Raw genomic sequence first — 461,373 nt, forward strand, 5'->3', positions numbered from 1 at the left:
CATGATCTCCATGGTCTCGTCGAGATCGTCGAACGGATCGGGGAAGCTGAGATCCTCCACCAGGACGACACCGCACAGGCAGATGTCGCCGTCGATCACGGCAAGGGCGATCGGCTCGAGGCTCTGGCCTGCACACGCCCCTGTGTTGCACAGGCCGGTGTCGATCTCGAAGGTCGCACCGTGCCGGCCACAGCGCAGCAGCGTGTGCTCCGCGTTGAAGAACTGGCCGCTGCCGATGTTCAGCCATTTGCCCTCGTGCGGGCAGGTGTTGACGTAGCCGACGAAGCCGCCGGCCGCCGTGTGGATGATCACGATCGGGAACGGCCGCGCCTCGCCATTGTCGCCGATCCGCGACAGGCTGAATGCCTTGGCTTCGCCCCGCGCAATGCTCGTGGTCGGACAGATCACGAAGACTTCCGGCTCGCGTTCCGTCATGCGCTGACCTCCCTGAACGGCGCGACGGGAGCCCTGGATCGTGATGACGTCTCCTGTCGCAAACCTGACGGCGGTGGCCCGGATCGTCGGACCACGGCGCGTCATCGTCGAAACTGTCCCGATCCTTGCATGAAGCGTGCCGCATGCCGCGATGTTCGACTGATGATGTCGGTGAGGAGACGATGATGGCCGCGATGAAGTTCTACATGACGCCGGGCTCGTGCTCGACCGGCATCCACATCATCCTCGAAGAGCTGGAGGAGGTGTTCGAGGCCTACATCGTGAACCTTCCTGCCGGCGACAATTTCAAGCCCGACTACGTCGCGATCAATCCGAAATCCACGATTCCCGCCCTGGTCCGCAGCGACGGCAGCGTACTCACCGAGGTGCCCGCGATCGCCTATTGGCTCGGCCGCTCGCGGCCGCGCGCCGGGCTGTGGCCAAGCGATGTGGAGACCGAGACGCGGCTGCTCGAGGCGATGACCTACATCGCCGGCACCGTGCACGGCCACGGCTTCGCCCGCATCTTCGCCACGCCGACCTTCAGCCGCAACGAGGCCGACCAGGAGTCCGTGCGCGCGCTCGGGCGCAACATCGTCGTGAAGGGCTTTGCGATCCTGAGCCGGATGCTCGGCGAGCGGCCCTATCTCGGCGGCGACTTCTCCGTGGCCGATCCGATCCTGTTCTATGTGGAATTCTGGGCCGACAAGACCGGCATCGCACTGCCCGCCACCCTGCTCGCACACTACCGGCGGATGCTGGCGCGACCGGTGGTTCAGCGGGTGCTGCGGGAAGAGGGCTACAATCCGGCGGCGCTGGGGAAGATGAGCGAGTAGGCTTGTCCCCATCGTCCTGTTTGCGTTGAAGCGGATTCTCTCCTCTCGTCATTCCGGGGCGCGCAAGGCGCGAACCCGGAATCCATCTCTCCCGTATCACGACTGACTGTGGTTATGGATACCGGGCTCGCGCTGCACGCGCCCCGGAATGACGTGTAGAGAGATCCGGCGGCGATCACTGACGCATGCATCTGCCGAGACAGCTACGGCCGGCGTTTCCAGCCCCTACTCCGCCGCCTCCAACTGCTCGTGCTCGCCGAGGTCGATGCCGCGGAAGATCGCGCAGCGGCGGAACACGTCGATGGTCGGACGCACGCTCTTGTGATGGCAGTATTTGGCGACCAGCTTGGCCAGTCCCTTGATGTCGCGGCCCGAGGCGCCGGGGAAGGTCTCCACCAGCAGCGCGACCAGGCCGGCGTCGACGGTCAGCCCGAACTGCTCGCACATCACCCGCCAGATCCGCCCGCGCGCATCGGCGTCGGGCGCCTGAAACTTGATCAGCGCGATGCAGCGCGACACGATCGCTTCATCGATGTCGTCGGTGCGATTGGTGGTGAGGAACAACAGCCCGTTGAAATACTCCAGCACCCGCAGGAACACGCCGACGACGGCGTTCATCGTCATGTCGTCTTCGCGCCGCTTGATGTAGACGTCGGCCTCGTCGATCAGCATGACCGCGCCCCAGCGCTGCGCGCGCGTCAGCGCATCCTTCAGCGCACCTTCCATCGCCGCGACATTCAGGCCGAGCTGGCCAGAGTGCACGCGATACAGCGGCCGGCCAATGATCTCGGCATAGACCTCCGCGGTCAGCGTCTTGCCCACGCCGGGCGGGCCGGCGCACAGCACCGTGGTGCCGCCGGATTTGCCGGCGACGATGTCGTCCATCAACAGGTCCATCTCCGCCGTGAGGATGTCGATCAGATCGGTCTGCTCCTCCGGCAGCACAAGCTTCTGCTTCAGTTCGGGCTGGTAGGCGTAAGGCGTCATGTCGTCGGCGTGCACCCACAGATAATGGTGCAGGTCGAGATGGAACATCAGCATGTAGGGATGGACGGGGATCTTGCAGAAGACGCCCTTCGGGATCGCCGCCTTGGATTCCTCCACCTCCTGCTCGGCGTCATAGAGGTTGCTCTTGGCCGCCTTGCGCAGATATTGCCCGAGAATGTCGCCGGTCACCTCGAGCGTCAGCGCACGCTCGGTCAGGATGCCCTCGTCATTGACGAGGCGCGCGCTGCCGCCGCCCGACGACAGCACGATGACGTCCTTGCGCGACCAGTCCATGTCGCGATGCGAGGAGTTGGGATCATCGGCGAAGAAGCCGATGCCGCGGCCGGAGAACTGCGCGCCGTAGCGGCCGCGCCAGGCGAAATAGCGCTCCGCCGTCTCGTCATAGGCCGCGATCAGCTCGGGCGTCTCCTTCAGAAAGCCCTTGGCGGCGAAGATCTCGGCCACCGTCCTGCCGACGATGTCCCCGACTGAGACGCGCAGGGTCGATGTCGTGATCGCGCCCTTGGCGTTGGCCTTCAGCTCGATGAAGACACGCCCGGCCTCGTCGTTCGACGGCGCCGTGTAGTCGAGCCGCGTGACGACATAGGGCAGCGGCCGGCTGGCGACGTTGGCGGTGAACATCCAGCCGCGGATGGCCCCCGAGATCAGATAGCGCGCGATCGCCGGCAGCACCTGCTCGAGCTCGTGCTCCGAGAAGCGGCTGCCGGAATCGCTGAAAGCACGCTGCAACGTCGCGATATGCGCGGCGCGGGCGTGCCATTCGGGGCCGGCCTCCTGATAGAGCTTGCGCAGGAAGTCGAGCTCGGCGCTCGCAAGCTGGGCGAGGTTGACCTCGACCTTGTCGCCGAAGCGCAGTTGCTCCGTGAGCGACGCCAGCTTCGGGAAGGCGGCCGCCATCGCCTCGATGGCCGGGCGTTCGATCTGCAACTTCATCGCTTGCCACTCACATCCATCCTGATCACGACGACACGCCTGTCGGCTGCCGCCGCACCGCCTCCGCCTTGGCCAGCAGCAGGCGGTTCGCCGCCAGCGAGAACTCCTGCCAAGCCGCGGCGATGTCGCGCAGGATCGTCTGCACGTAGTCCTTCGACGGCTTGTGCTCGAACGGGAAGTTCGACAGCGCGCAGGAGGTGCGATTGAAGGCGACGGCGTCGTCGAGCAGCGACTGCATGACGTCGCGGAACGGCTTCTGGATCTCCGGCATCAGGGCCGAGCGCCCGCGCTCGACCGCGACCTCGCGCAGGTCGAGGGTCAGCGCATCCAGCACCTGCAAGGCCGCGGCGAACACCTGCTCGATGGCGCCGAGGACGGCGAGCTGCGTCAGCTGCTCGCGCTGCTGCGTGGCGAGACTGCGGGCGAGCCGCTGCCGATAGTCGTCGAACGCCGCATCGCGCTGCGCGGCGACCCAGGCGGCGAACCAGGCGAGGCTCGCAGCATTGCCGGACAGACCATCGCCCGCCGCAGGAGCGCGCCCGCTCGGGGGCGCGGCTCCCATGCGCACGATCGCACGCTCGATGCGCTTGGCGGCATTGAGCGCACCCTCGAGATAGCCGGCGGCGTGGCTTGCCGTCTCCGCGCCTCCGAGATGCAGCCGTCCCTCCCACAGGGCCCGCCGCAGCATCGGATTGGCGATCTCGCTGTGCTCGCCGCGCGGGGTGGTGCGGTCGAGCGCGCTGCAGGTGAAGCGCTCGCTCGCCCAGTCCTGATAGTGCTGCTCGCCGCCTTCCAGCGCCGATCCGAACAGTTGCACCATCTGGCTGTCCATCAGCATGGGCAGACCGACATTGAAGGCTTCGCGCAGATCGGGCGGGAAGGCGAGAAAGCCGCCGAGCGCAGCGCGATCGCCGCCTTCGTCGCAGGCATCGAAGATCTCTCCGACGACGGCCTGCTCGTGACTGACGAAGGCGTTGCCGGACTGGCCCTTGTCGCGCCAATGCGCCTGGTCGTAAGCGACCACGACCTTGGCCTGCGCCGCCATCCAGGTCTCGGCGCTGCGCATCGCCTCGAAGGTCGCATCGTCGAGCGCCGGGAAGAAGCCGACGTGGTCGATCAGGAGCCGCGGCGGCAGCGCCAGCACGGCGCGCCTGGCCTCGATCGCAACCGACTCCGCCTCGGTGGCGAAGATCAGCCGCACATGCGTGCCGCAATCGACGATGCGCATCAGCTCGTGGCCGAGATGGATGCAGGATTGCGGCAGGTCGCGCGACAGCGCCGTGATCAGTTGCGTCATGCCGCCGGACAGCCGACGCGCGCCCTGATGAATCGGCGGCCCGCTGATCTGCTCGGCCGGCTTGTCCGCCTCTTTCAGATGAAGGACCGTGCCATCATCGTGCTGGGCAAAGTCGGACAGGCCAAGCTCCGTGATCAGGCCGACCAACAGCGGCTGGGTGTCAGGCCAGAACCAGGTCGGGCCGAGATCCAGCGCCAGCCCCGCTCTGCTCCTGGCTGACAGCACCCGGCCGCCGAGGCGATGTCGGGCTTCGAACACAGCGAACGAGCCGCCGCGCTGTTGCAGGCTGCGTGCGAGTGCCATTCCGCACAATCCACCTCCGACAATGGCCGTTTCGAGCATGGCAGGACCTCGGCTGATGCGTTGCGATCGCGTCTCGCCGGGGTCTTGCAAGAAGCTTGCAAGTTTTTTCCGGCGCGGGGTGTACGTTTCCAGACATGGCTTGATTTTCGCAGACGATTGGCCCACCTCATTGCAATGAGCGACGAGAGCGAGATCCTGGCCGCCAACGCGGCCTTCTACGCAGCCTTCAAGGCCGGCGACTTCGGCGCACTCGCGGCGCTCTGGGCCGATGGCGACGGCATCTCCTGCATTCATCCGGGATGGCCGGCGATCGTCGGTCGCGCCGCCGTGATCGGCAGCTGGCGCGACATCCTCGGCAACGCAAGCCGGCCGAACATCGTCTGCGCCGATCCGCACGCCATCGTCGACGGCGACCACGGCCACGTGCTGTGCATCGAGCTGGTGGACGGCGCGGCACTGGCGGCCGCCAATCACTTCACGCGAATTGGCCGCGCTTGGCGGATGATCCATCACCAGTCCAGCCCGATCGCGCAGCTTGCGACACCGCACGATGATCCGGACGGCTACAGCCTGCACTGACCTCCGCACGTCTGGCACGAAACTTGATCTGCTCTCCCTGACCGGCAGCAATGTCGGGGATTGTTGATTTTCGTCGCGTCGGATTCGGGCCAAATCTCCGGCTCCGCGCCAAGCCATCTGCACGCTGCGACCAGCATCGTGCAGAGGTCGACGGGGAGATGCGGATGGCACGCCTACTGACCGCCTATCTGACGCGCAGCGATGTGCCGATGCGCGCAGCGCTGCAGCAGGCCATCGACCGCCTCCCCTTCGCGCTGACGCTCGATGAGGGCTACGCGCCGCTTCGGAGCTCCGGGTATCTGCCCTGCACGCTCGACGGCGAGGATGCGGGATTTGATCTGCGTTTCGCCGACATCTCCGAGACGCGCGCGGATGCGCGCGACGCCATGATGACCTTCAAATGGGCGGGAGATCCGCGCGAGGAGGCCGCCGCACTCGCCGTCTGCGCCGCGCTCGCAAGGGATTTCGGTGCCGTCGTCGAGCGCGACGGCGCGCCGCTTTCATCCGACGACATGCTCGCGCAGGCGAAAGGAGCACTGGTATGAATATGACGGCTCCGTTGCAGCCGACGGCGATCCACGCCGTACCCGCCGAGCTCTGCGATTGCGGCTTCCGGGTGCTGATGATCCGGCAATTCAACGTCGGTGCGGTGCCGCCGGCCTTCGCGATCATCGATCAGCGGATCATGCGGATGCCACAGCGGCTCGGCCGCCACGGCGTGTCGTTTGCCGCAACGTTCCTGCCGGAGGTGATGTCGTGGCTGATCGATCATCTCGGCCGGCCCTCGCTGCACGATGACAGCGGCCGCTCCTATCGCAACCCGCGCTGGCCGGTCGTGTGCTGGCATGACCGGGAACGCTATTGGCCAAGCGGCGCCGTGACGGTCGAGTGGTTCGCCGAGGTCGCATTCCAGGATCACGCCTCGTGGCTGGCGTTCCGCAGCCATTGGCACGACAGCCTGATGGGTCGAAATGGCGATGTGGACGGATCCACCGGGGACGCGGAGCCATGCGATCCGCGCGATGCGGAAAAGGAATTTTCCGTCGAGGCGTTGCAACGAGCATGATGTGTCAAACTTTGCGCGGCGCCATGCGCAGCTCTTGCCGGGACTGTTCTGCTGCGTGATCTTTCCTCTTGCCACAGCAACTGCGGAGGGTGTCGTGCGTTACGTCTCGTGGATTGAAGGTTGGCTTGATCACTTGCTGCCCGAGCGCGTGTCGGCCGAGAAGAGAAGCCGCAGAAGCGCGGTCGCGCCGCGCCGATCGGCTGAGCTCTCGAGCGAGGACCTGTTCTATATCGCCATGCTGGGCCCGCACGTCTGACCGGCGCTGCCGCCGCGCGCGATCGGAGACGATGGGCTGGACAAACGGCCGCCATGCCGCCACAGAGGGACGACATTCCATGCGTCCCGGCCCGGGCTGCGCACCGTGAACAACCTTCCATGCCGCAGGTCTGCAACACGCGCATGCACGGGACCGGGGACCGCGCCGGACCTCACTTGCGGAACCTCGAATGACGTCGCCGACGCCCCCTCGCCCGCCCGCTTCATCCGATCAACCTCGCCTGACGAGCCCCACCGAGCTGCGGCGGCGCTGGCGCGCCGGCGACGAGGTGGCGCTGCTCGATGTCCGCGAGGAAGGCCCTTACTCGCTGTCGCATCCGTTCTTCGCGGTGTCGCTGCCGTTGTCGCAGATCGAGCTGCGCATCCTCGACCTGATCCCGCGGCTGACTGCGCCCGTCGTCGTCTACGATGATGGCGAGGGCTATGCCGTCCGCGCCGCGCCGCGGATCCGCGCCTTGGGCTACACCGACGTCTCGGTCCTCGAAGGCGGGTTGTCAGGCTATGCCCGTGCGGGCGAGGTATTCCGCGACGTCAACGTGCCGAGCAAGGCGTTCGGCGAGCTGGTCGAGGCCATCAGGCATACGCCGTCGCTGTCGGCCGACGAGGCCAAGGCGCTGATCGAGCGCGAGACCAATCTCGTGGTGCTCGATGCCCGCCGTTTCGAGGAATATCGCACCATGAGCATTCCGCGCGGCGTCAGCGTCCCCGGCGGCGAGCTCGCGTTCCGGGCGCGCGAGATCGCTCCGTCCCCCGACACCACGATCATCGTCAATTGCGCCGGCCGCACGCGCTCGATCATCGGCACGCAGTCGCTGATCAATGCGGGACTTCGCAACAGGATCTACGCGCTGCGCAACGGCACCATCGGCTGGACGCTGGCCGGCCATCAGGTCGAGCGCGGCCGGACGGCCCGCTTCCTGGAGCGGCCGCAAGCGAGCCACGCGGCGGCGCTGGCCGATGCCAAGGTCTGGGCGGAGCGCGTCGGCGTCGCGGTGCTCGATGCAGCGACCTTCGCGCGCTATCGGTCAGAGGCCGCGATGCGCACGCTCCATTGCCTCGATGTCCGCACGCCGGAGGAATATGCCGCGGGCCATCCTGCCGGCTTCGCGTCGGCGCCGGGCGGCCAACTCGTGCAGGCGACCGACGAATGGGTCGGCGTGCGCGGCGCGCGGCTGGTGCTGTTCGACGATGACGGCGTGCGGGCACGCATGACCGCATCGTGGCTGAGGCAGATGGGCTGGGACGCGTCGATCGTTGGAGCGGACGTGGTGGCGCCGACGGAAACCCAGATTCCGATAGGCCGCCGACCGCCGCTGCCGGATGTTGCGGCCGCAGCAATCAGCCCCGCAGCGCTTGCGGTTGACGCCGCAGGGTGGACGGTCGTCGACCTCGCGCGCAGCCCGAGCTACAAGGCCGGGCACATCCCGGGAGCACATTTCGTGCTGGCATCGCGCTTTTCATCGGATCTTGCGAAGCTGCCGGGCGACGGGCCGCTGGTGCTGACCAGCAGCGACGGCGCCGAGGCCGCGTTTGCGCTGGCAGATGCGCGCGCCGCGACGGGCCGCGAGCTTCGCGTGCTCACCGGCGGCACGCAGGCCTGGACCGCGGCCGAGCACGCACTCGAGAGCGACCGGCATTCATGGATCTCGACCGCGGACGACGTCTACAAGCGTCCCTATGAGGGCACCGACAACGCCGCCGAGGCGATGCAGGCCTATATCGACTGGGAGCTTCAGCTGGTCGCCCAGCTCGCGAACGACTCCGTGTCGAACTTCCATGTGGTGTAGTTGAGATCCGGGAGGTGGGCACGCGCCGTCTGCGGCGTCGCTTTGCCCACCCGGCGTCGCGACACGCGCCACCGCACGGAGCTTCTACGACACGAACATTTCGAGCTGACCGAGACTGCCAGGTTGCAGCGGCGGCGCGTCGGCATATTGCGGCAGCGCGCAGCGCCGGATCGCAGCGAACAACAGCGGCGGCTGGATCGGCTTGGTGACGTAGTCGTTCATGCCGGCGGCGAGGTAGGCCTCGCGCTGGCCGACCAGCGCATTCGCGGTCAGCGCAATGATCGGAACGTGGCTCTGCGGTCCCGGCAATTGCCGGATCGCCCGGGTCGCGGAGATGCCGTCCATCTCGGGCATCTGCACGTCCATGAGGATGATATCGTAGGGTTTCTCCAGGACCGCCGCCACGGCCTCGGCGCCGTTGACGACCCTGGTCGGCTTGAACCCCTGCTTGACCAGCAGGCTGTGGATCAGCGTCGCGATGATCGGGCTGTCCTCGGCGACCAGAATCTCGAGCGGGCGATCGATGGCCGAGACCACCGGCTCGGCCGGAAGCACCAAAGCGTCGCCCTGCCGGCACTTGGCCTCGAACCAGAACCGGCTGCCGCGGCCCAGCTCGCTGTCGACGCCGATGCTGCCGCCCATGATCGTGCAGAGCTGCTTGCAGATCGCGAGCCCGAGACCGCTGCCGCCATATTTGCGCGAGATCGACGTATCGGCCTGGACGAACGGATCGAAGATCTGGGCCTGGATCTCCGGCGACATGCCGATGCCGCTGTCGATGACCTCGATCGTGAGATCGATCGCGCCGTCGGCCCGCAGGCGATGCGAGGCACGCACTTGGATCGAGCCCTGCTCGGTAAACTTGATCGCGTTGCCGACGAGGTTGAGCAACACTTGGCGGATGCGCGTCGGATCGCCCTCGAGATATTGCGGCAGCCCCGGCGCGAGCGTCACCGCGAGATCGAGGCCCCTCTTCCTGGCCTTCTCCCCCATGAACGAGACCGCGCTCTGGATCAAGTTCGGAACGTCGAAGTCGATGCATTCCGACTGCAGACGTCCGGCCTCGAGCTTGGAGAAGTCGAGGATGTCGTTGATCACCTCGAGCAGCAGGTCCGCGGATTCCTTGGCGAGCGCAGTGTAGCGCTTCTGCTCCCCGGTCAGCGAGGTGCCGCGCAACAGATCGACCATGCCGACCATCCCGCTGAGCGGCGTCCTGATCTCGTGGCTCATGATCGCGAGGAAGTCGGACTTGGCGCGATTGGCCGCCTCCGCCGCGTCACGCGCGGCGCGCAGCTCGGCCCCCGTCGCCTCCAGCTCCTGCTTCTGCCTCTCGAGGTCGGAGCGGATCGCCTCGACGTAAGCGAGCTTTTGCTCGAGCTCGGCCTGCACCGTCTTGAAGGCGGTGATGTCGGTGACGAGACAGACCGTGCCGCCATCGGAGATCCGATGGTCGACGCTCTGGATCCAGCGTCCGTTGAGCTCGCGGCGCTCGATCATGCGGCTGCCGCCGAGATGCCAGGCGCGCTTGCGCTCGAGCCATTCCTCGAACCGGTCGCCCTTCGACCGGATCAGGCCGTGGTCATACGCCTGCCGCATCAGGTCGCTGAACGAGACGCCCGGCCTCATCAGGACGGTCCATGACGGAAACATCTCGCGGAACGTCGTGTTCGACATCACGAACCGGTCGTCCTTGTCGAACAGCACGAAGCCGTTGGTGAGCGATTCGATCGCATCCATCAGCAGCAGCCGCGCCTGCTCCGCTGCGATCTCGGCAAGCTTCCGTTCGGTGATGTCCTGGACGATGCCGAAGCGCGACTGCGTCGCTTCCGCCGATGCATCGTTGGCATCGGCTTCGATCCTCAGCCAGCGAACCTGGCCGTCTGGGCGAATGATACGGAGCTCCTGGATGAACGCACAGCCAGTGGCGCGGGAGCGATCGCGGGCGCGCACATAGGTGCCGACATCCTCCGGATGAACGATCTCGAGAATCTTGACAAAGGACACGCGGGATGCCGGCGCGAGCCCGAAGATGTCGAACAGCTCCTCGGACCAGACCGCGAACTCCCCGGTCTCGTCCGACATCCAATGGCCAAGGCGGCCGATCCGCTGCGCGTCGTTGAGCAGCCGCGTCGTCTGCGCGAGCTGCGCGTTCTGCCGCGCCAGCACATGCGCCAGCGACAGAGCGTGCCGGTTCTTCCGGATCAGCATCGATGTCAGGACGATCATGACCATGACGGCCGCGACCGCGAGCATCAGCAGCGACGTGATACGATCCTGCTGCAGGCCGGTCAGCAATTCGACGAGCGCAGTCGAGAGCGCCGCGGCCAGAACCGAGGCGATGATCGCCGGGTATGACAACTTTCCGCGCTCGGCGATGCGCGGCGATCGCTGCGCGGCGGCCCGCCCCTCCGGAGATGAAGGCGACGACACCGGGTCCGGATCCGCCGGCTTCATGCGCGCTCGGCCCATCGTGCCAGCTCGCCCGAGGTGGCGGCGATGATGTCGGCGAGGACCGGCAGGCAGGCCTGGATCTCGCCGGCCGTCATCAGTTCCAGCTCGATCGTTCGCGCGATCTCCGCAAGCCGCGCCGCGCCGAGGCTGGACGCGGATCCTTTCAGGACATGGGCCGCCTTGCGGGCCTGCGGCAGATCGCCGGCAGCAAGCGCCGTCTTGATGGCGGAGAGCGCCTGGTCGGCCGCGGACGGAAGCTGAACCAGCATCGCGCCCAGCTCGCTCGGGTCGAGCGCGGCTTGCAGCAGCTCCAGTTGATCGTGGTCGATCAGGGGAACGTCGGCGGCGGTCACGTCATCGGCCTCCGCAGGACGAACTCGTCACCGGCTGCGTCGTGGCGCGATCACGCAATCCATCGTTCGGTCGGTGGCTCGCGCGACGATCGATGCAGACGATCGTGGTGTCGTCGGGCAGCGGGCTGCCCTCGGTCATTCCGGCAGCAGCGCAGAGCCGGTCGATCACCTCCTGCGGCGTCAGCGCGAGCGCGCACGTATCGAGCGTCGCCAGCAGCCCGTCGTCGCCGATCCGCTTCCCCTCCGCATCCGGAAACTCCGAGAGACCGTCGCTGAACAACAGCAGCAGCGAGCCCAGCGGAAACTTGCGGCGCGAGGTGCGATAGCGCACGCCGCGCTCGACGCCCAGCGGAAATCCACTGCTGTCGCACAGGCGCGCGCGGCCTTTCATCCCCTGCACGAGCAGCGCCGGGGGCGCGCCTGCGGAGGCGAATTTCAGCACCCCGGCGCGATGGTCGACGACGACGTACATGAAAGTCGCGAATTGTCCGATGCGCAGCAGGCGGACCAGGCGTTCGTTGAGCATTGACAGCAAGGCACCGGGATCGTGGTGCAGCGCCTTGTATTCGTGGATCAACGCGTGAAGGCGGAACGTGTTCAGGGCCGCATTGATGCCGTGGCCGGTGAAGTCGGCGAGAAAAATTCCGAACGCGCCATTGCTGATCGGGAGCATGCCCCACAGATCGCCGCCGAGCTCCGAGGACGACCTGTTGTAGCTGGCGATCCGCAGATCCGCCGTACGCGCAGCCCATTGCAGGGTGATGGGATCCGGCAGCAGCTCGACCTGCATGCGACGGGCGGCTTCGACCTCCCGCGAGATGCGCTCGCGATAGTCACGCAGGGCGCGCAGCGAGTTCCAGCGTTCGAGATGCACCACGACGCGGGCAATCAGCTCGGACGGATTGATCGGCTTGGACAGAAAATCCGAGGCGCCTGCGGCGAACAGCTCGCCCATCTTCTTGCGGTCGACCGTCGCGGTCTGCACCAGGATCGGCGCATCGGCGAAATCGGGCTGGGCGCGAATCTGCCGACAGACGTCCAGGCCGCTCATATCCGGCATCTGCATGTCCAGCAGCAGCAGGTCGGGCCGGAAGCGCCGGACCTGCTCCATCGCCGACAGCCCGCCCTCGGCAAATTCGATGTTGGTGAACTTCTGCGCGCGCAGCACGCCGGCGACCAAACGCCGGCACAGGGGATCGTCGTCGGCGATCAGGATCCGGGCATCCGCAAGACCTTCCGGCACGGCTCTCTCGTCGACCGCGGTCTCGACCGTCGCCATGACCGGGCTCATCGGCGAAACTCCAGCCGCACCGTCGTGCCGCCGTTCAGCACCGTGACGCGATCGGAAAACACCTGCAATATCTCAAGGCCGCGCCCCGATGCGCCGTCCTCGGCCGCGGGACGGACATTGCTGCAATCATAGCCGTCGCCGCTGTCGCTGACCGTGATCTCGACGTCCGACGCGGTCCACGCGGCATCGAGGCGGATCATCGCGCCGCCGATGTCGGGCGACTCCAGCCGGGCTTCGATGATCGCCTGAGCCGCGATCAGGCCGTCGAGGCCGCCGCGTAGCGCGCCGTCGATGCGCAGATTGCCGTGGAGCACGGCATTCATCAGCGCTTCCTGCGCGGCGCTGTGAATCCTGATTTTCAGGTCCTCGGTCAGCGGCAGCCGGCTCCGCAGCGCCTCGACGAAGGTCCTCACGATCGAATGGCGATAGGCCGAACGCGTCGTGACGACCAGGCTCAGGCCGTCTCCAGCGGGCTGCTCGCGCTCCGCACCATTGCTGGGGCTCTCGAACAGCACGGCTTCGATGCACTGCCGGACGGGCTGCGCAAGCGCCGCCGCCAGCGTCTCCTCGGAGACGCCGTTCCAGGACGACACGAGCACATCCGCCTCGACCTGCTCATCGACCGACACGCACATCCAGGATCACTCCTCCACCTTGAAGAGCGTGTTGAACTTGGTCACCGTGAACATTCGCTTCACCTGCCCGATCGGCCCGCGCAGGATCAGCTCGCGATGGGTCTTCTTGGCTTCGTCACGCGCCAGCAGCAGCATGCCCAGGCCCGCGGAGTCGATGAAATCGAGCTTGGAAAGATCGATCACCACGGCTTTCCCCGGCGCGGCGAAGATCTCCGTCACCATCTGCTTGAACGGGATGTGGTCGGTGAAGGTGAACTCGCCGCTCATCGCAATCTGCCCGCCCGTGCGGTCAATCTGAATCTGCATGCATGTCTCCTAGAACAGCTCGACCGTGCCGGTCGTCGATGGAGCGGCGACGGCATCGACGTGATCCGGCGGCTGCCTGCCCTCGAGAATCTGCGCAACGAACCGCGACCTCATATCGCCGAGCGTGAAGCGATCGAGCATCGCCTTGACCCACTCGTTGTCGCCTGGCGTCTCCGCGACCGGCGCATCGAGCGTTTCCGCCGTCGTGGTCTTCAATTCGTCGAGCGCCTCGTCGACCACGCGCAACGTATCCACCACGTGCTCGAGCCGTTGACGTGTTCGATCCTGGAACTGGATGCCCGTCACCATGCCGGCGACGTCGGCCGAGATCACCTCGGCCTCCTTCATCGCGTCGGCGACGACCTCCGTCAGGTTGCCGCTGCGCTGGATCAGGGCTTCCATCAGAACCTGAAGCCGATCCTTGGCCATGAGGTTCTGCGACAGATCGATGGTGGCGACACGTTGCAACGTCGCATGACCATCGGCGATGCCTTCGGTGACCGCCTTGAGCTCGGTCGCCATGTCGACCGACAGGCGCTGTGTCGCCCCGGATAGCTCCCGCACCTCGCCGGCGACGACCCTGAAGGCGGCTCCGGCCGTGCCGGCCCGTTCCGCCTCGATCCGCGCATTCAGTGCCAGCATGTTGGTGACACGATTGATCTTGTTGAGCTCCTCCATGCAGCTGTCGACACGATCGACGTTGGCGCTGAGCTCGCTCAGCGCATAGACCATCGACATCGCGTCCTTCGACAACATGAGGATCTTCTCGACGACGTCGCTCAAGGTCTCCTCGAGCAGCACCGCGATGCGGTCGATCGCCACGGCCTCTCCGTCCACCTCGATGCCGATTGCAAGCCGGCTCAGGCTTTCGACGCGCTCCGTCTGCTGTCCGGCGCAGATCGCCAGATTCTGAAACCGGCTGCTGAGGTTGTCGGCTTCCGTCTCGACGACGGCGGACGTCTGCTGGATCTCGTGGACCAGCGTTCTGATGACGCGCTGCTGCATGTCGGCGAACGCAATCCACCGCCGCATCAGCTCGTCCTGGCGTTGCGGCACCTCGGGCGCCGGTCCGTCGGACGGCTCGGGACTTGGCAGCTTCACCGCAGCCGCATTGCTGTTTTTCCAACCGAACATGAGCTACACCCTGACCCCGCGCGCAGCGAGCGCTTCACACCGCTTGAGCACGTGATCGGCGATCTTGCCGAGCGGCAGCTCGATCTCGACGGCACCGCAGTCGCGGGCCGCCTTCGGCATGCCGTAGACCACGCAGCTCGCCTCATCCTGGCCGATCGTCGGCGCCCCCGCCGATCGCATCTCCAGCAGTCCGACCGCACCATCGCGGCCCATGCCGGTCAGGATGACGCCGATCGCATTCGCGCCGGCCGCATGCGCAACCGAACGGAACAGGACGTCCACCGACGGCCGGTGGCCCGAGACGGCCGGCTCGTCATGAACGCGGCACACGTAGTTCGCGCCATTGCGCGCGAGCTCGAGATGAAAGCCGCCCGGCGCGATATAGGCGTGGCCGGGCAGCACGCGCTCGCCGCTCTCGGCCTGCTTGACGGTCACCGCGCAAAGCTGATTCAGCCGACTGGCGAAGGATGCGGTGAAGCTCGCCGGCATATGCTGCGTGATCACGGCTGCGGGCGCGTCGGACGGCAGGGCGGTCAACAGCTGCTGCAGCGCTTCGACGCCGCCCGTGGAGGCGCCGATCGCGATGATCTTCTCGGACGAATTGTAGGACACGCCAGGTCGGTGCGCGGGCCGGACCGGCTCCCCCGCCCGCGGGCGGATCTTCGCCGCAGCCGCAGCCTTGACCTTGCCGACGATCTCGCTGCGCAGAGCCGGCAGCCCCTCGACGAGCCCCACCACCGGCTTTGCGACGCAATCGAATGCGCCCATCTCCAGCGCGCGGACGGCGGTGTCCGCTCCCTTCTGGGTCAGCGACGAGATCATCAGCACGGGCATCGGCCGCAGCGACATGATCTTGTCGAGAAACGCCAGACCGTCCATGCGCGGCATCTCGATGTCGAGCGTGAGGACGTCCGGATTGAGAGTCTTGATCATGTCGCGCGCCACGATCGGATTGGGCGCGGCACCAATGACCTCGATGTCCGGATCACTGGACATGATCTCGGTCAGAACCTGGCGCACGAACGCAGAGTCGTCGACGATCAGAACGCGGATGACACTCATGCTGCTGCCTCAAAATAGCTCGACCGATCCGTCGACGGGTTTGGCTTGGATTTTGGAGTTGTATGACGTCTCTTCGCGCGCCACGGCGTACCTGTCGCTTCGCGGCAACTCGAGCAGCATGACCCTGCCGCTGAAGGGAAAATAGTGGATGCGGCGCGGCTGCGAGCCGCGCAGATGATGGGCCGCGATCGGGAGATTTTCCGCCGTCAGATATGCCTCGACGAAATCGGCATTGCGGTGACCGATATTCGACAGGCCCTTGAGCACGTTGGCTCCGCCGAACACCTTGACCTCGAGCCGGCGGCGCGTGCCTCCGCGCGTGAGCACGTCGTTGATCAGCCGCTCCATCGCAACGTTGCCATAGCGCATGCCCGCCGATGCGTGGCCCCATTCGTCGTCGAAGGCCTCCGGCAGCATGAAATGGTTCATGCCGCCGACCTTCGCGACCGGATCGTGGATGCAGGCGGCCACGCAAGAGCCGAGAATCGTGACCAGCATCTCCTGCCGTTCGCCGCTGACGTAGTGCTCACCGGGCAGCACCTTGACGACCATCGCGTCGAACCGCTTGTCTAGGTACCGGCGCGCGCGGGCCGGAAGCTCATGGCTGACGTGAGGGGGGTGCGAATGGTGCCGCTTCGTCCTGGCCGTCATCTGCACCTCCGGTAGATGGTGCGCCCGACCAGTTCGAGACGGTCGGTGATGCCGAGCAGGTTCTCGGAATGACCGACGATGAGCCAACCATCCGGCTTGAGCATGTCGGCATAGCGATCGAACAGCCTGCGCTGGGTCGGCTTGTCGAAGTAGATCACCACGTTGCGGCAGAAGATCACGTCGAACGGTCCCGACATCGGCCAGGATTCGAGCAGATTGAGATGAGCGAAGGTAATGAGATCGCAGGTCTCATCATTCATGGCGACCTGCCCCTCCTGCATCGTGGTGAAACGCTTGCGAAGGGGGGCAGGAATGCTTTCGGCACGCTCCGAATCGTAGATGCCGCGTGCGGCATGCGCTATGACGTTAGTGTCGAGGTCGGTCGCGAGAATCTTGACGTTCCAGCCGGCCAATGATTGCGGACCGCTCAGCAGTGTCATCGCAATGCTGTATGGCTCCTCCCCGCTCGAACAGCCCGCCGACCAGATGCGCATGCGCCGGGTATCGCGGTTCGAATCGAGCAGTCCGGGAACGATCTCCTTCGTCAGGTAGTCGAAGTGGTGGGGCTCGCGAAAAAAGCTCGTATGGTTCGTCGTGACCGCATTGATGAAGTTGCGCAGCTCGTCGTCGCCATCGCGCCCCTCCAGCAGTCGGCAATATTGTGAGAAATTTGTCAGCCCAAGCGCGCGCAGGCGACGGCCAAGCCGGCCATGAATGAACGCGCGCTTGCGCTCGCTCAGCACGATACCGGCGGTGCTCATCACAAGCTTCGAGAGCTTGCGAAAGTCCGTGTCGTGTAGCGCGAACTCTTCTTCCACCATCACCTCCCAGACCCTGCGGGGCGCCACAGAGGCGCCCCGCGAGCGTCAGAACTCCTTCCAATCCGCATCTCCCGCACCGACGACGCGGCGACGTGTCGGCTCGGTCTCGGAGTATCTGGCTGCCGGAGCGGAGTGCCGGGGGGATGCCGGCGCGGGCTTGGCAGCCGCGTTGCGCATCGTCGCGAGCTTTTCCTTGGAGGCGCCGAGCGAGCGATCGACCACAGGGTTTCCGGTCCGCGCCGGATGCGGCCGGCTCTGCTCGAATTCCGGCAGCACCATGAACCGGCCGACCATCTCGGCCATGGCCGCGGTCTGCTCTTCCATCGATTTGGCGGCGGCCGCCGCTTCCTCGACGAGCGCAGCGTTCTGCTGCGTCACCTTGTCCATCTGCGTGACGGCGTTGTTGACCTGCTCGATGCCGCCGCGCTGCTCCTGCGAGGCCGCCGAAATCTCGGCCATGATATCGGTTACGCGCTTCACCGACTGCACGATCTCTTCCATCGTCTTGCCGGCCGTGTCGACCAGGCGCGAGCCCGACTCCACCTTCGACACGGAGTCGGAGATCAGCCCCTTGATCTCCTTGGCGGCGTTGGCGCTGCGCTGCGCGAGGTTGCGCACCTCGGCCGCGACGACGGCGAAGCCGCGACCCTGATCACCGGCGCGCGCAGCTTCGACCGCGGCGTTCAGCGCCAGGATGTTGGTCTGGAACGCGATCTCATCGATCACGCCGATGATGTCGGCGATCTTGCGGCTGGCCTGCGTGATGCCATCCATCGTCTGCACGACCTCCGCCACGACCGAGCCGCCCTTGATCGCGACGTCGGAAGCGGACGAAGCAAGCTTGTTGGCCTGCTGCGCGTTCTCGGCGTTCTGCCGCACGGTCGAGGTCAGCTCCTCCATGCTCGCCGCGGTCTCCTCGAGACTGGCGGCCTGCTCCTCGGTGCGTTGCGACAGGTCGGTATTGCCGGTCGCGATCTCCCGGGCGGCGCTCGACAGCGTGTGCGAGCTGTCCGCGACGTCGCTGATGATCGAGGACATGGTGTCGAGAAGGCCGTTGACGCCTCCGCACAGCTCCTGAATCTCGCCCGCCTTGTTGTCCATCGGGATACGCGGACGCAGATCGTTCTGCTTGGCCGCGGCCACCGCGTCCTGGATCTGCACGGCGGCAGCCCGCAGCGCCTCCGCGGCCCTGACCTGTGCCGCCATCGTGTCGAGCAGGCCGTTGACGCCGGAACAGAGCTCGCCGAGATCACCCGACTTTCCGGCCATCGAGATCCGCGGCTCCAGATCATTCGCCTTTGCCGAGGCAACGACGCTCTGGATCTGGCCGACCGTCGCCTCGAGCGCTTGTGCAGCCTTCACCTGCTCGGACACGTCGGTGGCGTATTTCACGACCTTGAACGGCTTGCCGTCGGGGCCCATGATCGGATTGTAGCTGGCCTGGATCCAGACCTCCTTGCCGGCCTTGCCGATGCGCTTGTATTGGCCGGCGTCGTATTCGCCGCGGCCGAGCTTGTCCCAGAACATGCGATACTCGTTGGAGCTTCGATAGGCGCCCTCGACGAACATCGAATGATGCTGGCCCTTGATCTCGCCCAGCGTATAGCCAAGCGTGTTCAGGAAGTTCTCGTTGGCATTGAGCACCTTGCCGTCCATCGTGAACTCGATGACCGCCTGGGCCTTGCTGATCGCCGCGATCTGACCGCTGAAATCGGCGTTCCGGATCACGTCCTCGGTAATGTCGGTCGCATACTTCACGACCTTGAACGGCCTGCCGTCCGGTCCCGTGATCGGGTTGTAGCTGGCCTGGATCCAGATCTCCTTGCCGCCCTTGCCGATGCGCTTGTATTGGCCGGCGTCGTATTCGCCGCGGCCGAGCTTGTCCCAGAACATGCGATACTCGTTGGAGCTTCGATAGGCGCCCTCGACGAACATCGAATGATGCTGGCCCTTGATCTCGCCCAGCGTATAGCCGAGCGTGTTCAGGAAGTTCTCGTTGGCATTGAGCACCTTGCCGTCCATCGTGAACTCGATGACCGCCTGGGCCTTGTTGATGGCCGCGATCTGCCCGCTGAAATCGGCATTGCGCATCACCTGCTCGGTGATGTCGGTGGCGCATTTCACCACCCGATACGGCTTCCCCTTGGAGTCCATCATCGGATTGTAGCTGGCCTGGATCCAGACCTCGCGACCGCCCTTGCCGATCCGCTTGTACTGGCCCGCATCGAATTCACCGCGGCCAAGCTTGTCCCAGAACAGCCGATACTCGTGACTGGCCCGATAGGCCGGATCGACGAACATCGAGTGATGCTGCCCCTTGATCTCGGCCAGCGTATAGCCCAGCGCATTCAGGAAATTGTCGTTTGCATCGAGAATCGTGCCGTCGAGCGCAAAGGTGATCACCGCCTGGGAGCGCTTGATGGCCGCAAGCTGTGCAGCGATGTCCGCCATCTGACCGTCCCGTGCCGGCGTCCGGTCCGAGGCAGGCGCCGACTTGGCCGCTGGCCGCGGCCGGCTGCTCCGCGAGCGGGCCTTCTTGGTTGCCGCCTTGTCCTCGCCGGGGGCGCCGTCAGCGGTGAAGTCCTGCATGATGTTGTCCTCGAAAGTGTCGCTCATGACGATCTCGCAAATCTGCTTGGGGGTTTAGGCGGCCACGGCCGCATCGGCCTGGGGGACCGTACGATTGGCTGAATCTGCCGATATTCCGAACAGGCCGGACAGCGACACCAGCGTCACCATCCGGTTTTCGATCGCGACCAGGCCTTCGAGGAACTGGTCTTCGACCGGCATGCCCATGTCCGGCACCTCGCGGATCTCCTTCGGATCGACTGAGATGATGTCGGATACGGTGTCGACCAGCAGGCCCACGGTGCGTGTTCCCGCAGCGACGATGATCACGACATGCATGTTGGTCGGGATGGTTACGCCGACGCCAAATCGGGCGCGCAGATCGAAGATCGGCACGATGATGCCGCGCAGGTTGATCACGCCTCGCACGTGCGCCGGCGAATTCGGAATCATCGTCGTCTCGGTCCAGCCCTTGATCTCGCGGACCACCATGATGTCGATGCCGTACTCCTCCTCGCCCAGCGTGAAGGTGATGAACTGCTGCACGTTCTCGCTGACGGCCGCTTCCTGGCCGAATTGCGCCGCCGGCTTGTTGTCAGGCTGCATGGATCATGTCCTTTGCGGGTTCATTTCTCGAATCCTCCGACGCGGGCAGCCGGCCGGCCGTCCCGCGGATGTCGATCTCGTGCAGGCGCGCGACGTCGAGGATCAGCGCGACGCGGCCGTTGCCCAGGATCGTCGCGCCGCTGATGCCGTCGACCGGCTCGTAGTTCGCTTCGAGGCTCTTCACCACGACCTGCTGCTGGCCGAGGAGCTCGTCGACGACGATCCCGACACGGCCGGCGTTCTCGCTCTGCACGATGATAACGATGCCGCGGCAGGGATCGCCGATCGCATCGCTGATCGAGAACACGCGGTGCAGGTAGACCAGGGGAAGATATTCGCCGCGCAGCGCCAGGACATGCCCGCGCCCGACGACAGGATGAATTTCGGACACCTGCGGACGCAGGTTCTCGACGATGGCGACGAGCGGGATGATGAACGTCTCACCGCCCACCGACACCACCATGCCATCCACGACCGCGAGCGTGAGCGGCAACGACAGCGAGAATGAGGAGCCCTGCCCGAAACGCGAGCGCACCGAAATCCGTCCACCCAGCGCCTGCACGTTGCGCTTGACGACGTCCATTCCGACCCCGCGGCCCGAAATGTTCGAGATCACGTCGGCGGTGGAGAACGCCGGCAGGAAGATCAGATCGTCGACCTCGTCATCACTGAGATTGGCGCCGGCGGGCACCAGGCCGCGGGCTCGCGCCTTGGCAAGGATCTTTTCGCGATTGATGCCGCGGCCGTCGTCCGACACCTCGATGACGATGCGGCCGCTGCGCTGCGCGGCCGAGAGATGGATCGTACCCTGGCGCGGCTTGCCAGCAGCGGCTCGCTCGGCCGGCGGTTCGATGCCGTGGTCGAGCGCGTTCCGGATCATGTGCGTCAGGGGATCGTTGAGCTGCTCGATGACGGTCTTGTCGATTTCGGTCATCTCACCGGAGGTGACGATGCGCACCTCCTTGCCCAAGGTGGCGGCAAGCTCGCGCACGATCCGCGGCATCCGCGCAAACACCGATTTCACCGGCTGGGCGCGGATCGCCATCACGCTTTCCTGCAACTCGCGGGCGCTCTGGGCCAGCGCCTCGATGCCCTGAATGAGCTGCGGATATTTGTCGGCCGGCAACGAGAGGCCCTGCTCGGTCAGCATCGCCTGGCTGATCACCAGTTCGCCGACCAGATTGACCAGCCGGTCCACCTTATCGACGTCGACGCGAATCGATTGTGCGACGCTGACTGCGGCGACGGCCGTCGCGACTGCGCCGCCGGCATCGCTGGGGGCCGCCTCCACCGGACCAGCGGCCACCTCGACCAGCTCGATGTCGAGATCGCAATCGTCCTCGACGAACTCGAACACGTCCTGGACGGCTCCGCGCGGCACCGCCGTGTCCAAGGTGAATGTCCAATTGAGGTAGGCTGCCTCGGGATCGAGCGCGGCGAGCGCCGGCAGGCTGGAGCTGTCCACCTCGGTGCTGAGCACGCCGAGCTTGCGCAGCTGCCGGATCAGCAGCAGCGGCTCATTCGCCTTCTTCAGCATCTCCGTGTGCGGCCGGAACCTGATGCGATATCTCTGCTCGCCGAGCGACTTCGTCTCCACCGCGGCGGAGCCGGCCGGCACCTCGAACGCCTGCCCGGCGCCCTGCAGCGCATCCAGCATGGCCGCGCTGGTATCGGCGGCAAAATTTGGCGGCAGCTGCTGCTCGAGCCGCGCTGCGTTCACGATGTCCGCAAGCGCGTCGCTGGCGCGCAGCAGAAGCTGCTTGATCTCCTGGCTCGCGGCGATCTTGTGGTCGCGCAAGGCGTCCAGCAGACTCTCGAAGGTGTGAGAGAAGGCCACCAGATCGGTGCAGCCGAAGGCCCCCGCTCCGCCCTTGATGGAGTGCACGGATCGGAAGATCGCATGCAGCGTCTCGTCATCCTCCTGCCCGGAAGACAACAGCTCCAGATTGGACTGCAGGGCGTCCAACAGCTCCGCGCATTCCTCGAAATAGGTCTTGCGGAACTGCGCGACCGGATAGGATTCCTGCTCGGAGCTTACGGGCATACGCGGTTGACCGTCGCGATCAGCTGCTCGGGATTGAACGGCTTGACCAGCCATCCGGTCGCACCAGCCGCCTTGCCGTCGGCCTTCTTGGCGCCATCGCTCTCGGTCGTCAGGATCAGGATCGGCACCGCGCGGTGCTGACTGCCGGCCCGGACGTTCTTGATCAGCGAAATGCCGTCCATATTCGGCATGTTCAGATCGGTGATGATCAGATCGAACTTGCCGCCGGTCAGCACGTTCAGCGCGGCCTTGCCATCCTCGGCCTCTGCAACGTCGAAGCCGGCCTTCTTCAACGTGAAGGACACCATGTCGCGCATGGTCTTCGAGTCGTCGACTGCGAGAATTCGCTTGGTCATGTCACTCCATCCACTTATCGAGTTCGTGCCGAAGTCCGAGGTCGCTGATCGCCGTCCTGAACAGTTCGGAGGCCTGCGTGATCCTGAAGGGCTTGTTGGCAGCCTGCGCGCTGCGGGCAGCGGCAAGCAGAATCTGAGCACAGGGCGTCGACATCCGTTCGACCCCGCTGGCGTCGAGCACGATGCTGCTGTCGGCTGCGATCCGGATCATCTCCTCACGCAGCTGCGCCGCCTGCGTCAGATCCAGCATCTGAGGAAGCGCATGCGACGCCCGCTGCTTGTCGCCAGCGTCGTCAGGCTCTGTCGTCGGCATCGTGTCCGTCATCTTTTAAGCATCCGTGGTCCGCCGAACTCCGGCCGCGGCGCCCATACGCCGCTGGCAACACATGACTTGGATTCACCCGACCGACGGGGCCGCATTGTTCGCCGGAACTCGCTCAAATTGCGTGGAACTCGATTGTTGGATCGTTAAATATGAGAGCCGTAATATTACGGCGACTCTACCTAGAGCTGTTCGCGACCGGCGCTTGCCGCGTCCATGCGATCGCGAAGTCTTCTTGTCTGTTTGAAAGGCGGCTCGGCCCGCTTCGCCGGGCTGAGCGACAGCAACGCACACGAGCCACGGCGATCGCCGGTGGTCCTGTGGGCGCCGCTTCAAGATTGATCCCGCGCGCGGCGGTAAGGTGATCGTCGTGCACATGCATTTCAGCTCGGCCAGTTGCCGCAGCTGATATCAATGCGTCAGTTAAAGGAATTCACGCGAACTGCTGCACTGGCGGGCCGGAAGACTACGGTCCGGCGCAATTGCCCGGCCGCTCCATTTCCGAACGGCCCTCATGCGCGCGCTTCAACGACCAGCAAAGATGACGAGCACATGACCCGCGGCGATACGCCGCGCGTCGCAGTCCTGGCTTCCATCTCCTCCCCGTAGCTGCAAACCGTCGACAGCCCTGGGAAGGAGATCGCGGTCGCTAGCGCCGCTGATTGTAGACGTCGATGCAGACGGCGCCGAGCAGCACCAGGCCCTTGATGACCTGCTGATAGTCGATGCCGATACCGAGGATCGACATGCCGTTGTTCATCACGCCCATGATCATGGCGCCGATCACCGCGCCGCCGACCCGGCCGACGCCGCCATAGGCCGAGGCGCCGCCGATGAAGCAGGCCGCGATGACGTCGAGCTCGAAGCCGAGACCCGCCTTCGGGGTTGCGGTGTTGAGACGGGCGGCGAAGATGAGGCCGGCGAGCGCGGCCAGCACGCCCATGTTGACGAAGGTCAGGAACACCAGCCGCTCGGTCTTGATGCCCGACAGCTTGGCCGCCTTGGCGTTGCCGCCGACCGCGTAGATCTGCCGGCCGACCACCGTGCGGCGGGTCATGAAGCCGTACAGCGCGATCAAGGCGACCATGATCACCAGCACGTTGGGCAGGCCGCGATGCGAAGCAATCAGGTAGGTGAAGTACATCAGCACGCCGGCGAGCACGACGTTCTTGGCGGCGAACACGCCGAACGGCTCGACGTCGATGCCGTGCTCGACCTCACGCGCGCGGCCCTTGACGCTGGCATAGACCAGGATGAGCGTCAGCACCGCGCCGATGGCGAGCGAGGTGAGATTGACGCTGCCGGCGCTGGGAAGCAGCTCCGGAATGAAGCCCGACGACAGCTTCTGGAACGTCGAGGGGAACGGGCCGACCGACTGGCCCTGCAGCAGCGCCAGCGCCAGGCCCTTGAACACCAGCATGCCGGCGAGCGTGACGATGAACGAGGGAATGCCGAAATAGGCCACCCAATAGCCCTGCGCCGCGCCGATGGCGGCGCCGACGATCAGGCAGGCGATGATGGCGAGCGGAAAGTCGATATGATAGCGCACCATCAGCACGGCCGCGACCGCGCCGACGAAGCCGGCGACCGAGCCGACCGAGAGGTCGATATGCCCGGTGACGATCACCAGCAGCATGCCCAGCGCCATGATGACGATGTAGCTGTTCTGCAGCACCAGATTGGTGAGGTTGAGCGGCTGCAGCAGGGTGCCGTCGGTCATGATCTGGAAGAACAGCATGATGACGAACAGCGACATCAGCATGCCGTAGCTGCGCAGATTGTTCTTCAGGAAGCCGGTGTGGGGCTTCTCTTCCGGGAGTGAAACCGTCTTGTCGGTCATGGCTGGTGTCCTCCCGGCCGCTTAGGCGGCCGTCTCCTGGTTCTTAAGGGCTTCGTTGCGCATGATGGCGCGCATGATCTTTTCCTGCGTCGCGTCCGGGCCCGCGAACTCGCCGACGAAGGCGCCGTCGTTCATGACGCAGATCCGGTCGCAGATTCCGAGCAGCTCGGGCATTTCCGACGAGATCACCACCACACCCCGGCCGGCGTCCGCAAGCTCCTGGATGATACAGTAGATCTCATATTTGGCGCCGACGTCGATGCCCCGGGTCGGCTCGTCGAGGATCAACACCTTGGGATCGGTCATCAGCCATTTCGACAGCACCACCTTCTGCTGGTTGCCGCCGGAGAGCTGGCCCGCCTCCTGGTAGACATCCGAGCAGCGGATGCGCATGCGGCCGCGGTAGCCGGAGGCCGCCTTGAGCTCGGCGATGTCGTCGATCACGCCCTTCGGCGCGACCTGGCTGAGGCTGGCGAGCGTGATGTTCTTGCGGACGTCGTCGGCCAGGATCAGGCCGAGCTGCTTGCGGTCCTCGGTGACATAGGCGAGGCCGGCATCGATCGCGGCCGGCACGCTGGTGAGATTGACGTCGCGGCCCTCGAGCCGGGCGCGGCCGGAGATGTTCACGCCCCAGGAGCGGCCGAACAGGCTCATCGCGAACTCGGTGCGGCCGGCACCCATCAGCCCGGCGATGCCGACGATCTCGCCGCGGCGCACCTGGAAGTCGACGTTCTTGATGACGCGGCGGTCCGAGTGCTGCGGATGGAATACCGTCCAGTTCTCGACCGTGAACACCGGCTCGCCGATCTTCGGCTGGCGCTCCGGGAAGCGGTGCGCCATGTCGCGGTTGACCATGCTCTTGATGATGCGGTCCTCGAGCACCGGCTCGGCGCGGCAGTCGATGCCGTCGACGCTGCGGCCGTCGCGCAGCACGGTGATACGGTCGGCGACGCGGGCGACCTCGTTCAGCTTATGGGTGATCAGGATCGAGGAGATGCCCTGCTCGCGGAAGGCGACGAGGCGGTCGAGCAACGCGGCGCTGTCGGCCTCGTTGAGGCTGGCGGTGGGCTCGTCCAGGATCAGCAGCTTGACGCGCTTGGACAGCGCCTTGGCGATCTCGACGAGCTGCTGCTTGCCGACGCCGAGATCGGTGATCAGGGTGTCCGGAGATTCCTTCAGGCCCACCTGGGCCAGCAATTGCTGGGTGCGGCGGTAGACCTCGTCGCGGTCGATCACGCCGAAGCGCGACGGGGCGTGCGACAGGAAGATGTTCTCGGCGATCGACATCAGCGGGATCAGCGCGAGCTCCTGGTGGATGATGATGATGCCGAGCGCCTCGGAATCATTGATGTCGCGGAACTTGCGCTCCTCGCCCTCGAAGATGATCTGGCCCTCGTAGCGGCCGTGCGGATAGACCCCGCTCAGCACCTTCATCAGGGTCGACTTGCCGGCGCCGTTCTCGCCGACCAGCGCGTGGATCTCGCCGGGCTCGACGGTGAAGCTGACGTCACGCAGGGCCTGGACATTGCCGAAGCTCTTGCTGACGTTTCGCATTTCCAGGATTGCGGTCATCGTGTCATGTCTCTGTTCTGACGCCACTCAGTTCTAGCGCCACTCGCCCCCGCCGCGCGAGCTCCAATAGGATATCCCTCTCCCCGGAGACCGGGGAGAGGGCTGCTTGTCTGTTAGACCAGGATCACTCGAACTGCGACTTCTTGTAGTAGCCGCTCTCGACCAGGACCTTCTCCCAGTTGCTCTTGTCGACCACGACCGGCTTGAGCAGGTAGGACGGAACGACCTTGACGCCGTTGTTGTAGGTCTTGGTGTCGTTGACCGGGACTTCCTTGCCGGCCAGCGAGGCGTCGACCATGTCGGCGGTCACCTTGGCGAGATCGCGGGTGTCCTTGAAGATGGTCGAGTACTGGTCGCCGCGCAACATCGCCTTGATCGACGGCACCTCGGCGTCCTGGCCGGAGATCACTGGCATCGGCTGGTCGGCGCTGCCATAGCCCACGCCCTTCAGCGAGGAGATGATGCCGATCGAGAGGCCGTCATAGGGCGACAGCACCGCGTCGACGCGCTTCTTGCCGTAGAAAGCGCTCAGCAAATTGTCCATGCGGGCCTGGGCGGTGGCGCCGTCCCAGCGCAGGGTCGCGACCTTGTCCATGCCTTTCTGGCCGGACCCGATCACCAGCTTGCCGGAGTCGAGATAGGGCTGCAGCACCGACATCGCGCCGTTGTAGAAGAAGTAGGCGTTGTTGTCGTCCGGCGAGCCGCCGAACAGCTCGATGTTGAACGGGCCCTTGCCGTCCTTCAAACCAAGCTTGTCGACGATCGACTGCGCCTGCAGCACGCCGACCTGGAAGTTGTCGAAGGTCGCGTAATAGTCGAGGTTCGGCGTGTCGCGGATCAGGCGGTCATAGGCGATCACGGTGATGCCCTTGGCCTTGGCCTGCTTCAGCACGTCCGACAGCGTGGTGCCGTCGATCGCCGCGATGACCAGCACCTTGGCGCCCTTGGTCACCATGTTCTCGATCTGCGAGAGCTGGTTCGGGATGTCGTCCTCGGCATATTGCAGGTCGGTGGCGTAGCCGCGATCCTTCAGCACCTTGACGATGTTGTTGCCGTCGTCGATCCAGCGCGCCGAGGACTTGGTCGGCATCGCGATGCCGACGGTGCCCTTGCTCTGCGCCATGGCGGCGCTGGACAGCGCCAGGGCGCCGAGGCCGGCCAAAGCGGCGGCCATGATGGTCTTGAAATTCAGCATGCTTCACTCCCTCTTGGATTTTCGAATTTCAACGAGACTACGCGATTGCGTATCGTGATACCAGTTAGCTGTTAGGCTGAACGACGCTTGACTGATTGTTCCTCCTCTCAGATCGACAGCACGACGTCGGGCTCTGCGCGACCGCGGACACCGACGTCGAGAAGAAAAGTCTGGCCGTGGCCGGGATCGGCCGCCTTGGCCGCCGCGTCCATGTCCTGCCAGGCCGAGGTGACCAGCAGATGCGACAGGTCCTTGCCGATAAAGGCCGGACAGCTGGCCTGGCTTGCCGGCACGGCGATGCTGCGCAAATGCTCGCCCTGCGGGCTGTAGACGTCGACACAACCGCCGCCCCAGCGCGCGTTCCAGATCCGCCCCTCGGCATCGACCACCGCGCCGTCGAGACCGCCGGTGCCGGTATGGCGCAGCAGCACCTCCGGCTCGCCGCGCGGCAGGCCGGTCTGCGGGTCGAGCGCGACCCGGTAGAGCACGTTCTCGTCGGTGTCGGCGAAATAGCCGGTCGCGCCGTCGGCCGAAAAGCAGATCGCGTTGGGAATGGTGACGTTCGGGAACAGGCTGACGATCTCGCCGCGGTGCAGCGCGTAGATCGCGCCCAACCCGCGCTCGGCCTTGCGGCCCATGGTGCCGATCCAGAACGTACCGGAGGGATGCACGCGCGAGTCGTTCGACCGCGTCGCCGGATTGTCGGCCTCGAGCGGGAGATACAGGGACAGCGCGCCGTCGGCGATGCTACGGATATAGAGCCCGTCCTCGGCCACGATCAACTGCCGCTTCGCATCGATGCGGCCGAGCGCGCTCGCCATCTTACCCAGCACATGACGGCGCACCTCGCCGCTGCCGATGTTGGCCTCGAACAGCAGGCCTTCGCGGATATCGAACCACCAGGCGGTGTCGGTCGCGCGATCGTAGGTCGGTCCCTCGCCGAGATGGCAGTGCTCGGCGCAAAGGATGGTGGTCGGCACCTGCTCCATCATCATGCGGACGCTCCCGTGGTCGAGAAGCGATAGATGGTTTCGTGCTTGTAGACCTCGTCAGGCGCGAGCCGCGCGCTCAGAAAATCCGGACGGTTCGGCGTATCTGGCCAGACCTGCGGCTCCAGGCAGAGCGCGTCGGACTGGCGGAACACCCTCCCCTTGCCGCTGACGGTCGCGTCGATGTAGTTGCCGGAATAGACCTGCAGGCCGGGCTGATCGGTGTGCAGTTCCATGACGCGGCCCGAGCGCGGCGACTCCAGCCGGGCCGCGAAGCGCACGCCGTCGCCCGCGCGCAGGCAGAAATTGTGGTCATAGCCACGGCCGCATTTGATCTGCGCCTCGTCGGCGCGGATGCGCGCGCCGATCGCCTGGGCGTCGCGGAAATCGAACGGCGTGCCGGAAACGTCATGCGGCGGGCCGGGCAGCGGGATCGCAGTCTCGTCGATCGCGAGATAGTGGTCGGCCGCGAGCGTGAGACGATGGTCGAGGATACCGGTGCCGGCCGCGAGGCCGTCGAGATTGAAGAAGCTGTGGTTGGTCAGATTGACGATCGTGGTGCGGGTCGTCCGCGCCGCGAAGGTCACCGACAGTTCCGTCGGCCCGGTGAGCTGATAGGTGACGCGGACGTCGAGCCGTCCCGGATAGTTCGCCTCGCCGTCGGGGCTGACATAGAGCAGCGTCACGGAGGGCTGCTCGTCGTCCTCGGCGGCGACAATCTGCCAGAGCTTGCGGTCGAAGCCATCGGGGCCGCCATGCAGCGCGTGCGCGCCGTCATTGGCCTCCAGCCGCACGTCATCGCCGTCGAGCGTGAAGCGCGCGCCGGCGATGCGGTTGGCGTAGCGCCCGACCGTGGCGCCGAAGAACTTGCGGAGCTTGACGTAGCTCAGCAGGTCGTCATGGCCGAGCACGACATCATCGACGGCGCCATGCGCATCCGGCACCAGCAGCGCCTGCAGCGCGGCGCCGAAGGTGATGATCCGCGCCTCGAAGCCGCCGGCGCCACGCAAGGTGACGCGCTCGACCTCGCGGCCATCCGGCAGGCTGCCAAACACATCCCTGGTGATCCGTGGCTCTGCCATGGCTTAGTCCTCGAACGGCTCGACGATGTTGCGGCGGCCTAGCAGGAAGGAATCGGCCACCAGTCGCAGCGGCGCCAGATCGACGTCGCTGGCGCCAGTCTTGGTCAGCTCGACGAAGCGGCGATAGAGCCCGGGATATTCCCGCTCCTTCTCGTCGATCATCAACTGATCATCCGCTGTCATGCGCGCGCCGCCGAGCGACAGCTTCAGCTGCCCGGCATCGGTCTCGATGCGGATGTCCCAGCTCTGCGGCCCGGTCTGACGGAAGTCGAACTCGGCCGCGATCGGCAGGTCGCTGGCCGTGGACATCGAGAGATTGGCTGCGATTGGCGCCTGGCAGTTCGACGGGAACGACAGCTCGGCCTCGGTGACGAACACCGACTCCGGCAGGATGCGCGTCAGGATCGACAGCGCGTTGATGCCGGGGTCGAACACGCCGAGCCCGCCCGGCTCCCAGATCCAGGCCTGCCCGGGATGCCAGACGCGGACGTCTTCCTTCCAGTCGATGCGGACGCTGCGGATCTCGCGCTGCGACAGCCACTCGCGCGCAGGCTCGACGGCCGGCGCATAGCGCGAGTGCCAGGTCGCGAACAGCGTGCGCTGCTTCTTGGCGGCCAGCGCGATCAGCGGATTGAGCTCGCTCACGGCGGCGCCCGGCGGCTTCTCCAGCATGACATGCTTGCCGGCCTCGAGCGCGACCAGCGCCTGGGCGCGCCGCACCTGCGGCGGCGTGCACAGCGACACCGCGTCGATCTCCGGTCCGTCGCGCAGCAGCTCCTCGATCGAGCCGAAATGCGGCAGGCCCGGCAGCGAGGCGTTGCGGCTCGCCACCGCCGTCAGGGTCACGCCGTCGGTGGCGGCGATCGCAGGCACGTGCTGGTCTTTGGCGATCTTGCCGAAGCCGACGATGGCGACACGAAGCTCGCTCATGGCTCAGCGTCCCCAGCGCAGCACGAGCGGATCGAGCCGGCGCGCGATCTCGATCAGGCCCTTTTGCGTGGCCGGATGGATCGGCGGCTGCGGCGCGCGAAGCGTGTCGTGCTTGATCACGCCGCCTTCCTTCATCAGGATCTTGCAGGTCGCAAGGCCGCACTGGCGGTTCTCGTAGTTGATCAGCGGCAGCCAGCGCTCATAGGCCGCGGCCGCGGCGTCGCGATCGCCTGCGAAATACGGATCGATGATCTTGCGGATGCCGTCGGGATAACCGCCGCCGGTCATCGCGCCGGTGGCGCCGGCGTCGAGATCGGCCATCAAGGTGATCGCCTCCTCGCCGTCCCACGGGCCCTGGATGTCCGCGCCGCCCACTTCGATCAGCGCGCGCAGCTTGTCGGCGGCGCGCGGCACCTCGATCTTAAAATAGGCGAGGTTCTCGATCTCCTTGGCCATGCGCGCGAGCAGCGGCACGGACAGCGGCGTCCCCGCGACCGGCGCGTCCTGCACCATGATCGGAATCGAGATCGCATCCGACACGCCGCGATAGAACTCGTAGATCGAGCTGTCCGGCACGCGGAAGGTGGCGCCGTGATAGGGCGGCATCACCATGACCATGGCGGCGCCCTTGTCCTGCGCGCGGCGCGAGCGCTCGGCGCAGACGAAGGTCGAGAAATGCGTGGTCGTGACGATGATCGGCACGCGCCCGGCGACATGCTCCAGCACCGTGGTCATGACGAGATCGCGCTCGTCGTCGGTCAGCACGAACTGCTCGGAGAAGTTGGCGAGGATGCAGATGCCGTGCGAGCCGGCGTCGATCATGAAGTCGATCGCGCGCTTCTGGCCCTCGAGATCGAGGCGGCCGTCGGCATCGAACACGGTCGGCGCGACCGGGAAGACGCCCTTATAGAGCTTTTTGGCGGAAGCGGTCATGAGCCCCTCTTAGTGATTGTCGCGCGGCACCGGCGAGCCGGTGCGGCCGACCAGGAAGTCGAAATCCACGCCGCGATCGGCCTGCAGCACGTGATCGATGTAGAGCTTCTGATAGCCGCGGTCGGCATGCGGCTTCGGCGGCGTCCAGGCGGCGCGGCGCGCGGCGAGCTCCTCGTCGCTGACATGCAGATGCAGGCGGCGGCCGGGAACGTCGAGCGTGATCATGTCGCCGTTCTTGACCAGCGCCAGCGGTCCGCCGACGGTGGCCTCCGGCGCGACATGCAGCACCACGGTGCCGTAGGCGGTGCCGGACATGCGCGCATCGGAGATGCGGATCATGTCGCGCACGCCCTGGCGCAGCACCTTGGCCGGCAGCGGCATGTTGCCGACCTCGGCCATGCCGGGATAGCCCTTCGGGCCGCAGTTCTTCAGCACCATGATGCAGGAGGCGTCGATGTCGAGAGTGTCGTCGTCGACCGCGTCATGCATCTCCTCAACGCTCTCGAACACCACCGCGCGCCCGGTGTGGTTCATCAGCTCCGGCGAGGCCGCCGACGGCTTGATGACGGCGCCGTTGGGCGCGAGGTTGCCGTTGAGGATGGCGATGCCGGCTTCGGTCTTGAACGGCGTCTCGAACGGCGTGATCACCTCGGCATTGTAGTTCGGCGCCTCGGCGACGTTGTCCCACAGCGTCTTGCCGTTGACCGTCCGCGCATCCTTGTGCAGCAGACCACGCTCCCCGAGCGCGCGCAGCACCGCCGGCAGGCCGCCCGCGTAGTAGAAGTCCTCCATCAGGAAGCGGCCCGACGGCATCAGGTCGACGAGGCAATGCACGTCGCGGCAGAGCCGGTCGAAATCATCGAGCGTCAGCTCGACGCCGACGCGGCCGGCGATCGCGAGCAGATGCACCACGGCGTTGGTCGAGCCGCCGATCGCCGCCAGCGTGCGGATCGCGTTCTCGAACGCCTGACGGGTCAGGATGTCCGACGGCTTGAGATCCTCATGGACCATCTCGACGATGCGCCGGCCGGCCATGCGGGCGAGCAGATTGCGGCGCGCGTCGGCGGCGGGGATCGCGGCATTCTCCGGCAGGCCGATGCCGAGTGCCTCCACCATGGAAGCCATCGTCGAAGCCGTGCCCATGGTCATGCAGCTGCCGGCCGAGCGGTTCATGCCGGCCTCGGCCTCATGAAACTCCTTCAGCGTGATCTCGCCGGCGCGCAGCTGCTCGCTCATCGAGATGATGTTGGTGCCGGAGCCGATGATCTGGCCGCGATAGACGCCGCGCAATTGCGGCCCGCCGGAGACGCCGATCGCCGGCAGGTCGGCCGAGGCCGCGCCCATCAAAAGCGCCGGCGTGGTCTTGTCGCAGCCCATCAGCAGCACGACGCCGTCGAGTGGATGCGCGCGGATCGCCTCCTCGACGTCCATCGAGGCGAGGTTGCGGAACAGCATCGCGGTCGGGCGCATCGTCACCTCGCCGAGCGAGGAGACCGGGAATTCCAAGGGATAGCCGCCGGCATCCAGCACGCCCTGGCGGACGTGCTCGGCGATGACGCGGAAATGCGCGTTGCAGGGCGTCAGCTCCGACCAGGTGTTGCAGATGCCGATGACAGGCCGGCCCTCGAAGCGGTCCTGCGGCGTGCCGCTGTTCTTCAGGAATGAGCGATAATAGAAGCCCATCTTGTCCTGGCGGCCGAACCACGCCTGGCTGCGCAGCTGCTTGTCTGATTTGTCGTTGCTCATTCCTGGTCCGTTCGTGCAGCCGATTGCGCATGACGCCGCCGGCCGTTGTAGATGACTTCGATCATGGCTTCCGAGGCGCCCTCGGGGTCTCCATTGGCGATCGCGTCGATGATGCGCTGGTGCCAGACCAGCACGGTGTCGCGATCGGCGGTCTCCACCGGAGCGCTCAAGACGAAGGAGGCACGCAGTGCCGCCTCGATGACCGCGCCGATCGAGCGCATGAAGGGATTGCCGGACGCATTGGCGATCGCGATGTGCAGGGCGAGGTCGGCGTCGGCGAAGGCGACCGAGGTCGACGGCTCGCGCTCCATCTTCGCCATCGCGGTGCGCATGGCCGCGACGTCGTCGTCGGTCCGGCGTTCGGCCGCGAGCGCTGCCGCGCGCGGCTCGATCGCCAGCCGGATCTCGGCGAGGTCGGCAAGGAAGCGCTTGTCGATCCCGGCGTCGAGATGCCACGCCAGCACGTCGGGATCGAACATGTTCCAGGCGGAGCGCTCGCGCACGACGGTGCCGACGCGGGCCTTGGTCGAGAGCAGGCCCTTGGCAACCAGGGTCTTGACGCTCTCGCGCAGCACCGGCCTGGAGACGCCGAACGTCGCCGTCAGTTCGGCATCGCCCGGCAGCCGCGCCCCTTCGCCGAGTTTGCCAGAGATGATGTCGATGCCGATGCTACGTGCGACCTCGGCGTGGTTGGAATGCGCCCGGCGCGTCGGGATCGAGACGATGTGCGACGACGTCATGTCGGCGCTCCCGCGGGCTTGACCTCTGCTGCAGGCTTGACGCCCGCCAGCTTGGCCCCTGCGGGCTTGACGGATGAGCGGCGCGCGAGCGCCATCAGACCTTGCTGCAGCGCAATGAAGACGAACAACAGAACCCCCGTGGCGATCTTGGTCCACCAGCTCGACAGCGTGCCGTCGAAATTGATGTAGGTCTGGATCATGCCCTGGATCAGGACGCCAAGGAAGGTGCCGATGACGGAGCCCTGCCCGCCGGTCAACAAAGTTCCGCCGATTACGACGGCCGCGATGGTGTCTAGCTCGACGCCGACCGCCGAGAGCGAATAGCCGGCCGCGGTATAAAAGGAGAAGACGATGCCGGCGAGACCCGCGAGCACGCTGGACAGCATATAGATACGGATCGTCATCGGCCCGACCGGGATGCCCATCAGCGCGGTCGCGGCGCGGCTGCCGCCGAGCGCATAGACGTTGGCCCCGAACCGCGTCAGGTGCAGCAGCAGCGCGCAGAGCACCAGGATCACCAGCATCGCGATCGCGATGGCGGTGAGCCGCCCGCCACCCGGCAAGCGGATCGCAAAATCCGAAACGGCGCTGTAGATCGGCGCGGTGATCGGAATCGATTCGGTCGACAAAAGGAAGCTGATGCCGCGCGCCAAAAACATGCCGGCCAGCGTCACGATGAAGGGCGGCAGCTCGAACACGTGGATGACGGTGCCCATCGCGGCGCCGAACAGCGCGCACAGCACCAGCACCAGCGCGAACGCGGCCAGCGGCGGAATGCCCCAGCGCTCGATCGCGAGCGCGGTGAACACTGTGGTGAAGCCGATCACCGAGCCGACGGAGAGATCGATGCCGCCGGAGATGATGACGAAGGTCATGCCGGCCGCGACGATGCCGAGGAAGGCATTGTCGGTGAGCAGATTGGCGACGACGCGGGTCGAGGCGATGTTCGGGAATTGCAGCGCGCACAGCGCGAAGCCGGCGACCAGCACGAAGGCGGTGATCGCAACCGAGGTCGAGGCCTTCATGGCTTGGTCCTCCGCCAGCGCGCGGTGAAGCGCGAGAGATCGCCGAGCCGCGGCGACTGCGCCAGCAGCACGGCCAGCACGACGACGGCCTTGACCAGCAGATTGAGCTCCGGCGGATAGCCCGACAGCAGGATGCCGGTGTTCATGGCCTGGATGATCAGCGCGCCGGCCACTGCCAGCACCAGGCTGAAGCGGCCGCCGAACAGCGAGGTGCCGCCGATTACGACCGCGAGGATGGCGTCGAGCTCGAGCCAGAGTCCCGCGTTGTTGGCATCGGCGCCCATGATGTCGGCCGCAGCGATCACGCCGGCCAGCGACGCGCACAGGCCGCACCAGACATAGACCGAGAGGATCATCGCGCGGGTGCCAACGCCGGAGAGCTCGCTGGCGCGCGCATTGCCGCCGGTCGCCTCGATCAGGAGCCCGAGCGCGCTGCCGCGCACGACCGCCGCCGTGACCAGCAGCATGCCCAGGGCGATCACCACGGGTGTCGGCAGGCCGAGCACGGCGCCATTGCCCATCCACACCAGGTCCGGCGAGGTGAAGGTGACGATGCGGCCTTCGGTGATCAGCTGCGCGATGCCGCGGCCCGCGACCATCAGGATGAGTGTCGCGACGATCGGCTGGATGCGGAGCACGGCGACGAGGATGCCGTTCCACAGCCCGCAGGCGAGGCCGACGGCGAGCGCCGAGGCGAGCACGACCGGCAGCGAATGCGTATCGGCGAGGCTCGCTGCTGTCGCGCCCGCGATCGCCATGACGGCGCCGACCGAGAGGTCGATGCCGCCGGTCGCGATCACCAGCACCATGCCGAGCGACAGCAGCGCCACCGGCGTGCCGCGGTTGAGCACGTCGATCACGCTGCCGAACAGACGGCCGTCCTGCAGATGCAGATTGAAGAACTGCGGTGACACCAGACGATCGATCATCAGAATGATGATCAGCGCCAGCGCCTGAGCCATGCCGCGGCGGGGAATGCGGAGCGTCATGATGCGGCCTCGTGCGCCGGCGCGGTGTCGGCGGCGATCGCCGCGAGAATGCTGGAGACTTCGATCGCGTCGCCCTTCAGCTCCTCGACATGTTCGCGATCGCGCAGCACCACGACTCGGTTCGAATAGGTGACGATCTCGTCGAGCTCCGAGGAGATGACGAGCAGCGCCAAGCCCTGGTCGCACAGCTCGCGGACCAGACGGATGATCTCGGCATGGGCACCGACGTCGATGCCGCGCGTCGGCTCGTCGAGCACCAGCAGCTTCGGCGACGTCGCCAGCCAACGGGCAAGCAGCGCCTTCTGCTGATTGCCGCCGGAGAGCAGCCCGATCGGCCGCTCCGGATCCGGCGGGCGGATGTCGAGCATGCGGATGTAGCGCATCGCGATCTCGTCCTGCTCGCGCCGCGACAGCGGGCGATGCAGCCCGCGCCGCGCCTGCAGCGCCAGCACGATGTTCTCGCGCACCGTCAGGTCGGCGACGATGCCCTCGGTCTTGCGCTCCTCCGGGCAGTAACCGAAGCCGAAGCCTGCGCCATCGCGCGGCGAATTCAGCTTGATGACCTTGCCGTCGATCATGGCCTCGCCGCTGTCGGCGCGCTCGGCGCCGAACACCAGCCGCGCCGTCTCGGTCCGGCCCGAGCCGAGCAGGCCCGCAAGTCCCACGACTTCGCCGCGGCGCAGCTCCAGATCAAACGGCGCGACATAGCCCTGCTTGCCAAAGCCCTTGAAGCTGACGCAGACCTCGCGCGCCGTGTCGGGCTGGCTCGCCGCACGCTCATGCGTCGTTTCGGCGAGCTCGCGGCCCAGCATCATGCGGATGAGGTCGAGCCGCGGCAGGTCGGCGATGTCACGCGAGCCGATCAGGCGGCCGTTGCGCAGCACGGTGACGCGGTCGCAGATCTCATAGACCTGATCGAGGAAATGGCTGACGAAGACGATGCCGATGCCGCGCTCCGCAAGCTTGCGCATCACGCTGAAGAGGATTTCCACTTCGTGGCGGTCGAGGCTCGCGGTCGGCTCGTCGAGAATGAGCACGCGCGCCGACAGATCGACCGCGCGCGCGATCGCCGTGATGTGCTGGACCGCAACCGAGTAGCTCGCAAGCGGCGCGCCGACGTCAATGTCCAGGCCGTAATCGAGCAGCAGCGCACGCGCGCGCCGCTTCATCTCGCCCTCGCGCACGACGCCGAAGCGCGTCGGCTGGCGGCCGAGAAACAGATTCTGCGCCACCGACAGGTTCGGCAGCAGGTTCACTTCCTGATAGACGGTGGCGATCCCGGCATCGACGGCGTCCTTGGCCGAGCGCGGCGCGATCTCGCGATCGGCGAGCCGCACCGTGCCGGCGTCGCGCGCGAACACGCCGGTGACGACCTTGATCAGGGTCGACTTGCCGGCGCCATTTTCGCCCAGCAGCGCGTGGATCTCGCCCTCACCCAAGGTGAAGTCGACGCCATCGAGCGCTTTCAGCGTACCGAAGCTCTTCGACAAGCCGCGAATGTCCAGAAGCGAGGGACGCGTCGCCGGCGGAGCTGAGGGATCAGACATGAGGAACTACACGGACTACTTGGCCAACATCCGGAAAGCTGACGCCTGCACAACGTGCAGACGCCAGCGATCTATCTCCGTCGTCCCGGCGAAAGCCGGGACCCATACCGCGGATGGGTTGATTGAGGCACTTGGCCAATACCGTGCGCCTCATCAGCTGCGGTGGTTATGGGTCCTGGCTTTCGCCAGGACGACGGTCAAAGAAGCCAGGCTCAGTAGCCCAGGCCCTTCTTGCTGTCGTAGACCTTCATCGGCTCGTCGGCCGAGGTGTAGAGCTTCGACTCGGTCTGGATCCACTTCGGCGGCACCGTGCCCTTCTCCTTGAAGGCGACGATGGCGTCGAAGGCGGGGCCGGCCATGTTCGGCGTCAGCTCGACGGTCGCATTGGCCTCGCCGGCGGCGATCGCCTTGAAGATGTCCGGCACCGCGTCGATCGAGACGGTCAGGATGTCCTTGCCCGGCTTCAGGCCGGCTTCCTTCATCGCCTGGATCGCGCCGACCATCATGTCGTCGTTGTGGGCGTAGACGGCGCAGATCGACTTGCCGCCGTTCTCGGCCTTGATGAAGCTCTCCATCACCTCCTTGCCCTTGGCGCGGGTGAACTCGCCGGTCTGGCTGCGCACGACCTTCAGGTTGGCATTCTTGGCGACGACGGAGTCGAAGCCCTTCTTGCGGTTGGTCGCGACGCTGGCGCCGACGGTGCCCTGCAGCTCGACGACGTTGCAGTCCTTGCCGCCGACGGTCTTGGCGAGCCACTCGCCGGCGACCGCGCCTTCATGCACGCTGTCGGAGGTCACGGCGGTCAGATAGAGGTCCTTGCCCGCGGGATCGATGTCGCGGTCGAGCAGCACGACCGGGATCTTGGCTTCCTTGGCTTCCTTCAGCACGGCGTCCCAGCCGGAGGCCACGACCGGCGCGAGGAAGATCGCGTCGACGCCCTGCGCGATGAAGGAGCGGATCGCCTTGATCTGGTTTTCCTGCTTCTGCTGCGCGTCGGCGATCTTCAAATTGATCTTGCGCTTGGCGGCTTCCGACTTCGAGACCGAGGTCTCGGCGGCGCGCCAGCCGGACTCCGATCCGATCTGCGAAAAGCCGACGGTCAGCTCAGCAGCGCTGGCGGAGGTCGCGAGCAGCAAGGCGGCCGTTGCCGAGGCCGCAAAGAGGGCTTTCAGGGTCATCAGACGTTCTCTCCCACAAAGTATCTGTTCTCGGTACGGCGCCGCTCACAGCGGTGTCTTCGCACCGTTATCGTCAGCTCGGTGGCTGACGGGGTCCGTTATTCCACGGAACCTCCGACCTGACTAGTCATATTATTTGACTGTAATACTTTTTGAGGGAGCTGTGTATAGGGGCGCACCGGCTCATGCGAGTGCGCTGCAGCAAATAGGCTGCAGCCCTCACGTCGATTTGGAGTTGGCGAAGATTTCAGCGCAGCGTCGTCGCCTCGCGGGCGCGCTGCTCGATGGCGGCCCACGCGCCCGCCTTGATGTCGGACGCAGGCGCCACCCAGGAGCCGCCGATCGCGACAACCTTCTTATGCGCGAGCCATTGCGCGGCGTTGCCGGCATTGATGCCGCCGGTCGGACAGAAGCGCACGTTCGGGAACGGCCCGGCCAGCGCATCGAGCGCGGCGAGCCCACCGGCCGGGACGGCGGGAAAGAACTTCACCAGCTCGTACCCGCGCGTCACGCAGGCGATCAGATCCGAGGGGGTCTGAATGCCCGGCGCGAACGGCAGCTCGCCGGCATTGGCCGCGTCCAGCAGCTCGATTGAGAGGCCCGGACTGATCGCAAACGCCGCGCCGAGCTTTGCGGCGCGCTCGTAGTCCGCCGGTGTCAGCACCGTGCCGATGCCGACACTCGCCTCCGGCACCTCGCTGATGATCGCACGCGCCGCGTCGAAGCCCGCCTGCGTGCGCAAGGTGATCTCGATGACACGCAGGCCGCCGCTGACGAGCGCCCGCGCCAGCGGCACGGCCTGCGCTGCGTCGTCGATCGTGATCACCGGGATCACCGGTGCCAGCGCAAACACCGCATCGAGCTTCGCGCGTTTGTCCGAACTGCTCATGACGCCTCGCTCGATGTCAGAATGTCCCGCGGCATCGCATTCGCCGGAATTACCGCGCCTGGCGCCATGATCACGGCGCCGGCCAACCGGTGGCCGGCCAACGCCGCCTTGCGCGGCGGTGCGCCCTTGATCCGTGCGGCCAGATAACCCGCATTGAAGGAATCTCCGGCCGCCGTGGTGTCGACCGGCTGCAGCACGGCGGGCGGCGCGATATCGACCAGCACGCCATCGGCGTGGATCAGGCAGCCGCGCGGGCCGCGCTTGATGACGATTTCGGCCACGCCGGCATCCCTGAAGCGGCGCAGGCAGACCGAAGCATCGGCATCGCCGAACAGCATCTGCTCGTCCTCGAGGGTCGGCAGCGCGATGTCGACCAATGGCAGGATGGCGCGAAAAGCGCGCTGCGCCACTTCGCGGCTGGCCCAGCCGCGCGGCCGGTAGTTGCCGTCGAACACCACGCGAGCCCCGCGCTTGCGCGCCACCGTGAGCAGTTCTCGCAGCTTGGCCTTGCCGGTCTCGCCATACAGCGACAAGCTGATGCCTGAGAGATAGATCACCTCGAAGCGGGAGAGACGGTCGAGCATGGCGGGATCGGCGCGATCGAACAGCTCGCGGGCCGGTGCGCGGTCGCGCCAATACAGGAAACTGCGCTCCCCCCGGGCATCGCGCTCGATCATGTAGAGGCCGGGCACGCGGCCCTCAACGCGGAGCACCTCCGCGGTCTCGATGCCCTCCGCCTGCCATGCCGCCAGCATCATCGCGCTCAAGGGATCGTCGCCGAGCGCGGTCACGTAGGAGGCGGGCACGCCGAGCCGGGACAGATAGAGCGCCGTGTTGAGCGTGTCACCGCCGAAGCCGCGCCTGAACAGGCTGCCGTCCTCCTGCGCGAACTCCACCATGCACTCTCCGATGCAGGCGACTCTCATCGGCGTAATCCCGCGATCAAAACGTCAAATGAACCTTCATCGACCGGCTACGATCGCTGGCGAGCTCGAAGGCGGAAATTGCCTCCTGGAACGGCAGCGTGGCTGAGATCAGCGGCTTCACGTCGAGCAGGCCCTCGCCCATCAGCCGCACCGCCAGATCGAATTCACGGTCGAACCGGAACGTGCCGCGCAATTGCAGCTCCTTCGTGACCAGCGTGTTCAGCGGCAACGTCATTTCGCCGCCGAGCCCGAGCTGGACGATGACGCCGCCCGGCCTCATCACGTCGAGCGCCGCGCGCAGCGCGGCCTGGTTGCCGGACGCCTCGAACAACACGTCGAACGTGCCCTTGCCGGCGCGCCACGGATCGAGCGCGGCCGGCTCCGCGGCGACGTTGAACGCATGGCTGGCGCCGAGCTTGCGGGCCACCGCGAGCGGGGCCTCGGCGACATCGGTCGCGACGATCTCGGCCGCCCCGCCGTAACGCGCGACCAGGATCGCCAGCGCGCCGATCGGTCCGCAGCCGGTGACCAGAACGCGCTTGCCGAGCAGGGAGCCGGCCTGATGCGCGGCATGCAGGCACACCGACAGCGGCTCGGCCATCGCCGCTTCGCCGAGCGACAGCGACGGTGCGATCGGCACCGCCTGCGAGGCATCGACGGTGATGAATTCGCGAAAGCCGCCCTGCACGTGCGGATCGCACATCGCGCTGCCCATGAAGCGCATGTCCAGGCACTGGTTGCGCAGGCCCTCGCGGCAATAGGCGCAGTGGCCGCAGGGCAGGCTCGGATTGACGGCAACGCGGGTGCCTTCGGACAGTCCGGTCACGCCGGCGCCGACCGCGGCGACCACGCCGGCGATCTCATGGCCGAGCGCCATCGGCTGCTTGATCCGCACCGTGCCGAAACCGCCATGGTGGTAATAATGCAGGTCCGAGCCGCAGATGCCGCCAGCCTCGATCTTCACCCGGACCTGCCCCACATCCGGCGCCGGATCGGGGAAGCTGTCGATGCGCAGATCCTTGGGCGCATGTATCACGACGGCACGCATCGGCCGGGTCTCCCTGTGTTTCTCTTATCTGCCGATCCTAGACCACGAGGAGCCGGGGTCGGCAAGCGCTTCGTTGCGAGGACTGCCCGCCTCAATTGCCCGGCCGGCGCGCCAGCCTGAACAGCCGCGACAACATTGGACCAGAAAGTTAAGGTTGTTTGCCAACCACGGGGTCTCGTCTCAATGCGCCACTTTAGTTTGTTTCTTCTCGTTCTGCTGTCGATATCCGGCACGGCGTTCGCGGACGAGATGGCGTTCAAGCGGCAGCTTCAACAGCACCTCTTGGAAAACAGCTGGGTCATTCCGAGACGGTTGCAGACCAAGGCCGTTGATGTCGGCGTTGTGTTCTCGATCGGCCGGGACGGGAAGCTCTTGGATGCAATCGTCGATCAAAGCTCCGGCTCGCCCACCGACGATGCAGACCTTCTCGCCAGCGTCAGGCGCATCCGCGCGTTTCCGCGGGTTCCTGACGAGCTGAACGCCCCCTATGAAATCAAGACCACGTTCAATCTGGGGATGCAGCGGCGGATCGGCCACGTCGACCTGCAATGGCCTCCGACCGGTCAGACACCGGCCCGGGAGCTCGCCTATCGCAGCGACGTCCAACACCATTTGCAGCTCCATCTACGCACCTTGCCAGACGGCGCCAATATCCCCGGGGACTCGCATTCGACCATCGCCTTCTCACTCGATCGCGACGGCCACCTCGTCGAGGCCAAGGTCACCAAGAGCTTCGGACGGAAAGCGTTTGATGATCAGACCCTCGCCTGGCTCAGGTCGATTGAGCCCTTCCCCCACATGCCCTCGGAGCTGATTTCACCGATCAAACTGACAGCCGAACTGGTATTCGCTCCCAGGGGTGTCTGGAACGACGAAGACGCCCGACGAAAGGTCAACGGCGTCTGCCGGGGCTGCTGATCCGCGCGAAGTTCTGTCTTATGCCTCGGGCAGCAGCTTGCCCGGGTTCATCAGCCCGTGCGGATCGAGCGTGCGCTTGAGCTGACGCATCAGCTCGAGCTCGAGCGGCGGCTTGCACAGCGGCATCTCGGAGGTGCGGAGCTGGCCGATGCCGTGCTCGGCGCTGATCGAGCCGCGGCGGCGGGTGATCTCGTCGTGGACGAGGCGGGTGATGCGCGAGCCCTGTTCGTAGAACTCGGCTTCGGTCATGGCGAGCGGCCGCATCAGATTGTAGTGCAGATTGCCGTCGCCGAGATGGCCGAACACCATGGGGCGGATGCCGGGCAGCGCGGCGCCGACGGCGGCATCCATCACATCGACGAAGTCGGCGATCTCGGCGACGGGCACGGCGACGTCGTGCTTCAGCGCCTTGCCCTCGCGTACCAGGGCTTCCGACACGCTCTCGCGCACTCGCCAGAACGCCTTGGCCTGGGTGCCGTCCTGCGCGACGGCAGCGTCGGACGCGAGCCCCTGCGCCATCGCATCGGTCAGCGTGGCTTCGAGGCGCGCCGTCAGCGCGGCTTCGTCGCCGATGTCGCTGAGCTCGATCAGAACGGCCGCATCCGGCAGTGCGCCGAAGGGCAGTCGCGTATCCGGCATCTGGCGCAGGATCATCTCCAGCGTCGCCGCGGTCAGGAATTCGAACGCCGTCAGGCGGTCGCCGCACCGCGCGCGCGACAGTTGCAAGATCTTCAGCGCCGCGACCGCATCGGCAACCGCGACGAAGGCAGTGGCGCGGGCGGTCGGCTGCGGAAACAGTTTCAGCACCGCGCCGGTGATGATGCCGAGCGTGCCTTCCGAGCCGATGAAGAGATCACGCAGCGCGTAGCCGGTGTTGTCCTTGCGCAAGGCGCGCAGGCCGTCCCAGATGCGGCCATCCGGCAGCACCACTTCGAGACCAAGCGTCAGCTCGCGCATCACGCCATAGCGCAGCACAGCGACGCCGCCGGCATTGGCCGCGAGATTGCCGCCCACGGTACAGCTGCCTTCGGAGCCCAAACTCAGCGGAAACAGCAGGCCGGCCTCGCGCGCGGCATCCTGCACTTTCGCCAGCACGACACCGGCATCGACGACGATGGTCTGGCCGATCGGATCGATCGCGCGAATGCGGTTCAGGCGCGACAGCGACAGCACGATCGCATGGCTGCTGGCATCCGGCGTCGCGCCGCCGGACAGGCTGGTGTGGCCGCCTTGCGGCACCACGGCGACGCGCGCCTCGGCGCAGGCCGCCATCACGGCTGCAACCTCCTCCGTCGAACCGGGGCGCACCACGGCGATCGCGGCGCCCTGATACTTGCCGAGCCAGTCGCGCAGATACGGCGCTTGATCCTCGGGCGCGACGAGCACATGCCTCGCGCCGACGGCGCTCTGCAGCCTTTCGATCAGCTCAGTCATGATCCGTGTTTTTGAACCCTGGACTCTCAAGACGGCCGCAAACTAACAGGATGGGCGACATCGGCCCCAATACCAAGTTGTCCGCCGTCCATAATCGATTGTTATGGGTGGTGAGAGCGGGGCCTCATGGTTCGAGACGCGCCGCACGTGGCGCTCCTCACCGTGAGGAGTGAGAGTTTCGCTGCGGATACCAGCCTCGTCCTGAGGAGCCCGCCGAAGGCGGGCGTCTCGAAGGACGGTTGGCGGCACGCCTGCCGTTTCACGCCTTGTCACACGGGACAGACATCAAGCGCCTGTGGCGCGATGTGCGGGACCGCGTCGACCAGCTCGCGGGTGTAGTCGGTCTGCGGATTGGCGAACAGCGCGCGGCTCTCGCCCTGCTCGACGATGGCGCCGGTGCGCAGCACGATGGTGCGGTCGCACATCATGCGCACGACGTTGAGATCGTGACTGACGAACAGGAAGGCGAGATTGTCCTCCCGCCTGAGCTTGTTGAGGAGCTGCAGCACCACCGCCTGCACGGAGACGTCAAGCGCCGCGGTCGGCTCGTCGAGCACCAGCAGCCGCGGCTTGCAGGCGATCGCGCGGGCGATGCCGACACGCGCCTTCTGGCCGCCGGAGAGCTGGTGCGGAAAGCGCTGCAGCAGCTCGCGCGGCAGGCCGACGCGCTCGGCGCATTCCTCGACCCGCTGGCGCATCGTGTCGCCCGAGCGCATGTTCATCAGCCGGTACAGCGGATGCGCGATGCAGTCGAACGCGGTGTAGCGCGGATTGAGGCTGTCGTTCGGATCCTGGAAAACGATCTGGATGTCCTTGCGCAGCTCGGAGCGGTGGAAGTCGCGCGACGGAATCTGCCCGATCGATTGGCCATCGAACAGGATCTCGCCTTCGCTGGCATCGATCAGCCGGCAGATCATGCGCGAGGTCGTGCTCTTGCCGGAGCCGCTCTCGCCGACCAGGCCGACGCTCTCGCCGCCCCGCATCGTCATCGAGAAGTCGGCGACGCCGATGGTGCCGTCGTCGAAGCGCTTGACGATGTTCTTGACGTCCAGCAGCAGCGGCGTGCCGTGCGGCGGAGGCGGCAGCGCGGTCAATTCGACCAGCGGAATTGTCTCGCCATCAGGCACGAGGTCCTCGATGCGCGAGGTCGCCGTCGGCGACGCCGCGACCAGCCGCTTGGTGTAGGGATGCTGCGGCCGGTGGAACAAGGTCAGCGGCGCGGCCTCCTCGACCAGCCTGCCCTGCTCCATCACCACGACGCGGGCGCAATAGCGCGCCGCGAGGCCCAGATCGTGCGTGATCAGGATCGTCGCCATGCCGCGCTCGGCCGCGATCTTGGCGAGCAGGTCCATCACCACCTTCTGCGTGGTGACATCGAGACCGGTGGTCGGCTCGTCGGCGATGAGCAGCGACGGATTGCAGGAGATCGCGACCGCGATCATCACGCGCTGGCACATGCCGCCGGAGAGCTCGTGCGGATAGGCGCTCATGCGCCGCTCGGGATCGCGGATCTGCACCGCCTTCAGCAGGTTCAGCGCCTCGGCCAGCGCCTCCTGCCGCGACAGCCGTCGATGCGCGAGGATCGCATCCGCGACCTGCTGGCCGACGGTGCGGATCGGATTCAGCGCCGCACGCGGGTTCTGGAAGATCATCGACATCGCAGCGCCGTGCAGGCTGCGCAGATCGGCGCCGCCGGCACGGGTGATGTCCTGGCCCTTGAAGCGGATGCGGCCGTCAGCGATGCGGCCGGCCTTGTCGAGCAGATGGGTGATGGCAAAGCCGGTGACCGATTTGCCGGAGCCGCTCTCGCCGACCAGCCCCAGCATCTCTCCCGGCTGCAGCGACAGCGACACGCCGCGCACGGCCTCGACGAGGCCGCGGCGCGTGGAGAACGTGACCTTGAGGTTCTCGACCTCCAGCAGCGGCGACTTGCTTTCAGATGCGCTCACGAGCGCATCCTCGGAAGCGCCACGCCTGTTCATTCTGAGATCCGCCGTCATGTGCGCATCCGGGGATCAAGGATGTCGCGCAAACCATCGCCCAGCAGGTTGAAGCACAGCACCGCGCTCATCAGCGCGAGGCCAGGGAACGCCACCAGCCACCACCGCCCGGTGGAGATGAAGCGCGCGCCCTCGGCGACCATGATGCCCCATTCCGGCGTCGGCGGCTTGACGCCGAGGCCGATGAAGGAGAGGCCGGCGGCATTGAGGATCGCCCAGCCGAGATTGAGCGACATCTGCACCGCCATCGCCGGCAGCACGTTCGGCAGCAGGAAGCGCAACACCACCGCGACGTGGCTTTCACCGCAGGCGCGCGCGGCCTCGACCCAGCCGAGGTTGCGGCGGATGTTCACCTCAGCGCGCGCGAAGCGGATGTAGAACGGCAGGTTGATGATCGCGGTCGCGATTACGATGTTCTCGACGCGGTTGCCGAGCGCGGCGACCATCGCCATCGCCAGCACGAACAGCGGGAACGCCATCAGCACGTCGACGAAGCGGCCGACCGCCTTGTCGAGCCGGCCGCCGGCATAGCCGCAGAGAGCGCCGATCACCGAGCCGATCGCGAAGGACACCGCGACCGCGGTCACGGCGATGGTGAGATCGAGCCGGCTCGCCACGATCAGGCGGCTCAGCACGTCGCGGCCGAGCTGGTCAGTGCCAAACCAATGCGCTGCGCTGGGCGGCTGCAGCGCCGCCGGCACGTCGGAGGCGATCGGATCGTAAGGCGCGAGCCACGGCGCAAAGATCGCCATCAGCGCCAGCAGCAGCGCGCCGCCGGCCGCGAGCGCCGTGACCGGATTGCCGCGCAGCACGAAGGCGGTATGGCGCAGCGTGGATGAGGTCTCGATCGTGGTCATGCTCATGCCACCGTCGCGCGGGGATCGGCGATGCCGTAGAGCAGATCGACCAGGAGATTGACGATCACGAAGATCGTCGCCATCAGCAGCACGAAACCCTGTACCGGCGCGTAGTCGGAGACCAATAGCGCATCGAGCGCGTAGGACGCGACACCCGGCCAGGAGAACACCTTCTCGACCAGCACGTTCGCGCCCAGCATGGTCGAGAACACGATGCCGGCGATGGTGATGACCGGCAGGATCGCGTTCCTCAGGGCATAGATGACGACGATGCGCCACCACGACAGCCCGACCGAGCGCGCGGTACGGACGAAGTCGCTGCCGAGCGAGACCAGCATTGAAGCACGGGTGATGCGCGCCAGCGGCGCGATCACGAACAGCGCCATCGTGACGGCCGGCAGCATCAGCTGCCGCGCCGCCGCCCACCAGCCCTCGATATCGCCGGCGAGCAGGAAGTCGATGATCAGGAAGCCGGTGCGCTGCGGCGGCAGGCTCGCGAAGATGTCGATGCGGCCCGTGGGATCAGGCGCAATGCCGAACAAATAGTAGAACACGTAGATCAACAACAGACCGGAGACGAAGGTCGGCACGCAGACGCCGAGCGAACAGAACAGCCGCACGCCGTGATCGATCAGCGATCCCGGCCTGAGCGCGGCGATGACGCCGAGCGGCACCGCGGAGACCAGCGCGATCAGGAGCGCCGTCAAGGTCAGCTCGAGCGACGCCGGCAGCCGCTCCTTGAGATCTTTGGCGACCGCCTGCCCAGTCATCATCGAGCGGCCGAGATTGCCGCGGGCGACGTCGGTCAGATAGATCACGAGCTGGTTGGGCAGCGGCTTGTCGAGCCCGAGCTGCCGGCGGATGACCTCGATCTCCTCCTTGCCGGCGTTGGGGCCGGAGGCGAAGAACACGGCTGGGTCCCCCGGCAGCACGCGCATCAACAGGAAGGTGAAAACCAGGACGCCGAACAGCGCCGGCAGCGACGAGATGAAGCGTCGTCCCGCCCGCAGCAGAGTTGCGCCGATCGTGTTCATGTCTCCTGGTTCTCCTCACTCGATCAATTGTCGATTGAATCGCAACGCCCGCCGCGATCCAAACTTCTCACCACACCGATCCCGTCGTGCTTTGTTACTCCGTCATGCCCGGGCTCGTCCCGCCTGCGGGCCGAGGCCCCTTCGGCGCGGCGAAGGCCCGGGCATCCACGTCCTTCCAAGCGTGCCGAACCGCGTGGATGGCCGGGACAAGCCCGGCCATGACGATCCAGAGCAGAGCCAGTCGCGTTACTTGCGGCTCAGGTTACGATAATCGACCTGCCGCGTGAACTGGTAGACGTAGCCGTCCACCGTCGGCTGCATCACCGCGTCCTGCGCCGCCTGCCAGATCGGGATCTGGAACATCTGGTCGAAATGGATGGCGTTGAGCGCCTTGCCCTCGGCCTCGTATTTCGCCTTGTCGGCCTCGAAGCGCGCCTCCTGGGCGATCTTCTCCAGCTCGGCATTGTCGGTGGACGAGTAGTTCCAGCGCTGCTTGCCGGTGTAGAAGTTGCGGTAGAAATAGTCGGTCGACGGCAGCCAGGCGACGATGCCCTCGATGAAGAACGGCAGCTTCTTCTCGTTGATCGCCGTCGACATCTGCGCATCCGGCAGCTTCTGGATGTCGACCTTGATGCCGATCTTGGCCAGCGACTCCTTCACCAGCGCCGCCATCGGCTCGGCCGTCGCGGCCTGGCCGACGTTGAAGCTGAACGTCGTGGAGAACCCGTCCGGCATGCCGGCATCTTTCAGGTACGCCTTGGCCTTTTCCAGGTCGAGCTTGATCGGCTGCGGGATCGGATAGCCGCCGCTCGGCGGCTTGCCGTCGGCCCAGGTCGCGCCGTACAGCGGCGCGCCGCGGCCGAACAAGGCGGCCTTGAACATGTCGTCGTAGGGCAGCGCGTAGGCAATGGCGCGGCGCACATTGACGTTGTCGAACGGCGGGATGGTGTTGTTCATCGAGATGAAGGTCACCGCATTGTATTGCGGCGTCGAGATCACCTTCAGCTTGCCCTTGCCTTCGAGCGACTGCACGTCGCTGGCCTGCAGGTCGATGACGAGATCGGCGTCGCCGCGCTCAACGAGGTTGGCGCGCGTCGCCGGCTCCGGCACCGACTGGATGATCAGCCGCTTGAATGCCGCCGGCTTGTCCGGCGTGCCGCGGTTCCAGGCGTCGTTGCGCTTGGCGATCACCTGCTCGCCCGGCTTGAAGGTCTCGACGATGTAGGCGCCGCTGCCTGCCGCGTTCTCCTTGGTCCAGTTCAGCGCCCACGGATCGTCCGCCGTCGCATGCGCCTTGGCGAGCTTGGAGTTGATGATGATCGGATAGACGGTCGCCAGATTCGGCAGAGCCAGCTTGTCCGGCTTCGGCAAGGTGACTTCGATCGTCAGGGGATCAATCACCTTGAACTGATCGGCCGAGGTCAGCGAGCCAGTCAGCAGCTGCGCCTTGCCGAGGATCGGCGCGGTGACGCAGCGGTCGAGCGACCATTTGACGTCCTCTGCCGTGACCGGCGAGCCATCCTGGAACTTGGCATCGGGGCGCAGCTTGAAGGTGATCTTCAAGCCGTCGGCGCTGACCGAATAGGATTCGGCGAGCTCGCCGGTGATCGTGTCGAGATCGAACACCCACTTACCATTCAGCTGCTTGCGGCCGAACGACACCAGCCGGTCGTAGCTCGACATCGACAGCGCGAAGGCTTCGCGCGTCGAGCCGGGGATGTTCGGATCGAGCGTGTTGACGGTCGCGCCGGTGACGTAGCGCAACGTCTCCGCGCGGCTCTGCGCATGCGCTGCCGGCGCCGCCAGTGTCACCGCAAGCAACGCGGTCGCCGCGAACAACGAACGTTTGGACATTTTAAAACTCATCGCCCCTGTTCCCTCGCTAGTCTCAAAATCCGGGACTAAAACATCTGCCAGTGATCACCAGCAATGTCAGCACATCAGATCGCAGCCCATCAGATCGCAGCGCAGCAGCAAATCACGTGCCACGGCGCACCTCGGCCTGCCTCACATCATAGGCCTGGAAGTCGGCCCAATGCTTGTCGATATCGGCCGTGAACAATCCACGCGTCAGACCATGCACGAGCTTCGGCACCGCCGTCGTCATCGCATTGATGGATGATCCCGATGCGCCGAAGCTCATCGTCGAGGCAATGGCGAACACGTGGATGTCGCGGATCCACGGCGTCTCGCCGGGCACACGCTCGCAGAGCGCATAGTCGTCGGCGAGATAGGGGAAGGCGCCGAGCCGGTCGTTGCGCTCGCCTGGATCGGGCGTGTAGCGGTCGCACCAGCGCGCGATGTTCGTCGCGAAGCGCTGCAGCTCCGGCCGCTTGGTGAAGTCCATCGATATGCCGGTCGCGCTGATCACGAAGTCGGCCGTGATCTCACCCTTCGCCGTCTGGAGCACGACACCATCGGAGGTCTCGCGCGCAGCGACCAAAGGCGCCCCTTCGTGGAGATGGAAGGCGGCATGGCGGGCGCAGCGATCATAGGTGTGCTGCGGAAAGCCTTCGCGCAGCCCCAGGACCGCGTTCATGAAGCGCCAGCGCCAGGTATCGTCGAGCTCGGAGAAGTGCCGCAGGAAGCCGCGGAAGGTCAGCCAGCGATACGGCTGGATCAACTGGATTTCCGCGCGACGGCACAACAGATCGACGCTGTCAGCACCGGCCTCGAGGGCAACCGCCGCGTTGTCGAAGGCGGACGCGCCGGCACCGATCACGGCGACGCGGCGGCCACGCAAGCTCTCGAAGTCGATCTCGGCGCCGGAATGCGCGCAACGCGTCGCGGGGAGACTGCGAAGCGGTTCCGGGATGCTCCAATCGCCCATGCCTTCCTGGCCGGTCGCGAGCACGATCTTGCGCGCATGAAGCGCGGTCTCGCCGTCCTTGCTGCGCACCGTCGCCTTGAGCAGTCCATCAGCGGCCGGCGCAATGTCGACCACTTCGCAAGCATTGCGCACCGGAAGATCGAGCACCTCGCGATACCAGGCGAGATAGTCTGCCCAATATTCGCGCGGGATCAGGTTAAGATCGCGCCAGCTATTTTCGCCGAACTTCGCCTCATGCCACGCCTGATAGGTCAGGCAGGGAATATCGAGATCGGGGCCCGTGAAATCCTTCGGGCTGCGCAAGGTCGGCATGCGCGCATAAGTGAGCCACGGCCCTTCGCGGCCCTCCTCGGCCTTGTCGAGCACGAGAATGTTGCTGACGCGGGAGCGCAGCAAAGCGAACGCGGTCGCGAGACCCGACTGACCGCCGCCGACGATCAGCACATCGAAGGCCGCCCTTCCGTCGGGACCGGTGACGGGCGTCAGCCATGGCATGGCGGGATGGGCGATTTTCGAAAGATCGCCGCGAACCTCGGCCGTCAGCGCGGCGAGACCGTCGCTCATGCCGGCCACCGGGTGAAACACGCGCCATCGCGGTCGACACGCTTGCTGTCGCTCACGCTCTCTCCATCAGTCATGTCACCCGGCCGGTGAAGCTTAGCAAAGCGGGCCGGGAGCCTTCCATACCGATTTGTCCGCCGCCCATAACAGCTTGTTATGGGATGGGTCTCGCGCGTACAGTCGGACGGCACCTGCAGCGAGACAAGAGGTCGCATGCCGCTCAATCTGCGCCAGATCGAGGTCTTCCGCGCCATCATGATCACCGGCTCGATCAGCGGCGCCGCGCGGCTGTTGGCGGTCTCTCAGCCCGCCATCAGCCGGCTGCTGGCCTACACCGAGGACGGGCTCAAGCTGAAGCTGTTCGAGCGCATCAGCGGCCGGGTGCAGCCGACGCCGGAAGCGAAGCGGCTGTTCGCCGAGGTCGAGCATGTCCATCGCGGCGTCGCGCGCATCAACGACCTCGCCGACGAGCTGCGTGCCGGCGGCACCGGCACCATTCGCGTCGTCGCCAGCCCGAGCGCGGGATACGGCATGGTGCCGGACGCCTTGGCGCGGCTGCGCAGCCGCTTTCCCGATTTGCGCGTCGAGTTCGAGTCGCTGACGCTGCTGGAGATCGTCAGCCGGGTCGGCACCGCGCGCGCCGATGTCGGCGTCACCGTGCTGCCGGTCGACGAGCCGACGGTGGCGGTGGAGACGATCGCGGAAGGCGCGCTGCACGTGATCATGCCGGCGGATCATGCGCTGGCAAAGCTGCGCAGCATCCGGCCGAAGGACATGCTGCCCTACCCGCTGGTCGGCTTCGGCCCGCAGACGCCCTACGGCCACATCGTGACATCAGCGCTCGCCGGCGGCCCGGAGCCGACCACGATCGTGCGCTACACGCCCGACGCCTGCGCCATGGTCCGCGCCGGCGCCGGCCTCGCCGTGGTCGACGAGTTCGTCCTGCGCGGCCGCACCTGGCCCGATCTCATTGCGCGCCCGCTCGCGCCGAAAACTCCGATGCGCGCGTATTTGTTGACGCCGCGGTTCGAGCCACTGTCACGGAATGCCGCAGCGCTGGCGGACATTTTGCGCGGACGAGATCGGAAGGGTGCGGCGGCGAAGCGCTGACCGCTTCCTTCCGTTGGGATTCGACGTCTCACCACGCAAACGGTGAGCTCCCCTCCCCCTTGCGGGGAGGGGTCGGGGGTGGGGGTTCCACGAGTCCCGCTCGATGCGAGGTGCTCGAACGAGTCCCGAAGCTCGAACGGCGCGGAAAGGAGCCTCACTCTAATAGCTCCCACCTTGGAAGGACTGCACGGGGCTTCAACTAAGTTCAGCGCCCGGAGACCCCCACCCCCGACCCCTCCCCGCAAGGGGGAGGGGAGCCCACCGCTATCGTGGCGCTAGCTTCGCTTCCAACTAAGAATCAGGAGGCGCCCGTGGGTAGCCTCGAACTCTGCGGCCTCACGCTGCCAGCCACCCGCCATCCACCGGCAGCACGATGCCCGTCGTGAACGACGCCTCGTCGCTGGCCAGAAACAGCGCCGCCGCCGCAACCTCGTCCGCCTCCCCGAACCGCTTCATCGCGTGCCGCTGGCGCGAGGCGTCGCGGACCGGCTCGGGATCGGCATGGCGCGCAAAGCTGCGACGCAGCAGCGGCGTGTCGATGGCACCCGGCGCCAGCGCGTTGACACGGATGCCGTCGGTGGCGAAGTCGACCGCCATCGTGCGAGTGAGGCTGATGATCGCGCCCTTGGCCGCGATATAGGCGCTGTTGCCCTTGCCGCCGGCGACCGCGAGCTGCGACGCGACGGTGATGATCGAGCCTGCTTTCTGGTGCTGCATGATCGGCACCGCGACCTTCGCCCACAGCCAGGTGCCGCCGACATTGGCGCGAAACACCGCGTCCCAGTCGGCGGGATCGGTCGTGACGACAGTGCCGCCGCAGGAAAAACCCGCCGCGGTCATCAGCACGTCGAGCCGGCCGCGCGCCGCGGCGACGCCTTCGATCGTCGCCCTGGCGAAGTCGGCATCACCGACATCGCCAACATGGACGCTGCCGTTCCCGCCGGCATCACGCACCAGCGCCAGCGTCTCGTCAGCGCCTGCAGCATCGCGATCAACCAGGGCGAGATACGCGCCTTCGCGCGCGAACATCACCGCGCTGGCGCGGCCGATGCCCGAGCCGCCGCCGGTGATGACGGCGACCTTGTCCTTCAGCCTCATCTCAATCTCTCCCGTACTGATCGAACCAGCGGCCGAAATGCTCGGCCGAGCCTGGACAGTCGAACCGCGCGCGCCAGCCGAACTCGTCGGCCAGCCGCGTCGTCGACAGCCGGCCGCGCACCGGCGCGAACACCGGCACCGTCGGCGTCTCGCCCTGCCCCGCGAGCCGGCATGTGAATCCGGCCCGGCCGCGCGCGAAAGCGCGGCCCCAAGCCTCGGCCGTGAAGGTCGCCTCATTGGAGATGTTGTAGAGCGTCTGCCGCGGCTTCTCGGCTTCGAGCAGCAGGCAGACGGCATCGGCGACGTCGACGGCGTAGACCCAGTCCTTGTCACCGGGCTCGTTCAACAGCGCCGGCTCATTGCGCGCGCAGCAGGCCGCGATCAGCGCCTGCGGCGACGGCGTATCGCGCACGCCACCGCCGCGCTCGAACGGACCGAACACCGCGGACAGGCGCACGCTGATGACGTCAGTCTTCCACAGGTCCGACAGCCGCGCGGCGACGCGTTCGGAGGTGAACTTGGTGATCGCATACAGCGACACCGGCTCGCACGGCGTCGTCTCCTCCAGCACGGCAAAGCGCTGGCCGCTGGCGCCGTAGGATGCAGCGGACGACAGATTGATGACGCGCCGAACACCGCTGCGCCGCGCCGCCTGCAGGATCGGCACTTGCGCCAGCAGGTTGACCGCGAGGATGCGCTCGGGATCGGACGCATCGCGCTCGGGACCGGCAGTGATCGCGGCGCCCATGACGACGGCATCGCAGCCGCTGCCGACCGCCGTTGCGACGGCCGTCGCGTCGGTCACGTCGCCTTTGATAACTTGCAGCCGCTCACCATGAGAAGCGAAGGCGCGTTGCGCGGCACTCGGCAGTCCGGCCGCATCGAAAACGGTGACCTTATGCCCACGTTCAAGCAGTCCTTGCGCGATGTTGAGCCCGACGAAGCCGGCGCCACCGAAGATCAGGACATTCATGCGAGAAGCCTCTCCATCGGGGCCTCATGGTTCGAGACGGCTGCTGGCGCAGCCTCCTCACCATGAGGGTCAGCAGCAACAACGCTCCATATCTCGCTCTCTCCCCTCATGCTGAGGAGGGCGCGAAGCGCCCGTCTCGAAGCACGAGGCCACGCTCTCCCCACGCCGATCACAGCAGCGTCGCCCCGAAATTCTGCGCGGGGTCCATGTCCGCCACCAGCCGCCCGGTCGGCTTCGCCGCCTCGCCGCCGCTGCGGGCGAGGAACTGGCCGGACCCGGGCTGCACCGAGACCTTGCCTTCATCGACGATGACCCGGCCGCGCGACAGCACGGTCACCGGCCAGCCCTGCACGCTGCGGCCCGCGAACGGCGTGTAGCCCGCGAGGTCGTGCATGGCGGCATCGCTGATCGTCACGCGCTTGTCCGGATCCCATAGCGCAATGTCGGCGTCGGCACCGATCGCGATCGCGCCCTTGCGCGGATGCAGATTGTAGATCTTCGCCGGCGCCGTCGATGTCAGCTCGACGAACTTGTTGAGGCCGAGCCGGCCCTTCGACACCATCGCGTCGAACAGCAACGGCAGCCGCAGTTCCAGGCCCGGCAGGCCGTTGGCGATCTGCTTGAAGTTCGGGTTCGGGCCGGCGCGCAACTTGCCGGTCTCGTCGAAGCGATACGGCGCGTGGTCCGACGAAATCGTCTGCAGGTCGCCGAGCGACAGCGCCTGCCACAGCGCCTCCTGGTCCGGCGCACGGCGCGGCGGCGGGCTGCACATCCACTTCGCGCCCTCGATGCCCGGCTTGTCGAGATCATCAGCGGTCATGAACAGGTACTGCGGACAGGTCTCCGCGAACACCTTCAGCCCCTGTCCGCGCGCATCGCGGATGACCTTGGCGCCTTCGGCCGTCGAGACATGGAAGATCATGATCGGCTGATCGACCAGCGCCGCCATGCCGATCAGGCGATTGAACGCCTCGGCCTCGGAGAAGCGCGCGTGGCTGATGGCGTGATATTTCGGCGCAGTGTAGCCGCGCGCCAAGAGCCGCTTCACCATCCAGGAGATGATGCCGTGGTTCTCGGCATGCGCGCACAGCATCGCGCCGCCCTCGCGCGCGGCGACGAGAATGTCGAGCAGCGGCTCGTCGTCGATCTTGAGCCGGTCGTAGGTCATGAAGATCTTGATCGAGCCGTGACCCTGCCGGATCAGCGCCGGCAGGTCGCGCTCCAGCGTCTCCTTGGTCGGATCGGCAATGATCATGTGGAACGCGTAGTCGATGACGGCGCCCTTGCGCGCCAGCGCGTGGTAGTCCTCGAGCACCTGCGGCAGCTGCATACCGACATGCTGCGCGGCGAAGGAAATCACTGACGTGGTGCCGCCGTACGCTGCTGACGTCGTCGCGCTTTCGAACGTGTCGGCGTTGACGATGCCGGCCGCCGACAGCTGCTCGATATGGCAGTGGCTGTCGACGCCGCCCGGCAGCACATATTTGCCGCGCGCGTCGATCTCGCGCTTCGCCGGCCCCAGCCCGCGGCCGATCGCCGCGATGGTCTCGCCGGAAATGGCGACGTCGGCCTCGAACGTGTCGGTGGTGGTGGCGACGCGCCCTCCCCGGATGATCAGGTCATAAGCCGGCTCGGTCATCGCGATCTCCTAGTTCTGCCATATGGAACGCCGTGGTGCTAAGAGGCCGCGTCGGCCTGCTTGCGTCCGCCGTGGCATAGTGATTGCCTGTCGGGCGACGTCAACTCCGAAGAAGCAGGTAACACCCATGTCCCGCCCGCGCATCACCGTGATCAACCCGAACTCCAACCAGGTGGTGACCGACGGCCTCGCTGCGGCGCTCAAGCCGCTGATGTTCGCGGAAGGACCGGAGATCGTCTGTGAGACCTTGAAGGAAGGTCCCTACGGCGTCGAGAGCCAGAAGGATGCCGACAGCGTCGCGCTGCCGCTGCGCCGCTTCGTCGAGGGGGACAATGCGTCCAGCGCGTTCGTCATCGCCTGCTATAGCGATCCCGGCCTGCACGTCTGTCGCGAGGCAACGACGCGGCCGGTGCTCGGGATCGCCGAATGCGGCGTGCTGACCGCGCTGACCCGCGCCGACACGTTCGGCGTGCTCGCCATCGCGCAGCGCTCGATCCGTCGCCACATCCGCTATCTCCGCCAGATGGGATTGATGGATCGCCTCGCTGCGGAGCGCCCGCTCGACATGACGGTGGCGGAGACCGCGTCGGGCGAAGGCACGCTGGCGAAGATGATTTCCGTCGGCCGCGCGCTGCGGGACGAGGACGGCGCCGGCGCCATCGTCATGGGCTGCGCCGGCATGGCGCGGCACCGGAAGAGTCTGGAGGACGCGCTGGGCATTCCGGTGATCGATCCGACGCAGGCGGCAGTGACGATGGCGCTCGGCGCCGTGGCGTTTAGCAGCTGACTGCTACGCAAATCTCGCGGCGCCGTCTGCGCTGCTCTGCCCGACTGCCCACCCCACCCTCCGCTGTCGTCCCGGCCTCCGAGCCGGGACCCATAGCCACCGGCAGGGATGAGGCAGGCAACTACCAGCAACGTCCCTCGATAGCTTCCGCGGTATGGGTCCCGGCATTCGCCGGGACGACACTGAATTTGGGCTGCGCTATCGGCTGATAACGAACTGCATCACTCCGGCGGCACCGCACCGGTGCGGCTGGTGATCAGCCCGTAATGCTCCACCCTTCGATGCCTCGCGAAATCGAAGATCGTCTGCTTGCCGAAGCGCGTCGCATCCATATCGCAAGGCGCGACCAGCACCTCGTCGCCTTCCGTCTCAGCTTCCGCGACGATCTCGCCGTCGGGATTGACGATGAGGCTGCCGCCGATCAGGTGATGGCCGTCTTCCATACCGGCCTTGGCAACAGCCACCACCCAGCACGAGTTCTGGTAGGCACCAGCCTGCGCGGAGAGGCGATTGTGGAACAGCCGCTGCTGCAGTCCCTCCGCCGACTTCAGCGAGTTCACCGACGGCGTGTTGTAGCCGATCAGCACCAGCTCGACGTCCTGCAGGCCCATCACCCGATAGGTCTCGGGCCAGCGCCGGTCGTTGCAGATCGCCATGCCGATGATCCCATCGAGATTGCGCCAGACCGGAAAGCCGAGATCGCCCGGCTCGAAATAGCGCTTCTCCAGGTGCTGGTGGCTGCGCTCCGGCTCGAACTCCTCATGGCCGGGCAGATGCACCTTGCGGTACTTGCCGACGATGTTGCTGGCGCGGTCGGTGAGAACGGCTGTGTTGTAGTGATGCCCGTCCGGTGTCAGCTCGGCATAGCCGAGATACATCGCGATGCCGTGCTGCGCGGCGCGGTCGAACAGCGGCTGCACCGCGGCGTTCGGCATCGATGCTTCAAACCAGGTATCGACCTCCGCCTGATCCTCCATGTACCAGCGCGGAAAGAACGTCGTCAGCGCCAGCTCGGGATAGACGATGAGGTCGGCCCCCTTCCGCTTAGCCTCGTCGAGCAGCGCGATCATCCGCGCGACGACGACCTCCCGGCTCTCGGCCCGCTGGATCGGCCCCATCTGGGCGGCGGCAACGTTGATGATGCGCATGAAGGAACTCCTGTAGTAACTCCGCCGTCATTGCGAGCGAAGCGAAGCAATCCAGGGCCGCGCAAGGACTCTGGATTGCTTCGCTTCGCTCGCAGTGACGCGTTGATAGACCATCACATTGCAACAAATAGATCATCCTGGCCGATGCAGCACCGGCCGCGTGCGCGAGAACGATGGGCGGCCGCGCTTCAGGCCCCACAGCGGCTGCGCCAGCGTCGCCACCGCTTCGGTCGGATCGCGGGCATCGATGCAGACGAGATCGGCCGGCGCGCCGATCGTCACGCCGTAATCCCCCAGCCGCATCAGCCTGGCCGCATCATGCGTGATCATGTCGAGACAGCCGGCGAGATGGTCGGGGCGCGAGACGTGGCAGACATTGGCGTAGAGATTGGCCATGCGGATCAGCGAGCCGTCGCCATAGGGCGTGAAGGGATTGAGCACGTTGTTGGTCGACAGCGAGCAGGTCACGCCCTTGTCGCGCAGCGGCTGCAGCGGCACGACGCCGCGCGGAATCGCGTGATCGTGGCGGCGGCCCATCAGATGCAGGTCCGTCGAGGGCAGCACGGTAACGGCGACGCCGGCGTTGGCGAGTTGCACGGCGATCGCGTCGAAGCGCTCCGGCGGCAGCAGCGACAGCTGCGTGACATGGCCGACGGCGACGCGGCCGCCCCAGCCATACTCCTCCGTCTTGCGGCAGACATATTCGATCTGCATGTGATCCAGCGTCTCGGCGAGGTCGAGATGCATGTCGATGTCGACGTCGTGCTCCCTTGCGATCGCGAAGATGCGGTCGATCTGCGCCGGCGGGTCGGTGTCGAAATATGGCGCCGCGCCGACGGTGCGCGCGCCACGGCGCAGGCCCTCGATCAGCAACTCCTCCGTGCCCGGATAGTTCGTCAGGCCTTCCTGCGGAAACACGCAGATCTCCAGATCGAGCGCCCAGGCATAGTCGCGCGCGAGCTCTCGGATCGCCTCGAACGCAATGAAGCCGATGCCGGGATCGAGCTCGACATGGGTGCGCATCCGCATCGTGCCGTGGCTGACGCAGCGCTCCACGGTCTGCCTGGCCCTGGTGTAGACGTCCTCCGCCGTGAAATTGCGCTTCGCGGCCGCGGTCTCGCGCACCGCCTCCGCCACCGTACCTTCCCGGATGGTGCAGCGATCGAGGATGCAGGTCTTGTCGAGATGGATATGCGTCTCGATGAAGCCGGCCACGACGAGGCAGGTCTCGGCGTCGCGTTCCTCGGCGTCGGCCTGCAGCGCCGCCTCGATCGCCACGATGCGGCCATCGAAAATTCCGATATCGGCGCGGCGCAGCTCGCCCTGCTGCGCCAGCACCGCGTTGCGAATGATGAGGTCCATGCCCTTTGCCGCCGAAGAATCCATGCGCTCGCCACGCTGGCGGCGCCGCGTCCAAAAGGCAAGCGCCATGCCAGCGGGGCAGGCCCGCTGCATCGCAAGCGGCCTTCGTCACCATTCGTTTACAAACAGACGGCTGGCCCGGACCACTTGTTTGCTGTGGAAAAACTGCTATATTGGTGCATGGAAAACGTGAACTCGTTCTGCTCAGGCCCGTCGTCAAGGCGGGCCGTTGCCGTTTTGGGGGTAGCTGTCCGATGACTCGCTCCAACCGCACGGATCACATCCGCCTGACCTCGCACCCTGTGCCAGGCGCCAAGCATAATTTCCCGCTCCACTGGGGCGCCGAGACCGCGCGCGAGCGCGGGCCTGTGATCGGCACGGTGTCGCGTCCGCAGGACCGCAACGTCATCGGCAGCCATGGCGGCTCCTACACGGTGTACCGCGCGCTCGCGGTCTCCTCCGGCGCGCTCGATCCGATCCGCCGCCCCGATCTCACCAACACCCATCCCGCCGCCACCATCGGCCCATTCGGCCAATGGCGCGATCCCGCCAAGATCGTCGCGCTCGATCCCTGGGGTCACCTCGTCGCCGAGAACTTTGGCGGCGAGATCGCCGAGGGCATCGACATCCGCCCCTCGATCGCAGTGACCAAGGCGCGCATCGAGCTCCCGGAGCTGCATGCCGCGCTCGCCGCCAAGCGCCTCGTCCATGACGGCGAGGTCGTGCACGCCAATGGCAGCGTGTCGGTGGTGAAGATCGCGATCGACCCGGTGTGGTACCTGCCCGGCGTCGCCGCGCGGTTCGGCACCAGCGAGACCAATCTGCGGCGCGGCCTGTTCGAGCAGACCGGCGGGATGTATCCGGAGCTGGTGACGCGGCCGGACCTGCAGGTGTTCCTGCCGCCGATCGGCGGCACCACGGTCTATCTGTTCGGCGACGTCACCAAGCTGAATGACTCCAGGACGAAGATCACATGTCGCGTGCATGACGAGTGCAACGGTTCCGACGTGTTCGGCTCCGACATCTGCACCTGCCGCCCCTATCTGATCCACGGCATCGAGGAATGCGTCGCCGCCGGCCAGAATGGCGGCCTCGGCATCATCGTCTACAACCGCAAGGAAGGCCGCGCGCTCGGCGAAGTGACGAAATTCCTGGTCTACAATGCGCGCAAGCGCCAGGAGGACGGCGACGCCGCGGCGGCCTATTTCGAGCGCACCGAATGCGTCGCCGGCGTGCAGGACGCCCGCTTCCAGCAGCTGATGCCCGACGTGATCCACTGGCTCGGCATCAAACGCATCGACCGCTTCATCTCGATGAGCGACATGAAGCACGACGCGCTCGTCGGACAGGGCGTCGACATCGTCGAACGCGTGCCGATCCCCGACGAGCTGATCCCGGCCGATGCCCATGTCGAAATCGCGGCCAAGAAGGCGGCCGGCTATTTCTCGCTGGAGCCGCAGAAACCGCAAGAGCTCGGCGACACCGTCGGCCGCCCGCTCGAGAAGTACTGAGCAAAGCGGCCGATCATGACCGACGTCTCATATCTCCTGTCCGCCCGCGCCGTGCGCGAGCGGGCGCATCAGCTGCTTGCGCTCGGGCTCGATGACAAGCTGCCGCATCTCCGCATCGATCTCGGCAGGCTCGATGCGATCGCCGATCTCGTGCTGGAGGTCACGAGCAAGGCCTATCCAAATGGCGAGGTGCCGTTCCATTCACGCTGGCGGCACTTCGTGGTCGGCGGCGTTGATCGCTGGGCTGCGATCGCGGCCGAGGTGCGGTGGCCGGATGCGGCGGCGCGGGCGCGCGCCGAATTTGATCTCGCCATCACCAGCGTGCTGCTCGACGCCGGCGCGGGTGCGGCCTGGCGCTATCAGGATGATGTGACGGGCACGCGCATCGGCCGCTCCGAGGGGCTGGCGCTGGCAAGCCTCGACATGTTCGCAAGCGGCGCGTTCTCCGCCGACGCGAACGATCCGCTGCGCGCCGATGCCGCGAAGCTGCAGCAGCTCACCGTCGCCGATCTCGAACGCGGCTTCCAGGTGGGCCTCGACAATCCATTGGTCGGGTTGGAAGGCCGCGTCGCTCTGTTGCGCCGGCTCGGTGAGGTCACGGCTGCGAGGCCACAGGTCTTCGGAACCAAGGATGCTCCGCGTCCCGGCGGCTTGTTCGATCAGTTCGCCGCCGGTGCGACCGGCGGCCATGTCCAGGCCGCCGACATCCTGCAGCAGGTGCTGCTGCAACTCGGCCCGATCTGGCCGTCACGGCTGACCGTGGACGGCCTCGCACTCGGTGATTGCTGGCGACACCCGGCCCTGGTCACCGACGACTCGACCAGCGGCCTCGTGCCGCTGCACAAGCTGTCGCAATGGCTGAGCTATTCGCTGATCGAACCGCTGCAGCGCGCCGGCCTCGTGGTCGATGACATCGACGGCCTCACCGGCCTCGCCGAATACCGCAATGGCGGCCTGTTCGTGGACGGCGGTGTGCTGAGCCTGCGCGATCCCGCCGATGCCGCGCGGGCGCACGCCGTGGACTCGCCGCTGGTGGTGGAATGGCGTGCACTGACGGTCGCCCTGCTCGACCGGCTGGCCGCCCTGATCCGCCAGCGTACCGGCCGGACCGCCGAACAGCTGCCCTTGGCGCGCATCCTCGAAGGCGGCACCTGGGCCGCCGGCCGCAAGCTCGCCTTCGCCCGCCGCCCGGACGGCTTGCCGCCTTTGACCATCATCAGCGACGGCACGGTGTTTTAAGGGGTTTGAGCCAAACTTGCCGGCCTCGCCGCTCGTCATTGCGAGCGAAGCGAAGCAATCCAGGGGCCAGGAAAAAAGTCTGGATTGCTTCGTCGCTTCGCTCCTCGCAATGACGATGCTGGAGCATAGGAGAAAACCATGGAAGGCGTCACGGTCGTCGATCATCCGCTGGTGCAGCACAAGCTGACCCTGATCCGCGACAAGTCGATCTCGACCAAGTCGTTCCGCGAGCTCCTCAAGGAGATCGGCATGCTCCTCTGCTACGAGGTCACGCGCGACCTGCCGCTGACGGAGGTCGAGGTCGAGACGCCGCTGGCGCGAATGCAGTCGGCCAAGATCGCCGGCAAGAAACTGGTGTTCGTGCCGGTGCTGCGCGCCGGCGTCACCTTCGTCGACGGCATGCTCGATCTGGTGCCGACCGCGCGCGTCGCTCATATCGGCCTCTACCGTGAGCCGCAGACCTTCACCGCCGTCGAGTATTTCTTCAAGGCGCCCTCCGACCTGCAGGAGCGCCTGGCCGTCGTGGTGACCCCGGTGCTGGCGACCGGCAACAGCGCCGTCGCGGCGGTCGACCGGCTCAAGGAGCGCGGCGCCAAGGACATCCGCATGGTCTGCATGATCGCGGCCCCCGAAGGCGTCGAGCGCGTCCGCGGCCTGCATCCCGACGTCACGCTGTGGACGGCGGCGATCGACGACGGGCTCGATGACGACGCCTTCATCGTCCCCGGCCTCGGCGACGCCGGCGACCGGGCGTATGGGACGCGGTAAGGCTCGCATCAACTCGACAACGAGGACGTAGTAATCCGGGCCTCGCCCTTCGAGACGCGCGCCTTTCGGCGCGCTCCTCAGGGTGAGGAGTGGCAGGATTCGGCGTCGCCAAATTCTCTGCGCCGAAGCCTCGTGAGAGGCAGGTCTCCAGGAACACGACTGTCGGCGTGTTCATGGCACGGGATCCAGCACCGACGTCGGTGCCGGACCCTCATGGTGAGGAGGCGCGCGCTGATCTGCGCGTGAGAGCAATCGACGAACAAGCGCGCGCCGTCTCGAACCATGAGGCCAAGGTCGAGAGATCGCGATCGTTGATGCGTTCGCGCTGGGCGCGCTGATGGCAACAAACTCCGCTGTCGTCCCGGGCAAGTCACGGCAACGCGACAGCGTTGTCGGGACGCAGACCCGGGATCCATAACCACGGCTTACCGTTGTTGACGCTCGATGGGGCGTCGTTCGTCGCCTCAACGAGGCCCTGTGGTTATGGGTCCCGGGTCGGCGCCATGACGTCGCGTTGCGACGCCATGGCTTGCCCGGGACGACAGTCGAATTTGGGGCTACCGCATGATGTTTTCGTCCGCGACGCCGTGAAGTCGGCGGGCTCAGGAGCAACACTGCTCCAAAAGTCGTCAATCGCACCATCGCACGAGCCGCAGCTACCAGATACCCTGATTTGCCCGACGGGCGCAGTCTGTCGCTTGATCGCGCCGAATTTGTGTGTCGGGGTGATCGATCTGCGCCGCGCGAAAACGCGATTATCAGCTGCAATTCCAACAACAAGCTCGAGTTCAAGAGCCCGCGCGAAAACAAATCACTTCCAAAAATCAGAATATTCGGTTTATCCTCCCTCCGTTCCGGTCCGGATGAGGGGCGTACGCGTCGTCACGAGACGTTGGATCGGCAATGCGGTGGACGTCGGAGCATCGGATGCGCTTGCGCGGACGAGCGGTGCTCTGCGGACGGCGAAGTCGCGTGGTTCTGATACCCCGAAGCTGGTATCAAGTCGGCCGGTGTGACGCATCGGACGATGACGGCGGCCAACGAGCCGGGCGCCGGGAAGATCGCGTATAAGCCGTAAACCATCGCGCAGGGAAGGCCGGATGCTCCGGTCCGTACCTGTGGTTCTGCCGCGTGCTTTTTTGCTGCACGCGGACCATGGGTGCGACCGGCACCCGGCCTTCCCTGCGCCCTCATCATTCACGAGGGCCAAGACACCGGCGTCATCCGGGCGCACTCCGCGCCGCGGCAACGAAGCGGCTTGCCCGTTGTTTGACGAGGCTCAGTGAGATGAAGGAAACCGCTTCAGCCCGCGAACGCGGCCTGCGCCTCCGGCAGCGCCCAGATCTTCTCGATCGCGGCGGCACCTGCGGCCGTGATCGCCGCCTCGTCGCCATGCAGATAGCGGCCGTCGTGGATCAGCAGCCGGCCATCGACCATCACCTGGTCGATATTGGCGCGGTTGGCGAGCGCAATCAGGCCGCGGCGGGGATCATGCAGCGGCTGGAGATGCGGATGCGTCATGTCGACGATGGTGAGATCAGCGGTCGCGCCCGGCGCGATCACACCGAGATCGTCGCGCCTGATCATCGCAGCCGCGGTCGCGGTGACCGCATCGATCAGCTCCGGCGCGCTCGCGGTCTCGGCGTTGCCGAGCGCGACCTTCGAGATCAGCGACGCCGCATTGAGCTCGCCGAGCAGATCCATGTTGTAGCCGTCGGTGCCGACGGCGGTGCGCACGCCATGCGCGGCGAAGCGACCGAACGCTGCGGTAACGCCGGCGCGCGCGAACACGCGCGGGCAGTTCAGCACGCCGGCGCCGCGCGCCGCCATCAGCGCGAGGTCCGCATCGGTCGAGGCATGACAATGCGCGGCGAGCAGATCGGGCCCGAGCAGGCCGAGCCAGTCGAGATATTCCGCCGGCGTGCGGCCGCCATAGCGCTGCCCGATGGTCGCAACCTCACCAGCGCTTTGCGCCATGTGAGTGGTGATGGGAACGTCCAGCTCGCGCGCGCGCGCTGCGGCAGCACGCAACAGATCAGGTCCGCAGGTGTCGGTCGCATGCGGGCTCATCGCCAGGCCGATGCGCCCGTCGCCCTGCCCGTGCCAGCGCTGATGCAGCGCGTTCCAGGTCGCCATGTCGGCTTCGCCGTCGTCGCCGGCATAGTGCACGACACCCGAGGCATCCGCCTTGGCGTCCGAGGTCGAGAACAGATAGGGCGCGCCGTAGAAGCGCAGGCCCATTTCGAGCGCCGCATCGAAAAGCTCGGGGATCGTGTTGCGGAACGGCTCCATCACGGTGGCTGCGCCACCCTTCAGGAGCTGCAACACGCCCATGCGGCCGATCGCCAGCCGCTCCTCGACGGAGAGGATCTCCGCACCGCGCTTGGAGAGCGGCAAAAGCACCGTGTAGACGATGCTCTTGTTGTTGCGGCGGCCGTTGCCATCCTCGGTGAGCGTGCGCGCGATCGCCTCGCTGAAGATGTGGTTGTGCAGGTTCAACAGGCCCGGCAGCACGAAGCGGCCGGGGCGGTCGAACACCTCGTCGGCCGCGGGCCGGTCGCGCGTCACCGCCGCGATGCGCTTGCCTTCGACCAGCACCCAATGATCGCGCAGCACATGCTGCGCGCCGTCCTTGCGCGTCAGCACATGGCTGCCGAAAATCGCGGTCGTGCTCATGCGCCCTTCGCTTCCGCAGCCTCATGACGCTGGTAGTTCGCCGCAATCTCCGCGCCGGTGGTGATCCAGACGTCCTGGCAGGATTTGGCGTAGTTGAGGAACTCGCGCAGCAGCCGGAACCGCATCGGCCGCCCCGAGACCTGCGGATGCAGCACGGTGGTGACCATCGCGCCCCAGTCGCGGACCTCGTCGAGCTCGTCCTTCCACATCGACAGCACGTGCTCCTTTGGGAAGATCGAGCGCGGCGAGAACCGCGCCGACAGGCCGTGCATCCAGTCGTCATAGCTCGACGTTACCGGGATCTCGATCGTGCCCGGCTTGCCGTCGACGAGACGATGTCGGTAGGGCCTGACGTCGTCGCGGAACGACGAGGTGTAGACGATGCCCTGTCGTACCAGCGCGACGCGCAGCTCCTCGCAGAACTCGCCGAACGGCGCGCGGTAGCCGATCGGACGGACGCCGAGCCGGCGCTGCAGCGCCTCGAAGCCGCGCTCGATCTCCTCGATGATGAAGGGATCACCGGGATCGGGCAGCAGATGATGATAGCCGTGATGGCCGATCTCATGGCCGGCCTTCAGGACCGCCTCGGCCATCGCCGGATGCGCATCAACCGCCCAGCCCGTGATGAAGAACGTCGCCTTCAGATCCAGCTCGGCGAGCAGCTCCAGCAGCTTCGGCGTGCCGACGCGAGCCTCGAAGCCGCCGAAGCTCATCGTCACGAGTCGCGCGGCATGCGCGGGGTCCTTCGAGGTCCAGGCACTCTCGGCGTCGATGTCGAACGACAGGAACATCGCCGCCTTGTACGGCGCGGGCCACGGATAGTCCGGCGCCGGTGGCGCCGTGTTGGCAGGAGTGAGCGGGATGGCTGCGAGCGCCTTACTGTCCAGCATTGATCGTCACCTTCTCGATCGCGTTGTCGCTGAGCTTCCACTTCGCCAGCAGCGCCTTGTAGCTGCCATCGGCGATCAACGCCTCAAGCGCGCCACGCAGGGCCTCGCGCAGCTCCTCCGCCTTCACCGGCGTCGCGAGCCCGGTGTACTGGAAAGCGATCGGCGTGCCGACCGGCACATAGGTGTTCGGCTCGAGGTCCATGATGTAGGGCAAGGTCTCGTTGCCCTGCACGGCAGCGTCGATGCGGCCCTGCTTCAACTGCGTCCGCGCATCGGCCGAGCCCTCGGTGCCGACGAATTCGATCGGCGTCGCGCCGCAGTTCTTGTCGCTCCAGGCCGCGATGTCCTTCGGGAACATCGTGCGCCTGGAAGCGCCGACCTTCTTGCCGCACAGCGCCGTCGGCTCCTTGAACTCGGCGGCGCGCGAGGCCTGCACGAAGAAGCGCGGGCCACTGCGCAGATAGTCGATGAAGCTCGCGGTCTCCTGCCGGCTCTTCAGGTCGGTCATGCCGGTCAGGATGATGTCGAAGCGCTGGGTGGCGAGTCCGGGCATCAGCTGGTCGAAGCTGGTCTCCTGCCACACCGCCTTGATGCCGAGCTTCTTGGCCAGCGCCTCGCCGAGCTCGACGTCGAAGCCGGTCAGGGTCGCGGTGGCCGGATCCTTGAACTCCATCGGCGGATAGTTCGGCACCACGGCAATGCGCAGTCCGTTCTGCTTGATATCGGCCGGCAGCTCGGCCGCAGCACTTGCTCCCACCATCGCCGCGCTCGCGACGGCGGCCCACATGATCGACTTGACCTTCATGATCTCACCCCACTTCAGCTGCCAGAAATGCCTTGGTCCTCGCTTCGCGCGGCGCGCGCAGCACCTCGCCGGCCGGACCGCTCTCCACGATCACGCCCTGGTCCATGTAGACCACGCGGTCGGCGACCTCGCGCGCGAAGCCAAGCTCATGCGTGACGACCAGCATGGTCATGCCGGAACTGGCGAGCTGCTTCATCACGCCAAGCACCTCGCCGACCAGCTCCGGGTCGAGCGCCGAGGTCGGCTCGTCGAACAGCACCAGCCGCGGCGCCATCGCGAGCGCGCGTGCGATGGCGACGCGCTGCTGCTGGCCGCCGGACAATTGCGACGGGTAGGAGCCGGCCTTGTCGGCGAGCCCGACGCGGCGCAGCAGCGCCATCGCCGCCTCCCTCGCCTCGGCCGGCTTGCGCTTCTGCACCTGCACGGGGCCTTCGATGATGTTCTCCAGCGCCGTCATGTGCGGGAACAAATTGAAGCGCTGGAACACCATGCCGCAAGCGAGCCGCTGCCGCGAAATTTCGCGCTCGGACAGCCGATGCAGCCGGCCGTCCCGCTCGCGGAAGCCGAGCAGCTCGCCGTCGAGCCAGATGCCGCCGCTGTCGGCCGTGGTGAGCTGGTTGACGCAGCGGAGCAAGGTCGTCTTGCCGGAGCCGGACTGTCCGATCAGGCAGACCACCTCGCCTTCGAACACGTCGAGCGAGACCTGCTTCAGCGCCTGGAACTCGCCGAAGTGCTTGCTGACCTGGCGGATCGCGACCAGCGGCTTCATCAGCGGCTCCGCGCGATGCCGCGCGCAAAGCGGCGTTCGAGCAGCATCTGCAACGGCGTGAGGATCGAGACCACGAGCAGATACCAGAGCCCGGCGACGATCAAGAGCTCGATGACACGGGAGTTGGCGTAGTAGATGTTCTCGGCCGAATGCAGCACTTCCGGATATTGGATCACGCTCGCGAGCGAGGTGGCCTTGACCAGGCCGATGAACTCGTTGCCGAGCGGCGGGATCACGACGCGCATGGCCTGCGGCAGAATGATCCGGCGCAGCGCCTGCAAGCGGCCCATGCCGATCGCCTGCGCCGCCTCGTACTGGCCGATGTCGACCGACAGCAGGCCGGCCCGCATCACCTCCGAGGTGTACGCACCCTGGTTGATGCCGAGCCCGAGCAGCGCAGCGAGAAACGGCGTCATCACGTCGACCGCACGCGCGCTCCACAGGCCGGGAATGCCGATGGTCGGAAACACCAGCGCGAGGTTGAACCACAGCAGCAATTGCAGGATCAGCGGCGTGCCGCGGAATAGCCAGGTGTATCCGGCGGCGACCGAGCGCAGCACCGGATTCGGCGACAGCCGCATGATGGCGACGACAATGCCGAGCGCGATGCCGAGCGTCATCGCAGCGACCGCCATGACCATGGTGTTGACCATGCCGCGCAGGATCACCGGCGCAGCGATGAAGCGCTCGACGAAGGACCATTCGATCTGCCCACGCGCAAAGGCGCGGCCGATCGCAAGGAGGATGACGACGATGATGGCGGCTGTCAGCCAACGCCCCCAATGCGCCTGCCGCGCGATCCGATGGCCGGAGAGATCCGGAAAACCGCCGGTGAGCGCTTCGCTGCTCATTGCGGCGCCGCGTTCAGCATCGGCTCGCGCACCGCATTGGCGCCGAGACCCCATTTGTCGAGGATCGCCTTGTAGCTGCCGTCAGCGATCATCGCCTTGAGCTGGTCCGTCACCACGTCGCGAAGCACAGCGTCATCCTTGCGGAACATGATGCCTTGATAACCGAACGCAATGGGCTCCCCGACGATGCGGTACTTGCCGGCCTCCTGCGATTGCGCATAGGGCAAGGTCTCGCTGCCCTGCACGGCAGCGTCGATGCGGCCCTGCTTCAGCTGGTTGCGGACGTCGATCGAATTCTCCCCAGGCACATATTGCGCGGCGGGCTTGCCGGCAGCCTCGCAACTGGCCTTGCTCCACTTCTCGATCTCCTGCGGGAAGCTGGTCGAGCGGGTCGTGCCGATCTTCTTGCCGCAGAGATCGATCGCGGACTTCGCATCGCTCTCGGCGAGCACAAAGAATTGCGGGCCGGTGACGAGGTAGTCGACGAAGTCGGCCGTCTCGCGACGCGAGGCCCGGTCGGAGATGCCGGAGATGATGAAGTCGGCGCGCTTGGTCTGGAGGGAGGGGATCAGCTCGGCGAACGGCGTCTCGCTCCAGACGATCTTCACGCCCAGACGCTTCGCCAGCTCGTTGGCGAGATCGATGTCCAGACCCTTCAGCTCGTTGGTGGCGGGGTCGTGATATTCCATCGGAGCGTAGGTCGAGTTGACCGTGAGCTTGAGCGCCCCCGCCTGCTTGATGTCGGCAGGAAGCTCTGCCGCGCCGGCCGCGCTGAGCAGCGCGAAGGTGATGAAACCTGCGAACAACGAACGGCTCATCGTGCAAGACTCCTGCGGGCGAAATGGCTAATCGACGGCGATCGGCTCGACCACGCCGGCACGCTCGGTGATGACCTTGTACTGATCGGGCCGGCGGTGCGCCGCGAAGTTGAACATCTTGTCCTTGCCCTGCCGGCACAGATCGAGATCGATGTCGGCGACGATCACCTCGTCGGCGAGCGTCGTGGCCTGCGCGACGATGCAGCCATTGGGATCGACGATGCAGGAGCCGCCGATCAGGCCGCTGCCGTCCTCGTCGCCGGCCTTGGCGACCGCGATCGCCCAGGTCGCATTCATGTAGGCGTTGGCCTGCGCCACCAGGGTCGAGTGGAAGGTGCGCAAGCCGGCATCCTCGGTGTTGCCGCCGTTCGGATCATAGGCGGCGGAGTTGTAGCCGACGCACACCAGCTCGACGCCCTGCATGCCGAGCACGCGCCAGGATTCCGGCCAGCGGCGGTCGTTGCAGATCATCATGCCCATGATCGCCCCGGCCCAGTCGCTGCCTGCGCGCACCGCGGGAAAGCCGAGATCGCCATAGCCGAAATAGCGCTTCTCAAGCTGCTGATACTTGGCGCCCTCGCGCGGCTCCACCGAGCCCGGCAGATGGACCTTGCGGTACTTGCTGATGATCTCGCCGTCGGAATCGACCAGGATGGAGCTGTTGAAGCGCCGGCCGTCGGGCGTCAGCTCGGCATAGCCGACGTAGAAGCCAACCCCGAGCGCCCGCGCACGATCGAACAATGCGGCGACCGACGCATTCGGCATGCTGCGCTCGAAATACTGGTCGAGCACATCGCCCTCCAGGATCCAGCGCGGGAAGAAGGTCGTGAAGGCGAGCTCGGGAAACACCACCAGCTTGGCGCCCTCGGCGGCGGCCCGCTCCAGGAGTTCTATCAGGCGGGACAGCGTATGCGCCCGGCTGTCGGCGCGCTGGGTCGGCCCCATCTGGGCGGCGGCGGCGCGGAAGATACGGCTCAAGAGTGCCTCCGATCTGTGCGCCATGCCGAAGGATCAGGCGAAGGGCCGCCTGTATGCGCGCACCGAAAGAAGGGATCATTTGGTGAAAGCGGCGCGGGATTTGCAATCCGCCGATGCGGCCACGCGCTATGATATTTTGGCCGAGACCATCACCCGGGCTTATAGGGCGTTCACATGAACCTGCGTCAGCTGGAGATCCTGCGGGCCGTCATCCGCCATCGCACCACCGTCGCCGCGGCCGAGGAATTGGCGCTGTCACAGCCGGCGATCAGCAATGCGCTCAAGGCGATGGAGGCGCAGGCCGGCTTCACGCTGTTCGAGCGCGTCAACAACCGGTTGTTTCCGACGCCGGAGGCGATGACCTTGTACGAGGAGAGCGAGGCGATCTTCACCTTGCATGCGCGGCTGGAAAATCGCGTGCGCGACCTGCGCGAGCAGCGGACGGGTCATCTGTCGATCGTCGCCACGCCGCCGCTCGCCTACAGCATCATCCCGCCGACCTTGTCTGGCTTCCTGCGACGCAGGCCCCAGACGCGGATGTTCTTCGACGTCCGGCGCTATGAGGGCGTCATCGAGGGCGTGCTCGGCAACGTCGCCGAGCTCGGCTTCGCGCTCGGCCTGTCGGATCATCCCGGCATCGCTCATGAGATCGTGCACACCGGCGAGATGGTCTGCGTGGTGCCGCCGCAGCATCCGCTCGCGGAGCGCGACGTGATTTCCGCGCGCGATCTCGCCGGCTTTCCGCTGATCGGGCTGGAGCGCGGCACGCGGCTTGGCGAGGCCGTGCGCGAGAGCTTTCGGCAGCTCGACGCGGATTTCGAGCCGACCGTCGAGGTGCGCTACTGCAACACGGCCTGCGTGCTCGCGGCAGCCGGCGTCGGCATCGCCGTGGTCGATCCGTTCTCCCCGCGCCAGGGCGGACACGATCTCGTGGTACGGCCATTCACGCCGAGCACGACCGTCTCGGCTTACGTGCTGTGGTCGGAGGCAAGGCCGCTATCGCATTTGGCAAAGACGTTTCGCAGCGAGGTACGCAACGCCAGCCGGGGTCTTACGGAGAAGGCAAACACAATTGTTTCAGCAACGGCGCCGCCCAATACGGTGTCCTCGCCCCTTGGAAAGGGCATCACCGGCTCATCCGCGCACTCGCCCGGGTGAGGGGCATCTTTCCACAAGCGCGACTCGTCGAAAGAGACCCCTCACCCGAGCGAGTTCGCGGATCTGCACTGCATGCCCTCTCCCACCCTGGCGAAGCTCCGCTTCGCCTTGGGGGGCGAGGGCACATTCAAGAGCACCGCGCTTGCGGCGACATATGAGGAACGGAATTTCTGTCGTTAGCTCCAACGCCTCCGCGGCCCAAACCTCACGCGCGCGCCAGCTCGATATCGTGCGTCTGCTTCGTCTCGGCGTCGTACACCTTGATCTGCAACATCGGGAACCGGCGCTTCAGATCATGCGCACCGTTATGCGCGCCCTCCTTGGTCTTGAACTCCGTCTTGATCTGACCATCGACCACGACGGCATAACCGCTCAGCGGCAGGTCTTTGCCGGATTTGTCTTGAGCAGGCTTGTTGGAAACAGACTTCTCTTGGGCAGACTTGAGCATTGCGAGCCGACGTCGTTTCGTGAGTTGAGGGGGCGTCGAGTGCGCAGATGGCCGCGCCCCGAACGACGTCGATGTAAGGTGAGTCTGTCGCGACGAGCAAGCGAAGACGCGTTCTGCACAAGCAGGACGATTACGGTTCAACCTGATGGCGCACCGAGGGTCGGCGCTGACCTCGGGATGTCGGATGCGCGGCCGCGACAGGCAGGTATTCTCCTGCAACCAGCCCCCTGCTCTTTGAGCAATCGCCGTGGCCGCAGGAACCGGTTGACCCTTCGTTTACCTCAGGATCGACCACGACATCGTGAGATTGATGCAAGTCAACATTCTCGCTTCGAACACACCGCCTACTGGCACGGCGTCCAAGCGAATCACTCGTTGCGGTTCCCTCGTTCGGCGTTCCGCCAACGATCCCTATGCATCGTCATGGAGAATCACATGAGCGAGATCGGCGTGACCGCACTCGACCATACCGTCCAGGAAACCAACATCTGGCTGAAGGCGATCGAGCAGAGGCTCGGGCTGGCGAGCCGCCAGCAGGCCTACAACGCGCTGCGAGCCGTGTTGCACGTGTTGCGCGACCGTCTGCCGCTGGCCACCGCTGCGAACTTCGGCGCCCAGCTGCCGCTGCTCATCCGCGGCATCTACTACGAAGGCTGGCAGCACGCGGCCACACCGACGAAGGACCGGCATCTGGAGGAATTCGTCGACGACATCTTCCGCCAGCTGCCGCCGCAGTTCCCGATCGATCCACTCAAGGCCGCGCGCGGCATCTTCGAAATCCTCTGGGAGAAGCTCGACCCGGGTGAGTTCGACAAGCTGATGGGGCACCTGCCGGTGCCGTTGCGAAACCTGCGCGAGCCGGCGACGTGAGGCGTACGCCCGCTTCCAAATTCAATGCGCCAGCTGCCGGTATAGTGCCGGCAGCGCCGCGGGCAGACGACGAATATTGCCGACGATGGCGTAGCCGCCGCGACCGAACAAGGTTGGAAAGTAGGATTGCGCCGAGCCATCGATGGTGACTCCGAACACCGCAACACCTGCTCGCCTGGATTCCTGCACGGCCTTGCGGGTGTCCTCGATCGCGAACCGTCCCTCATAGTGATCGACGTCGTTCGGCTTGCCGTCGGTCAACACCAGCAAGAGGCGCTTGCGCTCCGGACGCTCCGCAAGCTCGCCGGCCGCATGACGGATGGCTGTGCCGATACGCGTGTAGTAGCCCGGCCTGAGCGCACCAATGCGTCGCTCGACCTGCCCGCTCATCGGCTCGCCGAACGCCTTCACGGTCTCCAGGCGGACCCAGGAATTGCGTCGCGACGTGAAGGTGAGGATGCTGTGGCTGTCGCCGCAGGCCGACAGGCCGTGCGCCAGCACCAGAAGCGCCTCCTTCTCGACGTCCAGGACGCGCACGCCATCGACCCACGCGTCCGTCGACAGCGAGACATCGACCAGCAGGGTCACCGCAAGATCATGCGCGAGCGGACGCATCGCGAGGTGCACGCGATCGAGCCCACCATGGCCGGCGTTGAAGTCGCTGCGCGCGCGGACCAGCGCGTCGATGTCCAGATCGTGCCCGTCGGCCTGCGCGCGCATCACCTCGTGGCGCGGCCGCAAGGTCTCGAAGCGACGCCGCACGCCTCGAATGCGACGGCGCATCGCGTCATCCGGAGCCCAGCTCTCTCCGGCCTCGGTGGCGTCGCCCGTCACCACGCGGCAATGGTCGGGCAGATAGGCGCGGCTGCGATAATTCCATTCGGGGTAGAGCCGGCCACTGTCGAGCCGGGCGCTGTCGACCGCCTCGGGGGGCAGATCGAGATCGAACTTCAGCTTGCTCGCCGGCCTGCCCTTGCGCCTGCTGATCGCGAGCTCGTCGAGATCGTCGGCCGCCTTGCGGGCGTCGTCATCATCCGTGTCATCGGAGGGCCGATCGACGTTCACCATCTCCGCCATCGCGAGAATCTTCTCGAAGCGATTGAGGATGAATGGGTCGCGCTGGGTTCTCTCGTCACGCTCGCGTTGCGCGAAGCGCTTGCGGCCGTCGGGCGCGGTTGCGTCCTGCGCCGGCGCCTCACTCTCCTCGTCATCACGCCCGGCGGCGATGCCGTCGCGGCTCCAGCAATCACCCCACAATGGGCATGGCAGCATCGGCCTGTAGCCAGGCGGCGCCGTGTCCGGCAGAGCGCCGTCGGCGACGACCGCGGCCCACAACCCGTCCTGGAGAGGCGCTCCGGCGCCCAGCAGCGCCATGACGATGGACTCGACCTGCTGCTCCAGTCGCGGCAGCGGCCGTCGCGGCCGAGCCGCGGCAAGCGCTTGGGCGAGTTGTGCATGAGGAGCGACGAGCCCGGGAAAGCGCGCGAGCACCAGCGCCGTCGTCTCGCCGGCACGCCGCAGCGTCAGGAGATCCCGGCGCAGCGGATCCGCCTCCGCGATCGGCTCGACCGACATGGTCGCAAACCACGCGGCAAGCCATCGGTAGAGCTGCGCGTTGAGCGCGCGATCCGGCAACAGCGCGATGGTCTCGGGAAGGAACAATGTGGCACCATCGCGCCCGGCTTGGTCGAGGCATTCGTCTCCGAGCCCGATGCGCTGGCGCCAGCCGAGCCGGTGGCCCGACTTGCGCGCCTTGCTACTCGCGATCTGCACGCCGGTCTCGCCACCGAGCGCACGGAACATCACGGCGATGCGCCCGCTGATCTCGGTCATTGCGACCGCATGATCCGGATGGACCGGGTAGCTCGACGTCGTGCCGACCAGGCGATGCCAGGCACGGCCGACGGTCTCCTCCAGTTCCAGGAAGTCGAGCATGGCTCACCCGATCACGACGTGCGCGACCTCGCGCAACGCGTCCTTGACGTCCGCGTCGTCGGTGAGCGGCTCGATCATCGCGGCGAGCACGGCATCGGCGACCGGCGTGCCAGCCGCAACCAGCGTCGCGCAATAGACCAGGAGCCGTGTCGAGACACCCTCCTCCAGGTCGTGGCCCTGCAGCGCGCGCAGGCGATGCGCCAGCCCCACCAGCGGCCGCACCCGCTCGGGCGACAGCCCGCTCTCGGCCGCGACCACCGCGATCTCCTGCTCGGCCGGCAGGAAGCCGAACTCGATGGCGATGAAGCGCTGCCGCGTCGATGGCTTCAGCGCCTTGTGCAGCGACTGGTAGCCGGGATTGTAGGACACGACCAGCATGAAGCCGTCGGGCGCGACCAGCTCCTCTCCGGTGCGCTCCAGCGGCAGAATGCGCCGGTCGTCCGTGAGAGGATGCAGCACGACGGTCACGTCCTTGCGTGCCTCGACCACTTCATCGAGATAGCAGATGCCGCCGTCACGCACCGCGCGGGTCAGCGGCCCGTCGGTCCATATGGTGTCGCCGCCCTTGAGCAGATAGCGCCCGGTGAGATCGGCGGCGGTGAGATCGTCGTGACAGGCGACCGTGTGCAGCGGCAGGCCGAGTCGCGCCGCCATGTGCGCGACGAAGCGGGTCTTGCCGCAGCCGGTCGGACCTTTCAGCAGCACCGGCAGGCGATGCCGGAAGGCATGCTCGAACAACGCGCACTCGTTGGCGGTCGGCGTGTACGGCGGCAACGAGGGAACGGTGTCGATCGCGTGCAGCGCGGTTTTCATGATCTCTCTCCAAAAGCGGGGACTACAGGCGGCGACCGCGGGGCCGCCGCCTGCAAGCATTCACTCCGCGGGCTGCAGGGCACCGGGGATCACGGCCTGCTTCGCGCGGCCGGGCACCAGCACGGCCCAAACGAACATCAGCGCCGAGATCGCCACGAACACGCCCGAGCCGAGTCGCACCCAGTAGAACATCGCGAGCTGGTCCTGCACGTCCATGTAGCTCTGGCCGAGCACGCGCTGCAGATGGACCTGAAGAATGCCGGCGAAGGTCAGGGCGAAGGTCATCACCATCATCGCCGTGCACATGATCCAGCAGCTCGCGATCGAGAGCCACTGGTTGTAGGGCGCACGCTGGCGCAGCTGCGGTACCGCATAGGCCATGACAGCGAGGTTGAGCATCACATAGGCGCCGAAGAAGGCGAGATGGCCGTGTGCGGCTGTCACCTGAGTGCCGTGGGTGTAGTAGTTCACGCTCGACAGCGTATGCAGGAAGCCCCACACGCCGGCACCGAGGAACGCCATCACCGAGCAGCCGACGGACCACAGCAGCGCGGCACGGTTCGGATGCTTGCGGCCGGCCTTGAGCGTCATCTGCACCGTGAAGATCACCATGGTGAAGAACGGTGCGACCTCGAGGGTCGAGAACAGCGAGCCGATCCACTGCCAGTAGCCGGGCGCGCCGATCCAATAGAAGTGGTGGCCGGTGCCGAGGATGCCGGAGAACAGCGCGAGGCCGATGATGACATAGAGCCACTTCTCGACCACTTCGCGGTCGATGCCGTTGAGCTTGATCATCAGGAAGGCCAGGATCGAGGCCATGATCAGCTCCCAGACGCCCTCGACCCAGAGATGGACGATGTACCACCAGTACATCTTGTCGACGGCGAGATTGGCCGGATTGTAAAAGGCGAACAGGAAGAAGATCGCCACGCCCCACAGGCCGAACAGCAGGATGTTGGTCACCGTGGTCTTGCGGCCCTTCAGCGCCGTCATCGTCACGTTGAACAGGAACATCAGGCAGACGACGACAATGCCGACCTTGATGATGAAGGGCTGCTCGAGGAACTCGCGGCCTTCATGATAATGGAAGAGATAGCCGACGACGGCGGCACCCGCGGCGCCGAAGAACATCCAGAACTGGATCTTGGCGAGCAGCGGGCTGTAGAGCTCGGTCTCGGTCTCCTCGGGCAAGAGGAAATAGGTAGCGCCCATGAAGCCGATCAGCGACCACACGATCAGCGCGTTGGTGTGGATCATGCGGACGATGTTGAAGGGCAGCAGGACCGACAGCGTGTTCGGCAGCACATAGATCGTGCCGGCGAGCAGGCCGAATATGACCTGGGCGAGGAAGAGCGTCAGCGCGCCGTAGAAATACAGCATCGCGACCTTCTGGGTCTCATATCTCATCGCGAATCTCTCTCATGGTGAAAGGGCGGGATGCCGGCTCAGCCGGCCTTGTTCGGCGGCCAATCCTGGCGCTTGATCGTGTCGGTCCATTGCAGGAAGTCGGCGAGGTCGTTGAGCTCCTGGTCGGAGAGATTGAACTGCGGCATCTGCCTCCGGCCGGGCGCACCCGAGGGCTGCGACTGCATCCAGGATTTCAGCATCTCGCGCGCGGCGGCGGGGTCCTGCCTGCCGCCCCAGCGGTCCCAGACATTGCCGACCTCCGGCGCAAAGTAGGCCCCCTCGCCGAGCAGCGTATGGCAGTTGATGCAGGAGTTCTTCTCCCAGACATGCTTGCCGCGCGCGACGCCGTCCGAGAGCGTGGTGGCGTTGGTCGAGGTCGTGACCATGTAGTAGTGGCTGTGCGCGGTCAGCCCGAGGAAGATCGCGAAGAAGAAGGCCGAACCGCCGTAGAAGACGTTCCGTGCGGCCGACTTGGTCAGGCGTTCCGCCATGACACGTCCTTTCCGGTTGGTGAGGGTCGATGGTGAAGGCAATCTAACGACACCGCCGGGGCTCTCTTTGTCGCGGCGCAAGCAGCACGGCGATCGCCCGTCAGACCAGCGCGCGGAGCGCCACCGCGAGCCCGGCGAACGTAACCAGACCCACAAGCCAGGATGTGAGCAGGCCGCGCCACAGCGCGGGCGCATGGCGCAGGCCGAGAAAATCCAGCACGATCACCCTGCCCTTGGCTAATGCCAGCGAGAGCACCAGCGCATCGGCCAGCCAGCGGTTCGGCAGCAGCAGCGAGGCCGCGAGCGTGGCGATGGCGAGGCTCAGCAGGGTGAGCCAAGCGAGCGTGAGGCGATCGCGGACCATGGCTCATCCCACCAGATAGAGGATCGGGAACATCACGATCCAGACCAGATCGACCATGTGCCAGAACGCCGTCCCGGTTTCGACACCGTTGGGCGAGGCATGACGACCGACGATTCCGAGAATGATCATCCCGAGCACGACGTGGAGCAGATGGAAGCCCGTGAGCAGAAAATAGAGCGTGAAGAACGGAGACGTCTCGAGACCGGCGCCGGCTGCGATCTCCACGCCATACTCGGTCAGCTTGACGGCAATGAAGGCCGCGCCGAGCAGGACCGTCAGCGCGATCCAGCGCCGTGCGACAGCGGGTGACGCGCCTCTGGCCGCGGCCGCCCCGCGCGCCGCAGCCCACCCGCTCGTGACCAGCACGATCGTGTTCAATGCCGCGAGAGGGCCGTCCAGCATGGCCTGCCCGGCCGCAAACACGACTGGATTGACCGTTCGCGCCACGACGAAGGCGCCGAGCAGCAGCCCGAAGGCAACGAGCTCGCTGAGGATCAGGACCCACATCATGGGGTCGCCCGGCAGCCCGTCGAGCAGGCCCCAGCGCTCCGTCGTTTCCGGTTCATATGCGAGTGCCGACACGGTCATCTCCGATCAGATGCGGCAAAGCTAATCGGGGCAGCAGACATGCTCTTTGTCGGCGCACAAACAGCGCGGCGCCGGGACGCGCTACGGGATCGGCGCCATCAGGAGCACGTCCATGACCGAAGCGCAGCTCGGCCTCGTCACCGCCACCCCGATCATCATCGTGTTTGCGGCAGCGCTGCGGCGCATGGGCGTGCTGTCGACCACGGGGACCGTGTCCGCGATTGCGCTCTCCGTTGCGATCGCGGTCGTCCTGTTCACCACGCAATAGTCGGCCTGGAACCTTTGCCGGCCTCGGGCGTCAGATCGTTCGGAGGTGCGGCATGGACGACAACCGATTCGCAGAGCTGCTCGGGAACGCCGCAATCAGCGTGTGGGGCGACATGCCACGCGACATCCAGGAGGCGCTGTTCGAGACTGCGATGCGCGGTCACGACGACCTGCGGCATGAGCTGGCGAAGCTGCTGCACGACCGTCACCCGCGCACGGAGCATCCGCCGCAGCCGGCGTGAGCGGTCTCACTAGGGACGATCGTCGGCCCGGAAATGGGCGGGCTCATCGTATCCCTTGCGGCTGCTGTAGAACAACAGCACCATCAGCCCGATCCCCACGATGAGCGAAAACACCACGCCGAGCGTGAGTGCGATCCAGCCCTCGGTCGGCATCGGATCGCCGGGCAGAGTCATTCCCTGATAGGCGAATACGCTGGCGGCTGCGAGAATCAGCAGCAATGCAACGATGACGGCGATCGGTCCTGCACGCATGGCGGTCGACTCCTGCCCCGAGAACAGGAAGCGGTCACGATCGTTCCTGGACGGTTGCGGTAACGGCGCACAGCGGCAGTTCCGAAATGTGGGAACGCCGCGCCCGCTTCGTCACGCTGCGCTGCCGAAAGCATCGCGCTGCATCCAATCGCGGCATCATCTGCTCACGGGATGACGCGCTCGTCCGCGCGTTGGCGCGTGCCGCATGGCTGCTCTCGCGGCGGATCGCTAGGCGTCCGGGAACTTAGCTGATAACCATACCGGCTTCCTATCGGCTAAAGAGGACAAGACCGGAGATGGACAACCGCAGCGAGATCTGGCGCGGCGTCGACGCGATCAAGACCCGTTTCATTGAGCTCAGCGACCGAGTGTGGAGCATGCCCGAGGTCTGCTACACCGAGGCCCGCTCGTCTGCCGAACATCTCGCCGAGCTGAAGCACCAGGGTTTTCGCATCACCGAAAAGGTGGCGGGTATTCCGACCGCGCTGATGGGCGAATGGGGCGAAGGCGGTCCGGTCATCGCCTTCATGGGCGAATACGACGCCCTGCCCGGGCTCAGCCAGGAGGCGGGAGTCGCCGAGCATCGTCCGATCGAGACCGGAGGCCATGGGCACGGCTGCGGCCACAATCTGCTCGGCTCCGCCGCGCTGCTTGCGGCCACCGCCGTGAAGGACTGGCTGGCAGCCAACAAGGTTCCGGGCCGCGTCCGTTATTATGGCTGCCCCGCCGAGGAAGGTGGAGCGGCGAAGGCGTTCATGGTGCGGTCGGGCGCGTTCGCGGATGCCGACATTGCCATCACCTGGCATCCGTCGAGCTTCTGGGAGGTGGTGATGACGCCGTCGCTCGCCAATACACGGGCGGACTTCATCTTCACCGGGCGCACCTCGCATGCGGCAGCCTCGCCGCATCTCGGCCGCAGCGCGCTCGACGCGGTGGAGCTGATGAATGTCGGCGTCAACTACATGCGCGAGCACATGCCGAGCGACGCTCGCGTGCACTACGCGCTGCTCGACACCGGCGGCATCGCTCCCAACGTCGTGCAGGCACATGCGCGCGTGCGCTATTCGATCCGCGCCCGTGACCTGCCCGGCATGAACGAGCTGGTCGGGCGCGTCCACAAGATCGCACAGGGCGCGGCGATGATGACCGAGACCAAGGTCGAGATGAAGATCATCTCCGCGGTCTCCAACATCCTGCCGAACACGCCGCTCGAAGAGGCGCTGTACGAGGTCATGCAGGAGCTCGGTCCGCCGCATTTCGACGACAGCGACCGCGACTTCGCCGGGCAGATCCAGGCGACCTTGACCGACAAGGACATCGAGTCGGTCTATTACAGCATCGGCATGGAACCGGCCGACAAGCCACTCGCCGACTTCCTCGTGCCGCTCAACACGAAGCGCAATCCGCAGATCGGCTCGACCGATGTCGGCGACGTCAGCTGGGTGGTGCCCACCGTGCAGGTGCACGCGCCGACGGTGGCGATCGGCACGCCGTTCCACACCTGGCAGGTGGTCGCGCAAGGCAAGACGCCGGCCGCCCACAAGGCGATGGTGCAGGCCGCCAAGGCCATGGCCGGGCTCGGCATCAAGGCGCTCAATGAGCCCGCTCTGATCGCCGCCGCCAAGGCCGATCTCACGAAGCGGACGACGCGCACGCCCTATGTCAGCCCGCTGCCTGCCGAGGTCGAGCCGCCGCTGACGATGTCGGTCGCCTGAAATCAGAACTGGGGGAAATAGCATGGCAAAGACAGCAAAGAAGCCGGCGGCGAAGACCGCCCGGCCGGCGCCGAAACGCGCGACCGCGCGCGCCGCGGCCAAGACGAAGCCTGCGGCCAAGGCCAAGACCACGACCAACACCACAACCGAGGCCAAGACATCACCCAAACCGCCGGCGAAGGCCGCCGCGCCGAAACCACGGCTGCCGAAGGGGCCGGTCTGGCAGTGGTCGGCGGTCGACACCGCCGCCGCGATCCGCTCCGGCGCCGTCTCCTCGGTCGAGGTGACCGAGGCGCACATCGCGCGGATGCACGAGGTCAACCCGAAGCTCAATGCGGTCGTCGTGGATCTGTCGGAAGACGCCCTGAAGGCTGCGCGTGCAGCCGACAAGGCGCGCGACAAGAGCGGCCTGCTGCACGGCGTGCCGGTCACGATCAAGGAGAACGTCGACTACGAGGGGCGGCCAAATCCGAACGGCGTTCCAGCGCAGATGGGCATCATTGCGCCCTCCGACGCGCCGATTGTGCGCAACCTCAAGACGGCCGGCGCGATCGTACTCGGCCTCACCAACACGCCGGAATTCTCGTTTCGCGGCTTCACCGACAATCCGCTGCATGGCCTGACGCTCAATCCGTGGGATCCAGAGATCACCTGCGGCGGCTCCTCGGGCGGCGCCGGAGCTGCTGTCGCCGCCGGCATCGGCACCATCGCGCATGGCAACGACATCGGCGGCTCGCTGCGCTGGCCGGCGCATTGCAACGGCGTGGTCACGATCAAGCCGACGCAGGGGCGTATCCCAGCCTATAATGAAAGCGCCGCGACCGAACGGCCGATGCTGGCGCATCTGATGTCGTCGCAGGGCCCGCTGGCGCGCAGCGTCGCCGACGTCAGGCTGGCGCTGGAGGTGATGAGCCAGCGCGATCCGCGCGATCCGTGGTGGGTGCCGGCCCCGCTCGAGGGCGAGAAGCCGAAGCGGCCGGTCAAGGTCGCGCTCGCCAAGATCCCTGATGACATGGACGTCGATCCGTCGGTGCAGGCCGCGCTCCGGCAGGCCGCGGATCATCTGGAGCGCGCCGGCTACCGGGTCAGCGAGGTCGAGGTCCCCGACATCTCCGGTGTCTGGCAGACCTGGTGCGACGTCATCACCACCGAGGTGGTGGTGATGCAGGAGGCCAAGATGCTGGCCGTCACCTCGGAGGACTTCCACAAGGCGTGGGGCGGGATGCGGGCCAAGGCCGAGATCCTCGACCTCGCAGGATGGATGAATGCGACGGCGCAACGCTCGACTCATATCCGGGCCTGGCAGATGTTCTTCGAGGACTATCCGGTGGTCCTGGCACCGACCACGGTGAAGCCGACGCCCGGTCCGCGCGACGACACCGTCAGCCCGGAGCGCGTGCGCGAGATCTTCTTCAACGAGATCCGCTTCATCTCGGCGATCAACGTGCTCGGTCTGCCCGGCGCGGTGGTGCCGGTCACGGTCGACAATGGCCAGCCGATCGGCGTGCAGCTGATCGCCGGCCGCTATCGCGAGGATCTCGCCCTCGATGCCGCTGCGGCAATCGAGAAGCGCGCGGGCATGCTGGTGCGGCAGCTCTGGGACCGGATGGCCTAGTCCTGCCAAGGGCCCGGGGATCGTGATCCCCGGGCCGGTCGTGTTTGCGACACGGCGCCCGCATCCATTGTCGAAACCCGAACATTGACGCGCATCGCGCCGGCACGAGGCAGCCCTCGTGTTGACGGGAACCGGCCGAGCTGTCTATTCTGATATATACGAATGGATATAGCATGGCATCGGATCCGCCCGGTGCGACGGAACGGGACTTGCAATTCACCGACACGACCCAGGTTCGGTGAATACAAAGGGACAATTGTGATGAGATCGATGCGCTTCGCTACCGCCGCCCTCTGCGCCGTCGTTGCCCTCTTGACCGGCGCGAACGCCTTTGCCGGCAGTGCCAACATCGCCGTCGCCGCCAATTTCACCGAGCCGGCAAAAGAGATCGCGGGCCTGTTCAAGGCCAAGACGGGCCACGAGCTGGTGCTGAGCTTCGGCTCGTCCGGGCAGTTCTACACCCAGATCAAGGAGAACGCGCCGTTCGCGATCCTGCTCTCCGCCGACGACGAACGGCCGAAGAAGCTTGTCGACGAGGGCCTCGGCGTCGCCGAGAGCCGCTTCACCTATGCGATCGGCAAGCTCGTGCTGTGGAGCAAGGACCCGAACGCGGTGAAAGGCGAGGAAACGCTGAAGGCGAACGCGTTCAACAAGCTGTCGATCGCCAATCCCACGGCCGCGCCCTATGGCGCCGCCGCGATCGAGACGCTGAAGGCGCTCAAGCTCTATGAGACGATCCAGCCCAAGATCGTCCAGGGCAACACGATCTCGCAGGCGTTCCAGTTCGTCGATACCGGCAATGCCGAGGTCGGCTTCGTCGCGCTGTCGCAGCTGATGCCGAATGCGGGCGGCTCGCGCTGGCTGGTGCCGCAGACCCTCTACAGCGAGATCCGTCAGGATGCCGTGCTGTTGAAGTCATCCGCCGGCAACGAGGCGGCGACCGCGTTCCTGACCTTTCTCAGGACTCCGGAAGCCCGTGCGGTCATCGAGAAGTTCGGCTATGCTCTGGATCCGAAATCCGGCAGCTGAGCCCTTCAATCGATGAACCTCCAGGAATGAACCTCCACGTCCCAGCCGACATCTGGCAACCGGTCAGTCTGACCCTCGAATTGGCAGCGATCACGACCGTCATTCTGATGATCGTGGGAACACCGATCGCGTGGTGGCTGGCGCGGTCGCAGGCGTGGTGGAAGGAGGCGGTCGCAGCGCTGGTGGCGATTCCGCTGGTGCTGCCGCCGACCGTGCTCGGCTTCTATCTGCTGGTCGCGCTCGGCCCGAGCGGTCCGGGCGGGGCGCTCGCTTCCTTGTGGGGCGCACGCACCCTGGCCTTCACTTTTCCGGGCCTCGTGATCGGCTCGGTGCTGTTCTCGATGCCGTTTGTCGTGCAGCCGATCCGCAACGCCTTCGAAGCGATGGGCGAGAAGCCCCTGGAAGCAGCCGCCACGCTGCGCGCCTCGCCATGGCGCGCGTTCTGGACGATCGCCGTGCCGCTGGCGAGCCCCGGCTTCCTCACCGGCGCGATCCTCGGCTTTGCCCACACCGTCGGCGAGTTCGGCGTCGTGCTGATGATCGGCGGCAACATTCCCGGCAGGACGAAAGTGCTGTCGGTCGCGATCTACGACTACGTCGAGACCTCGCAATGGACCGAAGCCTCGGTGCTGGCGCTCGGCATGGTCGTGTTCTCGTTCGGCGTCATTCTGACGATGATGCTGATCGAGAAGAAGATGACGCGACGCGCGTCATGAGCACCGTCAAGGTCGACTTCCACGGGACGCTCGGGCGCTTCGAGCTGAACGCGCGGTTCGAGGTGCCGGCGCGCGGCGTCACTGCGATCTTCGGCCCATCCGGCTGCGGCAAGACCGCCGTCATGCGCAGCATCGCCGGCCTCAACCGCCTGGACGGACGATGCTCGGTCGCCGGCGACGTCTGGCAGGACGAGAAGACCTTCCGCCCAGTGCACCAGCGCCCGATCGGCTACGTCTTTCAGGAAGCCAATCTGTTTCCGCATCTCTCCGTCCGTCGCAACCTGATGTACGGGCATCCCGGCCCGACCGGCCCCACCGCCATCGGCTTCGATGAGGTCGTGTCGCTGCTGGGCATTGCCAAGCTGCTGGAGCGCTCGCCGCGCCATCTGTCCGGCGGCGAGCGGCAGCGCGTGGCGATCGGCCGCGCTCTGCTCAGCCAGCCGAAGCTGCTGCTGATGGACGAGCCGCTGTCGGCGCTCGACCAGATGACCAAGGACGAGATCCTGCCCTATCTGGAGCGGCTCCACGCCGCGCTCGACCTGCCGATCCTCTACATCAGCCACGATATCGCCGAGGTCGAGCGGCTCGCCGATCAGCTGGTGCTGATGCGCAACGGCAGCGTCCTGGCTTCAGGCCCGCTGTCGGTGCTCCAAGCCGACCTGACACTGCCGCTCGCGCTCTCGCGCGATGCTGCGGTGAGTCTCGATGCCACCGTTCTGAAGCACGACGCCATCGACGGCATGGTGACGCTTGCGGTGCCGGGCGGGCATTTCGTGCTGCCGGCCGAGCCGCTTGCATCCGGAACGCGCCGCCGCCTGCGCGTGCTGGCCGATGACGTCAGCCTCGCCGTGGAAACGCCGAGCCGCAGCACCATCGTCAACGTGCTGCGCGCGAAGATCCTGGAAATCCGCAGCCAGTCGGACCACCGCGTCACCGCCCTGCTCGGCCTCGGCGAGGACGGCCAGGGCGCGCGGTTGCTGTCGCGGGTCACGCAACGCTCGTGGAACGAGCTCGGCCTGCGGGCGGGGCTTGCCGTCTACGCCCAGGTCAAGGGCGTCGCGCTGGTTCGGCGCGAAGAGCCCATCGCCTGATCGGCACACGCCGCCACCCTCAGCGCCATCGCGCCGTGTTGTATAAGCGACAATATAGCATTCAATGTTATATCCTAAACAATATAGCTAAGAAGCAGACGAGCCGATGCCCGTTTGCTTTTCCTCAATGCAATGAACAAGTTGATCGGCGCATGACGATCTGGCCCGCGGCTTGCTCATTCGATCTCGCAACACGAGGTCATCCGCATGAAAGCCGCCGCCGTCACCTGGCATCCGAACGCGCCCAAGCCGCTCGCGCTGGTGCTGGGCACCAACGAGATCGCCTCGGCGATCGCGGCAAAGCTCAGCCAGGTACGCTTCGCGCTCGTTCTCTGCCATGACGCCTTTCCGCCGGTGATCCGACGCGGAATGGCGTTTCACGACGTCCTCTACGGTGAGGCGTGCGACATCGACGGCGTGATCGGCTGCCGGGCCGAGGACATCGCGGACGTCGTGCGCATTCATCGCGAGCCCGACCAGGTCGCCGTCACCGGGATGCATCTCACCGACATCATCGCGTTCCGCTATCCCGCGGTCATCGTCGACGCGCGGATGCAGAAGCATCTGGCCACGCCGGATCTGCGCGGCGTCGCCGGCATCGCGGTCGGCATCGGGCCACGCTTTGCGGTCGGGCACAATTGCAACATCGCGATCGAGACGCATCCTTGCGAGACAGGCGCGATCGTGGCGCGCGGCACCACGCGCGACGCGGACGGGAAGGCGCGCGCGCTCGGCGGCGCCGGCCGCGAGCGCTTCGTCTATTCCGATCAGGACGCCGTCTGGCATACGCCGCTCGACATCGGCACCCGCGTCTACAAGGGACTGCAGCTCGGCTCGCTCGGCGGCGCGCCGGTGCTGGCGCCGCTCGATGGCGCACTGCGCGGCATCGCGCGCGACGGTCTGCGCGTGCCGGCCAACGTCAAGCTGCTGGAGATCGATCCACGCGGTCGCCACGCCGCCTGGACCGGCATGGACGAGCGCGGGCGGTCAATCGCCGCGAGCGTCGTGTCGGCTGTCCACGAGATCATGCAAACCGGTCGGAAGGCGGGCCGCGTCTCCGCCAATGTGTGAGGAGGACTGCCATGGATGTCGCTGAGGTCGGGACGCGTCAGATCGTGGCGCTGCAGGGCGCCGCGTCCAGTGTGATCCAGGATCTGCTCGACGAGCTTGCCAAGCGGCTCGCAGGCATGGGGCTGCGCGTCTCCGGCGTGATCGAGAGCAGCGTCGACAAGACGAGGCCGTGCAAGGCCATGATGCTGCGCAGCCTCGACGATGGCAGCGTGTTCTCGATCTCGCAGGATCTCGGCCCGGGATCGCAGGCCTGCCACCTCGATCCGGAAGGCCTCGTGCTCGCCTGCGCCGCGGTCGAGCAGTCGATCGCGCGCGGCACCGACGTCGTCATTCTCAGCAAGTTCGGCAAACAGGAAGCGGCGGGCAGCGGTCTCGCCGACGCATTCGGCGCGGCGATCTCCGCCGGGCTTCCGGTCATCACCGCGGTTTCGCCGGCGCTGATGAGTGAGTGGCAAAATTATACCGGCGGGTTGGCTGAGTACGTGCCAGCCGAAATCGCGCGGCGCGCCGCCTGGTTGACGGACTGGTCTTGTCGGGTCATGACATCGCGGGCATGCGTATGACATGATCAGAGTCATGTGACGCCAGATCGGACGGACATGAAGCGCGCAGCGCAGATCGAACTGACCATCACCTTCAGCAATGGCGGCAGCCTGTCGCCCGAGGATCTGCAGTTGATCGAGTTCATCCGCAAGGAGCGTTCGATCCTGGGCGCGGCGCGCGCAAGCGGCATCTCCTATCGCAAGTGCTGGCTGATGGTCGATGCGCTCAACCGCACCTTCGAAACGCCGGTGTTCGAGACTCATCCGGGACGGCGGGGCGGCGGGGCCGAGATCACGCCGTTCGGCGAGCGGCTGATCGCGCTGTATCGCTCGATGGAGCGACGCACCCGCACGGCCACCGCTGCGGCGCTCGCCGAGCTGCAGAAAGCTACGGATCCCCGCTATCAGAAGCGGGCCAGCGGCGCGGCCGAGGCAGCTCCGAAGGCCGAACCGCGCCGGGTCCGATCGCAACGCTCTTGATCATCGCCCAGGCCGACAAATCGGGCTCCAGCGCCAGCCGCTCGACGGACTCCAGCGTGACCAAGGCGTGCAGCCTCGTCGCACCGAGATCGAACGTCACGCGAACATAGGGCGGATCGAGCGGCAGGATCTCCTCGATCCGGCCGGGCAGCCGGTTGGTGATCGACACATCCATCGGCCGCGACAGCGCGATCGACACGTCGCGGGCCTCGATGGTCACGGAGACGCCGGCGTCGACAGCGGCATCGACCATCGGCACACGCAGCTCGCCGTCGGCGAAGAACAACGTCGACATGCCATATTGCGGATCATGCCGCAGCACCCGCGCCGGAACGGTGGTGCTGAGCACGACGGCTGAGTCCGGCGAGGATGTGGACTGAGCGCTCATCGGCGTCAGCTCTCCGCGCTCACGGCCGGTCGTGGTCGTACAGCACGCGCACCCGGATGGTGCCTTCCACCGCGCGCAGTTCCGACAGCAGCTCCTCGCCCTCGCCGCCGACCACGTCGGTCTCGAGCACGACGTAGCCGACCTCCGGATCAGTCTGCAGATATTGCGCGAGGATGTTGATGTTGTGCCGCGCCACCGCCTCGTTGACCTGGCGCAGCACGCCGGGAACGTTGCGGTGCACGTGGATGAAGCGCGTGCCGGTCGGGCGCGCCGGCAATTGCACCTGCGGAAAGTTGACCGCGCCGAAGGTCGAGCCAACGTCGGAATAATCGATCAACTTGCGCGCGACCTCCCCGCCGATGCGGTCCTGCGCCTCCTCGGTGGAGCCGCCGACATGCGGGGTCAGGATCACGTTGGGCAGGCCCTGCAGCGGCGACACGAACGGATCGGCATTCGACGCCGGCTCGACCGGAAACACGTCCACCGCAGCACCGGCGAGCTTGCCGTCACGCAGCGCGCTGGCCAGCGCGTCGATGTCGACCACCGTGCCGCGCGAATTGTTGATCAGATAAGCCCCGTCCTTCATATGACGGATCTGGCGCTCGCCGATCATGTTCGCCGTCGCCGGCGTCTCCGGCACGTGCAGCGAGACGACGTCGCTCATCGCCAGGAGCTCTTCGAGGCTCTCGACCGGCTCGGTGTTGCCATGCCGCAGCTTGTCGGTGAGATCGAAGAAGATCACCCGCATCCCCATGGTCTCGGCGAGGTTCGACAGCTGCGAGCCGATATTGCCATAGCCGACGATGCCGAGCGTCTTGCCGCGCACCTCGCGGCTGCCATTGGCGGACTTGTCCCAGCCGCCGGCATGCGCCGACACCGAGCGCGGGAAGATCCGCCGCATCAGCATCACGACCTCGGCGATGGTCAGCTCGGCGACGCTGCGCGTGTTCGAATAGGGCGCGTTGAAGACGGGAATGCCGAGCCGCCGCGCCGCGTCGAGATCGACCTGATTGGTGCCGACCGAGAAGCAGCCGACGGCCATCAGCCGGTCCGCCGCCTGCAGCACTTCCTCGGTCAAATGCGTCCGCGAGCGAATGCCGAGCATGTGCACGCCGGACAGCATCCGCCTCAGCTCCGCCGAGCCGAGCGCCTTGGGCAGCCGTTCGACCTCGGTATAGCCGTTGGCCTCGAACATGCGGACGGCCGAGTCGTTCACGCCCTCCAGGAGCAGAACACGGATCTTTTGCTTGGGCAGCGAGAGCGGCATGGGCCTGGCCTGAATCAATCGTGGGTGTGGCGTAGTGTAGCGGTTGTTACAGTCGCGATGCGTTGAAACTTGGTGAATGCGGCGCGGCAGGATCGCTTTCTGTCGCTTTCTCAGAGTCTTGTCCACTCCGCAGCGGCATTTTCAGCGGCAATGCAAAATCAGCGCCTGGCATACCGGATTCACCCGGCCTCTTGCGCCGCAACAACCGCAGATCGTTGTTTTGTGTGCTGACAAACCCCGCGAGCAGAGCTAGCCTTTCAGGCAATCACAAAATCATCGGGAGGTCAGCATGTCAGACGGAATGGTCGAGGCACGCGCGCAGGAGGCGACTCACGGCGAAGCCCAGACGGTCGACGTCGCCGTCGTCGGCGCCGGATTTGCGGGGTTGTATCTGCTGCATCGGCTGCGCAAGGCGGGCTTCTCGACCGTCGCGTTGGACTCGGCCAACGATGTCGGCGGCACCTGGTACTGGAACCGCTATCCTGGCGCGCGCTGCGACATCCAGACCGTCGACTACAGCTACACCTTCGATCCCGAGCTCGAGACCGCCTGGCAGTGGTCGGAGAAATACGCCACCCAGCCGGAGATCCTGCGCTATCTCGGCTTCGTGGCCGATCGCTATGATCTGCGTCGCGACATCCGCTTCGGCACCCGCGTCCTCGGCGCCTCCTGGGATGAGGCCAGGGAGCGCTGGCTGCTCACGACCGACAACGGCCCAGCGGTGTCCTGCCGCCATTACATCATGGCGACCGGTTGCCTGTCGCAGCCGAAGCCGCCGGAGATCGACGGCATCAACGACTTCAAGGGCGAGATCTACTTCACCAGCCGCTGGCCGCATGACGGCGTCGACCTCCGCGGCAAGCGCGTCGCGGTGATCGGCACCGGCTCGTCCGGCATCCAGTCGATCCCGATCATTGCCGAGCAGGCATCGCAGCTGACGGTGTTCCAGCGCACGCCGAACTTCGCGCTCCCCGCGCACAACGGCCCGCCGCCGGCGGATCGTGCCGCGCAGCTCGCACAGGATCGCGCCGGTCTGCGCGAGCAGGCGCGCTGGTCGATGGCCGGCGTGCCGATCCCACCAGCGACCGAATTCAGCTGGGCACTGAGCGAGGCCGAGCGCCGCGAGCGCTTCGAGAAGATGTGGGCCTCCGGCGATCTCGTCGGCATGCTGACCCAGCTGTGGGCCGACCAGGGCGTCGATGCCGACGGCAATGCGCTGCTCGCCGATCTCATCCGCGAGAAGATCCGCGAGATCGTCAAGGACCCCGAGACGGCCGAGGCGCTCACGCCCCATGATCATCCGTTCGGCGCCAAGCGTCCATGCCTGGATACCAACTACTACGCGACGTTCAACCGCCCGAACGTCACCCTGGTCAATCTGCGCAAAGAGCCGATCACGTCGATCACCGCCAACGGCATCAAGACCGACAAGCGCAGCTTCGACATCGACGTCATCGTGTTCGCGACCGGCTTCGATGCCATGACCGGCGCGATCCGCGCGGTGCATCCGATCAAGGGGCGCGGCGGCAAGTCGCTCGACGATAGTTGGGCGAATGGGCCGGAGACTTATCTCGGATTGACCGTCGCAGGCTTTCCCAATCTGTTCCTGATCACCGGTCCCGGCAGCCCGTCGGTGCTGTCGAACATGGCGGTGTCGATCGAGCAGCATGTCGACTTCGTGGTCGATCGCCTCGCGGAGATGCGCAACGCGGGCTTCACGACCATCGAGCCGACGGAGACCGCACAGGCAGGCTGGTCGCGTCACATGGCGGACTGCGCCACCGTGACGCTGCACCGGCTCGCCAACACCTGGTACACGGGCGCCAACGTGCCCGGCAAGCCGCAGGCGCTGATGCCGTATACGGGCGGCGTCGGTCCCTATCGCGGCATCTGCAACGAGATCGCCAGCCGCGGCATGCTCGGCTTCAGGCTGACCGGCCCGAACGGCGCGACCCAGTGCAACGACGGCGAGATCGTGAAGCTGCAGCCGGATGTCCGGCTGGTGCTGAACATGCTCACCGAGATGAACCTGCCGCCGATCGAATCGATGGGCGCGGCGGGCGCCCGCGAATTCGTGACGCAGTTCAATGCGGCAAGGCCGCCGGGACGCCCCGTCGGCGAGGTGAAGGACGGCACGCTGGAAGGCGCCGAGGGTCCCCTGCCCTATCGGCTATATCGTCCGGCCACGCCCGGCCCGCATCCGATCGTCGTGTATTTCCATGGCGGCGGCTGGGTGCTCGGCGACGAGCAGTCGGATGATCCGTTCTGCCGGGACATGTGCCGCCGCTCCAACATGATCTTCGTCAGCGTCGGCTATCGCCATGCGCCGGAGCATCGCTTTCCTGCTGCAGCCGAGGACGGCTACGCGGCGACGCGCTGGATCGCCGAGCATGCTGCGGAGCTCGGCGGCCGCGATGGCCCGGTGCTGGTCGCCGGCTGGAGCGCTGGCGGCAATATCGCCGCCGTCACCTGCCAGCTGGCGCGCGACCGCGGCGGTCCGGTCATCGGCGGCCAGCTGCTGGTGTGCCCCGTCACCGATTGCAGCTTCGATCGGCCGTCCTACACCGAGAATGCGGCAGGATACTTCCTGACACGCGGGCTGATGTACTGGTTCTGGGACATCTACTGCTCGCCGGCCGACCGCACCGATCCGCGCGTCTCGCCGCTGCGTGGCAAGCTGCAGGGTCTGCCGCCGGCCTACATCGTCACCTGCGAGTTCGATCCGCTGCGCGACGAGGGCGTCGCCTATGCAGAAGCGCTCGCGGCGGCTGGCGTGCCGGTCGGACAGCTCAAGGCCCGCGGCCACTTCCATTCGTCGCTCACGATGGTGGACGTCGTCATCACGGGCGTCGGCGGCCGCGTGCAGATGGCGGAGGCGCTACAGGCGTTCACGCAGTCAGGGGAAGAAAGCAGCGCGCCGGAGATCAACGCCGCGGCGAGCTGACCAGCGGCGGCCGCGGCCGATTGATCGATATCGGAACGGCCCGCAGATCTGCGGGCCGCGATGGTGAGATAGCGGCGGACGAACGCAGTTCGCGGCGGGCGCAGCTAATACAGGGCCATCGCCACGTCATAGGCGTTCACCGAGGCCCACGCGGTCTCGCGCACATCGCTCGCCGTCATGCCCGGCTTGTACAGGCTCGAGCCGAGGCCGAAGGCACGCACGCCGGCTGCCACGTAGGTCGCGAGGTTCTTGTCCGACACGCCGCCGACGGCGCCGACCACGACGCCCTTTGGCAGCACGGCCAGCTGTGCCGAAATTCCGGACGGGCCGAGCACGGATGCCGGGAAATATTTCAAGGCCGAGGCGCCGCAGCGCAACGCCAGGAACGCTTCGGTCGGCGTGAGCACGCCGGGCATGGTCACCATGTCATAGGCTTGCGCCGTCGCCAGCACTTCGGCATCGACGTTGGGGCTGACCATCAGGCGCCCGCCGGCCTCGGCGACGCGCACGCAATCCGGCGCATTGACGACGGTCCCGGCCCCGATCAGGCAATCATTGCCGAACCGGGCGGCCAGGCGCGAGATCGACACGAACGGGTCCGGCGAGTTGAGCGGAACCTCGATCATCTCGAAGCCGGCTTCGATCAGGACCTCGACGATCGCTTCGGCCTCTTCGGGTTTGATACCGCGCAGAATCGCAACGAGCGACCGCTTGACGGGCGGCCAGGCAACCGACTGTGTCATCAGAAACGCGCTCCCCAGATCTGCCGCGCCGCCTTGATCAGGCCGCGGCGCGATGCCTGCTCGGCATCGCATTCATCCACATTGAAGCCACTTGCGTTCAATGCGTCGCGATACAGATTGCCGAGACGGCCCGATCCGATCAACCGGACCGGACGATCCGCTCGGAAATGCGCGCAGGCATCGGCGATCTCGTGTCCGATCAAAAGACCCGACAACCGTGCGGCACCGTCGGCGCGTTGCTCGAAGCCGAGCAGTTGTGCTGCACGCAGCTGGAACAACGCGCTGGTCAGAGCGGTCGGCTGAGCCCGCGCCGTCGCCAAGGCTGCGCGGAATGGCGCACCTTCCTCGGCATTCGCTCCGCCAGGCTCGATGGCGTGCATCAGGATGCTGTGCTGCGAGATCACGGCGAACAGCTCGCCGGTCATGTAGGTGGCGAATCCGACCACGGCGCCGGACTCGATCCGGATCCATTTGCTGTGGGTACCGGGAATGCAGACTGTGCCGGAGAAGTCCGGCTCGGTGACGCCGAGCAACTGAGTCTCCTCGCCGCGCATGACGTCGGGCCGATCGGCACGCGCCTGAGCCAGTCCGGGCAGGATCCTGACATCGCCCTCCGTCTCGACGCGGATGGCACCGGCGTGGAGGGCGTCGAGCCGTGTCGGGGTGTGCAGATACGGCGCCTCGATCCAGCCCTGCCGTGCCCCAGCCATTCCGCAGATCAGCACGGGCAGTTCGGCCGGTGCACGGAGTTTGCCGAGATGATCATGCAGAACCGGCGCGAAGCCCGACGTCGCACAATGCAGCATGCCTTCGCTGCCGCGGGTCTCGGCAAGCTCCGTTCCGTCGGCGGCCATGAGCCAGGCGCGAAAGCTGGAAGTTCCCCAGTCGACGGCAACAAAGGCCGGCGTTGCTGACGAGGCGGCGGTGGTCACATCCTGCTCCCGGACAGTTCGATCCGCTCCGCAATGGCATGCCCGGCGGTCCGCGGAAACAATAAACTGATCGTGAAACTGACCATGCACGTTCATGCACGTTGTTTCTCTTGTTTATGCATGGTACGGAAGCCGCATGTCAGAGCTTCCACTGGCCCGCCGCGACCAAATCGCCGGCCGCCTCTCCGCAGGGCAGGCCGTCATCGCTGCGGCCCTCGCGACTGAATTCGGCGTCTCCGAGGATGCGATCCGGCGCGATCTGCGGGCGCTTGCCGCCGAAGGACGCTGCCGTCGGGTGTATGGCGGCGCATTGCCCATGGCCGGCGGCGTCGTGCCGATGGCGGCGCGGATCGGTCAAGATCGGGAGCGCAAGCTGGCGCTCGCCAGGACCGCAGCCCGCAGCATTGCGCGCGGGGAGTTTCTCTTTCTCGACAGCGGCAGCACCAATCTTGCGCTGGTCGAACGTCTGCCCGATGACTTCGATCTCACCATCGCCACCAACGGAATCGACATCGCGGCAGCCGTGCTGCACCGCCAGGATCTGCGTCTGATCGTGATCGGCGGCTCCGTTCACGCCGCAGTCGGCGGCTGCGTCGACACGGACGCCCTCATCCAAGTGCAGCGCTTCAACATCGACCGCTGCTTCATCGGCGCCTGTGCCGTCTCGGCGCAGGGCGGCATCAGCGCGGTCGATCCCACGGACGCGGCCTTCAAGCGGACGCTGCTGTCGTTGAGCCGCATCAGTGTCGCGATGGTCACGAACGAGAAGCTCGAAACACGCGCGCCTCATCGAATCGCCAGCGCCAAGTCGATCAGCCAGATCACCGTCGAACACGATGCGCCGGCGGCCCGGCTCGCTTTGCTCCGACGGGCAGGAGCCACCATCGCGACGGCTGCCCCGCCGGAATGACGGCGCTTTCAGAGTATCAGGAATTTCTCACATGACCTTCGACCATCGCGCGTCGCGGATTGCGACACGCCTCGCCTTCTTCGTCGCTGGCTTCGGCATTGCCTGCTGGGCGCCGCTGGTGCCGTTCGCCAAGCAACGGCTCGGCGTCGATGACGCGACGCTCGGGCTGCTGCTGCTCTCGCTCGGGGTCGGGTCGGTTGCTTCGATGCTCGCGGCCGGTCTTCTGAGCGCCCGCTATGGCAGTAAGCCGGTGGTGATCGTCAGCGGCCTCGCTCTCAGCATGCTGCTGCCCCCGCTGACGGTTGCGGCGACGCCGGTCACGCTCGCGCTCGCGCTGCTCGTCTTCGGTGCCGCGCTCGGCTCGCTCGATGTGGCCGTGAACATCCAGGCGATCGAGGTCGAGCGGCACAGCGAGCGACCGCTGATGTCCGGCTTCCACGCCCAGTTCAGCATCGGCGGCTTTGCGGGCTCCGGCGTGATGACCGCCCTGCTTGCGCTGGACGTCGCGCCGCTGCTCGGAACGCTGGTGTGCTGCGCGCTCGCTTTGGCTGCAATGATCGTCGCGGCCCCACGGCTGCTGGCGAGCAAGCCGCAGCAGTCCGGCGCAATGCTCGTGCTCCCGCATGGCGCGGTGCTGCTGCTCGCCGCCCTCGCGGCGATCATGTTCCTGGTCGAAGGCGCGATGCTCGATTGGAGCGCCCTGCTGCTGACCAGCTCCGGTCGCCTGCCCGCTGCTCAGGCCGGGCTGGGCTACATCATGTTCTCGATCGCAATGACCGCCGGCCGCCTGGTCGGCGATGCCGTCGTGGCGCGGATCGGCGATCGCACCACCTTGCTGTGGGGCAGCGCCATCGCGATCGCCGGCTTTGCGGTCCTGCTCGCCGTTCCCTCGATTCTCGCCGCCATGACCGGCTTCGCCCTCATCGGGCTCGGCGCCTCCAACCTCGTACCGGTGCTGTTCCGGAGAGCCGGCGCACAGACTGCGATGCCGGTCGGCCTGGCTGTCGCCGCCGTGACGACAGCCGGCTATTCCGGCGTGCTGCTCGGACCTGCCGGAATCGGCTTCGTCGCTGCCGCCACCAGCCTGCCGACCGCATTCTGGATCCTTGCCGCGCTGCTCGTCATCGTGCTGGCGAGCGCGCCCCTGGTGGCGAGGTCGCCGCGATAGGAACGAGCCGCCCGGTGTTCCTCGCCGATCTCCCGCATCGTCTACGTACTGATCGCGCTTTCGGCGATCTACCAGATCGGCATGCTGGTGCGGCTCTCCTCTGCACGAAGCGATGTCGTCTATCGCTGAGGCGCTTTGATGCCGCATCACCGGCGACGGACTGGAAGCCTAGGCAGGGGCCGCCCCACCCTGCAGCCGGCGTTCGCGGATTTGCTGATAGCGAGCGCCGGTCTGCGGCTTGACGAACAGTGTCACGATCATCGGATGGCGGGCGCGCAGCTCGGCCTCGATCGCAACGACCGCACGCTCGATGTCGTCAGCGCGCAGATCGTCGGCGAATTCGAGGCTCAGCGCGACCACGACCTGCTGCGGCGACAGTTGCACCGTGAGCAGGCCATTGGCGGCACGGACTCCGCTTGCTCGTCGCGCGATCTCGAGAACCGAACGGTCGAGCTCCGGGTCCGCAGGCTCGCCGATGAGGAGGCTCTTGCTCTCCCGCGCGAGCACCATCGAGGTCACCGCGAGCAGGAGCCCGATCAGGATCGAGCCGATGCCGTCCCACGACGGCTCGTCGAATGCGACCGCAGCTGAAGTGGCGGCAGCAGCGATCAGGATACCAATCAGCGCGGCAGTGTCCTCGAACACGACCATGAACGCCGGCGGATCCTTGCTGCGCCGGAACGCCTCGACATAACTGAGCTCCGGGGCGGCTGCGCGGAAGCGTCGGACCGCGACCCACCAGGAGCCGGCTTCGAACACGAATGACAGGCCGAGCACGATGTAGTTCACGGTCGGATCTTCGATGGGCAGCGGATGCATCAGATGCGCAACGCCTTCATAGAGCGACACGCCAGCGCCCAGCGCAAACAGCAGCAGCGCGACGATGAAGCTCCAGAAGTACAGCTCACGACCGTAACCCAGCGGATGCCGTCGGTCCGGCGGACGGGTCGCACGATGCATGCCGTAGAGGAGCAGAAGCTCATTGAAGGTGTCGACGACCGAGTGGATCGCCTCGCTCATCATCGCCGAACTTCCTGTCCAGAGCGCCGCGGCGATCTTGGTGCAGGCGACCAGCAGATTTCCGACGAGGGCGGCGTAGACGGCAATCCTGGAATCCGTGCTCGCCGCCATCGAACCCGCCATTTCTCTCTCCTCGATGCGCCGGGCAACGCCGGCTGAGCGTATCGGTTCCTTGCGGGGCAGACCCGAAGGGCTCAGAATTGCGAAAGAGCAAACGAGCAGTGGAGATCACGGTGAGCGGCACGAGCTCCTCAGAGGAGAGCAATGTCGTCGACCCGGATGCGCGTGACGCGCGTTTCCTGCGCCACAGCTTCTCGGTCGCGCTCCGCTCGCTGTCGCACGGCAATCATCCCTTTGGCGCCATCCTCGTCGGCGCCGATGGCCAAGTGCTGATCGAGGCCGAGAACGGCTACATGCCGACACGCGATGCCACGGCGCATGCAGAGCGATTGGTCGCGACGCAGGCCTGCACGACGATTGCTCCGGAGATCAGGGCGACGGCGACGCTGTATTCGTCGGCCGAACCATGTGCGATGTGCGCGGGTGCCATCTACTGGGCCGGCATCGGCCGCGTCGTCTACGGCCTCAGCGAAGGGCAGCTGCGCCGCTTCACCGGCAACCATCCGGAAAACCCGACCCTGGACCTGCCCTGCCGCAACGTCTTCGCCGGTGGCCAGCGCCCGACCGAGGTCATCGGTCCGCTACTGGAAGACGAGGCCGCCGCGTTGCATGTCGGCGTCTGGGATAGATGAAAAGCAATGGGCGCCGCAGCCGAAGCTGCAGCGCCCGTGCGACCGGTGCTCCCTTAGAACTTCACCGTCACGCCCGAATACAGCGAGGATTCGGTGCACGCCCCGGTGCTCACGCGGGTACCGCCGGCACCAGCCACGGAGCAGCCGACCGCGTTGTTGTGGTCCAGGCCGAATTTGTTCTGCCAGTAGCGATAGGCCACCCAGACGTCGATGATGTGGCTGTGCTTCTCCCCCCACATCGCCTTCGACGCATCGAAGGTCAGACGGATCGGCTCGGAGTTGAATTCGATCTTGGTCGGATAGACGCCGTTCGCGACGCTAGCCGGGAGCGGCTCGGTGTCGGTGCCCTTCTTGCCGTACCAGCCGGCACGGCCCGAGATCGAGAAGAACTGCATGCTCTCCGGCAGGAAGCCGAGATCCATGTAGTAGTTGGTCTCGACCGCCCAGGTCGGCTTGAACGAGGTGTTGCCATCGGCGATGCAAGGGTTCGACCATCCGGCACCGCACTGCGAGAACGAGTTGTGGTTGGCGAACTCCCAGTACATCAACGGAGCGACGTTGAAATAGCCCTTGTAGGGCAGGTTGAACGCGAATTGCAGACCGGCGACCACGTCACGCTTGGCAGCGCCGAAATAGCGGTTCTCGGTGTTGGCATCCATGCCCACCTCGAACGAGATGTTCTGTAGCGGGCCCATGGTAAAGGCCTTGGTGTTGAAGATCTGGTTCCAGCCGAAGGTCGAGCGGAACAGACCATAGATCTCGGTCGCACCGGCGCAGCTCGCCGGCGTGAACGCGAAGCCGGCGTTGGGCGAGACGATGCCGCCCGTCTGCGTGCACGGCCCGGCCGGGTCGTTGTGGTCAGACTTGAACAGCGAGATGGTGAAGAAGTTGGTGCCGTAGCCCCACACGTCGAAATGGGTGAACGAGTAGACCTGCTTGGCCGTGTTCGGGTCGAAGCCGCCGTTGGGCTTCACGCTCCACGCGCCCGGCTGAACCGCGTTGAAGATGTAGGAGTAGCTGACGCGATTGTCGACGACGAGGAAGAACGGCACCTCGGCCGGAGCCTTCTTCGCGATCGCCTTGGCAGGCAGATCAGCCGCGCCGGCGGAGCCGACCGACGTAAGCGCTGCCGCGCCGAGTGCGATGGCAGCCGCGATGGTTTTGTAGAACGACATCTCAATCACCCCCAATTAACAAGCGCCGATTCCCCGACTTGCATGCACAGTTGCGCCGTTGCCTCGGGGCGAGAAGCCTCAACTTTCTCCAGGCCTTGCTCGCGGTTTGATCAAGGTTCGGCCGCATTGCCCGAGCTGCGGTGGCGCAGCAGTCTCAAAACATGGGACGATTGGCCGCGGGCGGCACCGGCGCAGCAGGCGATCTTGCCGCTTCACATTGCTGAAGTTTTTCCGAACGCCGGATTGCGATCTCGAGCGTGTTTCGCGAGCACGCGAGCCGCGAGAACACCATCCCGGGCGAGGATGACATGACGCTGCTCATCCAACGGGCATGCTGCTGCGGCCTGAGAATTTCCGGCGGACTGTCGCAGAACTGCCACATGTGAGTGGAGATCAGGAAATTGCAGCACAACCGTTCTGCAACCGGGATCGCACGGCAATCCTCGGCGACGCGGGACATTTCGCTGAGCAAGCGTTGAGCACAGATTGGCGCTTTTCGCCTCTTACGCGCCGCCACGAATTAGCTCACAATTAAGGCAGTTCCATTCCTTGCCCATGACCCCGATGCCTGACCCCGCGCCGGCCGATCCGAACACCACGCATCCGCTCCTGCAGACGATCGGATTGACCAAGCGCTATGGCGACTTCCTCGCCAACGACAAGATCGACCTCGAGGTCGTCCCCCGCGAGATTCACGCGCTGCTGGGCGAGAACGGCGCCGGCAAGTCGACTCTGGTCAAGACCATCTACGGGCTGGTGCAACCGAGCGCGGGTGAGCTGCGCTGGCAGGGCGCGCCCATCAGACTGTCCGGCCCCGCGGAGGCGCGATCCCTGGGCATTGGCATGGTGTTCCAGCATTTCTCGCTGTTCGACAACCTCACTGTGGCTGAGAATGTCGCTCTTGGGCTCGACGGCAAGGAGCCTTTGAAGGCCATCACCTCCCGGCTCGCCGACGTTGCGCGCGATTACGGCCTGCCGCTCGATCCGAAGCGCGAGGTCTGGCAATTGTCCGTCGGCGAGCGGCAGCGCATCGAAATCGTGCGCGCCCTGATGCAGAACCCGAAATTCCTTATTCTCGACGAGCCCACAGCGGTACTCACGCCGCAGGAGGCCGACCAGCTGTTCGTGGTGCTCGAGCGCCTGAAGGCCGAAGGCCGGGCCATCCTCTACATCAGCCACAAGCTCGACGAGGTGAAGCGGCTGTGCGACACCGCCACCATCCTGCGTGGTGGCAAGAAGGTCGCGACCTGCAATCCGAAGTGCGAGACGGCAGCCTCGCTGGCCCGCATGATGGTCGGTACGGAGATCAAGGAGGTGATTCCCCCGGCCGAGCGGCGCACGACGGTGCCGCGGCTGGTCGTCAACGATCTCACACTTGCGCCGGCCGAGCTGCACGGTGTCCGCCTGCAGAATATCTCCTTCGAGCTGAAGGGCGGCGAGATTCTCGGCATTGCCGGCGTCGCGGGCAACGGCCAGGACGAGCTCTTCGCCGCCCTGTCCGGCGAACGCCTCGTCAAGGAGCCCGGCACGATCATCCTCGACGGCCTGGCCTGCGGCAACCGCTCGATCACGGAGCGCCGCAAGATGGGCGCAGCCTTCGTGCCGGAGGAGCGGCTCGGGCACGGCACCGCGCCGCGCATGCGATTGTCCGAGAATGCCTTGCTGACAGGGCACGCCGCCAGCGACATGGTCCGGCACGGCTTCATCGATGCAGCGGCGACCCTGCGCACGGTCGACCTGACAACCGAGACGTTCGACGTTCGCAAGGCCAAGCGCGACCCCGAGGCCGCGAGCCTGTCCGGCGGCAATCTGCAGAAATTCGTCGTCGGACGCGAGATCCTGCGCAAGCCCGCGGTCCTCATCGTCAACCAGCCGACCTGGGGCGTCGACGCCGGCGCCGCCGCGATCATTCGCCAGGCTCTGATCGATCTCGCCAGCGCGGGAGCCGCGGTGCTCGTCACCAGCCAGGACCTTGACGAACTGGTCGAGATTTCCGACCGGATCGCGGTGATGTTTCATGGGCATCTGTCAGAGCCACTGCCGCGCGCGCACGCCACGCGCGAAAGACTGGGTCTGCTGATGGGCGGCGCCAATCTCGATCGGAAGGAGGCTTCGCATGCAGCTGGTGCTTGAGAAACGCGCCGAGCGTTCGCACACCATCGCGCTGGTCTCGCCATTGATCGCGATCGGGTTGACGCTGGTCACCATGAGCATTCTGTTCGCCATCCTGGGCAAGAACCCGATCACCGCGCTCGGCGTCTATTTCATCGCGCCGCTGACCGACGGCTACTCCCTGCAGGAGATCGCGGTGAAGGCGACGCCGCTGGTGATGATCGCGATCGGCCTGTCGCTGTGCTACCTCGCCAATGCCTGGAACATCGGGGCCGAGGGCCAGTTCCTGATGGGCGCGGTCGCCGGCAGCTGGATCGCGGTGAACACGCAGGGCACCGATGCCGGGCACTGGGTGCTGCCGGCGATGCTGGTCGCGGGAGCCGTTGCCGGCGCGCTCTACGCGCTGATCCCGGCGCTGTGCCGCGTGAAGTTCGGCGCCAGCGAGATCCTCACCAGCCTGATGCTGGTCTATGTCGCAGACCTCCTGCTCGACTATCTCGTGCGCGGGCCGTGGCGTGATCCGGCCGGCTTCAACTTCCCGACCACGGCGGAATTCGATCCGGTCGCGACCGTGCCGGTCCTGATCGAAGGCGGGCGCCTTCATCTCGGCAGCATCATTGCGCTCGTCGTCGTCGCCGGTGCCTTCGTTCTGCTCGACCGGACCATCAAGGGTTTCGAGATACGCGTCGTCGGTGTCGCGCCGCGGGCCGCACGTTTCGGTGGATTCAACGCCAACCAGCTTGTCCTGCTGACTTTCGCGGTGTCGGGCGCGCTGGCGGGACTTGCCGGCATCATAGAGGTCGCGGGTCCCATCGGCCATCTGCAACCGGGCATCTCGCCGGGCTACGGCTTCACCGCAATCATCGTGGCATTCCTGGGCCGGCTCAATCCGGTTGGAATATTAATTGCAGGTCTTTTCCTTGCACTGACCTTCATTGGGGGTGAGCAGGCCCAGATCACGATGAAGATTCCGCTCGATGTCACCAAGGTCTTTCAGGGCATCCTGCTGTTCTACGTGCTCGCCTGCGACTCCCTCATCCTCTATCGTTTCAAGCTCGTCTTCGCCTCGCGGCAGGTGCAAAGTGGTGCTGGTTGAAGCAATCATCCTGTCGGTGCTCGCGGCATCGACGCCGCTGCTGCTCGCAGCCACCGGTGAGCTGGTCACCGAGCGCGCGGGCGTGCTCAACCTCGGCGTCGAGGGCATGATGATCGTCGGCGCCGCTTGCGGCTTCGCAGGCGCCTGGATGTCGGGCTCGATCATCGTCGGTGCGCTTTGCGGCATCCTCGCCGGCATGCTGATGTCGCTGATCTTCGCCTTCATGACGCTCGGACTTGCCGTCAATCAGGTCGCGACCGGCCTCGCGCTGACGATTCTCGGCATCGGCCTGTCCGGCCTGATCGGCGCCCGCTTCGTCGGCGAACGCATCACCACGGCACCGAAACTCTCCGTTCCCGGTCTCAGCGACATCCCGCTGGTCGGCCGCATCCTGTTCGGCGAGGATGCCTTCGTCTATCTGTCGCTGGCCCTGATCATTGCCGTCTGGTGGTTTCTCTACCGCACCCGCGCCGGCCTCGTGCTGCGCGCCTGCGGCGACAACCACGTCTCCGCGCACGCACTCGGCTATCCCGTGCTGCGCATCCGCCTGCTGGCCGTGCTGTTCGGAGGCGGCTGCGCCGGGCTCGCCGGCGCCTATCTGCCGCTGGCCTATACGCCGTTCTTCATTCCCGGCATGACCGCAGGCCGCGGCTGGATCGCGCTGGCGCTGGTCGTGTTCGCATCGTGGCGACCGGGCCGTCTCGTGATCGGCGCCTATCTGTTCGGCGCGGTGACGATCCTGCAGCTGCATGCGCAAGGTGCGGGCGTCGGCATCCCCTCGCAGGTCATGTCGGCGCTGCCTTACCTTGCGACCGTCATCGTGCTGGTGCTGCTGTCGCGCGCCCGCACCGGCGGCTCGACCGCACCCGCGGCCTTGGGCACCGTGTTCGTACCGGACCGCTGAAGCCATCATCCCAATCGCCTGCGATGGGGCGCGGCGCTCGGGACCACCCGGTTTTCCCCTCACTGTTTGGAGATACTGACGATGATGAAAAGGCTTCTGGGGGCTGCCGCCGCACTGGTGCTGGCGGGCGGCATCGCCGGCGTGGCGCACGCAGCAGACAAGCTGAAGGTCGGCTTCATCTATCTCGGCCCGATCGGCGATCTCGGCTGGACCTATCAGCACGAGCTCGGTCGCCAGGCGCTGGTCAAGGAGCTCGGTGACAAGATCGAGACCACCTATCTGGAGAACGTGCCGGAGGGCCCGGACTCCGAGCGCGCCATCGAGCAGCTGGTCCGCGCCGGCAACAAGCTGATCTTCACGACCTCGTTCGGCTACATGGACCCGACCCTGAAGGTCGCCAAGAAGTATCCGAACGTGCATTTCGAGCACGCCACCGGCTACAAGCGCGACAAGAACGTGTCGACCTATTCGGGCCGCTGGTACCAGGGCCGCTACATCCAGGGCCAGATCGCGGCCAAGATGTCGAAGGCCGGCGTGCTCGGCTATATCGGCTCGTTCCCGATCCCCGAGGTCGTTTCCGGCATCAACGCCACCATGCTCGGCGCGCAGTCGATCAATCCGAACATCAAGGTCAAGATCATCTGGGTCAACACCTGGTTCGACCCGGGCAAGGAAGCCGACGCCGCCAAGGCGCTGCTCGACCAGGGTGCCGACATCATCATGCAGCACACCGACAGTCCGGCGGCGATGCAGGTCGCGGCCGAGCGCGGCAAGCTCGCCTTCGGACAGGATTCCGAGATGATCAAGTTCGGCCCCAAGGCGCAGCTGACCTCGATCCTCGATACCTGGGGTCCCTATTACATCGCCCGCGTCAAGGCCGAGCTCGACGGCACCTGGAAGTCCGAGGACACCTGGGGCGGCCTCGACTCCAAGATGTTCGAGATGGCGCCCTACACCAACATGCCCGACGACGTGAAGAAGATGGCCGAGGAGACGCAGGCCGCGATCACCTCCGGCAAGCTGCATCCGTTCAAGTGCCCGATCGTGGCGCAGGACGGCAAGGAGGTCGAGTGCAAGGGCGGCGACCATCTCGCCGACGGCCAGATCCTCGGCATGAACTTCTACGTCAAGGGCGTCGACGACAAGCTGCCGGGCAAGTAGGCGCCCGGTCCCGTTCTGACCTCTCTCTCCGCGCCAGCGGGGAGAGAGCAGTCGCGATCGATGCTCAGTAAGCTCCGTCTTACCCTCCCCGCATTGTCTTCGCTGCCGCGCTGTGCCGGCTAATCAGGCCAGCGATGTCGAGACCCGGGATGGCGCCGTCGACCACGGTCCAACGGCCGCCAACCATCACGCGATCGGCGCGGTGCGCGCCACACAGCACCAGCGCGGCGATCGGATCGCCGGCGCCGGAGAAGCGCAGCTCGTCGAGCTTGAACAGCGCCAGATCCGCGGCCTTCCCCACCGCGATCTCACCGATCTCGGGCCGACCGACACAGGCGGCTGAGCCCTTGGTTGCCCACCGCAACGCATCCTTGTGGCTGATGCGTGTGACACCATAGCGCGCCCGCTGCAGCAGGAACGCGGCACGCACCTCCTGCATCAAATTGGAGCCGTCATTCGAGGCGGAGCCGTCGACGCCGAGGCCGATACCGACGCCGGCCTCCTCCATCTCGCACACCGGGCAGCAGCCGGAGGCGAGCAACTGGTTCGAACAGGCGCAATGACTGATGGTGGTCTTCGCCTTGCCGAGCCGCTTCATCTCCTCGGCATTGAAGAAGATGCCGTGTGCCAGCCAGGTGCGCGGGCCGAGCCAGCCGTTCTGCTCGAGATAGTCGAGCGGACGGCACCCGAACATCTCCTCGCAGAAGCGGTTCTCGTCCTCGGTCTCGGCCAGATGCGTGTGCAGGCGCACGTCGAGCTTGTCGGCCAGCGCCGCCGTCTTCTGCATCAATGAGCCTGTCACTGAGAACGGCGAGCACGGCGCCAGCGCGATCTGCACCATCGCGTCCGGCCCGCGCTCGTGATAGGCCGCGACCACCCGCTCGCTGTCGGCGAGGATCGTATCCTCGTCCTGCACCACGCTGTCAGGCGGCAGGCCGCCGTCGCGTTCCGACAGGTTCATCGAGCCGCGCGTCAGCAGCACACGGATGCCGAGCCGCCTTGCCGCGGCGACCTCGATGCCGACGGCCTCTTCGAGGCCGGCCGGGAAGACATAGTGATGATCGGTCGTCGTGGTGCAGCCCGACAGCATCAGCTCCGCCATCGCCAGCGTGACCGCGGCATCGAGCGATTCCGGCGTCAGCTTCGCCCAGACCGGATAGAGCGCCTTCAACCAGGGAAACAGCTCGCGGTCCATCGCGGCGGGTAGCGCCCGGGTGAGCGTCTGGTAGAAGTGATGATGCGTGTTGATCAGCCCGGGGATGACGACATGCGCGCTTGCATCATAGGCCACAGCGCCCGGTGTCGCCGGCTCGGCGCCGGCCGCCACCAGCTCGACGATGCGGCTATCCCTGATGACGATCCCTCGCGCAGCGCCGTCGGCCAGGATGGCGAGCGGGTCCTTGATCCAGATCGGCGTGGTGCTCATGGCTGCCCTCGTCTCGCTGATTGCGCCTTCGTGTCGCCTGCCTGCAAGCGCAGGGCCAGCATCATCCTATTGCCAGTTGGCGTTGGTCTTGCAAGGATTTCACCGGCGAGATGCTGCGCCGATGAGCTTGCGTGACCATGGACCTGAACACCATCACCGAGGTCGTGCGCCCGACAACACGGGCCGAGCTGCCCGCCTGGAAGGCAGGCGATGCCTGGCTGGCCGGCGGCACATGGCTGTTCTCGGAACCGCAGGTCCAGCTGTCGCGGCTGATCGATCTCAGCGACCTCGCTTGGCCGGCGCTCACCATCGATGACCAGGGCCTCTGCATCGCCGCAACCTGCAACGTCGCCGAGCTCGATGCGCTGCCCTGCCCGGCCGACTGGATCGCGGCGCCGCTGATCGACCAATGCTGCCGGGCGTTCCTCGCCTCGTTCAAGATCTGGAAGACGGCGACCGTCGGCGGCAATCTCTGCATGTCGCTACCGGCCGGCCCGATGATCTCGCTGCTCACCGCGCTCGAAGGCGTCTGCACGATCTGGAAGAATGACGGCACCGAGCGGCGCATCTCGGTCGTGGACTTCGTCACGGGCAACAATAGCAACGTGCTTGCGCCCGGCGATCTGCTGCGTCAGATCGACATTCCCTTGACCGCGCTGAAGCGGCGGACAGCGTTCCGCCAGATCGCGCTCAGCCCGGTTGGCCGCTCCGGCGCGCTGCTGATCGGCACGCAGGGCCGCGACGGCGACCTGCTGCTGACGGTGACCGGTTCGACCGTCAAGCCGCTGCAGCTGCGTTTCGGCACGATGCCGGACGAAGCCGCGCTGCGCGCCAGCATTCTCGGCGACATTCCTGATGCGCTGTATCATGACGACGTCCATGGCAAACCTGCCTGGCGCAAGGCGATGACCTTGCGTCTCGCCGAGGCGATCCGCGCCGAGCTCGCAGGCGTCAGGCCATGAGCGTGATCGTCAATGGGAGAGCCGTCGAATCCGTCCCGCGTCCCGGGCAATGTCTGCGGACGTTCCTGCGCGACACCGGCCATTTCGGCGTCAAGAAGGGTTGCGACGCCGGCGATTGCGGCGCCTGCACCGTGCTGCTCGACGGCGAGCCGGTGCACAGCTGCCTGATCCCGGCCTTCCGCGCCGATGGCAAGGCGGTCACGACGGTCGAAGGCCTCGCCTCCGATGATGGCTTGCACCCGATGCAGCAGGCGTTCCTCGATGCCCAGGCGTTTCAATGCGGTTTCTGCACCGCGGGCATGATCGTCACCTGCGCCTCGCTCAACCAGGCTCAGAAGAAGGATCTCGGCGCTGCCCTGAAGGGCAATCTCTGCCGCTGCACCGGCTATCGCGCCATCGAGGACGCGCTGCTCGGGCGGACCCATGTCGAAGAGGTCGTGGCCGGCGAAGCCTTCGGCCGCAGCCTGCCCGCTCCCGCAGGGCCCGACGTGGTTCAGGGTCAGGCGCGCTACACGTTCGATACGGCGATCGGCGGCCTGTTGCACATCAAGCTGTTGCGCTCGCCGCATGCCCATGCACGCATCATCGGGATCGACAGGGCGGCAGCGTTGGCGGTCCCCGGCGTGCATGCGGTGCTCACGCATGAGGATGCGCCGGCCGTGCCGTTCTCGACGGCGCGCCACGAGCAGGCCTGGATGGATCCGGCCGACACCCGCGTGCTCGACGATGTCGTTCGCTTCGTCGGCCAGAAGGTCGCCGCCGTGGTCGCCGACAGCGAGGCCGCCGCCGAGGAAGGCTGCCGACGGCTCGTCGTCGACTACCAGATCCTGCCGGCGATCGTCGATCCCGCCGCCGCGACCGCGCCCGGTGCCCCCGTCATTCACGCCGGCCGTTCGACCGAGCATCGCATCGCCGACGTCAATCGCAACATCGTCGCCGAGACCCATGGCGAGTTCGGCGACGTGGCTGCCGCCCTGGCCTCGGCCGCCGTGACCTACGAAGGCACGTTCACGACGCAACGCGTTCAGCATGCCGCGCTGGAGACGCATGGTGGTCTCGCCTGGCTCGACGGCGAGGGTGTGCTGAACGTCCGCTCCAGCACCCAGGTGCCGTTTCTGACGCGGCGAGCCCTCGCCGAGATCTTCGCGCTCGCCCCGGACAAGGTCCGCGTGTTCTGCGAGCGCGTCGGCGGCGGCTTCGGCGGCAAGCAGGAGATGTTCGTCGAGGACATCCTGGCGCTCGCAGCGCTGAAGACCGGCCGCCCCGTGAAGCTCGAATTCACCCGTGAGGAGCAGTTCATCGCCACGTCGACGCGGCATCCGATGCGCGTGACGGTCAAGGCCGGCGCCGATCGGGATGGCAAGCTGACCGCGCTGCAGCTCGACGTGCTCTCCAATACCGGCGCCTATGGCAATCACGCCGGTCCCGTGCTGTTCCACGCCTGCGGCGAGTCGATCTCGGTCTATCATTGTCCCAACAAGAAGGTCGACGGGATCGCCGTCTACACCAACACGGTGCCGGCCGGCGCCTATCGCGGCTACGGCCTGCCGCAGACCACCTTCGCCGTCGAAGCTGCGATCGACGAGCTCGCTCTGCAACTCGGCATCGACCCCTTCGAGATGCGCCGCCGCAACATCGTCAGGCCCGGCGATCCGATGCTTGCCCCGCCCGGCTCCGGGCACAGCGACGTGCTGTACGGCTCCTACGGGCTCGACCAGTGCCTCGATCTCGTCGAGCGCGCCATGGCCGAGGCCACGCCGACACCGGAGCTGTCGGACGAGTGGCTCACGGGCGACGGCATCGCGCTGACGATGATCGACACCGTGCCGCCTGACGGCCACATCGCCGATGCCACCATCAGCCTGCACGACGACGGCGGCTTCACGCTGACCGTCGGCACCGCCGAGTTCGGCAACGGCACCAGCACCGTGCATCGCCAGATCGCCGCGACCGTGCTGGGCACCACGGTCGACCGCATCGCACTGAAGCAGTCGGACACCGCCCATGGCGGTCACGACACCGGCGCCTACGGCTCGACCGGCACCTTCGTTGCGGGCCGCGCCACCCAGGCTGCGGCCGAGGCGCTGGCCGCCGAGCTCAAGGGCCTCGCCGCGCAGCGCTGGAGCGTCGCTCCGGCTGATTGCGTGATCGCAGATGATGCGATCAGCTGCGGCGCTCGTCGTCTCTCCTTCGCGGAGCTCGCGACGGCCAACGGAACGCCCCTCGCCGCCAGCGGCCATTCGCGGGGCACGCCGCGGTCGGTCGCGTTCAACGTCCAGGGCTTTCGCGTGGCCGTGAACAAGCACACCGGCGTGATCGAGATCCTCAGGAGCGTGCAGGCGGCGGATGCCGGCCGCATCGCCAATCCGATGCAGTGCCGCGGTCAGATCGAGGGCGGCGTGGCGCAAGCGCTGGGCGCTGCGCTCTACGAGGAGATCGTGATCGACGACACCGGCCGCGTGGTCAATCCGCGCTTCCGCGACTATCATCTGCCATCCTATGCCGATGTGCCGCGCACCGAGGTGCTGTTTGCCGCGACCAATGACGCGATCGGCCCGCTGGGGGCGAAGTCGATGAGCGAGAGCCCGTACAATCCGGTGGCGGCTGCGCTGGGCAACGCGTTGCGCGCGGCGACGGGCATCCGCTTCACATCCGTGCCGTTCAAGCCGGACCACCTGTTTCCGCAGTTGCAGGAGACGTTCGGCGACTGAGATCGTTCTGGGGACCTGGGGGGACACATGAGCAAGGATATTCATCCGGTCGACGAGATGCTGCCGGTGCCGAAACTGCTCGCGCTCGGCTTGCAGCACGTTCTGGTGATGTATGCCGGCGCGGTCGCGGTGCCGCTGATCATCGGCCGGGCCCTGAAGCTGCCGCCGGAGGACGTCGCCTTCCTGATCAGCGCCGATCTGTTCGCCTGCGGCCTTGCCACGCTCGTGCAGTGCATCGGCTTTCCCGGCGTCGGCATCCGCCTGCCCGTCATGATGGGCGTCACCTTCGCCTCCGTCGGTCCGATGCTGTCGATGGCGGCCTCGCCTGACATCGGCCTGCTCGGCATCTACGGTTCGGTCATTGCCGCCGGCATCTTCGGCATCATCGTCGCGCCCTTCATCAGCCGGCTGCTGCCGCTGTTTCCTCCCGTCGTGACCGGCACCATCATCATGATCATCGGCATCTCGCTGATGCGCGTCGGCATCAACTGGGCCGGCGGCGGCCTGCCGACCATCACCAAGGTCGTCGACGGCGTGCCCGGCGCCTTTCCCAATCCGAACTACGGACAGTTGCAGGGTCTCGGCATCGCGCTGTTCGTGCTGCTGTTCATCCTTGGTCTCATCAAATGGGGCACCGGCTTCCTCGCCAACGTCTCGGTGCTGCTCGGCATCGTCGCCGGCGCCGTGCTGGCCACGCTGCTGGGCGTGATGCATTTCGACAAGGTGGGGGCAGCGCCCTGGGGCGCGCTGGTGATCCCGTTCAAGTTCGGCGTTCCGCAATTCCAACTCGTGCCGATCGTCACGATGTGCATCGTCATGATCGTGGTGATGATCGAATCGCTCGGCATGTTCCTGGCTCTCGGCGAGATGACCGGCAAGACCGTGGATCGCGAGGCGCTGTCGCGCGGGCTGCGCGCCGACGGCCTCGGCACGCTGCTGGGGGGCATCTTCAACACCTTCCCCTACACCTCGTTCTCGCAGAATGTCGGGCTGGTGTCGGTCACCGGCGTGCGCACCCGCTGGGTGACGATCACCGGCGGCGTCATCATGCTGCTGCTCGGGCTGCTGCCGAAGATGGCCGCGCTGGTCGAAGCCGTGCCGCAGGTCGTGCTCGGCGGCGCCGGCCTCGTGATGTTCGGCATGGTGGCGGCGACCGGTGCGCGCATCCTCGCCAATGTCGACTTCAAGACCAACCGCTTCAACCTGTTCATCGTCGCGATCTCCGTCGGCTTCGGCCTGATCCCGCTGGTCGCTCCCCGCTTCTTCCACGCCCTGCCGAAGGACCTGCAGCCGCTGCTGGAGTCCGGCATCCTGCTGTGCGCCGTCGTCGCCGTGCTGCTGAATGCATTCTTCAACGGCCTCGGCAGCGGCAAGGCCGCGGAGGCCGATGCGGCGGCTGCTGCGTCGTCCGCGCAGCACGTCTGAGGCCGGGGATGGCTGCGCTACTGCTTCGGCCGGCGGTCGTAGGACCAGCCGAACAAGCCGCTCCGCTCGGTCTCGGGCTCCGGCTCGGCGACCGGAGCGGGCTGCGCCGGCGGCGCGGCCGCCTGCGGCGACGACGCGGGCGCGAACGGCTTTGGAATGCTCTCGCATTTCATCGAGTAAACCAGCTTGCCGTCCTCGGTACGTCCGATCGGCGCGCAGGCATCGGTGCGCTTGGCGGCGCCCTTCGGCGCGGTCTGGGCCATTGCGGCGTGTGTCAGGGCCGCCTGCGCCGCCACGAGAATCATCAGACCCAGTCTCTTCATCACAACCGTTCCGCTTTGCTTTCGAACTTATTGAACGCAATCGCTTTGCGGAAGTCCACTGCAACGAACACATAGAGCGGCGCGATCCGCACGCAAGTAGAACATACAAGGAGATGACCGCGCGATGTGGGCTTCGATCATATCGGAATGGCTGAGCCTGATCTTCCGCTGGCTGCACGTGATCGCGGCGGTGGCCTGGATCGGCAGCTCGTTCTACTTCATCGCGCTCGACCTCAGCCTGAAGCCTCGCGAAGGTCTGCCGAAGGGCGTGATGGGTGAGGCCTGGCAGGTCCATGGCGGCGGCTTCTACCACATCGTCAAATATCTGGTGGCGCCGGCGCAGATGCCGAGCGAGCTGACCTGGTTCAAATGGGAGGCCTACACCACCTGGCTGTCCGGCTTCGTGCTGATGATCGTGGTGTATTATCTCAATGCCGACCTGTTCCTGGTCGACAAGTCGATCCTCGATCTGACGCCCATCCAGGCCGGCCTGTTCAGCTTCGGCTCGCTGGCCCTGGCGTGGCTGCTCTACGAGGCCGCCTGCCGTAGCGGGCTGGCGAAGCACGAGCTGCCGTTCGCCATCGGCGGCTACGTCTTCCTGGTCGCGCTCACTTACGCCTTCACCCACGTGCTGAGCGGCCGCGGCGCCTTCAACCAGATCGGCGCCATCATCGGCACCATCATGGTCGCCAATGTGTTCGCGGTGATCATTCCCAACCAGAAGAAGATCGTCGCGGCGCTGCTGGCGGGCCAGGCGCCCGACCCCAGGCTCGGCAAGGCCGGCAAGGAGCGCTCGGTCCACAACAACTACCTGACCCTGCCGGTCGTCGTGCTGATGATCAGCAATCACTACCCGCTCTTGTTCGGTACCCGCTACAACTGGGCCATCGTCGCCATCGTGCTGGCGCTCGGCCCGGTCATCCGCCATTTCTTCAACGAGCGCCACAAGGGCAATCCGTCGCCATGGTGGGTGTGGGGCGTGGCCGCAGCCGGCATGATCGCCATCCTGCTGCTGTCGGCCGCCGGTCCGCGCGATACCAGGACGGCTGCGACGGCGCGGCCGAGCTTCGCGCAGGTCGAGGAAATCGTGACCTCCCGCTGCAGCATGTGCCACGCCGCCGAGCCGGTGTGGGACGGCATCGTCGCGGCGCCCAAGGGCGTCCTGCTGGACAACGCCGACAACATCCGGCGCAACGCGCGGCTGATCGCGCGCAACGCGGCCTGGTCGAGCGCCATGCCGCCCGGCAACATCACCGAGATCACCGGCGAGGAGCGCGCCGTGCTCGCGGCCTGGGCCGGCGCGCAATAGCGGCGGCGTCTGTCGTCCTGTTTCACATCTCAAACAACTGATCTCGCCGCGTGCAGCGTCGCGATGAGTTCACGCGCGGCAGGCGAACCCCTCTTTACTCACATCTTTCGTCGGCAAGGAGACGTCGCACCACGGCGTTCCCGCGGCCCATCGGTCCGGGTTGTGCGTCATGTCCGCCCCATCAAACGAGAGGGCGCAGGGAAGGCCGGACCTCGGCTGAGGCCCGTGGCCCCCGTGCGAAAAATTGCACGGGGCAGGAACCACAGGTACAGCCGGACAGACCCGGCCCTCCCTGCGCGATGGTCTTCACGCTTATGTCGCGCTCTCCTCGGTGTCCGGCTTGTTAGCCACCGTCACCCAGCGGATCATCATCCCCGCAGGGCTTGGCGCCAGCATCGGGGCGCCAGGACCACGCAATTTCGCGTCCGCGCCACAGCGATCGTCACACGCTGCCTTTCGCGGCCACCGCTCCCCACCTCACGTATCGTGACGACGCGTACGCCCCTCTTCACGAGGCGGGATGGCGACAGACAACCACACTTTCCGATAAAACGAAAGACGAATATTTTTCGCCGAGAGACTGGACAGGGCAAATCAGCTTGAAACGATTTGCGAAAATCGTCTGGCCGCGCACGCGATGGAGATGCCTCGGCAGGCAGTGGCGGCATCGCTTCCGCCGAGGACATCGACTGCGCCGGCAGGCGAGCTGACGGCGGTTCGTCCCGTGACGTTCGATGGCTGTGGTCCCGGCGCGGCACCCCGACGACGCTCTGCGTCCGCTGCAACGTCGCCGGGATGACAACGACGAATGAAGCTCTCTCCGCGGTCATTGCGACGCGCATTTGCGGTGAAGCCGTGCAGACCTCATCTGCGACAATCAACACACGCACGACGAGCAACCGCACGCGGCTCGAGACAGCTCCGTCCCCTCGCGACTGTTGCGCGAAGTGAACTCTGCAACAACCGGATTTTCGCAACGGGCAGTTGAACTGCTACGCGTGCGACGACGAATGAGTTCGAGCACGTTCGATTGTCGGCATGACCTTGCGGCAAAATTTACCACCCATCTGGACGCGGCTTGGCGGCAGGCATGATGACGCTACAGTGGCGCCAACAATCAGCTCTTAGCGAAACGCCCCATCATGTCGATCTCCGTCAAAGGCCGGCTGGCCATTGCCGCGCTCATCGCGCTTGCCTGCTTCGCAGGATCGGTGCTGAAGCTCTATCTGGGGCTGCTTTTCGTCTCGCTGCTGGTGAGCTTCGCCGTTGTCGGCGTCGTGGCCTGGCTGGTCGAACGGCTCGCGCGGCAGCGCAACTCGAACGGAGAACGGCGGCGGCGCCACCGCCGTCGCTATTCAGGCGGCATCGCGGCCTCCAAGCCGCTGCCGATCACGACGGTAGATCATGTCGACACGCATTCGACGGCGGGGCGTCTGTGATGAGCAGGATGCGTGGCGTCGCGGCGGCGTCGTTTCTCTGCCTGATCAGCGGCATCGCTGCGGGCGCGGAGCGGCCCGCCTTCTCCGTCGTCGACCATCCATCGCAGGACGGCCGCTGCAGCGACGATCGAGGACGCGGCGATCTCGACCGCTCGGAGACGGCCTGCCTCGCCCAGATCCCGAACGTCGCGCAACGCAATGGCTCCGCACTGAAGCTGACCTTTCGCAATGGCCACACGCGCGTCTATCGAAATCAGGACGCCAAATGCGCAAGCGGTGACGCCAAGGGCTGCGTCAAGTTTCAGCTCACCGGCTATTTCCCCGATCACGATCTGATCCTGCTCGAATGCGGCCGTCTGGATGGCGTCGACTGGCTTCTGGTGCGCGGCGACACCGGAGACGAAATCGGGATCGTCGCCCCGCCGCATTATTCGCCGGAGAAGCGCTGGCTGGTGTCGGTCGCATCGCGACAGAGCCGCTCGGGGCCGGCTGACGGCATCGATGTCATCCCGGCGAAACGCGATCGGAACCTGAAGGACTGGCATCATCGCACGCCGGAGGATGGCAAATGGCGCTACGAGTTCGAACGCTGGGACAACGAGGATCAGATCGTCCTCTCGGCCAAGCCGGTCGGGGACACGGCGACGCCGCACCTGGTGGCGATCCATCGGAGGAAGAACGCGTGGCTGTTCAAGTAGCTGCGCTGATCGCATCGATACGCCGCCCTTACCTCACCGCTTCGCCCGCTTCCGCTTCGCCTCCAGCGCGATCAGATAGGTCGCCATCATCTCCGGCAGCGCCGCAACGACGACGTCGCGACTGCGCGGGTCCTGCTCACGCGTGAACAGCAGCGTGCCGAGCACGACGGCGTCGAGCGTCGTGGCCGCCTGCGGACCCAGCTCCTCCCCGAGCTTGGCGCGCATGACGCGATCGATGACGGCCCTGAACTCGGCATGCATGGTCTGGTCGTGCAGGTCGAGCGTGGCCAGCGCATCGGGATGACGGACAAAGTAGCGGATCGCCCAGCCGATCAGTTGCTCGACGACCTCGGCGGGCGACAGGGCGGCCCACTCCGCATCGCTCCGCTGCAGCACGCGATCGAACGCCGGCTGGAGCTCGGCATCGTGTCGCTCGGCGAGAGCGTCGAGCATCTGCCCCTTGTCGCGGAAGAAGTGATAGACCGAGCCGATCGAGGCGCCGGCGCGCTCGGCTGCGGCGTGCATGCTCACGGCCGCGAGGCCGGATTCCGCGATGAGGGCGGCTGCGGCATCGAGCAGTTGCTCGCGGCGCTCGCGTCCACGGGCCTGGCGCGGCTCGCGCGCCGACGCCCGCGCAGCCCCCTCTTTGTCCGCTAGATCTTTTCGTCGCACGTCACGTTCACACTCTGGTTTCGCAGTTCGCGGGAGCCCCCCGCAGAGGCGTCATCCCGACCGGCCTTCCGGCGGATTGGCTGGCATGCGTTATTTTAAACCCGTCAACAGGAATGTTACTAGACATTTTTTTCTAGAAATGATTGTCTAATTCACGTGCTGTCAAGGGGATGGTGCTCAGCTTGTTCCCCTACGGCCGTGAACCTCCCAACGGGCAACGCCCGGTTCGGGTTCATCGCTGATTGCGGCAACCGTCCCCTCCGTCCGGACGCGCCAGACCGACGGTCCCGGACCTCGGTCGGAGCTGCGACCGCCAACCTTGCTTTGGGCTCGAACGTGCAACCATGACCTCACCCACGCGATCTCCACCTGCGTTTCGCGCGCCCAGCTCGCGCCTGCTTGCGGCCGTCGGCTGCGCCGCGATCGGACTGCTCCTGGCGGGCTGCGAGCAGAAGACCGCCGCGACGGCGCCTCCGGCCAGGGTGGTGCGAACCGAGGTGGTCAAGCTGTCGGAGCGGCGGCAATCGATCACCCTGACCGGCGACGTCCAGGCGCGCGTGCTCGCCGACCTGTCGTTCCGGGTCAGCGGTCGCGTCACCGAGCGGCTCGTCGAGGTCGGCGCGCACGTCAAGGCCGGGCAGCTGCTGGCCAAGATCGATCCGGCCGAGCAACAGGCCGACCTTGATTCCGCGGAGGCCGCCGTGGCGGCTGCGGAATCGCAGGTGAAAGTCGCGACCTCCAATTTCAACCGCCAGCAGACGCTGATCTCGAGCGGCTTCACGACACGCGCGACCTTCGACCAGGCGCAGGAGACGCTGCGCACGGCCGAAGGCTCGTTGGAGGCCGCCAAGGCCCAGCGCGACACCGCGAAGGACGCCCTGACCTTCACCGAGCTGCGCGCCGACGCCAGCGGCACCATCACCGCGCGCAACATCGAGGTCGGCCAGGTCGCCCAGGCCGCGCAGTCGGTGTTCACGCTGGCGCATGACGGCGACCGTGACGCCGTGATCGACGTGTACGAGGCGGCGCTGTCGCTGAAGTTCGACGATACCAAGGTAGCGCTGGCGCTGCTCTCGGACCCCTCGGTCACAGCCAAGGGCACCGTGCGCGAGGTGTCGCCGACCATCGATCCCAAATCCGGCACCGTCCGCGTCAAGATCGCGATCGAAAATCCGCCGCCGGAGATGACCCTCGGCAGCGCCGTCAGCGCCACCGGCTTCATCAAGCCGGAGCAGCGCATCGTGCTGCCATGGAGTGCGCTGACCGCCGCCGGCAAGACACCGGCGGTCTGGCTGGTGAACGCCGCGAACAAGACCGTCTCGCTCAAGCCGATCAAGATCGAGGACTATGAGACCGGCGCCATCGTCGTCTCCGCCGGGCTGCAACCGGGCGACCGTGTCGTCACCGACGGCGGCAAGCTGCTGAGCGTCGGACAACAGATCACATTCAACGAGGAGACGCGGTCGTGATGACGCCGATGCGTTGGGCCATTCCGCTTCTCGCGCTTGCTCTGCTCGCCGGCTGCAACGACAAGGCCGCGGCCCCTGAGCCGGTTCGGCCGGTGCTGTCGATGAAGGTCGAGCCGCAGGCCGCCAACGGCTCGGCCGTCACCGGCACGATCGAGCCGCGCTACAAGGCCGATCTCAGCTTCCGCGTGCTGGGACGGCTGATCGCGCGGCCCGTCTTCGTCGGCGACATGGTCAAGCAGGACCAGGTGGTGGCCGCGATCGATCCCGCCGCGCTCGAGCTCGCGGTCCGCGCCTCCGCCGCCGAGGTGTCGCGCAGCCAGGCGCAGCTGACCAATGCGACCGGCACCGAAGGACGGCAGCGCACGCTGCTGGAGACCGATGCGACGACCAAGGCCACGCTGGAAAGCGCCGAGCAGTCGCGCGCGGCTGCACAGGCCTCGGTGATCAAGGCGCAATCCAATCTTGCCAAGGCACGAGAGCAGCTCGGCTACGCCCGGCTGAAGGCGGATTTCGCGGGCATCGTCACCGCGGTGGGCGCGGAAGTCGGACAGGTCGTCTCGCCGGGCGTGAGCGTCGTCACCGTGGCGCGGCCCGATGTGCGCGAGGCGGTCATCGATGTCGGCGACGACATCGCCAGCGGCCTGCAGGCGGGCACACCGTTCACGGTGCGGCTGCAGGTCGATCCGAACATCAGCGCGGCAGGCAAGGTGCGCGAGATCGCGCCGCGCGCCGACGCCACGACCCGCACGCGCCGCATCCGCATCACGCTCGACAATCCGCCGGAGAGCATGCGTCTCGGCACAACGGTCACCGCGACGCTCGACACCGAGCAGAAGACCGTCATCAGGCTGCCGCGCTCGGCCGTGCTCGAGCAGAACGACAAGAGCTTCGTCTGGCTGGTCGACGCCGCCAGCAAGACCGTCAAGCGACAGGAAATCACCATCGCCCGCAACGAGGACGGCAGCGTCCGCGTCACCGGCGGTCTCGAGGCCGGGCAGCGTGTCGTCACCGCCGGCGTGCACAGTCTCAAGGATGGCCAGTCCGTCCGCATCGATCAGGAAGCTCAGCCGTGAAGTCCTTCAATCTCTCCGACTGGGCGCTCGAGCACCGCTCGCTCGTCTGGTATTTCATGATCGCCTTCATGGCGGCGGGGCTCTACTCCTACCTGCATCTCGGCCGCGAGGAGGATCCCTCCTTCACCATCAAGACGATGCTGATCCAGGCCAAATGGCCGGGTGCCTCCGCCGAGGAGATGACGCGCCAGGTCACCGACCGCATCGAGAAGAAGCTCGAGGAGCTGCCGGCGCTCGACTACACCAAGAGCCTGACCGTGCCCGGCCAGACCACCGTGTTCGTCAATTTGCGCGACACGACGAAGGCGCGCGACGTCGTGCCGACCTGGCTGCAGGTGCGCAACCTCATCAACGACATCAAGGGCGACTTCCCCTCGGGCGTGATCGGACCCGGCTTCAACGACCGCTTCGGCGACGTGTTCGGCAACATCTACGCCTTCACCAGCGACGGATTGAGCCAGCGCCAGCTGCGCGACCGCGTCGAGGAGGTTCGCGCCAAGGTGCTGACCGTGCCCAATGTCGGCCGCGTCGACATCGTCGGCGCGCAGAACGAGGTGATCTATCTCGAATTCTCGCCGCGCAAGGTCGCCGCGCTGGGCATCGACCAGCGCACCATCCTGACCGCCCTGCAGGCCCAGAACGCGGTGTCGCCGTCCGGCGTGCTGCAGGCGGGCCCGGAGCGCGTCGCGGTGCGGGTCTCCGGCCAGTTCACCTCGGAGGACAGCCTCAAGGCGATCAATTTGCGCATCAACGATCGCTTCTTCCCGCTCACCGACGTCGCCACCATCACGCGCGGCTACGAGGATCCGCCGACGTCGCTGTTCCGCTTCAACGGCCAGCCTGCGATCGGCCTTGCCATCGGCATGAAGGCCGGCGCCAACCTGCTCGATTTCGGCGAGGCGCTGAAGGAGGAGATGACCAAGGTCATCGCCGACCTGCCGGTCGGCGTCGGCGTGCATCTCGTCTCCGATCAGCCGAAGATCGTCGAGGAAGCGGTCGGCGGCTTCACCAAGGCGCTGTACGAGGCCGTCATCATCGTGCTCGCGATCAGCTTCGTCAGCCTCGGCGTGCGCGCCGGCCTCGTCGTCGCGATCTCGATTCCGCTGGTGCTCGCGATCACCTTCCTGGTCATGGCCTATACCGGCATTTCCCTGCAGCGCATCTCGCTCGGCGCGCTGATCATCGCGCTCGGCCTGCTGGTCGACGACGCCATGATCGCGGTCGAGATGATGGTGGCGCGGCTCGAAGTGGGAGACAGCCTGCGCAAGGCGGCGACCTACGTCTACACCTCCACGGCCTTCCCGATGCTGACGGGAACGCTGGTGACGGTGGCCGGCTTCATTCCGATCGGCCTCAACAACAGCGCCGCCGGCGAGTTCACCTTCACGCTGTTCGTCGTCATCGCGGTGTCGCTGGTCGTATCGTGGATCGTGGCCGTGCTGTTCACGCCGCTGCTCGGCGTCACCATTCTCCCCGCCTCGCTGCCGAGCCATCATGCCGAGGGCGGCCGGCTGACGCGGGTGTTCCGTGCGATGCTGAAGGCCTGCATGCAGCATCGCTGGACCACGATCGTCGCCACGGTGCTGGTCTTCGGGCTCTCGGTGTTCGGCATGCGCTTCGTGCAGCAGCAGTTCTTCCCCTCCTCCGACCGCAACGAGCTCGTCATCGACTTCAACCTGCCGCAGAATTCCTCGATCGCGGAGACCAATGCGCAGATGGCGCAGTTCGAGCAGGAGGCGCTGAAGGGCAATCCCGACATCGACCATTGGTCGACCTATGTCGGCTCCGGTGCGCAGCGCTTCGTGCTGTCGTTCGACGTGCAGCCGGCCGACGTGTCGTTCGGCCAGATCATCATCGTCACCAAGAGCCTCGAGGCGCGCGACCGCGCCCGCGGCAAGCTGCAGGCCTATCTGACCAAGACCTTCCCCGGCACGGATGCCTATGTGCATCTGCTCGACATCGGCCCGCCGGTCGGCCGCCCCGTGCAGTACCGCGTCAGCGGCCCCGATGTCGCCAAGGTGCGCGAGATCGCCCAGGAGGTTGCCGGCGTGATGCGCGGCAACAGCCATCTCGGCGCGGTCATCTTCGACTGGATGGAGCCCGCGCGCGTCGTCAAGGTCGACGTGCTGCAGGACAAGGCGCGTCAGCTCGGCGTCACCTCCGAGGACATTGCCAATGCGCTGAACAGCGTGCTGGACGGCACCTCGATCACGCAGGTGCGCGACGACATCTATTTGATCGACGTCCGCGGCCGCGCCCAGGCCAAGGAACGGCAGTCGCTGGAGACCTTGCGCGACCTGCAGCTGTCCGGATCGAACGGCCAGTCGATCCCGCTCGCGGCGCTGGCGACCCTGCGCTACCAGATCGAGCAGCCGGAGATCTGGCGCCGCTCACGCCAGCCGACGCTGACCCTGAAGGCCAGCGTGATCGATCAGGTGCAGCCCAACACCGTGGTCGATCAGCTCAACCCGGCGATCACGGCCTTCAACGCCAAGCTTCCGGCCGGCTACAAGGTCGTCACCGGCGGCAGCGTCGAGGAGAGCGGCAAGAGCCAGGCGCCGATCGTCGCGGTGGTGCCGATGATGCTGTTCGCGATGGCCACGATCCTGATGCTGCAGCTGCAGAGCTTCCAGCGGCTCTTCCTTGTGTTCGCGGTGGCACCGCTGGCCCTGATCGGCGTCGTCGCAGCGCTGCTGCCGAGCGGCGCGCCGCTGGGCTTCGTCGCCATCCTCGGCGTGCTCGCGCTGATCGGCATCCTGATCCGCAACTCCGTCATCCTGATCGTGCAGATCGAGCATCTGCGCGACGAAGGACGGCCGCCGTGGGAGGCGGTGATGGAGGCGACCGAGCACCGCATGCGGCCAATCATGCTGACGGCGGCCGCCGCCTCGCTCGCGCTGATCCCGATCGCGCGCGAGGTGTTCTGGGGGCCGATGGCCTATGCCATGATGGGCGGCATCATCGTCGGCACCGTGCTGACGCTGCTGTTCCTGCCGGCGCTCTACGTCGCCTGGTTCCGCATCAAGGCCCCGGAGAAGGATGCCTCGCCCGAGGCCACGCCGCACGGCGCCTGACGCCCGGCGAATCGCGGATAATTGCGTGGGATAAGCCGTCCGCGTGGGTTAAACGCCACGCGGCGGCCGGTTAGATTCGGTCTCCATGGAGAGATGCGAATCATGACCGATCCCCAGATCGTCTGCCCCTCCTGCCGCACCGAGATCAAGCTGACCGAGCAGCTCGCCGCGCCCCTGATCGCGGAGACGCGCCGGCAGTTCGAGAAGCAGCTCCAGGCGAAGGAGGCCGATTTCGGCCGTCGCGAGGCGCAGCTCAAGGCAGCGCAGGAGCAGATCGCGCAGGCCAAGGCCGCGATCGATCAGCAGGTCGCCGCCAAGCTGAAGGCCGAGCGTGCGGCCATCGCGCAAGCGGAGGCCGAGAAGGCGCGCCAGGCCGTCGCCGACGAGATGGGCAATCGCGACCGCCAGCTCGCCGAGCTGCACGAGGCCATCGTCAGCAAGGACGCCAAGCTCGCCGATGCGCAGAAGGCGCAGGCCGAGATGATGCGCAAGCAGCGCGAGCTCGACGAGGCCCGTCGCGAGCTCGATCTCACCATCGAGACCAAGGTGCAGGAGTCGCTGGTTGCCGTGCGCGACAAGGCCCGGCTCGAGGCGGAGGAGTCGCTGAAGGCCAAGGTCGCCGAGAAGGAGACCCAGATCGCCGGCATGCAGCGCCAGATCGAGGAGCTTCGCCGCAAGGCCGAGCAAGGCTCGCAGCAGCTGCAGGGCGAGGCGCTGGAGATCGAGCTGGAGTCGCAGCTGCGCGCGCGCTTTCCGCGCGACCTCGTCGAGCCCGTGCCGAAGGGCGAGTTCGGCGGCGACGTCATCCATCGCGTGGTCGGCCCAGGCGGCCAGGCCTGCGGCGCGATCCTGTGGGAATCCAAGCGCACCAAGAACTGGAGCGATGGCTGGCTCGTCAAGCTGCGCGACGACCAGCGCGCGGCCAAGGCCGACATCGCGCTGATCGTCTCGACCGCGTTGCCCAAGGGTGTCGACGGCTTCGACCTCATCGACGGCGTCTGGGTCGCCGAGCCGCGCTTCGCGCTGCCGCTGTCGCTCGCCCTACGACAGTCCTTGATCGACGTCGCCTGCAGCAAGCTCGCGCAGGAGGGCCAGCAGACCAAGATGGAGATGGTTTACGCCTATCTCACCGGGCCGCGATTCCGCCACCGCATCGACGCCATCGTCGAGCGCTTTTCCGAGATGCAGTCGGATCTCGACCGCGAGCGCAAGACCATGATGCGGCTCTGGGCCAAGCGCGAAGAGCAGCTGCGCGGCGTGCTGGATTCGACGGCCGGACTGTACGGCGACTTGCAGGGCATCGCCGGTCGCGCGATGCAGGAGATTGAGAGCCTCGACGTGCTGCTGATCGAGGGCAAGAGCCAGGCGGCGGAGTAGTCGGCGCGCCCGCCCTGCTCCCGTCTGATGCAGACGCGCTAATCCGGCGCGCGCAGGCGATAGCCGATGCCGGTCTCGGTCAGCACGAATTGCGGCCGCTCGGGGTCCGCCTCGATTTTCTGCCGGAGCTGGCGGACATAGACGCGCAGATATTGGGCGTCGGTGAGCTCATCCCACAATTCCTTGAGCAGGAAGCGATGTGTCAGCACCTTGCCGGCGTGCTGCACCAGGACGCGCAGCAGGTCGTACTCCTTCGGCGACAGCTTGATCTCGCGCTCGCCGAGCTTGACGATGCGGCGCACGAGATCGACCGAGAGATCACCGGTGCGGAACACCGGGCGCTCGCCCTGCGCCTGCAACTGGTGACGCAGCGCGGCGCGCAGCCGCGCCAGCAGCTCGTCCATGCCGAACGGTTTTGTCACGTAGTCGTCGGCGCCGAGATCGAGGGCCTTGACCTTGCCGGCCTCGTCGCCGCGGCTCGACAACACGACGATCGGAATGCTGTCGTTGCGCGCCCGGATGGTGCGCAGCAGCTCGTGACCGTCGATGTCGGGCAGCCCCAAATCGAGAATGATCAGGGCGGGACCTTCCGCGAGTTTTTCCAGCGCGACCTTGCCGCTCGGCGCCTCCAGGATCTCATAGCCCTGCGTCGCCAGCCCCATCCGCAACAACTTGCGGATCGGCGGCTCGTCGTCGATCGCCAGGACCTTGATGGGAGCGCCTGTCATGCGGCCGTGTCCAGGGGTCTGGCCTGCGCCGGCACCGGCAGGCGGATGGTGAGGATGGCGCCGCGCCGATCGGTGCGGTTGCCGGCGAAGATGCGGCCGTGCATCGCCTCGATGAAACCGCGCGAGATCGCAAGTCCCAATCCGGTGCCGGGCCGCACCTGGTCGCCCTTCTGCACGCGATAGAACTTGTCGAACACGTGCTCGACCTCATCAGCGGGAATGCCGTCGCCTTCGTCACGGATGTCGAGCACGACCCAGTTGCCGTCCCTGATGGCGCGGATCGCGATCGACGTGTCGGCCGGGGCGTACTTCGCGGCATTGTCGAGCAGGTTGAACAGCACCTGCTCGAACAGCACGGCATCGACCTCGACCATCGGCAGGTCGGCCGTCATTTCGAGCGACACGTGGTGGCCGGCGAGGATCTTGCTCGCCCGCCGCAACGCGCTGCCGACGATCTCGCCGATATCATGCAGCGCCGCGTTCGGCACGATCGCGCCGGACTCGAGTTTCGTCATGTCGAGCAGATTGGCGATGAAGCGGTTCAGCCGCTCGGACTCGTCGATGACGGTGGCCAGCAGGTCGAGCTTCTCCTTGTCCGAAAGCCGCGTCGCGAGATCGCGCATCGTCGAGGCGGCGCCGAGCACCGAGGCGAGCGGCGTCTTGAGGTCGTGCGAGATCGAGGTCAAGAGCGCCGAGCGCAGCCGGTCCTGCTCCATGGTGCGCTTGACCTTGTCCATGTCCTCGACCAGCAGCACCCGCTCGATCGCGAGCGCGCCCTGATCGACCAGCGCGTCGAGCAGCCGGCGCTGGTCGGGCGTCAGCAGCGGCCCGCTGCGATCATCGTCGATGCCGATGACGCCGATCGAGCCGCGCCCCGTGCGCATCGGCAGGAACAGGCGCTTGGCGCCCGGTAGCGTGTCGGACCCGCGGCCGGCCGCGCGGTCGTTGCTCCACGCCCAGCTCGCCGCCGCGAGATCGGCATCGTCGAGCTGATCCTCCGGCGGATAGCCCGCCATCACCGTGAGCTTGCCATCCTGCGGCAGCAGCAGCACGACGCGGACCTTCAGCATGAGCGCAGCCTGATAGGCCGTGGCCCACAGCACGTCATCGAGGGTCGCGGTGCCGGCAAGCTTCCGGCTGAAGGCATAGAGCTGCTCGGTGGTCCGGACACGGTAGGTGGCGGCGTCAGCCTGAACGCGCACGCGCGCGGCAACATTGGACACCAGGATCGCGATCAGCATGAAGAAGAAGAATGCACCGATGTTGGTCGGATCGGTGATCGTGAACGTATACAGCGGCGGCAGGAAGAAGAAGTTGTAGCAGAGCGAGGCGGCGAGGCTCGCCAGCAGTGACGGCCACAGACCATAGCGCGCGGCGACGCCGACCACCGCCGTGAGGAACACCAGATCGACGTTCTCGATGCCGAAGAAGGGTTGAATCAGCTCGGCCAAACCGAGCCCGACGGCCGTGATCAGCAGCGCCTTCAGATAGGGCTTCGGCTGCAGCGGCTCGCTGCGCGGGCGCGTCTGCACCGAGGTGCCCGCGGCGTCCGGCGCCTCCTCGCCGGCGATGACGTGGATGCTGATGTTGCCGGCGCGCCGGACGAGATCATGCACCACCGAGCCCCTGATCATCTCGAACAGGCGAGAACGGCTGGACTTGCCGATAATGATCTGGGTGACGTTATTGGACTGCGCAAAGCCGATGATGTCGTCAGCGATGCGACGGCCGACGCCGGGGATCGTCAGCGCCTCAGCGCCGAGGCTCTCCGCCAGCCGCAGCGTGTCGGCGAGCCGGTCGCGCTGCTTGTCGGTGAGTTGGAGATTGCGCCGGGTCTCGATCGTCACCGCGGTCCATGGCGCATGGACGCGGTCGGCGAGCCGTTTGGTGTAGCGCACGAGGCTCATCGCGCGCGGATCTTCCGACACGCAGACGAGAATGCGCTCGCCGGCGGCCCAGGGCCCGGCGATGGCGTTGGCCTGCATGTGGGTGAGCAGTTGCTCGTCGACGCGCTCGGCGGTCCGGCGCAGCGCCAGCTCGCGCAGCGCGGTCAGGTTGCCGGGCGAGAAATAGTGCTCCAGCGCACGCTCGGCCTGCTTGGGCACATAGACCTTGCCCTCCTTCAGCCGCTGGATCAGATCGTCGGGGGTGAGATCGATCAGCTCGATGGCATCGGCGCGGTCGAGGATCGAGTCCGGCACGGTCTCGCGCACGCGCACATGGGTGATCTGGGCGACGACGTCGTTCAGGCTCTCGATGTGCTGGACGTTGACCGCCGTGTAGACATCGATGCCGTGCGACAGCAGTTCCTCGACGTCGAGATAGCGCTTGGGATGCCGGCTGCCGGCGACGTTGGTGTGCGCGAGCTCGTCGACGAGCGCGAGCCTCGGCCGCCGCGCAATCACGGCGTCGAGGTCCATCTCCTCGACGACCTGGTCCTTGTAGGAGATGCGCTTGCGCGGGATGACCTCGAGGCCGCGCACCAGCGCCTCGGTCTCGATGCGGCCATGGGTCTCGACGAAGCCGATGACGACGTCGACGCCGGCCCTCATCCTGGCATGCGCGCTCGACAGCATCTCGTAGGTCTTGCCGACGCCGGGCGCGGCGCCGACGAAGATCTTGAGCTTGCCGGCAGGACTATCCTCCCGCCGGGCCGCTTCGAGCAGGGCCTCCGGCGAGGGACGTTGGTCAGGATCGCGGCGTTGCTGGGCCATGCGGCATTATAGACGGAGGGACCTCGGCGCCAAGGCCAGGGCGTAGAGCGGCCTCATTGCGCCTTGGCGGCGTCGAGCGCCAGATTGAGCGCAAGCACGTTAACGCGGGGTTCGCCAAGCAGCCCGATCAGCCGCCCTTCCGTGGTGCTCGCAACCAGCGCCCGCACGCGATCCTCGGGAATGCCGCGCGCTCTGGCCACCCGCGGCACCTGGAACAGCGCTGCCTCCGGCGAGATGTCAGGGTCGAGCCCGCTCGCCGACGTGGTCACCAGGTCGACCGGTACGGCCTGCGCGGGATTCTCGGCCTTGAGCTTGTCGACGTCCTCCTTGACACGTTCGGCGAGCGCCTTGCTGGTCGGGCCGAGATTGGAGCCTGCGGAATTGGCGGCATTGTAGGGCGCCGGCACGGTCTTGGTGGCATCGTTCGGATCGGCGGCCGAGGTCACGGACGGACGGCCATGGAAGTATCTGTCGTCCTTGAACTCCTGGCCGATCAGCGCCGAGCCGATCACCTGGCCGTTGCGCGTGATGAGACTGCCTTCGGCCTGCGCCGGGAAGATGGTGCCGGCGACGACGGTCATGGAAAGCGGATAGAGCAGGCCCGTGATGAGCGTGAGGGCGAGCAGGACGAAGATGGCGGGACGGATTTCTTTGAGCATTGTGTATCTCCGAGTTCTCGGCCGTCATTGCGAGGAGCGAAGCGACGAAGCAATCCAGAGTCGTGTAGGTCGAGACAGTTCTGGATTGCTTCGCTTCGCTCGCAATGACGGCGGTTAGGCTTCAAGCCAGATGCAAGGCGGTCACGATCAAATCGATCGCCTTGATGCCGATGAAGGGGATGATGATGCCCCCTAAGCCGTAGATCAGCATGTTGCGGCCGAGCAGCGCGCCGGCGCCGATGGCGCGGTAGGCGACACCCTTCAGCGCCAGCGGAATCAGCGCGATGATGACGAGCGCGTTGAAGATGATCGCCGACAGGATCGCGCTCTGCGGGCTGGCGAGATTCATGACGTTCAGCACGTTGAGCTGCGGATAGAACGCCAGGAACATCGCCGGGATGATGGCAAAGTACTTGGCGACGTCATTGGCGATCGAGAACGTGGTCAGCGCGCCTCGCGTCATCAGCAACTGCTTTCCGATCTCGACGACCTCGATCAGCTTGGTCGGGTTGGAGTCGAGGTCGACCATGTTGCCGGCCTCGCGCGCAGCCTGCGTGCCGGTGTTCATGGCGACGCCGACATCGGCCTGCGCCAGCGCCGGCGCGTCGTTGGTGCCGTCGCCGCACATCGCCACCAGCTTGCCCTTGGCCTGCTCGTCGCGGATCAGCTTGAGCTTGTCCTCGGGCGTCGCCTGCGCCAGGAAGTCGTCGACGCCGGCTTCGGCAGCGATCGCGGCCGCGGTCATCGGGTTGTCGCCGGTGATCATGATGGTGCGAATGCCCATGCGGCGCAGCTCGGCGAAGCGCTCCCGGATGCCGCCCTTGACGATGTCCTTGAGCTGGATGACGCCGAGCAGGCGCCCGTCCCTGGCGACCGCGAGCGGCGTGCCGCCGGACTTGGCGATCTCGTCGGCGATCCCGCGGATCTCGCGGGCGAGCTCGCTTTCAGCCGGTTGGACCGCGCGCACCGTGTTGCCTGAGGCAACCTGCGTCGTGCCGCCACTGAGATAGCTCAGGATCGCATCGACCGCGCCCTTGCGCACCGTCGAGCCGCCGGCATCGACGCCACTCATGCGGGTCTGCGCCGTGAACGGCACGAAAGTGGCGTCGAGCTCGGCCATGTCGCGGCCACGGATGCCATGCTTCTCCTTGGCCAGCACCACGATGGAACGGCCTTCCGGCGTCTCGTCGGCAAGCGAGGCGAGCTGGGCGGCGTCGGCGAGCTCCTGCTCGCTCACGCCCCTGACCGGCCGGAACGCGGTCGCCTGGCGATTGCCGAGCGTGATGGTGCCGGTCTTGTCGAGCAGCAGGGTGTCGACGTCGCCGGCGGCCTCGACGGCGCGGCCGGACATCGCCAGCACGTTGAAGCGCACCAGGCGATCCATGCCGGCGATGCCGATCGCCGACAGCAGCGCGCCGATCGTGGTCGGAATCAACGTCACGAACAGCGCCACCAGCACGACGACCGAGATCGAGCCGCCAGCATAGGCGGCATAGCTCGGGATCGTGACCGTCGCGAACACGAAGATGATGGTGAGGCCGGCAAGCAGGATGTTCAGCGCGATCTCGTTCGGCGTCTTCTGCCGCTCGGCGCCCTCGACCAGCTTGATCATGCGGTCGATGAAGGTCGATCCCTGCGCGGCCGTGATGCGCACGCGGATCCAGTCCGACAGCACCTGCGTGCCGCCGGTCACCGCGGAGCGGTCGCCGCCGGATTCGCGAATGACCGGCGCGGACTCGCCGGTGATGGCGGCCTCGTTCACCGAGGCGACGCCTTCGATCACCTCGCCGTCCGAGGGAATCGTGTCCCCCGCCTCGACCAGCACGATGTCGCCGACCTTGAGGCTCGTGCCCGGGATGAGCTTGTAGCTGTGATCGGACGTCCCAGAGCCGGTCAGCAGCTTGGCCTGGCTCTCGGTACGGGTCTTGCGCAGCGAATCCGCCTGCGCCTTGCCGCGCCCTTCGGCGACGGCCTCGGCGAAATTGGCGAACAGCACGGTGAACCACAGCCAGAGAATGATCTGGAAGGTGAAGCCGAGATTGGCCCCGCCGGTGACGACGTCGCGCAGGAAGATCACCGTGGTGAGCGCGGCGACGACCTCGACCACGAACATCACGGGGTTCTTGATCATCAGCCGCGGATCGAGCTTGACGACCGCGGCCTTGATGGCCGGCAGCACGATCTTGGCATCGAGCATCGTCGACATCGACGAGCGCGCCTGCAGTTTGACGGTTTCCATGGAGGTTGCTCCGAGATCAGAACACGGTGCCGGCGGTCATCGCGAGATGCTCGACGATCGGACCCAAGGCGAGAGCGGGAAAGAAGGTGAGGCCGCCGATGATCAGGATGACGCCGACGACCAGGCCGACGAACAGGCCGCCGGTCGTCGGCAAGGTACCGGCCGACGGCGGGATCGACTTCTTCTCGGCCAGCGAGCCGGCGATCGCCATCGCCGGGATGATCATGAAGAAGCGGCCGACGAACATCGAGGAGGCGAGCGTCAGATTGTAGAAGAAGGTGTTGCCGGTGAGGCCGCCGAAGGCCGAGCCGTTGTTGGCGGTCGCGGAGGTGAAGGCGTAGAGCACCTCGGTGAAGCCGTGCGGGCCGGCATTGGCCATCGATGCAACAGCCGACGGTAGCACCACCGCGACCGCGGTCCAGCCGAGATACATCAACGGCAGGACGAGAATCGCCAGCATAGCCATCTTGACCTCGCGGGCCTCGATCTTCTTGCCGACATATTCCGGCGTGCGCCCGACCATCAGGCCGGCGACGAAGATCGCGAGCACGACGAACAGCAGCATGCCGTAGAGGCCGGCGCCGACGCCGCCGATGATGATCTCGCCAAGCTGCATGTTGATCAGCGGGATCATGCCACCGAGCGCGGTGAAGCTGTCATGCATCGCGTTGACCGCGCCGCAGGATGCGGCCGTGGTGATCACGGCGAACAGCGAGGAGGCGACGATGCCGAAGCGGACCTCCTTGCCTTCCATGTTGCCGCCGGTCAGGCCGAGCGCGTTCAACGTCGACGTGCCATTGGCCTCGGCCCAGTAGGTGATGGCGACGCCGGCGATGAACAGCACGCCCATCACAGCAAGGATCGCCCAGCCCTGGCGCTGATTTCCGACCATGCGGCCGAACACGTTGGTGAGCGCGGCGCCGAGCGTGAAGATCGAGAGCATCTGGATGAAGTTCGACAGCGCGGTCGGGTTCTCGAACGGATGCGCGGCATTGGCGTTGAAGAAGCCGCCGCCATTGGTGCCGAGCATCTTGATCGCAACCTGCGAGGCGACCGGGCCGACCGCGATGGTCTGCTTGGCGCCCTCCAACGTCGTCGCTTCGACGTACGGCCCGAGGGTCTGCGGGATGCCTTGCCAGACGAGGAACAGCGTGTAGAGAACGCAGAGCGGCAGCAGCACATAGAGCGTGCAGCGCGTTACATCCACCCAGAAATTACCGACGGTGCGCGCGGATGCGCGTGAGAAGCCGCGGATCAGCGCCATCGCCAGCACGATGCCGGTTGCAGCCGACAGGAAGTTCTGGTGGGTGAGGCCGAGCATCTGCACGAGATAGGAGACCGTGCTCTCGCCGCCGTAGTTCTGCCAGTTGGTGTTGGTCAGGAAGCTGATCGCGGTGTTGAAGGAGAGATCCTCGGCCACAGCCGATTGCCCGGCCGGATTGAACGGCAGCACGGCCTGCAGCCGCATCACGCCGTAGATGATCAGGAAGCCGCCGACATGGAACAGCAGCATCGCGACCGTGTAGGTCAGCCAATGCTGCTCGCGCCGCTCGTCGACACCGCCGATCCAGTAGATCGCGGACTCCACCGGCCGCAGCACCGGTGAGAGGAAGGTGCGCTCGCCATTGAAGACGCGCGTCATGTACCAGCCGAGCGGCTTGGCGAGCGCGACGACGACGGCGCAGTAGAGCAGGATCTGAATCCAGCCGATCACGGTCATGGGATGTTGTCCTCGAAGAGCCGACGGTCGGCGGTCAGAACCGCTCGGGCCGCAGCAAGGCGTAGGTGAGGTAGATCAGGAGGCCGAGCGACACCGCGCCGGCGAGGGAGTAGTCGACGATCATGGCGCGTCTCCTACAGCCGCTCGCAGGCATAGGTGTAGCCGATCGCGAGAGCGAAGAAGCCGGCGGCCAGCGCCAGCATAAGGATGTCCAGCATGGTGTGCTCCTCATGCGCGCGAAGGCGCGCAATGCATGGAGCGGCCGGGAGCGCCGCCGCGGCCACGATCCGTTCCATGGCGGACAGATGGCATCGGACCTCGTAGGTTTTCGAGACGGCGCCGCCGACAGAATTATAGGAATCCCATAAAGACCGCGGCATTCCCCTGCGCAAAATCGCGCGGCCGCGGCGGCGCCCGCATATGAGCGGCCACCTAGCGGAGACATCTTTATGCGCCGCCTATTTCTCCCCGCCCCCACTCGTCTCGCATTCCTACGGCGCCATCGGCCACATTGCCGGTCAGGGCCCATCGGGCCATCGCTCACCGACGAGGGGAGGCCAGCATGGCTGCCTTGACGACACGACCGGATGTGCTGGAACTGGCGCAGATCGCGCAGACCACGACGACGATGCTCACGGCTTTGCTTGGCGACGACGAGGGCCTCTCACCCTTGTCGGCGCACGGGCGGCGCCGGCAGCGGATCGCAAGATTGCTGGAAGCCGAAGCACGGATCGATGCCGCGCTGGAGTTGATCGCGCTACAATTGCCGCAATGGCAGCTCCGCCGGATTGCCTATGATGACGGCGAATGGCACTGCGCATTGTCGCAACAGCGCGAATTGCCGGACTGGCTCGATCGTTGCGCTGAAGCCCATCACAGCGATCTCGCCCTCGCCATTCTCCACGCCGCAGCCGAAGCTCGCCGTCTCGGGCCAAGCGTCTCGCCACCGGGCGCAAGGCGCGGCGTCGCGGCCGAAGCGGGGGTCGGCGACCTGCTCTGCTGCGACAATTTCTGATCCGCCGTCACGCGCGCCATGCTCATGTCCACCGAAAAGCCCGCGGAGCTTCCGGCGGCCAGGGTGCTGCTGCGATTTCTGCTGCGAATGGCAATCCTCGTCGTGTTCGCAACTTTCGGCGGCATCGGCGTCGGCCGCAGCCTCGCAGCCCTGCTGTGGATGACGACGATCCTGTGTGCCGTGCTCGCGGTGCTGCGCCGGGAGCGCGTGTTCGCCGCCAGCCTGAACCATTGGGACGAGATGATCGGCTACACCGCGCTCTACTGCGCGGTGATGGCGCTGATTCAGCGGGCAGGAAACTAAGCCCCATACGCCGCCTTTATGCGAACGCACGCGGCGTCATCTCGAATTCCTACCCCTCGCCTCGATATTTCCGACCGCGAGCGCAGGCCGCTCCGATCGGCCTGCTCACACGCAAAGGATCAGCCCCGTGAAAGGTCTCGCCCTCCCACCGCGCAACATACCCGGGCTCGCACTCGTCTTCATCGGCAGGAACAGCCAGGGACAGTGGGTCGCCCAGGAGCAGAACGGGCTCTATGGCGGCCTGTTCGTCAGCCGGGCCGAGGCGATGAAATATGCGCTGTTCGAGAACGGCCATCATCCGGAAACCATCGTCGAGCTCTCGTTTACGATCGAGCTCGATGCCGATGGCCGGCTGGCTCCGGTCGGCCTGCTGTTCGCGAGCGGTAAGCGGTCGGTCGCATGAGGAATGCTTCCACGATCATCCCCTGCGGCATGCGTCAGAGGACCGAGATCTTGGAAGGCCCGCTCGTCATCGGGAATTGAAGGCGGGGGGATGAAGGCGTGGCGCGCAGGACCGGCATTCCGGGGGCAGCGTGCAGGCTACGGACAAAAAAACGGGACGGCCGATCGGCCGCCCCGTTGCATCATCGTCTCACGATCAGAAGATCTTGACCGCGCTTTCCAGGGTCTTCCAGACGCCCCAGGCCAGGGGAACGCCGACGAAAGCCCAGAACAAGGCAGACTTGGCATCCAGGCCACCCTTGCCGATGCCGAACGACCCGTGCTGGATCGCCGACTCGTTCTTGGCGAGCTGGGCCTGATACTTCGCGACCTCGTCCGCGCTCATGTTCCACTTGTGATCCACGGGCTTGATCAGCAGGTTGCAGATCAGGCCGGCCAGGAGCATCGCGCAGAGGATATACATCGTCGTGTTGTACAGCTGGTCGCGCGGCACGCCGGCGGCGAGCTGGAACTCGCGGATGTAGTTGACCACCACCGGGCCGATGATGCCCGCGGTCGCCCAGGCCGTCAGCAGACGGCCATGGATGGCCCCCACGAACTGGGTGCCGAACAGGTCGGCCAGATAGGCCGGCACCGTCGCGAAGCCGCCGCCATACATCGAGAGGATGATGGCGAAGGCGCCGACGAACAGCAGCTTCGATCCCATCGCCGCGAAGGTCGGCGCCAGCGCGTAGAGCACGATGCCGATCAGGAAGAAGCAGTAATAGGTGGCCTTGCGGCCGATATGGTCCGACATCGACGCCCAGAAGAAGCGGCCGCCGATGTTGAACAGCGAGAGCAGGCCGGCAAAGCCTGCCGCGATACCCGCGACGGTCGCCTTCTGCGTGGCGTCGAGCTGGTTGAAGCTGACGTCAGGCAGACCGATCAGCTTGCCGGCGAAGATCTCCTGCAGCATCGGCGAGGCCATGCCGATCACGCCGATACCCGCCGACACGTTCAAGCACAGCACCCACCACACCAGCCAGAACTGCGGCGTCTTGTGCGCGTTGTTCAGATGGACGTGATGGTCGGAGATCATCGCCTTCTTGACCGCGGGCGGCGTCCAGCCTTCGGGCTGCCAGCCGACCGGGGCGACGCGATAGGCGAAGGCGCCGATCATCATGAACACGAAGTAGATCACGCCCATGGTGACGAACGTCTCCCAGACACCCACCGAGGTCGGCGTCTTGAAGTAGTTCATCAGCAGGTTGGCCAGCGGAGCGCCGATCATGGCGCCGCCGCCGAAGCCCATGATGGCCATGCCCGTCGCCATGCCGCGCCGGTCCGGGAACCATTTCACCAGGGTCGACACCGGCGAGATGTAACCGAGGCCGAGGCCGATGCCGCCGATGACGCCGGCACCGAGCCACATCATCCAGAGCTGGTGAACATAGATGCCGAGCGCCGCGATCAAGAGGCCACCGCCCCAGCAGCAGGCCGCAACGGCACCCGCCTTGCGCGGTCCGGCCCGCTCCAGCCAGCCGCCCCAGATGGCAGCGGAGCCGCCCAGCAGCACGAAGAACAGCGTGTACATCCAACCGAGGCTCGCGACCTTCCAGTCGCAGCTCGTGGTGAACAGCTCCTGCACCAGCGTCATGTCGGCGCAGACCTGGCTCTGCGTCACGCCGATCGCGCGCGACAAGGGCAGCCAGAACACCGAGAAGCCATAGGCCATGCCGATGCAGAGATGGATGCACAGCGCAGCCGGAGGAACCAGCCAGCGGTTGAATCCCGCTTTCGCGACCGTGTGCTCACGATCGAAGATCCCCGCCTGCGCGTTCGGGAGAGCCCCCGCGCTTTCAATGGTAGCCATGCATTCCTCCCCTACGGACTCCCGTCCAACGCAACGACGTCATGTTCTGTCCCCTTGATCAGAATCAATACGCTTACTCACCGTGCCCGCTATCGACGTGCCAGAGCGGCTTCGCAACGCACAAACATTGATGACTTGCTCGATGCGCATAACACCCCCCACCCGAGAGTTATGCCCCGACCATCTTCGTGCCGCGGTTCCACCTGGCCCGCTCCCCAGCGGGCATGACTCGCCTCTCGCAACCTCCGCGGAAGCGTCTCAATTGGTGCAGAACCAAGGCAAATTGTCGATAGTAAAATGGTAATAATCGGTCGAACGTCGTGGATTGATTGCACTGCAGCGTCCATGTGTTGCTAACAAACACACAAATTCACGTGCAACCGACGCCGTCGCCACTCACGGCTGTAGTCATTCTGCTCGCGATTACTTCCAGACGATCCACGGCGATACCTGAAAGAATCAACTAATGAGATCGCCGAGCGATCAGCGCTCTGCAGGTTACGGAACTGCGAGCACGCGCTCTCGAAAACGTGAAGCACGAACAACCTGTCCTTGCCTCCCAACCAGCGCGCAAGCTTTGACCGAGAACGCGGCATTGTTGTGAGCGGGCGCCGGCGCTGCTGCGACGATAGGAAGCGGCGCGCGCTGTTGACACCCCCCTCGCACGAGAGACCGCGGACGAGCTACTTAGTTCGGACAACCTGCAGCATGTGATGCGCCTGCACTCTCCTGCGTTCGTCATTCAGCCGCCGTCGCCTTCTCGATCAGGAACAGAATGCCGCGGTCGCTGCGATCGACGATCTCGACCCGATCCCCGGTCTCCCGAATCAGGTTGGGGATGTCGATCACCGCCAGCGGATCCGTGCAGCGCACTTCGAGGCGCTCCCCCGCCTGGAGCGATTGTAACGCCTTGCGGGTCTTCAGCGCCGGCAACGGACACTTCAGGCCCGTCAAATCCAGCCTCGTCATCGTCATGCGCGGGACCATGGCGAAGCAGTCCGGGCCCGTCAACCGGCTCGTAGAATGTCGTCCAGGATGCCGGAGCCGGGTTCCTGGGATACCAGAGCGACCGAGTTCCATCATGGCGCGGCAGTCCTGTCCGCGAGCGCAAGCACGTCGGCCAACGGCATGGCCAGCCGCCGGACCAGCGCTGCGATCGCCGGGATATGGTCGATATGAACCCGCGGCAAAGCCGTGTCGACATCGCCGTCGGTGACGAGGCCGACGATACCGGGATCGTCTGGAAACAGCAGCGGCTTGCCGTTGGCCGTGCGGTGCACCTCGATGCGGCGATGCGGCCCGGCCTTGTATCCCTCGATGACGACGAGATCGACGGGAGACAGCTTTGCCAGCAGTTCCGCCAGGGCGGGCTCGCCGGCGCCGCGCAGCTCGTGCATCAGCGCCCAGCGCGTGCCGGATGCAACCAGCACCTCCTCCGCGCCGGCCTCGCGATGCCGCCAGGAATCCTTGCCGGGAACGTCGACGTCGAATTTGTGATGGGCGTGCTTGATCACGGAGACACGGAGACCCTGCCCGATGAGGTGAGGAATCAGCCGCGTCAGCAGCGTGGTCTTGCCGGCGCCGCTCCACCCGGCGAGGCCGATGACGTTCATCGCAGTCTCCCAAAAGGCCCCTGATGCTCGGCACAGGCAGGCGCGTGATCAATCGATGGCCCGATGGGCTTTCGCAAAGCTCTATATCCACGGATGGCAGTGTCGTGCCAGCAGCCATGCAGACCAGGCGACGGCAGGCAAAGCGCGACTCTGCGGCGGAAGACATGATAACGGAACCGGTGATGACAGCCATGACCACGACCTCGATTCCCGGCGTGCTGCTCGCCGGCGGCCTCGCGCAGCGGATGGGCGGCGGCGACAAGCCGATGCGGCTGGTCGATGGCCGCACCATCCTGCAGCGCGTGATGGAGCGACTGGCGCCGCAGTGCAGCCGGCTGATCCTCAACGCCAATGGCGACCCCGCACGATTCGCATCCACCAGCCTGCCCGTCGTGGCGGACAGCGTGGACGGATTTAAGGGCCCTCTCGCCGGCATTCTCGCCGGTCTCGACTGGGTGGCGTCGCACATGCCGGAAACACAATGGATGCTCAGCGCCGCCGCCGATTGCCCCTTCCTGCCGCGCGATCTCGTTGCGCGCCTCGTGGCCGCGCGCGCGGCGGAGCACAGCGAGCTGGCGCTGGCTGCCTCCGGCGGCCAGCTCCATCCGGTGGTCGGCCTGTGGCCGGTCGGGCTGCGCGCGGATCTCCGTCATGCTCTGGTCAGAGACGACATCCGCAAGGTCACCCGCTTCACGGCCCGCTACGCGGTCGCAACCGTGAGCTGGCCGGTGGTGCCACTCGACCCGTTCTTCAATGCCAACACCGCCGACGATCTCGCCGAGGCGGAGCGGCTCGCCGCGCTCGACGATTGAGGTCGCCCGATGGATGATACAGCTCCCGTCCGCCGCGCCGTGCTCGCCGTCGCCGCGCTCAATCTCGGCTATTTCGGCATCGAGTTCGCGGTCGCGCTCGCGATCGGCTCGGTTGCACTGTTCGCGGACAGCGTCGACTTCCTCGAGGACGCCTCGGTCAACATCCTGATCGCGCTGGCGCTGCGCTGGAGCCCGGCCAAGCGAGCCCAGCTCGGCAAGGTGCTGGCGCTGATCCTGCTCGCGCCGGCCATCGCCGGACTGTGGACCGCGGGCGAGAAGTTCTTCACGCCCGCGGTGCCGGCGCCGCTCCCGCTCACCGTCACCGGTCTCGGCGCGCTGATCGTCAATCTCGGCTGCGCGCTGATCCTGGCGCGGGTCAGGGATCACCAGGGCAGCCTGACGCGCGCCGCCTTCCTGTCCGCGCGCAACGATGCCTATGCCAATATCGCGATCATCGCCGTCGGCCTCGTCACCGCCGGTCTCTGGCGGTCGGTGTGGCCCGACTTGATCGTCGGCGTCGGCATCGCACTCATGAACGCGGATGCCGCGCGCGAGGTGTGGGAGGCTGCACATGAGGAGCACAAGGCCGCCAAGGCGTGAGCCGCCGAGCCGCTGATCCGGCCTGGAAACAATGCCTCTGGCGTTGCAGCACACATGTCTGGCGTTGCAGCACACATGATCGCCGTCCCCATCCGTCGTCCGGCATGATTGACGGCCGGCTTGGATTGATTGCAGATAGGCTGAGCGGCCGGCAGAGCCGCAACGGACAACGGCGTGATGCCGACATCGGTGGAGGACGGATTGCAGCTCAGCTTGGTGAGAACGGCGGCGCTTGCCGCTGCCGCGCTGGTGGCCACGACGGCGGCGCAAGCTCAGATTTCCGACAACGTCGTCAAGATCGGCGTGCTCAGCGACATGAACGGACCGGCCTCGACGCCGACCGGACAGGGCTCGGTCACCGCAGCGCAGATGGCGGTGGATGATTTCGGCGGCAAGGTGCTGGACAAGCCGATCAGCGTCATCGTCGGCGACCACCAGCTCAAGCCCGACATCGGCGCGGCGCTCGCGCGGCGCTGGTACGACACCGAGCAGGTCGATCTCATCGTCGACGTCCCGGTCTCGGCGGTCGGCCTCGCGGTGCAGACCATCGCCACCGAGAAGAAGAAGCTGTTCATCACCCAGTCGACGGGGGCTGCCGATTTCCACGGCAAGTTTTGCTCGCCTTACGCGATGCAGTGGGTGTTCGACACCCGGGCGCTGGCCACCGGCACGGCGAAGGAGGTCGTCAAGCGCGGCGGCGACAGCTGGTTCTTCATCACCGACGACTACGCCTTCGGTCATTCGCTCGAGCGCGATGCATCCAGCGTCGTCACGGCCAATGGCGGCAAGGTGGTCGGCGCCGTCAGGCCGCCCTTCGCGACGCCCGATCTGTCGTCCTTCATCCTGCAGGCGCAGGCCTCCAAGGCCAAGATCATCGGCATCGCCGCCGGCCCGCCGAACAACATCAACGAGATCAAGACCGCATCCGAGTTCGGCCTGCTCAAGGGCGGCCAGCAGATGGCGGCGCTGCTGGCCTTGATCACCGACATCCATTCGCTCGGCCTGCCGGCGGCGCAGGGCCTGCTGCTGACCACCTCGTTCTACTGGGACATGGACGACAAGACCCGCGAATGGTCGAAGCGCTATTTCGCCAAGATGAACCGGATGCCGACGATGTGGCAGGCCGGCGTCTACTCCGCCGTCACGCACTATCTCAACGCCATCAAGGCCGCGGGCAGCGACGAGCCGCTCGCGGTGGCCGCCAAGATGCGCGAGACGCCGGTCGAGGACTTCTTCGCCCGCAACGGCAAGCTCCGGGCCGACAATCTGATGGTGCACGATCTGGTGCTGGCCCAGGTCAAGTCGCCGGAGGAGAGCAAATATCCGTGGGATTACTACAAGATCCTCGCGACCATCAAAGGCGATGACGCGTTCGGTCCGCCCGATCCGGCCTGCCCGCTGATCAAGAAGTGACGGCGAACTGGACACCGGCCGGCCCGGCGCGACCGGGCCGGCGCATTCGAGCTGCACAACGACAACACATGGGGGAAGACGAGCATGAAGCTGGCGCGCGCACTGCTGTTCGGATTGATCGTCACGGCGGGGCTCGCCGTCCAACCGGCTGCGGCCGCCTATCCGGACCGGCCGATCCGCTGGCTGATCGGGTTCGCTCCGGGCGGCCCGGTCGACATCGTCGCCCGCATCATGGCGCAATGGCTGTCCGACCGCCTCGGCCAGCAGGTCGTGGTCGAGAACCGCACCGGCTCGGGCGGCAACATCGCCGCCGCCGCCGCGATCAACTCGCCGCCGGACGGCTACACGCTGCTGTTCGTGGCGCCGAACAACGCGATCAGCACCTCGCTGTACAAGAAGCTGCCCTACGATTTCATCCGCGACACCGTGCCGGTCGCCAGCATCATGCAGCTCACCAACATGCTGGTGGTCAGCAACGACCTGCCGGCCAAGACGGTCAAGGAGTTCATCGACTACTGCCACGCCAATCCCGGCAAGATCGCCTTCGCCTCCTCCGGCAACGGCACCTCCGTGCACATGGCGGCCGAGCTGTTCAAGGCGATGACGAAATGCGACATGCTGCACGTGCCTTATCGGGGCTCGGCGCTGGCCTTCCCGGACATCATCTCCAACAAGGTGCAGCTGATCTTCGACAACCTGCCGACCGCGCTGGAGCAGTCCCGTGGCGGCACCGTGCGCGCGCTCGGCGTGACGTCGCCGCAGCGCTGGCCGACCGTGCCGGACGTGCCGGCGGTCGCCGAGACCGTGCCGGGCTACGAATCGGTCGGCTTCTACGGCATCTCCGCGCCGAAGGGCACGCCGCCCGAGATCGTCGAGATCCTCAACAAGGCGGTCGGGGAAGCGCTGAAGGATCCCAAGCTGGTGGCGCGGCTGGCCGAGACTGGCGGCATCCCGCGCGCCATGACCCCGGCCGAGTTCGGCAAGCTGGTCGCCGACGAGACCGAGAAGTGGCGCAAGGTGGTGGAATTCGCCGGCGTCTCGGTGGATTAGCGCCACGGCCGTCCCGGGCGCGGGTGGTCCCGATGGAGGTGCCGGCAACCGGCCAAAACGATCCGGCAGCGGCATTGCCGGATCGCCGCCGGGGCTGTAAACGAAGCCCGCACCGTCGCCGGGTCCGCCGCGCCGCTGCGGGCAGGCCCGTCCCCGCCCGCCACCGCCACGACCCCCGCGCCGCGGGGCCTGTAGCTCAATGGTTAGAGCCGGCCGCTCATAACGGTCTGGTTGCAGGTTCGAGTCCTGCCGGGCCCACCAGTAATTTCAATGGTTTGCTCGCTCGGATTTTGTCGCTTCTGCCTCGCTGCACCAGAAACCGCACCAGATACGTCCACATTTTCGTTCGTACGGAAGCCGCAAGGCTCAGCGACCACCGCTTCACGCCAGCGTCGGGAAGGCTCGACGATGTAGCAGAATTCCTGGCCGCAGAGACGCTGCCCTGCCCAACGCCAGCATTGTCACGCGCAGCAAATGAGCTAGGACAACGCCGCAAATGGGCCAGCAGGCGCGAAGGGATCGGCACATCATACGCACTGGCTCGTTCCGGCGCGCGCATATCAACACCGCGCCGTGCTACAGGCCGCTGCTGACGCCGGCGACGTTCTGATCAGCGGGTTTATGAGAGTCTGCCCGGTCAGTCTTTTTGCGCTGGCCTTTCAACGCGGCACGCACATGCTTGGTCTCCCAGGCAGATCGCCGGCAGGTCGAGACGGAGCAATTCCCCTCCGGTCCCGTGCTCTTGTTGGTCGCGACAGCATTCATCCGAAACCGCATCCCAATTCCTGGACTGTCACGGCATCGAACGCCTAGACGTGTCCGGCGATCCAGCGACGTCGGCTGCTAGCCGGTCGTGCGCCGAAGTCGACGAGCCATCCGAGGATCGATCTCAAGCAATGCGGCGTCGAGGTCCCTCCAGAAATCGGGGCCTTTCCTGACGTGGCGGGTCCCCACGCGCTCGCATCGCTGCAGCGTATGCTGATTGCTGCTGCTCGTGATGATGATCACTTTCGCCGGCGCACGATCAGCATCGAGAAGATGCCCGCAGACTGACAGGCCGTCCAGCTCCGGCATGTTGACGTCGATCACCAACACGCTTGGCTTGCCTCGCGTCGCCTTCAAGAACGCCTGAAGGCCGTCAGACGCCGTGTCCACCTCGAAGCCCAGGCGCGCGAAGTGATGTGAGAGGAGCCCGACCACCGCTGCGTCGTCATCGGCGATCAGCAGACTCGGCGCGTGGCCAAATGAGCTCGCCGTGTCGAAACCGTCGACCGATCCCCGTCCCCTGAAAGCTTCGATCAGCTGAGCAGCCTGCCGCATGTCTTCGCTCCTGTCATCGTTGCCGGATCCTGGTCAAACGCTCGCCCGGCTTCCTGGATCGAGATGACGATGTTGAGCCTAATGCTCCCTTAGCGACCGCCCAGGTATGACTACGCGGATCGACCGAACCATCAACCCTAGGCCCGCTGCAGAGACCGAGCGGCGAGAGGTGCGGGGCCACCGCACTGCTGCATCTCGACGAGCAGAGCGTCCAGCAGGCGATCCGTGTCCGCGCCGGGCCCGTCGCCGCGGATCTCGGCCAAGACGGCGTCCTCCAGATCCGCTGCCGCTTCGCTTAGTTCTGTAAAACCGTAGATGCCGCTCGCGCCGGACAGCGCATGCGCGATCACTCTGATTTGATTCAGCAGATCCGATGATCGCCCCACTGCCCCGAGCATCCTGCAGTGCTCAGAAATAGATTCGGCGTCGCGCTGGACCCTGCGCCCGAACTCGGCCCGCAAATGCTCGAGCGGATCGTACGAAGGCCGGACATAGGTCCGGAGCGATGCGGCGAGGGTCATGGGATCGAACGGTTTCTGGATCACGCCCACGGCTCCCAGCGACCGAAAGCGATCCGTTTCCCGCGCCTGGGTCCGGGCCGTCATGAAGACCACGGGGACATCGGCTGTCGCAGGGCTCTGACGCAATTGAGCCAGTGTCGCCGGCCCGTCCAGCACCGGCATCATGACATCGAGCAGGATGATGTCCGGCGCCAGCTCCGCCGCCATGGCCACAGCGTCGCGGCCCGAGCCGCAACTATGGACGATAAAATCGGGATCGAGACCAAGTGACAGCTCGACGACTTCGCGGATATCCGGCTCATCGTCGACATGCAGAATATGAATTGCGGTCATGCGACCTCCCTGACGGACAATAGAGGGGATAGCCCCAGACGATCGCGCACGATTGAGGCCAAGCGCTCGAGGGGTGATGTCTTCCTAGAAAAGGTCAATTGCTGTTGATCGTCTTCCGGCAAATTCTGATCCGAGTTGGAGAAGATGATCACCGGAATGATCTTGCCGGCGCGGTCGCGAAGATGCGGCAACAGATCCAGCCCGGGCTCCGCACCGAGCCGGACATCCACGATCGCAAGATCGATGTGTTCTGTCGCCAAGACGCGCCGCGCAGCCTCCAGGCTGCCGGCCGACACCATGTCGGCCATCGTCTCCAGCTCATGTGCGACGGCGACGAGCGTCTCCGGATCGTCATCGACATGAAGAACGCGAGGCCTCGGACGGGACGACGGCACCGTTGCAGACAGCTGCGAAACGAGTTGCTCAACGTCGATCGGGCGCCTGATCCATTGCAGGTCGCTCATCTCCCGTAGTCCGGCATCGGCCTGGCCGCCCGCGGAGGCATCGCAGGCGATGATGATCGTAGTGTTGCGTTGATGGGGAATCCGGCGAATCCGCGCCGCTACGTCGCGACATTCGATCTCGTCGAGCGGAAGGCCGATGACGATCGCTGCGTAACGGTTGGCGCTGGAGCGCAGTAACGCGGCCTGTACCGAATGCGCGAAATCCACCGTAAGACCGGCCGGTGCCAACTTCATCCGCACCGCCTGCTTGACGACCGGATCGGTCTCGCACAGCAGGATCCGTGACGGACTGCCGGTGGTGGCGATCTCGATCGCGCCTCCGACGGTATCGTCCCACATCGGCAGCTCGACGAAGAACAATGCGCCGCCGCCATCGGCATTCTCGAAGCCCGCTTTGCCTCCCAGGCGCGCCATGATCTGTTTCACAATACTGAGGCCGAGACCGGTCCCGCCTTTCTGACGCGTATCGGTCGCATCCGCCTGGGCAAACCTCTCGAACAGATGCGGCTCGAAATCCTCGGGTATGCCCGGACCGTGATCACGCACCGCAATCCGCAGGCTGTCCCCGTTGTCCTCCACCGTGACCTGCACACTCCCGCCGGCCGAAGAGAACTTGATTGCATTCGAGACCAGGTTCGCCACCGCTTGCGCCAATCTCTCCGGATCGGCATTGGCATAGACGCCCACGACACCAGCACCGAGTTCGACGCGAACGCCAACATCGTCCGCGTAGCCGCGGTTCTCCTCGACGACGCGCCCCACCAGCGATCTGACTTCAACCCGCCTGAGGTTGAATGTGTCATCGCCCGCCTCGATCCTTTCCATGTCGAGAATGTCGTTGACGAGACGTACCAAGCGCTCACTGTTGGCATGCGCGATGCTCAGCAACCGTGCCGCCGGCTCAGGGATCGTCTTGCTCCAGCATCCGACGAGCAGCCCCAATGAACCCGTGACCGATGTCAGCGGGGTCCGTAGTTCGTGGCTCACGGTCGCAACGAACTCGTCCTTCAGACGTTCGGCGCGCCGGCGCTCACTGACGTCGACGACGACGCTTAGGATCATGAGCCCCTGGCCAACCCGAATCGGATTGAGACCGACCTCAATGGGAAACTCAGTCCCGTTCTTTTTTAATCCGGTGAGCTCGCGACCGGATTCCATCTGACGGGTTTCGGGCCGCAAATTGAACGCGTGCTGGAGCACGGCGTTTCTCACGCGAGAACGCTCGGGCACCAGCATATCCACGGGTTGGCCGATCAGTTCCTGTCTGGTGTATCCGAACTGGCGTTCGAGCTCATTGTTGACCATCGAGATCCTGCCCTCGGCATCGACCATCAACATTCCGTTCGGACAGGCCTCGACCGCGAGGCGAAACATCTCATCCGCTAGATTTCTTGCCGCGATGGCCATCTCAGCGTTGTCGCGCTCAAGCGTGCGTTGATGCAGCAACCGGCGCGCCCGCTCGATCGCCACGGCAACGTCGTCAATTTCCTGAACGTGAGATCGCGCAGCGGCGGTGGTTTCGTCCGATCCCGAAGCCAGCGCCGCGGGCAGCAGGCTTCGAACGCCGCGCGCGATCCGCTTCGCCTCATACATCACCGCGATCAGTCCGACGAGTAGGACGCAGAATACGCCGGTGATGCCGTACAGGAGAATTGAGTTCGGTCGGCGATACAGATCGGAAAGCGGAATCCCGAGCGCGACCGTCCAATTGGAGCGCTCGGACCGGCCGAAGCCCACCAGTATCGGCGTCCCGTCCGCCCGATATGTGTCGACGACATTCGGCCGCGACGATTTGATGTCAGCCAGCCTCACAGGAGCAGGCCTGCCTATCAGTTCGGGATCGTGGGTCCGCGCGACGATGATGCCTGCCGAATCGGTGACGGTCGCAATCCAACCGGCCGGCAGTTTCTGGTTCGCGAACAGGCCGTTCAGCCTCTCAATGCCCAGGGCGACGCCGAGCGTGTATTTCACCTTTCCCTCTCGAAACACCGGTACATCGATGGAGAGAGCCGGTCTCTTCGACACGGCACCAATGAAGATGTCGGAGACCGACGGCTTGCCGGTTTCGAACACCTTCCTGTGGTTCGCCAGATCTGAGCGCCTGGGCAGCGGGGCGCCATAGGGCAGCGCCGTGTTGACAACCTGCTGGCCGGCCGCATCCGCCACCACCACGGCCGAACCTTCCAGATGAGGGAGGCTGCCCTTGGCCTCTTTGTAGAAGGCCCCCAGATCGTCCGTCGCGAGAGCTGCCGATTCTGCCAAGACCTGAGCCGCGGAGGACGTTCCTGCCAGATCCCTGTCGAGCGCTGCGGCGAGAGCGCGGACCGTCGCCAACGCGCCCTGGGAGGCCTGCTCGCGTTCGTGCTGGTACAGCCCCCATGCGAGTGCAGCCAGACCGACGAAGGCAGGAACCGACAGCATGAGTATGATGCGAAACAGCCTTGACTGGATCGACTGACGCGCACGCTGCGAAACACTGTGCCTGCCGGATGCCGCGATCAATGTTGTCCACGCCTCGCGTTGATCGATCGATGACATGCGCCGGATTGGCCTTGCCTGCTTCCGGCAGCCTGGATCTGGCGAGTGGCCGGCTCGGTGACGGAACGATCGATCTCGGTCTCGCCGTTCAACTTCCGCATCTGACTTTCCCGCACGGCTGCGGCGCGGCCGCCCGGCGTCGCACTGCCTTCGCCGGCAACTGACGGTCGGCTGTCTCCTGATCTTGAGCCGCCAAGCGAAGCAGGTCTGCGAGGTTCTTCGCTCCGGATTTCCGCATCAGAGCGGCCCGGTGACCTTCATACGTTCGCGGGCTGATCTGCAGCCGCGCCGCACCTTCCTTGTTCGAATACCCGTCTCGGACCAGCCCCAGAACCTCCTGCTCGCGCGTGGTCAGCGAACGCAGCCAGACTGCGTTTTGCGGAATCGGTTGTGCCTCGTCGCGGGCGTTACCGACCCGCGACCACCACCTGATGACATCACGACTTTGCGCAAATGCGGTCTGTTGCCTGAGTGGCGCCTCGAACGTATCGCCAAGCCGCTGCACCAACCTGCAGACGGCTTCGGCCTCGCGCAGCGCGTTCTCAGCGACTTCCCTCAGCGATACGCCATCATGTTCGATCTCAGGAAACCCGCCGCCGCCCTGACAAAGGTCCTCGAGATAGAGCAGAAGCGCAGTCAATGGTCCATTCAATTGGTGAGCGATCGCCGCGCCGACCTCGTTCGCGGCAATGGCACGATCGTCACGGGGCGATTTCGCCTCGGAACGTGCCGCGTCCGTCATCTCGCCGCCGAACCGGCTCATCGCAGCAGAGCTCCAGAATGAGCATGAGGGGGCAAGCTCAGATCTATGGCCTCAATCAACTGGCGGGAGGAGAACGGCTTGCGAAGATAGCACGAGGCGCCGCGTTGCAAAGCCGTGCGAAGATAGTCGATCGGCTCGAGCGAGCTACGCAACCTGAAGCCGGACATGGCGACAATGGGTATGGCTGATCGTTGCCGGATATAGGCAATCGCGTCGAGTCCGCTCATTCCGGTCATGAAGAGATCAACCAGAACCAAGTCGAAGTTCGCATGCGCGAGCGCCTGAATACCCGCATAGGCGCCCGATGCCAGTTCGGTACGACATCTGCGACGCGTCAGGAACGCCTTGATCGCCGCTCCTACGCTCTCGTCGTCGTCGATGACGAGCACTCGCAAGAACGGAGGAGCCGTGACGGCTCGATCGACTTGGATACGGGCGACCTGCCCTGACGCGTACATGGTATAACCCCAGCGGCGACAAGTTCACAGCCTCGCAACACCGCGATCTGTGCAAACAGAGGTGCTACGCCTCGGCAAAGCTATTCAGCCATATCTGACGGTGCGTTAATTTCGCTGCACGTAAAACTACCTGACCGTCCGCCCCTCCTGCCCCGAGCGGCTTCGCCTACGGATTGCTCCGGTGAGCCGTCCCATGCTCGCGCCACCGGAATGATCACGTTCGCGATCGAACGCATTGATCCTTGTGCGATGACGTGAAATTAATTCTTCGGGGAGACGCTGCTGGGATGTAGCACGAGGAGGACTGCATGACCGGCGACCAATTCGAGGCCCGCCTTGCCAAGGTGAGGCACCGCTTCGCAACCGCACTCGAAAGCAAGATCACGGCTACTCTCATCTTTGCAGACCGTATGGCACGGGGGGACGACGCCGGTGGGGCACTCGTTTCCGAATCGTATCGTCACCTGCACGGCATCTGCGGCATCGGTCCGACGGTCGGCTTCGCCGCCACCGGGCAGGCGGCCCGCGCCGCCGAAACGGCGCTGCTGCGCGCCATGGCTGAGAAGCGCAAGCCGACCAATCGCGAGATCTCGAACCTGAAGGAGGCGCTCGCTCATCTGCAATCGGCCGCAGCGTCGGAATTGCGGATGATGTATCAGCGCGGTGGATAGGAGATCCGCCCCCAAGCCAGGACGCGCCTGACGACACGTCCTGGCGCCCGCCAATTCGGGCCTCGTCGCCGGCCCCCCTCCGCGCGCGGTGTCGCTTCGCTCATTTCGCCATTTTGGAACGGCTGCCGTCAGGCAGTGAGGCCGACCTGCCTCCGCCGCCTTAGCAGCCTCGGCGGGGCAAAGGGCCAGCTATCCACATCACTCCGAGGGCGCCGGACGACGTGCATGGAAACGGACGGGCGTATGTGACGGCCATGCCCGATGCGACGTGGTGGAGGAGCATTCCTGCGACGCGGGAATTGCTGCCCTCAACAAGGAGACGGTGCCTCTTCAGTGATGGCGGCGAACCCGCAATACCTCTGCAGCGCGTCCAGCAGCTCGGCGCCATCAGACGATTTACGCAGGACCCGGGCCGCTCCGGGACGACCGTCGATTTCCTCCTGAAGCTTGCGCTTGATCGGCCTGCTGAGATGCCGTCCCGACTGGACGATGACCGGAATGTCGCGGGTCTCTGACGCACTCCGCAGCTTCGTGAGCAGGTAGTTGGCATCGCCGTTCGGCATGCAGAAATCAGTGACGATGACGCTCGGATGCTCACGCCGCGCTTTCCAGAATCCTCGTGTAGCGTCGCTGGCATACAGAAGATCGACTCCCAGTCCTTCGAACCGGTGCTCGAGCATCCTCTTCACGCTCACGTCGTCATCGACCAGCAGAACGCGTGGACGTCGCCTGACGTCGGCAGCAGAGAATTGTCGGGCCGCTTGTGCTATGGCGGCATTCCTCTCGGGATAGATCTCGGCGAGGCTTGCCGCGAGCTCTTTCCAGAACAGACGGCCTTTGGGTATGCACGTCGCGGCGAGCCCGTCGCAGAGCTCGAAGGTTTTTTCATCGGTCCGCCCGGTCATCACGATGACATGAGGCGCCTTCTTGGTTGCGTCCGACAGATAGCTCAGGACACTCAATCCATCGATCTCCGGCAGGTGGACGTCGATGAGAAGGACATCGGGCCGGTGTTCGGCCGCCCTGATCAGAGCCTGCAATCCCGTGGCCGCCGTCAGGACGAAGAAGCCCATCCACGTACACCAGTCGGCGGTCGCCTTGAGGACCAGGGGATCATCGTCGACGATTAAAATTGTCGAGGTAGCCCTGCTCACCTGCCGTGCATCCATCGCTTGCGCTCCCACTTTGGTCCCAGATCCCGTTCTTGACGAGGGATTTCACCGTAGATCGAGCCGACTCACGCAACGCCTCACCGACTGCATCCGACGCCCGGCCCATCGCGATCCGATCAAGGCAGCCTAAACGTCAGGATAAGGTCATCGCAGGTAGAACTACGCGATTTCCGCCCGGTGCGCTCCGCCGGCGCGCAGTGATCGCGCCGGCATCGCGGCCGTTGGAGCTCCCGGCGAACGTGCCGCCCGCAGCGCGACTTCGACGCGACGATGAGATTTCGTCGTCAGCGAGCGTATTTCTACGCGTGAAAGCGTGCGTCCAAAAGTAACAAAACTCGCTCAGCTTTTATCGACGTGCGGAAACGCCGCGCTGAATATTCATCTTGGATGTGGAGCAGTCATCCATGCACGATCAAGTCAACACGCTATCGGAGAGGATGATAGTTGCGGCCAGGCTCGCAGCATCCTGTCAGCGGCGCGCGTCCATTGCGCCACCTTATTTTGCCGCCGCGGCCGCATCCGCCGAGACCTAGGGAACGTCGGATGCTGGACGAGACGTCCCAAATCACCGCGATGGACCGACAACTCGAGGCGCGTCTCGCCGTCGTGCGCGGGCGCTTCTCGGCAAAACTGGTCGAACGCTTGCAGCAGGCCGCCATCGACCTGGTGCGAATGACGGAAGATGAGGCAACCTCGGCGGAGATGGTTGCGAAGCCCTATTGCTGGATCCACGAGATTTGCGGGATCGCCTCGACGATCGGATTTGGGGCGGTCGGTGAGGCGGCGCGAGCATGCGACATCATTCTGGTCGGGCCCTATCGCTCTCGGCGAGGATTGGAGACTGAGGAACTCAATGAATTGACCAAGCATTTCGGACGGCTCCGAACTGCCGCGGAAGCCGCGCAATACGGCGCGGATGCGAGCCGGGGAACCTAATATTGTAGTGACGGGGGAATATCGTGTCGTATTTCGTGCGTCTTGTCCTGGCTGCGGCTCTCGCAATCCAGGCGTCGTCAGTCCATGCCCAGCAACGCAGGCCGCCAGCCGCTCCGCCGGAGCCGGCGCGACCGGCCGCCTTCCAGCCGTCGCCGCTCATGGCCGCGCTCCCGGCGACGATCGTCGACACGACACCCAAATCGCTGCGGGTCGGTAGTCCCATCGCCGATGCCGGATTTCCCGAAGGGTTTCGTTTGTCGAATCTCGGCGGCCGGCGCGAACTCTATATTCGCGTTCCGCAGGGCGTCGAACTCAATCTGGCTGAACTCGTTCTGGCCTATGACGACGTGAGTGCTCACGAGGCGCGCCGCAGCCTGGAAATCCTGGCGAACGATCGTTCGATCGCCGCGCTGACGTTGGACGGCAGGGGTACGGGGCGCACGGCCCGCATCTCGCTTGCGAATGTGTCGGCACGCGAGGGCTTTCTCAAGCTGTCGTTCGTGTATTCCGGCGCGGCGACGCAGGATCGCTGCATCGATGTCCGCTATGTCGGGGACAGCGTCACCATCCGCCCCGAAACCATGGTCGACTTTGCCTTGGGACTCTCGGGCACGCCGAACATTGCGGCGACCGCGGCGCTGATGCCCCGAGACGTCGGCATTCTGCTGTCCAGCGCATCGCCGCCGGCTGCCGATATCGCCACCGCGTTGACGATCGCCCGATCCCTCAAGGCCGCCGGCCGGACCGTCAGCTTTCATCACGGCAAGAACGGCATGCCGGACATGGTCGACCAGGACAACAGGGGGCGCTGGACGCGTGGCCTCATCGTCGTCGGATCGTTCGATGAGATCGCGGATCGGCTCGATGGACCGACGGCAACATTGGTGAACTACGCGCGCGGGGCCCAGACAAACAACGCGCTCGCAGCAGGTCGGATCGGCGGCGTTCCTGTCCTTCTGGCCACGGATTCCGGGTCGTCTCAGATCGGAAGGCTGCTCGGCGATCCCTCGCTCCTGGCCCTGCGCGATACGCCGACAGCGTCGATCGGGTCGATCTCGGCCGCCAGGAAGCTGTCCGATCGAATCAGTTTCAACGACCTCGGTCTGACCGCACCGCGCGTCGATGTGTTCGGCCGCGCCGAGCTTCTCATCACGATCGCCAGCCAGTCGCTGCCGGCAGGCACCCGCCCCTCGCGCCTCGTCCTCGACGTCATGGTTGCTCCCGACGGTGCCGGCGAAAAGGCCGTGGTCAGCGCCTTCGTCAACGAACACCTGCTCGCCAGCACGGTCGCCGCGATCGGCGGACCGACGCGGCTCGATTTCGCTCTTCCAGAGGGACTCGTAGGCACGATCGCGAATGTCAGAACGGTCGTGCAGCGTCGCAGTTCGCAGGGCGACTGCCGGTTCGAGCCGCAGGGCTACCCTGCCGAGCTCCTCGGCTCCAGCCAGGTGATGCTGTCGCCAGCGGGCCCGGCAGCACGCGACTTCTCCGATCTGGTGAGCTTGTGGGGCAATGGTATCCAGATTCTTCTTCCGGCATCGACGGCTGATCGCCCCCTTTCGGTGCTGGCCTCGTTGTCCAACGTGGTGAGCGGCCTGTCGAACAGGACGACGCCGATCGAGGTGACCTATGTCGACGCCAGGGCCGCGGCGGCACCGTCGGCGCCCTTCATCTCGGTCGGCAACTCGCCTCCCGCCGGAGCCGATCAACGCGTGCGGTTCGATCGCGGCCGCGTCGCCATCACCGATCGCAGCGAGCGCGTTCTGCTCGATGTCGGGGGGATGACCACCGGCGCGGTCGCGCAGATCGTCACTGCGAACGGATTTCCCGGGCTATGGATTCGCCCGCTGAGCGGCGACGGATCATTGTCCGCCTCGCCCGCCATCAATCTCGACCGCGGCGACGTCGCATTTCTCGACCGAAGCGGCGTCGCCCTCGCGCTCTCCAGCTATCGCGACACCCTACTGCGCGTCACCTATGCCGACCAGCCGTCGTGGACAGCCAACCTCGATCGCGGCTGGCCATGGATCGTTGGCATCACCTGGGTGCTCGCAACTCTCGCACTGCTGATGCTGGCCCAGCGCATGTACCGCCGCCGTGCAGCTCGTCGCGCCGGCGAATAGGTTCTGCCATGCAGCCATTGTCAGCTTCCGATCGCGCCCTCGGCGACATCCTCGTCGCCCGCCGCGTCCTCACGCTCGGCCAGCTCGACGAGGCCATCGCTCTCGCCGAGGCCTGGCACGTCAGCCTCGGCAACGCCATCCTGTCGCGCAACTGGGCCGAGCCGGCGATCTACTATCAAGCCGTCGCCTACCATTACGAATTGCCGTTCGTGGATCTCATCCGTGAGCCACCGGACCTCGCACTCCTTCGCGAGGGAGAGGCGGACATCTACGCCCGCACGCTGATCATGCCGTGGAAGCAGAGCGACGGGCGGCTGATGATCGCGACCGCCGAGCCTGGGCCCGAGACGCTGCTGTTTGCGAGAAAGCGCTGGGGAGCGAACATCGGCTTCGTCGTCGCGACCAAGTTCGACATCGTCTGGGCTGTGCAGGCCGCGTTTGACGACGCATTATCGGCGCGCGCCGTCTACGAACTCGCCGACCTCAATCCGGAGCTCTCGGCGCAGCGGGTTTTCACCCCGGGACAGATCGTCTTCGGCTATGCGCTGCTCAGCCTGATCCTGCTCGGCCTGGCGCTATCGCCCCTCACGACGCTGATCGCCCTCAACGTCGCCATGAGCGTCTTCTATCTCGGCAATTTCGCCTTCAAGGGCCTGCTCGTGCTGTTTGGCGGCGTGCGCATGGCCGACGAGACCATCGCGATCGAAGCGCGCGCGCTCACGGACGACGAACTCCCGGTCTTCACGGTGCTGGTGCCGATGTACAAGGAGCCGGCCATGCTGCCGATGCTGGCCCAGGCGCTGCGCGACCTCGACTACCCCCTGGGAAAGCTCGACATCAAGCTGGTGCTGGAGGCCAGCGACCATGAGACGATCGAGGTCGCCAGCAAGCTCGGTCTCGAAGGCATGTTCGAGATCATCCGGGTCCCGCCATCGCTCCCGCAAACCAAGCCCAAGGCTTGCAATTTCGCGCTACAGTTCGCACGCGGCGAATTCCTCGTGATCTACGATGCCGAGGACCGGCCGGAGCCGGACCAGCTTCGCAAGGTGGTCGCGACGTTCCGGAAGTCCTCGGCCGATACGGCCTGCCTGCAATGCAGCCTGAGCTATTTCAACGCGAGCGAAAATTGGCTCACGCGCATGTTCACGCTGGACTATGGCCTGTGGTTCGACCAGATGCTGCCCGGGCTGGACCACCTCCGCATTCCGATCCCCTTGGGGGGAACGTCCAATCATTTCAAGATCGACGTGCTGCGCGAGCTGCACGGCTGGGATCCGTTCAACGTCACCGAGGACGCCGACCTTGGCGTGCGCCTGACGCAGCATGGCTATCGCGTCGGCATCGTGGATTCCACCACGTTCGAGGAGGCAAGCTGCCACGCCGGCAACTGGATCAGGCAGCGCTCGCGCTGGATGAAGGGCTACATGCAGACCCTTCTGGTTCACACAAGGCGCCCGCTCCGCTTCATGCGCATGATCGGGCCGCTGGGCTTTCTCGGCTTCGTCTTCTTCATCGGCGGCACCGTGCTGTCCGGCCTGCTCAACCCGGTGTTCTGGCTGCTCTACCTCGCCTGGATGATCGCCGCGATCAGCGGACTCGAGGCGGTCTTTCCGGAGCCGCTGCTATTCCTGGCCCTGTTCAACCTTCTCGCGGGCAATGGCGCGTTGATGTTCCTCAACATGCTGGCGCCGATCCGGCGCGGCTGGCTCAATCTCATTCCCTATAGCCTCACGGCGTTCGGCTACTGGGTCATGCTCTCGATCGCGACCTATCGCGGCCTATGGCAGTTGCTGCGCAATCCGTTCTATTGGGAGAAGACGCACCACGGCGTGTCCAAGCATGTCGCTCGCGAACTGGCGCGGGCGCAGGAGGCCGCCGCATGAGCCGCCTGTTGCCGCTCGGGGCGTTGATGGCCGTTGCCTGCGTGGCCGTCTTCGTCGCCTCGCTCAGCGCCGTAACGGCCGGCCTCGTTCCCAATGATGCGGTGACGTTGTGGGCGAGCGCGATGACCGCGGGCGAAGGGCAGATGCCGATCGGGCGCATTCTGGCGGCCTATCCGACCATCCCTTTCCTCGCCACGACACTGCTACAATTCGTCACGCCTGCCGGGACGCCCACCCCCGTTCTCCTGACCGGGGTCGTCTTGGCGCTGCTCGCCGGCAGCTTGCTGACCTCGTTCCACCGCATCGGCATCGCCGCGATTGTCGCACCGTTGATCGTCGTTCTGATCGTGATGCATCCCGCGATCCTGCGTGCCGCCATTGCCGGGCCATCCGAGATAATCTTCACGGTCTTCCTGTTTTTGCTCGGCTGCGCCGTGTTCAGACTACGCGCCCGTACCGGCGCGCCCGAGGTGATGGCTGTCGCGCTGGCGCTGCTCGGATTGACCTTCTCGCATCCGATAGGCGCCGCGATCACTTGCGCCGCCGTCCCGTTTCTGGTTCTCGCGATCCAGCCCGAGCAGCTCTCCAGGACGACGTTGAACCTGGTGCTCGCCTTGCTGTTCCCGACGGCGTTCTGCGTCGCGGCCTTCTCCTACATGTCCTGGATATTCCCCGGCAGCGGCTGGACCTTCCTGGTGGCGCCCGCCGAAGGGGTCGCCACCTGGGCGGCGGGATTTTTCACCCTGTTCGGCCACGGACTATCCGGCTCCCTCTCGATCGACGCCGGCCTTGCGATCATGGCGGCGATCCTGATCGGCGCGCCCATCGTGGGCTTCGCGATCGTGTCGATATGGCGCCAGCGACCTCTGCTCGCGCCCCTCCTGATGTTCGTCGCGACGACCGTCGCGGCGGCTGTTCTCGCGGTCACGACCGGCCTGTTCGGTGATCCCGCAGCGCTTGCGGTGATGCCGCCGGTCCTGGCGGCGATCGTCATCATCCACATGCCGCCGCTGCGCAAGCGGTTGGAGATCGTGACGGCCTTGCTCGCGCTCGGTTGGGTCGGCGGCGTCGCCGGCCTGGCGATCGCGGACCCCAGCGGAGCCGTCAACGTCGCCATCGCCCTGGAGAGTCATCACGTCGACGCGGAGCGGAGCGCGGCGATCGATCTGGGCCAGGCCAGCGTCGGACGAGATGGAATTCTCGTCGACACGCTGAACGCCCCCGCGATCGTCATCGGGCGGGGCAGCGCGCGCGGATTGCTGTCGCCATCCGACGAGACATTCACGCTCGGGATCCTGTTCTCGCGGATCGACGCTCCGTTCGTCGCCGTGCCCGATCCGGACATCGGAAGCGGAGCGCAGGACCGGCTGAACAAGGCCTTCCCTCTGCTCTATCGGCGGGGAGCCGCGGGCTATGAGCTCATCTACGACAAGGCCGGCTGGCGACTATTCAGGCGTACGGACGCCATCCCGGGACAGACGGCCATCCGGGACTGAAGTGAGGATCATTCGAGGGAGTTCACCATGCGTATTCTCGTTGTCGACGATTCCGAAGATGGGCGGGACATCACCGAGGCGATGCTGCTGGCCGCAGGCTATGAACAGGTCGTCACGGCGGGGTCGGCCCACGATGCCTACCGGGCGCTCGGGATCGGTGCATCGTCGGCAGAGCCGGTGACGGTCGATCTCGTGCTGCTCGACATCGTCATGCCCGAGGTCGACGGCATCGAGGCCTGCGCGCGGATCCGCAACGACCCGCGCTACGCCAGCGTGCCGATCATCATGGTGACGGCGCTCGGCGATACCGCGAGCCTCGGCAATGCGTTCATAGCCGGCGCGACCGACTACATCACCAAGCCGGTGGACAGAGTCGAACTGCTGGCCCGCGTGCGATCGGCGCTCAAGCTGAAGGCAGAATTCGACCGCCGCGAAGCCCGCGAGGCCGAGCTGACGCGACTGGCATCGGGATCAGGCGACCGTCGCGCATCGAACTGGATCGATCGGAGCACGGGTCTGTTCGTCGGCGAAATAGCCGAGGCTTACCTGCTCGCGGATGTGAACTTTCCGCCCGGCACAGAGACCTCCATCATCGCGCTCGCCGTTGATCGGCTTTGCGTGCAACTGGAGACCGGGAAGGCCTCGGAAGCCGGCATCATGGCAAGGGTCGCAGCCGCGGTGCGCGCGGCCACGGCCTCTGTCGGCGTGGTCGCAGCCATCTACCGCGACGGGCTCATCGTCCTCATCCTCCCCGACCAGTCGCGGGCGTCCGCCATGAAGCTTGCCGAGACGTTGCGCGCCTCGATCGCGGGTCTGAGGATCTCCAATCCGGAAGCGATCGCGGCGCATCACGCGACCGCAAGCGTTGCCGTCGTGACCGAGCGCGTCAACGGCGCAGGCCGCATCCATCTGCTCACCCGCGCCATCGCGGCGGTGTCGGACATTGCCGCAACCGGCGGCGACCGTGTCGTGCCGCAATGTGCTTAGCTCGTTGGACGGCCCGAACGCATGCCACGGCTTCCCTCAGCGCGCTGGCCGGGCGCCGCAAGATCCTGTGCCTCATCGCCATGACGTCGGCGGGCTGCGCGAGCCAGGCGTGGGGCGGCGCCTGGACACTCGAGGCCGGGACGGGCGTCCTGGTGTTCACCGGCACGGCGATGCAGTCGACCCGCCTTTTCGACAGCGGCAGCGCACTGCGTCGCATCCCGCGCTACAGCAAGGACGAAGCCCAGCTGCTGATCGAGTATGGCCTCACGGACTGGATCACCGGCATCGTCCAACCTTCGCTGCAGCACATCGACATCGGATCGCCTGTCGGAGCGCAGCGCAGCGGCATCGGTTACACCGACATCGGAGCCCGGGCCCGCGTCTGGTCTGATTCCTCCTGGGTGTTTTCCGTGCAGGCGATCTTCCGCATGCCCGGCACGTCCGACACATCGAACCTGGCAGCGATTGGTCAGACCGACCGGCAGATCGAGCTTCGCGGCCTCGCCGGCTACAGTTTCAAGGCCGGAACGCTCCCCGCCTTCGTCGATCTCCAGATCGCGCAACGTTATCGCCTGGATGGTCCGCCGAGCGAATTCCGGACCGATATCACCTTCGGCGTTCGCCCAACCGAACGCTGGCTGCTGCTCGCGCAATCGTTCAATGTGCTGTCCGAGGGCGCCGGCACCACTGGCTTCGGCAGCTACTCCTATCACAAGGCCCAGCTCAGCGCCGTCTACGCGTTGACACCGGCGCTGTCGCTGCAGATCGGCGGCTACTCGACCTATTGGGGGCGGAATGCTCTGCAAGAGAACGGCCTCGTGGTCGGAGCCTGGTACAGGTTCTGACTCAGGGTCTGCGGCAGATACCGGCCCATGCGCAGGACAGCACGGCTTCCGCCGGCTTGCCCTGCACGGTGAAGTCGGTGTCAGCATTCCCGCCGGCGGCCGGATCGGTGAACCAGCGCCAGACCAGGACGCCCGCAACCGCCGGGCGCTTGAGCACCGCGAGCCAGTCCGCGATGACATCGGCCTGAAGCTGCACATCCACGGGCGCGGCCCTCTCTTCGGCACTCTCCCAGGGCTTGGCGGCAGCGCCCTTGGCCGAACGCAATCCGATCTCGGCCACCAGCACGGGCTTACCCCAACGGTCCGACAGCACATCGAGACGCCTGGCCTCCGCTTCCATCATGGCGATACGGCCGCCGCGGTCGTCATCGGCGCCGAGTGGCGGATACAAGGATACGCCGATGACATCGAGAAGTGGCCAGAACGCAATCGCCTCGGCTTCGTCCGCATTGTGCGCGACGTAAAGCAAGGTCCGTGGAAACGCCGACCTCACGGCCGCGATTGCGGCGTTCCATTCCGCACGCCGCTTGGTCCTGGCGAGCTCGGTGCCAATGGCGAGGACATCGGCACCTTCATCGGCTGCTATTCGAGCAATCCGCTCGAGCTCGGCCTGGTACCGCGCAAACCAGGCCTTCCAATCCTGCTCCGATGCCGGCTCGACGGCGCCGGCCCAGCTGTCCGGCACCCAGACGTGCGGCTTGACGATCACGGTCAGACCGAGCCGGCGCGCCTGCTGGATCGCCGCGCGCAGCGCCTCGTCGGACATAGCGCTTCCCGCGACGATGTCCGGTGCCGAAGGCGTCGACTGCCAGAGAAATGGAATCACGGCGACCGACGTGGCGCCAAGCCTCTTCGCCATCGACAACGCCTGCTCCGCTGTCGCGGAGCCGAACGGATGGTCTGGTGTCGCTACAATGTTGAACCCGTCCAGGCGACGGCCAAGCGCCGGATCGAGGAGGCAGCTGGCACATGCGCCCCATACCAGCGATCGAATTACCAGCCGCATGGATCTATTGCGCATTTGATTCGGCCTGTCGTTGTTTTAACAACGGTTCTCACATCAACGATTTTCCCGGAGAACTCAGAGTCGAGACTCGATGACCGCCAAGCCCCCGATACCGCCGCGATCAAGACCTCGGTCGAATCGCTCCTCTTTCGGCAACCGTCGTCGCACAGATCGAACAACGAACTCCGCAAAACTCCGGATATCGCTGCCAATGAAACTCCGCAAACAGCATCAACCTGCACTTAGATGTTTATATTCTCGCTGCAAACGTTTATCTTGCAACCATTAGGTAGTATTACGCGCATCAGTGAAACTCACCTTTTATGCACGTCATTTATTAGTTGCGAGTTTTCGTCGGCGCTTGATCCGATGGACAGCGTATTCACTTTCATCACTGGATGTTGGCCGACATCGACATGAATGTGCAATTCCAGATGCGCTCGGTCGACGTATTGCATGTCGACGACGACGCCGACGCCCGGGAGATCGTCGGGACGGCCATCGCATTCGATTCGAATTTCAATGTGCGCAGTTGCGCCTCCGGCGAGGAGGCACTAGCCGCAACCGCAAAATGGTCTCCTGACCTCATCCTGCTCGACCACAACATGCCCGGCATGGACGGCCCCACGACGCTGGCGCGCTTGCGGGAGCGACCGCAGACCGCCGGCATTCCCGTGATCTATGTCACTGCCGCCACGAGCGCAAAGGAGGTGGACGACCTTCGGCGCGTCGGCGTCGCAGGTGTCATCGCCAAGCCCTTCGATCCCACTTCGCTCTGCTCACAAATCAACGGAATCCTCTGCAAGAGCCACCGCGAACTGGAAAAAGCGAAGAAAGAACTCGAAGAAAAAGCCGCAATAGCCGACGCCCTCCTCGACTCCTCGGAGGACGCGATCGTCGCCAAGGACCTCTCGGGCACGATCCTGTCATGGAACGCCGCTGCCGAGCGTCTCTTCCAATTCCGGCCGAACGAGGTCATTGGCCGGAGCATCCGTATCCACATCCCGCCCGAGCAGCTGATCCATGACGACTATATCCTCGATCAGGTGACACGGGGACAACATGTCGACAATCTGGAGACGCGCCGTTTGCGCAAGGACGGCACTGCGATCGACGTGTCGATCAGGGCAATACCGATCCGGCGTCAGGATGGGACGATCATCGGCGCATCGATCATCGAGCGGGATATCAGCCGGCAGAAGCGGGTGGAAGACCACTTTCGGAAGAGCAATTTCTCCCTCGAGCAGCAGGTCGCCGCCAGAACGGCGGAGCTCAAGACCATCATCGATGCCGTCCCGAGCGTCATCGCGTATTGGGACCGCGACCTTCGATGCCGCTTCGCAAACACGGCCTATGAGGAGTGGTTCGGCCGATCGCCGGAGGAGCTCGTCGGTTGCCACGTCACGTCCCTGCTGGACGAGACCCTGTTCGCCGAGGCCGAGCCTCACATCCAGGCCGCCCTGTCGGGCCAGCGGCAGAACTACGAGCGCATGCTGAACAAGGCGGATGGAAGCATCCGCAACACCTGGACCAACTATATCCCGCATCGCGACGCCAGCGGAAACGTGCTCGGCTTGTTCGTGCTCATCACCGACATCACGGAGATGCGCGAAGCACAGCGCATGATCAAGGAGAGCGAAGCTCGGTATCGCATTCTGGCCGATCACAGCTCGGACCTGATCATCCAGCTCGATCGCGACCTTCGCCTCCGCTACGTCTCTCCGGCATGTCGAGACATATTGGGGGTGGATGAAAGCGAGCTGCTCGGCCAACAGCCGTATGGCCCGATCCATCCCGAGGATGTCGAGCAATTGCAGACGGCCCTCAATTCGCTGCTGACCGACGAGGTCGAGCAGAGTTCGATCTCCATCCGTGCCCACGATCGCGACGGCCGCCGGATCTGGCTCGAAGCCGTGATGAGAGCGATCAGGGATCCGGCTTCGGGAGAGACGACCGGGATCGTCGGCGCACTCAGGGACATATCGGCTCGCAAGGCCGCGGAGGAGCAATTTCGTCTCGTGGTCGAGTCGACCCCGACCGCGATGATCATGATCGATCGCGCCGGCCTGATTTCGCTGGTGAACCGACAGACCGAACGGCTATTCGGGTACGAAGGCAACGAACTGCTCCGGCAGCGCGTCGAACTGCTGATGCCGGCCGCCGAACGGGGTAAGCATCAGGCCCACATCGAGCGGTACTTCGCCAGTCCGACCCTCAGGGAGTCATTGCAGCGAGCGATGGGTCCAGGGCGCGAGATCTATGCCCGGCGCAAGGATGGCAGCGAGTTTCCCATCGAGATCAGCCTCACGCCGATCGACACGGACGCGGGCCTCATGGTGCTCGGCGCAATCTTCGATATCACGCATCGGAAGCTGGCCGAGGAGGAACGCCGGCAGTTCAATGAGAGGCTCGAGCAACAGGTGGCGCAACGCACCGCCGAGCTGGAGGCCGCGAACAGGGAGCTCGACGATTTTGCCTATGCGGCATCGCACGACCTCAAGGCGCCGCTGCGGGTCATCGACAATGCTTCGAGATGGCTCGAAGAGGATCTTGCGCCGCACCTGACCGGAGAAAACCTGGTGAGCATGCAGCTCTTGCGCGGCCGCGTGAGAAGGCTTGAGAAACTCCTCGACGATCTCCTGGAATTCTCCCGCATTGGCCGCGAGGCCGCCGGCAGCGAAGTCATTTCCGGTGCCGAACTCATGGACAACGTACTTGCCCTGATGACGCCGCCTGATGGCTTCGAGGTGATCGTGGACCCCGCATTCGGCGCGATCGAGGTCTTTCGCATGCCCTTGCAGCAGATCATGATGAACCTCATCGGCAATGCCATTAAGCACCATCACAAAGCGGCTGGTCGCATCGAGATCTCCGTCGTGGATCGCGGGTCGCACCACGCCTTTGCCGTCAAGGATGACGGTCCCGGCATTCCGGCTCAGTTCCACGACAGGATATTCAAGATGTTTCAGACTCTGAAACCGCGAGACCAAGTCGAAGGCAGTGGCATGGGTCTCGCAATCGTACGCAAACAGATTGAACTCTCCGGCGGATCGATCCTCCTCGAATCGACCGTCGGCGAGGGGACGACCTTCTATTTCAGCCTCCTTACTCCCAACGCGGCGAAGGAACGGAAACGATGATGGCCGACGCCGAACGGGCGCGTGACGTGACGATCCTGCTCGTCGACGACGACGAAGGCGACGCCAGATCCGTGCAACGCGCATTCAAATCCGCAAGAATCATCAATCCGCTGCTGAGGGCAAACGACGGCGTCGATGCGCTCGACATATTGCGCGGCACGAATGGAAAGACGAAGCTGAACTCGCCCTATATCCTGCTCGTCGACATCAACATGCCTCGCATGACCGGCATCGAGTTCGTCAGAGAAATTCGGCTGGACGACGGCTTGAAGCGCAGCATCGTGTTCATGCTGACGACCTCGAGCCGGGACGAGGACAAGTTTGCCTCCTATAACCTCAATGTTGCGGGGTACATCCTCAAGGAACGCGTCGGCGAGAATTTTCATAAGCTCGTCGAATTGATGCAGGGCTATTGGCGGATCGTGGAGCTCCCATGAGCCAGCTACATGCCGCCAGTGATGCCGTGACGATCCTGATCACGGACGATGACGACGCAGACCGCAAGAACGTCATGCGCGCGCTGAAGCGTGCGGGGATCGCCTGCGAATGCGTCGAGACCGACAGCATCGACATGGCGCTGGCCACGTGCGAGCGGCAGTCATTCGATGTGGCGGTCGTCGACTATCAACTTCCGGGACGCGATGGGCTCGATGGCGTGGAAGCTTTGCACCGGATCGCTCCAGCCATGTTCATCGTCATGGCGACGGGCCAGGGCGACGCGGCCATCGCGACCGAGGCGATGAAGCGTGGCGCATCGGACTATATCGCGAAGGAACACATCAACGAGCGATCCGTCGGCCGCATTCTCCGCTATGCGCGCAAGAAGGCAGCCATGCAGCTTGCGCTGGATCAGCAGCGCGAGGAACTGGAACGGTTCGCCGACGTCCTCGTCCACGATCTGAAATCGCCGATTTCCTCGATCCGCGGATTTGCATCGATCATCAGCCATGCCGTCAAGTCGGGCAATGCCGACCCGGCCAAGATCAGCGACTACTGCGGACGCATGGTTCACCTTGGCGAGCGCATGGTCGCGCTGCTCGACACCCTTCACGAATACACCAAATCGGACGCGCATGTCGTCTTCGAGCCGGTGGACATGAATCTCGTGGTGGAGGACACGCTCTCCAATCTGGGACAGATCATCAGCAACAGGGGAGCGAAGGTGACACGTGGCGACCTTCCGATCGTCTTTGGTCACGCGCCGCTGCTGACACAGCTCCTCCAGAACCTGATCGGAAACGGCATCAAATATTGCAAGGCCACCGTACCGGCCTTGCACGTCTCCGCCACGCCGGAGAAAGCGGACACGTGGCGGATCGGCGTTCGCGACAACGGCATCGGCATCTCTCCGGAATTTCACCAGCAGATCTTCGAACCTTTCAAGCGATTGCACGGCCGGGACGAGTTCGAGGGCACCGGCCTCGGACTCGCGACCTGCCGGAAGATCGTGGAACGTCACAATGGGAAGATCTGGTGCGAGTCCAATCCTGAGGGAGGGACAACATTCAATTTCACGCTTCCCCTTTCGGCTTGAAGATCCGCACACCCAAGGCAACGACCACGTTTCAGACTCGCGGCTGGTTGCAGGTTCGAGTCCTGCCGGGCCCACCAGTTGCTCGGTGCCTGTGGCGCTGATTTTTTGAACGCGCTTCACATGCCTTGTGGTCCTGACTTCACTCGGGGCCATCGGCGTTGTCCGGCCATCGTGCCTCGCACATCTTCCTGCGGCAATGGGGGGCCGACACCGAATGTGGGGCGAAGGGGCCTGGCTGCATGACCAACATCCACACGCGCGTCGTTCATCCCGCGGCACATCGCGCCCGGGTGATGCATCGATCATGTCCCTCCTGACATGCGAGAGGGCGCGGAGAAGGCCGGACCTCGGCTGAGGCCCGTGGCCCGCCTGCTCAAAAGAATGCAGGCGGCAGGTACCACAGGTACAGCCGGACAGATCCGGCCTTCCCCGCGCGACGGTTTTACGGTGTCCTTCGTGCTCTCCCTGGGGATCGGCTCTCTTGCCCCCATCACCCGCGCGTGCCGTCACAGCAACGACCGCGAGCTTGACCTCAGCGTCGAGAGGCCAGGACCACACGACTTCGCCGTCCGCAACGGCTCGCGCTCGTCTGGCACGGCCGTCACGTCCATCGCCACCCACCTCAACGTTCGTGACGACGCGTACGTCCCTCTGCTCGAGGCGGGCTGCGGGGAGAAAAGCATTATTTCTGAAAAATGGCAAGCAATTTATTTTTTACAGAACACTCGATGACGCTGCCGCGCAAAGGGCATCAGGCTCAATCCGGCTTCGGCGGCTCGATCCAGATTCCCGGGTCGGAACGGGTGCGGATGTGGTCGACGAGGAAATCGGCGAACACCCTGATCTTTGCCGGCAGCCGGACGCGGTTCTGGTAGGCGATGTTCATCGTCAGGAGGGGCAGCTCCCAATCGAGCAGGAGCGGCACCAGCCGGCCGGCCAGAATGTCGCCCTGCACGATGTAGAGCGGCTGGATCAGGATGCCGAGTCCGGCGAGCGCAGCGCCCCTGATCACCTGGCCGTCATTGCTGTCGAGCGTCGGCGCGATCCGAATGCTCTGGGCGGTCGTGCCGTTGCGCAGGGACAGCGAATACGGATCGTTGGCGAGGTTGTAGATCAGCATGTCGTGGCGCACGAGATCGCCGGGAACGACGGGGCAACCACGGCTGGCGAGATAGGACGGCGCCGCCGCCAGCACGCGCCGCATCTGGCCGATGCGGCGGACGACGATGCCCGAGTCCGGCTCATGCTCACGGGTGCGGATCGCCACGTCGATGCCCGCCTCGATGAAATCCGGATAGCGGTTGGCGGCGATGATCTGCAGGTTCAGCTTCGGATACATCGCGCGGAACGCCGGCAGCATCGGCGCGAGATAGATCGTGGCGAACGACAGCGAGCTGGTGACGCGCAGCATGCCCTGCGGCGACAGCGCGCGATCGCTGACGGCATCCTCGGCCTCGGCCAGCTCGTTGAGCAGCGTGCCGCAGCGCTGCAGCAGCTCCTGCCCGGCTTCGGTCAGCCAGAGACGGCGGGTGTTGCGCTCGATCAGGCGCACCGCGAGCCGCTCCTCCAGCGCACTGAGATGCCGGCTCGCCGCCGCGTTGGACATCCGCAACGACTCGGCGGCCTTGGACAGGCTGCCCAGCTCGGCCGTCCGGGAAAACACCTCGAGCTGGAGCAAACGGTCCATTGTTACGCCAAGCGGAAAACAGAGTTACAATTTTTGGGCTTTATTTCCATTTCCTGCAAGGCAAAATCGTCCGACAAGAACAAAGCCCAAGAACAAAGCTCAGGTGAGGACGCAGGAATGACGGGGCCGATCAGGCACATCGTGATGTGGCGGCTGCGCGCCGAGACGGCCGCCGAGCGCGCGGCGGCCCGGCTCAAGGTCAAGACCCTGTTCGAGGGCCTCAAGGGCCGCATCGACGGCCTGACCCACATCGAGGTCGGTCTCGACGTCAGCGACGTCGACTATGCCTGCGACGTCGTCCTGTTCTCCGAATTCGCCAGCAGCGCCGCGCTGCGGGCCTATGCCTCGCACCCCGAGCACCTGCGCGTGCGCGAGGAGCTCGGCGACCTCAGGATCGGCCGTTTCCAGGTCGACTATCCGATCGATGCGGCGACCGGCGCATGACCGGGGCATTCACCTTCCACAACCTGCCCCGCCCGCGCCAGCCTGGCTGCGGCGCGCGCGGCGGATCAAGCAAATAGCGGACGCAGCGATGTCACTTCCCGACCAACGCCTCGCCTTCATCGGCATCGGCAAGATCGGCCTGCCGATCGCAGCGCGGCTCGCCAAGGCGGGCTACGACGTCACCGCCTTCGACCGCAACGCTGAACGGCTCGACGAGGCGCGCGGCCTCGGCATCGTCGCCGCGACGTCCGCGACGGAGGCGGTGCGTGACCAGACCGCGGTCGTCTCGTCGCTGCCGGACGACACCGCGTTGCGGGCGGCGATGCTGGGCGACGGTGGACTGATCGCGGCCATGACGCCCGGCACGATCCTGATCGAGACGAGCACCGTCGGCGTCGAGGCGTCGAACGCAGTCGCCACGGCCGCCGAGCCCCGCGCCATCGCGTATCTCCGCACGCCGGTCTCCGGCAATGCCAGCATCGCCCACACCGGCGAGCTGACCTGCTTCGTGTCCGGGCCGAAAGAGGCTTTCGCACGGGTCACGCCGCTGCTGGCGAGCTTCACACGCGCGCAGACTTATCTCGGCTCGGCCGAAGAGGCACGCTACGCCAAGCTTGCCGTCAACCTGATGATCGCGACGACCGCGGCGATGATGGCCGAGAGCCTGGCGCTGGCGCGCAAGGGCGGCATCGCCTGGCCGGACATTCTGCAGGTGCTGCACGACAGCGCGGTCGCCTCGCCGATGGTGAAGTACAAGACCGCGCCGCTGCTGGCCCGCGACTTTGCCGCGACGTTCTCCTGCGCGCAGATGGCCAAGGATCTCGACCTCATCCTCGGCGCCGGCCACGCCGTCGGCGTGCCGCTGCAATTGGCGGCGCAGGTGCGCGAGACCTATGCCGCGCTGATCGCGCAGGGCGATGCCGAGACCGACTTCCTCGCCACCGTCCGGCATGTCGAACGGCTGTCCGGGCTCGGCGAGCCCGTCTGAAAGGAGCCGCCTCTTGCGCAACTTCAACGAGACCACGATCACCGATGCCGTGCTCGAACGCCTTGCGGGCGCGAGTGATGCGCGGATCAAACAGGTCAGCGCGGCGCTGGTGCGCCATCTCCATGCCTTCGTGCGCGAGGTCCGTCCGACCCAGCAGGAATGGGAATACGGGATCGACTTTCTGACCCGCACCGGCCGGATGTGCGACGACAAGCGCCAGGAGTTCATCCTGCTGTCGGACACGCTCGGCGTCTCCATGCTGGTCGACGCCATCAACCATCCCGTGCCGGAAGGCGCCACCGAGACCACCGTGCTCGGCCCGTTCTTCGTCCAGGCCGCGCCGGAGCGCGCCAGCGGCGACGACATCTCGGGGCCGATGAAGGGCGAGCCGCTGCTGGTGACCGGCTCGGTGTCGAGCGCAGACGGCCTGCCGCTCGCGGGAGCGGTCGTCGACGTCTGGCACTCCGACGATGACGGCTATTACGACGTGCAGCGGCTCGAGCAGATCGGCGATCTCGCGATGCGTGCGCGCTTCCGCACCGACGCCGAGGGGCGCTTCCATTTCTGGTCGATCAAGCCGGCGGCCTACCCGATCCCCAACGACGGTCCGGTCGGCGACATGCTGGCGGCGCAGGGACGCCATCCGTGGCGGCCGGCGCATGTGCATTTCATGATCTCGGCGCCGGACTTCGAGCGGCTGGTCACCCACGTGTTCGTGGCGGGCGACCAGTATCTCGATTCCGACGTCGTGTTCGGCGTCAAGGACAGCCTGATCCGCGACTTCACGCGCTGCCCGCCGGGCCGTGCGCCAGATGGCCGCATGGCGAGCGAAGGATATTTCCATCTCAACTATGATTTCGGCCTGAAACAGCTTGCGAAGCAAGGCGATCCGGCTTGAGCTGAGCGGACGACAAGGACCGTCAAGAGTCCTGTCATCGTCGAGGAAGCGGACGGGAGGAATGATGGATTTGCGGGTCGGCACCGGCGCATTGGCCGAGCGGCTTTCGAACCTGATCGGGCCACGCGCGAGCCTGGCGCGCGCCGTGCTGGATCAGCACGGCCGGAGCGAATCGTACTATCCGGCGATGCCGCCCGACATCGTCGTGTTCCCGGAGACGACACAGGAGGTCGCTGCCATCGTCAGGCTGTGCGCCGAGGCCGGCATGCCGATCGTGCCGTTCGGGGCCGGCACCTCGCTCGAAGGCAATGCCGCGGCGGTGGCGGGCGGCGTGTGTATCGACTTCACCCGCATGAACAAGGTGCTGGCCGTGCATGAGGCCGACATGGACGTGGTGGTGCAGCCCGGCATCACGCGCAAGCAGCTCAATGCCGAGCTGCGAACGACCGGCCTGTTCTTTCCGATCGATCCCGGCGCCGACGCCTCGATCGGCGGCATGACCTCGACGCGCGCCTCCGGCACCATGGCGGTGCGCTACGGCACGATGAAGGACAATGTGCTTGCCCTCGAGGTGGTGCTGGCCGACGGCCGGGTGATCCGCACCGCGAGGCGCGCGCGCAAATCGGCCGCCGGCTACGATCTGACGCGGCTGTTCGTCGGGGCGGAGGGGACGCTCGGCGTCATCACCGAGATCACGCTGAAGCTGCATCCGATTCCGCAGGCGATATCGGCCGCGACATGCAGCTTCCCGACCCTGCACGGCGCAGTCGACACTGCCATCGCGCTGATCCAGTCGGCCGTCCCTGCCGCCCGGATCGAGCTCGTCGACGACGTCATGATCCGCGGCATCAACGCCTATTCCAAGCTCGGCTATCAGGAGACGCCGACCTTGTTCCTCGAATTCCACGGCTCGGAGGCGGCCGTCGCCGAGCATGCCCAGACCGCGGAAGCGATCGCAATCGAGCATGGCGGCCGCGGCTTTGCCTGGGCCAAGGCCGCCGAGGACCGCAGCCGCCTCTGGCACGCGCGCGACAACACGCTGTATGCCGGCCTTGGCCTGCGGCCGGGCGCGCGCGCCGTCATCACCGATGTCTGCGTGCCGATTTCGCGCCTCGCGGACTGCCTGACGCAGACGCGCCGGGACGCCGATGCCAGCGGCTTCATTGCGCCGATCGTCGGCCATGTCGGCGACGGCAATTTCCACATGCTGATCCTGGTCGATCCCGACGATCCGAACGAGCTCGCCGGCGCCAAGGCGCTGCAGGCGCGCATGGTGGCGCGGGCGATCGCGATGGACGGCACCTGCACCGGCGAGCACGGCATCGGCCTCGGCAAGGTCGATTACCTCCAGGACGAGCTCGGCGACGCCGTCGCGGTGATGCGCGCCGTCAAGGCCGCGCTCGATCCGGACGGGCTGATGAATCCTGGCAAGATCCTTGCCGGCGGAGCGCTGCCATGAGTGCCGGGATGAGCGCCGAGATCAGCACTGCGACGCTCGATGCGACATCGCCCGTGCCGCTGCTGGAGCTGCGCGGCATCAGCAAGGAATTTCCCGGCGTCAAGGCGCTGGATGATGTGTCGTTTGCGATCCACCCGGGCGAAGTCCACATGCTGCTCGGCGAGAACGGCGCCGGCAAATCCAGCCTCATGAAGGTGCTGTGCGGTGCCTATCGTGCCGACGCCGGAGCGATCTACTACAAGGGCAACGAGGTCACGATCGCCTCGACGGCCGACGCGCAGACCCTCGGCATCGCCGTCATCTTCCAGGAATTCTCGCTCGTTCCGTTCCTCGACATCGCGCAGAACATGTTTCTCGGCCGCGAGCCGAAAGGCCGTCTGCCCGGCACGATCGACCGCCGCAAGATCCTGGCCGATGCACGGCGCGTGCTCGAGGGCATCGGCTTCGACATCGATCCCTCCGTCATCGTCGATACGCTCGGCGTCGCGCAGCAGCAGATGGTCGAGATCGCCAAGGCGATCAGCCAGAACGCTCGCATCCTGGTGATGGACGAGCCGACCGCGGCGCTGTCCGACCGCGAGGCGGAGCTGCTGTTCGCGCTGATCGGGCGGCTGAAGGCCGAGGGTGTCGCGATCGTCTACATCTCTCACCGCATGGCCGAGGTGTTCGCGATCGGCGACCGCATCACCGTGCTGCGCGACGGCCGTCGCATCGACCAGATCCGCCCCGCCCACGTCACGCCCGACCAGCTCGTTCGCATGATGGTCGGCCGCAACGTCGACATGACCTATCCGCGCCATTTCGCCGCGCAGCCGGGCGAGCTCGTGCTGCAGGTGAAAGGGCTGAGTTCGCCGACCGGCATCTCCGACATCAACATCGAGGTGCGGCGCGGCGAGATCGTCGGGCTGTGCGGCCTGGTCGGGTCCGGCCGCACCGAAGTGGCGCGCGCGATCTTCGGCGCCGATCCGATCAGCGAAGGCGAGATCATCTTCGACGGCAAGCCGATCGCCGGCGAGCCCGATGTCGCCGCGCGGCGCGGCATCGCGCTGATCCCGGAGAGCCGCAAGAGCGAGGGTCTGGCGCTGCTGCGCTCGGTCGGCGACAATCTCGTGGTGGCGGCGCTGAAGAAGCTGTTTCCGAGCGGGCTGTTCGATCCGCGCGGCGCGCAGCGCACGGCGGACGGGCTGATCCGGCAATTGCGGATCGCGACGCCCGCGGCGCGGCAGACGGTCGGCCTGCTCTCCGGCGGCAATCAGCAGAAGGTTGTGATCGGCAAATGGCTGGCGGCCGGCGCCAGGCTGTTCATCTTCGACGAGCCGACGCGCGGCATCGACGTCGGCGCCAAGTCCGAGATCTTCGCGCTGATCGACCGGCTGGTCGCCGAGGGCGCGGCGGCGCTGATGATCTCGTCCGAGCAGATCGAGATCTGCCACGTCTGCGACCGCGCCTATGTCATGCGCGAGGGCCGCGTCGCCGGGCACCTCGCGCGCAGCGAGCTGACCGAGGAGAATATCGTGCGACTGGGGATGCATGATGAGTGACACGGCCATCGTCTCGCCGATCCGCACGCTGCGGCGCCTGCCCGGCGTGGCGATCGTCCTGGTGCTGCTGATCGCGCTGTTCGGCGCGATCGCGCCGGGCTTCCTGTCGGCCGCCAATCTCTCCAACGTGCTGGTGCAATCCACCATCCTGACCATGCTGGCGTTGCCGATGACCTTGATCATCATGACCGAGGGCATCGACCTGTCGATGGGCGCGGTGCTCACCCTGACATCGCTCTGCGTCGCCATCGTCTCGCTTGCGACGACATCCATGCTGCTGGGCCTCTGTGCCGCCGTGCTGGTCGGGACGGTGTTCGGCCTCGCCAATGGCTGGCTGGTCGCGATCGCCAAGATCCCGCCCTTCGTGGCGACGCTCGCGACGCTCGGCATGGCGCACGGCCTGTCGCTGATCGTCAGCGACGGCCAGAGCGTGGTCGGCATCCCCCACAGCGTGCGTGACATCTATTCGGCGCAGCTGCTGGGCATTCCCGTGCCGATCCTGATGGGCGTCGCGAGCTACGGCGTCTTCCACGGCCTGCTCTATCACACCCGCTTCGGCACCTATGTGTTCGCGCTCGGCGGCAACCGCGAGGCGCTCAGATATGCAGGCCTGTCGCCCACCCGGCTGCTGATCACGGTCTACGCCATCGGCGGCTTGATGGCCGGCGTTGCGGGCCTGCTGATGACGGCGCGGATGAATTCGGGGCATCCGACCGCGGGGCTGGGGCTCGAATTCGATGCGATCGCGGCGGTCGCGGTCGGCGGCACGTCGTTCGAGCGCGGCAATGGCTGGCTGCTCGGCACCCTGCTCGGCGTCCTCGCCGTCGGCGTGCTGCGCAACGGGCTCAATCTGATCTCGCTACCCTCCTCCGTCCAGGTCGCGAGCGTGGGCGTGCTGGTGATCGCTGCCATGTTCCTCGACGGATTGCGGAGCCGCGCATGAGCGATGTCGCCAAACCTGCGCCGCTGCCGCCATGGTCGTTCCTGTCGCAGAATGCGGCGCAATTGTTCTACCGGCTGCTGGCCGCCTTCCTCATCTGCCTCGTGCTGAGCGTCCTGAGCGAGTCCTTCCTGAGCCTCGGCAACATTCTCAACGTGCTGAGACAGGCGAGCCTCACCTTCTTCATCGCCTCGGGCCTGACGCTCGTGGTGCTGACGGCCGGCCTCGATCTGTCGGTCGGCGCCAATGTCGCGCTGTCGGCCTGCCTCGCGGGCACCGTCATTCATCAGACCGGCTCGCCCACGCTCGGCATTGTCACCGGCCTCTTTGCCGGCGGCATCGTCGGACTGATGAACGGGGTCATGGTGACGGCGATGCGCATCCCCTCCTTCATCGCCACCTATGGCATGCTGTGGGTGCTGAACGGCGTGACCTACTGGTACATGGCCGGCGAGACGATCCACGGCTTCCCCGCCGGCTTCCGCCAGATCGGCAGCGGCTACTTCCTCGGGCTGCCGATCCCGGTCTATCTGCTGCTGGTGTTTCTCGCGATCGGATCGTTCTTCGCCCAGCGGACGATCTGGGGTCAGGAGATCTATGCGATCGGCGCCAATCCCGTCGCGGCACGCCTCTCGGGCATTCCGGTCAGCCGAAGGCTGCTGCTGGTCTACACCGTATCGGGCACCATGGCGGGGCTGGCGTCCATCATCTTCCTGTCGCGCCTGAACTCGGCCGAGGCCGATATCGGCGAGAGCCTGACCCTGCCGGCGATCGCAGCCGTGCTGATCGGCGGCACCTCGCTGTTCGGCGGCGTCGGCACCATCTTCGGCACCTTCGTCGGATCACTGATCCTGACGCTCGTGCTCAACGGCATGAACCTGCTGTCGATCAACGCCAACTGGCAGCCGCTCGTCACCGGGATCATCGTGATCATCGCCGTCTGGCTCGACATGAAAACGCGGCGTCCGACGACATGAGCTTTCAACGACAAGAACGACAACCAGGGAGGACACGAAATGAACCACCGGAAATCCTGCTATCTCGCTTTATCGCTGCTGATCGCCTCGGTCACGACACAGGCCCGCGCCGACGGCGAGACGATCGCCGTGTTCACCAAGAACCAGACCAACCCGTTCTTCCAGACCGTGCGGGTCGGCGCCGACAACATGGCGAAGGCGCTGAACGCCAAGGTCCTGCACTACATCCCGACCAAGCCAGACTCGATCCCCGAGCAGCTCAGCCAGATCGAGGATGTGGTGGTGAAGAAGCCGAGCGCCATCGTGTTCACGCCGGTGGACTACAAGGCGATGGTTCCGGGGGTCGAGAAGATCAACGACGCCAAGATCCCCGTCGTCAACATCACCGACCGCTCCGCCGGCGGCAAGTTCGTCTCCTTCATCGGCGCGGACGACTACAGCCTCGGCCTGGAGACCGGACGCTTCCTGCTCAAGACGCTCGGCGGCAAGGGCAACGTGGTCATCATCGAAGGCGTCAAGGGCTCGCTGACCAATGTCGACCGCGTCCGCGGCTTCAACGATGCGTTGAAGGAGAACCCCGGAGTGAAGCTGCTGGCGTCGCAGCCCGGCAACTACCAGCGGCTGCAGGCGCTGCAGGTGATGGAGAACCTGATGCAGTCCAATGCGCAGATCGACGGCGTGCTCGCGGCCAACGACGCCATGGCGGTCGGCGCGATCGAGGCGCTGGACGGCGCCAACCGCAAGGCGCTGGTGATCGGCATCAACGGCACCAAGGAGGCGATCGACGCCATCAAGTCCGGCAAGCTGCTGGCCAGCGGCGACTATAACGGCTTCGCGCAGGGCTGCCTGGGCACCATGATGGCGATCCGCTCACTGCGCGGCCAGCCCGTCATCAACGAGATCGTGCTGAAGCCGACCGTGATCACCAAGGACAATTATCAGCCGTTCGACGTCTCGCTGGAGCAGCGCACCTGCCCGAGCTTCGAGGACGCCAGCAAGCTCGGCGGGAAGTAGGATCGGCTCGTCACAGCGGGACGGCGCGCAATGGCCGCCGTCCCGCTCCCACTCCGGAGATGACACATGCTGTTTGCGATTCACGCTCTCGACAAGCCCGGCGCGCTGCCGGACCGACTCGCCAATTACGACGCGCACAGGGCCTATCTCGAGAGCGATGGACTCCCGGTGACCATCGTGATGTCCGGCCCGCTGGTCTCCGACGACGGCGCGACGATGATCGGCAGCCTGTTCCTGGTCGAGGCGCCTGGCCGCGCCGAGGCCGAGGCGTTCAACCGCAACGATCCGTTCGCCGCGGCCGGCATCTGGGAGAAGGTGACGGTCACCGGCTTCTTCCGGCGCAAGGGCTGATCAGCCCTTGAGCTCGATTCCGGCCAGCGCCTCGCTCAGCTTGGCCAGCGCCGTGTGGTCCTGGCCCGGCCCGAGCAGGCCTTGCGCGCTGGCGCTCAGCTCACGGCAAAGATTGGAGAACGGCGCGGCGACGCCGGCGGCACGCGCGACTTCGAGGGCGATCGACAGGTCCTTGACCATCAGATCGAGCCCGAAGCCGCTGTTGAACTGGCGCGACAGCACGAACTGCCTGAACTTCTTCTGCGTCGAGTTGTTCATGCCGGTCGAGGCATTGAGCACGTCGGTCATCAGACCGGGATCGATGCCGAACTGCTGGCCGATCAGCAGCGCCTCGATGCCGATCAGGAAGCCGCCAGCGGAAACGAGATTGTTGAGCGCCTTCATCGCCTGCCCGGAGCCGAGCCCGCCGATGCGATGAATGGTGGTGCCCATCGCGCGCAGCACCGGCTCGACGCGGTCGACCGTCGCCGCATCGCCGCCGGCCATGATCGCGAGCTCGCCGGTCACCGCGCGCGGCACGCCGCCGCTGACCGGTGCATCGAGCATGACGACGCCGAGCGGAGCGAGATCGGCGGCGATGGCCTGCGTGGCCGCCGGCGCGCCGGAGCTCATGTCGATGAAGACGTGGCCCGGCTTCAGGCCAGCCCGCAGCACGGCGACCGCGTCCGCGACATGCTTGCTGGTCGGCAGCATGGTGATGACGATATCGGCCAGCGCCACGGCCGCAGTGAGATCATCCGCCGCGACGCCGCCGACCTGGCGGACGAAATCGGCGCCGCGGCCCGGCACGGCATCATTGACGGCCACGGTGAAGCCGGCGCCGAGCAGGCGCGCGGCCATCGGCCAGCCCATGTTGCCGATGCCGACGAACAGGATGCTCTGCGGCGCGCTCATGCGCCGTCCTTCTTGGCGATGGCGCCCTCCGCGACCAGCACCTCATGCGCCGCCTTGAAGGCTTCGAGACCTGCGGGGATGCCGCAATAGACGGTGGCGTGCAGCAGGATCTCCTTGATCTCGTCGACGGTCACGCCGTTGGTGAGCGCGCCTTTGACGTGCAGCTTCAATTCGCTCGGCTTGCTGAGCGCGGTGAGCATCGCCAGATTGACGATGCTGCGCGTGCGGCGATCGAGACCCGGCCGCGTCCAGGCATAGCCCCAGCACATCTCGGTGGTGATGTGCTGGAACGCCATCATGAAGTCGTCGGCCTTGGCCAGGCTGCCATCGACATAGGACGCGCCGAGCACCTCGCGCCGCACCTTCAGACCCTTCTCGAACAACTCGCTCTCGTCACTCATTCGCTCGTCTCCTCTGATGCAAGGCTGAAGTGTCTTAGCGCGCCGCCGTGCGGACCGACAACGCGGCCGCGGGGACGCGGTCATCGTCGTCCGCCCGGCGGAATTGATCCAAGTTCGATTTCCGCAGTCTAGCCGTGCTTGACGATCAGGGTCTTCATCGCCGCAAGCTCGTAAAGCGCCTCAAAACCCTTCTCGCGGCCGTGGCCCGACTTCTTCATGCCGCCGAACGGCAGCTCGATGCCGCCGCCGGCGCCGTAGCCGTTGACGAACATCTGGCCGACCTTGACCTTGCGCGCGACGCGCATCGCCCGCGAGCCGTCGCCCGACCAGACGCCGGCGACCAGGCCGAACTCCGTGTCATTTGCGAGCCTGATCGCGTCGGCTTCGTCGTCGAACGGCATCGCCGCCAGCACGGGACCGAACACCTCCTCGCGCGCCAGTTCCGAGTCGCGCGCGACCTGCTGATACAGCGCCGGCGCGACGTAGAAGCCCTCGCCGGGCACGCCCTCGGCGATCCTGCCGGACGCCACCCGCCTGGCCCCGCCGCCTTCGGCCCGCGCCAGCATGTTCTCGATGCGCTTCTTCTGAACCGCGCTGATGACCGGGCCGAGATCGAGGTCCATCTCCGGCGTGCCAGCCGTGATCTTCTCGAAGCGCGAGGTGAGGTCGGCGAGGAAGCGATCCCAGATCGAACGCTCCACCAGCACGCGCGACCCGGCCGAGCAGGTCTGGCCGGCATTCTGCACGATCGCAGCCGCCACCGATGTCAATGCCGCATCGAGATCGGCGTCCGCAAACACGATCTGCGGCGACTTGCCGCCGAGTTCGAGCGTGCAGCCGATATGGTTTCTCGCAGCCGCCGTCTGCACCAAGGTGCCGACCTCCGGGCTGCCGGTGAATGAGATGAAGTCGATGCCGTCATGCGCCGACAGCGCCGCGCCCGCCTCCTCGCCGAGGCCCGGCACCACGTTGATCGCGCCCGCTGGGAAACCGGCTTCCGCGGCAAGCTCCGCGAGCCGCAGCGGCACCAGGCAGGCCTCCTCGGCCGGCTTGATCACGGTCGCATTGCCCATCGCCAGCGCCGGCGCGACGGTGCGGCCGAACATCTGGCCCGGATAGTTCCAGGGAATGATGTGGCCGGTGACACCGAGCGGCTCGTACACCGTGGTGACGAAGAAGCCATCGAGGAAGGGGATGGTGTCGCCGTGTACCTTGTCGGCGGCGCCGCCATAATATTCGAAGTAGCGCGCCACGGCGACGACGTCGGCCCTGGCCTGCTTCATCGGCTTGCCGGTGTCGGCCGCTTCGAGCTTCGCCAGTTCCTCGGCATTGTCCTCGACGAGGCGGCCGAGCTTCGACAGCAGGCGCCCGCGCTCCACCGCGGCCAGCCGGCCCCACGGACCTTCCAGCGCGCGGCGCGCAGCCGCGACGGCAAGATCGATGTCGGCCGCGTCGCCGGCCGCGATCGAGGCGATCACCTGGCCGGTCGCCGGCGCGAGCATCGCAATGGTCCGCCCCGATCTCGCGGGCTGCCATGTGTTGTCGATGAAGACACCTTTGGCGGCAGGCAGTTTGACATTGGCGTTCATGACAGGTCTCCCACGTCTCTCGATCCCCTCGCAGTCCGGCTGGAGCAGCCATTCGCGCCCGCTGAGGTCCCAGGGGCGGCGATCGGGAGGGTCCGTCGGACAGATAGACCTTCTGCGGCTCGCCGTCGATCACCCCGGATGCCGGCGCCGCTCGTCCGGGGCACCCGGCGCTGCTAGGCGTGCCGGCTCATCGTCGGCGCATAGAGGGCTTCCTGCTCGCGGCGCAGGCGGACGGCCGGCAGAGTCTCGTCGATCGCGACGTCCGACCACGTGATGCAGGCATCCTTGGCGACCGGCCGGACCAGGCGGACCTGGTGCGCAAGCCCGAGCGGAAGATAGCCCTGCGCCAGCGACGTCTCCGCAGGCGTGAGCTTGCCGAAAACGGTGTAGCCGCCTTCGCCGTCGAGCACATCGCCGGGCGCCAGATCACGTTTCGCCGTCGCGGCGACGTCGGCATTGAAGCAGATCGCGGCCCCGGTCGGCTCGCCCCGCAGCGCCACCGACGCCACCGAGATGCCGAGCTCGAGGCCGATGAGATGCCATTTCTTGTAGGAGCTCATGTAGCGGCCGCTCGGATCGGTGACCACCTTGTACTCCTCGAAACAATTGCGGATGTAGTCGCTGTCGCCCTCGAAGCAGACCCACACGCCCTTGCGGATGTCATTGGGGATGGGCTGCCCCTCCGCAGTGAGGCAGGACACGACCTCGACCTGCCCCTTGGCCTCCAGCACGCCGCCTTCCGCGCGCGGACGCATCAGGGTGGGAATGTCGTCCACGGAGCCGGGCGGAAAGGCGAGCCCCTGCGACGGCGCTGCGAGCCCGGTCGCGTTCGCAATCGCCGCGGATTCGATCGCCGGCTTCGAGCCGTCGAGAAAGGCATTGAACATCTTCGGATTCATGCCGCCACGCGCGGCCTGCTCGGCGGTGAGGCCCCAATGATCCCACACCGTCTCCGGCGTCGACTCCCGATATTGCGGCAGCCATTTGTGGCCGCGTCCGGCAGCGACCACCGGAAACCCGCAGGCGCGCGCCCAGTCGACCAGATCGCAGGCCAGCGCCGGTTGATCGCCGTAAGCAAGACTGTAGATGACGCCGGCCTGCTTCGCCTTGTGCGCCAGGATCGGCCCGCAGAAGGCATCGGCCTCGACGGTGACGTTGATGACCGGCTTACCCGCGGCAAACGCCGCGAGGCAGTGCTCGACCGCGGCCACGGGGTTGCCGGTGCATTCGGCAACGACGTCGATCGCATCGCATCCGATCAGCGCCTCCCAATCGTCGGTGAGGAAGGTCGTGCCATGCTTGAGCGCATCATCAAGGGAAGCAGCCGCATAGCGCTCCTCGGTCCAGCCCACGCGCTTCAGGTTCTCGATCGCGCGGGCCGGCGACAGATCGGCGATGCCCACGAGATGGATGCCGGGTGTCCGGAGAACCTGATGCAGATACATCGCGCCGAACTTTCCGGCTCCGATCAGTCCCACCCTGACGGGCCGGCGCGCGACGTTGCGCTCCATGAGCTTGGCGTAGAGGTTCACGGGGCGGATCTCCTCGGCTGGTCAGGGCGAATCTAAAGTTTTCGGGCAATTTGTTTGCGCACGCTTGATGAGAACTTCAAGACGTCGTTCCCGCCAAAATCGTGTCCGCGCGTGCCCACCCATCACGCAGAATGGCGTCGTCACCGAGCCCGCTGACATGCCGGTTGACGTTTCAAGAACGGGCTGAGACGAGTCGAGCCAGGGCGACAGCGACCTCGCCCGTATCACAGCGCGGAGGGAGAAACATGTCCGGCCGGCGCGACGCGCAGTCAGCAGCGACGACCGCGAATGCGCGTCATCGTTTGGCCCCCGCCAGCGCCACGACGATGGCTTCGGACAATTGGCTCAAACGAAATGGCTTCGCGAGGAGCCTGGTGGTGGCGCGAAAGTCCTCGGGCACCAGCGAGGGGTCGGCAAAGCCGGACATGAAGAGAATGGGCAGGTCGGGCCACCTGCCGCGCACCTGCCGCGCAAGCTCGATGCCGGTCATGCTGCTTGGCAGGAGAATATCGGTCAGCAGCAGCGAGACCGGCTCCGATCGCTCCAACGCGGCGATCGCCGCGGACGCGTTGACGACCACGACCGGGCTGTACCCCAGCGACGACAGCATGGTGGAGGCCATGGCTCCCACCAGCGCATTGTCCTCCACCACCAGGATGCGCTCGCCGGTGTCCGGTCGAGGCTGTCGGGTTGCGCCAGCGCGCGGCTGCTCGGCGTCGCCCGGTCCCGCGCTCGGCAGATACAGCGTGACGCGGGTCCCCTGCCCGACCTGACTCGCGATCACCGCCGTGCCCCCGGATTGCCTGGCAAAGCCGTAGACCATGCTGAGGCCGAGCCCGCTGCCCTTGCCAAACTCCTTGGTGGTGAAGAAGGGCTCGAAGGCGCGGCGCGCGATGTCCGGCGGCATGCCCGCGCCCAGGTCCGACACCGCGATCGTGACATAGTCGCCGGCGCCGATGCGCTCGTCGCCATCATCGAGAGGCTGGTCGAGCACCGCGTTCGCGGTCGTGATCGTCAGGCGCCCGCTGCCGGCCATCGCATCCCGCGCATTGAGCGCGAGGTTGAGCAGCGCATTCTGCAATTGCGTCGGATCGATCAGGCAGCGCCACAGCACCGGGTCCAGCGCGACGTCGATCTCGATGGTCTCGCCGAGCGTCCGCTGCAGGATCGTCGTCATGCCGCCGACCAGCTCGTTCGCGTCGGTGATCTGCGGGCGGAGCGTCTGCTTGCGGGCGAAGGCCAGCAGGCGGCGGTTGAGATCGGCGACGCGCTCCGCCGCCTCGATCGCCCGCTCGGTCATGCCGCGACAGGACACCTCGGCGGGCGGCAGTGCGTCGAGCAGCATGTCGAGATTGCCGAGCGTCGCCGCCAGCATGTTGTTGGAGTCGTGCGCGATGCCCCCGGCCAGCTGTCCGATGGCTTCCATCTTCTGGGCCTGACGCAGCTCGTCCTCGATGCGCTTGCGCTCGGTGATATCGACCGACAGCACGAAGTAGCCGCGCACGGTGCCGTCCTGGCTGCAATCCGGTACCCGGATGGTCTCGCACCAGCGTTCCCGGCCGTCGGGAAATGCGGCCTTCTCCTCACTCCCGATGGTTTGCCCGGCCAGCACGGCCTCGATCCTGGGCCTCGCTTCGTCAACATGGCTGGGATCGATGAAGTCGTCGATCCTTCGGCTGCGGATGGCTTCCGGGGACGGCTCGGCATACCATTCGCGCGCAACGCGGTTGGCATAGCGAATCTGACCGTCGGCCCCGACATGGATGATCAGCGCGGGGACGTTTTCGGTGACGAGCTGATGCTGCTCCAGATTGTCGCGCAGTGCCTGCTCCGAGGCCGCGCGCAGCCGCCATTGCCGCGCCAGGCCGAGACCGAATCCGGCAATCAGCAGATTGAGCCCGGCGGCGACGACGCTGTAATACACGGCATTGTTCTTCCAGCCCGCCAGATATTCGATCGGATGGCGCGCCACGGTCACGACCAGCGGCAGGCCGGCGACCCGCCGATAGCTGATGCTGCGCGAGACGCCGTCGGTGACGCCGCTGCCTTCGAAGCTCCCGTGAGGCGCTTGCGGAAGGAACTGCGTGAACAGCCGGTTCGATCGAACGTTGCGGCCGGCAAACGCGTCTGCGTTCGGCGTGCGAAGCAGGATCGTGCCGTCGTCGCGATACAGCGTGACGGTGCCGCGCTGCCCCACGTTCAGCGAAAGGAAGAACTGCCGGAGATTCTCGTAGTCGACGGGCACGACGACGACGCCGGCAAAACGTCCGTTCATCATGAATGCGCGGCTCACCGCGATGAAGGGACCTTTGTTGACGCGCGAAGCCACGGGCACATCGATGAAGAGCCCGCGGTCGGGGTCATCCCGTTGAACCTGGAAATAGGTGCGATCGGCGAAATTGTTCTCGCGGCCGGGCACGCCGTTGCCGGCGCTATCCCCCAGCAGATTTCCCTCGGTATCGAGAACGACGATTCCGCCCGCAACGGGGTACGGCGCCACCCTGTGCTTCAATTCGTTGATCAGGGCCGGATTGCCGCGGGTGAGCAGGTTCGGATTGCGCGTCAGGTTGTCGATCGTCGTGTTGAGCAGCACGTCGACGCCCTGGATGTTGCGCAGCATGTATTCTTCGAGCGCGCGGGCGAGATCGCCGTTCGCGGCCTCGGTCGTCCGATAGGTCTCCCAGTAGTTGACGGAGAGCATGTGCGCCACGAAGGCGTCGCAGAGCACCGCCAGCAGGAGGCCGCTCAGCACGATGATCCGGGGCGTCCAGCGCCGGTCGCGTCCGGACCCAGGCTCCTCTCTGGTCAACGTGCCGATGATGCCGCCCTGCCGCAGACCGCGATGGCCGAGAGTCGTTTTGGTTTGGTCCAACATGGCGCCAGAAATTCAGGGGGTCGCGAGCCGTCTGTCGTGATGTCATTGTCGCGGGAGCGTCAGGCAATCTCCCGGCAGCCCATGTCCCGAGGCGTTCTCGAGATCGAGGCCTCGCAATCGCGACATCTGGATAGCATGGTTTGCAGTGGGATGTCATCTTGGGCGGTATCCCATGGCGCAGACCGGATGGACCGGGAGCTTCCATGGTTGACGCCGCCTCGAAGACGTCGGCGCAAATCGACGCACGCGCGGCCTTCGCCTTATCCGGCATTGCTCTGCCATCCTCGTTCAAGGCGGCGGTCATGAGTGCAGAGCCCGGCCGCATCAGAGCCGCGAAGGCAGCCCCCTTTGTCTCCAGACCAGACCGAAGTAGACGAACTGCGCGGCCAGCGCCGCGGCGAACCCGGCTGGATATCCCATCCAGACGCCATCCAGGCCGTAGGTGCCCGATGAAACGAAGGCGACGGGCACCTGAACCAGCCAGATGCCCGACAGAGCGATGACGGTGGGCCATCCGACCGCTCCGGACGCTCGCATGACGCCGACGAGGACATCGGCGACCCCCACCAGGACATAGCTCCACAGCGTGAGCTTCAGAGCACGCTCGGCCATCGCCAGGGTCGCCGCGTCCGTCACGAACCAGGACAGGATCGTCTCCGCGAACGACAGCAGGCCGGTCACGCTCACGGCGCCGACCAGGACATTCATGGCCGCCCCTGTCTTCACCACGCCATGGAGCTGCCCGAACCGCCCTGCCCCGATCGACTGCGCAGCGATCACGGTCGCGGCAAGACCCACGGCCTGCATCGGCGCCAGCAGATATCCGACCACCTGGTTGACGGCGCCATACGCAGCCGTCGCGCTCGATCCAAACGAATTGACCAGCGTGATCACCGCCACCTCGGCCAGCGACGCCACCATGGTCTGGAGTCCGCCGGGAATGCCGAGGCCGAAAAACGGGCCCACGAGCTTCCGATCGATCCGCAGCCGCCGGATCAGGTCCTTGCGGAGCGCCAAGGCATGATCACGTTTGTGCAGAAGCACGACGAGATACGGAAGCGAGATGGCGCAAGCCACGATATTGGCCCAGGGCGCGCTCGTGACACCGACTTTGGGCAATCCTCCCCACCCGAGGATCAGGGCCGGCGTCAGCAACAAGGCCGTACCGAAATAGACGCTCATCACGATCAACGGTGTCTTCGCATCTCCAGTGCCTCTCAGAAGAAATGCATAGGCGAACACCAGCGTCACGAGCGGCAAGGACAGGAAGGTGACGCGTGCATAATCGGTCGCCGGCGCGACGATGTCCGACGGCGTCGCCAACAGTCCGAGCAGTTGCGGCGCGAACCCATAGCCGATGACTGCGATCGCAACGCTGAGCCAGAAGCAGACGCACAGAGTGGTGCCGGCGGCGGTCCTCATCCCGTCCGGATCGTCAGCGCCATGAGCGCGCGCCACGAGAATGATGCCGCCGGAAATCAGGCCGATCAGAAACGAGACCAGCAGAAAGAAGATGGGAAAGAACACCGAGGCGACGGCAAGCGCGGATTCGCCGAGCAGCTGGCCGAAATAGATCGCGGTGACCGTGCCGGACAGCAATTGCAGAGCCGCGCTGGCCGATTGCGGAATCGCAAAGCGCGCCAGCGGCCACCACAGCGAAGGCGGCGCGTCCGCAGCGAGGTCCTGCTCCGGCGCAGCACCGGCGATCGACGGGACAGTATCGGCGGCAACCAAGCTCCTTGGCCGTATCCGGGGAGACCGTCGATATCCGGTCATCGCCATTCCACATGTGCCGCATCGGTCACGGCTCCATCGTCCGATGCACGGTGCGCCCCGGCGGAAGGCGGCCGGCCGGGCCAAAAATCGGCAAGCCGCCGCTCGGGGTCGGCGACGATGGCCAGGATCAGCTCGACGACATCATCGAGCAGGCGCGCCACACCATCCGCGTCGAACCGCTGCCTGCCGAAGATCAGCCGGAAGCTCATGCCGCTGTCGACCGAGGCCACGAGGCACAGCGGAAAATCGATACCCGCCTCGAAACTGTCGAACGCGGCGACTCTGATGTCACCCGCAGCCGCCGTGTGGCGGCCGGTGAGCGCATCATCGACCGGATAGTTCTCGAACACGACGACGGACTCGAACAGCCGCTGATCGCGCGGCACATCGAACCAGTGCGCGATGTCACTCAGCAGAATGCGGTCGTGCATCTGCTCGTCTGCCTGTCGCGCCTGCAGATCCGTCAGCCAATCCGACACGCGCATCTCGGGCGCCAGCCTCACCCGCCGGGGCAGCGTGTTGGTGCAGAGTCCGACGATCTGCTCGACCGCGTTGACATCTCCGGGCCGCACCGCCGTCGTCATGCCGAACAGCAGATCGTCGCCGGTGTCGGCGTGGCGGGCCAGCGCAAGGCTCCAGGCTCCCTGAACCAGCGTATTCATCGTTAGTCGCAGAGCATGCGCCGCCGCCTGAATTTTCGTCGTCAGGCGGTCCAGAATGCGCGCGTGGACCTCGCCCGCGGAGTCGAACGGCTCCTCCGCGCTGCCGCGGGCCAGGTCGAGACGGCGGGGAAGATCTGCTCCGCTGAGCCGGTCGACCCAGAACGCACGGTGGAGTTCACGATCTGCCGAACAATGCCAGGACAGGAAGTCCCGATACGAGGGGGGCGCCGGCAGAGACGCCGGACGGACCTGATGCGCAGCATGATAGAGCTCCATCAGCTCGCGCAACAGCAGCGGCACGGACCATCCGTCCAGCAGGATATGGTGGAAGCTCAGGACCAGCGTGTGGCGGGTCCGGGACTGGCGAAGCAGAGACGCTCGCAGCACGTCGCCGCCGGACAGATCAAAGCCGGCCTTCCTGTCTTCGTGCAGAAACGCGCTCAGATGGGTTTCGACGACGTCCGGTGACAGCTCCGTCCAATCAGCAAAGCGCCATCGTGGATCGGGCATCCGCCGCACGATCTGCACCGGGTTCTCATCGTCATCGGGGAATGCGACGCGCAGCGAGCCATGTCGAACGATCAGGCCACGCCAGGCTCTCTCGAGCGCGCCTGCATCCAGCTCGCCGTCGAGCGTCAGCCAGAGCTGCTCGTGATAGGCGATGCTGCCCGGCGCCCGGCGGACGTGGGCCAACATGATCTGCTGCATCGGACCGAGCGGCCAGACGTCCTCCAGATCGGGGTAACGCTGCTGCAAGGCGGCGAGCCTGATATCGTCGAGCGTCACCAGCGGGAAATCGGAGCGCGTGAACCGGCTCGGCTCACAGGCGCGGCAATGAGCAATCAATCCCTTCAACGCCGCCCGGAAGCGGTCGGCCAGATCTGCAATCGAAGCCCGGTCATGCGCGTCCGGCCACCATCGCCACTCCACCAGCAACGTGCCGCCTTGGATCACCGACACGACCTCGATCAGGTGATCCCGTTCGCGCTCGGCGGCAATCGAGGAACCGGCATCTTCCGCGGCCATCCGCCACCCCGCCGCACCGCGCTCATCGAACCGTCCGAGATAGTTGAAGCTGATCGAGGCGCGCGGCAGGGATTGCAGGATCTTGACCGTTTCCGGATTCAGATAGCGCAGGAGGCCCCAGCCGATGCCACCGTGCGGCACGTCGCGGAGGTGGTCCTTGATCCGCCGCAGCACCACGCCCGCTGCAGGTCCGCCATGGAGCGCGTCCCTGAGATCGACCTGTCCGGCATCCAGTCGAACCGGAAACATCGTGGTGAACCAGCCGACGGTTCGAGACAGATCGACCGTCGGGAAAATGCTCTCCCGACCATGTCCCTCGAGATCGACGAGGCTGACAGTCTCCGGGGCCTCGCGTGCAGCCCGCCAATCCGCCAAGGCGATTGCGAGTGCGGCTAGCAGGGCGTCGTTGATCCGGCTGTGATAGGCCTTCGGCACGACCGTCAGCAACGCCTGGGTTTCGTCGGCCGGCAGATCGATGGTCAGAGACGTCGTCTCGCCATACGTGGCGCGGCGCGCGCCCGTCGCGTGGTCGACAGGCAAGAGCGGGACATCCCGGCAGATCGAGGTCCAGTAGTCGAGTTGGCCGGCGTCGACCCCGCGCGCGTGATCGGCCAGCCGTCTTGCCCAGCCGCCGAACGACGTCGTCCTCGGCGGCAATGTGACGGAGCTTCCCCGCTCGAGCTGGTCGTAGGCCGCCATGACGTCCTCAACGAGAATCCTCCAGGAGACGCCATCGACGACCAGATGATGGATGACGAACAACAGGCGTCCCGGTGTATCGGCGCCGAAGTCGAACCAGGCGACGGCCGTGAGCCGGCCTGCCGACGGATCGAGGCTCTTCTGAAGTGTCGCCGCAGTGGCAGTCAGTTGCGCAATCCGTGCCTCCGGCGCGAGCTCGGCCAGATCGACATGCGTGAGCGCGACGGTGACGTCCGCGACAGCAAGTGGCTCTTGCCGCCAGCCGGTCGCGTCCCGGATGAAACGGCTGCGCAACGCGTCGTGATGGATGAGGATCGACGCGAGCGCGCGTTCGAGCCGTGCCGGCTTGATGTCCGGCGGCACCTGCAGCAGCGCGGATTGATTGAAATGACGGATTGGTCCGGGATGGTCGAAGAACCAGTGCTGGATCGGGGTCAGCGGCGCCGGCCCCAGCGGATCGTCCGGCTCGGCAGACGCCTGCGAGGCGGCCGCGGCCTGGGCGAGCGCAGCGACGGTCTGATGCTGGAAGATCTGTCGCGGCGTGATCGTAACGCCGGCAGCACGCGCGCGAGACACCAGTTGCATCGACTGGATGGAGTCGCCGCCGAGCTCGAAGAAGTTGTCGTGGATGCCGACCTGGTCGAGGCCGAGGATGTCGGCGAACAGGCCGGCGAGCACGGTCTCGGCCGGATTGCGGGGCCGCTGGTCGGCGCCCTCGCGACGGCGCTCCGGCGCCGGCAGCGCGTTGCGGTCAAGCTTGCCGTTCGGCGTCAGCGGCAGCGACGCGAGGACGACGATCGCCGCGGGCACCATGTAGTCCGGCAGGATCCTTTGAAGCTGACCGCGCAGAGCGTCACCGTCGATCACGGCGTCCGGCTGCGCCACCACATAGGCCACCAGCCGCTTGGTCCCGCCGTCCTCGCGCAGCACCACCGCCGCCTGCGCGATGCCGGCCTGCGCCAGCAGCGCCGCCTCGATCTCGCCGAGCTCGATGCGGAAGCCGCGCAGCTTCACCTGATGATCGAGACGGCCGAGATAATCCAGCACGCCGTCCGCCCGCCACCGCGTCAGGTCGCCGGTCCGATACAGCCGCTCGCCCCTGGCGAACGGGCTCGGCACGAACCGCTCCGCCGTGAGTCCCGGCCGATGCAGATAGCCGCGCGCCAATCCGACACCGCCGATATACAGCTCGCCGGCCACGCCGACAGGGACCGGCTCCAGCTGCGCATCCAGTACGTAGGTACGTGTGTTCGGCAGCGCCCGGCCGATCGGCGGGCGACGCTCGTCGCCGCAATGATGCACGGTCGTGCAGACGCTGGACTCCGTCGGACCATAGGCGTTGAACACGCGGCGGCCCGCAAGCCACGGCCGCAGCAGCTCCGCCGTGCAGGCCTCGCCGCCCGCGATCAGGATCTTCAGGTCCGGCAGCGGCGCCACCGGCAAGGCGGCCAGTGCCGCCGGCGGCAGCAGCACCGCCGTCACGCGCTGCCGCTGCAGCAGTTCGCGCAACGGTTCGCCCGGCATCAGGTCGTGCTGCTCTGCCAGCACCAGCGCCGCGCCCACCCGCCAGCTCATCACCAGGTCCCACACCGCCGCATCGAAGCTGATCGAGGCGAACTGCAGGATGCGGTCGCCGGCCGTGAGCGGCAGCTGATCCAGCTGCGCATCCGCCAGGTTCATGATGCCGCGATGCGACGTCATCACGCCCTTGGGCCGTCCCGTCGAGCCCGAGGTGTAGATCACGTAAGCGAGATGATCGGCGTCACAGCTGACGGCCGGTGCCGTCTCCGCGTGCCCGGCGATGGCAGATGCGTCGACATCGAGCTGTACCACCACTGCTTCCGTCGCCGGCAACCGCTGCATCAGCCCAGACTGCGTCACCAGCACGGGAACTCGGGCATCCTCCAGCATGTAGGCCAGCCGCTCCGCCGGATAGCGCGGATCGAGCGGCAGATAGGCGCCGCCCGCCTTGAGGATGCCGAGCACGCCGACCACCATGTCCAGCGAGCGTTCGACGCACAGCCCGACGATCACGTCGGGTCCGACGCCGAGCCGCCGCAAATGATGCGCCAGCCGGTTGGCCCGCCGCTCCAGCGCGCCGTAGCTGAGCTCCTCGTCGCCCATGACCGCGGCAGGCGCACCCGGATCTCGCGCCGCCTGCTCCGCGAACAGCTCGTGCAGGCAGCGATCCTGCGGATAGGCGACGCTGTCGCCACTCCACGCCGTCAGTTGCTGCCGCTCCACGGCGCTCAGCAGGCTCAGCTCGGACAGGCGCGCCTCCGGCCGCGCCGCGATCTCCTGCAGCAGCCGGACGAAGTGATCCGCCAGCCGCGCGACCGTCGCGGCGTCGAACAGGTCGGTGGCATAGATCAATGTCGCCGCCAGCCCGCCATCGACCTCGCTCATCGCCAGCTCGAGATCGAACTTCGCCGTCACCGCCTCCGCCTCGAACGGCTCCAGCGTCAGCCCGGGCAGACCGCCCGACCGCTGCGGCGTATTCTGCAGCGCGAACACGATCTGGAAGATCGGCTCGCGGCTGAGATCGCGCACCGGATGCAGCGCCTCCACCAGCTTCTCGAACGGCAGGTCCTGATGCGCGTAGGCGTCGAGCGCCGTCGCTTTCATCTGTCGCAGCACGTCACGGAACGTCGGCGTCCCCGAGAGGTCGCAGCGCAGCGCCAGCATGTTGACGAAGAAGCCGATCAGCCGCTCGGTCTCGACCCGGGTGCGGCCCGCCACGGGCGTGCCCACCACCACATCGTCCTGCGCGCTCCAGCGCGACAGCAGCACGTCGAACGCGGCCAGCAGCACCATGAACAGCGTCGCCCCGTCCTGCCGCGCCAGCTTCGTCAACGCCGCCGTGCAGGCCGGGTCGACGGCAAACCGGTGCACGGCGCCGCGGAAGCTCGGCACCGCCGGCCGCGGCCGGTCGGTCGCGAGCTCGATGCCATCGGGCGCCCCGGCAAGCTGCGCGGTCCAGTACGCGAGCTGCCGCTGCAGCGCCGCCTCCTCCAGCCAGCGCCGCTGCCACACCGCGTAGTCGGCATACTGGATCGGCAGCTCCGGCAGCGGCGACGGACCGCCCGCGCAGAACGCCGCATACAGCGTCGCGATCTCATCGACCAGGACGCCCATCGACCAGCCATCCGACACGATGTGATGCATCGACAGCGCCAGCACGTGCACATCGGACGACAGCCGCAGCAGCGCCACGCGCAGCAGCCGGTCACGCGTCAGATCGAACGGCTGTTGCATCCATCCGGCGAGCCATTGCCGCGCCCCGTCCTCCGTCTCCACGTCATCCGGGACAAGCGCCAACGGCCATGGCGGGTCGATCACCTGCACCGCGCTCTCGCCCCGCATCGCGAACCGCGTGCGCAGGCTCTCGTGCCGCCGGACCACCTCGCTCAACGCCGCAGACAACGCGCCGACATCAAGCGTGCCCGTTAGCCTTACCGCCGCAGGGACGACGTAGCTGCTGCCGGACAACCCGAGCTGCTCGACGAACCACAATCGCTCCTGGCCATGAGACAAAGACGCTTTTGTCCCGCCGAGACGCGGAATGACCGGCATTGCAGGCGCGCCGCCTGCGGCCGCTGCGAGCCGTCGTTGCAGCAGCTCACGTCTCAACGTCGCAATGTCGGTCATCTCTCGTGCTCCGGATCAGGCCACGGATTCGGTGCGCTGGATGTCGATCCCATCCAGATCTCGCAGGGCCGTTTCGATTTCGTCCGATGACATCGCCTCGATCTCACGCGCCAGCGCTTGCTCGGTATGCTCGGCAAGACCCGCGATCGTCGGCGCCATGAAGATCAGCCGCACCGGCAGCGCGACACCGAGCGTGGCCCGCAGGCGCTCCAGCACTTGCATGGCCAGCAGCGAATGACCGCCGAGCTCGAAGAAGTTGTCGTGGATACCGACCTGCTCGAGGCCGAGGATGTCGGCGAACAGGCCGGCGAGCACGGTCTCGACCGGATTGCGGGGCCGCTGGTCGGCGCCCTCGCGACGGCGCTCGGGCGCCGGCAGCGCGTTGCGGTCGAGCTTGCCGTTCGGCGTCAGCGGCAGCGACGCGAGGACGACGATCGCCGCGGGCACCATGTAGTCCGGCAGGCTGCGCTGCAGCCGGCCGCGCAGCGTGTCGGGGTCGATCGCCGCCTCCGGCTGCGCCACCACATAGGCCAGCAGCCGCTTGCTGCCGCCGTCCTCGCGCAGCACCACCGCCGCCTGGGCGATGCCGGCCTGCGCCAGCAGCGCCGCCTCGATCTCGCCGAGCTCGATGCGGAAGCCGCGCAGCTTCACCTGATGATCGAGACGGCCGAGATAATCCAGCACGCCGTCCGCCCGCCACCGCGTCAGGTCGCCGGTCCGATACAGCCGCTCGCCCCTGGCGAACGGGCTCGGCACGAACCGCTCCGCCGTGAGTCCCGGCCGATGCAGATAGCCGCGCGCCAATCCGACACCGCCGATATACAGCTCGCCGGCCACGCCGACAGGGACCGGCTCCAGCTGCGCATCCAGTACGTAGGTACGTGTGTTCGGCAGCGCCCGGCCGATCGGCGGGCGACGCTCGTCGCCGCAATGATGCACGGTCGTGCAGACGCTGGACTCCGTCGGACCATAGGCGTTGAACACGCGGCGGCCCGCAAGCCACGGCCGCAGCAGCTCCGCCGTGCAGGCCTCGCCGCCCGCGATCAGGATCTTCAGGTCCGGCAGCGGCGCCACCGGCAAGGCGGCCAGTGCCGCCGGCGGCAGCAGCACCGCCGTCACGCGATGGCGCTGCAGCAGTTCGCGCAGCGGTTCGCCCGGCATCAGGTCGTGCTGGTCTGCCAGCACCAGCGCCGCGCCCACCCGCCAGCTCATCACAAGGTCCCACACCGCCGCGTCGAAGCTGATCGAGGCGAACTGCAGGATGCGGTCGCTGGCCGTCAGCGGCAGCTGATCCAGCTGCGCATCCGCCAGGTTCATGATGCCGCGATGCGACGTCATCACGCCCTTGGGCCGTCCGGTCGAACCCGAGGTGTAGATCACGTAGGCCAGATGATCGGCGTCACAGCTGACGGCCGGTGCCGTCTCCGGGTGCCCGGCGATGGCAGATGCGTCGACATCGAGCTGCACGATGATCGCCCCGGTCGCCGGCACGCGCTCCAGCAGCGCCGCCTGCGTCACCAGCACGGGAACTCGGGCATCCTCCAGCATGTAGGCCAGCCGCTCCGCCGGGTAGCGCGGATCGAGCGGCAGATAGGCGCCGCCCGCCTTGAGGATGCCGAGCACGCCGACCACCATGTCCAGCGACCGTTCGACGCACAGCCCGACGATCACGTCGGGTCCGACGCCGAACCGCCGCAAATGATGCGCCAGCCGGTTGGCCCGCCGCTCCAGCGCGCCGTAGCTGAGCTCCTCGCCATCCATGGTCACGGCAAGCGCACCCGGATCTCGCGCCGCCTGCTCCGCGAACAGCTCGTGCAGGCAGCGATCCTGCGGATAGGCGACACTCTTGCCGCTCCACGCCGTCAGTTGCTGTCGCTCTACAGCGCTCAGCAGGCTCAGCTCGGACAGGCGCGCCTCCGGCCGCGCCGCGATCTCCCGCAGCAGCCGGACGAAGTGATCCGCCAGCCGCGCGATCGTCGCGGCCTCGAACAGGTCGGTGGCGTAGATCAATGTCGCCGCCAGCCCGCCATCGACCTCGCTCATCGCCAGCTCGAGATCGAACTTCGCCGTCACCGCCTCCGCCTCGAACGGCTCCAGCGTCAGCCCGGGCAGACCGCCCGACCGCTGCGGCGTATTCTGCAGCGCGAACACGATCTGGAAGATCGGCTCGCGGCTGAGATCGCGCACCGGATGCAGCGCCTCCACCAGCTTCTCGAACGGCAGGTCCTGATGCGCGTAGGCGTCGAGCGCCGTCGCTTTCATCTGTCGCAGCACGTCACGGAACGTCGGCGTCCCCGAGAGGTCGCAGCGCAGCGCCAGCATGTTGACGAAGAAGCCGATCAGCCGCTCGGTCTCGACCCGGGTGCGGCCCGCCACGGGCGTGCCCACCACCACATCGTCCTGCGCGCTCCAGCGCGACAGCAGCACGTCGAACGCGGCCAGCAGCACCATGAACAGCGTCGCCCCGTCCTGCCGCGCCAGCTTCGTCAACGCCGCCGTGCAGGCCGGGTCGACGGCAAACCGGTGCACGGCGCCGCGGAAGCTCGGCACCGCCGGCCGCGGCCGGTCGGTCGCGAGCTCGATGCCATCGGGCGCCCCGGCAAGCTGCGCGGTCCAGTACGCGAGCTGCCGCTGCAGCGCCGCCTCCTCCAGCCAGCGCCGCTGCCACACCGCGTAGTCGGCATACTGGATCGGCAGCTCCGGCAGCGGCGACGGACCGCCCGCGCAGAACGCCGCATACAGCGTCGCGATCTCATCGACCAGGACGCCCATCGACCAGCCATCCGACACGATGTGATGCATCGACAGCGCCAGCACGTGCACATCGGACGACAGCCGCAGCAGCGCCACGCGCAGCAGCCGGTCACGTGTCAGATCGAACGGCTGTTGCATCAGGGCTTCCGCCCGCTCTCGCGCGTCAGCCGCAGTCACGACGATGGGCTTCAGGGCAACCTGCCACGGCGGATCGATGACCTGGACGGCGCCCTGCCCCTCACGCGCGAAACGCGTGCGCAGGCTCTCGTGCCGCCGGACCACCTCGCTCAACGCCGCCGACAACGCATCGACATCCAGCGCCCCGGCCAGCCGCACCGCCGCCGAGACGTTATAGCCCCCCTTCGAAAGCCCGAGCTGCTCGACGAACCACAGCCGCTCCTGGCCATGCGACAACGGCAGCGGCTGCTGTCTCGAAACCGGGAGCAGCGGGAGAGCCGTGTTTGCCGTCGCCAGGCTCAATCGCTCGGCCAGGCCTGCGACCGTTGGCGTTTCGAACAGGAGGCGCAGCGCGACCTGGACGCCGAGATCCTGCTGGGCGCGTGCCACGACCTGCGTTGCGAGCAGAGAATGGCCGCCGATGGCGAAGAAATCATCGTGGATGCCGACGCGGTCCACACCGAGCACGTCCGCGAAGATCGCCGCGAGGCTCGTTTCGGCCGGGTTGCGCGGCGCCGCATAGCCGCCAGTCGACGTGAGCTCCGGCGCCGGCAGCGCATTGCGGTCGAGCTTGCCATTCGGCGTCAGTGGCAGTGAGGAGAGACTCACGATCGCCGAGGGCACCATGTAGTCCGGCAGGCCCCGCAGAAGTTGCTGGCGCATGATGTCTGCATCGAGCACCGCACCGTCGCGCAGAACGGCGTAAGCGATCAGGCGGCGATCGCAATTGTCCTCGCGCACCACGACCGCCGCCTGCTCCACATCCGGCAGGGTCAGCAACGCCGCCTCGATCTCGCCGAGCTCGATGCGAAAGCCTCGGATCTTGACCTGATGATCGATGCGCCCGAGATAGTCGAGCACGCCCACCGCGCTCCAGCGCGCCAGATCGCCGGTGCGATACAATCGCGCGCCATGCGCGAACGGGCTCGGCACGAACCGCTCCGCCGTCAATCCGGGACGATGCAGATAGCCGCGGGCGAGACCCGCGCCGCCAATGTACAGCTCTCCGGTCACGCCGATCGGCACCGGCTCCATGTGCGGATCGAGCACATAGGCCTGCAGGTCGGGAATGGTCTGACCGATCGCGCTTGCCGCCGCGCCGACATCGGCCTGCCGCACCGGCCGCCATGTCACGTGCACCGTGGTCTCGGTGATTCCGTACATGTTGATCAGTTGCGGCGTGGCGTCACCGTGCCGCTCGAACCACGGCGCCAGCTCGGCGAAGTTCAGCGCCTCGCCGCCGAAGATCACATAACGCAGCGCCAGTGGTCGCGGCGTCTCCCGGTCCGCGCGGATCAAGCCGGCGAACGCCGATGGCGTCTGGTTCAGCACGGTCACGCCTTCGCGCGACAGCAACGCATGGAAATCATCCGGCGAGCGGCTGATCCAATATGGCACGACCACCAGCCGGCCGCCATTGAGCAGCGGACCCCAAAGCTCCCAGACCGAGAAGTCGAAGGCGAGCGAATGAAACAGCGTCCAGACGTCCTGCGCGCCGAAGCCGAACCAGGCGTCGGTTGCCGCGAACAGCCTGACCACGGCGGCGTGGCTGATCAGCGTCCCCTTAGGCCGGCCGGTCGAGCCGGAGGTGTAGATCACATAGGCCAGGTGGTCCGGATCGCTGGCAACGGCAGGCGCGGTGCCGGGCTGACGTGCGATCACCTCACCATCTGCTTCGAAACGCGCGACGACGGCGTCCGTCACGGGCAGTCGCGCCAACAGCGCGTCGTGCGCCAGCAGCACGCGCGCACCGGCGTCACCCAGCATGCCCGCCAGCCGCTCCGGCGGATGGCTCGGGTCGAGCGGCAGATAGGCACCGCCCGCCTTGAGGATGCCGAGCACGCCGACCACCATGTCGATCGACCGCTCGACGTAAAGCCCGACGATCACGTCCGGACCGACGCCAAGCCCTCGCAGATGGTGCGCGAGCTGATTGGCGCGCCGCTCAAGTCCGGCATAGCTGAGCATCCGACCGTCGCAACTGACGGCCACCGCTTCGGGCGTGCGCTTGGCCTGCGCAGCGAAAAGGTCATGCAGGCACCGGTGGGGGCGATAGGCAGCCGGATCTGCGGCGGGGGCGATGAGCTCGCGCCGCTCCTCTGCGCGCAGCAGGGGTATCGCGCCGAGTTGGCGCGCCGGGTCCGAGATGAGTTCGCCGAGCAGGTGACCGAGATGATCAATCAGGCGGTCCATCGCGGACGAGGCGAACCGCTCGGCATCATAGATCAGGTTGACCGCGATCGACCGCTCGATGACGATCTGCAGGGTCAAGGGATAGCTGGTCCGTTCCGTGGTCCGGACCTCGCTGATCCGGAGATGCCGCACGGCGTCTGCGCCGGCGGTCATTGCCACCGGGTAGTTTTCGTACGCGACGATGCTGTCGAACAGAGCCGTTCGGTCGCCGAGCTCGCTCCAGCGCTGCACCAGGGGCAACGGACTATATTGATACTCCGTCAGCTCGCTTTGCCGGATCTGAATCTCGCGCAGCCAATCCAGGACCGTCGTGCGGTCCGATAGCTGGACGCGCAGCGGCAGTGTGTTGACGAACAGCCCGACCATCCGCTCGACCTCGGCGAGTTCAGCCGGACGGCCCGACAGGGTGACGCCGAACACCACGTCTTCGGAGCCGCCATAGCGAGCGAGCAGCAGTGCCCAGGCGCCCTGCACCAGCGTATTGAGGGTCAGCTTGTGTTCTCGTGCGAAGCTTTCGAGGACTGACAATCCGACGTTCAGGTCGCGCTGAAGCACGGCATGGCGCTCTCCGCTGCCAGGCTCGCGAGACGGGCGGGCCAGCCCCAAAGACGACGGCGTATCGAAGCCAGCGAGCCGCCGGCGCCAATGCACTTCCGCTTGTGCCATGTCCTGGCGCTGCAACCAGCCGATATAGTCCTTGAACGGCCGCAGGTGAGACAGCGCCGGCGCTGCGCCGCGGCTCAGCGCAGAGTAGGCCGCAAACACCGCGTCGAGCAGCAGCGGCAGCGACCAGCCGTCGAGCACGATGTGATGCACGTTCCACAGCAGGCGGTGATCGTCGTCGCCGATCCGGATCAGGCAGAGCCGCATCAGGGGCGGCGCTGCGAAGTCGAAGCCGCGGCTGCGCTCGATCCGCTGCAGCTCGGCGAAGCGGCTATCCTGCTCGTCCTTCGACAGATGCCGCCAGTCCTCCTGGGCAAACGGCAGCATTGCCTCGCGCAGCACCACCTGCAACGGCACATCGAGCTCATGGCCGACGTAGGCCGTGCGCAGCACAGGGTGTCGTGCGACCATCAGCTGCCACGCTTGTTGGAATGCGCGTGGATCGAGCGCGCCTTGCAACCGGCACGCCAGCGAGATGACGTAGACAGCGGCATCCGGCTCATACAGGCTGTGGAACAGCAGCCCCCGTTGTAGCGGCGACAGCGGATAGATATCGGCGACCCGCCGTGCACCACCCGCCGCGGCGATCACGCGGTCGAGCGCCTCCTGACCGAGCCGCTTCTTGTTTCGGCTTGCATCCATGTTCATGGGTCGGCTCCGATCTCAGATGCTCAGAGTGTTCTGCAGCAGCGGGAAATCAGACAGCGCGAAGCTGCCCTCGCTCGTGTCGCAGTGCGCGATCAATTGGCGGAGTCGAAAGGCGAAGCTTTCCGCCAAGGCCTCGATGGTCGAGCCGTCGTGACATGCGACGCTGTAGGCCCACTGCATCTGCAGGCCGCCGCTGCCGACATGGGCGGAGACGTCGATCAGGTGCGGCCGCCGGTTGGCCGCATGCTGCTCGCGGCCGACATCCTCCGGCGCAAAGCCGAATGCCTGCCCGCCGGCGGCGCCGTCGAGCTGGCCGAGATAGTTGAAGCTGACCTCGACGTCCGGCGCAGGCACATCGCCGCCGCCGAGATAGCGCAGCATGCCATAACCGACACCACGCTGCGGCACCGCGCGCAATTGCTCCTTCACCCGCTTCAGCGCCCCGCCGGGATCGCTGGCGTTCTCCACGTCGAGCAGCACCGGGAACAGGCTGGTGAACCAGCCCACCGTCCGCGACACGTCGAAATCGCCGAACAGCTCCTCGCGGCCATGGCCTTCCAGTCCCACCAGCAGGCGCGGCGCGCCGGTCCAGCCGGCGAACGCCTGCACCAGCGCCGTCAGCAGCACGTCGTTGATCTCCGTGTGGTAGACCTCGGGCACCTGCTGCAGCAGCGCCTGCGTCTCCGCCGCATCCAGCGCGACTTTGACCAGCTGCAGGGTGCCTGCGGTGTTCTCACCCTCTTCATGGTCGCGCGGCAGCCGCGGTGCGGTCTGCCAGGGCACGTTCCGCCAGTAGCTCAGCTCATTGCGTGCGGCGTCCGATTGCGCATGCGCCACCAGCCGCTCCGCCCAGTGCCGGAACGAGCTCGTCTTTGCTGGCAGCCGCACCGGCTCGCCCCGCTGCAACGCCGACAGCGCCGTGCCCAGGTCCTCCAGCAGGATCCGCCAGGACACCCCGTCCATCACCAGATGATGCGCGATCAGCAGCAATCGTTGGCCGCCTTCACCGAGCTCGACCAGCGCCGCCCGCAGCACCGGCCCCTGCGCCAGATCGAGGCTCGGCTGCAGCCGCTCGGCATGCCGGCGCAACGCCGGGGCCTGCACGGCGGCATCGAGGCCGGACAGATCGATCGCCTCGAACAGCTCCGCCGATTGCAGCGCGGCTGCGGTCGCATCGTGCGTCTGCTGCCAGCCCTGCTCGCCGCGGACAAACCGCAGCCGCAGCGCATCGTGCTGACGCAGCAGCGCGTCCAGTGCCGACATCAAAAGTTCCGGCGTCTGCGCGGCGCAATCGAGCAGCACCGCCTGGTTGAAGTGGTCCGGCACCGCCAGATCCTGGCCGAGGAGCCAGTGCTGGATCGGCGTCAGCGGCACCGCGCCCGCCACCAGCCCCTGCTCGGCGATGGTCGTTCCCGCCTCGCCTGCCACCACAGCCAACGCCGCGATGGTCTGCTGCTCGAACACCTGCCGCGCCGTCAGCGACAATCCCGCCTGCCTGGCGCGCGCCACCACCTGGATCGACTGGATCGAGTCGCCGCCGAGGGCGAAGAAGTTGTCGGTGACGCTGATCTGCTCGCGCCTGAGCACGTCGCGCCAGATCGCGGCCAGTGTCGCCTCGGTGGCGTTGCGCGGCGCGACCATCGTCTCCGCCGGCCCCTGCCGCTCCGGCGCCGGCAGCGCGTTGCGGTCGAGCTTGCCGTTGGGCGTCAGCGGCAGCGACGCGAGGACGACGATCGCCGCGGGCACCATGTAGTCCGGCAGGCTGCGCTGCAGCCGGCCGCGCAGCGTGTCGGGGTCGATCGCCGCCTCCGGCTGCGCCACCACATAGGCCAGCAGCCGCTTGCTGCCGCCGTCCTCGCGCAGCACCACCGCCGCCTGGGCGATGCCGGCCTGCGCCAGCAGCGCCGCCTCGATCTCGCCGAGCTCGATGCGGAAGCCGCGCAGCTTCACCTGATGATCGAGACGGCCGAGATAATCCAGCACGCCGTCCGCCCGCCATCGCGCCAGGTCGCCGGTCCGGTACAGCCGCTCGCCCCTGGCGAACGGGCTCGGCACGAACCGCTCCGCCGTCAGTCCCGGCCGGTGCAGATAGCCGCGCGCAAGGCCGACGCCGCCGATATACAGCTCGCCGGCCACGCCGACGGGGACAGGCTCCAGATGCGCGTCCAGCACGTAGAGCTGGATGTTGCTGATCGGCCGCCCGATCGGCACCTGCGTTTGTTCCGGCTCGCTCCGGCACGGCCAGAAGCTGACGTCGACCGCCGCCTCCGTCGGGCCGTACAGATTGTGCAGCCGGCTCGGCAACGCGGCCAGGAACCGGTTCTGCGTCTCAACCGGCAGCGCCTCGCCGCTGCAGATCACCTCGCGCAGGCTGCCGCAGCGGCCGAGCTCTCCTGCTTCCAGGAACGCCTGCAGCATCGACGGCACGAAGTGCATCACCGTCACGCCGTGACGCTCGATCAGCTCCGACAGATAGGCCGGATCCTGATGCCCGCCAGGACGCGCGATCACCAGCTCCGCGCCTTGCGTCAATGGCCAGAACAACTCCCACACCGAGACGTCGAAGCCGAACGGCGTCTTCTGCAGCACGACGTCGCCGGCCGTCAGCCGGTAGGCGTCCTGCATCCAGGCAAGGCGGTTGACGATGCCGCGGTGGCTGTTCATCACCCCCTTCGGCCGTCCCGTCGAGCCCGACGTGTAGATCACGTAAGCCAGATTGTCCGGATTGCAGGACGTGAACGGCGCGGTGTCAGGCTGACCGGCGATCGCCGTTGCGTCCGCCGCGAACCGCACCACGACGGCTTTGCTGGCCGGCAACCGTTCGATCAGCGCATCCTGCGCCAGCACCACCGTGACCTTGGCATCGTCCAGCATCATCGCCAGCCGCTCCGGCGGCAGGCCGGGATCGAGCGGCAGGTAGGCGCCGCCGGCCTTGAGGATGCCGAGCAGACCGGTCACCATCTCCAGCGACCGCTCGGCGCAGATCCCGACCACCACGTCCGGCCCGACCCCGAGCGTCTGCAGATGATGCGCCAGCCGGTTGGCGCGCCGCTCCAGCGCGTCATAGCTGAGTGTCTGGTCCTCGCAGCGCAGCGCCATCGCCTCGGGCGTCCGCTTCGCCTGCGCCGCGATCTGCTCGTGCAGCAGCGCCGATGGATAGTTCACCGCCGTCGCGTTGAAGTCGCGCACCACCTGCTGACGCTCGTCGCCGCTCAGCAGCGGGATCGCAGAGATCGGCCGCGCAGGGTCCAAAATGAGCTCGCCGAGCAGGCGAGCCAGATGCGCCACCAGACGCCGGGCGGCCGCCGCTGCGAACCGTGTGGTGTCCGCGATCAGGCGGAACGACAGCGTCGTCCCCACCGTCACCTGCAGCGTCAGCGGATAGTTGGTCCGCTCCAGCGGAGCGACCTCGCTGATCCGCAGCTCTCGCTGGCCGCTGACCGCCGTCATCTCCACCGGATAGTTCTCGAACGCCACGATGCTCTCGAACAGCGCCGTGCCCTCCGCCACCTCGCTCCAGCGCTGCACGTCGGCCAGCGACGTATATTGATAGTCCGTCAGCTCGCTCTGCCGCGCCTGGATCTCCGCCAGCCAGTCCAGAACCTGCACTTGTCCCGGCAGTCCCACCCGCAGCGGCATCGTGTTGATGAACAGCCCGACCGTGCGCTCGACCTCGGCCAGCTCCGCCGGACGCCCCGAGACGGTGACGCCGAACACCACATCGTCGCTGCGGCCGTAACGGCCGAGCAGCAGCGCCCAGGCGCCCTGCACCAGCGTGTTGACGGTCAGACGATGTTGCCGGGCGAAGCGTTCGAGGTCGGCGAGCGCGAGCTCGCCATGCTGCTCGACATGACGCTCGGTCTGGTCTGCATGCGCCGCCGCGGTCGGACGGGCGAGGCCGAACGAGGACGGCGTGTCGAACCCGGCCAAGCGACGGCGCCAATGCGCTTCCGCCCTGGCCATGTCCTGGCGCTGCAGCCAGCTGATATAGTCCTTGAACGGCCGCACCTCGGACAGCGCCGGCGTCTCGCGCCGGCTCAGCGCAGAGTAGGCCGCGAACACCTCGTCGAGCAGCAGCGGCAGCGACCAGCCGTCGAGCACGATGTGGTGCACGTTCCACAGCAGCCGGTGATCGTCATCGCCGATCCGGACCAGGCAGAGCCGCATCAGCGGCGGCTGCGCGAAGTCGAAGCCACGGCTGCGCTCGGAGCGTTGCAGCTCGGCGAAGCGTCCGTCCTGCTCCGGCGCCGGAAGATGGCGCCAATCCTCATGGCGGAACGGCAAGGCCGCCTCGCGCAGCACCACCTGCTGCGGCCGGTCGAGCTCATGGCCGACGAAGGCCGTACGCAGCACGGCATGCCGCGCCACCACCAGCCGCCACGCCTGTTCAAAAGCCTCCCTATCCAGCGTGCCCTGCAGCCGGCAGGCCAGCGAGATGACGTAGACCGCCGCATCCGGCTCATACAGGCTGTGGAACAGCAGCCCCCGCTGCAATGGTGACAGCGGATAGAGGTCGGCAACATGCCGCGCTCCGCCGACCGAGCCGACGATGCGGTCGAGCGTGTCCTGATCGAGCTGCGCGAGCGGCACGTCCGACGGCGTCAGCCCGCCCGCGCTGCTCCGGCAATGCGCGACCAGCTCGCGCAACGCCGCCACATGGCGCTGGGCCACCCGCTCGATCGTGGCCGCCTCGAACAGCTCGCCGGCATAGAACCAGCGCAGCTCCAGGCCGCCTTTGCCGACATGGGCGGAGACGTCGATCAGGTGCGGCCGCCGGTTGGCCGCATGCTGCTCGCGGCCGACATCCTCCGGCGCAAAGCCGAATGCCTGCCCGCCGGCGGCGCCGTCGAGCTGGCCGAGATAGTTGAAGCTGACCTCGACGTCCGGCGCAGGCACATCGCCGCCGCCGAGATAGCGCAGCATGCCATAACCGACACCACGCTGCGGCACCGCGCGCAATTGCTCCTTCACCCGCTTCAGCGCCCCGCCGGGATCGCTGGCGTTCTCCACATCGAGCAGCACCGGGAACAGGCTGGTGAACCAGCCCACCGTCCGCGACACGTCGACATCGCCGAACAGCTCCTCGCGGCCATGGCCTTCCAGCCCCACCAGCAGGCGCGGCGCGCCGGTCCAGCCGGCGAACGCCTGCACCAGCGCCGTCAGCAGCACGTCATTGATCTCCGTGTGGTAGACCTCGGGCACCTGCTGCAGCAGCGCCTGCGTCTCCGCCGCATCCAGCGCGACTTTGACCAGCTGCAGGGTGCCTGCGGTGTTCTCACCCTCTTCATGGTCGCGCGGCAGCCGCGGTGCGGTCTGCCAGGGCACGTTCCGCCAGTAGCTCAGCTCATTGCGTGCGGCGTCCGATTGCGCATGCGCCACCAGCCGCTCCGCCCAGTGCCGGAACGAGCTCGTCTTTGCTGGCAGCCGCACCGGCTCGCCCCGCTGCAACGCCGACAGCGCCGTGCCCAGGTCCTCCAGCAGGATCCGCCAGGACACCCCGTCCATCACCAGATGATGCGCGATCAGCAGCAATCGTTGGCCGCCTTCACCGAGCTCGACCAGCGCCGCCCGCAGCACCGGCCCCTGCGCCAGATCGAGGCTCGGCTGCAGCCGCTCGGCATGCCGGCGCAACGCCGGGGCCTGCACGGCGGCATCGAGGCCGGACAGATCGATCGCCTCGAACAGCTCCGCCGATTGCAGCGCGGCTGCGGTCGCATCGTGCGTCTGCTGCCAGCCCTGCTCGCCGCGGACAAACCGCAGCCGCAGCGCATCGTGCTGACGCAGCAGCGCGTCCAGTGCCGACATCACCAGTTCCGGCGTCAGCGCGGCGCAATCGAGCAGCACCGCCTGGTTGAAGTGGTCCGGCACCGCCAGATCCTGGCCGAACAACCAATGCTGGATCGGCGTCAGCGGCACTGCGCCCGCCACCAGCCCCTGCTCGGCGATGGTCGTTCCCGCCTCGCCTGCCACCACAGCCAATGCCGCGATGGTCTGCTGCTCGAACACCTGCCGCGCCGTCAGCGACAATCCCGCCTGCCTGGCGCGCGCCACCACCTGGATCGACTGGATCGAGTCGCCGCCGAGGACGAAGAAGTTGTCGTGGATGCCGACCTGCTCGCGCTTGAGCACGTCGCGCCAGATCGCGGCGAGTGTCGCCTCGGTGGCGTTGCGCGGCGCGACCATCGTCTCCGCCGGCCCCTGCCACTCCGGCGCCGGCAGCGCGTTGCGGTCGAGCTTGCCATTGGGCGTCAGCGGCAGCGACGCGAGGACGACGATCGCCGCGGGCACCATGTAGTCCGGCAACGTGCGCTGCAACTGCTGACGGAGATTGTCCAGGCCGATCGCGGAGCCCGGCTGCGCCACCACATAGGCCAGCAGCCGCTTGGCTCCGCCGTCCTCGCGTAGCACTACCGCCGCCTGCGCGATGCCGGCCTGCGCCAGCAGCGCCGCCTCGATCTCGCCGAGCTCGATGCGGAAGCCGCGCAGCTTCACCTGATGATCGAGACGGCCGAGATAATCCAGCACGCCGTCCGCCCGCCATCGCGCCAGGTCGCCGGTCCGGTACAGCCGCTCGCCCCTGGCGAACGGGCTCGGCACGAACCGTTCCGCCGTCAGTCCCGGCCGATGCAGATAGCCGCGCGCCAATCCGACGCCGCCGATATACAGCTCGCCGGCCACGCCGACGGGAACCGGCTCCAGATGCGCGTCCAGTACGTAGGTACGTGTGTTCGGCAGCGCCCGGCCGATCGGCGGGCGACGCGCATCACCGCAATGATGCACGGTCGTGCAGACGCTGGACTCCGTCGGACCATAGGCGTTGAACACGCGGCGGCCCGCAAGCCACGGCCGCAGCAGCTCCGCCGTGCAGGCCTCGCCGCCCGCGATCAGGATCTTCAGGTCCGGCAGCGGCGCCACCGGCAAGGCGGCCAGTGCCGCCGGCGGCAGCAGCACCGCCGTCACGCGCTGCCGCTGCAGCAGTTCGCGCAACGGTTCGCCCGGCATCAGGTCGTGCTGCTCTGCCAGCACCAGCGCCGCGCCCACCCGCCAGCTCATCACCAGGTCCCACACCGCCGCATCGAAGCTGATCGAGGCGAACTGCAGGATGCGGTCGCCGGCCGTGAGCGGCAGCTGATCCAGCTGCGCATCCGCCAGGTTCATGATGCCGCGATGCGACGTCATCACGCCCTTGGGCCGTCCCGTCGAGCCCGAGGTGTAGATCACGTAAGCGAGATGATCGGCGTCACAGCTGACGGCCGGTGCCGTCTCCGCGTGCCCGGCGATGGCAGATGCGTCGACATCGAGCTGTACCACCACTGCTTCCGTCGCCGGCAACCGCTGCATCAGCCCAGACTGCGTCACCAGCACGGGAACTCGGGCATCCTCCAGCATGTAGGCCAGCCGCTCCGCCGGATAGCGCGGATCGAGCGGCAGATAGGCGCCGCCCGCCTTGAGGATGCCGAGCACGCCGACCACCATGTCCAGCGAGCGTTCGACGCACAGCCCGACGATCACGTCGGGTCCGACGCCGAGCCGCCGCAAATGATGCGCCAGCCGGTTGGCCCGCCGCTCCAGCGCGCCGTAGCTGAGCTCCTCGTCGCCCATGACCGCGGCAGGCGCACCCGGATCTCGCGCCGCCTGCTCCGCGAACAGCTCGTGCAGGCAGCGATCCTGCGGATAGGCGACGCTGTCGCCACTCCACGCCGTCAGTTGCTGCCGCTCCACGGCGCTCAGCAGGCTCAGCTCGGACAGGCGCGCCTCCGGCCGCGCCGCGATCTCCTGCAGCAGCCGGACGAAGTGATCCGCCAGCCGCGCGATCGTCGCGGCCTCGAACAGGTCGGTGGCGTATTCGAAGGTGCACGCGATTCCGTCCGTCGCTTCGCGAACGAAGAGCGTCAGATCGAACTTCGCCGTGAGATGCTGATCCGCCGCCACCGGGCTGATTGTCACCCCCGCCAGCTCCAACTCGTCGAACGGAATGTTCTCGAATGACAGACAGACCTGGAACAGCGGCTGCCGCGACAAATCCCGCTCCGGTTGCAGCGCCTCCACCAGCTTCTCGAACGGCAAGTCCTGATGCGCATAGGCATCCAGTGCCGTCTCCTTGATGGCAGCCAGATAGTCGCGAAATGCGGGATCGCCGGAGAGATCGCAACGCATGACCAGCATGTTGACGAACATGCCGATCAGGTCTTCCAGCTCCGGCCGCGAGCGTCCGTTCACGGGCGAGCCGACCAGAATGTCGCGCTGATCGCTGTAGCGGCCGAGCAGCGCCGAGAAGGCGGCGAGAAAGACCATATAGAGGCTGGCACTTTCGCGACGCGCCAGACCGCTCAGCTGCCTGGACAGGTCCTGAGGCACGACGAAGCACGACGCCGCACCAGCAAAGGATTGCACCGCGGGACGCGGACGGTCCGTCGGCAACGACAGCGCCGTCGTTGCGCCGGCGAGGCGGCGGCGCCAATGATCCAGATGGCGTTCGCCGACCGGCCCGTCGAGCCAGTCCCGCTGCCAAATGGCGTAGTCGGCATACTGCACGGGCAAGGGCGAAAGCGGCGATTGCGGGGAACCGGTGCTGCCGGCATAGAGATGTCCGAGCTCACGGAGCAGGACGCCGACCGACCAGCCATCGGCGACGATGTGGTGAAGGTTGACCAGCAACAGATGCTCTTCGTCACTCAGACGGACGATCGTCGTTCGGATCAGCGGTCCGGCCCGTAGATCGAACCTCACGTTCGCATGATTTCGGATGAGCCGTTGCACATCCTCATTCGAGCTCTGATCACCATGGGCAGACAGGTCGATGAGCTCGCACCGGAACGCACTCCGATTCTCAATGATCTGAGCGCCCTGACCGTTTACAGCGTCGAAGCGTGTGCGCAGGATGTCATGACGGCGCACGATCTCCTGCAGAGCCTCCTCCAGCGCCTCGATGTCAACTCGGCCCTGCAGCCGCACGGCCCCCGCCATGTTGTAGGCAGTCCCGACCAGCCCGACCTGCTCGAGAAACCACAATGGCTCTTGCGTGTAGGACAAGGGAATCGACGACGTCCGTGCTGCAACGCTCAGCGGCGGCGGCGCGATTTCCACTTCGTCGCGCTGCGCCTGCTCGACGGCCGCCGCAAGCAACCTGATCGTCGGCGTCTCGAAGACAGTCCGCAGCGGCAGGTTCACGTTGAACGCCGCATTCAGCCGTCCCACCAGACGGGATGCCATCAGCGAGTGCCCGCCGGAGCTGAAGAAATCATCGTCGATACCTGGCGTCGCCACGCCGAGAACATCGGACCAGATCACGGCCAGCATCTGCTGGGTCACGGTTGCCGGCGCCGCGTGCCGGTGGCCCGGCGCATCCTCCGGATCGGGAAGCCGCGCGCGATCGAGCTTGCCGTTGGATGTCAATGGCAACCGGTCCAGGATCGCCAGCTGCGTGGGCACCATGAAATCGGGCAACGACTGCTTCAAGTGCTGTCGGATTTGCTCCGCCGAAAGACGCGCCTCCGGCACCGGCACGACATAGGCAGCGAGCTGCGTACCGGTCGTACCTTCTCGAACCAGAACCGCTGCTTGCCCGACCCCACGCGACCGGCGCAAGACGGATTCAATCTCCTGCAGCTCGATACGGAAGCCGCGGATCTTGACCTGTCCGTCGCGCCGACTGAGATACTCGATGTTGCCGTCCGGCAAGCGCCTGACGATATCGCCGGTCGCATAGAGCCGGCTGCCGGGCCGGCCGAACGGATCCGGCGTGAATTTCTCGGCCGTCAGCGCCGGTCGTCCCCAATAGCCGTGCGCGAGGCCGTCGCCGCCGACATGGAGCTCGCCCGGAACGTTGATGGGCACCGGTTGCAATCGGCCGTCGAGGACGTGACAGCTGCCATTGGCGAGTGGTCTGCCGATCGGAATGGTGCGCGCGCCCGGGACGACATGATCGACCTCCATCCAGGTGCTGAACGTCGTCGCCTCGGTCGGTCCATAGACGTGCAGGAGACGTTCCGGAGCGCCATGGGCCAGAACCCTGGTCACCGCATGCGGGTCGCACGCCTCGCCGCCGAACAGAGCCACGCGCAACCGGGCGAAGATGCCAGGGACATCCTGCGCCAGCCGATTGAACAGCGCTGTCGTGGCGAACAAGCAGCTGACGTCGTGACTGTGGATCGCAGCAGCCAGTTGATCCGACGCCAAGGCGGTGTCCCGGTCGATGATGACGAGCGCGGCGCCGTTCACGAGAGCGCTCCATAGCTCGAACGTCGCCGCATCGAAGGATGGGCTGGCGAGATGGGCAATACGATCGTCTGCGGTAAGCTCGATATAATCCGTTCCGAGCACCAGTCGGGAAACGGCGCGATGAGGCACGGCAATGCCCTTGGGCACACCGGTCGAGCCTGACGTGAACATGATGTACGCAATGGCTTCACCGCCGGCCGATCGAGCGGCGAAGCTTTCGATGGGCTTCACATCCTCGGCATGCAGGACCGGCAGGCCTGCCGGAGCCGCGCCGCCGCGCCCTGCGACCACGGCAGTCGCCCCTGCATCCTTCACCATGAAGGCGAGCCGCTCTTCCGGATAGCCGGGATCGAGCGGCACATAGCTGGCGCCGGCCTTGATGATGCCGAGCATTCCGGCGATCAGGCCCGCTGATCGATCGCCGGAGAGTCCGACGCTCGCGCCTGCGCGGACGCCCCGTTCAGCCAGCGTCGCGGCGATGCCGTTGCTCCACCGATCGAGCTCGCCGTAGGTGATGCTGCGCGAGCCGTCGACGATCGCGATCGCTTGCGGACACCGCGCAACCCGGGCAGCGAACAGGCCGTCGAGCGCCGCATCACGCGGGAACGGCCGCGCCGTCCGGTTCATGCCGAAGATGAGATCGAGACGCTCAGCGTCCCGCATCAAGGAAAGGTCAGCCAGCCGCGCATGCGGATCCGCGGCGATTGCCTCCAGCAGATGCTGAAAATGGGCGGCGAGATGCGCGATCGTCTCGGCATCGAAGAGTTCGGCGGCATATTCGATCGAAACGGCCAGCCCGTACTTCTTCTCATAGACGTGCAGCGTCAGATCGAATTTGGTCTGCTCCGACGGCGCAGGCATCGGCGTGAGCCGCAGGCCGGGAAGCGTCAGCTCCTCGAATGGTTCCTGCTGGAGCGCGAACATCACCTGGACCAGCGGATGCCTGCCGAGGTCCCGATCAGGCTGGAGCGCCTCGACCAGCCGCTCGAACGGCAGATCCTGATGCGCATGGGCGTCGAGCACGGCGTCCTTCACCTGCGCCAACAGATCGACAAAGCGCGTACTTTCGGAACAATCCGCCCGGAGGACGAGGATATTGGCGAAGAAGCCGATCAGGTCGTGTAGTTCGTGCCGCCGTCGGCCTGCAACCGGCGATCCCACCACCACGTCGTTCTGGCCACTGTAGCGCGACAGCAAGAGCTGGAAAGCTGCGAGCAGAACCATGAACAATGTGGCTGTCTCACGACGGGCGAGCACCCGCAGTTCGGCCGTCATTTTTTCGGAGAGACTGAACGCGTAGGTCTTGGCGGCAAAGGCCGCGGACGCTGAGCGCGATCGGCTGACGGGCAGTTCGAGTTGAGGCGGCGTGCCCGCGAGGCGCTCCGTCCAATAATGCAATTGACGTTCGAGAGCCTCGCCGGCCAGCCAGCGACGCTGCCAAAGCGCGTAGTCGGCATACTGCACAGGCAGGGGACGGAGCGGAGACGGCTCGTCCGCGCAGAACGCGTTATAGAGCACGGTGATCTCGCCGATCAGGATTTCAGTCGACCAGGCATCGGAGACAATATGGTGCATGGCGAGCAGCAGCACGTGCCGGCGCGCCGCCAGGCGAAGCAGCCGAATGCGCAATGGCAGGGCCGCTTGGAGATCGAACGGCTGGGTGGCATGGGCCAGCGATTGCCGGTCCACTTCCGCCGCCTGGGCTTCCCCGGTGAGAGTCGAGAGGTCGATCAGCTCGAACGGACATGATGCTTCGGCGTCCACGATCTGCCGGGGGTGTCCGGCAACGGTCTCGAACCGCGTCCGCAGCACCTCGTGCCGGCCGACGATGACATCGAAGGTTCTTCGCAACGCCTCCTCATCGAGATCGCCGTCCATGCGAATGGCGATGGCGACGTGATAGGACGCCCCCGCGAGGCCGAGCTGTTCGAGAAACCAGAGACGCTCTTGCGCAAAGGACAGCGGCAGGTCACCACTGCGCGCCGCATCGATCGGAGGCAGTTCTTCGCCCGCCGAACTCGCCTCCTGCAAGAATGTCGCGATTTCCAGCTGGCGTGTGCGAAGCTCGTCAAGCCGTTCAGGCGTCATGACCCCCTTCGGCGCGCGGTAGCGCACACGCCCGTTCTCGGACCAGATCTGGACGCCGTCTTGGCGGAGCGAGGAGAGCAGCTTCTCGATCATCAGATGACTCCTTCCTCGAGCTCTGCGTCTTCTTTGGGTGAATCCTTTCGCGCATTCGCCCAGCCGAGCACGTCGAGACGCTCGGCAAGCTCCTCGAGCGTCCGCGCCTCGAACATGGCCTTGAGAGGCACGTTCAGCTTCAATTCCTTCTGCGTGCGGGCGATGGCCCGGGTCGCCGAGAGCGAGTCGCCGCCGAGCGCGAAGAAGTTGTCGGTGACGCTGATCTGCTCGCGCTTGAGCACGTCGCGCCAGATCGCGACCAGTATCGCCTCGGTGGCGTTGCGCGGCGCGACCATCGTCTCCGCCGGGCCCTGCCACTCCGGCGCCGGCAGCGCGTTGCGGTCGAGCTTGCCATTGGGCGTCAGCGGCAGCGACGCGAGGACGACGATCGCCGCGGGCACCATGTAGTCCGGCAGCATCCTTTGAAGCTGACCGCGCAGAGCGTCGCCGTCGATCACGGCGTCCGGCTGCGCCGTCACATAGGCGACCAGCCGCTTGGCTCCGCCGTCCTCGCGCAGCACCACCGCGGCCTGGGCGATGCCGGCCTGCGCCAGCAGCGCCGCCTCGATCTCGCCGAGCTCGATGCGGAAGCCGCGCAGCTTCACCTGATGATCGAGACGGCCGAGATAATCCAGCACGCCGTCCGCCCGCCACCGCGCCAGGTCGCCGGTCCGATACAGCCGCTCGCCCCTGGCGAACGGGCTCGGCACGAACCGCTCCGCCGTCAGTCCCGGCCGATGCAGATAGCCGCGCGCCAATCCGACACCGCCGATATACAGCTCGCCGGCCACGCCGACAGGAACCGGCTCCAGATCCGCGTCCAGCACGTAGAGCTGGATGTTGCTGATCGGCCGTCCGATCGGCACCTGCGTTTGTTCCGGCTCGCTCCGGCACGGCCAGAAGCTGACGTCGACCGCCGCCTCCGTCGGGCCGTACAGATTGTGCAGCCGGCTCGGCAACGCGGCCAGGAACCGGTTCTGCGTCTCAACCGGCAGCGCCTCGCCGCTGCAGATCACCTCGCGCAGGCTGCCGCAGCGGCCGAGCTCTCCTGCTTCCAGGAACGCCTGCAGCATCGACGGCACGAAGTGCATCACCGTCACGCCGTGACGCTCGATCAGCTCCGACAGATAGGCCGGATCCTGATGCCCGCCAGGACGCGCGATCACCAGCTCCGCGCCTTGCGTCAATGGCCAGAACAACTCCCACACCGAGACGTCGAAGCCGAACGGCGTCTTCTGCAGCACGACGTCGCCGGCCGTCAGCCGGTAGGCGTCCTGCATCCAGGCAAGGCGGTTGACGATGCCGCGGTGGCTGTTCATCACCCCCTTCGGCCGTCCCGTCGAGCCCGACGTGTAGATCACGTAAGCCAGATTGTCGGGATTGCAGGACGTGAACGGCGCGGTGTCAGGCTGACCCGCGATCGCCGTTGCGTCCGCCGCGAACCGCACGACGACGGCCTCGGTTGCCGGCAACCGTTCGATCAGCGCATCCTGCGCCAGCACCACCGTGGCCTTGGCATCCTTCAGCATCATCGCCAGCCGCTCCGGCGGCAGGCCGGGATCGAGCGGCAGGTAGGCGCCGCCGGCCTTGAGGATGCCGAGCAGACCGGTCACCATCTCCAGCGACCGCTCGGCGCAGATCCCGACCACCACGTCCGGCCCGACCCCGAGCGTCTGCAGATGATGCGCCAGCCGGTTGGCGCGCCGCTCCAGCGCGTCATAGCTGAGTGTCTGGTCCTCGCAGCGCAGCGCCATCGCCTCGGGCGTCCGCTTCGCCTGCGCCGCGATCTGCTCGTGCAGCAGCGCCGATGGATAGTTCACCGCCGTCGCGTTGAAGCCGCGCACCACCTGTTGACGCTCGTCGCCGCTCAGCAGCGGGATCGCAGAGATCGGCCGTGCCGGATCGGCGATGATCTCGCCGAGCAGGCGATGAAGATGCGCCACCAGACGCCGGGCGGCCTCCGCTGCGAACCGTGTGGTGTCCGCGATCAGGCGGAACGACAGCGTCGTTCCTCCCACCGTCACCTGCAGCGTCAGCGGATAGTTGGTCCGCTCCAGCGGAGCGACCTCGCTGATCCGCAGCTCTCGCTGGCCGCTGACCGCCGTCATCTCCACCGGATAGTTCTCGAACGCCACGATGCTCTCGAACAGCGCCGTGCCCTCCGCCACCTCGCTCCAGCGCTGCACGTCGGCCAGCGACGTATATTGATAGTCCGTCAGCTCGCTCTGCCGCGCCTGGATCTCCGCCAGCCAGTCCAGAACCTGCACTTGTCCCGGCAGTCCCACCCGCAGCGGCATCGTGTTGATGAACAGCCCGACCGTGCGCTCGACCTCGGCCAGCTCCGCCGGACGCCCCGAGACGGTGACGCCGAACACCACATCGTCGCTGCGGCCGTAACGGCCGAGCAGCAGCGCCCAGGCGCCCTGCACCAGCGTGTTGACGGTCAGACGATGTTGCCGAGCGAAGCGTTCGAGGTCGGCGAGCGCGAGCTCGCCATGCTGCTCGACATAATGCTCGACATGGCGCTCGACATGACGCTCGACATGACGCTCGACATGACGCTCGGTCTGGTCTGCATGCGCCGCCGCGGTCGGACGGGCGAGGCCGAACGAGGACGGCGTGTCGAACCCGGCCAAGCGACGGCGCCAATGCGCTTCCGCCCTGGCCATGTCCTGGCGCTGCAGCCAGCTGATATAGTCCTTGAACGGCCGCACCTCGGACAGCGCCGGCGTCTCGCGCCGGCTCAGCGCAGAGTAGGCCGCGAACACCTCGTCGAGCAGCAGCGGCAGCGACCAGCCGTCGAGCACGATGTGGTGCACGTTCCACAGCAGCCGGTGATCGTCATCGCCGATCCGGACCAGGCAGAGCCGCATCAGCGGCGGCTGCGCGAAGTCGAAGCCACGGCTGCGCTCGGAGCGTTGCAGCTCGGCGAAGCGTCCGTCCTGCTCCGGCGCCGGAAGATGGCGCCAATCCTCATGGCGGAACGGCAAGGCCGCCTCGCGCAGCACCACCTGCTGCGGCCGGTCGAGCTCATGGCCGACGAAGGCCGTACGCAGCACGGCATGCCGCGCCACCACCAGCCGCCACGCCTGTTCAAAAGCCTCCCTATCCAGCGTGCCCTGCAGCCGGCAGGCCAGCGAGATGACGTAGACCGCCGCATCCGGCTCATACAGGCTGTGGAACAGCAGCCCCCGCTGCAATGGTGACAGCGGATAGAGGTCGGCAACATGCCGCGCTCCGCCGACCGAGCCGACGATGCGGTCGAGCGTGTCCTGATCGAGCTGCGCGAGCGGCACGTCCGACGGCGTCAGCCCGCCCGCGCTGCTCCGGCAATGCGCGACCAGCTCGCGCAACGCCGCCACATGGCGCTGGGCCACCCGCTCGATCGTGGCCGCCTCGAACAGCTCGCCGGCATAGAACCAGCGCAGCTCCAGGCCGCCTTTGCCGACATGGGCGGAGACGTCGATCAGGTGCGGCCGCCGGTTGGCCGCATGCTGCTCGCGGCCGACATCCTCCGGCGCAAAGCCGAATGCCTGCCCGCCGGCGGCGCCGTCGAGCTGGCCGAGATAGTTGAAGCTGACCTCGACGTCCGGCGCAGGCACATCGCCGCCGCCGAGATAGCGCAGCATGCCATAACCGACACCACGCTGCGGCACCGCGCGCAATTGCTCCTTCACCCGCTTCAGCGCCCCGCCGGGATCGCTGGCGTTCTCCACGTCGAGCAGCACCGGGAACAGGCTGGTGAACCAGCCCACCGTCCGCGACACGTCGAAATCGCCGAACAGCTCCTCGCGGCCATGGCCTTCCAGTCCCACCAGCAGGCGCGGCGCGCCGGTCCAGCCGGCGAACGCCTGCACCAGCGCCGTCAGCAGCACGTCGTTGATCTCCGTGTGGTAGACCTCGGGCACCTGCTGCAGCAGCGCCTGCGTCTCCGCCGCATCCAGCGCGACTTTGACCAGCTGCAGGGTGCCTGCGGTGTTCTCACCCTCTTCATGGTCGCGCGGCAGCCGCGGTGCGGTCTGCCAGGGCACGTTCCGCCAGTAGCTCAGCTCATTGCGTGCGGCGTCCGATTGCGCATGCGCCACCAGCCGCTCCGCCCAGTGCCGGAACGAGCTCGTCTTTGCTGGCAGCCGCACCGGCTCGCCCCGCTGCAACGCCGACAGCGCCGTGCCCAGGTCCTCCAGCAGGATCCGCCAGGACACCCCGTCCATCACCAGATGATGCGCGATCAGCAGCAATCGTTGGCCGCCTTCACCGAGCTCGACCAGCGCCGCCCGCAGCACCGGCCCCTGCGCCAGATCGAGGCTCGGCTGCAGCCGCTCGGCATGCCGGCGCAACGCCGGGGCCTGCACGGCGGCATCGAGGCCGGACAGATCGATCGCCTCGAACAGCTCCGCCGATTGCAGCGCGGCTGCGGTCGCATCGTGCGTCTGCTGCCAGCCCTGCTCGCCGCGGACAAACCGCAGCCGCAGCGCATCGTGCTGACGCAGCAGCGCGTCCAGTGCCGACATCACCAGTTCCGGCGTCAGCGCGGCGCAGTCGAGCAGCACCGCCTGGTTGAAGTGGTCCGGCGCCGCCAGATCCTGGCCGAACAACCAATGCTGGATCGGCGTCAGCGGCACTGCGCCCGCCACCAGCCCCTGCTCGGCCACCGTCTTCGTCGCCCCGCCTGCGACTGCGGCCAAGGCCACGATGGTCTGCTGCTCGAACACCTCCCGCGCCGTCAGCGACAACCCCGCCTGCCTGGCGCGCGCCACCACCTGGATCGACTGGATCGAGTCGCCCCCGAGCGCGAAGAAGTTGTCGGTGACGCTGATCTGCTCGCGCTTGAGCACGTCGCGCCAGATCGCGACCAGTATCGCCTCGGTGGCGTTGCGCGGCGCGACCATCGTCTCCGCCGGGCCCTGCCACTCCGGCGCCGGCAGCGCGTTGCGGTCGAGCTTGCCATTGGGCGTCAGCGGCAGCGACGCGAGGACGACGATCGCCGCGGGCACCATGTAGTCCGGCAGCATCCTTTGAAGCTGACCGCGCAGAGCGTCGCCGTCGATCACGGCGTCCGGCTGCGCCGTCACATAGGCGACCAGCCGCTTGGCTCCGCCGTCCTCGCGCAGCACCACCGCGGCCTGGGCGATGCCGGCCTGCGCCAGCAGCGCCGCCTCGATCTCGCCGAGCTCGATGCGGAAGCCGCGCAGCTTCACCTGATGATCGAGACGGCCGAGATAATCCAGCACGCCGTCCGCCCGCCACCGCGCCAGGTCGCCGGTCCGATACAGCCGCTCGCCCCTGGCGAACGGGCTCGGCACGAACCGCTCCGCCGTCAGTCCCGGCCGATGCAGATAGCCGCGCGCCAATCCGACACCGCCGATATACAGCTCGCCGGCCACGCCGACGGGGACCGGCTCCAGATGCGCATCCAGCACGTAGAGCCGGATGTTGCTGATCGGCCGCCCGATCGGCACCTGCGTTTGTTCCGGCTCGCTCCGGCACGGCCAGAAGCTGACGTCGACCGCCGCCTCCGTCGGGCCGTACAGATTGTGCAGCCGGCTCGGCAACGCGGCCAGGAACCGGTTCTGCGTCTCAACCGGCAGCGCCTCGCCGCTGCAGATCACCTCGCGCAGGCTGCCGCAGCGGCCGAGCTCTCCTGCTTCCAGGAACGCCTGCAGCATCGACGGCACGAAGTGCATCACCGTCACGCCGTGACGCTCGATCAGCTCCGACAGATAGGCCGGATCCTGATGCCCGCCAGGACGCGCGATCACCAGCTCCGCGCCTTGCGTCAATGGCCAGAACAACTCCCACACCGAGACGTCGAAGCCGAACGGCGTCTTCTGCAGCACGACGTCGCCGGCCGTCAGCCGGTAGGCGTCCTGCATCCAGGCAAGGCGGTTGACGATGCCGCGGTGGCTGTTCATCACCCCCTTCGGCCGTCCCGTCGAGCCCGACGTGTAGATCACGTAAGCCAGATTGTCGGGATTGCAGGACGTGGCGGGAGCTGTCGCAGGGTGGCGCCCGATCGCAGCGCTATCTGCCGCGAAGCGCACCACGACCGCGTCGTGTGCTGGTAGACGCTCCACGAGTGCATCCTGCGCCAGCAGCACATTGGCTTTGGCGTCTTCCAGCATCATCGCCAGCCGTTCCGGCGGCAGGCCGGGATCGAGCGGCAGATAGGCGCCGCCGGCCTTGAGGATGCCGAGCAGACCGGTCACCATCTCCAGCGACCGCTCGGCGCAGATCCCGACCACCACGTCCGGCCCGACCCCGAGCGTCTGCAGATGATGCGCCAGCCGGTTGGCGCGCCGCTCCAGCGCGGCGTAGGTCAGGGTCTCGTCCGCGAAGCGCAGCGCCACCGCCTCCGGCGTCCGCCCGGCCTGCGCCGCGATCTGCTCGTGCAGCAGCCCCTGCGGATAGCTCACATCGGTCGCGTTGAAGCCGCGCACCACCTGCTGACGCTCGTCGCCGCTCAGCAGCGGGATCGCAGAGATTGGCCGTGCCGGATCGGCGATGATCTCGCCGAGCAGGCGATGAAGATGACGCGCCAATGTCGCGATCGACGATTCATCGAAACGCGCGGGGTCATACATCAGCTTCAACGACGGCGCCGCGCCCATCGCGACCTGCAGCGCCAACGGATAGTTGATCCGGTTCACGGCGCGGATCATGTCGAGGCGGATCGTATGATCCCGCGCCCGAGCCTGCAGCTCCGCCGGATAGTTCTCGAATACGACGATGCTGTCGAACAGCGGCGTTCCACCGGAAACATCGCTCCAGCGCTGCACGTCGGCCAGCGCGCTATATTGATAGTCCGTCAGCTCGCTCTGCCGCACCTGGATCTCGCCAAGCCAGTCCAGCACCGTCACCCGTCCGGACAATCCGACCCGCAGCGGCAATGTATTGATGAACAGCCCGACGGCATTCTCCACGTCCGGCAGATTCTCCGGACGGCCCGAGACGGTGACGCCGAACACCACGTCGTCACCGCCGCCATACCGTCCCAGCAGCAGCGCCCAAGCGCCCTGCACCAGCGTGTTGACCGTCAGGTGATGCCTGCGCGCGAAGCTTTCCAGAGCTTGCGCTCCGACATGCAAGGCATCGTCGTACTCGGCATGACGCGCGGCAGCCGACACGACGCGCGACGTCCGCTCGAGCGGAAGCGGGGTCGGTGCCTCGAACCTGGCCAGACGCCGCCGCCAAAACGCCTGCGCAGCCGCGACATTCTGGTGCTGCAGCCACGCAACGTAGTTCCGAAATGGATGCGCCGGCGCAAGACGCGGCGTCTGACCACGGCAAAACGCGCCATAGCAGGCGAACAGCTCGTTGAGCAGGGTCGTGATCGACCAGCCATCCAGCAGAATGTGATGGCACGACCACAGCAGACGGTAGTCGTGCTCGGCAAACCTGACGAGCACCAGCCGCATCAGCGGAGGCCGCACGAAATCAAATCCGCACGCGCAATCGACTTCTTCGAGATCCGCCAGGCGGGTGCGCTTGTCGGCGTCGGACAGCTGTCGCCAATCCTCCAGCGCAAATGCCGGCCTGGCCGCGCGCATCACGACTTGCAGCGGCGCGTGGAGATGCCCAAGAAATGCAGAGCGCAGCACCGTGTGACGTTCGACCACGCTGTCCCATGCCCGGCGAAACGCATCGACGTCGAGGTCGCCGGAGAGACGGCACCCCAGCGTCGTGACGTAGGCCCGCGACTCCGGCTCGTACAGGCTGTGAAACAGCATGCCCTGCTGCGTCGGCGTGAGCGGATAGACGTCCTCGATGTCGGACGGATTGTCGACAGCACCGCGCACCTGAGCGAGATCCGCAGGTGACACACCGGCGAAGCGCGTCTCTGATACCAGCTTGCGACCGTCGTTCTCTGCCGCTTCGGGATCATGCCCCGCGGCAGCAGCCAGCGCTGCGATGGTCTGATGTTCGAAGATCTGCCGGGACGTCAGCTTCAGGCCGACCCGGTTGGCGCGAGCCACGACCTGGATCGACTGGATGGAGTCGCCGCCGAGCTCGAAGAAATTGTCTTCCACCCCGACCTGGTCGAGCTTCAGGATGTCGCACCAGATCGACGCCAGCTTGCGCTCGTTGTCGGTCCGCGGCGCGATCAGCCGGCCGAGCTCCGGCCGCCCCTCGGGCGCGGGCAGCGCCGCGCGGTCGATCTTGCCACCCGGCGTCAACGGCATGGTATCGATCGGCACGATGGCCGCCGGCACCATGTAGTCAGGCAGTCTCTGCTGCAACGCATGGCGAAGCTGCTGAACGTATGAATGCAGCAGAGGCGCCGCTCCGGGATCGTTGCCGAAAACGCAAGACGACATCGCCGACCGACGCGGCAATCGCACGGGACCATCGACTTGCTTGCGATCGACAAAGACGACATCGTAGCATCCAGTCGCCGACGCAGACGCCCAGCTGACGCGAACCTCGTAGCCGAGCCGCTCACCGAGCATCCAAAACGTTTCCGGATCCTCACCCATGGTCTGGCGATCCTCGATGCTGCGCGCCAGATCCATCGAGCGGGCTGCCGGCTCGCAAGCATCGAGCGATTGCAAGCGGGCCAGATCGAGCGCCAGCCTCGCATTCGGCACGTCCAGCACGGCCAGGCTTGCGGGTCGTTCGTCGATCAGAATGCCGGACACCCCGGTCAGCGTCTCCGTCGTCCAATCGATCGTGCGCGCCGGGGCCGCAGGCTGCCCGCCGCCGACGTGAAGCACGACGTCGTAGCGATAGCGGCTCAGCTCGTTATGGGCCTCTGCCCTCTTGAGGAGGATCTCGACATCCGTGATGCGAGACAGGCGGCTCTGTAGCGCCAAAAAGAAACTCGGATCGATCGCGAGCTCCGTCTCGCGCTTGGCGGCGGCGATCGCGCGCGCCCTGATATCATCGGCGCGAGCCGCCGGATTGGAACGCTCGATTTCGATTGCCGTGCGGAACATCAGCAGCAGGCCGAAATGGCGGATGTCGCCGACGAAGATGCGGCCGCCGTCGACAACGGCGCTCAGCACCCCCGCGATCACGTCCTGCAGATAGTCGGTGTCAGGAAAATACTGCGCCACCGAGTTGATGATGACGGTGTCGACCGATGCCGGCACGAGATCCGACAGCGCGATGGCTTCACGCTGGGCGAGCTCGACATGAGCCAGCTCCGGCCGGCCCTTGGCCCATCGCCGCAGCCCCTCGATGGCGGCCGACGAGATATCCGTGCCTCGGTAGATGCGGCTGGCGGGAGCCAGGTGCTCCAGCAACAGGCCGACGCCGCATCCGATCTCGAGAATGCGCTGCGGAGCGAAGGCAGCGATACGCTGAACCGTCGCCATCTGCCATTCGCGCATCTCCGCTTCCGGGATGGGATCGCCGGTGTAGCTGTTGTTCCAACCCACGAAGCTCGGCGCCTTCGGCTCGCCGGCGCCGCCGTAGGTCTCGTCGAACAGCGCCTGCCACCCGGCAACGCCGTCCGCATCCTCGCTCGCGTCCCTCTCCCGGCGCTCCTGCTTCAGCCGATCGAGATCGGCCATGACATAGGCAACGAGCCGCTTGTGCCCTGGCCTGTCCTCCCGCGCCAGCGCGATCGCCTGCTTGACCTTCGATTCTGCGAGCAGCGCGGCCTCGATCTCGCCGAGCTCGACCCTGAAGCCGCGGATCTTCACCTGCTGATCGAGACGACCGAGAAACTCCAGCGCACCATCCGACCGCCAGCGCACGAGATCGCCGGTTCGATAGAGTCGATCGCCGCGCTCGAACGGATTCGGGATGAATCGCTCGGCGGTCAGGCCCGGGCGTGACAGGTAGCCACGTGCCAACCCGGCACCGCCGATGTGAAGCTCGCCCGGCACACCGACAGGCACGGGCTCCGAATGGTCATCGAGAACGTAGACGCAGGTGTTGGCCAAGGGGCGTCCGATGGCCGGCGCGCGCCGTTCGACCGTGCAAGGATACACAGTCGTGCAGACGCTCGCCTCGGTCGGTCCGTAGGCGTTGAGCACGATGCGCGGCCCGGTCCATGGCGCAACCAGCTCGGCGGCGCAGGCTTCGCCGCCGACGAGCAGCGTCTTCAGGTCGGGCAAGGAGTCGGCGCGGAGCGTGCCGAGGGCAGAGGGCGGCAGCAGAACGGCTCCGATGCGCTCGCGGTGCAGCAGATTGTGCAGCGGCTCGCCCGGCATCATGTCATGCCGGTCGGCGAGCACCAGCGCAGCACCGCTGCGCCAGCTCATCAGCAGCTCCCAGACCGCCGCATCGAAGCTGAACGAAGCAAACTGCAGGACGCGGCTGTGCGGAGCGATGTTCAGCGGCGCGAGCTGCGCCTCGGCCAGGTTGGTCGCGCCACGATGCGGCACCATGACCGCCTTCGGCCGCCCGGTCGATCCGGAGGTGTAGATTACGTAAGCGAGATTGTCCGGGTGGACCGCAACGGCCGGAGCACTGGTCGGGAGCCGCGAGATCTCGGAACTCACGACGTCGAGTCCGACTGTTACAGCGTCGCCGGTGATCAGCCGGTCAACGAGCGAACTATGCGTCAGCACGACGCGCGTCGCCGAGTCCGCAATCATGTAGGCGAGCCGCTCGGCGGGATAGTTCGGATCAAGCGGCAGATAGGCACCGCCAGCCTTGAGGATGCCGAGCACGCCGATGATCATGTCGAACGATCGCTCGACACAGATGCCGACGACCGCGTCGGGGCCGATACCAAGGCCTCGGAGATGGTGTGCGAGCTGATTGGCGCGCCGGTCCAGCTCGCCATAGGTCAGTTGGTCGCCGTCCTTGGCCAGCGCGGGAAGATCCGGCGAGCCCGCCGCCTGCGCCACGAACAGTTCGTGCAGCGTGCGGTGAGGGACCGGCAGAGCCGGCGCGGCGCTCCACTCCGCCAGAACGTGCCTGCGCTCGTCATCCGGCATCAGCTGCAACTGCGACAATCGGGCGTCGGGCTTTGCGATCACGCAGCGGAGCAGCTCGCTGAAGTGGGACACCAGCCGTTCAGCGGTGGCGGCCTCGAACAGATCCGTCGCATAGAGGAGACATCCGGTCAGTCGTCCGCCGACCTCGGTCATGGACATCTCGATGTCGAACCGAACGGATGTCGCCCCCTCGTCGAAGCGCTCGACCTCGAGCCCTGGAATTTTCAACTGCTCGACGGACACGTCCTGCAGCACGAAAACCGTCTGAAAGATCGGCTGTCGACTGAGATCCCGTGTCGGCTGCAACGCGTCGACGAGCTTCTCGAACGGCAGGTCCTGGTGCTGATAGGCGCCCAGCGCGGTCGATTTGACCCTTTGCACCAGATCACGAAACGAAGGGTCGCCGCCGAGATCTGTGCGCAGCGCAAGCATGTTGACGAAGAAGCCGATCAGTTGCTCGGTTTCTGCCCGCACCCGCCCGGCGATCGGCGAGCCGACGATGACGTCACTCTGTCCCGTCCAGCGCGACAGCAAGGCCTTGAAGGCCGCCAGCAGCACCATGAACAGCGAGGCGCCCTCGCGGCGGCCGAATGCGGCGAGCGCCGCCGAAGTGTCGCGATCGAGAGAAAAGCGATGGGCCGCGCCGCGGAAACTCTGTGCGGCTGGACGCACATGGTCGGCCGGCAGCTCCAGACCGGCGGGCGCATTGGCGAGGCGCTTTTCCCAATAGGCAAGCTGCGGCTGCTGCACCTCCTCGTCGACCCAGCGGCGGTGCCAGCTCGCATAGTCGGCATACTGGATCGGAAGCTCGGCAAGCGGCGACGCGCGCTGCGCGGAATGGGCGTCATACAGTGCGGCCAGCTCGCGAAACAGCAAGCCGATCGACCAGCCGTCGGAGACGATGTGATGCATCGAGAGCGCCAGGATGTGCTCGTGTGGAGCGACCCTGAGCAGCCCGCATCGAAACAGCCGGTCATTGTCGATCTCGAACGTCTCCTCCATCAGCCCGCGAGCCCACGCCTGCGGCGATGTCTCCGCGTTTCGCACGGCCTCAAGATCGATCGGCCAAGGCGGATCGATCTGCTGCACGGGTCCGCCGTCGCGCAGGCAGAACCGGGTCCGCAGACTTTCGTGACGGCGCACGATTTCGGTCAGCGCCGCCGACAGCGCCGCGACGTCGAGCGGACCGTTGAGGCGGACGGCGAGGCCGATCTGGTAGGCGGGTCCGAGACGGCCGAGCCGGTCGAAGAACCACAGCCGCTCCTGCGCGAATGACAGCGGCAGATCAACGTCCCGAGAAACGCTCGGAATCCGCGCCGCTTGCTGTTCGAACAGGTCGCGGACCTTACGTCGCAGCAATGCGCGGCGACTGTCTCTCATCGCCGTCGTCGACGGTGCCTGGCTCTCGAACTTCTGCATCGGCGATCGCCTGCTTCTGTTGGGTGTAACGCTTTCGAGACTTCCGACATCCGGAGTTGACAAGCTCGATCCGGCGCCAACACTTTTACAACTTTAGATTGTGTTTTGGGCGACACCGTTCCGTGACTGCCCCCGAGGACGTCAACCGATCGGTGATCTTGTTGGATAGTCGCGAAGGACTATCAGCGAAGGGTCAGGTCTGGCCTGCACCCAATGCGCGTGCGACTTCGGTGTCGTCCATTCTGGCGACCTCCATAGCGAGACCCCGCAGCATGTCCGCCTCCGCCCACAGCGGAGAGACCAGCAGACGCGCCTGCAGCTCGCGTCCGAGCTCGGCGAGGCTGCAGTCCTGCCACAGCCTTGCCGAATCGATCCGCACCATGAAGTCGCTCTCGATCCTGCTCTTGATCCGCATCAGCCCGAGCGATGTCACGCCAAACGTCATCAATGGATCGTCCGGAGCGAGTCGATCGGCGTCGATGCCGGCCAGATCGCGCGCGACCTCGCGCAGATAGTCCTCGATCGATCGATCCTGCTGCGACCTCGTCTGCCCCTTCAGGGCGATGACGAGTTCGACCGCATCGAGCCGTTGCTCCTCTACGGCGGCCTCATCCAGATCCGAACTCCATTCGGCCTGGATCGGCAGCGATCCCTCGGCCAGCATCGCCCGGGCGCGGGAGCGCTGGATCTTGCCGCTCGACGTCTTCGGCAACAGCCGATGTTGCGTCACGACCACGCGCGACAGCTCGATGCCATGCCGCGCCGACACCGCGGCCCGTACGGTCTCGAGCACGGCTGCAGTGTCGCGCCAGCCGCGCCTCGGCTGCTCGATCAGCAGGATCGGCCGCTCGGATGCGCGATCGGGCGTCGTAAACGCGGCGGCTTCGGCGATCTCAGGAACGGCTTCGCGCGCCGTCAGCTCGACGTCCTGCGGATAGACGTTCTGGCCATTGACGATCATGACGTCCTTGATTCGCCCGCAGACATAGAGCGTACCGTCACGCATGACGCCGAGATCGCCCGTCCGCAGATACGGACCTTCGCCGCCGGCGAGATGCGCGCCGAACACGCGCGCGCTCTCATCCGGATTTCGCCAGTAGCCCGGCCCGGTCGTCGAGCCGTCGATCCAGATCTCGCCGATCGCATCGGGCGCGCAGAGCCGCCGTGTGTCCGGGTCGACGATGAGGATGCGATGCTCGGGGCTGGGCACACCGCATGACGGCAGCCTATATGTATCATCGGCGCATCCGGCATCTGCGATCTCGCGCCGCTTCATCGCCGTGTGCGAGACGGTCAGTGCCGACTGCCCGCCCCACACAGGCCCGCCGGACACCAGCAGCGTCGCTTCGGCCAGCCCGTAGAAGGGACACATGGCGCGACGATCGAGCCCATAGGGGCCGAAGCGGTCGGCGAAACGATCCATTGTCTGCTGATTGATCGGCTCGGCGCCGGATCCGGCGACACGCCAGTGCCGAAGATCGAGACCGACGCAATCTTCTTCGGCGACCTGCCGAAGGCAGAGATCGTAGGCGAAGTTCGGCGCGATCGTGATCGTGCCGCCGAACCGCGAGATTGCCTCGAGCCAGCGGACCGGGCGTGCGACGAAGGCCGCTGGCGGCATCAGAACCGCGGTCGCGCCGTGATAGAGCGAGGTGCAGATGCTACCGAACAGGCCCAGATCGTGGAAATGCGGCACCCAGCTGACCCACACCGAGCCAGTATCGAGCTCGGCCTGATGGCCGAGCAGCAGCGCGTTGCGCGCCGCATTGCCATGCGTCACCGCGACACCGCGCGGAAGCCCGGTCGAGCCGGACGTATACTGCAGCACGCAGAGATCGTCGGGGGACGGGGCGATCAGCTCGCTCTCGTCAACGCCCTCGAGCGCAAGCGTATCCGTCGCAAGGGTCTTCAGCGGACGGCCCGAAGCGGACACCAGGCCATCGAGCCGTGACTGTAGCGACGCCGATGTCAGCATCATCGCCGGCTCGGCATTCTCGATCAGCGCAGCGATCGCGCCGCCGCCGCCCGCGCGACGCGGCAGGGCAAGCGGCACGGCCACGACGCCGGCGTAGAGCACGCCGAAGAACGCGCTCACGAACTCGAGCCCGGGCGGGTAGACCATTAAGACCCGGTCGCCGCGCTTCAGTCCCGCCTCGCGCAGCCGCCCCGCGATGCGCGATGCCGCGCAATCAAGCTCGGCATAGCTGGTATCGACCGTCTCCGACGCCGCGGGCAGAAAGCGGAACGCGGCCCGGTCAGGCATCGCTCGCGCGCTCAACCGCAGCGCTTCTGCCATTGTCGCGGCACCCGCACTCACGGCACCGCTGGTCACTGCAGTTCTGGATCTCATCATCGGCCTTGTCCCCAGCCGAACGCATCACAACTACGTCCGCCGGCAGTACGGCGAACATCGGTTACTCGCAGGCAACACATCACCCTGCCGCAACACCCCTACGGGGCGCGGCCCCTGACCGCCGTCACGCCAACGCAACGCGCAGACCACCGATCCACCCACCAGGATCAGCCACGCCCGCGGCTTGACGCCGAACAGCGACACTCGGATTGATGTGAAACGCCAGGACGTTGCTGCGGGCATCACCGATCCAACTTCAGCGGGGATCACGGCGGTGCGGGCAGACGCCGAGGCTATGACGCTTCCGCCATGCGACGGCGCAAGCTCAGAGGCCTCATATCGGTCCAAACCTCGTCAACATGCTTCAGACACTCGGCCTTCGATCCGCGCATCCCGACTGCGCGCCAGCCCTCGGGAATCGCCCGCTCGGCGAACCAGATCGAATATTGCTCCTCATCGTTGACTACGACGACGAACTCTTCCTCGGCCGGCGCCGTCGGCTTCGCATTGGCATGCATGAGCTTGACCTCCTTGTTATCACTGACCGCTGCAACACGCGCCTCACGAAGCGCAACACATCGGCCAGCAAGCCGAGCAAGAAGGAACGACTCGCGAAGAGCGCGATCGGACCTGTTAGCTCGCCCTGTATCTTCACTAATACAGGATTCTCCCCCTACTTCAATACCAATGTAGAGCTGGAATGCACTTTAGGTTGTAAACTCTGTCTAACGTTTTTTTGAACCGCCGAAGGCATCGCGCAGAGCGCATCACCACAAAACATTTACAAACAACGGCAACGTCACCACGATCGAAGTGAGAAGCTGCAACTCATGCCGACACCAGACGTTCCCCATCATCAACTACGCACAATGAGATACACATGAGTGCAACGATTTCTCTTTATTGCTTGCCTTATGCTGGCGGAAGCGGTCGCGTGTTCGGAGCGTGGCAGGACATCTTCCATCCCGACATCAAGATTGTTTCCATCGACTATCCCGGACGTGGAACCCGCATGCGCGAGCCGTTGCTTGAGTCGATCGCACGCATTGCGGACGACGTCGCGGAGACGATCGCGTCTGATTGTCGATCGCGCTACGCGTTGTTCGGGCACAGCATGGGCAGCCTGGTCGCGTTCGAGTTGTGTCATCGTCTCATTCATCGTTACGGCTCACGGCCTGCGCTGCTCGCCGTGTCCGGACATCGGGCCCCGGGAACAGCACGAAGAACGCGGGCGATCCATGACGCCACGGATGCGGACTTCATTGCGCATCTGCGCGAGCTCGGCGCGACCCCACCCGAGGTGATCGCAGCGGATGATCTCATGGCCCTGCTGCTTCCGATCCTGCGCGCCGACTTTCGTGCCTGCGAGACCTATGTGCCGGAGAGGCGCGGCGGCCTGTCAGTTCCGATCGTCGCCTATGGCGGCCTCGATGATGTCGAGGTCGATGTGACCGATCTCCGCGGGTGGCGCAACGAGACCGCGGGTTCCTGCATCGTTCGGATGTTTCCGGGCAATCATTTCTACATCCGAGATCATGCCGTCACCGTCGCCGCGGCCTTGCAACACGACCTTCGAACGGCACTCGCCGCGACGACAAGTCCGGACACGGACGACAGGGAAGCTGCCGAAGCCATCCGAAACTTTTGAGGACGGCCGCTGTGTCGAAGGGATGACAGCCGCACGGGTGGCGCGCGCATGTCCATCGTCGCGCCCCGCTGATCTGCGGAGAGACATATCGAGGCAACGATCAAGGGAGTGTGGGGAAAGTTGGTAGCGGGGGTCCGACTCCATCAAAGCCCCTCCCCAAAATGCCTGCCCTTTTCAGTGTTTGCGGCCAAGCTGGCTTAGGATTCGGAGAGCATCCGACATTCAAGGCAGCCGCGCCGTACTCCTCGGTTCATTCCCCTTCGACGGGGCGGCCGTGTCCGCTCATTCTGCACAAGCGGACGGTTGCGACGGAGACCGCATGTCCGCTAAGGGCCGAAGGCAGCCCTTGGCCAGCATTCCGCTTCAGGCCTGGTTTGAGATTGCGAGCGGACACCCACAAGGATAAACGCGCCCGCCCCCCATTATGAGACAAAGCGCAAGGCCGGTTGCCGTCCTCCCAGCTTTCGTTTCCACGGTGCATGGTTACCATGCTCCCCGACGCCATTGAAACTTTCCTGCGCGCCTCGGCGCGAATATCGCCATTAGCAATTGACAAAAATATTGCTATGAGCGATATTTTATCGCTATGAAAACGATCGCGTACACCCTCACCGCAATGACCGCCCTTAAGCGCCATGCCAACAGGGCTAAGCTGATCCGGTCTAAGATCGAGCAGTATGCGGCAGACCCACCAGTCCAAGCGCGCAATGTCAAGGCGCTGGTGGGAAGCGACCGTTTGCGGTTGCGCGTTCAAGACTTTCGCGTCCTGTTTACAGAGACTGCGGACACCATCACCATTCACGACATCGGCCCGCGCGGCGGGATTTATGACTAAGGACACACCGACATGCCCGTGATGACCAAAACCCCGCAAGGCGACGACATCGTGATCTTGTCCCGCAAGGAATACGATCAGCTGATTGCTGCAGCCAACGAAGACGCCGCCGACGCGGAAACCCTGCGCCGCTCGATCGCTCGCGTGGAGAGCGGCAAGGAAGAAATATTTAGTAGCGCCGAGGTCGATGCATTTCTTGCGGCGAAAACGCCGCTTGCATTCTTCCGTAAGAAGCGCGGCTTGAGCCAAGATGAACTCGCCAGACGTGCGGGTATCACGCAAGGCTACCTTTCCGAGATCGAGGTCGGGCGCAAAAGCGGCGACGTTCAAACCCTGCGCAAGCTGGCAGACGCGCTGAAAGTGACACTCGATAGCTTGGTGCAGGACGGACCGAGCGAGGACCACGCGCCGCAACCGCGCGGGAAGAAGCGCAAGACATCGAAGGCCGCCGCCGTATGACCAGCGAGCACCACGATAAGGCCCTGGCGATCGTTCGCGCCTGGAAACAGGAGCAAGGCTTTCCGCTGCTTTCGCCTGATGCATGCCGCGATCTCGCTGCGCAGATTGCGTGCGCGCTCGGCGAAGGCGGGACGCGAGGAGACAGCCCACCGACGAAAACGACAGCAGAACAAACAACGGTTCGGCTGATCCGGCACGCCGAAAGCTATGAGGTCCGCGTGAGCCGATTTTATTACTTCGACGACAACCCCGGCCGGGCCACCATCACCGGCCGCCCCGCCCCGGATACGGCCCTCGCGGCAGCACACGCCTTTGCCCGCGCACAACGGAAGGAAGTGCAACACTATGTCGATTCCTGAACCCGCTAATAGCTTGCACCCCCACGACAAGCTTTTCTACACAATCATTGCATGGCTAGCGATCCCGGTCGCGCTGATTGGTGGTTCTATCATCGCCTGGCTCACCGGCTCGCTCGCTGGCAACCTCACGCTCTCTCTCGTGATCCTTGGATTCGTGGGGATGGCTATCGGCACCAGCTTCGCCCTAGAAAACAAACTTCTGCCGTCCAGATACCCAAGTCCGGTGATGATTGGGATTGCCGCCCTGACATGGCTGCTTGTCGCATGGCAGACTTGGATAAGCCTTCGCGCTCCAACTCAGGGCTATACGCAAGCCCAGCTAGACGAGGCGATTGCGAAATCTCTAGACCCGGTCCAGAAGGCGCTCGATGCGGAGATCAAGAAAACGAATGCTGCTGTCTCGGCAGAGCAGAATGCCAACCGTCGATTGGAGCAATTAGCTCAACCTTCTAAGCAAACTGCAGCCTATCCTCAGGTATTCGGCACCACCTGCGCATTCAATCTGGTTTCTGCCGCGCAAGCGTTTTGGGCTCGCTCTCCCAAGGGGGCCGGCATTCTTATTACTGGAGCGCAGGAGAACGAGCAGCTAAGGAAAAATCTATTCGCGACTTTTTCGATCGGTTTGTCGCAGCAGAGAAAGCTCGATCCAACCAGCGTCAAAGAAGCGGGGATATGATCGTGTCCCACAGAGTGGTGTAGCTGGCACGGTGGGTCACCGGGCAATCCGGTGCGGGCCGAGCTGGTCAGCCTGCCACAGCGGGCAGGCCAGCAATTGGATCATCGCTCAAAGGCGCGATGGTTTCCAGCGTCATGTAGCGGGCGCGCTGGACGGCCCACTCGTCGTTCTGTTCGAGCAGGATCGCACCGACGAGACGGACGATGGCTTCCTCGTTGGGGAAGATGCCGACGACCTCGGTACGGCGCTTGATCTCGCCATTGACCCGCTCGATTGGATTGGTCGAGTGCAGCTTGGCGCGGTGCTGCGCCGGGAAGCTCATATAGGCGAGCACGTCAGGCTCGGCGTCATCCATGAGGGCAGCGAGCTTCGGCACCTTGGGACGAAGCTGATCGGCGACCTTGCGCCATTGCGCCTTGGCTGCCTCGGCGTCGTCCTGGGCGAAGGCCGTGGCGATGAAGGCGGAGACCACGCGACGTCCGCTCTTGCCGGCATGGGCGAGAACGTTGCGCATGAAGTGAACGCGGCAACGCTGCCAAGTGGCATTGAGCACCTTGGCGACGGTGGCCTTGATACCCTCGTGAGCATCCGAGATCACGAGCTTGACGCCACGCAAACCTCGGCGGGCGAGCTTGCGCAGGAACGCAGTCCAGAACGTCTCGGCCTCGGATGGGCCGACGTCCATACCCAGCACCTCGCGCCGGCCGTCGCTGTTGACGCCGATCGCGACGATCACCGCGACCGAGACGATGCGCCCGTTCTGGCGCACCTTCACGTAGGTGGCATCGATCCACAGATACGGCCAGTCGCCCTCGATCGGACGGGCGAGGAAGGCCTTCACCTTGTCGTCGATCTCGCCACAGAGCCGGCTCACCTGGCTCTTGGAGATGCCGCTCATCCCCATCGCCTGAACGAGATCGTCGACCGAGCGGGTCGAGACGCCCTGGACGTAGGCTTCCTGGATCACGGCCGTCAGCGCCTTCTCAGCCATCCGGCGCGGCTCCAGGAAGCCCGGGAAGTAGCTTCCCTTGCGCAGCTTGGGAATACGCAGTTCGACCGCACCGGCGCGCGTCTCCCAGGTGCGGTCACGGTACCCGTTGCGCTGCGCCAGACGCTCGGAGCTCTTCTCGCCATAGGCGGCTCCGGTCAGCCCGGCGACCTCCATCTCCATCAACCGCTGGGCTGCAAAGCCGATCATCTCGCGCAGAAGATCCGCGTCCGGGGCCTTCTCCACGAGCGCGCGAAGGTTCATCATCTCGTCGGTCATCGGTGGTTCCTCGAATCAGGTTGGTGTCAGCAACCCGACCCTACCGGGCAATCGCCGGTGACCACCGCAAAGCCGTCCACCCGCTACGGCGCTATGGGGGAGCGCGCGGGCGGACGGCTTTGCTATACCGAGTTACACCACGCCCGGAGACACGACCGGGGATATGGCTAGATGGGCCAAACAACGCTCGCGACCTTGATGCACCTCGCCTCACCCCTAGCGACCAAAATGGCATCACTATTCATGGGAATGATCCCGAAGATACATTGAGCATAAATTGGGGCAACAACTTCGTGGTTCGACGTACAGCAAAGGTACCCGAGGGACTAGCAGCCTACTACAAGGTGCCTTCAATCGTCTGGATAGAAGTCGGCCCCGGCGATCCCTGGGTCAACCGCGGCTCAAATTGCCCGCCGTTTTGATCGACGGATAAAAGTGGCGGCTTTCCACTGCCTTTCGCCCGATGTGCCGCGAACTCGCCGGGCGGATCCGTGCCGCGCTGCGGCGAAGCCTCTGAAGCCGGCCGCGAGGAGGCGCCCTAGCGATGGGAGTGATCACGCTCCGCACGCCGTTCTACGGCCTCGCGGCTTGTCATGAGAAATGAATAGCCCTTGCTCGCCACGAGCAAACTATCGATATCAACCGAACTTTTACGCCGTTCGGTAGCAGGCTGCATACCCAATAAGCTTGACCAGCCAATTTGATGAGAGAGCCAGAACTTCGCAGGGATATCCTCCCAAATCGCGCTCCGCCCCCTTTTCCCCCAGACAGGAAAGTCACCGTCCGCAGCGCCTTGTAGGAATGCCTCTAACGCTTCACTTGCGCGCGATCTCGCCTCAGCACCGCCTGCATCCACGTCGGAAAATCTCTTGCCCCAAACACCTAACGAAAGAAAAGCGACAGCCTCGCCCACATCAACATTTCGGCGAAATACCTCCTCCCGCGCAAGTCGCATCCCTAACGCCTGCACCTGCAAATGTTGCGTTCGCCACAATCGGAATGCAGCGTAGATTAGCGCGGAATACGCTAAAAATGCCCAGATCAGAGGTTGGTACTTCTGGTCGGCAAAAACCGAAACGGCGGCAAACGGCACACTAAAGCTACCGCTCATCGCGGCCAGAAAATCCGCTCTCAAAGCGCCAGCAAACGCTTTAAACTCACTACCGATGCTCACGCGCCGATATCCTCTAGCCTTGGCAGTTGCGCCCTCATTCGAGCGCTAGATCTGTCAGTCCGGGAATTCAGGGCAAGCTAGCTCAACCTCATCTATGGCATTCCTTCGCTCTGTTCTCGCCTCGGCGATTCGTTCGCGCTTGGCGTCGCCTGGGGATAGTGTCCGACGCCCAAGAGAATCGGCGTCGGTCTGATTGCACTTGCACATAAAGCCTCCGCTAAGTTGGGCGCGTATTCTTCCGCAATGCTACCAGCCGTTGGCGTACGCGCCGACGTCTGTCAGAGCTATCAACAGGGGAATTGAATGCTCTAAGCCGATACTTTCCCCCGTCCGGGTCGTCAAAATCCGCCCAGCCGCCGCACCCCAAGGCGAGAACCAACGCAATTGCAAAACGACATGTGCGGGTCTCCCCTACCTTAACAAGGGAGAGTCCAAGGTTCGATCCCTTGTGCGCCCATCATCAAGCCCTTGAAATGAAGCGTCTTTTCCATTCGCCGCCTTAGGTTCGAGATGCATCTCACGACGCATTTTGGCGCCAAATGACGAACAGATGCGCCCACAATCCGCCCAGCGCGTTCAAGGAACTAGATTGCTGTTCCCTGTCCGATCACGATGAACTTGTCATTTGAGGCCCCCCGAAAGCCGCGTAGTCCCCGCGATATGCGCAAGCATTTTTGTATTGCCGCTCAAGGCTGGTATTCCCAGCCTCGTCGACCACGATCGACACGTCACCTTGGCAAGGCTGAACAGTATCCACGCCCGTCGCGACCTCGCGTATCCAGCGCTGCAATCGCGGGTCGAGGTTTGGAAGACTAACGAGCTTTTGAGCGTTGGCGCCACATTGAGGGATAAGGTTGGTGCAGTATGGTTTCACTCCATGTTGCTCCATCCACTTGATTACTTCGATGCTGGGGTGGCTATGCCCATCGGCAGAGGTGATGCCGGCCCTATCGCCTTGAACCGAGAACAATTGGGCCAACACATCATCCGGGCAATCCCGGCGTGAACCGTGGTGAGGTAAGTTGACCACAGATGCCATAATAGGCGCCTCGGTGTTCGTCTCCCAACGCCTTCGATCTCTCCAATTCGCGACGGTACCATCACCCCCAAGAACGATCGCCGTCCCGCCGTAAGAGAACTGCAAGGCAAGACTGATTTCGTTCTCACGAAAGGTGTTTAGGACAAAACCGTCCTGCCTCTCGATCTGTTGGATGTATCCACCTTTCGCTCGATTGGGAGGAAGGATCGTAGCGATCGAAACGCCGCTAAAGCCGGTTGGTCCAAGCGCCAAGTATTCTCCGGCGCATTCGTGCCAATCAAGCGAGCGGGCTCTCGCCCTTTCGTCTGCCCATTTTATTATGCTAAGGAGTTCCACGGCTTCCTTTACCGGCTCTCCCTCAGACGAATTTTTAATTTCCCGCAGCTTTTCAGCGAGCTTCTTTAGGCGTGCACGGTTGTGGATCAGCCCCCCGAAGGGGCATGAGAAGAAATAGTCTATCGAGCCGTCGTAGGCCTGGATGATCCGATAGAGACCCTTAAAGTGATCAGTATGCGGATGCGTTAGGCAAACAAACGAAAGACGCTTTGCGCCCAGTTGGCGCAGCTTCGTGAGCGCACGAGGTTCGGTTTCTCCCTTCGGCACATTGCTATCAACAACGCCGAACACTTTCTCGGCACCGTTGTCAAATTCAACAATTGCAGAGTGTCCGTGCCCGACGTTCAGAACGTGAATAGTTAGCATTAAAGTGGATCGTCAACATCCAAGCATCAGCGCTCAAAGGGTATCTATCCACGCATCCAATTCTGCTTCGCTGGGAAGCAGCTCACGTGGGGAAGGTGACCGGGCCTGTACTACCGGACGTTGATAGCCGCCACTTCGATCTAGAGAGACCGAAATTGTCCGACCGTAGGCCCGAAGCTCGGGAGGGAAAAGAACAGTTGGTAAGTTGATCTCAATATCCTGGCCGCCTACACGGCACTGCACAGTAATGGTTTCCTCATAAACCTGGGAGACCACGCCAGCAATTCCCTGCTCAGGAACGACATCAGCTGAGGGCTCTATGTGTGTTGAACCCGCAGGAGGTGAATCAATCGGCCGATTTCGCGGGCCTAGGGTCCCCTCAGGAACAAGCAAAGAGGGTGGCGCCCGCTCTCCGCTCTCGGTTAGCCGTGGCACACCACCCGCGCGATGTGCGGTCCGGATCTGGTTCCGATCGAGCTGAGCGCTTTGAGCCATCATTTTGCAAATCCGTTAGTCAATGCGCTTTGCGGCAAAACTCAATAAAATTGGCAGCTTTGGCTACCTTTGTCGAGCTCCATCTGAACAGGGAGTGTTCCGAGAAAGATAATTTCGTCTCGTAAATATCTATGTCGAAAAATAAGTCATTTCCCCCAAGAGGTTCGCTCGCATCTCCCCACTTGATGGCAAATGCCATTTCGGAGTTTTTGCGAACGTAAGGGCCGAATTGCACCCGAAACCCGAGTCCGTCGTCACTCTTTCCCTCGTAGACCATTGCCACGTCGTTCGTTCGACCAAGCGTCCGCTCTAATCCGTCCCGGAACACCGGAACGGCAATTTCGCATACCCTCTCTCGGGCGGAACGGCCGGTTTTTTCCGCGAACTGCTCCACGCAAACGAGCCGGACTCCGGCTCGGTTGAGGACCCTCACATCCGCAAGCTTCAGTGCTTCTCTCACAATCCGGTCGGTCGCCCTAAACAGAGGGCTCTCGAACAATCGCTCAATATCAATTCCGACAGGCCACTCTATGCTGCCGTTCAAGCTGTCAATTTCCCACGAGAAATGGGTGTGCGAGATGTCGCGCTCGGTCCTTTCGGCAGCAAAGGAAAGAGGAACGGTCGCAGGACCTGACTCATTCCAAAACCCGCCAACGGTTTCGTTGAGTACCCGCAGAGCGGAGCCTCTGTTGTCCAAGTAGGCGTAGCTCACGTCAAAATCCAGACGCCACAGTATCCGGATAACTCGAGCCATGACAGCCCACCCAATAGTTAACGTTCTGTACCCTGCATACCATTATAGCCGCGCTCAGTGTAGAAAGGGTGACCATCTTGGGGCAGCGCCGGCCCGGCCGGTACCTCGCCGCCCAGGAAGGTCCCCACGTGCCGTCGGAACCACCTCACCATTCGCTGCCGCCGAGAACTTTGCCCTTCATCGGCGGAACATTCGTGCACTTCAGCCTGCGGGCATTTTAACAACCGAGGCGGAGCTTGTGCTCTCTCGGCAACTTGCCCGGGCAGCCGGCACCGAAAGCAACAGACAATAGAACAAAAGACGAACTCCGAGTCGCGGTCGCCGCCTGGATCATTCTACGAGTCCGCCTTAACCCGAGAAGTAATATTTACGAAATTGACTAGCCAACGGTACGCCCAGGGCCGCGCTTGCCGGCGTCGAGATAGCGCGCCACCGGCTGGGGAAACGCTTCTGCAAGCAACTTCATCTTGCTGTTTAGGTCGTCGAGAAAGGCGGCGGGGGCCCGCGGTGGTCGGTCGTCGATCCATCGGCCATGAATTTGCGCGGCGCGCAACACCATCAACGAGGCGATTGCTTTCGAGATGTGATGCAAGCCCGCCTTGCTTTCAGCGTCGCAATCCTCGCCGAGATTCCAGAACTGGAATTGATGCCGGTCGCAGGCGTCCATATAGACGCTCGCGCGCGGTTTGGCGACGAGATAGTTATGCCCGCCATACTTGAAACCGCCCTCGGCAAGCGCGAGCGCCACCTCAAAAACGACTTCCATCGGCAGCCACGACAAGCACGCCTTGAGCGTTCCGAACGCGTCTTTCGGGTTGTTTGTCTTGTCGGTCGGCGCCGGCTCGCTGCCGTAGTCGCACGCGGGGTCATTGCAGCTCAGCGCGCCGCAACCGGTCGGTTCGCTACATTTTCTTGCCATTCGCTTTGCTCTTGCGTTTAACGCGGCGAGCGGCGGCGGTGAGCCGGCGATCGCGTCGCGCCCTGAAATACAAAACACCGTCCTCGATCACGTGCACGAGGCCGCAATCGCAGCATTGATCGACGAGACCTCGCCGAACCGGCCGCACCCACTCGCCGTCTTGGAGTTGCTGATAACCGTCTCGGCGCTTGCTCATGCCGCGCGCCTCATCGAGGGCGGCGGGATGTTGCGGATCACGCGGCCCTCGGGACCGTCCTTTTTGTGCAGCGTGATCAGTTGCAACGATTGCGACGAGCGCCACGCGCCGCCGAACGCATGCGAGTCCTTGTCGGCGATCGTCGAGAACGACTCGACCCGCACGTCGCCGTGCGTGTCAACTTTCTCGTTGTGAATGTGGCCGTACACAAACCAGTGATAGGCCGTGCGGCCCCATGCCTCGCGCTGATCGACAGCCATCGCCATTGCCATGCGCGAGGGCGGCGCCTTGTCGCCATGCGCGCAGCCGAGCAGCGTCGCGCCAAACTGCCGATAATAGATATCGGAAGGAAACGCGATCTTGACTCGCTTGTTGCGCGAATAGAAGCACGACAGTGCGAGCGCCAGGGCGGCGGCGGCCTCGGGATCGTGGTTTCCGGGAATGTTGACGACCTCGACGAGCTCGTGCCGGCGCAAGCCGAGCTCGATCACGTCAATGAACAGCCGGACGCCCGTGCGCAGCACCTTGAACCAACGCCCGTCAACGTCGAGTTGGTGCTTGCTCTTTGGCGTGACGTTGCGCTGATCGTTGGCGTGATACCAGTCGCCGAGGTTCGCGATCAACAACTCGCGGGCGCGCGGCGCACGGCTCATCACCTCCGCCGATGTGCTCAACACCCGCTTGCGCGCGATGTTGAGATCGTAGTCGGCGCCAGTCTGCTCGCCCCATGACAGCATTCCGATATGCGGATCAGCGATCGGCAGCACGTTGAGCAAATCCCGATCGGTGCTCACCGGCTTGCGGATGATCGGCGCCCGGCCGTCATAGGCGCTGAACTCGGCCTTGAGCGCCTCGATCAGTTTCGGCGCAGCGCTATCGGCCTTCGTCTTGATCCATTGATGCCGGATGCGCCCCTCTGCATCGACAAACGCCGAGGCCCCTTTGAGGATCTGGCCCGGCGCCATCTGGAACACCGGGCCGCTTTCCTTGTGCTGCGTTACCCATTCCTTTTCGACGTTGCCGGCCTTGTCGAGTTGCGCCGAGGATCGCTTGAGCTCATAGCCGGGCAACACCGGCTTGAAGCCGAGCAGCCCCTTTTCCGCTGCACGCTTCACCCGCTCATGCATCGCCGTTTTCGACAGGCCGAGCGCGCGCGCGGCCTTGCGCTCCGAACCATGCTCTTTGTATGCCGCAGCCGCTTTCGCGAGCTCGGCGTCGCTCAATTCAGTCATGTGTGAGTGTGCCCCTTGCCCGTGCCGCCTTAAGGCTTCTGCAGCGGGTGCAATTGCCCTTTGAGAAATTCGAGCTCGCGCGATGTCGCGTTAGTCGCATCCCAAAGCTTGATGATCCGCGCCTCGTGTTCCCGCCGCGCGAGCTCGGTTTGCGCCTTGCTTTCCGAAATCGCCTCGCGCACCGGGTAGTAGAGCGCGGCGCCGATCGCGAGCAGCGCCGAAACCATGATGCTGATCGGAGTCCATTCGATCTTCCGGCCCGCGTCGATCTTCGAGGCGAGCAGAGAAAAGCCGGCATCGACCTTGCCGTCGAGCATGCGAAATTCCTTTCGCAACTCGCCGTGCCCCTCTTTGAGGTTCAAGACCTCTTGCGTGAGGGCGCCGTGATCCAACGGCGCGCCGGGCATCACTTGGCCCCCCGCTCGATCGCAACGGCTTGCTGATCGTCGCACGTCCGCCCCGCAACGATGCGATGATTGGCTTTCAGATAGGCCGCGCGGTAGCCGGCGGCGACGTTGCCGAGATCGTCGCCGACCTTGACGCCGGGATCGGGCACCTCACGCAACACGCGCTGACACTGGCGCGGCATGATCTGCGGCGGCGACGCCGGCGCCGGCGGCGGCGGATTAGCGGATAGAAAGCAGCCGCCCAACGTCGGCATCAGTAGCGCGACGACAAGCAACATCAGGAGTTTTCGCAACATAGGTTGAAACCTTATCGTCGATGTGTTTGGAAAAAACGCCGTCATAGGCGAGCACCTGATCGGCGAGCTTCTGTATGTCGGCGCGCAAGGCGAGCTCGCGCACCGCCGCCGCCTTGGCTTTCGCCGCGACATCGGCGCGCCACGCCGAGCGCACCGCATTCGAGCCGTGCACGTCGCCGGCGATCCAGCCGGCGACGTACAGCACCGCGACGAGCCCGAGCAGGCCGGCCACGGTACCGAGCGGCGATTTGAGAAAGTCGAGCGCCGCCTTGAGCAGCGCCGCAACCGTCGGCACGAACAGCGCGGCGATCCACAGGCCGCCGCCGGCGCCGGCGAGCCCGGCGAGCGTCCAGAGCAATGATGCGATCATGTGTCAGCCCTCGACGATCGGGCCGGCGTGCGCCCCGCTGTTGTGATCCGCGACGCGATACGCCTTGATCTTTGCGAACAGGAACCACGCCGCCACGCCGCCGGCGATCAGCACGAGCCCGACGACGATCGGCGCGCCGCCGGAAAACACCGCACGGGCGAGCTCGCCAGCCGAGTCAACAACGCCCTTGGCTTGGTTCGCCTTGTCGATCATGTCTTGCGCCTGATCGAGCAGCCCGGCCTTTTCAGCCGTGCCGCCGCCAACGAGCACGGTGCCGGCGATACCTTTCGCCCAGGCGATCAGCGAGCCCTTGTCGGCCGCCGCGATGGTGCGCGAGCCGGCCGCCTTGAGCTCGGGCGCGTCGGCGAGCTTGCGATCGCGCGGCGCCTCGATCGGCTCGGCGGTTTTCAGTGCCTCGCGCGTCGCGGCGTCGAGCTTGCCCGTCACGGGCAATCCCTCATGTGCCTGGAACGCCGACAGCGCGCCGACCGTCTTGACGCCGAACCGGCCATCAGGATTGCCAACGGCCGCATAGCCGAGCTTGCGTAGCTTGATCTGCACCGCCTTGATGTCGTCGGCGGGCACGTCATCCGGCGCCACCACGGCGCCGCCGGCGAGCTTGCGCACCCATCGCTTATAGGCGTCGGCGAGCCGCACATCGTAGTTGTTGGCGCGGTAGCCCTTGCCGTTGTAGCCGAGCGCGACGCGCGCCCAGGCATGCGCGTTGAGCTCGTCGATCAGCCCCTTGCGACGGAGCTCGCCGATCATGCACTCGATCTGCCCGGCGACGTTGCCGGTCATGTGCTCGACCATGGCGCAGGCCGAGGCAAAGCCGAGCTCGGCGTGCAGAAAGCCCATGGTTTGCCCGAGGCCCCAGGATGCCGATTGATTGGCAACCTCCTCGTTGACGGCGCGCGCCTTGGCGATCAGCGCCAGCCGGCCGGCGCTCGTGCCCTGATCCTTGTACTGCGTCGCCTTGGACCATTTCGGAATGGCGAGGCCGGCGCCCGCGAAGGCGGACTGCAGCGCCTTGGACACCGCCGCAGCCATCCGCCAGGCGACATGCCGCTCATAGAGGAGCGCCGGCGTGCGGCCGTCCTGTTCGAACGGATGCCCCGAGGTTTCGACCTCGACGAGCGCGAGCAACGCCGGCCGCTCGATGCCGGCCTTGGTCGCGGCGGCCGTGATTGCGTCAATGATGGATTGCGAGAACATGGCTAGACCTTTCGAAAGGCGATGATTCCGCGCGTCGAGCGCACCCGCTCGCGCACCGCGTTGCCATCGTTGCCGGATAGAAGGCGGATCATTCCGCCGCCGAGGTTTTGAGTGATCAGCCCGACATGGTGCGGCCACACCGCGACCACGCCGGCGGCCGGGCCGCGCACGGCCTCACCGATCGACGCCCAGGCGCGCGCCAGATTGAGCCGCGCGTCGCCGATGCCGAGGTGCAGCCGCAACCAGCAACCGCACCATTGAATGCCAACGCAAGCCGACGGTTGACCGAGCTCGTTGACGTTGGCCGCGCGATGGTGGTGCCGATGGTGATGCGGGCGCGCATGCGCTGGCGAGCTCGCCAGCGCCAGCACGAGCGCGAGCGAAGCGAGATAGGTTCGCATCCGCTTAGCCCCGAATGCCCGTGACGATCACCTGTCCCGAGACAGTCGCCGAGCCGGCATTGTTTCCGCCGAGCACCGTCGCGTAGTTGAGGCCCTCGACAAACGGCGCAGTTGCCACCGCGCTAACACATTGGTTGTTCGCGTTGTTGGTGTATTGCACGGTGCTCCCGCCAACGGCGTTCAAAGTGCCGTTCGCACCAGCCCCGTAAGCCATCTGGCAACCCATGTTCGTTGTTGCCGTCGTTGAGTAGTTCAACATTGACGAGAACTGCGGCGTATTCTCATCGGCCCACGCGAGGAAGTAGCACCGCGCGCCCGGCGCCGAGAGGCCGGTCGCGGGCGCGATCTCTGTGAAATAGGCACCCGGCGAACTGACCGACGACAGGAGCGCGCCGGACAGCGTGCGGGTGCGGCGATTGAACCAACTCGCCGTAAGCGCATCGCTGAATTGCGCGCTTCCATTGGTGTAAACCATTCCGATCAGCGTGCGCGTATCGTCGCCGCTCTTGACCTCGGTGCCGATGTTGCCCGCCGTGCCGCTCGTTGCGTGCCCCGTCGTGCTGAAATCGGCCGTCGGCCCCCCCGCGTTAGCGAAGCAATAGACGTAATAGAGCGTGCCCGCCGCAAGGTTTTGCCCGGCCGTTCCGTTGACGTATACGCCCGTATTAGCAAGCCCCGCGATGCCCGCCGCCGGGATGCGATAGATCGAGCCATTGATCTTGATCAGATCGCCTTGCTTGGTTGGCGCAAAATTCAGCGCCGTCGCGCTCACATATTTGAGCCGGCCGCACTCGGGCACATAACCGAGGTTCGCGAACGCCTGCAGCCGCTGCGCGTCGGTGAGCGCCTGGGCGGCGGTGTAGCTCACGCTACCGCCGACGCCGGTCAACGCCGAGCCGTCGAGGGCCGGCAACTTCCCCGCGCCATCAAGCTGCACAAGCTGATTGGCGCCAGTGCCGGCATTGAGCGCGGCGGCGGTGCCGAGCGTCGGCCTTCCGGTCAAGTCTGCATAGGCACCCGACACGGCCACCGTTGCGAGCGCGAGGTTTGCGATCGCCTGCGCCTTCTGCGCCGAGGTGAGCGCCTGGGCGGCATCGACGCGCAGGCGGTTGCCGAGCGCCGTCGTGATCGTCGCCGCGAAATTCGGATCGGCGCCGATCGCGTCCGACAATTCCTTGAGCGTGTCGAGCAACGCCGGCGCGCCGCCGGTGAGATCGGAGCGCATCGCTTGCAGCGCAGCCATGGTGGCGATCTGCCCGGTATTCGTCCCGAGCGCCGCCGTCGGCGCCGTCGGAACGCCGGTGAAATTCGGACTGTCCGGCCCGACGCCGCCGATCGCCGTCAACATCGCCGCCGTCGTCAGTTTGGACAGCATCGCGAGCGCCGGCGCCGAGATCGGCGCGAGCGCGCCCGAGCCGTCGGCGGCAACGATCGGCAGCGTACCGGCGACAGGCGCGAGCCCGGCCCATAGGGCGAGCAGGCCGTCGAGCACGTGCTCGTCATTCCAATCCGACGGATGAACCGCATTCGGATCGGTGCCGTCCTCGGCGAAAACAGTTTTCTTGTGCTTGATGGACATCGCAGACCCGCCCTTGTCATGAACGCAAAAGGCCGCCCAACCGGGCGGCCCTGTTAGTTGGATGGTTGCTCGACGCGCGCGTTAGGCGAGGCCGGCGTCAACCTGCGCGAATGTGGTGATCACGCCGGCGTCGATTTTCGCCATCACCGCCGCGAGCTTGTCGAACGTCGCTTGCACGAAATCCGCGATCTCGATCGAGGCGGCGATAAAGTCGGCGGCGGCGATGGTGACGAAGCTCGACTCGCCGGTCTGCCACTGCACCGAAGCGGGCGGGTTGGCTTGCTGCAGCCGCGCGACCTTGCCGGCGATCAGGCCGAGGCTTTCCGTCGATGTCGAGATCGGCACTTGCGCGTCGCCGATCGTCGCCAGATAACCGCCGCTCGCTTTGGCCCATTGCTTGGCGTTGGCGTAGGCTTTGAGATCGGCCCACAACCCATAGGGTGAGAGCACCTCTTGCAGAGACGCGGATGTCTGCGCGCCGCTCGCATCAGTCGGCCAGGGCGACGGACCATTGCCGGCGGCGACCCAGGCCATATATGCCTGATCGTTCGACGGCACGATCGCGGCGACCCTGCTCGACCAAACCCGCCCATCGTCCGCGAGCCAATACCAATCCGCCGGGGTGAAACGAAACGTCATAGTCGGCCTCCTTAGCCGTAAGTACCATTCGCACCGCGCACGCCTGCGCTTGAGCCGGGGTAATGATTGTCACCGGAGCCGACGACAGAGATCACCGCATAGTTCGCAACATAGAACTTCTGCCCGGTGACGGCCCCGCCGTTGACGATCGACGAATAGACGATCTGCACGAGCGACATCGTTGAGCACTCGACCCAACCGCCGCCGTTGCCGCACACGATCGAGGCGAGGATCGTCAACGAAACGCTCGTCAGGCTCGGTTGCTGAATGATCGCATCATTCGCGCAATAGACATGCCACCCGCTCGTCATGACCGGGTTGCCGCCCTGCGGCGATCCGCTCACGCTCATCGCGCCCGCATAGGTGACGACAGCGGCTTGCGACACCGCGAGGTGAGAGCCGCCGCACGTGCCCCAATTGAAGTTTGTGAGCGTCGTCGAGGTGCCGGCGCCCGACACTTGCACGCCGTTCATTCCGTCCTGGGCGCCCGAGCCGCCGAACGTTCCGCCCGCCGATACCGAGAAGCCGTCGAATTGATGCGCCTGCCCGCAATTGACGATCGTGATTGCAGTCACGTTGACGCCGGTCACGACGCAAGCTTGCGGGTTGGCGTGGTTGCCGATCCAGTAGACGAAGCCCGAGCCCGCCATCATCTGACAGCGAAGCGCCGCATAGTTGCCGTTCGCGACGTGAATTTGAATGTTGAACCCATTCAAATTGAACCGCGTGATGAACGACATTGCGTGTTGCAGCGTCGCCCAGGCGGTACCCGAGGTGAGTCCGTCGTTCGCATCCGATCCGGTATTCGAGACATAGTAGTCTTGCGCAGCCTGCAGATAGATCGGCGATCCGGGCTGGCGCTGCATCCACAGCAGTTGCCAGCGGTTGCCGTCCCATCCAAGAGCCTGCATCGAGCCGCCGATGATATCGGCAAACTGCAACGCCGAGCCGTCCGATCGAACAACCGCCTTATTGCCGAGGCCGTTGAGATTGAGCACCGTCGGGCCGCTATTGGTGAACTTCACCGTAGCGACGACGATTTGCCCTTTCTTGAGCTCTTTCGGCTGCGGCGACAGGTTCACCACGAGATTGTTGGCGGTGCCCGTGTCGTCGCCGTAGTTCGTCTGTCCGCGCTGAATGAGATACATCATCGCATTCGCGAACATCTGATCGGAGTTGTCCTCCGTCACGACAGGGCCGCCGGCGGCAAGAGCTCCGTTGATGCGCGCACCGTTGCGCAACTGCGCAATGATCGCGTTCAGCCACGACGCCATGACGCGGGTGCCGTCGTTGGCGAGTTCCGTCGAGCAGTCGGCGAACCAAGTATCATTTGCGCCGAACACGCGCGTTTCGGCCGGACGCTGCGTCACCGTGAAACGCGCGTTCGACGGCCCGAGAATATCGGTCATTTCGGATTATCCCCCGATGGTTTGATAAGTGACCTCGATGTGCGCGTGCACGACGCGATCGAGGATGCATTTGAGAGGCGCGATGTCAGGATCGCAGGCGAGGCCGCCGCCGGCTTGCATGTGCCCGGCATAAGGCAGCACCTCCACCGGCGCCGTGTAGGCCGGGCTTTCGTTGAGATTGACGACGATGAACAGCCGCGCGCCGCCGATCTGCCCGCCCGGCCAACTACAACCCGCCTGGAACGTGCCGGCCATGCCGCCACAATCGTTGTTGATGTTTTCGCACGTGATCGACCAACCGGCCCGCGCCGCAACCTCGGCGTAGTATTCGCACGTCGCACCGCCGAGCGCGGCAACCTTGGTGCAGAGATCGGGGAACGGATCGCAGGAGTCCGGCAATCCGTATTCCATCATCCATAGATCGTGCGTTTCCTTGTGCGTCGCGCACCAAAACTCAAGCCGCAGATCGCAATAGCGCTGCAGGATGAATGCGACGACGGTCGAGATCGAGCGCCAGAAGCTGAGCAGGCCGCTCGGCACCCGGCTTCTAGTCTGGAACGGCGGATCATCGAACACGCCGGGATCAAAGGCCCGCACGAGCCCCGGCAACGGGCCGCCTTCGTTTGATTGCCATGCGCGCCCGTGCGGCAATAGCTGCAACACCGCTTCGAGCACCTCGTTAGGCGTGCGACATTGCAGCGGCGCCGGGCGCGCCTGCTCACATCCTGACATCTGACTGCCTCGCTTAGTTGGCCGCGAACGTCATGCCGCCAAGCGTCGGAATCTGCCCAGGCGCGAGGGAAATGTCGTCGGCCGGCAAACTCACCGCCGCGCTCGCCTCGCCGGCGGCGTTTGACATCGCCTGCCAAATCCACGAGCGCGAGAACGATGTCGGCGACGCGATATAGGGCATTGGCGCAATCGGAACGTCGATGCCGGCAACGCGCGAGTTGGTGCGAAAGCTCGCGGCGAGCTCGGCCCTGATCGCCTCCTCGACATCCGTAGTGAACGGGTTGAGCCGTCCGATCGAGATCGGCACGGGCAGCGCCACCGGCGCCGCGACCGTCACCAACGCCGCCGCCGGCGCAACCAAGTCGATTGCCTCGGCGACGCGGGCGATATCGGCTGCTTGCGGGATACCGTCGGCGTAAAGATCATCCATCAACGGAAACACGCGCACCGTGCCGGGACCGTTGAACCTGCGCTCGACGAAAACGCGCGTCACGCCGACAACCTCGCTCGCCCATGTCACATAGTCCGCCGGCGAGCCGCCGGCCGGCGGGTTGCGCTTGCGGAACAGGATGCGGCCCCGAAACGTGCCGAGATCGCCGGTATATGGCGCGCCGTCCTCCTCGACATTGAGCCCGCCGACGATGCCCGCACTATCAACGCTCGCGGTTGCGTCGGTGAGACCTGGACCGCCAAAGCCCGAGGTGAGATCGAGCGGCGTGTTAGCAATTGCATTGCTATCCGCGCCGCTCGCCGCCGCGATCACGGGCACGATCAGCGTGCCGGCGCCTGGGATCGTACCGGCGGCCGTGGCGAGATAGCGCGCGCCGTCGTCGCGCGTGAACACCGCGCCAGCATCGACGGCGAGCGCGTCGGTTGTCACGATCGACGCCTTGCCGGCCGCCGGCCTCGCCGGGCGCCGCGACAGGCCGAGCTCCTCGCCGTGCTTGTCGAGGTTCTCGCCGTCGGCCGTCAGCGCGAATTTCTGTTTCTGGATGTAATCGGCAAACTGGAAAATCAGATGCTCGATGCCGCCGAAAACCTTGCTCGTCGGGTTGATGTTGTTCGGCTTAATCCAAGCATTCGTGCTCGGAAGATAGGAGCGGAACGCGCGGCGCGACCGCTCAACGGAGTCGTTAAGCGTAGGAATTGCGAACATCAGCGCGCCACCTGATTCCAGAGAACGTCAAAATTGCGGTTGTAGACGAGTGCGCCGTCGCGGCCGTACAGCGCGACGGAAAGCTCAAGCCGCCCCTCGGTCGGGTATTGCGTCGCGCTCACGTCGATGCGCACGCACACGCCTTGATCTTTCAACGGCGCGAGCGCCTCGATCGCGAATTGCTCGGCGTAGTGCGACGCGGGCAGGCCGAGAATGGTGAGCGGCGCGCGCTCCAAGAGCCAAAGCCACGAGCCGGGATGATCATCCTCAAGCGGCACGCCGTCGCCCCAATAGCCGCCCTGTTCGCCGTCCGCGAGAAAGTAGAGCGGATGATCCGGCGCGATCCGCTTGTCGGTGAACAGCGCCAGGATCACGGCGGTTTCGATTGCCGCCTTGGCGCGAAGTCCGCCGCGATTATTGATCTCGTCAGACTCGGCCGGCCGCCAATCGCCGACGCCTCGCTTGGAATCCCAAACCGTATCCCAAAGCAGATTGAATTCCTCCGCGCAGCCCTCGGCGACGCGGATCACAACATCTGATGCCATGTTTGCTATTCCGCAAAAACCTTGGTTGCACATCCGCCGCCGCAAAGCCCGACAGGCGTCGAGGCGCCGGCCGAGCCCAGCTTGACGTTCGGCGAGGTGACGACGACTTGCGTCGGGTGCGTGATCTCGATGCTGCTATCGGTCAACTTGACCACGGCTTGCTTTTTGGTGATCGTCACGTCGTCTTTCGACATGGTGATCGTCACGCTTTCATCGTCGCTCTGTTTCACGCCGGCGCCGATCGAGAGCTTGATCGTTTTCGTGTGATACACCTCAAGCTGATCCTTGAAGACGCGCACCACGTCGCCCGTATGGTTGTAAAGGATGGTGCCGCCCTCGGGCGTGTTCTTCGGCCGGTAATCCTTATGCTCGAAGCCGAGCGCGAGCAGCCGATCGGATCGGCCGCCGAGCGCGAGAAACACGCCCTCCGATCCGCTCGGCGCGTGCGATGAAAGGCCGTGCATCTGCGGCCGATACACGTCCTCGAAATGCTCGGTCTTGAGCCCCCTCATTTTCTTGAGGATCTGCTGTGTGCCGCTATCGTCGGTCTTCTGCAGCGTCGCGCGCCGCAGATGCCCTAGCAAACCCTCTTGCCCCTCGGGAAACCACATCCACATCGCTCAATCGTCCCCCGCATCCGTGCCCCAGGCGCCACCCGCCGAGCCGCCCTTTGTGCCCTTGCCGCCGAGCGCGCGCGGATCAACCAGCGACAACACCGACAGCGAGCCGTCGTCGCGATCCTGCGACCATTCCACCGTCTCAATCGCCATATCCTGATGCACGTCGGCAAAGTCGCTATCGGTGAACACAAGGTTTCCCGGCTCCCAAAGCGCGCCGCCATCGTCGGCGAATCCCTGCACCGTCACATTGGCTTTGAGCGCGTTGCCGGCCTCACGATCGCGCCGCGTCGTGGCGCGTTTCTTGGCGCGATCGTTGTCGGTGTCGCCGTCGTGATAGACGATCACCGGGCGGTAGCGCCCGACCTCGGCGTCGCGGGCGAGGCCCTCGATCTCCAAGGCGTCGGCGCCGTGCCCGTAGGGCTTCTGACCGCGCACGATCACGTCGGAATGCCGGCCGCTCCAATTGTGATCCGCCTCGATCTCTTTGAGGTTGATGCCCTCGATCAGGCCGCCGGCGTGGCGCTTCTGCCCGCCCTTGGTGATCTTGATTGAACCATCCGCCTGCCCGACGGGAAAGACGCCCTGCTCACGGCAGAGCTTTTCCAGGCACCGGAACGCCGTCTCGCCGGGCGTGACGCGATAAACGGGCACCTTTTTGAGTTGCTGATCCGTCGAAATGCCGACGCCGAACTTGTCGAGCTCGGCGGCGATCTGCTGAGGATCCTTGTTCTTGAATTGGTTGGTGTCGTGAACCGCGCTGCAGTCGATGAAGTCTTGCGACTTGGACCGGCCCGAGATCGTGATCTCGGCGCGCTTGTGCTCGCTCAATCTCGGCTGATAGCGATCGACATAACCACGGCAGACGAGCGCACCATCGAACAGGATATCGATTTGCGTCCCGGCCTTGAACGTCCAGGCCGTCGCAGCGCCGCCGGGCTCGGCGGCGGCGTCGATCTGGAACGAACGCGCCGCAGATTTGAACGCGGCGCGCACCATGACGCGCCGCCATGCCGTCCACTGCGCGCCGCCGGCGAGCACGGTCACGACCGGGTTTTGCCCGCCGATGCCGTAGCCGAGCGCAAAGGCAAGTGAAATATCCATCGCGACTACCTCGACAGCGCCTCGATCGTGCGCGGCATGAAGAACGGGTTTTGCACGGCGTTGCGCGCCGCGAGCTCGTCGGCGCGGTTCGGATCGGCGTACAGAATCCAGGCGAGCGCGAGCGAGGGCCGCAGCCTTGCGCTTTCAACCGTGATCACCGGCGCGAGGTTGGCGATCGCTTGCGACAGCCAGGCGATCACCTTGTCGCGTAGCTGCTCGATCGCCAGGAACAGCGCCGCGTTTTCGGCGCCGTCGGTTTGATAAAGCTCATTCTCGAAGCGCTCGGCGAGCTCGCCGCGCGCCGTCACGCCCTCGGGCCGCGAGGTGTACGCCGTGCGCAGCACCGACTCCGCGTACGCCGTGAGGGCGGCCAGCCGCACGGCGCGCGCGGCGGCGGCGGCGTTGTCGGCGGCAAGCTTCTGCGTCGGCGTGCGATAGACCGGGCCGGCGAGCTCGACGGTGCCGACAACCGTAGCCGCGCCCGAGGTGTCGGGAAACGACGCCGCCAGTTCCAGCGCCGCGCGCGTCGCCGAGGCCGCCGGCAGCGCATCCATGGTCTGACGCACGAGCCCGACAAGGCTCGCAACGGCCGCGACGGCATCGCCGCCCGGCGCGGCGGTGTTGGTGATCGCCGCCGGGATGCTCGAGATCAGCGGCCCGACGGCATCGCGCACCGCGCCCGACACCACGGGATCAATCGGGTAGGATTGCCGCAGCACATCAACGGCCGCCGCGCCCTGGGCGAGCGTGTCGGTGACGGCGGCAACAGCCGCCGCCGGCTTGCCATAGGTCGAGATCGCCGCCGGCAGCGACAGCGCGATCGCGCTCGCCAGATTGTCGGCCGCCTGAAACGCGATGTTGGCGAGCAGCGGGATCGAGACAAGCGCCGAGCTCGCGCCCTTGCGCACGAATTTGAGATCGAACGCGACATAACCCATTTTGTCGCGCTGCGTCGCCCGCTCGAAATCCTTGCAATGCACCGTCACCGGGCCGAAATACGGCACCACGAGAATGCCGGCGCCGCGCGAGGCGAGCGCGGTTTTCAGGGCCGAGGCGAGCGCGTCGGCGGCGTCGCCGTGCACATAGGCCGCGCCGCTGTAGAAGCGCGGCGCCTCGCCGAGATCCTCGACGAACGGATCATCGCGGTTCGGGAACTCATGGATGACAAGGCCCCGGCCGCCGGCTTCCTTGTCTTCCTCGAAGTAGAACGGCACCCCTTTGTAAGATGCCGGCCAAAGGCTCGTGAGCCAGTCGCGGCCCTGCTGCGTCGCCATGCCGGTTGCCCTTTGTATCGTACGAAACAAAAAGGGCGGCCCGCCAGGGCCGCCCGTTCTCTGCTGTCCGGTAGTTTGGCCGATCGGATTTAACGCACCACGGGCCGCCGCTGCGGAGCCTAGCGGCCGTTTAAGATCAGGGCGCCGGCGATGCGTCGGGGCTCGATTGCCCGGTCGAGCCCGTCGAGCCCTTGGCCGAGGAACCGCTCGCCCGAAAGGCATTGATCGCGTTCTCAACCTTCTGCTCGACTTGCGCCCAAAAGCCGGCCGCCGGTTGAACCGTGACCGTCGTCGTGAGCGTCGCGTTGCCCTCGATCTGCGCTTTGACGGGCTCGCCCGAGCCGATGCCCGTCGCCTTGCGGATGTCGTCGATCGTCCAGCCGGCGTTGCCGCCGCGATAGCGCCCCTCGGTCACGTTGCGATTGTAGCCGAAACCCTCAAGCTCATTTTCGAGCCGCGCGCGCGTCGCCACGCGCCCGTCATCTTCCGGCCAAATGTGCCGGTCGAGCCAACTCGGGTTTTTCATGCGCCCCTGCTCGTCGCGCGCCGGCCCCCATCCGGAGCCGCCGAGCGCGGCCAATTGATCGAGCCGGTAGCGCGGCCCGGCCTCGTAACGCTTCAAGCGCTCAATGTCGTGATCGTCCATCACCGCGTCGGCGATCTGCGGCAGCGCCAGCACGGGCGCGAGCGAGGCCGCGACCTTGCTCGCCATGAACGATGTGCCGCCTTTGCCGGTGATCTTTTCCAGGCCGGCGAGCGTGGTGTCGAGGCCGAGCGCGCCACCCATGGCGGCGAGCCATCCGCCGCCGGTGGCGATGTCGCCGGGCCGCGACTTGGCGTGCTCGGCCGCCCAGGAAAGCCCGCTCGCAAACCAGTTCATACCCTGATTAACCGCCGGCATTGCAGTTTCGGTCGTGTTGGCGAGCAGGTTATCCGCCTGGGCGCCGATCGACTTGCGGATCACCTTGGGATCGTTCTTCTGATAATCCTCGGCCGCCGAGCCGCCCTTTGCGCCGGCGACGAGCTCCTTATCCTTTTCGATGCGCGCCTGTTGAGTGGCGAAAATGGCCATCATCTGCGCTGTTGTCTGCTGCGAGGAGATCGCCGCAATGATCTCCTGAATTTTAGACGGATCGGTCACGCCCTTTTTTGCGAGCGCCGGGATCAAAACCTTGTTCACCCACATATAGGGATCGGTTTGGCCGGGCTTGAGGTACTCCTCGCCGACGATGCCGCCGGGCTTCACGCCCTTGACGTTGCCGGTTTTGGTCTTGATCACCTTATCCTTGTTGATCAGCCCATATTCCGCGAGCGCCTCAACAGACTTGTTCGACATCTTGCCGCCAACCATCTGCGTGTAAAAGCTCGACAGCGCCTTACCCGCCGACGATCCGCCGAGCTCCTGCGCCAGCGTCGGCGCGGTCTTGAGCATGAAATCATCGCTCAAGGCGTTGGTCGCGGCGCGGCCATACTTGAACATCTCGTAATAGTCAGTCGGCCGCAGCGTATCGCCGAACACGTTGACGGCTTTCGCCATGTTGTCGATGTAGTGCTCGAACTTGGCGCGATCCTGCGTCACGCCCTTGATCTCCATGCCCTTCGCGAGCTTGTCGAAATCTTCGTTGAGCTCCTCGGCCTTCTCGGGGTGCGCGCCGAGTGCGACGACGCGCAGACGCGCGAGCGGCTCCAAGACATGCGTTGCCTCCTCGAATGTGCCAACCATCGAGCGCACATTGCGCGCCGTGTGCATCATTTCGGTTTGCGACAGCGAGGGAAACTTTTTCGAGATATCGCCGGCGAGCTTGCCGGCCTCCTCGATCTCGTGCGCCGACATGCCGGCGGCGTCCATGCGCTGGCGCTCGTGCGCCCGGTTTTCCGACGCCTCGGCCGCGCGCTCGGCGATCGCCCTCATTGCGTGCGCGCCGCTGTAGACGGCGGCGCCGCCGATCGCCATTTTGTAGCCGTGCGCGATCGAGGCTTGCGCGCGCTGCGTGCGATCGATGTGCCGCTCGGCGTTGGCGGCGGCCGTCGAGGCGACGTTCATTTGCTTTTGAACGTCGCGGTTGAGCGCGTTGGCCGCGCGGGCAATGCGGCCGATCTTGCTCGCCACGGCATCGAAGGCGCCGCCCGTCGCATCTTTGCCCTTGATGATCGCCGTCGCTTCGAGGATCTGACTCATTTACCGCCCCGCTTCTTCTGTACCGTGATTGCGCGATCGGCCCATCGCACCAAATCCGAGAGCCCGGCGTGATCGGCCGCGTCGGCGTTGGCGATGCGTGCGCCGAGCACGACGTAATCCCAAATCGCGCCTATGTCGGCAGTTTCTCCCGCCGCTCCAGCGCCGGCGCCGATTCGCGAAAAAAACCGAGGAGCGCCTCGCGCACCGCGATCGCGTCGAGCAGCGACATTTGACTCATGGCGAGCAGCGGATTTGGCTCGATGATAGCACGCTCGGTATAGGCCGCGATCGCCGCATCCTCATCAACGAGCGCCATGCCGCCGGCGGCGCGCACCCAGGTTTGCACCGGGCCGAACTTGAAAAAGTCCTGCGCGCTCGGCTCCTGTAGCACGATCTTTGTCACCGTGCCGCCCTTGCCATCGGCGAACGGCTTTTTGAGAGTGACTTCTTTGGTCTCGCGCGCCATGGCGGCACCTCCTCAGTTTGGTCAGGAGAGAAAGCGCCGACGGGCTCACCCCGCCGACGCGAAAGCCCGTTAGTTGTTGAGCTTCTGATATTGCGATCCGCGAATTTCGCAGCCCGTCACCTCGCCGTTGGAGCGATCGACGACGGGCTCGCCGACGATGCGCGCCGAGGTGAAAACGTGCGTCACGTTGTTGTCCTCCTCGACAATGGTCCAGTCCATCGTCTTGCGAAGAACGTCGTTCCACACGATGCCCGAGCGATCGCGAAACTTGATCTTGGCGCCGTAGAGCTTCGGCGTCGAGGTGTAGCAGGCGGTGCCATCGCCGTTGGCGGTTGCATCCGTCTTGATGTTGGTCGGATCGAGCTCGATGTTGACATCGGACGGCGCGTAATTGTCGGTGCCGCCGGTGACGGACATCCGGCCGCCGAAACTGTAGTTGTTGGAATCATCTGCCATGGGTTGAGCTCCAGAACGAAAAAGGGAAAGCGCCCAGCCTCACAAGGCCGGGCGCCCGGGCGAGGCTTAGACGGCCGCCGCGCCGGATGCGGTCTGATATTCGAGGAAAGCCGTGATGTTCGCCGCGAACACGCGCAACTGATTGACGACATCGACCGGCAGATACGCATTCACGCGGTTCGCGTCGTTCGGATCGCGCTCGACGACGAGATACTGCGCGAACAGATCGGCCTTTTCACACACGCCCAGCGCAACGAGATCGTTGTAGGCGTGAATGAGCGTGTTGCGGATCGACTTCGGCGTCGCGATCTGCGGCAGGTTGAACGGATTCTCGCTCGCCAGAGCTTGCCGGCCATGCTTGTTCGACACCGCGGAGCGCAGATAGCGAACGATGAACATCAACTGATACATCGTCTCGACATCGCGGAACGTGCCATCGGGAACGCCCGAGGCGTTCTTCTGATAGGTCGTCACCAGGCGATCGATTGCGACCTGTCCGTCGCTGCGCACCTTCAGGGCCGCGATGCCGTCGGCATAGAGCGCCTGACGATCCGCGATATCCCACCACAACGAGCGATCGCGCGGCGGCTGCACGCCGGGCAACACCAGCGTTTGCAGCGGGCGCGACACTTCCGGCGCGGTGCCGAGGTGCACGCTCGCCATGGCCGCCGCCGAGGCCGAAACTTCCCACTCCGGAGTCGGCAGGCGCTGCGATCCGATCACGACGGCGTGCTGATCGTTGCGGCCATCGCCGAACGTCACGAGGCCCGACAGGTTGCCGGTCTGCATCCCGAAATAGCCGCCGTAAAGCTGCTGACTCGGAGACCAGCGGCCCGCCTGATCGTCGAGGAAATCGCGGATCGCGTTGAGCGAGGCCGTGTCGGAATACGGCGCGCCGATGAAATCATATTCCTGATCGCCGAGGCTCGACAGCGGCCCGGCGAGATCGGGAACGCCATTGCCGCCCGCGAACGCCGTCACGGTGACGTTGCCCGAGTTGAGCACGTTGGACTCGTCGCTCGCGATGGTCATTTCCTGACCGTTGAAAATCGCGCCCTTGTGCGTCGAGGTGACGTTCACTTTCGCCGGCGTGGTGCCATCGACGGCGGCCGTCACCGGCAGGCCCATGGCATTGATCGCGGCGGCGGCATTGGTCGCGACGTTCGCGGCAGTGTCGGCCGCGTTGATCTGGAACGGAATGCGCCGGCCGAGGCCGAGCAGGATCGCGGCGCCGGTCACACCGGGCGCAGTGAACGTGTAGGACATCGCCGCCGAGGCGCCGGCGGGATCGGCGAGCGGCAATGCCCAAATCGGCTGAAACGGCGCCGCGCGGCGGGCCATGCGGTACTGATCGACGAGCATCGAGCCGGCGCCGAACTGCGCGATTGCCTCGCGCTCGTTCTGGATCGGGCCATAGACGATGCCGGCGGCGGCGAGGCCGGCGGCGAGCTTCTGACCGATCAGAAGAACGCGCGGGTTGTTCGCGTACGGCGTGCCGCCGGAATTGATCTCCGCGAACCAGAACGGCACCAACTGGTTGCCGGGGATGTTGTTGAAAAGGACACCCATCGTTGACGTGACTCCTCATGCGCGCGGCGTGTCACACGCCGGCGAGGTTGCGGTTTCGGAACTTTCGAGAAAGAGGGAAGCGAGGGCGGCTAGCCGGCGACGACGGGCGGCGGCGAGCTCGGCGCCTCGGCGGGCGGCGCCTCGATCACGTCACCTTGCAGCAAGCGCCTGCTCCAATATTGCGATCGAGGTTTCCACTCGCCGGCCGGATCGAGGCGCTTGAAGGACACCGGATCGCGCACCGGCGCCGGCCGCGTGATGCCGTCGATCGTGACGAGCACCGGCTTAACAAAGATGTTGGTTGCCATGGTTTACCCTTGCAGATTGTTCGCGGTGCCCTGCACCGACGCGGACACGGCGGGTTGCGGTGACGCCGTGAGCCCCACCGTGTTGAGATTGACGCGCGTCGGCATTGCCGTGGCAACGCGCGCGACGCTAAGCACGAGATCGGCGAGGTACGTCGAGCCGTCGAGCGCCTGCGCGATCGGCTGCAGCGTCGCCGGCAGGCGGGCGAGATCGGCCGGCGCCGTCGCCGGCGCGGGATCGAGATAGGTTTCCTTGAGCCGGAAAAGCGCCGTCACCTTGCGCCGGGCGAGCCGCACATCCTCCTCACCCGAACGGTGCGGCTCGGAATGCCAGGACTCGGCCATGCCCTTGCCCATCTGCCGAAACAGGGCGCCGCTCGGCGCGAAGTGCAGCACCTCATAAATCTGCGCTTCGAGCGAGTCGAGCATTGCCTCGGTTTGCCCGTCGGTGACATAGAATTGAGGATCCGGCGTCGAGCCGTCCGCCGCCGCATTGCCGACGATGGAAATCTCGAACACGAGATCAACATCGGCCTTGTGCAACAGCGGGCCAGCTTGCGCGATCTTGCCGAGCCGCGTGCCCTCGGTATAGACGGCGATCAGCGCGCGGCGCTCGTCGCTCGTGAGGTTGTCGTCGAAAGGATCGATCCGCGAGTCGGATACATACGGGCCGGCCAATGTCGGCCACGGGCCGCCGGCGGCGAGCAGCGGCGACGGGCGCAACGCTTCGAGCGCGCAGAGACGAAAAAAGGTTCGCGCGAGCATGTTACAACCCGTTCAATGAAATGCGGACAAAGCCCGGCGTCGAGGGCAGCACCTCGAAGATTTTGAAGCGCCGCCCTGTGCCCTCTTGCGTCACCATGTCGCCAACGCGCGGGCGCCACGGCAGGCGCGAGAGATCGAGCGAAACCGTCGGCCGCGCCGTCGAATGCGCAGCGCGCTCAGGCTGCACGCCAACTTGCGCGAACGGCCCGGCGCCGGCGCGCGCAGCCGTTTCGGTGAACGGGCAAATCACGTGCTCGACAACATCGCGCGAAAGATCGGGGATCAACGGCGCGTTGCGATCGGTGTCATATTTCATCGGGGCGAAAGTGAACTTATCGCCCTGGATTTTGTCATGCATCACCGCCGCAGCGGCGACAGCACGCTCAAACGGTGATGCCATGACTAAGCCCCCTCGGTTAGCCGACGCGGCGATCGATGACGACGGTTGCCGTCGTGTCGCCCGACGCCTTGGCGGCGCCCGCGAAGCCGACGCGCAGATTGTTGGTGGCGGTCTTGGTGAACACGTGATTCGTGTTGTCCCAATAGAGCGCATCACCGAACGTCCAGGCCGCGCCGGTATCCGTCGGCTGATCCGAAAACACTCCCTCGCGCACGAACGCGACCACGGCGCCGGCGACGCCATCCGTCATCGGCACGCCGAAACACTCGGCACCAACCAGCGCCGCAACGCCGCCGGTCACGGCGCCGGTGAGAGTGACATCGAGCGTGTCGCCCTTGTTGAGATAATTTTTCATCTGCTGACTCTTTCGCTTGCAGAATTTGAAACGAAAACGGCCGACGCGAAAGCGCCGGCCGTCATACGAACGCGAAAACGTCGGCTATTAGTTGCCGCCGTTCATGAACATACCGCGATGGTCGATCGCCTTCGCAGCGAAATCGAGCCGCCCCTTGATCTCGATGCCGTCCACCTCGAAGCCCAGGCGAGACTCGGTATAGAGCCCCTCCTCGCCTTCGAGATATGCATACTCGATGGTGTCGATCGTCGCGGGATCGGCGAACAGATACCACGCATTGCCCTGCAAACGCGCCTCGACGACGGGCTCAAGCGAGCCGGCGAACACGTTCACCTGATCCGGATTCTGCGGATACATGACCGTGTGCAAGAACTGCTGCACCTCGGTTTCCTTGTCGGGCGACACCGCGATATAGCGCGGCGTCAGGTTGAGCGGATCGGCCGGCTCGGAAGCCTTGGGCGCGAGTCCCTTCTGCTTGCGCATCGACGACCGCGCCTCGTTGAGCGTGGTGAGGTTGATCGCGCCGGCGGTGCCGAGGTTGCCGTGCGCCGTGTGAAACAGCGCCTTGCCGTCGCCCATCTGCGGATTGCTCGTGATGATCGCCCAGAACAGCGACGCCTCGGTTTCGGCCGCCGCACGGCCGAGCAGCATCGGCAGGCGATCGAACGCGCCGAGATCGTCATTGATCAGCGCCTGACGGGTGATCGTGACGACGCGGCCGAACGTGGCCAGCGCATACGACTCCTTCGAGTCGGCGAGCGCGGCGCGCTGATATTCGCCGCCCTCGCTCACCGGCTTGAGGTGCGGCATGTTGGAAAGCTGCACGATCGCGCGCGCCTTGAAATCGGGCGCGTTGTTCTGGCGCGAAAGTCGTTTCCAGTTCTGCGGCGCCACCTCATAGGCCGAGCGCAGCCGCTTCGAGACGACGTTCGCCAGGATCGCCGGGAAATCCGACGTTGCCAGCATGCCGCCCGAGCGCAAGCCGGTATCGAGGCCGAGCAGGCGGGTTGCGAGCTCCATCTTGCCCAGGCCGCGCAGGCGCTCGCCCGTGGTCTGCTCGTGGAACGTGCGGCCCATTTCCATGAGCGACATGCCGCGCCACTGGCGCGCCGCGTCGTCGAGCTTCACCGCCGACGGGCTCGCGCGGTGCAGAATGGCGGTTTCCAGCGCGGCGCGAATGGTGTCGCCCTCGTCGCGGGTGATCTGCGCGTCGATGCCGCGCGCGCTGATCTGCGTCTCATTGGCACGCGCGGCGATCGCGTCGAGCACGGCGGCGCGCACGTCGGCGACGGCGACGCCCGACGCGATCTGCTTCGCGACGAAATCGGCGGGCATGCCGTGGCGCAGGCCGAGCGCGGTGATCTCGGAGACGCGAACGCGCTCGGCCTCGACGGCGGCGCGCACGGCGGCGTCGGGGCTCGGAGCGGCGCGGCTGGCGTCGGCAGCGGCCGGCGCGGGCGGCACGGTCACGGCCGGCGCGGTGCGGGTCTCGTTGGTGTTGGTCTCGATCTCATCCATTGCGGAAGTTTCCTTGTTGGCGGGCATCGCCCGTTGGATGGTGACAGGAAAGGTTTCCTCGGTGCCGCGCACTTGCGCGCCGGCATCGGCGGGAACGGTGACGAAAGACACCTCGAAAGGAGTCCAGCGGGTAGCGATGCGCTTTTCGACATCGCCCTTTTTCTGCGGCTCCTCGACGCGAACCTCGTCGAGCGAGTAACCGACAGACACGTTTCGGATGATGCCCTCTTGCACCATCGCGAACATGCGATCGGCGGCGTCGTCGACTCCCTTCGTCGGGAATCGAATGAGCGCACGGCCTTCCTTGCCCTCGATCCAGGCACGTTCGACAACACCGAGTTGCGAGCGCGTGCCATAGGTCGAATGGCTATCGAGCGCCGGCGCGCCGGCGTTGAGGCGTTCAAGGTTCACGGCCGAGCGCGACACCTCAAGCACCTCATCGAACAGCGTCGAGCCGTTGTAGCCCCAGGCGCGACGACGCACGGCGGCGCCCGTGGTGAACGTCACCTCGACGGTGCGCTTGTCGGCGTCAACGCTGTTGACCGGAAGCGAGCGCGTTTGCATCGGCAGCGCGCCCGGCTCGTCACTTTTTGGCGGGCTTACCGCCACCGTCCTTTGCGACATTCGTATTGACCTCGGTTTGTGACTCGGCGCCGGCGCCGCCCTTTGTCGATGCGAGGGCGACGCGCGGATCGGTGTCGAGAATGATCTTTCGTTTGTCGAGCTCGCCGAACCACGACTCGATTTCGTCGAGTTGCGTGTCGGGGTCGAAGCCCCAGGCGAGCACGAATTGCGGCCATGTCATCCGGCCGGATCGCACGGCGAGGATGTCGGCTTGCAATTCCTTCATCGGATCAATCGGCTCCCACGCCGGCATGATCCATTCAACCGGATAACCTTCCTCGCGCTCGGGCAAGATGCCGTTGAGCACCGCGAGCTCGCACCATCGCTCCCAAAGCGGTTCAAGGAACATCGGGACCAGCGTCAAATGCTGGAACTGCTCAACGACGCGGCGAAACTCGATCTTGCCGGCCTTGAGCGAGGAGAAATTCGCCCGCGACAGATCGCCGGTGAGTTGATCGTAAGTGATGCCGGCGCCGGCGGCGATCGCCTGCAACGTGCTCTTGAGCACGCCCTCGAATTGCATCGAGCCCGACGGGGCGACAGTTTGGAGCTCCTCGCCGGGCTCCAAATAGGCGACCATGCCCGGCGCGAAACTCTCGATGCGCCGCGAGGCCGAGCCGCCATTCGATTCCTGTTGCGCCTGGGCGAGCGTGCGCGCCGTCGAGTTGGTCTTGATGAAAGCCGCGAGACACGATTCGATGCGCGCCTTGACGACGATCGCCTCTTGCAAGTCGGCAAAATCGCGCCCGGTGAGCATCACAGGCGCGAGCCACGGCACACCCCGGCCCTGTCCGATCCGATCCTTGCGGTAAGCGTGCAGCATATCGGCCGCCGGCACCCGCACCGAGGCCGAGGGCATGACGAGGCCGCGCGCGCCAGGGTGCACGGGATAAATCCAATACGCTTTGCGCTTGCCGGCGAGCGTGTATTCGATGCCCTGATCGACGACGACGCCCTCGGCATTGATCGCCGACAGCGGCTTGCGCTCCACCATCATGATGCGATCGCGCGATTGATCGAGGTGATCCGGCTCCAGCAATTGCAATTCGAGCGGCACAACACCGCGCGTCGCCTCGGCGGCCGAGAGCGGCACCATGCGGCCGAGCACCTCGCCCGACTCCATGATGCAGCGAACCGCGAGCGCCTGCAGTCCCTCGAAATTGAGTTGTCCCTCGCGGTCGCACTGCTTTGCCCATTTTTTCCAGGCGCGTTTAACGCGCTTGTCGAGCGCCTTGTCGCCAGTGCTCGGCTTGGGAATGATGCCAGTGCCGACGGTGTGCGAAACCGTCACCTGCTCGATGCGCTGCCCCCACCACGTGTTGCGCACGAGATCGCGCGAGCGGGCGCGCAGGCGCGGCAGCGCCGCCTTTGTCTCGACGTTCGCCGAGGCGTTGGTCGCGCGCCAATCGCCGGCGCGGCGTCCGCCCTTGGCCCCGTCATAGGACCGCACTTGATTGAGACTGATCCGCGCGGCGGTACGGCGCAAGCCGGACTCGGGCGAGAAATAGCCGACGACGCGATCGAGCATGTTCATTTGATCACCCTCAGTCGCGGCAATGCCGAACGAACGAAACGAACGGCGCCGGCGCGGTGCCCGTCACCTCGCGAGTCATGTCGCTGAGTTGCGCGAGCATTTCCGCCCGGCTTTGATATTCGACATCGCGACTATCAGGCCCCGAGCCGAACTTGACGCGCCGGGCGCCCGTTGCGAGCGCGGCCTTGAGCGCGTCGATGTCGTCTTGCGTGTAAGCCATCGCCACACCTCACAATGAAAGGAATTGCCCGATACTTCGCAACGGCAGCGCCGGCGCCGCGTCGGGACCGCGCGGATTCCTTGGTAGTTACGGCAACTGCACCCGCGCATACTGCGCGAACACGCGATCGAGCCACGTGTTGACCGTGCCGCGCATCACCGCCGACGAATTGCTCTTGCCGAACAGCGAAAACGGCTGATTCGACTTGTCAACGGCCTCGGCCATCGCCGGCGCGAGCATCGGAATGTCAAGCGCCTCGGCCGGAAACGCGAACTTCGTCGCGTTGATGCGGTTGCCGACGAGAATATGCCGCATACCGGCGAGCTTGCTCGCCACCGGCGCAACCTCCTCGATCGACGCCTGACTGTTGCCGAGCACGTGCAGCAAGCGGATGTCGAGCTTGGACGAGTCCAGAAAGCCGATATCCGACAGGATTTGCAGCGTCGGCGACAGCAAGCTCGCGCGGATGTCGATCACCGTCGCAATCTGCGCGTTGAGCGTATCGAAAACGCGCATCTGCCCGTCGGAGTCGAGCAGATCAACGAGCTCGGTGCGATCGGGATAGAACCGCTTGAGCGTGCCGCCCGGAATGTCGGTTTGCGTGTCGAACGCGCGGTTTCCGACGCCGTGCCGATCGAGATAGTCGATCAGCGTGCGCGTCGTCGTGGTCTTGCCGACGCCGCCCTTGTCGGCGCCGACGATGTAAACAACCGGCTTGGTCATGGCCGCCTTCCTTCTGTTGTATCGTACGAAACAAAGCCGCTTAGCGGCGCAACCAACCGCCGGTATTGCGGCCGATCCATCCCGAGCCCGACGGCTCGGCTTGCGATCGCGCCGCCTGGGCGCTGGCATTTGCGGGCGGCGCCGAGGGCGCGGCCGGCGGCGGATCACCCGGAAGATTGGCGACCTCGCCCTCGGCGAGCTCGTCGATCAGCGCGGGCACTGCAGACGCGGGACTGGCTGCAATTTGAACGGCAAGCGGGCGCGGCGCGAACAAGTCGCCTTGCTTGATCGTCGGCGCACGCTCGCGCGCGAGGATCTTCCATTCATCTTCCGTCATGCTCGACAGGCCGAGGTGATCGGCAACCGCCATGTTGTAGACACGACAATCGAGCAAATGGTTGTCCTGGGCGCCGCGCGGAAGCCACCGCTTGGTTTGACGGCCGCGCGACTTGCCCTCGCCGAGGTACTCGGCCGTCACTTGCTTGAAATACACCTCATCAAGCCACTTGCCGAAATGGCAGTAACCAGGCGGATCGGTCTCGCGGCCGGCGGCCTTGCCCTCGCGGCGCAAGTCCTCATACCAGTGACCTTTGAGCGGCCACGTGCCAACCGGCCACAACTTGACGTGCCCGAGCTTGCGGCCGTCGAGATCGATATCTTTCACGCTCGGCGTGCCGATCGCCGGCAAGTGCCAGCCGTCGCGGCCGTCTACCGCGTAAGCGTTATGGCGCGAGGTGCACCAATGATAGACGACATGCGAGCGGAAGCCGGAGTCGACGGCGAAACCATCGACCTTGCGGCGCCCGCCGAACGCATCCGGCCACTCGCGATCATAGAGCTCGGAGAGCTTAAGGAACGCGCCGGCGTTGGCGTCAGTCGTGTCGCCTTCGAGCACGTCAACATAGATCACCCATGACTCGCGGTTCGGCGCCCAGGCGACAACCTCGACATAGATGCAATTCATCTGCACGTCAGCGGCGGCCGTGAGCATCAGGCCGCGCGGCGGGATGCGCCCTTTCGGGTAGTCCTCGCGGCGCTCCATCAGGCGGACATGATCGGGCGCATCGCCCTTGATCTCATACGCCTCGCCGAGCGTCAGGTTGTAGAACGCTTTCAGCTTGGCCGGATCGCCCTGGGCGCCGATCCATCGCTCTGCGATCTTGTCCCACGGCACGAACGGCGACGACATCGCGTCGATATGGTAGCTCGGAAACTTTCCAGGCCCCGGCGCCGTCGCGATCCACTCGCCCTTGCGCACGAGCGCGTTTTTCTCGTGCGCCTCGATCGGCCGGCCGCAGCACGGCGCGATGTAGTGCGCCTGATACGGAAACGACTCCTTGAACTTGAACTGAGGCCCGAACCGAAACGGAAATTTGCCGTCACATTGCGGGCACGGCACGTGCCACAACCGTTGATCGCCGGCGTTAAACTGCTCGTCGATGTAACAGGCGCCCTTGACCGTCGGAGTCGAGATATTGATCTCTTTCCAGTCGCCGGTTGCCAGAAACGACTCGTAACGCGCCTCGATCATCGTGTGCGGCGAGCCCTGCCCGTCGAGATCGGCGGGGTATTCGCTCGCTTCATCCTTGATGATCTTGCGTTTCGTCTTTGAGCGCAGATCCGCCGTTGAGTTGGCGATCGCGAGCGCCATCGAGCCGCCAGGATAGCGCTTAAGGTACGTCGTCGAGCCCTCGCCCGAGCGCGAAACCTGCGGCTTCACCTTGGCTTTGAGCGCCGGCGTGTTCTCGATCGCCGGATTGAGCTTATCGGCAATGAAATCAGCGAGTGCGCCGTCAGTCGGCTGCACGAGCAGGATTCCGCCGCTCGGATCGGTGTCGATCGTCGAGCCGACGATCGCGATCGCCATCACGGTAAAGCCGGTTTGCGCGCTCTTTTTGATCGCCTCTTTGTTGACCGGCGAGTCCGGGCCGGAATTGTTGAGCGGCTCGACGACGTACGGCGTAAGCGTCGCCGACCATTTCTCGTTAGCGCGCGGCCCGTCGGGCACGATCAGGTTTTCGGCCGCCCATTCCGCCGGCAACACCTTGCGCGGCGGCCGGGCGAGCGTCTCGATCTCGGCCGCGAACACCGCGACGCCCGAATTTTTGAATTTCAGCATGTGAGCACCGGCCTTTTAGCCGGGCTCGCCCTCGTTGCCCGGCTCGATCGTTGACGGCTCGGCCTCGGCCCGGATCGCGCCCATCGCGTCGGCGATCGCCGCGCGGAGCTCGCGGGCGATGTCCTTCAAACTGGCGCGCGCGCCTTGCGTGCCGTCCTTTGCCGTAGCGGTTGCGATCGCCTCGGCGTATGTCGGCAGGCGATCGACGATCCGCACAATCGCCTCGGCGGCCTTCTGGCCGGCCTCTTTCACCTCGGCGACGGGCACGAGGCGCCCTAAGCGTTCTTCGAGCTCAAGAAAGCGCAGATCGGCCGAATACTGCGCGTTGCGCGCCTGATGATCGCGCAGCGCCGGCGAGCTCGCCGGCGTGGTTGCGTCGATTTCGGCGCGCGTCTCGGCGGCGGCTTCCTTGAAGGCGTCGCCGGTCTCGCCGACGGCGCGATCGAACTGCGCGAGGTGCACGAGCTTGGTGCCGTTCGGCCCTGGGCGCGTTTCCAGCTTGCCAGCCTCGACGAGCTCGGCGACTCGCTTCGCGATCGCCTGCCGTGATTTGCCGCGCTGGCGCGCGATTTCCGACACCGACAGCCACAACCCGGCGTCGAGATCGAGGCGAGGCTCGTCGCTCATCGTGTCAACCTGTCAACCGTGTCAACCCAAAATTGGAAACTTGCCGCTGGCGACTTTTCGGGGCGCGCTTGTGCCGTAGGGGGGAGGGGCCGGGGAAGGACCCGCCGGCCTATGCCCCCGCCATCCCCCGGCCGGCCGCCGCGCCGAGGCAACAGGCGTGCGTCGAGGCGCTCGCGCTACCCGGCGCCGCCAAGGATGCGCGCTAGCTCGTGCTGCAGACGCACGGGCAGGATGGTGCGCACCACCGCCAGAAACTCAGCCGCCGTTGCGCCGCTGATCATTTCTTTCGGGATATACAAGCCCGAGCGTTGCGCCTCGATCGGCAGGCGGCTCGCGCCCGTGCGCTTGAATACCTGCCCGCCAAACATCGAGCCGCCGCCCTTCGCGTGCGCTATGAACGTTCCCGCAAAGATGCGGCGCTTGTTCCAGGGCGCAGCCGATACGCCTTTCTTGGTTGGCCTCGCCTTGAAATACTTCAAGTGCACGTTGCCGCCGCGCGAATGCAGGCTGTAGCTCATCCCCGCCGGCTTGGCCTTGACGGCCCGCACGATCACATCGCGCTTGAGCCCGGTTTGCTTGGTGAGGGCGCGCACAACGCGCACCTTGGACATGTCGCCCGTGCGCTTGATCGCCCGCACGATCGCGAGCGGCGCCTCGCGCTCAGCTCGCTTGAACGTTTCGGCGAGGCCCTGCACCTCGTGCGCGTCGATCTCAAGGCTTGAGAACGCCATCGCATTACCTCATCAGGCCGTGCAGGCAATAGATCAGCAACGGCAACGCGACGGGCAGCGCCGCGCAAAACACAATCGCATCAACCATGGGCTAACGCCTTCTGATGTTCTGTTTCAAGCTCGCAAGCTTGGCGGCCGCCGCCGCGCGCAGTGCGCCCGAGCGCGCATCTTCGACCAACGTGCGCGACACAAAGGCGGCCGAACTAGCAGCGCCTTTGACGTCACCACGCGCGACGGCGGAAACGCCGCTGCTGATCGCTTGCTTGCGTTCATTGCAGCGGCAACCCATGACATCACCCCGAAAGTAAATCGTCGCACGCGCGATCATGCTCGCGGTGTTTGCTGTATGCGTGGCGCGGTGTCGCGCGGCGACGATGTTTGAATTGGTGCACCGATTTGTCGCCCTCGGTGCGAGGCGTCCCGGTCAGAGCGCCGGGCTTACTCGCCGTGTTTAACGAGCGTGCGATTGCTCGGCCGTCAGGCGTTCGCTTTGCGAGTATGACGCTCATCTGCTCAATTAGTCCGCAACAAGAGCCGGTCGGAATCCGTTATCCGGTTTGGTGCGTGAAATGGCGAGATCGAGGCCGCGTCGCGTTGCGTCATCAGTAGGATGCAACAGTGCCCGTGAAGGCTTGGGTTGCTATGTCGCGCCGATGTCGGGGCGCAGTCTCTGCATCGATTCTCCGCGCGTTACAATCTCAAATCACGCGCGGCAGGCATAATCAGAGCGTCGAAGGTGCTACTTCATTGCCGTTACTCGGTTGAGGTGCTTTCTTTGTAGTGCCAACCTACATCAACGATCCGTGTATAGGCTGGCACTTTCCTTCCGGTCAATGCACCCGGTCACGGATCGCGCGGAAACCCCTTAAACTCCAGCGGATTTGCGCATCTTTTGCCGGCTCGCCCGCGCATAGCTTTGGACCGTCGCGGCCTCGATCGGCGACTCCACCGGCTTGCCGGCGACGGCGTTGCGCCTGGGCGCGACGGCGAGCTCGACATCCGCCAAGGCGAGCTTGCGGCCGGCGAGCACGCGCGGCGCCGAGGATCCGTCGCACCACGGCATCGAGCGAACAGCGCGCGGCTGCACCTCGATCGTTGCCAGCTTGCCGGCGAGCGCGCGCGAGAGATCGTCGAGCGCATTGCACCACGTCACCCATTCGGCGCGGCACTCGCCGATGTGCAGCGGCGCCGGCTCGTGCCAATCGAGCGGCGAGCGCGGCGACATCGCGAGCGTGTATTCGCCGTCACGCTTGCGCGCGCGGCCTTCATTGCGACGAAGCTCGACGAGCTCCCCGGCGGCGTTGATGCCGTGCACGATCGGGCGCGGACGGCCGGCCGTTGGCGCGAACATCTGGAAAGGCTTTGGGCAGTCGAAATGCCACGACGGCCGCTTGCCCATCGCGCCAGCGAGCACGATCGCTTGCGGATTCCAAACCGCGAGCATCAGCGACGGGATCACGTGCTCGGCGATCGGCACGAAGTCGCCGAACAGGGCGCGCGCGCCGTCGGCGCTATCGAGCGTGACGGATGTCGCGAGCCGGCCGATCGCGTCGGCGACGATCTGCGCGTCGGCGTGCGGCTCGCCTGGAACGTAGCCCATCGAATCGAAATCATCATCGCGCGCGCGGCCCATACTGCGCGCGATCGCGAACGGCCGCACCTCGCGCCGGCCGATCGCGCAGCCGACATCGGCGGCGACAGCGCGCCCCTTCGGCAACTCATCCCGAACAGCCCATTGCAACAGCTTTTCGATACCGAGCTTACGTTTCATTGTTCCAGAGCCCCGATTTTGGATCGATGTAGGGTTGTAGGGTTGATGTAGGGTTCGGAAAAACCCTACATGGTCGAATTATGTAATTCTTTCAGACTGTTACTTGCATCAAATGTAGGGATGTAGGGTTGAGGCTAAACGCACATATGAGAGAAGGTTTTTTGGTCCGCCCCGCACCCCAAAGAGGATAGGAGACGGAAACGCGGTCAAAACCCTACATCCCTACATCGCCCAGCGTAGCCGCTTGAGATCGCTACGCTTTCAAGCCGTGTAGGGTTTTCAGCAACCCTACATCGACCCTACAACCCTACACGCCTAGACGGGCGCGATATCGTCGTCGCCAGGGTGCGCCGGCGCGCCGTCGTGGTTCCGATGTGGCGCGGCGGGCACGTTCTTGAGCCGCACGTGCAGATACCGGATGTTCGACGACTTGCGATCTTTGACGAAACCCTTCTGCCCCATCGCCCGCCCGAACATGGTCTCTTTCCACGCGCGCACCGCGTTCGCCGCTGCCCAGGCCGAGAACGCCGCGAACATGTCGCGCGCCGCGACGGAGCTCGCCGGCGAGCCGTCGGGATTTGCGGGCACGCTTTCGATGCACGCGCCGGCAAACATGCCGATAGGGTCCATTTCGTCGCGGTATTCCGCCGTGGCGTCATTCACCTCGGCCGGCGTGCGCAAGCCGCTGTTGAGATAGTCGAGCGCGCCGGCGAGCAGCCAATTGAGGATGCCGGATCGCTCCGGCCAAATCTCGCCCATCACCTCATCCATCGGCCGCCGCTCGTGATCTGCGATCGTCACCGGCCACGGCACGAACTTGATACGCCGCCAGATGCCATGATCGACGCCGCTCACCTCGGGCTTGTGATTACCTGATAGTACCATCTTGAAGGCCGGCCGAAACTCGAAAAACTCTTTGTTGAGCGATCGAACTAACATCGGCTCGCCGCCCGTGAGTGACTTGATCAGCGCCTCTTTGAACTGCACGCCGCGCTCGGGCTCCGAGGCGCGCACAAGGCGTGCGCCGGGCAGGCGGGCGAGATCAGGCGTCGCCTGCGATCCTGATCGCTGCTGATCGCCCGACAGCGATTCGAACGCGATGGTTGCGCAGTATGGCCCCATGATGCGCGCGACGATCTCGACGAACGTCGATTTCCAATTCGCGCCCGTACCATAGGAGAACACAAAGCATTGCTCGCCGGTGAGGCCGGTCAAGGCATAGCCGTGGTAACGCTGCACGAAGTTGCGAACCGGCTCGATCGGCAAAAACCGATTGACCGCCGCCAGGAAGTGCGGGCTCCGCGCGCCCTCGACATACTCGACGGGCGCAACCTTGGTAATGTGATCGGTGCGCTCGTGCGGCGTGAGCTCGACGCACCAGCGCTTCACCGTCTTGTGCTCGTGATCGTGCGCGTCGGGATCAGGCTCCTCGGTGCAACGAAAGCGAACCGTCCCGTTGAGCACGTTGAACGCGAGCCCGTCGGCGTCGAGCTCGTCAACCGTGACGGTGCGATAGGGCAACGCCTGATCGAGCATCCCGCGAATCTTGCCGGCGTTGCCGCTCGACACCGAGTATTTGCGTCGCGCGATCTGGCGCGCCTGCAGCGCCCCGCGCGCCTCGGCGCCACGCTCGACGAGCCGCGTCAACATCTGCCAACGCTGATCTTTGCGCGCCTCCGCGCCCTTTTCGCGCTCGATCGCGGCGAGTTGGTCGCGCGCCTGATTGGCGGCGTCGATTGCCGCTTGCTCATTCGGTGTCGCCGACATCACATCGGCCTCAAGCACGATCCGCGCCGCCGTCTTGTGCGCGAGCCGCGTCGCGAGCTCGTTGCCACCTTCGCGCTCCCAATGCGTGCCTGCCCAGGCGTGCCAACCGACATTGCGCACGTGCAAGAGATCGGCGCCGAAATGGTGGATCAGCCGTTGCCCGTTGCCCGTGTCGTTTTGCGGTTCGGCCGCGCAGGCGATCAACACGTCGCGGCTGATCTCGGCGGCGTCGGCGGGCCGCTCATTGTCCGCCGGTTCGACATCATCCTCGCCCTGCCCTTCGGGGAAGCCCCCACTGGCGGGGTGCGGGGCGTAGGCGGCAAAGCCTGAAATGTCGGTGTCGTCGTCGCCCTCGATCAGGCGCACAATGCGCTCATGCGGCGGCACGTCGTCGTCGTGGTCCATCATCAGTCTTTGCCTTGCATTACGTCGTTAAAGTCGAGCCCGTCGGGCGCGAAGCGGCGGCGGATCAGCCGGCCGGGCCGCGCGTGGCGATAGGAGGCGCGTTCAAGCGCGTTGCGTGTGAGGAACGGATCGGAGTCGCCGTCGCCGAGGAGCACGAGCTCGACGACGGAATCAGGCACCGGCATTGCCGGCGATGCGAGATCAGGCTCGGGACCGGGCACGCGCTGGGCGCGGCCGTTCTCGGTTTTCGCGTACGGGTGCGCGATCGGCTGCAGCGCACGGCCGGCGAGGTTGCCGAGATCGCCGGCGGCGCGCAGCGCCGTGGCCGACATATTGAGGCCGCAGCGCACGTAAGCCGTATAGACGGCCGCAACCGTCTCGATACCCTCGCCGGCAATGATGCGGCGAGGATCTTGCGCGCCGCCGAGATCGAGGTAACAGCCCGATTTCGAGCCGCGCATTTTCTTGGACGGCAACACGTCGCCCGTGTGCGGGTGCCTCACGATCGCCTTGCACTTCTCCGCAGCCGTATCGATCCAAGTGATATGCAGGCCGCGAAACGTGCCCTTGTCGTCGCCGGCGCGAAACGCCGCGAGCATCGCCGGGCCGCGATGCACGAGCAGCGGCTCGCGCATCCTGCCATCGGCAAACAACGGCATCGCCGGGTGATATTTGAGCCGGGCATTTGACGGCAACACCACGCCACGGCAGGCGAGATAATCCTCGACGGGCGTGCCCGGCCAGCGCTGGCCGGCCGTCCAGAACCCGCGCAGATAGCCGAGCTCTTTCTCGCGCATCTGCGCCGCGACGCGATCGCGCTCGGCGCCGGTTGTCCAGCCCTTGACCCAGGCATGGCGCAAATCAGGATCGGCACCGTAGGGCGGCGGCACATCGCCGAGCGGCTCGCCGGCGGCGTGCGTGCGCAGGCCGGCGCGATAGGCGAGCTCGGGCGTTGGCTTCTCCTCGCGAGCGCCGCCGAGGCGCTCGATCGCCTCACGAAAGCCGATGCCCTCGCGCTTTCGCACGAGCTTGATCACATCGCCCTTGTCGTGACAAACCGCGCAAATCCATTCGTCGTCGTTACACTCGAAGCGGCCCGCCGTGCCGGATTGAAGGCTTTGCGAGCAGATCGGGCACGGCCCGGTAAAGCCATGACGCTTGTATTTGCTGCTACCCTTTCGAAGTTTCACCCACTGCCCGGCAACGACGTGCACGGGATTGCGCGCTTTCAGCGCGTCAAGCGCATCATCTGGAATCATGATTAGTCGAACCGTGTTTGATCGGCGTCGAGATCGCCGCCACGCTCGGCCGCGCTGATCTCGCGCAGCCGCCGCAAGAGCTTGTCGTCGCTGCGCAGCGCCCAGACCGCCCGCCACACCGCGCTAAACACCTCGACGCGGCGCGCTTGGCTCGCGATCGCCGAGCGCAGCGTCGCGCGCTCGATCGGCGTCAACTGCTCCCCGGCGAGATCGGCGAGCAGACGAGCCCGCGAAATATCCGCGCGCTCGGATTCGGCCGCCAGGGCGCCGAGCATTTCGGCCCACGTCACCGGCTTATCAGGGGATGCCCCCTCAGCGCGGGGTGCGGGGTTGTTGCTCATGGCTCAAACATCACCGCCGCCGCGCTGAGATCAGGTTCGCGGCCTCACACCATTCGCGAACCTTGTGCGAGATCGCGCTACGCGCGGCCTCGACATCGCGCGCGGGTTTCGGCTTGCGCGGCATTCCCGGCAGATAGACGGCCCAAAACCAGCCGTTCGCCGCGTCATGCGTCACGGCGCCGACGACGACGACGCCGAGCCGCACCTCAAGCGCCTGGGCGCGATCGTTGAATTGCAGCCGAACCGGCGCCGAGCCGGCATCGCCGCCGGCGCGGCCCAAGCGACGCGCGTCGCCCGGCTTTGATTGGTAGTCCGCGCGCGGGTTGCGCGACGGCTTAACCTCGACGATGAAGGCGCGCCCTCGGTTGCTCATTGCAATGCACCGCCTAGATCACGTCGGACAGGGCGAGCACGGGAATGCCGAGCGCGCGGGCAATCGCCTTTTCTGCAGCGGCGCCCTTTGAGCTTTCCGAGCCGGGCAGGTACACAACCGCATCGGCGTACAGGCAGATGAACGCCACATCGTTGAAAAACACCTTGCGCGGATCGATTGGCGTCACCCCCTCGTTGCCGGCCGGGTTGTCCTCATAGACGTCGGCGCCATAAATCCGGATCGTCTCCTCGACGGGGTTGAAAACCCGGTATCCCTTGGCGCGGAGCGCCTCGGCGGCCTCCAAGAACGCGGACGTGTTGAAGTTAGGCAAGCCGCGCATAGGGCCGGCGAGATAGAGAGCTCTCATAGTTAGTAACCTCCACCCAAGGCATGATTGAAAGCGACGATCGCGAGCTTGATGTGCGGGATCATCACAGCGAGAGCGGCGACGCCGCCGGCGACGAGGCCGAGGGCAATCACGACAGGCAGTGCGCGGGCGATCATCACAGCCCCGCGAACAACGAACCGGCCTCGAAAGGCTTCTCGCCTTCCTTGGCCTTGATGGACTCGCGCTTGCGCTCATCCGGGCCGGCCAGCGCCAGCGCCATGCGGCGCGCAATGTCTTGCTGATACTCAGGCTCGCGCTCGATCAGCACGGCGCGAAATCCCTCACGGAATGCGGCCTCGCCGGTTGTACCCGTGCCGGCGAACGGATCGAGCGTGACGCCGCCCTTCGGCGTCACGAGGCGCACGCACCATTGCATGAGATCAACGGGCTTCACCGTCGGATGCTTCGAGCCGATGCGATCGTGCGCGTCGGCCTTGGCGCTGTAGAAGAACCGGCCGGCCGAGCCGACATCGCCCAGGCCGCCGGAGTTGGCGCCCTGCCCCGACGTGCGGCCCATGCGCAGCGCCTCGGCGTTGCCGTTGGTGTCCTGCCCGCCCGAGCTCTTGCTCTGCGGAAACATGGCGAGGATCTCGGGCGAGCCATCGTGCACGATGTTCGCGGGATAGCGCCCGAGGTGATCAGACGAGTTGTCACGCCTACCGGAATGCCCGGCCGCGCCGATGGTGCTGCCGCCGTACTTGCCGACCGGCGCCGGCGTCTTATCGCTTGCAGCGATCCTGCATCCGTCGATGTTGAGCGCGCCGGCGCACCATTTGAGCAGGTTGGCGATAATGGTCGATTTGCCGATCGTCTTGCGCGCGAGGCAAATCGGCTCCCATGCCGGTTTGAGCGCGGTCTGCCATCCTTCCCACTCGGCCGCTGCCGGGTGCCGCCATACGCCGCGCACGAGCTCGGCACCGTCGCTCTTGTAAACCCAGCGCGCGTCCTCGCCCTCGCCCTCTCGCCGGCAAAGCGTTTTCTCGATCGCGAACGCGGCATCGATCGACTTAGGAAAACCCGAGCCGTACAACCATGCGAGTTGATCGCGCACCTCGAAGCCGGCGTCCTCGATCGCCACCGCGAGGCGGTGATAGGTGCGCGTGCCCGAGAAGGCGATCATGTGGCCGCCGGGCTTGAGCACGCGCAGGCACTCGCGCCAGAACTCAGGATCAAAGGCAACCTCGCCCGTATCCCATTGCTTGCCCATGAAGCCGGCGAACGCGCCGGAATACATTTCGCCCTTTGCCGGCGCTGCGCCTTCCTTGCCGAACCGCTCGACGATCGAGACCAGTGCATAGGGCGGATCGGTCACGATGCTATCGATCGAGTTGTCGGCAAGGCCGCGCAGCACCTCGCGGTTATCGCCGCCGTACAGCGTCACCTTGTCGTCGAGAAAGGATTGCATCAGTTGCCCCCGTTGATTGGCAGCGCTGCGGTATTGCGCACCGCCTGGGCGATCTGCTCGCGCAACTCGCGCTTGGTTGGCTCCTCACGACGGCGGCCGTCGAGCAGCGCGGCGAGAGCATCGATTTCGGAGTCGAACCGCTTGAGCTTGTTGTCGAGGCCGGCGCCTCGGTTGCGGAGACGCATCGGCGCGGCCCTCAGAACGGAATGTCGTCGTCCATATCGGACGCACGACCGCTGCTGATCGAGCCGGAATTGCGCGGCGGGACCGATCGCGCGCCCGCTCGATCGGCGTCGTCGTTCGCCGGCGGCCCGTTGCGTTGGCCGCCGCCTTCGAGCGACAGCGACGCATTGAAGCCGCGCAGAACGATTTCCGTCACATAGCGATCGACGCCGCCCTGATCGGTCCACTTGCGGGTTTCGATCTGCCCCTCGACGAGAAGGCGCGAGCCCTTTTTGACGTATTGCTCAATGACCTTGCAAAGGCCCTCGCTGAAACACACGATGCGATGCCATTGCGTGCGCTCTTTGCGCTCGCCCGTATCCTTGTCGCGCCACTGCTCCGATGTCGCGATCGAAAAGCTCGCGATCGGCTTGCCGTCCTGCGTTCGCCTGATGTCAGGATCACCGCCGACATTGCCGAGGATGATCGCCCTGTTAAGCCCACTCATTCCGCGTTCCTTCGAAGGGTCTCTTGATCGTGCGCCTCGCGCATTTCGCGCGAAGCCTCACGCGCCCTAACCTGGGCACGCATGAACGCCGCGCCGTCCTGGGCGCGAGCAGCGGCGAGCGCGTCGTCGAACGCGCGCAGGTAGTCGTCAGCCGGCCACATCATGCTAGCGCCTCGACACTATCTTTCGCGTCATGGGCGAGGCACATGGCCATAAGCATTGCATGGGTCGGCGTCGGCGCACCCTTGCGATCGAAGCGCAGCCACGCCGCCGGCACGCAATGTGCCGTCGATTGACTGGCATCGGCGTGGTGCGTGTGCAGAGCGTTGAGGAGGCGCGCGCTCTGCGCTTTGACGAGCGAGGTCAGAGACTCGTCGTCAAGCTCATTGTCGAGATCGTCGCCAACAAACCCTGCCAGCGGCACCGGCAACGTGGTTTGCTCCGCAAAATGCGGACGAACGTCCGGCAGAATCCCGGCGGCTTTGCCCTTGGCCCAAAGCCGCTGCAATGTGCTTTCGCTGACCGCATTCGCGCGGGCGATCTGCGCTCGCGATTGCGGCCCGAGGTAAGCGTGCCGTAGTTTTACTTTTTTCGCCTCTCGCATAGGGATTAGCCCTGCCCCTTTGATGATGATGGATACAGCCGCATAGCGGCGCGGCAGACATCGAGGGTTGAGCAATCGCGCTCATGGCAGCAGGACAGGCAGTCGCGCGGCATGCGATTCCGCGCCGCGCGGGCACGTCCGGCCCCGCGCGGATTGCGCACGCCGTCAACAACACAAACACATGCGGCCGAGCACGCCGCACAGTTACAAGGAAGCACTGCTGGGTTTGATGCGCGCAGCATGTAGTTGCGCGGTAGCTCAACATAGTCGGACGCGGCCGCCCAAGGCCGCCGGCGCGCCAGCACATCGCACGCCCACAATCCCCCGATCACGACGACAAGCGTCGCGCCGACGGCCACAAAGACGAGTCCAAGATCAGCCGACGCCACGGCGAGACCTGCTGCAGAAAAGCCGCGATCCGCCGCAGGCCGCGCGATCGCACGGCATTGCGTGGTCTTGCCCGTCGTGGATGACGGGTTGGATGCGAGACATAGTTCCCCCGTTCCCCGAAACGGCGGGTTCGCCGCTCCGAGGTGCCAAAACCCATTCGACTTGGAACCGAGCTCAGTCTAAGGTGGTCGCCGCTCTACGCTTGCCGAGACGCCATCACCCTCAAACCGCAGCGATACGAATCAACCGAACCGCCGATGCCGATCGCGAATATACATTTACCGTATAATCGACAAGGGACCCTATGCACTTCCCGGTTAGATACGCCCATACGGAAAGCGTATTATCGAGGGATGTCAGACACTTCCCTTGCTCAAAAAATCCGTGCGTTGCGCGCCCGAAAAGAGCTGACGGGCGAAGCGCTCGCCCACCTGATTGGGGCGACTCAGGCAAGTGTTTCGCGTTGGGAGAAGGGAATCGTAAAACCAAAGGGCGAAAGCTTGAAGAAGCTTGCCCAGCTTGCCGGAGAGACGGAGGCAGAGTTCCTCTACGGCCGGCAAATCGGCGTCCCGTTGCTCTCGTGGGTGTCGGCAGGCAAGCTCTTGCAGGCTCAATCCGTCGACGCAGCCTTACGAGACGATGTAGAGCGCATCGGCGTTTCAGGCCTTGGCCCCGGCGATTTCTTTGCTCTTCGGGTCAAGGGCGACTCCATGAACAAGATCGCCCCGGACGGCTCTATCGTCATAGTCAACCGCGCCGAGCGCGAGCCGATCGATCGGAAGTTTTTTATTTTCCTTGCCGATCACGAGACCACGTTCAAGCGCTTCCGAGCAAATCCGACGCGGCTTGAACCGTATTCGTACAACCCCGAGCACGAAACGATTTACCCCGACCACAGCTATTTTAGCGTCCTTGGACGCGTTCGCCGGGTCCAAGTTGACGATCTCTGACGCGAACTCGCTGATCGTATAATTCGTCCAGACCGATTCGGACTGCGACAATCAACGCCCTTGTCAATATACACATTGTGTATTTTTACCGTTGGCAAATTATACATCGCATGCATAATCTGATGCGCGGCGCAGATTTTTGCGATCGTCAGTCAGTTACCTGCGATGTCATTCGAGAACACACCCACCATCCAAAGCCGCAAAAGCCTTCTTCGCTCCCTTGAGTGCGAAGACGCGGTCAAATTCAACGTTGCCACGGATGATGCGGAACGCAGCCTCTTTCGCTTTGGTCATATCGACAACCATGCCGTCTTTGGCGACCATTTCGATCGTGTTGCCCTCGATCGCGTTCGCGACCCCGCGCACGATGTCGCCGCTATCCGCGCGAAAGAAATAACGCACTTCTTCCCCTCTACTGTAGCGATCTGGGACGGCATCAACGAGCGCGATTGTCAGCTTGTTATGGATGCAGCGGACGGCCAGCGTATGGCCGCCCTGCTCTGTGGTGACAAAGACATCAGTTGGCGGCGGAAATCCGGCAACGGTTTTTCCGAATCGATCGACTTCGACGCTCACATGCCAATTGCCGATGAGCTTCTCCGTTGCAACCGCACACAGCGGCACGCACGCAAGCACGGCCGCCAATATCCTTTGAATCATCACGTTACATCCTCTGCACGGAGGATGTTGCCACGCCCGGAAGGCGTTTTTCAACCCAGCAAAGGAGTATCCCCTTGTCTCAACGCAATCGCTTGATCACGACCGGAGTCGCACCCGCGATCACGATGCCGCGCCCGGCGCTCAGAGGCACGGCCGCAGTCGAACAGATGGCCGACGATTTGCGCGTCATCAGCACTCGCACCGGAGGCGTCACCACCGACGATCTCACTTTAGCGGGCTGGACGCGCGAGCAGATCGAGCGCCACGTCGCCGACGCCCGCGAGACGGCGACGCGGCTTTCAACGGTCGCCGCTTAAGACGCCGCCGGAGGTGGCGCACGCCCAATCTGGACGGGGTAAGCGGCGCTCTCAGGGTTAGCTGGGCGCACCACACACTCTGATTGATCGATTAATCGCCGGTGGGCGCAGCCCGCCGGCGCCTCAACTGCCCCCCACCGCGTCGAAAAGATGGCCCGCCCTCGATCACAGCGCCTGGACCTGCCCGAGGGACACGTCAATAGCCAGGCGTTGCCCGAGGACTTTCTCGCGATTGTGCGGGCTCTTGCCAAACGCCACGCCAGAATTGATCATGCCCGCGAAGTTGCGCGCCTCGCCCAAGAGCACCGCGCGGCCGACCGTCGAGAGCCATGATCCGCGCCGCCATTTACGCTCGCTATTCGTCCGACCTTCAAAGCGACCGCTCGATCGAGGACCAGATCGCGCTTTGCCTCGATGTGTGCCAACGCAACGGGTTCGCCATCGTTCTGAAATTCGATGATCGAGCAATCTCAGGCACATCGACAGCCAATCGGCCCGGCTTCCAAGCAATGATGCGCGCCGCCGAAGCACGCGCCTTTGATGTGCTCGTCGCCGAGGGCGTTGATCGCATTTCGCGCGATCAGGGCGATTGGCACGCCGCGCGCAAGCGGCTCGATTTTCTCGGCATCGCGATACACACCGCAACCGGACAAGTCGGCAAGCTCGACGGAGCGTTGCGCGCCCTCATGGGCGAAATGTACATCGAAAATCTGATCATCCAGACGCGCCGCGGCATGGAGGGCGTTTTGCGAGACGGCCGCCACGCCGGCGGGCGCGCCTATGGCTACCGCGCCGTTGCCGGCAAGCCCGGCGAGCTTGAGATCGTCGAGACCGAGGCCGACGTGGTACGCAGGATCTTCGCGGAATACATCGCCGGCAAATCGCCTCGCGACATCGCTGCAGATCTCAACCGCAGCGGCGTGCAGCCGCCCCGCGGCGCGCGCTGGAACGGCTCGACGATCAACGGCAACATGCAGCGCGGTCACGGCATGCTGTTGAACGAAATCTATATCGGCCGCATCGCCTGGAACAAAGTCCGCATGGTTAAGGACCCGGCGAGCGGCAAGCGCATATCGCGCCCCAACCCGCCGGACCAATGGCGCATCGTTGATGCCCCGCATCTGCGGATCATCGGCGACGATCTTTGGCAGGCCGCCCAGGCCCGCAAGGGCGTTGGGCGGGAGGCCGGCGCGATCGGCGGGCGGGCACGCCGCCCGCACAAGGAACGGCGCGTATTGTCCGGCCTTCTGCGTTGCGCAGCATGCGGCGGCGGACTCACCTCGATCGGCGAGCGCAAGGGCACCGCCCGGATGCAGTGCTCGACATACAAAGAAAGCGGGACGTGCACCAACGGGCGCCGCATCAAGCGCGACGACGTCGAGCGACTTGCGCTCGACAGCCTCCGCGCCGAGTTGAGCCGGCCGGCCTATTTGGTCGAATACGTCAAGGCGTACAACGACGAACGCAAGCGCCTCGCCCGCGATGCCGGCAACGCCCGCGGTAAGCTGGAACAGCGCCGCGGCGAGATCGAGCGCGAGCTTAACCGGGCGAGTGATGCCATCATCAAGCACGGCGTCGATCCGGCGCCCTTGGCGCCGATCATGAACCGGCTCAAGGCCGAGCGGGACGAGATCGACGGAAAGCTCGCCGCCATCAAGGAAGGCGAGAACGTGATCACGCTGCACCCGGCGGCGATCGAGCGCTATCGCCGGGACCTCGAAAAGCTCGCCGCCCTGTTGCCGCTTGGCGAGATCGGCGACGGCGACGAATTGGCGCAATCCGTGCGCCGGCTTGTGGCCGAGGTGATCGTGCACGCGCCGCCCGATAGCGAAAAGCTCGAGATCGAGATCAGGGGCAGACTTGAAGAACTGTTGGAAGCGCCGGCGGCGTTCTCGCGCCGTTCTAAGGGGGGGGCTTTGTTGGTAGCGGGGGAGGGACTCGAACCCCCGACCCCAGGATTATGATTCCCGTGCTCTAACCAGCTGAGCTACCCCGCCACGGTGTCCGATCAAGGCGCGGCGAAACAGTGCGGCGGGCCTTGTGAACGGGCGGCATATAAGGAGCCGTTCCCGCCCCTGTCAAGCAAAGCTCGCAGCCGGCAGCGGTTTTCCCGCCGCGCGATTTCCATTCGACTCGTCAAGGCCTTGGCGCAAGCTCATGGGCCGGCGCGGCGGCGTCGCGGATCGCGAGGCCGGCCACGGCGAATCTGATGCAACGGTGCGGCTCACTTCGGCTGCAGGTTCGGATTGCCGCCGGGACTGCCGGGCGGCGGGATCACCGGCGTGGTGCCGCCTTCGGGGGTCGGTGCATGCATCTCCGGATCGACGCCGCTCGGCGGACACAACACGCCATTGGTCTTGGCGAGCTTCTCGCCCAGCGGCTCACCGGCGCGGCCGGTGGTGATGCCGTCCGGCGTCGCCGTCGCCCGCGCGTTCGGGGCACAGGCGGCATTCGCGTTGGGAGCAGGCGCCGTCGCCTGCGGCGGCGTGGCCGGTGTCGGGGGGGCCTGCGCGTGAGCCGCAGTGGCGGCCGAGGCCAGCACGAAGGAGAGGAACAATGACTGCCTGATGCTCATGACAGAGCAACGCCAACCCGGCGTTCGCGTTCCCTCGGCCAAGACTTCAGTGGCCAGCGAGCCAGTCGGGAGGCGATCAGCCCTTGCGGTAGCGGATCAGCGAGAAGTGCCCGAGCGGCGGCATCGGCCGGCGCTCCGCGAGCGTCACCCCGCCATGCTTTGCCGCCCAGTTCACCAGCCGCGCCCACGGGAATTCCGGCCGCCAGCCGAGCCGGCGCGCGATCGGCGCGAAGGCCAGCTCGAAGATTCGGCGCGGGCCGCTCTCCGCACCGATGTGGTTGACGAGGATCAGTTCGCCGCCCGGCTTCAGCACGCGCACGAAATCATCCAGCGTCGCCTCGGGATCCGGCACCGCCGTGATCACATATTGCGCCACGACGGCGTCGAAGAAATCATTCGGAAAGGCGAGATGCTTCGCATCCATCACCGCGAGCGTCTCGACATTGAAGAGCTTCAGCTCGCGCACGCGCGCCTGCGCCCGCCGCAGCATCGGCTCGGAGATGTCGACGCCGCAGATCTTCGTCGTGCGGGCATAGTCCGACAGCGACAGCCCGGTGCCGACGCCGACGTCGAGAATGCGGCCGCCGATGCGATCGGCTTCCGCGATGGTCGATTGGCGCCCCTGATCGAAGACCTTGCCGAACACCAGATCATAGATCGGCGCCCAGCGCTCGTAGGCCTTTTCGACCCCTGCGCGGTCGATGTCCCCCATGCCCCCTGCCCTGAATGATGAAAGCTGATCAGCCGCGGACCGGCTCGGCCACGCGCTGCGGCCTGACGGCGCCGCGCGCGCTGCTGCTCCCGGCAACAGCGCTCTGGATGAAGCCGCCACCGAGCACGCGGGCGCGGCCGGAGGCAGCATCGTAGAACACGCAGGCCTGACCGGGCGAGACGCCCTCCTCGCCGCCGACCAGCTCGACCTCATAGTGACCGTTGGCGCCACGCAGCCAGGCCGGCTGCGGCGGGCGCGTCGAGCGCACCCGCACGAAGAGTTCGAGGCCGTCGCGCACCGCCGCATCGAGCGCGCCGTCGCCGATCCAGTTGACCTCGCGCAAGGTGATGCGGTGCGTACGCAGCGCCTCGCGCGGGCCGACCACGACGCGTCGGGTCGCGACGTCCAGCTTCACGACATAGAGCGGCGCGCCGGCCGCGATGCCGAGTCCCTTGCGCTGGCCGATCGTGTAGTTGGCGATGCCCTGATGCGCGCCGAGAACGCGGCCGTCGAGATCAACGATCTCGCCGGGCTCCATCGCGTTGGGCCGCAGCTTGCCGATGATGTCGGTATAGCGGCCGGTCGGCACGAAGCAGATGTCCTGGCTGTCATGCTTGTCGGCGACCTCGAGGCCGAAGCGCCGCGCCAATTCGCGCACCTCCGGCTTGGTCATGTCACCGAGCGGAAAGCGCAGATAGTCGAGCTGCTCGCGCGTGGTCGCGAACAGGAAATAGCTCTGATCGCGATCGGCATCGGCGGCGCAAGTGAGCGCGCGCGATCCGTCGGCCAGACGCCGCGAGGCGACGTAATGGCCGGTGGCGAGCACGGAGGCGCCGAGCTCGCGCGCGGTCTTCAGCAGGTCGCCGAACTTGATGGCGCGGTTGCACTCGATGCACGGCACCGGCGTCTCGCCCGACGCATAGCTGGCGGCGAAATTGTCGATCACGGACTCGCGGAAGCGGTCCTCATAGTCCAGCACGTAATGCGGGATGCCGAGCCGCTCGGCGACGTTGCGGGCGTCGTGAATGTCCTGGCCGGCGCAGCAGGCGCCCTTGCGATGGGTCGCGGCGCCATGATCATAGAGCTGCAGGGTGATGCCGACGACGTCGTAACCTTCCGACTTCAACAGCGCAGCCGTGACCGACGAGTCCACGCCGCCGGACATGGCGACGACGACCCTGGTGTCCTCGGGACGGCCTTCGAGATCGAGACTGTTGAGCATGGTCAGGTCACTGCGATCGCGGCGTCAGACGAGTCGTCCCCGGCGGGAACGCCTCGCATGCGCCGTCTGTGCGGATGGCTTGCTCCCGGCGATCTCCGGACCCGGTCTCCCGGTCGGAAACAACACGAGAAGCATCGGTCTTTAATATAGGCGCACTTCCTGCGAAGCAATCGCGCTGGCCCTTGAGAGCCGCGGCAAATCTTGCCGGCCGGGCAGAAATGACGACCCGCCGGCGTCGGCCGGCCATTCCCATCACATCCATAAGATACTGATATATATTGCTTTTTATAAAGACGCCGCTTTGGCCCGCTCCTTGCTGAACTGGCTCGTCGAGTTTCATCGCGAGAGGTTCCAAGGTGTTCAGCGTCACGTCAGACATCCAGGCCGGCCCGGTTCTCAAGAGCGCAGCGCCGAAACCGTCCCGTCAGGACGCCGCGCAGCCGTCCGACAGCTTCTCGGCGCTGGTCGATGCCGCGACGCCGCCGGATCCGTCGACCTCGTCGCTCCCCTCCACGGCGCCGGCGCCCCGCGCCAGCAACGCCGCGAGTCCCAGCCGCGAGACCACGCGCACCAGCGATACGGACCGCACCAGCCAGACGAGGTCGGCAGACAAGGCGCAAGACAACACCGACGACAGCACGTCACGCACCGAGAAGACCGGCTCGGATGCGCCCTCCGACACGACCACCGACACATCAGCCAAGAGCACGGCCGACGCCTCCGACGGGAAGAGCTCCGACAAGAAGGACGGCGACCAGGCCGGCGCAGACGCGACGACCGCTGCGGCTGCCGTCGGTCAAGCGCCCGTTCCGACGCCGGCTGCCGTCGCGATTCCGTCCGAGATCACGCTCGCCAATCCCGCAACCACCGCGCCTGCTTCGGATGGTGAAGGCGCCTCCACGGCACCCGTACCGACCGCGCCGGTCGGAACCGCCGGCTCCGGCCCGAATGGCACGATCGATGCCAGTGCCGGCCTGATGGCCGCAGCGGCCAAGGCTGCCGGCGCCGCGAAGACGACCGAGACCGCAGCCTCGACATCGGACGCCGAGACGACGACGGCCTCCGGCGACGCGGCAGCGTCGACGGATCAGACCTTCACCGCGGCTCTGGATGCGGCGGTCCCCGGCGGCACCAAGGCGACGGGCAAGCCGGCAGCGCAGGTCAAGACGGGTCTTGCGCCCGGTGAGATCGGCAAGACCTCCGAGCAGGGCGCCCCTGCGACACAAGGCACTCAGCCGCAAGCTCAGGGCACTGACCTCGGCCAGCAGCCCGCCGTTGCAGCGAAGCCGGATGGCGGCGAGGTCGAGCCGCTCGCCAAGAGCGGCAATGGCTCGGCACCAGCGGCGCATGAGCGCGGGGCGGCGCACGCCGGCGGCCAAGGCAACGTTCCAGTCGCCGATCCGACGGCGCCGGCCACTGCGGCCCTGCAGCCGCAGCTCTCGACGCCCACCGCCCCGACCAGCCCGATCACATCGGCCAATCTGGCGGCCACGGCTGCCACCAACGCTCCCGTGCCGCTGCACGGCCTCGCCGTCGAGATCGCGGCGTCCGCGCTCAACGGCAAGAGCCGCTTCGAGATCCGGCTGGATCCGGCCGAGCTCGGCCGCATCGACGTCCGCATCGACGTCGACCGCAACGGCCAGGTCACCTCGCATCTGCGGGTCGAGAAGCCGGAAACGCTGGCGATGCTGCAGCAGACCGCGCCGCAGCTGCAGCAGGCGCTGCAGGATGCCGGCCTCAAGAGCAACAACAGCGGGCTGCAATTCTCGCTGCGCGACCAGAACTCGTCCGGCCAGAACGGCGGCGACAATCAACAGAACGGCAATTCCCAGCGCCTCATCGTGACCGAGGACGAAAACGTCCCGGTCCAGTTCGCCGGACGGTCCTATGGACGGATGTTCGGCGCACAGGGTGGCGTCGATATCAGGGTTTAACAGGAGGCTTCCATGGCCATCGGCGACGCAATCACGGCAAGCCCGGCAGTCTCGGGCACGACCAAGACATCCACCACCGGATCCAACAGCAGCCTCGGCTCGACCGCAGGCTCGACCATCGCGGGCAACTTCCAGACCTTCCTGACCCTGCTGACGACGCAGTTGCAGAACCAGAACCCGCTCGATCCGCTGGACACCAACCAGTTCACCCAGCAGCTCGTGCAGTTCGCCGGCGTCGAGCAGCAGCTCAAGACCAACGACCAGCTGGCCTCGCTGATCTCGATGCAGCAGACGACGCAGGCCACCCAGGCGCTGGCCTTCGTCGGCAAGACCGCCGTGGTGAATGGCTCGACGACGACCATGACCGGCGGCAAGGCGAGCTGGGACCTCAGCATCCCGAAGGACAGCAACCTGACGGTGAGCATCACCAACAGCGTCGGCCAGACCGTCTTCAGCGGCAAATATTCGGCGAGCGCCGGCGACAACCAGACCTATAATTGGAACGGCCAGGGCAATGACGGCGTCCAGTGGCCGGACGGGCAATACAAGATCTCCGTGGTCGGCACCGACGCGACCAACGGCACGCCGGTGGCCATCTCGACCCAGGTCAAGGGCACGGTCTCCTCGGTGGATCTGACCCAGCAGCCGCCGCTGCTGTCGATCGGCGGCCAGACCTACACCGTGAATCAGATCCAGCGGATCGTTAGCTAGCCCTTGAAGCGGGGGCGCGCGGTTGACAATCTGGATACGCTTGCAGCTGATCTTGAACCTCAAGCTCGGCCCGGGCTGCGACATGCCGGCGTAACCGCCGGAAATTCTTAACCAATCATTTACCACGATCTCGCTCCCGGGGCCTCTGGCGGCCGGGAGCGGCGGCGTTCGCGCGGAGCGCCGGATTCACGCCCTTTGCTTAGGCAAATTTTAAGCGAGGCGGCGTAGGGTCTTACCGTGAGTTCAGTGGTTAAGAGTTTGTGAGTACGCCATGACAGAACCCCATCGCCCGAGGGTGAAATACGTCATCGGGCCTGACGGCAGCCCGCTCACCATCGCGGATTTGCCTGCGCCAGGCACCAAGAGGTGGGTCATACGCCGCAAGGCCGAAGTCGTCGCTGCGGTTCGCGGCGGATTGTTGTCCCTCGAAGAGGCGTGCAGCCGATACACCCTGACCGTCGACGAATTCCTGTCGTGGCAGTTCTCGATCGACCAGCATGGTCTCGCCGGGCTGCGCACCACCCGAATTCAGCAATATCGTCAATAAAGCGTTAACGACGCGACGGGATGTCATCGAAAATCGGCTTGGCTCCGCCAAGCCGATTTTTTGCATGTCGATAGTTTGTTAGGACCTCTTAACCGACGTTAACCATATCGAAACCTTCCCATAGGCAATAATTGCCCAGTGGTTCGATTCAACCTCTGCGACTGCCTCGCGACTGCGGGAGCAGAGGGCGACATCGGATCACCACCTGGAATGCGGGTGGCGGCGAAGGGTTTAACGATTGAATTTCGCGATCTCTGCAACCGGCCGTAAAGGCCCGCGAAGCTCAAATGACCTCCCAGCAGCCACCCGTCGAATGCCGAACTATGGGGCAGTTGCTTGCAAGGTCTCTTGGACTTCCTGAAGGGTTTGGGCGCCGCGCGGCTGACCGCCATGATCGCGGTGACCGCCGCGTTGATCGGCTTTTTCGGCTTCGTCATCATGCGCGTGACGGCGCCGCAGCTGACGACCCTGTTCACCGATCTGACGATGGACGACTCCTCCAGCATCATCAAGGATCTGGAGCGGCAGGGCATTCCGTTCGAGATCCGCAATGAAGGCAGCGTCATCCTGGTCCCGAAGGACAAGGTCACCCGTCTCCGCATGAAGCTCGCCGAAGGCGGCCTGCCCAAGGGCGGCGGCGTCGGCTACGAGATCTTCGACAAGTCGGACGCGCTGGGCACCACGAGCTTCGTCCAGAACATCAACCATCTGCGCGCGCTGGAGGGCGAGCTCGCCCGCACCATCCGCGCCATCGACCGCGTCCAGGCGGCGCGCGTCCACCTCGTGCTGCCGGAGCGGCCGCTGTTCTCGCGCGAGACCCCGGAGCCGTCGGCTTCGATCGTCGTGCGCGTGCGCGGTGCGCTCGAGGCGAACCAGATCCGGGCCATCCGCCACCTCGTCGCCTCAGCCGTCAACGGTCTGAAGCCGCAGCGGGTGTCGATCGTCGACGAGGCCGGTCAATTGCTGGCCGACGGCACCCAGACCGACATCGACCAGCAGGTCGGCGACGAGCGGCGCAACAGCTTCGAGAAGCGGATGCGCAAGCAGGTCGAGGACATCGTATCCTCGGTGGTCGGTGCCGGCCGCGCCCGGGTCCAGCTCTCGGCCGATTTCGACTTCAACCGCATCACCCAGACCTCCGACCGCTACGATCCGGAAGGGCGCGTGCTCAGGTCGAGCCAGACCCGCGAAGAGCAGTCGGCCACCAACGAAAACAACGGGCAGGTCACGGTCAACAACGAGCTGCCGGGCAATCAGCAGAACCAGCCGCCGCAACAGCCCCGCGACCAGAGCAAGAAGACCGAAGAGACCAACAATTACGAGATCTCCCGGACGACGAAGACCGAAGTCACCGAGGCCGGGCGGGTCAACCGCATCTCCGTCGCGGTGCTGGTCGACGGTGCCTACTCCAAGAACGAGAAGGGCGAGCTGGTCTACAAGGAGCGCAGCAAGGAGGAGCTCGATCGCATCGCGGCCCTCGTCCGCTCCGCCATCGGCTTCGACCAGAAGCGCGGCGACCAGGTCGAGGTGGTCAACCTGAAATTCGCAGACGCCCCGACCGTGCCGCAGATCAACGAGCCGACCGGCTTCCTCGGCATGCTGCACTTCACCAAGGATGACGTGATGTACGTCATCGAGCTCGCGGTGATGATGCTGCTCGGAATCGTGGTCGTGTTCATGGTGGTGCGTCCGTTGGTCAAGAAGATCATCTCCACCGAAGAGGTCGCCGCGGCGCTCAGTGGCGGGGTCCCTGCCCTCACCGACGAGACCGTCCAGGCCGCCGCCCACGCCCAGCAGACCGCCAACATGATCGACGTCGCCCAGGTCCAGGGCCAGGTCCACGCCCAGTCCGTGCACCGGGTGGGCGAGTTGGCCGATCGCAACCCCGGCGAAGCCGCCGCCATCATCCGCCAGTGGCTCGCCGAGCCCCAGCAGAACTGAACCAACCGACGCGAACCGCCTGAACTGAGAAGAACGTAGCCGCCATGTCGCTCCCGCAGACACAGACCAACGCCAACGCCAACGACATCTCCACCGTCATCGCGACGCTGGCGAGCCGGCAGGCGCAGCGCGAGAAGACCGAGCCGTTGAGCGGCCCCCGGCGCGCGGCCGTGATGATGCTTGCGCTCGGCGAGCAATATGGCGGCAAGATCTGGCAACAGCTCGACGACGACGAGGTGCGCGAATTGTCGCTGGCGATGTCGACGCTGGGGACGATCGAAGCCGACGTCGTCGAGGATCTCATGCTCGAATTCGTCTCGCGCATGTCGGCCTCGGGCGCGCTGATGGGCAATTTCGACGCCACCGAGCGGCTGCTGCAGCAATACCTGCCGGCCGAGCGCGTCACCGGCATCATGGACGAGATCCGCGGCCCCGCCGGCCGCAACATGTGGGAGAAGCTCTCCAACGTCCAGGAAGAGGTGCTCGCCAACTACCTCAAGAACGAATATCCGCAGACCATCGCCGTCGTGCTGTCCAAGCTGAAGCCGGAGCACGCCGCCCGCGTGCTCGCGATCCTGCCCGAGGACATGGCGCTCGACGTCATCGGCCGCATGCTGCGCATGGAGGCCGTGCAGAAGGAGGTCATCGAGCGGGTCGAGCAGACGTTGCGGGTCGAGTTCATGTCGAACCTGTCGCAGACCCGCCGCCGCGACGCCCACGAGGTGATGGCCGAGATCTTCAACAATTTCGACCGCCAGACCGAGACCCGCTTCATCACCTCGCTCGAAGAAGAGAACCGCGAATCCGCCGAGCGCATCAAGGCGCTGATGTTCACCTTCGACGACCTGATCAAGCTCGACTCCGCCTCGGCGCAGACCCTGCTGCGCAATGTCGACAAGGACAAGCTCGGCATCGCGCTCAAGAGCGCCAACGAGGAGGTCCGCAACTTCTTCTTCGGCAACATGTCGTCGCGCGCCGCCAAGATGCTTCAGGACGACATGGCCGCGATGGGACCGGTGCGTCTGCGCGACGTCGACGAGGCGCAGGCCCTGCTCGTCAATCTCGCCAAGGACCTCGCCGCCAAGGGCGAGATCATGCTCAGCAAGAACCGCGCCGACGACGAGCTGGTGTATTGATGGCTCAGCCTGCGAAATTCCTGTTCGATACCGACTTCGCCGCGCCGGAGAAGACGACGCGGGAGCGTGCGGCGACGTCCGCCGAGATCGCACAGAAAGTCGCGGCCGCCGAAGCCGCCGCCTACCGCAACGGCTACGAGGCGGCGCAGCGCGAAGCCAAGGTCGAGGCCGACCGCCGCGTCGCGGCGGCGCTGGAGCAGATCAACATCCAATTGCAGGGCATCTCCGCCCGCTTCGAAGGCATCGAGCAGCGGATGGAAACCGAGGCGGTGGATGTCGCGGTCGCCGTCGCCCGCAAGCTGTGCGCGGCGCTGGTCGATGCGGAGCCTCTCGGCGAGATCACCAGCCTTGTGCACGACTGCTTCGCCCATCTGGTCGCCACGCCGCACCTCGTGCTGCGCATCAATGACGCGCTGTACGAGCTCGCCCGCGAGAAGATCGACAAGCTCGCCAAGCAGAGCGGCTTCGAAGGACGCCTCGTGATCCTGGCCGAGCCGGAGATTGCGACCGGCGACTGCCGCATCGAATGGGCTGACGGCGGCGTCGTGCTGGAGCGCGCCGCGATCGATGCCAAGATCAACGAGCTGGTCGGACGCTACATGGCGTCCAAGAAGAATTAGGCCGCTGTGGTGGCCAAGGGAGTTTAAGTCATGAGCGACAACGAGATCCCTCTTCCCGACCTCAATGCGGCAGACGCGCCGCCGCTGGGCGGTGACGTCGGCTACAACGAAGAAGAGCACGCCGCGCGCATCGCCGCCGACCTTGAGGCCGTGTTCGACGTGCCGGTGCAGGTCTCGGCCGTGCTCGGCCGCTCGAAGATGGATGTCGGCGAGCTCCTGAAGCTCGGGCCCGGCACCGTGCTCGAGCTCGACCGCAAGGTCGGCGAGGCCATCGACATCTACGTCAACAACCGCCTCGTCGCGCGTGGCGAAGTGGTGCTGGTCGAGGACAAGCTCGGCGTGACGATGACAGAAATCATCAAATCCGACCGCAACTGACAGACATGATCCGCGCGCTGATCGAGAGCGGCGCGACCGAATAGGAGACCAACATGCGGCTTCTCATCGTCGGAACGCTGAAGGGCCAGCTTACCGCGGCCACCAAGATCGCCATGGAGAACGGCGCCACCGTCACCCATGCCGAGGACAACGAGCAGGCCATGCGGGTGCTGCGCGGCGGCAAGGGCGCGGACCTGCTGCTGGTCGACGTCGCGCTCGACATCCGCGACCTCGTGATGCGGCTCGACGCCGAGCACATCCATGTGCCGATCGTCGCCTGCGGCATCACCAGCGACGCCCGCGCCGCGGTCGCCGCGATCCATGCCGGCGCCAAGGAATACATTCCGCTGCCGCCCGATCCGGAGCTGATCGCGGCCGTGCTCGCCGCCGTCGCCAACGACAGCCGCGACCTCGTCTATCGCGACGACGCCATGGCCAAGGTCATCAAGCTGGCCCAGCAGATCGCCGGCTCCGACGCCTCGGTGATGATCACCGGCGAGTCGGGCACCGGCAAGGAGGTGCTGGCGCGCTACGTCCACACCCGCTCCGCCCGCGCCAAGCGCCCCTTCATCTCGATCAACTGCGCCGCGATCCCCGAGCATCTCCTGGAATCCGAGCTGTTCGGCCACGAGAAGGGCGCGTTCACCGGCGCGGTGGCGCGCCGCATCGGCAAGTTCGAGGAGGCCAATGGCGGCACGCTGCTGCTCGACGAAATCTCCGAGATGGACGTGCGGCTGCAGTCGAAGCTGCTGCGCGCGATCCAGGAGCGCGTGATCGACCGCGTCGGCGGCACCCGCCCGGTCCCGGTCGACATCCGGATCATCGCGACCTCGAACCGCAACCTCGCCGACGCTGTGCGCGAGGGCACGTTCCGCGAGGACCTGCTGTTCCGACTGAACGTCGTGAACCTGAAGATCCCGCCGCTGCGCGAGCGCCCGGCCGACATCCTCGAGCTCGCCCAGCATTTCGCCCGCAAGTACTCAGAGGCCAATGCGGTGCCGCTGCGGCCGATCTCGGCGGAGGCCAAGCGCATCCTCACCACCAACCGCTGGCCGGGCAACGTGCGCGAGTTGGAGAATACGATCCATCGCGCCGTGCTGATGGCTCAGGGCGACGAGATCGGTCCGGACGCGATCCTGACCCCCGACGGCGCCCGCCTCGATATCGGCAAGACACAGCCGGCCGTCGCTCATGCTACGATGGCCGCGGAGCAGGTCACGCGCGCGCTGGTCGGCCGCACCGTCGCCGACGTCGAGCGCGATCTGATCCTGGAAACCCTGAAGCACTGCCTGGGCAACCGGACACATGCGGCCAACATTCTGGGCATTTCGATCCGCACGTTGCGCAACAAGCTCAACGAATATGCCGACGGCGGCGTGCCGATCCCGCCCCCCGGCACCGGCGACACGCCGCGCATGCCGAGCCCCGTGTAGCCTCGCCGTCTTCCATCATCTCGCTCTCGGCGGCGCGCTCCTTCTGGGCGCGCCGCTTTCCGTTTCCGCGGCCGTCGCCGCGACACGCGGCGTGCTGGCTGGCTGCTGGGAGCAGACCTCGCACCCCCCGTTGGTGAAGCCATCATCGGGTGAGGAATGGGGAGCCCGCAGCTGGTGCTTCGCACGCAACGGCAAGCTGATCTCACGCACCTTCGCATGTGGCACCGGCGGCTGCGACGGTTGGGACACCGAGCGGCGCTATCGCTGGCGGCCGCCTTATCTCTCGCTATCCGATATCGAGACCTCGCCGGACGGCTCCGGACAAAGGCAGGTCTGGCGCCGCTGCCGAGTGCAGTTTCTCACCGCCGACTGGATGCAGCTGCGGGATTGCGAGCAGTCGAAGGATCCGTGGCTGCGCGAGCCGCCGCCACGACGGGGCCGCGCAGCGGCAGCTCACGAATAGCTCGGCGCCTCCGGGTTGCGGAAGATGTGGATGGGATCGCCCGGCGTGAACTTGCGCTGCGTCAATACGGCGTAGGCATAGAGCGCCAGATACAGGATCGCGGCCGTACCGATCACGTAGAGAGCCCAGGTTCCGATCCGCTTCATGATAGTCCGCTGCCGACATCGACAGTGGCTTTTACGGCCTCCTCCGCCTCGACGCCAGCGCGTCTCGTCGGTCGGCCCGCCGCTACGGAGTCAGCCTCGGATCAGGCACGCTCAGCGCGGCCAGCCGGCCGAGATCGTCGTCGCGATCAACCGCGACATAGCTGCCATGCCAATACGCCAGAGCCGCCGATTGCGGCGCGACCTCGATATGCACCACCTTGCCGATGACGATGGCGTGGGAATGCCGCTCGATGATCTCCTCGACCTCGCAATCCAGCGTCGCGAGTGCTCCCACCAGTAGCGGCACGCCGGTGACGTGCTTGCGCCAGTCGGCGCCGGCGAAGCGCTCGGCACCGCGCAGGCCTCCCTTACCCGCGAACCGTTCGGCGACGCCGATCTGATCCGCCGCCAGCAGATTGGCCCCAAACACGCGCTCCCGCTGCAGAATCGGCCAGGATGAGGCGCTGCGGTTGAGGCTGACGATGATGGAAGGAGGCTCGACCGCAAGCGACGACAGCGAACTCACGGTCATGCCGGTGACCTCGTCGCCCCGGCCGACGGTGATGACGCTGACGCCGCCGACCAGTTGGCGCATCGCAGAGCGGAAATCCGGCTGGAGCGCCGTAGCATCGGGCATGTGACGGACGATGGAGTTCATTGCGTTGATCTTTCCTACCCTGCCGTGCCCGGTCCAAGCAACTGGCCCAGGATCGAGCCTTCCAGCGCGGCGAGCTCGGCAGACCCGCGCCGTCGCGGGCGCGGCAGATCGACGCTGATGTCCTCGGCGACCCGGCCGTCCTCGATGACCAGGACGCGATCGGCCAGGGCCACGGCCTCCGCGACATCATGGGTGACCAGGATTGCGGTGAAGGTTTGATCGGTCCAGACCCGTTCCAGCAGCCGTTGCATCGCGATCCGGGTCAGCGCATCGAGCGCGCCGAGCGGCTCGTCGAACGCGAGCAGGCGCGGTCCGCTGACCAGCGCACGCGCCAACGCCACGCGCTGCTTCTGGCCGCCCGACAGCACCGCCGGCCATTGGTCGCGCTTCTCGGCCAGACCGACCTCCTCCAACGCGAGGCTGGCGCGGTCATGCGCGCCGGCGGCCTTGCGGCCGCGGCCAAGCCCGACCTCGACGTTGGCCAGCACCCTCGCCCAGGGCAACAGCCGCGGCTCCTGGAACATGACCCGGACATCCTCGGGGCGCGCGGCGGTGTCGCCGAAGCCGATCGTGCCGGACGTCGGCTTGTCCAGACCTGCGATCAGGCGCAGCAGCGTGCTCTTGCCGCAGCCGCTCTGGCCGACGATGGCGACGAACTGACCGGCCGGAATCTCCAGGTCGATGCCGCGCAGCACCTCGTTGTCACCGAAGGATTTGCGCAAGTCGCGGATCACCAGCGGCAGGCCGCGCGTCTCGGATTTGGCCGGGCTCACGCTGGGCTTCCTCACGGGGTGGAAAGCCGCAGCATGGCCGATCACATCCTTGCCGTCGATCGCCTCGACGCCGGACACGGGAATTCGGAGCGCTTGCTGCATTTACGAACCTCAATGTTTGCTGAACGCCGGATGCCAGGACAGCGTCAGCCGCTCCAGCAGCCGCGACGCGCTGTCGGCGAGCTTGCCCAGCAGGGCGTAGATCAGGATGGAGAGGACGACGACGTCGATCTGCATGAACTCGCGCGCCTGCATCGCCATGTAGCCGAGCCCGGAGGACGCCGCGATCGTCTCGGCGACAATCAGGGTGAGCCACATGATGCCGAGCGCGAAGCGCAGGCCCACGAAGATCGACGGCAGCGCGCCGGGAAAGATCACGCGGCGAAACAGCTCGCCGTCGGTCATGCCGTAGACGCGGCCCATTTCAATGAGTTGCGGATCGACGGTGCGAATCCCGTGCAGCGTGTTGAGATACACCGGAAAGAACACGCCGAGCGCGACGAGAAACAACTTGGCGCTCTCGTCGATGCCGAACCACAGGATGACCAGCGGGATCAGCGCCAGATGCGGCACGTTGCGGATCATCTGGAGCGTGGTGTCGGTGAGCTTCGACGACAGCTGCGACAGGCCGTTGGCGAGACCGAAGGCGAAGCCGATGCTGCCGCCGATCAGGAAGCCGATCGAGGCGCGCCAGAAGCTGACCCAGATGTTGCGGCCGAGATCGCCCGACCACAGCAGCTTCCAGCCGGCACGCGCGACGTCGCTCGGCGCAGGCAGCACGCGGGGCGAAACGAGGCCCGCGACCGACGCCGCCTGCCAGATCAGGAGGATCGCAAGCGGCACCAGCCAGGGCAGCAATCCATCCGCCTTGGGCAGGTTGAGCTTGCGAACCTTGGGGAGGCTGTCGATCAAGCTCATGACTGCGACGCCCGCTGCAGGGGACGATGCTCATTGGCGATGGTCTCGCCGAACGGACCCGTATTCGCGCGGAGCTTGGTCACGTTGCCGCCCTGCTCCACCGCGTTCAGCCCGAGCTTCGGGAACACCAGCTCGGCGAAGCGATAGGCCTCTTCGAGATGCGGGTAGCCCGAGAGGATGAACGTATCGATGCCGAGGTCCTGATACTCGCGGATGCGCGCCGCGACCGTATCGGGATCGCCGACCAGCGCCGTGCCGGCGCCGCCGCGGACGAGGCCGACGCCGGCCCACAGGTTCGGGCTGATCTCGAGCTTGTCGCGACGCCCCCCATGCAGTTGCGACATGCGCTGCTGGCCGACCGAGTCCATGCGCGCGAAGATCTTCTGCGCCGAGGCGATGGTGTCGTCGGTGACGTGCTTGATGAGGTCGTCGGCCGCGGCCCACGCCTCCTCATTGGTCTCGCGGACGATCACATGCAGGCGGATGCCGAACGACAGCTTGCGACCGCGCGTGTCCGCGACGGCCTTGACCTTGGCGACCTTCGCGGCGACGTCGACCGGCGGCTCGCCCCAAGTGAGATACTTCTCGACGGTATCGACCGCGACGTCGATGCCGGCATCCGACGAGCCGCCGAAGAACAGCGGCGGGCGCGGCGACTGCACCGGCGGGAACAGCAGGCGGCCGTCCTCGACCTTGATATGTTTGCCGGCGAAGTTGACGGCCTCGCCTTCGAGCAGCTTGTTGTAGACGGTGAGGAACTCGCGGGTGACCTTGTAGCGCTCCTCATGCGACAGGAAGATGCCGTCGCCCTTGTTCTCGACCGGATCGCCGCCGGTGACGACGTTGACGAGCAGGCGGCCATTTGTGACGCGGTCGAGAGTGGCTGTCATGCGCGCGGCCACGGCCGGCGACTGCAGGCCCGGCCGCACAGCAACGAGATAGCGCAACTTCTCGGTGAACGGCGCCACGGCCGAGGCGACGATCCAGGAATCCTCGCAGCTGCGGCCCGTGGGGATCAGCACGCCGTAATAGCCGAGCTGGTCGGCGGCCTGCGCCACCTGGCGCAGATAGTTGAAATTGACCTCGCGGCCGCCTTGCGACGTCCCGAGATAGCGGCCGTCGCCATGGGTCGGCAGGAACCACAGCACGTTGGGCTTCGAAGTGTTGCTCATGTCGTTCTCTTTCGGATGCGGATGGCGATCACGCGTCAGGTGGACGGCGTCCACTTCCAGACGATGTCGGCGACGTTGACCTGTCTCGGAATGAGCCCGACCCGGGCGAAGCGGTCGGCCACTGCCTGCTGGCTCTTGATGATGTCGGCATCGATCGGCACGACGCTGTAGACCGAGCGGTCGACGAAGCGGCGGACAGCTTCGAGATCGACACCGGTGGCCTCGGCCTGCGCCTTGGCGACCTCCTCGTGATGGCTGTTGGCCCAAACGCCCTCGGCGGCGAAGGCACCGTTCAGCTTGGCGACGACGCCCGGATACTTCTCAACGAAGTCGCTGCCGACGATGTAGAACGAGTTCGGCTTGTGCACGTCCTTGTCCCACACGATGACGCGCGCATTCTCCTTGAGCTCGGCGAGCGCGAGGTACGGATCCCAGATCGACCAGGCATCGACCGAGCCCTTGGCGAAGGCGGCGGTGGCATCGGCCGGCGCGAGCGGCGCCGGCGTGATGTCGCTCCAGGCGATGCCGGCCTTCTCGAGCGCCGCGACCAGCAGATTATGCGCGCTGGAGCCCTTGCCGAAGGCGATGCGCTTGCCCTTGAGATCGGCCAGCGTCCTGATCGGCGAGTCCTTGGGCACGATGATCGCCTGCGTGCTGCCGTCCTGCTTGACGGCCGCGGCGTAGCGGATCTTGGCGCTCGCGGCCTGCGCGAAGATCGGCGGCGCATCGCCGACATAGCCGAAATCGACACTGCCGACATTGATCGCCTCGAGCAGCGGCGGGCCGAACTGGAAGTCGATCCAGACGATCTCGATGCCGAGAGGCTTGAACGTGGACTCGAGCGTGCGCCGCGCCTTCACGGCGGGAAAGAAGCCGCCCTTCTGGGTGCCGATGCGGATCTCCTTCGGCCTGTCCTCGGCGCGCAGCGGCGCCGCGCAGCTCATCACCGCAGCCGATGCCAATGACAGTTTCAGAAAATCGCGACGCTTCATTGCCCTCTCCGATCACCCTTGCGCATCCACGTTGATGCGATGCGCAAGATGATGGTGGCGAGCGAAACGCCTGTCGAGCACCCCTGAAAAATAGCAATGCCGGTCCTCCCGGCTGACGACCAGAGGGGATGATCGTATCGAGGTCCCCACGCAAAGCAGCGAGAGTTTCTCGCAAGGAGACATGCGGTCACGGATCTTCACGGCTCATCAACCAACATGATGGCGACGCGGGCCCGAGTTCGCAGGAGCGGTGCGCTGGTGTGCTCTGGGGTCCCCGCGCTTGATCCAGGTCAACGCTGGTTCCAATGGTCTCCATTAATCTATCATCAGGCGCGGCCCGGATGCCGCAAACCCTCCCATACCCCACACAGTTGAGAATCCTCTCATGTCGCTCGTTGGCAGCGATGCGACTGCGCGTGCGCGCCGCAGACGCATGGAAATTTTTGCCTTTCTGTTCCTCACCGCGGTGCTGATGCCCGCGCTCGCGGTCGCCACCGTCGGCTCCTACGGGCTGGCGGTGTGGGTCTACCAGATGATGGCCGGACCGCCCGGCCCGCCCGCGGCACATTGACCGGAAGGACGGCTCATATGCTCTCACACCGCACTCGCCTCGACCGCCGCGCGCTGATCACCGGCCGGGTGCTCACCGCTGAGCCCGTGGTTGCGCCGCCCTCGGGCGAAATCGCCTCGATCATCGTGCAGACCCGTCCCGATCAGCTCGATCGGGTCGCCGCCGACATTCTTGCGATGTCCGGCTGCGAAATTCACGGCCGCGATGAGCGCGGCAAGCTGATCGTCGTCGTCGATGCGCCGAACGCGGGCGCGCTCGGCGCCACCATGACGACCATCTCCGCGATCCCCTGCGTGCATTCCGCCTGCCTCGTCTTCCACGCCATCGACGCCGGCTAATCAACCGAGACCACCATGACCGAATCAAAAATCGATCGCCGTCAAATGCTCAAGCTGGAGGCCGCAGCGATTGCCGCGGCCGCCGCCGGGATGCCGGCGAGCTCGCTCGCGGCCAACCTCGTCACCGAACGCGAAGCCAGCGAGCTGAAATGGGACAAGGCCGCCTGCCGCTTCTGCGGCACCGGCTGCAGCGTGATGGTCGCGACCAAGGACAACCGCGTCGTCGCCACCCATGGCGACATCAAGGCCGAGGTCAATCGCGGCCTGAACTGCGTCAAGGGCTACTTCCTGTCCAAGATCATGTACGGCCATGATCGCCTGACGCATCCGATGCTGCGCAAGACCAACGGCAAGTACGACAAGAACGGCGAGTTCACGCCCGTCAGCTGGGACGAAGCCTTCGACATCATGGCGTCGAAGTACAAGGACGCGTTGAAGAAGCGCGGGCCCTCCGGCGTCGGCATGTTCGGCTCGGGACAGTGGACGATCTGGGAAGGTTACGCCGCCTCGAAGCTGTTCAAGGCCGGCTTCCGCTCCAACAACATCGATCCCAACGCGCGGCACTGCATGGCCTCGGCGGTGGCCGGCATGATGCGCACCTTCGGCATCGACGAGCCGCCGGGCTGCTACGACGACATCGAGGCCACCGACGCGTTCGTGCTGTGGGGCTCCAACATGGCGGAGATGCACCCGATCCTGTGGACCCGCGTCACCGACCGCCGGCTGTCGGCGCCGCATGTCAAGGTCGCGGTGCTCTCGACCTTCGAGCACCGCTCGTTCGACCTCGCCGATGTCGGCATGGTGTTCAAGCCGCAGACCGACCTCTACATCCTCAACGCCATCGCCAACCACATCATCAAGACCGGCCGCGTCAACAAGGACTTCGTCCAGGCGCACACCGTGTTCAAGCGCGGCCAGACCGACATCGGCTACGGCCTGCGCCCCGAGCATCCGCTGCAGAAGAAGGCGACGGGTGCGGCCAAGGCCAACGATGCGGTCGACATCTCGTTCGACGAGTATGCAAAATTCGTCTCCGACTACACGCTGGAGAAGGCCGCGGAGATGTCCGGCGTGCCGTTGAACCGGCTGGAAGCGCTGGCGGAGCTCTATGCCGATCCCAAGACCAAGGTGGTCTCGTTCTGGACCATGGGCTTCAACCAGCACACCCGCGGGGTCTGGTGCAACAACCTCGTCTACAACATCCATCTGCTGACGGGAAAAATCTCGGAGCCCGGCAACAGCCCGTTCTCGCTGACCGGCCAGCCCTCGGCCTGCGGCACCGCGCGCGAAGTCGGCACCTTCTCGCACCGCCTGCCCGCCGACATGGTCGTGACCAACAAGGAGCACCGCACCAAGGCCGAGCACATCTGGCAGCTGCCGGAGGGCACCATCCCCGACAAGCCCGGCTATCACGCCGTGTTGCAGAGCCGGATGCTGAAGGACGGCCTGCTCAACGCCTATTGGGTGCAGGTCAACAACAATCTGCAGGCCGGCCCCAACGCCAACGAAGAGACTTATCCCGGCTTCCGCAACCCCGACAACTTCATCGTCGTCTCCGACGCCTACCCGTCGGTCACCGCGCTCGCCGCCGATCTCATCCTGCCGACCGCGATGTGGGTAGAGAAGGAAGGCGCCTATGGCAATGCCGAGCGCCGCACCCAGTTCTGGCATCAGCTGGTGTCGGCGCCAGGCGAGGCGCGCTCCGATCTCTGGCAGCTGATGGAGTTCTCCAAGCGCTTCAAGATCGAGGAGGTCTGGCCCGAAGAGTTGATCGCCAAGAAGCCGGAATATCGCGGCAAGACGCTGTTCGACGTGCTCTACAAAAACGGCCAGGTCGACAAATTCCCGCTCGACCAGATCGAGCCGGGCTATGCCAACGACGAGTCGAAGGCGTTCGGCTTCTACGTTCACAAGGGCCTGTTCGAGGAATACGCCGCGTTCGGCCGTGGCCATGGCCACGACCTTGCGCCGTTCGAGACCTACCACAAAGAGCGCGGCCTGCGCTGGCCGGTCGTCGACGGCAAGGAGACACGCTGGCGTTTCCGCGAAGGCTCCGACCCTTACGTCAAGGCCGGCACGGGCGTGCAGTTCTACGGCTTCCCCGACGGCAAGGCGCGCATCTTCGCCCTGCCCTACGAGCCCCCGGCGGAATCGCCCGACAAGGACTATCCATTCTGGCTGTCGACCGGCCGCGTCGTCGAGCACTGGCATTCCGGCACGATGACGCGCCGCGTGCCCGAGCTCTACAAGGCCTTCCCCGAGGCCGTCTGCTTCATGCATCCGGACGATGCGCAGGAAGCAAACCTGCGGCGCGGCGACGAGGTCAAGGTCGCTTCGCGGCGCGGCTTCATCCGCGCCCGCGTCGAGACCCGCGGCCGCGACAAGCCGCCGCGCGGGCTCGTGTTCGTGCCGTGGTTCGACGAGTCCAAGCTGATCAACAAGGTGACGCTCGACGCCACCGATCCGATCTCGCTGCAGACCGACTACAAGAAATGCGCCGTGCGCATCGAGCGGGTGTGACCGACATGATCAAGAAGCTTGCCATGATGCTGCTCGCAGCCGGCCTTGCCGCCGGCTCGAGCACCCTGCTCGCCCAGAGCGTCTCGTCCTCGCTGCGGGGACCTGCGCCGCTCAACGACGAAGGCCCGGCGCCGCCGATGCAGCCGATGAAGAACACCGCCGAGAAGGAGGTGCGCAACTATCCGGAGCAGCCGCCGGTGATTCCGCATTCCATCGACGGCTATCAGGTCGACATGCAGGGCAACAAGTGCCTGTCCTGCCACGCGCGTGCACGCACCGCTGAATCGAAGGCGCCGATGCTGTCGATCACCCACTTCATGGACCGCGACGGCCAGTTCCTCGCCTCGGTGTCGCCGCGCCGCTACTTCTGCAACCAGTGCCACGTGCCGCAGAGTGTCGCCACTCCACCCGTCAGCAACGATTTCGTCGACATCGACACGGTGCTGTCGCACGACAAGCCCGGTGCCAAGCGATGAGCAGCGCCGACATCCCGCAGGGGACGGGAACGCCGGCCCCGGAGAAACGGCTCGGGCTCATCCGCCGCACCTGGCAGTTCGTGCTCGACCTGATTGACGTGCTGCTCAAGCCGAGCTCGATCTTCGGGCTGGGCGTGCTGGTGCTCGCCGGCTTCGTCGCCGGCGTGATCTTCTGGGGCGGCTTCAACACGGCGCTCGAGATCACCAACACCGAGAAGTTCTGCACCGGCTGCCACGAGATGAAGGACAACGTGTTCGCCGAGCTGAAGACCACCGTGCATTTCTCCAACCGTTCCGGCGTCCGCGCCTCCTGCCCGGACTGCCACGTGCCGCACAACTGGACCGACAAGATCGCGCGCAAGATGCAGGCGTCCAAGGAGGTCTGGGGTCATCTGTTCGGCTCGATCGACACCCGCGAGAAGTTCAACGACCGCCGGCTCGAGCTGGCGCTGCACGAATGGGCGCGGTTCAAGGCGAACGATTCGCTGGAATGCCGCAACTGCCACAGCTCCCAGTCGATGGACATCACCAAGCAGTCGCCGCGCGCCGTCGAAGCCCACCAGCGCTTCCTGTTCACGGGGCAGAAGACCTGCATCGACTGCCACAAGGGCATCGCGCATCATCTGCCGGACATGAGGGGCGTGCCGGGCTGGCAGTAGGTCCCTTACCTCTCCCCGCTTGCGGGGAGAGGTCGGATTGCATCGAAGATGCAATCCGGGTGAGGGGGTACAGGTCCAACCACTCGCACCTCCCGCGCGGCTGCCCCTCACCCCGACCCTCTCCCCGCCTCAGCGAAGCGAAGCTTCGCCAGGGAACGGGGAGAGGGAGCGCACCGTCTGCCCCTCTTCCAGCTTGATCTCGCTGAAACAGCCCTTAGGTTCACGGAATGTCCCGAGTCGCCCCGCGGCTCCATTCTTGTGAGCCATGACCACCTTCTCCCCGCATCAGGATTCCGCCCTCAAGGCCGTTGGCGATTGGCTGAAGGCCAAGCCGGGCAAGAACGCCACGCCGCAGGTGTTCCGGCTGTTCGGCTATGCCGGAACCGGCAAGACCACGCTCGCCCGCCACATCGCCGAGGGCGTCGACGGCGAGGTCAAGTTCGCCGCGTTCACCGGCAAGGCAGCGCTCGTCATGCGCAGCAAGGGCTGCGACAACGCCTCCACCATCCACTCGCTGATCTACCGCGCGCAGGAGAGCGGCGAGGAGCAGCCGAACTTCGAATTGTGGGACGACGCGCCGGCGTCCAAGGCCAAGCTGATCATCATCGACGAATGCTCGATGGTCGATGCCGATCTCGGCCGCGACCTCTTGTCTTTCGACTGCCCGCTGCTGGTGCTCGGCGATCCCGCACAGCTGCCGCCGGTCAAGGGCGGCGGCTTCTTCACCGACAGCGAGCCCGACGTGATGCTGACCGAGGTGCATCGTCAGGCCAAGGACGATCCGATCGTGCGGATGTCGATGGACGTGCGCGAAGGCAATACGCTCGACATCGGCCGCTATGGCGAGAGCGAGGTGGTGGAGCGCCGCGAGCTCGATCCGTCACGCGTCATGGAGGCCGACCAGGTGCTGGTCGGCCGCAACGCCACCCGCCGCGCCTACAACAACCGCTTCCGTCAGCGCCTCGACATCGAGGACGCGCTGCCCGTCGCCGGCGACAAGCTGGTCTGCCTGCGCAACAACCGCAAGAAGGGCCTGTTCAATGGCGGGCTGTGGCGGGTGAAGTCGCGCGCGACCTCGAAGTCGAAGATCGTGACCATGCGGGTCGCGCCCGAGGAGGATTTCGGACGCAAGGTGACGAAAGTCTCGGTGCGCGGCGAGTGTTTCGCGGGCGGCATCGAGGACATCCCGTGGGAGCAGCGCAAGCCCTATGACGAGTTCGACTACGGCTATGTGCTGACCGTGCACAAGTCGCAGGGCTCGCAATGGGACGACGTCGTCTTGTTCGACGAGAGCTTCGCCTTCCAGGAAGCCCGCGCCCGCTGGCTCTACACCGGCATCACGCGGGCGGCGAAGCGGCTGAGCATCGTGGTGTGAGCCCGCTGCGCCCTCGCAGGCCGCGCCCACCGTCATTCCGGGGCAATCGTCAGAGCGCAATCGCGCTCTGACGATTGAACCCGGAATCCCGAGCTTGTTAGCAAAGAACGCGAGACAATCTCGAGCTTCCGGGTTCAAGGCCTACGGCCTTGCCCCGGAATGACGGCGGTCTTCAAGACGAATTTAACCGAGAACGGTATCGTCCTGCCTCGTTCCTGCAAAGCCTGCGACCTGTTGATCCAGGTCAAGCTGCCGCAGCACGCTTGGCGGATACAAAACGATTCACATGTCTGTATATCACCAGCAGGCGGGGCGGAATCGGATGGCGAATACGAAGACGACGAAGAACAAGACGTCGAACGGCCGGCGAGCGAGTGCGACGGCGCGAGTCGCGCGAAAACAGTCCGCGACCAAGCTCGATCCGATCGGGCAGTCGCTGGTGAATGAATCGACGCAGGCCGCGCAGATCACCGAGCTGTCGGCGTTCGAGAGCGTGCTCCACGGTCCGCCGGCGCTGAACGCCGATTCTGCACCGATCAAGGCCATGCTCGACGGCGCTGCGCCCGATGATGCCAAGCTGATGAAGGCGCTGATCGACGGCAAGACCAAGCCGGACAAGCGTCACACCTCCGACGAGCTCGCCGACAATTGGCGCCAGGGCGGCTATCCCTACAAGTACCGGATGCTCCGCAAGGACTATGAGGAGCAGAAGTTCATCCTGCAGACCGAGCTGCTCAAGCTGCAGAACTGGATGAAGGACGCGCGCCAGCGCCTGGTGCTCTTGTTCGAAGGCCGCGACGCCGCCGGCAAGGGCGGCACCATCAAGCGCTTCATGGAACATCTCAACCCGCGCGGCGCGCGCGTCGTCGCCTTGGACAAGCCGAGCGACGTCGAGCGCGGCCAGTGGTACTTCCAGCGCTATGTCGAGCATCTGCCGACATCCGGCGAGATCGTGCTGTTCGACCGCTCCTGGTACAACCGCGCCGGCGTCGAGCGCGTGATGGGCTTCTGCTCGCAGACAGAATATGACGAGTTCCTGCGCCAGGTGCCGGAGTTCGAGCGCAACCTGGTGCGCAGCGGCATGCATCTGATCAAGTTCTGGTTCTCGGTCAGCCGCGAGGAGCAGCGCCGCCGCTTCAAGGAGCGCGAGGCGCATCCGCTGAAACAGTGGAAGCTGTCGCCGATCGACACCGCCTCGCTCGACAAATGGGACGATTACACCCGCGCCAAGGAGGCGATGTTCTTCTCCACCGACACCGCCGACTGCCCGTGGACCGTGATCAAGTCCGACGACAAGAAGCGTGCCCGCCTGAACGCGATGCGCTGCGTGCTGCATTCGCTGCCCTACGCCGGCAAGGACGTCTCGCGCATCGGCCATGTCGACGACCTCATCGTCGGCCGCGCCAGCGTCATCCATGAGCGCGAGGAGCACGCGAGCTGAGGGCTTCGTGCAGTTTGGAGAGCGGGCAAAGACGCGCCACCGCGCTCTGTTGGAGGGACGACGATCAAGCATCACTCGGGCCTCACAGGTTGCGAGAATGAGTAGTTATGTCCGGGATCGCGCTACAACAATTCGTGTCGTCCCGGCGAACGCCGGGACCCATAACCACCGGCCGTGGTTTGACGCGCAAATGTCGACCACCTCGCTTCCACCACGCCCGCCGCGGCGTGGGTCCCGGCGTTCGCCGGGACGACAGTGGAGGACGACGCTGATGTCACCTGTTCAAATTAGCATTGGCGCCAACAAGGCTTTCTGTCCACCGCCCCTCACTTCGCCGCGACGAAGAAGAAATCCTCCCGCCCCGGCGGCGAGCCGTAGGTGAAGGGCTGCTGGCGTTGCTTGGTGGCCGCCCAGACGTCGTCGCGGACGATGTCGAACAGCTTGCGCACCTCGAGACGCGGCTCCTTGATGGTCCTGGCGAGCGCGGTCGCGAACGGGCTGTTGCCACCATCGCCGTCGAGCGCCGTGGCGCCATGCTTGGCCGCGTAGACCACCATCATGCCCGCACCGGGCTCGATGTTGGAAAACCCCTTGTCGACCAGCTTCAGCGCCAGCGTCTGCTTCATGCCCGGCGCGAACGGGTTGTCGCGGCAGGCATCGAGGATGACGAGGCGCAGCTTGCGCGCCGCGCCGACGGCAGCGAGCACCTGCTCGAGCGCGACCGCCTCGGTCTCGGCATCCTTGTCGGCAGCGAGCTTCGCATCGATCGGCACCAGATAGTTGACGCCGCCGATCTCGAAGCCGTGTCCGGCATAGTAGACCACGGCCCAGTCCGCCTTCTCGGCCTCGGCCTCGAAGCTGCGCAGCGCCTCGAAGAACCTGTCGCGGGAAAGGTCGCTCACCAGCGTCACCGACTGGAAGCCGGTCGCGCGCAACGTGTCCGCGATCAGTCTCGCATCGCGCGGCGGGTTGGGCAGCGCATGCACCGACTTGTAGCCGCCATTGCCGATCACCAGCGCGACGCGGCGCGCATTGGATGCGGCGCCGGCGGTCTGCGGCGTCAGTGCTGCGAGCCGCTCCTGGGCGAGCTTGCGCGCCCTGGCCACGTCGAACGGATCGTAGGTGGTCAGGGCGAAGGCGGCCGCACGATAATCGGCGCGCGCCTGCGCGACGTTGCCACGCTTCTCGAACAGCTGGCCGCGGCTGGCATGGGCGTGGACGTTGTTCGGGTTCAACGCCAGGACCGCGTTGAGATCCTTCAGCGCCGCATCGAGGTCGCCCTTGCGGAGATGGGCGTCGGCCCGGCCGACGATGGCGAACTGGTTCTTCGGCGACCGCTCGATGATCCCGGTCCACCCGGCGATCGCCTCATCGGGACGGCCCATCGCGGTCAGTGTCTCGCTGCGGTACATCGCCGCCAGCGGCGCAGCCGCATCGATCTTCTCGGCCTGTTCGTAGTCGGCCAGTGCGGCGTCGTGCTCCCCCATGAGCGCGCGCACGCGGCCGCGATTGACGTAGCCGAGATAGAGCGTCGGCACGGCGCGGATGGCCGCGTTGAAATCGTCGAGCGCGCTCTGCAGCGCACCGCGGCGCAGATGGATGGTGCCGCGATTGTTGTAGGCGATCCCGAAGGTCGGACGCTTCTGCACGGCGGCGTCGTAATCGGCCAGCGCCAGTTCATCCTTGCCCCTGCGCTCATAGACATAGCCGCGCCGGTTGAGGATCGTGACATTGTCCGGATCGGCGGCCAGCGCGGCCGTCAACGCCTCGATGGCCTTGTCGTCCTCGTGCTTGTTGAGCGCGACCAGGCCGCGAATGTCGAGCGCCAAGGCGAGGTCCTTGCCGGTCAGGTTGCCGCCCTCGAGCAGGCGCTCGCAGGCCGACGCCCGCGTAGCCAGCTCGGCCTGACGGCTGCGGCAGACGGCTGGATCATCGCTCAGAACCGGACCGGCGAAGGCAGGCAGGACGGGAACGATCAGCAGCAGGAGCAACGGCAGGAGGCGCAGCATGGCCGGGATGGATCTCGCGTGGGCGGGTCGATCGTTTGTCGAACGAATATCGTCGCGGTTCGGCCAAGACCAGAGGCCAAGACCAGAGGCGAGGAGCAGGGCGCCGCAGCAACCCGGTCCCGTCGTCCTGTTCACGCAGTCGTGTGGCAGCCCCTGTAACGCCCTGTGACCGACGACGTATCTTGCGACAGAGGCTTGACCGGGCCACTGTTCCGGCCGGCGAGACGAGACAAGTCACCAAAGAGGATCCCAAGATGCGCCTCACCCGCTCCCTTTTCGTCAAGACTGCCCTGCTCGGCGCGATCGCGGCCGCCGGCATCCTGGCATGGCAGCCGCTCCACGCCGCCGAGGAAGCCGTGGTGATCCCGCCTCCGGCCCAGGACCAGCCGGCGGCCGAAGGCATTGAAACGGCGGTCGTGGCCGGCGGCTGCTTCTGGGGCGTCCAGGGCGTGTACCAGCACACCGCCGGCGTGGTCAGCGCCGTGTCCGGCTACGCCGGCGGCACCAAGGCGACGGCCGACTACCGCTCGGTGTCGAGCGGCAGCACGGGCCATGCCGAGTCCGTGCAGATCAAGTTCGATCCGAAGAAGATCTCCTACGGCAGGATCCTGCAGATCTTCTTCTCCGTCGTGCACGACCCGACGCAGCTGAACCGGCAGGGCCCGGATTCGGGCCCGCAATATCGCTCCGCGATCTTCACCACCTCGGAGGCGCAGAAGAAGGTCGCCGAGGCCTATATCGCCCAGCTCGACAAGACCAAGGTGTTCGGCAAGCCGATCGTCACCAAGGTCGGCAAGCTCGAGGCGTTCTACCCGGCCGAGGACTATCACCAGGATTATCTGACGCTGCACCCGAGCCAGCCCTATATTGCCTATAACGACCTGCCGAAGATCGACAATCTGAAGAAGATCTTCGCCGAGAACTACATCGACAAGCCGACGCTGGTCAGGGACGCCAAGGCGACGAATTGAGGCCGACCGGCACGACGACAGGGCGGACCCAGGCGGATCCGCCGGAGGACAAGAGGATGAGCGACACCAAGACGAGCGACAAGGTGGTCAAGAGCGAGGCGGAGTGGCGCCGCGAGCTGACGCCGATGCAATATGCCGTGCTGCGCGAGAAGGCGACCGAACGTCCCTTCTCCGGCGAGTACGAGCATGAGCATCGCGCCGGCACCTATGTCTGCGCCGGCTGCGGCCAGACGCTGTTCGAATCCGACGCCAAGTTCGATTCCGGCTGCGGCTGGCCGAGCTTCACCGCGCCGGCGGCCGAGAGCCACGTCGACGAGGAGACCGACTATACCCACGGCATGGTCCGCACCGAGGTGCTGTGCTCGAAATGCTCGGGTCATCTCGGCCACGTCTTCCCCGACGGTCCGGGGCCGACCGGATTGCGCTACTGCATCAACTCGGCGGCGCTGAAGCTGAAGCCGCGCTGATCGTTGTCCGGCGCTTTCCGGCGCTCCCGGGCCCGTTCTTGCAACGGTACCGGGAGGCCGGCAGGCCCGGCCCGGCGCGCCCGGAGCGGTCAAAATCGGCCACAAGGCGCGAGATTTTCACCGTGCGGATCGGCCTCCCCTGCATTCACAAGTTGCAGATCAATTAAGTTGTTGAAAAAATAGGATATTTCAATACGGCCGGAAGCAGCCCGGATTTACGATGTGACCGGGCAGGATTCGCATTTCTGTCAAATCGGCCTATATTAGGGGCCGTAACTGACATGCAGGGCTGGGCCGCCTGGAGCGGCAAGAATACCGCCCTCCACACCCGCAATCGCTGGCGTCATTGCCAAGCTTGATCGTTCGAAAGCTCGCGTCAGCGCTCTTAGCCGACAAGAAGAGGTCTCAGACCATGCGTCCAATGCGTCCGTTCAACTTCAACACCTCTGCCGAACTGTTTCCCGCCGCCATTCGCAAGAAGAAGCGGGCGGGCTTTGCCTATCGGCGGTTCGGCACCGCGGCCGAGGCCGTGCGCTTCGCCATGGAGGAGTTGCCGGCGGACTCGCTGAATGGCGCCTATCTGCAGGTCGAGGAAGCCCGGTTCGACCAGAACGGCATCCGCACCCTGTATGAGAGCGAGGCGTTTCCGCTGCCGCGCCGCGCCGTCGAGGACAAGGCGCCCGACGCCGATGCAGCCTGACGGCAGCCAGACCATCAGACGACACCCTGCCCCGCCTCGTGCGGGGCAGTTTTTTTATGGAGACCTCTTTATCGGTTTCTGCCGTTGGTCAGCGCGGCTGGGTATCCAACCACCGCCGCAGGATCTTGGCGTTGCGCATGTTGGCGCGGAACAGCACGTCGAACGCATCGCCCGCGACCGGCACCATGCCGATCACGCCTTCGACCGCGACGTTGCCGAGCATCCGCGTGATGACGTGCCAGGGCGCACCCAGCGCGCGGGCCTCACGCACCAGCCACAGCGACAGCGCGGTCGCGATGAGGTCGCCGACGACCGGGATCAGGCCGATGATGCCGTCGATGCCGTAGCGGATGTTGGTGCCGGGCACGACGAAGGCGACGTCGAGCAGCCTGGCCACCGCCTCGAGCCGGGCGATGCGCTGCTCGCGTGTCAGATTGCCGAACGGATTGGCGCCCTGGAAGTCGAAGCGAACGCCGCCCGGCCCGACGAAGGCGCCATTGAACGACGATTGGAAGCCTCCCTGCGGGACCTCCCGTCCATCCTGGTCGATGATCGGCCCCCGCGCCTCATTGGCGCTGAAATGCGCCTGCGAGGCACGTCCGGAGGCGCGGCGGGGCGAGGTGGAGATCTGGTCTTGCATACCCATCACATAGAAACGCGGCAGCGCGGCGCAAGTTGCGTCACGCCGTCACGCTCCGTGCTCGCTGGGCCGGGCCGGCGAGGCGTCCGGAAGTTGCTCATCGACGAATTTGTGAACCAGCCAGGACGATACCGTCGCCGGAATGAAGCCGACGAGGCCATACAGGATCCACTGGAGCGCGCCGTATTCGGAGCCGTGGGACGCATAGTTGAAGCCGGCGAAAACGAAGGCGATGCCGCCCACGATCAGCATCCGGATCGCCGGCGTGATGCGGCGGACATGGAACAGGATGTCGTCGATCGCGCACATCATCAGCGCCGGCAGAAAGCCGAACAGATAGCTGTATTGCAGCGACGTGGCGAACACCTTGAACAGCTTGGCCACTTCACCCGGATCGGTCTTGGTCCAGTAGCCGGACATGTAGGTGGTGACCAGAAGCAGCGCGAAGCCGCCCAGCGCGGGGCCGACGGCCACGAAGATGAGATATCGCTTCATGACAAACCTCCTGCCTCGCCGATCCGCCGACGGCGCGAAGCCCGTGCCGCCCGGTCAGTCTCCCCACAGCGCGAAGGCGTCGTTGAAGGCGCGCTCGCCCGGAGCCCCCTTCTCGATCGCGATGATCGCCCGGCGTTGGTTGGTGTAGACCAAGGGAACGTCGAACCAGGAGCGCTCCTTCAGGAGCTGCACGTTGCGGGTCCGGTCGGCGTCGACATTGGAGAGACCGACCAGGAAGAAGCCGTCGGTCACCTTGACCGCGAGGCCCGCCAGCGGCGTACCGCGCGACTGCTCGTTGGACTTCATCAGGATGCCCGGCACGTTGCCGACGCCTCCGCCCGCGAAATCCTGCGGCAGGATGAAGGTCAGCTCGGCGGTATGGCTCGCCGGCAGCGACGTGTCGGTGTTGCGGCGGAACGACATCGTCATCTTGAACTTGCGATCGGGAATCTCGATGTCGGCCCGCACGGCGATGTCAGCCTTCTGCGTGCCTGTCGCCTTGATCTGCTCGGTGCGCCAGACCACCGTGCCGAGATACTGCTTGCCCTTCGGATCGGCCGGATCCTCGTCGTAGAGCACGACCTTCTGGGCCACCGGCGCGATCTGGTCCGAGGATGGCGACTGGCCGACGCGGTCGGTGATCTTCGGCTTGCTCAGCGGCGCCCCGGCGTCCTTCGGCGCCTCGACCGTCGAGGTCGACTTGAACAGGCTGCTGACGGTTCCGACCAGCGGACGGCCCCACAGAATGCCGGCGCCGATCAGGATCAGCACGATGCCGGCAGCAATGGCGGCCTTGAACGGGAAGGTCGATCCACTGCGCTCCGGCTTTTTCTTGGCCTCGCGTTCGCCGGCCGTCCGCGGACGGGCCGAGGCGGTGGCCGGCACCGCGTAGCGCTCGGCTTCCTGGACCGACTCGTCATAGGAATAGGCCGGCTCGGCGGGCAGCGGCGGCCGGTCATCATCGCCGTCGAGGCGGTCGAGGTCGGTCGCCGGAACATTGGCGTAGGTCTTGCGCGCGGCGCGATTGGCCTGGGCCGTCGCCTTGCCGAGATCGTCGACATCGGCGGTGATGTCCCGGAAGCCACGCATCGACGGCGTCGCAGCGGCGGTGCCGTTGTTGTCCTGCCCCCGTCGCTGGGGGCCCGGACGCTCGCGCAACGGCGGCACGTCCTGGGACGCGACCTGTGGCGGCTGCGGCCGAGCCGGTGCAGCCGGGGCTGCCGCGGCAACCGGCGACTCGGGCCGCGGAGGACGGGCGGACCGTGTCTCGGCCGGCTCAGGACCAGTCGGCGGACGGTCGTTGCGAGGGACTGGGGACCCAGCAGCTGGCCGCGGTCGCGCAGCGGGAGCCGCCGGTTGTTCGGGCGTCGGGCCGGGCTGAGCTGCGGGGGCCGCCGGAGCATCGGGATTGCGCGCGCCGGCCCGGCGCAGCGCATCGCCGGGACGGGCCGCGCCGCTGGAAGCCCGCTGTGCCTCGCGGGCGCGCTGAGCCGCTTCGGCCTCGACCTTGCGGACCGCCTCCTCGAGCGACAGGCGCTCGCGGGTGATCTCGGATTCGCTGAGCGGCGGCTGGACGCTGCGCAGCTGCGCGATCAGCGCCGCCCGTGCCCGCTCATAAAGCGCGCGCCGGCTTTCGCCGGGAGCGTTGGGGTCCAATCCGGCAATGGCGCGGGCTATCAGCGGGTAGTAGTCGGCCATATCAACTCAATTCGCGGGCTGCGCTGTCGGGTCCCTTCACGCTTCGAAGGGATTCTGGACCAGAATAGTATCCTCGCGTTCGGGGCTGGTGGAAAGCAGCGCAATCGGGCAACCCACCAGTTCCTCGATGCGTCGGACGTATTTGATGGCCTGGGCCGGCAGATCGGCCCAGGAGCGTGCGTTCGCCGTCGGCTGCTTCCAGCCTTCGATGGTCTCGTAGATCGGCTCGACCCGGGCCTGAGCGCCTTCGCCTGCCGGGAAATGATCGATCTCCTTGCCGTCCAGCCGATAGCCGGTGCAGACCTCGATGGTGTCGAAACCGTCGAGAATGTCCAGCTTGGTCAGTGCAAGACCGTTAATGCCGCAAGTCCGCACCGCCTGGCGAACCAGGACGGCATCGAACCAGCCGCAACGACGCGGCCGGCCGGTATTCGTTCCGAACTCGCGGCCACGCTCGCCGATCTTCCGGCCCGTCTCGTTGTCCTGCTCGGTGGGAAACGGTCCCTGCCCGACCCGCGTCGTGTAGGCCTTGCAGAGGCCGAGCACGTAGCCGATCGCGCCCGGCCCCAGGCCGGCGCCGGTCGCAGCCTGCGCCGCCACCGTGTTGGACGAGGTCACGTAAGGGTAGGTGCCGTGATCGACGTCGAGCAGCGCGCCCTGTGCGCCTTCGAACAGCAGGCGCTTGCCCTCGCGACGCTTGATGTCGAGCAGCCGCCAAACCGTTTCGGTATAAGGCAGCAGCTTCGGCGCCAGCGCGGTCAGCTCGTTCAGAATGACCTTGCCGTCGATCGGCTCCAGGCCGAGCCCGCGGCGCAATGCGTTGTGGTGGGCGAGCAGGCGGTCGATCTTGTGCGGCAGCGTGTCGAGGTCGGCGAGGTCCATCAGGCGGATCGCGCGACGGCCGACCTTGTCCTCATAGGCCGGACCGATGCCCCGGCGGGTGGTGCCGATCGCGGTCGCGGCGCTCGCGGACTCGCGGAGCGCATCGAGCTCCCGGTGCAGCGGCAGGATCAGGGTGACGTTCTCGGCGACGCGCAGATTGTCCGGGCTGATGGACAGGCCCTGCGACTGCAGCTTGCTGACCTCGTCGAGAAAGGCTTGCGGATCGAACACGACGCCATTGCCGATCACCGACAGCTTGCCGGTGCGCAGCACGCCCGACGGCAGCAGCGCCAGCTTGTAGGTCGCGCCGTTGATGACGAGCGTATGACCGGCGTTGTGGCCGCCCTGGAAGCGAACGACGATGTCGGCCTGCTCCGACAGCCAGTCGACGATCTTGCCCTTCCCCTCGTCACCCCACTGGGCGCCGACGACGACGACGTTAGCCATTCGCAGCTCTTTCCTCTGCCAAGATCCAAAACAGCACGATCGGCTCGGACGATATCGCTTCCGATGAGGGGCCAGCCTGGCCAACCATGCGCCCAGCCCAAATCGCGGCCGGGACCGCTCGCTTGCGAGGCGACCCACCGGATAAAGGAAGCCGCCGGGCTAGGCAAGCAAGAACGGGCCCTCGGAGCACACAACAGCGCCACCAAGCCTTTGATAAGCCCCAAAATTTCATGCCGCCCCGGCTGCGGATGGGCGACCCGGGCCGGCGCTTCTGTCGGCGCCCTGACCCAGGCATGCTCATTGAGCACTGGAACGGCGGCGAATCTACGATCGAAGTTGCGAACCGGACGCACAGCTGCTGATCAGCACCGTCGCCGGTCAGGCCTGAATGCGCCCATCGACAACCTCGATGATGCGGTCGCAGCGCCGCGCCAGATCAAGGTTGTGGGTGACCAGCAGGAAGCTGGTGCCGACCCGGCGATTGACCTGTTGCAGCAGGGCGAAGACCGCCTCCGCCGACTTGGTGTCGAGATTGCCGGTCGGCTCGTCCGCCAGCACCAGATCCGGGTTCATCGCCAGCGCCCGCGCCACCGCGACGCGCTGCTGCTGGCCGCCCGACATATTGCTTGCGAGATGGCCCGCGAACTTCGCCAGACCGACCTGGTCGAGCAGCTTGGCGGCCTGCGCCTCGATCTCCGGACTCGGAAAACCGCGATCGACCAGCAGCGGCATCATGACGTTCTCCTTGGCCGTGAAGGCGGAGATCAGCAGATGCGACTGGAAGATGAACCCGATGGTGTGGCCGCGCAGATGGGTGAGCTCGGCATCGCTGAGCGCGGCGGTGTCCTGGCCCTTGATCGTCAGTCGCCCGGAGGTCGGCCGGTCGAGCAGGCCGACGATGTTGAGCAACGTGCTCTTGCCGGAGCCGGACGGACCGATCAGCGCAACGAACTCGCCGCGGTCGACCTCGAGGTCGATGTCGTGCAGCACCTCGCTCTCGGTCGGCTGGCCGACATTGTAGGCCTTGCAGACCTTCTCCAGACGCAGGATGACCTCAGCCACGGATCGCCACCACCGGATCGAGCTTGGCCGCGCGCAACGCCGGCGCGGTCGCCGCGAGCAGCCCCGTCACCGTCGCGATCAGGGCCGTGATGATGAAGAGCCGGCGTTCGAGGATCAGGGGAAATAGTTCCGAACCGTCAGCCTGGCGCTGAACCGCATGCCAATAGATCAACGCCCCCGCTCCCATCGCGGCGCCGAACAGTGAGCCGATGAAGCCGAGCAGCCCGCCCTGCAGCAGGAACACGCGCAGGATCTGGCCGCGCGAGGTCCCCATCGCCCTGAGAATGCCGATCTCCTTGGAGCGCTGGATCACCGAGACGATCAGCACGGCTGCGATGCCGAACGCGACCGAGAGCGCAACGAAGACGCGGATCAGCGTGTTCGAGGTCTCCTGCGCGCGCACCGCGGTGAAGAACTGCGCATTGGTCTTGATCCAGCTGTCGGCCTTGACCAGGTTCGCTGCCTGGATGCGCTGGGCGATATCCTCCGCCGCGTAGATGTCCTTCACGGTGATGTCGATGGTGGTGACGCCGCCGACCATGCCGAGCAGCGACTGCGCAGTGCGCAGCGCGACATACGCCGCGCGCTGATTGACGCCCTTGTTGCCGAGATCGACCAGGCCGGTCACCGTCAGCACGCGATTGGCGCCGGAGGCGGCCTGGACATTGAGCTTGTCACGAACGATCGCGCCGAGCTCCCTGGCCAATTCGGTGCCGATGATGATGTCGTCGCTGGTCAGCCGCGGCTCGCCGGCGACGATGTAGTCCGGCACGCGCACGATCTTGAAGTAGCTCTCCGGCTCGACGCCGGACAAGGTTACGGCGCGGCTGGCATCGCCACGAATGGCCAGCGCCGAACCGGAAATGGTCGGCGACACCGCGGTGATCTCCGACATCGCCAGCATCTGGTCGCGGATCTTGGGCCATTGATCGATCGAGATCACGCGCTGACTCGGGCGCTGCACGATCGGATCCTCGATGACGCCGTTGCCGTTGCGCAGGGGACGCGCGACCTGATCCGGCGTCAGCAGTTGAATCTGCGGCTGCGAGGTCAGCACGCGTTTGATGAAGTTGGCCTCGAGACCCGCCAGCATCGCCGACATGAACACGATCACGCCGACGCCGATCGCGATGCCTCCGATGATGAACAAGGTCTGCAGACGTCCTTCGCGCAGGAAGCGCACCGCCGCGATCCACTCGAACGGCAGCCAGCGGTTCACGGCAGCACCGGACGAAAGCGCTGTCCGGTCACGACACCCGAACTCTGGGGCACCGCGACGTCACCCGCATTCAAGCCGTCGACGATCTCGACATGACTGTTGCCGCGAATGCCGGCGCGCACCGGCAGCTTGACGGCGCGGCCGTCCTTGATGCCGAGCACCCAGGGCTGCCCGGAGGTGAGATCATGTACCGAGCGCACCGGCAGCTCGAGCGTGTCCTTGCGCGATGCGACCTCGATGTCGACCGACACCGTCATGTCCTGGCGCAGATAGTCCGGCGGATCCTTGACGGTCAGCTTGACCTGCACGGACGCGCGGGACAGATCGATGCCGGGATTGATGTAGCTGACGACGGCCGCGAAGCGCTTGTCGGGATAGGCATCCGCCGAGGCCAGCGCCGCCTGGCCGAGCGCCAGCTTGCCGAGATTGCGCTCGTCGATCTGCAGGACGAGTTGGACGTCGCCGGCAGGCGCCAGCACCAGCAGCGCCTTGCCCGGCTGGGCCACGGTCCCCTTCTCGACATTGCGCGTGATCAGCACGCCATCGCGGGGCGCCGAGATCGTTGCGTAGCCGAGCCGCGATTGAGCCGTGTCGAGATTGGCGCGCGCCTGGTTCAGCTGCGTCTCCGCCATCACGTGGTCGCTACCGCCCGGGCTGGCGGTGAAGACCTGGAATTCGGCCGCGCGCTTCTGCGCCAGAGCGATATCCAACGTCTTCTGCGCCTCGTCGAGCGCGGCGCGCGTGGCATAGCCATTGCCGGTCAGTTGCGAGGTCCGATCATAGCTCTGCTGCGCGTTGAGCAGCGTCGCCTGCGCCTGGCGCAGCGCCTCCTTCGCCGAGGGCAAGGTCAGCTCCGCGAGCTGCCGCATCCGCGCTTCGGCCTGCGCGACCTGTCCCTGGGCTTGCACCACCGCAGCCTTGAGCTCGCGCGCTTCCAGCGAGATCAGCGGCTGGCTCTTGGTGACACGCTGGCCTTCGAGCACGAGAACTTCATCGACGGTGCCCGTGATCTGGCTGCCGATCTCGACGCGGAACGGCGTCTCGACATGGCCGCTGGCAACGACCGTCTCGACCAGATCGCCGCGCCGGACCTGATCGACCGAGATCGCCGGGCCGAGCATGACGCGCACGCTCTGCCAGCCGCCGAGGCCGAGCAGCAGCACGACCGCCAGAATGAACCAGCGATGCGCCAGCAAGGCGGTCCACACCTTCGGCATTGGCTTGCTGTTCTGACGCGTGAGGGCTGCAGCTTGGTCGACCATGTCCATCAATACAGATGCGCCCGGCGGACCGGGCGGGATCTCGTCCTCGTGCTCGTCAACTTGCAGCCGCCAGCCCTGCGGCGCGGTTCCTGGAAATTAGGTCATGGGCGCATCGGGATGTTGCGCTAGGTCAACCGGGGCACGATGCTTCGTGCAATTCAGCCGTGAACATCTGTCCACGAACATGAACGGGCGCGCGTGACCACGGAAACCACCTCCGGCCTCCCCCGGTTCTGGCGCCTCTCGCCCGCGCAGGTCGGAGCGTCCCTGGGCTGCGATTTGAAGGGACTCGGCGAGTCCGACGCACAACAGCGGCTGCAACTCTATGGCCGCAACGCCGACTCTCCGTCGCACGTCGTTGGCCCCCTGCGCGCCGTGCTGCGCCGGCTGCTCGAGCCGCTATCGCTCATTCTGCTCGTCGCCGGCATCATCTCGATGGTGACAGGCGACGTGATCGGCGGCGCAATTATCGTCCTGATCCTGACGCTGTCGATCGGACTCGATACCGTTCAGGAGGGCCATGCCGTCAAGGCCGCGGAGGAGCTGCGGCGCTCCGTGGCCTTGAAGGCCGAGGTCAAGCGCGACGGCGCCTATCGCGAGATCGATGTCGACCTGGTCGTGCCCGGCGACATCGTGCGCGTGCGCGCCGGCGACATCGTTCCGGCGGATGCATTGATTCTCGAGTCCAAGGCTTTCACCGCCGGCGAGGCTGCCCTGACCGGCGAGCCCTATCCCGTGACCAAGCAGGCCGACCTTCCCAGCGACGAGAACGATACGTCGAACGCGCTGTTCCGCGGCTCGGTGGCGCAGACCGGCGAAGCCGTCGCTCTCGTCGTCAACACCGGGCCGAACACGATGTTCGGGGCGGCCGCCTCGGCACTGGCGGAAGCACAGGTGCGTACGCCGTTCGAGCGCGATCTGCACGAGTTCGGTCTGGTCGTCGCACGACTCACACTGGCGCTGGTCGTCATCGTGCTCGCCTTTCGCGTGGTGTTCGGCCGCGACGTGCTCGACTCGCTGTTGTTCTCGGTCGCGCTCGCGGTCGGACTGACGCCCGAGCTGCTGCCGATGATCACGACGGTGACGCTGTCGCGCGGAGCGCTGCGCATGGCCAAGCGCAAGGTGATCGTGAAGCGGCTCGCGGCGATCCACGACCTCGGCGCGATGTCGGTGCTGTGCACCGACAAGACGGGAACGCTGACGTCGGCGGAGATCACGCTGGCCCGCAGCATCGCGGCGGACGGCCGCAACGATCCGCGCGCCGCGGAGCTCGGCGCGATTGCCGCCGCGCTCGGCGGCGATCGCGGATCGCTCGATACCGCGCTGCTCGCAGGTGCCGATCAGGCCGCAGCAGGATGGGCCTTGGGCGGCCAGCAGACCTTCGACTTCTCGCGCCGACTCGGCTCCGTGCTGGCAATCCGCGGCACCGAGCAGATCCTGATCGTGAAGGGCGCGCCGGAGGCCGTCATCGAGCTCTGCACGCAGCAAAGGCAGGGCAGCACCATCGCCGCGCTCGACGACAATGGTCGTCACGCGATGCGCGAGCGCGTTCATGCACTGGCCCACGAGGGACTGCGCACCGTCGCGATCGCCTCGAAACCCTGGAGCGGTGTGGCCCGCGAAATCGAGACCGAGGACGAGCAGGAACTGATCTTCGAGGGCCTGTGCGCCTTCGCCGATCCGCCCAAGCCGACGGCGGCAGCCGCGATCGCACAGCTCGCCCGCGCCGGCATCGCATTGAAGATTCTCTCCGGCGACGATCCCGTGGTCGTCAAACGATTGGCGGGACTGGTCGGCCTGAAGGCCGACCGCGTGCTGTCCGGAAGCGACATCGCCGAGCTCAGCGATGAGGCGCTCGCGGTGCAGGTTCGCTCGGCCGACGCCTTCGGACGGCTCGCCCCCGATCAGAAATCGCGTATCGTCAAGGCGCTGCAGGCCTCGGGCGAGGTCGTCGGCTTCCTCGGCGACGGCATCAACGATGCGCCGGCGCTGAAGGTGGCCGACATCGGCCTGTCGGTCGACGGTGCGACCGGCGTGGCACAGTCCGCGGCCGACATGATCCTGCTCTCCTCCGATCTCGAGGTCGTCGCCGACGGCGTCGAGGAGGGCCGGCGGACCTTTGCCAACATCCTGAAATACGTCCGGATGGGCGCGAGCTCGAACTTCGGCAACATGCTGTCGATGGCGGTCGCCTCGATCGTGCTGCCGTTCCTGCCGATGCTGCCGACGCAGATCCTGCTCAACAACCTGCTCTATGACCTCTCCGAGCTCGGCATTCCCTTCGATCGCGTCAGCCCGCAGGCGACCGCGCGGCCGCAGCGCTGGGACATGAAGCGGCTGTTGCGCTTCGCCGGGATCATGGGGCCGTTATCGTCGCTGTTCGACTTCCTGACCTTCGGCGCGCTGCTCTATCTGTTCCACGCCACGCCCGACGAGTTCCGCACGGCCTGGTTCCTCGAATCCATGGCGACGCAGATTCTCGTCATCTTCATCATCCGGACCAACGGGCGACCATGGAGCAATCGGGCCGATCCGATGCTGACGGCCTCGTCGCTGACCGCGCTGTTCGCCGCGCTCATTGTTCCCTTCACACCGGCGGGCGCATGGTTCGGCTTCGTTGCCCCGCCCGTTGCCATGCTGGCTGGCATCGCGGTCCTGGTCGCCGCCTACTTGGTCAGCGCGGAAGCGCTCAAGTCTTTCGCCGTGAGAACCGGACGTCCACGACGTCACCACAGGCATCACCGTCAGCATGGACATTCATGACCGCCCTGGCTGCATGGTCGCGATGCATCTGCCCTCTTGATGGGCAACGGCAATTGGTGTCTGTCGAGAAGGCCGGGGAGGAAACAGCGGCCGGGACAACCGGGCCGAATGCCGCGGCGCACGAACCGGGTCCAAAACCGCCGTATGACCGCCGCCGATCCCCCTGCATCCGCCGCGCCTGCGCGCGCCTGGATCGCGAACCAACCCTACGTGCTGCTCAGCATCACCGCGCTGTGCTGGGCCGGTAACGCGGTCGTTGGCCGCCTCGCAGCCGGTCACATCCCACCGGTGACGCTGTCGTTCCTGCGCTGGTCGCTGGCGTTCCTTCTGATCTTGCCGCTGGCCTGGAAGCAGTTGCGGCAAGACTGGCCGGCGATCCGGTCCAAGCTGGGCATCATGATCGCGCTGTCGGTGACCGGCATCGGCGCGTTCAACACGCTGCAATACTGGTCGCTCGAATATACCCAGGCACTTAACACGCTGCTGCTGCAATCCGGCGGCCCGCTGATCGTCGCGATGTGGTCGATGCTGCTGCTGCGCGTGCACCTGACGCTGGCGCAGGCGATCGGCATCGTGCTGTCGCTCGCAGGCGTGCTGCTGATCCTGACGCGCGGCCACCCTACCGCGCTCGCCGACATCAGCTTCAACAAGGGTGACCTGATCTTCCTGGTCGCGATGGCGGTGTTCGGCTTCTACTCGGTGCTGACGATCAAGCGGCCTCAGATCCACGGTCTGTCGATGGTCGCTTTCACCTTCGGCTGCGGCGCAGCCAGCCTGATCCCGCTGTTGATCTGGGAACTCAACGCCCGCCCGGTGATGGCGTTCGATGCCCAGAACCTGCTGTCGCTGCTCTACGTCGCGATCTTTCCCTCGACCATCGCCTATCTCTGCTTCAACCGCGGCGTGCTCCTGATCGGCGCCAACCGCGCCGCACCGTTCTTCCACGTCGTGCCGGTGTTCGGCTCGATCATGGCGTTCGTGTTCCTCGGCGAGCAGCCGCAGATCTTCCACGTCATCGGCTTTGCCCTGGTGCTGAGCGGGGTCTACGTGGCCTCGCGCAAGCAGGCGACATGAGGCGCGGACTACTGAACGAGAGCGCCTGCATGGCACCAATTCGCGACGGCGCATTGCGTTGAGCCGGGATTTGGCCCACCCTCCCGGCTTCTCCCGTCAGAGCATCCCGCCTCCCTTGCCCGCCGACGACCTCAAGCCATCCTCGCCGTTCGCCTGGCTCAACAACCAGCCCTATCTGCTGCTGACGCTGGCGTCGCTGTTCTGGGCCGGCAACATCGTGCTGGCGCGCTACGTCGCCGGCCACGTGCCGCCGTTGACCTTGTCCTGCATCCGTTGGATCGGCACCTTCCTGATGCTATGGCCGTTCGCACGAACTCATCTCGTGCGCGACTGGCGCATTTTGCTGGCGAACTGGCCGCTTCTGCTGGTGTTGGCGCTGACCGGCTTCGCCATCAACAACGCGCTGTCCTATTGGGCGATGCAGTACACCCAGGCGCTCAATGGCCTGCTGATCCAATCCTCGGCTCCCCTGTTCGTCGCGCTGTGGTCGCTCGTGCTGTTCGGAGTCCGGCTGACGGCGGCGCAGCTCGCCGGCATCGCGATGTCCTTGACAGGCGTGTTGGTCATCTTGCTGCGCGGCGACCTCGGCGCATTGGCCGCCATTCAGTTCAACCGCGGCGACCTGATGTTTGCGGGCGCGCTGCTGGTGTTCGGGATCTATTCCGCCGTCATGACGCGACGGCCGGCCGTGCACCAGCTGTCGTTGATCTCAGCCTGCACCGCCCTGGGCGCGCTGTTGCTGCTGCCGCTGGCGGCCTGGGAATACGCCTCCGGCTTCGTGCTGCAGCTCGATCTGCTGTCGGTCCTGACGCTCGGCTACGTCGTGGTGTTCGCCTCGACGCTGGCCTATCTGTTCTTCAACCGCGGCATCGGCCTGATCGGGCCGAACCGCGCCGCGCCGTTTTTGCATCTCGTGCCGCTGTTCGGCTCGGTGCTGGCCATCCTCCTGCTCGGCGAGGAGCTGAAGCCGTTCCACCTGATCGGCTACGCGCTGGTCATCGCCGGCGTGATCATCGCGTCGCGCACGGGCCGCACCAAGGTCGCCTGAGCGAGGCGCGACGTCAGCGCGGCTGCTTCGGCTACGCCGTCCGTACCTTTGCCATGAAGCCGTCGACGGCCTGCTGCAGCAGCCCGGACTGGCTGTCGAGCTCGCGCGCGCTCGCCAGCACCTCGGAGGCGGCCATACCGGTCGCTTCCGCGGCCTTGGTGACGCCCCCGATATGCGCGCTGATCTCGTTCGAGCCGGCGGCGACCGACTGGATGTTGCGCGCGATCTCGCGGGTCGCGTCGCCCTGCTGGGAGATCGAGGTCGAGATCGAGTTGGTGATCTCGCTCATCTGGGCGATGGTCTGGGTGATGCCGCCGATGGCGGCGACCGCATCCTGCGTCGAGGTCTGCATCGCGGCGACCTGCGCCGAGATCTCCTCGGTCGCCTTCGCCGTCTGGTTGGCCAGCGCCTTGACCTCGGAGGCGACGACGGCAAACCCCCTGCCGGATTCGCCGGCGCGGGCAGCTTCGATGGTCGCGTTCAGCGCCAGCAGATTGGTCTGCGCCGCGATCGAGTGGATCAGCTTGACGACCTCGCCGATCTTCTCGGCGCCGGTCGACAGCACCTGCACGGTGGCATTGGTGCGCTCGGCATCGCCGACCGCCCTGCTGGCGATCTCGCTGGAGCGTGCGACCTGACGGGAGATCTCGTTGACCGAGCTCGACAGCTCCTCGGCCGCGGACGCCACGGTGCCGACATTGTCGTTCGCGCTCTGCGTGGCGGCGCTGACCGTAGAGGCGCGTGAGCTCGCATCGCTCGCCGTCGACGTCATCGACTCCGCGGTGTGCTGCATGCCCTCCGCCGCCGAGGCCACCGAGCGGACGATGCCGTTGACGCTGCGCTCGAAGTCAGCCGCGAGATTTTGCATCGCGGCGCGCCGCTCCGTCTCGGCGCGCTGCTTGTTCGCGGCCTCCGCCTGCTCGAGCTCGCGCATCCGCACCGCATTGTCCTTGAAGATCTGGACCGTGGCCGCCATGCCGCCGATCTCGTCACCGCGGCCGACACCGGGGATCTCGCCGTCGAGCCGCCCGTCGGCGATCTCCCGCATGCGGACGCCGAGGCGATCCAGCGGCACGCTGATGCTGCGGCTGATCAGCCAGGCGATGCCGCCGGCGACGATCGCGATGCCGGCGCAGGCCATCCAAATCATCCATTTCAGCGGCTGCATCTTGGCATCGAGATCGTCGACATAGACGCCGGTGCCGACGAACGTGTTCCAGCCGGGGATCATGACCGCATAGGAAATCTTCCGGGTCGGCTGCTCCTGGCCCGGACGCAGATATTCATAGTGCAGGGTCACGTCGCCGTTCTTGGCGACGCCGTCGCGCAGCTCGACGACCAGCTTGCGTCCGTTGAGCTCGAAATCGATGACGTTCTCGCCGCGCTGCTTCGGGTTTTGGGACAGGACCACGATCCCGTCCATCGTATAGGCGAACAGGTAGCCCGCGCCCTTGTCGAAGGTCATCGTCCGGCCGCGGTCGATGAACGCGTCGAGCGCCGCCTCCTTCGTCATCTTGCCGGCTTCGACCTCCTTGATGAGGCCGAGCGCCATGTTGCGCGCGGTCTCGACGATGGCCCTGCACTGCTCGATGCGGGCGTTGACCATCTCCCGATGCATCAGGTCGGCGGCGAAGCTACCGGCCGCGGCAAGCCCCAGGAGAGCGACACCGACCACGATGGCCAGCTTGGGGGCGATCTTCATATTGTTCAGCAGCACGCGACGAACTCCGCCCGATCGATGTCAACGATCTGTCAAGGTAACCTGCAGATCAAATGATCAGGCGATGGTTAGGGTTCGGTTGCGAATGCCTCCCGTATTAACCCGGATCAGCTCGGCACGGCAACATCCCCGGACGGGACCGGAGCGGAGGTCGGGCGCAACGGCGCGAACTCCTCGGCCGTCAGCGTCTCCTTGGCGATCAAGAGCGCGACGCCGCGCTCCAGATCCTGCCGATGGCCGTCGAGAATCGCCCGGGCGCGGGCACCGCCTTCGGCGATCAGGTCGCGGACGGCGAGATCAATTTCGCGACCGGTGTCCTCGGCCGCCGACACGATCTGGTCCTGCGGCTGCAGGAACGACACTTGCGGACGCGGCGCGTAGGTACGCTGACCAAGCGTCGCGTCCATGCCGTACTTCGTGACCATCTCGATGGCGATCTCGGTCGCGCGTTGCAGATCGTCGGCCGCGCCGGTCGAGACGTCGCCGTCGAAGATGATCTGCTCGGAAGCGCGACCGCCCATCAGCACTGCGATGCGGTTCTTGAGCTCGCTGACCGCGAGCAGGAAGCGGTCCTCGGTCGGCCGCTGCATCGTGTAGCCGAGCGCGCCGACGCCGCGCGGAATGATCGAGACCTTCTGCACCGGATCGACGCCGGCGAGATTGGCTGCGACCAGCGCATGCCCCATCTCGTGATAGGCGACGCGGCGGCGCTCGGCCGGGCTGAGCACGCGGCTCTTCTTCTCGATGCCCGCGACGATACGCTCGATCGCCGTGGTGAAGTCTTCGAACGTCACCTCGTGGCCCTTGCGGCGCGTCGCCGCGATCGCGGCCTCGTTGATCAGGTTGGCGAGATCGGCGCCGGTGAAGCCCGCCGTCAGCGCGGCGACCTTGTCGAGGTCGACGCTGTCCGCCATCGTGATCTTGCGGACGTGAACCTTGAGGATCGCGAGCCGCCCGCTCCGGTCGGGCCGGTCGACCAGCACCTGGCGATCGAAGCGGCCGGCGCGCAGCAATGCGGGATCCAGGATCTCCGGCCGGTTGGTGGCGGCCAGCAGGATGACACCGGAGCTCGGATCGAAACCATCGAGCTCCGCCAGCAACTGATTGAGCGTCTGCTCCTTCTCGTCATAGCCGCCGAGCTGAGCCCCCGCCGAGCGGCTGCGGCCGAGCGCATCGAGTTCGTCGATGAAGATGATGCAGGGGGCGGCCTTGCGCGCCTGCTCGAACAAATCGCGCACCCGCGCGGCGCCGACGCCGACGAACATTTCCACGAACTCGGAACCGGAAATGGAGAAGAATGCAACGCCCGCCTCGCCGGCGACCGCGCGCGCCAGCAGCGTCTTGCCGGTGCCGGGCGGACCGACCAGCAGGATGCCCTTCGGCACGTGCGCGCCGAGCCGGCCATAGCTCTTCGGATCCTTCAGGAACTGCACGACCTCCTGCAGCTCGAACTTGGCTTCGTCGACGCCCGCGACGTCGGCAAAGGTCACCTTGGTGTCGGTCTCGACATAGACCTTGGCGCGCGACTTTCCGATCGACATCAGCCCGCCGAAGCCCTGGCGGTCCATGACCTTGCGGCCGAGGAAGACCCAGATCAGATAGAACATCAGCGCCGGCACGACCCAGGACAGCAGCGTCTGGATCACGCCGCCCGACGGCACGCCGGTCACCGTGACGCCCTTGGTCGCGAGCTTCTCGGCCAGCGGCGGATCGACCCGTGCCGTGATGAACGCGGTCTTGCCGTCTGCCTGCTTGTCCTTGAACTTGCCCTGGATGGTGTCCTGGCCGACCGAGACCTCGGAGATCTTGCCCTGCTCGACCATCTGCTCGAACTGGCTGTAGGGAATCGTCTCGACGGTATTGTAGGTCGTCAGCAGCCATTGCAGCAGCAGCATGCCGACGCCGGCCAGGAAGATGTAGCCGACGGCAATGGCCTGCTTGCGGGTGTTCGGATCGGATTCCATGTCGGGCACTCGTGGCAGCGCTCCAGGACTCGGCAGCCGACCATGATCGATGCCGATGGAGCCTCGACTGCGTTTAACAAGCGAGGCCGTTCACACGCTTGTCCTGGATCAAGTCCGCCCGACACGACCGGAGCGTCATCCGGCCTGGCCGCATGCCGCTCCGTGCCGTCTTCTCAAGCCGCGCGGTGGGCGCCAGCCTCATTCCAGATCGATCGGCTGGTAGGATCCCGACTTGTCGAGCTGTGTGCCCCAGACCTTGTGCAGCGCCTGGTGATCGCCGCGGCTCAGGTTGAGCGAGGCGCCAAGTCCCATGTCGAGATTGCGCGTGCTCTCAAGCGTCTCCACCAGCCGTTCCGTGTCGAGCTGCGGCCCGCAACGCTTCAGGGCATCGATCAGGAGATTGGCTGCGACGTAGCCTTCGAGCGAGATGTAGTCCGGGACCTCGCCCGGAGACGCCTGCGCCAGCGCCGCCTTGAACTCGAGCACGGTGCTCGAATAGCCCGACACGGCCGGTACTGCCTGCGTGACGATGACGTTCTCGGTGAAGCGCGGTCCCAGCAGCATCAATTCCTGCGCCAGCGCGGTGGCGCCGACGATCGACATATTGGTGTAGATCATGCCCGGAAAAAGATCGCGTGTCTTCTCGATGAATTTCGCCGCCGGTCGCGTGGTCCCGACCATGACGATCGCCTTGATCGGCACCTTCTGGGCCCTGAGCTGCGCGACCGCCTCGTCCATGTCGATCGAGTTGCGGTTATAGACCAGGCGCACGATCGACGCATCGTTGAGGCCGGCGGCGCGATAGGCCCTTGCGACGCCTGCAAAGCCCTGCTCGCCGAGATCGTCGTTCTGCCCGAACACCGCGATCTGGTTCGGCCTGATCTTGCGCATCTTCAGCAGATAGCGCACCGCGGCGTCGGCCTCTTCGACGAAGCTCGGCCTGTAGTTGAAGACGTAGCGATCCGGAGGATCGTGCCGCACCACGCTGCCGCCCGTGAACGGCGCGAAGAACAGCACGCGGCGCTCCAGCGCGAACGGAACGGCGACGGCCGCCGTCGGCGTGCCGAGATTGCCGAGGAACCCGAACACGCGCTCCCTGTCCCAGAGCAGCTTCATCGCCTCAGGCGTCCGCGATGGCTCGAAGCCGTCATCGGCGGCAATCAGCTTGAGCATTCGTCCATGGACGCCGCCCGCGGCGTTGCTCCGGGCGAACGCGACCTCGATGCCGCGCTTGTAGCTCTGTCCGTTCTCCTTGGCGCTCCCCGTATAGGGGATGACCATGCCGAAGCGGATTTCCTGGTCGGTCACGCCCCGCACCTCGCCGGGCGCGGCCGGTCTTGCCGTGCTCACCGCCGCATTGGCTCCAGCCGGCGCAGCGGAGGTCGCCGGGCCCGGCGGCGGCGCACCGACGCTCCGCTCGAGATCGGCGAGCTGGCGCTCGACCAGCCGGCAGTCGGCGCGTCCGCCATTCACCGCGGCACGTCCCTCCGCGATGTTGCGCTCGAACTCGCGGGCAAGCTCGTTGCGATCATTCGGATTGGTCGACGCCTCGCGGATCGCTTCCTGAAACTTGGCGAGGATCGCCTGCACGCGACGGGTCGCTATGCTGGTGCATGCCTGAGACGACCCGATGATCGGGCCGACACGTCCGGCCAGCTCGCGGACGAGATTCACGTTGTCCGCCGAGAGGGCGCCACTTGCACTCCCCGTCAGGAAGACGGCAGCAAGAATCGCCGGGCTAAGCGAGCGCCGCGCGATGCACGAGGCGAGAGACAAAAATTGCATCTTGTAGACTGAGGCCTCCGTTCCTGTCCGCCGAACGACGCGCACAGACCGGACGCAAGCATGCGGCCAACCGGGATGGTCAGCGGCTGCGGTAATTCGGATATCGCCATGACGATTTGGAATGCCGGAAACATCAGGAAAGAATCGGCTTGGTCTGCCCGAAGATCGGGACAAGCCGGTCATTTTTTCCTACGGCCGCTTGATCGCGAAAGCTCTTTTTCCCGTATCCTGCAGTCGTAGCTTCCGAATGCCGCCGCTTGCTACTTGCATCCGCGTCCGGGTGAAGACACGGCATGGCCGGCATCTACGACGGCTTTAAGTTCGGATGAGGGCAGACCTGACGCAATCAGGCCTCAGCTGCGTCGATCGGGCGGAGCAAGCCGGAGCAGGATCCGAAACTCCTGATACCACCAATGTCCGCGCCCCGATCTCAAGTTGATAGAACGATCATCGGGGCGCGTGACGCGGGCGGATGTCTGCACACCGGGCCATCCGCCCATGATCGGCTAACCTGATGGGCTCATCACCACCGTCTTGTCCTTCGGCCAGCGGACGCGCCAGGCAAACGAGAGCTCTTTCGTCTCGCCGGGCTTGGCATCGAGCATCCACTCGGTGACGCCGCGGCGGTCGCGCACGTTGGTCGATGTCGGCGGCGTGGTCGCCGGCAGCATCTCGACCGTGATCTCCTCGTTCTCGCTGACCGGCAGCTGATCCTGGATCGCGACCTTGACCGGGAAATCGTGCGCGTTGCGAATCGTCGTCTTGAAGGCGCGCTCGTCGATCTTTGCCGTCGTCACGATCAGGCCGGCCGAACCTTCGTTGCGCTTCACCACGGTGCGCTCGACCTTGACCTTGTCGTCAGCCCCGAAGCCGAGGCGAACGGTCTCGTCCTTGCCGGCGGCGGCCAATTTGCTGCTGCCGACGAACATGCCGTCGCGATAGATCGACACCTTGCCCGGCAGCAGCGGCGCGTCCTCTCCTTGTGTGAAGCTCGCCTCGAGATAGGCAGTGGGATCGGCCACCGGCGCCGAGCGAATGATCAGCTCCGGCGTGATCGTCGCGGTGGAGATACGCAGGCTCTTGGCGCCATCATTGGTGCCGATGCTGACGCGTCCAGGAAGACGGAAGGCAGTCTGGTATGCACCAATCTCAACGGCGGTCTCGCGCTCCTCCGCCCGCTTGGCAGGCTCGGGCGCGGCTGCAGCCGGCGCATACGACTCCATGCTTCGCTGCCTCGGCGCCTTGTCGGCCAACGTGCCGAGTTGCGCCATCGGCGGCGACGGCGGCGGCGGATACTGCGCGATCACGGTCCGCAACTCCGGCGCGCTGCCGCCGCGGCCCGTGCGTACCGTCGACACCGAGAGCGCGACATCGGACCAGTCCTCGCCAGTGGTCTGCTGAATCTCCGCGCGACGCACCAGCTCCAGCGCGGGCTTGCGGTCTTTGGCGGACGTCTCCAGACGCGCATCGTAGAGTGGCACCCAGCGGGCGTTGCGCACGGCGTAGGTCACGCGCAGGGTCGTCCTGGTCGCCGTCGCTGCCGACAGCTCGATCTGAACCTCCATCCTGCTCGGCGGTTTGGCCGCGCGATCGGCCTGCAACCGCGCGATCTCGCGATCGATGTCGCGCTGCTTGCGCTCGGCGTCTCTTATGGCCGCGTCGGCCTGACCGACCTCCTCGGCCACGGCTGCAAATGCATTGCGCCACTCTGTGATGGGGCGTGCCTCGCCCTTCTCGCCGAGGCCGGCGGGAGAGGCTTCCGCAAACCGCTCGGCGAATTTCTTCCGCGCAAGCGCGGCGGCGATCGCGCCGTCGAGATTGGCACGCTCGTCCTTCAGCGCCTCGATGCGCTTGTCGATCTCAGGCAGATTGACCGGGGGCGCCGCCCGCGGCGGCTTGGCATCGACGGTGCCGATCACGAGCTTCGCTCCAGCCGCGCCCTCGACCCGCAGCGAAGAGACGTCGAGCCCGAGCGGAAAATCCTTGGCAACGGCCGTAGAGTCGCCGGCCGGAAGATCCAGCGAGATGACCCGGCTCACGGTGGCACCGTCGGGATAGACGGTGACCGCATCCACCGTGGACGTGGCGTCGAGGTTGGCAGCATGGCCGGGCACAGCCGTCAGCGCGGCGCCCAGGACGAGACCGGTGGCAATCAGGCCCTTGTTTCGCATGGTCATCTCATTCTCCGCAGCCCAACACCCTCGAGACCGGATCAGCCGGTCCTTCATCGGGCGTTAGACGCAGGGAAAGTTGGCCGGGTTCAAACGAGTCCGGCGGAGATGATCATTCGACTTCGCTGAAAATGACAAAGGCAGCACGGCAGAATCTGCCGTGCTGCCCCGCTGGCTCGACTAGGACAGCCTCCGGCGATCAGAACGCCAGCGCCTTGGCCTGCTTGACCTGCGGCAGGGCCTGGATCTTGGCGAGCAGCTCCGCCGGCACCGCGCCGTCGACCTCGACCAGTGCGATCGCGTCACTGCCCGGCGCGACGCGGCCGAGGTGGAAGGTCGCGATGTTGATCTTGGCATCGCCGAGCAGGCTTGCGAACTTGCCGATGAAGCCCGGCTTGTCCTCGTTGGTGACGTAGATCATCGACTTGCCGAACTCGGCGTCGACACGGATGCCCTTGATGTCGACGAGGCGCGGCTTGCCGTCGGCGTATACTGTGCCCGACACCGCGCGGTCCTGATGCTCGGTGGTGACCGCGACCGTGATCAGGCTCTCATAGTCGCTCTCGCCGGCGCGCAGCACCTCGTCGACGATCATGCCGCGCTCCTTGGCGATCACCGGCGCCGACACGACGTTGACCTCGCCCAGCATCGGCCTGAGCAGGCCGGCCAGCACCGCCGAGGTCAGCGCCCGGGTCTTCATCTCGGCGACGTGGCCTTCATAGGTGATCTGGATCTTGGTGATGCTGCTTTCGGTGAGCTGGCCCGCGAACGATCCGAGTTTCTCGGCGAGTGCGATGAACGGCTTCAACTTGGGCGCTTCTTCCGCGGTGATCGACGGGAAGTTGATCGCATTCGAGATCGCGCCGGTGAGCAGGTAGTCCGACATCTGCTCGGCGATCTGCAGCGCGACGTTCTCCTGCGCTTCCGTCGTCGAGGCGCCGAGATGCGGCGTGCAGATCACGTTGGCATGACCGAACAGGGGATTGCTGGTCGCCGGCTCCTCGGCGAACACGTCGAGGGCGGCGCCCGCGACATGCTTGCTGTTGAGGGCCGCGAGCAGCGCCTGCTCGTCGATCAGGCCGCCGCGCGCGCAATTGATGATGCGCACGCCCTGCTTCATCTTGGCGATCGCCGCGGCATCGATGATGTTGCGGGTCTTGTCGGTCAGCGGCGTATGCAGCGTGATGAAGTCGGCGCGCTTGAGCAGCTCGTCGAGCTCGACCTTCTCGACGCCGAGATCGAGGGCGCGCTCCTCGGTGAGGAACGGATCGAATCCGATCACCTTCATGCGCAGGCCCTGCGCACGGTCGCAGACGATCGAGCCGATGTTGCCGCAGCCGATCACGCCGAGCGTCTTGCCGGTGATCTCGACGCCCATGAAGCGGTTCTTCTCCCACTTGCCGGCCTGCGTGGACGCGTCGGCCTGCGGGATCTCGCGGGCCAGCGACAGCATCATCGTGATCGCATGCTCGGCGGTCGTGATCGAATTGCCGAACGGCGTGTTCATCACGATGATGCCCTTGGCCGTCGCCGCGGGGATCTCGACATTGTCGACGCCGATGCCGGCGCGGCCGATCACCTTGAGCCGCTTGGCGCGCTCGATGATCTTGGCGGTCGCCTTGGTGGCGGAGCGGATCGCCAGGCCGTCATAGTCGCCGATGATGTCGGCAAGCTTGTCCTTGTCCTTGCCGAGATTGGGCTGGAAGTCGACCTCGACGCCGCGGTCTTTGAAGATCTGTACGGCCGCGGGCGACAGTGCATCGGAGATGAGAACTTTGGGCTTTGACATGACGATGATCCTTCACGCCCCCTTTGTGAGGGGGCCGCGCAGCGCGCGGAAATGGGGAAACATACAGGGTGGGCAAAGCGCAACGTGCCCACCGCTCTCTCGCGTCAGGTGAGATCATTGGTGGGCACGGCGCGTTGCGCCTTTGCCTACCCCTACGTTGTCGTCAACTCCGTCATTGCGAGGAGCGAAGCGACGAAGCAATCCAGACTGTCTGTGCCACCCTGGATTGCTTCGCTGCGCTCGCAATGACGGCGAGACCAGCGCGTGTCAGGCCGCCTTCGGCAGCGCGGCCTTGGCCTCGGCGAACGCCCAGTCGATCCACTGCGTCAGCAGCGCGACGTCGCTCGCTTCCACCGTGGCGCCGCACCAGATGCGCAGGCCGGCCGGCGCGTCGCGATAATGCGCGAAGTCGAAGCCGGCGTTTTCCTTCTCGACCAGCGACACCAGCTTCTTGGCGAAGTCGGCCTGGGCATCGGCCGACAGCGCCGTGATCGCAGGATCGACCACCTTCAGGCACACCGAGGTGTTGGAGCGGATCGCCGGATCCTTGGCGAGGAAATCGATCCAGGGCGTGCGCGCCTTCCAGTCCGCCAGCACCTTGGTGTTGGCGTCGGCGCGCGCGATCAGCGCCTTGAGTCCGCCGATCGACTTGCCCCAGTTCAGCGCGTCCAGATAGTCCTCGACGCACAGCATCGACGGCGTGTTGATGGTCTCGCCTTCGAAGATGCCGGCATTGAGCTTGCCGCCCTTGGTCATACGGAAGATCTTCGGCAGCGGCCAGGCCGGCTTGTAAGTTTCGAGACGCTCCACCGCGCGCGGCGACAGGATGAGCATGCCATGCGCGGCCTCGCCACCGAGCGCCTTCTGCCAGGAGAAGGTGACGACGTCGAGCTTCGGCCAATCTAGTGGCTGAGCGAATGCGGCTGAGGTGGCGTCGCAGATGGTCAGGCCTTCGCGGCTCGCGCTGATCCAGTCGGCATTCGGCACGCGCACGCCCGACGTGGTGCCGTTCCAGGTGAAGACGATGTCGCTGGCCGGGTCGACCTTCGACAGATCCGGGATTTCGCCATAGCCGGCGTGCAGCTTGGTGACGTCCTTGAGCTTCAGCTCCTTGACGATGTCGCTGACCCAGCCTTCGCCGAAGGATTCCCAGGCGATCGTGGTCACGGGCCGCGCACCGAGCAGCGACCACAGCGCCATCTCGACCGCGCCGGTGTCGGACGCCGGAACGATGCCGATCTTGTAGTCGGCCGGCACTTCGAGCACGTCGCGCGTCAGCTCGATCGCCTGCTTGAGCCTGGCTTTGCCGATCTTCGCGCGATGCGAGCGGCCGAGCGGGGCGTCCTTGAGATTTTCGGAGGTCCATCCGGGGCGCTTGGCGCAGGGGCCGGAGGAGAAATGCGGCACGGCAGGCCGCTGCGAGGGCTTCGCTGCAGTCATCGTCTATCCTTCCAGATAGTAAGCCTCCCGTTGGGGGGAGGTGTCCCGCCGTGGTGATTAAGGGAAGCGCCGTTCCACGTCAAGGAACTTCGCGCACGCGTTCACGCAGTCGTGCTGGCATATGGCGCGCCCGACTGCGCTTCGAGAAGTTGTCCCGAATGTCAGCGGGAGATGTCCTGCCGCACGACGCGAACTAATCCGGTGCCGACCCGATCGGTGCCTGGCCCGCGGGCGGACGGTGCAGGAACGTCATCGACGCGTAGGCGCCGATCCACGAGCCGACGGCGGCGAAGGCCACATAGATCCAGTTCTCGGTGTAGCTGATCACCGCGAACGACGATAGCGTGTACCAGATCGCGCTCCAATTCGCGGCCGGCAATCGCCGCCGCGCGACCACGGCCGATGTGAACATGACATACACCGCGTCGGTCGCCGCCGTTGCCGCGACGACGCCGAGCGCCGTCAGTGGATTGATGTCCGGCATCGTTCCCCCCTGCTCGTCCATGCCGTATCGCACAACGCCGTGACGTTGTGTCGTCCGACCTGCTCATGCACAATGACGCGAACTGCACGCGCCCAACAACAAGGATAGAAGAATGCAACGCGTCCGTCTCGGGAGGACCTCACTCGACGTCACACGGCTTGGCCTCGGCACTGCCCCGCTCGGCGGCCTGTTCGAGCCAGTCAGCAATGCCGATGCCGAGGCGACGATCGCGATGGCCTGGTCGCGCGGCGTGCGCTTTTTCGACACGGCGCCGTTGTATGGCTTCGGTCTCGCCGAGCAGCGGCTCGGTGCGTTCCTGCGGCAGCAGCCGCGCGACAGTTTTGTGATCTCGACCAAGGTCGGCCGGCTGTTGCGCCCGGATCCGAGCGCAGCGGCGGAAGATCCGCATTACAAGGGCACGCCGCCGCTCCGCCCGCGGTTCGACTATTCCTATGACGGCGTGATGCGCTCGGTCGAAGAGAGCCTGGTCCGGCTCGGCCTCGATCGAATCGACATCCTGCTGGTGCACGATCCCGACGATCATTATGACGAAGCCCTGGCCGGCGCCTTCCGGGCGCTCCAGCGGCTGCGTGATGACGGCAGCATCAAGGCGATCGGCGCCGGCATGAACCAGTCGGAGATGCTGGCGCGATTCGCCGAGGCCGTTGCGGTCGACTGCTTCCTTCTCGCCGGCCGCTACACGCTGCTGGATCAGGGCGCGCTCACGGCGCTATTCCCGGTCTGCCGGAGGCAGAACATCGCCATCCTGCTCGGCGGCATCTACAACAGCGGCATCCTGGCCAATCCGCATGGCCACGCCAAGTTCAACTACGAGGACGCCGATGCCGCCCTGGTCGCGCGCGCGCGTCAGCTCGACGCGCTCTGCAAGGAGCACGGCGTCAACCTCAAGGCGGCCGCCATCCAGTTCTGCCTCGCCCATCCCGCCGTGACCGTCGGCCTGCAGGGCGCCCGCAATGCGCAGGAGGCGGCCGACAACCTTGCGATGGCCGAAACGGTCATCCCCGCGGCGTTCTGGCGCGCGCTCCGTGCCAGCAATCTGGTCGACCCGCGCGCGCCGCTGCCGGGAGAGGCACCATGAGCCGCGCCATCGACGCTCACCAGCATTTCTGGGATCCCTCACGTGCTGATTATCCGTGGATGGCGGGCGACGCGCTGGCCCCAATCCGCCGCCCGTTCGGTCCCACCGACCTTGCCCCGCTGTTGGCAGAGAACGGTCTCGATGCCAGCATCCTGGTGCAGACGCGGTCGTCGCTCGAAGAGACCGAGGAGTTTCTGCGCATCGCCCATGACACGCCGTTCATTGCTGGCGTCGTCGGCTGGGTCGATCTGACCGATGCGTCGGTGGGATCGACGATCGACCGGCTGCGCGAGCTGCCGGGTGGCGAAAAGCTGGTCGGCGCGCGCCATCAGGTTCATGACGAGGCGGACCCGGCGTGGCTCGATCGCGGCGACGTCAGACGCGGACTGGAGCGCGTCTTCGCGCACGACCTGACCTACGACCTGCTGGTGCGCACGCGCGAGCTGCCGGCCACGATCGCGACGGTGCGCGCTTTTCCAGAAGCGCGCTTCGTCCTTGACCACGCCGCCAAGCCGCCAATCGCCACGGGGTTCGATCAGAACTGGGCCGATCGCATCGCCGAGCTCGCGACATACGGCAACGTCTGGTGCAAGGTATCGGGACTGGCCACGGAAGCCGTCTGGACCGACTGGGACGCGGAGCGGCTGCAGCCCTACGTGTCGCACGTCGCGCGTTGCTTCGGCGCCGACCGGCTGATCTTCGGCTCGGACTGGCCGGTCTGCCTGCTCGCGGGCGAGTATGACGAGATCAGGCAGGCGCTCGAGCAATGCCTGACGCAGCTTCCTCCGGGGATTCGCGACAAGGCGTTCGGCCCGAATGCTATTGCTGCGTACCGTTTGCGCTCCTGATCAGAACCGCATCACCATGCCGAAATGGCTCTTGGCAAAGCCGAGCCGCTCGTAGAAGCGCTGCGCATCGGTGCGGCTCTGGTGCGTCATCAGCTCGACCAGATTGCAGCGGCGGCCGCGCGCCTCGGCAATGGCCCATTGCAGCAGCTGCTCGCCGATCCCCAGGCTGCGTCGGTCGGTCGCGACGCGGACGTCCTCGACCAGCGCCCGCGACGCGCCTTGCGAGCTCAGGCCCGGCAGGATGCACAATTGCAGACAGCCGACCACCCTGCCCGCGTCCGCGGCCACCACCAGGGTGATGTTCGCATCGCGCGCAATCGCGTCGAACGCCGCGTAGTAGGTATCGGGCAGCGGCTCCTCGACGCGCTCGCGCGCCCGGCCGAGATGGTCGTCGGCCAGCATCGCCACGATGGCGCCGACGTCCTCGCGCCGCGCGGGCCGAATGGTGATCGACATGGGGTCTGCCATCGTCGCGACGACAGGCTCAGAACTTGTAGCCGACGCCGGCGCGCACCGTGTTGATGCTGGTGTCGACGGTCGAGGTGAAGCGGATGTATTCGTACTCGGCGCGCGCAAACAGGCCACCCACCAGATTGACGTCGACACCGAGGCCGGCGCTGTAGCCGTAGATCAGGTGGTTGTGCTGAATGTTGTTGGAGCTGAGCGGCGTAAGCGCCGTGTAGGTGCCGAGCTGGGTGGCGCTGACCCGGTCCTGAACGGTCACGGTCTGTCCGAGATCGGCGTTGCCGAGCGCGAGGCCGAAGAACGCATAGGGCAGGAAGCAACCCAGCGCGTAGCCGGCGCGGCCGCGGATGGTCGCCATGTCCTTGATCGAGATCTGCGAGGTCTGGGTCGAGGTCACGCTGTGGTAGTTGCCGTCCGACAGCGCGGCGCTGCTGACCAGCGAGCGGCTCGACGAGGCACTGCCGCCGAACTTGCCATGCAGATAGCTCGCCTCGACGCCGAGCACGACGTCGTCCCACTGGCTGTTGTAGCCGACGAAGGCGCCGAAGCCCGAGGATCGTGAAGATTGCTTGCCGAGATTGGTGTTCCAGGACGACACCTGCATCTCGCTCTCGATCAGCGTATTGGCCAGCACCGCCGCCGTCATGTTCTTGGTCGAGCCGTTGAAATTCTCGTCGGACGAACCATAACCGCCCTGGACGCCGACATAGTAGCCGTCCCAGTTGACCCGCGCATTGCTCAGGCCTTCGGTCAGGCCACCTCTCAGGATCGGAAGGTCGGGCATATCGGCGGCCTGGGCAGCCGAGACCATGCCGCACACCGAAACCGCCACCACCAGGCTACGCATCGTCACGCTCCAATCAGCACTGAACTCTCGATGAGCGATCATCGCGCGTTAACCTTAATCATCCGTTGCCGGAACGCGGCTACCGGCAATTCTTTCAGCGAGGGCACGCCTCTTCGGACCGGTCGGAAAAGCGAAACGGCGCGGGAAGCCCGCGCCGTTCGTTCAGTCAGAATGACGTTTGCTCGTCTCAGCCCTTGCGGATCAGCGCCGGCATCGGCGGCGGCGGAGGATTGTCGAAATTCCAGCGCACGCCGAGCTTCAGGTCGTGCGAGGTGATGTCCTTGAATTTGAAGTTGTTGCCAGTGGTGGTGCCGGTATAGGTCGACAGCACGCCGGTCTGGCCCTGCCCGAGGTCGACATAGCTGTAGGCCAGTTCGAGCACGAGGTTCGGATTGACGTTGTAGGCCAGACCCGCATGGGCCGCCCAGGCGAAGTTCCACTTCGAGGAGGTCGGCGCCGTGGCGAAGCTCGTGGTCGTGAACGGCAGGTTGTTGATGCCGGTGTCGGTGAAGTTCGAGATCGTCACGCGCGAGCCGCCGACGCCGGCGCCGATGAACGGCGTCACGCACCACCAGGTGCCGAGATCGACATAGGCGTTGGCCATGACGACCCATTCCGACTTGCTGGCCGTGTAGTTGTCGATGCCGCTATACGGCACGCCGCCCGCCGTCGCGTTGAAGCGATCGGTGCCCTTGAAGTTCGAATTGCCGCGATATTGGCCGGTGACGTCGGCGCGGAACCAGCTATTGAAGCGATAGCCGACGCCGACGCCGTAGATGCCGGCGGTGTCGAATCCGGAGGTCTGCTCGAACGAGGTCATCGGCGTATAGGCCGACTCGCGGCTGTAATGAACGTCCTTGACCTTCTGATTGCTGAAGCCGATGTCGCCGCGCAGGTACCAGCCGCCGAAATCGGCCGCCGGGGGCGGCGCGTAGACCGGGGGAGGCATGATGGGCATGTCGGCCGCAAAGGCCAGAGTTGAAAACAGAGAGGCCGCTCCGGCGGCGATCAAAGACATAACGCTACGCATTGGCTTCGTCCCTTTGGCCGGTGAGGCGTTCGGAAATGGGCCCCACATCACAACTGACGGCTGTACAATCGCACCAAATGCTTAAGCAGCGCTTAACCCTAACAATTAAGGTTGATGTTTCGTGAGCGCGCGGGAACCGTTAACGGTCACGCAACAGATCCTAACAAACTATTAGCCAAGCCGTCCTGGTCCGACACACGCTAACTAATCAGCTCAAACCGACAGAGCGCTCGCATCCTCCCCCGTTCTTGAACGTCCGTCGGCGCGAGGCGACATCACCAACAAAAAAGCCTGCCATCGAACAACGATGGCAGGCTTTGAAAGCTGAGAGATGCGAAAGACTACGCGGCCGCCGCAGCCGCGTTGCCGACGGCGGCGACGATCTCGTCGACGACCTCCTCGACCAGATTGCGGTCGTCGCCCTCGCCCATCACGCGGATGACCGGCTCGGTGCCGGAGGAGCGCACGAGCAGGCGGCCATGGCCGTTGAGACGCTTCTGCCCGGTATCGATCGCCGACTTCACCGCGTCGGCATCGAGCGGCTTGCCGCTGCGATAGCGCACGTTCTTCAGGATCTGCGGCAGCGGATCGAACTTGTGGCAGACCTCGGAGACCGGACGGCGCAGCTTCTGCACCGTGGCCAGCACCTGCAGCGCCGCGACGAAGCCGTCGCCGGTCGTCGCGTAGTCCGACAGGATGATGTGGCCGGACTGCTCGCCGCCGAGATTGTAGCCGTCGGCCAGCATGCGCTCGAGCACGTAGCGGTCGCCGACCGGCGTACGCACCAGCTCGAGCCCCTGCCCTTGCAGGAAGCGCTCCAGTCCGAGATTGGACATCACGGTCGCGACGATGCCGGGCTGCGCCAGGCGGCCGTCCTCCTTCCAGCTCTGCGCGATCACCGCGAGCAGCTGGTCGCCGTCGACGATGTGGCCGCGCTCGTCGACCAGGATCACGCGGTCGGCGTCGCCGTCGAGCGCGATGCCGATGTCGGCGCGCATCTCACGAACTTTCCGACAAAGAGCTTCCGGCGAGGTCGAGCCGCACTCCTTGTTGATGTTGAAGCCGTCCGGCTCCACGCCGATCGAGATCACGTCGGCGCCGAGCTCCCACAGCGCCTCGGGCACGACCTTGTAGGCCGCGCCATTGGCGCAATCGACCACCACGCGCAGGCCGTCGAGCGAGAGATCGCGCGGCAGCGTGCGCTTGGCAAATTCGATGTAGCGGTCATGCACGCCGTCGATGCGGCGGGCGCGGCCGAGGCTCGCGCTCTGCGCCAGCTTCTTGTCGAGCGACTCATCGAGCAGCTGCTCGATCTGCCTTTCGACATCGTCGGACAGCTTGAAGCCCTGCGGCCCGAACAGCTTGATGCCGTTGTCCTCGAACAGGTTGTGCGAGGCCGAGATCATGACGCCGAGATCGGCGCGCATCGACTTGGTCAGCATCGCCACCGCCGGCGTCGGCATCGGGCCGACCAGCAGCACGTCCATGCCGACCGAGGTGAAGCCCGCGACCATCGCATATTCGATCATGTAGCCCGACAGACGCGTGTCCTTGCCGATCACAACCCGGTGGCGGTGCTCGCCCCGCTGGAACAGAAGACCTGCGGCCTGCCCCACCTTGAGCGCGAGTTCCGGCGTGATCAGGCCGTTGGCACGGCCACGAATCCCATCGGTCCCGAAATAGTTACGGCTCATTTGACCCCCAGCGACGGCTTTCTGGATTTCGTTACCGGCGGCCCGCGAATCACGGCACGGCCCATCCGGTCAGCCCGCGGGTTATAGTCCCGTTAAACCCGCCCTGGCTTCAAAAAATGTGATGAATCATTACCAGGAAACTGCCTCCCCCCCGGTAACCTCCTGTTAAGGCTAATTTTTCTGAAACAGGCGGAGGTGATCGGGACGCCTCTGCGCCGCCCCCCGCATGGTGGCAACGCGGAAACACCGGCCAGCCGGATGGCAAGCCGTATCGCGATCGCGCCACTGCGCTTCGTTCCGGCGGGTGGGCTGCCGTTCCAAGGTGGATTTGGCAGCCGAAGCAAAGATGCTAGAGGACGTGCCAGCCCAAGATCTGCCAGCTCAAGAAACGAGACGTCGGTGGGGAGCCGAACACTGCGATGAAGCACATCACCTGCATTGAAGACCTGCGCCTCTTGCACAAGCGCCGCGTGCCCAAGGCGTTCTTCGATTACGCCGACCGCGGCTCCTATGCCGAGGAGACCTTGCGCGCCAACCGCGAGGATCTGCAGAAGATCAAATTCCGCCAGCGCATCCTGGTCGACGTCTCCAAGCGCGACCTGTCGACCACCATCCTCGGCGAGCCCTCTTCGATGCCGCTGATCCTGGCCCCGGTCGGCCTCCTGGGCATGCAGCATGGCGACGGCGAGATCCACGCCTGCCGCGCGGCGCAGGCGGCCGGCATCCCCTTCACCCAGAGCACGATGTCGATCTGCTCGATCGAGGACATCGCCGGCAGCGTCGAGAAGCCGTTCTGGTTCCAGCTCTACGTCATGAAGGACCGCGGCTTCATCAAGGCGCTGGTCGAGCGCGCCATCGCGGCGAAGTGCACCGCGCTGTGCCTGACGGTCGACCTGCAGGTGATCGGCCAGCGTCACCAGGACATCAAGAACGGCATGAGCGTGCCGCCGGAATGGACGCTGTCCAAGCTGTTCGACTTCGCCATCAGGCCGGCCTGGGTGCAGGGCGTGCTGCAGGGCAAGCGCCGCACCTTCGGCAATATCGCCGGCCACGTGAAGAACACCGAGGATCTCACCAAGCTCTCGGCGTGGACCGCCGCGCAGTTCGACACCTCGCTGAACTGGAAGGACGTCGACTGGATCCGCTCGATCTGGCCGGGCAAGCTGATCATCAAGGGCATCCATGACATCGAGGACGCCAAGCTCGCCGTCGAGACCGGCGCGCAGGCGCTGGTGGTGTCGAACCATGGCGGCCGCCAGCTCGACGGCGCGCCGTCGTCGATCCACGTGCTGCCCGGCATCGCGGACGCCGTCGGCGACAAGATCGAGATCATGTTCGACGGCGGCATCCGCTCCGGCCAGGACGTGATGCGCGCGCTCGCCCTCGGCGCCAAATCCTGCATGCTCGGCCGCGCCTATGCCTATGGCCTCGGCGCCGGCGGCCAGGCCGGCGTCGCCAAGGCCATCGACATCATCCGCAACGAGCTGCTGACGACGATGGGCCTGTGCGGCGTCAATACGGTGGCGGAGATCGATCGCAAGGTGCTGGCGGATTAGTTGGAGCCGATGCGGCGTCAGCGCGGACGGTGCAACCTCTCCCCGCTCTTTGCGGAGAGAGGTCGGATTGCGCAGCAATCCGGGTGAGGGGCATGGCTGAAGAAGCTCAGATAGTGGTCCGTCGGACGGGCACAGCGACTTCGCGTCGATGAAGGCATCGAGCGCGCATGGACTATCATTGCCGAGCTAACAGAAGATCAGTTCGCAGCAAGAAAAACTGCCCCCCCGCGCCGCTGCCCCTCACCCCAACCCTCTCCCCGTGAAGAACGGGGAGAGGGAGCGCACCGTCTTCCTACATCGGCGGCGTCAGCCCATCGCGGCCGACACTGACGCGGCTTGTTTCGAGCGCGCCGTCAGGCAACTGCTTGACGGTGGCGATCACCTTGGCGCCCGTCTTCAGCTCGGACTTGTCGCCTGGCACAAAAGTGACGATCGGCGTCTCCGGCGTGATGTCGACCCGCTTCTCGCCGCCCTTGTATTTGACCAGCAGCGTGTGACCATCGGTCGAGACCGAGCTTTCGGCCACCGTCGCGTTGGTCATGCTCGAGTTCGGCTTCAGGTCCCACGGACGCGAGCCTTCGCCGGTGCCACGCATCTCCTCGGGAAAGATGTGGATCTCGACCGCTTTCGGCGCACCGTCCGGGCCAGGCACGGTGGTGGCTCCGATGAACGATCCCGGCTTGATGTCGGAGAGGTCAGCCTTGACGACACCGGACACGCGCAGGTCACCGGCCATGCGCAGCTTGAAGATTTCGCCGCTGCGGGCCTTCACCGTCATCGTATCGGCATCCACACTCTCGATGGCGCCGCGGACCCGCGTTGGCACCGGGGCGAGCTGAGCGATCGCGAGCATGGAGGTGGTCGCAACCATGGCGAGTGCAACAGCGGGACGGATCAGGGCGAGACGGAAAGACATGCGGGAAACTCCGAGGCTCTAGGCTTGGGCTCTCATTCAGGTCGCAAGCGGCCCGTCGAGCGTACGTGGATTGAGACGCCGCTTCGCGCTGCTTATTCCATTCTCAAGCCATTGTGAGAACGCGTGCTCTCTCCCGCGTCCATTCAACGGCGCGGGCCAGGGCTCAACGCGCCTGCGGCGGCAGCAGCTCCGGCCGATACTCGAAATGCATCGTATCGTAATGATACCACCTGCCGCCCCAGATGAATCCGTGTCGCTCGAAGATGTCGACGATCTGCTGCGGAAAGCGATTCTTGTAGGGAATGAGTGACGACTTCTTTGCGCTCCAGAGCCAATAGTCGGAATAGTCCAGGTTCAGGTCGATCGCCGCGGCATAGCCGTGCATGCTCATCCGGCCGGTGTCGGCCACGGGACGGCAGGACAGAACACCGGCGATCGGAAAGGCGGCACGCCTGATCTTGGGGTCGAGCTCATCGATCTCGGCGGAGATCTGCTTCAGCCGTTCCGCCACGCCGTTGACGCGGGTGACGCTGACGGTCTTGCCCCAGCTCTTCGGCAGCCAGGTGATCGTGACCAGGCTTCGACTCACACCGCCTGCGGTGCAGTCGCCGTACATCTTCTTGAAGAACGCCTCGTTCCTCAAGCGACCGGGGTCGGCGTTGACGGCCGGTGTGGATGGCTGGCCGCGCGGATAGGGCTGGCTGAGCTGATCGAGAATGGTGGCATTGCGCAGCCTGTCGTCGAAGGACCGCTGCGGATCGAGCTGGCCGGCGGGCATGCGCGTGCCGTCGTGCCAGATGATGGCGTCGCCATCATGGCCGGCCAGCGCCTGCGGATAGGCCTGCACGAGGCGGTCGAGCAGATCGGCAGCCGTCTCCGCGCGCACAACCGAGGCCGTCAGCAATGGCAGGCCGACGCAGACCGGCGCGAGCCAGCAGGCGGTACGACCGATCACGGCCGCTTGCTCATCTGATCGATCAATTTGACGTTGGCCTCCTCGACACCGTTCAAAATCGGATTCCAGGTCGATGGTGCGTACCAGGCGAAGCGGCCGAAATACGCCTTGAGATCCGGCGCGTCGAAGAACCGTCCGCGCCGGGCAAAGATCTCGTTCTTGGCCAGCCGCAGCTCCGCCTTGGAGAGCCGCGCCAGCTCGCCTGGTGTCAGCAGGCGGCGGTCGGAGTCGGCAAACAGAAAACCGCTCGGCTGCGTCGCGCCATTTTCGGCGCGATCGAGAAGCTCGACATTGGCCGCCTCGACCGGGTTCAGCACGGGGTCCCACGTCCGCGGCATGTACCAGGCGAATTTGCTGAAGTAGGCCGTGAGCTCGGGTGACGAAAAATGGCGTCCGCGGCGCGCGAAGATCTCGTTGCGGGCGATGCGCAGCTCCTCCATCGTCCGTCCTTGCAGGTCGGCGGCCGACAGCAAGCGCTGGTCGGAGTCGGGAAAGACGAACTCGGCCGAACGCGGCGCACTGGCCAATGCGGGAGCCGGGACCGGTGGAGGTGGGGTCGCGGCTGCGGCGACAGGCGCGGTCGGCTGCCCGGCGGCTGGCCCTGCGAAGTAGAACGTGCCGTCGATCGGCGACGAGGCGACCCAGGGCTGCTGCGCGCTGGCCGTCGCCTTCTTCACCGTCAGCCCGACCTGATTGAACGCCTGCAGCACGTCCAGCCCCGGCCGCTGCACGGCATCGACCAGGGCGCGCGTGTACGGGCTGTGCCCGTCATCGCCGTCCAGCGCGACATTGCCGGGCTGCGTCGCATAGGAGAGAATCGTCCCCTCGGGCGCGCGGATCTGCGCGAGGCCGCCATCGCTCGATCGCAGCCCACGTCCGCCGAACGGATTGTTGCGGCAGGCATCGAGGATCACGATGTTGAGCTTGGTGCCGGCGGCTTCCATCTGCCGCAGGACGAGCCCGACATCGACCATCATGAAATCGACATCGGCTTCGCGGGCAGGATTGGCGCTGGTGGGAACCAGATAGTTGGTCCCGCGCACCTGAATGCCGTGACCGGCGTAGTAGAACACGGCGACCTCGGCGCCCAGGAGCTGCCTGCTGTAGGCCTGGATCGCCTGGTCGAAGCGCGGCTTGTCGAGATCGAGCTGCGCCGCTCCACCAACGAGGGTGAAGCCCAGACGTTGAAGCGTCTCGGCGACCAGGCGCGCATCATTGGCTGGATTGGCGAGCTTGCCGACGCTTTGGTAGTCCGAATTGCCGACCACCAGCGCGACGCGCGGGGCGGCGGTGCAAGGCGCCACGCAGAGCAACAAGAAGACCAAAATACCAATAGCCGGTCGTATCATCCTCAGTCCTCAGATCCGGGCGTCGTTCTAGCCTGCCCAACGGATCAAATCGACTGTGGCATTGCGGCGATATTGCATCGCGGGCCCACCGTGGACGGCGCATCATCCGCTATCTCTTGCGGAGATCAGCCTCGACCAGCGCGCGCAATTCCGGCGTCACCTGCGGGCGGCGGCCGAACCACAATTCGAAACCGCGCACCGCCTGATGCAGGAGCATGCCGAGCCCGTCCGCGGTGCGGAGCCCCCTCGCCCGCGCGGTCGCGAGCAGTTGCGTCTCCAGCGGGACGTAAACGATGTCGGCCACCACGGCATGCGGCGACAGCAGCGCGACGTCGAGCGCGAGCGGCGGCTGGCCGTGCATGCCGAGCGAGGTCGTGTTGACGAACAGCCCGGCGCGCGGCAGCAGCGCACCGACGCGGTCCCAGCCTTCGGCGGCGACACGGCTGCCGAACTCATCGGCCAGCGCCTGGGCGCGCGCAGCGGTGCGGTTGATGACGTGAACGCGGCCGATGCCGCGTTCGAGCAGCCCGAACACCACGGCGCGGGCCGAGCCGCCGGAGCCGAGGACGAGCGCCTCGTCGGTGCGGTCCCAGCCGGGGGCGGCAGCATCGAGATTGCCGATGAAACCTTCGACGTCGGTGTTGGTCGCGCGCAGGATGCCGTGCTCGTACCACAGCGTGTTGGCAGCGCCGACGGCGCGGGCGCGCGCGTCCGGCTCGGACAGCTCCAGCACACGTTCCTTGTGCGGGATGGTGACGTTGGCGCCGACGAAGCCCCGCCGGTCGAGATGGGTGACGAAGTCCGCCAGCTCCTCCGGCGGCACGGCTTCGATGGTGTAGCCGCCGGCGATCCCGAGCTGGTGCAGCCAATGATGATGGATCAAGGGCGAGCGCGAATGCGCGGCAGGCCAGCCGATCAGGCACGCGGCGCGAGGTTTGGCGGCGAGGGTCATGGCCGTGACATCGGACAAGCTCCGGCCGGAGTCAATGCTCGGAGCCTGGAGGTGGCCCCTCGGGGACGAGCGCGGCAGACGTCACGCGCAGCCTGCCGTGGCGGCCCAGGTCAAGCCTCAGCTCGCCGCTAGCCCGTCGGCGATCTCCTCCCGCGGCGCGTCCTTGCCCTTGATGTCGGCCACGGCGCGCTCGATGGTCTCGCGATAGCGTACCAGCGGCGGCCGCACGCCGTGGGTCAACAGCGCCCGGCGCACCGTCGGCGAGGCGCCGGTGATGAACAGCCGGATGCCCTGGCGCTTGGCCTTGGCGGCGACGCGGCTCATCGCGTTGGCGGCGGTCGAATCCAGGAACGGCACGGCTGCGAAATCGACCACGAAGGCCTTGCGGCGGTCGGCGATGGAGTCGAGCACGGTCCCGACCGTCGAGGCGGCGCCGAAGAAGAACGCGCCGGTGATGCGATAGACCAGCACATCCTTGTCGGCGCTGAGCTTGGGATTGTACGGCACGCGCGCGCCATCCTCGAAGTCCGCCCGATCCTCGGCGACCAGCGGCGAGCCATCCTCGACGCCGGTCATCTGCGCCATCCGGTTGATGAAGAGCACCGCGCCGAGCGCGAAGCCGACCAGGATGCCCTCGGTGAGATCGCGGAAGATCGTGAGCCCGAAGGTCGCGAGCAGCACCGTGGCATCGCCCCAGGACGAGCGGACCAGGGTCGCGAACTCGTGCTTCTCGGCCATGTTCCAGGCGACGACCACGAGCACCGCGGCCAGTGCCGACAGCGGGATGTAGCTCGCCAAGGGGGCCGCGATCAGCATGAACACCAGCAGGAACAGCGAATGCAGCATGCCCGACACCGGGCCGCGTGCGCCGGCGCGGACGTTGGTCGCGGTGCGCGCGATGGTGCCGGTGACGCAGATGCCGCCGAACAGAGCCGAGCCGACATTGGCAAAGCCCTGCGCGACCAGCTCGCAGTTCGAGCGATGGCGGCGGCCGGTCATGCCGTCGGCGACGACGGCCGAGAGCAGCGATTCGATCGCACCGAGCAGGGCGAAGGCGATCGCATCGGGAAACACCGCCTGGATCTTGGCGAGCGACATCGCCGGCAGCGTCGGCGCGGGCAGCTCGCGCGGAATGCCGCCGAATTTGGTGCCGATGGTTTCGACCGGCAGCTGCAGCGCATAGGTGAAGACCGCCGCGACCACGACCGCGATGAGAATTCCGGGCCATGTCGGCCGCAGGCGCTTGAGCCCGACGATGATCGCGATCGACAGCGCCGCCAGCGCGACCGCCGACAGGTTTGCCGTCGGCGCGCCATGCGCGAGCGCCGTGAGCTTGGGAATCAGCTCGCCCGGCTCCTTGGCCGTAAGCGTAATGCCGAACAGGTCCTTCAGCTGGCTGGCGAAGATGATCACGGCGATGCCGGCGGTGAAGCCGACCGTGACCGGATAGGGAATGAACTTGATGTAGGTGCCGAGCCGCAGATAGCCGGCGATCACCAGCATCACGCCGGACATCATTGTTGCGAGCAGCAGGCCATCGAGACCCTGCCGGTCGACGGTCGCGGCGACCAGCACGATGAAGGCGCCGGCCGGGCCGCCGATCTGGAAGCGGCTGCCGCCGAGCAGCGAGATCAGGAAGCCGCCGATCACGGCGGTGTAGAGGCCGCGGCCCGGCGAGACGCCGGAGGCGATCGCGATCGCCATCGACAGCGGCAGCGCGACGATCGCGACCGTCAGGCCCGCGAGCGCATCGGCGCGGAAATCGGCGAGGCCATAGCCCTCACGCAGCACCGTGAGAAGTTTTGGGGAATACAGCTCGGCAAAGGTCGGCTCATGATGTCCGACCCGCCGCTGCGCGCCGTGCTCGTTTGCGATGCTCATGCCCATCACGCTCCCGTCGCATCGTCCGAGCGCCATGCACCGACGATGCGTCTCACACGGAGCGCTCAACGGCCTCCGTGCCGCGCGATGAAGCTAGCTCGCGCCATCGCGCGCAATGTCAGTTTGACGGCCCACGCGGTTGGGCGGCCCGGGGTCCTTCAGGCGAACACCGCGCCCGCCATCCTCGCTGCGGGCATGCTCACCGATCAGATCCACGCCCGCACGATTGAGCGCATCGACGACCTTGGTCAGCGAATCCACGACGCCGCGGACGTTGCCGGTGGAGGCTTCCATCCGCTGGATCGTCGGCAGCGATACGCCGGCCAGCTCGGCCAAGGTTTTCTGATCTATCCCGAGCAGCGCACGCGCGGCCCGCATCTGGAACGACGTGATCACGATGGCCTCACGTAGCACACACCATAAGTGATGTCTGAGACAAAGACAATGATGTAAAATACATCATATGGAGGCAATGGCAAGGGCTACGGGGATGGCCGCCAGGGCTGCCTGCGGCGCGGATTGAGTTGGAGCATCAAGGCCGCATGACGCGCCTTTCCGATCGCCAAGCGCGCAGCTTCGAGGTCGGCCCCGCTCTCACCCTCCCCTGGAGGGGGAGGGTCGGCTCACACGGAGCACAGCGTAACGTGAGCCGGGGTGGGGTGATCTCTCCTCTTGCGCCGGTTTCGCGGAGAGATCACCCCACCCCGCTCGCCCGCTTCGCGTGCGATCGACCCTCCCCCTCCAGGGGAGGGTGAGACTGAATTCGCGGTGCCTTCCGTCGTCCCTATCAGCGCCTTGGCGATGAGAGCATGATGCGTTTCCACCGAGAGCATGATCCGGAAAAGTGGAAACCGGTTTTCCGAAAAGATCATGCTCAAACAAAGGGATAGGATCATGATGCGATTCCGTGGAATCGCATCATGATCTAGTCGCATCGTGCTCTAGGCGTCAGGCCGGAACCTGTTTGGGAAAATCGAGCCGAACCGTCGTGCCACGGCCGCTGGTGGTGGTGAGCTTGCCGTGCAGCTGTGCGGCAAGGCCCTCGCAGATCCGCAAGCCCAAGCTGTTACCTTTGCTGGGGTCGGCGCCGGGGGCGAGGCCCTTGCCGTCATCCGCGATCGTTAGCGCATAGCGCGCCTCGTCGAGCGGCCTCAGGCTGACCGTGATGGTGCCAGCCTCGTCCGGCCCGAAGGCATGCTTGAGCGCATTGGTGACGAGTTCGACGACCAGCAGCGACAGCGCAGTCAGGCGGGTCAGGTCGAGCTGCGCCGGCGCGAAATCCACCACGCAGGCGACCTGGCGCGCGCCACTCGACTCCAGCACGTCGTTGCAGATGGTCTGCAGATAGGGACCGATGTCGAGATCCATCCGGCCGGGATCATGCAACATGCGATGAACGCGCGAGATCGTCTCGAGCCGCGTCTGCGCCTCGCTGAGAATCGCAGTGGCGCGCGAGGGATCCGCCAGCGCCTGCCGCTTCTGCATCATCAGCAATCCGGCGATGAACTGGATGTTGTTGGCGACGCGGTGCTGCAGCTCCTGGAACAGCACGCGCTGATTTTCGTAGAGCCGCTCGGAGACGGCGCGCTCCTGGCGCAGATGCCGCGCGGCCTCATGCATCAAATGGATCAGCGTGATGTCGACCGCGACGATGATCGCGTAGAAGCCGATCGCGAACGCGTTCTGATAGCCCGACGCCGGCATGAAGAAGTACCACGCCAGCGCGCCGCACAACGCGGCACACACGGTGCCGGGCCCGACACCGCAGAAGAAGGTCGTGAGGATGACGGCCGGGAAGAACGTCAGATAGGGAAAGCCGTCGGGCAGCGTATCGACCAAAGCGAGGCGCAGCGCGAAGGCCGCGATCGCCGCGCCGACGGCGATCGCGTAGCCCAGCAGGGCTTGGCGGCGGAATCTTTCCGTCGCCTGGGCGGCGCGCAGATAGAACGGAGCAGACGAGAGCTTCTGAATCACGTGAGGCTGAGCTGGGAACTGATGAACTCTCGGGCCCGCGCCGTCGTCCCGTCCGGCTCGACATCACCGAGGGGGCGTGGGCGGCGGCCGATCAGGATTGTTCGGCCAATGACGGCATATCAGGTCCGGGGATCGGATGGCGTTATCATAACACCATGCTGGGAACTCGGTTGGTGCACAAGTGCACATTGCGTCGCAACGCGAGGCGACGCGGGCCGCCGATACTTGCCGGACCATATCGGCGGGGTCGCTGAAGCCGTGGCCGGGCTTACGGGCGCCCGGCCACGCTGCAAGGCTTGGGACTATGCCGCGTCGCGATGCGAAGCGATGATGTGGTCGGCGGCGCGGCCCGTCACCTCGGCCATGTGGTCGAACTGGCGGGTGAAGCTGCCGGCACCGGCGGTGGCCGAGCGCAGCTCGACGATCAACTCGCCGATCTCGGCCTCCGGCATCATGGCACGGACGCAGTCCCATCCCGGCCAGCCGTCGCGGGTGTCGAACGACAGGATCTGGCCGCGCCGAGCCGACAGGATCGCGTTGATCCTGGCGGTCGCTTCGGTCGGACAGACGATCTCGACCGTGTGGATCGGCTCCAGCAGCACCGGCTGGCATTGCGGCAGCGCCTCGCTGACGCCGGCCCGCGCCGCCGTCCGGAACGCGAGGTCGGACGAATCGACGCTGTGATAGGAGCCGTCGGTGAGCGTCACCGCGACATCGATCACCGGGAAGCCGAGCGGGCCGCGCACCAGCGCGTCGACGACGCCCTCCTCGACCGCCGGGATGTAGTTGCGCGGCACCGCGCCGCCGACCACCTTCTCGGCGAACTGGAAGCCCTCGCCGCGCGGCAGCGGCTTGATGTCGAGCACGACGTCGCCAAACTGGCCGTGGCCGCCGGACTGCTTCTTGTGCCGGCCGCGCTGGGTGATCGGCTTGCGGATGGTCTCCTGATAGCCGATCGCGGGCGCATGCGATTTGACGTTGACGCCGAAGCGGTCCCGCAGCCGCTCGAGCGCGACGCGCAGATGCATCTCGCCCTGTCCCCACAGCACCGTGTCATGCGTGCGCTGGTTCTGCACCATCGTCAGCGAGGGGTCCTCCTCGTTGAGCCGCAGCAGGGCCTGGCCGAGCTTGACGTCGTCCTTGCGGTCGACGGCGGCGATCGAGATCGCCAGCACCGGCGGACACGGATCGAGCTTCGCGAGCGCCTTTGGCGCCGTCTTGCCGGTCGCAATCGTGTCGCCGGTCTTGACGGTCTCGAGCTTGCCGAGCGCGACCGTGTCGCCGGCCTCCGCGCCCGCGCGCTTGCTGTCATAGACGCCGGTCGCAGCGAGAATGCCGGAGACGCGCGCCGCCTCGCCCGAGGCGGCATGCAAGGTCGCACCATCGTCGAGATGGCCCGCCAGCAGCCGCGTCAGCGACAGCTTGCCGCCATGCTGCAGATGCAGCGTCTTGAAGACGTAGCCGAGCGCCTCCTTGGTGTCCTTGACGCCGAGCCGCCTGGCGGTCTCGGCGATGCCGGGCGCCTCGTGGCGCAGCGCCTTCATCAGCCGGAGCACGCCGTTCTCGCGCAGCGCCGAGCCGAGCAGCACCGGGCAGATCAGGCCCTCACGCAATTCGCGCGCGAGGTCGTCGAACACGGCATCGCGCGGCGGCGGGATATCCTCGAGCAACTGCTCCATCAGCGAATCGTCGTGATCGGCGAGCTTCTCCAGCATCGAGAAGCGCGCCTCCTTCTCGCGGTCGAGATCGCCGCCTTCGAGCGCGACGACCTCGGAGGCCTTGTGCTCGCGATAGATGAAGGCGCGCTCCAGAGCGAGATCGACGAAGCCCTCGATGAGCTCGCCTTTCCAGATCGGGATCTGGCGGAGCACCAGCGGCACGCGCGAGGCCGGCTGCAAGGTCGCCAGCGTCTCGCGGATGCGCGCATTGGCGCGATCGATCTTGTTGAGAAACAGGAAGCGCGGAATGCGCAGCTCCTCGAGCTCGCGCAGGATGAGCTGCAGCTGCGGCAGCTTCTTCTCATCCGCCTCGCAGACCACGATCGCAGCGTCCACCGCCGGCAGCGCGGCGCGCATGTCGTGGATGAACTCGATCGAGCCGGGACAGTCGAGGAAGGTGTAGCTGTCGCCCATGAAGGTCGTGGTCGCCGCCGTCATCGCGACGCTCATCTTGTGATGGCGCGCCTCCGGGCTGGCATCGCCGACGGAGGTGCCGGCGTCGACGCTGCCGGTGCGCGGGATCGCGCCGGTTCGCGCCAGGATCGCCTCCAACAGAGTGGTTTTACCGCTTTGGAAAGGGCCCACCAGCGCGATGCACCGTGGACCTCGGGGACTTCTCAGGTCTTGTCCCATTTCGCCGCCTCCTCATTGTGGAGCTCGGCCCTTGATTGGGTCGGCAAAGCCGAATGCTCTGCCTCGTCTGCCGCTTTGGCAAGCAGGACGCTCGCGAAAAACGTCGCTGCAGTGCGGCAGGCACGCCGCCTTCCCGCACGATTGCGGGAAGGCGGCTGTTCACGGCAAAGGGAGGATCAACGGCCCGGGCGCAATTCGAGGCTTTGCAGCCCGGCCGAGACGGACAGACCGACCTGGCCCTGCACGCTGAGCGGCTGCAACGCGATCGAGTTGGCGGAGCCGCCGACCAGCACGTTGCCGCCGAGGCCGACACCGACCGCGGCCGAGCCCTGCGCACCGGCATAGTCGCCGGAAAGATCGCCCGGCCCGAGCCGCGCGACCGGCGCATAGACCACCCAGGCGAGCAGCGATTCCTGGGTGATGCCGAGGTCGAGGCCGACCTTGCGGATCGTCGCGACGTAGCGGTCCTCGGGGAGGCCGTCGGCGCGCAGCACGCAGCCGAGATGGGTCACCGAGCCGACGATGAAGCCGACGCTGGCGCCGCCGCGGCATTCGAGGACGCCGATCCGCACGCGATCTTGCGCCTGGGCAGCGCCGGCGATGCAGAGGCCTGCAGCAGTGAGCCCGGCGAGGATGGTCGAGCGCATGAATAAACTCCGGCTGAAATGAACATGTGATGCGGCGCTCGGTGATCGAACCGATGATCACGAGCCATCACATCTATGCCACAAGGCTTACAGCCGTGCCAGAAGCGGCGCGCCGTTCATCTGGCTGAACAACGTCAGCTCTCGCCCGATGCCACGCTGCTGCGAGGCATTCTCGCCGTGCTCAGCGATAATAGCGTGAGAAGTAGGACGACGATCGGCTCGGGCTTGGATGCACCGGCAGCAGCGGCACCAGCTCGACCTCGGTGATTCCCGCCGCGAGGTTCATGCCGGTCTGCCCCTGCAGGCTGATCGGCTGCAACTGGGTGGCGCGATCGGTGTCGCGGACCAGGAAGCTGCCGCCGAAGCCGACCAGCGCGGCGGCGTTGGCCGACAAGCCGCCATAGCGCCCGCGCAGCTCGCTGCGGCCGAAATCATTGACGGGAGCGTAGACTGCCCACGCCATCCGGGTCTGATCCGTCAGTCCGAGATCGAGACCGTAGCGGCGGACCTTGGCGACATAGCGCTCCGGCTGGCGGCCCTGGCTGCGAAACACGCAGCGCAGACGGGCCTGCGACATCACCAGCTTGCCGGTCGTCCGTCGGCCCTCGCACTCCAGAACCCCCGCACGCATCGGCCGGCCCTGATGGGCCTGCGCGAGCGGCACCATCATCACCATCGCCACGATCGACAGCACAAGCAGCCGCATCAAACTCAACCCTACGCCACCGGACTTGAGCCCGGACAAAAGAAAGGCGCCATGTTCAAAACATGGCGCCTTTCTGTGCGGAACTTGACCTTTGGAGATTCGAAGGTCGCTGTTGCCCGATTACCTCAGATTGCCGCAGAAGCGCTGGATACGCTTGCAGGCGTCCTCGAGATCCGAGGTCTTGGTCGCATAGGAGATGCGGAAGGCCGGGCCGAGGCCGAACGCCGAGCCATGCACCACCGCGACGCCCTCGGTCTCCAGGAGCTCGGTGACGAAGGCCTCGTCATTGTCGATCACCTTGCCCGACGGCGCGGTCTTGCCGATCGTGCCGGCGCAGGACGGATAGACGTAGAACGCGCCTTCCGGCCGCGGGCACTCGATGCCGTTCGCCTGGTTCAGCATCGAGACCACGAGATCGCGGCGCTCCTTGAACACCTTGTTGTTGGCCGGGATGAAGCTCTGCGGGCCGTTGAGAGCCTCCACCGCCGCCCATTGCGCGATCGAGCACGGGTTCGAGGTCGACTGCGACTGGATGGTCGCCATCGCCTTGATCAGCTGCGCCGGACCGCCGGCATAGCCGATCCGCCAGCCGGTCATGCAATAGGCCTTGGAGACGCCGTTGACGGTCAGCGTGCGGTCGAACAGCGAGGGCTCGACCTGGGCCGGCGTGGTGAACACGAAGTCGTCATAGACCAGGTGCTCATACATGTCGTCGGTCATGATCCAGACATGCGGATGCTTGACCAGCACCTCGGTGAGCGCCTTCAGCTCGGCCTTGGTGTAGGCCGCGCCGGTCGGGTTCGACGGCGAGCACAGGATCAGCCACTTGGTCTTCGGCGTGATCGCCTTGTCCAGCGCCTCCGGCTGCAGCTTGAAGCCGTGGGCGGCGGTGCAGACCACCGGCACCGGCTCGCCGCCGGCGAGCGCCACCATCTCCGGATAGCTGACCCAATACGGCGCCGGGATGATCACCTGGTCGCCGGGATTGATGGTCGCCATCAGCGCATTGTACAGCACCTGCTTGCCGCCGACGCCGACGATCACCTGGTTCGGCTTGTAGGTGAGGCCGTTCTCGCGCTGGAACTTGCCGATGATGGCTTCCTTCAGCTCGGGGATGCCATCGACCGCGGTGTACTTGGTCTTGCCGTCCTGGATCGCCTTGATCGCGGCCTGCTTGATGTTGTCGGGCGTGTCGAAATCCGGCTCGCCGGCGCCGAGGCCGATGACGTTGCGGCCCGCCGCTTTGAGGACTCGCGCTTTATCCGTGACCGCGATGGTCGCGGACGGCTTCACACGGTCGAGCGCAGCGGCGAGAAAGGACATCATCAGCTCCTATGCAGGCGTCGTGGATCACCCCCTCGGGGCCACGACCAGTCATGTCAGGGAAACGCCTGCTTTTACGGCCCGAAAGCCCGCATCGCAAGAAGCTTGGGCACATGGCTCCCAAGAGTTTAGGGAACGTTAAAGCGACCCGGCTAGCGTGGACCAACGATTGTCCCAATTTTCAGGCCGAAATGACCACTATCGGGAGCGCCCTGCGATCCGGCAACTGGCTGACGGCCGCGCGGATCAGATCCTACAGCTGGCTTCTGCTCGCGTTCGCGGCCGCCGCGGTCGCGGGCTGGATCGCGCTCTCCGACGGCCTGATCGATCGCAACGGCAAGCCGATCGGCACCGATTTCTCCAATGTCTATGCGGCAGGGGTATTGACCCTTCACGGCAAGGCCGCCGACGCCTACGACCCACCGTTGCAGCATGCGATGGAGAAGGCCGTGTTCGACGGCCGCGACGTGCCGTTCTTCGGCTGGCACTATCCCCCATTCTTCTTCGCAATCGCCGCCGTCACGGCTTTGCTGCCCTATGCCGGGGGGCTGGCGCTGTGGGTGGTGTCGAGCCTGCTCGCCTATCTCGCTGTCATGCGCGCGATCCTGCCACGGTCGGAGACGTTGCTGGTCGCCGCCGCCTTCCCCGCGGTGTTCGTCAACATCGGTCATGGCCAGAACGCGTTCTTCACGGCCGCCCTGCTCGGCGGCGCGTTGCTGATGATGGAGCGCGGCCGGCCGTGGATCGCAGGCGTGCTGATCGGGCTTCTGGCCTACAAGCCGCAATTCGGCGTGCTCATCCCGATCGCCCTGCTCGCAAGCGGGCGCTGGCCGACGATCGCGGCAGCAGGTGTCACGGTGGCGGCGCTGATCGCGATCAGCTTCGCGGTGCTGGGCACCGACGTCTGGCATGCCTTCTTCCAGTCGATGACTTTCACCCAGACGGTGGTGCTCGAGCAAGGCGGCACCGGCTGGGAGAAAATACAGTCCGTGTTCTCGGCGGCACGTCACTGGGGAGCCGATGTCCGCACCGCCTATGCGCTGCAGACCTTGCTCGCATTGTCGCTCGCGGGCGGCCTTGCATGGCTGTGGCAGAGCGAGGCGGCGTTCGATCTGAAGGCCTCGGCGCTCGCCAGCGCGAGCCTGCTGGCAACGCCTTACGTTCTCGACTATGACCTCGTCGTGCTGGCCGTCGCGATCATCTTCTTCGTTCGCCATGGTCTCGCCGACGGCTTTCGCGACTATGAGCTCAGCGTGCTCGCCGCTGCGTGGATCGTGCCGCTGCTGTCGCGCAGCGTCGCCGGGCTGACGACGATACCGCTCGGTCTGATCGTGCTGATGGGTCTGTTTGCGCTGACTCTGCGCCGCGCGCTGGCCGATCGCGCCTCCGAGATCGACGGACACGCGCGCATCGCACAAGCGTGATCTCGATTATTTGAAGCTGTTGGAAAGTTGTTGTTCGCGAGTGCGGTGCAGTAGCTGTTTTCGACTTTTTCCATCCCTCGGCTCTTGCAGCCCGCGCCCATCGGCATCATTGTCTGGCCGCATTGCGGGACGATCTGGCGTCCGGATGCGTGATTCTCCAACGCGACGATTCCTCGAACTCGATACGGCCGGATGTACAAGCTCTATTCGATGCAGCGATCGGGCAATAGCTACAAGGTCCGCCTTGCGCTGGCGCTCCTGAACGCGCCCTATCAGGCGATCGAGATCGACATTCTCCGCGGCGAGAGCCGCACGCCGGACTTCCTCGCCAAGAACCCGAGCGGCCAGGTGCCGCTGCTCGAGGTCGGCGAGGACCGCTACATCGCCGAGTCCAACGCGATCCTGTGGTATGTCGCCGGCGGCACGCCGCTGGTGCCGGAATCACGCATCGAGCGCGCCGAGGCGCTGCAATGGATGTTCTTCGAGCAGCACGCGCTGGAGCCGAACATCGGCGCCGCCTATTTCTGGCTGCTGCTCGTCAAGGGCGGGCGTGACCTGCAGACCCACGCGCTGGAGGACTGGATGGAGCGCGGCTACGCGGCGCTGCAGGTGATGGAGAATCATCTCAAGAGCAACGACTACTTCGCAGCGAAGCAGCTGACCGTCGCCGACATCGCGCTCTACGGCTACACCCATGTCGCCGACCGTTGCGACTTCGATCTCTCGACCTTCCCGAAGATCCGCAACTGGCTGCGCCGGGTCGAGCATGCGCCCGGTTTCGTGGCGATGGACTGGCAGCCGGCCATGATCGATTCAGCGGGCATTGCCGCCGACTACGATTGACGGTGCACCGTAAGACTACCGACCGCCCGTAGAACCGCGGGAAAAATACACGCGCGGGCGGGAACAGATACCGGTAACGCCATCTTTTTGCCATTTTTGGCCAGTTGCCGCCCCAATCCTGCCCAGCGTTACCTTAGAATTTACCTCTGCGAGTGATTCGCTCGCGGATGTATGGGTAAGGGATTCGACTTCATGTCCCGGTGGCGTGGTGCTTCCGTTCCGAAGTTCAGTTGGGTCCGTGGCCCTGGGTCGCCCGGGACATCCGAACACAGTGAAGGGCCGGTCACAGCGACCGTCAGCGGCTTTCACGACCACGTCACGCTCACCCTTTCTGCCGACCTGACCACTGTGGTCGCGGCCACGATTGCAGCCAGCACGCTCTCATTGGGTGTGAGCGTCAGCATCGTTGTGCTGTCGATCCAGGCCGTCATCTCGATGCCCGCTTAGCCAGGAAGCCATTTTGACAACCCTTCGCGGTTTTCGCGACAACAGGCGATGATTGTCTCGCGCTGCAAATGGCGATGAAATCAACGGTCGTAATTGTTGCCGTGACCCTGGCACTCGCGATCCTGCTGGCGGCTTCACTGCTCATCATCATCGAGCGCCGCGGCGAGCTGTCGCTGTCGCCGCTCACCGAAGAAGCGCGGACGATGCATGTCCGGCTGATCGGGCCGCCCACCGCCGTCCCGGTGCAGACGGTCCCCGGTTGATCTCGGATCGAGCGGCACGTATCGAGGTCCCGTCCGACTCCAGCCGACGGTGAAGCCCTGATGACCGACGCCCCGACCATTCGCGCGATCGCGCGCGACGACTATGATCGCTGGCTGCCGTTGTGGGACGGTTACAACGCCTTCTACGGCCGCTCCGGACCGACCGCGCTGGCGGCCGAGATCACCGCCACCACCTGGGCTCGCTTCTTCGATGCCGCTGAGCCGGTGCACGCCCTGGTCGCCGAGAGCGGCGGCGAGCTGATCGGGCTGACGCATTATCTGTTTCACCGCGCCACCACATCGATCGGGCCGCTCTGCTACCTCAACGACCTGTTCACGAGCGAAGCCGCCCGCGGCAAGGGCGTCGGACGCGCGCTGATCGAAGCCGTCTACCACGCCGCCCGGCAGGCCGGCGCGCCCCGCGTCTACTGGCAGACGCATGAGACCAACAGCACGGCACAGGCGCTCTACGACAAGATCGCCGAACGTTCGGGCTTCATCGTCTACCGCAAGGCGGTGTAGGCCAGCGGCTGTCATGCCGCCGTCATGCCCCGCGCCTACGCTCAGGCCGAGCGCTTGATCGGCCCCCCGTCACGGATCACGCGCGTCAGCGGTCCCCGTCAGACGCCGTCTCTGACCGGGGCCGCGCTTTTTTGGAGTTGCAGGTGGCGGTGGAGCAGCGGCCGCGACCGAGTCTCATGCAACATTCGTCGTCGGATCCAGCTTGACCGACGGCAACGGCGGAGACGTTCTGGCCTGCGCGGCGTCGATGCACAGCTTGACGGCCTCGCCCATGCTGACCGCGACCAGCTCGGCCTTGGTTGCCTCTTGCAGCGCCTTCACGGCCTGCTCATCGAGATCCGCTGCGCAGCAGACCAACATCACCCTGGCTCTGGGGAGCCGCCGCTTCAAACGACGGACGCTGTAGCGCATATGCGCAACGCCGGAATGGCCGAGGTAGACCAGGCAAGCAATCGCAATTCCTGCCGGCTCGAGCTTGATGACATTCGCCGTCGAAAGCGCCTCCGCTCCCGAAACCTTCGTCCCCAATCCGTGCGCCGAGAGCAGTTGGGCGAGAAGCACCGCAGCGGCTTCATCGATCGGGGTTCGACCAGCCACGCACAGCAGCGGCTGTTCGCTTCGCCACCCATCTGCGAGACTCTCCTTGCTGAGCACCGGCAACGTGTCGACGGCCCCGTTGCTCGCCGAATCGTCGATGGCTGAAGCCGCCTCTGGATCGGTGGTCCTCTCGCCTGTCGCCGCCGGCGCGTCATTCTGGTCGGAGAGATCGACGGTCAACTCGGTCACCGCGTCGCGGATGGTCGCAAGACGGTCGTAGGCGAGCGCGCCTCGTTCGGCGTCCGCCTGGGCCAACTGCAGCCCCTTCACCGCAACCTCGTCGCAATAGGCAATCAACGAGCGCTCCTTGAGATACTCCTCGGCCTTCTCGGCCGCTTCCGTCGGATCGTTTGCGAGCATGCGCTGGTAGAATATCTCGGGAGGGGACAACGCCGGACGATCGCCGAACATGACGTCGAGGAACTCCAGGCGCTCCACATGCCGTCCGATGACGACGAGACAGACCGTCAGCGGGGTCGCCAGCACCAACCCGATGGGGCCCCAGAGAGCGGTCCAGAACGCGGCGGAAACCACCACGGCCACGGGGGACAGACCCGTGCTGCGCCCGTAAACCATCGGTTCGATGACGTGGCCGAGCAGCGGCTCGACGACCACAAACAGCGCCAGCGTCCAGATCAGCATCGTCCAGCCGGGGTCGACCGCTGCCGCCAGCGCGAGCGGAAACGCCGCTGCGATGACCGCGCCGATATAGGGCACGAATCGAAGCGCTGCGGCGAGAATCCCCCAAAGAATGGCGCTGGGAATGCCGATGAGCCACAAGCCGACGCCGATGACGACGCCGAATCCGCCGTTCAGGGCGAGTTGCGTGAGAAACAGCCGGCTGAGCCGGAAGGCGGCGTCGTCGAGCGCCGCGGTGGTGCGCTGCAGGTCCGATGAGCCCGCAAGGCGAATGAGCCGATTCCGCAGATCTTCGCGCTGGAGCAGGATGAAGATGACGAAGATGATGATGATGCCGGTGGTCGCCAGCGGATGAATGAGCGGCGAAATCAGCGTGCGAAGACTGTCCAGGGCGCCGGGATCAGGCTGGCGCACCTCGACCGGAATCGGGGCCACGGGAGCTGACGTCGTCGTGCGCAGTCCACCTGGCGTCCGGGCCTCCGGCTCCTTCGGCTTGTCGAGCTCCTTGCCCAGATCCTTGAGCATGTCCGATGCCCGCTCGAGTGTCCCTCGCCCGGCCTTTGTGTCGCGGAAGGACTGGATCTTGTTGCTCATCGTTGATTGATAGTTCGGCAACTCGCTGGCGAGCTGGGCGAGTTGCGTGGCGAGCAGGCTGCCCAGCGCAAAGATCACCACGAAGGCGAGAACGACCACGCTGACAACGGCCAGCCCCCGCGGAGCACGAAGCCGCTGCAATTGCGCGACCAGCGGCGCCAGCACGAAGCTGAGCAGAATGGCCAGCGCCACGGGAACGAAGATGTCGCGACCGAAATACAGCAGCGCGATGATGATGACCGCAAAAATGGCGACGGCCAAAGCGCTGATCAGGCCGAGAACTTCCTCGGTGGTACGAACCTTGAGCGGCTGCCGGCTGATCATCACCCGATAACAGACGAGTGAGGCTCCAGTTCCCAGGCGGACCTTTCGTCGCATGTGCGCCAACGGCCGCTCCGACCGATAGACCGATCACGCGTTCAACTGCCCCCTTCAGCCGCCGTCTGCGACCGGGGACGCTTTGTGCCGAGAAGGCCGCCACGGGCGCGGTGAGCTCCCTCTCCCCGTTCTTACGGGGAGAGGGTTGGGGTGAGGGGCAGCGGCACGGGAAGTATCAGCTCCAGCTAGCTAATCTTTCGTCGTGAGCTCCTGCTGAATGACAGCAAGCACCCCTTCGATGTTTCCGATAACATCATTGTTCCAGATGCGAAGAACCCGATAGCCTTCGTCCGCCAACCGACGGTCACGAACAGCATCCCGCCTGGACTCGCTGTGTTGACCACCATCGACTTCGACAATCAGACATCTTACACGACAGACAAAGTCGTAGATATAATCAGCGATGGGAAGTTGCCGAACGAACTTGTAACCATCGATCTGGCGGTTGCGGATCCTTCCCAAAGAACCGTCTCCGCTTTCGTCTGGGCGGTACGAAGACGCCGTGCGAATCCAACGGATTTCAGATCTGGGCCTCTCATGTGGCCTGCTCTCAAAAACCGGCAGTAATGAAACTACCAATCCTGCAGTTCGGCAAGATATGAGCGCTGGCGGTCAAAACGATCACCACCCGCGCCGCTGCCCCTCACCCCAACCCTCTCCCCGTGAAGAACGGGGAGAGGGAGCGCACCACCGTCTGGGCGGCAGCGAGAATCAACGAGAGCTACTTCTTCCCGCCCACCGTCTGCCTGACCTCAAAGCCCTCGAACTGCGGCGGGCCGAGATAGAGCGGCTTGTTGTCGCCGGCGCCCTTGTGGGCCATGCGGAAGGCTTCGGATTTGGTCCAGTCCTCGAAGGCGGTCTTCGAGGCCCAGATCGTGTGCGAGGCGTAGAGCGTGTGGTCTTCGGCCTCGGGGCCCTTCAGCAGATGAAACTCGACGAAGCCGGGCACCTTGTCGAGATGGCTGTCGCGCGACAGCCAGACCTGCTCGAAGGCGGCTTCCGAGCCCTTGGCGACGCGAAAACGATTCATGGCGATGAACATGGATATATCTCCTGGATGTTGTGCCGCAGCGCCCAGGGATAGCAGACTTCACGCAACGATGCGCCTGCCGCATTCGTCGCTGATGCGGCGATGTCTTGAACATCCGGCGGCAGCGCCGACCGACACAGCCTCAGGCGATGAGCCCCTTGATCGGCTTCACCGCCGCGCTCTCCGGAAACACCACGCCGCCGAGGACATTCTCGTTCAATCCGAGATGATCGGTGAGCACGCCCTTGAACACGGCGCGCAGATCGGTGGTCGGCGCGAGGTCGCGGCCCTGATAGAGACTCGCCAGCTTCAGCGTCGGCCAGTCGGCGATGACGCGTCCTCCCTTCACCGCGCCACCGGCGAGCAATGCGATGGTGCCGGTGCCATGGTCGGTCCCCTGCGTGCCGTTGATCCGCGCCGTACGACCGAACTCGGTCGCGACGACGACCACCGTGTCGCGCCAGCGCGGCCCGAGGCCGGCTTCGAATTCCGCGAGCGCGCCATCGAGTCCCGACAGCAGCTGTGCCAGCCGGCCGACCGCGCCGCCTTCATTGGCATGCGTGTCCCAGCCATCGAACGCCAGCGCCGCGATCCGCGGTCCGTCATCGGCGGCGATCAGTTTCGCGGCACCACGCGCGACCTGGCGCATCGCCGCGATCTGATTGCCGCCCGGCCTGGGCTTCATGTCGTCGCCGAACGCCACCTTCTCCAGCTTCAGCCCCTGCGACAGAGCAGACGCCAGCGCGGGATCACGATGCGTGTAAAGGTCGACCAGGCGCATCGCGGTGTCGTCGTCGGCCTGCGGCAAGGTCACCGGGGCCCAGCCGACGATGGGAGCCGCACCGCGCAGCACCAGCGGCGCCGTCGGTCCAACCGCGAGCCCGCCGGAGACGCGCGGCCCGCGCGGCAGCGCTTCAATGGCGCGATTGAGCCAGCCGGACTGCACCCGGCCCGGTCCGGCAAAGCCGCTTTCGAGCACGTCCTGACCATCGAAATGCGAGCGCTCGCGATACGGCGTGGCGACCGCATGGATCACGGCGGCCTTGTTGTCACGGTACATGCGCGCGAATTCCGGCATCGACGGATGCAGCGCAAAGAACGAGTCGAGCGGCAGCGCAGGGTGCGGTCCATCGGCCGCAAGTGCGATCGCGCCATGCAGCCCCGCATAGTCGGGGTCGCCGATCGGCGCAACGGTGGCGAGCCCGTCGAGCGCACCGCGCAGGATCACGACGATCAGCCGTGGATCGCGATAACCGGCAGCGCGGGCGAATTTCGGCAAGTGGGCCCAGGCGGCGAAGGAGGCGCCCGCCAGCATCAATTGCCGGCGCGAGGGCAGCAGCGAGGTCGTGATCCGCTCCATCGTCATCTCCTCTGGAATTCCGGCGACATCAGGAGCAGCGCCAGCGCCTGCTGGCGCGACTCCGCCCGCTCGATCGTGCGCCGCGTTTCGGCCGAGGTCGCACTGCCCGCGGCGAGATCGAGCAGGTCGCGCGGATCGAGATTGTTGCCGAGACGTGACGCAAGCTGTGCCGAGATGTCGAGCCGCAGCTTCATGCCTTCCGGCGCGGCCCACATCGCGTTGCTATCGGCAAATCCATTTGGACCGGCCGGCGCCCATAGCGGCTGGCCGAGCGTGTTCAGCGAATTGAGATAGAAGCCGGGATCCTCGGGCACGCGCGCCAGCAGCCGGCCGCCGGCGACGAGAAACTCGTAGGGCGAGCGGATCTTGGTCAGCGGCGCCGACCAGGCCTCATCGGAATCGAGCAGGGCCAACGTCACCGCCTTGAGATCCCCGTCGGTCGTTCTGAACGCGGCCTCGAGGCGGGTGACGAGCGCGGGCGGCGGATCATCGGCGACGAAATGACGGGCGAGCTTGGTGGCAATGAACTTCGCCGTGGACGCGTGGCGCGCGAGGTCGGCGAGAGCAGCCTCGCCCTGCGCAAGGCCGTTATCCTGATAGATCTTGCCGAGCAGGGTCTGCGGCCCTGGCTGATGCGCATTGACGTTGAACACGAAGCTGCCGGGCGCGGCGTTGCGGCTGTTGCGGCCGGCAAAGCTCCAGCCCGTGATGATGCGCGCCAGCGACGTCACGTCCTGCTGGGTATAGCCGCCACCAACGCCGAGCGTATGCAGCTCCATGATCTCGCGCGCGAGATTCTCGTTGAGTCCGCGCTTGCGGTTCTGGCCGGCCCGCGAGTCCGGCCCGAGCGAGTCCTGGTTGTCGAGAAAGAACAACATCGCCGGATGCTGCTCGACCGCCTTCAGCATGTCGGCGAAGCGCCCGAGCACGTGCGGCCTGATGGCTTCGCGCTCGAACGCGCCCGCCCACATCCGCGCCAGTTCGCCCTTGGCGGCGGAGATGCAGAAATGATTCGACCAGAACGCCACCAGGCGCTCGGTGATGCCGCAATCGGCGAGCACGGCGCGCTGGAGTCGCGCCAGCGCTTCGGCGCGAAAGGTCTTCTGGACGACGTTGGGCGGCTGCTGCGGCGGTGCCGGCTTCGCAGGAGCAGCCTGCATCGCCGGCGCAGCTTCACCGGCCGCCGCCATGCCGGCACTCGGCGACGCTGCCGCCGGCGGCACGGCCACCGGCATGTCGGCTGCATTCATCGACAGGCCGCGCGTCTGGCCCGGCTGCTCCGGTGCCGCCTCCGACTTCGCCGCCGCCTCGCGGGCTCGTTTCACCTCGTCCTGATAGGCAAAGACGGCGTCCGCGAGCGCGGGCGTGGCCAGCAGACCCGGCACCTCCAGCAGCGCGCCATTGGGCCGCAGGAGTTCGGCCTTGACGAAGCCGCGCGGATCCGACGCCGCGTTGACGAAATCGCCCGAGGCGCCGCCACGCGCGCCTAAGCCGAAGCGGTTCAACGCCACGAGGGCCGCCTGGGGATCACGGGCCATGCCTCGTCCTCATCAAATCCTGCGCCAGAATGAGTGCGCCGACCTCGTGAATGGGTTCGACACCGGCGCGCTGGCGCCCTGTGCAGCCCGGCACTATACTTGCGGCAGCAGATGAACCGGGCATGAAAAGGACCGATCGGACGTGGTTCCGAAGGTGACAAATCGTTTAGCAAACGTTACCGCGCGAAAACTCGCTTGTGAGTCGTGCGGGACGGAATTCACGTGCGATCCCGAGGGCGTCTGCTGGTGCTTCGAGGAGTCCATCCGCCTGCCCTTGCCGAAGGCCGGGCAGAGCCCGTTCAAGGACTGCCTGTGCGTCCATTGCCTGAAGCGGCTGGCCGGCGAGGCGGAGCGGAGCTCATGACGCGGTGGCAGGTCGACGCCGTCCTGCTCGACATGGACGGCACGCTGCTCGACACCGAGAAGGTCTATCTCGAAGCATCGATCGCCGCGTTCAACGCCCTCGGCTATAGCGAAGGCGTGACCGAGCTCTGCCACGCCATGATCGGCATTCCCGGCCCCGACAACGAGCGGACGCTGCGCGACCATTTCGGCGACAACTTTCCGCTCGTTGAAGTCAATCGCCTGTTCGCCGCCAAGACCATCGAGATCCTGGATGCCGGCATGCCGCTGAAGCCGGGCGTGCTGACGCTGCTCGATGCGATCGAGGCAGCCGGCCTGCCCAAAGCCGTCGTCACCTCGTCCTCGCGCCGCACCGCGTCCGAGCACCTGCGGCTCGCGCGCATCGACCACCGCTTCGATGCGGTGCTGACCCGCGACGACGTCAGTCGCGCCAAGCCGCATCCCGACCTTTATCTGCTCGCCGCCGAGCGGTTGCGGACGCGCGCGCCGGCCTGCGTGGCGATCGAGGATTCCAACCCCGGCGTCGCCGCGGCCCACGCCGCCGGCGCGATCACGCTGATGGTGCCGGACATCGTGCCGCCGACCGACGAGACGCGCGCGAAATGCGAAGCCGTGTTGCCGGATCTCGACGCCGTCCGCGAGATGCTGGGATTGCGCCTGCAGTTCGTGCCGCCGACATAGACCGCGTCTGGCCGGTTCACCGCGCGGCAGGCGGCCGGCGTGGGGCCGCGGATTTCGCGCGTCGCGCCAGCGCCGCAGTCGTCAGCGCCCGCGCGGCCTCACCCGCGGTCTCCATGTAGCTGGCATCACGATGCAGCAGCACGACCGCGAACGATCCGTCGAGCAGCAGCAGCATCTGCCGCGCCAGCTCGCCTGACGCCGCGATGCCGGCGGCTTCGAACGTCGTCTGCAGCCAGGCCTCGAACTTCTTCTTGTGCGCGGCGCCGATCCTGATCGCGGGATGGCCGGGCAGATTGGCGAGCTCGGCCGTCGTGCGCAGGAAGCCGCAGCCGCGCCATTTCGGATGTCGAGCAGCCCGAGCAAGCTGACGGAAGATCGCGGCGACCTTGTCCGGCAACGCACCCTCACCGTCATCGAACCAGCGCTTGAACAGCTCAAGGTTCGGCTGGTCGCGCGCGGCGAGATAGGCCGCGACGAGATCGTCCTTGCTGCGGAAATGATAGTACAGCGTCTTCTTGGTGATGCCGGCCTTCTCGGCCACCGCATCGACGCTGACGGCGCGGATGCCCTCGGCATAGAACAGCCGGCTCGCCGCGGCGAGGATGCGCGTGCGGGTCGGATCGGACGAACGGGCCATGACTGCGCTCATGCCAATGTATACTGACCAGTGAATATACCTTGCGCGCCGGCCCGCCTAGTCTTGGCGGCATCACCTGCCAGCCTAGAGAGGCGCCTCATGGCCGATCCCATCCTGCTCGACATCTCCGACCGCATCGCCCTGCTCACGCTCAACCGGCCGGAGCGGCTGAATGCGCTCAGCTACGCCCTGATCGATGCGCTGATGGCCGCGCTCGACCGCATCGAGACGGATACCGGCATCAGGGCCGTGATCCTGACCGGCGCCGGCGACCGTGCCTTCTCTGCAGGCGCCGACATCGACGAATTCTCCGACAGCGTCCGCCAGGGGCGCGCCACCGCGCTGCGCGACTTCGTGCGGCGCGGCCAGGCGATGATCGCGCGGCTGGAGGCGTTCAGGAAGCCGATCATCGCCGCGGTGAACGGGCTTGCGTTCGGCGGCGGCTGCGAGATCACCGAGGCGGTGCATCTGGCCGTGGCCAGCGCGCGCGCCAGCTTCGCCAAGCCGGAGATCCGGCTCGGCATGCCGCCGACCTTCGGCGGCACGCAGCGGCTGCCGCGGCTGATCGGACGCAAGCGCGGGCTCGAGCTGCTGCTGACCGGCGATCCCTGTCCGGCGCGGCGCGCGCTCGACATCGGCCTCGTCAACGCGGTGGTGCCGCATGACGAGCTGCTGCCGGCCGCCCGCGCGCTCGCCCAGCGCATCATCCGCCATGGTCCGGACGCCGTCGCCAGCGTGATCACCGCGGCGACGCGCGGCCTCAACATGACGATCGGCGAAGGGCTGCAGGTCGAAGCCGAGCAGTTCGCGAGCCTGGTCGGCGGCCGCGACCTGACGGAAGGCCTGGCGGCGTGGTGCGAACGCCGGCCGCCGCGGCTGTCTCGCTAGACCGGAAATCCCGGCGACTTGCGCGCCAGCCCGTCGAATGCATCGAGCAGCCGCTCGCGCCAGGCGTAGACGCTGTCCGTCTCCTCCAGCAGCTTGAACGGGCTGACCACGCGGGCCCATTGGAAGCCGCCGAACACGATGTAGTCGGCATAGTCTGGCGCATGGCCGCCGATGAAGGGCTGCGCCTTCAAGGTCTGGCGCAGCGGCTCCAGCGATTTGCGGAAGCCGATCACCGCCTGGTCGCGCGGCGCCATGACCTCTTCCAGCCGTTTGCCGAACCGCGCCTCGCGCGAGGTGCGGAAATAGGCTGCGTCCTCGGGCGCGAGGTTCTTCGGGATATCGGCGATGATCAGCGGGAAGATGCCGCCAACGATTGCGATGTCGCCCCACGCATTCATGAAGCGCGCCATCGCGTGGCCGCCGGCGCCGCCGAACAGCGAGGGCCGATCGGGATAAGTGTCTTCGAGATAGCCGGCGATCACCCAGGAATCGACGATCGTGCGGTCGCCGTCGAGCAGCACCGGCACCTTCTCCGAACCATGCGGCGCGAGCGCGCTCTTCTCGGTGAAGCGCCAGGGGATCGTCTCCGCGGTCAGTCCCTTGTGCGCCAGCGCCATGCGGGTCCGCCAGCAGAACGGGCTGAACGGGCGCCCGGCATCGGTGCCCACGAGTTCGAACAGCTTCAGTGACATGCTTCGGTCCCCTCTCCCTGCGAGGAGAACGTTCTAGCTCACGACTCGGCTATTGTCGCGCAGCAGCTGCGTGCCGGCCTCGGTGACGGCGATGACGCCGCCGCCCGCGGCCGGCCTGCGCGCGACATAGCCGGCGTCGGCGGCATCCTCCCAGATCGTCAGCCGCGGACAGCTCGTCCGCCACGTCTCGATCACCTCCGCATGGCTGCGCGGCTCCCGAGCGATCCACTCGACGAAATCGAGCACCAGGGCATCGGCTGATCCAGTCATGGCTACCTCATTCGGCTGCAATGGAGCTTTGCGCGATCACCAGCAGCCAGCCGCCGTAAAGAATGTAGTAGCTCGCCACTGCCGTGATGATGCGGTTGGCCCAGACCCGGAACTGCTGCTCGCTCATCGCTTCGAGGATGCGCCGCGCCAGGGTGGTGCCGAGCATCGACGCCGCGATCGCCACGGCCGCGAGCACCGGATCGAGCTGCGCCGCCTGGTCGATGATGCCGCCGAAATAGATCAGCTTGGTGAGATGGCTCGCGACCTGGCAGGTCGCCTTGGTGGCGACGATCGACTTGCGGTCGAACCGCGCGCCGAGGAAGAAGGTGTCGAGCAGCGGGCCGGACACGCCGGTCATCAGCATCAGCCCCATGCAGATCATGCCGTAGACCGCGCCCTGCCACACGCTGTCCGGATCGGGCTTGAGGCCGGCCGGCATCAGCCGCGCCAGGAACGGCGTGATGCCGAGCAGCAGCAGCGCAACCGGCTTGTCCGGCACGTATCGGATCAGCGACCACAGGCCGAGCGCCAGCGCGCAGCCGATCAGATACACCGCGACAGGCCGCCAGCGGATGTGCCGCCGCCACAGCACCGCGCGCCAGCCGTTGGAGGCCATCTGCGTGATCGCATGCAGCACCATCGCCGCCGGCAACGGCATGATGGCCAAGAGCACGCCGATCAGGACCAGCCCGCCCGCCATGCCGAACAGCCCCGACAGGAACGCCGTCGCGACCATCAGCAATCCGAGCGCTGCAATCAGGACGGGCGTCATGGCTGATCTCCTCTGCACGCACAGTGTCGCACTGGCGGCGGCGGCACAAACCGAGTTATCTTGCCCTGCATCAGTTTTCCTGAGGGCGGCATGCGGCGGCTTCTGTTCCTGAACGGCATCAAGGCATTCGAGGCGGCGGCGCGCACCGGCAGCTTCGCGGCGGCCGGCAGCGAGCTCAACGTCTCCGCGGCCGCGATCAGCCGCATGGTCAACCTGCTCGAGCAGCGGCTCGGCGTCGTGCTGTTCGAGCGCAAGGCCAACCGGCTGGCGCTGACCGCCACCGGCCGCGCCTACCAGAGCGGGCTGACGCCGATCTTCGATGCGCTGTCGAGCCTGACCGCGCAGATCATGGCGCCGTCGTCGATGCGCGTGCTGACGCTCGGCGTCGGCCCGACCTTCGCGATGAAATGGCTGATCCCGCGGCTGGCGGATTTCAGCACCGAGGAGCCGGACATCGAGGTGCGCATCACCACCGGCGGCGCGGCGGTGCCGTTCGGCGACGATTGGAGCTGCGGCATCAAGCTCGGCGACGGCGCCTGGCCCGGCCTCGTCGCCGAGCCGCTGTTCGCCGCCGATCTCGTGCCGGTGTGCACGCCGCGGCTTGCGGCGACGCTGAAGCGGCCGGCCGATCTCAAGGGTCCGAGCCTGCTGCGGGTGTCGCACGCGGCCGAGGACTGGTCGCTGTGGCTGAAGGCCGCCGGCGTCACCCGCGTGACCGCACGCGGCACCGAGTTCCAGTACTACGGCCATGCGCTGCAGGCCGCGATCGACGGACTCGGCGTCGCCATGGGCATCCGCCCCTACATCGATGACGATCTCGCCGCGGGACGCCTGGTTGCACCGTTCGCGCTGACCGTCCCAAAAGGCGAGCGCTGGTATCTGGTCTATCGCAGCTTCCAGGCCGGACAGCGCGATTTTTCAGCGTTTCGGCGCTGGATCATGCGCGCGGCCGCGCAATCCGCCACACGGAACGCTCAGCGGAAGGATACTGTCAAAAAAGACACTGCGGTGTGAACCCGTTCACACTTGGCCAGACGTATTCATGCTGTCATTGCCGTTCGGGACATCCAGGACTGGGCAATGACGTACTTGTACGAGGACTTCGCCATCGAGCCGTTCGAAGCAGGAAAAGGCTTGTGGCACGCGCGGATTCGTCGCGCTGACATGACTCCGGTGGTGATCAATGGTGTTTCGTTCCCATCTCTCGAAGTCGGCTTTGCCTGGTCGGATGCGGACATGGCGATCGCCGATGCAAAGAGCCACATCGACCGGTTCCGGAAACGCTGGGGATAGTGCGACGAAATTACAGCCGACGGAGGATATCGATCGAACCCCGGGAAAAGACGGATAGCGCAGCGTGGAGCAATCTCAGAGAGTGTCATCTCCAACTGTCCACCCCTGCGCCCTACGGTTCCGAGCCGCCATTCACAACGCCAATTCGAAATGCCGAGTGTATTCGTAATGCGGACTGCAATTCATGGCTGAGCCTGCCGTCAAACACCTCACTTATTCGGTTCGCACGCGATGCCCGGACTGTGATGCGGAACTGAGCATCCTCAGCGTCATCAATGGTCGCGGCGGCTCTGAGTACTGGGCCCTGCAATGCGTCGCCTGTCACGGCGTCCATCTCGACATCGTCGAGCCTCCCACCCGGCATTAGCCGTCATCCGCGGCGCCGCTCGCTCCGGTGCCCATCAATCCGGCGATCGCTCCCCAGGGCGATCGCCGGTTCATGACCCGCGACTTGTCCACAGATCCTGCTGCCACCATGCTGTCAGCAAGGCGGTGGGTGGCCCGCGATCGCTCTTTCATGTCGGCTCCATCAGTCCCATATTCCGCCCATGGCGAAGACCCCCGACACCCCGAAGAAGCCCGGCCGCACACCGAAATCGAAGGCGCATCGCCCGGACGTTCAGCCGATCGCGCCGGCACTCGCCGAGCTGCTCAACCCCGCCATCAATCGCGGCGAGAGCGGGATCGGGTCCTCGACCGGACTGACGCCGCCGCCCGACAATTCCTGGGACCGCCGCAGCGGCGGCGAGGCCGCAGCGCACCGGGCGCGCGTGTCGACCAGGGACAAGAGCGCCGACGTTGCAAGCCGCGATTCGGCGAACCGCTCGATGCCGTTGCGGCCGAATCCGCAGCCCAGCGGTGCGCGTCGGGCTGAGGTCGCGGGCGACGGCGAGGAGCGGGCCGGTCTGTCCGAAGCCCCGCAGGCCAATTACGGCACGGCGGCCACCATCCCGACGCTCGATCCCGAGCTGGCGCGGCAGCTCGGCCTGCCGACGGCCGAGGACGACGACGAGGCCCTGGCGCGCCCGCCGCGCAACAAGATGGAGGCGCTCGGCGTCAAGGCCACGGCGGAAGCTTTGGAGTCGCTGATCCGCGAAGGCCGTCCCGAGTTCCGCAAGGACGACGGCAGCTTGCGAGTGTGGACTCCGCACCGGCCGCCACGTCCGGAGAAGAGCGAAGGCGGCGTCCGCTTCGAGATCAAGTCCGCCTACGAGCCGAAGGGCGATCAGCCGCAGGCGATCAAGGAACTGGTCGAGGGCATCGCCCGCAACGACCGTACCCAGGTTCTGCTCGGCGTCACCGGTTCGGGCAAGACCTACACCATGGCCAAGGTGATCGAGGCGACGCAGCGTCCGGCGATCATCCTGGCGCCGAACAAGACGCTGGCCGCGCAGCTCTATGGCGAGTTCAAGAGCTTCTTCCCGGACAACGCGGTGGAGTACTTCGTCTCCTATTACGACTACTACCAGCCCGAGGCCTACGTCCCCAGAACCGACACCTATATCGAGAAGGACTCCTCGATCAACGAGCAGATCGACCGCATGCGCCACGCCGCGACGCGCGCGCTGCTGGAGCGCGACGACGTCATCATCGTCGCCTCGGTGTCCTGCATCTACGGTATCGGCTCGGTCGAGACCTACACCGCGATGACCTTTGCGCTGAAGAAGGGCGAGCGCATCGACCAGCGCCAGCTGATCGCCGACCTCGTCGCTTTGCAATACAAGCGCACCCAGCACGACTTTACCCGCGGCACCTTCCGTGTGCGCGGTGACGTCGTCGACATCTTCCCGGCGCACTATGAGGACCGCGCCTGGCGCGTGAACCTGTTCGGCGACACCGTGGAGAATATAGAGGAGTTCGATCCGCTCACCGGTCACAAGCAGGACGAGCTGGAGTTCATCAAGGTCTACGCCAATTCGCACTATGTGACCCCGCGCCCGACTCTGGTGCAGGCGATCAAGTCGATCAAGCATGAGCTCAAGATCCGGCTCGACCAGCTGCACGCGCAGGGCCGCCTGCTCGAGGCGCAGCGGCTGGAGCAGCGCACCACCTTCGACATCGAGATGATGGAGGCGACCGGCAGTTGCGCCGGCATCGAGAACTACTCGCGCTATCTCACGGGGCGCCTGCCCGGCGAGCCGCCGCCGACCTTGTTCGAATACGTCCCCGACAACGCGCTGGTGTTCGCCGACGAGAGCCACGTCACCATCCCGCAGATCGGCGGCATGTTCCGCGGCGACTTCCGCCGCAAGGCAACCCTCGCCGAATACGGCTTCCGCCTGCCCTCCTGCATGGACAATCGCCCGCTGCGCTTCGAGGAGTGGGACATGATGCGGCCGCAGACGGTCGCGGTGTCGGCGACGCCGAGCGGCTGGGAGCTCAACGAGGCCGGCGGCGTGTTCGTCGAGCAGGTCATCCGCCCGACCGGACTGATCGATCCTCCCGTCAACATTCGCCCCGCCCGCACCCAGGTCGACGATCTCCTCGGCGAGGTCCGCGCCGCCGCGCAGAAGGGCTACCGCTCGCTGATCACGGTGCTGACCAAGCGCATGGCCGAGGACCTCACCGAATATCTGCACGAGCAGGGCATCCGCGTCCGCTACATGCACAGTGACATCGACACCATCGAGCGCATCGAGATCATCCGCGATCTCCGCTTGGGCGCGTTCGACGCGCTGGTCGGCATCAACCTGCTGCGCGAGGGCCTCGACATTCCCGAATGCGCGCTGGTCGCGATCCTCGACGCCGACAAGGAAGGCTTTCTGCGCAGCGAGACCTCGCTGATCCAGACCATCGGCCGCGCCGCGCGCAACGTCGACGGCAAGGTGATCCTCTATGCCGACCAGATGACCGGCTCGATGGAGCGCGCCATCGCCGAGACCAATCGCCGCCGCGAGAAGCAGGTCGAGTACAACACCATCAATGGCATCACGCCGGAGAGCGTCAAGAAGTCGATCGGCGACATCCTCAACTCGGTCTACGAGCGCGACCACGTGCTGATCGAAACCGGCGGCGGCACCGCCACCGACGACGCGATCTCGATCGGGCACAATTTCGAGACGGTGCTGGCCGATCTCGAAACCCGCATGCGCGAGGCCGCTGCCGATTTGAACTTCGAGGAAGCCGCCCGCCTCCGCGACGAGGTCAAGCGCCTGCGCGCCACCGAGCTCGCCGTCGTCGACGATCCCACCGCCAAGCAGCGCACCGTCCAGGGCAAGGCCGGTGCCTACGCCGGCGCCAAGAAGTACGGCGACGCCGCCAATCTGCCGACCACGGCGATGAAGGGCCGCGGCGCGGCCGCGCGCGGCGGTGCGAAGTCCCGCGAGCGCGACCCGCTGGCGCCCTCGATGGACGAAATCCTCGGTGGCGGCTCCCGCCGCGAAGACGGTCCCTCCGCCCCCTCTCCCCGTCCTTCACGGGGTCGGGACGAGCGAAGCTCGCCCTTGGAGGGTCGGGGTGAGGGGCGCCCCACGGGGACTCCCTCCACCTCCAAAGTCCACAAACCCCATCTCGACGAGATGCACGGCCCGGAATCCCTCCCCTACCGCCCCAACGCCAAGCTGCCGCCAAAACCGTTCGGCAGCAGCAGCAAGATCATCCAGCCGACCAACTCCCGCGAGTCGGGCCCGGAGTTCGGCCCCGCGCCACGCTCGACCGGCGGCGCACCGGGCAAGCGTGGCGGGTGGAAGAAGCGTTAGGTTGCTCAAACGCAGGGCGTGCTCGCCGAGAGGCTGGCGGACTGCGCTGCGCTAATCCGCCCTACGGGACGGTGCGTAGGGCGGATTAGGCGAAGCGGTAATCCGCCGCCACGCAGACTCCATCGGCGATCTTGTATTAAGTGATCAACATCCCTAGCCTCGCCATCATCTCGACGCTGGCTTCGCCCCATGCCCAACTATCGTCGCGCATTTGTTCCAGGCGGCTGTTGGTTCTTCACCGTCAACCTGCTCGATCGGCGTCTTCGTCTGCTGATCGAACATATCGATATCTTGCGTTCGGCTGTAGCTACGACGCGGGAGAGATACCCGTTCGAGATCGATGCCTTCGTCGTCATGCCAGATCATCTGCACGCCGTCTGGACGCTGCCGCCTGATGATGCCGACTTCTCAACGCGCTGGCGGCTGATCAAAACTCGCTTCGCACGGCAGTTGCCGAGAACTGAACGCCTAAGCCAGGTTCGTCTCGCAAATGGAGAGCGGGGCATCTGGCAACGTCGATTTTGGGAGCATCTGATCCGCGACGAAGGTGATTATGCCCGGCACGTGGAGTATTGCTACATCAATCCAGTGAAGCATGGTCTCGTCAGCAGCGTTGTCGAATGGCCTCATTCGTCATTTCACCGCGATGTGCGCGCGGGGCTCTTCCCGAGCGATTGGGCTGGCGATGCCGCGGTCAGCGGAGAATTCGGGGAGAGATGAACAGCTCCCCTCAAAGTGTTTGTGCCGGGCGATGGCGGATTACGCTGCGCTAATCCGCCCTACGAAGCGGCATATGTAGCTGCGTAGGGCGGATTAGGCGAAGCCGTAATCCGCCAATCTCTGCCCGTCGCCCAAATCACTTTGTGTTGGCAAATGCTGTCCAGCCCTTCGGATAAAAATAAATCTTTTGCCTTTTTCGCCAAATCAGCATTATGGTCCCGCCCGTTCCGTTGCGTCGGAGGGGACGTATCGCGGTCGTCATGGACGTCGGCAGCGGAATGCGGTGGGCATGTCGGGTCGCAGCGTGAAGTGATTTGCGCCGACGAACGATCCGGCATGCACGGTCAAGTCGCGCGGTCCTGATACCCCGACGCTGGTATCACGCTTGCGCCGACGCTCACGCGTCGCGCGAGCAACGGTGGCCAAAAGCCGGTGCACCGGGGAGAACGCGAAGCAGCCGTCAAAACCATCGCGCAGGGAGGGCCGGGCGTTCTCGGCCAGACCTGTGGTACCTGCCGCCTGCATTTTTTTCGCAGGCGGGCCACGGGCGCGGCCAGCGCCCGGCCCTCCCTGCGCCCTTCGATGTGGAGGGCGGTGCTGAGAGCAAAGCTCGGACGCGATGTGCGCCGCGAGAACGAGGCGACGCGTCCCCATACTGATGCAGATTGTAGTTGGAGCCGTGAATGCGCCTCATCCTCGACTGTCGTCCCGGACAAGCCGCTGCGCGCGGCAGCGCGTTGCGGCGCCGATCCGGGATCCACAAGCCGCGGCAGTCGTGATGAGCACAAAGCCAACGGCCAGCGTGCCTCAATCCGCACCCTGGGGGTATGGGTCCCGGCGTTCGCCGGGACGACGCGTGTGGGCGGGATTGATGCCACACACTCCGTTGTCATCGCCCGGCTTGACCGGGCGATCTCAGTACTCCGAGACGTTCGTGACTGGATCGATGGGCCGCGGCGTACTGGATTCCCCGCTTTCGCGGGGAATGACAGTGGGGACTAAAGGCGACGCTTCCGATGTAGGGACAGTCAGCTCAATCGAACGAAGTTCGACAGTCTCGGCCGAGATGCCTCAGCCACCCCGTCGAACTCCTCAATTGACCAACCTCAGTCGAACAGGCTCGACACCGACTCTTCCGCCGCGGTGCGGCCGATCGCTTCGGCGATCAGCGGGGCGATCGGCAGCGCGCGGATGTTCGGGGCGTTGCGCACCGCCTCCGTCGGCATGATGGAGTCGGTGATGACGAGCTCCTTCAGGCGCGACGAGGTGATGCGGGTCGCGGCGCCACCGGAGAGCACGCCATGGGTGATGTAGGCGTAGACGTCCTTGGCGCCGTATTTCAGCAGCGCATCGGCTGCGTTCACCAGCGTGCCGCCGGAATCGACGATGTCGTCGATCAGGATGCAGGTGTGGCCGGAGACGTCGCCGATCACGTTCATGACCTCGGACTCGCCGGGACGCTCACGGCGCTTGTCGACGATGGCGAGCGGCGTGTTGATGCGCTTGGCGAGGCCGCGGGCGCGCGCCACGCCGCCGACGTCGGGCGACACCACCATCACGTTGGAGAGGTCGAAGCGGTCCTTGATGTCGCGCACCATCAGCGGCGCGGCATAGAGATTGTCGGTCGGAATGTCGAAGAAGCCCTGGATCTGCCCGGCATGCAGGTCGAGCGTCATGACGCGGTCGACGCCGGCATGGGTGATCAGGTTGGCGACCAGCTTGGCCGAGATCGGCGTGCGCGAGCCGGACTTGCGGTCCTGACGGGCGTAGCCGAAATACGGAACGACCGCGGTGATGCGGCGCGCGGACGCGCGGCGCAGCGCATCGGTGATGATCAAGAGCTCCATCAGCAGGTCGTTCGCCGGATAGGACGTCGACTGGATGATGAAGACGTCGGAGCCGCGCACGTTCTCCTGGATCTCGACGAAGATCTCCATGTCGGCGAAGCGCCGGACCACGGCCTTCGTCAGCGGCAGGCCGAGCTCGGCGGCGATGCCGGCGGCCAGGGCCGGATTGGAATTCCCGGCGACGAGTTTGATGGAGCCGTTCTTGGCCGACATCGCGAATTCTCCTCGCGGCTCGCTGGAGACCTTGTTCAGCATATCGGGTTATCCGTGGAACCGGCGGTTTTGCACGGGCGAGGTGATATCAAGGACACTGCGCAGCTGGCAACCCGCCGCAGGTGTTTTTCCCGGTCAAAAGCGGCGCAAAATGCGCCTCTTTGCCTAATGGTCGGTGTAGCCGAGGGCGGCGACGCTGGTGCCGTCGGACGACGGCGCGACGGATTCGACGGCGGCAACGGCAGGGCCGCGCGCGGCCGGCACCGCCGGCGGCGCGCTCTCGCTCGGCGGCGTGCCGTTCAGCATGTTGGCGAGCCCGCTGAATCCGGCCTGTGCGATCTTCCTGAGCACCATGTCGTCGACATTGTTCCAGGGATCGCGGCCGCCGCGTCCGACCGGCTCTTCACCCGACAGCCGCAGGGCGCGCTGCTGATTACGATCGTAGACGTCGAACACCCAGGCGATCACGCTCTTGCCGCTCACGACCTGGGCGGAGAGATAGGTGCGGACGCGATAGGCGGCGGGCGCCTCGCGCGAGACGACGGCAAGGCTGCGCAGCTTGGACTCGCTGTCGAGCACGCTGACCATGCGGTCGAAGATCTGCGGCGGCGGGCCGTCGATCTGCTCGAAGGCGATGGTGGCGCCACTCGACGACGGCGCCATTGCATAGGCGTTGGACGGGCCGCTGCTGCTCGCGCAGCCGCCGAGCGTTGCAGCAGACGCGATCAGCAAGGCGGCAACGCAGGCGTGCTGCGCGGCGCGGCTGATCCGTCGAAGTGGTGTCGGCGCTCCCCTCATCGTCGGGAGCGATATCGTTAAAATCGATTAACGTCTAGGTCGCGGCTGCCACAGATTGGGACAGAGTGCACTCAGTTGTACAGAAAGGGTTAAGCAATCCACATGCGGCCACAATCGCGCCCCGCTTCAGCCTTCCAGCATGATCGCATGAACGTGCCGGCCATAGTCCGGCTCCTTGCGATGCACCGAGCGGCGGTAACTGAAGAAGCGCTCATCCGCATAGGTGTCGAGGCCGAGGTCGTCGATCAGCAGCACGCCGGCATTTTCCAGCCGCATCCGGATGAAGCCGCCGAGGTCGAACATCGCATGCCCCTCCCGGGCCGAGGGCAGGAAGAAGCGCGCATGCTCGGCATCGTCGTCGATGAAGCGAGTGACGAACTCGGCGCCGACCTCGTAGCTCTGCTGGCGGATCAGCGGGCCGATGGCGGCAATGACCCGGCCGCGCTCGGCGCCGAGTTGCTCCATCGCCTGCAGCGTCGCTTCGAGCACGCCGGTCAATGCCCCCTTCCAGCCGGCATGCGCCGCGCCGATCACGCGCCGCTCGGGATCGGCGAACAGAATCGGCCCGCAATCGGCCGTCGTCACCCCGATCGCCAGATTGGGCGTTGCGGTGACCAGCGCATCGGCCTTCGGCCGGACCGGGCCGTCCCACGGTCCGGTCGCAACCACGACGTCGGGCGAGTGGATCTGATGAACGCTGAGGAATTGCTCGGGCGCGACGCCGAGATGCAGCGCCATGCGGCGGCGGTTTTCCCTGATGGCGTCCGGCTGATCGTTCGATCCCAGGCCGCCATTGAGGCCCGCATAGATGCCGTCGGAGACGCCGCCCTCGCGGGTGAAGAAGGCGTGGCGCAGCCCGGGGATCGCGGACATCACATCCGATGACACCAGCATCACGCGCCTCCCGTCTTCTCGTTGGTGTGCTCGTCGCTGATCCCGGCCAGCATGGGAATCGACGGATCGGACACGCCGAGCACCTTGAACAGCGAGCCCATGCCCTCGCGGCCGCCGCCGGTGAGGCGCTTCAGGCCGCTCGCAATGTCTGCGGAGACCTCGGGCGAGGCCTTCTGCATCAATGTGAGCGCCCGCGTCTCGATGCCGAGCCGCTGCAGGAACTCGCCCTGCGTGACCGGACCGTGCACGCGCGCGCCGACGGCATCCGCCGCTCGCGCGAGCGCATCGAAGTCGACATGCGCGGTGATGTCGGCAAGGCCGGGCGTCTTCAGCGGATCGGCGAAGCTGTGGCGGGCGATCGCCTGGAACGTGTCGCCGACGTCGCTGCGGACATGGCCGTAATCGACGATCACCGCGGCGCCGCGCTGCTCGCGGAGGCGCTTGGCAATCGCCATCATCTCCGTGTTCGGCCGCCATTCGAAGATCGCGCCGGCCGGCGCGGCGCGCACCAGCGGCGGCAGCAGCAGTTCGAAGCCCGCGGTCGGATCAGCGGCCGCGCCATAGACGAAGTTCTCCTCCTCGTCGAGCTCGACCACGCGCTCGTGCCAGCCGGTCTCGCGCCGGACCATCTGGTGCACCGGCAGCACGTCGAAATACTCATTGGCGAAGATGACGCTCGGCCCTTCAGGGACGTCGTCGAAGCTGTCGTGCCAGGTGACGTTGCGCAGCCCGGTCAGCGTCGCCTTCTGCTTCTCGCGCAGCACGGGATTGATCTCCACCAGATGCACCGAGAGCGTCTGGTACAGCGGCGGCAGCACGCGCAACGCGCGCAGCGCATCCGACATCATGGTGCCGCGGCCCGGCCCCAGCTCGATCAGCCGGAACTGCTGCGGCGATCCGGCCGCCTTCCAGATCGACGCCGCCCACAGGCCGAGCAGCTCGCCGAACATCTGGCTCACCTCGGGCGCGGTGGTGAAGTCGCCCTCGCGTCCGAGCGGATCGCGCGAGATGTAGTAGCCGTGCTCGGGGTGCATCAGGCACAGCTCCATGTAGCGCCAGACCGGCATCGGACCGGACGCCTTGATCAGCCGCTTGATCTCGGTGTGGAGCGGAGACGTCTCGATCACGGATGGGCCTGCAGCGAGGGAGTGGCTTGATGTACGCCGGGCTTGCGCAGCGCCCTGATCACCAGGATCGCACCGACGATCAGCATCGGCACCGACAGCAGCATGCCCATGGTCATGCCGCGCCAGAGGAAGCCGAGTTGCGGATCCGGTTCGCGGAACAGCTCGCTGACGATGCGGGCTGTGCCATACAGGGCGACGAAGCTACCAAGCACCAAGCCGGGCCGCTTCAATGCCCCGAACCGGATCATGACAGCCAGGATGCAAAACAGCAGCAGGCCCTCGAGGCCGGCCTCGTAGAGCTGGCTCGGGTGACGCGGCAGATGGGTGGGATCGGTCGGAAAGATCATGGCCCAAGGGAGATCAGGATCAGCCGCCCTGCCCCACAATTCCGGTTTGATGAAATTGGCGATGCGGCCCAGCAGCAGGCCGATCGGCGCGACCGCGGTGGTGATGTCGCCGAGCGAGAGGATCGGCAGGCCGTTGCGGCGGGCAAACCAGATCACGGCAATGACGCAGCCCATGAAGCCGCCATGGAACGACATGCCGCCGTTCCACAGCTGGAAGATGTCGAGCGGATCCTGGATGAAGTGAGGGAGATTGTAGAACAGCACATAGCCGGTGCGGCCGCCCAGAATGATGCCGATCGTGACCCAAAGGATGAAGTCGTCCAGCTGGACGGCGGACACCGGCGCCGGACCGCCCCACAGCCGCTCCTTCTTCAGGAGCGAGCGGGCATAGAACCATCCGATCACGATGCCGCAGATATAGGCCAGCGCGTACCAGCGGATGGCGAGCGGGCCGATCGCGATCGCGACCGGATCGAACACGGGGAAGTCGATGAGGAGAGGCGTCATTTACAGGCTTTCATGGGCACGGCATTCCGGTGTCCGGGGGAAGCACGCGGGCGATGCGGGCTCTGAACGGGCCCCGCCACAGGGACGGCGCGATGTCATCCATCGATGTCATCCAGGGCCGCTCATACAGCGCGGCGGGCCGACGCAACAAGTACGATGACAAGGAAACCGCGGCATGACAAGACGGGCCCATCTTGAAGGTGGCGGGACGGATCGCCATCCTGTGAGCGAGCGCGAGGCGGAAAGCGGAGTTTGAGCATGACCCAGACCAACAACCGGTTTTTCGACGAGATCGGCCGCCTGATGAACGACGCCGCCGGCGCCGCCCAGGGCATGAAGCGGGAGGTCGATTCCGTCATCCGCAACCAGGCGGAAAAGATCCTGAACGACCTCGACATCGTGAAGCGCGAGGAGTTCGAGGCGGTCAAGGACATGGCCCGGCTCGCCCGCGAGGAGAACGAGGCGCTGAAGGCGCGGATCGCGGCGCTGGAGGCCAAGCTCGGCGGAGCGGCCGGCACGCCGGGCGCCGGCAGCGCGGATGGCTGATGCCGGGGGCAAATCGGACCGGGACGGGACGAAGGGGCCGCCTGCCCCTTCATTTCCTTGTCATTTCCCGGGTTTGCCGCTAGAACGCCGCCACGTCCGCGGCCCCCGCACCCCTGGAGGCTTGCCGAAGGACGTCCAGCAACGGGCCGCATTGCGGCCTTTAACTTTTTAAAACAAGGACTTAAGCAAGATGGCGACCGTCAGAGAACTGAAGGCGACCGCCCGTCCGTCAGTCGGCAAGGGGGCCGCACGGGCAGAGCGTCGCGCCGGGAGAGTGCCCGGAGTGATTTATGGAGACAACCAGCCCCCGCTGCCGATCTCGGTGGAAGACCGCGAGCTGCGCCAGCGCATCCTCGCAGGCCGGTTTCTGACCACGATCTTCGACATCAGCCTCGACGGCAAGAAGCACCGGGTGATCCCGCGCGACTTCCATCTCGATCCGGTCAAGGACTTCCCGATCCACGTCGACTTCATGCGGCTCGGCCAGGGCGCGACCATCCGCGTCAGCGTGCCGCTGCACGTGGTGGGCTCGGAAGGCGCGCCGGGCGTCAAGCGTGGCGGCACGGTCAACATCGTGACCCACACCCTCGAGCTCGAGTGCCTCGCGGAGAACATTCCGCAGTTCATCGAGGCCGATGTCAGCGCGCTGGAAATCAACCACTCGCTGCACATCTCCGACGTCAAGCTGCCGACCGGCGTGAAGACGCTGTCGCGCGATGATTCGACGCTCGTCACCATCGTGCCGCCGTCGGGCTATGGCGAGGAGCAGAAGGCTGCCGCTGGCGCCGCCGCGGCTCCGGCTGCCGCTGCCCCGGCTGCCGGTGCAAAGGCGCCTGCCGCCGCCGCGAAGGCTCCTGCCGCCGCAGCCAAGGCCCCCGAGAAGAAGAAGTAAGCCGATCCGCTGTCGGGGCGCGCGGGCTGGTCCTGCGCGCCCCGGAGCGACGGCAGGTCCCGGTGCCGCGCCATGCTGCTGTTCGTCGGTCTCGGCAATCCCGGCGCGAAATACGCGCGCAACCGGCACAATATCGGCTTCATGGCCGTGGACGAGATTTCCCGGCGCCACCGCTTCTCGCCCTGGCGCCGCCGGTTTCAAGGCGAGACCTCGGAAGGTGCGCTCGACGGCGAGCGCGTCATTCTTCTGAAGCCGACGACCTATATGAACGAGTCCGGCCGCGCGGTGCAGGAAGCGGCCAGCTTCTTCAAGCTCGGCGTCGGCGACGTCACCGTGTTTCAGGACGAGCTCGAACTGCCCCCGGGCAAGCTACGCGTGAAGGTCGGCGGCGGCATCGCCGGACATAACGGGCTGCGCTCGATCTCCGCGCATCTCGGCAACGACTACCGCCGCGTCCGCCTCGGTATCGGCCATCCCGGCGTCAAGGAGCTGGTGCATGGCCACGTGCTGTCGGACTTCGCCAAGAGCGAGATGCCGTGGGTCGAGGCGCTGTGCGAGGCGGTGGCCGACAATGCAGGTTTGTTGACGGGCAAGCGCGACTCCACCTTCGCCAACAAGGTGCATCTGGCGCTGCAGGCCAAAGGTTTTCTGGACAAGGGCGACGCTGGCGCCGCGTGAGGCGCGCGCGGTTGTCGCTGTGAGAGGATGCGAGACGGATCATGGGATTCAAATGCGGGATCGTCGGCCTGCCCAACGTCGGCAAATCGACGCTGTTCAACGCGCTGACGGAGACGGCGGCGGCGCAGGCGGCGAACTATCCGTTCTGCACCATCGAGCCGAATGTCGGCGAGGTCGCCGTGCCCGATCCGCGGCTGGAGAAGCTCGCGGCCATTGCCAAGTCGGGCCAGATCATTCCGACGCGGCTGACCTTCGTCGACATCGCGGGCCTCGTCCGCGGCGCCTCCAAGGGTGAAGGCCTCGGCAACCAGTTTCTCGCCAACATCCGCGAGGTCGACGCCATCGCGCATGTGGTGCGCTGCTTCGAGGATTCCGACATCACCCATGTCGAGGGCAAGATCGCCCCGCTCGCCGACATCGAGACCATCGAGACCGAGCTGATGCTGGCCGATCTCGACAGCCTCGAGAAGCGCGTCGACAACCTCGCCAAGAAGGCCAAGGGCGGCGACAAGGACGCCAAGGAGCAGCACGATCTCGTCACCCGCGCACTGGTGCTGCTGCGCGACGGCAAGCCGGCGCGGCTGCTGGAGCGCAAGCCGGAGGAGGAGCGGGCCTTCGGCATGCTCGGCCTGCTGAGCTCGAAGCCGGTGCTGTACGTCTGCAACGTCGAGGAAGGCTCGGCCAAGGACGGCAACAGCTTCTCGCAGGCGGTGTTCGCCCGCGCCAAGGAAGAGGGCGCGATCGCCGTCGTGATCTCGGCCAAGATCGAGTCGGAGATTGCGACCTTGTCGCGCGAGGAGCGCGTCGACTTCCTTGAGACGCTCGGGCTTGAAGAGGCCGGCCTCGACCGGCTGATCCGGGCCGGCTATCAGCTGCTCGACCTGATCACCTACTTTACCGTCGGCCCGAAGGAGGCCCGCGCCTGGACCATCCACCGCGGCACCAAGGCCCCGGCGGCGGCGGGCGTCATTCACACCGATTTCGAGAAGGGCTTCATCCGCGCCGAGACGATCGCCTATGCCGACTACGTCGCGCTCGGCGGCGAGGCCGGGGCGCGCGAGGGCGGCAAGCTGCGGCTCGAGGGCAAGGAGTATGTCGTCGCCGACGGCGACGTGATGCACTTCCGCTTCAACAATTGAGGCGCCGCATGGGGCGGACTACATCCGCCCCTGCTCACGGATCGCGCCGAGGTGCTCGTTGATGCGGAAGACGATCAGCACGAATTCGGCGATGATGCGCGAGAACACCATGCCGACGATGACGCCGGCGAGCGACGAGAGCAGCAGCAGGAAGCCGCCGAACGGGCTGATCGCCATCTCGGCAAGGCCGGTGAAGATGCCGCGGATGCCCCAGAGAATGATGAGCGCAATCACCAGCCAATAGAACGTCTTGATGATGGTGGGCGTGATGAAGCGGTCCCACTGGAACAAATCGCGAAATTCCAACATCCTGATCCCCCAGCCACTTCCGAATCGCAACGCAAATCCGTCTTTAAGTCCTGCTCGAATCCGGCGCCAGACGGCAGGCGCGGCGGCCGAATTGATCCCGGTATCTGGCGCCTTCTGGCACTCTCGTGCGACGTGACCGGGCCTCAGCCATGCGAGCGGCCCGGTTGTGATTGCTGCAAAGTGCGGCCACAATCGGGCTTCTTTCAGCCATTCCCGACCCCATGACCCTCACCTTCGAAGATTTTCCCCAAGGCCCGTTCGGCAGCTTCGGCCCGCGACACGTCTCGCGCGACGAGATCATCGCCTTTGCGTCCGAGTTCGATCCGCAGCCGATGCACCTGGACGACGAGGCTGCTTCGCAGTCGATGCTCAAGGGCCTTTCGGGGTCAGGCTGGCATCTGTGCTCGCTGATGATGCGCATGATGTTCGACGGCTTCATCGGCCGCACCGCCTCACTGGGCTCACCGGGGGTCAACGAGGTGCGCTGGCTGTCGCCATTGCGACCGAACGACGAACTGATGCTCGATGTGGAGGTGAAGGAGTGCCGGGTGTCGCGCAGCCGGCCGTCGACCGGGATCGTCACGTTCAAATGCAGCGTGCGCAACAAGGCCGGCGAGAGGCTTTGCGAAATGGAATCTCCGATCATCGTCGAGCGGCGTGAGCGCAGCGGGCAGGTCGTCTGATGCGCTTCTTCGAGGATCTTCAGGTCGGCCAGCGCCGCGAGCTCGGCTCCTACACGTTCACTGCGGAGGAGATCAAACGCTTCGCCGCACAATTCGATCCGCAGCGCTTTCACCTCGACGAGGAGGAAGGCCGCAACTCGCTGTTCGGCGGGCTCGCCGCCTCCGGCTGGCATATCGGCTCGGTCTGCATGAAGCTGATCATCGCCGACAATCAACGGCTCGCGGAGATCGCGCGCTCGCGCGGCGAGCCGGTCGCGGTCGGGGGCCCCTCGCCCGGATTTCGTGAGCTGCGCTGGCTCAAGCCCGTGCTTGCCGGCGACACGATCAGCTTCGTGAGCGAGATTGATTCGCTTCGTGCATCGGCGTCGCGTCCGCAGTGGGGCATCTTGCAGGCGCGCAATACCGGCACCAATCAGCACGGTGAACTGGTGTTCTCCGTGCTCGCATCGGCCTTCGTGCCGAGACGGAACAATGGTTGAGGCGAAAAGGTCACGCTGCGTAGGATTGTCAGCACGGAACGAACTTCGCGCTAACGCATTCTGAACCCCGACTCTATAAGACAGCCCATCAGGGATCAGGATGTGGGGGATGAACATGGCAGATCGCAGCGGTCTGAAACTCCTCGGCTTTATCTTTGCCAGCGTGACGCTCGCGGTAATGCTTGCGACGGGAATGGTCGTGAAGGGATATGCCGACGGCTCGTATTCGCTGGAGACTTCGGCCTCCGTCGAAGAGTGACGATCTTAAATCTTTATTAACTACGACGAGCGGCGCAGCCGTTCGTAGCGGCGGTCTAACGGCTCCAGATGAGCACCATGACCGCCATCGCAATCACCAGCAATCCGACGAAGCGGACCATGATGGTCCCGATCCGCTGAGGCTGAGGCCGCAGCGGGATCGGATCGGTGTTTTCCGGCCGGATCGTTTCCATCGACGTGAATGCCCCCGCCCCAACATGCCCGCAAATAACTGGGCACGTGTTGGTCGCAGGGCCGTCACGAGACGTTCAAGGGTATGGCACCCCAACGACGAAAGCCGCCACGCGATGGCTCGCGCGGCGGCTCGCTTTGAAGTCCTTGAGACCGATCAGCTGCTGCGCAGACCGTCGGCGGCTCGCTTCCACTGAGTCACGTTCTCGGCGATCGCCCGCGTCGACTTCATCGCCGCCTGGCTGAGCTGGGCGTAGCTCGCGATCTCGCGCTGCACCCGCTGGCCTTCGGCGTGCAGCAATTCGCGGAGGCTCTCGAGCTCCCCGATCAGGTTCTCGATCTCCGACAGGGAGGTGCCGGCAACGCGCTGGATCAGCGTGGTGACGCTGTTGACGGCAGCATCGGCATCGATCGCGGCCTCGGCCGTGGCGGCCGCATTGGGGCGGCGCAGATAGGCGATATCATTACGGACGAAATCACGAATGCCGGCCTCGACTTCCGAGACCGCAGCCAGATCCGTATCCAGCTCGGCTTCAGTTCCATCGATCTTGTCCGGACGAATGGCATTCATCGGCTATTTCCTCATTTCGCGTTCAAGCGAGCGCGGTGTCCCCGCACGACGAACTTCTCAAAGCCTATCAGTGCGGCCAAATTGGGCCACACCGCGGCGAAGCTGCGGCGCCGGTTCGATCATTCGTGGCGGGCTGCCGCAATTCGTTAACCTTACCAGCTCCGCTTGAAGCCGGCGGAGATGCTCTTGCTGGTGCCGCCCTGCGCCGTTTCGCTGACCGTTCCGGACACGCTCAGACCATCCGACAGCTTCTGCTCGGCACCGATCTTGCGCAGCCACTTGTCATCGCTCGACGACAATGTTTGTCCCGCCGTGACGCTCGTACCGGTGTCCTCAATCGACAGCCTCGCGGATTGCTCGGTGTCGAAGCTGCGGCTCGTCTTTGGCGCGGCGCCAGGGATCGGCACCATGCCCTGCTGCGTGACGTTGTAGCCATTCTGCAAGGTCAGATTGTAGTGATCGATCGGCACGGCCTTGGTGATGGTGGTGCCGAGCCGGCTCTGGTCCGAGCCCGGATCGACACGAGCCTCGACCGCCGTCTTGTCCCAGATCGAGCCTGCGCCGGGCGCGGTGATGGCAGCCCAGGCCGAGCCGCCGGATTGCGGAGCGTTGCCGCCGTTCTCGGCCTTTTCCGCCAGCAATTCCGACATCGTGGTCGGCTGCCGTGCGACCGTCATGTCGGCGCCGACACGCGCGTCCCAGAACGGAGACACCGACTGCTTGACCGACACGCCGGAGGCAAGGCTTCCCTTGTTCTGGTTCGACCAGTCGAGCGCGGCCGCCTTCTCGGCCGCTGCTTTGCGCTTCGCCGCGGCAGCGGCCTCGGGACGATCGAGAAAGGTGGTCTCGTCGATCGCGAGCTGGCTCCAGTCGAGCTTCTCGACGTCGATGTCCTTCATCGGGTCAGCTGCGGCGACCTGATTTTCCGCCTCTTCGTCCTCTGCCTCCTGCGGGGCCGGAGCGATCTGCTGCCAGGGAACAATCTGCATCGGCTGCGGCGCCTGCATCAGAGACTGGGCCTGCGCGGAGGACGCAAGAACTCCGAAGCCGGCCGTGAAAACCGCCAGCGCGCAACCATACGATCTCATGAGAGCAACCCCCGCCGCCCGAACCTGTCCGTCAGAATATGGTCGAATCTTGGCGCAAAATTATGGCTGCGCCAGTCACGATATGTTGGGCTGTTGGTGGGTGTGACTGCAATCCAACACGCAGACGACCGGCTTCAGGCGAAGCTGCCGATCCGGGGCAGGTCGATGGGCCGGCCGAGCGTCTGCTCCACCAGATCGAACGTGTCGATGAGGATGCGCAGCCGCGCCAGCTTGCCGGCTCGAAAATGCATGAATTGCGCGAGCCGGGCCGTGATCGGCTTGTCGGACTCCTGGGTGGTCATGGCGCAGCGGACCATCGTGGCAGCCGCGCCGTCATCCAGCATCAGCGTCTCGCGATCGAGCCTTCGGATGTGCACGGTGTCCGCGATCTGCCGGACGGTCTCGAGCACAGCATCCTTGCCGAGCCGGGCGCCGAGAAACGGAAACATGTCGATCGGGCCGTAGATGGCCCAGTCAACGTCGTCGTCGAGAAGCTCGGTGAGCGCGTCGAATTGGCGGTCGTTGATCGCGCGATGCAACGCGCGCGACAGACGCCAGAGGCTATGCTCCGTCATCTTTCTGCTGATCCTGATCTGGCTTGCACGGCGGCGCGCCAGCCATCAGGCGATATCGTCATGACATCGCGCCGGGGCGCCAATCCAACTTAATGATCTCCTAGATACGCGTCTGAGAAGCACGCGCAACGGTTGTTTTTGCATTGCACAAATGCACACCGCGACCGCGTGGGACGTCGCCGCAGGGGTGGAGAATGACGATCGCGACTCTTCAACCCCGTTCGTGAGGCATATGTTGGCGCGCGATCGCCACCTCGTGATCGCGGAACGCCGCCATTCCGAACAGAGTGGCGCCGCCAAGGCCGCCAATCAGGGCGCCGAGCGGCATGAAGGTGAAGAACACCAGCATGCCGGCATAACCCTCGAACTCGCTGGTGCTGAACAGTTCGATCCAGGCGAGCCCCAGGCCGATTCCGACCGTGGCGCCCCCCACGACTCCCATCACCAGCCCTGCCATCGCCAGGAATGCGATCTTCATGTTCACCGATGCCCCGTCAGCTGCCCGCTGATGGGTTCGCGGCGGCGCCCGCAGGTTCAAACCGCGCACCAATCTCGTGCTGACATTTGCGTGATCGGCGGCGGATCGCCCCGGCGTGACGAGTCAGGGCCGAGCGGTTCCGGCGATCAGCAGCCGGCTGAGGTCGCATTCGAGCACCTGCTGCACCAGGTCGAACGTATCCATGATTTCACGGATGCGGCTGATGCGGCCGTCGCGCAGCGTGTAGAAGGCGGCCAGATCGTACTGCACGATGCGTTCGTTGTCGCGTTTGCGCAGGAAGATGCGGAGATCGGCGGCGACCTGGTCGCCTTCGCAGATCATGGTCTTGATCTCGTGCCTGACGTCCGCATAGCGGCTGCGGGCGACCTCCCACATCTGCCGCACCTCGGCCTTGCCGCGGCGTCGCCCGAGATGGGGAAAGATGTCGATCGGAGCGGAGGCGAAGTGCTCGAGGTCGTCACTGCAAAAGGCCAGCACCGTGTCGAAATCGCCGGCGGCATGGGCCTCGAGCAGCTTGCGCACGCGTTGCTTGTTGATGTGCTCGATCATCCTGTCTCCACTGACCGGAATGCCCTTGTTGCCGCCACTCGTTCTGGAGAGATTGGCCTTCGACCGTCAATCACCCGTGCGACCGTCTGCAGGCACAATGCGCCGATACGGTGAATGGAAGCTTGGCAACAGGTCGTGCACGCGATCAAGTCTCTCAAGCCGTAGGTCAGAGGCGCGATCAAAAGGTTCGCGTCAGGCATGACATTGGTTGCGTGGCGGGAACTACGCCGCATAGCGATGGTTAGAGAACAGCCTTCCTATGGAGCACGAACATGAAAGCCATGCTTGCCTTGACAGTCGCCGCCATTGCGCTGCTATCCACCGAAGCCGCCGAGGCCAAGGGCTGCATCAAGGGTGCCATCGTCGGCGGCGTGGCCGGCCATTATGCCGGTCACCACGGCGTGCTCGGCGCAGCCGCAGGCTGCCTCTATGGCCGTCATCGCGCCAAGGAGCAGGACCGTCAGCAGCAGCAGACCCGGGTGAACGGCCAGGGCCGCATGTAGCTGACGCAATAGCGTCGCAATGACTTGACGCATCCGGGCGTCAGATGGCCGGTACGCTCACGACGTGATCCGCCTCACGGTGATGACGGTCAAAGCGGGCTACATCGGATCCGTCTGGTCCTCGCCGAGGGCCCCCGCAAATGGATGTCCGATCATGCACGCCGCCGCGTCCCCCAGCTCATCGGCGCCAAAGGCGCCGCTTCTCAACCTGCTCGAAGGAATGGCACTGACCGCCCTGTTCCAGGCCATTCCGACCTACGCCGGTGCCGCGCTGATTCTCAAGCTGGCGCACAGCACGGCATTGCACACCAGCATCATCGGCTTCGTCGCCACGGCGACCATCATCCATGTGCTGATGACCTCGGCCGCCGGACCGCGCTATCCGCATGTGCTCAAGCAGGCCTATGCAGCGGAGTTCTACGACGCGACGATCGGCGTCGCCGACAAGGTGCTGCGCTGGCGCACGCAGTCCGAAGGCTCGCTGCAGCTGTTGAGCTCGACGGTGATGCTGGCAATGCTGTCGGTCGCCGCACTCGCGATGGGCTGAAGTGCGTTCAGGGCATCGCCTCCCCTTCGTCCGTTGAAGGCAGAGCTAACAGTCCATTCTCGGCGGCGGGTGGCGACAGCACGGAGACCCGGCAACTCCAAAGGATGTAATCCGCTCGTCGATCACAATCGTGGACTGGTCCGAGAGCGTCAACAGAGACCATCGCTTCGATCGAGGTAGATTGCGAACGGCCCGGCAATCCATTCCCCGCCTTGCACAGTTCACCTCATTCCGCCACAACAGCCGGCGCGACACCAAGGACGACCACAAGAACACGCTCCGAGCCCCTGATTCCATGTTCAGCGCCATCGAACGGCCCGCGGGTCGGCCACCCGGCCTCGGTCAGGTCAAGACTGACTTCGGTCCGCTCTACGCCTCGCACGGCTTCATCGGCTGGCTGTTCGCCATCACAGGGCCCGTGGCCATCATCCTGTCGGTCGGTGCCAATGGCGGGCTGTCGCAGGCGGAGATCGCGTCGTGGATCTTCGGCGTGTTCTTCATCAACGGCCTGATCACGATCCTGCTGTCATGGCTCTATCGCGAGCCGCTGGTGCTGTTCTGGACCATTCCGGGCACCGTCCTGGTTGGACAGTCGCTGACCCATCTCAGTTTTCCGCAGGTCATCGGAGCGTTCTACGGCACCGCACTGCTGATGCTCGTTCTGGGGTTGTCGGGCTGGGTCAAGCGCGCGATGCAGCTGGTGCCGATGCCGATCGTGATGGGCATGGTGGCCGGCGTCTTCCTGCGGTTCGGCCTCGACCTGGTCCGCGCCGTGCTCGGCGAATTCGCCATTGCCGGGCCGATGGTCGGCGTGTGGCTCGTGCTGACGGCGCTGCCCGCGCTCGGGCGGCGCTGTCCGCCGATCATCGGCGCGCTGGTCGTCGGCACGCTCGCAGCCACTGCGTTCGGCAGATATGATCAGGATGCGTCGCTGCAGATTGCACTGATCAGCCCGGTGATCCCAACCCCGTCCTGGTCGCTGGCGGCCATGATCGAGCTCGTGGTGCCGCTCGCAGTCACCGTGCTGGTGGTGCAGAACGGCCAGGGCTTTGCGGTGCTGACAGCCGCTGGCCACAAGCCGCCAGTCAATGCCTTGACCCTTGCCTGCGGCCTCGGCTCGGCGCTGGCTGCCATCGTCGGCGGCGTCTCGACCTGCCTCACCGGTCCGACCAACGCCATCGTGGTCTCCAACGGCGAGCGCAAGCGCCATTATACTGCGGCGATGCTCGTCGGCGTCCTCGCGATCGGCTTCGGCCTGCTGGCGCCGACCTTCACAACGCTGTTGTTGATCGCGCCGAAATCATTGATCACCACGTTGGCGGGCCTGGCCATGCTGCGCGTACTGCAGACGGCGTTCGTGACCGCCTTCAAGACACGGTTCTCGCTCGGCGCTCTGATGGCCTTCCTCGTGACCGTCGCCGACGTGCCGCTGCTCAACATCGGCGCGGCATTCTGGGGGCTCGTCGCCGGCTTTGCGATCTCGTGGCTGCTCGAGCGGGCGGATTTTGCAGCTGCGTCGGACGTGTGAGCCGCTTACCGCATCGCATCACGCGTCGTCGTCGCATCCCCAGCCCAGCGGGCAACGCCCTGTTGCAGCGCCGCCGGATCGCGCTACACTTCAAGACCAAACAAAAAGTCTCCTGGGAGGGTACGAATGACCGCGATCACGCGCCGCAACATGCTTGCGGGCACGGCAGCAGCAGGCGCGCTGGCGCTCACCGGCCAACCTGCCTGGTCCGAGCCGCAGTGGAAGAAATATGCCGGCACCAAGCTCGAGGTGATCCTGGCCAAGGGGCCGCGCGGCGACAATCTGCAGAAGAACATCAAGGAATTCACCGCCCTGACCGGCATCGAGGTGGAGTCCGAGCAGATCCCCGAGCAGCAGCAGCGTCAGAAGGTGGTGATCGAGCTGTCGTCGGGCAAGCCGAGCTTCGACGTCGTGCATCTGAGCTATCACGTGCAGAAGCGGCAGTTCGAGAAGGCCGGCTGGCTCGCCGACATCACCGACATGATGAAGGACCCGAACCTGACCGCGCCGGACCTCGTGCAGAGCGATTTCTCCGCCGCAGGCCTGACTTACGCCAGCAACGACAAGGGCCGCATGTTCTCGCTGCCATGGTCGGTCGACTACTTCATCCTCTACTACAACAAGGAGCTGTTCGCGAAGAAGGGCGTCGAGGTGCCGAAGACGCTCGACGAGATGGTCACAGCGGCGCAGAAGCTCACTGATGCCAAGGACGGCACCTTCGGCTTCGTCGGCCGCGGCCTGCGCAATGCCAACATGACCTTGTGGACCAACTTCTTCCTCAACTATGGCGGCGAATTCCTCGACGCCAAGGGCAACATCCTGACCGACGGTCCCGAAGCGGTTGAAGCCACCAAGCTCTATCAGAAGCTGCTCACGACCTGCGCGCCTCCCGGCGTCGCCGGCTTCAACTGGATGGAGTCGATGGCCTCGTTCACGCAAGGACGCTCGGCAATGTGGATCGACGGCGTCGGCTGGGCCCCGCCGCTGGAGGATCCCAACGCATCTCGCATCGTCGGCAAGGTCGGCTACACCGTGGTGCCCGCCGGACCGAAGGGGCAGTACTCCGCGACCTATGGCGACGGCATCGGCATTTCGGCGGCGAGCAAGAATAAGGAAGCGGCCTGGCTGCTCTGCCAGTGGCTGGTGTCCAAGCCGCAGGGCGCTCGCCTGGTGCAGGCCGGCGGCGGCGTGCCGTTCCGCAACTCGGTGCTGAACGACCCAGGGGTTCAGGGCGGCGTGAAGATGCCCAAGGAATGGCTGCAATCGGCAATCGACTCCGGCAAGATCTCCAAGCTTGGTCTGCCCGTGATCATTCCGGTCGCCGAATTCCGCGATCTCGTTGGCGCGGCCTTGACCGCCACGCTGTCGGGCGCCGATCCCGCCACCGAGCTGAAGAAGGCGCACGAGCAGTTCCGCCCGATCCTGGAGCGCAGCGAAAAAGCGTGAGCACGATCGTCGAACAGGCTGGCGCGGCAGCGGAGGCTGCTGCGCCGGAACGTGCGTTGCGGCCGCCGTCGTACTGGCCGTTCGTGGTGCCGGCGCTGGTCACCGTCCTCGCTGTCATCATCTTTCCCTGGCTGTTCACGATCTGGATGAGCTTCCAGGAGTGGAAGGTCGGCTCACCCACGACGTTCGTCGGGCTGTCGAACTACCTGCGACTGCCTGCCGATCCGCGCTTCGTCGAATCTGTCGGGCATACGCTGTCCTACACTGCGCTGTCGGTGCTGCTGCCGCTGGTGCTCGGCACGCTTGCGGCGGTGGTGTTCCACGCGCGCTTCCCAGGGCGCGGCCTGCTGCGCGCGCTGTTCATCATGCCGATGATGGCGACGCCGGTCGCGATCGCCCTGGTGTGGACGATGATGTTCCACCCGCAGCTCGGGATCCTGAACTATCTCTTGTCACTCGTCGGCCTGCCGCCGCAGTTGTGGGTGTTCCACCCGGGCACGGTGATCCCGTCGCTGGTGCTGGTCGAAACCTGGCAATGGACCCCGCTCGTCATGCTGATCGTGCTCGGCGGCATCGCCTCGCTGCCGACCGAGCCGTATGAAAGCGCGCAGATCGACGGCGCTTCGACCTGGCAGATGTTCCGCTACATCACGCTGCCTTTGATCATGCCGTTCCTGTTCATCGCGGCGATGATCCGCGCCATCGACGCGATCAAGAGCTTCGACATCATCTTCGCGATCACGCAAGGCGGTCCCGGCTCGGCGTCGGAGACCATCAACCTCTATCTCTACAGCGTCGCCTTCGTCTATTACGACCTCGGCTACGCATCGGCGATCGCGGTGGTGTTCTTCGCCCTGATCGTGGCACTCACCGCGCTGCTGCTGGTGCTGCGCCGGCGCGCGCAGTGGAATGCGCTCGGGAGCGACACATGAGCGTGAACACCCTTCTCGGCCGGCTTGGTCTCGCGGTCGGCGTCTTCCTCATCGTCTCTCCGGCGATCCTGTTCTTCCTCTGGATGATCTCGCTGTCGGTGAAGTTCGAGGTCGACAATGCCGCCTTTCCGCCGGTGTTCTGGCCCGAGCATTTCGCCTGGAAGAACTACACCGACGTGCTGTCCTCCAACCGCTTCTTCACCTACTTCAAGAACAGCGTGCTGGTGACCGGCGGCGCGACGGCGCTGGCCATGCTGGTCGGCGTGCCCGCCGGCTACGGCATCGCCCGCATGGCCGCGCATAAGTCGGCGATCGTGATCCTGATCGCGCGCATCACGCCCGGCCTGTCCTATCTGATCCCGCTGTTCCTGCTGTTTCAGTGGCTCGGGTTGCTCGGCACCCTGTGGCCGCAGATCATCATCCACCTCGTCGTCACCGTGCCGATCGTGATCTGGATCATGATCGGCTATTTCGAGACCACGCCGATCGAGTTGGAGGAAGCCGCGCGAATCGACGGCGCGACGCGTTGGCAGGTGTTCCGGCACGTCGCATTGCCTGTCGCCAAGCCCGGGCTTGCGGTCGCCTTCATCCTCGCCGTGATCTTCTCCTGGAACAACTTCGTGTTCGGCATCGTGCTGGCCGGTCGCGAGACGCGCACCCTGCCCGTCGCGGTCTACAACATGATCTCGTTCGATCAGCTGAGCTGGGGCCCGCTCGCCGCGGCTGCGCTGATCGTGACCTTGCCGGTGCTGCTGCTGACCGTGTTTGCGCAACGGCAGATCGTCGCGGGCCTCACCGCCGGTGCGGTCAAAGGCGGCTGACGTCGTGGAGATTTCGGCGCTTTGTTCGGTATAATGCATGCCAACAGAAGCTGCGGCGGAATGCCCAATTTGCCTTGGTCAGGCCACAGTCTGCCCCTTGGTTACCTGGATGGAACCGGGATTCGCCTCCGTCGCTGAAGCGGGCGCTCAATCGCGTTAAACGGTTCCGTCTCGTGTCCGTGACGGCTTCGTCCCAGCCGAATACCTACGCCGCACGATCGACCGCTCGGGCTCGGCGCCCCGTTCGGTCCGTCGTGCAACCCCATCACCGGCTGAACGCCCGACCGACGAAAGCTTCATGACATCCGATCGCGACGCTCCAGCGCCAGACCGATTGGCTGCCCTGTTGCAGACCGAGCTGCTCGACTCGCCGCCCGAGCCCGGCTTCGATCGCGTCACGCGCCTGACGACGCGGCTATTGCAGGCGCCCGCCGCGATCATCGCGCTGGTCGACCGCGACCGACAGTTCTTCAAGAGCTCGATGGGGCTGTGCGAACCATGGGCCTCGCTGCGCGAAACGCCGCTCAGCCACTCGTTCTGCCAGCACGTCGTGACGTCGGCGCAGCCGCTGGTCATCAGCGATGCCAACCAGCATCCGCTGGTGAAGGACAATCTCGCGGTGCCCGTACTCGGCGTCATCGCCTATCTCGGCGTCCCCTTGAAGCTGCCGAGCGGCGAGGTGATCGGCGCGCTCTGCGCCATCGACCACGAGCCGCGGCCGTGGAGCGAGGACGACGTGGCCCAGCTCACCGAGCTCAGCGAGATCGTCATGGACGAGATCGCGCTACGCACTGAAAATGCGCGGCGGCGCACGATCGAGCAGCATCAGCGCGTGCTGGTCCATGAGCTCAATCATCGGGTGAAGAACACGCTCGCTCTGGTCGACAGCGTGATCGCGCTCAGCATCCGCGCCGACTCCGCCCTGACGGAGTTCGGCGAGGTGCTGCGCGGCCGCATCGCCGCCCTCACCCGCAGCCACGCGCTGGCGCTGGACCGCGGGCGCGAGGCGATCGCCCTCAATGAGCTGGTCTGCGCCGAGCTGGCCCCGCTGCAATCCGACCGCGTGGTGGTCGATGGCCCGGCGGTGCAGCTGGCGCCGGGCATCGCGCTGTATCTGTCGATGGGGCTGCACGAGCTGGTCACCAACGCCGTGAAATATGGCGCGCTGTCGAACGATGCGGGCCGGGTGGCGCTGAGCTGGCGCCATGCCGACGGCCGCCTTGCTCTCTCCTGGGAGGAGAGCGACGGACCGCCAGTCAGCCCGCCGGCCCGCAACGGCTTCGGCTCGCTGCTGTTCGAGCGCATTCTCGGCGCGGCGCTGAAAGGCCAGGTGACGCGCGACTTCGCCGCTGATGGGCTCAAGGTGCAATTCGATCTGCCGCTGACGCCTTAGAGCATGATCCGGAAAAGTGGAAACCGGTTTTCCGAAAAGATCATGCTCAAAAAAGAGATGAGATCATGATGCGTTTCCGCCGAAACGCATCATGATCTAGCGGCGCCTCAGCCGCGCTGGCCGCGGCGACGCGTCAGCGTGATGTCGGCCAGGATCGACATCGCGATCTCCTCCGGCGTGATGGCCCCGAGATCGAGCCCGGCCGGTGCCTTCACCCGGTCGAGCTGCGCGGCGTCGATGCCGTCCTCGACCAGCTTCCCGCGCAGGCTGTCCATCTTGCGGCGGCTGCCCACGAACGCATGATAAGCCGCGTCGCAGCCGAGCGCGGCGCGCAGCGCCGCCTCGTCGCCCTTGCCTTGTGTCGACACCACGACGAAGCGGCTGCCCGCGGGCGGAGCGTTCAAGGTGAACCCGTCGATCAGGACATCCGCCTGCGGCGTGGTGACGAGATCGGCGGCCGGCGCGGCGAGGGTGACGTGATAGCCGAGCGGGCGCGCCTGCGCGGCCAGTGCGATCGCCACAGGACTGGCGCCGAGAATGACCAGCGAGGGATGCGGCAGCACCGGCTCGACGAAGATGTCCATCGTGCCCTTGCTGGGGCACATGTTGGACGCAAAGCGGATCCCCTCTCTGGTCTCACCCGGCTTGACGCCGAGCTCGGCGAGCAGGTTGTCGGGCTGCACCGAGACCATGCGCGGGACGCCATCGGCGAGCGCCTCGCGCGCCGCCTTCAGCACCGCGCCGCGGGCGCAGCCGCCGCCGATCCAGCCCGCGACGATGGTGCCGTCCGGACGGATGATCGCCTTGGCGCCGGCCTTGGCAGCGGTCACCGACACGGTGCGGACGACGGTGGCGAGCACGAAGCTCTGGTCGGTGGCCTTCAGCTGCGCGGCGAGGTCGAGAAGTTCGGGCGCGGTGGTCATGGGTGAGCTCCTCTCGGGCGGCATGGCCTCACAACCTCGCCAGATACGGCTCCAGCGCCGCGAGCGAGCTCAGCGTGTGCGCGGGCGCGTAGAGATCGACGTGAGGCAGCGCGGCCTTGATGCCGCGCGCCTCGGGCGCATAGCCGTCCCAGCCGAGCATCGGGTTGAGCCAGACGATGCGGCGGCAGCGGCGGCGCAATTGCGCCATCTCCCGGCCGAGCAGTGCGGGATCGCCGGTGTCGTAACCGTCGGAGACGATCATCACGCAGGTGCGCGAATGGATGGCACGCGCGGCGTGCCAGCGATTGAAGGTCTGCAGGCTCTCGCCGATCCGCGTGCCGCCGCCGGCGCCCTGCGCCATCATCGACAGACGGTCGAGCGCCCGCGCAGCATCCCGCTCCTTCATCGCATCGGAGACGTAGGTGAGCCGCGTATGAAACAGGAACGCTTCGGCCTCGCGAAACTGATCGAGCACGCCGTGAATGAAGCGCAGGAACACCGCGGTGTAGGCGCTCATCGAGCCGGACGCATCGAGCAACACCACCAGCCGGAGCGGCTTCACCTTGCGGCGGCGATGCACCAGCGCGATCGGCACGCCGCCGTGGCTGATGTTGCGGTGAATGGTCCGGCGCAGATCGAGGCGCTCGCCTTTCTTTCGCAGTTGGTCCCGCCGCGTCAGCCGCGTGCGCATCGCCTTGGCCAGCCGAGCCGCGGCCTCATGCGCCAGCGCGACCTGGTCGGGATCGGCGAGCTTGCGGAAATCGGTGTCGTTGATCGCCTCCACGCGTGAGGCGCCTTCGCGGATGCCCTCGCCGGTTTCGCGTGGCGCTTCCTCAGAAGGCACCTGATCCATCGCGCCTTGCGGACCAGGCTGGCCCGCGCTTGCATCCTGCAGGCTCTTCAGCGATGGACTGTTTGCCGCCTGCGGCGATCCCGACGCGAGCACCCGCGAGCGCGCGCGCTTGCCGAGCCAGAATGCGTCGAACAGACCATCGAAGCGATCCCACTCGCTCTTGCGCGCCGCGAACAGATGCTTGAACGCGGAGCGCAACAGGCCGGGCTTCTCGGCATAGCCGGCAGCCATCACCGCCGCCGCGTCCTGGCCTTCCGGCAGGCCGACTGCAAAGCCGTTGTCGCGCAGCGTCCGCAGGAAGGCGCCGAGCCGGCCGGCGACCAGCCGCGCCACCGCGTCCATGTCCTCATGATCGGGGGTGGCGCCGCAGCAGCTCATGCGACCTTCCCCAGCAAGCGTGCCGAAACCTCGCGGGAGACGCGGGAGCGATCCTCGTGCGTCTTCAGCAGGCAGATCAGCGTGTCATGGACGATCTCGGGCTGATCGTTGAGATCGCGAATTTCCAGGCCGACCAGCGCCGCGGCCCAGTCGAGCGTCTCGGCGACGCCGGGCACCTTGCGCAGCTCCTCCTTGCGCAAACCCTCGACCATTCGCGCGATCTGCAACGCGAGTGACGCCGACGCGCCATCGATCCGCGCCAGGATGATACGGACCTCGCGGTCGACGTCGGGATAGTCGACATAGTGATACAGGCAGCGGCGGCGCAGCGCGTCGGACAGCTCGCGGGTGCCGTTCGAGGTCAGCACGACATGCGGGATGCTGGTCGCCGTGATGGTGCCGAGCTCGGGGATCGAGACCTGGAAATCGGACAGCAGCTCCAGCAGGAACGCCTCGAACTCGTCATCGGCGCGATCGATCTCGTCGATCAGCAGCACCGGCGGCGTGGCACGGCGGATCGCGGCGAGCAACGGACGCTCGAGCAGATATTTCTCGGAGAAGATCTGGTCCTCGATGGCATCGGCATGCCCCCGATGCGCCTCGATGGCCAGCAGCTGACGCTGATAGTTCCACTCATAGAGCGCGGCGCTCTGGTCGAGCCCCTCATAGCATTGCAGGCGGATCAGCTCGGTGCCTTCAACCGCGGCCAGCGCCTTCGCCACCTCGGTCTTGCCGACACCCGCCTCGCCCTCCAGCAGCAGCGGCCGCTGCAACAGCTGCATCAGCGCAATCGCCGTCGCCAGCTCGCCATCGGCGATGTAGCCGCAGGCGGCGAGAGATTGCGCGATGTCGTCGCGGGTTTTCATCTGCGTTCGTTTCTCGATCTCATGGCGAACTCGCTGCCTTCCTCCCCCCTTGTGGGGAGGCTTAGGGAGGGGGGGTGGCCCCAAGCGACACCGCCGCCGGAGACCCCCACCCCCCACCCCTCCCCGCAAGGGGGAGGGGAGCGCACCGTCGATGCCGCCACGTCCTTTTCGGCGATTTCGTTCGCTCTCTTCGCGTCATTGCGAGCGAAGCGACGTGTCCGCCGAAGCTCGCAGAGCGTAGGCGGAAGCAATCCAGGGGCTCGGGTGGGACTCTGGATTGCTTCGTCGCTTCGCTCCTCGCAATGACGACCGAGCACGCGATCGCGCCTACGCCACCACACCCAAATTCTTCGCCGCCTGCCAGTTGCGCCAGAAGTCGTGGGGCATCTGGATGTGGGTGGCGCCGAGGAACGCGAACGCGTCGTTGACCGCGTTCGAGAACGCCGGGACGCCGCCGACATTGGGGCTTTCGCCGACGCCCTTGGCGCCGATCGGATGGTGCGGCGACGGGGTCACCGTGTAGTCGGTTTCCCAATGCGGCGTCTCGACCGCGGTCGGCATGAAGAAGTCCATGAACGAGCCGGTGACGACATTTCCTTCCGAATCGTAGCGGATCTCCTGGCCCATCGCGATGGCGAAGGCTTCGGTGAGGCCGCCATGCACTTGGCCCTCGATGATCATCGGGTTGATGCGGGTGCCGCAATCGTCGAGCGCGTAGAAGCGCCGGACCTTGTACACGCCGGTATCGACATCGATGTCCATCACGCAGAGATAGGCGCCGAACGGATAGGTCATGTTCGGCGGATCGTAGTAGCTCACCGCCTCCAGCCCCGGCTCCATGCCCGGCGGCACCGAGTTGTACGCCGCCCAGCAGATGTCCTTCATCGACATCGCCTTCTCCGGCAGGCCCTTCACCCGGAAGCCGTCGATGTCCCATTCGAGGTCGTCCTCGTGGACCTCGAGCTTGTAGGCCGCGATCATCTGCGCCTTGGCCTTGATCTTTCGGGCAGCCATCGCGATGGCCGCACCGGCGACCGGCGTCGAGCGCGAGCCGTAGGTGCCGAGGCCATAAGGAGCCGTGTCGGTGTTGCCCTCCTCGACCATGATGTTATCAGCGGGAATGCCGATCTCGCTGGCGATGATCTGCGCCCAGGTAGTCTCGTGGCCCTGGCCCTGGCTCTTGGTGCCCATCCGCGCGATGCCGGCGCCGGTCGGGTGCAGCCGGATCTCGCAGGAATCGAACATCGCGATCCCCAGGATGTCGCAGTTCTTCGACGGGCCGGCGCCGACGATCTCGGTGAAGAAGCCGATGCCGATGCCCATGATCTCCCGGGTCTCGCCGCGCTTGAACGCGGCGCGCTTCTCTGCCTGCTCCTTGCGGAGACCTGCGTAGTCGACGGTCTCCATCATTTTTCGCATGGCGGTGTGGTAGTCGCCGGAATCGTATTCCCATCCCAAGGCCGAGTGATAGGGAAACTGCTCCGGCTTGACGAAGTTCTTCAGGCGCAACTCAGCCGGATCCATCCCGAGCTTTTGCGCCAGAATGTCCATCGCGCGCTCGATGCAATAGGCCGCCTCGGTGACGCGGAACGAGCAGCGATAGGCGACGCCGCCCGGCGCCTTGTTGGTGTAGACGCCGTCGACCGCGAGATGCGCGACCGGAAAGTCGTAGGAGCCGGTGACGATGTTGAAGAAGCCGGCCGGCCATTTTGACGGATCGGCGCAGGCATCGAAGCCGCCGTGATCGGCCAGCACGTGGACACGCAGGCCGGTGACCTTGCCGTCCTTGGTCGCCGCGATCTCGGTCGTCATGTGATAGTCGCGCGCGAACGCGGTGGCGGTGAGGTTCTCGATGCGGTCCTCGACCCATTTGACCGGCTTGCCGGTGACGATCGAAGCCACCGCCGCACAGATGTAGCCGGGATAGGCGCCGACCTTGTTGCCGAAGCCGCCGCCGATATCGGGCGCGATGACGTGGATCTTCTGCTCCGGCAGCTTGGCGATCAGCGACACCACGGTGCGGATGACGTGCGGCGCCTGGAACGTGCCCCAGATCGTCAGCTCGCCCTTGATCTTGTCGAACGAGCACACGCACTGGCAGGTCTCGAGCGGCGACGGGTGGGTGCGGTGATAGGAGATCATCTCCTTGATCGTCACATCCGCCTTCTTGAACGCCGCGTCGGTCAGCTCCTTGTCGCCGACGCTCCATTCGAAGATGTGGTTGTGATGCTTGCGCGGGCCGTGCGCGCCCGAGGTCTTGCCGGCGAGATCCTCGCGCAGCACCGGCGCATCCGGGTCCATCGCCTTGAACGGATCGACCAGAACCGGCAGCGGCTCGTAGTCGACGACCACCTTGGCCACACCGTCATCGGCGGCGTAGCGGTCGGTGGCGACGACGAAGGCGACCTCCTGATTCTGGAACAGCACCTTGCCGTCGGCCAGCACCATCTGCACGTCGCCGGCCAGGGTCGGCATCCAGGCGAGGTTGACGGTCTTCAAGGTCTCGGCGGTGATCACCGCGAGCACGCCCGGCACCTTCAGCGCATCCTCGGTGTGGATCGCCTTCACCCGCGCATGGGCATGCGGCGAGCGCACGAAGTCGCCATGCAGCATGCCCGGCAGCTTGACGTCGTCGACGTAGTTGCCCTTGCCTTGGGTGAAGCGGATGTCCTCGACGCGCTTGCGCCGGCAGCCCATGCCTTCGAGCGCGGCTTCGCGTTGTTCCCGCGTGGGAGTCATGTCGTTCATTCCGCGGCCTCCTGGAATTCCACGCCGTTGATCTTGGCGGCGGCGTATTGGATCGCCTTGACGATATTCTGATAGCCGGTGCAGCGGCAGATGTTGCCGGAGATGCCGGCGCGGATCTCGGCCTCGGTCGGCGACGGATTCTCCTTCAGCAGCCGATGCGCGCGAAGAATCATGCCGGGGGTGCAGAAGCCGCATTGCAGGCCGTGCATCATGCGGAAGCCTTCCTGCAGCGGCGACAGCGTGCCATCGGCATTGGCCATGCCTTCGATCGTGGTGATCTCGGCGCCATTGGCCTGCACCGCGAGCATCGTGCAGCTCTTCACGCTCATGCCGTCGATATCGACCGTGCAGGCGCCGCAATGGCTGGTCTCGCAGCCGATATGCGTGCCGGTGAGCTGCGCCTGCTCGCGCAGGAAATGAACCAGAAGCGTGCGCGGCTCGGCGAGACCTTCGACCTCGCTGCCGTTCACCTTCATCGTAACGTGGGTTTTGGGCATTCGGTGCTCCCTGGAAATCTTCTTCGAACTTTGGGTCAGCTATCAGCGGCGGTGTCGGTAGGCTCCCTCTCCCCGTTCTTTACGGGGAGAGGGCTGGGGTGAGGGGCAGCCGCACGAGTGGTGTACGCGGCGAGACCTGTACCCCCTCACCCGGATTGCATCTTCGATGCAATCCCACTCTCCCCGCCCTAGCGAAGCTTCGCTTTGCCCTGGCGGGGAGAGGTTGCACCGCGTGCGCGGCGACAGCATCGGTTCACAACTACTTCACCCTGCTCGCCGCGCGCTGCAGCGCGCGCATGACCATGATGCCGCCGACATGGATGCGATACTCGGCCGGGCCGCGCGCGTCGGACGCCGGCTGCATGATCGCGCGCGCTGCGGTTGAAGCGGCCTTCAGTGCGGCGTCGTCGAGCGTGGTGCCGATCACCGCATTCGCCGCGTCCGTCGCCAGCAGCGGCGTCTCGTGCAGGTTGGTCAACGAAATCACGCACGTCGCGACCTTGCCACCGGCCATCGTCAGCACGACGCCGGCCGCCGCCGTCGCGTAGTCCCCGACCTTGCGCTTGAGCTTCTCGTAGGCATAGCCGTGCCCCGCCGGCGGCACCGGAATGCTGACTCCCGTCAGGATCTCACCGGGCTCCAGCGCGGTGAAATACGCGCCCTGGTAAAACTCCCGCGCGGCCACTTCCCGCGCGCCGTTCGGGCCTTCGAGCCGATAGCTCGCATCCAGCGCCAGCATCAGCGCCGGCATGTCGTTGCCGGGATCGCCATTGGCGACGTTGCCGCCGAGCGTGCCGCGATAGCGCACCTGCGGATCGGCGATCAGCAGCGCCGTCTCGTGCAGGATCGGCAGCGACTCACCGATTTCCGCCGACGCCAGCAATTCGGCCTGTGTCGTCATGGCGCCAATCGCGATGCGGTCGCCCTCGCGGCAGATGCCCTTGAGGCCGGCGATGCCGTGCAGGTCGACCAGATGCGCAGGCGTCGCCAGCCGCAGCTTCATCATCGGCAGCAGGCTGTGACCGCCGGCGAGCGGGCGGGCCTCGTCGCCGAGATCGGCGAGCAGCTTGATCGCGTCGCCGACACTCGCGGGCCGGTGATAGTCGAACGGACCAGGAATCATCTCGTTTCCCTTCCCTCATGCTGGCCTGCCTTGCCGGCTTGGCCGTTTGCGTCGATGCGCGAACGTTCGTGCTGCAAGAGCGAAGTGTGAACGCCAGCGGATCGCAAATTGGGCGGGAGAGTCGATCGGGATCGCGGGCCGCGCAACGGAGCGGGCACGGAGAGCGGTGAATTCGCACGAATGGCGGATCAAAGCGCACGAATTGCGTCAGTCAGAGCGACCCAATCGTGCGAATGACGAACGCAGTTGGTTGCGCGACGCCGCATCGGTGTACGACGCTCGCGGTGTCAGCCGATGTGCGTTGCGACGAAGCGCGCGCCTGATGCTGCGAGTGCGAAGTGACTGTGTGAGATCACGCCGGCCGACGCAACCCGAGTCGCGCCTTGACCTCGGCGACCTTGGCGCGGCTCACCGGCACGCGCGGCTTCGACGGCCCGTCGAGCTCGATGATGGCGCCCTCGCCTTCCTTGCCGACGAAGGTCACATGCTCGATCGCGACGATGTGACTGCGATGCACCCGGATGAAACGGCCGGGATCGAGCTGCGCCTCGGCCTCGGAGATCGACCACGGGCACATCCGCTCGCGGGTGCCGTCGTGCACTCTCGTATAGTGCGCATCGGCGCGGACGCTGCGGACATCCCCGGCGTCGATGAAATGGGTGCCGTTGGCGCCTTCGAGCGGCAGCCGCACTGCCGCGATGCGCGGCGGCTGGCCGATGCCGCCCAGCGGCGCGGCCTTGATACGTGTGGGAGGAGCGCTTTCGAGCGCATCGGAGGAAGCGACGGCAACGGGTTGCCGCGGCGCGGCCGGCTCCGGCGCTAGGCCGGGGGCAATCACGGGCGGCACGGTGGCCGGCTCCACCGCGCGTCGCGCGTCGGGCACGAGCGACAGCAGGAAGCCTGCGGCCACGACGAAGCACAGCACAGCCACGACGATCGCCAGCACCTGCGGCGACGCAGCAAGCCCCGCGGCGGCATGCTGATGGCCCTCGCCGGCCGGCACGACATGCATGCCCAGCATCGCCGTGTAATGCATGCCGGAGACGGCGATGCCGAAGGCGAGCGCGCTGATGGCGAGCCGCAGGCCGTCCTGCCGCGCCAGGAAGATGCGCAGGCCGCCATAGGCGGCGACGATCGCGATCGCGACCGACAGCGCGACCAGCAGCGGATCGTGCGTCAGCCCGAACCGGCCGGCGAGGCCGTGCATGCCGACATAATGCATGCTGGCGATGCCGGCGCCGAGCAGCAGCGCCGAGGGCACGACACGCTGCGGTGAGGGATCGCCGATGCTGACGAAGAACAGGGAGATGCCCACGACCAGCGCGCAGATCAGGAAGGAGATGATGGTCGGCAGCACCAGATACACGGCGTCCGCCGGCAGCGGCGCGGCCATCATGCCCACGAAATGCATGGTCCAGATGCCGACCGCGAGAATGCCCGCGGCCCCGGACAGCAACACGCGCGGACTGGTCCCCGGCCCGCTGCGAATGCGCGCGGTGAGACTGAATCCGGTATAGCCACCCAGGCTCGCGATCACGACCGAGAGCGCGACGAGATAAGGATCGTATCCTTCGATCATCCTTGCCGGCCGCCCGTCGCCACGGGCCAGCCTCCTCCCGCAAAGATTTTACAGGGGGCGAGCGGGGAATGACAACACAAGGCGGGGAGCGCGAGGGGGCGTGATGTCGCTGGGTTGCGGGCGGGTGTGGGCGCCACCTCCCGGTCCTCAGCGAAATTGGGATTCGAGCTCCCGCCGCGAAGGCGGTGCATTCCGCTCACAATGATGAGCCTCGACTCGGAGAAAGCATAATGGCGGAAGTGGGTCTCATGAACTTCAGCGCCCGGAGACCCCCACCCCCAACCCCTCCCCGCAAGGGGGAGGGGAGCAGGCTGCCGTCGCGGCGAGACCTTGGCTTCCAACACTGAACCATGTGCGGCCGGCTTAACCGGCCACACATCGTCAGCCTCAGATGATCCCCGCCGCCACCTGGCTGCGCAGGCGCTCCAGGCTCAGCAAGGTCTCCGCGCAGGCGGTGGCCACCTCGACGCCCTTGGTTGCAAAATGCTTCCTGAAGAACTCGAAATGCGCCTGCGTCTCGTGGAATTGCTGTGGCGTCAGCACGGCGGAGAACACCGGCACCTCGGTGCGCAGCTGCACGTCCATCAACGCCTTGATGACGGCGTCGGAGACGAACTCGTGGCGATAGATGCCGCCATCGACGACGAGGCCGGCCGCAACGATCGCGGTATAGCGCCGCGTCTTGGCGAGCAGTTGCGCATGCAGCGGGATCTCGAACGAGCCGGGCACCTCGAAGATGTCGACCCGGTCGCGCTGAATGTGGCGTGCCTCGATCTCGTCCAGAAACGCGATCCGGCATTCCGCGACGACGTCGCGATGCCAGGCCGACTGGACGAAGGCGACCCGCTGCGGCTTGGCGAAGCGCGGATGCGACGGCGCCGGGGGCGAGTCGTCAGGCGGGGATGCAGCCGGCGTGTCCGCCGGCGGCGCGGCTTCAGTGGCGATATCGGTGGTGGTGTCGATGGTGTCTTGCAGCATCTGATTCATGGTTGTCCTCGATAGAGACCAGAATCAGGGCACACGGAACGACGACGCCCCCGCGCTGAGTGCGCAGGGTGCCGGGACCCGTTCTCTTTCATCCGGACTGTGACCGTCGGCTTCGGAATCGCACCGAATCTGCTGACCCTTCCCTTGCCGACGCGATCGGGAGTACGGAATTCTCCAGATCAGGCCTGCCAGAGAAGGCGCTCGCGGGCTCGCGCTCTCGACCGAGACCGCTTACCGCCGGTGGGGAATTTCGCCCCGCCCTGAGAACATGAGCCGCCCGGCTGGACGGCCCGAACGGACTATGCAGGGGCTCCGCCGCTGCGGCAAGGCCTCACGCCCGCAGGCTACGAGGGGCCACCATGCGGCCGCAGACGTCATTCCCGCGGCCAAATCGCCCTGGACGGGCGGTTTGCGGCGAATCCGATTCCGTTTTGTTCTCAAAACGGCATGATTCCACAGGCTGGACAGGAGTTGTGGACGAAGCGGTGTTTGGCTGTGGACGGACTCACCCCCCCGTTGCGCAGATTCCGCAAATCACATCAGTTTGTCCTCGCACGCCCGGGGTACCTCCGGGACTGCAAGCCGGGTCTCGAAGCGCCAGAGGGTGCGGGCCGGGTCGCCGCGTAAGTACCAACGAGATCAAGAAGACGAGGTCGAGACGGCATGTCCCTGCTCGAAAGCACTATCGATTCCGGAGATCATCCCTTGAGCGTGGTGGAGAACATCGCGTCCGACAACAATTGGATGTTCGAGCGCTCCGGCGAGGACGAGATCACGATCGCTTCCAAGGGGCAGTGGACCGACTATCAGCTCTCCTTCACGTGGATGGGCGAGATCGAGGCGCTGCATCTGGCCTGCGCCTTCGACATGAAGATTCCGGAGGCCCGCCGCGCCGAGGTGCAGCGGCTGATCGCGGCCATCAACGAGCAGCTCTGGCTCGGCCATTTCGACATCTGGACCCACACCGGCATGGTGATGCACCGCCAGGCGCTGGTGCTGCCCGGCGGCATCACCGCCTCCGGCCCGCAATGCGAAAGCATGCTCGCCGGCGCCATCCACGCCTGCGAGCGCTATTTCCCCGCCTTCCAGTTCGTGGTCTGGGCCGGCAAGTCGACGCAGGATGCCATGGCGGCGGCGCTGTTCGATACGGCGGGGGAGGCGTAAGCCGCCTCCCCTCTCGTCATGCGCGGGCTTGACCCGCGCATCCATCTCACCTCAAAAAGCCGCTTCTCATTGTCGATGGATGGCCGGGTCAAGCCCGGCCATGACAAGTGGTGGCTTGATGACCAAATCCGAACTCCAGAACACCACCGGCACGATCGTCCTCGCCGGCGCCGGCAAGATGGGCGGGGCGATGCTGACCGGCTGGCTGGCCGGCGGGCTCGATCCGGCGCGGGTGGTGGTGATCGAGCCGATGCCGTCGGCCGAGATCACCGCACTGGTGGCCCGCGGGATCCGCCTCAATCCGGCTGACGCCGCTCCGGCCGAAGTCGTCATCCTTGCCGTCAAGCCGCAGATGTTCCGCGAGGCCGGCCCGGCGCTGAAGCGGTGGGTCGACGACGGCACGCTGGTGCTGTCGATCATGGCCGGCACCACGATCGCCAGCCTGCAGGACGTGGTGGGCGGCGCGGTCGTGCGCGCGATGCCGAACACGCCGGCGGCGATCGGCCGCGGCATCACCGTGGCGGTGCCGGCCGGCAACGTCAGCGCCGCCCAGCGCGCCCTGACCGACGCGCTGTTGCGCGCCACCGGCGCGGTCGAATGGGTCGATGACGAGGCCCTGATGGATGCGGTGACCGCCGTGTCTGGCTCCGGCCCCGCTTACGTCTTCCTGCTCGCCGAGGAGCTCGCGCGCGCCGGCGTCGCTGCCGGGCTGCCAGAGGCGCTGGCCACGCGACTCGCGCGCGACACGGTGTCGGGCGGCGGCGAACTGTTGCGCCAGTCCGAGCTGTCGTCAGCGACGTTGCGCGAGAACGTCACCTCGCCCGGCGGCACCACCGCGGCGGCGCTGTCGGTGCTGATGGGAACGGACGGCTTCCAGCCGCTGCTGGAGCGCGCCGTGGCGGCCGCGACGGCCCGCTCGAAGGAATTGGCGAAGTAGCTCTCACACCCTCCGCCGTCATTGCCGGGCTTGACCCGGCAATCCATCCGCTTCGCAAGACCGGCTGATGAGAAGATGGATGCGCGGGTCAAGCCCGCGCATGACAAGCTTGTTTGACGCAAGACTGGTCGTTGCGCAGCAAGCAACCTCGTCCGCCGCCTGTCCCCTCCAGTAAGGTAAGTTACGGCACCGCGAAGCGCTTCTTGAACTGCTCGACATTGATCAGGCCGCGGCCGTGACGGCCGTCGCCGATCTTCACGTCGCCATGATAGGCTTCGACGCTGAAGCGGATGACGCGGCGCTCGACCTCGATCACCTCGGCGACCGTGCGAATGGTCGCGCCGACCGGCGATGCCGCGAGGTGGCGGACATTGACCTCGGTGCCGACCGTGACCCAGCCCGGCGGGAGCACCGGGTTGATGGCGTCCCCCGACGTCATCTCCATCTCCAGGATCATCATCGGCGTCGCATAGACCATCGGCATATGCGGCACGAAATGCCCGACGGTGCGCTCCGGCGGCACCACGAGCAGGCGCTCGGCGCGCATCCCCGGCTTGATGATGTCACGTGCGTCCATGGTGGCTCCGAGTTCAGTCGTCGTCCCGGACAAGCTGCGACGCGCGACAGCGCGGCGCAGCGCCGATCCGGGAGCCATACGCCGCGGCGGTCTTGATGGGCAAAAGGCCAATGACCAGCCTGCCTCAAACCGCTTCCAGGGGGTATGGGTCCCGGCTTTCGCCGGGACGACAGCGGTGGTGATCGAAACAGATGCTATTGGCTTCGCTTCGGCGTAACGGCGATCAACTACTTCTTCTGCTCGGCCAGCCGCTCGACGAAGGTCTTACCGCCCTTCATCTTGTGCGTCAGCGGCGCCTCGTTGATCTGAATGACGACGGCTTCGGGATCGACGCCGAGATGCGTCACCAGCGCTCTTGTGATGTCGCGCATCATGTTGGCCTTCTGCTCGTCGGTGCGGCCGGCGGCCATGTTCACGGTGATCTCGGGCATTGACGGTTTCCTGTTGTGATCTCGTTATTAGTTGCTCGTCATTGCCGGGCTTGGGCCGGCAATCCATCTCCAGACATCGACGATATCGATCGAAGAGATGGATGCGCGGGTCAAGCCCGCGCATGACGATCTTCCCCTTACCCCCAGCTCACGTCGTGGCGCGCGAGCACCTCGCGGACGGCGGCGACCAGTTCGTCCTCCTTGGCGGAGACCTGTGCCGGGCGGCTCTCGCGCCATTCCTGGTTGGAGGCGATCGCGGCGGCGGCCCTGGCGCCCTCGATCAGATCCTTGATCTGCACCTCGCCGCGGGCCTTCTCATCCGAGCCCTGGATGATGACGCAGGGCGCGTTGCGGCGGTCGGCATATTTGAGCTGGTTGCCCATGTTCTTCGGGTTGCCGAGATAGAGCTCGGCGCGGATGCCGTGGTTGCGCAGGGTCGAGACCATCTTCTGATAGTCCGCGACACGGTCGCGATCGAACACGGTGACGACCACCGGCCCGAACGCCGGCCGCGTGTCGAGCTTGCCGAGCAGCGTCAGCGCCGCCTGCAGCCGCGACACGCCGATCGAGAAGCCGGTCGCCGGCACCGGCTCGCCGCGGAAGCGCGAGACGAGGCCGTCATAGCGGCCGCCGCCGCCGACCGAGCCGAACACCACCGGCTGGCCCTTCTCGTTCGGGATCGCGGCCAGCAGCTGCGCCTCGAACACCGGGCCCGTGTAGTATTCAAGACCGCGCACCACCGAGGGATCGACCATGATCTGGCTGTGATAGCCGGCGGCATCGACCAGGCGCGCGATCTCGACGAGCTCGTTCAGGCCCTCGACCGCGAGCTTCGAGTCGGCAAAAGTCTCGCGCAGCATGTCGACGATGCGGCGCGCGACGTCGTACTCGCTCTCCTTGCGATCGGCATCGCCCGCGAGGCGCTGTGCGACATCCTTGTCGCCGGCATAGGCGAGCGTCGGCGGCGCCACCAGCGCGCGCGCATTCACGAAGGTCTCGATTTTGGTGATCTGCGTCTCGTCGAGGCCGGCGCCCTTGGTGAAGTCGCCGCTCTCGTCCTTGCGGCCGGCGCCGAGCAATTCGCGCACGCCGCGCTCGCCTAGACGGTCGAGCTTGTCGATCGCGCGCAGCACCGTTAGCCGGCGGCCGATGTTCTCGTCGCCGCCGAGGCCGATCGCCTCCATGACGCCGTCGAGAACTTTGCGGTTGTTGACCTTGATCGCACAGTCGCCACGCGCAATGCCGAGCGCCTCCAGCGTATCGGCCGCCATCATGCACATCTCGGCATCCGCCGCCGGCGATGCGGAGCCGACGGTGTCGGCATCGAACTGCATGAACTGGCGGAAGCGGCCGGGGCCGGGCTTCTCGTTGCGGAAGACGTAGCCGGAGCGGTAGCTACGATAGGGCAGCACCAGGCCATCAGTGCCGTAGCGCTCGCCGACATAGCGCGCCAGCGGCGCGGTGAGGTCGTAGCGCAGCGAGATCCACTGCTCGTCATCGTCCTGGAACGAGAACACGCCCTCGTTCGGCCGGTCCTGGTCGGGCAGGAACTTGCCGAGCGCGTCGGTGTACTCGAACGCCGGCGTCTCCACCGGCTCGAAGCCGTAGCGCTCATAGACAACGCGGATCTTCTCGACCATTTCGCGCGTCGCCGCGATCGCCGCGGGGCCGCGATCCTCGAGCCCGCGCGGCAGCCGCGCCTTCAGCTTCTGGGGTTTCTTGGGTTTGTCGGACATGGGACTCGACCGTAGGGTGGGCAAAGCGCAGCGGGCCCACCATGGGCTGGATGACATCGCAGCGGTGGGCACGGCCCGCTTGCGCGGTCCTTGGCCCACCCTACGGGATGGAATGCGTTGCTGGCTTTGGTAGCAGCCGGGGCGCAGGGTCACAACCCGGGGAAGCTGCACGATTTCAGGCTCGTCATGGCCGGGCTTGACCCGGCCATCCACGACTTTTCATGCCGCGCGACGTGGATGCCCGGGACAAGCCCGGGCATGACGGCGAATGGAGCAGCGGGCTGCCCTACTTCACGTCCCGGATCCAATTGTGCGGATCCGGGCTGCGGCCGTATTGGATGTCGACCAGCTGCTTGCGCAGGCCCATGGCGACCGGGCCGGCATCGCCGCCGTTGATCAGGACATCGCCGCTCGTCGAGCGCACCTTGCCGATCGGCGAGATCACCGCGGCGGTGCCGCAGGCGAACGCCTCCTTCAGCTTGCCGCTCTTGGCATCTGCCCGCCACTGATCGATCGAATACGCCTCCTCGCGCACCTCGCGGCCGGCATCGCGGGCGAGCTTGATGATGGAGTCGCGGGTGATGCCGGGCAGGATGGTGCCGAGCGGCGGCGTCGACAGCGAGCCGTCGTCGAACACGAAGAACACGTTCATGCCGCCAAGCTCCTCGACATAGCGGCGCTCGATCGCATCCAGGAACACGACCTGATCGCAGCCATGCGCGATCGCCTCGGCCTGCGCCTTGAGGCTCGCAGCATAATTGCCGCCGCATTTGACGCCGCCGGTGCCGCCGACCGCGGCGCGGGTGTAGTTCTCGGAGACCCAGATCGAGACCGGGGCCGGGCCGCCCTTGAAATAGGAGCCGACCGGCGAGGCGATGACCGCGAAGATGTATTCGGCCGACGGCTTCACGCCCAGGAACACCTCGTTGGCGATCATGAACGGGCGCAGATACAGGCTGCCCTCGCCGCCCGGGATCCAGGCGCGGTCGATCCGGACGAGCTGCTCGACCGCCTCGATGAAGACGCTCTCAGGCAGCTGCGCCATCGCCATGCGCTCGGCCGAATTCCAGAACCGCTTGGCGTTGGCGTCGGGACGGAACAGATTCACGCCGCCATCGTCGCGCTTATAGGCCTTCAGCCCCTCGAAGATCTCCTGTGCGTAGTGCAGCACGGCGGCGGCCGGATCGAGCGGGAAGTTGGCGCGGGATTCGACGCGGGCGCTGTGCCAGCCCTTGTCCTGGCTGTACTGGACCACGGCCATGTGATCGGTGAACACCCGGCCAAAGCCCGGGTTGGCGAGCTTGGCGGCGCGCTCCTGGTCGGAGGTCGGGCTCGTCGTCGGCTTGATGTCGAATGTCAATGTCATGTCCTTGCTTCCCCCGCTCTGGTCGCCATTCGCGAGTTCTGGCGCCGACCCGTCCGTTCGGGCCAGTCGGCTTTTGAATTTCGGACTTGCCGCGGCCGGCCGTTGAGCCGGTCGCCGGGCAAGCGTGCCACCACAGGACATGCTTTTGCGCCCGGCGGAAGTCCAGTATGGTTTGCCGAAATGCCGCTCGACATCACACGGTTGTTCGTACCGTCGCCCAGGGTTGCCCGTCCGGGTTGCTTTAGGCCCGTCCAGACACGTCTTGAGACGATCGCCCGCCGATGAAACGATCTAAAATTTCGTAGCTGGCGATTGTTTTGTAACATTGAACCGCAGAAACGTCAATATGGCTGACATAAATTTCTCGTCTCCGACGTTGAGCCCCGAGCTGCGCGCGGCCGAGCCCTCCGCGACGGCCGGCGAGCCGCTGCGCTGGGACATCATCGAGCTTCTGTTCTTCGCCTACCGGGATTTCGTCGGGGACGCCGATCATGAGCTGGAGGCGTTCGGCTTCGGCCGCGCGCATCATCGCGTGATGCATTTCGTCACACGCTATCCCGGCCTCAAGGTCGCCGATCTCCTCGACGTGCTGCGCATCACCAAGCAGTCGCTCGGCCGCGTGCTGAAGCAGCTGCTCGACGAGGACTACATCGTTCAGAAGACCGGCAACAATGACCGGCGCCAGCGCCTTCTTTTCGCCACGCCGAAGGGCGAGGCGCTGGTGGCCAAGCTCGCCGGACTGCAGACCGCGCGCATCGACCGCGCGCTGGAGCAGGTCGGGCCGGCCGGCGCCGAGAAGGTCCGGCAGTTCCTGCGCGCGATGATCGATCGCGACGATCCGGACAAGGTGCTGGAAGCCATCTTCAGGACGCCCGCCGCCGCTGCCAAGGAGTGACCGTGACGATCACAGCCATCGCACCGCATCCGCCGCAGACGCCGGCCGACGACGCGCCGCATCTCCTGCTCGTCGACGACGACCGCCGCATCCGCGATCTCTTGTCGCGCTTCCTGCGCGGCGAAGGCTATCGCGTCACCACGGCGGCGAGCGCGAGCGATGCCCGCGCCAAGCTGACGGGACTACATTTCGATCTCCTGATTCTGGACGTGATGATGCCCGGCGAGAGCGGCTTCGACCTCGCTCGCTTCATCCGCACGCAATCCTCCGTTCCGATCGTGATGCTGACCGCGCGCGCCGAGCCCGAAAGCCGCATCGAAGGCCTGCAGCTCGGCGCCGACGACTACGTGGCCAAACCCTTCGAACCCAGAGAGCTCGCGCTGCGCATCGGCAACATCCTCAAGCGCGCCGCGCCGCCGCCGGCGGAGGAGGTCGTCGAGCAGATCGCATTCGGCCCGTTCGTCTATCACCTGGCACGCGGCGAGCTGAAACAGGGCGAGGAGATCGTCCACCTCACCGACCGCGAGCGCGAGATGCTGCGCATCCTGGCCACCGCCCGCGGCGAGACCGTGCCGCGCGGCGCACTCACCGGCAACGGCACCGTCAACGAGCGCGCCGTCGACGTCCAGATCAACCGCCTCCGCCGCAAGCTGGAGATCGACCCCGCGAATCCGCTGTTCCTGCAGGCCGTGCGCGGCATCGGCTACCGGCTGATGGTGACGGGGTGATGATCCGACGCGAGCATCACGGCAAAGCTCCATCTTCGCCGACAAAGTTGTGCACACATCCAGCGGCCTACGCGGTGCACCCTCTCCCCTTGTGGGAGAGGGTGGATCGCATGAGCGTAGCGAAATGCGAGCCGGGTGAGGGGTATGCCTCCGCAGATGAGATCGCGGAGGCATCCCCCCTCACCCGGTTTCGAACTTCGTTCGAAACCACCCTCTCCCACAAGGGGAGAGAGTGCACCGACTTCGCAGCGCGCGATCGTGCAACTGCAAACCCCTTTTTGCACATGACCACGCTCGACACCGGCCTCACTTTCATCCGCACCGCCTCGCGCCGCGTGTCGCGCGCCAACAGCATCGTCGGCAATGCCTTCAAGGGCTGGATGCCGACCGGGCTCTACGCCCGCGCGCTGCTGATCATGATCGTGCCGATGGTGATCCTGCAGACGGTGGTCGCCGGCGTGTTCATGGAGCGGCATTGGAACACGGTGACGCGCCGCCTCTCCGCCGCCGTGGTGCAGGACGTGGCCGCGCTGATCGACATCTACAAGGGCTATCCGCAGGACAAGGACCGCACCATGCTGCGCCGGATCGCGCAGCAGCGGCTCAACCTCGTGGTCGACTTCCTGCCCGCCGGCGACATGCCGCCGCCCGGGCCGAAGCCGTTCTTCAATCTGCTCGACCAGTCGTTGTCGAGCCAGATCGGCCGCCAGATCAGCCGCCCCTACTGGATCGACACGGTCGGCCGCTCCAACCTGGTCGAGATCCGCATCGCGCTGGACGATGCCGTGATGCGCGTGTTCGCGCAGCGCGGCGCGGCCTATGCGTCGAACACCGACATCTTCCTGTTCTGGATGGTCGGGACGTCCTCGATCCTGCTGATCGTCTCGGTGCTGTTCCTGCGCAACCAGATCAAGCCGATCCTGCGCCTTGCGGATGCCGCCGAGAGTTTCGGCAAGGGCCGCGAGGTGCCGAACTTCCGGCCGCGCGGCGCGCGCGAGGTGCGGCGCGCGGCGCACGCCTTCCTGGAGATGAAGGCGCGCATCGAGCGCACGCTCGAGCAGCGCACCGCGATGCTGGCCGGCGTCAGCCACGATCTGCGCACCATCCTGACGCGCTTCAAGCTGGAGCTGGCGCTGCTCGGCGACAGTCCCGAGATCGACGCGATGCGCAAGGACGTCGACGAGATGTCGCACATGCTGGAGGACTATCTGGCGTTTGCGCGCGGCGACAATGGCGAGATCGCGCAGCCGACCGACATCTCCAACGCGCTGGAGGAGCTGCGCAGCGACGCCGAGCGCAACGGCCATTCCGCCACGGTGTCGTTCCACGGCCTGCCGGTGGTCACCGTGAAGCCGCAGGCGCTGAAGCGCTGTCTCGGCAATCTCGTCTCCAACGCCGCCCGCCATGCGGACGCGATCGCCATCACCGGCCATCGCGACCACCGCTATCTCACCATCACCGTGGACGATGACGGCCCGGGCATTCCCGCCGCCATGCGCGAGGAGGTGTTCAAGCCGTTCCTGCGCCTCGACGACGCGCGCAACCAGGACGAGGGCGGCACCGGCCTCGGCCTCGCCATCGCCCGCGACATCGCCCGCTCCCACGGCGGCGACATCACGCTCGGCGACAGCCCGATGGGCGGCCTGCGCGCGAGCGTGCGGATTCCGGTGTAGCTCGCGGGTCTAGGGCGTGGACTCATAAGCCCTGGCCCAGAGGCGGGTTGAGCCGAGTGCGACTGCCGCGAGAAAGTTGCGAGCGAGCTTGTCGAAACGGGTCGCGATGCGCCTGAAATGCTTGAGCTTGCAGAAGAAGCGCTCAACCAGATTTCGCTTGCGATAGATGCGGCGGCTGACGGAGCGTTGGACCACTCGCTGGCTGGTGGAGGGAATATGAGCCCTAGCTCCGTGGGCTCTGATCATGTGCAGGAGGGCATCGGCGTCGTAACCACGGTCGGCCACAACATCACGGCATTTGAGCCCTTGGAGCAGAAATGGCGCAGCACGCAGATCGTGGGCCTGCCCCGGGGTTAGCATCAGCCGGACCGGCAGTCCGTTCTCGTCGACGACCGCATTGATCTTGGTGCTCAGTCCTCCACGAGAACGGCCAATGGCGTGATCCTCGCCCCCTTTTTACCCCCAGCGGCGTGCTGATGGGCGCGGACGATAGAACTGTCGATCAGCGCCATCGACTGCGGCGAGCGAGCTGCCAACACCTCGAAGATCTGGACCCAAACGCCTGCCTTGGCCCAGCGGTTAAAGCGGTTATAGACCGTCGTGTAAGGGCCATAGCGTTCCGGAAGATCTCGCCAGGGCGAGCCTGTCCGCAGCACATAGAAGATGCCGTTGAGAACCCGCCGGTCGTCGACCCGACCGACACCGCGCGGCTTATTCGGCAGCAAGGGCTTGATCAAAGCCCATTCTCGATCGCTCAGGTCAAACCGCGCCATTTCACCCCCCCAAATCACCTAAGGGGAGTGAATCACCGTCCGTCAGCTAACGGAATCCATTTATGAGTACAGAACCTAGCTCATTCCTGCGCAATCACCGCGTCGAGCCACGCGCAGTTCAGCGGCGGAACGCTGGGGTCGGGCACACGGACGCCGCGTGCGGCGGCGGACAGGCGCATGTCGCGCATGCGCTTGCGCTGCTCATCCGGCAGGTACAAGCGCTCGTGTCCCCACAGCGACGGGCCGTCGAAGGTCTCGTGCGGCTGCCAGGTCGCGGGATCGATCACCCGGCCGCCCCAGCCATATTCGATGAAGAAGCCGGAGGGCGTGTTGACGTAGAACGAGGTCATGTGGTCGTTGGTGTGCCGACCCAGCGTGTAGGCCACGCGCCCTTCGTCGAGTTGCGCCAGGTCGTAGCCCTGGCCGACGTCGTCGAGGCTGCCGAGCTCCACCATGAAATGATGCAGCGTCCGGCGGCCGGAGCCGACCATCGCGAAGCTGTGGTGCCGGCCGTTGACGTGGAAGAAATAGAGCTTGTAAGGCGTCAGGCCGAAGTCGGAGACCTGGAAGCCGAGCAGGTCGCGATAGAACGCCAGCAGCGGCTCGACCTCCTCGACGTTGAGCACGACGTGCCCCATGCCGAGCGGCCCAGTGCGAAAGCCGGAGATCGGACGTCCCGGCCGGAACGGATCGGCGGCGACGGCCGCCCCCCAGAACGCCTCGATGGTGTTGCCGGCGGGATCCTGAAAGCAGATCAGATCGGTGACATGACGCTCGTCGGCTAGCACCTGCGAACCGCTGATAACCTTCACGCCATTGTTCTCGAGACGGCCGGCGAGGCGCGCGAGCGCGGCGGCGTCGCCGACCTCCCAACCCATGACGGCGAGTCCGCTATCATCGCTGCCGTCGACGATCAGCCGCTGCTTGCGGTCGTCCATGCGGTAAGCCTGCTTCCCGGCCGCACGATCGATGCGCTGCATCCCCAGCAGCTCGGTCGCCATGCGTCCCCACTGCTCTGTTTGGAACGACTTGATGCCGACGTAACCGAGCGCCGTGATTTCCATGGTGTTTTCTCCCGAAAGGCGCGGGCCAAATTTCGTATCAGCTCCGCGCGGTCCTGCAGTAGACTGGTGCCCCTGCATCCGGCTCGCGTTCTCAAGACGGTATCGGCGGACGGAAACGAAGAACAGGGAGGATTTTCCAAGTGTCCAAGCAACGGACGCGATCTCCGCACGCCCGTCCTGCGGAGGGTGTCCGCGCCTTCAAGCGGGGCCTCGACGTGCTGCGTGCGGTCAATCGGTCCGGCGGCATTCGCGCCGGCGACGTCGCACGCCAGCTCGATCTGCCGCGGCCCACGGTCTATCGCCTGCTCGAAACACTGGAGGAGCTCGGCTATGTCGCGCGCAGCGCCAGTGACGACCGCTTCCGGGTGACGCGCCATGCGCTGAGCCTCGGCGACGGCTATGATCCCGGCATCGTCATCTGCCAGGCCGCAGCGCCCTATCTCGCCGAGCTCAGCCGCACCCTGGTGTGGCCCGTCGATCTGTCGACCTACGAGAACGGCGCGATGGTCATCCAGGAGACCACGCATGCGCGCAGCCCGCTCTCGATCGACCGCAGCATGATCGGCAAGCGGCTGCCGATGCTGCAGACCTCGGCCGGCCGGGCCTATCTCGCCGCCTGCCCTCCCGCGGAGCGCGACCTCATCATCAACCATCTGCGACGCATCGAGAATGCCGAGGACGTCACCTTCCTGGCACCCGAGCGGCTGCAACGCATGATGAATGAAACGGCTCGGCGCGGCTATGCGATCCGCGACGAGGGCGAGTTCAATCCGAAAACGTCGTCGATCGCCGTGCCGATCGTGCGGGACGACGTCGTGTTCGGCTGCATCTCGATCATCTGGATCCGCTCCGCCATGACCCTGGAGGAGGCCATCGCCCAGTACGCGGCACCCTTGCGCGACGCCGCAGCCGCCATCCCCGTCGAGCGTTAAGCGTCCGCTGGGCGGACAGTTGGTGACCGCGCCTTGAAGCTGCGAGGCGGTTGCGGATCAGATGCGGCCATGAGCAACACGGCCGCAAACTCCCAAAACTTCGACGTCGTGATTGTCGGTCGCGGGCCCGTCGGCTCGACGCTCGCCAATCTGCTCGGCCTGTGTGGCATCCGCACCCTGGTGCTGGAGCGCGAAGCCAAGACCTATCACCTGCCGCGCGCAGTGCATTTCGACGACGAATGCATGCGCGTGTTCCAGACCATCGGCCTCGCCGACGCCATCCTGCCCCACCTCACTCTCAGTCCCGGCATGCGCTTCGTCGATGTGGAGGGCCGGCTGCTGCTCGACTGGCCGCGTCCGAGCGAGCCGACCGCGATGGGCTGGAATTTGAGCTATCGCTTCCATCAGCCGGACCTCGAAGGCGTGCTCAACAGCGGCCTGGAGCGCTGGCCTCATGTCGAGTTGCGCACGCGCTGCGATGTCTTCGCGCTGGAGCAGGACCAAGACGGCGCCCGGGTGCGCTATGAGGATCTCGCCACCGGCCGGCTCGTCGACGTCTCCTGTGCCTACGTCGTCGGCTGCGACGGAGCGCGCTCGCTGGCGCGGCGCTTCATCGGCTCGGCGCTCGACGATCTCGGGTTTCACGAGCGCTGGCTGGTCTGCGACGTGCTGCTGAGAGAGGAACGACCGGACCTCGGCGATTTCAGCGTGCAGCACTGCAACCCGCGGCGTCCCGCGACCTACATTCGCGGCACCGGCAACCGCCGACGCTGGGAAATTACGGTTCATCCTGACGAGGATGCGGTCGACATTGTCCAGCCGGCGCGCGTCTGGGAGCTGCTCTCGCGCTGGCTCCAGCCCACAGAGGCCGAGATCGAACGCGCCGCCGTCTACACGTTCCACTCCGCGGTGGCCCGGCAATGGCGCGGCGGACGGTTCCTGCTCGCAGGCGATTCCGCGCATCAGACCCCGCCCTTCCTCGGCCAGGGCATGTGTGCCGGCATTCGCGACGCAGCCAACCTCGCCTGGAAGCTCGCTCATGTGATCGCCGGCAAGGCAACGCCTGATCTTCTCGACACCTATCAGAGCGAACGCGCGCCGCATGTGCGCGAGTTCATCGAGCTCGCGATCCGGCTGGGTGGGCTCATCAACACCAAGGCGGTCGAGGCGGCGCTCGCGACCGGCACGGCACAGCGCGACGGCCAGCTCAAGCTCGACGTGCAGAAGCCAGTACTCGGCCCAGGCCTTGCCTGCGGCGAACGCAGCATGACGGGAAAGCTGGCGCCGCAATTCCGCAGCCGTGATCACGGCCGCAGCGACGACCGTGTCGGCTATCGCTTCGCGCTGCTGTGCCGGTCGGGACTCGGGACCGCAGTGATCGAGCAGCATCATGCCAGCCTGACGGCCGCTGACGTCAACATACTTTGTGGCGAGGAAGCCGGCGGCCTCGACGGCTGGCTCGATCAGCACGGCTTCGACGCCGTGCTGATGCGCCCCGACCGTTACATCCTGGGTGCCGTGCGCCGGGGCGACGATCCCGCGGCGCTGTTGTCCGGCCTCGCCTTCCTCGCACCGCTGCCGAGCGTCGCCTGATCGTTTCCGTTTGTCCTGAGAGGGGTCACGTATGAAGCTGGTTTCCTTTGTCATCGACGGGCGCCCGGGGTACGGCGCAGTGAAGGGAGACGGTGTCGTCGACCTCGGCCGGCGGCTGCCGGCGAAAAGCCTGCGCGCGCTGCTCGAGGCGGATGCGCTTCGCGACGCCGCCGCGCTGCTCATCTCCGAACGGCCCGACTATCCGCTCGATGCGATCGCCTTCGCGCCCGTCATCCCCGATCCCGGCAAGATCATCTGCGTCGGACTGAACTATCGCGACCACGTCGCCGAGACCGGACGGACGGTCACCGAGAAGCCCGCGCTGTTCGCGCGCTTTGCGACCAGCCAGGTCGGACATCTGCAGCCGATCGTTCGCCCCGGCGTCTCCGATCATTTCGACTATGAGGGCGAGCTTGCGCTCGTGATCGGGACAGCCGGCCGGCACGTCCGGCGCGAGAACGCGCTTGCGCACATCGCCGGCTATTCCTGCTACAATGAAGGCAGCATCCGCGACTGGCAGCGCCACACCTCGCAATTCCTGTCGGGCAAGACCTTCGACCAGTCCGGCGCATTCGGCCCCTGGCTGGTCACCGCCGACGAGATCCCCGACCCGTCCAAGCTGACGCTGCAGACCCGCCTCAATGGCGAGACCGTGCAGCGGACCACCACGGACCTCCTCATCACCGACGTGCCCGATCTCATCGCCTACTGCTCGACGATCATGACCTTGCTGCCGGGAGACGTGATCGTCACCGGAACGCCGGGAGGTGTCGGCTTCAAGCGCAACCCGCCGCTGTTCATGAAGCCCGGCGATACGGTCGAGGTCGAGATCTCGGGCATCGGCGTGCTGCGCAATCCCGTGGCCGCCGAACCGGCAGCCTGACGTCTCCGCCTCGCGGACAACCGCTGGGCGCAGCAACCAAACACCACATAACAAACAAGATCGTTGAATCCGGGGAGGATCATCATGTCGCGACGTCTCACGGCCGGCATCGCCGCGCTGTTGCTGCTTGCAGGCTCATCCGCGCAGGCGGACATCAAAGGGAAGGCCATCCGGATCGGCGTGCTCACCGACATGACCGGCATCTTCGCGACGGCGATGGGGCCCGGCTCAGTCGAGGCGGCGCGGATGGCCGCGGAAGAATTCGGCGGCAACATCAACGGCAGGCCGATCGAAATCCTTCAGGCCGACCATCAGAACAAGCCGGACATCGCGGTCGCGATCGCCCGGCGCTGGTTCGAGCAGGACGGCGTGCAGGCGATCGCCGACGGCGGCAGCTCCGGCGCGGCGCTTGGCGTGCAGGAGCTGGTGCGCAGCAACGGCAGGATCTTCCTCATTTCTGGGGCCGGCGCCAACCAGCTCACCGACGAGGCGTGCGCGCCGACCTCGGTGCAATGGACGCACGACGCCTATTCGACCGCGACCGCCGTCGTCTCGGGCATCATGCAGACCAGCAAGGAGCCGTGGTTCTTCATCACCGGCGACTACGCATTCGGCCATTCGGTCGAGGCGACTGCGCGCGCCCGCATCGCCGCGCTCGGCGGCACCGTCGCCGGCAGCGTCAAGGCGCAGCTCGGCACGCCGGACTACGGCTCGTTCCTGCTGCAGGCCCAGGCCTCCGGCGCCAAGATCCTGGCGCTCAACGTCGCCGGCGACAACGCCACTGCCATCAAGCAGGCCGAGGAGTTCGGGCTTGCGGCCCAGGGCATGAAGATCGTGCCGATGTCGTTCCAGAACGTGGACATCGAATCCATCGGCCTCAAGGCGACGCAAGGCGATCTGATCGTCACCAGCTTCTTCGAGGATGCTTCCCCCGCCGCTCGCCGCTTCTCCGACGCGTTCTACGCGCGACGCAAGGCAATGCCGTCACAGATCCAGGCTGGCGTCTATTCGGCCGTGCGCCATTATCTGCAGGCGGTGAAGGACGCCGACAGCGACGACGGCGCGAGCGTGATGGCGAAGATGAAAGCCACGCCGGTCTCGGACGCCTACGCGGACCACGGCCAGATTCGCGACGACCAGCGCATGGTGCACGACCTCTATCTGGTCCAGGTCAAGACCCCAGCCGAATCGAAGGGCCCCTGGGACTTCGTCAAGCTGGTGACGAAGATCGCCCCCGATCAGGCGTTTCGTCCGCTCGACCGCAGCAAATGCAGCCTGGTCGGCAAGTGAGCCGATGAGCAACCAGGCATGATTCCGAACGATCAGCGCGCCGTCATCATCACCGCTCCGGGCGGCCCGGAGGTCCTGTCGGAACGGCCGGACTGGCCGGTCCCGCGGCTCGGCCCCGACGACGTGCTGATCGAGGTCGCCGCCGCCGGCATCAACCGTCATGACTGCAACCAGCGCGCCGCCGGGCCGTCGCGGGAGCCCAATCCCGTTCCGGGACTGGAAGCCTCGGGACGCATCGTGGCCTGCGGCGCCGACGTTCCCCCGGAGCGACTGGGCGAAACGGTGATGGCACTGACCGACGGCGGCTCCTACGCTCAATACGTCGCCACCGATCAGCATCTCGCACTGAACTTGCCGAGCGGCCTCGACTGGATCCAAGGCGCCGCCCTGCCCGAGGCGCTGTTCACGACCTGGTTCAACTTCTTCGAATTGATGCGCATGGTGCCCGGCGAGACCGCCCTGATCCATGGCGGCAGCAGCGGCGTCGGCACGATCGCGATCCAGCTGTTGTGCGCGCTGGGTCATCCAGTTCTTGCCACCGCCGGCACCGCAGAGAAACGCGCCCTGGCACTCAGCCTCGGCTGCAGCGCCGTGTTCGACTATGCCGATCCCGATCTCGCCGAGCAGATCCGCGCGGCGACGGGACAGCGCGGGGTCGACTGCATCCTCGACACCTCCGCAGGCGCTCACATCGCGCAGGACCTCGCGGCGCTCGCGATGGACGGTCGGATCGCCATGCTGTCGGCTGGAGGCAGGAAGGACCTTGGAGTGCCGCTGCGCAGCCTGATGGCGCGCCGGGCCAGCATCACCGGCGCATTTCTCCGTTCGACCTCACGCGATATCAAACGCCGCATCGCAAGCGAGTTGCGGCAGCGCATCTCGCCCCTTCTCGGAACGGCCATTCGACCGCACATCGACAGGACCTATCGCCTCTCGGAGGCAGCCGATGCGCACGAACGCATGGAGACGAGCCGACACGTCGGGAAGATCGTGCTTCGTGTCCGCTGATGAGCGCCAGCCCACGTCTCCGCGCCCGCCACACGCAACCAGCGCGCGGCTACTGCTTCACGCCCGGGATCAGGGCCTTCAGCTTGTTCATGTCCTTGATGTTCATCTTCATGCCGCCGGGCATCACGATGTCGCCGGGCTTCTGGTCGGGCTTGCAGGCGCCCAGCCATTTGGCCTCGATCGTCATCGCGGTGTCCTTCACGCCAGTGCCGGCAGCGCCGCCCGTCACGCGCGACATCGTCTTCACCGTATAGGCCGAGTTGAAGTCGCCGGTGATGTCGGCATGGGACGTCGTATTGATGCCGCCGAAATTGCAGACCGAATCGGAGACGTAGCCGGTCGCCGTCTTCTGGATGTCCTGCTTGGAGCAGACCTGCTGCGCCATCGGCGAAGCGAAATTGTTCATTTCCTTGTCGGTCGCCGCGTCGGTGCAATGCTGCATCGTCGCCTCCGGGAGCTGACCGCCGGATCTGATCATCTTCAGCTCCCACAGGCCGGCCTTGCGCACCGGCAGGTCGACGGCCCAAGCCTCATGGCTCGCGGTCGCGCCCAGGAGGCAGCAGGCCAACAGCCCAATAGCGATGCGTGTGCAGGTCATGTGCCCCGTTCCGGCTCGTTGATCGATGCCGGAGCGAATGCCGCCAAAAGATGGCAATTAGGAGAACGGCAGTTGAAGGAACGTCAGTACAGCGTCCGCAGCGGCCGCTGCGCCGAGCCGTACGGTACCCAGCGGCAGGAGAACGACACGTAGCCGCCGTAGCGCGCATCGACGGCGCGGAACTTCGCGACCTTCCCGTAGGAGGCGCAGTGGTCGACCGCGAGCTGACGGGCATCCGTGGTCTGGGCCAGCTGATAGGCGATGATGCCGCCGGTGTCGTTGCCCTTGAAGGGCGGCACCACGTCGGCCTGGGCGGAGGCGGCGACCAGCACCACCCCAGCGGCCGCGAGGCCTGCAGTCTTCACGAATCCGGCCATCAGCGTCCGCATTGCATTCTCCTCGATCTGGCCTGCCATTCTAAAGGTCCTGTCCGGTCAAGAAAAGAACACCGGCCTCACGTTAACAGGACTAATCGTGGAGTGTTGCCGCGTTGCACTTGACCTCCTGTGGCCGCCGCGGCACGGTCCACGCTCCCGGATCAGCCTTGCGGACGGCCCATGCGCGACTTCAGCACAGCTTTCAAGACGTTCGGCGCCGCATGCGGCGCGCTGCTCGCCGTTGCGACCGCGCCGGCCCAGGCGGCCAACCCGCTCGAGATGAACTTCTGGCTGTCAGGCCCGAAATATGAGGGCCGGGTCGCGCCTTGCGAGGCGGCCATCCCGACCATCGTCTCGCGATTCCAGGACAAGGAAAGCACCTTCTGGAATTCGTCGCTGCAGATCACCGGCGTCGCCAACGTCCGCGAGATCGCGTTCCGGCCCTGGCAGTCCGACAACATTCCGCGCCGCTTCTGCACCGGCAGCGTGATGATCAGCGACGGCAAGGCGCGCACGCTCAACTACTCGATCATCGAGGATGGCGGCTTCGCCGGCTACGACCAGGGCGTCGAGTTCTGCGTCGTCGGTCTCGATCGCAACTGGGCGTTCAATCCGGCCTGCCGCGCTGCCAAGCCATGATCGGTCGACCGCCGGCGCGAGCCCGTCACTGGCGGGACGCTTGTGATCATCGGCTGCCTTCGGGCAGCCGTTTTTGTTCTTGAAATGTTCCATCAGCTTGGTAAGTTCCTGGAACAGTCCGGGGAGTTCGCCATGTTCGATTGCCTGCGCCGATCTGCCGTTGCTTGTTCGTACACGATTGCCTGCCTCGCTCTGCTGGTCGGCGCCCTCGCGGCCGCCCCGGCCGGGGCGCAGGACCGCCGCCAGAATGCGCCGGGCGCGTTCGACTTCTACGTGCTGTCGCTGTCCTGGTCGCCATCCTTCTGTGCCGAGGCCGAGGAGCGCGGCGGCCGCGGCAGCCGCTCGCAGCAATGCAGCGGACGGCCCTACTCCTTCGTCGTGCACGGGCTGTGGCCGCAATACGAGGCCGGCTATCCCGAATATTGCGAGCAGCCGTCGCCGCGCCTGCCCCGCAACATCATGACCTCGATGCTCGACCTGATGCCGGCGCCGGGGCTGATCTATAACGAATGGGACAAGCACGGCACGTGCTCGGGCCTGTCGGCGAAGGCCTATTTCGAGGCGATCCGCAAGGCGCGGGCGGCGATCAAGATCCCGGAGGAATTTCTCGACCTGGCCCAGGCCAAGACGGTGGCACCGGCGGCCGTCGAAGAGGCCTTCATCAAGGCCAACCCGAAGCTGACGACCTCGGCCATTGCCGTCACCTGCAACCGCACCCGGCTGAGCGAGGTGCGCATCTGCCTGTCCAAGGATCTCGAATTCCGCAGTTGTGACGAGGTCGACCGTCAGGCCTGCCGGCGCGACGAGGTCAACATGCCGCCGGTGCGCGGCGGCTAAAGCATGATCCGGAAAAGGGCGCAGCGGTTTTCCGAAAAGATCATGCGCAAACAACAACCTAAGCGCGATGACGATTCATCCCGATCTCATCGCGCTTTAGGCGCCGCGGCGAATCAGCCGGCGCATTGCCAAAGCCGCTCGCGCGGCTACGGCCGGGCGAATGACGGGGTACCCTTTTGACGCGGAACGGCGTAACCCGGACGGCATGAACTACCGACACGCCTTTCACGCCGGCGGTTTCGCCGACGTCATCAAGCACATCGTGCTGACACGCATCCTGGTCTACCTCCAGGAGAAGCCGGCTGCCTTTCGTGTGATCGACACCCATGCCGGCGCCGGCCTCTATGATCTCACCGGCGACGAGGCTTCGCGCAGCGGCGAGTACCTGACCGGTATCGCGCGGCTGCTGCAGGCACGGCTGTCGGACCAGGCCTATGCCCTGGTTGCGCCCTATCTGGACATCATCAGGTCGTTCAATCCGCCGGGCGAGCTCAAGGCCTATCCCGGCTCGCCGCTGATTGCCCGCGCGCTGTTGCGGCCGCAGGACCGCATGACGCTGTGCGAGCTGGCGCCGGCGCCACGCAAGCAGCTGATCGATGCGCTGCGCCGCGACACCCAGGCCCGCGTCGTCGATCTCGACGGCTGGGTCGCCCTGCCCGCCTTCGTGCCGCCGAACGAGCGCCGCGGCGTGGTGCTGATCGATCCGGCATTCGAGGCCAAGGATGAGTTCGAGCGTCTCGCCGACCGCTTCGCCGCGGCGTTCGCGAAGTGGACGACTGGTATATACCTGCTCTGGTATCCCGCCAAAAGCCGGCGGGCCACCGAGCAGCTCGCCGACCGCGTCACTGCGCTCGCAGCCGCGGCCAAGCCGCCGGGCAAGGTGCTGCGGATCGAGTTCAGTGTTGCGCCGCAAATCGAAGGCGAGGCGCTGACCTCGACCGGGCTGCTGGTCGTCAATCCGCCCTGGCCATTGCATGATGAGCTCAAGCTCATCCTGCAGGAACTGCAGCGTCCGCTGGGCCAGGGCGGTACCGCACGCTTCAGGCTGGACATCCCCAAAGCTTGAAAGCGGTACTGGTCGAAAAGCCATAGTCAATCGGCGCGGAACCGTATTATTGTGTCTGATTGTAAGACTGGCTTTACGTTCCGCTTCCGCGAATGGTTGCGGCGGGGTGATCAAGGCCTAACAAGATCCGACGATCCGGCGTGGCGAGCGCTGGTCGTTAAGGTGGCCAACGCTTTCCGATCAAAGTGATGTCCGGTCGGACACTGCGCAGGGCGCGCAGTGGAGGAAGCATTGCGGGGGAGGAGTTTCCCGATGGCCATGACTGGGACAGTCAAGTTCTTCAATGGTGAGCGCGGCTACGGCTTCATCAAGCCGGACGACGGTGGACGCGACGTATTCGTGCACATCACGGCGGTCGAGCGTGCCGGCCTGAAGGATCTGACCGAAGGACAGCGTATCAGCTTCGAGGTCGAGCCGGACAAGAAGGGCAAGGGCCCGAAGGCGGTGAACCTGGTCCTGTCGTCTTAGACGCAGCCTGCTCGGCGACGGCCGCCTGCGAGCGGCCGGCCGCGGCGGGCGCGTCGACCTCAATGCATTCCGATTGGAAGCCGTTGGCAGAAGCTGCCGGCAGCGCGGCCGGCTCGCACGCAGCGCGTTTGCACGCGCCGTCTGCGAAGGCTGCGCGCGATGACGCATGCCCTCTGGTGAGCCTGCAAAAAAATCCCGGCCGCGCGAGCGGCCGGGAGGTTGTCGTTCGACGTTTCTTCTTCCTATCCCGTTTTTGCCATCAGAAATGGAAGTTGATGCCTGCGCGGATCAATCCAGACCGATAGTCGTTCTTCGCCCCCGTGATCACGAAATTGCTGCTGTCGAGATCGACATAGAGATACTCGATCTTGGCGGTCCAGTTCTGCGCCAGGCCAAACTCGGTGCCGACGCCGAGCGTCCAGCCCACCGTGGTGTGCGACTCCGACAGGCCGAAGGTCTCCGCCCGCAGGCCGCCGAAGGCGAGACCGCCGGTGCCGTAGAACAGGATGTTGTTGAAGGCATAGCCGGCGCGGCCGCGCAGGGTGCCGAACCAGGGATTCGAGAACTTCCACGGCGCGAAGGTGTCGTTGGCGCCACTCAGATTGATGTCGCCCTCCGCACCGAACACCCACGGGCCGTTCTGCCAGTTGTAGCCCGCGGTCAGGCCGCCGATCAGCCCGGACGGCTTGGTCGGGTTGTTGCCGACGGTGCCCCATTGATAACCGAGCGTGCCGCCGAGATAGGGGCCGGCCCAGCTGTAGGCATTGAGCGGCTGGTTCACCGTATAGGGCGCGCGCCGCCCGTAGCCGTAGTTGAGATCGGCCGCCTGCGCCGACACCGATCCGAGAGCCGCTGCGCCCAAGCCCGCCGCGGCGGCAGCACCGACCAAGAACCTGTTCATCACTCACTCCACGCCACTCGCCGTCTCCAGCCGGGTCTGCGCCGCACGAACGTGCGGGGAGCCGGCGTGGTTACGGAACTCCTGCTGTTTTCGTGAGCATTTATCGAGAGTTTTAGGTTAAGCCGTTGTTAAGCCCGGTTACCCGTCGATTAATGTGCTTAACGAAGCGTTACCGCGCGGGCCTGTGCATGGCGGCTGCGCCCGCTGGCGGGAGCGGCCGCCAACGCTTAATTTGCACGACATGACCACCGACAGATCCGATCCACCCAAGGCGCCGGCGCCCACGTCCCGGCGTGGCGCCACGGCCGACCTGCCGCCCGACGCCATCGACACGCCCGATCTCGATCCCGCCTCCTCCGCAGCCGACGAGGATGACGAAGGGCGGCTGCCGGAATTGACCGAAGAAGCTTCGGAGGCCGTCGGCGAGGGCCCGCTCGCGATCGGCCACGCCGCGATCGAGAACGCGGTGCGGCTGGCGCCGACCTCGCCCGGCGTCTACCGCATGCTGAACGCGGTCCATGACGTGCTCTATGTCGGCAAGGCCAAGAACGTCAAAAAGCGGCTGTCGTCCTACGCGCGCGCCAACGCGCCGCTGCCGGCGCGCATCCTGCGCATGATCGCGGCCACCGTGACCGTCGAGATCGTCTCGACCACCACGGAGACCGAGGCGCTGCTGCTCGAAGCCAACCTGATCAAGCAGCTCAAGCCGCGCTTCAACGTGCAGCTGCGCGACGACAAATCGTTCCCCTACATCCTCATCACCGGCGACCATTGGGCGCCGCAGATCCTCAAGCATCGCGGCGCGCAGTCGCGGCCCGGACGCTATTTCGGCCCGTTCGCCTCGGCCGGCGCCGTCAACCGCACCATCACGGCGCTGCAACGCGCCTTCTTGATTCGCTCCTGCACCGATTCGTTCTTCGAGAGCCGCACCCGCCCCTGCCTCTTGCACCAGATCCGCCGCTGCGCCGGTCCGTGCACCCAGGAGATCGACTTCCCCGGCTATACCGAGCTGGTGCGCGAGGCGACCGATTTCCTGTCCGGCCGCAGCCAGGCGGTGAAGGCGCTGCTCGCGGCCGAGATGGAGAAGGCGTCAGGCGAGCTCGAATTCGAGACCGCCGCGGTCTATCGCGACCGTCTCGCGGCGCTGTCGGCGATCTCCTCGCAGCAGGGCATCAACCCGCGCACCGTCGAGGAAGCCGACGTGTTCGCCATTCACCAGGAAGGCGGCTTCTCCTGCGTCGAGGTGTTCTTCTTCCGCACCGGACAGAACTGGGGCAACCGCGCCTACTTCCCGCGCGCCGAGAAGACGTTCACCCCGGAGGAAGTGCTGTCCGCCTTCCTGTCGCAGTTCTACGACGACAAGCCGCCGCCCAAGCTGATCCTGCTCTCGCACGAGATCGAGGAGGCCGAGCTGCTCGAGGAGGCGCTGTGCGTCAAGGCCGGGCACAAGGTCGAGGTGTCCTGCCCGAAGCGCGGCGAGAAGAAGGACCTCGTCACGCATGCCCTGACCAATGCGCGCGAGGCACTTGGCCGCAAGCTCGCCGACACCGCGACGCAGAGTCGCCTGTTGGAAGCGATGACCACGACGCTCGCTCTGCCTCAGATTCCGAAGCGCATCGAGGTCTACGACAACAGCCACATCCAGGGCACCAACGCGGTCGGCGCGATGATCGTCGCCGGCCCCGACGGCTTCATGAAGAACCAGTACCGCAAGTTCAACATCAAGTCGGAGGGGCTCACGCCCGGCGACGACTACGCGATGATGAAGGAGGTGCTGCAGCGCCGCTTCAAGCGGCTGGTGTCGCCGTCGGAGAAGGACGTTGCCCGCGCCGCGAAGGAGGACGATGTGCCGCAATGGCCGGATCTCGTCATCATCGACGGCGGCCGCGGCCAGCTCAATGCCGTCAGAGAGATCTTCACTGAGCTCGGCGTCAGCAACGTTGCGCTGATGTCGGTCGCCAAGGGCCCGGACCGCGACGCCGGCCGCGAAACGCTGTTCATTCCCGAGCGCGAGGCCATCAAGCTCGAACCGCGCGACCCCGTGCTGTATTTCATCCAGCGCCTGCGCGACGAGGCGCATCGCTTCGTCATCGGCTCGCACCGTAAGCTGCGCAAGAAGGACATCCGCGAGGCCGGCCTGCAGGAGATCCCCGGCATCGGCCCGTCGCGCAAGCGCGCGCTGCTGCATCACTTCGGCACCCTGAAGGAGATCGAGCGCGCCTCAATCGCCGATCTCGGCAAGGTGCCGGGGGTCAGCGCCGAGAGTGCGCGGAAGATTTTCGAGTACTTCCACAGCAACGCGAGCTGAGCGGACCGGGGCGAGTTGAGTGGAGCTGCCCCACCCGTTTCCACGGTCAGCTTGAGCCCGTCTTCCGCCACCCGTCATTCCACGAGGGGCGCAGAAATTATTTTACCCGGACAAAATTATCCGATATACACCCGGACGAAAATCCGGAGCCCCACCATGACCCCCGATCAGCGTAAGGCGGCCGCAGCCGCCTACAAGGAACGCAAGACCCCCGCCGGCATCTATGCCGTGACGTGCGCCGCGACCGGCGCGCGCTGGATCGGCTGTGCGCCGGACCTGGAGAAAATCCAGAACCGGCTCTGGTTCACCCTGCGCCAGGGCGGCCATCGCCGCGGCGGGCTGCAGGCAGCCTGGAGCACCCATGGCGAGAGCGCATTCAGCCTCGATGTGATCGAGACCTTCGACGAGGAGACGCTGGCCTATGTTCGCGACCGCGTGTTCGCGGAGCGTCAGGCGCACTGGTGTGCGGTTCATCAGGCCGAGGCGATCTGACGCGGAGTCGCGCTGCTGTCATTGCACCGCAATAAAAGGGGGCGGCGCGCGCGCCGCCCGGAGCCGATCTGCACACTGGCGCGCACGCGTGCGGTTGCTTAATGAAACGTTACCGCTCTCTTTGTATCGGGGCGGGAGAGTTCCTATCTCTTCAAGACCTCGTTGCGATTTGCGTCATATCTGCGTCATCCTGCCAAAGTCGCCCGGCTCGGAGGTTGACGTTCGAACGGCGGCAGTATTGGTACACCGGATGAATATTGCGACCACACGCGTGCCCAGCAAGACGTCGACGTCCCTGCCGAACATCCTGACCTATACGCGCATTGCCGCGATACCGGTCGTGGTCGGCTGCATCTACGCGCAGTCCATCATGGACTATCCGCTGTGGCTGCGCTGGGTGGCCGTCGCCGTCTTCATCGCCGCCGGCGTGACCGACTATCTCGACGGCTATTACGCCCGCATCTGGAACCAGCAGTCGGCGTTCGGCCGGATGCTCGACCCGATCGCCGACAAGCTGCTGGTCGCCTCCTGCCTGCTGATGCTCGCCGCCGATAACAGCATCCATGGCTGGACCCTGTGGGCCGCGATCGTGATCCTGTGCCGCGAGATCCTGGTCTCGGGCCTGCGCGAATATCTCGCCGCGCTCCGCGTCAGCGTGCCCGTCACCAAGGTCGCCAAATGGAAGACCACGATGCAGCTGATCGCGATCGGCTTCCTGCTCGCGGGCGAGGCCGGCGACCAGGTGGTTCCGGTGGTGACCATGATCGGCATCGTGCTGCTGTGGGCGTCTGCGATCTTCACGATCTACACCGGCTACGATTATTTCCGCGCCGGCATCCACCACCTCATCGAAGAGGACTCGCGATGAAGGTGAAGTATTTCGCCTGGGTGCGCGAGCGCATCGGCAAGGCCGAGGAAACCGTCGAGCCGCCCGCGGATGTGCGCACCGTGAGCGAGCTGATCGACTGGCTGACCGCGCAGGGCGAGGGCTATGCCTACGCGTTCGAGAAGCCGAAGGTGATCCGCACCGCGATCGACCAGACCCATGTTCAGCCGGATACGGCCATCGCCGGCGCCCGCGAGATCGCGTTCTTTCCGCCCATGACCGGCGGCTGACGCAACAGAAGATACGTCCATGACCGCGATCGTCACCGTCCGCGTGCAGCACGAGGATTTCGACACCGCCGCCGAGATCGCAGCCCTCAGCCATGACCGCACCGACATCGGCGCCGTCGTCAGCTTCTCCGGCCTGTGCCGCGGCAACGACCATGAGACGCCGATCTCGGCGCTGACGCTCGAACACTATCCGGGAATGGCCGAGGCCGAGATCATGCGCCATGCCGAGCAGGCGATGGCGCGCTGGCCGCTGCAGGGTCTCACCGTGATCCATCGCTTCGGCCGGATCCGGCCGGGTGAGAACATCGTGCTGGTGGTGACCGCCTCGAGCCACCGCCAGGCGGCGTTCGAGGCGGCCGAGTTCCTGATGGATTATCTCAAGACCAACGCGCCATTCTGGAAGCGCGAGGAAACCGAGGACGGCGGCAGCTGGGTCGAGGCCAGGAGCCATGACGATGCCGCCGCGGCGCGCTGGGCGAAGTGATGGCAAAGAAGGCGAAGGCGGCTGTGCCGCGCAAGACGGCGGCTCCGAGGCTACCGAAGGTCAATGCCGGCGAGCTCGCCACGCTGCTCGACTACCTGCGTTATGCCGTGAGCTGCTTCCAGAACGCCGACCTGGTGTTCGCGCACGGCACCACCGATCCGGTCTCCGAGGCCGCCTTTTTGATCGGCGAGGCGTTGCACCTGCGTCCCGACCAGTTCGAGAGCTTCGTCACCGCGCGGGTCACCGCGGCCGAAGGCAAGACCATCCTCGACCTGGTCGCGGCCCGAATCACCACGCGCAAGCCGGCCGCCTACCTGGTCAACAAGGTCTACATGCGCGACCTGCCGTTCTATGTCGACGAGCGCGTCATCGTGCCGCGCTCCTTCATCGGTGAGCTGCTGGAGACGCATTTCGGCGGCGCCGAGGCCGATGGCACCTCGCTGATCGACGATCCCTTGGCCGTGGACAGCGTTCTGGACCTCTGCACCGGCTCCGGGTGTCTGGCGATCCTGGCCAGCCGCCATTTTCCCAACGCGGTGATCGACGCCGTCGACATCTCCAAGGATGCGCTCGCCGTCGCCGCCAAGAACGTCGCCGCTTACGATCTCGGCGAGCGCATCTCGCTGCACCGCGGCGATCTGTTCGCGCCGCTCAGCCAGCGCCGCTACGATTTGATCATCACCAACCCGCCCTATGTCGACGCCGAGGGCATGGCCGGCCTTCCCAGGGAATGCCGCGCCGAGCCGGCGCTCGCCTTCGACGGCGGCCCTGACGGGCTCGACATCATCCACCGCATCCTCGCCGAGGCGCGTGACCATCTGACGGCCGAAGGCGCCCTGCTGTGCGAGGTCGGCCGCGACCGCCCGCAGATCGAAGCCGCCTACCCGGACCTGCCGCTGCTGTGGCTCGATACCGAGGATTCCGAGGGCGAGTTGTTCTGGATCACCGCGCGCGATCTGGTCTGACACTCGGCCGGATGCACGCTGACGCGAAATGACGCAGCGGACTTCCAAGATTCGGCACAAACTGCTGTCGCTGTGCAGAATTCGCTCACCAGGGCAGCGCCAACGCCGGACCTTTGACATTTCCGTCCGTTCGCGAAGCTGATAGCTTGGCGACGGCCCGGATCGTCGGCTGACGACGTCTGCGCGCGCATTCAGGCCCCTCACGCACGATCCGTTTCGGTCAGTGTCCGGCAACCGGTTTGCCACCTTTCCGGGTCATGCTGTCGCCGTCGCCCCATTCTGCCTTGAACGTCCGAAGAGGTTCCCATGCTGGACAAGAGCCCCCGCCCCACCACCGTTCCGAATGATCTTGCCGCGCATTGGATGCCGTTCACCGCGAACCGCGCGTTCAAGAAGAACCCGCGCATGCTCGCCGGCGCCAAGGACATGCACTACATCACCGTCGAGGGCCGCAAGATCATCGACGCCGCCGCCGGCATGTGGTGCTGCAATGCCGGCCATGGCCGCAGCCAGATCGCGGAAGCCATCGGCCAGCAGGCCGCCGCCCTCGACTACGCGCCGCCGTTCCAGTTCGGCATTCCCCAGGCCTTCGAACTGGCGAACCGCATCGCCGACCTCGCGCCCGCCGGGCTCGACCACGTGTTCTTCTGCAACTCCGGCTCGGAGGCCGCGGACACCGCGCTGAAGATGGCGCTCGCCTACCACCAGATCAACGGCCAGGGCAGCCGCACCCGCCTGATCGGCCGCGTCCGCGGCTATCACGGCGTCGGCTTCGGCGGCACCTCGGTCGGCGGCATCGTCAACAACCGCAAGCTGTTCGGCACCCTGCTGACCGGCGTCGACCACATCCCCGCGACCTATGACCGCGAGAAGCAGGCCTTCACCAAGGGCGAGCCGGAATACGGCGCGCACTTCGCCGAGGAACTGGAAAACCTGGTCGCGCTGCACGGCGCCAACACCATTGCCGCCGTCATCGTCGAGCCGATGGCCGGCTCGACCGGCGTGATCCCGGCGCCGAAGGGCTATCTCAAGCGCCTGCGCGAGATCACCCAGAAGCACGGCATCCTCTTGATCTTCGACGAGGTCATCACCGGCTTCGGCCGTCTCGGCCATGCCTTCGCCGCCGAGCGCTATGGCGTGACGCCCGACCTGCTCACTTTCGCCAAGGGTGTCACCAACGGTGCCGCGCCGATGGGCGGCGTGCTGGTGCGCGACACCATCCACGACGCCTTCATGAGCGGCCCGGAGCACATGGTGGAGTTCACCCACGGCTACACCTACTCGGCGCACCCGATCGCCTGCGCCGCCGGCCTCGCCACGCTCAACATCTATCGCGACGAGAAGCTGTTCGAGCACGCCAAGGCGATCGAGCCGAAATGGGCCGACGCCGTGATGTCGCTGAAGGGCCTGCCCAACGTGCTCGACATCCGCACCGTCGGCCTGACCGCCGGCATCGACCTCGCAGCCCTGCCCGACGCCGTCGGCAAGCGCGGCTACCAGGCGATGGAGCACGCCTTCCACAACACCGACCTGATGCTGCGCATCGCCGGCGACACGCTTGCGCTCACCCCGCCGCTGATCATCAACGAGGACCAGATCGGCGAGATCGTCGAGAAGGTCGGCAAGGTGATCAAGGCCGTCGCGTAAGCCGCGCGAACGATCGAACAGCAGAAACAAATGGCGGCCCATGTGGCCGCCATTTTTGTTTGAGGGCGTCCCCTCGCTTCAGCGCAGGTTTTGCTAAGGTTCGACGAACAACGGTCTCTCCGTTCCCTCCCCCCTTGTGGGGGAGGGTCAGGGAGGGGGGTAGCCCAGGATGCCGCACGCGGTCGTCAACGACCGCCAGCGCAACAGAGCGAGGCAACTTCGCCGAACGATGACAGGTGCCGAAACCTTGCTCTGGCGGTACATCAAGGCGAACCGATTTGACGGCATGAGCTTTCGCCGTCAGGTACCAATCCCAGAACTACATCGTGGACTTCGTCTGCTTCTCGGCAAAGCTCGTGATCGAGCTCGATGGCGAGTCACACGATTTCGCCGAGTGGCAAGCAAAAGATGTCAAGCGCGACGAGTTTTTCGCTACCGAGGGATTTACAGTTCTTCGCTTCACGAACGCGCAGGTGATCTCAAACCTTGAGGGCGTTGTTGAAGCCATCCGCCAAGTCATCGTCGATCGCGCCTGCGGCCACAAGGGGGGAGGGAGCGGAGAGAGTTTCGCCGGCGGCCAGGATGATACGACCGGTGCAAGCACTGGCAAATCTCAGCCGTGAAATTCAAGTAACGCCAATCGAAGGCCAACTCGACACCAGTGAGCCCTGGCGAGCTGGCGACGACCCATTTGCAGGGTTAGCTCGTAGGGAACCTTCGCAAATCCTCCACGTTCATGTCGCGAGCCGGCGGTTCGCGCGCGGCAACGACGTTTCGGAGGACGCGCATGCTCGCACCGCCAGGAGAGCTCCTGCAATTGGGCCTCGAGCAGAGGCTGAACCGCGTCAAGCGCGCCACCCAGGCCTACATGCGCGACCGCGCGCGGCAGGCGACGGGCACGGTGACCTCCTACGCGGTCGCGGCCGGGCTGTTCGCCACGGCTGGCATTTTCCTGATCGCGGCCTGCATCGTCGGACTGACCGCCTTGTTCCGCTGGGTGGAAATGAGCTACGGCCTGTTCACGGCGTTTGCGGTGGTCGGCGGCATCCTCGTCGCGCTGGCGGTGATCTCTGCGGTCGTCGCCGCCGTCAAGCTCCGCAGCCCGACGCCGCATTACCCTTCGCTGTCCAGCCGGCTGCGCGTCGCGATTGCGGCGCCGGTGGCGCGGCAGCCCGATGCCGACGAAATCGATCCCGACACGATTCCGCTCGCCCCCTCGGCTGCATCGACGAATCACGCGCGCGGCCTTGGCCGGGTCAACGTTCCCGTGGGCGTCGCCGTCGCGGCGCTGCTGCTGGGCGTCGCCGCGTTGCGCCGGCGGCGCCATCACCAGACGTGACAGCACGAGATGTGACGCCGACATGACGTCCCACCTCGCTCGTCGCCGGCGCATTGTCTGAGCTGATCAGTTTCCAACGACGACATTCGTGCCTCAGGACGCCCTTGTGTCGCGACGTTTCCCGCCACGACGGCCGTCACCGTTGTTCTACGGGACGCGGCACTACGATGACACTCCGCTTTGTCATGCGAATTTGCGTAAATGACACGCGGAGCGGAAATCGTCGGCCTCGCCCGGTATTTGAATCCTGCCGACTATCCTCGCGAATCAACAGAAGTGCTAAGGTTGTGTTCGGTTGGGAGCGTCGCGCAGCATGATCCGTATCTCCACGATTTTCATTGCCATCTGCATGGTTCTGGTTGCAGCGTCGCTGGGCCTGATCCTGTATTCGATGGCCGGCATCAGTGGCTCGGAATCCGCGATCGTCTCACTGGCCGCGCTCACCTTCCTCATCCTCTACAACGCCGTGTCGATGCGGCTGCGCGACCGCTCCGACGTCGGCGGCCAGATCGCGGATCTGTCGCGCGGCACGGCGGATCTCGCGCGCCAGGTCGCCGAGTTCGGCCGGCGGCTGTCGGCGATCGAAGGACGCATGGTGTCGTCGAGCTCGGTCAGCGCCGATCGGCTGCAGGGCGTGATCGGTGAGATCAACGAGCTGGGCGGACTGATGAAGCAGCTCGCGGTCACCGTCGCCCAGCACGAGGACCTGATCGCCGCCATCCCGCAGGCCGCGGCGAGCGGCGCCGACAGCACGGTTGCGGCTGCTCGCGATGTCACGGCTCCCGTCGTTGTGCCGCCAACATCCGCCATTGTCCCGGAAGCCAAGCCTGCACCATCTGCCAGCCCGGAGCTCAAGGCGCGGGAGGCGACGGGGACGTTCAGCGCAGCACCGGCGCCAGCGCCCATGGCGAGGGCACCGATCGCCCAGCCCGTGCCCACCGCGCCGGCCACGATTGCGAACTCCGCGCCCGTGGCTCCCGCGGCGCCGCGCAGCCAGCAGCAGATCCTCGCGGCCGTCAAGGGCGCGATCGAGGACAACCGCCTCGACATCTACCTGCAGCCGTTGGTGACGCTGCCCCAGCGCAAGGTGCGCTTCTACGAGGCGGTGACGCGGCTGCGCGACGAGCGCGACCAGGTGGTCGCGGCCGAGGACTTCATCAGCATCGCGGAAGCCGCGGGCCTGGTCGGGCGCATCGACCACATGGTGCTGCTTCGCTGCGTCCAGGTGCTGCGCCGCCTGATGGTGCGCAACAAGGACGTCGGCATCTTCTGCAACATCTCGTCGGCCACCCTGAGCAGCCCCGCGAATTTCTCGCAGTGTCTCGACTTCCTCGAAGCCAACCGGGCGCTGGCCCCCTCCTTCGTGCTCGAGTTCAAGCAGTCGACCTTGCGCAGCCTGGGCCCGACCGAGACCGAGCATCTCGCGGCGCTGGCGCAGCGCGGCTACCGCTTCTCGATCGACCACGTCACCGACCTGCGCTTCGAACCGCGCGAGCTCGCCGATCGCGGCGTCCGCTTCATCAAGGTGCCCGCCGCGCTGCTGCTCGACCCCAAGCAGAGCTCGGTCTCAGACATCCATCCGACCGATCTGTCCGACCTCCTGGGCCGTTTCGGCATCGACCTGATCGCCGAGCGGATCGAAGGCGAGAGCAGCGTCGTCGACCTGCTCGACTACGACGTCCGCTTCGGCCAGGGCTTCCTGTTCGCGCCGCCCCGCCCATTGCGACCCGAGGGCGCATCTGCTACCGGCGAGGCCGCCGCCGGCCCTGCGGGCGGGCAGGACATCAAGATTCAGGACCCCAATGCCGCCGGCCCCACCTCCCTGGACGTGTCGAACACCAACGCAGCGACGCGCAGCGGCAACGCCGCGCTGGCTCGCCGCATCGCCGGGTCCATCTGACCTGCGACGCCTGCCATGACCGCCTTGCGATTCGAGGAGCGGCTGCGCGATGTGGTCGGCCGCAAGCGGGTGCTGCTGAGCGACATCTGGGGCGTGGTCCATAACGGGCTGGAGTCCTTCCCCGAGGCCTGCGAGGCGCTGCATCGCTTCAAGCACGAAGGCGGTACGGTGATCCTGATCACCAATGCCCCGCGGCCGGCCGATTCGGTGCAGCGGCAGCTGCGCAAGCTCGGCGTCGCCGACGAGGTCTACAGCGCCATCGTCTCCTCCGGCGACCTGACGCGCCACTACGTCGCCGACCATCCGGGCGGCAAGGTGTTCTGGCTCGGCCCCGAGCGCGACAACTCGATCCATCGCGGCCTCGACCTGGCGCTGTCGCCGCTGGAGGAGGCCTCCTACATCATCTGCACCGGCCTCTATGATGACGAGACCGAGACGGCCGAGGATTACCGGCCGATGCTGCTGCAGGCGCGCGAGCGCAAGCTGCCGCTGATCTGCGCCAACCCGGACATCGTGGTCGAGCGCGGCGACCGGCTGATCTATTGCGCCGGCGCCATCGCCGAGCTGTACCGCGAGCTCGGCGGCGAGGTGATCTTCTACGGCAAGCCGCACCGGCCGATCTACGAACGCGCGATGCAGCTGGCCGAGCAGCATGCCGGCCGGAAGGTGGCGCGCGAGGAGGTGCTGGCGATCGGCGACTCCGTCCGCACCGATCTCGCCGGCGCGCACGGCTTCGGCATCGACTGCCTGTTCGTCACCCGCGGGATCCATTCCGAGGAGTTCGCCGGCATCGACCAGCTCGATCCGGCCTCGGTCAAGGAGTTGTTCGGCCACCCGCCCCGCGCCTTGATGCGCGAACTGAAGTGGTGAACGCCCGCAAACGAAAAACGCCCGGCTGAGTGCCGGGCGTCTTTCAGCTTAGAACCATCAGGCCGCTTTCAGGCCGTCGCCATGTCCGGGAAGACGGCGTCGATCTTGGTCTTCAGGGTCGCGGCGTTGAACGGCTTGACGATGTAGTTGTTGACGCCGGCCTTCTTGGCGGCGATCACGTTCTCGGTCTTGGATTCCGCCGTGATCATGATGAACGGCGTGGTCGCCAGGTTCGGATCGGCGCGGACCTCGCGGAGCAGGTCGTAGCCGGTCATCGGCTCCATGTTCCAGTCGGAGATCACGAGACCGTATTTCTTGGCGCGCATCTTGTTCAGGGCCATCGAGCCGTCGCTCGCGTCGTCGATGTCCTCGAACCCGATCTGCTTCAGAAGATTCCTGATGATACGGATCATGGTGCTGTAATCGTCGACGACGAGCACCGGCATCGTCAAATCAACCGCCATCTTGACTCCCCCAGACGCGTACGCAACGCGCAGACTGTTACCAAACGCTCTTTCGGCTCAGGCCTTGAACGACCTCCGCCATCCGGGCTCAGGAGTAGCATCAGCCGTTAAACAGCGCGTTAACTGCGCCGCGGCTGCATGTCGCGGATGCTGCACTGCATGAGCCGGGGAACCCCTTCGGCTTGACTTCGGCAGGCCGGCCGCCCACGGTCGACGGCAACGTCCGCCGGCTGACGGCCTGCTGAAATCTGCGAGATATTTCCACGACATGTGCGCTTTTCAGATCATCCGCGATTCCACCCCGCCACAGGACATCCTCAAGGGCGCGGTGGTGGCGATGGGAAATTTCGACGGCGTTCATCTCGGTCACCGGGCCGTGATCGAGGCCGCCATCGAGATGGGCAAGGCCAAGGGGCGTCCGGCCCTCGCGCTGACCTTCGAGCCGCATCCGCGGCGCTTCTTCAGCCCCAATACCCCCCAATTCCGCCTCACCGACGAGGCCGCCAAGCTGCGGCTGCTGGCGGGAACCGGCTTGCAGGGTGCCGTGGTGATGACCTTCGACAAGGGCCGCGCCCAGACCTCGGCGCAGGACTTCATTCACCATGACCTGATCGGCCGGCTCGGCGTCTCCGGCATCGCGGTCGGCTACGACTTCCATTTCGGCAAGGGCCGGGTGGGCTCGCCCAGCCTGCTCGCCAATCAGGCGCCCAAGCTCGGCATCGAGGTCGACGTCCAAGCCCATGTCGACATCGACGAGCGGCCGGTGTCGTCGACCGCGATTCGCGAGGCGCTGGCCGAAGGCCAGGTCGCCGAAGCCACCGCCATGCTCGGCGGCCCCTGGTTCGTCACCTCGGAGGTCATCCACGGCGAAAAGCGCGGCCGCGACCTCGGCTACCCCACCGCCAACATGCGGCTCGACCGCGATTGCGGGCTGCGCCACGGCATCTATGCCGTCCGGGTCGGCCGCGGCCGCGGCGCTCAGCGGGTGCTGATCGACGGCGTCGCCAATTTCGGCCGGCGCCCGACCTTCGACAACGGCGCGCCGCTGCTCGAAACCTTCCTGTTCGACTTCAAGGACAGCCTCTATGGCGAGGTCCTGGATGTCGCCTTCATCGGCTTCATCCGCGAGGAGGCCAAGTTCACCTCCATCGAGGCCCTGATCCGGCAGATGGACGACGACAGCGCCAAGGCGCGCGCCCTGCTGGCGGCGAACCCCGGCCTCTTCCCCCGCCTTGGCGACATCGGCTGATCCTCCACCGCCGCCGTCATTCCGGGGCAGCCCGCCAGGGCTGAACCCGGAATCTCGAGATTCCGGGTTCGATGCTTCGCATCGCCCCGGAATGACGCTGAAAGACTGCCCCGCAGCGTTGATGCCGCAGGATCGCTTTGCGATTCCGTGGTCCGGCTGCTATGAGGAGGCCCCATGTTGATACGGCGCACCATCGGCATTAGCGGCCCGGCTTCCGCCTGAGCTTTCGAGCTCGGCGCAAGACCGGGATGTCTCTGCTCGTTCCGCCGCCCGCGATCGAAATCGCGCCTTTCAGCCGTTCAGCTCATCAAGCCAGATCACGATGTCCGAGAAGCCGCAAAAGTCCGACGCCGCCGATTATTCCAAAACCCTCTATCTGCCGCAAACGGAATTCCCGATGCGCGCCGGCCTGCCGCAGCGCGAGCCGGAGATCCTGAAATACTGGTCCGACATCGACCTCTACGGCAAGCTGCGCGCGACCGCCAAGGGACGACCGAAATTCGTCCTGCATGACGGCCCGCCCTATGCCAACGGCAACATCCATATCGGGCATTCGCTCAACAAGATCCTCAAGGACGTCGTGACCAAGAGCCAGCAGATGCTCGGCCACGATTCCAACTACGTGCCGGGCTGGGACTGCCACGGCCTGCCGATCGAGTGGAAGATCGAGGAGGAGAACTACCGCAAGAAGGGCAAGACCAAGCCCGACTTCCGCGACAGCACCGCCATGGTCGCGTTCCGCAAGGAGTGCCGCGCCTATGCCGAGCATTGGCTCAACGTGCAGCGCGAGGAGTTCAAGCGTCTCGGCGTGATCGGCGACTGGGACCATCCCTACGCCACCATGACCTATCCTGCCGAGGCGCAGATCGCGCGCGAGCTGATGAAGTTCGCCGCCAACGGCACGCTGTATCGCGGCTCCAAGCCGGTGATGTGGAGCGTGGTCGAAAAGACCGCACTGGCCGAGGCCGAGGTCGAGTACGAGGACTATCAGTCCGACACGGTGTGGGTGAAGTTCCCGGTGACCTCGCCGGCGCATGGGGCACTGGCGGGCGCCTCGGTCGTGATCTGGACCACCACGCCGTGGACCCTGCCCGGCAACCGCGCGATCTCGTTCTCGCCCAAGATCGCCTACGGCCTCTATGAGGTCACCGACGCCCCCGCCGACAATTGGGCGAAGACCGGCGACAAGCTGATCCTGGCCGACGCGCTCGCCGAGAGCGTGTTCAAGCAGGCGCGCGTGACGTCCTACACCAAGCTGCGCGACATCCCCGGCGACACGCTGGATGCGGTCGAATGCGCGCATCCGTTCAAGGGCCTCGCCGGCGGCTACAATTTCGTCGTGCCGCTGCTGTCGGGCGAGCATGTCACCGACGACACCGGCACCGGCTTCGTGCACACCGCCCCCGGCCACGGCCGCGAGGACTTTGATGTCTGGATGGCGAATGCCCGCGAGCTCGACGGCCGGGGCATCGCGACCACGATCCCCTACACCGTCGACGAGAACGGCGCGCTGACCGATCATGCCCCCGGCTTCACCGGCAAGCGCGTCATCAACGACAAGGGCGAGAAGGGCGACGCCAACGAGGCCGTCATCAAGGCGCTGACGGACAACGGCATGCTGCTCGCGCGCGGCCGCCTCAAGCATCAATACCCGCATTCCTGGCGCTCCAAGAAGCCGGTGATCTTCCGCAACACGCCGCAATGGTTCATCGCGATGGACAAGGATATTGCCGACGACGGCAAGTCCAAGTCCGGCGACACCCTGCGCGCCCGCGCGCTGCGCGCCATCTCGGTCACGCAATGGGTGCCGGCCGCCGGCCAGAACCGCATCAACGGCATGATCGCCAACCGCCCGGACTGGGTGATCTCGCGCCAGCGCGCCTGGGGCGTGCCGATCGCCGTGTTCGTGCGCGAGACCGGCGACGGCTCCGCCGAGATCCTGCAGGACGAGGCGGTCAACAATCGCATCGCCGACGCCTTTGCCAAGGAAGGCGCCGACGCCTGGTACGCCGACGGCGCGCGCGAGCGCTTCCTCGGGTCCCGCGCCAACGAGGACTGGAAGAAGGTCGACGACATCTGCGACGTCTGGTTCGACTCCGGCTCGACCCACGCCTTCGTGCTCGAAGACCCCGTGCACTTCCCCGGCCTTGCCGGCATCAGGCGCAAGGTCGATGGCGGCCAGGATACGGTGATGTATCTCGAAGGCAGCGATCAGCATCGCGGCTGGTTCCATTCGTCGCTGCTGGAGAGCTGCGGCACGCGCGGCCGCGCGCCGTATGACGTCGTGCTGACGCACGGCTTCACGCTCGACGAGAACGGCCGCAAGATGTCGAAGTCGCTCGGCAACACCGTCGAGCCGCAGAAGGTGATCAAGGATTCCGGCGCCGACATCCTGCGCCTCTGGGTCTGCGCCACCGACTACGCCGACGACCAGCGCATCGGCCCGGAGATCCTGAAGAACACCATCGAGACCTACCGCAAGCTGCGCAACAGCATCCGCTGGATGCTCGGCACCCTGCACCACTACAAGCGCAGCGACGCCGTCGCGTTCGCCGACATGCCGGAGCTGGAGCGGCTGATGCTGCATCAGCTCTCGCAGCAGGCCGAGGTGATCCGCCGCGCCTATGCCGCCTTCGACTACAAGACGGTGATCGCCTCGCTCGCGGCGTTCATGAACACCGAGCTGTCGGCGTTCTATTTCGACATCCGCAAGGATACGCTGTATTGCGACCCGCCGTCCTCGGTGGCGCGCAAGGCCGCGCTGACCGCGATCGACCTGATCTGCGACGCTATCCTGAAATGGCTGGCGCCGGTGCTGTCGTTCACGACAGACGAGGCGTGGCGCATGTATCGCCCCGACGCCGAGCCGTCGGTGCACCTGACGCTGTTCCCGGACGCGATGGATGGCTATCGCGACGATGCGCTCGCCGCGAAGTGGGAGACGATCCGCAACGTCCGTCGCGTCGTCACCGGCGCGCTGGAGCTTGCCCGCGCGGCCAAGACCATCGGCTCCTCGCTCGAGGCGTCGCCGATCATCTATGTCGCCGACCGCGCCCTGCTCGGGACCTTGTTCGATGCCGATCTCGCAGAAATCTGCATCACCTCGAACTACGAGGTCCGCGAGGGTGACGCCCCGGCCGATGCCTTCCGGCTCGATGCGGTGCCGGGCGTGGCCGTCGTGGTGGAGAAAGCCGTCGGCAAGAAGTGCGCCCGCTCCTGGAAGATCCTGGAGAGCGTCGGCGAGGACGCCGAATATCCCGACGTCTCCCCGCGCGACGCCCAGGCGCTGCGCGAATGGAAGGCGCTCGGGGTGGGCGTGTGATCCGCGATCGTGTGTCACACTCCGCCGTCGTCCCGGCGAAGGCCGGGACCCATAGCCACCGGCCATCGTGTTAAGCAAAGACTGATGACTTCGAGTCCTTTCCACCAACTGGCCGTCCGCGGCACGCGACGAGCGCTGACGCGCTCGCGCGGGGGTCCCGGCGTTCGCCGGGACGACGGCTGTGGGTGCCGCAGGCATCCCGGCATGATCGCGCGGATCGCATGACCCCCCGCCTCCGCCTCGGCCTCATCGCGGGGTTCGCCACCCTGGTCATCGACCAGGCCTGCAAGCTGTGGCTCCTGTATGTGTTCGACCTCGCCAACCGCGGCACGGTGAAGGTCACCCCGTTTTTCGACCTCTACCTCGCCTGGAACATCGGCATCAGCTTCGGCTGGCTGCAGAACGAGAGTGTGCTGGCCCAATATGCCCTGATGGCGGTGAAGGCGGTGGCGGTGGTGCTGCTGGGGGTCTGGATGGCGCGCTCGGAGACGAAGCTCGCCACCATCGCCCTCGGCATGATCATCGGCGGCGCGATCGGCAACGGCATCGATCGGCTGGCCTATGGCGCGGTGGTCGATTTCGCGCTGTTTCACATCGAGATCGGCGGCACCGTTTACAATTGGTACATCTTCAACCTGGCCGACGTGGCCATCGTTGCCGGGGTGGCGGCCCTGCTGTATGACTCCTTCTTCGGGGCTCATGCCGCAAAAGCGCCCTGATCGGGGTCGATACCGACCGATGCCGGTCTTGGGTCAAGAGCCTGACGTATTTCACGTTTTTGCGATCAGCACGGTGACCGGACGGCCCGCACGTCGCGAGGGTCCAAGCCGGCGGAATCGCAGCCGGTTCGCCGGAGCACGAGCACTGGACAAGCGAGGACAGGGAAAGCCATGCGCAAGACCGAAGTCAGCAGCCGGATCGTGACCCACGCGGCCCTTCGTACCCTGCGGCTGTCGGCCGTCGCGCTCGGCATCGGCCTGGTGATGGCCGCGGGCACGGCCCGTGCCCAGGAGGACGAAGAGGACGACAAGACCTTCGAAGAGAAGATCATCGACAACCTGATGCGCGGCCTTGGCGGCACCAACATGGAGACGCCGACGATCGACTACCGCGAGCGCTCGCCGTTGGTGGTGCCGCCCAAGCTCGACCTGCCGCCGCCGGCCGCGGCCGCCCAGGCCACTGCGCCGAACTGGCCGAAGGACCCCGACGAGCAGCGCCGCCGCGCGGCCGCAGCCGCGCGCAAGAAGGAAAACAAGGATCCGGCCGTCGCCGCGCGTCCGCTGACGCCGGCCGAGATGCGCGCCGGCCGGACGGCGGCAGCGAAGCAGACCGAGCCGGTTCAGCCCGGCATCACCAACAACCCGATGATGAGCCCGTCGCAGCTCGGCTTCAAGGGCACGCTGTTCGGCCTGTTCAAGGGCAATGACGCCGAGACCAAGCAGTTCACCAGCGAGCCGCAGCGCGAAACTCTGACCCAGCCGCCGCCCGGCTACCAGACTCCGTCCCCGAGCTATGCGTACGGCACCGGCGGCTCGCAGGAACCGATCGGCGGCAAGCAGCTCGACGTCATGACCGGCAAGGAACGGTGACGGCATCTGCTTGCCGGCGCCATCCGGGAATTGCCGGCCTTGCCGGCGTTAGCGAAATTTAATGTCTTGCGGCGGCACCATGTCGCCGTTTTGTGACGCCGGGCTCCGTCCCGCGCGGTGTAGCATGCTGCGCTCAAACCCGATTGCCCCGCGCTTGCGGGCCTTCAGAAGGATCATGATGTCCTCGCACCGGTTCATCCCTGTCGCCGCCGCACTCGTCTCCCTCCTCGCGTTCACGGCCGGCGCTTCGGCGCAAACGACGTTCGCCTCCGAGCCCCCCGCCAGCTTTACCCTGCCCAACGGCCTTCAGGTCGTCGTGATCCAGGATCACCGCACGCCGGTGGTCACCCAGATGATCTGGTACAAGGTCGGCTCGGCCGACGAGACGCCCGGCAAATCCGGGCTGGCGCATTTCCTCGAGCACCTGATGTTCAAGGGCACCGAGAAGCATCCCGCCGGCGAGTTCTCCAAGACCGTGCTGAAGATCGGCGGCAACGAGAACGCCTTCACCTCGGTCGACTACACCGGATACTTCCAGCGCGTGCCGCGCAGCCAGCTGCCGAAGATGATGGAGTTCGAGGCCGACCGCATGACCGGCCTGGTGCTGAAGGACGAGAACGTGCTGCCCGAGCGCGACGTCGTGCTCGAAGAGTACAACATGCGCGTCGCCAACTCGCCGGAAGCCCGTCTCAACGAGCAGGTCATGGCGGCGCTCTACGTCAACCATCCCTATGGCCGGCCGGTGATCGGCTGGAAGCCGGAGATCGAGAAGCTCAGCCGCGAGGACGCGCTCGCCTTCTATCGCCGCTTCTACGCCCCCAACAACGCAATCCTGGTGATCGCCGGCGACACTGACGTGAAGGAGGTGCGGCCGCTGGTCGAGCAGACCTTCGCCAAGATCCCCGCGCAGCCGGACATTCCCGCGCGCCGCCTGCGGCCGCAGGAGCCCGAGCCGGTGGCGCCGCGCACCGTCACGCTGGCCGATCCGCATGTCGAGCAGCCCTCGATGCGCCGCTTCTACCTGGTGCCCTCGGCGACGACGGCCGCGCCCGGCGAATCCGCTGCGCTCGACGTGCTGGCGCAGCTGATGGGCAGCGGCAGCAACTCCTATCTCTATCGCGCGCTCGTCGTCGACAAGCCGCTCGCGATCAATGCCAACGCGTCCTATCAGGGCACCTCGCTCGATCCCAGCCAGTTCTCGGTTGCGGTCGCGCCGCGGCCCGGCGTCGAGTTCGCCCAGGTCGAGGCCGTGGTCGACAGCGTCATCGCCGAGATCGCGCAGAACCCCGTGCCGGCCTCCGATCTCGAACGCGTCAAGACGCAGCTGATTGCGGAAGCGATCTACGCCCAGGACAACCAGGCCACCATGGCGCGCTGGTACGGCGGCGGCCTCACCACGGGGCTGAGCATCGAGGATATCAGAAGCTGGCCGGATCGCATCCGCGCCGTGACGGCCGAGCAGGTCCGCGCCGCCGCGCAAAAATGGCTCGACAAGAAGCGATCGGTCACCGGCTATCTGATCAAGGACAATGCCGCCAAGCGCGAGGAGAAGCGGTCGTGATGCACCCAATGACCTTCGCCCGCCGCTTCGCCTGCGCGCTCACCGTCGCCGCAGCAGCGCTGACGCTCGCTCCGGCCGCCCAGGCCGCGACCAAGATCCAGCGCCTGGTCTCGCCCGGCGGCATCGAAGCCTGGTTCGTGCAGGATGCCACCGTGCCGCTGATCGCGATGGAATACGCCTTCCAGGGCGGCGCCTCGCAGGACCCCCAGGGCAAGCCCGGCGTCGGCAACCTCGTGGCCGATCTGCTCGACGAAGGCTCCGGTGATCTCGACTCCAAGACCTTCCACGAGCGGCTCGATCGCCGCGCCATCGAGCTGTCGTTCCAGGTGTCGCGCGACCAGTTCCGCGGCTCGCTGCGCATGTTGCGCGACAACAAGGACGAGGCGTTCGAGCTGCTGCGCACCGCGCTGACCTCGCCGCATTTCGACAGCGCCGATGTCGAGCGCATCCGCTCGCAGGTGCTGTCGGGCCTGCGCCGCGAGACCACCAATCCGAGCTCGCTGGCAGGCCGCAAATTCCTCGAGCTCGCCTTCCCCGATCATCCCTATGGCCGGCCCTCCAACGGCACGCTGGAGAGCGTGCCGACCATCACGGTCGACGACCTCAAGGACTACACCCGGCGCATCCTCGCCAAGGACACGCTGAAGGTCGCCGTCGTCGGCGACGTCGATCCGGCGACGCTCGGCAAGCTGCTGGACCAGACGTTCGGCGCCCTCCCGGCCAAGGCGACGTTGACGCCGGTGCCCGACGTCGTCGCCACCAAGCCGCCGCGCAGCGTGTACGTGCCGCTCGCCGTGCCGCAGACCGTGATCACCTTCGGCGGCCCCGGCATCCGCCGCCACGACCCGAACTTCATGGCGGCCTATGTGGTCAACCACATCCTCGGCGGCGGCGGCCTGTCGTCGCGGCTGTACAAGGAGGTGCGCGAGAAGCGCGGCCTGGCCTATTCCGTCTATGACGCGCTGTTGTGGATGGATCATTCGGCGCTGTTCATCGGCAACACGGCGACCCGCTTCGACCGCGCCGGCGAGACCATCGCAGCCGTCGAGGGCGAGATCCGCCGCATCGCCGAGGAAGGCCCGACCCAGCAGGAGCTCGACGAGGCCAAGTCCTACATCAACGGCTCGCAGATGCTTGCGCTCGACACCTCCTCCAAGCTCGCCCAGGCGATGCTGCAATATCAGCTCGACAAGATGCCGATCGACTACATCGAGAAGCGCAGCGAGATCGTCAACGCGGTGACGCTGGAGGATGCGAAGAAAGCCGCCAAGCAGCTCTGGAGCCAGGGCCTCTTGACCGCCGTCGTCGGCCGCACCCCGCAGGCCGCTGCCGAGCCGGCGCAAGCCCCGGTCACGGCGCCAGTGACCAAGACGAACTGAGCGGGGCGGCGCCGCATCACACCTCGGTGCGGTTGACCACAGCTGCCACAGCACAAACGGTGTCGTCCCGGCCTCGCGCCGGGACCCATACCCCCAGGGAGGGGTTTGAGGCACGCCAATCGTTGGCCCTTTGCCCACCAGGTCCGCCGCGGAGTATGGGTCCCGGCGCAAGGCCGGGACGACAGCGGAGGCCTGAGCACGACTTCTGATAAAAATAATCTGCTTGCTATTTTTCTGAAATCATGATCATCTCCCCGCATCCCGCCTCAAGCAGATGGGGCGTTGCGCGCGATCGTCACGACACGCGAGGCGGGGATGCGATGGCCGCGAGAGATCGCAGCGTCCCTCGGCAACGAGGGCGCGGACGAACGATCGCTCGCGGACGTGAAGTCGCAGCGTCCTGACACCCCGAAGCTGGTGTCGACAGCGCAATGCGCGAGCATTGTTGCGGCATGGTGGCCAACGAGCCGGGCACCAGGGAGACTGCGTATAAGCGTGAAGACCATCGCGCGGGGAATGCCGGGATGTCTCGGCTGAACCTGTGGTTCCTGCCGCCTGCATTTTTTTCGCAGGCGGGCCATGGGTGCGGCCAGCGCCCGGCATTCCCCGCGCCCTCTGCATGCTTGCGAGGGCCACGACGATGCAAGCCTCGGGCATGCGTGCCGCGAGAGAGCGAAGCTGTGTCCCCAGCTCAGCCGTGTCCTTGGCCCATCCACCAGCTGTTTGAACCGTGAAGTCCGCCACCCCCACCGCTGTCGTCCCGGACAAGCCGCGACGCGCGGAGCGCGGCGTGGCGCCGATCCGGGCCGCCCGCTGCGGCGCTGATCGTGAACAAGGCGCTGCCTATGACTGAGCCCTCTCCCCTTGTGGGAGAGGGCCCAAGGAAGACGCCAAGAGCTCGATCGGGTGAGGGGTCTCTCTCCACGAGCGTGGTTCGTTGAGAGAAACCCCTCACCCGACCAAGCGCGCGGATAGGCCGTACATGCCCTTCTCCCACAAGGGGAGAGGGCGCTGTATCGCACGATGCGATTGTCGGCACAGAGGCCCGCGCACACCTCGCCTAAACCCGCTATGGTGCCCACGAAAGCCTCGAATCCCCTGGTGCCCCATGCTGCGGATTTCCCGCGACCTTGCCATCGACGAGAACGACATCGAGATCTCGTTCGTCCGCGCCTCCGGGCCTGGTGGCCAGAACGTCAACAAGCTGTCGACCTCGGCGCAGCTGCGCTTCGACACCAGCCGCATCACGCTGCCGGAGGACGCCGCTGCACGGCTCGTCCGGCTCGCCGGTCAGCGCATGACCAAGAACGGCGTCATCGTGATCCAGGCCGAGCGCTTCCGGACCCAGGAGCGCAACAAGGCCGATGCGATCGAGCGGCTCGTCACGTTGTTGAGGGAGGCGATGGTGCGGCCAAAGGTGCGGCGGCCGACCAAGCCGACCTTCGGCTCCAAGCAGCGCCGCCTCGAAGGCAAGAAGCTCCGCAGCGATGTCAAGGCCGGCCGCGGCGCACGGCGTTTCGACGATTAGTTGGCCGGCCGCCTGCTTGTCACCCACCCCGTCATTCCGGGGCAATCGTCGATGCGCGTTGCGCATCGGCGATTGAACCCGGAATCTCAATCTTATTGAAAACGAAAGCAAGCCAAGCCCGGGATTCCGGGTTCAAGGCCTGCGGCCTTGCCCCGGAATGACGATGGGTGTGGCGCTGAAGATAGGTTCGTACAGAGCCGCCCGTAACACGTCGCACGACTGATGACAGAACAATGAGTCTGCATTGCTGACTCACCTCCCGCGCTGCAACGACCCGCGCCTGCTTTGTTCTCGCTGAAACAGCCGGCTACTACCACGCCACATCGGCTGCGACCTACTCTCAGAAAAAACGAGAGCGAGGATCGATGTCGGGATGGCGTGCGGCGCGGCTTGCGCCTGTTTTTGTCGGGCTGTTTTGCAGCGCGGTGCTCGGCACCACGATCGCCTCCGCGCAGATGGCACTGCCCTCGCCCAAGCCCGCCGATGGCGCCACTTTGTTCAAGCAGCAATGCGGTGTCTGCCACACGCTGAGCAGCACAGAGCCGATGCGACAGGGACCGCCGCTGTCGAAGATCGTCGGTCGCCGTGCCGGTTCCATCGAAGGCTTCCGCTATTCCGCCGGCTTCGCGAAAGCCGACTTCACCTGGGACGAGGCCAAGCTCGACGCCTGGCTGACCAACCCGCAAGAGCTGATCCCCGGCGCCGTCATGGCCTATCGCCAGGCCAAGCCCGACATACGCGCCGCGATCATCAACTACCTGAAGGACAATTGAGATGGCCAAGCCCGTTCACTCGATGATCCGCGTCTTCGACGAGGCCAAGGCGCTGGACTTCTACAAGCGCGCCTTTGGCCTGGAGATCGCCGACAATCTTCGCTTCGACGGCTTCGCACTGATCTATCTGCGCCATCCCTCCTCGCCGTTCGAGGTCGAGCTCACCGTCAACTTCGACCGCAAGGAGCCCTATACGCTCGGCGACGGCTACGGCCATCTCGCGGTCGTGGTCGACGATGTCGATGCCGAGCACGCCCGCTTCGAGCGCGAGAACCTCGCGCCCGGTCCGCTGCGCGACTTCAAGCACAATGGCGCGACGCTGGCGCGCTTCTTCTTCGTCAGCGATCCCGACGGCTACAAGATCGAGGTGATCCAGCGCGGCGGCCGCTTCGGCTGAGCCGCTGAACGACGACGATACAAAATCAGAAATCACGGAGGAAAGTCCAATGAGAGAAGTCGACCGCCGCAACAAATACGACCGCCGCGTCTTTCTCAAGGGCGCGGCCTCGACCGTGCCGGCCGCAGCCGTCGCCTCTGCGACGGGTCTGGGGATCACCGACGCCTGGGCCGAGGATGCGAAAGCGCTGACGCCGGCGACCCTGAAGACCCTGGTGAAGGTCGCGCGCGACATCTACCCGCACGACTTCCTCGCCGACCGCTACTACATCGTCGCGGTCAAGCCATGGGACGGCAAGGCCGCCGAAGACGCCGCCGTCAAGGCGATGATCACCGACGGCATTGCCCGCCTCGACCAGGATGCGAAAGATCGCCACAAGGTGCCGTATGCGCAGGTGCCGTGGGAGGTCGATCGCGTCGCACTGCTTGTGGGTATCGAGCAGACCACCTTCTTCAAGACGCTGCGCGGCGACCTCGTGGTGTCGCTCTACAATCAGAAGGAGCTCTGGCCGAAGTTCGGCTACGAGGGCTCCTCCGCCGAGCATGGCGGCTACATCAACCGTGGCTTCTCCGACATCGACTGGCTGCCAAAAGCCTGACGCCGGCGAACAACAGAAAACACGGAGGAAACCACCATGGCCAAATTCGATCAGAACGATTCGAGCGTCGTCGTCATCATCGGCTCGGGCGCCGGCGGCGGCACCTTGGGCAACGAGCTCGCGCAGAAGGGCATCAAGGTCGTCATTCTCGAAGCCGGCAATCGCTACGAGATTCCCGACTTCATCAATGACGAATGGGAGAGCTTCACCCAGCTTGCCTGGACCGACATGCGCACGACATCCGGCAGCTGGCGGGTGGCGAAGGACTTCGCCAATCTGCCGGCCTGGATCGTGAAGGCGGTCGGCGGGTCCACGGTGCATTGGGCCGGCGCCTCGCTGCGGTTCGAGGAACACGAGTTCAAGGCCCGGACCACCTATGGCGGCGTGCCCGGCGCGAGCCTGCTCGACTGGCCGGTGACGCTCGCCGAGATGGAGCCCTGGTACGCCAAGGCCGAGTTCAAGATGGGCGTGACGCGCACCAACGACATCCCTGGTTTGCCGGGCAACAATAATTTCAAGGTGCTCGAGGCCGGCGCCCGCAAGCTCGGCTACAAGACCGTCCACACCGGCAACATGGCGATCAACTCGCAGCCGCGCGACGGCCGCGGTGCCTGCCAGCAGATCGGCTTCTGCTTCCAGGGCTGCAAGTCCGGTGCGAAGTGGTCGACCTTGTACACCGAGATTCCGAAGGGCGAGGCCACCGGGAATCTCGAGGTGCGGTCCGGCAGCATGGCGATCAAGATCGAGCATGATGCATCGGGCAAGGTGACCGGCGTGGTCTATGCCGACAGCCAGGGCAAGATGCAGTTGCAGAAGGCGCGCATCGTCGCGGTTGCCGGCAACTCGATCGAGAGCCCGCGGCTCCTGCTCAACAGCGCGTCGAGCATGTTCCCGGATGGTCTCGCCAATTCGTCAGGGCAGGTCGGGCGCAACTACATGCGGCACATGACCGGCAGTGTCTATGCGACGTTCGAGAACCCCGTGCACATGTATCGCGGCACTACGATGGCCGGCATCGTCCGTGACGAGGCGGCGTTCAATCCGAAGCGCGGCTTCGTCGGCGGCTATGAGATGGAGACCTTGTCGCTCGGCCTCCCCTTCATGGCGGCGTTCCTCAATCCCGGCGCCTGGGGCCGCAGCTTCACCGCGGCGATGGAGACCTATCCGCGCATGGCCGGCATGTGGCTGGTCGGCGAGGACATGCCGCAGGAGACCAACCGGATCACGCTCGATCCGGTCGCCAAGGACAAGTTCGGCATGCCCGTGGCCTCAGTGCATTTCGACGATCATGCCAACGACGTCGCGATGCGCGCCCACGCCTACAAGCAGGGCTCGGCGATCTATGAAGCGGTGGGCGCCACCGTGACCTATCCGACCACACCTTATCCCTCGACGCACAATCTCGGCACCAACCGGATGAGCGACAAGGCCAAGGATGGCGTCGTCAACAAGTTCGGCCAGACGCATGACGTCAAGAACCTGTTCGTGTCGGATGGCAGCCAGTTCACCACGGGAGCTGCGTGCAATCCGACGCTGACGATCGTGGCGCTGGCGATCCGCCAGGCCGACTACATCGCCGGCGCGATGCAGAAGAAGGAGATTTGAGTCTGCTTAGTCATCGGAGGCATCGCCGTCACCGCGACGACGGTCAGCGCCTCCCCCGCTTGCGGGGGAGGTCGCATCGCATCGAAGATGCGATGCGGGTGGGGGAAAGCTCAGCAAAGACTGCTGATGAAGCTTCTACAGCAAAGACCGCCCGTGCGACGCCCCACCCCACCCTCGCCCGCAGGGTTATCGCATATGACAAACGAGGTTATGCGCTCATCTCTCTCCACGTCGTCATGGCCGGGCTTGTCCCGGCCATCCACGTCGTCCGGCATGCTGAGACCGACGTGGATGCCCGGGACAAGCCCGGGCATGACGGAGTAACTAAGTTGCAGGTTCGCTCGCCGCGACGGCTCCGCCTCTCCATGTGCGATTCCCCTCCCCCGCAGGCGGGGGAGGGAGACGAGAGAGCGGTCGGGTGGCTACTCGGCCGCGTCCATGATCGCGGCCGCGGTGAACTCCGGCATCGCCGCACTCGCCTTCGCCCGGTAGATCAAACAGGAACACCGCAGCAGCGACGCGAAATTCTTCACCTCGCCGTGATGATCGAGCACCTCGGCGTACAGCGTCGTCACGAACTTGGCGACGCTCATGCCTTCCTTGGCCGCGATCTCCTCGAGCGTGTCCCAGAATGCCATTTCGAGCCGGATCGACGTGCTATGGCCGCCGATCCGCAAACTGCGGGTCTGCGACTCATAATCGCGCTGAGGCTGGTGTGCGAACAGACGGCACATGGGCTTCCTCCGGCAGATTGTCATTTTCGCGAAACGATATACCGGCCCCGCCCGCCTCACAATCCCGTTGGAGAACGTGGCTTTCGCCTGCCGCGCTGCATGAAAAAGGCTATTGTCCCGGCCACAGATGTGGCGCCGCGGCAGCTTGGCTCCGCGCCGCTGCGGCGACCACACCAGCGCATCCCAATCCGACGACAGCTCCGCCCCATGCCCGTCCGCCAGCTCCCCGAACAGGTCATCAACCGCATCGCCGCCGGCGAGGTGGTCGAGCGGCCCGCGAGCGTGGTCAAGGAGCTGGTCGAGAACGCGATCGATGCCGGCGCCAGCCGCATCGACGTCTTCACCGACGGCGGCGGCCGGCGGAAGATCGCGATATCGGACGATGGCGGCGGCATGACCGCGGCCGACCTCGCGCTCGCGATCGAGCGCCACGCGACGTCGAAGCTCGACGACGAGGACCTCTTGCAGATCCGCACGCTCGGGTTCCGCGGCGAGGCGCTGCCGTCGATCGGCTCGGTCGCGCGGCTGTCGATCACGACGCGGCACAAGAGCGAGCCGCATGCGTGGGGGATCACCGTCGATTGCGGCGACAAGTCGCCGATCGTGCCGGCCGCACTGAACCAGGGCACCCGCGTCGAGGTCGCCGATCTCTTTCACGCGACGCCGGCACGGCTCAAGTTTCTCAAGACCGACCGCACCGAGGCCGAGGCGATCCGCGAGGTGGTGCGGCGGCTGGCGATGGCGCGGCCCGACATCGCCTTCACGCTTGCCGGCGAGGAGCGCGCGCCGGTGACCTGGGCCGCCGCACTGCCCGGCGCGCCGGGACAGCTGACGCGGCTCGGCGACATCCTGGGCGCCGACTTCCGCAGCCATGCGATCGCCGTGCGCAGCGAGCGTGATCATGTCGTCGTCGAAGGCTTCGCCGCCGCGCCGGCGCTGACGCGGGCCAATGCGCTCGGGCAGTATCTGTTCGTCAATGGCCGCCCGGTGCGCGACAAGCTGATCCTGGGCGCGGTGCGCGCGGCGTACGCGGACTATCTGCCGCGCGACCGCCATCCCATCGTGGCGCTGTTCGTCACGCTCGATCCGCGCGAGGTCGATGCCAACGTTCATCCCGCCAAGACCGAGGTGCGCTTCCGCAATGCCGGCCTGGTGCGCGCGCTGATCATCCACGCGCTGAAGGAAGGCCTCGCGCGGGAGGGGCGACGTACCGCGGCCAATGACGGCGGCGCGACAATCGCCGCCTTCCGCCCCGCCTTCGCGCCGCCGCGGCCCAATCCGGGACCGATGAATTGGGACTGGCAGCGCTCGCCGTCGGCGCCGGTGATGCCGCATTTCGGCGGCTCCTTCCCCGCGGCTGCCGCCTCGCCTGATCTCGAATCCTTCGGACTGGCGGAATCCTCTCAAGCGGCGTTCGACGTCGGCACGCCCCGCGCCGACGTCCGGCTGCACGAGCAGCCGGCAGCGCCCGATCTGCTCGACCGTCCGCTCGGCGCCGCGCGCACGCAGATCCACGACACCTACATCGTGGCGCAGACCCGCGACGGCCTCGTCATCGTCGACCAGCACGCCGCGCATGAGCGCATCGTCTATGAGCGGCTCAAGGCCTCGCTATCAGCGCACGGCGTGCAGCGGCAGATCCTGCTGATCCCGGACATCGTCGAGCTCGACGAAGCCACGGTCGAGTCGCTGCTGGCGCGAACCGATGAGCTCGCCTCGTTCGGCCTCGCGATCGAGTCGTTCGGCCCCGGCGCCGTCGCCGTACGCGAGACACCGTCGCTGCTCGGCAAGATCAATGCCGCAGGCCTGCTCCGCGACCTCGCCGAGCACATGGAGGAATGGGGCGAGGCGCTGCCCTTGGAGCGCCGCCTGATGCACGTCGCCGCCACCATGGCCTGCCACGGCTCGGTCCGCGCCGGCCGCCGCCTCAAGCCGGAGGAGATGAACGCGCTGCTGCGCGAGATGGAGGACACTCCGAACTCCGGCCAGTGCAACCACGGCCGCCCGACCTATGTCGAGCTGAAGCTCGCCGACGTCGAGAAGCTGTTCGGGAGGAGATAGCGACGCTGCCACAATTCACTCAGCCGTCATGCCCCGCGCAGGCGGGGCATCCAGTACTCCGAGGCGCTGGTGATGCTCACGAACGGCACAGCATACTGGATCGTCCGCCGGAGCTTGTCATCCGGCCGGCCGAAGGCCGGACCGGGTGGCGGACGATGACGGAGGAGAAAGATGAAACACTTCGGCACACCTCAGACGGCGCGCAGAAAAACGAACTCGGTGTCGTCGTAAGCGCGCCGCTCGAGTTCTTCAAAGCCCTCGGGTGCCTTGAACGCGGCGGCCTTGGACTCCTCGACCACGAGCAGCGCCGATGGCACCAGCCAGCCGCCGTCGCGCAACGAGGCCAGCGCCTTCTCGGCCAGGCCCTTGCCGTAGGGAGGATCGAGGAACACCAGCGCGAACGGCTCGACCGGGTGCGCCGGACCGAGATCGGTCGCATCACGGCGATACACCTTCGTCACGCCGCCCAACCCGAGCGCCTCGACATTGTTGCGCAACAACGCCCGCGCTTCGGCGCCGTTGTCGACGAACAAGGTGAACGCCGCGCCGCGCGAGGTCGCCTCGATGCCGAGCGCGCCGGTGCCGGCAAACAGGTCGAGCACCCGCGCGCCTTCGATCGGATCGTCGTAGGCGTGCACGAGGATGTTGAACAGCGCCTCGCGCAGCCGGTCCTGGGTGGGCCGGATGTCGCGCGAGGCGGGCGAAGCGATGTTGCGGCCCTTCAGCCGTCCACCGACGACACGCATCGCACCACCCTACTCGTCCTGCGGCGTGATATCGCGCTTGCCGTGATAGCCGCGCTTCGGCCGCCGCGGCGGACCGGGAAAGCGGGCTTCCGCCTCGTGGCGCTCGCGGGCCTCTTCGCTGCCGGTGCGCTGAACCAGCACGCGGCGGCCCTTGCGGTCGGCCACGACCTCCCGCTTCGGCTTGGGCTTCGGGTCCGGCAGCGGCTCGCGATTGCCCTTGCCCGCCGGGCCGAGATCGGCGCCGGATTGCGCGATGACCTTCTCGCCGAGCTGCTCGCGCAGCACCCGCGTCTTGACCTCCTGCACCTCGCCTTCAGGCAGCTCCAGCAGTTGGAACGGACCGAAGGAGACGCGGATCAGGCGGTTCACCTCGAGGCCGAGATGCGCCAGCACGTTGCGCACCTCGCGGTTCTTGCCCTCGCGGATCGCAACGACCAGCCAGACATTGGCGCCCTGGTCGCGCTCCAGCGTGGCTTCGATCGGGCCGTATTTCACGCCATCGACCTCGATGCCTGCGGCAAGCTGATCGAGCTGTCCTTGCGTAATCTCGCCATGGGCGCGGACGCGGTAGCGCCGCGTCCAGCCGGTATCCGGCAATTCGAGCACGCGCGCCAAGCCGCCGTCATTGGTGAGCAGCAACAGGCCCTCGGTGTTGAAGTCGAGCCGGCCGATCGAAATCAGCCGCGGCAGGCCTTCGGGCAGATTGTCGAACACGGTCGGGCGCCCCTCGGGGTCGCTGTGCGTCGTCATCAGCCCGCGCGGCTTATGATAGAGGAACAGCCGCGTGCGCTCGCGCTCGGGCAACGGCGCGCCGTCGACCTTGATCTCATCGTTCTCGGTGACGTCGAGAGCGGGCGAGTTGATGACGCGGCCGTTCACGCTGACGCGGCCCTGCGTCACCATCTCCTCGGCATCGCGCCGCGAAGCGAGGCCGGCACGCGCCAGCACCTTGGCGATGCGCTCGCCCGGCTTCTTCGGCTTGGCCGGCTCGGCGGCGACGCTGGTACGGGCACTGCGCTTGTCGGTCTCGGGCTTGCGCTCGCGATAGGCGCCGCGGCCGCCAAAGGCCGGACGCTTGGCGAAGACCTTGCTGTCGTCCTCATTGTCGCGGCGCGGGCGCTCGGAGAAACTGTCGCCTCCCCGACGTTCGCTGCGCGGGTGCTCCTGCCAATCGGTGCGCCCTTCGGGACGGCGACGCGGCCGGTCGAAGCCACGGTCGTCATCACCGCGCGGACGATCGAACTTCGGCCTGTCGAATTTGGGCTTGTCGAATTTGGGCCTGTCGAATCTCGGACGATCCTCGCTGCTGCGCTCGCTGCGCGGGCGATCGAAGCTCCGGCCGCCTTCGCGCGGCGGACGCGCACCGCGCTCCGGACGATCTCCATCGGCGCTGCGCTTCTGCCACGGCTTGGTCTCGCCGCGCGGCGGACGGTCGCCGAACTCCTTGCGCGGCCCGCGCGCACCGGCACCGAACTTGCGCTCGCCTCGATCGCCTTCGGCGCCGCGAGAAAACTTGCGCTCTCCGCCGAACTTCCGCTCCGGCCGGTCGCCGCTGCGCGACGGCCGGTCGCCGAAGCTGCGCTCGGTCCGCGGCCGTTCGCCGCGATCGCGCGCGCCCTCGCCGCGTGGCGCATAGGGCCGCTTGTCACCATCGCGCTCCCGCGGAGCGTAGGGCTTGCGCTCACCGAACTTGCGCTCGGACGACCGCCCGGCCGGACGAGCCTCGTCGCGACCGGCGCGCGGCGTGTAGGGCCGCTTCTCGCCGCCGCGCTCGTCGCGGTCGAATTTCGGCCGATCGCCGCGCGGCTTGAAGGCGCGCTTCTCGCCCTCGCCCGAACGTGCCGCATACGGCCGGTCGCCGCGCGGACGCTCGTCGCGGTTGAAGCGCGGCTTGTCGCCATAGGATTTTCGCGGCGCATCGCTCTCGTCACGGCGGCGCGGCGCGCGGCCCTCGTCGAAGGAGCGCTTGCCGCCGTCGCGCTTGGCAAAGCTCTTGCCGCCGCCTTCCTTGTCGCCGAAGCCGCGCTTGGCGAACTTCTTCTCCGGCCCGCGCGCGGCGCCCGAGCGTCCCTTGCCGCCCTCGGACCGCCCCCGCGGGGCGCCACCGCGGCGGCCGCGGGAATCATTGTCTTTGTCGGTATCGCGGGGCATGAAGGTCTCACTTCGAGGTGCAGGACGCGGGGTGATACGCGCGCTTCTTGAGCAGCGCATGTCACGCGGGAAATCGGGGTCCGGTTTTGCTGAAGGGCGATGCAGTAGCAGACTTGGGCGGGTATGACGAGCCATGAACAGCCCTTCTTTCATGGATTTGGCCCTGAAAGCGGCCGAATCGGCCGCAATTTCCGGCGAGGTGCCGATCGGCTGCGTCGTGGTCCGCGACAATGCCGTCATTGCCACCGCCGCCAACCGAACCCTGACCGACCGGGATCCGACCGCCCATGCCGAAATCCTGGCGCTGCGGCAGGCCGCGCAGGCGATCGGCAGCGAGCGGCTGGTGGATTGCGACCTGTATGTGACGCTGGAGCCCTGCACGATGTGCGCCGGCGCCATTTCCTTCGCCCGCATCCGCCGGCTGTATTATGGGGCCGCCGATCCCAAGGGCGGCGCAGTCGAGTCCGGCGTGCGCTTCTTCGCATCACCGACCTGCCATCACGCGCCGGAGGTCTATTCGGCGGTCGGCGAACAGCAGGCTGCGACCATGCTGAAGGCGTTCTTCAAGGCGAGACGCTGAGGCCCGGCTCAGCCGCCGCGTTGTGCGAGCCTCGGAACACGATCCGGACCGGCAGCGCGCTCACGCCGCTCATGAATTGCGACTGCACGCGGCGAACGCGCCCCGCGAGCTCGATCCGCTCCGTCCGCCGCAGCAGCTCGGCGAACAACGTCCGCATCTGCATCCGCGCCAGCTGCAGCCCCATGCAGATGTGCGGACCGCGGCCGAAGGCGATGTGCGGGTTCGGGCTGCGATCGATCCGGAACGCGCCCGCGTCCGCGAACACCGCTTCGTCGCGATTGGCGGAATGGAAGAACAGCGCCAATGCGTCACCGGCGCGAACGGGCTGTCCCCCGACTTCGGTGTCGCAGAGCGCCGTCCGCATGAAGTGCCGCACCGGCGTGGTCCAGCGCAGCATCTCCTCGATGGCTGCATCGAGCAGCTCAGGCTGACCGCGCAATCGCGCCATCTGCTCGGGCTCGGCCAGCAGCGCCTCCAGGCCGCCGGCGAGCGCGAGCGCGGTGGTGTCGTGGCCCGCGGTGACCAGCAGGATGAAGTAGGAGATCAGCTCATAATGCGGCATCGCCTCGCCATGCGGCATGGCATTGGCGATCGAAGTAGCGAGATCGTCGCGCGGACGGGCGCGACGATCGGCGGCGAGGGCCTCGAAATAATCGCGCAGCGCCAGCATCGCCATGCGCATCGTATCGCCGGGTGTTTCCGCAAGACGTCGCTGCGGATCCTCCGCCCCGACGAAGGCTTGCGCGAGCCGTGCCAGCCGTATGTCATCGGCTTCGGGCGTGCCCAGCATGCGGCCGATGACGCGGAAGGTGAACGGCATCGCCACGTCGGCGGCGAAATCGCTTCGCCCGCCGCCGCGCGCAGCCAGGCGATCGACGATCTCGGCAGCCCATTGCGACAGCCAGACTTCGATCTCGCGCAAGGCCGGCGGCGCAAAGGCACCCTGGAGGATCGCGCGGTAGACGCCATGATCGGGCGGATCCATCTCGGTCAGGCTGCGCACGAGTTGCGGCTTGCCGGTCACCCGCTGCAGCACTGCCTCGGAGGCCTCGCTGGCGAGATAGGTCCGCGGGCCGGCGGCGAATTCTCCACTGCGCGTCTCCATCGCAACGATGTCCGCGTAGCGCGTGACGGCCCAGAACGGGCGCACGCCCGACCGCTCGACCCAGTGCAGCGGCGCATGCTGGCGGAGCAGCGCGCAGGCGCGCTCCAGTCGCGCCGGACTGGCGTGGCCGCGCGAGGAGATCAGCACGTCGACGGCACGCTCGACCGCCGCGCCGTGCCGCGCGGCTTGCGAGGGGAACGACCGAACGACAGATGTCCGGGGAATGAAGTCGCCGCCGACCGCGGCGGCATCGGGCGCACGGCGCACCAGGAGCGTGAACTCCTTCATGCCATAGTCGGCGATGAGCTGGACGTCGGCCGCAAACGCCTGCTCGCAATAAGCCGCCCAATCATCCGGCGTGGTACGATACAGGCGCGTGTCGATCGGATCGCCTTCCAACGTCTCGTGGGCGGCGGCCTGGAGGAAATTGACCGCAAAGCCGCGTCGGCTGGTAGCGAACATCCGCTGCAACATCGCCCTGACGTAGCTTTCCCAGGCCGCGCGCGAATAGCCGACATTGACGTTCATGATGCCCGAGGCAACCGAATAATCGGCGACGCGCGGGCTCTCGGCGGCGACGGAGAAACGTCGCAACGGGCCGGCAAAGCGCCGCCGCGCCCGGCTGATCATCGCATGGGACAGGTCGATGCCGAGATAATCGATCTCACAGGACGCGAAACGCGCGGCTAGAAACGGCACCAGCGCCCCGTAGCCGCAGCCGATGTCGTTGAGGCTGAACGGCGCCGACGCATCGCACAGCTTCATCAACTGCACGAAGCGCAAGCTCTGCGTCGCCTCGCACGACCAGTCGACGCCACGCGGCGTCGCGCCATGACGCGCGACGCAGGCACTGTAATAGGCATCGACATCGGAGCAGATGGCCTCGAGCGAGGGTTGATCAGGCTCGATGCCGCTGCCCGCGGCCTCTTTCATTTCTTGCCGCGCTTCTGGACGCGCCGATTGCGCGCTTCCTCAGCCAGATTCTGACGCGCCTCCCGGCCCGGCGTGGTCGGAATCGAAACGATGACATGGGTTTCGAGCGAGAACACCACCGGGCGGCCATGCGCGACCGTCACTCTCGGATCCTGAGCGGCCGAGTGGCAGACGATCGAAACCGGCAAGGGCTTCTCGCATTCCAAGTCGTCCTTGAACGCCCTGATGACGCGGTCGTGACCATTCACTCCGGCGAGATCCGACGGATAGGTCCGGAGGTGTTCCAGGAACCGGTACCAGCGGCGACGCTCCGTCCAATCCTGCGGCACGATTCCGAGCAGTGCGAATGATTGCTGCAAACCATGTTGAAGCGAGAAGACGCCGAACTCACGTTGCAGTTCGACCATTTCGTGCAAAGCTTCAGCTTCGAAACGCCTGTTCAACTGTACGAGAATATCGAGTGTCGTACTGTCCTTGATCATCATCCCCATGTGCCCGCCTCCCAAAATGATTCATGGAAAGTGGTCATACTGCACGGGTCATCTAGTACCTTCAAGGTATGATCGGCACTCTATCAACATGGGTTTGTAGATCTCGGCGCCGGAGACCTCCAGCAAGCGCTCGGCGTCGAGAAGCGATTGGAATGCCTCGGCATCATTCCGCAAATCAGAGTCCGACGCGCGGATCATACAGCGCAGCAACACGGCATGAAGCTCGCCGACGCGATCAGTCCGGCGCCGGGAAACGCTGATCGCTTCGCTCGAAACATCGAATGCGGCTTGCATGTCTCCCGCACGGTACAAAGCTTCAGCCAGGTAGCCCAACATGCGGGCTTCGAACTCCAGGCCAGCTTTGGCTCGCCTCGAATACTCGATGGCCTCGCGAAAATCATAGGCCGCATGTGTCACGTCGCCGGCCGCGACCCGAGCGATGCCGGCCCCCGCCAATGCCTGCACCCGAAGATATGGTATCCCCGATGTTTCAGCGATCTGATGCAACTCGGCGGAATGCACCGCGGCATCCTCGGCCCGGCCGCCAGATCTGGCGAACTCGATGGCGGCAAAGTGGGGAATGAAGCGCACGACGGGAGCGAGCTGTTCGGCAGGAGCCTCCAGCAGTTCAGAAAGATGAATTTCGAGCTCTTCAAGTCGCCCGAGTTGAAACAGGATCCGGGCCTTGAGGCACCGGATCCAATATCCGACGTCGAAGCCCATGATCTGATTGGGGTTAAGGCCCAGGGTCACATCGCTGTCGAAGCCGCTTTGCTGCGTGATGGCCTCCTGCGCCGTCTCGGCCGCCGCAAGTGCCTCCCGAACCCGCCCCGACAACAAATAGGCTTGCGCCAGCATGGCATTGACGGTGGCGTAGCGGCCGACGTCCCCTTCCTCCGAAGTCAGCTTGACGGCGTTCTGCATCAGGTTGACGTAATCATCGGCGGCTCCCGTCGACGCCAGCACCCGGCCATAGGCGCCGATCACCAGCGGCTCATGCATCTTGTCCGAGGAACGCGCATAGCGCAGCGCCTCCTCTGCGAATGGCTTGACCTCCTCGGCGGAAATGCCCTCGCGCCAGCCGACGTTGAGGATCTGTGCGCTGGCCAGAGCACGCAGGCGGTCGACGTGCTCCGATTGCGGCAACGCCTGAAGCATGGCGCGAATCTTCTTCCACAGCCGCAGCGCCTCGGCCGTGTTGGTGCGCCCGATCCAGCGCGCGGCGCGCTGCAGATGCTCGACGGCCTGCATGGTCTGTCCGGCAAACTCGTAATGCGAGGCGATCAGGGCTGCGAACTCGTCCTGACTGCCCCAGTCGAGCGCCTCGATCGCCTTGGCCACCGCGACATGCACGTTGCTCAGCCGCGAACGCAGCTGCATCGCATAGGCCACCTCCTGGATCAGCGGGTGGCGGAAGGCGAGCACGCCCATGTCGAACGGAGGCAAGTCGTAGAGGAGATCGGCCTGCCGCAGCTGCGCGAGCGCGTCGAAAAGCTCAGCGTCGCCCAAGCCCATCACCGGCTTGAGCACCGCCAGCGCTACCGAGCGGCCGATCACCGCGGCCGTCTCCAGCACACTCTTGGCCGCCTCGCCGAGGCGATCGATGCGCGCCGCGACGACGGCATGCACCGTGGGAGGCAGAGGAATCGGGCTGATGCCGCCCTTCAGGCGGTAGGCGCCGCGCTCGCCCTCGAAGCCGCCGCTCTCGGAAACGGCGCTGGCAAGCTCCTCGAGGAAGAACGGATTGCCCTGGGCGCGCTCGACGATGTCGCCGGCCAGAACCTCCAGTGACGGATCGTCGCCGAATACGCCGCGCAGCAATTCGCGCGCTTCCGGAGAGGCGAGCGGAACGATGTGCAGCTCGTGGAACGGCGCCCGCTGCATGAACGCCGACGCAAAGCCAGGCCTGTAGTTGACGACCAGCAGCGTCTTGGTGCCGATCGTCGCCTCGGCCAGCGCCTCGACGAACTCCTCGCTCGCCTCGTCGATCCAATGCAGATCCTCGATCAGGATCACCATGGCGCTGTCGGCAGGCGCCGAGCGAAACAGGGTCTTGAACACGTTCAACAGGCGCGTCCTGAACACGCCGGGATCGAGGCGCAGCGCCGGCCGCGTTGGGTCCGCCAGACTCATGAAGTCGAGCAGCAGGACCAGCGCCGTATCGGGAACGCCGATCGCTTCCAGCTTCTCGACGACGCGCTGTCGCGACACTTCGACCGCCTCCTTCGGCCTGATACCGAAGAAATCGCGCAGCAGCTCGAGCACGGGCTGGAACGGCGTGGCGCGGCCGTGTGCGAGCACGCGCGCCTCGTAGACGCGAATGCCCTGACGGCGGCACTGCTCCGCGAACTCGAAGCACAGACGGCTCTTGCCGATGCCAGCCTCGCCGACGATCCCGACGACGGAGCCGCGCGCCGCCAGCACGTTGTCGAGCTCGCGTTCGAGGACGTCGAGCTGGGCATTGCGGCCGATGAGCGGCAGCAGGCGCTGCCCGCTGCGGAAGACATCGCTGGCCGGCGCGTTCAGGCGGCCGATCAGTTTGTAGATCGAGACGGGAGAGGCTATTCCGCGCACCGTGTGGGTGCCGAGCGGCTCGGCTTCCACGAATTGCCTGGCGCCTGCGTAGGTCTCCTTGCTGATCAGGATGGTGCCCGGCTCGGCCATGTGCTCGAGGCGGTTGGCCAGATGGACGTTGGCGCCGGCGGCATCGTAGGTCTGGTACATGCTGTTTTCGACGACCTGGACGATCACTTCGCCGGTGTGCAGCCCGACGCGGACCTGCAGCCGCGGGTCGGCGAGGCGCGCGATCGAATCCTGCATCGCCAGGGCACCGAGACAGCCGCGGACCGCATGATCCTCATGCGGCACCGGGGCCCCGAACAGCGCCATGACGCCGTCGCCCTGGGTCTTGTTGACGACGCCGTCGTAACGGTGAACCGCCTCCTTCATGAGGTTGAGCACCGGGTCGAGCTGCTGCATGGCCAGTTCGGGATCGCCCAGGCTGTCGATCAGCTGGGTCGAATCGCGAATGTCCGCAAACAGGATGGTGAGACGCTTGCGTTCACCGCCCTTGCTGCTCAGCGTCCTCAGGACGCGTTGCGCGGCCTGGTCGGGCGGAGCCAGCCGGCCCGGCAGCGGTGAGCCGCATTGGCCGCAGAAGCGATTCGACGGGCTGTTCGTCTGACTGCACGCCTCACATTTGAGGCCGAGCGGCTCGCCGCAGAGTTCGCACGCGGCTCTCCCTGGCAAATTCTGCTTCCCGCATCGCGCGCATTCCATGGCCACTCCGTTCCCCAGCGGAACTGACTCATCCCATCACAACAGGGGGACTATGGAACTGCCACAATTTTCGCGGGAAACATAGCCTGAAGGATGGGCCCAAGATGGTCTCGAGATGGCACGAAGACCGGATCGACATCGGCAACTCTCATTGCGCGCCCTTCATGCCGCCTTTCAGCCCTGGCCCCGCTGTTGCTCCAGCGCCTGCCAGGCGATATCGCGGCGACAAAAACCATCGGGCCAGCGGATGCGATCGACCGCCTGGTAGGCGCGCTCCTGGGCTTCGGCGACGGTCTTTCCGGAGGCGCAAACGTTCAGCACACGACCGCCATTGGCAAGAATCGCACCGTCCTTCGCCACGGTGCCAGCATGGAATATCTCCACGCCTTCGACTCGCGCGGCCTCGTCCAGACCTTCGATGACGCTGCCTTTCTCATAGTCGCCTGGATAGCCCTTCGCCGCCATGACCACGGTGACGGCGGCGTCAGGGAACCAGCGCAGGTCGAAATTCTTGAGCTGCCCGTCGCAGGCGGCCAGCATCGCTGGCACCAGGTCGGACATCATGCGCAGCATGAGCACCTGGCATTCCGGATCGCCGAAGCGGACATTGTATTCGAACAGCTTCGGTCCCTGGGCCGTCAGCATCAGGCCGGCATAGAGGATGCCCTTGAACGGCGTGCCGCGCGCATTCATGCCATCGATGGTCGGCAGGATGATCCGCGTCATGATCTGGTCATGAATCTCCTGCGTCACGAACGGCGTCGGCGAATAGGCGCCCATGCCGCCGGTGTTCGGTCCCTGGTCGTGATCGAAGACCCGCTTGTGGTCCTGCGCCGAGGCCAGCGGAATGGCAGTCTCGCCGTCGCAGAGCGCGAAGAACGAGACCTCGCGGCCCTCGAGAAATTCCTCGATCACCACCTCGGCGCCCGCGACGCCGAAGCCGCCATCGAACATCATCCTGACAGCGTCCTCGGCCTCGGCCAGCGTCTTGGCAACGACGACGCCCTTGCCCGCCGCCAGGCCGTCGGCCTTCACGACGATCGGCGCGCCGTGCTCGCGGACATAGGCCAGCGCCTCCGGGGCGTTGTCGAAGCGGCTATAGGCGCCGGTTGGAATGCCGTATTCGGCGCAGAGATCCTTGGTGAAGCCCTTGGAGCCTTCGAGCTGCGCCGCGAGCCTGCTCGGCCCGAAGATCTTGATCCCGGCGGCGCTCACATCATCGACGATGCCGGCGGCCAGCGGCGTCTCCGGCCCGACCACCACGAGATCGACCTTGTTCGCCCGGCAGAACTCGATGACCGCCGCATGATTGGCCACGTCGAGCGCGACGCACTCGGCCTCTTTGGCGATTCCCGCATTGCCTGGGGCGCACCACAGCTTGGTGAGCAGTGGGGAACCGGCCATCTTCCAGGCGAGAGCGTGCTCGCGGCCGCCGGAGCCAATGAGGAGAATGTTCATGGTCGATGCCGTCGCAGAGGGGTGGGCCGATTTGGAGGCCCCAATTGCCCGGCCCTCGCAACAGAGTCAAATCATGGCTCGGGCGGCTTTGCGGCGGCTCCGGCGATGATCTCCTGCAGGCCCGCCACATGGCGGGCAAAGGCGGCCCTGCCGGAAGCGGCCAGCACCACCGTGGTCTGCGGCTTCTTGCCGACGAAGGCCTTGTCCACGGTGACGTAGCCGGCGCGGGCCAGCGTCTCGATATGAGCGCCGAGATTGCCGTCGGTCGCCCCCGTCAGCTTCTTCAGCCGGACGAATTCGAGGCCCGTGCCGGCAGGCAGCGCATTCAGGGCGGCCATGATCTTGAGCCGCAGCGGCTGATGGATGATCTCGTCGAGCTCGGCCAACGCGTCAGCTCCGCCGCATCCAGAGCCCGCAGACGATCAGCCCGACGCCGTTGACGACAGCCATCCACAGCGGAAACGCGACGCCGACATAGAGGTGGCCGATCAGGGTCAGCGCGGTGACGCACAGCCCGAACACCGTGAATGCGATGCCGAACCACAGGCCGGCGAGGCCGTAGAACAGCATGAAATAGACCGGCCAGAACGCGCCCATCTCCCGCGGTCCGAAATGGCCAATGGTCTCGACGAAGAAGCCGAACGCAAAGAACATGACGAAGGCGAGCAGCGCGCGCAGATCGAAGCTACGCACGCCGGAGCGGGCCTTCTCCATTGCACCCAGCAGGACCGATCCGCCGATGCCCAGCAGATAGACCGCGAGCCAGGCCTTCTCGGCGTAGACCGGCGTCAGATAGGTGACGAGATTGCCGGCAAAGACCAAAGCGCCCCACAGGATCATCAGCAGGCTGGCGAGCCTGTAGATCTGCGACTGGCGCACGCGCCGGGTGACGTCCTCGATCTCGCTCAGCGCACGCGCCGCTTCCAGGCTGTCGATCATGCGGATTGAACCTCTAGCGCGTGGCCACATCCTCGGCGATCGCACTGACGGCCTGCGGCGCAGACACGATCTCCATGTGATTGACGCCAGCGATCAGCTTGACGTCAACCGCGGGCGCGACCGCATGCACGGCGTCGGCATATTTGTCGGCCAGCATCAGTTCGTCGGCAGCGCCGGCGATCACGCTCACCGGGTGCTTCGCGGCGGTGAGATCGGCCTTGTAGCCGGCGGTCGCGAAATTGCGCAGCAGGCGGTAGCTGTAGGTCGAGGCGACGTATTTTTCCGCGTTCGGCCTGACCGCAAAGGCCAGCGCGGGCAGCGCCTCGCAGCACGGCAGACCGACGCGGCTCAGAAATGCCAAAGCGAGAATGCGCGGAATGTCGGGGCTGGCCCAGCCGCCCGAATTGTCGCGATTGGTCGGCGCATCGTAGCCGAGATAGGGCGCGAGCAGCACGGTGCGCGCGAACAGATCCTGGATCGGTGCGCCGGCGGCACGCAACGCGAAGCCGCCGCCCGCCGAATGCCCGAGCAGCACGATCGGCTGGGCCGGCACCGACCTCCGGACCTCCGCGACGAGATCCGCAAGGTCATCCTCGAGTTGGCCGAAATAGCCGATGTCGCCGCGGGTGCCGGAGCCGCCATGGCCGCGAATGTCGGGCGCGAAGGTCTCGACGCCCCGCGCCGCCAATCCGTCGGCCAGGGCATGCACGGCCACGCTGGAGCCGGAGGAGCCGTGCACCAGGATCGCAACCTTGCCCACCGCCGACGCCCGAGCCGGGTAATGTCGATAGGCCAGCTCGGTACCGTCGCGAGCGCTGAAGCGCTGCAAGGCCGGCATGGTGCTGCGGTCGACCCGGGCGACGGTCTCCGAGATCGACTTCAGCTCGGGCGGATGCACCAGAGGCGTACCGATCATCGCGGCCAGAACCAGGGCCACCGCCCCAGCCAGACCAAGCCCCCAGCCCAAGAGCCGACGAAGGATCTTGACGCCTCTCCACATCGCTTCCGCTCCCCCAACTCTCGATTCTTTAGAGTACTCTGTATAACAGAGTTATCGAAAAGGCAACCGCTCGATTGGCGGTGAGCGCGGAAAGCCCCTACCTTGGCGGCTGCTCCCCCAACCGAATCAGCCAGCGATGCCGCCTGCGGAAGCCCTGCCCAACGCGCCCGAATTCACCGTCTCCGAGCTGTCCTCCGCGCTGAAACGCACGGTCGAGGACCAGTTCGGCCACGTCCGGGTACGCGGCGAGATCACCGGTTTTCGCGGGCCGCACTCGTCGGGCCATTGCTATTTCGCGCTCAAGGACGAGAGCGCCAAGATCGAGGCGGTGATCTGGAAGGGCGTGCATGGTCGCATGCGCTTCAAGCCCCAGGAGGGGCTCGAGGTCATCGCGACCGGCAAGCTCACCACCTACCCGAACTCGTCGAAGTATCAGATCGTCATCGAGGCGCTGGAGCCGGCCGGCATTGGCGCGCTGATGGCGCTGATGGAGGAGCGCAAGCGCAAGCTCGGGGCCGAGGGGCTGTTCGATCCGGCGCGCAAGCAGCTGCTGCCGTGGCTTCCCGAGGTGATCGGCGTCGTCACCTCGCCGACCGGCGCGGTCATCCGCGACATCCTGCACCGGCTCGAGGACCGCTTTCCCCGCCGCGTGCTGGTGTGGCCCGTCAAGGTGCAGGGCGATGGCTCGGCCGAGCAGGTCGCGGCCGCGATCCGCGGCTTCAATGACCTGCCGGAGGACGGTCCCATCCCTCGCCCCGACGTGCTGATCGTCGCGCGCGGCGGCGGCTCGCTGGAGGATCTCTGGTCGTTCAACGAGGAGATCGTGGTCCGCGCCGCGGCGGACAGCATGATCCCGCTGATCTCGGCGGTCGGCCACGAGACCGACGTGACGCTGATCGACTTCGCGGCCGACAAGCGCGCGCCGACGCCGACGGCTGCCGCAGAAATGGCCGTCCCCGTCCGCAGCGAGCTGATGCAGGAGGTCGCGAGTCTGGCGCGCCGCGTCGGCGTCTGCTGGCAGCGCAGCCAGGAGAGCCGCCGCAACGAGCTGCGCGCCGCAGCGCGAGCGCTGCCCGGCGCGGCTGAGCTGCTGGCGATCCCGAGACAGCGGCTGGACTCGGCGGCCGCAAGCCTGCCGCGCGCGCTCAAGACCAACACGCATGTCCATTTCCGCCAGTTCGCGGCGGCCAGCGCCAAGCTCACCTTGCGCGTGCTGCACGGGCAGATCGCACAGGCCGATCACCGCCTCGTCGTGTCCTCCGAGCGGCTGTCGCTGTCCGCACGGGCCTTGTTGCATCGGCGGCGCGAACGCTTCGACGCCCTCGATGCCCGCTTCAAGGCCTCGCGTCTTGCCTATGCACAGGCCAAGCGGCAGGCGATCGCGCGCGAGCGCGACCGCACCGAGCGGCTGGCCGACCGTGCCAGCCGTGCGCTGACGACGTCGATCTCGCGGCTCTCGGCGCGCGTCGACCATGCCGGCCAGCTGCTGACCGCGTTGTCCTATCGCAGCGTGCTCGCGCGGGGCTTTGCACTGGTGCGCGACGAGGCCGGTCACCCGCTGCATCAGGCGGCGAGCATCGGGCCGAACGCCGCACTGTCGATCGAGTTCGCCGATGGCGTCGTCGCAGCGACAGCCGGTGCCGAACGCCCTGCGCCATCAGCAGCGCCGGCGGCACCGAAGCCGGCGCGCGAAGGCAAACCGGCGAGCTCGAAGCGCACGCCCGATCCCGCCGATCAGGGCAGCCTGTTCTGAGGACGCGTCAGCGCGCCAGCCAGTCCGACACCAGCTTCCGCGCATCGGCGCGCGCTTCGGGATCGGAGCCGACATGGCCACGCTCCGGCGCGGCCGCATCGGCGCCGGCCACCTGATGAAACGGCAGATTGATGCGGTCGAAATCGTGATAGGCGCCGGGATAGACGACGATGCGCGTCAGCGCGCTGCGGCCGCGGGCGCCGTCGATCATCTGCCGGCAAGCCGGCGGCGAATAGACGTCATCCAGACCGCCGATCAGGATCAAGGTCGGGACGCGTGCGCTCCAGCCGAGTCCCGATGAGGCGCGGCAATCCGGATAGAAGGCGACAGCCGAACGAAAGTCCGGCGAGACATGCTCCGGCAATTGCGGCCGCACCGCCCATAGCAGCGCGCTGGCGCCGCTGGCCCAGCCGACCAGGCTGATGCGGTCCGGCATGGCCCAGGACTGCTGGGTCAGCCATTTCTGCGCGATCACGATATCGGCGACCCGCTCCCGGCGTCCGCTGATGCGCCGGTCCTTGACGCGGCACTGCGGTCCCAGCCCGCGCGAGGCGTAGCTGTCCGGCAGCAGCACCGCCTTGCCGTCCTTGACCAGGTCCGCGGCCCAGTCCCGATAGCGGGGCTGCACGGGGTCGGAGCGTCCGGCCAGGCCACCGCACCCATGCAGCGCGATCACCGTCGGGAACGGTCCCGGCCCGTTCGGCCTGTAGAGCTGCGCATGCAGCACATAGCCGCCGGACGGAATCTCGATGGCAATCGGTCCCGGCAGCGACCCGGCAGAGGCCGGGAATGCCGTGGCGCAGAGCAGGGAGACGACGACGGCGACGAGGGAGCGCATCAAACCAGCCGGGCGGGACGAGCGGCGGACAGAATGAAATCTAGCTAGCACGGAGCATCTCGCCGAAGCATCACAAATCAGTGGGTTTGCGGAAGCGACAGGGGGCCCCATCTATGCTAGGAAACCGCTCCGAAATGGCGGTGTCGTGCGTCTGTTGGCGCGCGTGGATTGGAGATTGCGGACGTGCTCAACAAGTTCGGTCCCTCGGGTCAGGGGGAAGCGCAGGTGCAGTATCTGGACGGTGATTTCCGCGTGATCTCGCCAGGAAGCTACGTGCGCTGCGCCGTGACCGATGCACGCATCCCGCTCGACGAGCTGAAATATTGGAGCGTCGACCTGCAGGAAGCCTACGCGCTGCCGAGCGCGGTGCTGCAGCGGCATTATCCGGGCGCCCTGA

409 protein-coding genes, 2 tRNA genes, 1 pseudogene and 1 riboswitch (3 of these 413 cut by a window edge) are annotated in these 461,373 nt (G+C 65.9%); of the genes and pseudogenes, 172 read left to right on the forward strand and 240 right to left on the reverse strand.

From position 1 onward, the window contains the following. A protein-coding gene (locus QXZ94_RS17530; protein WP_315721455.1) for a Rieske (2Fe-2S) protein crosses the window boundary here: on the reverse strand, positions 1-435 show its 5' portion. It extends 15 nt beyond the left edge of the window; 435 of the gene's 450 nt are visible here — the first part of the coding sequence; it begins with the start codon at positions 433-435; its stop codon lies beyond the left edge, outside the window. Positions 436-629: 194 nt separating this feature from the next. On the opposite strand from QXZ94_RS17530, the gene QXZ94_RS17535 reads away from it, so the two are divergent. Continuing rightward, positions 630-1,271, forward strand: a complete 642-nt coding sequence (locus QXZ94_RS17535) for a glutathione S-transferase family protein (RefSeq protein WP_315726337.1) — start codon at positions 630-632, stop codon at positions 1,269-1,271. A 225-nt stretch (positions 1,272-1,496) separates the two neighbouring features. On the opposite strand, the gene QXZ94_RS17540 is transcribed toward QXZ94_RS17535, so the two are convergent. Together QXZ94_RS17540 and QXZ94_RS17545 are read right to left on the reverse strand one after the other, a co-directional pair. Then, the gene (locus QXZ94_RS17540; RefSeq protein WP_315721456.1) at positions 1,497-3,212 is read right to left on the reverse strand and encodes an ATP-binding protein; all 1,716 of its coding nucleotides are present in this window, start codon (positions 3,210-3,212) and stop codon (positions 1,497-1,499) included. Between the two features lie 25 nt (positions 3,213-3,237). Beyond that, positions 3,238-4,851 (reverse strand): flavin monoamine oxidase family protein, encoded by a 1,614-nt coding sequence (locus tag QXZ94_RS17545; RefSeq protein WP_315721457.1) that lies wholly within the window; start codon positions 4,849-4,851, stop codon positions 3,238-3,240. 135 nt (positions 4,852-4,986) lie between these two features. Here QXZ94_RS17545 and QXZ94_RS17550 point away from each other — a divergent pair, with 135 nt between their 5' ends. The 5 genes from QXZ94_RS17550 (at position 4,987) to QXZ94_RS17570 (ending at position 8,520) form a co-directional block, all read left to right on the forward strand. Next, positions 4,987-5,391 (forward strand): nuclear transport factor 2 family protein, encoded by a 405-nt coding sequence (locus QXZ94_RS17550; RefSeq protein WP_315721458.1) that lies wholly within the window; start codon positions 4,987-4,989, stop codon positions 5,389-5,391. Between the two features lie 164 nt (positions 5,392-5,555). After that, positions 5,556-5,936 (forward strand): hypothetical protein, encoded by a 381-nt coding sequence (locus QXZ94_RS17555; RefSeq protein ID WP_315721459.1) that lies wholly within the window; start codon positions 5,556-5,558, stop codon positions 5,934-5,936. A gap of 2 nt (positions 5,937-5,938) precedes the next feature. Beyond that, positions 5,939-6,457 carry a hypothetical protein gene (locus QXZ94_RS17560; RefSeq protein WP_315726338.1) on the forward strand — a complete coding sequence of 173 codons (519 nt, stop codon included), beginning with the start codon at positions 5,939-5,941 and terminating at the stop codon, positions 6,455-6,457. A gap of 94 nt (positions 6,458-6,551) precedes the next feature. Beyond that, the gene (locus tag QXZ94_RS17565; protein WP_315721460.1) at positions 6,552-6,713 is read left to right on the forward strand and encodes a hypothetical protein; all 162 of its coding nucleotides are present in this window, start codon (positions 6,552-6,554) and stop codon (positions 6,711-6,713) included. 190 nt (positions 6,714-6,903) lie between these two features. Then, on the forward strand, positions 6,904-8,520 hold the full coding sequence (locus tag QXZ94_RS17570; protein ID WP_315721461.1) for a rhodanese-like domain-containing protein: 1,617 nt from the start codon (positions 6,904-6,906) through the stop codon (positions 8,518-8,520). Between the two features lie 84 nt (positions 8,521-8,604). Here QXZ94_RS17570 and QXZ94_RS17575 read toward each other — a convergent pair whose 3' ends face one another. The 30 genes from QXZ94_RS17575 to QXZ94_RS17720 all read right to left on the reverse strand — a co-directional run bounded on the left by QXZ94_RS17575 (position 8,605) and on the right by QXZ94_RS17720 (position 41,749). Then, complete coding sequence (locus tag QXZ94_RS17575; protein ID WP_315721462.1) at positions 8,605-10,974, reverse strand: ATP-binding protein; 2,370 nt, start codon at positions 10,972-10,974, stop codon at positions 8,605-8,607. Beyond that, positions 10,971-11,324, reverse strand: coding sequence for an Hpt domain-containing protein (locus tag QXZ94_RS17580; RefSeq protein WP_315721463.1), 354 nt, complete (start codon positions 11,322-11,324; stop codon positions 10,971-10,973). The genes QXZ94_RS17575 and QXZ94_RS17580 overlap by 4 nt, the downstream gene beginning before the upstream one ends. 1 nt (position 11,325) lies before the next feature. Further along, positions 11,326-12,615, reverse strand: a complete 1,290-nt coding sequence (locus QXZ94_RS17585) for a fused response regulator/phosphatase (protein ID WP_315721464.1) — start codon at positions 12,613-12,615, stop codon at positions 11,326-11,328. Beyond that, complete coding sequence (locus tag QXZ94_RS17590; RefSeq protein ID WP_315721465.1) at positions 12,612-13,250, reverse strand: ATP-binding protein; 639 nt, start codon at positions 13,248-13,250, stop codon at positions 12,612-12,614. The genes QXZ94_RS17585 and QXZ94_RS17590 overlap by 4 nt, the downstream gene beginning before the upstream one ends. 6 nt (positions 13,251-13,256) lie before the next feature. Continuing rightward, positions 13,257-13,556, reverse strand: a complete 300-nt coding sequence (locus QXZ94_RS17595; protein WP_172114063.1) for an STAS domain-containing protein — start codon at positions 13,554-13,556, stop codon at positions 13,257-13,259. A gap of 9 nt (positions 13,557-13,565) precedes the next feature. Next, entirely contained in the window at positions 13,566-14,690 is a 1,125-nt protein-coding gene (locus tag QXZ94_RS17600) for a methyl-accepting chemotaxis protein (RefSeq protein ID WP_315721466.1), read from the reverse strand. Between the two features lie 3 nt (positions 14,691-14,693). After that, positions 14,694-15,752, reverse strand: a complete 1,059-nt coding sequence (locus tag QXZ94_RS17605; RefSeq protein ID WP_315721467.1) for a chemotaxis response regulator protein-glutamate methylesterase — start codon at positions 15,750-15,752, stop codon at positions 14,694-14,696. 9 nt (positions 15,753-15,761) lie between these two features. After that, positions 15,762-16,403: a chemoreceptor glutamine deamidase CheD gene (cheD, locus tag QXZ94_RS17610; protein ID WP_172133510.1), complete on the reverse strand. Its 642-nt coding sequence runs from the start codon at positions 16,401-16,403 to the stop codon at positions 15,762-15,764. Further along, complete coding sequence (locus QXZ94_RS17615) at positions 16,400-17,224, reverse strand: CheR family methyltransferase (RefSeq protein ID WP_172133509.1); 825 nt, start codon at positions 17,222-17,224, stop codon at positions 16,400-16,402. Before QXZ94_RS17615 ends, cheD begins: the two co-directional genes overlap by 4 nt. 45 nt (positions 17,225-17,269) lie before the next feature. Beyond that, the gene (locus QXZ94_RS17620; RefSeq protein ID WP_409998753.1) at positions 17,270-19,840 is read right to left on the reverse strand and encodes a methyl-accepting chemotaxis protein; all 2,571 of its coding nucleotides are present in this window, start codon (positions 19,838-19,840) and stop codon (positions 17,270-17,272) included. Positions 19,841-19,867: 27 nt separating this feature from the next. Continuing rightward, positions 19,868-20,398 carry a chemotaxis protein CheW gene (locus QXZ94_RS17625; protein ID WP_315721469.1) on the reverse strand — a complete coding sequence of 177 codons (531 nt, stop codon included), beginning with the start codon at positions 20,396-20,398 and terminating at the stop codon, positions 19,868-19,870. Beyond that, positions 20,388-22,442, reverse strand: coding sequence for a chemotaxis protein CheA (locus tag QXZ94_RS17630; protein ID WP_315721470.1), 2,055 nt, complete (start codon positions 22,440-22,442; stop codon positions 20,388-20,390). Before QXZ94_RS17630 ends, QXZ94_RS17625 begins: the two co-directional genes overlap by 11 nt. Continuing rightward, a complete protein-coding gene (locus tag QXZ94_RS17635) occupies positions 22,433-22,798 on the reverse strand; it encodes a response regulator (protein WP_172112185.1) in 366 nt (121 codons plus the stop codon). The genes QXZ94_RS17630 and QXZ94_RS17635 overlap by 10 nt, the downstream gene beginning before the upstream one ends. Before the next feature lies 1 nt (position 22,799). Then, positions 22,800-23,123 (reverse strand): STAS domain-containing protein, encoded by a 324-nt coding sequence (locus QXZ94_RS17640; RefSeq protein ID WP_315721471.1) that lies wholly within the window; start codon positions 23,121-23,123, stop codon positions 22,800-22,802. A 646-nt stretch (positions 23,124-23,769) separates the two neighbouring features. Next, a complete protein-coding gene (gene mmsB / locus QXZ94_RS17645) occupies positions 23,770-24,960 on the reverse strand; it encodes a multiple monosaccharide ABC transporter permease (protein WP_315721472.1) in 1,191 nt (396 codons plus the stop codon). A gap of 21 nt (positions 24,961-24,981) precedes the next feature. Further along, positions 24,982-26,532, reverse strand: a complete 1,551-nt coding sequence (gene mmsA / locus QXZ94_RS17650; RefSeq protein WP_315721473.1) for a multiple monosaccharide ABC transporter ATP-binding protein — start codon at positions 26,530-26,532, stop codon at positions 24,982-24,984. A 124-nt stretch (positions 26,533-26,656) separates the two neighbouring features. Continuing rightward, positions 26,657-27,727, reverse strand: a complete 1,071-nt coding sequence (gene chvE / locus QXZ94_RS17655; protein ID WP_315721474.1) for a multiple monosaccharide ABC transporter substrate-binding protein — start codon at positions 27,725-27,727, stop codon at positions 26,657-26,659. A 107-nt stretch (positions 27,728-27,834) separates the two neighbouring features. After that, positions 27,835-28,716, reverse strand: coding sequence for an SMP-30/gluconolactonase/LRE family protein (locus QXZ94_RS17660; RefSeq protein WP_315726342.1), 882 nt, complete (start codon positions 28,714-28,716; stop codon positions 27,835-27,837). Between the two features lie 2 nt (positions 28,717-28,718). After that, complete coding sequence (locus QXZ94_RS17665; RefSeq protein WP_315721475.1) at positions 28,719-29,798, reverse strand: aldose epimerase family protein; 1,080 nt, start codon at positions 29,796-29,798, stop codon at positions 28,719-28,721. Positions 29,799-29,801: 3 nt separating this feature from the next. Beyond that, positions 29,802-30,728, reverse strand: coding sequence for a Gfo/Idh/MocA family oxidoreductase (locus QXZ94_RS17670; RefSeq protein ID WP_315721476.1), 927 nt, complete (start codon positions 30,726-30,728; stop codon positions 29,802-29,804). A gap of 3 nt (positions 30,729-30,731) precedes the next feature. Beyond that, on the reverse strand, positions 30,732-31,661 hold the full coding sequence (locus QXZ94_RS17675) for a dihydrodipicolinate synthase family protein (protein ID WP_315721477.1): 930 nt from the start codon (positions 31,659-31,661) through the stop codon (positions 30,732-30,734). A gap of 9 nt (positions 31,662-31,670) precedes the next feature. After that, positions 31,671-33,407, reverse strand: a complete 1,737-nt coding sequence (locus tag QXZ94_RS17680; protein WP_315721478.1) for an IlvD/Edd family dehydratase — start codon at positions 33,405-33,407, stop codon at positions 31,671-31,673. After that, on the reverse strand, positions 33,404-34,147 hold the full coding sequence (locus QXZ94_RS17685; RefSeq protein ID WP_315721479.1) for a FadR/GntR family transcriptional regulator: 744 nt from the start codon (positions 34,145-34,147) through the stop codon (positions 33,404-33,406). The genes QXZ94_RS17680 and QXZ94_RS17685 overlap by 4 nt, the downstream gene beginning before the upstream one ends. Beyond that, positions 34,144-35,172, reverse strand: coding sequence for a galactofuranose ABC transporter, permease protein YjfF (yjfF, locus tag QXZ94_RS17690; protein WP_315721480.1), 1,029 nt, complete (start codon positions 35,170-35,172; stop codon positions 34,144-34,146). Before yjfF ends, QXZ94_RS17685 begins: the two co-directional genes overlap by 4 nt. Next, the gene (locus QXZ94_RS17695) at positions 35,169-36,161 is read right to left on the reverse strand and encodes an ABC transporter permease (protein WP_315721481.1); all 993 of its coding nucleotides are present in this window, start codon (positions 36,159-36,161) and stop codon (positions 35,169-35,171) included. Before QXZ94_RS17695 ends, yjfF begins: the two co-directional genes overlap by 4 nt. Beyond that, the gene (locus QXZ94_RS17700; RefSeq protein ID WP_315721482.1) at positions 36,158-37,708 is read right to left on the reverse strand and encodes a sugar ABC transporter ATP-binding protein; all 1,551 of its coding nucleotides are present in this window, start codon (positions 37,706-37,708) and stop codon (positions 36,158-36,160) included. Before QXZ94_RS17700 ends, QXZ94_RS17695 begins: the two co-directional genes overlap by 4 nt. Before the next feature lie 212 nt (positions 37,709-37,920). Further along, positions 37,921-38,886, reverse strand: coding sequence for a galactofuranose ABC transporter, galactofuranose-binding protein YtfQ (gene ytfQ / locus QXZ94_RS17705; protein ID WP_315721483.1), 966 nt, complete (start codon positions 38,884-38,886; stop codon positions 37,921-37,923). A 247-nt stretch (positions 38,887-39,133) separates the two neighbouring features. Beyond that, positions 39,134-39,775 (reverse strand): bifunctional 4-hydroxy-2-oxoglutarate aldolase/2-dehydro-3-deoxy-phosphogluconate aldolase, encoded by a 642-nt coding sequence (eda, locus tag QXZ94_RS17710; protein WP_315721484.1) that lies wholly within the window; start codon positions 39,773-39,775, stop codon positions 39,134-39,136. Beyond that, positions 39,772-40,671, reverse strand: coding sequence for a sugar kinase (locus QXZ94_RS17715; protein WP_409998797.1), 900 nt, complete (start codon positions 40,669-40,671; stop codon positions 39,772-39,774). The genes eda and QXZ94_RS17715 overlap by 4 nt, the downstream gene beginning before the upstream one ends. Before the next feature lie 46 nt (positions 40,672-40,717). Next, entirely contained in the window at positions 40,718-41,749 is a 1,032-nt protein-coding gene (locus QXZ94_RS17720) for an L-idonate 5-dehydrogenase (RefSeq protein WP_315721486.1), read from the reverse strand. A 183-nt stretch (positions 41,750-41,932) separates the two neighbouring features. Between QXZ94_RS17720 and QXZ94_RS17725 the strand changes: the two genes are divergently transcribed. Further along, positions 41,933-42,667, forward strand: coding sequence for a TonB family protein (locus QXZ94_RS17725; protein ID WP_315721487.1), 735 nt, complete (start codon positions 41,933-41,935; stop codon positions 42,665-42,667). An 18-nt stretch (positions 42,668-42,685) separates the two neighbouring features. Here the strand turns inward: QXZ94_RS17725 and QXZ94_RS17730 are convergent, their stop codons facing one another. From QXZ94_RS17730 to QXZ94_RS17755, 6 genes are all read right to left on the reverse strand, one after another. After that, the gene (locus QXZ94_RS17730) at positions 42,686-44,101 is read right to left on the reverse strand and encodes an FAD-binding oxidoreductase (protein ID WP_315721488.1); all 1,416 of its coding nucleotides are present in this window, start codon (positions 44,099-44,101) and stop codon (positions 42,686-42,688) included. 269 nt (positions 44,102-44,370) lie between these two features. After that, positions 44,371-46,083 carry an ABC transporter ATP-binding protein gene (gene nikE, locus QXZ94_RS17735; protein ID WP_315721489.1) on the reverse strand — a complete coding sequence of 571 codons (1,713 nt, stop codon included), beginning with the start codon at positions 46,081-46,083 and terminating at the stop codon, positions 44,371-44,373. Positions 46,084-46,097: 14 nt separating this feature from the next. Next, positions 46,098-46,958, reverse strand: coding sequence for an ABC transporter permease (locus QXZ94_RS17740; RefSeq protein ID WP_315726344.1), 861 nt, complete (start codon positions 46,956-46,958; stop codon positions 46,098-46,100). 2 nt (positions 46,959-46,960) lie between these two features. Continuing rightward, positions 46,961-47,992 (reverse strand): ABC transporter permease, encoded by a 1,032-nt coding sequence (locus tag QXZ94_RS17745; RefSeq protein WP_315721490.1) that lies wholly within the window; start codon positions 47,990-47,992, stop codon positions 46,961-46,963. Positions 47,993-48,238: 246 nt separating this feature from the next. Further along, the gene (locus tag QXZ94_RS17750; protein ID WP_315721491.1) at positions 48,239-49,858 is read right to left on the reverse strand and encodes an ABC transporter substrate-binding protein; all 1,620 of its coding nucleotides are present in this window, start codon (positions 49,856-49,858) and stop codon (positions 48,239-48,241) included. A gap of 112 nt (positions 49,859-49,970) precedes the next feature. Next, the gene (locus QXZ94_RS17755; RefSeq protein WP_315721492.1) at positions 49,971-51,386 is read right to left on the reverse strand and encodes an NAD(P)/FAD-dependent oxidoreductase; all 1,416 of its coding nucleotides are present in this window, start codon (positions 51,384-51,386) and stop codon (positions 49,971-49,973) included. A 210-nt stretch (positions 51,387-51,596) separates the two neighbouring features. On the opposite strand from QXZ94_RS17755, the gene QXZ94_RS17760 reads away from it, so the two are divergent. Next, positions 51,597-52,493: a LysR family transcriptional regulator gene (locus QXZ94_RS17760; RefSeq protein ID WP_315721493.1), complete on the forward strand. Its 897-nt coding sequence runs from the start codon at positions 51,597-51,599 to the stop codon at positions 52,491-52,493. 336 nt (positions 52,494-52,829) lie between these two features. Here the strand turns inward: QXZ94_RS17760 and QXZ94_RS17765 are convergent, their stop codons facing one another. The 3 genes from QXZ94_RS17765 to hydA form a co-directional block, all read right to left on the reverse strand. Further along, complete coding sequence (locus QXZ94_RS17765) at positions 52,830-53,591, reverse strand: SDR family oxidoreductase (protein WP_315721494.1); 762 nt, start codon at positions 53,589-53,591, stop codon at positions 52,830-52,832. Between the two features lies 1 nt (position 53,592). Continuing rightward, positions 53,593-54,564 (reverse strand): NAD(P)-dependent oxidoreductase, encoded by a 972-nt coding sequence (locus QXZ94_RS17770; RefSeq protein WP_315721495.1) that lies wholly within the window; start codon positions 54,562-54,564, stop codon positions 53,593-53,595. Positions 54,565-54,733: 169 nt separating this feature from the next. After that, entirely contained in the window at positions 54,734-56,203 is a 1,470-nt protein-coding gene (hydA, locus tag QXZ94_RS17775) for a dihydropyrimidinase (protein WP_315721496.1), read from the reverse strand. A 127-nt stretch (positions 56,204-56,330) separates the two neighbouring features. On the opposite strand from hydA, the gene QXZ94_RS17780 reads away from it, so the two are divergent. After that, positions 56,331-56,990 (forward strand): aspartate/glutamate racemase family protein, encoded by a 660-nt coding sequence (locus QXZ94_RS17780; protein WP_315721497.1) that lies wholly within the window; start codon positions 56,331-56,333, stop codon positions 56,988-56,990. Positions 56,991-57,211: 221 nt separating this feature from the next. Here QXZ94_RS17780 and QXZ94_RS17785 read toward each other — a convergent pair whose 3' ends face one another. Both QXZ94_RS17785 and QXZ94_RS17790 read right to left on the reverse strand, forming a co-directional pair. Continuing rightward, complete coding sequence (locus QXZ94_RS17785; RefSeq protein WP_315721498.1) at positions 57,212-58,138, reverse strand: N-carbamoyl-D-amino-acid hydrolase; 927 nt, start codon at positions 58,136-58,138, stop codon at positions 57,212-57,214. A gap of 132 nt (positions 58,139-58,270) precedes the next feature. Continuing rightward, entirely contained in the window at positions 58,271-59,593 is a 1,323-nt protein-coding gene (locus QXZ94_RS17790) for an amidohydrolase family protein (RefSeq protein WP_409998754.1), read from the reverse strand. 161 nt (positions 59,594-59,754) lie between these two features. Between QXZ94_RS17790 and QXZ94_RS17795 the strand changes: the two genes are divergently transcribed. The 3 genes from QXZ94_RS17795 (at position 59,755) to upp (ending at position 63,018) form a co-directional block, all read left to right on the forward strand. Next, positions 59,755-61,011, forward strand: coding sequence for a GTP cyclohydrolase II (locus tag QXZ94_RS17795; protein ID WP_315721500.1), 1,257 nt, complete (start codon positions 59,755-59,757; stop codon positions 61,009-61,011). 15 nt (positions 61,012-61,026) lie between these two features. After that, the gene (locus tag QXZ94_RS17800; protein WP_315721501.1) at positions 61,027-62,250 is read left to right on the forward strand and encodes a URC4/urg3 family protein; all 1,224 of its coding nucleotides are present in this window, start codon (positions 61,027-61,029) and stop codon (positions 62,248-62,250) included. Between the two features lie 138 nt (positions 62,251-62,388). Beyond that, entirely contained in the window at positions 62,389-63,018 is a 630-nt protein-coding gene (gene upp, locus QXZ94_RS17805; protein WP_315721502.1) for a uracil phosphoribosyltransferase, read from the forward strand. Between the two features lie 1,302 nt (positions 63,019-64,320). Here the strand turns inward: upp and QXZ94_RS17810 are convergent. The 7 genes from QXZ94_RS17810 to QXZ94_RS17840 are packed head-to-tail and all read right to left on the reverse strand — an operon-like array spanning position 64,321 to position 70,829. Beyond that, positions 64,321-65,694, reverse strand: a complete 1,374-nt coding sequence (locus QXZ94_RS17810; RefSeq protein ID WP_315721503.1) for an amidohydrolase family protein — start codon at positions 65,692-65,694, stop codon at positions 64,321-64,323. Further along, positions 65,691-66,584, reverse strand: coding sequence for a polysaccharide deacetylase (locus QXZ94_RS17815; RefSeq protein ID WP_315721504.1), 894 nt, complete (start codon positions 66,582-66,584; stop codon positions 65,691-65,693). The genes QXZ94_RS17810 and QXZ94_RS17815 overlap by 4 nt, the downstream gene beginning before the upstream one ends. Beyond that, the gene (locus tag QXZ94_RS17820; RefSeq protein ID WP_409998798.1) at positions 66,571-67,371 is read right to left on the reverse strand and encodes an ABC transporter substrate-binding protein; all 801 of its coding nucleotides are present in this window, start codon (positions 67,369-67,371) and stop codon (positions 66,571-66,573) included. The genes QXZ94_RS17815 and QXZ94_RS17820 overlap by 14 nt, the downstream gene beginning before the upstream one ends. A gap of 22 nt (positions 67,372-67,393) precedes the next feature. Next, the gene (locus QXZ94_RS17825) at positions 67,394-68,161 is read right to left on the reverse strand and encodes an amino acid ABC transporter ATP-binding protein (protein WP_315726346.1); all 768 of its coding nucleotides are present in this window, start codon (positions 68,159-68,161) and stop codon (positions 67,394-67,396) included. Continuing rightward, positions 68,158-69,009: an amino acid ABC transporter permease gene (locus QXZ94_RS17830; RefSeq protein WP_315721506.1), complete on the reverse strand. Its 852-nt coding sequence runs from the start codon at positions 69,007-69,009 to the stop codon at positions 68,158-68,160. Before QXZ94_RS17830 ends, QXZ94_RS17825 begins: the two co-directional genes overlap by 4 nt. Beyond that, complete coding sequence (locus QXZ94_RS17835) at positions 69,006-69,827, reverse strand: ABC transporter substrate-binding protein (protein WP_315721507.1); 822 nt, start codon at positions 69,825-69,827, stop codon at positions 69,006-69,008. Before QXZ94_RS17835 ends, QXZ94_RS17830 begins: the two co-directional genes overlap by 4 nt. A gap of 27 nt (positions 69,828-69,854) precedes the next feature. Beyond that, positions 69,855-70,829 carry an N-carbamoyl-D-amino-acid hydrolase gene (locus QXZ94_RS17840; protein WP_315721508.1) on the reverse strand — a complete coding sequence of 325 codons (975 nt, stop codon included), beginning with the start codon at positions 70,827-70,829 and terminating at the stop codon, positions 69,855-69,857. On the opposite strand from QXZ94_RS17840, the gene QXZ94_RS17845 reads away from it, so the two are divergent. Then, positions 70,828-70,983, forward strand: coding sequence for a hypothetical protein (locus QXZ94_RS17845; RefSeq protein ID WP_315721509.1), 156 nt, complete (start codon positions 70,828-70,830; stop codon positions 70,981-70,983). The two genes, QXZ94_RS17840 and QXZ94_RS17845, sit on opposite strands and share 2 nt — an antisense overlap. Further along, positions 70,980-71,963, forward strand: coding sequence for a LysR family transcriptional regulator (locus QXZ94_RS17850; RefSeq protein WP_315721510.1), 984 nt, complete (start codon positions 70,980-70,982; stop codon positions 71,961-71,963). The genes QXZ94_RS17845 and QXZ94_RS17850 overlap by 4 nt, the downstream gene beginning before the upstream one ends. A 205-nt stretch (positions 71,964-72,168) precedes the next feature. Here QXZ94_RS17850 and QXZ94_RS17855 read toward each other — a convergent pair whose 3' ends face one another. Next, on the reverse strand, positions 72,169-72,411 hold the full coding sequence (locus tag QXZ94_RS17855) for a hypothetical protein (RefSeq protein ID WP_172112226.1): 243 nt from the start codon (positions 72,409-72,411) through the stop codon (positions 72,169-72,171). Between the two features lie 435 nt (positions 72,412-72,846). On the opposite strand from QXZ94_RS17855, the gene QXZ94_RS17860 reads away from it, so the two are divergent. Beyond that, complete coding sequence (locus tag QXZ94_RS17860; RefSeq protein WP_172112227.1) at positions 72,847-73,281, forward strand: DUF2267 domain-containing protein; 435 nt, start codon at positions 72,847-72,849, stop codon at positions 73,279-73,281. Positions 73,282-73,302: 21 nt separating this feature from the next. On the opposite strand, the gene QXZ94_RS17865 is transcribed toward QXZ94_RS17860, so the two are convergent. The 6 genes from QXZ94_RS17865 to QXZ94_RS17890 form a co-directional block, all read right to left on the reverse strand. Continuing rightward, a complete protein-coding gene (locus QXZ94_RS17865; RefSeq protein ID WP_315721511.1) occupies positions 73,303-75,216 on the reverse strand; it encodes a nitric oxide reductase activation protein NorD in 1,914 nt (637 codons plus the stop codon). A 3-nt stretch (positions 75,217-75,219) separates the two neighbouring features. After that, positions 75,220-76,029 (reverse strand): CbbQ/NirQ/NorQ/GpvN family protein, encoded by an 810-nt coding sequence (locus QXZ94_RS17870; protein WP_315721512.1) that lies wholly within the window; start codon positions 76,027-76,029, stop codon positions 75,220-75,222. Positions 76,030-76,089: 60 nt separating this feature from the next. After that, positions 76,090-77,436, reverse strand: coding sequence for a cbb3-type cytochrome c oxidase subunit I (locus QXZ94_RS17875; protein ID WP_315721513.1), 1,347 nt, complete (start codon positions 77,434-77,436; stop codon positions 76,090-76,092). Positions 77,437-77,474: 38 nt separating this feature from the next. Further along, positions 77,475-77,927, reverse strand: a complete 453-nt coding sequence (locus QXZ94_RS17880; RefSeq protein WP_172112231.1) for a c-type cytochrome — start codon at positions 77,925-77,927, stop codon at positions 77,475-77,477. Between the two features lie 100 nt (positions 77,928-78,027). Next, complete coding sequence (locus tag QXZ94_RS17885; RefSeq protein WP_315721514.1) at positions 78,028-78,291, reverse strand: cytochrome C oxidase subunit IV family protein; 264 nt, start codon at positions 78,289-78,291, stop codon at positions 78,028-78,030. Positions 78,292-78,294: 3 nt separating this feature from the next. After that, positions 78,295-78,873 (reverse strand): cytochrome c oxidase subunit 3 family protein, encoded by a 579-nt coding sequence (locus QXZ94_RS17890; protein ID WP_315721515.1) that lies wholly within the window; start codon positions 78,871-78,873, stop codon positions 78,295-78,297. Between the two features lie 118 nt (positions 78,874-78,991). Between QXZ94_RS17890 and QXZ94_RS17895 the strand changes: the two genes are divergently transcribed. Together QXZ94_RS17895 and QXZ94_RS17900 are read left to right on the forward strand one after the other, a co-directional pair. Continuing rightward, a complete protein-coding gene (locus QXZ94_RS17895) occupies positions 78,992-79,147 on the forward strand; it encodes a hypothetical protein (RefSeq protein ID WP_315717764.1) in 156 nt (51 codons plus the stop codon). 52 nt (positions 79,148-79,199) lie between these two features. After that, positions 79,200-79,388, forward strand: coding sequence for a hypothetical protein (locus QXZ94_RS17900; RefSeq protein ID WP_315721516.1), 189 nt, complete (start codon positions 79,200-79,202; stop codon positions 79,386-79,388). 9 nt (positions 79,389-79,397) lie between these two features. Here the strand turns inward: QXZ94_RS17900 and QXZ94_RS17905 are convergent, their stop codons facing one another. Continuing rightward, positions 79,398-79,640, reverse strand: a complete 243-nt coding sequence (locus QXZ94_RS17905; protein WP_315721517.1) for a hypothetical protein — start codon at positions 79,638-79,640, stop codon at positions 79,398-79,400. Positions 79,641-79,936: 296 nt separating this feature from the next. Here QXZ94_RS17905 and QXZ94_RS17910 point away from each other — a divergent pair, with 296 nt between their 5' ends. From QXZ94_RS17910 to QXZ94_RS17945, 8 genes are all read left to right on the forward strand, one after another. Beyond that, positions 79,937-81,355 carry a M20 family metallopeptidase gene (locus tag QXZ94_RS17910; RefSeq protein WP_315721518.1) on the forward strand — a complete coding sequence of 473 codons (1,419 nt, stop codon included), beginning with the start codon at positions 79,937-79,939 and terminating at the stop codon, positions 81,353-81,355. Positions 81,356-81,377: 22 nt separating this feature from the next. Further along, positions 81,378-82,970, forward strand: coding sequence for an amidase family protein (locus tag QXZ94_RS17915; RefSeq protein ID WP_315721519.1), 1,593 nt, complete (start codon positions 81,378-81,380; stop codon positions 82,968-82,970). A gap of 261 nt (positions 82,971-83,231) precedes the next feature. Next, positions 83,232-83,999: a molybdate ABC transporter substrate-binding protein gene (gene modA, locus QXZ94_RS17920; protein WP_172181551.1), complete on the forward strand. Its 768-nt coding sequence runs from the start codon at positions 83,232-83,234 to the stop codon at positions 83,997-83,999. A gap of 26 nt (positions 84,000-84,025) precedes the next feature. Beyond that, positions 84,026-84,715, forward strand: a complete 690-nt coding sequence (modB, locus tag QXZ94_RS17925) for a molybdate ABC transporter permease subunit (RefSeq protein ID WP_315721520.1) — start codon at positions 84,026-84,028, stop codon at positions 84,713-84,715. Then, positions 84,712-85,806 carry a molybdenum ABC transporter ATP-binding protein gene (gene modC / locus QXZ94_RS17930; protein WP_315721521.1) on the forward strand — a complete coding sequence of 365 codons (1,095 nt, stop codon included), beginning with the start codon at positions 84,712-84,714 and terminating at the stop codon, positions 85,804-85,806. Before modB ends, modC begins: the two co-directional genes overlap by 4 nt. Positions 85,807-86,013: 207 nt before the next feature. Beyond that, positions 86,014-86,877: a xanthine dehydrogenase gene (locus QXZ94_RS17935; RefSeq protein ID WP_315721522.1), complete on the forward strand. Its 864-nt coding sequence runs from the start codon at positions 86,014-86,016 to the stop codon at positions 86,875-86,877. Positions 86,878-86,888: 11 nt separating this feature from the next. Beyond that, complete coding sequence (locus QXZ94_RS17940) at positions 86,889-87,440, forward strand: DUF2478 domain-containing protein (RefSeq protein ID WP_315721523.1); 552 nt, start codon at positions 86,889-86,891, stop codon at positions 87,438-87,440. 36 nt (positions 87,441-87,476) lie between these two features. After that, the gene (locus QXZ94_RS17945) at positions 87,477-87,899 is read left to right on the forward strand and encodes a winged helix-turn-helix domain-containing protein (RefSeq protein ID WP_172133463.1); all 423 of its coding nucleotides are present in this window, start codon (positions 87,477-87,479) and stop codon (positions 87,897-87,899) included. Here the strand turns inward: QXZ94_RS17945 and QXZ94_RS17950 are convergent. Further along, on the reverse strand, positions 87,808-88,287 hold the full coding sequence (locus QXZ94_RS17950; protein WP_315721524.1) for a TOBE domain-containing protein: 480 nt from the start codon (positions 88,285-88,287) through the stop codon (positions 87,808-87,810). The two genes, QXZ94_RS17945 and QXZ94_RS17950, sit on opposite strands and share 92 nt — an antisense overlap. Before the next feature lie 19 nt (positions 88,288-88,306). Next, the gene (serA, locus tag QXZ94_RS17955) at positions 88,307-89,554 is read right to left on the reverse strand and encodes a phosphoglycerate dehydrogenase (protein ID WP_315721525.1); all 1,248 of its coding nucleotides are present in this window, start codon (positions 89,552-89,554) and stop codon (positions 88,307-88,309) included. A gap of 289 nt (positions 89,555-89,843) precedes the next feature. Between serA (QXZ94_RS17955) and QXZ94_RS17960 the strand changes: the two genes are divergently transcribed. Further along, positions 89,844-92,498 carry a flavin-containing monooxygenase gene (locus QXZ94_RS17960; RefSeq protein ID WP_315721526.1) on the forward strand — a complete coding sequence of 885 codons (2,655 nt, stop codon included), beginning with the start codon at positions 89,844-89,846 and terminating at the stop codon, positions 92,496-92,498. 104 nt (positions 92,499-92,602) lie between these two features. On the opposite strand, the gene QXZ94_RS17965 is transcribed toward QXZ94_RS17960, so the two are convergent. Together QXZ94_RS17965 and QXZ94_RS17970 are read right to left on the reverse strand one after the other, a co-directional pair. Continuing rightward, on the reverse strand, positions 92,603-93,241 hold the full coding sequence (locus QXZ94_RS17965) for a 2-dehydro-3-deoxy-6-phosphogalactonate aldolase (protein ID WP_315721527.1): 639 nt from the start codon (positions 93,239-93,241) through the stop codon (positions 92,603-92,605). Beyond that, positions 93,241-94,173 carry a 2-dehydro-3-deoxygalactonokinase gene (locus QXZ94_RS17970; RefSeq protein ID WP_315721528.1) on the reverse strand — a complete coding sequence of 311 codons (933 nt, stop codon included), beginning with the start codon at positions 94,171-94,173 and terminating at the stop codon, positions 93,241-93,243. The genes QXZ94_RS17965 and QXZ94_RS17970 overlap by 1 nt, the downstream gene beginning before the upstream one ends. 136 nt (positions 94,174-94,309) lie before the next feature. Between QXZ94_RS17970 and QXZ94_RS17975 the strand changes: the two genes are divergently transcribed. Continuing rightward, positions 94,310-95,083 carry a DeoR/GlpR family DNA-binding transcription regulator gene (locus QXZ94_RS17975; protein ID WP_315721529.1) on the forward strand — a complete coding sequence of 258 codons (774 nt, stop codon included), beginning with the start codon at positions 94,310-94,312 and terminating at the stop codon, positions 95,081-95,083. Between the two features lie 31 nt (positions 95,084-95,114). Next, positions 95,115-96,251: an MFS transporter gene (locus QXZ94_RS17980; RefSeq protein ID WP_315721530.1), complete on the forward strand. Its 1,137-nt coding sequence runs from the start codon at positions 95,115-95,117 to the stop codon at positions 96,249-96,251. 168 nt (positions 96,252-96,419) lie between these two features. On the opposite strand, the gene QXZ94_RS17990 is transcribed toward QXZ94_RS17980, so the two are convergent. Then, positions 96,420-97,382, reverse strand: a complete 963-nt coding sequence (locus QXZ94_RS17990; protein ID WP_315726350.1) for a cation diffusion facilitator family transporter — start codon at positions 97,380-97,382, stop codon at positions 96,420-96,422. 122 nt (positions 97,383-97,504) lie between these two features. Between QXZ94_RS17990 and QXZ94_RS17995 the strand changes: the two genes are divergently transcribed. Continuing rightward, positions 97,505-98,023, forward strand: a complete 519-nt coding sequence (locus tag QXZ94_RS17995; protein WP_315721531.1) for a nucleoside deaminase — start codon at positions 97,505-97,507, stop codon at positions 98,021-98,023. A gap of 53 nt (positions 98,024-98,076) precedes the next feature. Here the strand turns inward: QXZ94_RS17995 and QXZ94_RS18000 are convergent, their stop codons facing one another. Further along, entirely contained in the window at positions 98,077-99,198 is a 1,122-nt protein-coding gene (locus QXZ94_RS18000) for a hypothetical protein (protein WP_315721532.1), read from the reverse strand. A gap of 154 nt (positions 99,199-99,352) precedes the next feature. After that, complete coding sequence (locus QXZ94_RS18005) at positions 99,353-99,658, reverse strand: hypothetical protein (RefSeq protein ID WP_315721533.1); 306 nt, start codon at positions 99,656-99,658, stop codon at positions 99,353-99,355. Between the two features lie 104 nt (positions 99,659-99,762). On the opposite strand from QXZ94_RS18005, the gene QXZ94_RS18010 reads away from it, so the two are divergent. The 4 genes from QXZ94_RS18010 to QXZ94_RS18025 all read left to right on the forward strand — a co-directional run bounded on the left by QXZ94_RS18010 (position 99,763) and on the right by QXZ94_RS18025 (position 104,471). After that, positions 99,763-101,331, forward strand: a complete 1,569-nt coding sequence (locus QXZ94_RS18010; RefSeq protein ID WP_315726352.1) for an ABC transporter ATP-binding protein — start codon at positions 99,763-99,765, stop codon at positions 101,329-101,331. Continuing rightward, entirely contained in the window at positions 101,315-102,406 is a 1,092-nt protein-coding gene (locus tag QXZ94_RS18015) for an ABC transporter permease (RefSeq protein WP_315721534.1), read from the forward strand. The genes QXZ94_RS18010 and QXZ94_RS18015 overlap by 17 nt, the downstream gene beginning before the upstream one ends. Beyond that, positions 102,393-103,310 (forward strand): ABC transporter permease, encoded by a 918-nt coding sequence (locus QXZ94_RS18020; protein WP_315721535.1) that lies wholly within the window; start codon positions 102,393-102,395, stop codon positions 103,308-103,310. The genes QXZ94_RS18015 and QXZ94_RS18020 overlap by 14 nt, the downstream gene beginning before the upstream one ends. Positions 103,311-103,391: 81 nt before the next feature. Continuing rightward, complete coding sequence (locus QXZ94_RS18025) at positions 103,392-104,471, forward strand: BMP family ABC transporter substrate-binding protein (RefSeq protein WP_315721536.1); 1,080 nt, start codon at positions 103,392-103,394, stop codon at positions 104,469-104,471. 79 nt (positions 104,472-104,550) lie between these two features. On the opposite strand, the gene QXZ94_RS18030 is transcribed toward QXZ94_RS18025, so the two are convergent. Next, positions 104,551-105,897 carry an 8-oxoguanine deaminase gene (locus tag QXZ94_RS18030; RefSeq protein WP_315721537.1) on the reverse strand — a complete coding sequence of 449 codons (1,347 nt, stop codon included), beginning with the start codon at positions 105,895-105,897 and terminating at the stop codon, positions 104,551-104,553. A 137-nt stretch (positions 105,898-106,034) separates the two neighbouring features. Here QXZ94_RS18030 and QXZ94_RS18035 point away from each other — a divergent pair, with 137 nt between their 5' ends. From QXZ94_RS18035 to QXZ94_RS18045, 3 genes are read left to right on the forward strand one after another with little or no spacing between them, the layout of a single operon-like run. After that, complete coding sequence (locus tag QXZ94_RS18035; protein WP_315726354.1) at positions 106,035-106,859, forward strand: FAD binding domain-containing protein; 825 nt, start codon at positions 106,035-106,037, stop codon at positions 106,857-106,859. Next, entirely contained in the window at positions 106,856-109,570 is a 2,715-nt protein-coding gene (locus QXZ94_RS18040) for a molybdopterin-dependent oxidoreductase (RefSeq protein WP_315721538.1), read from the forward strand. Before QXZ94_RS18035 ends, QXZ94_RS18040 begins: the two co-directional genes overlap by 4 nt. Before the next feature lie 27 nt (positions 109,571-109,597). Beyond that, positions 109,598-110,995, forward strand: a complete 1,398-nt coding sequence (locus QXZ94_RS18045) for a nucleobase:cation symporter-2 family protein (RefSeq protein ID WP_315721539.1) — start codon at positions 109,598-109,600, stop codon at positions 110,993-110,995. 17 nt (positions 110,996-111,012) lie between these two features. Here QXZ94_RS18045 and QXZ94_RS18050 read toward each other — a convergent pair whose 3' ends face one another. Further along, positions 111,013-111,318: a hypothetical protein gene (locus QXZ94_RS18050; protein WP_315721540.1), complete on the reverse strand. Its 306-nt coding sequence runs from the start codon at positions 111,316-111,318 to the stop codon at positions 111,013-111,015. A gap of 124 nt (positions 111,319-111,442) precedes the next feature. Here QXZ94_RS18050 and QXZ94_RS18055 point away from each other — a divergent pair, with 124 nt between their 5' ends. The 3 genes from QXZ94_RS18055 (at position 111,443) to QXZ94_RS18065 (ending at position 114,764) form a co-directional block, all read left to right on the forward strand. Continuing rightward, entirely contained in the window at positions 111,443-112,627 is a 1,185-nt protein-coding gene (locus tag QXZ94_RS18055; RefSeq protein ID WP_315721541.1) for a urate hydroxylase PuuD, read from the forward strand. Positions 112,628-113,769: 1,142 nt separating this feature from the next. Beyond that, entirely contained in the window at positions 113,770-114,066 is a 297-nt protein-coding gene (locus QXZ94_RS18060) for a hypothetical protein (RefSeq protein ID WP_315721542.1), read from the forward strand. After that, a complete protein-coding gene (locus tag QXZ94_RS18065) occupies positions 114,066-114,764 on the forward strand; it encodes a hypothetical protein (protein ID WP_315721543.1) in 699 nt (232 codons plus the stop codon). Before QXZ94_RS18060 ends, QXZ94_RS18065 begins: the two co-directional genes overlap by 1 nt. Before the next feature lie 33 nt (positions 114,765-114,797). Here QXZ94_RS18065 and QXZ94_RS18070 read toward each other — a convergent pair whose 3' ends face one another. Continuing rightward, a complete protein-coding gene (locus QXZ94_RS18070; RefSeq protein ID WP_172112265.1) occupies positions 114,798-115,436 on the reverse strand; it encodes a TetR/AcrR family transcriptional regulator in 639 nt (212 codons plus the stop codon). A 344-nt stretch (positions 115,437-115,780) separates the two neighbouring features. Between QXZ94_RS18070 and QXZ94_RS18075 the strand changes: the two genes are divergently transcribed. From QXZ94_RS18075 to QXZ94_RS18090, 4 genes are all read left to right on the forward strand, one after another. Beyond that, positions 115,781-116,905 carry an efflux RND transporter periplasmic adaptor subunit gene (locus QXZ94_RS18075; protein ID WP_315721544.1) on the forward strand — a complete coding sequence of 375 codons (1,125 nt, stop codon included), beginning with the start codon at positions 115,781-115,783 and terminating at the stop codon, positions 116,903-116,905. Continuing rightward, complete coding sequence (locus QXZ94_RS18080; RefSeq protein ID WP_315721545.1) at positions 116,902-117,978, forward strand: efflux RND transporter periplasmic adaptor subunit; 1,077 nt, start codon at positions 116,902-116,904, stop codon at positions 117,976-117,978. The genes QXZ94_RS18075 and QXZ94_RS18080 overlap by 4 nt, the downstream gene beginning before the upstream one ends. Continuing rightward, complete coding sequence (locus tag QXZ94_RS18085) at positions 117,975-121,052, forward strand: efflux RND transporter permease subunit (protein WP_315721546.1); 3,078 nt, start codon at positions 117,975-117,977, stop codon at positions 121,050-121,052. Before QXZ94_RS18080 ends, QXZ94_RS18085 begins: the two co-directional genes overlap by 4 nt. 102 nt (positions 121,053-121,154) lie before the next feature. Continuing rightward, positions 121,155-122,429, forward strand: coding sequence for a DUF2130 domain-containing protein (locus QXZ94_RS18090; RefSeq protein WP_315721547.1), 1,275 nt, complete (start codon positions 121,155-121,157; stop codon positions 122,427-122,429). Positions 122,430-122,467: 38 nt separating this feature from the next. Here the strand turns inward: QXZ94_RS18090 and QXZ94_RS18095 are convergent, their stop codons facing one another. The 7 genes from QXZ94_RS18095 to QXZ94_RS18125 form a co-directional block, all read right to left on the reverse strand. After that, on the reverse strand, positions 122,468-123,157 hold the full coding sequence (locus tag QXZ94_RS18095) for a response regulator transcription factor (protein WP_315721548.1): 690 nt from the start codon (positions 123,155-123,157) through the stop codon (positions 122,468-122,470). After that, on the reverse strand, positions 123,154-125,871 hold the full coding sequence (locus tag QXZ94_RS18100; protein WP_315721549.1) for a sensor histidine kinase KdpD: 2,718 nt from the start codon (positions 125,869-125,871) through the stop codon (positions 123,154-123,156). Before QXZ94_RS18100 ends, QXZ94_RS18095 begins: the two co-directional genes overlap by 4 nt. 53 nt (positions 125,872-125,924) lie before the next feature. Further along, a complete protein-coding gene (locus QXZ94_RS18105; RefSeq protein WP_315721550.1) occupies positions 125,925-126,530 on the reverse strand; it encodes a K(+)-transporting ATPase subunit C in 606 nt (201 codons plus the stop codon). A gap of 121 nt (positions 126,531-126,651) precedes the next feature. Then, complete coding sequence (gene kdpB, locus QXZ94_RS18110; RefSeq protein WP_315721551.1) at positions 126,652-128,769, reverse strand: potassium-transporting ATPase subunit KdpB; 2,118 nt, start codon at positions 128,767-128,769, stop codon at positions 126,652-126,654. A 16-nt stretch (positions 128,770-128,785) separates the two neighbouring features. After that, positions 128,786-130,489: a potassium-transporting ATPase subunit KdpA gene (kdpA, locus tag QXZ94_RS18115; RefSeq protein ID WP_315721552.1), complete on the reverse strand. Its 1,704-nt coding sequence runs from the start codon at positions 130,487-130,489 to the stop codon at positions 128,786-128,788. 34 nt (positions 130,490-130,523) lie between these two features. Beyond that, positions 130,524-130,613: a K(+)-transporting ATPase subunit F gene (locus QXZ94_RS18120; protein WP_006614032.1), complete on the reverse strand. Its 90-nt coding sequence runs from the start codon at positions 130,611-130,613 to the stop codon at positions 130,524-130,526. Between the two features lie 10 nt (positions 130,614-130,623). Next, positions 130,624-130,785 carry a hypothetical protein gene (locus QXZ94_RS18125; RefSeq protein WP_315721553.1) on the reverse strand — a complete coding sequence of 54 codons (162 nt, stop codon included), beginning with the start codon at positions 130,783-130,785 and terminating at the stop codon, positions 130,624-130,626. A 266-nt stretch (positions 130,786-131,051) separates the two neighbouring features. Between QXZ94_RS18125 and QXZ94_RS18130 the strand changes: the two genes are divergently transcribed. The 3 genes from QXZ94_RS18130 (at position 131,052) to QXZ94_RS18140 (ending at position 132,210) form a co-directional block, all read left to right on the forward strand. Further along, on the forward strand, positions 131,052-131,504 hold the full coding sequence (locus QXZ94_RS18130; protein ID WP_315721554.1) for a hypothetical protein: 453 nt from the start codon (positions 131,052-131,054) through the stop codon (positions 131,502-131,504). Positions 131,505-131,522: 18 nt separating this feature from the next. After that, on the forward strand, positions 131,523-131,807 hold the full coding sequence (locus QXZ94_RS18135) for a hypothetical protein (protein ID WP_315721555.1): 285 nt from the start codon (positions 131,523-131,525) through the stop codon (positions 131,805-131,807). A 127-nt stretch (positions 131,808-131,934) separates the two neighbouring features. Then, on the forward strand, positions 131,935-132,210 hold the full coding sequence (locus QXZ94_RS18140; protein ID WP_315721556.1) for a hypothetical protein: 276 nt from the start codon (positions 131,935-131,937) through the stop codon (positions 132,208-132,210). 195 nt (positions 132,211-132,405) lie between these two features. On the opposite strand, the gene QXZ94_RS18145 is transcribed toward QXZ94_RS18140, so the two are convergent. The 3 genes from QXZ94_RS18145 to mobB form a co-directional block, all read right to left on the reverse strand. Next, positions 132,406-134,061: an OFA family MFS transporter gene (locus QXZ94_RS18145; RefSeq protein WP_315721557.1), complete on the reverse strand. Its 1,656-nt coding sequence runs from the start codon at positions 134,059-134,061 to the stop codon at positions 132,406-132,408. A gap of 738 nt (positions 134,062-134,799) precedes the next feature. Next, positions 134,800-135,036 (reverse strand): sulfurtransferase TusA family protein, encoded by a 237-nt coding sequence (locus QXZ94_RS18150; RefSeq protein ID WP_315726356.1) that lies wholly within the window; start codon positions 135,034-135,036, stop codon positions 134,800-134,802. A 104-nt stretch (positions 135,037-135,140) separates the two neighbouring features. Beyond that, positions 135,141-135,674, reverse strand: a complete 534-nt coding sequence (gene mobB, locus QXZ94_RS18155) for a molybdopterin-guanine dinucleotide biosynthesis protein B (RefSeq protein WP_315721558.1) — start codon at positions 135,672-135,674, stop codon at positions 135,141-135,143. A 182-nt stretch (positions 135,675-135,856) separates the two neighbouring features. On the opposite strand from mobB, the gene mobA reads away from it, so the two are divergent. From mobA to QXZ94_RS18180, 5 genes are all read left to right on the forward strand, one after another. Beyond that, entirely contained in the window at positions 135,857-136,486 is a 630-nt protein-coding gene (gene mobA / locus QXZ94_RS18160) for a molybdenum cofactor guanylyltransferase MobA (protein ID WP_409998755.1), read from the forward strand. Positions 136,487-136,495: 9 nt separating this feature from the next. Then, positions 136,496-137,086 carry a cation transporter gene (locus tag QXZ94_RS18165; protein WP_315721559.1) on the forward strand — a complete coding sequence of 197 codons (591 nt, stop codon included), beginning with the start codon at positions 136,496-136,498 and terminating at the stop codon, positions 137,084-137,086. Positions 137,087-137,263: 177 nt separating this feature from the next. Next, the gene (locus QXZ94_RS18170) at positions 137,264-138,499 is read left to right on the forward strand and encodes an ABC transporter substrate-binding protein (protein ID WP_315721560.1); all 1,236 of its coding nucleotides are present in this window, start codon (positions 137,264-137,266) and stop codon (positions 138,497-138,499) included. Positions 138,500-138,583: 84 nt separating this feature from the next. Further along, positions 138,584-139,549, forward strand: a complete 966-nt coding sequence (locus QXZ94_RS18175; RefSeq protein WP_315721561.1) for a tripartite tricarboxylate transporter substrate binding protein — start codon at positions 138,584-138,586, stop codon at positions 139,547-139,549. Positions 139,550-139,734: 185 nt separating this feature from the next. Next, positions 139,735-139,810, forward strand: a tRNA-Ile gene (locus QXZ94_RS18180). A gap of 582 nt (positions 139,811-140,392) precedes the next feature. On the opposite strand, the gene QXZ94_RS18185 is transcribed toward QXZ94_RS18180, so the two are convergent. The 5 genes from QXZ94_RS18185 to QXZ94_RS18205 all read right to left on the reverse strand — a co-directional run bounded on the left by QXZ94_RS18185 (position 140,393) and on the right by QXZ94_RS18205 (position 145,946). Beyond that, complete coding sequence (locus QXZ94_RS18185) at positions 140,393-140,869, reverse strand: response regulator (RefSeq protein WP_315721562.1); 477 nt, start codon at positions 140,867-140,869, stop codon at positions 140,393-140,395. Between the two features lie 137 nt (positions 140,870-141,006). Beyond that, positions 141,007-141,723: a response regulator gene (locus tag QXZ94_RS18190; protein ID WP_315721563.1), complete on the reverse strand. Its 717-nt coding sequence runs from the start codon at positions 141,721-141,723 to the stop codon at positions 141,007-141,009. Further along, on the reverse strand, positions 141,720-144,725 hold the full coding sequence (locus QXZ94_RS18195; protein WP_315721564.1) for an ATP-binding protein: 3,006 nt from the start codon (positions 144,723-144,725) through the stop codon (positions 141,720-141,722). Before QXZ94_RS18195 ends, QXZ94_RS18190 begins: the two co-directional genes overlap by 4 nt. An 88-nt stretch (positions 144,726-144,813) precedes the next feature. Continuing rightward, positions 144,814-145,488 (reverse strand): LuxR C-terminal-related transcriptional regulator, encoded by a 675-nt coding sequence (locus tag QXZ94_RS18200; protein ID WP_315721565.1) that lies wholly within the window; start codon positions 145,486-145,488, stop codon positions 144,814-144,816. Then, the gene (locus QXZ94_RS18205; RefSeq protein ID WP_315721566.1) at positions 145,485-145,946 is read right to left on the reverse strand and encodes a response regulator; all 462 of its coding nucleotides are present in this window, start codon (positions 145,944-145,946) and stop codon (positions 145,485-145,487) included. Before QXZ94_RS18205 ends, QXZ94_RS18200 begins: the two co-directional genes overlap by 4 nt. Before the next feature lie 308 nt (positions 145,947-146,254). Between QXZ94_RS18205 and QXZ94_RS18210 the strand changes: the two genes are divergently transcribed. After that, positions 146,255-146,617, forward strand: a complete 363-nt coding sequence (locus QXZ94_RS18210; protein WP_315721567.1) for a hypothetical protein — start codon at positions 146,255-146,257, stop codon at positions 146,615-146,617. A 308-nt stretch (positions 146,618-146,925) separates the two neighbouring features. On the opposite strand, the gene QXZ94_RS18215 is transcribed toward QXZ94_RS18210, so the two are convergent. Continuing rightward, positions 146,926-147,786, reverse strand: coding sequence for a response regulator (locus QXZ94_RS18215; protein ID WP_315721568.1), 861 nt, complete (start codon positions 147,784-147,786; stop codon positions 146,926-146,928). 546 nt (positions 147,787-148,332) lie between these two features. On the opposite strand from QXZ94_RS18215, the gene QXZ94_RS18220 reads away from it, so the two are divergent. The 6 genes from QXZ94_RS18220 to QXZ94_RS18245 all read left to right on the forward strand — a co-directional run bounded on the left by QXZ94_RS18220 (position 148,333) and on the right by QXZ94_RS18245 (position 156,059). Beyond that, entirely contained in the window at positions 148,333-148,725 is a 393-nt protein-coding gene (locus tag QXZ94_RS18220; protein ID WP_315721569.1) for a hypothetical protein, read from the forward strand. Positions 148,726-148,883: 158 nt separating this feature from the next. Continuing rightward, positions 148,884-150,848: a hypothetical protein gene (locus tag QXZ94_RS18225; RefSeq protein ID WP_315721570.1), complete on the forward strand. Its 1,965-nt coding sequence runs from the start codon at positions 148,884-148,886 to the stop codon at positions 150,846-150,848. A gap of 8 nt (positions 150,849-150,856) precedes the next feature. After that, positions 150,857-152,731, forward strand: a complete 1,875-nt coding sequence (locus QXZ94_RS18230) for a glycosyltransferase family 2 protein (RefSeq protein ID WP_315721571.1) — start codon at positions 150,857-150,859, stop codon at positions 152,729-152,731. Then, positions 152,728-154,227 (forward strand): hypothetical protein, encoded by a 1,500-nt coding sequence (locus QXZ94_RS18235; protein ID WP_315721572.1) that lies wholly within the window; start codon positions 152,728-152,730, stop codon positions 154,225-154,227. Before QXZ94_RS18230 ends, QXZ94_RS18235 begins: the two co-directional genes overlap by 4 nt. A gap of 27 nt (positions 154,228-154,254) precedes the next feature. Further along, positions 154,255-155,214: a response regulator gene (locus QXZ94_RS18240; protein ID WP_315721573.1), complete on the forward strand. Its 960-nt coding sequence runs from the start codon at positions 154,255-154,257 to the stop codon at positions 155,212-155,214. Positions 155,215-155,294: 80 nt separating this feature from the next. Beyond that, positions 155,295-156,059 carry a hypothetical protein gene (locus QXZ94_RS18245; protein ID WP_315721574.1) on the forward strand — a complete coding sequence of 255 codons (765 nt, stop codon included), beginning with the start codon at positions 155,295-155,297 and terminating at the stop codon, positions 156,057-156,059. A gap of 1 nt (position 156,060) precedes the next feature. On the opposite strand, the gene QXZ94_RS18250 is transcribed toward QXZ94_RS18245, so the two are convergent. After that, entirely contained in the window at positions 156,061-157,080 is a 1,020-nt protein-coding gene (locus tag QXZ94_RS18250) for a glycoside hydrolase family 113 (RefSeq protein ID WP_409998756.1), read from the reverse strand. 383 nt (positions 157,081-157,463) lie between these two features. Between QXZ94_RS18250 and QXZ94_RS18255 the strand changes: the two genes are divergently transcribed. The 4 genes from QXZ94_RS18255 to QXZ94_RS18270 all read left to right on the forward strand — a co-directional run bounded on the left by QXZ94_RS18255 (position 157,464) and on the right by QXZ94_RS18270 (position 162,471). Beyond that, a complete protein-coding gene (locus QXZ94_RS18255) occupies positions 157,464-160,205 on the forward strand; it encodes a PAS domain S-box protein (protein ID WP_315721576.1) in 2,742 nt (913 codons plus the stop codon). Next, positions 160,205-160,642, forward strand: coding sequence for a response regulator (locus QXZ94_RS18260; RefSeq protein ID WP_315721577.1), 438 nt, complete (start codon positions 160,205-160,207; stop codon positions 160,640-160,642). Before QXZ94_RS18255 ends, QXZ94_RS18260 begins: the two co-directional genes overlap by 1 nt. After that, a complete protein-coding gene (locus tag QXZ94_RS18265) occupies positions 160,639-161,739 on the forward strand; it encodes a sensor histidine kinase (protein WP_315721578.1) in 1,101 nt (366 codons plus the stop codon). Before QXZ94_RS18260 ends, QXZ94_RS18265 begins: the two co-directional genes overlap by 4 nt. Positions 161,740-162,099: 360 nt before the next feature. Beyond that, positions 162,100-162,471: a hypothetical protein gene (locus QXZ94_RS18270; RefSeq protein WP_315721579.1), complete on the forward strand. Its 372-nt coding sequence runs from the start codon at positions 162,100-162,102 to the stop codon at positions 162,469-162,471. 25 nt (positions 162,472-162,496) lie between these two features. Here QXZ94_RS18270 and QXZ94_RS18275 read toward each other — a convergent pair whose 3' ends face one another. Then, positions 162,497-163,426, reverse strand: a complete 930-nt coding sequence (locus QXZ94_RS18275) for a LysR family transcriptional regulator (RefSeq protein ID WP_315721580.1) — start codon at positions 163,424-163,426, stop codon at positions 162,497-162,499. 117 nt (positions 163,427-163,543) lie between these two features. Between QXZ94_RS18275 and QXZ94_RS18280 the strand changes: the two genes are divergently transcribed. From QXZ94_RS18280 to QXZ94_RS18320, 9 genes are all read left to right on the forward strand, one after another. Next, positions 163,544-163,870, forward strand: coding sequence for a Dabb family protein (locus tag QXZ94_RS18280; RefSeq protein WP_315721581.1), 327 nt, complete (start codon positions 163,544-163,546; stop codon positions 163,868-163,870). Beyond that, positions 163,851-164,858 carry an NAD(P)-dependent oxidoreductase gene (locus QXZ94_RS18285; protein ID WP_315721582.1) on the forward strand — a complete coding sequence of 336 codons (1,008 nt, stop codon included), beginning with the start codon at positions 163,851-163,853 and terminating at the stop codon, positions 164,856-164,858. Before QXZ94_RS18280 ends, QXZ94_RS18285 begins: the two co-directional genes overlap by 20 nt. 13 nt (positions 164,859-164,871) lie before the next feature. Further along, positions 164,872-165,756: an intradiol ring-cleavage dioxygenase gene (locus QXZ94_RS18290; protein WP_315721583.1), complete on the forward strand. Its 885-nt coding sequence runs from the start codon at positions 164,872-164,874 to the stop codon at positions 165,754-165,756. A gap of 64 nt (positions 165,757-165,820) precedes the next feature. Continuing rightward, positions 165,821-167,215, forward strand: coding sequence for an FAD-linked oxidase C-terminal domain-containing protein (locus QXZ94_RS18295; RefSeq protein WP_315726361.1), 1,395 nt, complete (start codon positions 165,821-165,823; stop codon positions 167,213-167,215). After that, on the forward strand, positions 167,212-168,756 hold the full coding sequence (locus tag QXZ94_RS18300; RefSeq protein ID WP_409998757.1) for a sugar ABC transporter ATP-binding protein: 1,545 nt from the start codon (positions 167,212-167,214) through the stop codon (positions 168,754-168,756). The genes QXZ94_RS18295 and QXZ94_RS18300 overlap by 4 nt, the downstream gene beginning before the upstream one ends. Further along, positions 168,749-169,699 carry an ABC transporter permease gene (locus tag QXZ94_RS18305; protein ID WP_315721584.1) on the forward strand — a complete coding sequence of 317 codons (951 nt, stop codon included), beginning with the start codon at positions 168,749-168,751 and terminating at the stop codon, positions 169,697-169,699. The genes QXZ94_RS18300 and QXZ94_RS18305 overlap by 8 nt, the downstream gene beginning before the upstream one ends. Beyond that, positions 169,696-170,673 carry an ABC transporter permease gene (locus tag QXZ94_RS18310; RefSeq protein ID WP_315721585.1) on the forward strand — a complete coding sequence of 326 codons (978 nt, stop codon included), beginning with the start codon at positions 169,696-169,698 and terminating at the stop codon, positions 170,671-170,673. The genes QXZ94_RS18305 and QXZ94_RS18310 overlap by 4 nt, the downstream gene beginning before the upstream one ends. 39 nt (positions 170,674-170,712) lie before the next feature. After that, positions 170,713-171,687 carry a sugar ABC transporter substrate-binding protein gene (locus QXZ94_RS18315; protein ID WP_315721586.1) on the forward strand — a complete coding sequence of 325 codons (975 nt, stop codon included), beginning with the start codon at positions 170,713-170,715 and terminating at the stop codon, positions 171,685-171,687. Between the two features lie 66 nt (positions 171,688-171,753). Continuing rightward, a complete protein-coding gene (locus QXZ94_RS18320) occupies positions 171,754-172,038 on the forward strand; it encodes a YciI family protein (protein WP_315721587.1) in 285 nt (94 codons plus the stop codon). Here the strand turns inward: QXZ94_RS18320 and QXZ94_RS18325 are convergent, their stop codons facing one another. From QXZ94_RS18325 to QXZ94_RS18380, 12 genes are all read right to left on the reverse strand, one after another. Beyond that, entirely contained in the window at positions 172,039-172,932 is an 894-nt protein-coding gene (locus QXZ94_RS18325; RefSeq protein ID WP_315721588.1) for an NAD(P)-dependent oxidoreductase, read from the reverse strand. It abuts the gene before it with no gap. After that, the gene (locus QXZ94_RS18330) at positions 172,929-173,333 is read right to left on the reverse strand and encodes a carboxymuconolactone decarboxylase family protein (protein WP_172112312.1); all 405 of its coding nucleotides are present in this window, start codon (positions 173,331-173,333) and stop codon (positions 172,929-172,931) included. The genes QXZ94_RS18325 and QXZ94_RS18330 overlap by 4 nt, the downstream gene beginning before the upstream one ends. Positions 173,334-173,461: 128 nt before the next feature. Continuing rightward, complete coding sequence (locus QXZ94_RS18335; protein WP_315721589.1) at positions 173,462-174,922, reverse strand: aldehyde dehydrogenase family protein; 1,461 nt, start codon at positions 174,920-174,922, stop codon at positions 173,462-173,464. A 173-nt stretch (positions 174,923-175,095) separates the two neighbouring features. Beyond that, positions 175,096-176,454 carry a flagellar biosynthesis protein FlgA gene (locus QXZ94_RS18340; RefSeq protein ID WP_315721590.1) on the reverse strand — a complete coding sequence of 453 codons (1,359 nt, stop codon included), beginning with the start codon at positions 176,452-176,454 and terminating at the stop codon, positions 175,096-175,098. A 295-nt stretch (positions 176,455-176,749) separates the two neighbouring features. Beyond that, on the reverse strand, positions 176,750-179,329 hold the full coding sequence (locus QXZ94_RS18345; RefSeq protein ID WP_315721591.1) for an ATP-binding protein: 2,580 nt from the start codon (positions 179,327-179,329) through the stop codon (positions 176,750-176,752). 324 nt (positions 179,330-179,653) lie between these two features. Beyond that, complete coding sequence (locus QXZ94_RS18350) at positions 179,654-181,063, reverse strand: MATE family efflux transporter (RefSeq protein ID WP_315721592.1); 1,410 nt, start codon at positions 181,061-181,063, stop codon at positions 179,654-179,656. Between the two features lie 38 nt (positions 181,064-181,101). After that, positions 181,102-187,140 (reverse strand): non-ribosomal peptide synthetase, encoded by a 6,039-nt coding sequence (locus tag QXZ94_RS18355; protein ID WP_315721594.1) that lies wholly within the window; start codon positions 187,138-187,140, stop codon positions 181,102-181,104. A 15-nt stretch (positions 187,141-187,155) separates the two neighbouring features. Then, positions 187,156-193,575 (reverse strand): non-ribosomal peptide synthetase, encoded by a 6,420-nt coding sequence (locus QXZ94_RS18360; RefSeq protein WP_315721595.1) that lies wholly within the window; start codon positions 193,573-193,575, stop codon positions 187,156-187,158. A gap of 15 nt (positions 193,576-193,590) precedes the next feature. After that, entirely contained in the window at positions 193,591-205,977 is a 12,387-nt protein-coding gene (locus QXZ94_RS18365) for a non-ribosomal peptide synthetase (RefSeq protein ID WP_315726364.1), read from the reverse strand. Then, entirely contained in the window at positions 205,977-218,285 is a 12,309-nt protein-coding gene (locus QXZ94_RS18370; RefSeq protein WP_315721596.1) for a non-ribosomal peptide synthetase, read from the reverse strand. Before QXZ94_RS18370 ends, QXZ94_RS18365 begins: the two co-directional genes overlap by 1 nt. Before the next feature lie 193 nt (positions 218,286-218,478). Next, positions 218,479-220,548, reverse strand: a complete 2,070-nt coding sequence (locus QXZ94_RS18375) for an AMP-binding protein (RefSeq protein WP_315721597.1) — start codon at positions 220,546-220,548, stop codon at positions 218,479-218,481. 383 nt (positions 220,549-220,931) lie between these two features. Then, entirely contained in the window at positions 220,932-221,156 is a 225-nt protein-coding gene (locus tag QXZ94_RS18380; protein ID WP_315721598.1) for an MbtH family protein, read from the reverse strand. 362 nt (positions 221,157-221,518) lie between these two features. Here QXZ94_RS18380 and QXZ94_RS18385 point away from each other — a divergent pair, with 362 nt between their 5' ends. The 5 genes from QXZ94_RS18385 (at position 221,519) to QXZ94_RS18405 (ending at position 224,615) form a co-directional block, all read left to right on the forward strand. Then, on the forward strand, positions 221,519-222,286 hold the full coding sequence (locus QXZ94_RS18385; protein ID WP_315721599.1) for a thioesterase II family protein: 768 nt from the start codon (positions 221,519-221,521) through the stop codon (positions 222,284-222,286). Between the two features lie 586 nt (positions 222,287-222,872). Beyond that, entirely contained in the window at positions 222,873-223,121 is a 249-nt protein-coding gene (locus QXZ94_RS18390; RefSeq protein WP_315721600.1) for a type II toxin-antitoxin system RelE/ParE family toxin, read from the forward strand. A gap of 12 nt (positions 223,122-223,133) precedes the next feature. Then, positions 223,134-223,580 carry a helix-turn-helix transcriptional regulator gene (locus QXZ94_RS18395; RefSeq protein WP_315721601.1) on the forward strand — a complete coding sequence of 149 codons (447 nt, stop codon included), beginning with the start codon at positions 223,134-223,136 and terminating at the stop codon, positions 223,578-223,580. Next, the gene (locus QXZ94_RS18400; protein WP_315721602.1) at positions 223,577-223,939 is read left to right on the forward strand and encodes a hypothetical protein; all 363 of its coding nucleotides are present in this window, start codon (positions 223,577-223,579) and stop codon (positions 223,937-223,939) included. The genes QXZ94_RS18395 and QXZ94_RS18400 overlap by 4 nt, the downstream gene beginning before the upstream one ends. Then, positions 223,926-224,615 (forward strand): hypothetical protein, encoded by a 690-nt coding sequence (locus QXZ94_RS18405; protein ID WP_315721603.1) that lies wholly within the window; start codon positions 223,926-223,928, stop codon positions 224,613-224,615. The genes QXZ94_RS18400 and QXZ94_RS18405 overlap by 14 nt, the downstream gene beginning before the upstream one ends. Positions 224,616-224,682: 67 nt before the next feature. Here the strand turns inward: QXZ94_RS18405 and QXZ94_RS18410 are convergent, their stop codons facing one another. The 22 genes from QXZ94_RS18410 to QXZ94_RS18515 all read right to left on the reverse strand — a co-directional run bounded on the left by QXZ94_RS18410 (position 224,683) and on the right by QXZ94_RS18515 (position 246,091). Continuing rightward, on the reverse strand, positions 224,683-225,882 hold the full coding sequence (locus tag QXZ94_RS18410) for an IS256 family transposase (protein WP_315721604.1): 1,200 nt from the start codon (positions 225,880-225,882) through the stop codon (positions 224,683-224,685). Between the two features lie 538 nt (positions 225,883-226,420). Then, positions 226,421-227,056: a hypothetical protein gene (locus QXZ94_RS18415; RefSeq protein ID WP_315721605.1), complete on the reverse strand. Its 636-nt coding sequence runs from the start codon at positions 227,054-227,056 to the stop codon at positions 226,421-226,423. A 607-nt stretch (positions 227,057-227,663) separates the two neighbouring features. Further along, the gene (locus QXZ94_RS18420; protein WP_315721606.1) at positions 227,664-228,797 is read right to left on the reverse strand and encodes an MBL fold metallo-hydrolase; all 1,134 of its coding nucleotides are present in this window, start codon (positions 228,795-228,797) and stop codon (positions 227,664-227,666) included. Between the two features lie 514 nt (positions 228,798-229,311). Next, positions 229,312-230,004 carry a hypothetical protein gene (locus QXZ94_RS18425; protein WP_315721607.1) on the reverse strand — a complete coding sequence of 231 codons (693 nt, stop codon included), beginning with the start codon at positions 230,002-230,004 and terminating at the stop codon, positions 229,312-229,314. Between the two features lie 421 nt (positions 230,005-230,425). Beyond that, entirely contained in the window at positions 230,426-230,965 is a 540-nt protein-coding gene (locus tag QXZ94_RS18430; RefSeq protein ID WP_315721608.1) for a dATP/dGTP diphosphohydrolase domain-containing protein, read from the reverse strand. Beyond that, the gene (locus QXZ94_RS18435) at positions 230,949-231,161 is read right to left on the reverse strand and encodes a hypothetical protein (protein ID WP_315721609.1); all 213 of its coding nucleotides are present in this window, start codon (positions 231,159-231,161) and stop codon (positions 230,949-230,951) included. Before QXZ94_RS18435 ends, QXZ94_RS18430 begins: the two co-directional genes overlap by 17 nt. Beyond that, complete coding sequence (locus QXZ94_RS18440) at positions 231,158-232,393, reverse strand: hypothetical protein (protein WP_315721610.1); 1,236 nt, start codon at positions 232,391-232,393, stop codon at positions 231,158-231,160. The genes QXZ94_RS18435 and QXZ94_RS18440 overlap by 4 nt, the downstream gene beginning before the upstream one ends. Before the next feature lie 29 nt (positions 232,394-232,422). Continuing rightward, positions 232,423-232,800 carry a hypothetical protein gene (locus QXZ94_RS18445; protein WP_315721611.1) on the reverse strand — a complete coding sequence of 126 codons (378 nt, stop codon included), beginning with the start codon at positions 232,798-232,800 and terminating at the stop codon, positions 232,423-232,425. Beyond that, complete coding sequence (locus QXZ94_RS18450) at positions 232,800-233,078, reverse strand: hypothetical protein (RefSeq protein WP_315721612.1); 279 nt, start codon at positions 233,076-233,078, stop codon at positions 232,800-232,802. The genes QXZ94_RS18445 and QXZ94_RS18450 overlap by 1 nt, the downstream gene beginning before the upstream one ends. Next, positions 233,020-233,466 carry a hypothetical protein gene (locus QXZ94_RS18455; RefSeq protein ID WP_315721613.1) on the reverse strand — a complete coding sequence of 149 codons (447 nt, stop codon included), beginning with the start codon at positions 233,464-233,466 and terminating at the stop codon, positions 233,020-233,022. The genes QXZ94_RS18450 and QXZ94_RS18455 overlap by 59 nt, the downstream gene beginning before the upstream one ends. Before the next feature lie 3 nt (positions 233,467-233,469). Continuing rightward, complete coding sequence (locus QXZ94_RS18460; protein WP_315721614.1) at positions 233,470-234,681, reverse strand: N-acetylmuramidase domain-containing protein; 1,212 nt, start codon at positions 234,679-234,681, stop codon at positions 233,470-233,472. A 2-nt stretch (positions 234,682-234,683) separates the two neighbouring features. Then, a complete protein-coding gene (locus tag QXZ94_RS18465; protein ID WP_315721615.1) occupies positions 234,684-235,082 on the reverse strand; it encodes a hypothetical protein in 399 nt (132 codons plus the stop codon). 4 nt (positions 235,083-235,086) lie between these two features. Beyond that, positions 235,087-236,661: a hypothetical protein gene (locus QXZ94_RS18470; protein ID WP_315721616.1), complete on the reverse strand. Its 1,575-nt coding sequence runs from the start codon at positions 236,659-236,661 to the stop codon at positions 235,087-235,089. Positions 236,662-236,742: 81 nt separating this feature from the next. Then, a complete protein-coding gene (locus QXZ94_RS18475) occupies positions 236,743-237,300 on the reverse strand; it encodes a DUF4376 domain-containing protein (RefSeq protein ID WP_315721617.1) in 558 nt (185 codons plus the stop codon). A gap of 11 nt (positions 237,301-237,311) precedes the next feature. Further along, complete coding sequence (locus tag QXZ94_RS18480) at positions 237,312-238,709, reverse strand: hypothetical protein (protein WP_315721618.1); 1,398 nt, start codon at positions 238,707-238,709, stop codon at positions 237,312-237,314. A gap of 6 nt (positions 238,710-238,715) precedes the next feature. Continuing rightward, the gene (locus tag QXZ94_RS18485) at positions 238,716-239,384 is read right to left on the reverse strand and encodes a hypothetical protein (protein WP_315721619.1); all 669 of its coding nucleotides are present in this window, start codon (positions 239,382-239,384) and stop codon (positions 238,716-238,718) included. A gap of 70 nt (positions 239,385-239,454) precedes the next feature. Beyond that, positions 239,455-240,597: a baseplate J/gp47 family protein gene (locus QXZ94_RS18490; RefSeq protein WP_315721620.1), complete on the reverse strand. Its 1,143-nt coding sequence runs from the start codon at positions 240,595-240,597 to the stop codon at positions 239,455-239,457. Beyond that, positions 240,597-241,127: a phage GP46 family protein gene (locus QXZ94_RS18495; RefSeq protein ID WP_315721621.1), complete on the reverse strand. Its 531-nt coding sequence runs from the start codon at positions 241,125-241,127 to the stop codon at positions 240,597-240,599. Before QXZ94_RS18495 ends, QXZ94_RS18490 begins: the two co-directional genes overlap by 1 nt. A 20-nt stretch (positions 241,128-241,147) precedes the next feature. After that, entirely contained in the window at positions 241,148-241,753 is a 606-nt protein-coding gene (locus QXZ94_RS18500; RefSeq protein WP_315721622.1) for a phage baseplate assembly protein, read from the reverse strand. Between the two features lie 9 nt (positions 241,754-241,762). Beyond that, positions 241,763-242,863, reverse strand: coding sequence for a phage baseplate assembly protein (locus tag QXZ94_RS18505; protein ID WP_315721623.1), 1,101 nt, complete (start codon positions 242,861-242,863; stop codon positions 241,763-241,765). Positions 242,864-242,868: 5 nt separating this feature from the next. Further along, positions 242,869-244,359: a DNA circularization N-terminal domain-containing protein gene (locus QXZ94_RS18510; protein ID WP_315721624.1), complete on the reverse strand. Its 1,491-nt coding sequence runs from the start codon at positions 244,357-244,359 to the stop codon at positions 242,869-242,871. Further along, positions 244,274-246,091, reverse strand: a complete 1,818-nt coding sequence (locus QXZ94_RS18515; RefSeq protein ID WP_315721625.1) for a hypothetical protein — start codon at positions 246,089-246,091, stop codon at positions 244,274-244,276. Before QXZ94_RS18515 ends, QXZ94_RS18510 begins: the two co-directional genes overlap by 86 nt. Before the next feature lie 24 nt (positions 246,092-246,115). Between QXZ94_RS18515 and QXZ94_RS18520 the strand changes: the two genes are divergently transcribed. After that, positions 246,116-246,388 carry a hypothetical protein gene (locus tag QXZ94_RS18520; RefSeq protein WP_315721626.1) on the forward strand — a complete coding sequence of 91 codons (273 nt, stop codon included), beginning with the start codon at positions 246,116-246,118 and terminating at the stop codon, positions 246,386-246,388. Between the two features lie 58 nt (positions 246,389-246,446). Here QXZ94_RS18520 and QXZ94_RS18525 read toward each other — a convergent pair whose 3' ends face one another. The 27 genes from QXZ94_RS18525 to QXZ94_RS18655 all read right to left on the reverse strand — a co-directional run bounded on the left by QXZ94_RS18525 (position 246,447) and on the right by QXZ94_RS18655 (position 267,786). Continuing rightward, the gene (locus tag QXZ94_RS18525) at positions 246,447-246,782 is read right to left on the reverse strand and encodes a hypothetical protein (RefSeq protein WP_315721627.1); all 336 of its coding nucleotides are present in this window, start codon (positions 246,780-246,782) and stop codon (positions 246,447-246,449) included. A gap of 69 nt (positions 246,783-246,851) precedes the next feature. Next, complete coding sequence (locus QXZ94_RS18530; protein ID WP_315701292.1) at positions 246,852-247,238, reverse strand: hypothetical protein; 387 nt, start codon at positions 247,236-247,238, stop codon at positions 246,852-246,854. Between the two features lie 66 nt (positions 247,239-247,304). Continuing rightward, positions 247,305-248,807, reverse strand: a complete 1,503-nt coding sequence (locus QXZ94_RS18535; RefSeq protein WP_315721628.1) for a phage tail sheath subtilisin-like domain-containing protein — start codon at positions 248,805-248,807, stop codon at positions 247,305-247,307. An 89-nt stretch (positions 248,808-248,896) separates the two neighbouring features. Continuing rightward, complete coding sequence (locus tag QXZ94_RS18540) at positions 248,897-249,115, reverse strand: DUF2635 domain-containing protein (protein WP_315721629.1); 219 nt, start codon at positions 249,113-249,115, stop codon at positions 248,897-248,899. Positions 249,116-249,118: 3 nt separating this feature from the next. Next, on the reverse strand, positions 249,119-249,877 hold the full coding sequence (locus tag QXZ94_RS18545) for a hypothetical protein (protein ID WP_315721630.1): 759 nt from the start codon (positions 249,875-249,877) through the stop codon (positions 249,119-249,121). 1 nt (position 249,878) lies between these two features. Beyond that, positions 249,879-250,277: a hypothetical protein gene (locus tag QXZ94_RS18550; RefSeq protein ID WP_315721631.1), complete on the reverse strand. Its 399-nt coding sequence runs from the start codon at positions 250,275-250,277 to the stop codon at positions 249,879-249,881. 16 nt (positions 250,278-250,293) lie between these two features. Beyond that, complete coding sequence (locus QXZ94_RS18555; RefSeq protein ID WP_315721632.1) at positions 250,294-250,632, reverse strand: DUF2190 family protein; 339 nt, start codon at positions 250,630-250,632, stop codon at positions 250,294-250,296. 87 nt (positions 250,633-250,719) lie between these two features. Next, a complete protein-coding gene (locus QXZ94_RS18560) occupies positions 250,720-252,714 on the reverse strand; it encodes a prohead protease/major capsid protein fusion protein (protein ID WP_315721633.1) in 1,995 nt (664 codons plus the stop codon). 19 nt (positions 252,715-252,733) lie between these two features. After that, the gene (locus QXZ94_RS18565) at positions 252,734-254,302 is read right to left on the reverse strand and encodes a phage portal protein (RefSeq protein WP_315721634.1); all 1,569 of its coding nucleotides are present in this window, start codon (positions 254,300-254,302) and stop codon (positions 252,734-252,736) included. A 16-nt stretch (positions 254,303-254,318) separates the two neighbouring features. After that, entirely contained in the window at positions 254,319-254,528 is a 210-nt protein-coding gene (locus QXZ94_RS18570) for a phage head-tail joining protein (protein WP_315734181.1), read from the reverse strand. Positions 254,529-254,615: 87 nt separating this feature from the next. Beyond that, a complete protein-coding gene (locus QXZ94_RS18575) occupies positions 254,616-255,251 on the reverse strand; it encodes a hypothetical protein (RefSeq protein WP_315721636.1) in 636 nt (211 codons plus the stop codon). Positions 255,252-255,291: 40 nt separating this feature from the next. Continuing rightward, positions 255,292-257,370 carry a phage terminase large subunit family protein gene (locus tag QXZ94_RS18580; RefSeq protein WP_315721637.1) on the reverse strand — a complete coding sequence of 693 codons (2,079 nt, stop codon included), beginning with the start codon at positions 257,368-257,370 and terminating at the stop codon, positions 255,292-255,294. A 15-nt stretch (positions 257,371-257,385) separates the two neighbouring features. Beyond that, a complete protein-coding gene (locus QXZ94_RS18585) occupies positions 257,386-257,961 on the reverse strand; it encodes a hypothetical protein (RefSeq protein ID WP_315721638.1) in 576 nt (191 codons plus the stop codon). 212 nt (positions 257,962-258,173) lie between these two features. Beyond that, positions 258,174-258,728 (reverse strand): hypothetical protein, encoded by a 555-nt coding sequence (locus QXZ94_RS18590; RefSeq protein WP_315721639.1) that lies wholly within the window; start codon positions 258,726-258,728, stop codon positions 258,174-258,176. 91 nt (positions 258,729-258,819) lie between these two features. Then, entirely contained in the window at positions 258,820-259,056 is a 237-nt protein-coding gene (locus QXZ94_RS18595) for a hypothetical protein (RefSeq protein WP_315721640.1), read from the reverse strand. 537 nt (positions 259,057-259,593) lie between these two features. Further along, the gene (locus tag QXZ94_RS18600) at positions 259,594-260,499 is read right to left on the reverse strand and encodes a hypothetical protein (RefSeq protein WP_315721641.1); all 906 of its coding nucleotides are present in this window, start codon (positions 260,497-260,499) and stop codon (positions 259,594-259,596) included. A 315-nt stretch (positions 260,500-260,814) separates the two neighbouring features. Next, the gene (locus QXZ94_RS18605; protein ID WP_315721642.1) at positions 260,815-262,674 is read right to left on the reverse strand and encodes a phage/plasmid primase, P4 family; all 1,860 of its coding nucleotides are present in this window, start codon (positions 262,672-262,674) and stop codon (positions 260,815-260,817) included. Continuing rightward, positions 262,674-264,047 (reverse strand): CHC2 zinc finger domain-containing protein, encoded by a 1,374-nt coding sequence (locus QXZ94_RS18610; protein ID WP_315721643.1) that lies wholly within the window; start codon positions 264,045-264,047, stop codon positions 262,674-262,676. Before QXZ94_RS18610 ends, QXZ94_RS18605 begins: the two co-directional genes overlap by 1 nt. Continuing rightward, on the reverse strand, positions 263,933-264,271 hold the full coding sequence (locus tag QXZ94_RS18615; RefSeq protein ID WP_315721644.1) for a hypothetical protein: 339 nt from the start codon (positions 264,269-264,271) through the stop codon (positions 263,933-263,935). The genes QXZ94_RS18610 and QXZ94_RS18615 overlap by 115 nt, the downstream gene beginning before the upstream one ends. Positions 264,272-264,281: 10 nt before the next feature. Next, a complete protein-coding gene (locus QXZ94_RS18620) occupies positions 264,282-264,644 on the reverse strand; it encodes a hypothetical protein (RefSeq protein ID WP_315721645.1) in 363 nt (120 codons plus the stop codon). A gap of 13 nt (positions 264,645-264,657) precedes the next feature. Then, positions 264,658-265,011 (reverse strand): DUF4406 domain-containing protein, encoded by a 354-nt coding sequence (locus QXZ94_RS18625; protein ID WP_315721646.1) that lies wholly within the window; start codon positions 265,009-265,011, stop codon positions 264,658-264,660. A gap of 2 nt (positions 265,012-265,013) precedes the next feature. Next, positions 265,014-265,148, reverse strand: a complete 135-nt coding sequence (locus tag QXZ94_RS18630; protein WP_315721647.1) for a hypothetical protein — start codon at positions 265,146-265,148, stop codon at positions 265,014-265,016. After that, positions 265,148-266,437: a site-specific DNA-methyltransferase gene (locus QXZ94_RS18635; RefSeq protein ID WP_315721648.1), complete on the reverse strand. Its 1,290-nt coding sequence runs from the start codon at positions 266,435-266,437 to the stop codon at positions 265,148-265,150. The genes QXZ94_RS18630 and QXZ94_RS18635 overlap by 1 nt, the downstream gene beginning before the upstream one ends. Then, a complete protein-coding gene (locus tag QXZ94_RS18640) occupies positions 266,437-266,622 on the reverse strand; it encodes a hypothetical protein (protein ID WP_315721649.1) in 186 nt (61 codons plus the stop codon). The genes QXZ94_RS18635 and QXZ94_RS18640 overlap by 1 nt, the downstream gene beginning before the upstream one ends. Before the next feature lie 11 nt (positions 266,623-266,633). Then, the gene (gene ssb / locus QXZ94_RS18645) at positions 266,634-267,107 is read right to left on the reverse strand and encodes a single-stranded DNA-binding protein (protein WP_315721650.1); all 474 of its coding nucleotides are present in this window, start codon (positions 267,105-267,107) and stop codon (positions 266,634-266,636) included. Continuing rightward, positions 267,104-267,271 carry a hypothetical protein gene (locus tag QXZ94_RS18650; protein WP_315701316.1) on the reverse strand — a complete coding sequence of 56 codons (168 nt, stop codon included), beginning with the start codon at positions 267,269-267,271 and terminating at the stop codon, positions 267,104-267,106. Before QXZ94_RS18650 ends, ssb begins: the two co-directional genes overlap by 4 nt. After that, a complete protein-coding gene (locus QXZ94_RS18655; protein WP_315721651.1) occupies positions 267,268-267,786 on the reverse strand; it encodes a hypothetical protein in 519 nt (172 codons plus the stop codon). Before QXZ94_RS18655 ends, QXZ94_RS18650 begins: the two co-directional genes overlap by 4 nt. A gap of 668 nt (positions 267,787-268,454) precedes the next feature. On the opposite strand from QXZ94_RS18655, the gene QXZ94_RS18660 reads away from it, so the two are divergent. Beyond that, complete coding sequence (locus QXZ94_RS18660; RefSeq protein WP_315701319.1) at positions 268,455-269,051, forward strand: XRE family transcriptional regulator; 597 nt, start codon at positions 268,455-268,457, stop codon at positions 269,049-269,051. 168 nt (positions 269,052-269,219) lie between these two features. Here QXZ94_RS18660 and QXZ94_RS18665 read toward each other — a convergent pair whose 3' ends face one another. Continuing rightward, positions 269,220-269,711: a hypothetical protein gene (locus QXZ94_RS18665; protein ID WP_315721652.1), complete on the reverse strand. Its 492-nt coding sequence runs from the start codon at positions 269,709-269,711 to the stop codon at positions 269,220-269,222. 167 nt (positions 269,712-269,878) lie between these two features. Here QXZ94_RS18665 and QXZ94_RS18670 point away from each other — a divergent pair, with 167 nt between their 5' ends. Beyond that, positions 269,879-270,028, forward strand: a complete 150-nt coding sequence (locus QXZ94_RS18670; protein ID WP_315721653.1) for a hypothetical protein — start codon at positions 269,879-269,881, stop codon at positions 270,026-270,028. A gap of 329 nt (positions 270,029-270,357) precedes the next feature. After that, on the forward strand, positions 270,358-271,992 hold the full coding sequence (locus QXZ94_RS34425; protein ID WP_409998799.1) for a recombinase family protein: 1,635 nt from the start codon (positions 270,358-270,360) through the stop codon (positions 271,990-271,992). On the opposite strand, the gene QXZ94_RS18680 is transcribed toward QXZ94_RS34425, so the two are convergent. The 5 genes from QXZ94_RS18680 to QXZ94_RS18700 form a co-directional block, all read right to left on the reverse strand. Beyond that, a tRNA-Met gene (locus QXZ94_RS18680) sits at positions 271,949-272,025 on the reverse strand. The two genes, QXZ94_RS34425 and QXZ94_RS18680, sit on opposite strands and share 44 nt — an antisense overlap. A gap of 227 nt (positions 272,026-272,252) precedes the next feature. After that, positions 272,253-272,603 (reverse strand): hypothetical protein, encoded by a 351-nt coding sequence (locus QXZ94_RS18685; RefSeq protein WP_315721655.1) that lies wholly within the window; start codon positions 272,601-272,603, stop codon positions 272,253-272,255. A gap of 76 nt (positions 272,604-272,679) precedes the next feature. Beyond that, entirely contained in the window at positions 272,680-273,315 is a 636-nt protein-coding gene (locus QXZ94_RS18690; protein WP_315721656.1) for a class I SAM-dependent methyltransferase, read from the reverse strand. A gap of 28 nt (positions 273,316-273,343) precedes the next feature. Next, the gene (mnmA, locus tag QXZ94_RS18695) at positions 273,344-274,537 is read right to left on the reverse strand and encodes a tRNA 2-thiouridine(34) synthase MnmA (RefSeq protein ID WP_315721657.1); all 1,194 of its coding nucleotides are present in this window, start codon (positions 274,535-274,537) and stop codon (positions 273,344-273,346) included. Between the two features lie 7 nt (positions 274,538-274,544). Then, entirely contained in the window at positions 274,545-274,907 is a 363-nt protein-coding gene (locus QXZ94_RS18700) for a hypothetical protein (RefSeq protein WP_315721658.1), read from the reverse strand. Here QXZ94_RS18700 and QXZ94_RS18705 point away from each other — a divergent pair. The 9 genes from QXZ94_RS18705 (at position 274,894) to QXZ94_RS18745 (ending at position 283,700) form a co-directional block, all read left to right on the forward strand. Continuing rightward, positions 274,894-276,471 (forward strand): flagellar hook-length control protein FliK, encoded by a 1,578-nt coding sequence (locus tag QXZ94_RS18705; protein ID WP_315721659.1) that lies wholly within the window; start codon positions 274,894-274,896, stop codon positions 276,469-276,471. The genes QXZ94_RS18700 and QXZ94_RS18705 overlap by 14 nt on opposite strands. 12 nt (positions 276,472-276,483) lie before the next feature. Continuing rightward, positions 276,484-277,182: a flagellar hook assembly protein FlgD gene (locus tag QXZ94_RS18710; protein WP_315721660.1), complete on the forward strand. Its 699-nt coding sequence runs from the start codon at positions 276,484-276,486 to the stop codon at positions 277,180-277,182. A 271-nt stretch (positions 277,183-277,453) separates the two neighbouring features. Then, complete coding sequence (locus tag QXZ94_RS18715; protein WP_002714638.1) at positions 277,454-277,729, forward strand: DUF1153 domain-containing protein; 276 nt, start codon at positions 277,454-277,456, stop codon at positions 277,727-277,729. A gap of 336 nt (positions 277,730-278,065) precedes the next feature. After that, on the forward strand, positions 278,066-279,670 hold the full coding sequence (gene fliF / locus QXZ94_RS18720; RefSeq protein WP_315721661.1) for a flagellar basal-body MS-ring/collar protein FliF: 1,605 nt from the start codon (positions 278,066-278,068) through the stop codon (positions 279,668-279,670). 44 nt (positions 279,671-279,714) lie between these two features. After that, a complete protein-coding gene (gene fliG, locus QXZ94_RS18725; protein ID WP_172112322.1) occupies positions 279,715-280,806 on the forward strand; it encodes a flagellar motor switch protein FliG in 1,092 nt (363 codons plus the stop codon). Then, on the forward strand, positions 280,806-281,426 hold the full coding sequence (locus QXZ94_RS18730; RefSeq protein ID WP_315721662.1) for a FliH/SctL family protein: 621 nt from the start codon (positions 280,806-280,808) through the stop codon (positions 281,424-281,426). The genes fliG and QXZ94_RS18730 overlap by 1 nt, the downstream gene beginning before the upstream one ends. A gap of 30 nt (positions 281,427-281,456) precedes the next feature. Next, positions 281,457-281,804, forward strand: coding sequence for a flagellar motor switch protein FliN (gene fliN / locus QXZ94_RS18735; RefSeq protein WP_015669138.1), 348 nt, complete (start codon positions 281,457-281,459; stop codon positions 281,802-281,804). Between the two features lie 53 nt (positions 281,805-281,857). Continuing rightward, the gene (locus QXZ94_RS18740; protein ID WP_315721663.1) at positions 281,858-283,237 is read left to right on the forward strand and encodes a sigma-54 dependent transcriptional regulator; all 1,380 of its coding nucleotides are present in this window, start codon (positions 281,858-281,860) and stop codon (positions 283,235-283,237) included. A 133-nt stretch (positions 283,238-283,370) separates the two neighbouring features. After that, positions 283,371-283,700: a hypothetical protein gene (locus tag QXZ94_RS18745; RefSeq protein WP_315721664.1), complete on the forward strand. Its 330-nt coding sequence runs from the start codon at positions 283,371-283,373 to the stop codon at positions 283,698-283,700. Here the strand turns inward: QXZ94_RS18745 and QXZ94_RS18750 are convergent. The 6 genes from QXZ94_RS18750 to QXZ94_RS18775 all read right to left on the reverse strand — a co-directional run bounded on the left by QXZ94_RS18750 (position 283,691) and on the right by QXZ94_RS18775 (position 288,359). Next, the gene (locus QXZ94_RS18750; RefSeq protein WP_315721665.1) at positions 283,691-283,846 is read right to left on the reverse strand and encodes a hypothetical protein; all 156 of its coding nucleotides are present in this window, start codon (positions 283,844-283,846) and stop codon (positions 283,691-283,693) included. The two genes, QXZ94_RS18745 and QXZ94_RS18750, sit on opposite strands and share 10 nt — an antisense overlap. Positions 283,847-283,928: 82 nt before the next feature. Next, positions 283,929-284,504, reverse strand: coding sequence for a flavin reductase family protein (locus QXZ94_RS18755; RefSeq protein WP_315721666.1), 576 nt, complete (start codon positions 284,502-284,504; stop codon positions 283,929-283,931). 14 nt (positions 284,505-284,518) lie between these two features. Beyond that, on the reverse strand, positions 284,519-285,379 hold the full coding sequence (locus tag QXZ94_RS18760) for an ATP-binding cassette domain-containing protein (protein WP_315721667.1): 861 nt from the start codon (positions 285,377-285,379) through the stop codon (positions 284,519-284,521). 9 nt (positions 285,380-285,388) lie between these two features. Continuing rightward, complete coding sequence (gene ssuC / locus QXZ94_RS18765) at positions 285,389-286,195, reverse strand: aliphatic sulfonate ABC transporter permease SsuC (protein ID WP_315721668.1); 807 nt, start codon at positions 286,193-286,195, stop codon at positions 285,389-285,391. Beyond that, complete coding sequence (ssuD, locus tag QXZ94_RS18770) at positions 286,192-287,367, reverse strand: FMNH2-dependent alkanesulfonate monooxygenase (RefSeq protein ID WP_315721669.1); 1,176 nt, start codon at positions 287,365-287,367, stop codon at positions 286,192-286,194. The genes ssuC and ssuD overlap by 4 nt, the downstream gene beginning before the upstream one ends. A 35-nt stretch (positions 287,368-287,402) precedes the next feature. Further along, positions 287,403-288,359: an aliphatic sulfonate ABC transporter substrate-binding protein gene (locus QXZ94_RS18775; RefSeq protein WP_315721670.1), complete on the reverse strand. Its 957-nt coding sequence runs from the start codon at positions 288,357-288,359 to the stop codon at positions 287,403-287,405. A 385-nt stretch (positions 288,360-288,744) separates the two neighbouring features. On the opposite strand from QXZ94_RS18775, the gene napE reads away from it, so the two are divergent. From napE to ppk2, 7 genes are all read left to right on the forward strand, one after another. Then, a complete protein-coding gene (gene napE, locus QXZ94_RS18780; protein WP_315721671.1) occupies positions 288,745-288,930 on the forward strand; it encodes a periplasmic nitrate reductase, NapE protein in 186 nt (61 codons plus the stop codon). A gap of 17 nt (positions 288,931-288,947) precedes the next feature. Next, a complete protein-coding gene (locus QXZ94_RS18785; RefSeq protein ID WP_315721672.1) occupies positions 288,948-289,268 on the forward strand; it encodes a chaperone NapD in 321 nt (106 codons plus the stop codon). Positions 289,269-289,283: 15 nt separating this feature from the next. Further along, positions 289,284-291,788: a nitrate reductase catalytic subunit NapA gene (gene napA, locus QXZ94_RS18790; RefSeq protein WP_315721673.1), complete on the forward strand. Its 2,505-nt coding sequence runs from the start codon at positions 289,284-289,286 to the stop codon at positions 291,786-291,788. 5 nt (positions 291,789-291,793) lie between these two features. Next, a complete protein-coding gene (locus tag QXZ94_RS18795; protein WP_315726366.1) occupies positions 291,794-292,264 on the forward strand; it encodes a nitrate reductase cytochrome c-type subunit in 471 nt (156 codons plus the stop codon). Beyond that, complete coding sequence (locus QXZ94_RS18800) at positions 292,261-292,923, forward strand: NapC/NirT family cytochrome c (RefSeq protein WP_315721674.1); 663 nt, start codon at positions 292,261-292,263, stop codon at positions 292,921-292,923. Before QXZ94_RS18795 ends, QXZ94_RS18800 begins: the two co-directional genes overlap by 4 nt. A 265-nt stretch (positions 292,924-293,188) precedes the next feature. Further along, positions 293,189-294,298, forward strand: a complete 1,110-nt coding sequence (locus QXZ94_RS18805) for an ATP-dependent RecD-like DNA helicase (protein ID WP_315721675.1) — start codon at positions 293,189-293,191, stop codon at positions 294,296-294,298. 322 nt (positions 294,299-294,620) lie between these two features. Next, the gene (gene ppk2, locus QXZ94_RS18810; protein WP_315721676.1) at positions 294,621-295,739 is read left to right on the forward strand and encodes a polyphosphate kinase 2; all 1,119 of its coding nucleotides are present in this window, start codon (positions 294,621-294,623) and stop codon (positions 295,737-295,739) included. A 326-nt stretch (positions 295,740-296,065) separates the two neighbouring features. On the opposite strand, the gene QXZ94_RS18815 is transcribed toward ppk2, so the two are convergent. Continuing rightward, the gene (locus QXZ94_RS18815) at positions 296,066-297,748 is read right to left on the reverse strand and encodes a caspase family protein (protein ID WP_315721677.1); all 1,683 of its coding nucleotides are present in this window, start codon (positions 297,746-297,748) and stop codon (positions 296,066-296,068) included. Positions 297,749-298,002: 254 nt separating this feature from the next. Here QXZ94_RS18815 and msrA point away from each other — a divergent pair, with 254 nt between their 5' ends. The 3 genes from msrA to QXZ94_RS18830 all read left to right on the forward strand — a co-directional run bounded on the left by msrA (position 298,003) and on the right by QXZ94_RS18830 (position 299,886). Continuing rightward, complete coding sequence (gene msrA / locus QXZ94_RS18820) at positions 298,003-298,719, forward strand: peptide-methionine (S)-S-oxide reductase MsrA (RefSeq protein ID WP_315721678.1); 717 nt, start codon at positions 298,003-298,005, stop codon at positions 298,717-298,719. A 56-nt stretch (positions 298,720-298,775) separates the two neighbouring features. Beyond that, a complete protein-coding gene (gene msrB, locus QXZ94_RS18825) occupies positions 298,776-299,186 on the forward strand; it encodes a peptide-methionine (R)-S-oxide reductase MsrB (RefSeq protein WP_315721679.1) in 411 nt (136 codons plus the stop codon). Positions 299,187-299,598: 412 nt separating this feature from the next. Then, positions 299,599-299,886 carry a hypothetical protein gene (locus QXZ94_RS18830; protein ID WP_172889812.1) on the forward strand — a complete coding sequence of 96 codons (288 nt, stop codon included), beginning with the start codon at positions 299,599-299,601 and terminating at the stop codon, positions 299,884-299,886. An 88-nt stretch (positions 299,887-299,974) separates the two neighbouring features. Here QXZ94_RS18830 and QXZ94_RS18835 read toward each other — a convergent pair whose 3' ends face one another. The 7 genes from QXZ94_RS18835 to QXZ94_RS18865 form a co-directional block, all read right to left on the reverse strand. Then, positions 299,975-300,526: a DUF4112 domain-containing protein gene (locus QXZ94_RS18835; RefSeq protein WP_315721680.1), complete on the reverse strand. Its 552-nt coding sequence runs from the start codon at positions 300,524-300,526 to the stop codon at positions 299,975-299,977. A gap of 48 nt (positions 300,527-300,574) precedes the next feature. Further along, positions 300,575-301,021, reverse strand: a complete 447-nt coding sequence (locus QXZ94_RS18840) for a DUF5413 family protein (RefSeq protein ID WP_315721681.1) — start codon at positions 301,019-301,021, stop codon at positions 300,575-300,577. A 54-nt stretch (positions 301,022-301,075) separates the two neighbouring features. Beyond that, positions 301,076-302,719, reverse strand: coding sequence for a hypothetical protein (locus QXZ94_RS18845; protein ID WP_315721682.1), 1,644 nt, complete (start codon positions 302,717-302,719; stop codon positions 301,076-301,078). Positions 302,720-302,755: 36 nt separating this feature from the next. Beyond that, positions 302,756-304,048 carry an adenylosuccinate synthase gene (locus QXZ94_RS18850; protein ID WP_315721683.1) on the reverse strand — a complete coding sequence of 431 codons (1,293 nt, stop codon included), beginning with the start codon at positions 304,046-304,048 and terminating at the stop codon, positions 302,756-302,758. A 378-nt stretch (positions 304,049-304,426) separates the two neighbouring features. Beyond that, positions 304,427-305,110 carry an ABC transporter ATP-binding protein gene (locus tag QXZ94_RS18855; RefSeq protein ID WP_315721684.1) on the reverse strand — a complete coding sequence of 228 codons (684 nt, stop codon included), beginning with the start codon at positions 305,108-305,110 and terminating at the stop codon, positions 304,427-304,429. After that, positions 305,103-306,329: an ABC transporter permease gene (locus QXZ94_RS18860; protein ID WP_315721685.1), complete on the reverse strand. Its 1,227-nt coding sequence runs from the start codon at positions 306,327-306,329 to the stop codon at positions 305,103-305,105. The genes QXZ94_RS18855 and QXZ94_RS18860 overlap by 8 nt, the downstream gene beginning before the upstream one ends. Further along, the gene (locus tag QXZ94_RS18865) at positions 306,326-307,591 is read right to left on the reverse strand and encodes an efflux RND transporter periplasmic adaptor subunit (RefSeq protein WP_315726368.1); all 1,266 of its coding nucleotides are present in this window, start codon (positions 307,589-307,591) and stop codon (positions 306,326-306,328) included. Before QXZ94_RS18865 ends, QXZ94_RS18860 begins: the two co-directional genes overlap by 4 nt. A gap of 198 nt (positions 307,592-307,789) precedes the next feature. On the opposite strand from QXZ94_RS18865, the gene mgtA reads away from it, so the two are divergent. The 3 genes from mgtA to QXZ94_RS18880 all read left to right on the forward strand — a co-directional run bounded on the left by mgtA (position 307,790) and on the right by QXZ94_RS18880 (position 312,476). Next, entirely contained in the window at positions 307,790-310,354 is a 2,565-nt protein-coding gene (mgtA, locus tag QXZ94_RS18870; RefSeq protein ID WP_315721686.1) for a magnesium-translocating P-type ATPase, read from the forward strand. 144 nt (positions 310,355-310,498) lie between these two features. After that, positions 310,499-311,428, forward strand: coding sequence for a DMT family transporter (locus QXZ94_RS18875; protein ID WP_172181371.1), 930 nt, complete (start codon positions 310,499-310,501; stop codon positions 311,426-311,428). Between the two features lie 115 nt (positions 311,429-311,543). Further along, positions 311,544-312,476, forward strand: a complete 933-nt coding sequence (locus QXZ94_RS18880) for a DMT family transporter (protein WP_315721687.1) — start codon at positions 311,544-311,546, stop codon at positions 312,474-312,476. A 31-nt stretch (positions 312,477-312,507) separates the two neighbouring features. Here the strand turns inward: QXZ94_RS18880 and QXZ94_RS18885 are convergent, their stop codons facing one another. The 7 genes from QXZ94_RS18885 to QXZ94_RS18915 all read right to left on the reverse strand — a co-directional run bounded on the left by QXZ94_RS18885 (position 312,508) and on the right by QXZ94_RS18915 (position 323,829). Next, positions 312,508-314,193 carry a methyl-accepting chemotaxis protein gene (locus QXZ94_RS18885; protein ID WP_315721688.1) on the reverse strand — a complete coding sequence of 562 codons (1,686 nt, stop codon included), beginning with the start codon at positions 314,191-314,193 and terminating at the stop codon, positions 312,508-312,510. 110 nt (positions 314,194-314,303) lie between these two features. Continuing rightward, positions 314,304-316,160 (reverse strand): ATP-dependent zinc metalloprotease FtsH, encoded by a 1,857-nt coding sequence (gene ftsH, locus QXZ94_RS18890; protein ID WP_315721689.1) that lies wholly within the window; start codon positions 316,158-316,160, stop codon positions 314,304-314,306. A gap of 198 nt (positions 316,161-316,358) precedes the next feature. Beyond that, positions 316,359-317,945, reverse strand: a complete 1,587-nt coding sequence (locus tag QXZ94_RS18895) for an ABC transporter substrate-binding protein (protein WP_315721690.1) — start codon at positions 317,943-317,945, stop codon at positions 316,359-316,361. Positions 317,946-318,451: 506 nt separating this feature from the next. Next, complete coding sequence (locus tag QXZ94_RS18900) at positions 318,452-320,116, reverse strand: mucoidy inhibitor MuiA family protein (protein ID WP_315726370.1); 1,665 nt, start codon at positions 320,114-320,116, stop codon at positions 318,452-318,454. Positions 320,117-320,315: 199 nt separating this feature from the next. Continuing rightward, entirely contained in the window at positions 320,316-321,905 is a 1,590-nt protein-coding gene (gene serA, locus QXZ94_RS18905; RefSeq protein WP_315721691.1) for a phosphoglycerate dehydrogenase, read from the reverse strand. 267 nt (positions 321,906-322,172) lie between these two features. Beyond that, a complete protein-coding gene (locus QXZ94_RS18910) occupies positions 322,173-323,345 on the reverse strand; it encodes a phosphoserine transaminase (protein ID WP_315721692.1) in 1,173 nt (390 codons plus the stop codon). Positions 323,346-323,538: 193 nt separating this feature from the next. Then, a complete protein-coding gene (locus QXZ94_RS18915) occupies positions 323,539-323,829 on the reverse strand; it encodes a hypothetical protein (RefSeq protein WP_172112511.1) in 291 nt (96 codons plus the stop codon). A 112-nt stretch (positions 323,830-323,941) separates the two neighbouring features. Here QXZ94_RS18915 and QXZ94_RS18920 point away from each other — a divergent pair, with 112 nt between their 5' ends. After that, positions 323,942-324,928 carry an aldo/keto reductase gene (locus tag QXZ94_RS18920; protein WP_315721693.1) on the forward strand — a complete coding sequence of 329 codons (987 nt, stop codon included), beginning with the start codon at positions 323,942-323,944 and terminating at the stop codon, positions 324,926-324,928. Beyond that, positions 324,925-325,776, forward strand: a complete 852-nt coding sequence (locus tag QXZ94_RS18925) for an amidohydrolase family protein (protein ID WP_315721694.1) — start codon at positions 324,925-324,927, stop codon at positions 325,774-325,776. The genes QXZ94_RS18920 and QXZ94_RS18925 overlap by 4 nt, the downstream gene beginning before the upstream one ends. Here the strand turns inward: QXZ94_RS18925 and QXZ94_RS18930 are convergent, their stop codons facing one another. The 4 genes from QXZ94_RS18930 to glmM form a co-directional block, all read right to left on the reverse strand. Next, positions 325,777-326,232, reverse strand: coding sequence for a GNAT family N-acetyltransferase (locus QXZ94_RS18930; protein ID WP_315721695.1), 456 nt, complete (start codon positions 326,230-326,232; stop codon positions 325,777-325,779). Positions 326,233-326,260: 28 nt separating this feature from the next. Next, positions 326,261-327,088: an outer membrane protein gene (locus QXZ94_RS18935; RefSeq protein WP_315721696.1), complete on the reverse strand. Its 828-nt coding sequence runs from the start codon at positions 327,086-327,088 to the stop codon at positions 326,261-326,263. Between the two features lie 187 nt (positions 327,089-327,275). Continuing rightward, on the reverse strand, positions 327,276-328,118 hold the full coding sequence (locus QXZ94_RS18940; RefSeq protein WP_315721697.1) for an outer membrane protein: 843 nt from the start codon (positions 328,116-328,118) through the stop codon (positions 327,276-327,278). Between the two features lie 341 nt (positions 328,119-328,459). Further along, the gene (glmM, locus tag QXZ94_RS18945) at positions 328,460-329,812 is read right to left on the reverse strand and encodes a phosphoglucosamine mutase (RefSeq protein WP_315721698.1); all 1,353 of its coding nucleotides are present in this window, start codon (positions 329,810-329,812) and stop codon (positions 328,460-328,462) included. A gap of 419 nt (positions 329,813-330,231) precedes the next feature. Between glmM and QXZ94_RS18950 the strand changes: the two genes are divergently transcribed. Beyond that, on the forward strand, positions 330,232-331,368 hold the full coding sequence (locus QXZ94_RS18950; RefSeq protein ID WP_172132340.1) for an alpha-hydroxy acid oxidase: 1,137 nt from the start codon (positions 330,232-330,234) through the stop codon (positions 331,366-331,368). Positions 331,369-331,660: 292 nt separating this feature from the next. Here the strand turns inward: QXZ94_RS18950 and QXZ94_RS18955 are convergent, their stop codons facing one another. From QXZ94_RS18955 to QXZ94_RS19005, 11 genes are all read right to left on the reverse strand, one after another. Next, on the reverse strand, positions 331,661-332,221 hold the full coding sequence (locus tag QXZ94_RS18955) for a hypothetical protein (protein ID WP_315726374.1): 561 nt from the start codon (positions 332,219-332,221) through the stop codon (positions 331,661-331,663). Between the two features lie 226 nt (positions 332,222-332,447). Beyond that, positions 332,448-333,239: a M15 family metallopeptidase gene (locus tag QXZ94_RS18960; protein WP_315721699.1), complete on the reverse strand. Its 792-nt coding sequence runs from the start codon at positions 333,237-333,239 to the stop codon at positions 332,448-332,450. Next, positions 333,236-334,588: a YARHG domain-containing protein gene (locus QXZ94_RS18965; RefSeq protein WP_315721700.1), complete on the reverse strand. Its 1,353-nt coding sequence runs from the start codon at positions 334,586-334,588 to the stop codon at positions 333,236-333,238. Before QXZ94_RS18965 ends, QXZ94_RS18960 begins: the two co-directional genes overlap by 4 nt. Positions 334,589-334,697: 109 nt before the next feature. Continuing rightward, the gene (locus tag QXZ94_RS18970; RefSeq protein WP_315721701.1) at positions 334,698-335,540 is read right to left on the reverse strand and encodes a shikimate dehydrogenase; all 843 of its coding nucleotides are present in this window, start codon (positions 335,538-335,540) and stop codon (positions 334,698-334,700) included. A 117-nt stretch (positions 335,541-335,657) separates the two neighbouring features. Further along, on the reverse strand, positions 335,658-337,421 hold the full coding sequence (locus QXZ94_RS18975; RefSeq protein WP_315721702.1) for a SulP family inorganic anion transporter: 1,764 nt from the start codon (positions 337,419-337,421) through the stop codon (positions 335,658-335,660). 93 nt (positions 337,422-337,514) lie between these two features. Next, positions 337,515-337,817: a helix-turn-helix domain-containing protein gene (locus QXZ94_RS18980; protein ID WP_172112371.1), complete on the reverse strand. Its 303-nt coding sequence runs from the start codon at positions 337,815-337,817 to the stop codon at positions 337,515-337,517. Positions 337,818-338,369: 552 nt separating this feature from the next. Continuing rightward, positions 338,370-339,395: a histidine kinase dimerization/phosphoacceptor domain -containing protein gene (locus QXZ94_RS18985; protein WP_315721703.1), complete on the reverse strand. Its 1,026-nt coding sequence runs from the start codon at positions 339,393-339,395 to the stop codon at positions 338,370-338,372. Positions 339,396-339,697: 302 nt separating this feature from the next. After that, complete coding sequence (locus QXZ94_RS18990) at positions 339,698-341,746, reverse strand: elongation factor G (RefSeq protein ID WP_315721704.1); 2,049 nt, start codon at positions 341,744-341,746, stop codon at positions 339,698-339,700. 176 nt (positions 341,747-341,922) lie between these two features. Further along, positions 341,923-342,393: a DUF992 domain-containing protein gene (locus tag QXZ94_RS18995; protein WP_172132334.1), complete on the reverse strand. Its 471-nt coding sequence runs from the start codon at positions 342,391-342,393 to the stop codon at positions 341,923-341,925. 181 nt (positions 342,394-342,574) lie between these two features. Next, positions 342,575-343,099 (reverse strand): DUF992 domain-containing protein, encoded by a 525-nt coding sequence (locus QXZ94_RS19000; protein WP_172112375.1) that lies wholly within the window; start codon positions 343,097-343,099, stop codon positions 342,575-342,577. A gap of 120 nt (positions 343,100-343,219) precedes the next feature. Further along, complete coding sequence (locus QXZ94_RS19005; RefSeq protein WP_315721705.1) at positions 343,220-344,422, reverse strand: pyridoxal phosphate-dependent aminotransferase; 1,203 nt, start codon at positions 344,420-344,422, stop codon at positions 343,220-343,222. A 191-nt stretch (positions 344,423-344,613) separates the two neighbouring features. On the opposite strand from QXZ94_RS19005, the gene QXZ94_RS19010 reads away from it, so the two are divergent. From QXZ94_RS19010 to QXZ94_RS19030, 5 genes are all read left to right on the forward strand, one after another. Next, positions 344,614-345,846, forward strand: a complete 1,233-nt coding sequence (locus tag QXZ94_RS19010) for a glycosyltransferase family 87 protein (protein WP_315726376.1) — start codon at positions 344,614-344,616, stop codon at positions 345,844-345,846. A gap of 192 nt (positions 345,847-346,038) precedes the next feature. After that, positions 346,039-346,689 (forward strand): glutathione S-transferase family protein, encoded by a 651-nt coding sequence (locus QXZ94_RS19015; protein WP_172112377.1) that lies wholly within the window; start codon positions 346,039-346,041, stop codon positions 346,687-346,689. 192 nt (positions 346,690-346,881) lie between these two features. Continuing rightward, on the forward strand, positions 346,882-347,136 hold the full coding sequence (locus QXZ94_RS19020; RefSeq protein WP_315721706.1) for a hypothetical protein: 255 nt from the start codon (positions 346,882-346,884) through the stop codon (positions 347,134-347,136). Between the two features lie 68 nt (positions 347,137-347,204). Continuing rightward, a complete protein-coding gene (locus QXZ94_RS19025) occupies positions 347,205-347,399 on the forward strand; it encodes a hypothetical protein (RefSeq protein ID WP_315721707.1) in 195 nt (64 codons plus the stop codon). Positions 347,400-347,459: 60 nt separating this feature from the next. After that, complete coding sequence (locus QXZ94_RS19030; protein ID WP_315721708.1) at positions 347,460-347,921, forward strand: GNAT family N-acetyltransferase; 462 nt, start codon at positions 347,460-347,462, stop codon at positions 347,919-347,921. A 174-nt stretch (positions 347,922-348,095) separates the two neighbouring features. Here QXZ94_RS19030 and QXZ94_RS19035 read toward each other — a convergent pair whose 3' ends face one another. Beyond that, positions 348,096-349,988, reverse strand: coding sequence for an AI-2E family transporter (locus tag QXZ94_RS19035; protein WP_315726378.1), 1,893 nt, complete (start codon positions 349,986-349,988; stop codon positions 348,096-348,098). Here QXZ94_RS19035 and QXZ94_RS19040 point away from each other — a divergent pair. Further along, on the forward strand, positions 349,893-350,096 hold the full coding sequence (locus QXZ94_RS19040) for a hypothetical protein (RefSeq protein WP_315726714.1): 204 nt from the start codon (positions 349,893-349,895) through the stop codon (positions 350,094-350,096). The two genes, QXZ94_RS19035 and QXZ94_RS19040, sit on opposite strands and share 96 nt — an antisense overlap. Before the next feature lie 222 nt (positions 350,097-350,318). Here the strand turns inward: QXZ94_RS19040 and QXZ94_RS19045 are convergent, their stop codons facing one another. From QXZ94_RS19045 to QXZ94_RS19060, 4 genes are all read right to left on the reverse strand, one after another. After that, on the reverse strand, positions 350,319-350,591 hold the full coding sequence (locus QXZ94_RS19045; RefSeq protein WP_315721709.1) for an endonuclease domain-containing protein: 273 nt from the start codon (positions 350,589-350,591) through the stop codon (positions 350,319-350,321). A gap of 259 nt (positions 350,592-350,850) precedes the next feature. After that, complete coding sequence (locus tag QXZ94_RS19050) at positions 350,851-351,171, reverse strand: antibiotic biosynthesis monooxygenase family protein (protein WP_009026294.1); 321 nt, start codon at positions 351,169-351,171, stop codon at positions 350,851-350,853. Positions 351,172-351,301: 130 nt separating this feature from the next. Continuing rightward, a complete protein-coding gene (locus tag QXZ94_RS19055; protein ID WP_315721710.1) occupies positions 351,302-352,525 on the reverse strand; it encodes a DUF1501 domain-containing protein in 1,224 nt (407 codons plus the stop codon). Then, positions 352,522-354,057, reverse strand: coding sequence for a DUF1800 domain-containing protein (locus QXZ94_RS19060; protein WP_315721711.1), 1,536 nt, complete (start codon positions 354,055-354,057; stop codon positions 352,522-352,524). The genes QXZ94_RS19055 and QXZ94_RS19060 overlap by 4 nt, the downstream gene beginning before the upstream one ends. A 154-nt stretch (positions 354,058-354,211) precedes the next feature. Here QXZ94_RS19060 and QXZ94_RS19065 point away from each other — a divergent pair, with 154 nt between their 5' ends. Both QXZ94_RS19065 and QXZ94_RS19070 read left to right on the forward strand, forming a co-directional pair. Continuing rightward, the gene (locus QXZ94_RS19065) at positions 354,212-354,421 is read left to right on the forward strand and encodes a cysteine-rich CWC family protein (protein WP_409998800.1); all 210 of its coding nucleotides are present in this window, start codon (positions 354,212-354,214) and stop codon (positions 354,419-354,421) included. After that, entirely contained in the window at positions 354,418-355,101 is a 684-nt protein-coding gene (locus QXZ94_RS19070; RefSeq protein WP_172112385.1) for an HAD family hydrolase, read from the forward strand. The genes QXZ94_RS19065 and QXZ94_RS19070 overlap by 4 nt, the downstream gene beginning before the upstream one ends. A 16-nt stretch (positions 355,102-355,117) precedes the next feature. Here QXZ94_RS19070 and QXZ94_RS19075 read toward each other — a convergent pair whose 3' ends face one another. Continuing rightward, on the reverse strand, positions 355,118-355,738 hold the full coding sequence (locus QXZ94_RS19075) for a helix-turn-helix domain-containing protein (protein WP_315721713.1): 621 nt from the start codon (positions 355,736-355,738) through the stop codon (positions 355,118-355,120). 99 nt (positions 355,739-355,837) lie between these two features. Here QXZ94_RS19075 and QXZ94_RS19080 point away from each other — a divergent pair, with 99 nt between their 5' ends. Continuing rightward, positions 355,838-356,626 (forward strand): crotonase/enoyl-CoA hydratase family protein, encoded by a 789-nt coding sequence (locus tag QXZ94_RS19080; protein ID WP_315721714.1) that lies wholly within the window; start codon positions 355,838-355,840, stop codon positions 356,624-356,626. Here the strand turns inward: QXZ94_RS19080 and QXZ94_RS19085 are convergent. From QXZ94_RS19085 to QXZ94_RS19095, 3 genes are read right to left on the reverse strand one after another with little or no spacing between them, the layout of a single operon-like run. After that, positions 356,623-357,318, reverse strand: coding sequence for a glutathione S-transferase family protein (locus QXZ94_RS19085; RefSeq protein WP_315721715.1), 696 nt, complete (start codon positions 357,316-357,318; stop codon positions 356,623-356,625). The two genes, QXZ94_RS19080 and QXZ94_RS19085, sit on opposite strands and share 4 nt — an antisense overlap. Before the next feature lie 33 nt (positions 357,319-357,351). Then, positions 357,352-357,588 (reverse strand): hypothetical protein, encoded by a 237-nt coding sequence (locus QXZ94_RS19090; RefSeq protein ID WP_315721716.1) that lies wholly within the window; start codon positions 357,586-357,588, stop codon positions 357,352-357,354. A 7-nt stretch (positions 357,589-357,595) separates the two neighbouring features. Further along, entirely contained in the window at positions 357,596-358,360 is a 765-nt protein-coding gene (locus QXZ94_RS19095) for a sulfite exporter TauE/SafE family protein (protein ID WP_315721717.1), read from the reverse strand. 90 nt (positions 358,361-358,450) lie between these two features. Between QXZ94_RS19095 and QXZ94_RS19100 the strand changes: the two genes are divergently transcribed. From QXZ94_RS19100 to QXZ94_RS19120, 4 genes are all read left to right on the forward strand, one after another. Then, positions 358,451-359,374 carry a LysR substrate-binding domain-containing protein gene (locus QXZ94_RS19100; protein ID WP_315721718.1) on the forward strand — a complete coding sequence of 308 codons (924 nt, stop codon included), beginning with the start codon at positions 358,451-358,453 and terminating at the stop codon, positions 359,372-359,374. A gap of 66 nt (positions 359,375-359,440) precedes the next feature. Further along, the gene (locus QXZ94_RS19105) at positions 359,441-359,653 is read left to right on the forward strand and encodes a hypothetical protein (protein ID WP_172112391.1); all 213 of its coding nucleotides are present in this window, start codon (positions 359,441-359,443) and stop codon (positions 359,651-359,653) included. 548 nt (positions 359,654-360,201) lie between these two features. Next, complete coding sequence (uvrB, locus tag QXZ94_RS19115; protein WP_315721719.1) at positions 360,202-363,351, forward strand: excinuclease ABC subunit UvrB; 3,150 nt, start codon at positions 360,202-360,204, stop codon at positions 363,349-363,351. Between the two features lie 189 nt (positions 363,352-363,540). Then, a complete protein-coding gene (locus tag QXZ94_RS19120; protein ID WP_315721720.1) occupies positions 363,541-364,071 on the forward strand; it encodes an REP-associated tyrosine transposase in 531 nt (176 codons plus the stop codon). Positions 364,072-365,177: 1,106 nt separating this feature from the next. Here QXZ94_RS19120 and QXZ94_RS19125 read toward each other — a convergent pair. From QXZ94_RS19125 to lgt, 5 genes are all read right to left on the reverse strand, one after another. Further along, entirely contained in the window at positions 365,178-366,131 is a 954-nt protein-coding gene (locus QXZ94_RS19125) for a ribose-phosphate pyrophosphokinase (RefSeq protein ID WP_172112515.1), read from the reverse strand. Positions 366,132-366,296: 165 nt separating this feature from the next. Then, complete coding sequence (locus tag QXZ94_RS19130; RefSeq protein WP_315726381.1) at positions 366,297-366,860, reverse strand: hypothetical protein; 564 nt, start codon at positions 366,858-366,860, stop codon at positions 366,297-366,299. A 195-nt stretch (positions 366,861-367,055) separates the two neighbouring features. Then, complete coding sequence (pgeF, locus tag QXZ94_RS19135; RefSeq protein ID WP_409998801.1) at positions 367,056-367,802, reverse strand: peptidoglycan editing factor PgeF; 747 nt, start codon at positions 367,800-367,802, stop codon at positions 367,056-367,058. Between the two features lie 20 nt (positions 367,803-367,822). Continuing rightward, complete coding sequence (locus QXZ94_RS19140) at positions 367,823-368,950, reverse strand: class I SAM-dependent methyltransferase (protein ID WP_172132318.1); 1,128 nt, start codon at positions 368,948-368,950, stop codon at positions 367,823-367,825. Beyond that, the gene (lgt, locus tag QXZ94_RS19145; RefSeq protein WP_315721722.1) at positions 368,947-369,804 is read right to left on the reverse strand and encodes a prolipoprotein diacylglyceryl transferase; all 858 of its coding nucleotides are present in this window, start codon (positions 369,802-369,804) and stop codon (positions 368,947-368,949) included. Before lgt ends, QXZ94_RS19140 begins: the two co-directional genes overlap by 4 nt. Before the next feature lie 258 nt (positions 369,805-370,062). Here lgt and QXZ94_RS19150 point away from each other — a divergent pair, with 258 nt between their 5' ends. The 4 genes from QXZ94_RS19150 to ychF all read left to right on the forward strand — a co-directional run bounded on the left by QXZ94_RS19150 (position 370,063) and on the right by ychF (position 373,059). Continuing rightward, the gene (locus QXZ94_RS19150) at positions 370,063-370,350 is read left to right on the forward strand and encodes an accessory factor UbiK family protein (protein WP_172112398.1); all 288 of its coding nucleotides are present in this window, start codon (positions 370,063-370,065) and stop codon (positions 370,348-370,350) included. Between the two features lie 190 nt (positions 370,351-370,540). After that, the gene (locus tag QXZ94_RS19155; protein ID WP_315721723.1) at positions 370,541-371,242 is read left to right on the forward strand and encodes a 50S ribosomal protein L25/general stress protein Ctc; all 702 of its coding nucleotides are present in this window, start codon (positions 370,541-370,543) and stop codon (positions 371,240-371,242) included. A gap of 72 nt (positions 371,243-371,314) precedes the next feature. Then, positions 371,315-371,920, forward strand: a complete 606-nt coding sequence (gene pth, locus QXZ94_RS19160; protein ID WP_315721724.1) for an aminoacyl-tRNA hydrolase — start codon at positions 371,315-371,317, stop codon at positions 371,918-371,920. Positions 371,921-371,961: 41 nt separating this feature from the next. Then, positions 371,962-373,059 (forward strand): redox-regulated ATPase YchF, encoded by a 1,098-nt coding sequence (gene ychF / locus QXZ94_RS19165; RefSeq protein WP_009029536.1) that lies wholly within the window; start codon positions 371,962-371,964, stop codon positions 373,057-373,059. 18 nt (positions 373,060-373,077) lie between these two features. Here ychF and QXZ94_RS19170 read toward each other — a convergent pair whose 3' ends face one another. Next, entirely contained in the window at positions 373,078-373,368 is a 291-nt protein-coding gene (locus tag QXZ94_RS19170) for a DUF4282 domain-containing protein (protein WP_172112402.1), read from the reverse strand. A 221-nt stretch (positions 373,369-373,589) separates the two neighbouring features. Here QXZ94_RS19170 and QXZ94_RS19175 point away from each other — a divergent pair, with 221 nt between their 5' ends. From QXZ94_RS19175 to QXZ94_RS19185, 3 genes are all read left to right on the forward strand, one after another. Continuing rightward, on the forward strand, positions 373,590-374,051 hold the full coding sequence (locus QXZ94_RS19175; protein WP_315726383.1) for a MaoC family dehydratase: 462 nt from the start codon (positions 373,590-373,592) through the stop codon (positions 374,049-374,051). After that, on the forward strand, positions 374,051-374,530 hold the full coding sequence (locus QXZ94_RS19180; RefSeq protein ID WP_315721725.1) for a MaoC family dehydratase: 480 nt from the start codon (positions 374,051-374,053) through the stop codon (positions 374,528-374,530). The genes QXZ94_RS19175 and QXZ94_RS19180 overlap by 1 nt, the downstream gene beginning before the upstream one ends. A gap of 109 nt (positions 374,531-374,639) precedes the next feature. Further along, positions 374,640-374,789, forward strand: coding sequence for a hypothetical protein (locus QXZ94_RS19185; RefSeq protein ID WP_172112180.1), 150 nt, complete (start codon positions 374,640-374,642; stop codon positions 374,787-374,789). A 348-nt stretch (positions 374,790-375,137) separates the two neighbouring features. Here the strand turns inward: QXZ94_RS19185 and QXZ94_RS19190 are convergent, their stop codons facing one another. The 5 genes from QXZ94_RS19190 to QXZ94_RS19210 form a co-directional block, all read right to left on the reverse strand. After that, complete coding sequence (locus tag QXZ94_RS19190; RefSeq protein WP_172112404.1) at positions 375,138-375,551, reverse strand: hypothetical protein; 414 nt, start codon at positions 375,549-375,551, stop codon at positions 375,138-375,140. 152 nt (positions 375,552-375,703) lie between these two features. Beyond that, positions 375,704-376,639 (reverse strand): hypothetical protein, encoded by a 936-nt coding sequence (locus tag QXZ94_RS19195; RefSeq protein WP_315721727.1) that lies wholly within the window; start codon positions 376,637-376,639, stop codon positions 375,704-375,706. 134 nt (positions 376,640-376,773) lie between these two features. Beyond that, positions 376,774-377,214 carry a nuclear transport factor 2 family protein gene (locus tag QXZ94_RS19200; RefSeq protein WP_315721728.1) on the reverse strand — a complete coding sequence of 147 codons (441 nt, stop codon included), beginning with the start codon at positions 377,212-377,214 and terminating at the stop codon, positions 376,774-376,776. A gap of 211 nt (positions 377,215-377,425) precedes the next feature. Next, positions 377,426-377,692 (reverse strand): hypothetical protein, encoded by a 267-nt coding sequence (locus tag QXZ94_RS19205; protein WP_315721729.1) that lies wholly within the window; start codon positions 377,690-377,692, stop codon positions 377,426-377,428. A 123-nt stretch (positions 377,693-377,815) separates the two neighbouring features. Next, positions 377,816-378,262 (reverse strand): nuclear transport factor 2 family protein, encoded by a 447-nt coding sequence (locus QXZ94_RS19210; protein ID WP_315721730.1) that lies wholly within the window; start codon positions 378,260-378,262, stop codon positions 377,816-377,818. 272 nt (positions 378,263-378,534) lie between these two features. On the opposite strand from QXZ94_RS19210, the gene QXZ94_RS19215 reads away from it, so the two are divergent. The 7 genes from QXZ94_RS19215 (at position 378,535) to QXZ94_RS19245 (ending at position 385,432) form a co-directional block, all read left to right on the forward strand. Then, positions 378,535-378,765 carry a hypothetical protein gene (locus QXZ94_RS19215; RefSeq protein WP_315721731.1) on the forward strand — a complete coding sequence of 77 codons (231 nt, stop codon included), beginning with the start codon at positions 378,535-378,537 and terminating at the stop codon, positions 378,763-378,765. Between the two features lie 154 nt (positions 378,766-378,919). Next, positions 378,920-379,312: a hypothetical protein gene (locus QXZ94_RS19220; protein WP_315721732.1), complete on the forward strand. Its 393-nt coding sequence runs from the start codon at positions 378,920-378,922 to the stop codon at positions 379,310-379,312. A gap of 295 nt (positions 379,313-379,607) precedes the next feature. After that, positions 379,608-380,840 carry a benzoate/H(+) symporter BenE family transporter gene (locus tag QXZ94_RS19225; protein ID WP_315721733.1) on the forward strand — a complete coding sequence of 411 codons (1,233 nt, stop codon included), beginning with the start codon at positions 379,608-379,610 and terminating at the stop codon, positions 380,838-380,840. A 126-nt stretch (positions 380,841-380,966) separates the two neighbouring features. Continuing rightward, positions 380,967-382,286 carry a sugar ABC transporter substrate-binding protein gene (locus QXZ94_RS19230; RefSeq protein WP_315721734.1) on the forward strand — a complete coding sequence of 440 codons (1,320 nt, stop codon included), beginning with the start codon at positions 380,967-380,969 and terminating at the stop codon, positions 382,284-382,286. Beyond that, complete coding sequence (locus QXZ94_RS19235; protein ID WP_315721735.1) at positions 382,283-383,218, forward strand: sugar ABC transporter permease; 936 nt, start codon at positions 382,283-382,285, stop codon at positions 383,216-383,218. Before QXZ94_RS19230 ends, QXZ94_RS19235 begins: the two co-directional genes overlap by 4 nt. Continuing rightward, positions 383,215-384,039 carry a carbohydrate ABC transporter permease gene (locus QXZ94_RS19240; protein WP_315721736.1) on the forward strand — a complete coding sequence of 275 codons (825 nt, stop codon included), beginning with the start codon at positions 383,215-383,217 and terminating at the stop codon, positions 384,037-384,039. The genes QXZ94_RS19235 and QXZ94_RS19240 overlap by 4 nt, the downstream gene beginning before the upstream one ends. A 298-nt stretch (positions 384,040-384,337) precedes the next feature. After that, positions 384,338-385,432: an HWE histidine kinase domain-containing protein gene (locus QXZ94_RS19245; RefSeq protein WP_315721737.1), complete on the forward strand. Its 1,095-nt coding sequence runs from the start codon at positions 384,338-384,340 to the stop codon at positions 385,430-385,432. Positions 385,433-385,539: 107 nt separating this feature from the next. Here QXZ94_RS19245 and QXZ94_RS19250 read toward each other — a convergent pair whose 3' ends face one another. The 8 genes from QXZ94_RS19250 to QXZ94_RS19285 form a co-directional block, all read right to left on the reverse strand. Next, entirely contained in the window at positions 385,540-386,355 is an 816-nt protein-coding gene (locus QXZ94_RS19250) for an XdhC/CoxI family protein (protein WP_315721738.1), read from the reverse strand. A 28-nt stretch (positions 386,356-386,383) separates the two neighbouring features. Then, the gene (locus QXZ94_RS19255) at positions 386,384-387,586 is read right to left on the reverse strand and encodes a VWA domain-containing protein (RefSeq protein ID WP_315721739.1); all 1,203 of its coding nucleotides are present in this window, start codon (positions 387,584-387,586) and stop codon (positions 386,384-386,386) included. Further along, complete coding sequence (locus tag QXZ94_RS19260) at positions 387,583-388,452, reverse strand: MoxR family ATPase (protein WP_315721740.1); 870 nt, start codon at positions 388,450-388,452, stop codon at positions 387,583-387,585. Before QXZ94_RS19260 ends, QXZ94_RS19255 begins: the two co-directional genes overlap by 4 nt. Before the next feature lie 327 nt (positions 388,453-388,779). Further along, positions 388,780-391,200: an aerobic carbon-monoxide dehydrogenase large subunit gene (locus tag QXZ94_RS19265; protein ID WP_315721741.1), complete on the reverse strand. Its 2,421-nt coding sequence runs from the start codon at positions 391,198-391,200 to the stop codon at positions 388,780-388,782. Continuing rightward, a complete protein-coding gene (locus tag QXZ94_RS19270) occupies positions 391,197-391,697 on the reverse strand; it encodes a (2Fe-2S)-binding protein (protein ID WP_012029577.1) in 501 nt (166 codons plus the stop codon). The genes QXZ94_RS19265 and QXZ94_RS19270 overlap by 4 nt, the downstream gene beginning before the upstream one ends. Positions 391,698-391,956: 259 nt before the next feature. After that, positions 391,957-392,820 (reverse strand): xanthine dehydrogenase family protein subunit M, encoded by an 864-nt coding sequence (locus QXZ94_RS19275; protein ID WP_315721742.1) that lies wholly within the window; start codon positions 392,818-392,820, stop codon positions 391,957-391,959. A gap of 352 nt (positions 392,821-393,172) precedes the next feature. After that, positions 393,173-394,399, reverse strand: a complete 1,227-nt coding sequence (locus tag QXZ94_RS19280) for an MHYT domain-containing protein (RefSeq protein WP_315721743.1) — start codon at positions 394,397-394,399, stop codon at positions 393,173-393,175. Positions 394,400-394,786: 387 nt separating this feature from the next. After that, entirely contained in the window at positions 394,787-395,386 is a 600-nt protein-coding gene (locus tag QXZ94_RS19285) for a 6,7-dimethyl-8-ribityllumazine synthase (RefSeq protein ID WP_315721745.1), read from the reverse strand. Positions 395,387-395,462: 76 nt separating this feature from the next. Next, positions 395,463-395,658: riboswitch (FMN riboswitch) on the reverse strand. Between the two features lie 391 nt (positions 395,659-396,049). Between QXZ94_RS19285 and QXZ94_RS19290 the strand changes: the two genes are divergently transcribed. Together QXZ94_RS19290 and proC are read left to right on the forward strand one after the other, a co-directional pair. Then, positions 396,050-396,550 carry a YbjN domain-containing protein gene (locus QXZ94_RS19290; RefSeq protein WP_172112422.1) on the forward strand — a complete coding sequence of 167 codons (501 nt, stop codon included), beginning with the start codon at positions 396,050-396,052 and terminating at the stop codon, positions 396,548-396,550. A gap of 118 nt (positions 396,551-396,668) precedes the next feature. Then, complete coding sequence (proC, locus tag QXZ94_RS19295; RefSeq protein WP_315721746.1) at positions 396,669-397,487, forward strand: pyrroline-5-carboxylate reductase; 819 nt, start codon at positions 396,669-396,671, stop codon at positions 397,485-397,487. Positions 397,488-397,668: 181 nt separating this feature from the next. Here the strand turns inward: proC and QXZ94_RS19300 are convergent, their stop codons facing one another. The 4 genes and pseudogenes from QXZ94_RS19300 to QXZ94_RS19315 form a co-directional block, all read right to left on the reverse strand. Further along, positions 397,669-398,064, reverse strand: a complete 396-nt coding sequence (locus QXZ94_RS19300) for a thioesterase family protein (RefSeq protein ID WP_315721747.1) — start codon at positions 398,062-398,064, stop codon at positions 397,669-397,671. A 227-nt stretch (positions 398,065-398,291) separates the two neighbouring features. Next, positions 398,292-398,498: pseudogene (locus QXZ94_RS19305) on the reverse strand (tautomerase family protein); the annotation flags it as partial. Between the two features lie 134 nt (positions 398,499-398,632). Next, positions 398,633-400,288: a histidine--tRNA ligase gene (gene hisS / locus QXZ94_RS19310; protein WP_409998802.1), complete on the reverse strand. Its 1,656-nt coding sequence runs from the start codon at positions 400,286-400,288 to the stop codon at positions 398,633-398,635. 229 nt (positions 400,289-400,517) lie between these two features. Next, positions 400,518-401,597, reverse strand: a complete 1,080-nt coding sequence (locus QXZ94_RS19315) for a branched-chain amino acid aminotransferase (RefSeq protein WP_315721750.1) — start codon at positions 401,595-401,597, stop codon at positions 400,518-400,520. A 346-nt stretch (positions 401,598-401,943) separates the two neighbouring features. Between QXZ94_RS19315 and QXZ94_RS19320 the strand changes: the two genes are divergently transcribed. The 3 genes from QXZ94_RS19320 to QXZ94_RS19330 all read left to right on the forward strand — a co-directional run bounded on the left by QXZ94_RS19320 (position 401,944) and on the right by QXZ94_RS19330 (position 404,893). Continuing rightward, positions 401,944-402,492, forward strand: a complete 549-nt coding sequence (locus QXZ94_RS19320; RefSeq protein ID WP_315721751.1) for a MarR family winged helix-turn-helix transcriptional regulator — start codon at positions 401,944-401,946, stop codon at positions 402,490-402,492. Beyond that, the gene (locus QXZ94_RS19325) at positions 402,489-403,220 is read left to right on the forward strand and encodes a response regulator (RefSeq protein ID WP_172112428.1); all 732 of its coding nucleotides are present in this window, start codon (positions 402,489-402,491) and stop codon (positions 403,218-403,220) included. Before QXZ94_RS19320 ends, QXZ94_RS19325 begins: the two co-directional genes overlap by 4 nt. Positions 403,221-403,504: 284 nt before the next feature. Continuing rightward, entirely contained in the window at positions 403,505-404,893 is a 1,389-nt protein-coding gene (locus tag QXZ94_RS19330) for an ATP-binding protein (protein ID WP_315721752.1), read from the forward strand. Between the two features lie 9 nt (positions 404,894-404,902). Here the strand turns inward: QXZ94_RS19330 and QXZ94_RS19335 are convergent. Together QXZ94_RS19335 and QXZ94_RS19340 are read right to left on the reverse strand one after the other, a co-directional pair. Next, positions 404,903-405,666 (reverse strand): IS5 family transposase gene (locus QXZ94_RS19335; RefSeq protein ID WP_315719298.1). Its coding sequence is split into 2 segments (ribosomal slippage): positions 404,903-405,328 and positions 405,331-405,666, totalling 762 coding nucleotides; the frame shifts between segments, so codons are not numbered across the junction. 80 nt (positions 405,667-405,746) lie between these two features. Continuing rightward, a complete protein-coding gene (locus QXZ94_RS19340; RefSeq protein ID WP_315721753.1) occupies positions 405,747-406,730 on the reverse strand; it encodes a VOC family protein in 984 nt (327 codons plus the stop codon). A gap of 140 nt (positions 406,731-406,870) precedes the next feature. Here QXZ94_RS19340 and QXZ94_RS19345 point away from each other — a divergent pair, with 140 nt between their 5' ends. The 5 genes from QXZ94_RS19345 to QXZ94_RS19365 all read left to right on the forward strand — a co-directional run bounded on the left by QXZ94_RS19345 (position 406,871) and on the right by QXZ94_RS19365 (position 412,436). Continuing rightward, positions 406,871-407,662 (forward strand): DNA-binding transcriptional regulator, encoded by a 792-nt coding sequence (locus QXZ94_RS19345; protein ID WP_315721754.1) that lies wholly within the window; start codon positions 406,871-406,873, stop codon positions 407,660-407,662. Between the two features lie 69 nt (positions 407,663-407,731). Then, complete coding sequence (locus QXZ94_RS19350; RefSeq protein ID WP_315721755.1) at positions 407,732-409,255, forward strand: bifunctional 3-(3-hydroxy-phenyl)propionate/3-hydroxycinnamic acid hydroxylase; 1,524 nt, start codon at positions 407,732-407,734, stop codon at positions 409,253-409,255. A 31-nt stretch (positions 409,256-409,286) separates the two neighbouring features. Further along, a complete protein-coding gene (locus QXZ94_RS19355) occupies positions 409,287-410,138 on the forward strand; it encodes a fumarylacetoacetate hydrolase family protein (protein ID WP_315721756.1) in 852 nt (283 codons plus the stop codon). Between the two features lie 84 nt (positions 410,139-410,222). After that, positions 410,223-411,428: an ABC transporter substrate-binding protein gene (locus QXZ94_RS19360; RefSeq protein ID WP_315721757.1), complete on the forward strand. Its 1,206-nt coding sequence runs from the start codon at positions 410,223-410,225 to the stop codon at positions 411,426-411,428. A gap of 18 nt (positions 411,429-411,446) precedes the next feature. Then, on the forward strand, positions 411,447-412,436 hold the full coding sequence (locus tag QXZ94_RS19365; protein WP_315721758.1) for an NAD(P)H-quinone oxidoreductase: 990 nt from the start codon (positions 411,447-411,449) through the stop codon (positions 412,434-412,436). 49 nt (positions 412,437-412,485) lie between these two features. Here QXZ94_RS19365 and QXZ94_RS19370 read toward each other — a convergent pair whose 3' ends face one another. Together QXZ94_RS19370 and QXZ94_RS19375 are read right to left on the reverse strand one after the other, a co-directional pair. Continuing rightward, positions 412,486-413,034: a DUF3617 domain-containing protein gene (locus QXZ94_RS19370; RefSeq protein WP_172112436.1), complete on the reverse strand. Its 549-nt coding sequence runs from the start codon at positions 413,032-413,034 to the stop codon at positions 412,486-412,488. Positions 413,035-413,117: 83 nt separating this feature from the next. Continuing rightward, positions 413,118-413,423 carry a hypothetical protein gene (locus QXZ94_RS19375; protein WP_172112519.1) on the reverse strand — a complete coding sequence of 102 codons (306 nt, stop codon included), beginning with the start codon at positions 413,421-413,423 and terminating at the stop codon, positions 413,118-413,120. A 168-nt stretch (positions 413,424-413,591) separates the two neighbouring features. On the opposite strand from QXZ94_RS19375, the gene QXZ94_RS19380 reads away from it, so the two are divergent. The 4 genes from QXZ94_RS19380 (at position 413,592) to QXZ94_RS19395 (ending at position 416,421) form a co-directional block, all read left to right on the forward strand. Further along, entirely contained in the window at positions 413,592-414,050 is a 459-nt protein-coding gene (locus QXZ94_RS19380; RefSeq protein WP_172112437.1) for a hypothetical protein, read from the forward strand. A 132-nt stretch (positions 414,051-414,182) separates the two neighbouring features. After that, entirely contained in the window at positions 414,183-414,887 is a 705-nt protein-coding gene (locus tag QXZ94_RS19385; protein WP_315721759.1) for a ribonuclease T2, read from the forward strand. Positions 414,888-415,092: 205 nt separating this feature from the next. Beyond that, positions 415,093-415,953 (forward strand): 23S rRNA (adenine(2030)-N(6))-methyltransferase RlmJ, encoded by an 861-nt coding sequence (locus QXZ94_RS19390; protein WP_315721760.1) that lies wholly within the window; start codon positions 415,093-415,095, stop codon positions 415,951-415,953. 252 nt (positions 415,954-416,205) lie between these two features. Further along, positions 416,206-416,421, forward strand: a complete 216-nt coding sequence (locus QXZ94_RS19395) for a cold-shock protein (RefSeq protein WP_006612991.1) — start codon at positions 416,206-416,208, stop codon at positions 416,419-416,421. 259 nt (positions 416,422-416,680) lie between these two features. Here the strand turns inward: QXZ94_RS19395 and QXZ94_RS19400 are convergent, their stop codons facing one another. After that, positions 416,681-417,322: a porin family protein gene (locus tag QXZ94_RS19400; protein ID WP_315721761.1), complete on the reverse strand. Its 642-nt coding sequence runs from the start codon at positions 417,320-417,322 to the stop codon at positions 416,681-416,683. A gap of 241 nt (positions 417,323-417,563) precedes the next feature. Here QXZ94_RS19400 and uvrC point away from each other — a divergent pair, with 241 nt between their 5' ends. From uvrC to QXZ94_RS19455, 11 genes are all read left to right on the forward strand, one after another. Next, positions 417,564-419,630 (forward strand): excinuclease ABC subunit UvrC, encoded by a 2,067-nt coding sequence (uvrC, locus tag QXZ94_RS19405; RefSeq protein ID WP_315721762.1) that lies wholly within the window; start codon positions 417,564-417,566, stop codon positions 419,628-419,630. A 156-nt stretch (positions 419,631-419,786) separates the two neighbouring features. Further along, positions 419,787-420,122, forward strand: coding sequence for a GIY-YIG nuclease family protein (locus QXZ94_RS19410; RefSeq protein WP_315721763.1), 336 nt, complete (start codon positions 419,787-419,789; stop codon positions 420,120-420,122). A gap of 250 nt (positions 420,123-420,372) precedes the next feature. Next, positions 420,373-420,990 carry a CDP-diacylglycerol--glycerol-3-phosphate 3-phosphatidyltransferase gene (gene pgsA, locus QXZ94_RS19415; RefSeq protein ID WP_035639482.1) on the forward strand — a complete coding sequence of 206 codons (618 nt, stop codon included), beginning with the start codon at positions 420,373-420,375 and terminating at the stop codon, positions 420,988-420,990. Next, positions 420,987-421,238, forward strand: a complete 252-nt coding sequence (gene moaD, locus QXZ94_RS19420; RefSeq protein WP_315721764.1) for a molybdopterin converting factor subunit 1 — start codon at positions 420,987-420,989, stop codon at positions 421,236-421,238. Before pgsA ends, moaD begins: the two co-directional genes overlap by 4 nt. A gap of 19 nt (positions 421,239-421,257) precedes the next feature. Next, positions 421,258-421,722, forward strand: a complete 465-nt coding sequence (locus QXZ94_RS19425; protein WP_315721765.1) for a molybdenum cofactor biosynthesis protein MoaE — start codon at positions 421,258-421,260, stop codon at positions 421,720-421,722. Continuing rightward, on the forward strand, positions 421,722-422,687 hold the full coding sequence (gene prmB / locus QXZ94_RS19430) for a 50S ribosomal protein L3 N(5)-glutamine methyltransferase (protein ID WP_315721766.1): 966 nt from the start codon (positions 421,722-421,724) through the stop codon (positions 422,685-422,687). Before QXZ94_RS19425 ends, prmB begins: the two co-directional genes overlap by 1 nt. Positions 422,688-422,993: 306 nt before the next feature. Next, positions 422,994-424,334 carry an aspartate aminotransferase family protein gene (locus QXZ94_RS19435; protein ID WP_315721767.1) on the forward strand — a complete coding sequence of 447 codons (1,341 nt, stop codon included), beginning with the start codon at positions 422,994-422,996 and terminating at the stop codon, positions 424,332-424,334. Between the two features lie 326 nt (positions 424,335-424,660). Further along, entirely contained in the window at positions 424,661-424,957 is a 297-nt protein-coding gene (locus QXZ94_RS19440; protein ID WP_315721768.1) for an endonuclease domain-containing protein, read from the forward strand. A 164-nt stretch (positions 424,958-425,121) separates the two neighbouring features. Continuing rightward, on the forward strand, positions 425,122-425,673 hold the full coding sequence (locus QXZ94_RS19445) for a phage holin family protein (RefSeq protein WP_315721769.1): 552 nt from the start codon (positions 425,122-425,124) through the stop codon (positions 425,671-425,673). 313 nt (positions 425,674-425,986) lie between these two features. After that, positions 425,987-427,573: an EAL domain-containing protein gene (locus QXZ94_RS19450; protein ID WP_315721770.1), complete on the forward strand. Its 1,587-nt coding sequence runs from the start codon at positions 425,987-425,989 to the stop codon at positions 427,571-427,573. 15 nt (positions 427,574-427,588) lie between these two features. After that, on the forward strand, positions 427,589-428,443 hold the full coding sequence (locus tag QXZ94_RS19455; RefSeq protein ID WP_315721771.1) for a TIGR01459 family HAD-type hydrolase: 855 nt from the start codon (positions 427,589-427,591) through the stop codon (positions 428,441-428,443). Between the two features lie 68 nt (positions 428,444-428,511). On the opposite strand, the gene QXZ94_RS19460 is transcribed toward QXZ94_RS19455, so the two are convergent. After that, positions 428,512-428,907, reverse strand: coding sequence for a response regulator (locus tag QXZ94_RS19460; RefSeq protein WP_006613531.1), 396 nt, complete (start codon positions 428,905-428,907; stop codon positions 428,512-428,514). Between the two features lie 268 nt (positions 428,908-429,175). On the opposite strand from QXZ94_RS19460, the gene QXZ94_RS19465 reads away from it, so the two are divergent. The 11 genes from QXZ94_RS19465 (at position 429,176) to QXZ94_RS19515 (ending at position 442,908) form a co-directional block, all read left to right on the forward strand. Beyond that, complete coding sequence (locus QXZ94_RS19465; RefSeq protein WP_315721772.1) at positions 429,176-430,156, forward strand: bifunctional riboflavin kinase/FAD synthetase; 981 nt, start codon at positions 429,176-429,178, stop codon at positions 430,154-430,156. 322 nt (positions 430,157-430,478) lie between these two features. Further along, positions 430,479-433,478 carry an isoleucine--tRNA ligase gene (ileS, locus tag QXZ94_RS19470; protein ID WP_315721773.1) on the forward strand — a complete coding sequence of 1,000 codons (3,000 nt, stop codon included), beginning with the start codon at positions 430,479-430,481 and terminating at the stop codon, positions 433,476-433,478. Between the two features lie 221 nt (positions 433,479-433,699). After that, positions 433,700-434,197: a signal peptidase II gene (gene lspA, locus QXZ94_RS19475; RefSeq protein ID WP_315721775.1), complete on the forward strand. Its 498-nt coding sequence runs from the start codon at positions 433,700-433,702 to the stop codon at positions 434,195-434,197. Positions 434,198-434,368: 171 nt separating this feature from the next. Continuing rightward, the gene (locus QXZ94_RS19480) at positions 434,369-435,067 is read left to right on the forward strand and encodes a hypothetical protein (RefSeq protein WP_315721776.1); all 699 of its coding nucleotides are present in this window, start codon (positions 434,369-434,371) and stop codon (positions 435,065-435,067) included. Between the two features lie 175 nt (positions 435,068-435,242). Continuing rightward, on the forward strand, positions 435,243-436,628 hold the full coding sequence (locus QXZ94_RS19485) for a pitrilysin family protein (protein ID WP_315721777.1): 1,386 nt from the start codon (positions 435,243-435,245) through the stop codon (positions 436,626-436,628). Beyond that, positions 436,628-438,007, forward strand: coding sequence for a M16 family metallopeptidase (locus QXZ94_RS19490; protein WP_172132403.1), 1,380 nt, complete (start codon positions 436,628-436,630; stop codon positions 438,005-438,007). The genes QXZ94_RS19485 and QXZ94_RS19490 overlap by 1 nt, the downstream gene beginning before the upstream one ends. Positions 438,008-439,115: 1,108 nt before the next feature. After that, complete coding sequence (arfB, locus tag QXZ94_RS19495) at positions 439,116-439,535, forward strand: alternative ribosome rescue aminoacyl-tRNA hydrolase ArfB (RefSeq protein WP_172132286.1); 420 nt, start codon at positions 439,116-439,118, stop codon at positions 439,533-439,535. A gap of 455 nt (positions 439,536-439,990) precedes the next feature. Continuing rightward, on the forward strand, positions 439,991-440,308 hold the full coding sequence (locus QXZ94_RS19500) for a c-type cytochrome (protein WP_315726385.1): 318 nt from the start codon (positions 439,991-439,993) through the stop codon (positions 440,306-440,308). A gap of 1 nt (position 440,309) precedes the next feature. Continuing rightward, complete coding sequence (locus QXZ94_RS19505) at positions 440,310-440,705, forward strand: VOC family protein (RefSeq protein WP_006610406.1); 396 nt, start codon at positions 440,310-440,312, stop codon at positions 440,703-440,705. Between the two features lie 49 nt (positions 440,706-440,754). Beyond that, positions 440,755-441,303 carry a gluconate 2-dehydrogenase subunit 3 family protein gene (locus QXZ94_RS19510; RefSeq protein WP_172112454.1) on the forward strand — a complete coding sequence of 183 codons (549 nt, stop codon included), beginning with the start codon at positions 440,755-440,757 and terminating at the stop codon, positions 441,301-441,303. 36 nt (positions 441,304-441,339) lie between these two features. Continuing rightward, complete coding sequence (locus tag QXZ94_RS19515; RefSeq protein ID WP_315721778.1) at positions 441,340-442,908, forward strand: GMC family oxidoreductase; 1,569 nt, start codon at positions 441,340-441,342, stop codon at positions 442,906-442,908. A gap of 422 nt (positions 442,909-443,330) precedes the next feature. Here the strand turns inward: QXZ94_RS19515 and QXZ94_RS19520 are convergent, their stop codons facing one another. Beyond that, the gene (locus QXZ94_RS19520) at positions 443,331-443,642 is read right to left on the reverse strand and encodes a ribbon-helix-helix domain-containing protein (RefSeq protein ID WP_315726387.1); all 312 of its coding nucleotides are present in this window, start codon (positions 443,640-443,642) and stop codon (positions 443,331-443,333) included. 207 nt (positions 443,643-443,849) lie between these two features. On the opposite strand from QXZ94_RS19520, the gene mutL reads away from it, so the two are divergent. Further along, complete coding sequence (gene mutL, locus QXZ94_RS19525) at positions 443,850-445,703, forward strand: DNA mismatch repair endonuclease MutL (RefSeq protein ID WP_315721779.1); 1,854 nt, start codon at positions 443,850-443,852, stop codon at positions 445,701-445,703. A gap of 191 nt (positions 445,704-445,894) precedes the next feature. Here mutL and rsmD read toward each other — a convergent pair whose 3' ends face one another. Both rsmD and QXZ94_RS19535 read right to left on the reverse strand, forming a co-directional pair. Then, on the reverse strand, positions 445,895-446,449 hold the full coding sequence (gene rsmD / locus QXZ94_RS19530; protein WP_315721780.1) for a 16S rRNA (guanine(966)-N(2))-methyltransferase RsmD: 555 nt from the start codon (positions 446,447-446,449) through the stop codon (positions 445,895-445,897). A gap of 9 nt (positions 446,450-446,458) precedes the next feature. After that, positions 446,459-448,600, reverse strand: a complete 2,142-nt coding sequence (locus QXZ94_RS19535; protein ID WP_315721781.1) for a pseudouridine synthase — start codon at positions 448,598-448,600, stop codon at positions 446,459-446,461. A 133-nt stretch (positions 448,601-448,733) separates the two neighbouring features. Between QXZ94_RS19535 and tadA the strand changes: the two genes are divergently transcribed. Continuing rightward, positions 448,734-449,180, forward strand: a complete 447-nt coding sequence (tadA, locus tag QXZ94_RS19540; protein WP_172112460.1) for a tRNA adenosine(34) deaminase TadA — start codon at positions 448,734-448,736, stop codon at positions 449,178-449,180. On the opposite strand, the gene QXZ94_RS19545 is transcribed toward tadA, so the two are convergent. The 7 genes from QXZ94_RS19545 to QXZ94_RS19575 form a co-directional block, all read right to left on the reverse strand. Beyond that, the gene (locus QXZ94_RS19545; protein WP_315721782.1) at positions 449,164-451,218 is read right to left on the reverse strand and encodes a cytochrome P450; all 2,055 of its coding nucleotides are present in this window, start codon (positions 451,216-451,218) and stop codon (positions 449,164-449,166) included. The genes tadA and QXZ94_RS19545 overlap by 17 nt on opposite strands. Continuing rightward, entirely contained in the window at positions 451,215-451,709 is a 495-nt protein-coding gene (locus QXZ94_RS19550; protein ID WP_246739239.1) for a hypothetical protein, read from the reverse strand. The genes QXZ94_RS19545 and QXZ94_RS19550 overlap by 4 nt, the downstream gene beginning before the upstream one ends. Positions 451,710-451,757: 48 nt before the next feature. Then, a complete protein-coding gene (locus QXZ94_RS19555; protein WP_315721783.1) occupies positions 451,758-454,988 on the reverse strand; it encodes an adenylate/guanylate cyclase domain-containing protein in 3,231 nt (1,076 codons plus the stop codon). 174 nt (positions 454,989-455,162) lie between these two features. After that, the gene (gene purD / locus QXZ94_RS19560; protein ID WP_315721784.1) at positions 455,163-456,446 is read right to left on the reverse strand and encodes a phosphoribosylamine--glycine ligase; all 1,284 of its coding nucleotides are present in this window, start codon (positions 456,444-456,446) and stop codon (positions 455,163-455,165) included. A 71-nt stretch (positions 456,447-456,517) separates the two neighbouring features. Continuing rightward, positions 456,518-456,832: a transcriptional regulator gene (locus QXZ94_RS19565; RefSeq protein WP_315721785.1), complete on the reverse strand. Its 315-nt coding sequence runs from the start codon at positions 456,830-456,832 to the stop codon at positions 456,518-456,520. 4 nt (positions 456,833-456,836) lie between these two features. Continuing rightward, a complete protein-coding gene (locus tag QXZ94_RS19570; protein ID WP_315721786.1) occupies positions 456,837-457,385 on the reverse strand; it encodes a hypothetical protein in 549 nt (182 codons plus the stop codon). 13 nt (positions 457,386-457,398) lie between these two features. Then, positions 457,399-458,322, reverse strand: a complete 924-nt coding sequence (locus QXZ94_RS19575) for an alpha/beta hydrolase (RefSeq protein ID WP_315726389.1) — start codon at positions 458,320-458,322, stop codon at positions 457,399-457,401. A 199-nt stretch (positions 458,323-458,521) separates the two neighbouring features. On the opposite strand from QXZ94_RS19575, the gene xseA reads away from it, so the two are divergent. After that, positions 458,522-460,138 (forward strand): exodeoxyribonuclease VII large subunit, encoded by a 1,617-nt coding sequence (gene xseA / locus QXZ94_RS19580; RefSeq protein ID WP_315721787.1) that lies wholly within the window; start codon positions 458,522-458,524, stop codon positions 460,136-460,138. A 7-nt stretch (positions 460,139-460,145) separates the two neighbouring features. Here xseA and QXZ94_RS19585 read toward each other — a convergent pair whose 3' ends face one another. Continuing rightward, positions 460,146-460,976, reverse strand: a complete 831-nt coding sequence (locus QXZ94_RS19585) for a dienelactone hydrolase family protein (RefSeq protein ID WP_315721788.1) — start codon at positions 460,974-460,976, stop codon at positions 460,146-460,148. Positions 460,977-461,159: 183 nt separating this feature from the next. Here QXZ94_RS19585 and QXZ94_RS19590 point away from each other — a divergent pair, with 183 nt between their 5' ends. Beyond that, positions 461,160-461,373, forward strand: the 5' portion of a protein-coding gene (locus tag QXZ94_RS19590; RefSeq protein ID WP_172112467.1) for a DUF2093 domain-containing protein. It continues 14 nt past the right edge of the window; 214 of the gene's 228 nt are visible here — the first part of the coding sequence; it begins with the start codon at positions 461,160-461,162; its stop codon lies off the right edge, out of view. Next, positions 461,357-461,373 carry the 3' portion of a tetraacyldisaccharide 4'-kinase gene (gene lpxK / locus QXZ94_RS19595; RefSeq protein WP_315721789.1) on the reverse strand. Its footprint extends 1,018 nt past the window's final position, so the window shows 17 of its 1,035 coding nt (coding positions 1,019-1,035); its start codon lies off the right edge, out of view; it ends in the stop codon at positions 461,357-461,359. The two genes, QXZ94_RS19590 and lpxK, sit on opposite strands and share 31 nt — an antisense overlap.

Origin of the sequence: Bradyrhizobium sp. SZCCHNS2022, from assembly GCF_032377575.1 — a bacterium.
In the GTDB taxonomy this organism is placed as follows: Bacteria; Pseudomonadota; Alphaproteobacteria; order Rhizobiales; family Xanthobacteraceae; genus Bradyrhizobium; species Bradyrhizobium aeschynomenes.

Coding starts and splice junctions, on each gene's coding strand:
- QXZ94_RS17535 (WP_315726337.1), top strand. CDS start 630: ATGAAGTTCTACATGACGCCGGGCTCGTGCTCGACCGGCATCCACATC.
- QXZ94_RS17540 (WP_315721456.1), bottom strand. CDS start 3,212: ATGAAGTTGCAGATCGAACGCCCGGCCATCGAGGCGATGGCGGCCGCC.
- QXZ94_RS17545 (WP_315721457.1), bottom strand. CDS start 4,851: ATGCTCGAAACGGCCATTGTCGGAGGTGGATTGTGCGGAATGGCACTC.
- QXZ94_RS17550 (WP_315721458.1), top strand. CDS start 4,987: ATGAGCGACGAGAGCGAGATCCTGGCCGCCAACGCGGCCTTCTACGCA.
- QXZ94_RS17555 (WP_315721459.1), top strand. CDS start 5,556: ATGGCACGCCTACTGACCGCCTATCTGACGCGCAGCGATGTGCCGATG.
- QXZ94_RS17560 (WP_315726338.1), top strand. CDS start 5,939: ATGACGGCTCCGTTGCAGCCGACGGCGATCCACGCCGTACCCGCCGAG.
- QXZ94_RS17570 (WP_315721461.1), top strand. CDS start 6,904: ATGACGTCGCCGACGCCCCCTCGCCCGCCCGCTTCATCCGATCAACCT.
- QXZ94_RS17575 (WP_315721462.1), bottom strand. CDS start 10,974: ATGAAGCCGGCGGATCCGGACCCGGTGTCGTCGCCTTCATCTCCGGAG.
- QXZ94_RS17585 (WP_315721464.1), bottom strand. CDS start 12,615: ATGAGCCCGGTCATGGCGACGGTCGAGACCGCGGTCGACGAGAGAGCC.
- QXZ94_RS17590 (WP_315721465.1), bottom strand. CDS start 13,250: ATGTGCGTGTCGGTCGATGAGCAGGTCGAGGCGGATGTGCTCGTGTCG.
- QXZ94_RS17595 (WP_172114063.1), bottom strand. CDS start 13,556: ATGCAGATTCAGATTGACCGCACGGGCGGGCAGATTGCGATGAGCGGC.
- QXZ94_RS17600 (WP_315721466.1), bottom strand. CDS start 14,690: ATGTTCGGTTGGAAAAACAGCAATGCGGCTGCGGTGAAGCTGCCAAGT.
- QXZ94_RS17605 (WP_315721467.1), bottom strand. CDS start 15,752: ATGAGTGTCATCCGCGTTCTGATCGTCGACGACTCTGCGTTCGTGCGC.
- cheD (WP_172133510.1), bottom strand. CDS start 16,403: ATGACGGCCAGGACGAAGCGGCACCATTCGCACCCCCCTCACGTCAGC.
- QXZ94_RS17615 (WP_172133509.1), bottom strand. CDS start 17,224: ATGGTGGAAGAAGAGTTCGCGCTACACGACACGGACTTTCGCAAGCTC.
- QXZ94_RS17620 (WP_409998753.1), bottom strand. CDS start 19,840: ATGAGCGACACTTTCGAGGACAACATCATGCAGGACTTCACCGCTGAC.
- QXZ94_RS17625 (WP_315721469.1), bottom strand. CDS start 20,398: ATGCAGCCTGACAACAAGCCGGCGGCGCAATTCGGCCAGGAAGCGGCC.
- QXZ94_RS17630 (WP_315721470.1), bottom strand. CDS start 22,442: ATGCCCGTAAGCTCCGAGCAGGAATCCTATCCGGTCGCGCAGTTCCGC.
- QXZ94_RS17635 (WP_172112185.1), bottom strand. CDS start 22,798: ATGACCAAGCGAATTCTCGCAGTCGACGACTCGAAGACCATGCGCGAC.
- QXZ94_RS17640 (WP_315721471.1), bottom strand. CDS start 23,123: ATGACGGACACGATGCCGACGACAGAGCCTGACGACGCTGGCGACAAG.
- mmsB (WP_315721472.1), bottom strand. CDS start 24,960: ATGACCGACAAGACGGTTTCACTCCCGGAAGAGAAGCCCCACACCGGC.
- mmsA (WP_315721473.1), bottom strand. CDS start 26,532: ATGACCGCAATCCTGGAAATGCGAAACGTCAGCAAGAGCTTCGGCAAT.
- chvE (WP_315721474.1), bottom strand. CDS start 27,727: ATGCTGAATTTCAAGACCATCATGGCCGCCGCTTTGGCCGGCCTCGGC.
- QXZ94_RS17660 (WP_315726342.1), bottom strand. CDS start 28,716: ATGGAGCAGGTGCCGACCACCATCCTTTGCGCCGAGCACTGCCATCTC.
- QXZ94_RS17665 (WP_315721475.1), bottom strand. CDS start 29,798: ATGGCAGAGCCACGGATCACCAGGGATGTGTTTGGCAGCCTGCCGGAT.
- QXZ94_RS17670 (WP_315721476.1), bottom strand. CDS start 30,728: ATGAGCGAGCTTCGTGTCGCCATCGTCGGCTTCGGCAAGATCGCCAAA.
- QXZ94_RS17675 (WP_315721477.1), bottom strand. CDS start 31,661: ATGACCGCTTCCGCCAAAAAGCTCTATAAGGGCGTCTTCCCGGTCGCG.
- QXZ94_RS17680 (WP_315721478.1), bottom strand. CDS start 33,407: ATGAGCAACGACAAATCAGACAAGCAGCTGCGCAGCCAGGCGTGGTTC.
- QXZ94_RS17685 (WP_315721479.1), bottom strand. CDS start 34,147: ATGACGTCGTCGCACATCGTCTCGATCCCGACGCGCCGGGCGCATTCC.
- yjfF (WP_315721480.1), bottom strand. CDS start 35,172: ATGAAGGCCTCGACCTCGGTTGCGATCACCGCCTTCGTGCTGGTCGCC.
- QXZ94_RS17695 (WP_315721481.1), bottom strand. CDS start 36,161: ATGACGCTCCGCATTCCCCGCCGCGGCATGGCTCAGGCGCTGGCGCTG.
- QXZ94_RS17700 (WP_315721482.1), bottom strand. CDS start 37,708: ATGTCTGATCCCTCAGCTCCGCCGGCGACGCGTCCCTCGCTTCTGGAC.
- ytfQ (WP_315721483.1), bottom strand. CDS start 38,886: ATGACCCTGAAAGCCCTCTTTGCGGCCTCGGCAACGGCCGCCTTGCTG.
- eda (WP_315721484.1), bottom strand. CDS start 39,775: ATGAGCAGTTCGGACAAACGCGCGAAGCTCGATGCGGTGTTTGCGCTG.
- QXZ94_RS17720 (WP_315721486.1), bottom strand. CDS start 41,749: ATGCGTGCCGTCGTGATACATGCGCCCAAGGATCTGCGCATCGACAGC.
- QXZ94_RS17725 (WP_315721487.1), top strand. CDS start 41,933: ATGCGCCACTTTAGTTTGTTTCTTCTCGTTCTGCTGTCGATATCCGGC.
- QXZ94_RS17730 (WP_315721488.1), bottom strand. CDS start 44,101: ATGACTGAGCTGATCGAAAGGCTGCAGAGCGCCGTCGGCGCGAGGCAT.
- nikE (WP_315721489.1), bottom strand. CDS start 46,083: ATGAACAGGCGTGGCGCTTCCGAGGATGCGCTCGTGAGCGCATCTGAA.
- QXZ94_RS17740 (WP_315726344.1), bottom strand. CDS start 46,958: ATGACCACGATCGAGACCTCATCCACGCTGCGCCATACCGCCTTCGTG.
- QXZ94_RS17745 (WP_315721490.1), bottom strand. CDS start 47,992: ATGAACACGATCGGCGCAACTCTGCTGCGGGCGGGACGACGCTTCATC.
- QXZ94_RS17750 (WP_315721491.1), bottom strand. CDS start 49,858: ATGAGTTTTAAAATGTCCAAACGTTCGTTGTTCGCGGCGACCGCGTTG.
- QXZ94_RS17755 (WP_315721492.1), bottom strand. CDS start 51,386: ATGAGCGACGGTCTCGCCGCGCTGACGGCCGAGGTTCGCGGCGATCTT.
- QXZ94_RS17760 (WP_315721493.1), top strand. CDS start 51,597: ATGCCGCTCAATCTGCGCCAGATCGAGGTCTTCCGCGCCATCATGATC.
- QXZ94_RS17765 (WP_315721494.1), bottom strand. CDS start 53,591: ATGAGGCTGAAGGACAAGGTCGCCGTCATCACCGGCGGCGGCTCGGGC.
- QXZ94_RS17770 (WP_315721495.1), bottom strand. CDS start 54,564: ATGAATGTCCTGATCTTCGGTGGCGCCGGCTTCGTCGGGCTCAACATC.
- hydA (WP_315721496.1), bottom strand. CDS start 56,203: ATGACCGAGCCGGCTTATGACCTGATCATCCGGGGAGGGCGCGTCGCC.
- QXZ94_RS17780 (WP_315721497.1), top strand. CDS start 56,331: ATGTCCCGCCCGCGCATCACCGTGATCAACCCGAACTCCAACCAGGTG.
- QXZ94_RS17785 (WP_315721498.1), bottom strand. CDS start 58,138: ATGCGCATCATCAACGTTGCCGCCGCCCAGATGGGGCCGATCCAGCGG.
- QXZ94_RS17790 (WP_409998754.1), bottom strand. CDS start 59,593: ATGCAGCGGGCCTGCCCCGCTGGCATGGCGCTTGCCTTTTGGACGCGG.
- QXZ94_RS17795 (WP_315721500.1), top strand. CDS start 59,755: ATGACTCGCTCCAACCGCACGGATCACATCCGCCTGACCTCGCACCCT.
- QXZ94_RS17800 (WP_315721501.1), top strand. CDS start 61,027: ATGACCGACGTCTCATATCTCCTGTCCGCCCGCGCCGTGCGCGAGCGG.
- upp (WP_315721502.1), top strand. CDS start 62,389: ATGGAAGGCGTCACGGTCGTCGATCATCCGCTGGTGCAGCACAAGCTG.
- QXZ94_RS17810 (WP_315721503.1), bottom strand. CDS start 65,694: ATGAGCACGACCGCGATTTTCGGCAGCCATGTGCTGACGCGCAAGGAC.
- QXZ94_RS17815 (WP_315721504.1), bottom strand. CDS start 66,584: ATGCTGGACAGTAAGGCGCTCGCAGCCATCCCGCTCACTCCTGCCAAC.
- QXZ94_RS17820 (WP_409998798.1), bottom strand. CDS start 67,371: ATGTGGGCCGCCGTCGCGAGCGCGGCGATGGTGGGAGCAAGTGCTGCG.
- QXZ94_RS17830 (WP_315721506.1), bottom strand. CDS start 69,009: ATGAGCAGCGAAGCGCTCACCGGCGGTTTTCCGGATCTCTCCGGCCAT.
- QXZ94_RS17835 (WP_315721507.1), bottom strand. CDS start 69,827: ATGAGCCGTTCGTTGTTCGCAGGTTTCATCACCTTCGCGCTGCTCAGC.
- QXZ94_RS17845 (WP_315721509.1), top strand. CDS start 70,828: ATGCCGAAGGATCAGGCGAAGGGCCGCCTGTATGCGCGCACCGAAAGA.
- QXZ94_RS17840 (WP_315721508.1), bottom strand. CDS start 70,829: ATGGCGCACAGATCGGAGGCACTCTTGAGCCGTATCTTCCGCGCCGCC.
- QXZ94_RS17850 (WP_315721510.1), top strand. CDS start 70,980: ATGAACCTGCGTCAGCTGGAGATCCTGCGGGCCGTCATCCGCCATCGC.
- QXZ94_RS17855 (WP_172112226.1), bottom strand. CDS start 72,411: ATGCTCAAGTCTGCCCAAGAGAAGTCTGTTTCCAACAAGCCTGCTCAA.
- QXZ94_RS17860 (WP_172112227.1), top strand. CDS start 72,847: ATGAGCGAGATCGGCGTGACCGCACTCGACCATACCGTCCAGGAAACC.
- QXZ94_RS17865 (WP_315721511.1), bottom strand. CDS start 75,216: ATGCTCGACTTCCTGGAACTGGAGGAGACCGTCGGCCGTGCCTGGCAT.
- QXZ94_RS17870 (WP_315721512.1), bottom strand. CDS start 76,029: ATGAAAACCGCGCTGCACGCGATCGACACCGTTCCCTCGTTGCCGCCG.
- QXZ94_RS17875 (WP_315721513.1), bottom strand. CDS start 77,436: ATGAGATATGAGACCCAGAAGGTCGCGATGCTGTATTTCTACGGCGCG.
- QXZ94_RS17880 (WP_172112231.1), bottom strand. CDS start 77,927: ATGGCGGAACGCCTGACCAAGTCGGCCGCACGGAACGTCTTCTACGGC.
- QXZ94_RS17885 (WP_315721514.1), bottom strand. CDS start 78,291: ATGGTCCGCGATCGCCTCACGCTCGCTTGGCTCACCCTGCTGAGCCTC.
- QXZ94_RS17895 (WP_315717764.1), top strand. CDS start 78,992: ATGACCGAAGCGCAGCTCGGCCTCGTCACCGCCACCCCGATCATCATC.
- QXZ94_RS17900 (WP_315721516.1), top strand. CDS start 79,200: ATGGACGACAACCGATTCGCAGAGCTGCTCGGGAACGCCGCAATCAGC.
- QXZ94_RS17905 (WP_315721517.1), bottom strand. CDS start 79,640: ATGCGTGCAGGACCGATCGCCGTCATCGTTGCATTGCTGCTGATTCTC.
- QXZ94_RS17910 (WP_315721518.1), top strand. CDS start 79,937: ATGGACAACCGCAGCGAGATCTGGCGCGGCGTCGACGCGATCAAGACC.
- QXZ94_RS17915 (WP_315721519.1), top strand. CDS start 81,378: ATGGCAAAGACAGCAAAGAAGCCGGCGGCGAAGACCGCCCGGCCGGCG.
- modA (WP_172181551.1), top strand. CDS start 83,232: ATGAGATCGATGCGCTTCGCTACCGCCGCCCTCTGCGCCGTCGTTGCC.
- modB (WP_315721520.1), top strand. CDS start 84,026: ATGAACCTCCACGTCCCAGCCGACATCTGGCAACCGGTCAGTCTGACC.
- modC (WP_315721521.1), top strand. CDS start 84,712: ATGAGCACCGTCAAGGTCGACTTCCACGGGACGCTCGGGCGCTTCGAG.
- QXZ94_RS17935 (WP_315721522.1), top strand. CDS start 86,014: ATGAAAGCCGCCGCCGTCACCTGGCATCCGAACGCGCCCAAGCCGCTC.
- QXZ94_RS17940 (WP_315721523.1), top strand. CDS start 86,889: ATGGATGTCGCTGAGGTCGGGACGCGTCAGATCGTGGCGCTGCAGGGC.
- QXZ94_RS17945 (WP_172133463.1), top strand. CDS start 87,477: ATGAAGCGCGCAGCGCAGATCGAACTGACCATCACCTTCAGCAATGGC.
- QXZ94_RS17950 (WP_315721524.1), bottom strand. CDS start 88,287: ATGAGCGCTCAGTCCACATCCTCGCCGGACTCAGCCGTCGTGCTCAGC.
- serA (WP_315721525.1), bottom strand. CDS start 89,554: ATGCCGCTCTCGCTGCCCAAGCAAAAGATCCGTGTTCTGCTCCTGGAG.
- QXZ94_RS17960 (WP_315721526.1), top strand. CDS start 89,844: ATGTCAGACGGAATGGTCGAGGCACGCGCGCAGGAGGCGACTCACGGC.
- QXZ94_RS17965 (WP_315721527.1), bottom strand. CDS start 93,241: ATGACACAGTCGGTTGCCTGGCCGCCCGTCAAGCGGTCGCTCGTTGCG.
- QXZ94_RS17975 (WP_315721529.1), top strand. CDS start 94,310: ATGTCAGAGCTTCCACTGGCCCGCCGCGACCAAATCGCCGGCCGCCTC.
- QXZ94_RS17980 (WP_315721530.1), top strand. CDS start 95,115: ATGACCTTCGACCATCGCGCGTCGCGGATTGCGACACGCCTCGCCTTC.
- QXZ94_RS17990 (WP_315726350.1), bottom strand. CDS start 97,382: ATGGCGGCGAGCACGGATTCCAGGATTGCCGTCTACGCCGCCCTCGTC.
- QXZ94_RS18000 (WP_315721532.1), bottom strand. CDS start 99,198: ATGTCGTTCTACAAAACCATCGCGGCTGCCATCGCACTCGGCGCGGCA.
- QXZ94_RS18005 (WP_315721533.1), bottom strand. CDS start 99,658: ATGTCCCGCGTCGCCGAGGATTGCCGTGCGATCCCGGTTGCAGAACGG.
- QXZ94_RS18010 (WP_315726352.1), top strand. CDS start 99,763: ATGCCTGACCCCGCGCCGGCCGATCCGAACACCACGCATCCGCTCCTG.
- QXZ94_RS18015 (WP_315721534.1), top strand. CDS start 101,315: ATGCAGCTGGTGCTTGAGAAACGCGCCGAGCGTTCGCACACCATCGCG.
- QXZ94_RS18025 (WP_315721536.1), top strand. CDS start 103,392: ATGATGAAAAGGCTTCTGGGGGCTGCCGCCGCACTGGTGCTGGCGGGC.
- QXZ94_RS18030 (WP_315721537.1), bottom strand. CDS start 105,897: ATGAGCACCACGCCGATCTGGATCAAGGACCCGCTCGCCATCCTGGCC.
- QXZ94_RS18035 (WP_315726354.1), top strand. CDS start 106,035: ATGGACCTGAACACCATCACCGAGGTCGTGCGCCCGACAACACGGGCC.
- QXZ94_RS18040 (WP_315721538.1), top strand. CDS start 106,856: ATGAGCGTGATCGTCAATGGGAGAGCCGTCGAATCCGTCCCGCGTCCC.
- QXZ94_RS18045 (WP_315721539.1), top strand. CDS start 109,598: ATGAGCAAGGATATTCATCCGGTCGACGAGATGCTGCCGGTGCCGAAA.
- QXZ94_RS18050 (WP_315721540.1), bottom strand. CDS start 111,318: ATGAAGAGACTGGGTCTGATGATTCTCGTGGCGGCGCAGGCGGCCCTG.
- QXZ94_RS18055 (WP_315721541.1), top strand. CDS start 111,443: ATGTGGGCTTCGATCATATCGGAATGGCTGAGCCTGATCTTCCGCTGG.
- QXZ94_RS18060 (WP_315721542.1), top strand. CDS start 113,770: ATGTCGATCTCCGTCAAAGGCCGGCTGGCCATTGCCGCGCTCATCGCG.
- QXZ94_RS18065 (WP_315721543.1), top strand. CDS start 114,066: ATGAGCAGGATGCGTGGCGTCGCGGCGGCGTCGTTTCTCTGCCTGATC.
- QXZ94_RS18075 (WP_315721544.1), top strand. CDS start 115,781: ATGACCTCACCCACGCGATCTCCACCTGCGTTTCGCGCGCCCAGCTCG.
- QXZ94_RS18090 (WP_315721547.1), top strand. CDS start 121,155: ATGACCGATCCCCAGATCGTCTGCCCCTCCTGCCGCACCGAGATCAAG.
- QXZ94_RS18095 (WP_315721548.1), bottom strand. CDS start 123,157: ATGACAGGCGCTCCCATCAAGGTCCTGGCGATCGACGACGAGCCGCCG.
- QXZ94_RS18100 (WP_315721549.1), bottom strand. CDS start 125,871: ATGGCCCAGCAACGCCGCGATCCTGACCAACGTCCCTCGCCGGAGGCC.
- QXZ94_RS18105 (WP_315721550.1), bottom strand. CDS start 126,530: ATGCTCAAAGAAATCCGTCCCGCCATCTTCGTCCTGCTCGCCCTCACG.
- kdpB (WP_315721551.1), bottom strand. CDS start 128,769: ATGGAAACCGTCAAACTGCAGGCGCGCTCGTCGATGTCGACGATGCTC.
- kdpA (WP_315721552.1), bottom strand. CDS start 130,489: ATGACCGTGATCGGCTGGATTCAGATCCTGCTCTACTGCGCCGTCGTC.
- QXZ94_RS18120 (WP_006614032.1), bottom strand. CDS start 130,613: ATGATCGTCGACTACTCCCTCGCCGGCGCGGTGTCGCTCGGCCTCCTG.
- QXZ94_RS18125 (WP_315721553.1), bottom strand. CDS start 130,785: ATGGAACGGATCGTGGCCGCGGCGGCGCTCCCGGCCGCTCCATGCATT.
- QXZ94_RS18130 (WP_315721554.1), top strand. CDS start 131,052: ATGGCTGCCTTGACGACACGACCGGATGTGCTGGAACTGGCGCAGATC.
- QXZ94_RS18135 (WP_315721555.1), top strand. CDS start 131,523: ATGCTCATGTCCACCGAAAAGCCCGCGGAGCTTCCGGCGGCCAGGGTG.
- QXZ94_RS18145 (WP_315721557.1), bottom strand. CDS start 134,061: ATGGCTACCATTGAAAGCGCGGGGGCTCTCCCGAACGCGCAGGCGGGG.
- QXZ94_RS18150 (WP_315726356.1), bottom strand. CDS start 135,036: ATGACGATGACGAGGCTGGATTTGACGGGCCTGAAGTGTCCGTTGCCG.
- mobB (WP_315721558.1), bottom strand. CDS start 135,674: ATGAACGTCATCGGCCTCGCCGGGTGGAGCGGCGCCGGCAAGACCACG.
- mobA (WP_409998755.1), top strand. CDS start 135,857: ATGACAGCCATGACCACGACCTCGATTCCCGGCGTGCTGCTCGCCGGC.
- QXZ94_RS18165 (WP_315721559.1), top strand. CDS start 136,496: ATGGATGATACAGCTCCCGTCCGCCGCGCCGTGCTCGCCGTCGCCGCG.
- QXZ94_RS18170 (WP_315721560.1), top strand. CDS start 137,264: ATGCCGACATCGGTGGAGGACGGATTGCAGCTCAGCTTGGTGAGAACG.
- QXZ94_RS18175 (WP_315721561.1), top strand. CDS start 138,584: ATGAAGCTGGCGCGCGCACTGCTGTTCGGATTGATCGTCACGGCGGGG.
- QXZ94_RS18185 (WP_315721562.1), bottom strand. CDS start 140,869: ATGCGGCAGGCTGCTCAGCTGATCGAAGCTTTCAGGGGACGGGGATCG.
- QXZ94_RS18190 (WP_315721563.1), bottom strand. CDS start 141,723: ATGACCGCAATTCATATTCTGCATGTCGACGATGAGCCGGATATCCGC.
- QXZ94_RS18195 (WP_315721564.1), bottom strand. CDS start 144,725: ATGTCATCGATCGATCAACGCGAGGCGTGGACAACATTGATCGCGGCA.
- QXZ94_RS18200 (WP_315721565.1), bottom strand. CDS start 145,488: ATGAGCCGGTTCGGCGGCGAGATGACGGACGCGGCACGTTCCGAGGCG.
- QXZ94_RS18205 (WP_315721566.1), bottom strand. CDS start 145,946: ATGTACGCGTCAGGGCAGGTCGCCCGTATCCAAGTCGATCGAGCCGTC.
- QXZ94_RS18210 (WP_315721567.1), top strand. CDS start 146,255: ATGACCGGCGACCAATTCGAGGCCCGCCTTGCCAAGGTGAGGCACCGC.
- QXZ94_RS18215 (WP_315721568.1), bottom strand. CDS start 147,786: ATGGATGCACGGCAGGTGAGCAGGGCTACCTCGACAATTTTAATCGTC.
- QXZ94_RS18220 (WP_315721569.1), top strand. CDS start 148,333: ATGCTGGACGAGACGTCCCAAATCACCGCGATGGACCGACAACTCGAG.
- QXZ94_RS18225 (WP_315721570.1), top strand. CDS start 148,884: ATGGCCGCGCTCCCGGCGACGATCGTCGACACGACACCCAAATCGCTG.
- QXZ94_RS18230 (WP_315721571.1), top strand. CDS start 150,857: ATGCAGCCATTGTCAGCTTCCGATCGCGCCCTCGGCGACATCCTCGTC.
- QXZ94_RS18235 (WP_315721572.1), top strand. CDS start 152,728: ATGAGCCGCCTGTTGCCGCTCGGGGCGTTGATGGCCGTTGCCTGCGTG.
- QXZ94_RS18240 (WP_315721573.1), top strand. CDS start 154,255: ATGCGTATTCTCGTTGTCGACGATTCCGAAGATGGGCGGGACATCACC.
- QXZ94_RS18245 (WP_315721574.1), top strand. CDS start 155,295: ATGACGTCGGCGGGCTGCGCGAGCCAGGCGTGGGGCGGCGCCTGGACA.
- QXZ94_RS18250 (WP_409998756.1), bottom strand. CDS start 157,080: ATGCGCAATAGATCCATGCGGCTGGTAATTCGATCGCTGGTATGGGGC.
- QXZ94_RS18255 (WP_315721576.1), top strand. CDS start 157,464: ATGTTGGCCGACATCGACATGAATGTGCAATTCCAGATGCGCTCGGTC.
- QXZ94_RS18260 (WP_315721577.1), top strand. CDS start 160,205: ATGGCCGACGCCGAACGGGCGCGTGACGTGACGATCCTGCTCGTCGAC.
- QXZ94_RS18265 (WP_315721578.1), top strand. CDS start 160,639: ATGAGCCAGCTACATGCCGCCAGTGATGCCGTGACGATCCTGATCACG.
- QXZ94_RS18275 (WP_315721580.1), bottom strand. CDS start 163,426: ATGGACCGTTTGCTCCAGCTCGAGGTGTTTTCCCGGACGGCCGAGCTG.
- QXZ94_RS18280 (WP_315721581.1), top strand. CDS start 163,544: ATGACGGGGCCGATCAGGCACATCGTGATGTGGCGGCTGCGCGCCGAG.
- QXZ94_RS18285 (WP_315721582.1), top strand. CDS start 163,851: ATGCGGCGACCGGCGCATGACCGGGGCATTCACCTTCCACAACCTGCC.
- QXZ94_RS18295 (WP_315726361.1), top strand. CDS start 165,821: ATGGATTTGCGGGTCGGCACCGGCGCATTGGCCGAGCGGCTTTCGAAC.
- QXZ94_RS18300 (WP_409998757.1), top strand. CDS start 167,212: ATGAGTGCCGGGATGAGCGCCGAGATCAGCACTGCGACGCTCGATGCG.
- QXZ94_RS18305 (WP_315721584.1), top strand. CDS start 168,749: ATGAGTGACACGGCCATCGTCTCGCCGATCCGCACGCTGCGGCGCCTG.
- QXZ94_RS18310 (WP_315721585.1), top strand. CDS start 169,696: ATGAGCGATGTCGCCAAACCTGCGCCGCTGCCGCCATGGTCGTTCCTG.
- QXZ94_RS18315 (WP_315721586.1), top strand. CDS start 170,713: ATGAACCACCGGAAATCCTGCTATCTCGCTTTATCGCTGCTGATCGCC.
- QXZ94_RS18320 (WP_315721587.1), top strand. CDS start 171,754: ATGCTGTTTGCGATTCACGCTCTCGACAAGCCCGGCGCGCTGCCGGAC.
- QXZ94_RS18325 (WP_315721588.1), bottom strand. CDS start 172,932: ATGAGCGCGCCGCAGAGCATCCTGTTCGTCGGCATCGGCAACATGGGC.
- QXZ94_RS18330 (WP_172112312.1), bottom strand. CDS start 173,333: ATGAGTGACGAGAGCGAGTTGTTCGAGAAGGGTCTGAAGGTGCGGCGC.
- QXZ94_RS18335 (WP_315721589.1), bottom strand. CDS start 174,922: ATGAACGCCAATGTCAAACTGCCTGCCGCCAAAGGTGTCTTCATCGAC.
- QXZ94_RS18345 (WP_315721591.1), bottom strand. CDS start 179,329: ATGTTGGACCAAACCAAAACGACTCTCGGCCATCGCGGTCTGCGGCAG.
- QXZ94_RS18355 (WP_315721594.1), bottom strand. CDS start 187,140: ATGACCGACATTGCGACGTTGAGACGTGAGCTGCTGCAACGACGGCTC.
- QXZ94_RS18360 (WP_315721595.1), bottom strand. CDS start 193,575: ATGAACATGGATGCAAGCCGAAACAAGAAGCGGCTCGGTCAGGAGGCG.
- QXZ94_RS18365 (WP_315726364.1), bottom strand. CDS start 205,977: ATGATCGAGAAGCTGCTCTCCTCGCTCCGCCAAGACGGCGTCCAGATC.
- QXZ94_RS18370 (WP_315721596.1), bottom strand. CDS start 218,285: ATGCAGAAGTTCGAGAGCCAGGCACCGTCGACGACGGCGATGAGAGAC.
- QXZ94_RS18375 (WP_315721597.1), bottom strand. CDS start 220,548: ATGCCTGACCGGGCCGCGTTCCGCTTTCTGCCCGCGGCGTCGGAGACG.
- QXZ94_RS18380 (WP_315721598.1), bottom strand. CDS start 221,156: ATGCATGCCAATGCGAAGCCGACGGCGCCGGCCGAGGAAGAGTTCGTC.
- QXZ94_RS18385 (WP_315721599.1), top strand. CDS start 221,519: ATGAGTGCAACGATTTCTCTTTATTGCTTGCCTTATGCTGGCGGAAGC.
- QXZ94_RS18390 (WP_315721600.1), top strand. CDS start 222,873: ATGAAAACGATCGCGTACACCCTCACCGCAATGACCGCCCTTAAGCGC.
- QXZ94_RS18395 (WP_315721601.1), top strand. CDS start 223,134: ATGCCCGTGATGACCAAAACCCCGCAAGGCGACGACATCGTGATCTTG.
- QXZ94_RS18400 (WP_315721602.1), top strand. CDS start 223,577: ATGACCAGCGAGCACCACGATAAGGCCCTGGCGATCGTTCGCGCCTGG.
- QXZ94_RS18405 (WP_315721603.1), top strand. CDS start 223,926: ATGTCGATTCCTGAACCCGCTAATAGCTTGCACCCCCACGACAAGCTT.
- QXZ94_RS18410 (WP_315721604.1), bottom strand. CDS start 225,882: ATGACCGACGAGATGATGAACCTTCGCGCGCTCGTGGAGAAGGCCCCG.
- QXZ94_RS18420 (WP_315721606.1), bottom strand. CDS start 228,797: ATGCTAACTATTCACGTTCTGAACGTCGGGCACGGACACTCTGCAATT.
- QXZ94_RS18430 (WP_315721608.1), bottom strand. CDS start 230,965: ATGGCAAGAAAATGTAGCGAACCGACCGGTTGCGGCGCGCTGAGCTGC.
- QXZ94_RS18435 (WP_315721609.1), bottom strand. CDS start 231,161: ATGAGCAAGCGCCGAGACGGTTATCAGCAACTCCAAGACGGCGAGTGG.
- QXZ94_RS18440 (WP_315721610.1), bottom strand. CDS start 232,393: ATGACTGAATTGAGCGACGCCGAGCTCGCGAAAGCGGCTGCGGCATAC.
- QXZ94_RS18445 (WP_315721611.1), bottom strand. CDS start 232,800: ATGCCCGGCGCGCCGTTGGATCACGGCGCCCTCACGCAAGAGGTCTTG.
- QXZ94_RS18450 (WP_315721612.1), bottom strand. CDS start 233,078: ATGTTGCTTGTCGTCGCGCTACTGATGCCGACGTTGGGCGGCTGCTTT.
- QXZ94_RS18455 (WP_315721613.1), bottom strand. CDS start 233,466: ATGATCGCATCATTGCTCTGGACGCTCGCCGGGCTCGCCGGCGCCGGC.
- QXZ94_RS18460 (WP_315721614.1), bottom strand. CDS start 234,681: ATGTTCTCGCAATCCATCATTGACGCAATCACGGCCGCCGCGACCAAG.
- QXZ94_RS18465 (WP_315721615.1), bottom strand. CDS start 235,082: ATGCGAACCTATCTCGCTTCGCTCGCGCTCGTGCTGGCGCTGGCGAGC.
- QXZ94_RS18470 (WP_315721616.1), bottom strand. CDS start 236,661: ATGTCCATCAAGCACAAGAAAACTGTTTTCGCCGAGGACGGCACCGAT.
- QXZ94_RS18475 (WP_315721617.1), bottom strand. CDS start 237,300: ATGACGTTTCGTTTCACCCCGGCGGATTGGTATTGGCTCGCGGACGAT.
- QXZ94_RS18480 (WP_315721618.1), bottom strand. CDS start 238,709: ATGACCGATATTCTCGGGCCGTCGAACGCGCGTTTCACGGTGACGCAG.
- QXZ94_RS18490 (WP_315721620.1), bottom strand. CDS start 240,597: ATGTTCGCAATTCCTACGCTTAACGACTCCGTTGAGCGGTCGCGCCGC.
- QXZ94_RS18500 (WP_315721622.1), bottom strand. CDS start 241,753: ATGTGGTTTCCCGAGGGGCAAGAGGGTTTGCTAGGGCATCTGCGGCGC.
- QXZ94_RS18505 (WP_315721623.1), bottom strand. CDS start 242,863: ATGGATATTTCACTTGCCTTTGCGCTCGGCTACGGCATCGGCGGGCAA.
- QXZ94_RS18510 (WP_315721624.1), bottom strand. CDS start 244,359: ATGCCTTTCGGGCGAGCGGTTCCTCGGCCAAGGGCTCGACGGGCTCGA.
- QXZ94_RS18515 (WP_315721625.1), bottom strand. CDS start 246,091: ATGGCGATCGGCGGCGCCGCCGTCTACAGCGGCGCGCACGCAATGAGG.
- QXZ94_RS18525 (WP_315721627.1), bottom strand. CDS start 246,782: ATGGCGCGCGAGACCAAAGAAGTCACTCTCAAAAAGCCGTTCGCCGAT.
- QXZ94_RS18530 (WP_315701292.1), bottom strand. CDS start 247,238: ATGGCAGATGATTCCAACAACTACAGTTTCGGCGGCCGGATGTCCGTC.
- QXZ94_RS18535 (WP_315721628.1), bottom strand. CDS start 248,807: ATGGGTGTCCTTTTCAACAACATCCCCGGCAACCAGTTGGTGCCGTTC.
- QXZ94_RS18540 (WP_315721629.1), bottom strand. CDS start 249,115: ATGGCAACCAACATCTTTGTTAAGCCGGTGCTCGTCACGATCGACGGC.
- QXZ94_RS18545 (WP_315721630.1), bottom strand. CDS start 249,877: ATGCTCGCGCGAACCTTTTTTCGTCTCTGCGCGCTCGAAGCGTTGCGC.
- QXZ94_RS18550 (WP_315721631.1), bottom strand. CDS start 250,277: ATGGCATCACCGTTTGAGCGTGCTGTCGCCGCTGCGGCGGTGATGCAT.
- QXZ94_RS18555 (WP_315721632.1), bottom strand. CDS start 250,632: ATGAAAAATTATCTCAACAAGGGCGACACGCTCGATGTCACTCTCACC.
- QXZ94_RS18560 (WP_315721633.1), bottom strand. CDS start 252,714: ATGCAAACGCGCTCGCTTCCGGTCAACAGCGTTGACGCCGACAAGCGC.
- QXZ94_RS18565 (WP_315721634.1), bottom strand. CDS start 254,302: ATGCTCGATCGCGTCGTCGGCTATTTCTCGCCCGAGTCCGGCTTGCGC.
- QXZ94_RS18570 (WP_315734181.1), bottom strand. CDS start 254,528: ATGGCTTACACGCAAGACGACATCGACGCGCTCAAGGCCGCGCTCGCA.
- QXZ94_RS18575 (WP_315721636.1), bottom strand. CDS start 255,251: ATGACCAAGCCGGTTGTTTACATCGTCGGCGCCGACAAGGGCGGCGTC.
- QXZ94_RS18580 (WP_315721637.1), bottom strand. CDS start 257,370: ATGCTGAAATTCAAAAATTCGGGCGTCGCGGTGTTCGCGGCCGAGATC.
- QXZ94_RS18590 (WP_315721639.1), bottom strand. CDS start 258,728: ATGGCGTTCTCAAGCCTTGAGATCGACGCGCACGAGGTGCAGGGCCTC.
- QXZ94_RS18595 (WP_315721640.1), bottom strand. CDS start 259,056: ATGATCGCGCGTGCGACGATTTACTTTCGGGGTGATGTCATGGGTTGC.
- QXZ94_RS18600 (WP_315721641.1), bottom strand. CDS start 260,499: ATGAAACGTAAGCTCGGTATCGAAAAGCTGTTGCAATGGGCTGTTCGG.
- QXZ94_RS18605 (WP_315721642.1), bottom strand. CDS start 262,674: ATGATGGACCACGACGACGACGTGCCGCCGCATGAGCGCATTGTGCGC.
- QXZ94_RS18615 (WP_315721644.1), bottom strand. CDS start 264,271: ATGAGCAACAACCCCGCACCCCGCGCTGAGGGGGCATCCCCTGATAAG.
- QXZ94_RS18620 (WP_315721645.1), bottom strand. CDS start 264,644: ATGAGCAACCGAGGGCGCGCCTTCATCGTCGAGGTTAAGCCGTCGCGC.
- QXZ94_RS18625 (WP_315721646.1), bottom strand. CDS start 265,011: ATGAGAGCTCTCTATCTCGCCGGCCCTATGCGCGGCTTGCCTAACTTC.
- QXZ94_RS18630 (WP_315721647.1), bottom strand. CDS start 265,148: ATGATCGCCCGCGCACTGCCTGTCGTGATTGCCCTCGGCCTCGTCGCC.
- QXZ94_RS18635 (WP_315721648.1), bottom strand. CDS start 266,437: ATGCAATCCTTTCTCGACGACAAGGTGACGCTGTACGGCGGCGATAAC.
- QXZ94_RS18640 (WP_315721649.1), bottom strand. CDS start 266,622: ATGCGTCTCCGCAACCGAGGCGCCGGCCTCGACAACAAGCTCAAGCGG.
- ssb (WP_315721650.1), bottom strand. CDS start 267,107: ATGAGTGGGCTTAACAGGGCGATCATCCTCGGCAATGTCGGCGGTGAT.
- QXZ94_RS18650 (WP_315701316.1), bottom strand. CDS start 267,271: ATGATGTGGCCGGCTGACGACTACCTGCGCGCGTTCGACGACGCGCTC.
- QXZ94_RS18660 (WP_315701319.1), top strand. CDS start 268,455: ATGTCAGACACTTCCCTTGCTCAAAAAATCCGTGCGTTGCGCGCCCGA.
- QXZ94_RS18665 (WP_315721652.1), bottom strand. CDS start 269,711: ATGATTCAAAGGATATTGGCGGCCGTGCTTGCGTGCGTGCCGCTGTGT.
- QXZ94_RS18670 (WP_315721653.1), top strand. CDS start 269,879: ATGGCCGACGATTTGCGCGTCATCAGCACTCGCACCGGAGGCGTCACC.
- QXZ94_RS34425 (WP_409998799.1), top strand. CDS start 270,358: ATGATCCGCGCCGCCATTTACGCTCGCTATTCGTCCGACCTTCAAAGC.
- QXZ94_RS18685 (WP_315721655.1), bottom strand. CDS start 272,603: ATGAGCATCAGGCAGTCATTGTTCCTCTCCTTCGTGCTGGCCTCGGCC.
- QXZ94_RS18690 (WP_315721656.1), bottom strand. CDS start 273,315: ATGGGGGACATCGACCGCGCAGGGGTCGAAAAGGCCTACGAGCGCTGG.
- mnmA (WP_315721657.1), bottom strand. CDS start 274,537: ATGCTCAACAGTCTCGATCTCGAAGGCCGTCCCGAGGACACCAGGGTC.
- QXZ94_RS18710 (WP_315721660.1), top strand. CDS start 276,484: ATGGCCATCGGCGACGCAATCACGGCAAGCCCGGCAGTCTCGGGCACG.
- QXZ94_RS18715 (WP_002714638.1), top strand. CDS start 277,454: ATGACAGAACCCCATCGCCCGAGGGTGAAATACGTCATCGGGCCTGAC.
- fliG (WP_172112322.1), top strand. CDS start 279,715: ATGTCGCTCCCGCAGACACAGACCAACGCCAACGCCAACGACATCTCC.
- QXZ94_RS18730 (WP_315721662.1), top strand. CDS start 280,806: ATGGCTCAGCCTGCGAAATTCCTGTTCGATACCGACTTCGCCGCGCCG.
- fliN (WP_015669138.1), top strand. CDS start 281,457: ATGAGCGACAACGAGATCCCTCTTCCCGACCTCAATGCGGCAGACGCG.
- QXZ94_RS18740 (WP_315721663.1), top strand. CDS start 281,858: ATGCGGCTTCTCATCGTCGGAACGCTGAAGGGCCAGCTTACCGCGGCC.
- QXZ94_RS18750 (WP_315721665.1), bottom strand. CDS start 283,846: ATGAAGCGGATCGGAACCTGGGCTCTCTACGTGATCGGTACGGCCGCG.
- QXZ94_RS18755 (WP_315721666.1), bottom strand. CDS start 284,504: ATGAACTCCATCGTCCGTCACATGCCCGATGCTACGGCGCTCCAGCCG.
- QXZ94_RS18760 (WP_315721667.1), bottom strand. CDS start 285,379: ATGCAGCAAGCGCTCCGAATTCCCGTGTCCGGCGTCGAGGCGATCGAC.
- ssuC (WP_315721668.1), bottom strand. CDS start 286,195: ATGAGCTTGATCGACAGCCTCCCCAAGGTTCGCAAGCTCAACCTGCCC.
- ssuD (WP_315721669.1), bottom strand. CDS start 287,367: ATGAGCAACACTTCGAAGCCCAACGTGCTGTGGTTCCTGCCGACCCAT.
- QXZ94_RS18775 (WP_315721670.1), bottom strand. CDS start 288,359: ATGAAGCGTCGCGATTTTCTGAAACTGTCATTGGCATCGGCTGCGGTG.
- napE (WP_315721671.1), top strand. CDS start 288,745: ATGTCGCTCGTTGGCAGCGATGCGACTGCGCGTGCGCGCCGCAGACGC.
- QXZ94_RS18785 (WP_315721672.1), top strand. CDS start 288,948: ATGCTCTCACACCGCACTCGCCTCGACCGCCGCGCGCTGATCACCGGC.
- napA (WP_315721673.1), top strand. CDS start 289,284: ATGACCGAATCAAAAATCGATCGCCGTCAAATGCTCAAGCTGGAGGCC.
- QXZ94_RS18795 (WP_315726366.1), top strand. CDS start 291,794: ATGATCAAGAAGCTTGCCATGATGCTGCTCGCAGCCGGCCTTGCCGCC.
- QXZ94_RS18800 (WP_315721674.1), top strand. CDS start 292,261: ATGAGCAGCGCCGACATCCCGCAGGGGACGGGAACGCCGGCCCCGGAG.
- QXZ94_RS18805 (WP_315721675.1), top strand. CDS start 293,189: ATGACCACCTTCTCCCCGCATCAGGATTCCGCCCTCAAGGCCGTTGGC.
- ppk2 (WP_315721676.1), top strand. CDS start 294,621: ATGGCGAATACGAAGACGACGAAGAACAAGACGTCGAACGGCCGGCGA.
- QXZ94_RS18815 (WP_315721677.1), bottom strand. CDS start 297,748: ATGCTGCGCCTCCTGCCGTTGCTCCTGCTGCTGATCGTTCCCGTCCTG.
- msrA (WP_315721678.1), top strand. CDS start 298,003: ATGCGCCTCACCCGCTCCCTTTTCGTCAAGACTGCCCTGCTCGGCGCG.
- msrB (WP_315721679.1), top strand. CDS start 298,776: ATGAGCGACACCAAGACGAGCGACAAGGTGGTCAAGAGCGAGGCGGAG.
- QXZ94_RS18830 (WP_172889812.1), top strand. CDS start 299,599: ATGCGTCCAATGCGTCCGTTCAACTTCAACACCTCTGCCGAACTGTTT.
- QXZ94_RS18835 (WP_315721680.1), bottom strand. CDS start 300,526: ATGCAAGACCAGATCTCCACCTCGCCCCGCCGCGCCTCCGGACGTGCC.
- QXZ94_RS18840 (WP_315721681.1), bottom strand. CDS start 301,021: ATGAAGCGATATCTCATCTTCGTGGCCGTCGGCCCCGCGCTGGGCGGC.
- QXZ94_RS18845 (WP_315721682.1), bottom strand. CDS start 302,719: ATGGCCGACTACTACCCGCTGATAGCCCGCGCCATTGCCGGATTGGAC.
- QXZ94_RS18850 (WP_315721683.1), bottom strand. CDS start 304,048: ATGGCTAACGTCGTCGTCGTCGGCGCCCAGTGGGGTGACGAGGGGAAG.
- QXZ94_RS18865 (WP_315726368.1), bottom strand. CDS start 307,591: ATGGTCGACCAAGCTGCAGCCCTCACGCGTCAGAACAGCAAGCCAATG.
- QXZ94_RS18875 (WP_172181371.1), top strand. CDS start 310,499: ATGACCGCCGCCGATCCCCCTGCATCCGCCGCGCCTGCGCGCGCCTGG.
- ftsH (WP_315721689.1), bottom strand. CDS start 316,160: ATGGAATCCGATCCGAACACCCGCAAGCAGGCCATTGCCGTCGGCTAC.
- QXZ94_RS18895 (WP_315721690.1), bottom strand. CDS start 317,945: ATGCAATTTTTGTCTCTCGCCTCGTGCATCGCGCGGCGCTCGCTTAGC.
- QXZ94_RS18900 (WP_315726370.1), bottom strand. CDS start 320,116: ATGCGAAACAAGGGCCTGATTGCCACCGGTCTCGTCCTGGGCGCCGCG.
- serA (WP_315721691.1), bottom strand. CDS start 321,905: ATGTCAAAGCCCAAAGTTCTCATCTCCGATGCACTGTCGCCCGCGGCC.
- QXZ94_RS18910 (WP_315721692.1), bottom strand. CDS start 323,345: ATGACTGCAGCGAAGCCCTCGCAGCGGCCTGCCGTGCCGCATTTCTCC.
- QXZ94_RS18915 (WP_172112511.1), bottom strand. CDS start 323,829: ATGCCGGACATCAATCCACTGACGGCGCTCGGCGTCGTCGCGGCAACG.
- QXZ94_RS18920 (WP_315721693.1), top strand. CDS start 323,942: ATGCAACGCGTCCGTCTCGGGAGGACCTCACTCGACGTCACACGGCTT.
- QXZ94_RS18925 (WP_315721694.1), top strand. CDS start 324,925: ATGAGCCGCGCCATCGACGCTCACCAGCATTTCTGGGATCCCTCACGT.
- QXZ94_RS18930 (WP_315721695.1), bottom strand. CDS start 326,232: ATGTCGATCACCATTCGGCCCGCGCGGCGCGAGGACGTCGGCGCCATC.
- QXZ94_RS18935 (WP_315721696.1), bottom strand. CDS start 327,088: ATGCGTAGCCTGGTGGTGGCGGTTTCGGTGTGCGGCATGGTCTCGGCT.
- QXZ94_RS18940 (WP_315721697.1), bottom strand. CDS start 328,118: ATGCGTAGCGTTATGTCTTTGATCGCCGCCGGAGCGGCCTCTCTGTTT.
- glmM (WP_315721698.1), bottom strand. CDS start 329,812: ATGAGCCGTAACTATTTCGGGACCGATGGGATTCGTGGCCGTGCCAAC.
- QXZ94_RS18950 (WP_172132340.1), top strand. CDS start 330,232: ATGAAGCACATCACCTGCATTGAAGACCTGCGCCTCTTGCACAAGCGC.
- QXZ94_RS18955 (WP_315726374.1), bottom strand. CDS start 332,221: ATGCTCGCGATCGCTCAGCTCGCCCCGGTGCCAACGCGGGTCCGCGGC.
- QXZ94_RS18965 (WP_315721700.1), bottom strand. CDS start 334,588: ATGATACGACCGGCTATTGGTATTTTGGTCTTCTTGTTGCTCTGCGTG.
- QXZ94_RS18970 (WP_315721701.1), bottom strand. CDS start 335,540: ATGACCCTCGCCGCCAAACCTCGCGCCGCGTGCCTGATCGGCTGGCCT.
- QXZ94_RS18975 (WP_315721702.1), bottom strand. CDS start 337,421: ATGAGCATCGCAAACGAGCACGGCGCGCAGCGGCGGGTCGGACATCAT.
- QXZ94_RS18990 (WP_315721704.1), bottom strand. CDS start 341,746: ATGGGACAAGACCTGAGAAGTCCCCGAGGTCCACGGTGCATCGCGCTG.
- QXZ94_RS18995 (WP_172132334.1), bottom strand. CDS start 342,393: ATGCGCTCGACCATCCTCGCCGGGCTCACTGCTGCAGGCCTCTGCATC.
- QXZ94_RS19000 (WP_172112375.1), bottom strand. CDS start 343,099: ATGCGGCTGCTTGTGCTGTCGATCGTGGCGATGGTGATGATGGTGCCG.
- QXZ94_RS19005 (WP_315721705.1), bottom strand. CDS start 344,422: ATGTCCTTTCTCGCCGCTGCGCTCGACCGTGTGAAGCCGTCCGCGACC.
- QXZ94_RS19010 (WP_315726376.1), top strand. CDS start 344,614: ATGACCACTATCGGGAGCGCCCTGCGATCCGGCAACTGGCTGACGGCC.
- QXZ94_RS19015 (WP_172112377.1), top strand. CDS start 346,039: ATGTACAAGCTCTATTCGATGCAGCGATCGGGCAATAGCTACAAGGTC.
- QXZ94_RS19020 (WP_315721706.1), top strand. CDS start 346,882: ATGTCCCGGTGGCGTGGTGCTTCCGTTCCGAAGTTCAGTTGGGTCCGT.
- QXZ94_RS19025 (WP_315721707.1), top strand. CDS start 347,205: ATGGCGATGAAATCAACGGTCGTAATTGTTGCCGTGACCCTGGCACTC.
- QXZ94_RS19030 (WP_315721708.1), top strand. CDS start 347,460: ATGACCGACGCCCCGACCATTCGCGCGATCGCGCGCGACGACTATGAT.
- QXZ94_RS19050 (WP_009026294.1), bottom strand. CDS start 351,171: ATGTTCATCGCCATGAATCGTTTTCGCGTCGCCAAGGGCTCGGAAGCC.
- QXZ94_RS19055 (WP_315721710.1), bottom strand. CDS start 352,525: ATGACGATGGAGCGGATCACGACCTCGCTGCTGCCCTCGCGCCGGCAA.
- QXZ94_RS19060 (WP_315721711.1), bottom strand. CDS start 354,057: ATGGCCCGTGATCCCCAGGCGGCCCTCGTGGCGTTGAACCGCTTCGGC.
- QXZ94_RS19070 (WP_172112385.1), top strand. CDS start 354,418: ATGACGCGGTGGCAGGTCGACGCCGTCCTGCTCGACATGGACGGCACG.
- QXZ94_RS19075 (WP_315721713.1), bottom strand. CDS start 355,738: ATGGCCCGTTCGTCCGATCCGACCCGCACGCGCATCCTCGCCGCGGCG.
- QXZ94_RS19080 (WP_315721714.1), top strand. CDS start 355,838: ATGGCCGATCCCATCCTGCTCGACATCTCCGACCGCATCGCCCTGCTC.
- QXZ94_RS19085 (WP_315721715.1), bottom strand. CDS start 357,318: ATGTCACTGAAGCTGTTCGAACTCGTGGGCACCGATGCCGGGCGCCCG.
- QXZ94_RS19090 (WP_315721716.1), bottom strand. CDS start 357,588: ATGACTGGATCAGCCGATGCCCTGGTGCTCGATTTCGTCGAGTGGATC.
- QXZ94_RS19095 (WP_315721717.1), bottom strand. CDS start 358,360: ATGACGCCCGTCCTGATTGCAGCGCTCGGATTGCTGATGGTCGCGACG.
- QXZ94_RS19100 (WP_315721718.1), top strand. CDS start 358,451: ATGCGGCGGCTTCTGTTCCTGAACGGCATCAAGGCATTCGAGGCGGCG.
- QXZ94_RS19105 (WP_172112391.1), top strand. CDS start 359,441: ATGACGTACTTGTACGAGGACTTCGCCATCGAGCCGTTCGAAGCAGGA.
- uvrB (WP_315721719.1), top strand. CDS start 360,202: ATGGCGAAGACCCCCGACACCCCGAAGAAGCCCGGCCGCACACCGAAA.
- QXZ94_RS19120 (WP_315721720.1), top strand. CDS start 363,541: ATGCCCAACTATCGTCGCGCATTTGTTCCAGGCGGCTGTTGGTTCTTC.
- QXZ94_RS19125 (WP_172112515.1), bottom strand. CDS start 366,131: ATGTCGGCCAAGAACGGCTCCATCAAACTCGTCGCCGGGAATTCCAAT.
- pgeF (WP_409998801.1), bottom strand. CDS start 367,802: ATGTCCGCGATCCCCGGGCTGCGCCACGCCTTCTTCACCCGCGAGGGC.
- lgt (WP_315721722.1), bottom strand. CDS start 369,804: ATGACGCCTCTCCTCATCGACTTCCCCGTGTTCGATCCGGTCGCGATC.
- QXZ94_RS19150 (WP_172112398.1), top strand. CDS start 370,063: ATGACCCAGACCAACAACCGGTTTTTCGACGAGATCGGCCGCCTGATG.
- QXZ94_RS19155 (WP_315721723.1), top strand. CDS start 370,541: ATGGCGACCGTCAGAGAACTGAAGGCGACCGCCCGTCCGTCAGTCGGC.
- pth (WP_315721724.1), top strand. CDS start 371,315: ATGCTGCTGTTCGTCGGTCTCGGCAATCCCGGCGCGAAATACGCGCGC.
- ychF (WP_009029536.1), top strand. CDS start 371,962: ATGGGATTCAAATGCGGGATCGTCGGCCTGCCCAACGTCGGCAAATCG.
- QXZ94_RS19170 (WP_172112402.1), bottom strand. CDS start 373,368: ATGTTGGAATTTCGCGATTTGTTCCAGTGGGACCGCTTCATCACGCCC.
- QXZ94_RS19175 (WP_315726383.1), top strand. CDS start 373,590: ATGACCCTCACCTTCGAAGATTTTCCCCAAGGCCCGTTCGGCAGCTTC.
- QXZ94_RS19180 (WP_315721725.1), top strand. CDS start 374,051: ATGCGCTTCTTCGAGGATCTTCAGGTCGGCCAGCGCCGCGAGCTCGGC.
- QXZ94_RS19185 (WP_172112180.1), top strand. CDS start 374,640: ATGAACATGGCAGATCGCAGCGGTCTGAAACTCCTCGGCTTTATCTTT.
- QXZ94_RS19190 (WP_172112404.1), bottom strand. CDS start 375,551: ATGAATGCCATTCGTCCGGACAAGATCGATGGAACTGAAGCCGAGCTG.
- QXZ94_RS19195 (WP_315721727.1), bottom strand. CDS start 376,639: ATGAGATCGTATGGTTGCGCGCTGGCGGTTTTCACGGCCGGCTTCGGA.
- QXZ94_RS19200 (WP_315721728.1), bottom strand. CDS start 377,214: ATGACGGAGCATAGCCTCTGGCGTCTGTCGCGCGCGTTGCATCGCGCG.
- QXZ94_RS19205 (WP_315721729.1), bottom strand. CDS start 377,692: ATGAAGATCGCATTCCTGGCGATGGCAGGGCTGGTGATGGGAGTCGTG.
- QXZ94_RS19210 (WP_315721730.1), bottom strand. CDS start 378,262: ATGATCGAGCACATCAACAAGCAACGCGTGCGCAAGCTGCTCGAGGCC.
- QXZ94_RS19215 (WP_315721731.1), top strand. CDS start 378,535: ATGAAAGCCATGCTTGCCTTGACAGTCGCCGCCATTGCGCTGCTATCC.
- QXZ94_RS19220 (WP_315721732.1), top strand. CDS start 378,920: ATGCACGCCGCCGCGTCCCCCAGCTCATCGGCGCCAAAGGCGCCGCTT.
- QXZ94_RS19225 (WP_315721733.1), top strand. CDS start 379,608: ATGTTCAGCGCCATCGAACGGCCCGCGGGTCGGCCACCCGGCCTCGGT.
- QXZ94_RS19230 (WP_315721734.1), top strand. CDS start 380,967: ATGACCGCGATCACGCGCCGCAACATGCTTGCGGGCACGGCAGCAGCA.
- QXZ94_RS19240 (WP_315721736.1), top strand. CDS start 383,215: ATGAGCGTGAACACCCTTCTCGGCCGGCTTGGTCTCGCGGTCGGCGTC.
- QXZ94_RS19245 (WP_315721737.1), top strand. CDS start 384,338: ATGACATCCGATCGCGACGCTCCAGCGCCAGACCGATTGGCTGCCCTG.
- QXZ94_RS19250 (WP_315721738.1), bottom strand. CDS start 386,355: ATGACCACCGCGCCCGAACTTCTCGACCTCGCCGCGCAGCTGAAGGCC.
- QXZ94_RS19255 (WP_315721739.1), bottom strand. CDS start 387,586: ATGAGCTGCTGCGGCGCCACCCCCGATCATGAGGACATGGACGCGGTG.
- QXZ94_RS19260 (WP_315721740.1), bottom strand. CDS start 388,452: ATGAAAACCCGCGACGACATCGCGCAATCTCTCGCCGCCTGCGGCTAC.
- QXZ94_RS19265 (WP_315721741.1), bottom strand. CDS start 391,200: ATGAACGACATGACTCCCACGCGGGAACAACGCGAAGCCGCGCTCGAA.
- QXZ94_RS19270 (WP_012029577.1), bottom strand. CDS start 391,697: ATGCCCAAAACCCACGTTACGATGAAGGTGAACGGCAGCGAGGTCGAA.
- QXZ94_RS19275 (WP_315721742.1), bottom strand. CDS start 392,820: ATGATTCCTGGTCCGTTCGACTATCACCGGCCCGCGAGTGTCGGCGAC.
- QXZ94_RS19280 (WP_315721743.1), bottom strand. CDS start 394,399: ATGATCGAAGGATACGATCCTTATCTCGTCGCGCTCTCGGTCGTGATC.
- QXZ94_RS19285 (WP_315721745.1), bottom strand. CDS start 395,386: ATGAATCAGATGCTGCAAGACACCATCGACACCACCACCGATATCGCC.
- QXZ94_RS19290 (WP_172112422.1), top strand. CDS start 396,050: ATGTCCCTGCTCGAAAGCACTATCGATTCCGGAGATCATCCCTTGAGC.
- proC (WP_315721746.1), top strand. CDS start 396,669: ATGACCAAATCCGAACTCCAGAACACCACCGGCACGATCGTCCTCGCC.
- QXZ94_RS19300 (WP_315721747.1), bottom strand. CDS start 398,064: ATGGACGCACGTGACATCATCAAGCCGGGGATGCGCGCCGAGCGCCTG.
- hisS (WP_409998802.1), bottom strand. CDS start 400,288: ATGTCATCCAGCCCATGGTGGGCCCGCTGCGCTTTGCCCACCCTACGG.
- QXZ94_RS19315 (WP_315721750.1), bottom strand. CDS start 401,597: ATGACATTGACATTCGACATCAAGCCGACGACGAGCCCGACCTCCGAC.
- QXZ94_RS19320 (WP_315721751.1), top strand. CDS start 401,944: ATGGCTGACATAAATTTCTCGTCTCCGACGTTGAGCCCCGAGCTGCGC.
- QXZ94_RS19330 (WP_315721752.1), top strand. CDS start 403,505: ATGACCACGCTCGACACCGGCCTCACTTTCATCCGCACCGCCTCGCGC.
- QXZ94_RS19340 (WP_315721753.1), bottom strand. CDS start 406,730: ATGGAAATCACGGCGCTCGGTTACGTCGGCATCAAGTCGTTCCAAACA.
- QXZ94_RS19350 (WP_315721755.1), top strand. CDS start 407,732: ATGAGCAACACGGCCGCAAACTCCCAAAACTTCGACGTCGTGATTGTC.
- QXZ94_RS19355 (WP_315721756.1), top strand. CDS start 409,287: ATGAAGCTGGTTTCCTTTGTCATCGACGGGCGCCCGGGGTACGGCGCA.
- QXZ94_RS19360 (WP_315721757.1), top strand. CDS start 410,223: ATGTCGCGACGTCTCACGGCCGGCATCGCCGCGCTGTTGCTGCTTGCA.
- QXZ94_RS19365 (WP_315721758.1), top strand. CDS start 411,447: ATGATTCCGAACGATCAGCGCGCCGTCATCATCACCGCTCCGGGCGGC.
- QXZ94_RS19370 (WP_172112436.1), bottom strand. CDS start 413,034: ATGACCTGCACACGCATCGCTATTGGGCTGTTGGCCTGCTGCCTCCTG.
- QXZ94_RS19375 (WP_172112519.1), bottom strand. CDS start 413,423: ATGCGGACGCTGATGGCCGGATTCGTGAAGACTGCAGGCCTCGCGGCC.
- QXZ94_RS19380 (WP_172112437.1), top strand. CDS start 413,592: ATGCGCGACTTCAGCACAGCTTTCAAGACGTTCGGCGCCGCATGCGGC.
- QXZ94_RS19385 (WP_315721759.1), top strand. CDS start 414,183: ATGTTCGATTGCCTGCGCCGATCTGCCGTTGCTTGTTCGTACACGATT.
- QXZ94_RS19390 (WP_315721760.1), top strand. CDS start 415,093: ATGAACTACCGACACGCCTTTCACGCCGGCGGTTTCGCCGACGTCATC.
- QXZ94_RS19395 (WP_006612991.1), top strand. CDS start 416,206: ATGGCCATGACTGGGACAGTCAAGTTCTTCAATGGTGAGCGCGGCTAC.
- QXZ94_RS19400 (WP_315721761.1), bottom strand. CDS start 417,322: ATGAACAGGTTCTTGGTCGGTGCTGCCGCCGCGGCGGGCTTGGGCGCA.
- uvrC (WP_315721762.1), top strand. CDS start 417,564: ATGACCACCGACAGATCCGATCCACCCAAGGCGCCGGCGCCCACGTCC.
- QXZ94_RS19410 (WP_315721763.1), top strand. CDS start 419,787: ATGACCCCCGATCAGCGTAAGGCGGCCGCAGCCGCCTACAAGGAACGC.
- pgsA (WP_035639482.1), top strand. CDS start 420,373: ATGAATATTGCGACCACACGCGTGCCCAGCAAGACGTCGACGTCCCTG.
- moaD (WP_315721764.1), top strand. CDS start 420,987: ATGAAGGTGAAGTATTTCGCCTGGGTGCGCGAGCGCATCGGCAAGGCC.
- QXZ94_RS19425 (WP_315721765.1), top strand. CDS start 421,258: ATGACCGCGATCGTCACCGTCCGCGTGCAGCACGAGGATTTCGACACC.
- prmB (WP_315721766.1), top strand. CDS start 421,722: ATGGCAAAGAAGGCGAAGGCGGCTGTGCCGCGCAAGACGGCGGCTCCG.
- QXZ94_RS19435 (WP_315721767.1), top strand. CDS start 422,994: ATGCTGGACAAGAGCCCCCGCCCCACCACCGTTCCGAATGATCTTGCC.
- QXZ94_RS19445 (WP_315721769.1), top strand. CDS start 425,122: ATGCTCGCACCGCCAGGAGAGCTCCTGCAATTGGGCCTCGAGCAGAGG.
- QXZ94_RS19450 (WP_315721770.1), top strand. CDS start 425,987: ATGATCCGTATCTCCACGATTTTCATTGCCATCTGCATGGTTCTGGTT.
- QXZ94_RS19455 (WP_315721771.1), top strand. CDS start 427,589: ATGACCGCCTTGCGATTCGAGGAGCGGCTGCGCGATGTGGTCGGCCGC.
- QXZ94_RS19460 (WP_006613531.1), bottom strand. CDS start 428,907: ATGGCGGTTGATTTGACGATGCCGGTGCTCGTCGTCGACGATTACAGC.
- QXZ94_RS19465 (WP_315721772.1), top strand. CDS start 429,176: ATGTGCGCTTTTCAGATCATCCGCGATTCCACCCCGCCACAGGACATC.
- ileS (WP_315721773.1), top strand. CDS start 430,479: ATGTCCGAGAAGCCGCAAAAGTCCGACGCCGCCGATTATTCCAAAACC.
- lspA (WP_315721775.1), top strand. CDS start 433,700: ATGACCCCCCGCCTCCGCCTCGGCCTCATCGCGGGGTTCGCCACCCTG.
- QXZ94_RS19480 (WP_315721776.1), top strand. CDS start 434,369: ATGCGCAAGACCGAAGTCAGCAGCCGGATCGTGACCCACGCGGCCCTT.
- QXZ94_RS19485 (WP_315721777.1), top strand. CDS start 435,243: ATGATGTCCTCGCACCGGTTCATCCCTGTCGCCGCCGCACTCGTCTCC.
- QXZ94_RS19490 (WP_172132403.1), top strand. CDS start 436,628: ATGCACCCAATGACCTTCGCCCGCCGCTTCGCCTGCGCGCTCACCGTC.
- arfB (WP_172132286.1), top strand. CDS start 439,116: ATGCTGCGGATTTCCCGCGACCTTGCCATCGACGAGAACGACATCGAG.
- QXZ94_RS19500 (WP_315726385.1), top strand. CDS start 439,991: ATGGCACTGCCCTCGCCCAAGCCCGCCGATGGCGCCACTTTGTTCAAG.
- QXZ94_RS19505 (WP_006610406.1), top strand. CDS start 440,310: ATGGCCAAGCCCGTTCACTCGATGATCCGCGTCTTCGACGAGGCCAAG.
- QXZ94_RS19510 (WP_172112454.1), top strand. CDS start 440,755: ATGAGAGAAGTCGACCGCCGCAACAAATACGACCGCCGCGTCTTTCTC.
- QXZ94_RS19515 (WP_315721778.1), top strand. CDS start 441,340: ATGGCCAAATTCGATCAGAACGATTCGAGCGTCGTCGTCATCATCGGC.
- QXZ94_RS19520 (WP_315726387.1), bottom strand. CDS start 443,642: ATGTGCCGTCTGTTCGCACACCAGCCTCAGCGCGATTATGAGTCGCAG.
- mutL (WP_315721779.1), top strand. CDS start 443,850: ATGCCCGTCCGCCAGCTCCCCGAACAGGTCATCAACCGCATCGCCGCC.
- rsmD (WP_315721780.1), bottom strand. CDS start 446,449: ATGCGTGTCGTCGGTGGACGGCTGAAGGGCCGCAACATCGCTTCGCCC.
- QXZ94_RS19535 (WP_315721781.1), bottom strand. CDS start 448,600: ATGCCCCGCGATACCGACAAAGACAATGATTCCCGCGGCCGCCGCGGT.
- tadA (WP_172112460.1), top strand. CDS start 448,734: ATGAACAGCCCTTCTTTCATGGATTTGGCCCTGAAAGCGGCCGAATCG.
- QXZ94_RS19545 (WP_315721782.1), bottom strand. CDS start 451,218: ATGAAAGAGGCCGCGGGCAGCGGCATCGAGCCTGATCAACCCTCGCTC.
- QXZ94_RS19550 (WP_246739239.1), bottom strand. CDS start 451,709: ATGGGGATGATGATCAAGGACAGTACGACACTCGATATTCTCGTACAG.
- QXZ94_RS19555 (WP_315721783.1), bottom strand. CDS start 454,988: ATGGAATGCGCGCGATGCGGGAAGCAGAATTTGCCAGGGAGAGCCGCG.
- purD (WP_315721784.1), bottom strand. CDS start 456,446: ATGAACATTCTCCTCATTGGCTCCGGCGGCCGCGAGCACGCTCTCGCC.
- QXZ94_RS19570 (WP_315721786.1), bottom strand. CDS start 457,385: ATGATCGACAGCCTGGAAGCGGCGCGTGCGCTGAGCGAGATCGAGGAC.
- xseA (WP_315721787.1), top strand. CDS start 458,522: ATGCCGCCTGCGGAAGCCCTGCCCAACGCGCCCGAATTCACCGTCTCC.
- QXZ94_RS19585 (WP_315721788.1), bottom strand. CDS start 460,976: ATGCGCTCCCTCGTCGCCGTCGTCGTCTCCCTGCTCTGCGCCACGGCA.